The organism is Mycobacteroides sp. H003, from assembly GCF_001440135.1.
GTDB lineage: Bacteria > Actinomycetota > Actinomycetes > Mycobacteriales > Mycobacteriaceae > Mycobacterium > Mycobacterium gwanakae.
In genome coordinates, this window is the sequence record NZ_LJYL01000034.1 from 400,175 (window position 1) to 859,139 (window position 458,965).

General features: G+C 64.3%; 434 protein-coding genes, 4 tRNA genes, 9 pseudogenes and 2 riboswitches. Of the genes and pseudogenes, 162 read left to right on the plus strand and 285 right to left on the minus strand.

All coding sequences use genetic code 11. The features are described from left to right. Positions 1-62: 62 nt before the first annotated feature. Both rplL and rplJ read right to left on the minus strand, forming a co-directional pair. Positions 63-449, minus strand: a complete 387-nt coding sequence (gene rplL / locus AOT87_RS22045; RefSeq protein ID WP_057964799.1) for a 50S ribosomal protein L7/L12 — start codon at positions 447-449, stop codon at positions 63-65. A 62-nt stretch (positions 450-511) separates the two neighbouring features. Beyond that, the gene (rplJ, locus tag AOT87_RS22050; protein ID WP_030096639.1) at positions 512-1,039 is read right to left on the minus strand and encodes a 50S ribosomal protein L10; all 528 of its coding nucleotides are present in this window, start codon (positions 1,037-1,039) and stop codon (positions 512-514) included. Positions 1,040-1,315: 276 nt separating this feature from the next. On the opposite strand from rplJ, the gene AOT87_RS22055 reads away from it, so the two are divergent. From AOT87_RS22055 to AOT87_RS22070, 4 genes are all read left to right on the plus strand, one after another. Further along, positions 1,316-2,275, plus strand: a complete 960-nt coding sequence (locus tag AOT87_RS22055) for an alpha/beta hydrolase (RefSeq protein ID WP_057967436.1) — start codon at positions 1,316-1,318, stop codon at positions 2,273-2,275. Between the two features lie 107 nt (positions 2,276-2,382). Continuing rightward, positions 2,383-3,687, plus strand: a complete 1,305-nt coding sequence (locus tag AOT87_RS22060) for an AarF/ABC1/UbiB kinase family protein (protein ID WP_081343346.1) — start codon at positions 2,383-2,385, stop codon at positions 3,685-3,687. A 1-nt stretch (position 3,688) separates the two neighbouring features. Then, entirely contained in the window at positions 3,689-4,633 is a 945-nt protein-coding gene (locus AOT87_RS22065; protein WP_057967434.1) for an alpha/beta hydrolase, read from the plus strand. A gap of 178 nt (positions 4,634-4,811) precedes the next feature. After that, on the plus strand, positions 4,812-5,672 hold the full coding sequence (locus tag AOT87_RS22070) for a cyclopropane mycolic acid synthase family methyltransferase (RefSeq protein WP_057967511.1): 861 nt from the start codon (positions 4,812-4,814) through the stop codon (positions 5,670-5,672). Here AOT87_RS22070 and AOT87_RS22075 read toward each other — a convergent pair. Further along, a complete protein-coding gene (locus AOT87_RS22075) occupies positions 5,651-7,096 on the minus strand; it encodes a glycerol-3-phosphate dehydrogenase/oxidase (RefSeq protein WP_057967433.1) in 1,446 nt (481 codons plus the stop codon). The genes AOT87_RS22070 and AOT87_RS22075 overlap by 22 nt on opposite strands. 20 nt (positions 7,097-7,116) lie before the next feature. Further along, complete coding sequence (locus AOT87_RS22080) at positions 7,117-7,716, minus strand: TetR/AcrR family transcriptional regulator (protein WP_057967432.1); 600 nt, start codon at positions 7,714-7,716, stop codon at positions 7,117-7,119. A gap of 63 nt (positions 7,717-7,779) precedes the next feature. On the opposite strand from AOT87_RS22080, the gene AOT87_RS22085 reads away from it, so the two are divergent. From AOT87_RS22085 to AOT87_RS22100, 4 genes are all read left to right on the plus strand, one after another. Then, a complete protein-coding gene (locus AOT87_RS22085; RefSeq protein WP_057967431.1) occupies positions 7,780-9,372 on the plus strand; it encodes an FAD-binding oxidoreductase in 1,593 nt (530 codons plus the stop codon). Between the two features lie 5 nt (positions 9,373-9,377). Beyond that, positions 9,378-10,256 carry a diacylglycerol kinase gene (locus AOT87_RS22090; protein WP_057967510.1) on the plus strand — a complete coding sequence of 293 codons (879 nt, stop codon included), beginning with the start codon at positions 9,378-9,380 and terminating at the stop codon, positions 10,254-10,256. Positions 10,257-10,380: 124 nt separating this feature from the next. Further along, positions 10,381-11,079 carry a YciI family protein gene (locus AOT87_RS22095; RefSeq protein ID WP_057967430.1) on the plus strand — a complete coding sequence of 233 codons (699 nt, stop codon included), beginning with the start codon at positions 10,381-10,383 and terminating at the stop codon, positions 11,077-11,079. A 6-nt stretch (positions 11,080-11,085) separates the two neighbouring features. After that, positions 11,086-12,303, plus strand: coding sequence for a sigma-70 family RNA polymerase sigma factor (locus AOT87_RS22100; protein WP_057967429.1), 1,218 nt, complete (start codon positions 11,086-11,088; stop codon positions 12,301-12,303). Here AOT87_RS22100 and AOT87_RS22105 read toward each other — a convergent pair. From AOT87_RS22105 to AOT87_RS22165, 14 genes are all read right to left on the minus strand, one after another. Continuing rightward, positions 12,300-14,003: a GAF domain-containing protein gene (locus AOT87_RS22105; protein WP_057967428.1), complete on the minus strand. Its 1,704-nt coding sequence runs from the start codon at positions 14,001-14,003 to the stop codon at positions 12,300-12,302. The two genes, AOT87_RS22100 and AOT87_RS22105, sit on opposite strands and share 4 nt — an antisense overlap. Before the next feature lie 44 nt (positions 14,004-14,047). Next, positions 14,048-14,698, minus strand: a complete 651-nt coding sequence (locus AOT87_RS22110) for a response regulator transcription factor (RefSeq protein WP_030096619.1) — start codon at positions 14,696-14,698, stop codon at positions 14,048-14,050. A 62-nt stretch (positions 14,699-14,760) separates the two neighbouring features. Then, positions 14,761-14,892, minus strand: coding sequence for a hypothetical protein (locus AOT87_RS29530; protein WP_256364541.1), 132 nt, complete (start codon positions 14,890-14,892; stop codon positions 14,761-14,763). 153 nt (positions 14,893-15,045) lie between these two features. Next, entirely contained in the window at positions 15,046-15,756 is a 711-nt protein-coding gene (rplA, locus tag AOT87_RS22115) for a 50S ribosomal protein L1 (protein WP_030096618.1), read from the minus strand. Between the two features lie 68 nt (positions 15,757-15,824). After that, positions 15,825-16,253: a 50S ribosomal protein L11 gene (gene rplK, locus AOT87_RS22120; protein ID WP_030096617.1), complete on the minus strand. Its 429-nt coding sequence runs from the start codon at positions 16,251-16,253 to the stop codon at positions 15,825-15,827. A gap of 78 nt (positions 16,254-16,331) precedes the next feature. Continuing rightward, positions 16,332-17,132: a transcription termination/antitermination protein NusG gene (nusG, locus tag AOT87_RS22125; RefSeq protein ID WP_057967427.1), complete on the minus strand. Its 801-nt coding sequence runs from the start codon at positions 17,130-17,132 to the stop codon at positions 16,332-16,334. Positions 17,133-17,156: 24 nt separating this feature from the next. Next, a complete protein-coding gene (secE, locus tag AOT87_RS22130; RefSeq protein WP_046254710.1) occupies positions 17,157-17,567 on the minus strand; it encodes a preprotein translocase subunit SecE in 411 nt (136 codons plus the stop codon). Positions 17,568-17,614: 47 nt separating this feature from the next. Next, positions 17,615-17,687: transfer RNA gene (locus tag AOT87_RS22135), tRNA-Trp, on the minus strand. A 169-nt stretch (positions 17,688-17,856) separates the two neighbouring features. Further along, complete coding sequence (locus AOT87_RS22140; protein WP_030096614.1) at positions 17,857-18,327, minus strand: MaoC family dehydratase N-terminal domain-containing protein; 471 nt, start codon at positions 18,325-18,327, stop codon at positions 17,857-17,859. Between the two features lie 2 nt (positions 18,328-18,329). Next, positions 18,330-18,761 (minus strand): (3R)-hydroxyacyl-ACP dehydratase subunit HadB, encoded by a 432-nt coding sequence (hadB, locus tag AOT87_RS22145; protein ID WP_030096613.1) that lies wholly within the window; start codon positions 18,759-18,761, stop codon positions 18,330-18,332. Then, positions 18,761-19,231: a (3R)-hydroxyacyl-ACP dehydratase subunit HadA gene (hadA, locus tag AOT87_RS22150; RefSeq protein ID WP_057967426.1), complete on the minus strand. Its 471-nt coding sequence runs from the start codon at positions 19,229-19,231 to the stop codon at positions 18,761-18,763. Before hadA ends, hadB begins: the two co-directional genes overlap by 1 nt. Before the next feature lie 86 nt (positions 19,232-19,317). Next, positions 19,318-19,485 carry a 50S ribosomal protein L33 gene (rpmG, locus tag AOT87_RS22155; RefSeq protein ID WP_030096611.1) on the minus strand — a complete coding sequence of 56 codons (168 nt, stop codon included), beginning with the start codon at positions 19,483-19,485 and terminating at the stop codon, positions 19,318-19,320. A gap of 39 nt (positions 19,486-19,524) precedes the next feature. Continuing rightward, positions 19,525-19,601, minus strand: a tRNA-Met gene (locus AOT87_RS22160). A gap of 38 nt (positions 19,602-19,639) precedes the next feature. After that, positions 19,640-19,712: transfer RNA gene (locus AOT87_RS22165), tRNA-Thr, on the minus strand. Positions 19,713-19,839: 127 nt separating this feature from the next. Between AOT87_RS22165 and AOT87_RS22170 the strand changes: the two genes are divergently transcribed. Then, a complete protein-coding gene (locus tag AOT87_RS22170) occupies positions 19,840-20,994 on the plus strand; it encodes an FAD/NAD(P)-binding oxidoreductase (RefSeq protein ID WP_057967425.1) in 1,155 nt (384 codons plus the stop codon). 16 nt (positions 20,995-21,010) lie between these two features. On the opposite strand, the gene AOT87_RS22175 is transcribed toward AOT87_RS22170, so the two are convergent. The 7 genes from AOT87_RS22175 to AOT87_RS22205 form a co-directional block, all read right to left on the minus strand. Next, entirely contained in the window at positions 21,011-21,268 is a 258-nt protein-coding gene (locus AOT87_RS22175; protein ID WP_057967509.1) for a Rho termination factor N-terminal domain-containing protein, read from the minus strand. A 135-nt stretch (positions 21,269-21,403) separates the two neighbouring features. Next, positions 21,404-21,637, minus strand: a complete 234-nt coding sequence (locus AOT87_RS22180; RefSeq protein WP_057967424.1) for a general stress protein CsbD — start codon at positions 21,635-21,637, stop codon at positions 21,404-21,406. 141 nt (positions 21,638-21,778) lie between these two features. Beyond that, on the minus strand, positions 21,779-22,336 hold the full coding sequence (locus tag AOT87_RS22185; RefSeq protein ID WP_057967423.1) for a DNA starvation/stationary phase protection protein: 558 nt from the start codon (positions 22,334-22,336) through the stop codon (positions 21,779-21,781). A gap of 123 nt (positions 22,337-22,459) precedes the next feature. Continuing rightward, on the minus strand, positions 22,460-23,086 hold the full coding sequence (locus AOT87_RS22190) for an SAM-dependent methyltransferase (protein ID WP_057967422.1): 627 nt from the start codon (positions 23,084-23,086) through the stop codon (positions 22,460-22,462). After that, positions 23,086-23,853: a PIG-L family deacetylase gene (locus AOT87_RS22195; protein ID WP_057967421.1), complete on the minus strand. Its 768-nt coding sequence runs from the start codon at positions 23,851-23,853 to the stop codon at positions 23,086-23,088. Before AOT87_RS22195 ends, AOT87_RS22190 begins: the two co-directional genes overlap by 1 nt. After that, positions 23,850-24,791, minus strand: a complete 942-nt coding sequence (locus tag AOT87_RS22200) for an acyl-CoA dehydrogenase family protein (RefSeq protein ID WP_057967420.1) — start codon at positions 24,789-24,791, stop codon at positions 23,850-23,852. The genes AOT87_RS22195 and AOT87_RS22200 overlap by 4 nt, the downstream gene beginning before the upstream one ends. Further along, complete coding sequence (locus tag AOT87_RS22205; protein WP_234795827.1) at positions 24,788-25,471, minus strand: glycosyltransferase family 2 protein; 684 nt, start codon at positions 25,469-25,471, stop codon at positions 24,788-24,790. The genes AOT87_RS22200 and AOT87_RS22205 overlap by 4 nt, the downstream gene beginning before the upstream one ends. A gap of 322 nt (positions 25,472-25,793) precedes the next feature. Between AOT87_RS22205 and AOT87_RS22210 the strand changes: the two genes are divergently transcribed. Next, complete coding sequence (locus AOT87_RS22210) at positions 25,794-26,351, plus strand: type 1 glutamine amidotransferase domain-containing protein (RefSeq protein ID WP_057967507.1); 558 nt, start codon at positions 25,794-25,796, stop codon at positions 26,349-26,351. 26 nt (positions 26,352-26,377) lie between these two features. Here the strand turns inward: AOT87_RS22210 and AOT87_RS22215 are convergent, their stop codons facing one another. Then, positions 26,378-27,937 carry a bifunctional aminoglycoside phosphotransferase/ATP-binding protein gene (locus tag AOT87_RS22215; protein WP_057967419.1) on the minus strand — a complete coding sequence of 520 codons (1,560 nt, stop codon included), beginning with the start codon at positions 27,935-27,937 and terminating at the stop codon, positions 26,378-26,380. 173 nt (positions 27,938-28,110) lie between these two features. Here AOT87_RS22215 and AOT87_RS22220 point away from each other — a divergent pair, with 173 nt between their 5' ends. The 3 genes and pseudogenes from AOT87_RS22220 to AOT87_RS22230 all read left to right on the plus strand — a co-directional run. Then, positions 28,111-29,103 carry a hypothetical protein gene (locus AOT87_RS22220; RefSeq protein ID WP_057967418.1) on the plus strand — a complete coding sequence of 331 codons (993 nt, stop codon included), beginning with the start codon at positions 28,111-28,113 and terminating at the stop codon, positions 29,101-29,103. Positions 29,104-29,112: 9 nt separating this feature from the next. After that, entirely contained in the window at positions 29,113-29,973 is an 861-nt protein-coding gene (locus AOT87_RS22225; RefSeq protein WP_057967417.1) for a universal stress protein, read from the plus strand. 153 nt (positions 29,974-30,126) lie between these two features. Beyond that, a pseudogene (locus AOT87_RS22230) lies at positions 30,127-30,420 on the plus strand (hypothetical protein); the annotation flags it as partial. 196 nt (positions 30,421-30,616) lie between these two features. Here the strand turns inward: AOT87_RS22230 and AOT87_RS22235 are convergent. Both AOT87_RS22235 and AOT87_RS22240 read right to left on the minus strand, forming a co-directional pair. Then, positions 30,617-30,841, minus strand: coding sequence for a hypothetical protein (locus AOT87_RS22235; RefSeq protein WP_044105109.1), 225 nt, complete (start codon positions 30,839-30,841; stop codon positions 30,617-30,619). Further along, positions 30,838-32,112: a S8 family serine peptidase gene (locus tag AOT87_RS22240; protein ID WP_057967416.1), complete on the minus strand. Its 1,275-nt coding sequence runs from the start codon at positions 32,110-32,112 to the stop codon at positions 30,838-30,840. The genes AOT87_RS22235 and AOT87_RS22240 overlap by 4 nt, the downstream gene beginning before the upstream one ends. Before the next feature lie 276 nt (positions 32,113-32,388). Here AOT87_RS22240 and AOT87_RS22245 point away from each other — a divergent pair. After that, a pseudogene (locus AOT87_RS22245) lies at positions 32,389-32,586 on the plus strand (hypothetical protein); the annotation flags it as partial. Positions 32,587-32,660: 74 nt separating this feature from the next. Here AOT87_RS22245 and AOT87_RS22250 read toward each other — a convergent pair. Beyond that, positions 32,661-35,270 carry a LuxR family transcriptional regulator gene (locus AOT87_RS22250; RefSeq protein ID WP_057967506.1) on the minus strand — a complete coding sequence of 870 codons (2,610 nt, stop codon included), beginning with the start codon at positions 35,268-35,270 and terminating at the stop codon, positions 32,661-32,663. A gap of 103 nt (positions 35,271-35,373) precedes the next feature. Beyond that, on the minus strand, positions 35,374-36,498 hold the full coding sequence (locus tag AOT87_RS22255; protein WP_057967414.1) for a catalase family protein: 1,125 nt from the start codon (positions 36,496-36,498) through the stop codon (positions 35,374-35,376). 248 nt (positions 36,499-36,746) lie between these two features. Between AOT87_RS22255 and AOT87_RS22260 the strand changes: the two genes are divergently transcribed. From AOT87_RS22260 to AOT87_RS22280, 5 genes are all read left to right on the plus strand, one after another. Further along, positions 36,747-38,552 carry a peroxidase family protein gene (locus AOT87_RS22260; protein WP_057967413.1) on the plus strand — a complete coding sequence of 602 codons (1,806 nt, stop codon included), beginning with the start codon at positions 36,747-36,749 and terminating at the stop codon, positions 38,550-38,552. Between the two features lie 81 nt (positions 38,553-38,633). Continuing rightward, positions 38,634-40,160 carry a S8 family peptidase gene (locus AOT87_RS22265; RefSeq protein ID WP_057967412.1) on the plus strand — a complete coding sequence of 509 codons (1,527 nt, stop codon included), beginning with the start codon at positions 38,634-38,636 and terminating at the stop codon, positions 40,158-40,160. Between the two features lie 17 nt (positions 40,161-40,177). Continuing rightward, positions 40,178-41,449 (plus strand): hypothetical protein, encoded by a 1,272-nt coding sequence (locus AOT87_RS22270; protein ID WP_057967411.1) that lies wholly within the window; start codon positions 40,178-40,180, stop codon positions 41,447-41,449. 120 nt (positions 41,450-41,569) lie between these two features. Further along, entirely contained in the window at positions 41,570-42,514 is a 945-nt protein-coding gene (locus tag AOT87_RS22275) for a serine protease (protein ID WP_057967410.1), read from the plus strand. Positions 42,515-42,558: 44 nt separating this feature from the next. Next, positions 42,559-42,801 (plus strand): hypothetical protein, encoded by a 243-nt coding sequence (locus AOT87_RS22280; protein WP_057964819.1) that lies wholly within the window; start codon positions 42,559-42,561, stop codon positions 42,799-42,801. Positions 42,802-42,817: 16 nt separating this feature from the next. Here AOT87_RS22280 and AOT87_RS22285 read toward each other — a convergent pair whose 3' ends face one another. Continuing rightward, a complete protein-coding gene (locus AOT87_RS22285; protein ID WP_234795775.1) occupies positions 42,818-43,069 on the minus strand; it encodes a hypothetical protein in 252 nt (83 codons plus the stop codon). Positions 43,070-43,244: 175 nt separating this feature from the next. Between AOT87_RS22285 and AOT87_RS22290 the strand changes: the two genes are divergently transcribed. Genes AOT87_RS22290 through AOT87_RS22300 form a run of 3 tightly spaced genes read left to right on the plus strand, consistent with a single transcriptional unit; the run spans position 43,245 to position 44,937 of the window. Further along, a complete protein-coding gene (locus tag AOT87_RS22290) occupies positions 43,245-43,712 on the plus strand; it encodes a PadR family transcriptional regulator (RefSeq protein ID WP_057967409.1) in 468 nt (155 codons plus the stop codon). Next, on the plus strand, positions 43,709-44,083 hold the full coding sequence (locus tag AOT87_RS22295; RefSeq protein ID WP_057967408.1) for a 2TM domain-containing protein: 375 nt from the start codon (positions 43,709-43,711) through the stop codon (positions 44,081-44,083). Before AOT87_RS22290 ends, AOT87_RS22295 begins: the two co-directional genes overlap by 4 nt. Then, entirely contained in the window at positions 44,080-44,937 is an 858-nt protein-coding gene (locus AOT87_RS22300) for a metal-dependent hydrolase (protein WP_057967407.1), read from the plus strand. Before AOT87_RS22295 ends, AOT87_RS22300 begins: the two co-directional genes overlap by 4 nt. 76 nt (positions 44,938-45,013) lie before the next feature. Here AOT87_RS22300 and AOT87_RS22305 read toward each other — a convergent pair. Beyond that, positions 45,014-45,096: transfer RNA gene (locus tag AOT87_RS22305), tRNA-Tyr, on the minus strand. A gap of 90 nt (positions 45,097-45,186) precedes the next feature. On the opposite strand from AOT87_RS22305, the gene AOT87_RS22310 reads away from it, so the two are divergent. Then, positions 45,187-45,678, plus strand: coding sequence for a YajQ family cyclic di-GMP-binding protein (locus AOT87_RS22310; RefSeq protein ID WP_030096586.1), 492 nt, complete (start codon positions 45,187-45,189; stop codon positions 45,676-45,678). A gap of 12 nt (positions 45,679-45,690) precedes the next feature. Then, positions 45,691-46,338: a LysE family translocator gene (locus AOT87_RS22315; protein ID WP_057967884.1), complete on the plus strand. Its 648-nt coding sequence runs from the start codon at positions 45,691-45,693 to the stop codon at positions 46,336-46,338. Here the strand turns inward: AOT87_RS22315 and AOT87_RS22320 are convergent. After that, complete coding sequence (locus AOT87_RS22320; RefSeq protein ID WP_057967883.1) at positions 46,335-47,384, minus strand: TIGR03617 family F420-dependent LLM class oxidoreductase; 1,050 nt, start codon at positions 47,382-47,384, stop codon at positions 46,335-46,337. The genes AOT87_RS22315 and AOT87_RS22320 overlap by 4 nt on opposite strands. Before the next feature lie 34 nt (positions 47,385-47,418). Here AOT87_RS22320 and AOT87_RS22325 point away from each other — a divergent pair, with 34 nt between their 5' ends. Continuing rightward, a complete protein-coding gene (locus AOT87_RS22325) occupies positions 47,419-48,441 on the plus strand; it encodes an NAD(P)H-dependent glycerol-3-phosphate dehydrogenase (RefSeq protein WP_030096583.1) in 1,023 nt (340 codons plus the stop codon). On the opposite strand, the gene AOT87_RS22330 is transcribed toward AOT87_RS22325, so the two are convergent. The 7 genes from AOT87_RS22330 to AOT87_RS22360 form a co-directional block, all read right to left on the minus strand. Next, complete coding sequence (locus AOT87_RS22330) at positions 48,442-49,254, minus strand: RsiV family protein (RefSeq protein ID WP_057967882.1); 813 nt, start codon at positions 49,252-49,254, stop codon at positions 48,442-48,444. It abuts the gene before it with no gap. A gap of 20 nt (positions 49,255-49,274) precedes the next feature. Next, positions 49,275-49,766 (minus strand): hypothetical protein, encoded by a 492-nt coding sequence (locus AOT87_RS22335; RefSeq protein WP_057967909.1) that lies wholly within the window; start codon positions 49,764-49,766, stop codon positions 49,275-49,277. A 37-nt stretch (positions 49,767-49,803) separates the two neighbouring features. Continuing rightward, the gene (locus tag AOT87_RS22340) at positions 49,804-50,871 is read right to left on the minus strand and encodes a ferredoxin--NADP reductase (RefSeq protein WP_057967881.1); all 1,068 of its coding nucleotides are present in this window, start codon (positions 50,869-50,871) and stop codon (positions 49,804-49,806) included. 9 nt (positions 50,872-50,880) lie between these two features. Beyond that, positions 50,881-51,744, minus strand: a complete 864-nt coding sequence (locus AOT87_RS22345) for an SDR family NAD(P)-dependent oxidoreductase (protein WP_030096579.1) — start codon at positions 51,742-51,744, stop codon at positions 50,881-50,883. Between the two features lie 33 nt (positions 51,745-51,777). Beyond that, positions 51,778-53,382 carry an NAD(P)/FAD-dependent oxidoreductase gene (locus tag AOT87_RS22350; protein WP_057967880.1) on the minus strand — a complete coding sequence of 535 codons (1,605 nt, stop codon included), beginning with the start codon at positions 53,380-53,382 and terminating at the stop codon, positions 51,778-51,780. Between the two features lie 93 nt (positions 53,383-53,475). Continuing rightward, positions 53,476-54,459, minus strand: a complete 984-nt coding sequence (locus AOT87_RS22355) for a diiron oxygenase (RefSeq protein WP_030096577.1) — start codon at positions 54,457-54,459, stop codon at positions 53,476-53,478. A gap of 91 nt (positions 54,460-54,550) precedes the next feature. Further along, positions 54,551-55,534: a diiron oxygenase gene (locus tag AOT87_RS22360; RefSeq protein WP_046254740.1), complete on the minus strand. Its 984-nt coding sequence runs from the start codon at positions 55,532-55,534 to the stop codon at positions 54,551-54,553. A 119-nt stretch (positions 55,535-55,653) separates the two neighbouring features. Between AOT87_RS22360 and AOT87_RS22365 the strand changes: the two genes are divergently transcribed. Next, positions 55,654-56,019, plus strand: a complete 366-nt coding sequence (locus AOT87_RS22365; protein WP_030096575.1) for a DUF4873 domain-containing protein — start codon at positions 55,654-55,656, stop codon at positions 56,017-56,019. Between the two features lie 12 nt (positions 56,020-56,031). Here AOT87_RS22365 and AOT87_RS22370 read toward each other — a convergent pair whose 3' ends face one another. Further along, positions 56,032-56,631, minus strand: a complete 600-nt coding sequence (locus tag AOT87_RS22370) for a TetR/AcrR family transcriptional regulator (RefSeq protein WP_057967879.1) — start codon at positions 56,629-56,631, stop codon at positions 56,032-56,034. A gap of 49 nt (positions 56,632-56,680) precedes the next feature. Here AOT87_RS22370 and AOT87_RS22375 point away from each other — a divergent pair, with 49 nt between their 5' ends. Then, entirely contained in the window at positions 56,681-57,121 is a 441-nt protein-coding gene (locus AOT87_RS22375; RefSeq protein ID WP_057964825.1) for a PaaI family thioesterase, read from the plus strand. After that, a complete protein-coding gene (locus AOT87_RS22380) occupies positions 57,121-57,672 on the plus strand; it encodes a TIGR03086 family metal-binding protein (RefSeq protein ID WP_057967878.1) in 552 nt (183 codons plus the stop codon). Before AOT87_RS22375 ends, AOT87_RS22380 begins: the two co-directional genes overlap by 1 nt. Here the strand turns inward: AOT87_RS22380 and htpX are convergent. Next, positions 57,669-58,541: a zinc metalloprotease HtpX gene (gene htpX / locus AOT87_RS22385; protein WP_030096571.1), complete on the minus strand. Its 873-nt coding sequence runs from the start codon at positions 58,539-58,541 to the stop codon at positions 57,669-57,671. The genes AOT87_RS22380 and htpX overlap by 4 nt on opposite strands. Positions 58,542-58,608: 67 nt before the next feature. Beyond that, entirely contained in the window at positions 58,609-59,613 is a 1,005-nt protein-coding gene (locus AOT87_RS22390; protein ID WP_346425393.1) for a polyprenyl synthetase family protein, read from the minus strand. 20 nt (positions 59,614-59,633) lie between these two features. On the opposite strand from AOT87_RS22390, the gene menJ reads away from it, so the two are divergent. Further along, positions 59,634-60,863, plus strand: coding sequence for a menaquinone reductase (menJ, locus tag AOT87_RS22395; protein WP_057967907.1), 1,230 nt, complete (start codon positions 59,634-59,636; stop codon positions 60,861-60,863). 13 nt (positions 60,864-60,876) lie between these two features. Here the strand turns inward: menJ and AOT87_RS22400 are convergent, their stop codons facing one another. The 6 genes and pseudogenes from AOT87_RS22400 to AOT87_RS22425 all read right to left on the minus strand — a co-directional run bounded on the left by AOT87_RS22400 (position 60,877) and on the right by AOT87_RS22425 (position 66,672). Beyond that, complete coding sequence (locus AOT87_RS22400) at positions 60,877-61,560, minus strand: demethylmenaquinone methyltransferase (protein ID WP_030096568.1); 684 nt, start codon at positions 61,558-61,560, stop codon at positions 60,877-60,879. A 19-nt stretch (positions 61,561-61,579) separates the two neighbouring features. Next, positions 61,580-62,722, minus strand: coding sequence for a glycosyltransferase family 1 protein (locus AOT87_RS22405; RefSeq protein WP_057967877.1), 1,143 nt, complete (start codon positions 62,720-62,722; stop codon positions 61,580-61,582). Positions 62,723-62,783: 61 nt separating this feature from the next. Beyond that, a pseudogene (locus tag AOT87_RS22410) lies at positions 62,784-63,209 on the minus strand (DUF3592 domain-containing protein); the annotation flags it as partial. A gap of 11 nt (positions 63,210-63,220) precedes the next feature. Beyond that, entirely contained in the window at positions 63,221-64,843 is a 1,623-nt protein-coding gene (gene menD / locus AOT87_RS22415; RefSeq protein WP_057967876.1) for a 2-succinyl-5-enolpyruvyl-6-hydroxy-3-cyclohexene-1-carboxylic-acid synthase, read from the minus strand. Positions 64,844-64,855: 12 nt separating this feature from the next. After that, a complete protein-coding gene (locus AOT87_RS22420) occupies positions 64,856-65,692 on the minus strand; it encodes an alpha/beta hydrolase (RefSeq protein ID WP_057967875.1) in 837 nt (278 codons plus the stop codon). 11 nt (positions 65,693-65,703) lie between these two features. Continuing rightward, positions 65,704-66,672 carry an o-succinylbenzoate synthase gene (locus AOT87_RS22425; protein WP_057967874.1) on the minus strand — a complete coding sequence of 323 codons (969 nt, stop codon included), beginning with the start codon at positions 66,670-66,672 and terminating at the stop codon, positions 65,704-65,706. A 126-nt stretch (positions 66,673-66,798) separates the two neighbouring features. On the opposite strand from AOT87_RS22425, the gene AOT87_RS22430 reads away from it, so the two are divergent. Genes AOT87_RS22430 through AOT87_RS22440 form a run of 3 tightly spaced genes read left to right on the plus strand, consistent with a single transcriptional unit; the run spans position 66,799 to position 68,368 of the window. Next, on the plus strand, positions 66,799-67,125 hold the full coding sequence (locus AOT87_RS22430) for a hypothetical protein (protein WP_057967873.1): 327 nt from the start codon (positions 66,799-66,801) through the stop codon (positions 67,123-67,125). Between the two features lie 59 nt (positions 67,126-67,184). Continuing rightward, positions 67,185-67,886 carry a Clp protease N-terminal domain-containing protein gene (locus AOT87_RS22435; RefSeq protein WP_057967872.1) on the plus strand — a complete coding sequence of 234 codons (702 nt, stop codon included), beginning with the start codon at positions 67,185-67,187 and terminating at the stop codon, positions 67,884-67,886. Between the two features lie 32 nt (positions 67,887-67,918). Beyond that, complete coding sequence (locus AOT87_RS22440; protein WP_057967871.1) at positions 67,919-68,368, plus strand: nitroreductase/quinone reductase family protein; 450 nt, start codon at positions 67,919-67,921, stop codon at positions 68,366-68,368. Here AOT87_RS22440 and AOT87_RS22445 read toward each other — a convergent pair. Next, positions 68,365-69,558, minus strand: coding sequence for a GGDEF domain-containing protein (locus tag AOT87_RS22445; protein WP_057967870.1), 1,194 nt, complete (start codon positions 69,556-69,558; stop codon positions 68,365-68,367). The two genes, AOT87_RS22440 and AOT87_RS22445, sit on opposite strands and share 4 nt — an antisense overlap. Beyond that, on the minus strand, positions 69,559-70,566 hold the full coding sequence (locus AOT87_RS22450) for a pirin family protein (protein ID WP_057964925.1): 1,008 nt from the start codon (positions 70,564-70,566) through the stop codon (positions 69,559-69,561). Between the two features lie 49 nt (positions 70,567-70,615). Here AOT87_RS22450 and AOT87_RS22455 point away from each other — a divergent pair, with 49 nt between their 5' ends. From AOT87_RS22455 to AOT87_RS22470, 4 genes are all read left to right on the plus strand, one after another. Beyond that, entirely contained in the window at positions 70,616-70,966 is a 351-nt protein-coding gene (locus AOT87_RS22455; protein ID WP_057967869.1) for a GNAT family N-acetyltransferase, read from the plus strand. Beyond that, a complete protein-coding gene (locus tag AOT87_RS22460) occupies positions 70,963-71,421 on the plus strand; it encodes a carboxymuconolactone decarboxylase family protein (RefSeq protein ID WP_057967868.1) in 459 nt (152 codons plus the stop codon). The genes AOT87_RS22455 and AOT87_RS22460 overlap by 4 nt, the downstream gene beginning before the upstream one ends. A gap of 155 nt (positions 71,422-71,576) precedes the next feature. Further along, the gene (locus tag AOT87_RS22465; RefSeq protein ID WP_057967906.1) at positions 71,577-72,227 is read left to right on the plus strand and encodes a hypothetical protein; all 651 of its coding nucleotides are present in this window, start codon (positions 71,577-71,579) and stop codon (positions 72,225-72,227) included. 56 nt (positions 72,228-72,283) lie between these two features. Next, positions 72,284-73,204 (plus strand): 1,4-dihydroxy-2-naphthoyl-CoA synthase, encoded by a 921-nt coding sequence (locus AOT87_RS22470; protein WP_057967867.1) that lies wholly within the window; start codon positions 72,284-72,286, stop codon positions 73,202-73,204. 15 nt (positions 73,205-73,219) lie between these two features. Here AOT87_RS22470 and AOT87_RS22475 read toward each other — a convergent pair whose 3' ends face one another. The 3 genes from AOT87_RS22475 to AOT87_RS22485 all read right to left on the minus strand — a co-directional run bounded on the left by AOT87_RS22475 (position 73,220) and on the right by AOT87_RS22485 (position 75,339). After that, positions 73,220-73,753 (minus strand): hypothetical protein, encoded by a 534-nt coding sequence (locus AOT87_RS22475; protein WP_057967866.1) that lies wholly within the window; start codon positions 73,751-73,753, stop codon positions 73,220-73,222. Beyond that, positions 73,750-74,409, minus strand: coding sequence for a hypothetical protein (locus AOT87_RS22480; RefSeq protein WP_131727354.1), 660 nt, complete (start codon positions 74,407-74,409; stop codon positions 73,750-73,752). Before AOT87_RS22480 ends, AOT87_RS22475 begins: the two co-directional genes overlap by 4 nt. 93 nt (positions 74,410-74,502) lie before the next feature. Next, positions 74,503-75,339 (minus strand): NAD(P)-dependent oxidoreductase, encoded by an 837-nt coding sequence (locus AOT87_RS22485; RefSeq protein WP_057967864.1) that lies wholly within the window; start codon positions 75,337-75,339, stop codon positions 74,503-74,505. A 186-nt stretch (positions 75,340-75,525) separates the two neighbouring features. On the opposite strand from AOT87_RS22485, the pseudogene AOT87_RS22490 reads away from it, so the two are divergent. Both AOT87_RS22490 and AOT87_RS22495 read left to right on the plus strand, forming a co-directional pair. Continuing rightward, positions 75,526-76,275: pseudogene (locus AOT87_RS22490) on the plus strand (SDR family oxidoreductase); the annotation flags it as partial. Positions 76,276-76,384: 109 nt separating this feature from the next. After that, complete coding sequence (locus tag AOT87_RS22495; RefSeq protein ID WP_046254760.1) at positions 76,385-76,771, plus strand: VOC family protein; 387 nt, start codon at positions 76,385-76,387, stop codon at positions 76,769-76,771. Between the two features lie 29 nt (positions 76,772-76,800). On the opposite strand, the gene AOT87_RS22500 is transcribed toward AOT87_RS22495, so the two are convergent. The 3 genes and pseudogenes from AOT87_RS22500 to AOT87_RS29435 form a co-directional block, all read right to left on the minus strand. Further along, positions 76,801-77,082, minus strand: coding sequence for a hypothetical protein (locus tag AOT87_RS22500; RefSeq protein ID WP_030096548.1), 282 nt, complete (start codon positions 77,080-77,082; stop codon positions 76,801-76,803). Between the two features lie 30 nt (positions 77,083-77,112). Continuing rightward, positions 77,113-78,396: an inorganic phosphate transporter gene (locus AOT87_RS22505; RefSeq protein ID WP_030096547.1), complete on the minus strand. Its 1,284-nt coding sequence runs from the start codon at positions 78,394-78,396 to the stop codon at positions 77,113-77,115. Continuing rightward, positions 78,381-78,595: pseudogene (locus AOT87_RS29435) on the minus strand (hypothetical protein). The gene AOT87_RS22505 and the pseudogene AOT87_RS29435 overlap by 16 nt, the downstream one beginning before the upstream one ends. Positions 78,596-78,657: 62 nt before the next feature. On the opposite strand from AOT87_RS29435, the gene AOT87_RS22510 reads away from it, so the two are divergent. Genes AOT87_RS22510 through AOT87_RS22520 form a run of 3 tightly spaced genes read left to right on the plus strand, consistent with a single transcriptional unit; the run spans position 78,658 to position 80,697 of the window. Further along, entirely contained in the window at positions 78,658-78,999 is a 342-nt protein-coding gene (locus tag AOT87_RS22510; RefSeq protein ID WP_030096546.1) for a DUF3349 domain-containing protein, read from the plus strand. Then, positions 78,996-80,144 (plus strand): o-succinylbenzoate--CoA ligase, encoded by a 1,149-nt coding sequence (gene menE, locus AOT87_RS22515; RefSeq protein ID WP_081343232.1) that lies wholly within the window; start codon positions 78,996-78,998, stop codon positions 80,142-80,144. The genes AOT87_RS22510 and menE overlap by 4 nt, the downstream gene beginning before the upstream one ends. Before the next feature lie 34 nt (positions 80,145-80,178). Further along, positions 80,179-80,697 carry a cupin domain-containing protein gene (locus tag AOT87_RS22520; RefSeq protein ID WP_057967862.1) on the plus strand — a complete coding sequence of 173 codons (519 nt, stop codon included), beginning with the start codon at positions 80,179-80,181 and terminating at the stop codon, positions 80,695-80,697. Here the strand turns inward: AOT87_RS22520 and AOT87_RS22525 are convergent, their stop codons facing one another. Further along, on the minus strand, positions 80,698-81,156 hold the full coding sequence (locus AOT87_RS22525; RefSeq protein WP_057967861.1) for an SRPBCC family protein: 459 nt from the start codon (positions 81,154-81,156) through the stop codon (positions 80,698-80,700). A gap of 52 nt (positions 81,157-81,208) precedes the next feature. Between AOT87_RS22525 and AOT87_RS22530 the strand changes: the two genes are divergently transcribed. Next, entirely contained in the window at positions 81,209-81,706 is a 498-nt protein-coding gene (locus AOT87_RS22530; protein ID WP_057967904.1) for a pyridoxamine 5'-phosphate oxidase family protein, read from the plus strand. Here AOT87_RS22530 and AOT87_RS22535 read toward each other — a convergent pair. Further along, on the minus strand, positions 81,703-82,476 hold the full coding sequence (locus AOT87_RS22535; RefSeq protein WP_057967903.1) for an S-methyl-5'-thioadenosine phosphorylase: 774 nt from the start codon (positions 82,474-82,476) through the stop codon (positions 81,703-81,705). The two genes, AOT87_RS22530 and AOT87_RS22535, sit on opposite strands and share 4 nt — an antisense overlap. A 443-nt stretch (positions 82,477-82,919) precedes the next feature. On the opposite strand from AOT87_RS22535, the gene AOT87_RS22540 reads away from it, so the two are divergent. Together AOT87_RS22540 and AOT87_RS22545 are read left to right on the plus strand one after the other, a co-directional pair. Continuing rightward, a complete protein-coding gene (locus tag AOT87_RS22540; RefSeq protein ID WP_057967902.1) occupies positions 82,920-83,537 on the plus strand; it encodes a superoxide dismutase in 618 nt (205 codons plus the stop codon). Positions 83,538-83,573: 36 nt separating this feature from the next. After that, positions 83,574-84,446 carry a 1,4-dihydroxy-2-naphthoate polyprenyltransferase gene (locus AOT87_RS22545; protein ID WP_057967860.1) on the plus strand — a complete coding sequence of 291 codons (873 nt, stop codon included), beginning with the start codon at positions 83,574-83,576 and terminating at the stop codon, positions 84,444-84,446. A gap of 20 nt (positions 84,447-84,466) precedes the next feature. On the opposite strand, the pseudogene AOT87_RS29630 reads toward AOT87_RS22545, so the two are convergent. The 4 genes and pseudogenes from AOT87_RS29630 to AOT87_RS22560 all read right to left on the minus strand — a co-directional run. Further along, positions 84,467-84,706, minus strand: a pseudogene (locus AOT87_RS29630) (hypothetical protein); the annotation flags it as partial. Between the two features lie 618 nt (positions 84,707-85,324). Beyond that, entirely contained in the window at positions 85,325-85,906 is a 582-nt protein-coding gene (locus tag AOT87_RS22550; protein WP_057967859.1) for a Clp protease N-terminal domain-containing protein, read from the minus strand. A 6-nt stretch (positions 85,907-85,912) separates the two neighbouring features. Then, a complete protein-coding gene (locus tag AOT87_RS22555; RefSeq protein ID WP_057967858.1) occupies positions 85,913-86,134 on the minus strand; it encodes a sigma factor-like helix-turn-helix DNA-binding protein in 222 nt (73 codons plus the stop codon). Positions 86,135-86,188: 54 nt separating this feature from the next. Further along, positions 86,189-87,361 carry a cytochrome P450 gene (locus AOT87_RS22560; protein ID WP_057967857.1) on the minus strand — a complete coding sequence of 391 codons (1,173 nt, stop codon included), beginning with the start codon at positions 87,359-87,361 and terminating at the stop codon, positions 86,189-86,191. Positions 87,362-87,775: 414 nt separating this feature from the next. Between AOT87_RS22560 and AOT87_RS22565 the strand changes: the two genes are divergently transcribed. Then, positions 87,776-89,098: a cytochrome P450 gene (locus AOT87_RS22565; RefSeq protein ID WP_109398714.1), complete on the plus strand. Its 1,323-nt coding sequence runs from the start codon at positions 87,776-87,778 to the stop codon at positions 89,096-89,098. Here AOT87_RS22565 and AOT87_RS22570 read toward each other — a convergent pair. Then, the gene (locus AOT87_RS22570; protein WP_057967900.1) at positions 89,085-89,558 is read right to left on the minus strand and encodes a nitroreductase family deazaflavin-dependent oxidoreductase; all 474 of its coding nucleotides are present in this window, start codon (positions 89,556-89,558) and stop codon (positions 89,085-89,087) included. The genes AOT87_RS22565 and AOT87_RS22570 overlap by 14 nt on opposite strands. Before the next feature lie 216 nt (positions 89,559-89,774). Here AOT87_RS22570 and AOT87_RS22575 point away from each other — a divergent pair, with 216 nt between their 5' ends. Then, positions 89,775-91,160, plus strand: coding sequence for a wax ester/triacylglycerol synthase family O-acyltransferase (locus AOT87_RS22575; protein WP_057967856.1), 1,386 nt, complete (start codon positions 89,775-89,777; stop codon positions 91,158-91,160). Further along, positions 91,157-93,331 carry an aminotransferase class III-fold pyridoxal phosphate-dependent enzyme gene (locus AOT87_RS22580; protein WP_057967855.1) on the plus strand — a complete coding sequence of 725 codons (2,175 nt, stop codon included), beginning with the start codon at positions 91,157-91,159 and terminating at the stop codon, positions 93,329-93,331. Before AOT87_RS22575 ends, AOT87_RS22580 begins: the two co-directional genes overlap by 4 nt. A gap of 5 nt (positions 93,332-93,336) precedes the next feature. Here the strand turns inward: AOT87_RS22580 and AOT87_RS22585 are convergent, their stop codons facing one another. Then, positions 93,337-94,281: an SDR family NAD(P)-dependent oxidoreductase gene (locus AOT87_RS22585; RefSeq protein WP_057967854.1), complete on the minus strand. Its 945-nt coding sequence runs from the start codon at positions 94,279-94,281 to the stop codon at positions 93,337-93,339. A 51-nt stretch (positions 94,282-94,332) separates the two neighbouring features. Here AOT87_RS22585 and AOT87_RS22590 point away from each other — a divergent pair, with 51 nt between their 5' ends. The 3 genes from AOT87_RS22590 to AOT87_RS22600 are packed head-to-tail and all read left to right on the plus strand — an operon-like array spanning position 94,333 to position 98,256. Beyond that, on the plus strand, positions 94,333-95,802 hold the full coding sequence (locus tag AOT87_RS22590; RefSeq protein ID WP_057967853.1) for an NAD(P)/FAD-dependent oxidoreductase: 1,470 nt from the start codon (positions 94,333-94,335) through the stop codon (positions 95,800-95,802). A gap of 17 nt (positions 95,803-95,819) precedes the next feature. Next, positions 95,820-97,079 (plus strand): sulfotransferase, encoded by a 1,260-nt coding sequence (locus tag AOT87_RS22595; RefSeq protein WP_057967852.1) that lies wholly within the window; start codon positions 95,820-95,822, stop codon positions 97,077-97,079. 13 nt (positions 97,080-97,092) lie between these two features. Then, on the plus strand, positions 97,093-98,256 hold the full coding sequence (locus AOT87_RS22600; RefSeq protein WP_081343260.1) for a hypothetical protein: 1,164 nt from the start codon (positions 97,093-97,095) through the stop codon (positions 98,254-98,256). A gap of 26 nt (positions 98,257-98,282) precedes the next feature. On the opposite strand, the gene AOT87_RS22605 is transcribed toward AOT87_RS22600, so the two are convergent. Further along, positions 98,283-98,594 (minus strand): DUF4229 domain-containing protein, encoded by a 312-nt coding sequence (locus AOT87_RS22605; RefSeq protein WP_030096528.1) that lies wholly within the window; start codon positions 98,592-98,594, stop codon positions 98,283-98,285. A gap of 76 nt (positions 98,595-98,670) precedes the next feature. Between AOT87_RS22605 and AOT87_RS28495 the strand changes: the two genes are divergently transcribed. After that, positions 98,671-98,832 (plus strand): hypothetical protein, encoded by a 162-nt coding sequence (locus AOT87_RS28495; RefSeq protein WP_109394862.1) that lies wholly within the window; start codon positions 98,671-98,673, stop codon positions 98,830-98,832. Positions 98,833-98,866: 34 nt separating this feature from the next. On the opposite strand, the gene AOT87_RS22610 is transcribed toward AOT87_RS28495, so the two are convergent. The 8 genes from AOT87_RS22610 to AOT87_RS22645 form a co-directional block, all read right to left on the minus strand. Further along, positions 98,867-100,252, minus strand: a complete 1,386-nt coding sequence (locus tag AOT87_RS22610; protein WP_057967898.1) for a MinD/ParA family protein — start codon at positions 100,250-100,252, stop codon at positions 98,867-98,869. Between the two features lie 248 nt (positions 100,253-100,500). Further along, positions 100,501-101,460: a c-type cytochrome biogenesis protein CcsB gene (gene ccsB, locus AOT87_RS22615; RefSeq protein WP_057967851.1), complete on the minus strand. Its 960-nt coding sequence runs from the start codon at positions 101,458-101,460 to the stop codon at positions 100,501-100,503. Next, positions 101,457-103,055 (minus strand): cytochrome c biogenesis protein ResB, encoded by a 1,599-nt coding sequence (locus AOT87_RS22620; RefSeq protein ID WP_109398693.1) that lies wholly within the window; start codon positions 103,053-103,055, stop codon positions 101,457-101,459. Before AOT87_RS22620 ends, ccsB begins: the two co-directional genes overlap by 4 nt. Next, positions 103,055-103,846, minus strand: a complete 792-nt coding sequence (locus tag AOT87_RS22625) for a cytochrome c biogenesis CcdA family protein (RefSeq protein ID WP_057964845.1) — start codon at positions 103,844-103,846, stop codon at positions 103,055-103,057. The genes AOT87_RS22620 and AOT87_RS22625 overlap by 1 nt, the downstream gene beginning before the upstream one ends. Then, the gene (locus AOT87_RS22630) at positions 103,843-104,442 is read right to left on the minus strand and encodes a TlpA disulfide reductase family protein (protein WP_057967849.1); all 600 of its coding nucleotides are present in this window, start codon (positions 104,440-104,442) and stop codon (positions 103,843-103,845) included. Before AOT87_RS22630 ends, AOT87_RS22625 begins: the two co-directional genes overlap by 4 nt. A 3-nt stretch (positions 104,443-104,445) precedes the next feature. Next, positions 104,446-105,048, minus strand: a complete 603-nt coding sequence (locus AOT87_RS22635; protein ID WP_057964847.1) for a histidine phosphatase family protein — start codon at positions 105,046-105,048, stop codon at positions 104,446-104,448. A 9-nt stretch (positions 105,049-105,057) separates the two neighbouring features. Next, positions 105,058-106,362, minus strand: coding sequence for a glutamate-1-semialdehyde 2,1-aminomutase (gene hemL / locus AOT87_RS22640; RefSeq protein WP_046256013.1), 1,305 nt, complete (start codon positions 106,360-106,362; stop codon positions 105,058-105,060). A gap of 52 nt (positions 106,363-106,414) precedes the next feature. Continuing rightward, a complete protein-coding gene (locus AOT87_RS22645; RefSeq protein WP_057967848.1) occupies positions 106,415-106,804 on the minus strand; it encodes a nitroreductase family deazaflavin-dependent oxidoreductase in 390 nt (129 codons plus the stop codon). Between the two features lie 21 nt (positions 106,805-106,825). On the opposite strand from AOT87_RS22645, the gene AOT87_RS22650 reads away from it, so the two are divergent. Further along, positions 106,826-107,197, plus strand: coding sequence for a nitroreductase family deazaflavin-dependent oxidoreductase (locus AOT87_RS22650; RefSeq protein ID WP_057967847.1), 372 nt, complete (start codon positions 106,826-106,828; stop codon positions 107,195-107,197). A gap of 27 nt (positions 107,198-107,224) precedes the next feature. On the opposite strand, the gene AOT87_RS22655 is transcribed toward AOT87_RS22650, so the two are convergent. Then, positions 107,225-109,309 (minus strand): M13 family metallopeptidase, encoded by a 2,085-nt coding sequence (locus tag AOT87_RS22655; protein WP_057967897.1) that lies wholly within the window; start codon positions 109,307-109,309, stop codon positions 107,225-107,227. A gap of 98 nt (positions 109,310-109,407) precedes the next feature. On the opposite strand from AOT87_RS22655, the gene AOT87_RS22660 reads away from it, so the two are divergent. Then, the gene (locus AOT87_RS22660; protein WP_101312790.1) at positions 109,408-110,187 is read left to right on the plus strand and encodes a sulfite exporter TauE/SafE family protein; all 780 of its coding nucleotides are present in this window, start codon (positions 109,408-109,410) and stop codon (positions 110,185-110,187) included. 19 nt (positions 110,188-110,206) lie between these two features. On the opposite strand, the gene AOT87_RS22665 is transcribed toward AOT87_RS22660, so the two are convergent. The 12 genes from AOT87_RS22665 to AOT87_RS22720 all read right to left on the minus strand — a co-directional run bounded on the left by AOT87_RS22665 (position 110,207) and on the right by AOT87_RS22720 (position 120,952). Further along, complete coding sequence (locus tag AOT87_RS22665; protein WP_057967895.1) at positions 110,207-110,785, minus strand: hypothetical protein; 579 nt, start codon at positions 110,783-110,785, stop codon at positions 110,207-110,209. 57 nt (positions 110,786-110,842) lie between these two features. Further along, complete coding sequence (locus AOT87_RS22670) at positions 110,843-113,020, minus strand: heavy metal translocating P-type ATPase (RefSeq protein ID WP_057967846.1); 2,178 nt, start codon at positions 113,018-113,020, stop codon at positions 110,843-110,845. A 47-nt stretch (positions 113,021-113,067) separates the two neighbouring features. Continuing rightward, on the minus strand, positions 113,068-113,826 hold the full coding sequence (locus tag AOT87_RS22675) for a class I SAM-dependent methyltransferase (RefSeq protein ID WP_057967845.1): 759 nt from the start codon (positions 113,824-113,826) through the stop codon (positions 113,068-113,070). A gap of 41 nt (positions 113,827-113,867) precedes the next feature. Continuing rightward, on the minus strand, positions 113,868-114,110 hold the full coding sequence (locus tag AOT87_RS22680) for a hypothetical protein (protein WP_057967894.1): 243 nt from the start codon (positions 114,108-114,110) through the stop codon (positions 113,868-113,870). Positions 114,111-114,130: 20 nt separating this feature from the next. Further along, on the minus strand, positions 114,131-114,649 hold the full coding sequence (locus AOT87_RS22685) for a hypothetical protein (RefSeq protein ID WP_057964854.1): 519 nt from the start codon (positions 114,647-114,649) through the stop codon (positions 114,131-114,133). Then, entirely contained in the window at positions 114,642-115,079 is a 438-nt protein-coding gene (locus AOT87_RS22690; RefSeq protein WP_057967844.1) for a hypothetical protein, read from the minus strand. The genes AOT87_RS22685 and AOT87_RS22690 overlap by 8 nt, the downstream gene beginning before the upstream one ends. A 22-nt stretch (positions 115,080-115,101) precedes the next feature. Then, positions 115,102-115,578: a hypothetical protein gene (locus AOT87_RS22695; RefSeq protein ID WP_057967843.1), complete on the minus strand. Its 477-nt coding sequence runs from the start codon at positions 115,576-115,578 to the stop codon at positions 115,102-115,104. Positions 115,579-115,612: 34 nt separating this feature from the next. Beyond that, positions 115,613-116,593 carry a porphobilinogen synthase gene (hemB, locus tag AOT87_RS22700; RefSeq protein ID WP_057967842.1) on the minus strand — a complete coding sequence of 327 codons (981 nt, stop codon included), beginning with the start codon at positions 116,591-116,593 and terminating at the stop codon, positions 115,613-115,615. A gap of 51 nt (positions 116,594-116,644) precedes the next feature. After that, the gene (locus tag AOT87_RS22705; protein WP_057967841.1) at positions 116,645-118,294 is read right to left on the minus strand and encodes a bifunctional uroporphyrinogen-III C-methyltransferase/uroporphyrinogen-III synthase; all 1,650 of its coding nucleotides are present in this window, start codon (positions 118,292-118,294) and stop codon (positions 116,645-116,647) included. A gap of 31 nt (positions 118,295-118,325) precedes the next feature. Then, positions 118,326-119,249: a hydroxymethylbilane synthase gene (gene hemC, locus AOT87_RS22710; protein WP_057964862.1), complete on the minus strand. Its 924-nt coding sequence runs from the start codon at positions 119,247-119,249 to the stop codon at positions 118,326-118,328. After that, on the minus strand, positions 119,246-120,586 hold the full coding sequence (locus AOT87_RS22715; protein WP_057964863.1) for a glutamyl-tRNA reductase: 1,341 nt from the start codon (positions 120,584-120,586) through the stop codon (positions 119,246-119,248). The genes hemC and AOT87_RS22715 overlap by 4 nt, the downstream gene beginning before the upstream one ends. Positions 120,587-120,697: 111 nt before the next feature. Continuing rightward, positions 120,698-120,952: a glutaredoxin family protein gene (locus tag AOT87_RS22720; RefSeq protein WP_030096502.1), complete on the minus strand. Its 255-nt coding sequence runs from the start codon at positions 120,950-120,952 to the stop codon at positions 120,698-120,700. A 218-nt stretch (positions 120,953-121,170) separates the two neighbouring features. Between AOT87_RS22720 and AOT87_RS22725 the strand changes: the two are divergent. Both AOT87_RS22725 and AOT87_RS22730 read left to right on the plus strand, forming a co-directional pair. Continuing rightward, positions 121,171-121,974: pseudogene (locus AOT87_RS22725) on the plus strand (HAD-IB family hydrolase); the annotation flags it as partial. 85 nt (positions 121,975-122,059) lie between these two features. After that, positions 122,060-122,527: a MaoC family dehydratase N-terminal domain-containing protein gene (locus AOT87_RS22730; protein ID WP_057967839.1), complete on the plus strand. Its 468-nt coding sequence runs from the start codon at positions 122,060-122,062 to the stop codon at positions 122,525-122,527. Here the strand turns inward: AOT87_RS22730 and AOT87_RS22735 are convergent. Next, on the minus strand, positions 122,524-123,528 hold the full coding sequence (locus AOT87_RS22735; protein WP_057967838.1) for an AraC family transcriptional regulator: 1,005 nt from the start codon (positions 123,526-123,528) through the stop codon (positions 122,524-122,526). The genes AOT87_RS22730 and AOT87_RS22735 overlap by 4 nt on opposite strands. A 109-nt stretch (positions 123,529-123,637) precedes the next feature. On the opposite strand from AOT87_RS22735, the gene AOT87_RS22740 reads away from it, so the two are divergent. Genes AOT87_RS22740 through AOT87_RS22750 form a run of 3 tightly spaced genes read left to right on the plus strand, consistent with a single transcriptional unit; the run spans position 123,638 to position 125,704 of the window. Then, the gene (locus AOT87_RS22740; RefSeq protein ID WP_057967893.1) at positions 123,638-125,071 is read left to right on the plus strand and encodes a DUF1254 domain-containing protein; all 1,434 of its coding nucleotides are present in this window, start codon (positions 123,638-123,640) and stop codon (positions 125,069-125,071) included. A gap of 10 nt (positions 125,072-125,081) precedes the next feature. After that, positions 125,082-125,426: a heme-binding protein gene (locus AOT87_RS22745; protein ID WP_057967892.1), complete on the plus strand. Its 345-nt coding sequence runs from the start codon at positions 125,082-125,084 to the stop codon at positions 125,424-125,426. Next, the gene (locus AOT87_RS22750) at positions 125,423-125,704 is read left to right on the plus strand and encodes a hypothetical protein (RefSeq protein WP_057967837.1); all 282 of its coding nucleotides are present in this window, start codon (positions 125,423-125,425) and stop codon (positions 125,702-125,704) included. The genes AOT87_RS22745 and AOT87_RS22750 overlap by 4 nt, the downstream gene beginning before the upstream one ends. Before the next feature lie 10 nt (positions 125,705-125,714). On the opposite strand, the gene AOT87_RS22755 is transcribed toward AOT87_RS22750, so the two are convergent. The 8 genes from AOT87_RS22755 to proC form a co-directional block, all read right to left on the minus strand. Next, positions 125,715-125,954 carry a hypothetical protein gene (locus tag AOT87_RS22755; RefSeq protein ID WP_199345601.1) on the minus strand — a complete coding sequence of 80 codons (240 nt, stop codon included), beginning with the start codon at positions 125,952-125,954 and terminating at the stop codon, positions 125,715-125,717. Continuing rightward, on the minus strand, positions 125,951-126,553 hold the full coding sequence (locus AOT87_RS22760; RefSeq protein ID WP_057980223.1) for a DUF4352 domain-containing protein: 603 nt from the start codon (positions 126,551-126,553) through the stop codon (positions 125,951-125,953). The genes AOT87_RS22755 and AOT87_RS22760 overlap by 4 nt, the downstream gene beginning before the upstream one ends. Before the next feature lie 339 nt (positions 126,554-126,892). After that, positions 126,893-127,822 carry a nitronate monooxygenase gene (locus tag AOT87_RS22765; protein ID WP_057967834.1) on the minus strand — a complete coding sequence of 310 codons (930 nt, stop codon included), beginning with the start codon at positions 127,820-127,822 and terminating at the stop codon, positions 126,893-126,895. 92 nt (positions 127,823-127,914) lie between these two features. After that, complete coding sequence (locus AOT87_RS22770) at positions 127,915-128,988, minus strand: lysophospholipid acyltransferase family protein (RefSeq protein WP_057964870.1); 1,074 nt, start codon at positions 128,986-128,988, stop codon at positions 127,915-127,917. Between the two features lie 22 nt (positions 128,989-129,010). Next, the gene (locus AOT87_RS22775; RefSeq protein ID WP_057967833.1) at positions 129,011-130,075 is read right to left on the minus strand and encodes an SDR family oxidoreductase; all 1,065 of its coding nucleotides are present in this window, start codon (positions 130,073-130,075) and stop codon (positions 129,011-129,013) included. Positions 130,076-130,138: 63 nt separating this feature from the next. After that, positions 130,139-130,240 carry an AURKAIP1/COX24 domain-containing protein gene (locus AOT87_RS28090; RefSeq protein ID WP_003402602.1) on the minus strand — a complete coding sequence of 34 codons (102 nt, stop codon included), beginning with the start codon at positions 130,238-130,240 and terminating at the stop codon, positions 130,139-130,141. 197 nt (positions 130,241-130,437) lie between these two features. After that, positions 130,438-130,698 carry a helix-turn-helix domain-containing protein gene (locus AOT87_RS22780; protein ID WP_057967832.1) on the minus strand — a complete coding sequence of 87 codons (261 nt, stop codon included), beginning with the start codon at positions 130,696-130,698 and terminating at the stop codon, positions 130,438-130,440. A gap of 142 nt (positions 130,699-130,840) precedes the next feature. Then, complete coding sequence (proC, locus tag AOT87_RS22785; RefSeq protein WP_191985241.1) at positions 130,841-131,728, minus strand: pyrroline-5-carboxylate reductase; 888 nt, start codon at positions 131,726-131,728, stop codon at positions 130,841-130,843. Positions 131,729-131,903: 175 nt separating this feature from the next. Between proC and AOT87_RS22790 the strand changes: the two genes are divergently transcribed. Further along, the gene (locus AOT87_RS22790) at positions 131,904-133,148 is read left to right on the plus strand and encodes a serine hydrolase domain-containing protein (protein ID WP_057967831.1); all 1,245 of its coding nucleotides are present in this window, start codon (positions 131,904-131,906) and stop codon (positions 133,146-133,148) included. Here the strand turns inward: AOT87_RS22790 and AOT87_RS22795 are convergent. The 9 genes from AOT87_RS22795 to AOT87_RS22835 all read right to left on the minus strand — a co-directional run bounded on the left by AOT87_RS22795 (position 133,145) and on the right by AOT87_RS22835 (position 141,068). Continuing rightward, entirely contained in the window at positions 133,145-134,086 is a 942-nt protein-coding gene (locus AOT87_RS22795) for a R2-like ligand-binding oxidase (protein ID WP_057964872.1), read from the minus strand. The two genes, AOT87_RS22790 and AOT87_RS22795, sit on opposite strands and share 4 nt — an antisense overlap. A gap of 68 nt (positions 134,087-134,154) precedes the next feature. Next, the gene (locus tag AOT87_RS22800; RefSeq protein ID WP_227465436.1) at positions 134,155-135,516 is read right to left on the minus strand and encodes an FAD-dependent oxidoreductase; all 1,362 of its coding nucleotides are present in this window, start codon (positions 135,514-135,516) and stop codon (positions 134,155-134,157) included. Further along, complete coding sequence (locus tag AOT87_RS22805; RefSeq protein ID WP_057964874.1) at positions 135,509-136,108, minus strand: TetR/AcrR family transcriptional regulator; 600 nt, start codon at positions 136,106-136,108, stop codon at positions 135,509-135,511. The genes AOT87_RS22800 and AOT87_RS22805 overlap by 8 nt, the downstream gene beginning before the upstream one ends. Positions 136,109-136,174: 66 nt before the next feature. Further along, complete coding sequence (locus tag AOT87_RS22810; RefSeq protein WP_057967829.1) at positions 136,175-136,618, minus strand: nitroreductase/quinone reductase family protein; 444 nt, start codon at positions 136,616-136,618, stop codon at positions 136,175-136,177. A gap of 11 nt (positions 136,619-136,629) precedes the next feature. Next, the gene (locus AOT87_RS22815) at positions 136,630-137,085 is read right to left on the minus strand and encodes a nitroreductase/quinone reductase family protein (protein ID WP_057967828.1); all 456 of its coding nucleotides are present in this window, start codon (positions 137,083-137,085) and stop codon (positions 136,630-136,632) included. Positions 137,086-137,129: 44 nt separating this feature from the next. Continuing rightward, positions 137,130-137,936, minus strand: coding sequence for a thioesterase family protein (locus tag AOT87_RS22820; protein WP_078284419.1), 807 nt, complete (start codon positions 137,934-137,936; stop codon positions 137,130-137,132). Positions 137,937-137,941: 5 nt separating this feature from the next. Further along, positions 137,942-138,787 carry a sugar phosphate isomerase/epimerase gene (locus AOT87_RS22825; RefSeq protein ID WP_030096477.1) on the minus strand — a complete coding sequence of 282 codons (846 nt, stop codon included), beginning with the start codon at positions 138,785-138,787 and terminating at the stop codon, positions 137,942-137,944. Positions 138,788-138,803: 16 nt separating this feature from the next. Continuing rightward, a complete protein-coding gene (locus AOT87_RS22830; RefSeq protein WP_057967827.1) occupies positions 138,804-140,084 on the minus strand; it encodes a hypothetical protein in 1,281 nt (426 codons plus the stop codon). Between the two features lie 36 nt (positions 140,085-140,120). Next, the gene (locus tag AOT87_RS22835) at positions 140,121-141,068 is read right to left on the minus strand and encodes a Ppx/GppA phosphatase family protein (protein WP_044105077.1); all 948 of its coding nucleotides are present in this window, start codon (positions 141,066-141,068) and stop codon (positions 140,121-140,123) included. A 34-nt stretch (positions 141,069-141,102) separates the two neighbouring features. Between AOT87_RS22835 and AOT87_RS22840 the strand changes: the two genes are divergently transcribed. Beyond that, positions 141,103-141,918: a hypothetical protein gene (locus AOT87_RS22840; protein WP_046254796.1), complete on the plus strand. Its 816-nt coding sequence runs from the start codon at positions 141,103-141,105 to the stop codon at positions 141,916-141,918. 4 nt (positions 141,919-141,922) lie between these two features. Here the strand turns inward: AOT87_RS22840 and mca are convergent, their stop codons facing one another. From mca to AOT87_RS22855, 3 genes are read right to left on the minus strand one after another with little or no spacing between them, the layout of a single operon-like run. After that, positions 141,923-142,783, minus strand: coding sequence for a mycothiol conjugate amidase Mca (mca, locus tag AOT87_RS22845; RefSeq protein ID WP_057967891.1), 861 nt, complete (start codon positions 142,781-142,783; stop codon positions 141,923-141,925). A 55-nt stretch (positions 142,784-142,838) separates the two neighbouring features. After that, entirely contained in the window at positions 142,839-143,384 is a 546-nt protein-coding gene (locus AOT87_RS22850; protein ID WP_057964876.1) for an SRPBCC family protein, read from the minus strand. Then, complete coding sequence (locus AOT87_RS22855; RefSeq protein ID WP_057967826.1) at positions 143,374-144,954, minus strand: NAD(P)/FAD-dependent oxidoreductase; 1,581 nt, start codon at positions 144,952-144,954, stop codon at positions 143,374-143,376. The genes AOT87_RS22850 and AOT87_RS22855 overlap by 11 nt, the downstream gene beginning before the upstream one ends. Positions 144,955-145,173: 219 nt before the next feature. Between AOT87_RS22855 and AOT87_RS22860 the strand changes: the two genes are divergently transcribed. Continuing rightward, positions 145,174-145,950, plus strand: coding sequence for a class I SAM-dependent methyltransferase (locus tag AOT87_RS22860; protein ID WP_030096470.1), 777 nt, complete (start codon positions 145,174-145,176; stop codon positions 145,948-145,950). A 14-nt stretch (positions 145,951-145,964) separates the two neighbouring features. Here the strand turns inward: AOT87_RS22860 and AOT87_RS22865 are convergent, their stop codons facing one another. The 8 genes from AOT87_RS22865 to AOT87_RS22900 all read right to left on the minus strand — a co-directional run bounded on the left by AOT87_RS22865 (position 145,965) and on the right by AOT87_RS22900 (position 155,030). Next, positions 145,965-147,788 (minus strand): SDR family oxidoreductase, encoded by a 1,824-nt coding sequence (locus AOT87_RS22865; RefSeq protein WP_057967825.1) that lies wholly within the window; start codon positions 147,786-147,788, stop codon positions 145,965-145,967. 15 nt (positions 147,789-147,803) lie between these two features. After that, positions 147,804-148,874 carry a PDR/VanB family oxidoreductase gene (locus tag AOT87_RS22870; protein ID WP_057967824.1) on the minus strand — a complete coding sequence of 357 codons (1,071 nt, stop codon included), beginning with the start codon at positions 148,872-148,874 and terminating at the stop codon, positions 147,804-147,806. A 53-nt stretch (positions 148,875-148,927) separates the two neighbouring features. Further along, positions 148,928-149,812 (minus strand): metal-dependent hydrolase, encoded by an 885-nt coding sequence (locus AOT87_RS22875; protein WP_057967823.1) that lies wholly within the window; start codon positions 149,810-149,812, stop codon positions 148,928-148,930. 4 nt (positions 149,813-149,816) lie between these two features. Next, positions 149,817-150,767 carry an SDR family NAD(P)-dependent oxidoreductase gene (locus AOT87_RS22880; RefSeq protein ID WP_057967822.1) on the minus strand — a complete coding sequence of 317 codons (951 nt, stop codon included), beginning with the start codon at positions 150,765-150,767 and terminating at the stop codon, positions 149,817-149,819. 9 nt (positions 150,768-150,776) lie between these two features. After that, on the minus strand, positions 150,777-151,697 hold the full coding sequence (locus tag AOT87_RS22885; protein ID WP_030096465.1) for an SDR family NAD(P)-dependent oxidoreductase: 921 nt from the start codon (positions 151,695-151,697) through the stop codon (positions 150,777-150,779). After that, positions 151,694-153,265 (minus strand): NAD(P)/FAD-dependent oxidoreductase, encoded by a 1,572-nt coding sequence (locus tag AOT87_RS22890; RefSeq protein WP_057967821.1) that lies wholly within the window; start codon positions 153,263-153,265, stop codon positions 151,694-151,696. Before AOT87_RS22890 ends, AOT87_RS22885 begins: the two co-directional genes overlap by 4 nt. Positions 153,266-153,294: 29 nt before the next feature. Beyond that, positions 153,295-154,149, minus strand: a complete 855-nt coding sequence (locus tag AOT87_RS22895) for a metal-dependent hydrolase (RefSeq protein WP_030096463.1) — start codon at positions 154,147-154,149, stop codon at positions 153,295-153,297. 185 nt (positions 154,150-154,334) lie between these two features. Continuing rightward, a complete protein-coding gene (locus tag AOT87_RS22900; RefSeq protein WP_057967820.1) occupies positions 154,335-155,030 on the minus strand; it encodes a TetR/AcrR family transcriptional regulator in 696 nt (231 codons plus the stop codon). A 53-nt stretch (positions 155,031-155,083) separates the two neighbouring features. Between AOT87_RS22900 and AOT87_RS22905 the strand changes: the two are divergent. From AOT87_RS22905 to AOT87_RS22955, 11 genes and pseudogenes are all read left to right on the plus strand, one after another. After that, positions 155,084-155,488: pseudogene (locus AOT87_RS22905) on the plus strand (TetR/AcrR family transcriptional regulator); the annotation flags it as partial. 349 nt (positions 155,489-155,837) lie between these two features. After that, positions 155,838-156,800: an ABC transporter permease gene (locus tag AOT87_RS22910; protein WP_057967819.1), complete on the plus strand. Its 963-nt coding sequence runs from the start codon at positions 155,838-155,840 to the stop codon at positions 156,798-156,800. Between the two features lie 2 nt (positions 156,801-156,802). Then, positions 156,803-157,681 (plus strand): ABC transporter permease, encoded by an 879-nt coding sequence (locus AOT87_RS22915; protein WP_057967818.1) that lies wholly within the window; start codon positions 156,803-156,805, stop codon positions 157,679-157,681. A 3-nt stretch (positions 157,682-157,684) separates the two neighbouring features. Continuing rightward, on the plus strand, positions 157,685-158,773 hold the full coding sequence (locus AOT87_RS22920) for an MlaD family protein (RefSeq protein ID WP_057967817.1): 1,089 nt from the start codon (positions 157,685-157,687) through the stop codon (positions 158,771-158,773). Beyond that, the gene (locus AOT87_RS22925; RefSeq protein ID WP_057967816.1) at positions 158,770-159,783 is read left to right on the plus strand and encodes an MCE family protein; all 1,014 of its coding nucleotides are present in this window, start codon (positions 158,770-158,772) and stop codon (positions 159,781-159,783) included. The genes AOT87_RS22920 and AOT87_RS22925 overlap by 4 nt, the downstream gene beginning before the upstream one ends. Positions 159,784-159,797: 14 nt before the next feature. Beyond that, positions 159,798-160,802 (plus strand): MCE family protein, encoded by a 1,005-nt coding sequence (locus tag AOT87_RS22930; RefSeq protein ID WP_057967890.1) that lies wholly within the window; start codon positions 159,798-159,800, stop codon positions 160,800-160,802. 8 nt (positions 160,803-160,810) lie between these two features. Continuing rightward, positions 160,811-162,058, plus strand: coding sequence for an MlaD family protein (locus AOT87_RS22935; protein WP_057967815.1), 1,248 nt, complete (start codon positions 160,811-160,813; stop codon positions 162,056-162,058). Next, on the plus strand, positions 162,055-163,089 hold the full coding sequence (locus AOT87_RS22940; protein ID WP_030096454.1) for an MlaD family protein: 1,035 nt from the start codon (positions 162,055-162,057) through the stop codon (positions 163,087-163,089). The genes AOT87_RS22935 and AOT87_RS22940 overlap by 4 nt, the downstream gene beginning before the upstream one ends. Continuing rightward, positions 163,086-164,162: an MlaD family protein gene (locus AOT87_RS22945; RefSeq protein ID WP_057967814.1), complete on the plus strand. Its 1,077-nt coding sequence runs from the start codon at positions 163,086-163,088 to the stop codon at positions 164,160-164,162. The genes AOT87_RS22940 and AOT87_RS22945 overlap by 4 nt, the downstream gene beginning before the upstream one ends. Continuing rightward, positions 164,159-164,965 carry a hypothetical protein gene (locus AOT87_RS22950; protein ID WP_057967813.1) on the plus strand — a complete coding sequence of 269 codons (807 nt, stop codon included), beginning with the start codon at positions 164,159-164,161 and terminating at the stop codon, positions 164,963-164,965. The genes AOT87_RS22945 and AOT87_RS22950 overlap by 4 nt, the downstream gene beginning before the upstream one ends. A gap of 3 nt (positions 164,966-164,968) precedes the next feature. Then, positions 164,969-165,778, plus strand: a complete 810-nt coding sequence (locus AOT87_RS22955; protein ID WP_057967812.1) for a hypothetical protein — start codon at positions 164,969-164,971, stop codon at positions 165,776-165,778. A 3-nt stretch (positions 165,779-165,781) separates the two neighbouring features. Here AOT87_RS22955 and AOT87_RS22960 read toward each other — a convergent pair whose 3' ends face one another. The 22 genes from AOT87_RS22960 to AOT87_RS23065 all read right to left on the minus strand — a co-directional run bounded on the left by AOT87_RS22960 (position 165,782) and on the right by AOT87_RS23065 (position 191,043). Beyond that, positions 165,782-166,321: an SRPBCC family protein gene (locus AOT87_RS22960; protein ID WP_057967889.1), complete on the minus strand. Its 540-nt coding sequence runs from the start codon at positions 166,319-166,321 to the stop codon at positions 165,782-165,784. Positions 166,322-166,335: 14 nt separating this feature from the next. Next, complete coding sequence (locus AOT87_RS22965; protein ID WP_057967811.1) at positions 166,336-167,907, minus strand: NAD(P)/FAD-dependent oxidoreductase; 1,572 nt, start codon at positions 167,905-167,907, stop codon at positions 166,336-166,338. Between the two features lie 198 nt (positions 167,908-168,105). Further along, positions 168,106-169,656 (minus strand): NAD(P)/FAD-dependent oxidoreductase, encoded by a 1,551-nt coding sequence (locus tag AOT87_RS22970; protein ID WP_057967810.1) that lies wholly within the window; start codon positions 169,654-169,656, stop codon positions 168,106-168,108. Further along, positions 169,653-170,510, minus strand: a complete 858-nt coding sequence (locus AOT87_RS22975; protein WP_057967809.1) for an SDR family NAD(P)-dependent oxidoreductase — start codon at positions 170,508-170,510, stop codon at positions 169,653-169,655. The genes AOT87_RS22970 and AOT87_RS22975 overlap by 4 nt, the downstream gene beginning before the upstream one ends. Further along, positions 170,507-171,508, minus strand: a complete 1,002-nt coding sequence (locus AOT87_RS22980; protein WP_057967808.1) for an alpha/beta hydrolase — start codon at positions 171,506-171,508, stop codon at positions 170,507-170,509. Before AOT87_RS22980 ends, AOT87_RS22975 begins: the two co-directional genes overlap by 4 nt. A gap of 101 nt (positions 171,509-171,609) precedes the next feature. Further along, a complete protein-coding gene (locus tag AOT87_RS22985) occupies positions 171,610-172,959 on the minus strand; it encodes an AarF/ABC1/UbiB kinase family protein (protein WP_057967888.1) in 1,350 nt (449 codons plus the stop codon). 72 nt (positions 172,960-173,031) lie between these two features. Beyond that, positions 173,032-174,312 (minus strand): TetR/AcrR family transcriptional regulator, encoded by a 1,281-nt coding sequence (locus tag AOT87_RS22990; protein ID WP_057967807.1) that lies wholly within the window; start codon positions 174,310-174,312, stop codon positions 173,032-173,034. 149 nt (positions 174,313-174,461) lie between these two features. Further along, the gene (locus tag AOT87_RS22995) at positions 174,462-175,148 is read right to left on the minus strand and encodes a response regulator transcription factor (protein WP_030096443.1); all 687 of its coding nucleotides are present in this window, start codon (positions 175,146-175,148) and stop codon (positions 174,462-174,464) included. Next, positions 175,145-176,458 (minus strand): ATP-binding protein, encoded by a 1,314-nt coding sequence (locus AOT87_RS23000; RefSeq protein WP_057967806.1) that lies wholly within the window; start codon positions 176,456-176,458, stop codon positions 175,145-175,147. Before AOT87_RS23000 ends, AOT87_RS22995 begins: the two co-directional genes overlap by 4 nt. A 150-nt stretch (positions 176,459-176,608) precedes the next feature. Continuing rightward, positions 176,609-177,379 carry a phosphoglyceromutase gene (locus AOT87_RS23005; RefSeq protein WP_057967805.1) on the minus strand — a complete coding sequence of 257 codons (771 nt, stop codon included), beginning with the start codon at positions 177,377-177,379 and terminating at the stop codon, positions 176,609-176,611. Positions 177,380-177,422: 43 nt separating this feature from the next. Further along, positions 177,423-177,953, minus strand: coding sequence for a hypothetical protein (locus AOT87_RS23010; RefSeq protein ID WP_070953124.1), 531 nt, complete (start codon positions 177,951-177,953; stop codon positions 177,423-177,425). Between the two features lie 56 nt (positions 177,954-178,009). Beyond that, the gene (locus tag AOT87_RS23015) at positions 178,010-179,332 is read right to left on the minus strand and encodes a hypothetical protein (RefSeq protein WP_057967803.1); all 1,323 of its coding nucleotides are present in this window, start codon (positions 179,330-179,332) and stop codon (positions 178,010-178,012) included. 143 nt (positions 179,333-179,475) lie between these two features. Next, the gene (locus AOT87_RS23020; RefSeq protein WP_057967802.1) at positions 179,476-181,017 is read right to left on the minus strand and encodes an NAD(P)/FAD-dependent oxidoreductase; all 1,542 of its coding nucleotides are present in this window, start codon (positions 181,015-181,017) and stop codon (positions 179,476-179,478) included. Further along, on the minus strand, positions 181,014-181,955 hold the full coding sequence (locus AOT87_RS23025; RefSeq protein ID WP_030096437.1) for a reductase: 942 nt from the start codon (positions 181,953-181,955) through the stop codon (positions 181,014-181,016). The genes AOT87_RS23020 and AOT87_RS23025 overlap by 4 nt, the downstream gene beginning before the upstream one ends. Positions 181,956-181,967: 12 nt before the next feature. Continuing rightward, entirely contained in the window at positions 181,968-184,007 is a 2,040-nt protein-coding gene (locus AOT87_RS23030; protein WP_057967801.1) for an alpha/beta hydrolase fold domain-containing protein, read from the minus strand. After that, positions 184,007-184,927, minus strand: coding sequence for an SDR family NAD(P)-dependent oxidoreductase (locus AOT87_RS23035; protein ID WP_057967800.1), 921 nt, complete (start codon positions 184,925-184,927; stop codon positions 184,007-184,009). Before AOT87_RS23035 ends, AOT87_RS23030 begins: the two co-directional genes overlap by 1 nt. 123 nt (positions 184,928-185,050) lie before the next feature. After that, on the minus strand, positions 185,051-185,605 hold the full coding sequence (locus AOT87_RS23040; RefSeq protein ID WP_030096434.1) for a pyridoxamine 5'-phosphate oxidase family protein: 555 nt from the start codon (positions 185,603-185,605) through the stop codon (positions 185,051-185,053). A gap of 51 nt (positions 185,606-185,656) precedes the next feature. Next, positions 185,657-187,231: an AMP-binding protein gene (locus AOT87_RS23045; protein ID WP_030096433.1), complete on the minus strand. Its 1,575-nt coding sequence runs from the start codon at positions 187,229-187,231 to the stop codon at positions 185,657-185,659. A gap of 77 nt (positions 187,232-187,308) precedes the next feature. Next, the gene (locus AOT87_RS23050) at positions 187,309-187,812 is read right to left on the minus strand and encodes a YbjN domain-containing protein (protein WP_057964901.1); all 504 of its coding nucleotides are present in this window, start codon (positions 187,810-187,812) and stop codon (positions 187,309-187,311) included. Then, positions 187,809-189,140 (minus strand): D-inositol-3-phosphate glycosyltransferase, encoded by a 1,332-nt coding sequence (gene mshA / locus AOT87_RS23055; RefSeq protein WP_030096431.1) that lies wholly within the window; start codon positions 189,138-189,140, stop codon positions 187,809-187,811. Before mshA ends, AOT87_RS23050 begins: the two co-directional genes overlap by 4 nt. Before the next feature lie 64 nt (positions 189,141-189,204). Next, entirely contained in the window at positions 189,205-189,666 is a 462-nt protein-coding gene (locus AOT87_RS23060) for an SRPBCC family protein (RefSeq protein ID WP_057967799.1), read from the minus strand. Between the two features lie 138 nt (positions 189,667-189,804). Continuing rightward, positions 189,805-191,043: an ROK family transcriptional regulator gene (locus AOT87_RS23065; protein WP_030096429.1), complete on the minus strand. Its 1,239-nt coding sequence runs from the start codon at positions 191,041-191,043 to the stop codon at positions 189,805-189,807. A gap of 311 nt (positions 191,044-191,354) precedes the next feature. Between AOT87_RS23065 and AOT87_RS23070 the strand changes: the two genes are divergently transcribed. Then, entirely contained in the window at positions 191,355-192,104 is a 750-nt protein-coding gene (locus AOT87_RS23070) for an SDR family oxidoreductase (RefSeq protein WP_057967798.1), read from the plus strand. A gap of 46 nt (positions 192,105-192,150) precedes the next feature. Here the strand turns inward: AOT87_RS23070 and AOT87_RS23075 are convergent, their stop codons facing one another. The 3 genes from AOT87_RS23075 to AOT87_RS23085 form a co-directional block, all read right to left on the minus strand. Next, entirely contained in the window at positions 192,151-193,515 is a 1,365-nt protein-coding gene (locus AOT87_RS23075) for an Ig-like domain-containing protein (RefSeq protein WP_057967797.1), read from the minus strand. A 99-nt stretch (positions 193,516-193,614) separates the two neighbouring features. Continuing rightward, the gene (locus tag AOT87_RS23080; protein ID WP_057967796.1) at positions 193,615-194,058 is read right to left on the minus strand and encodes a hypothetical protein; all 444 of its coding nucleotides are present in this window, start codon (positions 194,056-194,058) and stop codon (positions 193,615-193,617) included. A 95-nt stretch (positions 194,059-194,153) separates the two neighbouring features. After that, positions 194,154-194,588: a helix-turn-helix domain-containing protein gene (locus AOT87_RS23085; protein WP_057967795.1), complete on the minus strand. Its 435-nt coding sequence runs from the start codon at positions 194,586-194,588 to the stop codon at positions 194,154-194,156. An 87-nt stretch (positions 194,589-194,675) separates the two neighbouring features. On the opposite strand from AOT87_RS23085, the gene AOT87_RS23090 reads away from it, so the two are divergent. Then, entirely contained in the window at positions 194,676-195,914 is a 1,239-nt protein-coding gene (locus AOT87_RS23090) for an MFS transporter (RefSeq protein ID WP_081346460.1), read from the plus strand. On the opposite strand, the gene AOT87_RS23095 is transcribed toward AOT87_RS23090, so the two are convergent. The 5 genes from AOT87_RS23095 to AOT87_RS23115 are packed head-to-tail and all read right to left on the minus strand — an operon-like array spanning position 195,803 to position 200,070. After that, positions 195,803-197,356 carry a radical SAM protein gene (locus AOT87_RS23095; protein ID WP_057967794.1) on the minus strand — a complete coding sequence of 518 codons (1,554 nt, stop codon included), beginning with the start codon at positions 197,354-197,356 and terminating at the stop codon, positions 195,803-195,805. The genes AOT87_RS23090 and AOT87_RS23095 overlap by 112 nt on opposite strands. Before the next feature lie 11 nt (positions 197,357-197,367). Beyond that, positions 197,368-197,823, minus strand: a complete 456-nt coding sequence (locus AOT87_RS23100; protein WP_057967793.1) for a hypothetical protein — start codon at positions 197,821-197,823, stop codon at positions 197,368-197,370. Further along, entirely contained in the window at positions 197,820-198,155 is a 336-nt protein-coding gene (locus tag AOT87_RS23105) for a hypothetical protein (RefSeq protein WP_057967792.1), read from the minus strand. Before AOT87_RS23105 ends, AOT87_RS23100 begins: the two co-directional genes overlap by 4 nt. Then, positions 198,152-198,928, minus strand: a complete 777-nt coding sequence (locus AOT87_RS23110) for a prolipoprotein diacylglyceryl transferase family protein (RefSeq protein WP_057967791.1) — start codon at positions 198,926-198,928, stop codon at positions 198,152-198,154. Before AOT87_RS23110 ends, AOT87_RS23105 begins: the two co-directional genes overlap by 4 nt. 50 nt (positions 198,929-198,978) lie before the next feature. Then, positions 198,979-200,070 carry a UDP-N-acetylmuramate dehydrogenase gene (locus AOT87_RS23115; RefSeq protein ID WP_057967790.1) on the minus strand — a complete coding sequence of 364 codons (1,092 nt, stop codon included), beginning with the start codon at positions 200,068-200,070 and terminating at the stop codon, positions 198,979-198,981. 26 nt (positions 200,071-200,096) lie between these two features. Here AOT87_RS23115 and AOT87_RS23120 point away from each other — a divergent pair, with 26 nt between their 5' ends. Both AOT87_RS23120 and AOT87_RS23125 read left to right on the plus strand, forming a co-directional pair. Then, positions 200,097-200,600, plus strand: a complete 504-nt coding sequence (locus AOT87_RS23120; RefSeq protein WP_057967789.1) for a DUF2505 domain-containing protein — start codon at positions 200,097-200,099, stop codon at positions 200,598-200,600. Positions 200,601-200,610: 10 nt separating this feature from the next. Beyond that, the gene (locus AOT87_RS23125) at positions 200,611-201,126 is read left to right on the plus strand and encodes a DUF2505 domain-containing protein (RefSeq protein ID WP_057967788.1); all 516 of its coding nucleotides are present in this window, start codon (positions 200,611-200,613) and stop codon (positions 201,124-201,126) included. Between the two features lie 15 nt (positions 201,127-201,141). On the opposite strand, the gene AOT87_RS23130 is transcribed toward AOT87_RS23125, so the two are convergent. Together AOT87_RS23130 and AOT87_RS23135 are read right to left on the minus strand one after the other, a co-directional pair. Next, positions 201,142-202,221: a hypothetical protein gene (locus AOT87_RS23130; protein WP_057967787.1), complete on the minus strand. Its 1,080-nt coding sequence runs from the start codon at positions 202,219-202,221 to the stop codon at positions 201,142-201,144. Then, positions 202,218-203,546 carry a hypothetical protein gene (locus tag AOT87_RS23135; RefSeq protein ID WP_057967887.1) on the minus strand — a complete coding sequence of 443 codons (1,329 nt, stop codon included), beginning with the start codon at positions 203,544-203,546 and terminating at the stop codon, positions 202,218-202,220. The genes AOT87_RS23130 and AOT87_RS23135 overlap by 4 nt, the downstream gene beginning before the upstream one ends. Before the next feature lie 68 nt (positions 203,547-203,614). On the opposite strand from AOT87_RS23135, the gene AOT87_RS23140 reads away from it, so the two are divergent. Then, a complete protein-coding gene (locus tag AOT87_RS23140; RefSeq protein WP_046256025.1) occupies positions 203,615-204,052 on the plus strand; it encodes a hypothetical protein in 438 nt (145 codons plus the stop codon). A gap of 1 nt (position 204,053) precedes the next feature. Here the strand turns inward: AOT87_RS23140 and AOT87_RS23145 are convergent, their stop codons facing one another. The 3 genes from AOT87_RS23145 to AOT87_RS23155 are packed head-to-tail and all read right to left on the minus strand — an operon-like array spanning position 204,054 to position 207,443. After that, positions 204,054-205,262, minus strand: coding sequence for a CHAT domain-containing protein (locus AOT87_RS23145; RefSeq protein WP_057967786.1), 1,209 nt, complete (start codon positions 205,260-205,262; stop codon positions 204,054-204,056). Then, on the minus strand, positions 205,244-206,929 hold the full coding sequence (locus AOT87_RS23150) for a hypothetical protein (protein WP_057967886.1): 1,686 nt from the start codon (positions 206,927-206,929) through the stop codon (positions 205,244-205,246). Before AOT87_RS23150 ends, AOT87_RS23145 begins: the two co-directional genes overlap by 19 nt. 55 nt (positions 206,930-206,984) lie before the next feature. Further along, positions 206,985-207,443, minus strand: a complete 459-nt coding sequence (locus tag AOT87_RS23155) for a lipoprotein LpqH (RefSeq protein ID WP_057967885.1) — start codon at positions 207,441-207,443, stop codon at positions 206,985-206,987. A gap of 40 nt (positions 207,444-207,483) precedes the next feature. On the opposite strand from AOT87_RS23155, the gene AOT87_RS23160 reads away from it, so the two are divergent. Genes AOT87_RS23160 through AOT87_RS23170 form a run of 3 tightly spaced genes read left to right on the plus strand, consistent with a single transcriptional unit; the run spans position 207,484 to position 210,085 of the window. After that, positions 207,484-208,317 carry a class I SAM-dependent methyltransferase gene (locus AOT87_RS23160; protein WP_241780014.1) on the plus strand — a complete coding sequence of 278 codons (834 nt, stop codon included), beginning with the start codon at positions 207,484-207,486 and terminating at the stop codon, positions 208,315-208,317. A 10-nt stretch (positions 208,318-208,327) separates the two neighbouring features. After that, positions 208,328-209,116, plus strand: a complete 789-nt coding sequence (locus tag AOT87_RS23165) for a carbon-nitrogen hydrolase family protein (protein ID WP_057969203.1) — start codon at positions 208,328-208,330, stop codon at positions 209,114-209,116. Between the two features lie 15 nt (positions 209,117-209,131). Then, positions 209,132-210,085, plus strand: coding sequence for a DUF2993 domain-containing protein (locus tag AOT87_RS23170; RefSeq protein ID WP_030096408.1), 954 nt, complete (start codon positions 209,132-209,134; stop codon positions 210,083-210,085). On the opposite strand, the gene deoC is transcribed toward AOT87_RS23170, so the two are convergent. Continuing rightward, positions 210,082-210,774 carry a deoxyribose-phosphate aldolase gene (gene deoC / locus AOT87_RS23175; protein ID WP_057969216.1) on the minus strand — a complete coding sequence of 231 codons (693 nt, stop codon included), beginning with the start codon at positions 210,772-210,774 and terminating at the stop codon, positions 210,082-210,084. The two genes, AOT87_RS23170 and deoC, sit on opposite strands and share 4 nt — an antisense overlap. An 18-nt stretch (positions 210,775-210,792) precedes the next feature. On the opposite strand from deoC, the gene AOT87_RS23180 reads away from it, so the two are divergent. After that, positions 210,793-211,611 carry an isocitrate lyase/phosphoenolpyruvate mutase family protein gene (locus tag AOT87_RS23180; RefSeq protein ID WP_057969204.1) on the plus strand — a complete coding sequence of 273 codons (819 nt, stop codon included), beginning with the start codon at positions 210,793-210,795 and terminating at the stop codon, positions 211,609-211,611. A 34-nt stretch (positions 211,612-211,645) separates the two neighbouring features. Here the strand turns inward: AOT87_RS23180 and AOT87_RS23185 are convergent, their stop codons facing one another. From AOT87_RS23185 to AOT87_RS23210, 6 genes are all read right to left on the minus strand, one after another. Beyond that, the gene (locus AOT87_RS23185; protein ID WP_030096401.1) at positions 211,646-212,107 is read right to left on the minus strand and encodes a transglycosylase family protein; all 462 of its coding nucleotides are present in this window, start codon (positions 212,105-212,107) and stop codon (positions 211,646-211,648) included. A gap of 356 nt (positions 212,108-212,463) precedes the next feature. After that, a complete protein-coding gene (locus AOT87_RS23190) occupies positions 212,464-212,841 on the minus strand; it encodes a DUF2599 domain-containing protein (RefSeq protein WP_057969205.1) in 378 nt (125 codons plus the stop codon). Then, a complete protein-coding gene (locus AOT87_RS23195; RefSeq protein WP_046254848.1) occupies positions 212,841-213,119 on the minus strand; it encodes a DUF2516 family protein in 279 nt (92 codons plus the stop codon). Before AOT87_RS23195 ends, AOT87_RS23190 begins: the two co-directional genes overlap by 1 nt. Before the next feature lie 48 nt (positions 213,120-213,167). Beyond that, complete coding sequence (locus AOT87_RS23200) at positions 213,168-213,818, minus strand: hypothetical protein (RefSeq protein ID WP_057969206.1); 651 nt, start codon at positions 213,816-213,818, stop codon at positions 213,168-213,170. Positions 213,819-213,850: 32 nt separating this feature from the next. Next, on the minus strand, positions 213,851-214,267 hold the full coding sequence (locus AOT87_RS23205) for a helix-turn-helix transcriptional regulator (RefSeq protein WP_030096397.1): 417 nt from the start codon (positions 214,265-214,267) through the stop codon (positions 213,851-213,853). Between the two features lie 99 nt (positions 214,268-214,366). Continuing rightward, positions 214,367-215,701, minus strand: a complete 1,335-nt coding sequence (locus AOT87_RS23210) for a DUF445 domain-containing protein (RefSeq protein WP_057969207.1) — start codon at positions 215,699-215,701, stop codon at positions 214,367-214,369. A gap of 76 nt (positions 215,702-215,777) precedes the next feature. Between AOT87_RS23210 and AOT87_RS23215 the strand changes: the two genes are divergently transcribed. Then, on the plus strand, positions 215,778-216,497 hold the full coding sequence (locus AOT87_RS23215) for a TetR/AcrR family transcriptional regulator (protein ID WP_046254851.1): 720 nt from the start codon (positions 215,778-215,780) through the stop codon (positions 216,495-216,497). A 25-nt stretch (positions 216,498-216,522) separates the two neighbouring features. After that, complete coding sequence (locus tag AOT87_RS23220) at positions 216,523-217,362, plus strand: polyphosphate kinase 2 family protein (RefSeq protein ID WP_057969208.1); 840 nt, start codon at positions 216,523-216,525, stop codon at positions 217,360-217,362. A 25-nt stretch (positions 217,363-217,387) separates the two neighbouring features. Here the strand turns inward: AOT87_RS23220 and AOT87_RS23225 are convergent, their stop codons facing one another. Together AOT87_RS23225 and AOT87_RS23230 are read right to left on the minus strand one after the other, a co-directional pair. Then, positions 217,388-218,257: a cyclopropane mycolic acid synthase family methyltransferase gene (locus AOT87_RS23225; protein WP_057969209.1), complete on the minus strand. Its 870-nt coding sequence runs from the start codon at positions 218,255-218,257 to the stop codon at positions 217,388-217,390. 74 nt (positions 218,258-218,331) lie between these two features. Beyond that, positions 218,332-218,991 (minus strand): TetR/AcrR family transcriptional regulator, encoded by a 660-nt coding sequence (locus AOT87_RS23230; RefSeq protein ID WP_057969210.1) that lies wholly within the window; start codon positions 218,989-218,991, stop codon positions 218,332-218,334. A gap of 260 nt (positions 218,992-219,251) precedes the next feature. On the opposite strand from AOT87_RS23230, the gene AOT87_RS23235 reads away from it, so the two are divergent. The 4 genes from AOT87_RS23235 to AOT87_RS23250 are packed head-to-tail and all read left to right on the plus strand — an operon-like array spanning position 219,252 to position 224,228. Next, entirely contained in the window at positions 219,252-220,802 is a 1,551-nt protein-coding gene (locus AOT87_RS23235) for an amino acid permease (protein ID WP_057969211.1), read from the plus strand. Then, positions 220,802-221,635: an urea amidolyase associated protein UAAP1 gene (locus AOT87_RS23240; protein ID WP_057969212.1), complete on the plus strand. Its 834-nt coding sequence runs from the start codon at positions 220,802-220,804 to the stop codon at positions 221,633-221,635. The genes AOT87_RS23235 and AOT87_RS23240 overlap by 1 nt, the downstream gene beginning before the upstream one ends. Continuing rightward, complete coding sequence (locus AOT87_RS23245) at positions 221,602-222,240, plus strand: urea amidolyase associated protein UAAP2 (protein ID WP_057969213.1); 639 nt, start codon at positions 221,602-221,604, stop codon at positions 222,238-222,240. The genes AOT87_RS23240 and AOT87_RS23245 overlap by 34 nt, the downstream gene beginning before the upstream one ends. A gap of 5 nt (positions 222,241-222,245) precedes the next feature. Continuing rightward, positions 222,246-224,228, plus strand: coding sequence for a 5-oxoprolinase/urea amidolyase family protein (locus AOT87_RS23250; RefSeq protein ID WP_057969217.1), 1,983 nt, complete (start codon positions 222,246-222,248; stop codon positions 224,226-224,228). A 219-nt stretch (positions 224,229-224,447) separates the two neighbouring features. On the opposite strand, the gene AOT87_RS23255 is transcribed toward AOT87_RS23250, so the two are convergent. The 3 genes from AOT87_RS23255 to AOT87_RS23265 all read right to left on the minus strand — a co-directional run bounded on the left by AOT87_RS23255 (position 224,448) and on the right by AOT87_RS23265 (position 227,798). After that, on the minus strand, positions 224,448-225,317 hold the full coding sequence (locus tag AOT87_RS23255) for a 3-hydroxybutyryl-CoA dehydrogenase (RefSeq protein ID WP_057964368.1): 870 nt from the start codon (positions 225,315-225,317) through the stop codon (positions 224,448-224,450). Between the two features lie 156 nt (positions 225,318-225,473). After that, entirely contained in the window at positions 225,474-226,766 is a 1,293-nt protein-coding gene (aceA, locus tag AOT87_RS23260; protein ID WP_057969214.1) for an isocitrate lyase, read from the minus strand. Between the two features lie 267 nt (positions 226,767-227,033). Then, positions 227,034-227,798, minus strand: coding sequence for an acyl-[acyl-carrier-protein] thioesterase (locus AOT87_RS23265; protein WP_057969218.1), 765 nt, complete (start codon positions 227,796-227,798; stop codon positions 227,034-227,036). Between the two features lie 651 nt (positions 227,799-228,449). Here AOT87_RS23265 and AOT87_RS29440 point away from each other — a divergent pair. Continuing rightward, a pseudogene (locus tag AOT87_RS29440) lies at positions 228,450-228,851 on the plus strand (CPBP family intramembrane glutamic endopeptidase); the annotation flags it as partial. Here the strand turns inward: AOT87_RS29440 and AOT87_RS23275 are convergent. Then, a complete protein-coding gene (locus tag AOT87_RS23275) occupies positions 228,765-230,198 on the minus strand; it encodes an MFS transporter (RefSeq protein ID WP_234795778.1) in 1,434 nt (477 codons plus the stop codon). The pseudogene AOT87_RS29440 and the gene AOT87_RS23275 sit on opposite strands and share 87 nt — an antisense overlap. Before the next feature lie 70 nt (positions 230,199-230,268). Between AOT87_RS23275 and AOT87_RS23280 the strand changes: the two genes are divergently transcribed. Beyond that, positions 230,269-231,216: a helix-turn-helix domain-containing protein gene (locus tag AOT87_RS23280; RefSeq protein WP_057969759.1), complete on the plus strand. Its 948-nt coding sequence runs from the start codon at positions 230,269-230,271 to the stop codon at positions 231,214-231,216. On the opposite strand, the gene AOT87_RS23285 is transcribed toward AOT87_RS23280, so the two are convergent. From AOT87_RS23285 to AOT87_RS23300, 4 genes are all read right to left on the minus strand, one after another. Further along, the gene (locus AOT87_RS23285; RefSeq protein WP_057968082.1) at positions 231,213-232,016 is read right to left on the minus strand and encodes a GAP family protein; all 804 of its coding nucleotides are present in this window, start codon (positions 232,014-232,016) and stop codon (positions 231,213-231,215) included. The two genes, AOT87_RS23280 and AOT87_RS23285, sit on opposite strands and share 4 nt — an antisense overlap. A 166-nt stretch (positions 232,017-232,182) precedes the next feature. Beyond that, positions 232,183-239,913, minus strand: coding sequence for a non-ribosomal peptide synthetase (locus AOT87_RS23290; RefSeq protein WP_057968083.1), 7,731 nt, complete (start codon positions 239,911-239,913; stop codon positions 232,183-232,185). After that, a complete protein-coding gene (locus AOT87_RS23295) occupies positions 239,910-250,286 on the minus strand; it encodes a non-ribosomal peptide synthetase (RefSeq protein ID WP_081343235.1) in 10,377 nt (3,458 codons plus the stop codon). The genes AOT87_RS23290 and AOT87_RS23295 overlap by 4 nt, the downstream gene beginning before the upstream one ends. A gap of 23 nt (positions 250,287-250,309) precedes the next feature. Then, positions 250,310-250,540: an MbtH family protein gene (locus tag AOT87_RS23300; RefSeq protein ID WP_005062145.1), complete on the minus strand. Its 231-nt coding sequence runs from the start codon at positions 250,538-250,540 to the stop codon at positions 250,310-250,312. Between the two features lie 646 nt (positions 250,541-251,186). Between AOT87_RS23300 and AOT87_RS23305 the strand changes: the two genes are divergently transcribed. Beyond that, positions 251,187-251,474: a hypothetical protein gene (locus AOT87_RS23305; protein WP_131727333.1), complete on the plus strand. Its 288-nt coding sequence runs from the start codon at positions 251,187-251,189 to the stop codon at positions 251,472-251,474. Between the two features lies 1 nt (position 251,475). Here the strand turns inward: AOT87_RS23305 and AOT87_RS23310 are convergent, their stop codons facing one another. Beyond that, a complete protein-coding gene (locus AOT87_RS23310) occupies positions 251,476-251,721 on the minus strand; it encodes a hypothetical protein (protein ID WP_030096380.1) in 246 nt (81 codons plus the stop codon). 61 nt (positions 251,722-251,782) lie between these two features. Beyond that, positions 251,783-252,562 carry a fatty-acid O-methyltransferase Mtf2 gene (gene mtf2 / locus AOT87_RS23315; protein ID WP_030096379.1) on the minus strand — a complete coding sequence of 260 codons (780 nt, stop codon included), beginning with the start codon at positions 252,560-252,562 and terminating at the stop codon, positions 251,783-251,785. 180 nt (positions 252,563-252,742) lie between these two features. On the opposite strand from mtf2, the gene AOT87_RS23320 reads away from it, so the two are divergent. Then, positions 252,743-254,002, plus strand: a complete 1,260-nt coding sequence (locus tag AOT87_RS23320; protein ID WP_057968085.1) for a glycosyltransferase — start codon at positions 252,743-252,745, stop codon at positions 254,000-254,002. A gap of 3 nt (positions 254,003-254,005) precedes the next feature. Here AOT87_RS23320 and AOT87_RS23325 read toward each other — a convergent pair whose 3' ends face one another. The 8 genes from AOT87_RS23325 to AOT87_RS23360 all read right to left on the minus strand — a co-directional run bounded on the left by AOT87_RS23325 (position 254,006) and on the right by AOT87_RS23360 (position 263,058). After that, positions 254,006-254,794, minus strand: a complete 789-nt coding sequence (locus tag AOT87_RS23325; RefSeq protein ID WP_030096377.1) for a TylF/MycF/NovP-related O-methyltransferase — start codon at positions 254,792-254,794, stop codon at positions 254,006-254,008. 114 nt (positions 254,795-254,908) lie between these two features. Beyond that, entirely contained in the window at positions 254,909-256,033 is a 1,125-nt protein-coding gene (locus AOT87_RS23330) for an acyltransferase (protein WP_057968138.1), read from the minus strand. Further along, entirely contained in the window at positions 256,030-257,298 is a 1,269-nt protein-coding gene (locus AOT87_RS23335) for a glycosyltransferase (protein ID WP_057968086.1), read from the minus strand. The genes AOT87_RS23330 and AOT87_RS23335 overlap by 4 nt, the downstream gene beginning before the upstream one ends. Before the next feature lie 49 nt (positions 257,299-257,347). After that, entirely contained in the window at positions 257,348-258,148 is an 801-nt protein-coding gene (locus tag AOT87_RS23340; protein WP_030096374.1) for a TylF/MycF/NovP-related O-methyltransferase, read from the minus strand. Between the two features lie 219 nt (positions 258,149-258,367). Then, positions 258,368-259,102, minus strand: coding sequence for a class I SAM-dependent methyltransferase (locus tag AOT87_RS23345; protein ID WP_057968139.1), 735 nt, complete (start codon positions 259,100-259,102; stop codon positions 258,368-258,370). A 190-nt stretch (positions 259,103-259,292) separates the two neighbouring features. Next, positions 259,293-260,420, minus strand: a complete 1,128-nt coding sequence (locus tag AOT87_RS23350) for an acyltransferase (RefSeq protein ID WP_057968087.1) — start codon at positions 260,418-260,420, stop codon at positions 259,293-259,295. Positions 260,421-260,584: 164 nt separating this feature from the next. Next, positions 260,585-261,658: an NAD-dependent epimerase/dehydratase family protein gene (locus tag AOT87_RS23355; protein ID WP_057968140.1), complete on the minus strand. Its 1,074-nt coding sequence runs from the start codon at positions 261,656-261,658 to the stop codon at positions 260,585-260,587. A gap of 140 nt (positions 261,659-261,798) precedes the next feature. Beyond that, a complete protein-coding gene (locus AOT87_RS23360; RefSeq protein WP_057968088.1) occupies positions 261,799-263,058 on the minus strand; it encodes a glycosyltransferase in 1,260 nt (419 codons plus the stop codon). A 464-nt stretch (positions 263,059-263,522) separates the two neighbouring features. On the opposite strand from AOT87_RS23360, the gene rfbA reads away from it, so the two are divergent. Together rfbA and AOT87_RS23370 are read left to right on the plus strand one after the other, a co-directional pair. Then, positions 263,523-264,389: a glucose-1-phosphate thymidylyltransferase RfbA gene (rfbA, locus tag AOT87_RS23365; RefSeq protein ID WP_030096369.1), complete on the plus strand. Its 867-nt coding sequence runs from the start codon at positions 263,523-263,525 to the stop codon at positions 264,387-264,389. Positions 264,390-264,524: 135 nt separating this feature from the next. Further along, the gene (locus AOT87_RS23370; protein ID WP_057968089.1) at positions 264,525-264,863 is read left to right on the plus strand and encodes a hemophore-related protein; all 339 of its coding nucleotides are present in this window, start codon (positions 264,525-264,527) and stop codon (positions 264,861-264,863) included. Positions 264,864-264,957: 94 nt separating this feature from the next. Here the strand turns inward: AOT87_RS23370 and AOT87_RS23375 are convergent, their stop codons facing one another. From AOT87_RS23375 to AOT87_RS23385, 3 genes are read right to left on the minus strand one after another with little or no spacing between them, the layout of a single operon-like run. Then, entirely contained in the window at positions 264,958-267,891 is a 2,934-nt protein-coding gene (locus AOT87_RS23375) for an RND family transporter (RefSeq protein WP_057968090.1), read from the minus strand. A 9-nt stretch (positions 267,892-267,900) separates the two neighbouring features. Next, the gene (locus tag AOT87_RS23380; RefSeq protein WP_057968091.1) at positions 267,901-270,780 is read right to left on the minus strand and encodes an RND family transporter; all 2,880 of its coding nucleotides are present in this window, start codon (positions 270,778-270,780) and stop codon (positions 267,901-267,903) included. Further along, positions 270,777-271,193 carry an MmpS family transport accessory protein gene (locus AOT87_RS23385; protein ID WP_030096365.1) on the minus strand — a complete coding sequence of 139 codons (417 nt, stop codon included), beginning with the start codon at positions 271,191-271,193 and terminating at the stop codon, positions 270,777-270,779. Before AOT87_RS23385 ends, AOT87_RS23380 begins: the two co-directional genes overlap by 4 nt. 534 nt (positions 271,194-271,727) lie before the next feature. Here AOT87_RS23385 and ramB point away from each other — a divergent pair. Both ramB and AOT87_RS23395 read left to right on the plus strand, forming a co-directional pair. Next, entirely contained in the window at positions 271,728-273,158 is a 1,431-nt protein-coding gene (ramB, locus tag AOT87_RS23390) for an acetate metabolism transcriptional regulator RamB (protein ID WP_057968092.1), read from the plus strand. Further along, entirely contained in the window at positions 273,155-273,688 is a 534-nt protein-coding gene (locus AOT87_RS23395; protein ID WP_057968093.1) for a carboxymuconolactone decarboxylase family protein, read from the plus strand. The genes ramB and AOT87_RS23395 overlap by 4 nt, the downstream gene beginning before the upstream one ends. Positions 273,689-273,706: 18 nt before the next feature. Here AOT87_RS23395 and AOT87_RS23400 read toward each other — a convergent pair whose 3' ends face one another. Further along, positions 273,707-274,696, minus strand: coding sequence for an aldo/keto reductase (locus AOT87_RS23400; RefSeq protein WP_057968094.1), 990 nt, complete (start codon positions 274,694-274,696; stop codon positions 273,707-273,709). 1 nt (position 274,697) lies between these two features. Beyond that, positions 274,698-275,117, minus strand: a complete 420-nt coding sequence (locus AOT87_RS23405) for a MerR family transcriptional regulator (protein WP_030096361.1) — start codon at positions 275,115-275,117, stop codon at positions 274,698-274,700. A gap of 231 nt (positions 275,118-275,348) precedes the next feature. Here AOT87_RS23405 and AOT87_RS23410 point away from each other — a divergent pair, with 231 nt between their 5' ends. Genes AOT87_RS23410 through AOT87_RS23425 form a run of 4 tightly spaced genes read left to right on the plus strand, consistent with a single transcriptional unit; the run spans position 275,349 to position 280,653 of the window. Beyond that, the gene (locus tag AOT87_RS23410; protein ID WP_057968095.1) at positions 275,349-276,881 is read left to right on the plus strand and encodes an APC family permease; all 1,533 of its coding nucleotides are present in this window, start codon (positions 275,349-275,351) and stop codon (positions 276,879-276,881) included. After that, complete coding sequence (locus tag AOT87_RS23415; RefSeq protein WP_057968096.1) at positions 276,878-278,137, plus strand: acyl-CoA dehydrogenase family protein; 1,260 nt, start codon at positions 276,878-276,880, stop codon at positions 278,135-278,137. Before AOT87_RS23410 ends, AOT87_RS23415 begins: the two co-directional genes overlap by 4 nt. After that, on the plus strand, positions 278,134-279,315 hold the full coding sequence (locus AOT87_RS23420) for a GNAT family N-acetyltransferase (RefSeq protein ID WP_057968097.1): 1,182 nt from the start codon (positions 278,134-278,136) through the stop codon (positions 279,313-279,315). Before AOT87_RS23415 ends, AOT87_RS23420 begins: the two co-directional genes overlap by 4 nt. A gap of 9 nt (positions 279,316-279,324) precedes the next feature. Further along, positions 279,325-280,653 (plus strand): NtaA/DmoA family FMN-dependent monooxygenase, encoded by a 1,329-nt coding sequence (locus AOT87_RS23425; protein ID WP_057968098.1) that lies wholly within the window; start codon positions 279,325-279,327, stop codon positions 280,651-280,653. Between the two features lie 3 nt (positions 280,654-280,656). Here AOT87_RS23425 and AOT87_RS23430 read toward each other — a convergent pair whose 3' ends face one another. The 5 genes from AOT87_RS23430 to AOT87_RS23450 are packed head-to-tail and all read right to left on the minus strand — an operon-like array spanning position 280,657 to position 284,851. After that, on the minus strand, positions 280,657-281,157 hold the full coding sequence (locus AOT87_RS23430; protein ID WP_030096356.1) for a carbonic anhydrase: 501 nt from the start codon (positions 281,155-281,157) through the stop codon (positions 280,657-280,659). Between the two features lie 31 nt (positions 281,158-281,188). Further along, complete coding sequence (locus tag AOT87_RS23435) at positions 281,189-282,328, minus strand: SMI1/KNR4 family protein (protein ID WP_131727332.1); 1,140 nt, start codon at positions 282,326-282,328, stop codon at positions 281,189-281,191. A gap of 54 nt (positions 282,329-282,382) precedes the next feature. After that, positions 282,383-283,780 (minus strand): dihydrolipoyl dehydrogenase, encoded by a 1,398-nt coding sequence (gene lpdA / locus AOT87_RS23440; RefSeq protein ID WP_046256037.1) that lies wholly within the window; start codon positions 283,778-283,780, stop codon positions 282,383-282,385. A gap of 38 nt (positions 283,781-283,818) precedes the next feature. Next, complete coding sequence (locus AOT87_RS23445) at positions 283,819-284,580, minus strand: hypothetical protein (protein ID WP_057968100.1); 762 nt, start codon at positions 284,578-284,580, stop codon at positions 283,819-283,821. Further along, positions 284,573-284,851: a putative holin gene (locus tag AOT87_RS23450; protein ID WP_030096352.1), complete on the minus strand. Its 279-nt coding sequence runs from the start codon at positions 284,849-284,851 to the stop codon at positions 284,573-284,575. Before AOT87_RS23450 ends, AOT87_RS23445 begins: the two co-directional genes overlap by 8 nt. Positions 284,852-284,929: 78 nt before the next feature. Here AOT87_RS23450 and AOT87_RS23455 point away from each other — a divergent pair, with 78 nt between their 5' ends. The 3 genes from AOT87_RS23455 to AOT87_RS23465 all read left to right on the plus strand — a co-directional run bounded on the left by AOT87_RS23455 (position 284,930) and on the right by AOT87_RS23465 (position 288,093). Further along, a complete protein-coding gene (locus AOT87_RS23455) occupies positions 284,930-286,957 on the plus strand; it encodes a prolyl oligopeptidase family serine peptidase (RefSeq protein WP_057968101.1) in 2,028 nt (675 codons plus the stop codon). Between the two features lie 59 nt (positions 286,958-287,016). After that, the gene (locus AOT87_RS23460; RefSeq protein ID WP_057964355.1) at positions 287,017-287,454 is read left to right on the plus strand and encodes a nitroreductase/quinone reductase family protein; all 438 of its coding nucleotides are present in this window, start codon (positions 287,017-287,019) and stop codon (positions 287,452-287,454) included. Between the two features lie 447 nt (positions 287,455-287,901). Then, on the plus strand, positions 287,902-288,093 hold the full coding sequence (locus AOT87_RS23465; protein ID WP_046256038.1) for a hypothetical protein: 192 nt from the start codon (positions 287,902-287,904) through the stop codon (positions 288,091-288,093). Between the two features lie 8 nt (positions 288,094-288,101). Here the strand turns inward: AOT87_RS23465 and AOT87_RS23470 are convergent, their stop codons facing one another. From AOT87_RS23470 to AOT87_RS23490, 5 genes are all read right to left on the minus strand, one after another. Further along, positions 288,102-288,938, minus strand: coding sequence for a hypothetical protein (locus AOT87_RS23470; protein WP_057968102.1), 837 nt, complete (start codon positions 288,936-288,938; stop codon positions 288,102-288,104). Positions 288,939-289,010: 72 nt separating this feature from the next. After that, positions 289,011-289,877, minus strand: a complete 867-nt coding sequence (gene ppk2 / locus AOT87_RS23475; RefSeq protein WP_030096347.1) for a polyphosphate kinase 2 — start codon at positions 289,875-289,877, stop codon at positions 289,011-289,013. A 58-nt stretch (positions 289,878-289,935) separates the two neighbouring features. Further along, positions 289,936-291,462: an aldehyde dehydrogenase family protein gene (locus AOT87_RS23480; RefSeq protein ID WP_057964354.1), complete on the minus strand. Its 1,527-nt coding sequence runs from the start codon at positions 291,460-291,462 to the stop codon at positions 289,936-289,938. A 41-nt stretch (positions 291,463-291,503) separates the two neighbouring features. Beyond that, entirely contained in the window at positions 291,504-292,031 is a 528-nt protein-coding gene (locus AOT87_RS23485; RefSeq protein WP_057968103.1) for a mycothiol transferase, read from the minus strand. Then, positions 292,028-293,221, minus strand: coding sequence for an MFS transporter (locus AOT87_RS23490; RefSeq protein WP_044105043.1), 1,194 nt, complete (start codon positions 293,219-293,221; stop codon positions 292,028-292,030). Before AOT87_RS23490 ends, AOT87_RS23485 begins: the two co-directional genes overlap by 4 nt. A gap of 202 nt (positions 293,222-293,423) precedes the next feature. Here AOT87_RS23490 and AOT87_RS23495 point away from each other — a divergent pair, with 202 nt between their 5' ends. The 5 genes from AOT87_RS23495 (at position 293,424) to AOT87_RS23510 (ending at position 298,168) form a co-directional block, all read left to right on the plus strand. Next, a complete protein-coding gene (locus AOT87_RS23495; protein WP_057968104.1) occupies positions 293,424-293,774 on the plus strand; it encodes a metalloregulator ArsR/SmtB family transcription factor in 351 nt (116 codons plus the stop codon). A gap of 58 nt (positions 293,775-293,832) precedes the next feature. After that, the gene (locus AOT87_RS23500) at positions 293,833-294,276 is read left to right on the plus strand and encodes an SRPBCC family protein (RefSeq protein WP_057968141.1); all 444 of its coding nucleotides are present in this window, start codon (positions 293,833-293,835) and stop codon (positions 294,274-294,276) included. Between the two features lie 228 nt (positions 294,277-294,504). Continuing rightward, positions 294,505-296,178: a PE-PPE domain-containing protein gene (locus AOT87_RS23505; RefSeq protein ID WP_057968105.1), complete on the plus strand. Its 1,674-nt coding sequence runs from the start codon at positions 294,505-294,507 to the stop codon at positions 296,176-296,178. Positions 296,179-296,453: 275 nt separating this feature from the next. Next, positions 296,454-296,618: a hypothetical protein gene (locus AOT87_RS28500; protein WP_044105041.1), complete on the plus strand. Its 165-nt coding sequence runs from the start codon at positions 296,454-296,456 to the stop codon at positions 296,616-296,618. Between the two features lie 38 nt (positions 296,619-296,656). Then, a complete protein-coding gene (locus AOT87_RS23510) occupies positions 296,657-298,168 on the plus strand; it encodes a trehalose-6-phosphate synthase (RefSeq protein ID WP_057964350.1) in 1,512 nt (503 codons plus the stop codon). Here AOT87_RS23510 and AOT87_RS23515 read toward each other — a convergent pair. From AOT87_RS23515 to AOT87_RS23570, 12 genes are all read right to left on the minus strand, one after another. Beyond that, entirely contained in the window at positions 298,165-298,668 is a 504-nt protein-coding gene (locus tag AOT87_RS23515; protein ID WP_057968106.1) for a hypothetical protein, read from the minus strand. The genes AOT87_RS23510 and AOT87_RS23515 overlap by 4 nt on opposite strands. Further along, positions 298,647-299,327, minus strand: coding sequence for a hypothetical protein (locus AOT87_RS23520; protein ID WP_057968107.1), 681 nt, complete (start codon positions 299,325-299,327; stop codon positions 298,647-298,649). Before AOT87_RS23520 ends, AOT87_RS23515 begins: the two co-directional genes overlap by 22 nt. After that, on the minus strand, positions 299,324-300,853 hold the full coding sequence (locus tag AOT87_RS23525) for an MCE family protein (RefSeq protein ID WP_057968108.1): 1,530 nt from the start codon (positions 300,851-300,853) through the stop codon (positions 299,324-299,326). Before AOT87_RS23525 ends, AOT87_RS23520 begins: the two co-directional genes overlap by 4 nt. Then, complete coding sequence (locus AOT87_RS23530; protein ID WP_057968109.1) at positions 300,853-302,028, minus strand: MCE family protein; 1,176 nt, start codon at positions 302,026-302,028, stop codon at positions 300,853-300,855. Before AOT87_RS23530 ends, AOT87_RS23525 begins: the two co-directional genes overlap by 1 nt. Next, positions 302,025-303,431: an MCE family protein gene (locus AOT87_RS23535; RefSeq protein ID WP_057968110.1), complete on the minus strand. Its 1,407-nt coding sequence runs from the start codon at positions 303,429-303,431 to the stop codon at positions 302,025-302,027. The genes AOT87_RS23530 and AOT87_RS23535 overlap by 4 nt, the downstream gene beginning before the upstream one ends. Then, positions 303,428-304,486: an MCE family protein gene (locus AOT87_RS23540; RefSeq protein WP_057968111.1), complete on the minus strand. Its 1,059-nt coding sequence runs from the start codon at positions 304,484-304,486 to the stop codon at positions 303,428-303,430. The genes AOT87_RS23535 and AOT87_RS23540 overlap by 4 nt, the downstream gene beginning before the upstream one ends. Next, positions 304,479-305,513, minus strand: a complete 1,035-nt coding sequence (locus AOT87_RS23545; protein ID WP_057968112.1) for an MCE family protein — start codon at positions 305,511-305,513, stop codon at positions 304,479-304,481. Before AOT87_RS23545 ends, AOT87_RS23540 begins: the two co-directional genes overlap by 8 nt. Next, positions 305,513-306,712, minus strand: a complete 1,200-nt coding sequence (locus tag AOT87_RS23550) for an MCE family protein (RefSeq protein ID WP_057968113.1) — start codon at positions 306,710-306,712, stop codon at positions 305,513-305,515. Before AOT87_RS23550 ends, AOT87_RS23545 begins: the two co-directional genes overlap by 1 nt. Positions 306,713-306,719: 7 nt before the next feature. Then, the gene (locus AOT87_RS23555; protein WP_057968142.1) at positions 306,720-307,526 is read right to left on the minus strand and encodes an ABC transporter permease; all 807 of its coding nucleotides are present in this window, start codon (positions 307,524-307,526) and stop codon (positions 306,720-306,722) included. A gap of 53 nt (positions 307,527-307,579) precedes the next feature. After that, positions 307,580-308,347 (minus strand): ABC transporter permease, encoded by a 768-nt coding sequence (locus AOT87_RS23560; protein ID WP_057968114.1) that lies wholly within the window; start codon positions 308,345-308,347, stop codon positions 307,580-307,582. Between the two features lie 236 nt (positions 308,348-308,583). Next, complete coding sequence (locus AOT87_RS23565; protein WP_057968115.1) at positions 308,584-309,489, minus strand: 3-oxoacyl-ACP reductase; 906 nt, start codon at positions 309,487-309,489, stop codon at positions 308,584-308,586. Positions 309,490-309,583: 94 nt separating this feature from the next. Continuing rightward, on the minus strand, positions 309,584-309,775 hold the full coding sequence (locus AOT87_RS23570; RefSeq protein WP_030096329.1) for a ferredoxin: 192 nt from the start codon (positions 309,773-309,775) through the stop codon (positions 309,584-309,586). 218 nt (positions 309,776-309,993) lie between these two features. Between AOT87_RS23570 and AOT87_RS23575 the strand changes: the two genes are divergently transcribed. Genes AOT87_RS23575 through AOT87_RS23585 form a run of 3 tightly spaced genes read left to right on the plus strand, consistent with a single transcriptional unit; the run spans position 309,994 to position 313,801 of the window. Continuing rightward, positions 309,994-311,172, plus strand: a complete 1,179-nt coding sequence (locus AOT87_RS23575) for an acyl-CoA dehydrogenase family protein (RefSeq protein ID WP_057968116.1) — start codon at positions 309,994-309,996, stop codon at positions 311,170-311,172. 16 nt (positions 311,173-311,188) lie between these two features. Beyond that, entirely contained in the window at positions 311,189-312,286 is a 1,098-nt protein-coding gene (locus tag AOT87_RS23580) for an acyl-CoA dehydrogenase family protein (RefSeq protein WP_057968117.1), read from the plus strand. 9 nt (positions 312,287-312,295) lie between these two features. Further along, on the plus strand, positions 312,296-313,801 hold the full coding sequence (locus AOT87_RS23585) for a long-chain-fatty-acid--CoA ligase (RefSeq protein ID WP_057968118.1): 1,506 nt from the start codon (positions 312,296-312,298) through the stop codon (positions 313,799-313,801). 84 nt (positions 313,802-313,885) lie between these two features. On the opposite strand, the gene AOT87_RS23590 is transcribed toward AOT87_RS23585, so the two are convergent. Further along, positions 313,886-315,001, minus strand: a complete 1,116-nt coding sequence (locus tag AOT87_RS23590) for a nitronate monooxygenase family protein (protein WP_057968119.1) — start codon at positions 314,999-315,001, stop codon at positions 313,886-313,888. A gap of 3 nt (positions 315,002-315,004) precedes the next feature. Continuing rightward, a complete protein-coding gene (locus AOT87_RS23595) occupies positions 315,005-316,657 on the minus strand; it encodes an acyl-CoA synthetase (protein ID WP_057968120.1) in 1,653 nt (550 codons plus the stop codon). 53 nt (positions 316,658-316,710) lie between these two features. Here AOT87_RS23595 and AOT87_RS23600 point away from each other — a divergent pair, with 53 nt between their 5' ends. Both AOT87_RS23600 and AOT87_RS23605 read left to right on the plus strand, forming a co-directional pair. After that, a complete protein-coding gene (locus AOT87_RS23600) occupies positions 316,711-317,520 on the plus strand; it encodes a crotonase/enoyl-CoA hydratase family protein (RefSeq protein WP_030096322.1) in 810 nt (269 codons plus the stop codon). 15 nt (positions 317,521-317,535) lie between these two features. Further along, positions 317,536-318,165 carry an LON peptidase substrate-binding domain-containing protein gene (locus AOT87_RS23605; RefSeq protein WP_078353962.1) on the plus strand — a complete coding sequence of 210 codons (630 nt, stop codon included), beginning with the start codon at positions 317,536-317,538 and terminating at the stop codon, positions 318,163-318,165. On the opposite strand, the gene AOT87_RS23610 is transcribed toward AOT87_RS23605, so the two are convergent. After that, entirely contained in the window at positions 318,162-319,193 is a 1,032-nt protein-coding gene (locus AOT87_RS23610) for an LLM class F420-dependent oxidoreductase (protein WP_046256042.1), read from the minus strand. The genes AOT87_RS23605 and AOT87_RS23610 overlap by 4 nt on opposite strands. 77 nt (positions 319,194-319,270) lie before the next feature. On the opposite strand from AOT87_RS23610, the gene AOT87_RS23615 reads away from it, so the two are divergent. Genes AOT87_RS23615 through AOT87_RS23630 form a run of 4 tightly spaced genes read left to right on the plus strand, consistent with a single transcriptional unit; the run spans position 319,271 to position 322,924 of the window. After that, positions 319,271-320,260 carry an OB-fold nucleic acid binding domain-containing protein gene (locus AOT87_RS23615; RefSeq protein WP_109398705.1) on the plus strand — a complete coding sequence of 330 codons (990 nt, stop codon included), beginning with the start codon at positions 319,271-319,273 and terminating at the stop codon, positions 320,258-320,260. Then, the gene (locus AOT87_RS23620; protein ID WP_057968121.1) at positions 320,260-321,327 is read left to right on the plus strand and encodes a thiolase domain-containing protein; all 1,068 of its coding nucleotides are present in this window, start codon (positions 320,260-320,262) and stop codon (positions 321,325-321,327) included. The genes AOT87_RS23615 and AOT87_RS23620 overlap by 1 nt, the downstream gene beginning before the upstream one ends. A 2-nt stretch (positions 321,328-321,329) precedes the next feature. Beyond that, on the plus strand, positions 321,330-322,526 hold the full coding sequence (locus tag AOT87_RS23625) for a thiolase domain-containing protein (protein ID WP_109398706.1): 1,197 nt from the start codon (positions 321,330-321,332) through the stop codon (positions 322,524-322,526). Next, complete coding sequence (locus AOT87_RS23630; protein WP_057964338.1) at positions 322,523-322,924, plus strand: nuclear transport factor 2 family protein; 402 nt, start codon at positions 322,523-322,525, stop codon at positions 322,922-322,924. The genes AOT87_RS23625 and AOT87_RS23630 overlap by 4 nt, the downstream gene beginning before the upstream one ends. Positions 322,925-322,985: 61 nt before the next feature. Here AOT87_RS23630 and AOT87_RS23635 read toward each other — a convergent pair whose 3' ends face one another. Further along, positions 322,986-324,332, minus strand: a complete 1,347-nt coding sequence (locus AOT87_RS23635) for an FAD-dependent oxidoreductase (RefSeq protein WP_057968123.1) — start codon at positions 324,330-324,332, stop codon at positions 322,986-322,988. Positions 324,333-324,455: 123 nt separating this feature from the next. Here AOT87_RS23635 and AOT87_RS23640 point away from each other — a divergent pair, with 123 nt between their 5' ends. Continuing rightward, positions 324,456-324,926 carry a nitroreductase family deazaflavin-dependent oxidoreductase gene (locus tag AOT87_RS23640; RefSeq protein WP_057964337.1) on the plus strand — a complete coding sequence of 157 codons (471 nt, stop codon included), beginning with the start codon at positions 324,456-324,458 and terminating at the stop codon, positions 324,924-324,926. A gap of 3 nt (positions 324,927-324,929) precedes the next feature. Here the strand turns inward: AOT87_RS23640 and AOT87_RS23645 are convergent, their stop codons facing one another. After that, positions 324,930-325,451: a gamma carbonic anhydrase family protein gene (locus AOT87_RS23645; protein WP_057968124.1), complete on the minus strand. Its 522-nt coding sequence runs from the start codon at positions 325,449-325,451 to the stop codon at positions 324,930-324,932. A 140-nt stretch (positions 325,452-325,591) separates the two neighbouring features. Here AOT87_RS23645 and AOT87_RS23650 point away from each other — a divergent pair, with 140 nt between their 5' ends. Together AOT87_RS23650 and AOT87_RS23655 are read left to right on the plus strand one after the other, a co-directional pair. Further along, on the plus strand, positions 325,592-326,791 hold the full coding sequence (locus AOT87_RS23650; protein WP_057968125.1) for a Rieske 2Fe-2S domain-containing protein: 1,200 nt from the start codon (positions 325,592-325,594) through the stop codon (positions 326,789-326,791). A gap of 52 nt (positions 326,792-326,843) precedes the next feature. Continuing rightward, a complete protein-coding gene (locus tag AOT87_RS23655) occupies positions 326,844-327,284 on the plus strand; it encodes a hypothetical protein (RefSeq protein ID WP_081343474.1) in 441 nt (146 codons plus the stop codon). Between the two features lies 1 nt (position 327,285). Here AOT87_RS23655 and dtd read toward each other — a convergent pair whose 3' ends face one another. From dtd to AOT87_RS23680, 5 genes are read right to left on the minus strand one after another with little or no spacing between them, the layout of a single operon-like run. Next, on the minus strand, positions 327,286-327,717 hold the full coding sequence (gene dtd / locus AOT87_RS23660) for a D-aminoacyl-tRNA deacylase (protein ID WP_057968127.1): 432 nt from the start codon (positions 327,715-327,717) through the stop codon (positions 327,286-327,288). 1 nt (position 327,718) lies between these two features. Then, positions 327,719-329,023, minus strand: a complete 1,305-nt coding sequence (locus tag AOT87_RS23665; RefSeq protein ID WP_057968128.1) for an FAD/NAD(P)-binding protein — start codon at positions 329,021-329,023, stop codon at positions 327,719-327,721. Continuing rightward, on the minus strand, positions 329,020-330,183 hold the full coding sequence (locus AOT87_RS23670; RefSeq protein ID WP_057968129.1) for a sulfotransferase: 1,164 nt from the start codon (positions 330,181-330,183) through the stop codon (positions 329,020-329,022). The genes AOT87_RS23665 and AOT87_RS23670 overlap by 4 nt, the downstream gene beginning before the upstream one ends. Positions 330,184-330,199: 16 nt before the next feature. Then, entirely contained in the window at positions 330,200-330,985 is a 786-nt protein-coding gene (locus AOT87_RS23675) for an SDR family oxidoreductase (protein WP_057968130.1), read from the minus strand. Then, positions 330,985-332,157, minus strand: a complete 1,173-nt coding sequence (locus tag AOT87_RS23680; protein ID WP_057968131.1) for a DUF1214 domain-containing protein — start codon at positions 332,155-332,157, stop codon at positions 330,985-330,987. The genes AOT87_RS23675 and AOT87_RS23680 overlap by 1 nt, the downstream gene beginning before the upstream one ends. A gap of 119 nt (positions 332,158-332,276) precedes the next feature. Here AOT87_RS23680 and AOT87_RS23685 point away from each other — a divergent pair, with 119 nt between their 5' ends. The 3 genes from AOT87_RS23685 to cysC all read left to right on the plus strand — a co-directional run bounded on the left by AOT87_RS23685 (position 332,277) and on the right by cysC (position 336,216). Continuing rightward, complete coding sequence (locus tag AOT87_RS23685) at positions 332,277-333,200, plus strand: helix-turn-helix domain-containing protein (RefSeq protein ID WP_057968132.1); 924 nt, start codon at positions 332,277-332,279, stop codon at positions 333,198-333,200. A 161-nt stretch (positions 333,201-333,361) separates the two neighbouring features. Then, the gene (gene cysD, locus AOT87_RS23690) at positions 333,362-334,315 is read left to right on the plus strand and encodes a sulfate adenylyltransferase subunit CysD (RefSeq protein ID WP_057968133.1); all 954 of its coding nucleotides are present in this window, start codon (positions 333,362-333,364) and stop codon (positions 334,313-334,315) included. After that, positions 334,315-336,216: an adenylyl-sulfate kinase gene (gene cysC / locus AOT87_RS23695; protein WP_057968134.1), complete on the plus strand. Its 1,902-nt coding sequence runs from the start codon at positions 334,315-334,317 to the stop codon at positions 336,214-336,216. Before cysD ends, cysC begins: the two co-directional genes overlap by 1 nt. On the opposite strand, the gene AOT87_RS23700 is transcribed toward cysC, so the two are convergent. The 4 genes from AOT87_RS23700 to AOT87_RS23715 form a co-directional block, all read right to left on the minus strand. Next, positions 336,213-337,334, minus strand: a complete 1,122-nt coding sequence (locus AOT87_RS23700) for a glutamate--cysteine ligase (RefSeq protein ID WP_057968135.1) — start codon at positions 337,332-337,334, stop codon at positions 336,213-336,215. The genes cysC and AOT87_RS23700 overlap by 4 nt on opposite strands. 8 nt (positions 337,335-337,342) lie before the next feature. Further along, on the minus strand, positions 337,343-338,059 hold the full coding sequence (locus tag AOT87_RS23705) for a superoxide dismutase family protein (RefSeq protein WP_030096301.1): 717 nt from the start codon (positions 338,057-338,059) through the stop codon (positions 337,343-337,345). Positions 338,060-338,110: 51 nt separating this feature from the next. Then, positions 338,111-338,575 carry a LytR C-terminal domain-containing protein gene (locus AOT87_RS23710; protein WP_030096300.1) on the minus strand — a complete coding sequence of 155 codons (465 nt, stop codon included), beginning with the start codon at positions 338,573-338,575 and terminating at the stop codon, positions 338,111-338,113. 62 nt (positions 338,576-338,637) lie between these two features. Then, positions 338,638-338,985 carry a DUF3263 domain-containing protein gene (locus AOT87_RS23715; RefSeq protein ID WP_030096299.1) on the minus strand — a complete coding sequence of 116 codons (348 nt, stop codon included), beginning with the start codon at positions 338,983-338,985 and terminating at the stop codon, positions 338,638-338,640. A gap of 176 nt (positions 338,986-339,161) precedes the next feature. Between AOT87_RS23715 and AOT87_RS23720 the strand changes: the two genes are divergently transcribed. From AOT87_RS23720 to AOT87_RS23750, 7 genes are all read left to right on the plus strand, one after another. Further along, a complete protein-coding gene (locus AOT87_RS23720; protein ID WP_030096298.1) occupies positions 339,162-339,755 on the plus strand; it encodes a peptide deformylase in 594 nt (197 codons plus the stop codon). Between the two features lie 14 nt (positions 339,756-339,769). Then, positions 339,770-340,669 (plus strand): GNAT family N-acetyltransferase, encoded by a 900-nt coding sequence (locus tag AOT87_RS23725; RefSeq protein WP_070940458.1) that lies wholly within the window; start codon positions 339,770-339,772, stop codon positions 340,667-340,669. Between the two features lie 9 nt (positions 340,670-340,678). After that, positions 340,679-341,479, plus strand: a complete 801-nt coding sequence (locus tag AOT87_RS23730; RefSeq protein ID WP_057968136.1) for an exodeoxyribonuclease III — start codon at positions 340,679-340,681, stop codon at positions 341,477-341,479. 72 nt (positions 341,480-341,551) lie between these two features. After that, a complete protein-coding gene (locus AOT87_RS23735) occupies positions 341,552-342,754 on the plus strand; it encodes a hypothetical protein (RefSeq protein ID WP_234795779.1) in 1,203 nt (400 codons plus the stop codon). 32 nt (positions 342,755-342,786) lie between these two features. After that, positions 342,787-343,434, plus strand: coding sequence for a hypothetical protein (locus tag AOT87_RS23740; RefSeq protein ID WP_030096294.1), 648 nt, complete (start codon positions 342,787-342,789; stop codon positions 343,432-343,434). Continuing rightward, entirely contained in the window at positions 343,434-344,018 is a 585-nt protein-coding gene (locus AOT87_RS23745) for a hypothetical protein (protein ID WP_030096293.1), read from the plus strand. Before AOT87_RS23740 ends, AOT87_RS23745 begins: the two co-directional genes overlap by 1 nt. Then, positions 344,015-344,569, plus strand: coding sequence for a hypothetical protein (locus tag AOT87_RS23750; RefSeq protein ID WP_057969760.1), 555 nt, complete (start codon positions 344,015-344,017; stop codon positions 344,567-344,569). Before AOT87_RS23745 ends, AOT87_RS23750 begins: the two co-directional genes overlap by 4 nt. On the opposite strand, the gene AOT87_RS23755 is transcribed toward AOT87_RS23750, so the two are convergent. Then, positions 344,553-345,875, minus strand: coding sequence for a hypothetical protein (locus AOT87_RS23755; RefSeq protein WP_057969761.1), 1,323 nt, complete (start codon positions 345,873-345,875; stop codon positions 344,553-344,555). The genes AOT87_RS23750 and AOT87_RS23755 overlap by 17 nt on opposite strands. An 18-nt stretch (positions 345,876-345,893) precedes the next feature. After that, entirely contained in the window at positions 345,894-347,630 is a 1,737-nt protein-coding gene (locus tag AOT87_RS23760; RefSeq protein WP_057968776.1) for an MFS transporter, read from the minus strand. Between the two features lie 282 nt (positions 347,631-347,912). Beyond that, a riboswitch (TPP riboswitch) is annotated at positions 347,913-348,021 on the plus strand. Between AOT87_RS23760 and thiC the strand changes: the two genes are divergently transcribed. The 3 genes from thiC to AOT87_RS23775 all read left to right on the plus strand — a co-directional run bounded on the left by thiC (position 348,012) and on the right by AOT87_RS23775 (position 351,120). Next, positions 348,012-349,643, plus strand: coding sequence for a phosphomethylpyrimidine synthase ThiC (thiC, locus tag AOT87_RS23765; protein ID WP_057968777.1), 1,632 nt, complete (start codon positions 348,012-348,014; stop codon positions 349,641-349,643). It overlaps the preceding riboswitch by 10 nt. A gap of 2 nt (positions 349,644-349,645) precedes the next feature. Then, positions 349,646-350,479 (plus strand): bifunctional hydroxymethylpyrimidine kinase/phosphomethylpyrimidine kinase, encoded by an 834-nt coding sequence (thiD, locus tag AOT87_RS23770; protein WP_109394619.1) that lies wholly within the window; start codon positions 349,646-349,648, stop codon positions 350,477-350,479. Next, positions 350,476-351,120: an alpha/beta family hydrolase gene (locus AOT87_RS23775; protein WP_057968778.1), complete on the plus strand. Its 645-nt coding sequence runs from the start codon at positions 350,476-350,478 to the stop codon at positions 351,118-351,120. The genes thiD and AOT87_RS23775 overlap by 4 nt, the downstream gene beginning before the upstream one ends. On the opposite strand, the gene AOT87_RS23780 is transcribed toward AOT87_RS23775, so the two are convergent. Together AOT87_RS23780 and AOT87_RS23785 are read right to left on the minus strand one after the other, a co-directional pair. Next, entirely contained in the window at positions 351,117-351,737 is a 621-nt protein-coding gene (locus tag AOT87_RS23780) for a TetR family transcriptional regulator (RefSeq protein ID WP_030096286.1), read from the minus strand. The two genes, AOT87_RS23775 and AOT87_RS23780, sit on opposite strands and share 4 nt — an antisense overlap. A gap of 106 nt (positions 351,738-351,843) precedes the next feature. Beyond that, a complete protein-coding gene (locus AOT87_RS23785; protein WP_081343262.1) occupies positions 351,844-353,361 on the minus strand; it encodes a PucR family transcriptional regulator in 1,518 nt (505 codons plus the stop codon). 158 nt (positions 353,362-353,519) lie between these two features. Between AOT87_RS23785 and AOT87_RS23790 the strand changes: the two genes are divergently transcribed. From AOT87_RS23790 to AOT87_RS23825, 8 genes are all read left to right on the plus strand, one after another. Further along, positions 353,520-354,956 (plus strand): gamma-aminobutyraldehyde dehydrogenase, encoded by a 1,437-nt coding sequence (locus AOT87_RS23790; protein ID WP_030096284.1) that lies wholly within the window; start codon positions 353,520-353,522, stop codon positions 354,954-354,956. Positions 354,957-354,958: 2 nt separating this feature from the next. After that, positions 354,959-356,902 (plus strand): primary-amine oxidase, encoded by a 1,944-nt coding sequence (locus tag AOT87_RS23795; protein ID WP_057968780.1) that lies wholly within the window; start codon positions 354,959-354,961, stop codon positions 356,900-356,902. A gap of 2 nt (positions 356,903-356,904) precedes the next feature. Continuing rightward, positions 356,905-357,804 (plus strand): universal stress protein, encoded by a 900-nt coding sequence (locus AOT87_RS23800; protein ID WP_030096282.1) that lies wholly within the window; start codon positions 356,905-356,907, stop codon positions 357,802-357,804. Then, entirely contained in the window at positions 357,794-359,371 is a 1,578-nt protein-coding gene (locus AOT87_RS23805; protein WP_162269724.1) for an APC family permease, read from the plus strand. The genes AOT87_RS23800 and AOT87_RS23805 overlap by 11 nt, the downstream gene beginning before the upstream one ends. 136 nt (positions 359,372-359,507) lie before the next feature. Continuing rightward, positions 359,508-360,863, plus strand: coding sequence for a 4-aminobutyrate--2-oxoglutarate transaminase (gabT, locus tag AOT87_RS23810; protein WP_057968781.1), 1,356 nt, complete (start codon positions 359,508-359,510; stop codon positions 360,861-360,863). After that, positions 360,863-362,317, plus strand: a complete 1,455-nt coding sequence (locus AOT87_RS23815) for an NAD-dependent succinate-semialdehyde dehydrogenase (RefSeq protein ID WP_057968782.1) — start codon at positions 360,863-360,865, stop codon at positions 362,315-362,317. Before gabT ends, AOT87_RS23815 begins: the two co-directional genes overlap by 1 nt. A gap of 52 nt (positions 362,318-362,369) precedes the next feature. After that, positions 362,370-363,395, plus strand: coding sequence for an agmatine deiminase family protein (locus AOT87_RS23820; RefSeq protein WP_057968783.1), 1,026 nt, complete (start codon positions 362,370-362,372; stop codon positions 363,393-363,395). Between the two features lie 3 nt (positions 363,396-363,398). After that, the gene (locus tag AOT87_RS23825) at positions 363,399-365,399 is read left to right on the plus strand and encodes an amidase (protein WP_057968784.1); all 2,001 of its coding nucleotides are present in this window, start codon (positions 363,399-363,401) and stop codon (positions 365,397-365,399) included. 4 nt (positions 365,400-365,403) lie between these two features. Here AOT87_RS23825 and AOT87_RS23830 read toward each other — a convergent pair whose 3' ends face one another. Continuing rightward, the gene (locus AOT87_RS23830; protein ID WP_030096276.1) at positions 365,404-366,354 is read right to left on the minus strand and encodes a TauD/TfdA family dioxygenase; all 951 of its coding nucleotides are present in this window, start codon (positions 366,352-366,354) and stop codon (positions 365,404-365,406) included. A 95-nt stretch (positions 366,355-366,449) separates the two neighbouring features. Here AOT87_RS23830 and AOT87_RS23835 point away from each other — a divergent pair, with 95 nt between their 5' ends. Then, positions 366,450-367,166, plus strand: a complete 717-nt coding sequence (locus AOT87_RS23835; protein ID WP_057968785.1) for a CoA pyrophosphatase — start codon at positions 366,450-366,452, stop codon at positions 367,164-367,166. A 7-nt stretch (positions 367,167-367,173) separates the two neighbouring features. Here AOT87_RS23835 and AOT87_RS23840 read toward each other — a convergent pair whose 3' ends face one another. The 8 genes from AOT87_RS23840 to thiO all read right to left on the minus strand — a co-directional run bounded on the left by AOT87_RS23840 (position 367,174) and on the right by thiO (position 374,517). Next, positions 367,174-367,569 carry a hypothetical protein gene (locus AOT87_RS23840; RefSeq protein WP_057968809.1) on the minus strand — a complete coding sequence of 132 codons (396 nt, stop codon included), beginning with the start codon at positions 367,567-367,569 and terminating at the stop codon, positions 367,174-367,176. Between the two features lie 38 nt (positions 367,570-367,607). Further along, positions 367,608-369,104 carry a M28 family metallopeptidase gene (locus AOT87_RS23845; protein WP_057968786.1) on the minus strand — a complete coding sequence of 499 codons (1,497 nt, stop codon included), beginning with the start codon at positions 369,102-369,104 and terminating at the stop codon, positions 367,608-367,610. Positions 369,105-369,232: 128 nt separating this feature from the next. Next, complete coding sequence (locus AOT87_RS23850; protein ID WP_057968787.1) at positions 369,233-370,732, minus strand: M28 family metallopeptidase; 1,500 nt, start codon at positions 370,730-370,732, stop codon at positions 369,233-369,235. A gap of 18 nt (positions 370,733-370,750) precedes the next feature. Continuing rightward, positions 370,751-371,503, minus strand: coding sequence for an ABC transporter permease (locus AOT87_RS23855; protein ID WP_057968788.1), 753 nt, complete (start codon positions 371,501-371,503; stop codon positions 370,751-370,753). Further along, on the minus strand, positions 371,503-372,456 hold the full coding sequence (locus AOT87_RS23860; RefSeq protein ID WP_057968810.1) for an ATP-binding cassette domain-containing protein: 954 nt from the start codon (positions 372,454-372,456) through the stop codon (positions 371,503-371,505). Before AOT87_RS23860 ends, AOT87_RS23855 begins: the two co-directional genes overlap by 1 nt. 17 nt (positions 372,457-372,473) lie before the next feature. Further along, positions 372,474-373,235: a thiazole synthase gene (locus tag AOT87_RS23865; protein WP_256364545.1), complete on the minus strand. Its 762-nt coding sequence runs from the start codon at positions 373,233-373,235 to the stop codon at positions 372,474-372,476. 26 nt (positions 373,236-373,261) lie between these two features. Then, positions 373,262-373,459 carry a sulfur carrier protein ThiS gene (gene thiS, locus AOT87_RS23870; protein ID WP_057964150.1) on the minus strand — a complete coding sequence of 66 codons (198 nt, stop codon included), beginning with the start codon at positions 373,457-373,459 and terminating at the stop codon, positions 373,262-373,264. Beyond that, entirely contained in the window at positions 373,456-374,517 is a 1,062-nt protein-coding gene (gene thiO, locus AOT87_RS23875; RefSeq protein WP_057968812.1) for a glycine oxidase ThiO, read from the minus strand. The genes thiS and thiO overlap by 4 nt, the downstream gene beginning before the upstream one ends. Further along, a riboswitch (TPP riboswitch) is annotated at positions 374,516-374,631 on the minus strand. It overlaps the preceding gene by 2 nt. A gap of 24 nt (positions 374,632-374,655) precedes the next feature. On the opposite strand from thiO, the gene thiE reads away from it, so the two are divergent. Beyond that, a complete protein-coding gene (thiE, locus tag AOT87_RS23880; protein ID WP_057968789.1) occupies positions 374,656-375,342 on the plus strand; it encodes a thiamine phosphate synthase in 687 nt (228 codons plus the stop codon). 43 nt (positions 375,343-375,385) lie between these two features. On the opposite strand, the gene AOT87_RS23885 is transcribed toward thiE, so the two are convergent. Together AOT87_RS23885 and AOT87_RS23890 are read right to left on the minus strand one after the other, a co-directional pair. Then, a complete protein-coding gene (locus tag AOT87_RS23885) occupies positions 375,386-375,757 on the minus strand; it encodes a hypothetical protein (RefSeq protein ID WP_057968790.1) in 372 nt (123 codons plus the stop codon). 9 nt (positions 375,758-375,766) lie between these two features. Further along, positions 375,767-376,315 carry an NUDIX domain-containing protein gene (locus AOT87_RS23890; RefSeq protein ID WP_030096264.1) on the minus strand — a complete coding sequence of 183 codons (549 nt, stop codon included), beginning with the start codon at positions 376,313-376,315 and terminating at the stop codon, positions 375,767-375,769. Between the two features lie 76 nt (positions 376,316-376,391). Here AOT87_RS23890 and AOT87_RS23895 point away from each other — a divergent pair, with 76 nt between their 5' ends. From AOT87_RS23895 to AOT87_RS23905, 3 genes are read left to right on the plus strand one after another with little or no spacing between them, the layout of a single operon-like run. Continuing rightward, positions 376,392-377,720 carry a hypothetical protein gene (locus AOT87_RS23895; RefSeq protein ID WP_030096263.1) on the plus strand — a complete coding sequence of 443 codons (1,329 nt, stop codon included), beginning with the start codon at positions 376,392-376,394 and terminating at the stop codon, positions 377,718-377,720. Next, positions 377,717-378,700: a glutamate ABC transporter substrate-binding protein gene (locus AOT87_RS23900; RefSeq protein WP_081346459.1), complete on the plus strand. Its 984-nt coding sequence runs from the start codon at positions 377,717-377,719 to the stop codon at positions 378,698-378,700. The genes AOT87_RS23895 and AOT87_RS23900 overlap by 4 nt, the downstream gene beginning before the upstream one ends. Beyond that, positions 378,700-380,982 carry a serine/threonine-protein kinase PknG gene (locus AOT87_RS23905; RefSeq protein ID WP_057968813.1) on the plus strand — a complete coding sequence of 761 codons (2,283 nt, stop codon included), beginning with the start codon at positions 378,700-378,702 and terminating at the stop codon, positions 380,980-380,982. The genes AOT87_RS23900 and AOT87_RS23905 overlap by 1 nt, the downstream gene beginning before the upstream one ends. Here the strand turns inward: AOT87_RS23905 and AOT87_RS23910 are convergent. From AOT87_RS23910 to fgd, 5 genes are read right to left on the minus strand one after another with little or no spacing between them, the layout of a single operon-like run. Beyond that, positions 380,971-382,089, minus strand: coding sequence for an acetate kinase (locus AOT87_RS23910; RefSeq protein WP_057968792.1), 1,119 nt, complete (start codon positions 382,087-382,089; stop codon positions 380,971-380,973). The genes AOT87_RS23905 and AOT87_RS23910 overlap by 12 nt on opposite strands. Then, positions 382,086-384,173, minus strand: coding sequence for a phosphate acetyltransferase (gene pta, locus AOT87_RS23915; RefSeq protein WP_057968793.1), 2,088 nt, complete (start codon positions 384,171-384,173; stop codon positions 382,086-382,088). The genes AOT87_RS23910 and pta overlap by 4 nt, the downstream gene beginning before the upstream one ends. Beyond that, positions 384,170-387,163, minus strand: a complete 2,994-nt coding sequence (locus AOT87_RS23920) for a glycoside hydrolase family 38 C-terminal domain-containing protein (protein ID WP_057968794.1) — start codon at positions 387,161-387,163, stop codon at positions 384,170-384,172. Before AOT87_RS23920 ends, pta begins: the two co-directional genes overlap by 4 nt. Before the next feature lie 31 nt (positions 387,164-387,194). Further along, on the minus strand, positions 387,195-387,545 hold the full coding sequence (locus AOT87_RS23925; protein ID WP_030096257.1) for a nitroreductase/quinone reductase family protein: 351 nt from the start codon (positions 387,543-387,545) through the stop codon (positions 387,195-387,197). Between the two features lie 28 nt (positions 387,546-387,573). Continuing rightward, positions 387,574-388,587, minus strand: coding sequence for a glucose-6-phosphate dehydrogenase (coenzyme-F420) (fgd, locus tag AOT87_RS23930; protein WP_030096256.1), 1,014 nt, complete (start codon positions 388,585-388,587; stop codon positions 387,574-387,576). Between the two features lie 85 nt (positions 388,588-388,672). Between fgd and AOT87_RS23935 the strand changes: the two genes are divergently transcribed. Further along, entirely contained in the window at positions 388,673-389,404 is a 732-nt protein-coding gene (locus AOT87_RS23935; protein WP_057968795.1) for an MBL fold metallo-hydrolase, read from the plus strand. Positions 389,405-389,428: 24 nt separating this feature from the next. Here AOT87_RS23935 and AOT87_RS23940 read toward each other — a convergent pair whose 3' ends face one another. The 7 genes from AOT87_RS23940 to AOT87_RS23970 form a co-directional block, all read right to left on the minus strand. Further along, the gene (locus AOT87_RS23940; protein WP_057968796.1) at positions 389,429-390,793 is read right to left on the minus strand and encodes an NtaA/DmoA family FMN-dependent monooxygenase; all 1,365 of its coding nucleotides are present in this window, start codon (positions 390,791-390,793) and stop codon (positions 389,429-389,431) included. Continuing rightward, positions 390,793-391,905 (minus strand): LLM class flavin-dependent oxidoreductase, encoded by a 1,113-nt coding sequence (locus AOT87_RS23945; protein ID WP_057968797.1) that lies wholly within the window; start codon positions 391,903-391,905, stop codon positions 390,793-390,795. Before AOT87_RS23945 ends, AOT87_RS23940 begins: the two co-directional genes overlap by 1 nt. Continuing rightward, a complete protein-coding gene (locus AOT87_RS23950) occupies positions 391,902-392,942 on the minus strand; it encodes an LLM class flavin-dependent oxidoreductase (protein WP_057968814.1) in 1,041 nt (346 codons plus the stop codon). Before AOT87_RS23950 ends, AOT87_RS23945 begins: the two co-directional genes overlap by 4 nt. Before the next feature lie 92 nt (positions 392,943-393,034). Continuing rightward, complete coding sequence (locus AOT87_RS23955) at positions 393,035-393,523, minus strand: GNAT family N-acetyltransferase (protein ID WP_057968798.1); 489 nt, start codon at positions 393,521-393,523, stop codon at positions 393,035-393,037. Between the two features lies 1 nt (position 393,524). Beyond that, entirely contained in the window at positions 393,525-394,457 is a 933-nt protein-coding gene (locus AOT87_RS23960; protein WP_057968799.1) for an ABC transporter substrate-binding protein, read from the minus strand. After that, positions 394,454-395,215, minus strand: coding sequence for an amino acid ABC transporter ATP-binding protein (locus AOT87_RS23965; RefSeq protein WP_057968800.1), 762 nt, complete (start codon positions 395,213-395,215; stop codon positions 394,454-394,456). The genes AOT87_RS23960 and AOT87_RS23965 overlap by 4 nt, the downstream gene beginning before the upstream one ends. Continuing rightward, entirely contained in the window at positions 395,212-396,093 is an 882-nt protein-coding gene (locus AOT87_RS23970; RefSeq protein ID WP_057968801.1) for an amino acid ABC transporter permease, read from the minus strand. The genes AOT87_RS23965 and AOT87_RS23970 overlap by 4 nt, the downstream gene beginning before the upstream one ends. A 123-nt stretch (positions 396,094-396,216) precedes the next feature. Between AOT87_RS23970 and AOT87_RS23975 the strand changes: the two genes are divergently transcribed. After that, the gene (locus tag AOT87_RS23975; RefSeq protein ID WP_030096247.1) at positions 396,217-396,612 is read left to right on the plus strand and encodes a PPOX class F420-dependent oxidoreductase; all 396 of its coding nucleotides are present in this window, start codon (positions 396,217-396,219) and stop codon (positions 396,610-396,612) included. Here the strand turns inward: AOT87_RS23975 and AOT87_RS23980 are convergent. Beyond that, the gene (locus AOT87_RS23980) at positions 396,609-397,229 is read right to left on the minus strand and encodes a TetR family transcriptional regulator (RefSeq protein WP_030096246.1); all 621 of its coding nucleotides are present in this window, start codon (positions 397,227-397,229) and stop codon (positions 396,609-396,611) included. The two genes, AOT87_RS23975 and AOT87_RS23980, sit on opposite strands and share 4 nt — an antisense overlap. A gap of 97 nt (positions 397,230-397,326) precedes the next feature. On the opposite strand from AOT87_RS23980, the gene AOT87_RS23985 reads away from it, so the two are divergent. Beyond that, complete coding sequence (locus tag AOT87_RS23985; RefSeq protein ID WP_057968802.1) at positions 397,327-398,832, plus strand: carotenoid oxygenase family protein; 1,506 nt, start codon at positions 397,327-397,329, stop codon at positions 398,830-398,832. Positions 398,833-398,845: 13 nt separating this feature from the next. Here the strand turns inward: AOT87_RS23985 and AOT87_RS23990 are convergent, their stop codons facing one another. The 7 genes from AOT87_RS23990 to AOT87_RS28095 form a co-directional block, all read right to left on the minus strand. Continuing rightward, a complete protein-coding gene (locus AOT87_RS23990; RefSeq protein ID WP_057968803.1) occupies positions 398,846-401,839 on the minus strand; it encodes an RND family transporter in 2,994 nt (997 codons plus the stop codon). A gap of 10 nt (positions 401,840-401,849) precedes the next feature. Continuing rightward, on the minus strand, positions 401,850-402,323 hold the full coding sequence (locus AOT87_RS23995; RefSeq protein WP_057968804.1) for a hypothetical protein: 474 nt from the start codon (positions 402,321-402,323) through the stop codon (positions 401,850-401,852). A gap of 62 nt (positions 402,324-402,385) precedes the next feature. Continuing rightward, positions 402,386-403,618 (minus strand): O-succinylhomoserine sulfhydrylase, encoded by a 1,233-nt coding sequence (locus AOT87_RS24000; protein ID WP_030096242.1) that lies wholly within the window; start codon positions 403,616-403,618, stop codon positions 402,386-402,388. Continuing rightward, positions 403,615-404,040, minus strand: a complete 426-nt coding sequence (locus AOT87_RS24005) for a rhodanese-like domain-containing protein (RefSeq protein ID WP_057968805.1) — start codon at positions 404,038-404,040, stop codon at positions 403,615-403,617. The genes AOT87_RS24000 and AOT87_RS24005 overlap by 4 nt, the downstream gene beginning before the upstream one ends. 11 nt (positions 404,041-404,051) lie before the next feature. Beyond that, positions 404,052-404,501, minus strand: coding sequence for a hypothetical protein (locus AOT87_RS24010; protein ID WP_057968806.1), 450 nt, complete (start codon positions 404,499-404,501; stop codon positions 404,052-404,054). Then, positions 404,498-405,862 carry a formate-dependent phosphoribosylglycinamide formyltransferase gene (purT, locus tag AOT87_RS24015; protein ID WP_057968807.1) on the minus strand — a complete coding sequence of 455 codons (1,365 nt, stop codon included), beginning with the start codon at positions 405,860-405,862 and terminating at the stop codon, positions 404,498-404,500. The genes AOT87_RS24010 and purT overlap by 4 nt, the downstream gene beginning before the upstream one ends. Before the next feature lie 71 nt (positions 405,863-405,933). After that, entirely contained in the window at positions 405,934-406,251 is a 318-nt protein-coding gene (locus AOT87_RS28095) for a UBP-type zinc finger domain-containing protein (protein ID WP_081343238.1), read from the minus strand. 60 nt (positions 406,252-406,311) lie between these two features. Between AOT87_RS28095 and AOT87_RS24020 the strand changes: the two genes are divergently transcribed. Then, positions 406,312-407,892 carry a Na+/H+ antiporter gene (locus AOT87_RS24020; RefSeq protein ID WP_030096238.1) on the plus strand — a complete coding sequence of 527 codons (1,581 nt, stop codon included), beginning with the start codon at positions 406,312-406,314 and terminating at the stop codon, positions 407,890-407,892. A gap of 4 nt (positions 407,893-407,896) precedes the next feature. On the opposite strand, the gene AOT87_RS24025 is transcribed toward AOT87_RS24020, so the two are convergent. Together AOT87_RS24025 and AOT87_RS24030 are read right to left on the minus strand one after the other, a co-directional pair. Continuing rightward, entirely contained in the window at positions 407,897-408,559 is a 663-nt protein-coding gene (locus AOT87_RS24025) for a PaaI family thioesterase (protein WP_081346457.1), read from the minus strand. Beyond that, positions 408,556-409,851, minus strand: a complete 1,296-nt coding sequence (locus AOT87_RS24030) for an adenylosuccinate synthase (protein WP_030096236.1) — start codon at positions 409,849-409,851, stop codon at positions 408,556-408,558. Before AOT87_RS24030 ends, AOT87_RS24025 begins: the two co-directional genes overlap by 4 nt. Before the next feature lie 159 nt (positions 409,852-410,010). Here AOT87_RS24030 and AOT87_RS24035 point away from each other — a divergent pair, with 159 nt between their 5' ends. Together AOT87_RS24035 and AOT87_RS24040 are read left to right on the plus strand one after the other, a co-directional pair. Next, on the plus strand, positions 410,011-410,682 hold the full coding sequence (locus AOT87_RS24035; RefSeq protein ID WP_057968808.1) for a diacylglycerol kinase family protein: 672 nt from the start codon (positions 410,011-410,013) through the stop codon (positions 410,680-410,682). Positions 410,683-410,692: 10 nt separating this feature from the next. Further along, positions 410,693-411,457 (plus strand): site-2 protease family protein, encoded by a 765-nt coding sequence (locus tag AOT87_RS24040; protein ID WP_046254975.1) that lies wholly within the window; start codon positions 410,693-410,695, stop codon positions 411,455-411,457. Between the two features lie 13 nt (positions 411,458-411,470). On the opposite strand, the gene AOT87_RS24045 is transcribed toward AOT87_RS24040, so the two are convergent. Further along, on the minus strand, positions 411,471-412,382 hold the full coding sequence (locus tag AOT87_RS24045; protein ID WP_046254976.1) for a cation diffusion facilitator family transporter: 912 nt from the start codon (positions 412,380-412,382) through the stop codon (positions 411,471-411,473). 140 nt (positions 412,383-412,522) lie between these two features. After that, entirely contained in the window at positions 412,523-412,951 is a 429-nt protein-coding gene (locus AOT87_RS24050; protein WP_030096232.1) for a DUF3151 domain-containing protein, read from the minus strand. Positions 412,952-413,054: 103 nt separating this feature from the next. Between AOT87_RS24050 and AOT87_RS24055 the strand changes: the two genes are divergently transcribed. Continuing rightward, entirely contained in the window at positions 413,055-413,834 is a 780-nt protein-coding gene (locus AOT87_RS24055) for a hypothetical protein (protein WP_030096231.1), read from the plus strand. Here AOT87_RS24055 and AOT87_RS28890 read toward each other — a convergent pair. The 3 genes from AOT87_RS28890 to fbaA form a co-directional block, all read right to left on the minus strand. After that, the gene (locus AOT87_RS28890) at positions 413,831-423,823 is read right to left on the minus strand and encodes a hypothetical protein (protein WP_157859030.1); all 9,993 of its coding nucleotides are present in this window, start codon (positions 423,821-423,823) and stop codon (positions 413,831-413,833) included. The two genes, AOT87_RS24055 and AOT87_RS28890, sit on opposite strands and share 4 nt — an antisense overlap. A 288-nt stretch (positions 423,824-424,111) precedes the next feature. After that, a complete protein-coding gene (locus AOT87_RS24065; RefSeq protein ID WP_234796454.1) occupies positions 424,112-424,606 on the minus strand; it encodes a hypothetical protein in 495 nt (164 codons plus the stop codon). Between the two features lie 93 nt (positions 424,607-424,699). Continuing rightward, the gene (gene fbaA / locus AOT87_RS24070; protein ID WP_109365472.1) at positions 424,700-425,758 is read right to left on the minus strand and encodes a class II fructose-bisphosphate aldolase; all 1,059 of its coding nucleotides are present in this window, start codon (positions 425,756-425,758) and stop codon (positions 424,700-424,702) included. Between the two features lie 119 nt (positions 425,759-425,877). Here fbaA and AOT87_RS24075 point away from each other — a divergent pair, with 119 nt between their 5' ends. Continuing rightward, the gene (locus tag AOT87_RS24075) at positions 425,878-426,537 is read left to right on the plus strand and encodes a VTT domain-containing protein (protein WP_046256056.1); all 660 of its coding nucleotides are present in this window, start codon (positions 425,878-425,880) and stop codon (positions 426,535-426,537) included. Between the two features lie 102 nt (positions 426,538-426,639). Continuing rightward, complete coding sequence (locus tag AOT87_RS24080) at positions 426,640-427,104, plus strand: hypothetical protein (RefSeq protein WP_057968957.1); 465 nt, start codon at positions 426,640-426,642, stop codon at positions 427,102-427,104. Between the two features lie 15 nt (positions 427,105-427,119). Here the strand turns inward: AOT87_RS24080 and AOT87_RS24085 are convergent, their stop codons facing one another. Genes AOT87_RS24085 through AOT87_RS24110 form a run of 6 tightly spaced genes read right to left on the minus strand, consistent with a single transcriptional unit; the run spans position 427,120 to position 431,616 of the window. Next, positions 427,120-427,548: a thioesterase family protein gene (locus AOT87_RS24085; RefSeq protein WP_057968956.1), complete on the minus strand. Its 429-nt coding sequence runs from the start codon at positions 427,546-427,548 to the stop codon at positions 427,120-427,122. A 1-nt stretch (position 427,549) separates the two neighbouring features. After that, positions 427,550-428,647 (minus strand): glycoside hydrolase family 76 protein, encoded by a 1,098-nt coding sequence (locus AOT87_RS24090; RefSeq protein ID WP_057968955.1) that lies wholly within the window; start codon positions 428,645-428,647, stop codon positions 427,550-427,552. A gap of 31 nt (positions 428,648-428,678) precedes the next feature. Next, complete coding sequence (locus tag AOT87_RS24095) at positions 428,679-429,353, minus strand: RNA methyltransferase (protein ID WP_057968961.1); 675 nt, start codon at positions 429,351-429,353, stop codon at positions 428,679-428,681. Between the two features lies 1 nt (position 429,354). Next, complete coding sequence (locus AOT87_RS24100) at positions 429,355-430,269, minus strand: hypothetical protein (RefSeq protein ID WP_057968954.1); 915 nt, start codon at positions 430,267-430,269, stop codon at positions 429,355-429,357. Continuing rightward, a complete protein-coding gene (gene pyrE / locus AOT87_RS24105; RefSeq protein WP_057968953.1) occupies positions 430,266-430,838 on the minus strand; it encodes an orotate phosphoribosyltransferase in 573 nt (190 codons plus the stop codon). Before pyrE ends, AOT87_RS24100 begins: the two co-directional genes overlap by 4 nt. Next, complete coding sequence (locus AOT87_RS24110) at positions 430,825-431,616, minus strand: SDR family NAD(P)-dependent oxidoreductase (protein WP_057968952.1); 792 nt, start codon at positions 431,614-431,616, stop codon at positions 430,825-430,827. The genes pyrE and AOT87_RS24110 overlap by 14 nt, the downstream gene beginning before the upstream one ends. Before the next feature lie 122 nt (positions 431,617-431,738). Between AOT87_RS24110 and AOT87_RS24115 the strand changes: the two genes are divergently transcribed. Together AOT87_RS24115 and AOT87_RS24120 are read left to right on the plus strand one after the other, a co-directional pair. Further along, on the plus strand, positions 431,739-432,206 hold the full coding sequence (locus tag AOT87_RS24115; protein ID WP_046254985.1) for an MmpS family transport accessory protein: 468 nt from the start codon (positions 431,739-431,741) through the stop codon (positions 432,204-432,206). After that, positions 432,206-435,004 carry an RND family transporter gene (locus AOT87_RS24120; protein WP_057968951.1) on the plus strand — a complete coding sequence of 933 codons (2,799 nt, stop codon included), beginning with the start codon at positions 432,206-432,208 and terminating at the stop codon, positions 435,002-435,004. The genes AOT87_RS24115 and AOT87_RS24120 overlap by 1 nt, the downstream gene beginning before the upstream one ends. Here the strand turns inward: AOT87_RS24120 and ttfA are convergent. From ttfA to AOT87_RS24150, 6 genes are all read right to left on the minus strand, one after another. Continuing rightward, positions 435,001-435,735, minus strand: coding sequence for a trehalose monomycolate transport factor TtfA (gene ttfA, locus AOT87_RS24125; protein ID WP_030097156.1), 735 nt, complete (start codon positions 435,733-435,735; stop codon positions 435,001-435,003). The genes AOT87_RS24120 and ttfA overlap by 4 nt on opposite strands. A 158-nt stretch (positions 435,736-435,893) precedes the next feature. Beyond that, positions 435,894-438,440, minus strand: a complete 2,547-nt coding sequence (gene clpB / locus AOT87_RS24130; RefSeq protein ID WP_057968950.1) for an ATP-dependent chaperone ClpB — start codon at positions 438,438-438,440, stop codon at positions 435,894-435,896. Positions 438,441-438,581: 141 nt separating this feature from the next. Then, on the minus strand, positions 438,582-439,499 hold the full coding sequence (locus tag AOT87_RS24135; RefSeq protein WP_057968949.1) for an SRPBCC domain-containing protein: 918 nt from the start codon (positions 439,497-439,499) through the stop codon (positions 438,582-438,584). A gap of 39 nt (positions 439,500-439,538) precedes the next feature. Beyond that, positions 439,539-440,075, minus strand: coding sequence for an SRPBCC domain-containing protein (locus AOT87_RS24140; RefSeq protein WP_057968948.1), 537 nt, complete (start codon positions 440,073-440,075; stop codon positions 439,539-439,541). A 59-nt stretch (positions 440,076-440,134) separates the two neighbouring features. Further along, on the minus strand, positions 440,135-440,620 hold the full coding sequence (locus AOT87_RS24145) for an SRPBCC domain-containing protein (RefSeq protein WP_234795780.1): 486 nt from the start codon (positions 440,618-440,620) through the stop codon (positions 440,135-440,137). Between the two features lie 72 nt (positions 440,621-440,692). After that, positions 440,693-441,316 carry a TetR family transcriptional regulator gene (locus AOT87_RS24150; RefSeq protein WP_057968947.1) on the minus strand — a complete coding sequence of 208 codons (624 nt, stop codon included), beginning with the start codon at positions 441,314-441,316 and terminating at the stop codon, positions 440,693-440,695. A gap of 97 nt (positions 441,317-441,413) precedes the next feature. Between AOT87_RS24150 and AOT87_RS24155 the strand changes: the two genes are divergently transcribed. Beyond that, positions 441,414-442,448 carry an ABC transporter permease gene (locus AOT87_RS24155; protein WP_057968959.1) on the plus strand — a complete coding sequence of 345 codons (1,035 nt, stop codon included), beginning with the start codon at positions 441,414-441,416 and terminating at the stop codon, positions 442,446-442,448. A 316-nt stretch (positions 442,449-442,764) separates the two neighbouring features. Beyond that, positions 442,765-443,919 (plus strand): FAD-binding oxidoreductase, encoded by a 1,155-nt coding sequence (locus AOT87_RS24160; protein ID WP_030097163.1) that lies wholly within the window; start codon positions 442,765-442,767, stop codon positions 443,917-443,919. Here the strand turns inward: AOT87_RS24160 and AOT87_RS24165 are convergent. The 4 genes from AOT87_RS24165 to dnaK are packed head-to-tail and all read right to left on the minus strand — an operon-like array spanning position 443,916 to position 448,092. Continuing rightward, positions 443,916-444,308 carry a MerR family transcriptional regulator gene (locus AOT87_RS24165; RefSeq protein ID WP_044105369.1) on the minus strand — a complete coding sequence of 131 codons (393 nt, stop codon included), beginning with the start codon at positions 444,306-444,308 and terminating at the stop codon, positions 443,916-443,918. The genes AOT87_RS24160 and AOT87_RS24165 overlap by 4 nt on opposite strands. After that, on the minus strand, positions 444,305-445,489 hold the full coding sequence (dnaJ, locus tag AOT87_RS24170) for a molecular chaperone DnaJ (RefSeq protein WP_057968946.1): 1,185 nt from the start codon (positions 445,487-445,489) through the stop codon (positions 444,305-444,307). The genes AOT87_RS24165 and dnaJ overlap by 4 nt, the downstream gene beginning before the upstream one ends. 45 nt (positions 445,490-445,534) lie before the next feature. Next, positions 445,535-446,227 carry a nucleotide exchange factor GrpE gene (grpE, locus tag AOT87_RS24175; RefSeq protein WP_030097166.1) on the minus strand — a complete coding sequence of 231 codons (693 nt, stop codon included), beginning with the start codon at positions 446,225-446,227 and terminating at the stop codon, positions 445,535-445,537. Beyond that, entirely contained in the window at positions 446,224-448,092 is a 1,869-nt protein-coding gene (gene dnaK / locus AOT87_RS24180) for a molecular chaperone DnaK (RefSeq protein WP_030097167.1), read from the minus strand. Before dnaK ends, grpE begins: the two co-directional genes overlap by 4 nt. Before the next feature lie 357 nt (positions 448,093-448,449). Between dnaK and AOT87_RS24185 the strand changes: the two genes are divergently transcribed. Further along, complete coding sequence (locus AOT87_RS24185) at positions 448,450-448,887, plus strand: hypothetical protein (protein ID WP_123771752.1); 438 nt, start codon at positions 448,450-448,452, stop codon at positions 448,885-448,887. Between the two features lie 4 nt (positions 448,888-448,891). On the opposite strand, the gene AOT87_RS24190 is transcribed toward AOT87_RS24185, so the two are convergent. Together AOT87_RS24190 and AOT87_RS24195 are read right to left on the minus strand one after the other, a co-directional pair. Next, the gene (locus AOT87_RS24190; RefSeq protein ID WP_057968944.1) at positions 448,892-449,743 is read right to left on the minus strand and encodes a cytochrome c biogenesis CcdA family protein; all 852 of its coding nucleotides are present in this window, start codon (positions 449,741-449,743) and stop codon (positions 448,892-448,894) included. Positions 449,744-449,758: 15 nt separating this feature from the next. Continuing rightward, positions 449,759-450,274: a redoxin domain-containing protein gene (locus AOT87_RS24195; protein ID WP_057968943.1), complete on the minus strand. Its 516-nt coding sequence runs from the start codon at positions 450,272-450,274 to the stop codon at positions 449,759-449,761. 113 nt (positions 450,275-450,387) lie between these two features. Between AOT87_RS24195 and AOT87_RS24200 the strand changes: the two genes are divergently transcribed. The 3 genes from AOT87_RS24200 to AOT87_RS24210 are packed head-to-tail and all read left to right on the plus strand — an operon-like array spanning position 450,388 to position 452,361. Then, on the plus strand, positions 450,388-451,323 hold the full coding sequence (locus AOT87_RS24200; RefSeq protein WP_030097171.1) for an LLM class F420-dependent oxidoreductase: 936 nt from the start codon (positions 450,388-450,390) through the stop codon (positions 451,321-451,323). Positions 451,324-451,347: 24 nt separating this feature from the next. Further along, on the plus strand, positions 451,348-451,821 hold the full coding sequence (locus tag AOT87_RS24205; protein ID WP_057968942.1) for a hypothetical protein: 474 nt from the start codon (positions 451,348-451,350) through the stop codon (positions 451,819-451,821). Positions 451,822-451,878: 57 nt separating this feature from the next. Next, positions 451,879-452,361, plus strand: coding sequence for a hypothetical protein (locus tag AOT87_RS24210; RefSeq protein ID WP_057968941.1), 483 nt, complete (start codon positions 451,879-451,881; stop codon positions 452,359-452,361). Here AOT87_RS24210 and AOT87_RS24215 read toward each other — a convergent pair. From AOT87_RS24215 to AOT87_RS24240, 6 genes are all read right to left on the minus strand, one after another. Further along, positions 452,355-452,738 (minus strand): hypothetical protein, encoded by a 384-nt coding sequence (locus tag AOT87_RS24215; RefSeq protein ID WP_057968940.1) that lies wholly within the window; start codon positions 452,736-452,738, stop codon positions 452,355-452,357. The genes AOT87_RS24210 and AOT87_RS24215 overlap by 7 nt on opposite strands. Before the next feature lie 78 nt (positions 452,739-452,816). Then, entirely contained in the window at positions 452,817-453,470 is a 654-nt protein-coding gene (locus tag AOT87_RS24220; RefSeq protein WP_057968939.1) for a hypothetical protein, read from the minus strand. Positions 453,471-453,488: 18 nt separating this feature from the next. Next, the gene (locus AOT87_RS24225; RefSeq protein ID WP_057968938.1) at positions 453,489-454,145 is read right to left on the minus strand and encodes a hypothetical protein; all 657 of its coding nucleotides are present in this window, start codon (positions 454,143-454,145) and stop codon (positions 453,489-453,491) included. A 4-nt stretch (positions 454,146-454,149) separates the two neighbouring features. Further along, the gene (locus AOT87_RS24230) at positions 454,150-455,652 is read right to left on the minus strand and encodes a dynamin family protein (protein ID WP_057968937.1); all 1,503 of its coding nucleotides are present in this window, start codon (positions 455,650-455,652) and stop codon (positions 454,150-454,152) included. Continuing rightward, positions 455,649-457,508, minus strand: coding sequence for a dynamin-like GTPase family protein (locus AOT87_RS24235; protein WP_030097178.1), 1,860 nt, complete (start codon positions 457,506-457,508; stop codon positions 455,649-455,651). The genes AOT87_RS24230 and AOT87_RS24235 overlap by 4 nt, the downstream gene beginning before the upstream one ends. A gap of 126 nt (positions 457,509-457,634) precedes the next feature. Further along, positions 457,635-458,852, minus strand: coding sequence for an IniB N-terminal domain-containing protein (locus AOT87_RS24240; protein WP_057968936.1), 1,218 nt, complete (start codon positions 458,850-458,852; stop codon positions 457,635-457,637). Between the last annotated feature and the right edge of the window lie 113 nt (positions 458,853-458,965).

A 458,965-nucleotide genomic window follows, 5' to 3' on the forward strand; every position in this document is an offset into this window, starting at 1 on the left:
ACGAAACCGGCCCCTGGAAGTCCGAAGACTCCCAGGGGCCGGGATCCGAAACGTACTGCGAACTACTTGACGGTGATCGTCGCGCCGGCGGCCTCGAGCTTGGCCTTGGCGTCCTCGGCGGCCTCTTTGGCAACCTTCTCGAGCAGCGGCTTGGGGGCGCTGTCGACCAGGTCCTTGGCTTCCTTCAGGCCCAGGCCGGAGACGATCTCGCGCACAACCTTGATAACGCCGATCTTCTTGTCGCCGGCGCTCTCCAGGATGACGTCGAACTCGCTCTGCTCTTCGGCAGCCTCGGCGGCCGGGGCAGCGCCACCGACGGCGGCGACGGCGACCGGAGCGGCAGCGGTGACCTCGAAGACCTCTTCGAAGGTCTTGACGAACTCGGACAGCTCAAGCAGCGTCAGCTCCTTGAAAGCATCGATCAGTTCCTCGGTGCTCAGCTTTGCCATGATGTTGGTTCCTTCCTTGATTTACAACAGGTTTGGTTGGTACTGGCGTATGAAGGGGCGCTTTACGCGGCCTCTTCGCTGGCCTTCTTTTCCTGCAGGGCGGCGGCCAGGCGTGCAACCTGGGACGCCGGGGCGTTGAACAGCCCGGCGGCCTTGGCCAGGTTGCCCTTCATCGCGCCGGCCAGCTTGGCCAGCAGCACCTCGCGCGATTCCAGATCGGCGATGCGCTCAACCTCGGCAACTGACAAGGCGCGGCCATCCATGTAGCCGCCCTTGATGATCAGGGCCTTGTTGTCTTTCGCGAAGGTCTTGATGGCCTTCGCAGCGTCCACGGGCTCGCCCTTGATGAACGCGATTGCCGTTGGGCCGGTGAACAGTTCGTCCAGGCCCTCCACGCCAGCTTCCGAAGCCGCACGCTTGACCAGCGTGTTCTTGGCGACGGAGTAGGTGGCGGAAGCTCCGAGAGAGCGACGCAGGGTGGCCAGAGCGGACACCGACAGGCCGCGGTACTCGGTGATCACGGTCGCAGTCGAATCCTTGAACTGCTCGGTGATCTCGGCAACGGCGGTGACCTTTTCAGTCTTGGCCATGTATTGCCTCCTCATCTCGTTTCGGTCGCTGCACCTAAGACAAGACGGTCCAAGATCGAGAAGGCGTCTCAAATGACGAACGCCCCGACGCAGACAGGTCGGGGCGTAAAAATCCGCGGACTTTTGGTCCGCGGGTTTAACCTCGTCCTCCTGCGTGGGCCGCCAGGACGAGTCCTGGACCTTCAACCTCATAAGAGGTGACCGACGGTCTTCGGTGGAGCTGGCCCAGATTACCGCAGATGAGGGCGATCATCCAAAACGGCGTGGTATCCAGGAATGGTGCCGCTGTCCTCCGAAGTGCCCACCCGAACAGGCGTCGCACGTAACGGCGATATCGAGCTCTTCTACGAAGACCTGGGGAACCCCGCCGATCCGGCGGTGATCCTGGTGATGGGAGTCGCGGCGCAGCTCCCGATGTGGCCGGACGGATTCTGCCGGCAGCTCCTCGACCGTGGCTATCGGGTCATCCGTTTCGACAATCGCGACTGCGGGCTGTCGACGAAACTCGATGGCCACAAAGCGCCGGGATCGGTTCAGCGCCGGGTCGTGCGCTATGCCTTCGGCCTGGGCAGCGAGGTGCCGTACACCCTGATCGACATGGCCGAGGACGTCCGCACCCTCGTCGACCACCTTGAACTGGACACGGTGCATATCGCGGGCGCGTCGATGGGCGGCATGATCGTGCAGGTCTTCGCGGGCACTTACCCCGAGCGCGTCAATTCCGTCGGCATCATCTATTCGGCGACCGGCCGGCCGTTCTCCCGACTGCCGTCCTGGGAACTGATCAAAACGGCCATGACCGCCCCCGGTAAGAACGCGACCGCCGAGGAATGGCTCGAGTTCGAGGTGAACAACGGCATCGTCTACAACGGGCCCGACAACCTGCCCTCCCGCGAGGAGCTGCGGCAGCGCATCCTCGCCCACAGGGCCCGCAGTGACTACAAGGTGGGCACCGTGCGTCAATTCGACGCCATTTTGGGTACCGGCAGCCTGCTGCGGTTCACACGGGCCATCACCGCTCCGACGGTGGTCATCCATGGCCGAAACGACCCACTGGTGCCGTATCAGAACGGCCGGGTGGTGGCCAAGAACATCAGGAACTCACGATTCGCGCTCATCGAAGGCATGGGCCACGATCTGCCTGAGCCGGTGTGGGAGCCGGTGACCTCAGAGTTGTTGGCAACTTTTGACCGGGGCGCCTCCCGCTCGCGGGGGACCGCGTGCAGGACTGACTAGGGCTGCACGGCCATGATGCGGCACACTTGCATTTCATGACTGCCCAAGAGCGTTCCGGCCGGAACGTAGGTGAAGGCCGTGGACGTCAGGTTGCGCCGCTCGGGCGCGTGACGTTGCTCTCCGAAGCCGCGCGGCTGGGCACGACCGGCTGGCAGGTCGCCCGTACCGCGGGGCGAGTACTGGGCAAGATCACCAAAAAGGGCAGCCTCGAGCAGAAGCTCATCGCCGAGCTTCCGCAGACCTTCTCCGACCTCGGCCCCACGTACGTCAAGCTCGGCCAGATCATCGCGTCCAGCCCGGGCGCGTTCGGCGAGCCGCTCTCTCGTGAATTCCGCGGGCTGCTGGACCGCGTGCCACCCGCCGATTCCGTCCAGGTCCGTGAACTCATCATCTCCGAGCTCGGAGATGAACCCGAAAAGCTCTTCGCCAGCTTTGACACCGAACCGTTCGCATCCGCGTCGATCGCCCAGGTGCATTACGCAACACTGCATTCCGGTGAGGACGTGGTGGTCAAGATCCAGCGCCCGGGAATCCGGCGCCGGGTGGCCGCCGACCTGCAGATCATGAAACGCGGCGCGGCCCTGCTGGAACTGGGCAAGGTGGGCCGGATGCTCTCGGCCCGCGATGTGGTGGACGATTTCTCCGGAAACCTGTCCGAGGAGCTGGACTTTCTCGCCGAGGGCCAGGCCATGCAGACCTGGGTGGAGCACCTGCACACCTCGTCGCTCGGCAAGAACATCCGGGTGCCGGATGTGCACTGGCATTACACAACCTCCAGAGTGCTCACCATGGAGCGGGTGCACGGCATCCGCATCGACGACGCCCCGGCCATTCGGAAGGCGGGATTCGACGGCACCGAACTGGTGAAGTCGCTGTTGTTCTCGGTGTTCGAGTCCGGACTGCGTCAGGGCTTGTTCCATGGCGACCTGCATGCGGGAAATCTTCTGGTGGACAACGAGGGCCGGATCGTGTTCCTGGACTTCGGCATCGTCGGCTTCATCGACCCACGGACCCGCTGGCTGTTGCGCGAGCTGATTCACGCGCTGCTTGTCAAGAAGGATCATCGCGCCGCGGGCAAGATCGTGGTGCTGTTGGGCGCCGTCGGCAATCCCGGCGACGCCGACAAGGGCACCCGGGACATCCAGGCCTTCACTACCCCGCTCACGATGAAATCCCTTGGCGACATGTCATATTCGGAGATCGGCAAGCAACTGTCGGCACTCGCCGAGCAGTACGACGTGAAACTTCCCCGCGAGTTGGTGCTCATCGGCAAGCAATTCCTGTACGTCGAGCGGTACATGAAGCTGCTGGCGCCGCGCTGGCAGATGATGGAAGACCCGGAGCTCAAGGGCTACTTCGGCAATTTCATTGTCGATATCAGCCGTGAGCACAACCGCGAGGGAGATATCTGAGATGACAGTCAGCACCGCCAAGGTCGGCGATATCGAACTGTGTTTCGAGGAGTTCGGCAATCCGGCCGACCCCGCGGTACTTCTCATCATGGGCATCGGCGCGCAGATGGTCTTCTGGCGTACCGAATTCTGCCAGCAGCTCGCCGGCCAGGGTTACCGTGTCATTCGCTTCGACAATCGCGACTGCGGTCTGTCCACCAAGCTTGACGGGGTACGTGCCGGGGGCGGTGCACTCATTCCGACCATGGCGAAATTCCTTGCCGGCGTGAAGATCACCGATACCGCCTACACCCTGGTGGATATGGCGGCGGACGCCGCCGGTCTGCTCGATCATCTCGGCATCGAACAGGCACACATCGTGGGCGCCTCGATGGGCGGCATGATCGCCCAGGTTTTCGCCGCCGAGCATCCCGACCGGACGCAGACGGTCACCATCATCATGTCGAGCAACAACCAGCCCTTCCTGCCCCCGCCCGGGCCACGCCAGCTGATGGCGTTGCTGAAACCCCCGCCGGCCGGCGCCACCCGCGAGGAGATCATCGCCAACAGCGTGCAGGTGGGCCGGACTATCGGCAGCCCGAAATACCGTCAGTCGCAAGCAAAGTCATATCTGCACGCTGCCGAGTACTACGATCGCAGCTACTACCCCAAGGGGTTCGCCCGGCAGTTCGCCGCGATCATGGGAACCGGCAACCTGGCACCTTTCGACAACCGAATCACCTCCCCCGCACTGGTTTTGCACGGCAGGGCCGACAAGCTGATGCGTCCGTCGGGCGCGCGTGCCATCGCCCGGGCCATTCCCGGCGCACGTTTGGCGCTGATCGACGGAATGGGCCACGATCTGCCCGAACCACTGTGGGGCCGCGTCATCGCCAAGCTCACCGAGAACTTCGCCCGATCTGAACCGGCGCAGGACGAGACGGAATCTGAGGCGGCGGGTCGCTAATTAGCACCCGTAGGGAACGATCTCGCGCAGATCAAACCCCGTGCTAAATATGCCCATTTCCCTTGTACCTGCAACAATCTTGCTCTAGCCTCGGCACGGGACATCAGCCAGCACCAACGTCCACCAATCGCTCGCGCGCCGCTCGGGGCATCGCGCCATCCTCATGGGAGGTCGCCCTATGTCTAAATTGACCCCAAAATTCTCCGATGTACAAGCGCATTACGACCTGTCCGACGACTTCTTCGCACTGTTTCTCGACCCCAGTCGAACCTACAGCTGCGCATACTTCGAGCCTGAGACCCTGACGCTCGAGCAGGCACAGCAGGCCAAGATCGACCTCGCACTGGGAAAGCTGGGCTTGGAGCCCGGGATGACCCTGCTGGATGTGGGCTGCGGTTGGGGCTCCACCCTGAGGCGCGCTCTCGAACACTACGACGTCAACGTCATCGGCCTCACCCTCAGCAAAAACCAATTTACGCATGTCACCAACCTTCTCGACTCCGTCGAGAGTTCGCGTACCCATGAGGTGCGACTGGCTGGGTGGGAGGAGTTCGACGGCACCGTAGACCGGATAGTCAGCATCGGGGCCTTCGAGCATTTCGGCCACGAGCGGTACGACAGCTTCTTCTCGATGGCGCACCGGATACTGCCGGATGACGGAAAGATGTTGCTGCACACCATCGTCAGCTATCACCCCGAGGAACTGAAGCGCATGGGCATTCCGCTTCTGATGTCGCGGGTCCGATTCATGCACTTCATGATGACCGAGATATTCCCTGGTGGCCGTTTACCTTCCGTACCCATGGTGGATCAGCATGCCGCGCTGGCGGACTTCCACATAACGCGCCACCAGTGCCTGCAACCGCACTATGCGCGCACCCTGGACTGCTGGGCCGAGAACCTCGTAGCGCATAAGGGCGAAGCGATTTCCCTTCAGTCCCAAGAGGTTTACGATCGATATATCAAATACCTGACGGGCTGTGCCGATGCCTTCCGGGAAGGCTGGATCGACGTCGTTCAGTTCACCTGCGAGAAGTAGGAGTCGACGAGACCCTGCACCGCGTCGGCCGCCAGTTCCTTGTCGGCGGGCACGAGCCCGATACGGGTACGGCGATCAAGAATGTCATCGGTGTCGAGCGCGCCCTCATGGGTGAGCGCGAACTCGACCTGCTCGCGGGTGATGCCGACACCGCTAACCAACTGGGCACCAACGGAGCCCGGCCAGTCATCGACCACCGCCAGGTTCTGTGTCACACACTCCGAAGCCGCAAGCGGCCGGCGTTCCAGGCCCGCGTCCAACGCGTCCTGAGCCATCTTGCGATAGGTGGTCAGCTTGCCGCCCACCACGCTCACCACACCCGAATCCGATACCCGGACCGCGTGCTTACGGGACAAGTCGGCGGTCGCGGAATCATCCCCGTCAAGCAGGGGCCGCAGCCCCGCAAAACGTCCCACCACATCGGATTCGGACAGTGAGGTCTGCAGCACCGTGTTCACGGTGTCGAGCAGGAACCGCTCTTCGGACGCAGAGGGTTCGGCCACATCCGGTATCGGTCCGGGTGCCGGTTCATCGGTGAGACCGAGATACACCCGATCGTGGATGGCCGGCAGCGCGAACACGAAACGATTGATCGTGCCGGGCACCGGAACGGTCAGGGCCGCGGTAAGTCCGCCGAAGCTGGCAGCCCGGAAGACCAGGTGCGTACCACGGCTGGGACGCAGCTTGATGTCATGATCGACTTGGCCGGCCCACACCCCGGCGGCGTTGATCACCAAACCAGCCTGCACCCGGACGGTATTGCCGGTCAGCTCGTCGCGAAGCAACGCACCGTCTCCGGTGACCTCCTCGGCGGAGACACGGGTGAGGATCCGGGCGCCCAATCCGGCCGCTGTGCGCGCGATCGACACCACCAGCCGCGCATCGTCGACGAGCTGGCCGTCGAAGGCCATCAGGCCACCGCGAAGCCCATTGCGCCGCACCGTTGGGGCACGGCGGATCACTTCACCCGCATCGATGGAGCGTGAGCGCGGCAGCACATCGGCCGAGGTGTGCGCGAGTTTGCGTAGCCCGTCCCCCGCCACGAATCCCACCCGCACCAGCGTCCGGCTGAACATGCTCACCGCGGGGTGCAACGGAACAACCTGCGCGAGAGGGTGAATGAGATGCGGGGCGGTACGCGTCATGAGGATGTGCCGCTCAATCGCACTCTCCCGGGCGATGCCCACCTGGCCCGAAGCGAGGTAGCGCAATCCGCCGTGTACCAGCTTTGAACTGAATCTACTTGTCCCGAAAGCCAAGTCATGTTTTTCGACCAGGGTGACCCGCAGTCCTCGGCTCGCCGCGTCGAGCGCCACCCCGACGCCGGTAATGCCGCCGCCGATGACGAGGACATCAGTCGGAGTGCCACCGGCCAGCGCCGCAAGATCTGCGCCGCGGCGCATGCTGTTGAGCTGGGTTGTCATGAATTCTCCTAAGGGGCAGATCAAGCCGTGAGATATCCGTCGATGGCAGTGGCCAATTCGTGCACCAGCTCGTCCGGCGACATGATGTCGGTGACGATGCGCGCCGACTGGAGAACCGACTGTCCGATCAGCAGCACCATCGCCGCCATCTGCTCCGGGGCCCCGCCACGAATCGATCCGTCGCCCTGCCCCTCGGCGATGAGCATCGCTGTCCAGCCGATGAGCGCACGCTGACTGGTCCCCAATCGCCGCACGATGTAGGTCAGCAGAAGTTCGGGGTCCGATCGCAAGATCGCCGCGAAAATCGAATGCTCGCGCACCTGGGTGACCAGCCCTGTCACCGATTGGACCAGGCGATCACGTGCGTGCCCCTGTCCGGTCGCGGGAAGGATTGACGCCATTTCCCGGGTCAGCAGATCGGCGACCAGGGAGCGCACATCGGGCCAGCGTCGATACACCGACGGACGGCTGACACCGGCGCGTTTGGCGACCTCAACCAGCGTGGTGCGGCGCACTCCGAACTCGGTGACGCATGACAACGCCGCGTCCAGGATGCGTTCGGTGACGGCATCCGCCGGAATCTCCGCGACCGCGGCGATATCAGTGGTCTCGACCGTCATGTCACCTCACCCTCTCCCAGAAATCTGCGTTACAACTTGCCATCGTATGTAATACTGTAACGCATGATGGAGTGGGACGCCTGGGGCGTGGCCGAAAAACGACAGACTCTCTCACCTCAGGTGAAGGCGCTCTTGGCGTCGGCTCTGGGCATTCCCGAACGAGATCCGGTCAGCCGCGATGAGTCGACCGTCACGCTGTCCCCCAGCTCGCTCACCGAAGAACAGCTGGCCGCTCTGTCTGAACTGCTCGGCGCGGAGCATGTCCGCACCGATCATGGCGCCCGGCTACGGCACGCGGGCGGCAAAAGCACCCCGGACCTGTTGCGCCGACGCTCCACCGACGTCCAGGAAGCACCCGACGCCATCGTCTACCCGGCGTCGCATGATGAGGTCTCCACTCTCCTCTCACTGTGTGACGAGCGGGCCATCGCGGTCGTACCGTTCGGCGGCGGCACCAGCGTGGTCGGCGGGCTGGACCCCGAGCGCGGCGGATTCACCGCAGTCATCGCAGTGGATCTGCGAAGGATGTCCGGCCTGGTCTCCCTCGACGAGGAATCCGGAACCGCCGTGCTACTGCCGGGAACAACAGGCCCCGAAGCCGAGGAACTTCTTGGCGCCAAGGGCTTCTCACTAGGGCACTTCCCCCAGAGCTTCCGGTTCGCGAGCATCGGCGGTTTTGCCGCCACTCGCTCCTCCGGGCAGGCCTCCAGCGGATACGGGCGCTTCGACGCGATGGTGGATGCGGTCCGGATCGCCACCCCGCGCGGAGATCTGGAGCTGGGCAGGGCGCCCGCGTCGGCAGCCGGACCCGACCTACGGCAGCTCTTCCTGGGATCGGAAGGAGCCCTCGGCATCATCACCGAGGTGACGGTGCGCGTGCACCGGCTCCCCGAGGAAACCTGGTACCAGGGCTGGTCCTTCCCCTCCTTCGATGCCGGGGCCCAGGCGCTGCGCACACTGGTTCAGTCCGATGCCGCACCCACCGTGCTGCGGCTGTCCGATGAAGCCGAAAGCGGACTCAATCTCGCACTGGCCAAAGACATCGGCGGGAAGAACCCTGCCGCCGGAGTGCTGGCGATCACCACGGTCGAGGGCACCCCGGGGCATGTCGCCGCCCGCTCGGCCGAAGTGGCGGCCGTTCTCACCGCCGCCGGTGGCACAGCTCTCGGAGACGAGCCCGGCAAGGCATGGGATCACGGCCGTTTCGACGCACCGTACCTGCGCGATGCCCTCATCGACGCCGGCGCGGTGGTGGAGACGTTGGAGACCGCGACCTCATGGCGCAACCTCGCCACCCTGCGTACGGCGGTCACCACTGCACTCTCTGAAACACTGGGCGCCCAAGGCACCCCGCCATTGGTGTTGTGCCATATCTCGCACACCTATCGCACCGGCGCCTCGCTCTACTTCACTGTGGTGTGCGCGGCCACCGAGGATCCGATGACCCAATGGGGCAAGGCGAAGAAGGCCGCGGGTGACGCCATCGTCGCCGCGGGCGGCACCATCACCCACCATCACGCGGTAGGGCGTGATCATCAGCCGTGGCTTGTCGATGAGGTCGGCGAGCTCGGCATCGAGATACTGCAGGCGGTGAAGCAAACCGTCGATCCGCGGGGAATTCTCAACCCCGGCAAGCTAATTCCTGTCAGCGAGTAATGCCGATGACCCACCTCACCGTCCTGACGAATCCGGCAGCCGGTCACGGCGCAGCGCAGGCAGCCGAGGCTGCCATCGCGCATCTGCGAGCGCGCGGGCTGACGGTGACGCATCACGCCGCGTCATCGGCATCGGAATCGCACGCACTTGCCCAGGAAGCCGCCCGCACGGGCGCCCGCGGGATCGTCGCCGCGGGCGGAGACGGTCTGGTGAGCATCGCGCTGCAGGCGGTCGCGTCCACCCCGGTAGCGCTGGGCGTCATCCCCATCGGCACCGGAAATGATTGCGCCCGCATGCTGGATATCCCGCTTGGCGACCCGGTTGCCGCCGCCGACGTGATCGCGTCCGGCAGCACCCGGGTGATCGACTGCGGGCGCGTGCAATACAACGGACACACAACCTGGTTTGCCACCGTGGTGGCATCGGGATTCGACTCGTTGGTCAATGATCGGGCCAACCGGATGAGCTGGCCCCGTGGCCGACGCCGGTATGACATCGCCATGGCGTTGGAAGCGGCGAAGCTGCGGCCGCTACCGTTCCGCATCGAATTGGATGATCAGGTGATCGAGACCGATGTCACCCTGGTCGCGGTCGGAAACGGAACCTCGTATGGCGGCGGAATGCGCATCTGCCCCAATGCCATTCTGGACGACGGGCTGCTGGATGTGACCGTGGTGGCCGCAGGCGGACGGCTGCGCCTGCTGCGGCTCTCCCCCACGGTCTACAGGGGCACCCATGTCGATCTGCCCGAGGTCAGCACCTTCCGGTCGCGGCGTGTCCGGCTGTCCGCCGCCGATATCACCGCCTATGCCGACGGCGATCCGGTGGCGCCCCTGCCGATCGATATCGATGTCGTTCCCGGAGCCCTGACCGTCTTCGCCTGACCGTTGCGCTGGATCCGGAAACTTTTTTTCCCGCGAGGTGTCTGAACGGTAATGCGCGGTTCGTCAGACAGGTAGAGAGTGGATCGCAGAGTTCCGCTCACTGATACCGACGGAGGGCTCCACCATGCATTACCTCGCGCTACTCATAGGTCCCCAGCAGGAACGCACCCCCGACGAGGCTGCGCAGGAACTGACGGATTACTTGAACTTCCTGGCCAAGGCAGCGTCAGTCATCCGCGCTGGCGACGCGCTGTATCCCGAAGCCGACAGCGTCCGGATCACCGGCGGACCCGATGCCCCCGTCATCACCGACGGTCCGTTCGCCGAGGGCGCCGAGGTCGCGAACGGCTACTACGTATTGGAGGCGGACAATCTCGATGACGCCCTTGCCTTGGCCCGGGACATCCCGGAGGCCAAGCGCGGCGCGGTCGAAGTGTGGCCACTGGTCCACTGCTCCCAGGAATTCGGAGGACAGGGATCCACAAGCTGGCTCGCACTGCTGTTGGAGCCCGGAGAACACGCACATGTACCGGGCAGCCCCGAATGGGAGGCCGTGGCGGCCAAGCACGGGGTGTTCGGTGAGAAGGCAAGTGGGCACATCAAGATCGCGGGACCGCTGCATCCCCCGTCCACGGCCACCACGGTCCGGGTCCGCGACGGAGAGACTGTGCTCACCGACGGCCCGTACGTCGAGGGAAGTGAAATCGCGAACGGTTTCTACGTGCTCACCACCGATGACCGCGACCAAGCCATCCAGCTGGCCTCGCAGCTGCCGGCATCGGCGGTGCAGTTGCGGCAGCTCACCGGCGTCTCGGGTTTCTAACACCGGATGACCAATCTGGACGGCGTCTTTCGGCGGGAGTGGGGGCCAACGGTCGCCGCCATCGCACGGTGGTCGGGAGACCTCACCGTCGCCGAGGACGCCGTTCAGGAAGCGTGCACTGATGCTGTGCGCACCTGGCCACGCGACGGAATACCCGACAATCCGGGCGGGTGGTTGCTCACAGCCGCACGGAATAGGGCGCGCGACCGGTTGCGACGCGAGACGCTGCGTCCGGGAAAGGAATTGGCCGCCGTGGTCGACGACATCACCGCCCGCACCGACGTCTCCGATCCCCAGTATGTGCACGATGATGAGCTGCGGATGATGTTCACCTGTGCCCATCCCGCGCTCGAGCGAGTCTCCCAGTTGGCCCTCACGCTGCGGCTGGTATCGGGGCTGACGGTCGCCGAGATCGCCCGGGCACTCCTGCACAGCGAGGCCGCGATTGGTCAGCGAATCACCCGTGCCAAGGCCAAGATTCGCACGGCGAACATTCCCCTGCGGGTGCCGCCTGCCGAGCTCCTGCCCGAACGCACCCCGCATGTACTCAGCTGCATCTATTCGGTCTTCACCGAGGGCTACTGGTCCACGGGCGGGCCGTCGGCGATTCGCGACGAGCTCTGCGACGAGGGGGTACGGCTGGCCGGTGAGCTGAGCAAGCTCATGCCGCAGGAACGAGAGGCCAATGCACTGGCCGCACTGGTACTGCTTCATGATTCACGACGACTGGTACGCATGGATCGCGACGACGCGCTGGTGCCCCTGGACGAACAAGACCGGACCCGATGGGATAACGAGCGCATCGCCCGTGGATTGAGCCAGTTACGGCAGGCCGCCGGCTCGACCGGCCCCTATCTACCGCAGGCGGTGATCGCCGCCCTGCACGCCACCGCGCCCTCCTGGGAGGAAACCGACTGGCACACCATCTGCCAGGCCTACGACCGGCTCGCCCAGATGACGGGCTCACCAGTGGTGCTGGTGAACCGGGCGTTGGCCATCGGTCTGCGCGATACCCCCGACGCAGGACTGGCCGCGCTGGAGAAGGTAGCCCACGATCCGCGATTGGCGCGATCGAATCTGGCGGCCACCGTCCGCGCCGACCTACTTCGGCGCGCCGGACGAAACTCCGACGCCGCACAGTGGTACCGAACAGCGTTGTCCACCAATGGTTCCGACCCAGGACGTGCATTCCTGCGCCGGCGGATAGCCGAGTGCGAAGGCTAGGGCAGCGGAGCCGACCACACCAAGCGGGTACCGCCGGTGTCCATCGCCGAGACGCTGAACGTGCCACCCGATTCCGCGGCCCGATTGGCAAGCCCGCTCAGGCCGCTGCGCGCAACCACCTCCGGGATCCCGATGCCGTCATCCACCACCTGCACGACCAGCTCATCGTCCACCGAAACCGTCACCGACAACTCCTTGGCGCGCGCATGCCGGACCACATTGCTCACCGCCTCACGCACCACCGCCTCGGCATCGCCCGAGGTACTCGCGGGCACGACATCCAGCGGCCCACTCATGCGCACCGATACGCGCAGGCCCGAATCGGCCGTGAGCTCGTTGATGGTGGAACGCAATGTGGCACGCAAGGATTCGTCATTGGTGTGTAAATCGAAGATCGCGGTCCGGATCTCCTGGATCACCTCGTGTAGCTGGTCGATATGGTCGGCCAGACGAGCCGCTACCGCCGGATCCGCAGATCGCCGATGCGTGCTCTGCATCGCCAGTCCGACGGCGAACAACCGCTGAATGACGTGGTCGTGCAGGTCACGGGCAATACGATCGCGGTCGGCCAGCACATCGAGTTCGTGTTTGGCCAGGCGGACCTCGGCTTGTTCCAGCGCCAGCGCAGCCTGCCCTGCGAAGGAGGCCGCCATGTCGAGCTGCTCCTCGTCAAAGGCCACCGAGCTGACGGTGCGCAGCAGAATCAACACACCCGCCGTCGACTCCCCGCCGCCGAGGGGCAGGACCAGCGCCGGCCCAAACGCCAGGTCGGTACCTTCGGTGAGGTCAACTGCGAGCCGGCCTACATTCCTTGGCTCGTGATCAACGAAGGTGCTGCCCGAGGTCGAACCGTCGATAGGGATCACCTTCTCGCACAGCACCTCTGCACCCTCCCCGATACACACCGACACCACCAGCTCGACGACGTCGTCACTCGCGCCGACGGGGAGTGCGATGAACGCGAAGTCTGCCTCGGCGAGCAGAGCGGCATTGGCGGCCACCAGGTGCAGCGCCTTGCCCGGTTCCGCACCGCCGAGCAGCTCGGCGGTGATGTGGGCGGTGGCGCGCTGCCATTGCTCACGGCGGCGCGCGTGCTGATAGAGGCGGGCGTTCTCGATGGCGATCCCCGCCGCCCCGGCGAGCGCGCGCACCACCACCTCGTCATCCTCGGTGAACTCCTGCCCGTCGAGCTTCTCGGTGAGGTAGAGCCGACCGAATATCTCACCGCGCACCTGCACGGGCACACCCAGAAAGGTCCTCATGGGCGGATGGTTCGCCGGGAACCCGACCGAGGCCGGGTGCGCCGCGATATCCCGCAGGCGCAGCGGCTTGGCCTCGTCGATCACCACGCCGAGCACACCGTGACCGGTGGGCAGCGGTCCGATCAGCTCGCGGGTCGCCTCGTCGATGCCCTCGTAGACGAACTCGGCAAGTTTCTCGTCCGATCCCACCACGCCGAGGGCACCGTACCGGGCACTGACGAGCTCCGATGCCGCGCAGACGATTTCCCGCAGGGTCGCGTCCAGCTCCAGCCCCGAGCTGACGGCCATGACGGCGTCGAGGAGGGCATCCATGCGCCCACGCGTGCCATCGACTATCTGCTCGATTCGCCCCTGCACTTCAGCGAGCAATTCACGCAGCTGCAAATGGGCAAGCTCGGCCGTCACCCGATTGGGTTGCGCACCAACATCCTCGACCACAGTTCAACTCTCGCACACCTTGCTCCCCGGTGAACACGAACCCGTCAGCCGTGCAGGCCCTGGTTGTCACGTGCGAGCTTGGTGGCCAGCACGGCAACCTGCGTGCGGCGTTCAAGGTCCAGTTTGGTGAGCAGACGTGAGACGTAATTCTTGACCGTCTTCTCCGCCAAGAACATTCGTTCCGCGATCTGACGGTTCGTGAGCCCCTCCCCGATCAGTTCCAACAACGTGCGCTCCTGCGCGGTGAGCCCGGCCAACGGCGACGGGTTGTCCGCCGCCGCCCGCAGCTTGTTCATCAACGCGGCGGCGGCCCGGTTGTCCAGCAGCGAGCGCCCCGCGCCCACGGTGCGGACCGCGGAGATCAACTCCATCCCCTTGATGTCCTTGATGACGTAGCCGCCGGCGCCCGCCATGATCGCGTCGAGCATGGCGTGTTCGTCGGTGAATGAGGTCAGCATCAGACAGTTGAGATTCGGCAGCTTGGAACGCAACTCGCGACACAGCTCGACGCCGTTGCCGTCGGGAAGGCGAATGTCCAGCACTGCGATGTCTGGTTGAAGTGCCGGGATGCGTGCCATCGCCTCGGCCACCGAAGACGCCTGCCCGATTACCGAAAAGTCCTCTTCCTCTTCGAGCAGGTCAGCCAGACCGCGGCGTACCACCTCATGGTCGTCGACCAGGAACACCGTGATCATGTCCGTTTCCCTTCCACCCGCTGCACCCAGTGTGGCACCGGCGACGGAATCCAGCAGCGGCATCATCGCAGTCCACCCACGTAGAGATCGCCGATGTTCTTGTCGCTGTGCGATATCGCGTCCAGCAGATGACGGGCCGACACCAGCGTCCCGACGCTCGCGCTGTCCTGAAGTGGGATAGAGCGCACCGACATGGCATTCCTTCCCGTCGTACCCGTTGTTTCACGGTAGGACGCCAAGGATCTGGACCGCTACGGTCTTTGGTCCCTACTCACGACAAAACCCCCGTTTCCTCCCTCGGCACGAAGGGGAAACGGGGGTTTTGTGCAGCTAATGCGCGTTGGAGGCTACTGGACCTCGAGGAAGTTCCGGGTCACGCTCGGATCGACCTGGATGCCGGGGCCCGTCGTGGTGGTGACCACAACCTTCTTCAGGTAGCGACCCTTGGCCGACGACGGCTTGGCACGCAGGATCTCATCCAGCACCGCACCGTAGTTCTCCGCCAGCTTCTCGGCATCGAACGAGGCCTTGCCGATGATCAGGTGAAGGTTGGAGTGCTTGTCGACGCGGAAGTTGATCTTTCCGCCCTTGATGTCGGTGACGGCCTTGGCTACGTCCGGGGTCACGGTGCCGGTCTTGGGGTTCGGCATCAAACCGCGCGGGCCCAGGACACGAGCGATGCGGCCGACCTTGGCCATCTGGTCCGGGGTGGCGATGGCGGCGTCGAAATCCACCCAGCCGCCCTGAATCCGCTCGATCAGGTCGTCGCTACCGACAACGTCGGCGCCGGCGGCGGCAGCCGCTTCGGCCTTGTCGCCCACCGCGAAGACGATGACGCGAGCGGTCTTACCGGTACCGTGCGGAAGGTTCACGGTGCCGCGGACCATCTGGTCAGCCTTGCGGGGGTCGACGCCGAGGCGCATCGCGACCTCAACAGTGGCGTCGTACTTCTTGGACGAGGTCTCCTTGGCCAGCTTTGCGGCTTCCAGAGGGCTGTACAGCTTCTCGCGGTCCACCTTCTCGGCGGCCTCGCGATATGCCTTGCTGTTCTTGCTCATTGGTATCCAATCAATTGTTGGTCGTGGTCGTGCAGGCCGAAGCGGGCCTTACCACTGGGTGTTCGGTGCTATTCGACGGTGATGCCCATCGAGCGCGCGGTGCCGGCAATGATCTTGGCGGCGGCGTCGATGTCGTTGGCGTTGAGGTCTTCCTTCTTCGTCTCGGCGATCTCGCGCACCTGATCCCACGTCACCTTGGCGACCTTGGTCTTGTGCGGCTCACCGGAACCCTTGGGCACACCGGCGGCCTTCAACAGCAGCTTGGCGGCGGGAGGGGTCTTGAGTGCGAAGGTGAAGCTGCGATCCTCGTAGACACTGATCTCCACGGGGATGACGTTTCCGCGCTGCGAATCCGTCGCGGCGTTGTACGCCTTGCAGAACTCCATGATGTTGACGCCGTGCTGACCGAGCGCGGGACCGACCGGAGGCGCGGGGTTGGCTTCGCCGGCCTTGATCTGCAGCTTGATCAGCCCGACGACCTTTTTCTTCGGGGCCATTGGGGTCTTCCTACTTTCCTTCCGTACCCGCACGTTTTCGTACGGGCTCTGCGAACCGGCATGCGGTCCGAAGTCTTTTTAGAGCTTCTCCACCTGGGTGAAGTTGAGCTCGACCGGGGTCTCGCGGCCGAAGATGGACACCAGCACCTTGAGACGCTGCTGTTCGGCGTTGACCTCGCTGATGCTGGCGGGCAGCGTCGCGAACGGGCCGTCGGTGACGGTGACCGACTCGCCGACCTCGAAGTCGACCTCGATGACCGGACGCTCCAGGCCACCGGTCTCGGCGGCAGCGGCTGCGGTCTCGGTCGCCGAGCCCTTGGCAGGCTTCTTGGCGGGAGTCTGCGGCAGCAGGAACTTCACCACGTCATCGAGGGCCAGCGGCGACGGACGCGAGGTTGCGCCGACAAAACCGGTGACACCCGGGGTGTTGCGGACAGCACCCCAAGATTCGTCGTTCAGTTCCATCCGGACCAGGATGTAGCCGGGCAGCACCTTGCGGTTGACCTGCTTACGCTGGCCGTTCTTGATCTCGGTGACCTCTTCGGTGGGCACCTCGATCTGGAAGATGTAGTCGCCGACGTCCAGGTTCTGCACACGGGTCTGCAGGTTCGCCTTGACCTTGTTCTCGTAACCGGCGTACGAGTGAACGACGTACCATTCGCCCGGCTCGCGGCGCAGCTGAGCCTTCAATGTGACGGCCGGGTCAGCATCCTCATCGGCCTCAGCCTCAGCCTCGGCAACCGGCGCATCCGAAGACGACTCGGTCGGCTCCTGAGCCGTCGCCTCGGTCTCGGTGCTCTCGTCGACCACGTCGACCGATACGGCGGTATCAGCGGTGTCTTCTGGCTCGCTCGCAGCGTCGCCATCGAAGGTCGTCACCGTTTGTCCTCTCTCGTCTCTCTACTACCCGAACACCAGCATGACCAGCCGGGCCAGGCCCAGGTCGATCACACCGATCAGGGTGACCATGAACACCAGGAAGACCAGCACCACCGAGGTGTAGCTGACCATCTGCTTGCGGTTCGGCCAGATGACCTTGCGCAGCTCGGCCACAACCTGCTTGAGGAACACCCAAAGCTGGACGAGCGGATTGCGCGAAGGTCCCGTCTTGTCCTTCTTGGCGGCCGGTTTCCGACTGTTCTTCGCAGCCTTCTTCTTGACCTCACCGGTCTCGGAGCCACCGGATTCGGTGAGCTCCGTAGCCGCGGTCGAGACGTCAGCACGGCGGGTCCGCTTACCCGTCGGGCGAAGCGGCTTGGTCGAGGTGACGGCCCGGTCGCTGTCGACTCCGGACTCGTCTAGCTCGTCGCTCATGCCCTTCCGTACCTCTCTGTTTCCCTAGTGCTTACTCCAGGGTGTTGCAGGGGTGACAGGACTTGAACCTGCAACCTGCGGTTTTGGAGACCGCTGCTCTGCCAGTTGAGCTACACCCCTATGGCTGGCATGCCAACCTGGTGGCCGGGGCCCTCACACAACACACGCGCCTCCCGAGTACCCGACAGGCGCGTTGTGGTGGGAAAACCCCGAATCTTGAGTGTACCCCGAGGCCATCCCCAGACTGAAATTGCCCACCGATCTGCGCGCAGACGGGTGGGGCCCTTTCTCAGAGGAGCTTGATATCGGCCATCCGGTCCGAGTCACGGCCCATCAGGGTGGTGAAGGCCTCCATGACCAGCTCGCCATTCTGATCGCGCACGATGTTGCGGGTGGTCACGATGTCCACGCCGAAGGCCTCCTTGTGGGAGTCGACCTGGAAGTCGCACGACAACTCATCACCCTCGGTGATGGGCTTGTGATACACGAACTTCTGCTCCGAATGCACGATCTGCATGGTGTCCATGCCGACGTCATAGGTGCGGAAGAATTCCTTCTGCACCAGCAGCGCCATCACCGCCGGGAAGGCCAGGGGCGCGATGAGGCCGTCATGTCCGAGCTCGGCCGCCGCGCTCGGGTCGAGGCTGGCCGGATCCACAGCCTTGACCGACTGTGCGAACTCGCGGATCTTCTCCCGCCCCACCACGTAGGTCCTGGAGTACTTATGCGTCATTCCGACGATATCGAGTTGGAGCGCCATGACTACGCCAGCGTCGCAGTCGCGATAGCGCGCCCGAAGATCTTCTTGCCGTTGGTGGTGGCGGTCAGCGCGATGGTGACCGACTTGGTGTCCTCGTCGACCGACTTCACCCGACCGTTGAAGACGATCTCCGCGCCCACACCGTCATTAGGAACAGTGACAAAGCTGGTGAAACGCACGTTGTACTCGGTCACCGCCGCCGGGTCGCCGATCCACTCGGTGACGTAACCGCCACCCAGGCCCATGGTCAGCATGCCGTGCGCGATGGCGCCGTCCTCGAGTCCCACCAGCTTGGCGGTCTCGTCGTCCCAGTGGATGGGGTTGAGGTCGCCGGAAACACCGGCGTAGTTCACAAGATCCTGCCGGGTCAGCGGAATCATCTTCTCCGGCAGCTGATCTCCCACGCTGACCGAACTGAATTCACGCAATGCCATCAGTTGAACCCGCCTTCTTCTCCGTCTTCTGCAGTGCGCCCGGCAAGAGTCGTGATCAGCTCCTGCACCAGCTCACCCTTGTCATTGGTGATGAGGCTCTTGGTGACGATGATGTCGGCACCGAACGAGCGCCGGATCGAGTCGAGGTACACATCGCAAGACAGCTTGTCTCCGGCAGTGATCGGGCGCAGGATTCTGAGCTCCTGGTCGACCTGGACGATCTTCTCGTCCCTGATCCCGATGTTCGCATGCTCGAAGAAGGCCGCCTGAGCGGTATATCCGAAGATGCAGAGGAAGGTCGGCGTAGCGACCAACGAGCCGTAGCCAAGAGCCGCAGCGGCGGCCTCTTCGTGATGAGCGGGGTGGTCGCTCTTCACCGCGTCGGCGTGCTCGCGAATCTTCTCCCGCTCGACCACATAGTGATCGGGGTATCGGTAGTGAGTTCCGACAAGATCTTGCGATAAAGCCACGGGGCGGAACCTACCTACTGATGTTGATCGATACCAAGTAAGGCTTGCCTATTCGTGTCGCGTTTCAGCGACACGAGAACCACCGGCTAGCGCGACTCTTTGTGAGGCTGGTGCGATCCGCAGTTCGGGCAGAACTTCTTCAGTTCCAGCCGGTCAGGGTCGTTACGCCGGTTCTTCTTGGTGATGTAGTTACGGTGCTTGCACGTCTCACATGCCAAGGTGACCTTGGGCCGGACGTCTGTGCTGGAGGCCACTGCAGTTGCCCTCTTTCGTTCGTTGTCTCTATGTTCGGGTGGTAGCGGTGGGGAGGCTCGATCTCCCGACCTCACGATTATGAGTCGTGCGCTCTAACCAGCTGAGCTACACCGCCCCGCAGACAGAGCCGGCGTTTCCGCCTGCCGTCTACCGAGCCCCCTAACGGAATCGAACCGTTGACCTTTTCCTTACCATGGAAACGCTCTACCGACTGAGCTAAGGGGGCATAAAGCCCTCACGAGGGTACCCGTTGACGTCGGCGGAACCAAAACGGCTCTACCGGGGCACAGACCCGTCTACTTTCGGTCGCGCATCACCCGTGTGAGAGACACCAATGCGGGTATCCGGGGGCCATGAGTGAACCAGGCCTGATCATCGCCGGTAGTGGCCCGGCAGGCGTCGCGGCAGCGGAGTCATTCCGCGAGCACAACGCGAGCGCACCGGTGCAGATACTCACCGCAGACCCCGACTCCCCCTATGAACGTCCGCCGCTGAGCAAGCAGTATCTGCGGAGACAGACAGATGACGTCATCCTGCATCCCCCGTCTTGGTACGACGAGCGCGCGATCGAACTCATCAGCAGTACAGCGATAGACCGCATCGACGTCGATGACCGTGCTGTGTACGCGGGCGAGCAGCGCTATGACTTCCGCAGCCTCATCCTTGCGCCCGGCGCGGCACCCTCCCCCTTGTCCGTACCGGGTGGGCACCACGCTCTGCTGCTGCGCTCATTGACCGACGCCACCGTGCTGCGGGACGCAGCGGACACCGCTGACGCCGCGGTCGTTGTCGGCGCCGGGTTCATCGGCTGCGAAGCCGCGGCATCCCTGTCGCTACGCGGTGTGTCGGTGACTTTGGTTGCACCCGAATCCCTTCCTCAAGAAACGCGGCTTGGCAGAGAGGCCGGCGAGCGCCTGCGCGACCTGGTGACCGCGGCAGGGGTGCATTACATCGGCGGGGTGGAGGTCGAGGAAATCACCGAGAAGGGTGTAAGGCTCAACACTGGTGTCACCGTCGCTGGCGATCTCACTCTTGCCGCCACGGGTGTCACACCACAAAGCCGCCTCGCCGCTAAAGCCGGTATACGGGTGGAGGATTCGCGAATCGTCGTCGGCGCCGACATGCGCACGTCCGCGAGCGGGGTCTACGCCGCCGGAGATGTCGCCCGTGCATGGAACGCCATCGCCGGGCGATATCTGACGGTGGAACACTGGCAGGACGCGATCGACCAGGGCTCGGTTGCGGGAGCCTCCGCTGCGGGCCATGAGGCTATCTGGGATGCGGTACCGGGGTTTTGGACCACCATTGGGGAGGCCACGGTGAAGTACCACGCCTGGGGCGACGGCTACGAAGATAGCCGGATGATCAGTAGCACCGAGGGATTCACCGTTTGGTACGAAGCCAACGCTACGACGGTCGCGGTGCTTACCTATAACGCTGACGATGATTACGAACTCGGCAGACAACTCATCGCCGAGGGTAGGCCCGCACCCACGGCCGCCCGGTGATTTCACCGCCCGCGGCTCAATGGTTGCGCAGCTTGCCAATCAGTTCGCTCTTGGCCAGCCGCGAATAGCCCGACAATCCAAGTTCCTTGGCGCGCTTGCGAAGCTCGACCACGGTCCAGTCATCGTAGGAACCCGACTTACCGCCCTTGCGCCCTACCGCGGAGCTTCCACGGGCAGCGGCCGAATTGGAGATCCTTGCCGACTTTTCCTTGGAATCACCTTGTTTCCGTAGTTCCTTGTACATTTTCTCGTTCTTGATCGACGAGTTCGGCACAACATTCACCTCCGTAGTAGAACCATGTCCGGTAGGCGATTCCCCCTCACCAGAAGTCCTAAACCTGCGCCCGGGAGCGTAAACCAGTCAGCGGCCCGTCCCCCGCACTGGGGACGGGCCGCTGTCGATCGGTAGCTACCGCTGGGCCTTTTCGCGCGCCTCATTGGCGTCCGCGGCTTTACGCGCGGCTTCGGCCTCCGCTTCCTTCTTCGCGGCCTCACGCTGGGAATCAGCCTTGTCCTGCTGCGCCTGGCCTTCCCGCTTGAGGTCGTCGCGGCCCGTTACCGCACCGGCGACTTCCTTGATCTTGCCCTTTGCGCCCTCAACGACGCCCTCGATACCTTCTTCGGGACCACTCTTGTCAGACATACATTTCCTTTCCTCTTGTCACCACGTAGGCACGCGGCAGTCGGTACTCACCACCCCTACTTGCGGGCTTCCCATATCCAGTGCCCTTAAACCGCAAGGGAAGTAACCTTCACCACATGCGGGCCATACGGGCCGCGCCCGTCACTTGACCGGCGCCTTCTTCTTGGCCTGAGCCGCAGCCTTCTTCTCGGTGCTCGCGTCTCCACCGGCTAACTGACCGCCGGAGTTCTCCAGGTGCGCCCGCACGAACCACTGGAACTTCTCGAGTTCGCCGGCGTGGCCAATCAGCAGATCCTGCGACACGAGGTCCAGATCGTCGAGCGTCTTGATTGCGGTGCGGATGTCCGCGATCACGCCGTCGTATACCAAGTTCAGCGCCGCCAAATGAGCCTGCACTGTGTCGCGGCCGACCGAATAGTCGTCCCAGGTACGGTCTTTCAGGATGGCGCCGGGCGTGCCTTGCGGGGACCGGCCCAACGCGGCGATACGCTCGGCGACTTCATCGGCGTAGCCACGCACCAGCTCGACCTGCGGATCCAGCATCTCGTGTACCCCGATGAAGTTGGGGCCCACTACATTCCAGTGCACATGTTTCAGCGTGAGATGCAGGTCGTTGTAGGTGCTGAGCTGTGTTTGCAGCAGATCGGCGATCTTCCTACCCTGCGCATCGGAAAGCCCAGGGATGGTGAACGTGGTCATATTCAGCTCCTTCGCTATGTGGCGTCAGAACAGGACTACCCACCGGATGCCAGAACCAAACAGGCCCCTCTCCCGATCTTTCTCGCCGAGAACCGCGATCCGGCGCAACAGCATCAATGGCAACTACAAGCCCGCTCCGGGCACCCCGGTCGCGGCCGCGACCGACGGCCCCTGGCCAACTACGAACACGTCGATGGCGACATCGTCGTCACGGTAACCGGCGCCCTGGTACAGCCTGGCCGTTGCACCGATCAGCCGATTCGCCTCATCGCCCGTCAACGGATACTCGGCCACCGCATGTCGCCAATGCGCGGCCAGAACCGTCGTTCCTTCCGGCATCTGCCCTAGCTCACGGTCCAGCACGTCACGCAACAGGGCAGCATCGAGGTAGTAGGCAACCTCTGACAACACCACTAGATCGAAATCTTCTGCAGGCCAACTTGAATCCAACGACTGCCGATGAAAGCTCACCCGATCCGACAGCCCACACCGAGTGATACGCGCACGCGCGGATTCGAGCGCCGAATCCACTAGGTCAATCGCGGTGACCCGTTCGCAACGTGCCGCCAACTGCTCGGTGAGCACCCCCACTGAGCATCCGGGTTCGAAGACATGGCGATAGCGCAGCCGGGGCAGCATCGCCATGGTGATCGCGTACTTCCTCTGTTCATACCAACGCTGTGCGAGCTGCCACGGGTCGTCGGATATGACGTACATCTCGTCGAAGAAGGTGTCCGGTACCCGCCCCATCAGCGGAACACCGCCTCACCAAGGGTGAGGAGCCGATCGACGACGTGCGACGGCAGTATCGCCTCCGCACCCGGCCACCGAGGACGCAGCTGTGTCTGGAAAACATTGGCAGCCTGCCGCTTTAAGCCGCATGCTGCACGGTCACGAGGTGTCGTGCACATTCGGTGCCATGGCACCGCGTTATCACCCGGCACGGCCCAATGCCACATCCAGACCGGGTACTCCAGCAGTAGCGCACCGGTGCGGCCCGCGGCGGTGGCAGACGCGCGCCCGACGGCCTCGTGGTCCGGATGACCATCGCCACGCCACGTAGCAGCACACCAGGCCCCAGGCGGCGCGGCATCGAGAATCTCGGCGAGGAGGCCGCCCATTTCCTCTTCCCTCTCGGAAATCGCACCATCGGCCAGACCGAGCCTCACCGGAGGATCAAGACCAAGAATATTTGTAGCGCAAAGTAATTCGGCATGGCGATCCCGTTCCAGCCAACAGCGTTCCGTGGGCGATAGATCCGGATACGCGCCGCCGCCATCGCTCACCGACACCACGACGACGTCGACTCCCCGTGCGCGCAACATGGCTGCCGTGCAGCCGAATCCCAAGGTCTCGTCGTCGGGGTGCGGCGCGACCAGGACCAGGAACGGGCACTCGTCCAGATCCAGGATCGGAAACTCACGCGGCCACGCGAGCCACTCCGCAAGGGACGTACCGCCGGCCGAAATCGGCCGTTCGGCAAGCCGCTCGCAGTTACCGGCGTTGGCGACACTCATCTGGCCACCGCCCTGCCCAGGGCCGCGAGATCCCGCTCGGCATGGCTCTGCCGGACGTACATGGTGAGATCGGCAACGTGCTGGGCATGCCTGGCATCGAGCGCCAATGGCCCGGGCCCCAACGCACGGCCGGTGCGCACGATCGCCTGGTCCACAGCATGCTCCACAACAGCCCTGACGCGGCGTGCGATGAGTTCGGTACGTTCGCTGTGAGGTTCGGCGTCGACGTAGGCGGCGGCCGTCATGAGAATGGCCTCTGCCGCGGCGAGCGCGGCATCCACCGCACCGAGGTGAGCTTGTGCATGGGGATCACCAGAAGACCCGCGATGCGCCTCAGCCACGGCCCGGTAGAGGGGTGCGGCCACACCGCGTGCCCCGCCGAGCCAGCAGGCCGCCACACCCATGGCTCCGTGCCAGAAGCCCGGCCGGTCCAGATACTGGCCAGGCCTGCCCACGGGTATGCCGATTGCGCCACTCAGTTGCACTGAACGCGTATCGCTTTCGCGCATGCCCGCGTTCTGCCAAATCTGCGGCAGCACGGTCGCCTCCGGCTGGCTCATGTCAACGGCATAGAGTCCCCGCGCGTTGTCCTCTCGCCGGGCGGTGATGAGGGCGTGGGTGCATGAACCAGCACCCGAACACCAAGTCTTCGTTCCATCCAGCACGCAGTCACCGTCCCGCTGTGCGACGGTGACCATCGTGTTCGGCGCCTCGGCCGCCCACACGCCCCACAGCTGTTCCGGGCCGGGAACAGGGCCGTCGAGCTCACACAGGATCGCCGTGGCATCGCAGTGCGCTTCGGCAAGCCGTCCCGCGGTCACGTCGTGTTGAGTCAGCGCGGCAAGCTTCCACCACCGCGCGGCGGTATGTCCGGCTCCCGGCATCGGGAGTGCCAGCTCACCGGCGTGCAGCCACCGGCGCACGAGATCGGCCGTCATCCCGCGCCTTCGCGGCGTGAGAAGGACCGCAGGTACGCCGCGAATCCCTCGGGAGCTCTTCCCGCGCGACGGGCTGACGTCTCGACCGATAGCGCCTCATCACGGTGTATCCGGTAGTTCCTCAGTTCGAATCGCCGGGCAAGATCGACATCCTCCCCGCTGCCGATCGGCGCGAATCCGCCTTCTTTCCAATACTTGTCGGCGCGAAAACCCATGTTCGCACCGTGTACATGTCCATGGCCGTCCGGCTTGCGCTTCGCGCGGTACGCATTCAGATAGCGGCGCACCACACCCGCCGGTGTCTGCCGCCAGTTCTCGACGCGAACAACGCCGAGCACCATGTCCGCGCCCGAATCCGTCTGGCGCACAAGCCAATCGGCATCAACCCGGCTGTCGGCATCGGTGGTGGCGTACCACACCCGATGCTGCGCCGAAGCCGCTGCTGCGCACACCGTCCGCGCATACTCGAAGCCTGCCGCTCTGGCCGCCCCGACATTACGGGCCTGGACCTCAATGAAATGCACATCGGATCCGTACTTCCCCGCCAAACGTATGCTTTGGTCATCGCAGTCGTCCAGAACGACGACCGTCAGGGTCGGCGCCGGGAAACACGCCGCTGCAGTGACCACGGCGCTCAGGCAGCTCGGCAGATTGTCGACTTCATTGTGCGCGGGCACCACCACGACCGCCCGCTCGTATGCCGCAGCGCGACGCGGCCGTTCGCCCCGACCCGAATGACTCAGTGGAACGGTCACCGACACAGCCGGTCCTGAAATGCGATGGTCGACATTACTTCTCCTCATAGGCTGGATCGACAAGACCAGCCCCGGGCCTCACCCCTCCGACCGTCTCCCCGGCGGGGTACCCGTTCTGACGCGGTTTATGCATGCAGGCGCTATCCGGCTGCCGGCACAGCGAAATCCCCAGTCCATGCATGAACAGGCGCACACCGGGTACACGAATGTGATGCCCAACGAGATGCCCAACGAAAGGAACACGACGATGTCCGCTGTTCTTCAGGATCGGACGATCGCGATACTGGCCGCCGACGGAGTCGAACGTGTCGAGCTGGAGGAGCCAAGTAACTCGGTCGTGGCTGCCGGTGGCACCGTAATAGTGCTCTCGATCAGATCAGGTGAGATTGCCGCGCGTGACCACGATCTGGCGCCGGCTGGGACGCTGCACGTCGACCGCGAGGTCGGCACGGCATCCGTGGACGACTACGACGCGCTGGTGCTTCCCGGGGGCACCGTCAATCCCGACAAACTGCGCGCCGATGCGGATGCGGTGGATTTCGTGCGTGCGTTTGTGCGATCCGGCAAGCCCGTGGCCGCGATCTGCCATGGGCCGTGGACCCTTGCCGAGGCAGGTGTATTGCAAGGAAGAACGGTCACCTCGTACCGCAGTATCCGCACGGACCTGCGCAATGCCGGGGCCCATGTCCTCGATGAGGAGCTGGTCATCGACCACAACCTCATCACCAGTCGCTCCCCGGAGGACCTGCCGGCGTTCTGTCGGGCCATCGTGGACAACGTCGCTGCCGCCAGCGCCAGACGATGACCGAGATCAGTGACGGCTCGCGTGCGCTACCGGGGGTGGCATGGCACGGGGGCATACAACGCCTGCCGGCACAGTTCCTCGGCCTCGGCGGTCGACCGGTCCAGCGGTAACCGGGTATCGATCACGTGCGCCTCGCCCCACCCGTTGTCCACACCGACGAACTCAGAACTCAACGCCGCCGCGATATCACCGCTGGCGTCCGACACTCCGTCGTGACGGGCGGCCACCCGATGTTGGGCGGTGACCAGCGGCGCCATGCACAAGAACTCCACCATCGGCGCTCCGGCTTCGTATGCGAGCTGATGCGCCCGCAACCGATGTCGCGGATTGCGCCAGGTCGCGTCGAGGATGACGGTGTGTCCTCCGGCCAGGCATACCCGCGCTCTGCGGAGCACAGCGTCGTACACGGCGGCCACGTTCTCAGGGGAATAGAGCCCCGCGTCGAGCACCCCCTTTCCGCCGGATATCACGCCCAGACGATGCAACTGATGGCGCACCTCATCGGTGGAGATAATCTGAGCACCAACATTTTCCGATATCCGGCGCGCCAAGGTGCTCTTACCCGTGCCTGGTCCACCGCCGACCAGCACAAGCCGAACCGTTGCCGCACTCAGGTGGCTCAGCGCCATCGACACATGCTTGGTGGCCCGGGCCAGGGCCGCGCGCTGCCCCTGGGCGAACCGGGTGCAATCAACCTTGGCCCGGACCAAAGATCGATAGGCGATGTAGAAGTGTCGCAACGGCTCCGGCGCGGGATCGGCGGATAGTTCCACGTAGCGATTCATGAAGTACTCGCCCAGGTCCCGCCGTCCCAGGAATTCCAGATCCATGGCCAGGAATGCGGCATCGTCGAGGCTGTCCGCGTGCCGCAGCCGGTCCTCGAATTCCAGACAATCGAGCATCACCGGACCATCGGGCAGGCAGAAGACGTCGCTGGCCATCAGATCACCGTGCCCGTCGATGATCCTGTGATCGGCGATGCGCTGTGCGAACAGCACCGCCCGCCCGGAGATGAACTGTGTCGCAAGTGTCCGGACCATGCGCACGTCGTCCGCGGCGAGCACCGTTCCGATGTACTTCTCCAACGAGGTCAGCGTGTCCTCCCAACGGTCGACGACAGCGTCAAGCGCTCCGGCCTCGTCGATCGACGGGCTGCGATCGGCCCGCTTGTGGAATGCCGCCAGCACCTCCGCGACCGCATCCAGATGCGACTTGGTGACCCGGCCCGCCTTGGCCATCGCCGACAATCGCGCGGCATCCGGGTAGCGCCGCATCACCACGACCGGTTCGCCCGGCCCGCCCTCGGGATCGGTGAGGTGCGAGACACCGATGTAGCTGTCACTTGAGATGCGGCTGTTGAGTGCCACCTCGCGGGCACAAGCCCTTTCGCGAAGCTCCAGGGTGCTGAAGTCGAGGAGGTTGGTGACCACGGGTTTTTTGAGTTTGTATGCCCGCCCTCCAGCCAAAATGACGATACCCGTGTGTGTTTCACGGATCTCTGCACCGACGTACGTGGGGCTGGCGGTCGATCGCATTGCGCGCATGACTTCATCGTTGCCGGGCGCGGGACGCGGATATCCGGCCATGTGCCCCTGATCTGTGGGTCGGAAGTCACCAGTTCTCGCCCACCAGGGCCCTCTCCGCGTTTCCCGGGCCACATACCCGGGGACTTCGGGTCCGTGGCCGGTGACCAAATGCCCTGTCCGCGCCCAGATGTGTCACCGAGAGTCGATATCACCACCAGTGAGCGGAGCCCGACATGCCCAAGACGATGGTCCACATCGACGTAGTCCGGACTGCGATCCAACTTGCGTGCCGTGCACCGTCTTTGCACAACACTCAGCCATGGCGCTGGATCGTCGACCCAGGCTCCGGGGCTGGTGATTTGCACCTATACCTGGACCGCTCGCGCTGCGTGAACAGAACTGACGACAGGGGCCGCGAAGCGATCATCAGCTGCGGTGCGGCTCTGGACCATTTCCGGGTAGCGATGGCCTCGGCGGGCTGGATGGCGCGGGTGGAACGGATCCCCGACCCCGACAACCCCGACCATCTCGCGGCCATCACGTTCTTGCCCAGATCCGTCGTGGTGGTGGGTGATCGTCGACGTGCGGACGCGATCCTGCAGCGCCGCACCGATCGCCTTCCGTTCGAGTCGCCGCCGAACTGGTCGCAGTTCGCCCGGATGTTGAACTCGGTGATCTCCGATCGGGCGGTGATCCTGGATGTGATCGACGATGCGATGCGGCCGAGACTGGCCGACGCGTCGGCACTCAGCGATGCCCTGCGTATCTACGATTCAGCCTACCAAAACGAACTCGATTGGTGGACAGCATCGTTCACGCTGAGAGAAGGTATTCCGCGCAGTGCGCTGGTGTCGGCCGGCGAGAGCGATCACGTCGACATCGGCCGCACCTTCCCGGTCGTCTCAGAACGGACCACACGGCCCGGCCTGCAGGAAGATCGGGCCAAGGTCCTGGCGCTTTCCACCGCCAGGGACACCCCAAAACACCTGCTGCGCTGCGGCGAGCTGCTGTCCGAGGTGCTGCTGGAAGCGACCCTGGCCGGGATGGCGACCTGCACCATCACGCACATGCTGGAACTGACCGCCAGTCGCGAGGTCGTCGGCGCCACCATCGGGCGAGCGCACCCGCAGGCATTGATCCGGGTTGGCCTGGCTCCGACCTTCGGTCGCGTCCCGCCCCCGACGCCCCGGCGATCGCTTGCCGATGTGTTCGAGATCCGCGGCTAGGGCAGTGCCATGAGCGAGATCCCCACCTCCCAGTCCGCGGTGGTCGTCGGCATCGATGGTTCACGATCCGCGGTTCGGGCCGCGTTATGGGCGGTCGATGAGGCACTGCACCGTGACGTACCGCTGCGTCTGGTCCACGTGGCTCCCCAGCCGGAGTTCCCGGAGTTCGACAACGAGCCAAGCACCGCCGGGATGGCACTACGGCATGCCGTCCGCGAGATCGGGTCGACGCGAAAGCCAGTGAAGGTTCACGTCGATATCCGGCACGGACGGGTAGCGGACGTGCTGCTGGACGCCTCACGCAACGCCCTCATGTTGTGCGTGGGCGCAATCGGCATCAGCGGTTCCGACACCAGGAAAGTCGGATCCACTGCTGCGGAAGTTCTCCGGTCGGTGCGCTGCCCGGTCGCGGTGATCCGTGATGGCCAGGTACCGGCCGGTGCGGAGCCCTCAGTGGTGGTGGTGGAGGTCGACGAGACCCACGAGTCGGTGGCCTCGTTGGAACTCGCGGCGCACGAGGCACGGCTGCGCCGCGCACCGATGCGCGTCCTGCTGCGCCATCGCCCGATGCCTCTCTTCGGGCATCGGGTCGCCACCTTGGCACGCGGCGACCGTCAGGTGGCGTCCGTCCTGCTGGAGCGACGCCTGGCGCCGATACGGGTGCGGCACTCCGACCTGGACATCCGTGTACTCGATCCGGTGGGCGGCACGCTGGATTACCTGGTACGCCACGGGCATTCCGTACAGCTGGTGGTTCTCGGAGCCGGCGATGCGGCACACGTGCAGGAGTTGGTCGGCCCCAACGGATGCGGCGTGCTGGGTCGCACGCACTGTTCGGTGCTCGTTGCCGCGCGTCAACGGCTGCTGTAGACAGCACCATCGGGGTGATGCCCACCACGCGTGATGCCTTCGTATGGGGTACCTCGCTACTCGCGTCATCGGGACCGTGTCGGATCAGGATCGTTGTGTACCGCTTTTACACAACGAAACCGAGCCACACATCCCGTGCCGGGAGGAGTCGAAATGATTACGCGAACTGCCCCGTACAGCGTCTCGCCGGACGTCAGCCTGCTCATCCTGGTCGAGGCCGGCCCCGCACATGACCTTCGTGAGCATCCGGGTGCAATCAATTCGGCCACACCGATTTTCGAGGCTATTCGGGTGGCCGGGCACACGGTCGCACCCCTTCACGCCAATGCCGCGGGTGTACCGCCCGAGCTACGGTCCATCTTCGTGGTCACCGCGCCTGCCTGCCCCGAGTTCGAGCGGCTCGCCGAACATCTGCTGGCCCTTCCCGGTGTTGCCGCGACCTATCTGGAATGTGACGACGCCCGCCCGGGGCCTGCCACCGTCAGTGCCATCCCGGTATCGATCGGTGCCCAGCGCCGGGCACTGATCCGCCGTGTCACCCACCGCGGTGTCGGTGCGCTGGGCGCGCGCCGGCTGGCCGGCTAGTAGACACCCGGTGGGGGCGGTGCGCTGTCGCACCGCCCCCACCGGCTTAGGTGACCCGTTACTGGATACCCGCATTGGGCGGGGCGATATGCGTCCGCCCCTCGGGTTCCACCACCATTACTCCGGGGATATCCACCAGCGCAGCGGCATTCGCGATATCACCGGATACCACGCCGATCTCGCGGTGCACCTGCATACCGGCCATGCCGGCGGCCCGCAACGCGGCCACCGTGCCGTCGAAATCACGCTCTTCGATCGTCACGGTGACCCGCTGCGCCGTCACTGTGGGGCCTGTACTAGCCCGGCACCCACATCCACGGCCGGAACGTTGAGCGGTGCCGCGTGCTGCAACAGCACCGCCCAGAGCTGCCGGCCGGTGAGCCCCGTGGCCTCGCACCAGAGCGCCGCGATACCGGACACATGGGGCGTGGCCATGCTGGTTCCGCTGATCGAGTTGTAGCGCTTCGGCATCGGCCACGAGGAGTACACATCGACACCCGGTCCGGCGAGGTCGATGCGGCCGGCAGCCTTCGTCTTGGTGCTCGAACGCGCCGAGAACCAGCCCGGGTTCAAGGACGAATCCACCGCGGCGATGGCCATGATCGACCGGCTGTTCGCGGGCACGCCGACGAAGCCGTAGTTTCCGATCCTGCGGTTGGCGTTGTTCCCCGCCGCGGCGATAATCAGCGAACCACGGTCCAGCGCACGCTGACCCACCGTCTCATAGGCGAGGGACGTCTTATCGACGTTGGCGCCCAACGACATCGAGATGACGGCGCAGTTGTTGGCCACCGCCCAGTTGATGCCCGCGAGAATACCGCCGTCGGCCCCCGACCCGGCGTTACTCAGCACCTTGCCCGCGAAGATCTCGGCCTCGGTCGCCGCTCCGTAACGACGACTCCCCCGCGGGGATCGCGGTCCGCACGAGGTACCGATGCAGTGTGTGCCGTGCCCATGCCCATCGTCGGCGCTCTCGCCGTCGATGAACGACTGCATGGTCACGTGACGCTTCTTGAAGTCCGGATGTGCGGCGTCGAAGCCCGTGTCCAGCACCGCCACCCGAACCCCGCGGCCGGTCTTTGAACTCGTGTCTGTTCTCGTGGCCTGCAGGCCCCACGTCGACGAGTCGTTATCGGCATAGGCAGCGGCGAGTTCTTCGACGGTCGCGGTGTCGGCCTGCAACCGCGCGAAGAGGTCGGAGACACCATGCTGGTAGCCGCTGAGATATTCGGCGGAGGTGACCGTGAGTGCGTGATGGATCAGCTCCGGTTCCACGGATAACACCGTGCCGCCGGCCGACGCCGCGGCCTGAAGTGCCATGGTCTGCTCCGGGTCGGAATCCACGACGGCCAGACCGAGCTCGTCGAACACCGTGGCATCGGCGTCGACGACGGCGCTGATATCCATCGCTTGATTCTCAAAATCGCTGCTGTGTACGATGTTCGAGATCCCCGCGATACCTGCAAGCGTGGTGACGTTGTTTCCGCGCGCCGTTGCCGGTGCGAAGACAACCACTTGTCTTCCTGTGTAGATCTGCGAGTCGGTGTTAGTCATTTCCAGGTCCGTCCTTTCCTGACGTACGTGATGGGAAGCCGTAGACGCCCAACGGGAGATAGACGCACTAGCTCGGCTACCAGCAATGGTCGGCAGCGTCGCGCGATTTCGAACGAGTGATCCACTACCTGCATTTGGGCGCGGTCGGTGCCGCCCCGGCGAGGCCGCAGCGCGTCATCTCATCGCCCGCCAGGAACGAAGTAGCCCGCTACTCGTGCGGGTACCGGCCCGCGAGACCTACCGTTTCAGCAGACCCATCACCCAAGGGAGCCGATCATGACAACGCTTGAACGACAAGCAATCCGGCAGCCGTCACCGATACCCACGACCAAGGTTGCGGCCAGTGGCACCGCCGGCGCGATCTCGGTCGTGCTGGTCTTCGTCCTCGGCAAGTTCAATGTCGAGATACCCGGAGACGTCGGCTCGGCCATCACCGTCCTCTTCTCCGTCGCATCCGGGTACTTGGTGCACGAACGCACCGTTCTGCAGCCACCGGATGCGGAGAACGCCGCCGACGAATGAACCGCCGCGGGCAACGGGCGGTACGCCTATTCCTGCGGGTTCGCCAGGTCGCTCCACACGATCTTGGCAAGCTGATCACGGTCTGCGACATCGAGTTTGATGCACGCCCGGTAGATGTGGCCCTCGATGGTCCGCACCGACAGCGTGAGGCGCTCGGCGATCTCGCGATTGCACAACCCCTCACCGATGAGCGCCGCGATCTCACGTTCACGTGCGGTGACCGGCAGCGGGCGCGCGGCGGCCCGGATCGCGGGCGTAGCGGCACCACCGCATTGACCTGCGATCCGCAGTGCACGCGCAGCGGATTCGGCGCTCTTGCTCCGGTCTCCATCGCGACCGCGTAACGCCACCGCCTGCGCTGCGGCATCCGCGGCTGAGAGCAGCAGGCCCGCGTTCTCGAACTCACCACTCACCACATCCAGCGCCGCGGCATCGGAGGCACCGACGGCGACCGCATGCCGCGCATACAGCTGCACCAGCGGACCATGCACGCGCGGGACGAGCGACCCGATGCGGCGACCCACGGTCCGGTCACCGAACCGCGCCGCATGGTGCAGGGCCTCGGCCTCCACCGCGTATTGGCCCGCGGTGTGTGCGGCGTCGGCCGCGCGCCGGGCGATATCGACCGCCGACCGGTCTGCACCGCGCGCGGCCGCAAGCCAGGATTTCGCGATCAACAGCTGGGGGTCGTGCAATGCGACGAACTGTCCTGAGTGTTCTCCGGATTCAGTCAGCACGCGCTCGGCATCTTCGACCTTGCCGAGTGCGGCGTAGGCGCGGGCCAGCAATAGCCGTGCGGGCAGCTGCCAAGGCAGTGGCTTCTCGGCATTGAGCGCGGCCAGCGCCTGTTCGATCGACGATATCGCCGTCGGGAAGGCGCCACGGTGCACGGCAACCAAACCGGCCATGATGCGCGCTATCGCCCACGCCAGAAACTGCCCGGCCGAGGAGAACTCGGTGTATTCCGTGACCCGGCGGTCGGCCAGCCGGAGCTGCCCCGTGTAGACAAGTGCCAGCACATCGCAGTAACGCACCATCACCGCGATCATGCCGTCGGTGGATCTTTTCTGCGCACGGCACCTCGCGGCGATCGGCTCGAACTCGTCGCCGCGGCCAGCGACGGGCAGCGCGAGCCCGATACCGAACGCCGCGAATTCCACCGCCTGCCGGGGAGCCTCCGGATCCGACAGCACCAGCGTCGCCGCCGCCAGCCCCTCGTCGAACTGGTTCTCGTGCACGGCCAACGCCGCCCCCGTCGCGTCGACGACCAGTTTCAGGGCGGGATGTTGCACCCGTTCACGCAGCAGTGCCATCAGCTCGTGTGCACGCCGCACATCGCCCATCGACCAGAACGCGATGGACACCAGCGGAAGGCCCCACAGGACCAGCGAGAGTTCATCGAGCTGGTCCGGATCGAACTCGGCGAGCACCTGCTCGGCTTCCTCGGGCCGGCCCTGCCACAGCAGAGCGCGCGAGAGCACCTCGGCCGCGCGCAGGCCTCCGTCACGTTCCACCGCGCAGCGCGCCAGATGCTCACCCACCGGCAGGTTGGACAGATACACCGCGTCCTTCGCGGCGGAGACCAGGAGGGCCGGGTCCGTGGCCTCGTCGCTGCCGACCGACAGCTGCGCGAGCCGGATGCGCTTGGCAGCCGAGTCGATGTCACGCTCGCGGAGTGCCCGCACCAGCTGACCGCGCAGACGCCGGGCCGATGCGGTGCCCACTCTGCGCCGGATCACCTCGCCCAGCATCGGATGGCTGAACCGCACATTCATCCGCCGGCCGTCGGCTTCGACACGGACGAAGCCGCTGAGCTCGGCACCGTCCAGAGCATCGCCACCGGCGATCTCGCACAATGTGTCGAGATTGAGCGGTTCACACAAGGACAGCAGTTTCAGCACGTTGAGTACGTCGCCGTCCAACTGTTCGAGGCGATCTCCGAGCAGCGCGGCCAGCCCCGAGGGGACAACCGTGTTACCGCGCAGTTGCCACACGCCGTTGACGGCGGTGAGGGATCCGGCCTCGACGGCCCCTTCCACCAGATGTCGCAGGAACAGCGGATTTCCACCGGATGACTCCCACATCACGTCGGCGCTCAGGCCTTCGAGGGCTCCGCCGAGCACCGATTCCACGAGGGCGACACTCTGCTGCTTGGTGAACGCCTCGAGTTCGAACCGGCGCAGGTAATCGTCCTTCCATAATGCGGTGACCGCATCGGGAACGGGCTCGCCGCTACGCACGGTGGCCACCAGCCGGCCCGCATGGCCGACCGCGATCTGATGCAGCAGAGTCGCCGACAGATCATCCAGCAGATGAGCATCGTCGATCCCGATGATCGGATGTGGCGTCGCGACAATGGATTCCCGCGCCGCAGCGATGAGCGCAGCCGGGTCACGCGATCCGGTTGTCTGTATCCAGTGTGCGAACACGCCCAGCGGAATGTTCCGCGACGACTCGGTACACGCCACCCAGCGAACCTGGCATTCCAGTGAGTCGGTGACCGTGCGCGCGAGGGTGGTCTTGCCCACTCCCGCCGAGCCGACCAGCACCACACCGCACGACAGGCTGTCCGACAGCGTCGCGCGGACAGCCTCGAATTCGTTTGGGCGGTCGAGCAACTGCCAGCTCCCCGACATGGAAAAAGAGTTTAGATCGCGACGGCGGTTTGCGTGGGCCAGTCCGGGGGCCGGTTTCTCCGGCGCGGCTGGTTTGGTGATCGCACGTGTCATCGCAACCATCTCAGTCCGGTAGATCCTGAACCCCGGCCGGCTCCATCCGCGACACACCGTTCTTCTCATGCCGAAAGTTGCTGGAGGCCTCGTAAACCCGAAGTTTCAACCTGTTGATCGACCCCAATGGCCGATGCGCGGCCAGGGCGCGCCATGAATTGAAAGACAGTACGTCGTCGCCGAACACCCGCCTCTTGTCACCATATGAATCTTGCACGGGGAAGACGATTTTGGCGATTCCCCGATGCGGGGAGTCCCCTTCCGGCCACGCGACGGTGGCATCTTCCAGGGGCATGGTCTTCTCGTCGGTGCACAGTTGCGCCCTCAGTTCGTACTCAGCACTGTTGTGCCGGAAGAACTCTGATACCAGGTGGCGGAACTCGTCGTCGGCGATGTCGTCCGGCAGAAGTACCCCTTCGAGGTCCCGCACGGACTTCGAGAGCGGTACGTAACTGAGCTTGGCCACATACTCTCCGTACCGCAGCGGCGCCGAGGAATAGAACGTGTCACCGAGGATGTGGGTGTTGGGACGAACGAACACGGCCACCGATTCCGGCAGTGAGAGTCCCACGCGTGGAAGCAGTTTCGCCACCCCGCCGAGAAGGTTGCTACCCAGTCTCAGCGCGGTGTCCGGCAGCCGTGCCAGCAACCAGGCCGTGGGCATCCCCCGCCGTAGATATGCTTTCGCGTCGGCGAAGAGGAACTCGCGGTGGGTGACCAACACGAAATCCTGGGTGGTGGCCTCGTCATCGGGGAGCGTCCGCGGGCCCGCCACACCCAGGACCTTGATGCCCAGGCCCCGCACGCCCCGGATCCGGTCGCTGCGCAGCAGGCCAGACGTGGTGGACAACCTGGAGATGATCGGATAACTACCGGGCGTTGCGAACATGCCCTGGCGTAGGTGCGGTGGCAGGTCCGGATAGACCGTCAGCTCCCCGCGCAAGATGCCGTGGCTCTTCGCGTGCGCATCACGAACGGCATGCCGATACTTCCGGAAGGCCCGCTGATTGTTCCTGTGCAGCACCTTGACGATCTTGTCGATGGCTTCCTCCTCGCCGGGAGGTGCCGCGTCCATGTTCTCGTTGTACCGAAGGTAGGTACGCGTCGCTTCGATCGATTCATCGGTGGCGCCCATCGCGGTCCGGTCCTCCCGTATTAGTGGTCCGGGACGGTCGATATCCATCGGACACGGTGACGTTCTCAGTGTCGTGAATGCCGGAGGTGCCGCGCATGAGTACACGACTACTCAATCCTGCGCTGCGGCCAGCGCCCATGTGCGTGAATTGACGAGGTATTCCCGGTGCGATCGGAAATCCGATTTCGTGGGTATCGAGTAGCGCAATACTCACGTTCTGACGCGTCAGAATTTGTCAGCATTACGGTATGGCGAAAAAGAGTGGACCCGCCACATCAGCCACCACATTGGCCTCGTGGCTTGCAACACGAATTGATCGGTCGGTCGGGTGGTCACGCCTGCCCACGGCATTCGGCATCGCAGTGCTCATCGGGCTCCGTAACGCGCTGCGAGCCGACAATCTGTTCGATACGGGGCGGGCGCCGGGTGGATCACCGCCGCCGGAGGACGCCGCCTACCGCAGTGCCCGGACGTTGGACGGCACCTACAACAACCTCGAACATCCGCTGATGGGGTCGGTCGGCAGCCGGTTCGGGCGTAACGCGCCCCTTGCCCAGACCTTCCCCGAGTCCTCCGAACAACTCCTGGACCCGAACCCGCGGCTGATCAGCCGCAGGCTGCTGACCCGCGACGAGTTCATTCCGGCGACGACGCTGAACGTGCTGGCCGCGGCATGGATCCAATTCGAGGTCCACGACTGGTTCAGCCATAACACCGTCGAAGCCGAGCCATGGACGGTTCCGCTCGACGGGAACGATCCGTGGCCACAACGGCCGATGCAGATACGCCGCACCGCACCCGACCCATGCCCCGATGCGTCCGGTCCCCCGACGTTCGTCACGCAGGACACCCATTGGTGGGACGGATCGCAGGTCTACGGCGGCACCCGCGTCATCGCCGATGCGCTGCGCACTGGGTCCGGGGGCACGCTACGGCTGGACGGACAAGGCCTGCCGCCTGCTGATGTCGAAGCGCTGGCCAGCACATCAGAGACGGCCGTGAACTTCTGGGTCGGCCTGGCCATCCTGCATTCGCTGTTCATGCGGGAACACAACGCGATCTGCGAGCATCTGGCTGCCTGTCATCCGGAAATGTCCGACCAGGAGCTGTACGACAAGGCCCGCCTAGTCAACACCGCGCTGATGGCGAAAATCCACACGATCGACTGGACTCCCGCCATAATCGGGCACCCCACCACGGTATTCGCGATGAACTCCAACTGGTCCGGCATTCTGGGCGAGCGCCTAGGCAACCTATTTCGGCGCCAGCCGCATAACGCTCTGCTGCGCGGTATACCCGGCTCCCCCACAAGTCTGCATAACGTGCCATATTCGCTGACAGAAGAATTTGTCGCGGTGTACCGCATGCACCCGCTAATTCCCGATCGTTTTGTGCTGCGGTCGGCCTCCGATGATTCCGTGATCGCCGAACACGAATTACCGGATCTGGCCGTACAACATGTGCGAACCCGCTTCAGCGAGACGTCGATAGAGAACATCATTTATTCGTTCGGCCGTGCCAATCCGGGTGCGCTGACTCTGCATAACTTCCCGCGTCATCTGCAACGTCTGGAGCGGCCGGACGGATCCATTTTGGACCTCGCCGCCATCGACGTTCTTCGGGTCCGTGAACGGGGCGTGCCCCGTTACAACGAGTTCCGGCGGATGCTGCGTCTGCGGCCAGTGTCTTCGTTCGGCGAGCTCACCGACGACCCCGTGGTGGCCAAGGAGCTCGCGGCCATATACGGCGATGTCGAGCGAGTGGATCTGATGGTCGGGCTGTACGCGGAGCCCAAACCGAAGGGATTTGGGTTCAGCGACACCGCTTTTCGAATCTTCGTGCTGATGGCGTCCCGCCGGCTGGAGAGCGACAGATTCTTCACAACCGACTTCCGGCCCGAGATCTACACGCCGGAAGGCATCGCGTGGGTCAGGGACAACTCGATGCGTTCGGTGCTGCTCCGGCACTTCCCGTCCCTGGACGCCGCCCTGGACGGTGTTGCGAATCCTTTCGCACCGTGGACGCCCGTGTGGGCCAGCAGATCGACCGAGTAGGCGAATACTCATGACCGACAAGGACGTTTGGGTTCACAATCGTCAGATGAGTTCCACCGGATTCATGCCCTTCGGTGTGCGATGAGCAGCCCCGTGCCACGCGGGCCCAAACGGCCATCGGTCATCAGCCCGATGGTCCTGGCCGATCCGCAGACGGCACTGCCGGCCGAGGCCAACGCCTTGGTCACCGACGATGACGATCGCAGGATGGTGCTGATCGAGCTTCTCGTCGGCGCGGGCGTCGACCCCGACGATGTGCGCGACCAATTCCTGCACATGTTCCATCGGGTACTGCGCGACGAGCCGCCCACACCAACGCCCGTCGGCCGCCACTATGTACGGTGCATGCTCACCCCCGATGAAATCCAGCGTCTGGTCCGTGGCGGCGCCAGGTCCCCTACCGCCAAAAGCGCACAACAAGCGCTGCAGCTGATCCGGCGGGTGTGGCCGGATCTGGTGGTGGAGGCGCATCTGGACCGCTCGCTCACCACGATCAAGGCCGATGCGGCGATCCGTACCTATGGCTCCGGCGGGACCGGAGTCGTTTGGGCCGTGCTGGATTCGGGAATCGATGCCGAGCATCCCCATTTCGCCGCTAACGGCACCCTCACCGCGGATTCGGTGATGCCGCTGCACAAAGATTTCACGCTGTCCCCGGAGGCCTCGAAGGGGCCGCTCGTCGACGTCTACGGGCACGGCACCCATGTGGCCGGCATCATCGCGGGCGAATCCCCCACCGACCCGAAACTCATCCGGATCGCGTCCACTCAACCGACCGCCGAGGGGTTGCCGGAATGGGTTCCGCGAGTGTTGGCGCAGGGGTCGCGGCTATCCGGGGTGGCGCCGCACGCCAACCTGGTGAGCCTGAAGGTCCTCGACGACGATGGCAAGACCCTGTCCAGTGTGCTCATCGACGCCCTCAACTATGTGCGCGAGATCAACAGCTACGGTAACGATCTACAGATCCACGGCGTGAATCTGTCGCTGGGATGCGGATGGATGCCAAGGGATTACGCGGCGGGCCAAAGCCCGCTGTGCCGCGAGCTCGATCTGCTCACCGGGTCAGGGGTGGTCTGCGTCGTGAGTGCCGGAAACCTCGGGGCCGGCACTGCGGCGGCCGGTGTGGGCGCCGCGATCTTGGGCACGACGGCCGATGTCTACGGCCAGCTCTCCACCATCACCGATCCCGGCAATGCTGCCACCGCCATCACCGTCGGCTCGGTCCACCGGTACCGGCCGCATACCAGTGGTGTCACGTTCGACTCCTCCAAGGGGCCGACCCTCGATGGCCGACGCAAACCCGACCTGGTGGCCCCTGGTGAGCGGATCACCTCTGCGGCAACCGGTCTCATGGCCAAGGGCATTGACCTGTTGAAGGACTACGGCACCGAGGGGGCCGCCAACTACATCGAAGACAGCGGGACCTCGATGGCCGCCGCACATGTGTCGGGTGCGATCGCCGCATTTTTGTCGGCTCGCACGGAGTTCGTGGGTAAACCACAAGAGGTCAAGGACATCTTCCTGAAGTCGGCCGTCGACTTGGGGCGTCACGAGTTCTTTCAGGGCGCGGGGCTTGTCGACCTGATGCGTGCACTATCCAACACCTAGAGACGAGCGAGTACACCATGATCACGATCAAAGGATTGCCGTACTACGAACCGGATTTCAATGCCGATGGCTCACTCAACGACGCCACCGGTGACGGCGACGGCGGTCTGCCGGCCGCAGTCGCGGCCGGGGGTATCACCGATCTGTTCCTGATGTCACACGGATGGAACAACAGTGTGGCCTCCGCCCGCCAGCTCTACACCGCGATGTTCTCGTTGATCGCCGATCAGCTCGGCGGCGATACCGCCGGTGTGGCCGTCGCAGGAATCAACTGGCCGTCGGTGCTGCTGCCCGACGACAGCCCGGACAGCGCGCTGCCCGTACCTTCCACGGGCGCGGAGCTCGCCGCGGCGCTCACGCCACGCTTCCCCGGCCAGGCCGCGCAACTGAAAAAGATGGGCGAGCTGCTCGACGAGAAACCGCAGCAGTCCGCCAAGCTCATCGAGTTCCACACCTTGGCCGCCGGACTGGTGACCACCCCCGCCCAGTCGCAGGAAGACAGCGGCGAGTCCGACATCGTGAAGGGTGATCCGCTCGCGGTGTTCGGGCAAGCCTCCGCCATGGCGCCGAAGTCGACGAGTGCCGCACAAGGACTTGGCAATCCCTTCGCCGCGCTGTGGTCGGGTGCTCGCGAGATCCTGCGCACGATGAGCTATTACGAGATGAAGAATCGGGCCGGAGTCATCGGCCAGCGCGGCCTCGGTCCGCTGCTGGCTTCACTTTCGGGCCCCGACGGCCCGCCCCGTATTCACCTCATCGGACACAGTTTCGGGGCGCGACTGGTCTCCTACGCGCTGGCAGGGCTTCCGACAACCGGCACGAGCCCCGTCAAGTCACTCACCCTGATCCAGGGCGCCTTCTCCCACTTCACCTTCAACCGCAAGCTGCTCTTCGATCCGGGACGAGGTCCCGGCGGCCTGGCCGGGCTCGAAGAGCGTGTGGACGGGCCGCTGCTGTCGACATACACCGCCGCCGATCGCGCGGTCGGCTGGTGGTATCCGGCGGCCAGCATGCTTGCGCGACAGGACAGCCAAGCCGGACAGGACCCCTGGTTCCGCTGGGGCGCAATGGGTCACGACGGATACCAGCAGGACCCGGCCGCCACGACACTCGAGCTTGCCGTGGCCGGAAAGCCGTACGACTTCCAGCGCGGGCATTTCTACCGGCTTGACGCCAACAAGGTCATCGACGACGCCAGCCAATCCCAGTTCAGCGGTGCGCACAGCGATATCAAGCACCCCGAGGTGGCGTGGGCTATCGTCTCCGCCGCCCGCGCCACCCAGAACTGAACACGAAAACTGCTCCCGCAGTGTGAGATCGAGTACCGCACTACGCATGAATCAAGCTCCGGTACCGAACAGGATGAATACGTCCTAGCTCGAACTCACACCCTATGCAGGGAGACAAAAATGGCCACCGCAGTCAAGTCGACGAATCACAAGCCGTCCGAGACCGAGTACGAAATTTCAGGGGCCGCCGGTGCGGCTGCTGTCACCGAACACGAATTGCCGTCGGCGCGAGCGGGCGACGCCGACGCCGAAACCACCAACGCCGCAACACAAGCACACGGTGAATCCACAGTCAGTGAACTGGGTTCCGTCGACGGGTTGAGCACCGACGAGTCGGAACTCGCGCCATTGGACGCCATTCTGGGTAGTTACCCCGAGTTGGCCAACAGTGCCGAGGTCATCATCGGTACCGATGATCGCGTTCGGGTCGGCAACACCACCACGTTCCCCTGGCGCGCAATCTGCCACCTGATCATCACCTCCGCCAACAACCGCACCTATGTCGGAACGGGCTGGCTGATCGCTCCCCGCACCGTGATGACGGCCGGGCACTGCGTCTACATGCATGCCGATGGCGGCTGGGTGCGCTCGATCCAGGTGATCCCGGGGCGCAATGCCGGTGTCCGACCGTTCGGCACGCACGTGGGTACCGCCTTCCGCAGCGTCACCGGCTGGACCCAGAACCAGAATCGCGACAACGACTATGGCGCAATCATCCTGCCGGCGTCGTCACGTCCGGGCGATCAGACGGGATACTTCGGTTTCGCCACTCGCAATGACGATTTCCTGAAGGCTGCGGCGCTGAACCTGTCCGGGTATCCCGGCGAGAAGAACGGTGAGCAGTGGTTCATGGCGCAACGCACCAAGTCGGTCTCCGACCGCGTCATCACCTATGACATCGACACCACGGGCGGTCAGAGCGGTTCACCGGTGTGGGTGTTGCAGAACGGCAACCGTTACGGCGTCGGCATTCACACCAATGGCGCCAACTCGGGCAACTCCGCCACCCGGATCAACAGCGCCGTCTTCAACAACATGTCGACGTGGAAGAGTGGCGGTATGTGACAAGGCTTTTCAGGTAATCGGAGAATCCGGACACAGGAGGATACGTGGTCGGCATCTCGTTTCGAGACTCCGCCGGGCGCCCGATGGCCGGTGCTGTGATCAGCATCGACTCGGCGCCCGGCGAGGTCCACGATATTGCCATGGTGGCCGACGATTGGGGCGAGGTGGTCATCTCCGCACCGGTGGCTGGTGACTATCGATTTCTTGTGTCGCACACCGGGAAGACCTTTCATGCCACGGCCCATATCGCCGAGGGACAAGATCAGCTCACGGTGACCGCTGGCTAGACCGTCCCGGCGCCGATCAGTACGACGTCTCGCGCGATGTCGCACGCGTGGCCGGGTAGCAACCGTGCAGGCCGCTGATGAGGCGATGCGCCTCGTCAAGTTCCTTGCGCATGGCACGCAAGCGCCGATGATGGCGTGGGGCAGCAAGATTCGCGTGGCGGTCGATCTGCCGCTCGGCCTTGTCGATCTGTTGCGACACGTAGTTCACATGCTCATACAGCGACCGCAGCAGGACCCGAGCCTGCGCCACCGCCGCGTCTTCAGCCATGCGGGCATGGTCGCACCAATTTCCCCACTCTTCGCGCTGGCACGGGGCTGATCCGGAAATGAACCACAACAGATGTAGTGCCTCCCTGGCGAACCACTCACCGAGCCATTGACTTCGTAATAGTTTCGATATTACTTTCGTAATAGTTTCGTAGGCGCGGAGAGGAGGCACGGTCATGGCACGTTTCTTCCGTCATGGCGAGCTGCCCCTCGTGCTCCTGGCGCTGCTGGCGCAGCGGCCCATGCACGGTTATGAACTGATGTCCGAACTATCACGGCTGTTCGGTGCCGGTGGCTACCAACCATCGCCCGGCACCGTGTATCCCGCAGTCGAAGCACTGGCCGCCGAAGGCCTCCTGACCGGCCAGACACGCGAGGGCCGGACGGTCTACCGCGCGTCAGCCGAGGGCCAGCGGGCACTGACCAGCAGAGCTGACGTGCTGGCAGGCGTGGAGCTGCGCACCGGCGCACGGTTCGGCCGCGGCGACTCATTCGAGAAGATCCTCGCCCGGTTCTCCGCGCGGATCATGCCGTCGGCAGGCCGGGTGGATCCCACCGCAGTGGAGAAGATCCTCGATCAGGCCGCCCTGGAGATTACTGGCCTTGCCCGAGTTGACGATCGCAGGAGAGGAGCCAAGCAGTGAGCGATGACGCCTTTGAACGAGCAGTGGAACGTGCCGAACGCCGGGCCGACGAGGAACAGCGACGGATCGATCGAAAACGCCGGGCATGGATCGGGCAGATGAATCGAACTGCCTTCCGGATCCACGCCAGCACCTACGCCGCTGTGCAGGTCCTGCTCGTGGCGATCTGGGCGCTTACCTGGCAGTTCGACCATGGCACGGCATACCCGTGGTTCATCTATCCCCTCTTGGGCTGGGGAATCGCCCTCATCGCCCACTACGTCGTCGCCAGCTCCATCTGGCGTCATCATCCCGACACCGACCCAGAGCCCTGGCCTGCCGAGGGCGTCAATCGAGCCACCCGTGAAACACCCACCCAGGAGCCGCTATGAACACCCCTGTTGACGAAGCCGCCCGGCCCATCAAGACAAGGCGTATCACGTTCCGGTATCCGACCGGTTCATTGAATCGCCACTACGTGCAGGGCGATCTGGTGATGAGCCACATCATCGCGATGCTGTCGGCAGTGTTCCCGGAGGGAGAGGACTACTTCATCCGGTCCGTCAAACACTTCTCTGACCAGATCACCGACCCCGTGCTGAAAAAGCAGGTGGCCGGGTTCATCGGTCAGGAGGTGACACATGGGCGCGAGCACCGCGAACTCAACGAGCGACTGCAGCAGATGGGTTATCCGACGGGCATCGTCGACCGGCTGACCAAGCGAGGGATGAGTCTCTACACGCGGTACCTGCCGCCTCGATTCAACCTCGCCATGACGGCGGCCCTGGAGCATTACACCGCGACGCTCGCCGAGACCCTGCTGACCGATCAGCGCGCGCAAGATCTGCTGGGCGAGGGCGAGGTCCGCTCGATGCTCCTCTGGCACGCGCTGGAGGAGTCCGAACATCGCGCCGTGGCCTTCGACGTCTATCGAACGGTCGGGGGCACCGAGCGCATGCGCGCGTGGGCGATGCGGCTGATCACGACGGTGTTCCTGTGCGGGACGCTCCTGGACACCCTGATGTCGCTGCTTCTCGACCGGGCGACGTACAACCCCGTCAGGTTGTTCAGAAGCATTGCCGAACTGCGGCATTCACCCTTCGTAACCCGGGACGTGCTCGCCCGCGTCAGGGCCTACAACCGGCCCGGTTTCCATCCGGATGAGTTCGACAACACCGACCTCGTGGAACGCTGGAACACCGAACTCTTCGGCGAGCAGGGACAGCTGGCCGGCCATCTGCGCTGAGCCGATACACCGGGCACAATCTGCGCATCCCCCTGAAAAACACCTCAGGCCCCCTCGAAAGGGGGCCTGAGTGCTGTGGCGGGTGCAGGATTCGAACCTGCGTAGGCGTAAGCCGACGGATTTACAGTCCGCTCCCATTGGCCGCTCGGGCAACCCGCCTTATCAGACGATGCAGGATACAACGATAGGGTCGTGCCAACGCAAACCGACTGGATACGGAACATACGAAGACCAGAAAGAGGAGCAGTCATGGCGGATTCATCGTTCGACATCGTGAGCAAGATCGACCGTCAGGAGGTCGACAATGCGCTCAATCAGGCGGCCAAGGAGCTGACCACACGATTCGACTTCCGTGGGACCGACACCACTATCGCCTGGAAAGGTGACGAGACCATCGAGCTGATCAGCTCCACCGAGGAGCGCCTGAAGGCAGCCGTGGACGTCTTCAAGGAAAAGCTGATCCGCCGGGATATCAGCATGAAGGCCTTCGATGCGGGCGACCCGCAGCCCAGCGGCAAGACCTACCGGCTCACCGGGACCCTCAAGCAGGGCATCGACACCGAGAACGCCAAGAAGATCAACAAGATCATCCGCGACGAGGGCCCCAAGGGTGTCAAGTCGCAGGTGCAGGGCGAAGAGATCCGGGTGTCGAGCAAGAAGCGTGATGATCTGCAGGCCGTCCAGGCACTGCTGAAGGGCTCGGACCTGGATATTGCCTTGCAGTTCGTGAACTACCGGTAGCAGGATCGGTCGATGATCCCCGCTGTCTCGCCGTCACACCTGATCGGCTTCGCGCTCGTCGCGTACGCCCTCATCGTGATTCCGGGACCGAGCGTGCTGTTTTCCGTTGGCCGTTCGCTCAGCGTGGGCCGCCGCGCGGGCCTGCTGAGCGTGCTGGGCAATACGGCGGGTACTGCGGTGTTCGTGGCGCCTGCGACAGCCGGACTGGGCGCCCTGCTGACCGCCTCCTCCTGGGCGCTGACGGCGGTGAAGCTGGTTGGCGCGGCCTATCTGATCTACCTTGGCGTACAGGCGATTCGGAACCGCAAGTCACTCAACGAGGCATTGAACGCAGACCGGCCTGCGGCAGGACAACGACACGTCTTCCGGCAGGGCTTCATTGTCGGCCTGACCAATCCGAAGACGGCGCTGTTCTTCGCCGCGGTGCTGCCGCAGTTCGCCGATCCTGCCGCGGGCTCGGTGCCGACCCAGATCTTCCTGTTCGGCATCGTGTTCATCGCGATAGCTCTTGTCTCGGACAGCCTGTGGGCACTGCTGGCCAGCACCGCGCGCAATTGGTTCGCCCGTTCACCCAAGCGCCTGGAGACCATGGGCGGTGCGGGCGGCTTCATGATTGTCGGCCTGGGGGCCGGGGTGGCGATCTCAGGTACCCACGCCTAGCGAGCCTCTGCGCAGGCGGTCAGCAGCGCTGCCAGCAGTGCACGATCGGGCCGGTACGGGGTGTTGAAACCCAACCGGTGCACCAGATCGCCGTAGCGGTCCCGCAATTGGCGCGCGCCCTGCGCGGGGTCGGTCACGGTGATCGCCGCGTTATCGACGAACTCGTCGTCGATCAGATTGGTCATCGCATCCCATTCGCCCTGTTTGGACAGCTCTTTGAGTTTCGGGCCAACCTCTGAGCGCCCGTGCAGCTCCAGGATCGGCCAGTAGGCGGGCGTGGACCCATAGAAGGCGAGCTGCTTGCGCACCGCCGCCCGCGCACCCGCCAGCTCGGTGTCGTCGCGCCCGATGATGATCATCGGCGAGTGGTGGATCTGAATGTCGGCGAGTGTCTTTCCGGACTTCTGCGCGCCACGTGCCAGCGTCGGCACGGTGATCTGCGCGAGGTAGTCGGGTGTACAGAACGGGTGCGACAGAAATCCGTCGGCCACCTCGCCCGCAACCTCGGTCATCCCGCTACCGACACCGGCCAGCCAGATCGGTGGCGGGCCAAAGGCGCTCACCTCGGCGGGATCAGGCATGAACATCGGCGTCATGAGGGTGTTCTGATAGAACTCGCCGCGATAGTCCAGACGCCCGCCTTCCTGCCACGACTGCCAGATGGCGCGCACCGCCAGCACCATGTCACGCATCCGCGCCGCGGGACTGCTCCACGGCATGCCGAACCTACGGGTGATGTGCGGTTTGATCTGCGTGCCGAGCCCGAGGATGAATCGCCCGCCCGAGTAGGCCTGCAGATCCCAGCCAATGTTGGCCAACAGCATCGGATTTCGCGCGAAGGCGACCGCGATGGAGGTCCCCAGGGTGACATCCCTGGTGTGCTCGGCGGCCAGCAGCAGCGGCAGAAACGGGTCGTGCGCGCCCTCGAATGTCCAGATACCCGCGTAGCCGGCCCCCTCGGCTTCGGCGGCATCGGCGGCCATGGTGGTCAGCCCGGTCGTGAGCGTCACATCGATCAACACCGCACTCATATTGCCGAAGTCCATATTCGTGGCGCATCGGGCCCATACCCTGGCGGGCATGGCAGCACTTCGTGAACCACAAGTCGTCGTCCTCGGGGGCGGATCCTGGGGCACCACGGTGGCCTCGATTGTGGCGCGCCGCAGCCCCACCCTGCAGTGGGCCCGTTCGCCGGAAACCGTCGCGGATATCAATGAACGGCACCGCAATTCACGCTATCTGAGCGACGAGGTCGAGCTGACCGAGAGCCTGCGCGCCACCTCGGATCTGCACGAGGCCATCGAGCAGGCCGACGTGGTGATCATGGGCGTTCCCTCACACAGCTTCCGCGAGGTACTGACCGAGATCGGGCAATCCTTACGTCCGTGGGTGCCGATCGTGTCGCTGGTCAAGGGTCTTGAGCAGGGCTCCCGAATGCGGATGTCACAGATCATCGAGGAAGTGCTGCCAGGACACCCGGCGGGCATCCTGGCCGGGCCCAACATCGCCAAGGAGGTGGCTCGCGGGTATGCGGCCGCTGGTGTGGTCGCGATGCCCGATCAGCACCAGGCAGCGCGCCTGGGCGAGCTGTTCCGCACGTCGCGCTTCCGCGTGTACAGCACCAACGATGTGGTGGGTGTGGAGATGGCGGGTGCACTCAAGAACGTCTTCGCCATCGCCAGCGGCATGGGGTATGCGATCGGCATCGGCGAGAACACCCGCGCCATGGTGATCGCGCGGGCACTGCGGGAAATGACCAAACTCGGTGTGGCCATGGGCGGTAACCCCGAGACGTTTCCCGGCCTGGCGGGCCTGGGCGACCTCATCGTCACCTGCACGAGTGCCAGCAGCCGCAACCGGCACGTGGGCGAGGAGATCGGCAAGGGCAAGACCATCGACGAGATCATCGAATCGATGAATCAGGTGGCCGAGGGCGTGAAGGCGTCCTCCGTGGTGATGACCCTTGCCGACGAGTACGGCATCCAGATGCCGATCGCCCGTGAGGTCGACGGGGTGATCAACCACGGCTCCACGGTGGAGCAGGCCTACCGCGGACTCATGGCGGCCACACCCGGCCACGAGGTGCACGGCACCGGGTTCTGATCAGGCGGGCAGGTACTCGGGCTTCACCACATCGCGCAGCTCGGATAGCGCCACCCGGCTCTGCATCGGCCCCTCGGCGTACGCGGCCACGCGGTATGGCTCGAAGGAGAACAGCAGCGCGTCGCCGTCCAGCGAAAGTTCTGTGAAATTGCCTGGCTCCGGAACTGTTCCGGTATCGACGAATTCGGTTCCCACACCGCCGAGCTGCGCGCGCAGATCGGCGCGGACCAGCGCGGCGATCTTGGGCAGAGCCGTCGCCGGGTCGATCACCAGCGACCCGATGGTGATGGGCTGTTTGGTGACGCGGTCGAAGGCCAGGGTGCGAAAAGCGAATCCCGGGTGATAGCCGCCGAGTGACTCGCTGATAGAGAACCGCACGCTGTCGGAGGGATGCACACCCTTGCCCTGATACGCCTCGAAGCTGACCTGCAGCGCCCACGGCTTGCCTTCGGGTGGGGCTCCCGCACGCTCGACGGACTTGCGGAAATTAGCGCGGATATCCGCCACCAGCTCGTCGGTCGCCTTCTGCAGCTCGGGGAAGGACGAATCCCACTGGACGGGGATGAGCAGGTGCTGGGTGGCCTGCGGGGTGACCTCGTCGATGACGCAGCCCTGAGCGGCATCCCAGCGACCGCCGTGTTTGGGGCAGGCGGGCTCGCCGGCGGGGTCAACGGCCGCGGTGGGGGTTGCCGCGGCGGAGGCCGACGCACTGGTGGATTCCTGCGCGGGGGCGTCCGTGGGTGCTTCTCCCCTATCGCAGCCGACAAGGACGATGCCGCACAGGACGGCGATCAGCAGGTTCCCAAGACGCATGCGACCAATCTAACCAGCGGCTAGGTGGTGTAGCTGCCGCCCGGACCCACCACGAAGCCGTTCTGCCAGCGGTTGTTGACACAGGTCAAGGTGCCGCCACCGTCCAGGCCGCAGCTGACCTCGCGGTAGCTCAGGCGATGCCCCGGCGCCAGGGGCTTGAAGACATCGCCGCCGAGGCCGTAGATCGGCCGGTCGGTGCTGGCGAAACCGGGGGCGTTACTGCCGCTGACGAGGTTCGCTCCATTGGGCGCCCCGGGCAGCGGGCCGCTGCAGCCATAGCTGGCATCGGCGCGCTTGATCATGCAGGAGATCCCACCGGGAATAGTGAAGCCGTATGCCGTGTCCGCCAAGACGCTGTACTCCAGCGGTGACACCGGAGTGAGGCCGTTGACGTTCGGAAGCCCGGACGGGTCAAGAGGATTCGGGGTGTCCGGGTCGGCGGACGCCACGCCCGCCAGCACGACGGCGGCAATCGCGCTGGTCACAGCGCCAAGGATCGGCAGGGTACGCATCCCGTGACCATATCCAAGATCGCGCACAATCTCGCGTCTACTGGTCAAAGACGATATCGACACTGTCGGTGACCGGAACGGCCTGACAGGCCAGCGTCAGCCCCATCGCCAGGTCGGCATCGACCAGGGTGTCGTTGCGGAGCATCCGCACCTCGCCGCGGCGCACCGTGCAGGCACACGCGCTGCAGGCACCCTCGCGGCATGAGTACGGCGCATCGAAGCCCTGGGCGAGCAGCACGTCGAGCAGCGGGGTGTTCCTGGGCCACTCGACGGTGACCTGTGTGCCGTCGAGTTCCACCGTCGCCTCCGCGGTGTCCCCGCCACCCTGCGGGACCACGATATCGGCGAACGGGTCGCCGGTCAGCGACTGGTAGAGCTCGACGTGAATGTGGCTGGCCGGCATCCCGACGGCCGACAACGCGGCGCGCGCCCCGTCCATGAACGGCGCCGGGCCACAGATGTAGGTGCCGTACCGGGTGTAGGCCTTGAACAACTCGGCCATGGCGTCACGGGTGGGCAATCCGCGCTCGGATTCGAGCCAGTGCACAACCCGCAGCCGGTCCGGGAACTCCACCATGATGTCGTCGATCTCGGCACCGAAGATGACGCTCTGCTCATCCCTGTTCGCATAGAACAAGTAGACCGTTCCGGCACCACCCAGCAGCACCGACTTGGCGATGGACAGCATGGGGGTGATGCCGCTACCGGCCGCGATCAGCAAGAAGTCGCCGTCCAGCGACCGCGGCACGAAAACCCCGGACGGGGTAAGCACGGTGAGGTGATCACCCACGACGACGTTGTCGCACAGCCAGTTCGACGCGTAACCGCCGTCCGTACGTTTGATGGTGACGACGAGGTCGTCATCGAGATGCGGTGAGCTGGACAGCGAGTAGCAGCGGGCCACCGATCCCGTTTGTTCACTGGGGATTTTCAGCGTGAGGAATTGACCCGGTCGATACCGGAAGGCATCGACGAGGGCATCGGGCACTTCGAACACCAGGGAAACCGCATCCCCTGTCTCCCTGATGATCTCGACGACCTCCAGTGAATGTACGTGGGGATTGCCAGTCACCTTAGGGGCATCCGGTGTGACGGTGTCTGTCATCGACGGCGCCTAGAGCTCGATACCGAAACGCGCCGCGATCTTCTTGCCCGGCCCGTACTTGCCGAGTCCGTAGAACGGCGCCATCAGATCCCCGTAACGCGGTCCGATGATGCGCGGTATGGCGTCGAACACCCGGGCATCGGGACCGATCAACACCCGGGGCCGATTCTTCTCGACACCCCGCAGAATGATCCGCGCCGCCGAGTCCGGCCGGGTGATCGCCGCGAGCTGGAAGCCCTTTCGGACGGTTTCCCGGTCGACTCCCTCCGGGATACCGCGCGCACTTGAGGCGATGTTGGTCTTGATCCCGCCGGGGTGCACACAGGTGACTCCGACGGGGTACTTGGCCGCCCGGATCTCCTGACGCAGCGCCTCGGTGAAGCCACGAACAGCGAATTTTGCTGCGTTATAGGCACTCTGAGACGGGATGCCCATGAATCCAAACACCGACGACACATTGACGATGTGGCCATCGCCCGATTCGATGAGATGCGGCAGAAAGGCCTTGGTGCCGTGCGCGACACCCCAGAAATTGATGTTCATCAACCAGTCGAAGTCATCCCATTCCATGTCTTTGACGTCGGCGGACAGTGCGACCCCGGCATTGTTGAACACCAGGTTGACCTGACCGAACTCGTTCTTGACGTCGGCCGCATGGGCGTACACGGCGGCCCGGTCGGCGACGTCGAGTTCAAAGGGGATGGCGGTCGCGCCGGCCTTCTCGCAACGCCCGGCGGTATCGGCCACGCCCGCGGTGTCGATATCCGAGAGCGCCAACCGCGCGCCGCGCTGGGCCAGATTCAAGGCCAGGCTGCGGCCGATACCCGAACCGGCACCGGTGATGACGGCGACCTTGTTGTCGAAGTTCTTCATGGTTTCTCGCTTCTGTTGGGCGGAAGTGGCGGCCTAGCGTGCGGACAGACTTGGCGAGGTCTGCCGGGGACCGTCCGCGAGGGGAATGGTCTTGCGCACAGCCGGGCGCACCACACCTTCGAACTCATACTCGGTGGGATCGACTTTTCTTGTCTGCGACCAGTATTCGAAGGTGAATCCGGACCACAACGTCCGGTTCTTGCCATGCTCGTCCAGGTACCAGCTCTGGCAACCGCCGTTGTTCCAGACTGAGCCCTGCAGCTTGCGCTGAACCTCGGCGTTGAACCGGTCCTGGGCCTCGCGGGTAGGCACAATCGCCTGGGCGTAGGCCTCATCAACGTGTTTGATGGCCTCGGTGACGTAGTGGATCTGCGACTCGATCATGAACACGATCGAGTTGTGGCCCAGGCCGGTGTTGGGGCCCAGGAGGAAGAACAGGTTGGGCATGCCGGCGATCGTGATGCCGCGATGAGCGGTGACACCCTCTGCCGACCAACGGTCGCCAAGATCCTCGCCGTTCTGGCCCTTCAGATCCAGGTACTTGTACGAGTCGGTGACGTGGAAGCCGGTGCCGAAGATGATGGCGTCGACCTTGCGTTCGATTCCGTCGCTGGTGACCACACCGTCCGCGGTCACCCGCGTGATGGACTCGGTGACCAATTCCGTCTTCGGGTTCTCGATCGCCTTGTAGTACGTGGCCGAGCCCAGCAGGCGTTTGCAGCCGGCCCGGTAATCCGGTGTCACCTTCCGGCGCACGTCCGGATCCGAGATCTGGCTCTTGATGTACGCACGGCCCAGCAGCTCAACGCCTTTCAGCAGGGCCGGGCGCCGGTTCATCGCGTATGCGCCCGCCTCGGCGCCGAAATACATGCCGCTGCGGAACAACGCCCGCAGCCCCGGGATGCTCGCGAACGCCCGCTTGGCCGCCGGCCCGAATTCGACATTGCTGCGCGGCAATACCCACGGCGGCGTGCGCTGGAAGAGTTTCAGCTCGCCGACCTTGCCGACGATCTCGGGGACGAACTGAATGGCGCTGGCACCCGTACCGATGACGGCGACCTTCTTGCCGGTGAGGTCGAAGTCGTGGTTCCACTGCGCGGAATGAAAGACCGGCCCCTCGAAACCCTCGAGGCCATCGATCTCCGGGATGCTCGGAATGTGCAGGGCGCCGACCCCCGAGATGAGGAACTGGCAGATGTACTCCTGCCCACTCTCGGTGAACACATGCCAGCGGTACTCACTCTCATCCCAGTACCCGCGAGTGACGCGTGTGTTGAAGGTGACATGCCGGTACAAGCCGTACTTGGCGGCGACTTCCTTGAGATAGTCGAAGATCTCGGGCTGCCTGGAAAAGAGTTGATCCCAGTTCGACCGCGGCTCGAACGAGAACGAGTAGAGGTGCGTCGGCACATCGCATGCCGCACCGGGATAGGTGTTGTCGCGCCAGGTGCCACCCATTTCGCCAGCCTTTTCAAGGATGCGGAACGGCACCCCCATCTTCTGCAGCGCGATCGCGGCACCGATGCCCGAGAAGCCGGTGCCGACTATCAGCGCCCGGACCCGGATGGGATCGGCGGAGCCGCTGTCGATCACAGTGTCGGGCTGCTGTTCTTCGGACGGTGTGTCGGTGACAGTCATGTGGCGCAATCGCTTTCTGTTTTCGAAGGTGGACCCTTGGCACGGCAGAACTGGCTCATTGCCACCGGCAACGAGCCAGTTCTGCTCTCGCGCTTATCGCGACTTGATCTCGGCCAGGATGTCGTCTGGCATCGCCCGCGACATCCGCAACAGTCGCCCGGTGAATTTGCCGTCCAGGAAACCGATCTCGTGCATGAAGCGCATCAGCGGCTCCGAAACCCATGTCGCGTTCTCGCGGTAGTTCGGTGACGTCAAGAAGGCGTACAGGCCGCGCAGCGGATGAATCCCCACCGACCGGTATGCCTTCGGGTTGAAGAGCACCGGGTAGATACCGATTACCGCAAGGGCGAAAACCCCGCGATGGAATGCGTTGGACACCGGGCCTCGTTCAGCGATCTGACGCACCAATTCCTCACGCGCATAGGTGATATGCCGCGCCTCTTCGAGCACATGGATCTTCATCAGCTGACGCGCATGCGGCTGCACCGTCTCATCCATCATCGATTCGCGCTGCGCGCGGTCCAACACCTCTTCGACCAGCAAAAGCCCGCCCAGGCCCGACGGGCCCAGCGGCGCCAGTCCCAGAAGCCGGATGACGCGCGTCGCGAACTTGGGATAGGTGTACGGCTCGACGCCGAGCTTGTTCACGAGACGACCGAACATGGTGGAGTGCCGCGCTTCCTCGCTGACCTCGGTCAGCGCGTAACGGCCGTGATCGGTCGCTCCCCCGTTCTGCTCGACAACCTGCCGCCACAGCATGGCGCTGAGACCGGTCTCCACATAGATGCCGAAGCTGAGTACCGAGCCGAGCTCATGACGCGTCAGTTCGATGCGCTGTTCCTGAGTCAGCTTGTCCCACAGTTTGGTGCCATACAGCGACGTCCGCTGCGGAGTTGTCCAGTACAACCCAGGAACCACGGGGGCGTCCCAGTCGATGTCGACCTCACCGTCGTAGGCACGTTCCGCGGCCGAACGCAGCAGTCGCTGCGCCGTCTTCTGCCGATCGCCCACGGACTTGCCCCGCACCGACGAAGCGCCGGCCTCGTGAAGAGCCGTTGGTTGGTCGATGGTCGTCATTGATCCCACCCTCCAATTTTATACATTACTTTCAGTACCCGTTACTTTGAGTCTTAACGTTGCACCCTGGTTTGTCAATCCCCGAATGGGGTCATAAAAGGCCGCGACCTCCGAGAATCGACCGCGCGGCGCTGGTCGTGAACATTCCTGCGTCCTGGGCGATATCGAGGTATCGCCGCAACAACACCTGATTGCGGTGGCGACTGTTCTCGCTCCGCGCCGCCGCCCTGCGGCCGGCCCGCTCGGTCAGGCCCACGCTGCGGTACACCTGCGGACGCACGATCAGCGAGGTCGCCAAGACCGTCAACAGCGCAACCGAGATATCAGCCGGGGCAGCGGGCAGATACCGCCGGGCATCCACCGCGCGGTACAGCTCGTCCTCGGCGAACTCGAGCTGACGGCGGCCGACCAGCACGCAGATCTTTGCGACCTGCCGGACCACAGGCTGCGCCTGCTCGTCGGCCTCGAGCTCACTCATCAGCTGATGAATCAGCCTGTGCAGCAAGAGGATGAATCCGCGACCGAGAGGACCATGCGGAATGAGTGGCACGAAGAACCGCTGCAGTCGCTGCACGGCCATAGGCGCGGGCGCAAGCTCCAACCCCGTCTTGTTGATCAGCCGGCCGACCATGGTCGCGTTGCGGCTGATATCGCGAACGCTGGCCAACAGAAAGCGGGTGTAGTCATCGGCGAGCGTGTTGCCCTCGATGACATCCCGGAACATCAGTGACGCCAGCGCACCCTGCGCATCCACGACGAAACTCAGCAGACTGACCAGCTCCTGGCGCGCCAGTTCGTCACGCTGCTCCACCGACAGCGCACCCCACTCGGGGGTGCCGTAGAGCGACACCCGATGGGACGCCAGCCAATGCATCCCGGAGCTCAGCGGCGCATCCCAGTCGATGTCCAGTTCGGGGTCGTAGCTGAGCTCTGTGGCTTCGAAGAGCAATCGGCGCGCCGTCTTGAGCCGATCACCCACCCGGCGACGACGCGTAGGAACGCCACCGTCCACCGTGGTGGCCTGACTGAACTCGTAGTCGGTGTAGTTGATGTCTTTGTAACTACTGGACGTCACGTCGCTGCCCTCTGATCACCCAAGGTTTAGTACCCGTATTAAATAGTATCGGGTACTCTTTGTTACGTATATGCCAGCGAGCTTGCCGGGGCGGTATCCCGGTTGTCAAGAGGAGAGTCATGACCCTTCCCCGACAGGACGACACCAACAGCGTCTTCAGCCATAGCCCGCATGATGATTCGGACTACATCGGCGAGGCGACGGTGACCGTTCGCGGTGTCGAGGTACCGGTCCAGCTGGAGCTCAAGGGGTACAGCGAGCCGATCGACGGCATTTACCGATGGATCGGACGCATCAGGCCGAACGAACAACTGACCGCGATCGTCGGCGACGAGGCACGCGTGCATGCCACGATCCGCACCACCCACAGCGCGCGGGATGCCTTCATCGGCGACCCCGACCCGTGGAATCGGTATCGGGTGATCGGGAAGAGCACTCCGCCCTTCCACGTCGCTACCGATCTCTCGGAAGTCGAACCGGAATAAGGGTTTTCGCCCCTACTGCCGTCGAGCGCGAATCAGCGCCACGAGTTCGCGCTCAACCTCGCGCAGTGGCTGCACCGAGCGCGCCGCCCGCGCTTGCAGCAGCGCCCCCTCGATCGCGCTGACAATCAGCGACGCCACGCCGTCTGCGCCGTCGACCAGGCCCGAGTCCCGCAACGAACCCTCCAGCTGAGTCCGCATCCCCAGGAAGGCGTCGTGGGCCGCGGTCCGGATCTGCTCCTCCCCCGGACCCGCGAGCGCAGCCGCCGCATGAGGGCATCCGGTGTCGAAGTCGTGGGTCTGCAGCTGGTTTGTCCACCACTTGATGAATTTGGCGAGGACGTACTCGGTATCGCCACGCTCCCTTAGCGCGCCAAGGAACGCGTTGGCCTGCGCCGAGGCCTCCCTTTCGGCCTCGGCGATGAGCTCACCCTTGCCCTCCGGGAAGTGCTGATAAATGGAGTTCCGGGCCGCGCCGCTGCGTTTAAGCAGATCAGCGAGGCCGGTGCCATGCACCCCGCGTTCGCGCATCATCGCGATCGCGCTATCGATCAGCCGCTGCCGTGGACCCGGTGTCACCTCAGCCTCCTCATCCAAATGGACCGATCGGTCCATGCCCTGCTACCGTCGATATGGACCAATCAGTCTACGCGGAAGGTGCGGTATGACCATCGAAATCGAGAACCTGTCCGGACTCGAACTGCTGAAGAGCATGGGAGGAACGCCAGAGGCGACGCCACCCATTTCCCGGCTACTCGGGATGCAGCTGGAAGAAATCAGCTTCGGTTCCGTCGCATTCAGCGTGGTCACCCGGCCCGAGTTCGCCAATCCCCTCGGCACCCTGCACGGCGGAATCTGCGCGACGCTGCTCGACTCCGTCATGGGTTGCGCCGTGCACTCCACGCTGGAGGCTGGAATCGGTTACGGGACACTCGAACTCAAGGTCAACTATGTCCGTACCGTCGCCACCGACGGCGAGAAGCTGATCGCGACGGGCACGGTCTTGCACCCAGGGCGCAGGGTCGCGACCGCCGAGGGCAAGGTTGTCGACTCCCAGGGCCGGCTGGTGGCACACGGGACCACCACGGTGATGGTGTATCGCTGATGAGTGCCACCGAGGACTTTCTGCGGGCCTCGTCGGCCGTCGGAAAACTCGTCACCGCAATACTCCCGGAGCAGTGGGACGAGCCGACGCCGTGCGCCGAGTGGACTCTGCGCCAGCTGGTCAACCATCTGATCGACGTGAACTACTCGCTGTCCGAGCGCTTCGGCGGGCCCGGTGGCGGCGCCGACGATGATCCCGCCGCGGCGTATCAGCAGTCGGTCTTGGCATTGAGCGAGACGCTGACACGCCCCGGGGTGCTCGAGCAGACCTATCCCGGCCCATTCGCCCACACGACCGGAGACAACCAGCTTCGGATCCGGATGGCCGACCTGTTGACCCACGGCTGGGACCTGGCACAGTCCACCGGCGTTCCCGCGGACCTGCCCGCCGACCTCGTCGAGAATGCGCTGGGCCTAGTTGAGCAGCGTGCCGGAGCATTCGCACGGTCGGGGAAGTTCGGTACCCCACAGCCCGTCGCCCCGGATGCGCCCGTACTCGACCGGCTGGCCGCGCAGACCGGACGCACGGTCCGGTTGCCGTCGAGCCGTTAGAAGCGGGCCATATCCTCAAGGCGCGCAATACGATCGGCCATCGGTGGATGTGTCGAGAACAGCGATGCCACCCGGTCGCCGGCCCGGAACGGGTTGGCGATCATCAGGTGCGACTGGCTGGCCAGCTGCGGCTCCGGCGGCAACGGTGCGGCCTGCACCCCGCCGGAGATCTTGCGCAGGGCCGAGGCCAGGGCCAGCGGATCTCCGGTCAGTTCGGCGCCCGACTGGTCGGCCTGATACTCACGTGAACGGGACACCGCCATTTTCACCACCGTGGCAGCCACCGGCCCCAGCATCGAAACCAGGAAAAGGGCAAAGGGATTCGGGCGATCGTCGCCGCCACCACCGAAGAAGTTCATGAACATCGCCATATTGGCCAGCCCCGAGATGACGGCCGCAAGCGCACCCGCCACACTCGAGATCAGGATGTCGCGGTTGTAGACATGCGAGAGTTCGTGGCCCAGCACGGCACGCAACTCACGCTCAGAGAGCAGATCGATGATGCCCGTTGTGCAGCAGACCGCGGCATTACGCGGATTGCGGCCCGTCGCAAAGGCATTGGGCGCATTGGTGTCACTGATGTACAGCCTGGGCATCGGCTGGCGTGCCACGGTCGCCAGCTCCCGCACGATCCGGTACATCGCGGGCTGCTGCAGTTCCGTCACCGGCTGGGCGTGCATGGCACGCAACGCCAAGGTGTCGCTCTTGAAGTACACGTACGCATTCATGCCCACGGCAAACAGAACGGCCAGCAGCAGGATGCTCTTGCTGTGGAACAGCGAGCCGATGAACACGATCATCGCCGACATGCCGCCCAGCAGGAGCACTGTCTTCAGTCCGTTGGCGTGGCTCGGTCCTGCCGTCGACATGAGCTTCCCTTCCGTTTACTCGGTTCACCCAAGCTAACGAAGCAGGGCGCGCTCGGGTTCCGCGCGCTCAGCCGTGACGACGGACGGTGTATTCGATGAGCACGCCCAACGCGTCGCGGGCGGCACCCGCGGGCAGCTCGACCAGCTCGGCCTTGGCGCGATCGGCGTAGTCCAGTACCACCGACTTCGCCTGAACCAGCCCGTTCGATCCCCGCAGTAGCGTCAAAGCCTCTTCCACCTCGGCATCGTCGGTGATCGGCGCGGCCAGCAGGACACGCAGCCGATCGGCCTCCGGCCCGGTATCGCGCAGGGCGTACAGCATCGGCAGCGTGTGCACCCCCTCGCGCAGGTCGGTGCCAGGTGTCTTACCGGACTCGTCGGTGAGGCTCTCGATATCGATGATGTCGTCGGAGATCTGGAACGCGGTCCCGACGATGGCACCTAGACGGCTCAGCCGCTCGATCTGCTCGTCATCGCACCGGGAGGTCATGCCGCCGAAGCGTCCGGTCGCCGCGATCAGCGACCCGGTCTTCTCGTGGATCACCTTGAGGTAGTGCTCGGTCTCGTCACCGCCCTGCGGCACCCCGGCGGTCTCCCGCATCTGGCCCGTCACCAGTTCGGCGAAGGTCTCCGCGACGATCCGCACCGCGGTGGGCCCCAGCCGGGACACCAGCCGCGAGGCCGTGGCCAGCAGATAGTCCCCGGCGAGGATCGCGACGTTGTTACCCCAGCGAGCATTGGCGCTGGGCACGCCGCGACGCTTCTGCGCCTCGTCCATGACGTCGTCGTGGTACAGCGTGGCCAGGTGAATGAGCTCGCACACCGCGCCGGCGAGGATCACCTCGTCGTTGTCCGGATCGGGTCCGGTCTGGGCGGCGAGCACCGTGAACAGCGGGCGGAAGCGCTTACCGCCTGCGTGGAAAAGGTGCAGCACCGACTCCGTCAACAGCGGGTCCGACTGCCCAAGCTCGGTCACGATGAGGGTTTCGATCGCGGCCAAATCGTCGCGCACCTTCGCGGCGAATACGGGATCACCGAGGTCAACTCCGGCCACCGTGGTCGAGTTACTCACCGGTCCAACATACTGTGAAGGTGCAGACGTCAGCGGACCTGGTCGTCGTCGGTGCCGGACCAGCCGGATCGGCGGCCGCGGCGTGGGCGGCACGCTCCGGGCGTGAGGTGGTCCTGGTCGATTCGGCGGTGTTCCCCCGAGACAAGACCTGCGGTGACGGGCTGACCCCGCGCGCCGTCGAACAGCTGGAGCTGCTGGGGCTGAAACCATGGCTCGACGAGCACATCCGGTACCAGGGTCTGCGGCTGCATGGATTTGGCGGCGACATCGAAGTGCCCTGGCCCGGGCCATCTTTCGGCGGCACCGGCAGCGCGGTGCGCCGCACCGAATTGGACGACAAGATCCGGCAGGTGGCGGTGGATTCCGGGGCCAAGATGGCCCAATCCACCAAGGCGGTTGACGTCGAACGCGACTCGGCGGGCCGGGTCACCTCGGTACGGGTGCTCGACGACAGCGGCCCGGGCGAGATAGCCTGCAAGGCCGTCATCGTCGCCGACGGTGTGCGCTCCCCTCTGGGCAAGGTCCTCGGGCGCGAGTGGCACAAGGACACCGTGTATGCCGTCGCCGGTCGCGCGTACATCGAGTCGGCACGCGGCGACGAGGAATGGATGACCTCGCATCTGGAGCTGCGTTCACCCGAGGGCCAGGTGCTCCCCGGGTACGGCTGGATCTTCCCGCTGGGCGGCGGGCAGATCAACATAGGCGTCGGCGCACTCGCCACCTCCAAGCGCCCCGCTGATGCCGCGCTGCGTCCGCTCATCGAGTACTACACCGAGCTGCGGCGCGAAGACTTCGGGCTCAGTGGCCGCCTGCACTCCATCGCCTCGGCACTGCTGCCGATGGGCGGTGCGGTGTCCGGCGTCGCGGGCCCCAACTGGATGCTCATCGGCGACGCCGCCGCGTGCGTCAACCCGCTCAACGGCGAGGGCATCGATTACGGTCTGGAGACCGGTCATCTGGCCGCCGAGGTGCTCGACGCCCACGACTACGCACAGTTGTGGCCGGAGCTGCTCCGCGACCGGTATGGCCGGTCGTTCTCGATCGCGCGACGGCTCGCGGCGTTGCTGACCCTGCCGCGCTTCCTGCCCGTCATGGGTCCGGTCGGCATGCGCTCTCAGGTGCTGATGCGGGTCGCGGTGCGGCTCATGGGAAATCTGGTGACCGACGAAGACCATGACGCGGTAGCGCGCGCCTGGCGAGTGGCCGGTGGCGGCTCACGCCGCATCGATTCACGCCCGCCGTTCAGCTGATGGGAGCCTGTGGTCAGAGCGTGGCCACATGCAGGGCGACAATGCCGCCAGTGAGGTTGCGCCACCGCACATTCGACCATCCGGCCGAGATGATCTGCTGCGCCAGCGCCTCCTGATCGGGCCATGCCCGGATCGATTCGGCCAGATACACGTACGCGTCCGGATTACTGCTGACGGCGCGCGCCACCGAGGGCAGCGTCTTCATCAGGTACTCCATGTACAGCGTGCGGAAAGGCCGGTTGACCGGAGTCGAGAATTCACACACCGCAAGGCGGCCACCAGGTTTGGTGACGCGCGCCATCTCCCGCAGTCCCTCGACGTGATCGACGACGTTGCGCAGACCGAAGCTGATGGTGACCGCGTCGAACGAGTGATCCGCGAACGGTAGCCGCGTCGCATCTCCGGCCACCTTGGGCACAGTGCGATGCGCACCGGCCTTGAGCATGCCGACCGAGAAATCCGCCGCCACACACCAGGCGCCGGACTGGGTGAGCTCTGCCGTCGAGACCGCGGTGCCCGCGGCGATGTCGAGCACCTTGTCCCCTGGCTTCAGTTTCAGCGATTCGCGGGTGGCACGGCGCCAGGCGCGGTCACGACCGAAGGACAGCACGGTGTTGGTGATGTCGTATCGCTTGGCCACCGCATCGAACATGGACGCGACCTCGTGCGGGTCCTTTTCCAGGGTGGCGCGGTTCATACCGTGACGGTACAGCGCACTAGGCCGTCATGATGCCGCGGCCCAGCGTGGTGCCCGCCGCGGCGGCGTAGTGCTCAAGCAGCTCGTCGCAGATGGCGGGCCAGGTGCGTGACAGCACCCCCCGGCGGGCGGCCGCCGAGAATCGGCTGCGGGTCGCCGGCTGCACCAGATGATCGACGGCCATTCCCAGCCGCGCCTCGAAATCAGCCACCGGCAGCAGCATTCCGTTGCGTCCCGGGATCACCAGATCACGTGGTCCACCGGCATCCGGAGCGATGGCCGGGACCCCGCTGGCCAGCGCCTCCTGCACCGCCTGACAGAACGTTTCGTGCTCGCCCGGGTGAATGAAGACATCGAGGCTGGCGTATGCCCGCGACAGCGCCGACCCAGTCAGCTCTCCGGTGAAAATTGCTGTGGGCATCAGCTTTTCGAGTGCGTCTCGCTCCACGCCCCCGCCCACGATGACGAGCTGCAGGTCATCGCACTGAGCCAGCACCGCCAGGCGTTCCACATGTTTCTCGGGAGCCAGACGCCCGACAAACCCGATGATCGGCTTGCCCTCGGGCGACCAGGAGTGGCGCAGATCCTCATCACGCGCCGAGGGCGCGAAGCGTTCGATGTCGACACCGCGTGACCACCGAAACACTCGTGGTATTCCGTGCGCGGCAAGGTCTTCCATCGCAGAAGAAGACGGGGCCAAGGTGCGGTCGGCACGGCCGTGCAGATGCTTGGTCCAGCGCCAGGCGGCACGAGCGGCGAAACCGGCGCCATAGCTGTCGGCGAAACCCGCCACATCGGTCTGGTAGACCGCGACGGTGGGGATGTCCAGATGCTGGGCGGCACGCAACCCGCCGTATCCCAGGACGAAGGGTGAGGCCAGGTGCACCACGTCGGGCGCGAAATCACGAAGGATCCGCACCATGCGTGGCTGCGGCACGCCCAGCGGCAGGGTGCTCACCTTCGGAAACATGACGGCCGGCACCCGGTGCACGGGCACTCCGTCGTATTCGGTACCAGCGGGGGCCTGTCCACGGGGAGTGTCCGGTGCGATGACGACGGCCTCATGCCCGGTGCGGCGGAGGTGCTCCAGCACCCGCAGCACCGAGTTGGAAACTCCGTTGACGTTCGGCAAGAACGACTCGGCGACGATCGCGATGCGCACGTAGACAGCATGTCAGCGTCACCTGGCAGTTAGGTTGCCCCCAGGCATACGTCACGCAAACTTAAGCGTGAATGGGCGCCGCACTTCGCCGCTGTATCCATGCAAGCCCCAGCAGCACCGTTCCAGCGACCGCCCAGACCACGACGATGATGGACCCGGCCGGAACTATCGACAATGAGGCGTTACGCCCTTGTACGCGAACCAAATCCGGGTCGGATTTGTCGTATTCGACATATATGCGCATGCCCGGGCTGAGCTCGGACGGGTAGAGAACGCCCAATTCCGGCCGGTACGTGACTCGTTCGGGCGTGACGAACTCGATGGTGGATCGCCGCGGCCCGGCGCTGAGCACCTCGGCCAGCGCGACACCCATATCTCGTTCGATGGCCTTGTCGTTTCGCCAGGCGCCCGCGACCAGTAGCAGTGACTGCAGGGTCATCAGTCCCGCCAATATCAGCACCCCGATCCTGACCCTCCTGATGACACGGGAGCGTCGGTTCACAGGGCAGCCCTGATGGCGGCGTGCAGTTCACGCAGAGTGGAGCGGTCGGCCTTGACCTCCAGAACCCTGATGCCCCCGGCGGGTTCGTCCAGTGCGGGGCCGAGCTCCTCCACGGAGATGGATTGCGAATCGACATGGTAGGCCCGGCACAGGGCCGCGATGTCGACATCGTGCGGGGTTCCGAAGATGCGGGAGGACACGTCACCGAATCTCGGATCGCCCTGTTCCAGCAGTTCGAAGATGCCGCCGCCGTTGTCATTTGAGACCACGATGGTCAAGTTCTCGGGGCGCGGCTCGGTCGGGCCTATCAGCAGCCCCGAGCTGTCGTGCACGAAGGTGAGATCACCGATCAGGGCCACGGTACGACCCCCCTTATGCGCCAACGCCGCACCGATCGCGGTGGACACCGTGCCATCGATACCGGCGACCCCACGATTGGAACGCACCCGAACATCTCGGGCACCCCACGGGACCAGCGCGGCATCGCGTACCGGGTTGGAGGCGCCGAGCACCAGCTGGTCGCCGTCGCGCAATGACCCACATACCTTGGCCGCCACATGCAAACCGGTGGTCAGCGGATGAGTACCCAGCTGTACGCGCACCGCGTCGAGCGCCTTCTGGTGCGCGTGCGCGCACCGTTGCAACCACGCGGCATCCGGATTTCCGGACGTGACTGCCCGGGTTCCGGTGGCCTGGGAGTTGCCGGACACGTCGGGCCAGCGCGGGCCGGTGGTCAACGCGTATACCGGAATTCTATTGTCCGCCAACAATGATGACACCTGACGGTGCAGGGTCGGCCGTCCCAGCATGATCACCTGCTGCGGATGCAACAGGGTCAGCGCCAGTGGATGCACAGGGTTGTCGGGTTGGGGCGCAGTAGGTTCGGCCACCGTGGGCAACATCGACAGGTTGGGGTGCGCGGCCGCGCCATGCCCCGCGATCACCACGGTATCGGGGGTCAGGTCGATCTCGACGGGTTCGTCGAACGTCACGTCCGGGGTGTAGGTCCACGGCATCCCGCCGGGGCGGCCCGCGGGTATCGCGCCCCCGTCGCGATCGGGCACAAGTGGTTCGCGCAACGGAATGTCGAACTGCACCGGGCCGGCATTGGCAGTGCGGGATCCCTTGGCGGCAGCCAACACTCGACAAGTCGCCGAACGCCAGTGCGGGTTCTGCGCCTCAAGCTTCTCCGAGCCCTCCTCGGCCAGACCGATGCTGATCGCGGCGCGAACCTGGGTGCCGAAGTAGCCGAGCTGCTCCATTGTCTGATTGGCACCGGTGCCGAGCAGTTCGTAGGGGCGGTTGGCGGACAGCACGATCAGCGGAATGCGGGCGTAATTGGCCTCCACCACCGCGGGCCCCAGATTGGCTACTGCCGTGCCGGACGTCATCGCCACCGGCACCGGAGCGCCGCCGGCCGCCGCCAGACCGACCGCCAGGAAGCCCGCGGTGCGCTCGTCGATGCGCACATGCAGACGCAACCGGCCGGCCTTGTCCGCATCGTGCAATGCGAAGGCCAGGGGTGCGTTGCGCGACCCCGGACACAGCACGACATCGCGGACGCCGCCGCGGATCAGCTCGTCGACGACGGCATGGGCCTGTGCGGTCGACGGGTTCATGCCATCAGGGTGTCATACCGCCTGTGAGGCGCTCGCAAAGAACTCCAGGATTACGCGGTTGACCTCGTCGGGACGTTCGATGAAGCCCAGGTGCCCGGCGTCGGCGATCTCGACGTAGGTGCCGCCGGGGATGGCCTCGGCCACCTCCCGGCCGAGGTATGGCGGCAGGGTCATATCGTCGCTGAATCCGATGACCAGCGACGGAACCGTGATGCCTGAGTACGCGCCGGGCCGATCGGGGGCAGGGATGGCACTGCGCTGGTGATCGATGCCACCCGAGGTCGGCTCCGGCCACAGCGTGAACATGTCGATCCAGTCCTTGATCGCGGCATCGTTGTTGAGGGTCTTCGGCGAGAAGTTCAACAGCAGACGCATGGCCGCCTGATATGCCGCCGGCACCTGCACACCCGATGCGGACAGTTCGAGCTCGGCCTTGCGGAAGAACGATCGGGTGGAGTCCTCGCGCCCCCGCGTTCCCATGAACACCGCTGCGGTCACCAGGTCCGGACGGGTGAGCGCGAGTTCCTGGGCGATGAGCGCGCCCATGGAAAACCCGACCAATCGGGCCGGAGCCGCGCCGAGGCTCTCGATGAGCGCCGCGGCGTCGGCCACCATGTCCTGCAGGGTGAAACCGTCGGCGCACTCGGTGGTCGGCGGTATCCCCCGGTTGTTATAGGTGATGGTGCGATAACCCGCGGCACGAAATGCCGGTACCTGGTGCAGGTGCCAGCTGCGCCCGGCACCACCGCGCCCCGAGATGAAGACGACGGGATCACCGGAGGCGCCGAGCGCCAGGGGCCCACGATCGTCGTAACTGATCTGGATGCCGTTGATGTTCGCGAGAGGCACGTTGAGAGAACCTACCGGTTCAGCAGCGGGTAGCAGTCGGCCACACGGCGCCGCCACCAGTCGCGGCGGTCTGCGGCGGCGACGAGTGTCGCCAGCCGATCCGGGTCGGGTGTGAACGACGACACCGGCAGGTAACCGTCCTCGGGCGTCGGCGCCTGCGCCACATCCTCGACAAAGAATCCCCCGGTCCCCAATCCGCAGGCATGCTCGAGCACCGGCAGTGCCGCGGCCGCACGCAAACCGATACCGATACCGACCGCGCTGTCCAGGGCGCTGGAAATCACCGCGGGCATACCGATCCGCGAGGCGATATCCAGCAGCGCGGCCACCCCGCCGAGCGGGGCCACCTTGAGCACCGCGATATCGGCCGCGCAAGCCCGCGCAACACGCATCGGATCGCTTGCACGCCTGATGCTCTCGTCGGCCGCGATCGGCACATCCGGGAGCCGCCGACGCACCTCCGCCAGTTCCTCGACCGTGGCGCAGGGTTGTTCGGCGTACTCGAGAGCGCCCGTGCGGGTCAGTGCCCTCAGTGCCTCAACGGCCTGCTCGACGGTCCATCCCGCGTTGGCGTCCACCCGTACGGTGGGGATCTGCGCGCGGACCGCCTCGACACGCGCGATGTCGTCATCCAGGGTCTGCCCGGGCTCGGCCACCTTGACCTTGGCGGTGCGGGCGCCCGGGAAACGAGCCAGCACCTCGGGCACCGCCGCGGCGGCCACCGCGGGCACGGTGGCGTTGACCGGAATTCGGGTGCGCCGCGGCTCCGGAAGCTCGTAGTAGGCGGCCTCGATCGCCGCGGCCAACCAGGCTGAGGCCTCAGGCGGCTGATATTCGGGAAAGGCACCAAACTCACCCCAGCCCGCAGGGCCGTCGACCAACGCCACCTCACGGGTGGTGATGCCGCGGAATCGCACCCGCATGGGTAGCGCGACCACGTGCAGCCGGTCCAGCACATCGTCTAACGCGGGCAACTCCACACCTGCGATCGTCGCACGCAATTCAGAACGTCCGACGAGAAGCCCTGAAAGTGACTTTGGCTTCTAGAGCCGCACCGCAACCGGGTGCGAATCTGCTCGCATCGATGGATAGGCAAAGGAGAGCAGATGCTGACGGTTCACGGTCTCGCGGGATTTCAATCGGGCTGCCGGTGCGCGGGCTGTTCCACGGCCGAGTCGCAGCGACTGCAGCGAATCGGTGACTCAGAACGCGAACGCTGGGAGCGGATCAACCAGCGGGCCGCCCGGCGAACCCAGCGCTACTTCGCCGACGCCGGGAATCATCCGTTGAACTGGCAGAAGCCCTGGACCACCGAGGAGATCGACAAGGCCCTGGACGCGTCGACCACCGCGGCACAAGTCGCGGCTCGCTTGGGCCGCTCGATCGGAGCCGTCCACGCGGCACGGCGGCGGTTCGGCCCGCGCGCCAGTTAAGGCCACCAACTGGTCAACTTTCAGTTGACAGTGCGATATCGTCAACCTAAGGTTGACGCATGGCCGACTTCTCCCTCTCTCTCGACAACTTGATCGAGTCGGTGCGCGGGATGCATCCCGACGGCACCGCCTTGGACCGCCTGTCCGATGCGATGTTGCTGGCCGGACGGCTCTCCGATCATGCCGATGCCCTGATCGGACATTTCGTAGACCAGGCCCGACGCTCTGGCGCCTCCTGGAGCGAAATCGGGTCCAGCATGGGCGTCTCCAAGCAGGCGGCGCAGAAGCGCTTCGTGCCATCGGTACGGATGTTCTCCCGCTTCACCGACCGGGCCCGGCGATCAGTCGTGGCAGCAGCAGGGTTCGCACTCACCGATGGCACACCGATCACCGTCGACCACCTTCTGGCCGGAACCGTAAGTGATCCGAAAGGACTCGCCGCACTTATCGTTTCGCAGTCCGGGATAAGCACCGAAGCCCTAGGAATTCCCGTGCGGGCGCTACCCGACTACGAGACCGTCGCCCCGAAACTGCCCACCGCGGAATTCGACGGTGATGCGCAGGAGGCACTGGAAGCCACGTTGCACACCGCACTTCGGCTGGGCCACAACTACATCGGTACCGAGCACCTGCTGCTGGCAATCCTGTCCGGCCACACGGAAATCTCCCGAAAGCTCTCCGATCTGGGCCTCAACGCACTGGTGGCCGAAGAGCAGGTGAACCGTCTCCTCGGCGACATTTTGAACGGTAGAACCCCCTAGTCAGCGCGACCCCAGGGGCGTACCCTAATGTCATGCCAGTTGACATCAAGCCCGTTCCCAAATGGCTCAGATACTTCAACAAGGTCGTCATCGGCGGGCACAAGATAGGCCTCAAATTGCCGATGGTGGTCCTCACCGTGCCGGGCGCCAAGTCGGGCAAGCCGCGGCCGACTCCCATCACCCCGTTCACACTCGACGGCCACCGCTATGCCGTCGGCGGAGTTCCCGGATCGTCATGGATTACCAATGCACGCAAGGCCAAAGAGGGCACCCTGACCCAAGGCCGCCGCACCCAGCGGGTCCGGATCATCGAGCTGTCGCCCGAAGATTCCCGACCTGTGCTGCGCGCGTTTCCGGTCGAAGTACCCACCGGAGTCGGCTTCATCAGAAACGCCGGACTGGTCAAAGAGGGCACCCCCGATGAGTTCGAAGCTCTCGCCGGGATTGCCGCCGTCTTCCGGTTTGATCCGCTGGAAGGCTAGGCGCCCGACTGCCACACGTAGTGATCACCGGAATCCAATCCCGGGTGAAGGATCCGAGATTGGTTACCGCCATTGCGCTTCGCCTCATACATCGCACGATCGGCGCAGGCGGTCAGTACATCGATGGCCTCTCGTGATGCCGCCGACGCCACACTGGAAACCGGCTGCGCCGCCACCCCCACACTCGCGGTCACCGCGATGCCTGCCGGCTTGGACGCCGTCACCGCTTCCCGGAGCCGGGTGGCGAAATCAATGACGGCATGCGCAGGGCAGATTGTCACTACAATGAACTCCTCGCCGCCCGAGCGGCCCACCGTGTTTCCCCGCATCGATTCGCCCACGAACGCGTTGGCCAGGTCGACAAGCACCCGGTCACCCGTGCCGTGGCCGTACTGATCGTTGATCGACTTGAAGCGATCGATATCGACGATGGCGGCGGCGACCACTCGGTCGCCTTCCAACCCGTGCTCACGCATCAACCCGCCGTGCAGACGCTGCCACTCGCCGTAGATGCCGCGCCGGTTGAGCAGCCCGGTGAGCGGATCCCGCTGTGCCGCCAGCGCATCCAAGCGCACCACCGCGATCCCGAATTGGATGACCATGGGTATCAACACCACGACCACCAGCATGCTGGTCACTTTCACCACCGCGGTCATCGCCGCACCCACCGTGCCCTCGGCAAGCAGACGCAGCGACAGCGCGAAGATCACCGGGCCGCACCACGCCACGTGCGCCAGCAGCAGCCGGTTACCCAGGAAGAAGCTGACGTACGCGCCGACCGGCGTGAACAGCACCGTTCCCACCAAACCTGCCAGCGGGTCGGAGTCCTGCCAGCAGGCCACCGCGATTCCGACGTCGGCGAAGGCGACAAACGCGACCGCTTCACGCAGAGAAGGCCACGGCCCTACAACCCAGCGCACCGCCCACCCCAGCGCGCCGAGCGCGCACACCACGACGATGGCGCGACCCACCGTGCTTCGGGGCCCGGTGTCGCTGAACTGCACCGCCACGCAGATCGCGGCGAAGATCAACGCATACCCGCCGATGAGGTTGCGAACGGTCCGGTCGAGCTTGCGTTCCCGCAGGAAGGCCCGCAGCCAGCCCGTCGGGACCGGCTCGGTCCACCACTGGAGCAGAAAACTCATCCAGGCGGTGGCACGGACGTACGAGACAATTCTGTTCAGCGGCATCTAAATTCCCGGGTTGGCGGTCGGCGCGTTGCGCCTCGGGACCATCCGCACGGTCGGCAGTGGCGGGGCAGGCAAACGAGGCACCGCACCCTCATATCCCTGCACCTGCCCGAAGCGCTCGGACTCGGCCTGCCACTCCTCGCGAAACCCCGCGATCTCGTCGTGATCACGGCCGACGAAGTTCCACCACATCACGATCTGCTCACCGAACGGCCTGCCGCCCAACAGGATCGCCCGCGCTACCGCATCGGTCGGGTTGAGCACGGTGAGCTGATCGACGCCGGTACCGACGTATCCGAGCTCGCCCCGCGACAACCTGGTTCCGGACAACTCCACCGCCTCGGTGTCCACCAGCAGCCCGTGCTCAAAACCGGGATCGACGTCGAATCGCACCAGGCTGCGCGGTTGCAATGTCAGCTCGGCACCAAGCAACGGCGTGGCAGTGCGCACCGGCGATACCTGCCCCGCCAGGGTCCCCAAAAACACACGCAGACTGACCCCACCCACGGCGACCGCATCGGGCGCGTAATGCTGAAAATCCCGTGCCGCGTCCCGGGATTCATCGGGCAACGCGACCCATAGCTGTACGCCGTGCAGCGTGGTGGTGTGGGCCGTCGACACCTCCGAGTGGCAGATGCCGTGCCCACCCGTCATCAGGTTGAGCTCCCCCGGCCGCACCATCGCGTGCACTCCGTTGCTATCGCGATGCTCGATCTCTCCGGCGAACAGCCAGCTGACCGTCTGCAGTCCGGTATGCGGATGGGGCGCCACATCCATGCCGCCGGACTGCGCGATGTCGTCGGGTCCGTAGTGGTCGGCGAAGCACCAGGCGCCGATCAGCGATCTCCCGGCCTGAGGCAGGGTCCGCAGCACCGTCATCGCACGTGGCCCCCCGAGAGGAACCTCTCGGGGAGTGAGTATTTCGACCACCGGACGGCCACGTCCATCCCGCGGGCACGGCCCGCCCTCGCAGCGGGTCTCCGTCGGGGCTGTCTCGGTATTGCTCATGTCCTCATCATCGGCCGAACTCACGGTGCGTGCGGCATAGTTGGTCACCATGGACGGATCCGAATCCACCACCACGGTCGCCGACGCACCCGATAACCACCGATTCGAGATAACGGCAGACGGCGAACGCGCGGGCTTCACCGAATACCTGGATACCGCGCTGAGCGGCACGAAGGTGCGGATTTTCTATCACACGGAGATCGACGAGAAGTTCGGCGGCCGCGGCCTCGCCGGGACACTCGTTGAGTCGGCCCTGACATCCACACGGTCCACCGGGCGCAGGATCGTGCCGGTGTGCCCGTACGTCCGGAAATTCGTCGGCAAGCACCATGAGTTCGACGACATCGTCGACCCGGTGACACCGGAGGCACTGGCCGCGGTCGAGGCCCGCCAGGGATGACCGCGAAGCGCGTCTACATCGACAAGCAGACTCCGTCTGTCTACCAGGGGCTGACCAAAGCCGCCGCCGAACTCCGCGCCCAGGCCACCGAGGCCGGGCTCTCGCGAACAACGCTGGAATTGGTCAATATTCGCGTATCCCAACTCAATCGCTGCCTGTTCTGTCTCGATCTGCACACCCGGGTCGCGCTCGAGGAAGGTGAGTCAGCTCAGCGGATCGCAGTACTGCCGGTGTGGCAGGAGGCCGAGTTGTTCACCGATGTCGAGCGCGCGGCCCTGACGATCGCCGAAGCCGTGACGGAGGTCACCGCAGGCCACCTCACCGATGAGCAGTACGCCGCCGCGCGGGCGCATCTCTCCGACGATCAGGTATCAGTGCTGGTCTGGTCGGCCATCATGATCAACACGTTCAATCGGATCTCGATTCTGAGCCGCCACCCGATCACGCGGCGCTGACCCCCGGCACCTGGCGCGGGAATACAACCGAGCCACCATGAGTTAGATTTCTTACGCCAGGCTAATGATCTGGCCATTGACATATCTCACGGGGAAGGTATTCGACGATGCCTCAGGTGCGTGCCACACGTTTCCGCAAGTCAGCGCGCGCGATAGTGGTCGCCGCGACGCTGGCTACCGCTCTGTCCGGGTGCACTGTCTACAAGACGCTCACCAAACCCTCGGAGACTCCCCCGCCGCCGCCCGCGACCTCACAGGTCAGCGATCAAGACCAGATCCGTCAAGTCACCGCCCAGCTCGGCAAGGCCCTCGGCAGCCTCGATCTGGACGCCGGTAATGCCCTGACCTGCCCGCGCTACCAGGTGTCCAGCCGCACCGCGGACGAGAAGCTCGTGCCCTCGATCAACTCGTGGCAGGGCGCCGAGGAAGCCTTGATGTACGGCGACACTTCCACCTTGTCCAGCAGTGTGGCACAACGATTCCCGAGTGCGGGAAGCAGCGAGCGCGCCACCCTGGTCAAGGCGATCGTCGGCCGCGACCAGTTCGCTTATGCCGCGACCGTGCTGCAGGTGATCCGCGAGAACACCACCGTCGAGAAGTTCGCGATCGACAACATCAAGATCATCGGCGACAGCGCCACCGGAGACATCACCGCGACCTACAGCTTTGGCGGTGCCGCTACCCAAACCCAGACCAAGCCGAACCAGTTCCGCAAGGAGGGTGGCAAGTGGGCCTGGTGCCAGCAGCCGCCGCCGGGCCTGTTCACCCAGTGGACGACATCCACGTCGGCACAGTCGTCGGCGTAGTCGTTCACGGGTAGCGTCGACCGGCCGCACATCGGGCGGCCTCTAGAGTCGGAGCCATGACCCAAGACGACGGGCAGACCGCCAGTCCCTTTGACCCGACTCGCTGGCAGCCGGTGGCGGGATTCGAGGATCTGACCGACATCACCTATCACCGGCACGTCAGCCAAGGGACCGTCCGGATCGCGTTCGACCGGCCCGAGGTGCGCAATGCCTTCCGGCCGCACACCGTCGATGAGCTCTACCGAACCCTGGACCACGCCCGGATGACCTCCGATGTCGGGGCGGTGCTTCTCACCGGGAACGGCCCCAGCCCCAAGGACGGCGGCTGGGCATTCTGCTCCGGCGGCGATCAGCGCATCCGGGGCCGCACCGGCTACCAGTACGCCGGAGGCGAGACCGCCGAGACTGTGGACCCGGGCCGGGCGGGCCGCCTGCATATTCTGGAGGTGCAGCGCCTCATCCGCTTTATGCCAAAGGTGGTGATCGCCTTGGTGAATGGGTGGGCCGCCGGTGGTGGACACAGCCTGCACGTGGTGTGCGACCTGACCTTGGCCAGCCGCGAACACGCGCGCTTCAAGCAGACCGACGCCGATGTGGGCAGCTTCGACGGTGGCTACGGCAGCGCCTACCTGGCCAAGATGGTCGGGCAGAAATTCGCCCGTGAGATCTTCTTCCTGGGCCGCCCCTACACGGCCGAACAGATGCATCACATGGGCGCCGTCAACGAGGTCGTTGACCACGAACACCTGGAGACGGTCGCGCTGGAGTGGACCGCCGCCATCAACGAGAAGTCGCCCCAGGCACAACGAATGCTCAAGTACGCCTTCAACCTCACCGATGACGGGCTGGTCGGGCAGCAGCTGTTCGCCGGTGAGGCAACACGATTGGCCTACATGACCGATGAGGCCGTCGAGGGCCGTGACTCATTCCTGGAGAAGCGCAAGCCGGACTGGTCGCCCTACCCCTGGCACTACTAAGACCCAAGCGCCCGCTCAGCACGGATTGGGCCTGCAGCGACCGCCCGACGACGGCGCGGCGACCGTGACAGTCGTCGTGGATGTGACCGTCGTGGGGACGGTGACGGTCGTCGTACTGGTGATCGTGGTCGGCACGATTTCCGTGGTTGTCTCGGTGGTGGTCAATGTCTCCGTCACGGTCGTGGTCGACGTCGACGTTACGGTTGCCGTCGAGTGGGAGGTCACCGTCTCCGTCACCGTCCTGGTCGAGGTACCGGTTTCCGTCGCGGTGACAGTCACCGGTGCCGCCGTTGGTGTGGTGGAGACCGAATTGACTACCGGCGTAGGCACATCACTCCCCCCGCCCGCCGACTGGGCGAGCGCGACACGGGTACCCACCGCGCCAGTGCCGATCACGATGGCCACCGCCCCGGCCACCAGATACCACGTCAAGATCTGGCCTCGCAGCTGTCCGATTCCGGTCGCCACCGATCGGGGAACGTCGACATGTACCGCTCGCCGATCACGCGCGACGGAGCGCAACAGCCCGCGAACGGCCGGATCACTCATCGGTCCAACCCCCGGGCATAGGCAATCGGTGCGAGAACGCCGTCGGCAACCCGGAGTTCTGCTTGCACCTGCGACGGCGTCAACCCGAGCATGTCCGAGAGATCATCGATGCCGACGTCGGCGAAGGCGCTGAGCACCGCGGCCACCCGCTGAACCTGCGTCAACTGGGACAACGGGTTTGGCCCGGCGGCGGGCCGCCCGGTCAGCGTGAGCCGCGAATGCGCCATCAGCGCATGCACAAACCAGCACAACGTGAAGATCTGGATCGACTGATGCACCGGCCCTCGCCACTTCAGGGTGGCCTGAGCGATGGCGGTTTCCATCAATCGCTTGCCGACGTCTGGGTCATCACACAGCAGGCTCGCGCACTCTTCGAAGATCGGCTTCTGGATCTCAAATGTCCGCGCCAGCTCTTCTTCCCGCCGGGTGAGGTCGGCAGTTATCCGTAACCCGGACGGCAGACCGAATTCCACCTGTTTGATCGCAGGGAACAGCGCCAGCGTCAACGCCAGTAACCCCACAAACCCGAGCACACCCAGCAGCAGAGGGCTGTGGACAAATGGCCCAGCGGCGACCGCGGCGATCGCGACAGCGACGGGCAGCATGATGCGCGGCTGGAACAGATCCGTCCATCGTCGAGGCTCGGTCTTACACATCGCGAACACCCCTCTATGCGAACTGAGTGGGGCAATCGTCGCCGCAGCGTCGCGGAGAAGCGCGAGTAACCGACTACTCGATTGTGCGGGCGGTTACCGCGCCGCGCGCTCCATCCAGAAGTCGAGTTCGAGGTCCTCTTCGGCGCATTGGCGGTACTTCGAGAAGTCGGTGACACCTGCCTCGGTGAGCACCTCGTCGTCAATGAAGCTGTTTCCGGTTACCTCACGGCTGGGCTTGATCAGGATCTCGTACGCGGCGTCGGCCATGATCTCGGCCGAGCGGCAGCGGGCCACCAGTTCTGCGCCGAGGATGTTGCGGATTGCGGCGGTGTCGATCGTGGTGCGCGGCCACAGCGAGTTCGACGCGATGCCGTACTCACGCAGTTCATGAGCCAGCCCGATGGCCACCAAGCTCATGGAGAACTTCGAGATGGTGTACGCGGTAGTGGTCTGATCGAACCACTTGGGTTCCAGCGTGATCGGCGGTGACAGGGTCAGGATGTGTGGGTTGTCCGCCTCCTTGAGAGCGCCGATCGCCGACTTGGACAGTGAGAAGGCGCCCCGCGCGTTGATGTCCTGCATCAGGTCATAGGCCTTCATCGAAATCGATTCCGAGGGAGCCAGATTCAAGGCGCTGGCATTGTTGACCACAATGTCGATCCCGCCGAACCGCTCGACCGTCTGGGCCACTGCCGAGGCGACCACCTCGTCGTCACGGACATCGCCGAGAATCGCGAGCGCCTGACCACCGGCGGCCTCGATCTCTTCGGCGGCGGTGTAGATGGTGCCGGGAAGCTTCGGATGCGGCTCGGCCGTCTTCGCCATGATCGCGACATTCGCACCGTCACGCGCGGCCCGGAGTGCGATCGCCAGCCCAATGCCGCGGCTGCCTCCCGACATGATGATGGTCTTACCTGCCAGCGATCCCATAGCCACGTCCTTGTCGTCATAGGGGATGAGTGAGGCCAGCGTAGGACACCGCCGGTAAGGCATACCTTCGAGACCTAAGTCACCCAGGCCCGGCATTTCGCACTCATCGCGAGGGGCATACAGTTCTTACTCGTGAGTAAGAACTCGGTGAGCAAGCGACTGAACATCGCCTTTGCGCGCGCCCTGATGCAGCCTTTCCCCAGCCCATCGCTCATTCGGGCGAAGTTCGACGCAAACTACGGTGTCTCGGTCAAGGACAAGCGCGTCCTCATCACCGGAGCGTCCTCTGGTATCGGCGAGGAGGCCGCATACCAATTCGGCAAGCTCGGCGCGAAGGTCATCGTGGTGGCGCGACGCGAAGACCTGCTGAACGAGGTCGCCGCGCGCATCACCGCCGCCGGCGGCACCGCGGATGCCATCGCATGCGACCTGTCCGACCTGGACGCCATCGACAAGCTGGTGCAGACCGTGAACGAGCGCCACGGCGGCGTCGACATCCTGGTCAACAACGCCGGTCGCTCCATCCGGCGTAAAACCTACGAGTCTCTGGACCGCTGGCATGACGCCGAGCGGACCATGCAGCTCAACTACTTCTCGCCCCTGCGGCTGATCCGCGGGTTCGCACCCGGCATGGTCGAACGTCGCAGCGGCCACATCATCAACGTCGCGACCTGGGGAGTGCTCACGGACGTGGTGCCGCAGTTCGCGGTGTACAACGCCTCCAAGGCCGCACTCTCGACGGTGAGCCGCATCGTGGATGCCGAATACGGCAAGTACAACGTGCACACCAGCACGCTCTACTTCCCCTTGGTGCGTACCCCGATGATCGCGCCGACCGAGGCATACACCAACGCAGCGGCACTGACCTCCGCTGAGGCCGCGGAGTGGATGGTGCTGGCGGCCCGTACCCGGCCGGTGCGTATCGCCCCGCGAATCTCGGTGATGTCGGCCGCCACCAACGCAGTGGCGCCCAGCCTGGTGACAAAGGTGGCAATGTCGGGGCGCGAAACCCTTTAATATCCCGGCGCCCGTGATACACACGGGTATGGAGATATTGTCCAGCCGAATTTTGTTGCGGCCTAAGGACTATGACGCGACGCTGGCGTTCTACCGGGACACCCTGGGGCTCGCCATCGCACGCGACTACGGAGCCGGCATGGTGTTTTTCGCCGGACAGTCCCTCATCGAGATCGCCGGGCACGGCCGCGCCGACGGCCCCCTCACCGCATTTCCGGGTGCCCTCTGGCTCCAGGTACGCGACGTGTATGCGACGCAGACCGAGCTGGAGAGCCGCGGTGCCTCGATAAGCCGTGCCGCACAGCAAGAGCCGTGGGGTTTGCATGAAATGCATGTGGCGGCACCTGACGGTGTCACGCTGATCTTCGTGCAGATCCCACCGGACCACCCATTACGCAAAGACACCCGGCGGTAGCTTCCGCCGGGTGTCTTTGGTTGGTCTCGCTACTTCTTGACGAACGGAAAGAAGTCGATGCCCGTGTGGTGGATGATCGTCGTCCGGGTGATCCACAACAGCGCGAGCACGACAACCGCTCCCACCAAAGTGAAGAGCGCCAGCCCCAGGAACTTCACGGCCGGGTTGGGTGCGGTGACCGTGCCGTCGTCATTGGCGCCGCCGGCACCCGAGGAGTAGGCGACCAGGCCTGCCGCGAACAACGCGGGCAGACCCGCACCGAGGACCAACCCAACAACGAGCACCTTGCCGATGGCTTCCAAGTAGTTCATGGAGGATTCCTTCTTTTCGCTGGGGTTGGGTTAGACCGAGGCCGTGTCGTTGGCGGAGTCCTTCTTCGAGGCATCCTTGCTCTCGCCGGACGCTTCGGTCTTGGCCTCGCGGACATCGGCGGGCACCACCGAGTTGGTGGAGTCGTCCCAATCGGCGTTGACGTTGCTCGAGTCGACCTTCTCCTGCTGGGCACGCCACCACATGTAACCGGAGAGCCCGACCAGCAGGGCGAAGATGATCAGGTCGCCGACCATCGGCGTGGTGAGATCGCCGACGCCCTTGGAGAGCCAGTAGGACAGCGCGCCGACGATACCGGCGGCGGGCAAGGTGACCAGCCAGGCCAGCACCATGCGGCCGGCTACGGCCCAGCGCACCTCGGCACCGGGCTTGCCGACACCACTACCCAGGATGGAACCGGTGGCCACGTGTGTGGTGGACAGGGCCATACCGGCGGCGCTGGAGCTCAGGATGATCGCGGCCGAGGACGCTTCGGCAGCCAGACCCTGAGGCGATTCGATCTCGACGAGACCCTTGCCCAGGGTCCGGATGACACGCCATCCACCGAGGTAGGTCCCGAGGCCGATCGCGATGGCGCAGCTGGCGATGATCCAGAACGGCAGGCCGGTCTCCTTGACGTTTCCGCTCAGGTGGCCGGTGGTGATGAGCGCCAGCGCGATGACACCCATGGTCTTCTGTGCGTCGTTGGTTCCGTGCGAGAGCGCAACCAGGGAGGCGGTGGCGATCTGGCCCCAGCGGAAGCCCTCTTCACGACGCTTCTTCACCACGTTGCGGGTGATGCGGTAGACCAGCCAGGTGCCGGCGGCCGCGACCAGACCCGCGATGAGGGGGGCGGCGAACGCAGGGATGATGACCTTCTGCAGGATGCCGTCCCACTTCACGCCCGAGAGGCCGATGGCGGCGAGGGCGGCACCGATAAGGCCGCCGAAGAGTGCGTGCGACGAGCTGGACGGAATACCGAAGAGCCAGGTCAGCAGGTTCCACAGGATGCCGCCGATGAGGCCCGCGAAGATGATCGTCAGGCCCATGGACGGGGTGATGTTGGGCAGCAGATGACCTGTCTTGCTGTCTTGCACCTTGATAACCGAGGTGGTCACCGTGACGGCGACCTCGACAGAGAGGAAGGCGCCGACAAGGTTCAGGACGCCAGCAAGCAGAACCGCGGTCTTGGGCTTGAGCGCACCCGTTGCGATGGACGTCGCCATGGCGTTACCGGTGTCATGAAACCCGTTGGTGAAGTCGAAGGCCAGTGCCGTTGCGATCAACAGCACCAGAATGATCATGGTTGCGTCCATGGCGCTAATTCTGGGGTAAAGGCCTTGACTTTGACCAGCTGATGGACGACCAAGTTTGTGCGCTGACCGGCCAGTTTGATATTTCCCGCAAGGAGTTCACATTCCGTTAACCTTCCGGGTGCTGACTGTTCGAACTGCGCGCGGGCCTCCTGGCTGATTGCGGCTAGTTTTGCCTGGCGACAACACCAACCAACAGCACTACGATCCGTACCAAGTCGATACGAAGAGGACGGCCGCCCGTCCGTACAGGAGTTTGAGGCCGTGAACGCATTTCTGAGCAAGATCGTCACCTGGCTTCGGGCGGGATACCCCGAAGGTGTCCCGCCGCCCGACTATGTCCCGCTGTTGGCACTGCTCGGCCGCAGGTTGAGCAATGACGAGGTCAAGACCGTGGCCCGCGAACTGATGGCCCGCGGCGACTTCGACAACATCGATATCGCCGTACTCATCACCCAGGTCACCGATGAGCTGCCGACCAGCGACGACATCGAGCGCGTCCGCGAGCGACTGGCGAAAAAGGGCTGGCCTCTAGATGATCCGCGCGAGCCCGCGGACCATCGTGACGAACCGGGCTCCGGTCAGGCCACCGACCACCCGGCGTGACCCGGCTACTGCGCGCCCTGCCCGTACCCAGCGGGCAAACCATGCTCGGCCTGCTCCCGCGCCTGGCAGAACTGCTGGACGGTCGCGGCGACGCAGTGCTGCCCGTACCCGCCGATGACGCCGATCAGGCACATTTCCTCGCCTCCGAACTCGCCGCCGACGAACCGATCGCCGAGGATGTCGCGGTGGTGGTGTCAACCTCCGGCACCACCGGAAAACCCAAGGGCGCCATGCTCACCGGGGATGCGCTGACCGCCAGTGGGGCCGCAACACACGCCCGCCTGGGCGGGACCGGCCAATGGCTGCTGGCGCTGCCACCCCATCACATCGCCGGAATGCAGGTGCTGCTGCGCAGCATTCAGGCCGGAACCGAGCCGGTGGTCCTCGACGTCTCGACGGGCTTTTCGCTACCCGACTTCGTGCGCGCCGCCGCCGAGATGACCGGAACTCGTCGATACATCTCCCTGGTGGCAATACAGCTGGTCAAGGCCTTGGAAGACCCCGTCGCGTCCGAGGTGCTCGCATCCTTTGACGCGGTCCTGTTGGGCGGTGGTCCGCTACCGGCGCCCGTCGCCATCAGGGCGGCGCAGGCACGCGTCCCGGTGATCCGGACCTACGGCATGAGCGAAACCTGCGGGGGATGCGTGTACGACGGCGTGGCACTCAGCGGAGTCCAGGTGCGCATCGGAGCGGAGGGCCAGATCAGCCTCGGCGGTGCCACCGTGGCATCGGGCTACCGAAATATTCTGAACCACAAGGCATTTGCGGAGCCCGGATGGTTCCACACCGATGATTTCGGCGAGCTGCACGATGGCCGGCTGCGGGTGCTGGGTCGACTGGACGAGGCCATCGGCACCGGCGGCCTCACCGTGGTTCCGCAGGTGGTGGAGGCCGCCCTGGCCACCCACCCGCTGGTCGCCGAATGTGCGGTATTCGGTGTGCCCGATGATCGGCTTGGCCAGCGCGTCGCCGTGGCGGTGGTGCCTTCGCCGGCGGGCAATCCGACGCTGGAGGATCTGCGGGCTCATGTCACCGCGGCTCTCGACGACACCGCCGCCCCGCGCGAGTTGCATCTCCTCGACGAACTACCCCGGCGCGGGATCGGGAAACTCGACCGTCGCGCTCTCGTCAAACGCTTCTCTTGACCTCAAGCTCACTTGAGTTCATAGCGTTGGTCCCATGACACGTGAAGAGTTTGTGCCAGGTTCCGCGCCTCTGGTCCGGCACCGCGATCGCGAGATCCTCAGCACCGCAGCCGGAAACGCGACCGGATTGGTAATGGATTCCGACGCGACCGGTGGAGCCGTCAGCGTCCTGAGCGTCTACCTGCCCAAAGGCGCCGACGGGGCGGCCCCGCACTTCCACACCCGATCCACCGAGCTGTTCTACCTCGTGTCGGGGCGGCTGGAACTCCTGGCGGGCGATCGCATCGAGGTTCTGGAAGAGGGCGACACGCTGCTGGTTCCGCAGCTGATGCCGCACGCGTTCGGCGCCACACCGGACAGCGATGCCAACCTCTTCACGGTGCTCTCCCCCGGGGTCCAGCGCTTCGACTACTTCCGGCTACTGGACCGAATCGTGCACGGCCAGGCCGATATCGGCGAGCTGCGGGCGTCGCAGGAGACCTACGACAACCATTTCACGGAAAGCGCGGTGTGGTCTGCGGGACGTGGCCTGTCGGCGCTGGATGCCCCGTAGTCACGCGGCCTCGGCAACCGCCTTGATCCGATTGAGGGTCTCCCGCATGCCGTTACGGTTGGTGCGTCCGCGCGCCCAGCCAAGCAGCGCCCAGTAGATCCGAACCGGCAGTGACGGTGTCAGCTCGAAGGATTCGGTGACGTCGGTGCCGTCGCCCGCGGGCTCAAAGCGATATCGCCAGGTATTGACCGTCTTGCCGTTCGGCAAGAGCACTGCAAAGGCGAAAGAACGTTCGCGGTCGCATTCGACGATCCGGCACACCGTCCAGTAGACGGGCCCCTTCTGATTGCGCTTCACATGACCACGGAACCGCACGCCCACCGCGGGACTGCTGGCGCCGTCGAGCCATTCGGCCTCGAACGTCTCTGGACTGAACTTTCCCGTGTTGGTGATATCGCTGACCAGTTCCCAGATCTTGTCGGCAGGAGCCGCGATATGCACGGTGACCGAATCACGCATGGCGTTACGGTACCCGCGATTAATCTCGGTGACGGGCCGGGTCTATATGACCATGACCCTTACCCCTCATTTCGACCAGCGGTTCAGCGAGCCCGGCGCGGCTGCACCCGCATGGAGCGACGTATCGACGCTGCTTGCCGCCGCCGAGCTGTACTGGATCACCACCGTGCGCGCCGACGGCAGCCCCCATATGACTCCGCTGGTGGGCCTGTGGCAGGACGAATCATTCGTGTTCTGCACGGGCCCCACCGAACAGAAGGCCCGTAATCTCGACGCGAACCGCACCGTGGCCATCGCGACCGGGGTCAACACATGGAATGACGGGCACGACGTCGTGATCGAAGGGGCGGCCGACCGCGTCACCGATGCCTCCACCCTGCAGAGCCTCGCGGACGCCTATTTCGAAAAGTACGGCGAGGATTGGAAATTCACGCCGAGCGAGGGTGGCTTCGGCGAGGGCGATCAGTTCGCGGTCGTCTACACGGTGACGCCGTCGAAGGTGCTGTCCTTTACCAAGAACCCACACGGGCAAACGTGTTATGTCCGCTAGGGAAGCTCGATCGGCAGCGTGACGCCGTCATGCGCGCGGCAGTGCCCACAGGTGTCGACGGATTCGGTCGCGGTGACGGCAGCGCGCACCAACTCCTTGAAGCCGCCGATGTTGCGTTCGAACTCGGCGAACACGTCTACCGCGCGCACCCCTTGCCCGTGTTCAATTCCAGCGTCCAGATCGGTGACCAAGGCGATTGCGGCATAGCAGATTTCGAGTTCGCGAGCCAGCACCGCCTCGGGGTACCCCGTCATGTTGACCAGGGTGAAACCCTGCGAGGCGTACCAGCGACTTTCGGCTCGAGTCGAGAACCGCGGCCCCTGCACCACCACCATCGTGCCGCCGTCCACAGCCTCGGGTTGCAGCGATACAGCACGCAACCCCGGGCAGTACGGGTCGGCGAATTCCACGTGGATACCGCCGCTGTCGAAGAAGGTCTGCTCGCGCCCGCTGGTGCGATCGACCAGCTGATCGGGTACCACGATGGCCCCGGGACCCAGATCAGGGGTAAGACTGCCCACCGCGCACGGTGCGAAGACCCGGCGCACACCGAGCGCGCGCAGCGCCCACATATTGGCGCGATAGGGCACGGTATGTGGCGAGAACTCGTGGCGACTGCCGTGCCGTGGCAGAAATGCCACCTCACGCTCTCCCACCAGCCCGACCGTGATGGGCGCGCTGGGCTGACCGTACGGCGTCGTCGGGGTGACGGTCCGCACCGGTTTGTCGAAGAACGAATAGAAACCGCTTCCACCTATCACCGCGAGCATGCCGTCATTGTCGTGCAACACCCCGGCCAGCGGCCAATTGGGTGCGTCGCGCACCCCTCAAACAATTAGTCGCCAAAATACCTGCGACAGTTCCCGACAAATCTGGGCAACAATTTTATCAACGACACCAAGGAATAGGATGAATGTTGCTGCCGCCCAATGATGTAGAGAATGTCACCGTTCCCGACGGTGACACGGCGTAGATGAGAATTGCTGATAGAAACTCAGGTTTTTCGGTGAATTATGCCGTTCTGCCAGACTCGCGCCGGCGACCTTGACGCATCCTCCACCACGTCTACCGTAGAGGAGTGAATTCGATTGGGCATCAACTACATCGAAGACAATTCCTGATAATGACCGCGTCGGCCGCGGGAGCCCTCACGCTCGCATCATGCGCCGATGAACCCCGGGGAGAAGCGCCTCAGGAAGAGGAGAAGACCAGCGTGTATACATTGCCGAATCTCGACTGGGATTATTCGGCCCTGGAGCCGCATATCTCCGGCGAAATCAACCAACTGCACCACGACAAACATCACGCCGCCTACGTCAGGGGCGCCAACGACGCCGTGGAGCAGCTTGCCGAAGCCCGCCAGAAGGCCGACAACGCCGCAATCGTACTGCTGGAAAAGAATCTCGCCTTCAATCTCGGCGGCCACGTGAACCACTCGATCTGGTGGAAGAACCTCTCTCCGAATGGTGGTGACAAACCACAGGGTGACCTGGCAGCCGCCATCGATCAGCAGTTCGGCAGCTTCGACAAGTTCCGCGACCAGTTCTCCGCAGCGGCCAATGGCGTTCAGGGGTCAGGCTGGGCATGGCTCGGATACGACACCCTCGGCAAGAAACTCCTGACGTTCCAGATGTACGACCAACAAGCCAACGTGCCGTTCGGCACGATTCCCCTTCTCGGCTTGGACGTCTTCGAGCATGCCTACTACCTGCAGTACAAGAACGTGAAGGCCGACTACATCAAGGCCTTCTGGAACGTGGTGAACTGGGCAGACGTCCAGGCTCGTTTCTCGGCGGCACTATCGAAGACCGCAGGACTCATCTTCCCGTAGCGGGTAATCGGGCGCGGCCATGGCAGGATCGGCCGCATGGCCAGCATCGCGCAGTGGATCGAAGGTTCCCGTCCCCGTACCTGGCCCAACGCGCTGGCACCGGTCATCGCGGGCACAGGCGCCGCCGCGGCGGCCGGCAGCCCCGTCTGGTGGAAAGCGCTGCTGGCCCTGACCGTATCGGTAAGCATGATCATCGGCGTCAACTTCGCCAATGACTACTCGGACGGAATTCGCGGAACCGATGACGACCGGGTGGGACCACTACGGCTGGTCGGCTCCCGGCTGGCATCGCCGTCGGCAGTCAAGGCCGTCGCCATCGCGTTCCTGGCTCTGGGCGCCGCCGCGGGATTGGCGCTTTCCATCACCACCGCCTGGTGGCTGGTAGCGGTCGGCGCAGCGTGCGTCGCCGGCGCCTGGTTCTACACGGGGGGTTCGAAGCCCTACGGATACAGCGGGTTTGGCGAAATCGCCGTCTTCATATTCTTCGGCCTGGTGGCCGTGCTGGGCACCGAATACGTACAGACCTTGACGATCAGCCGCACCGGCCTGGCACTGGCGGTGGCAATCGGCAGCTTCTCCAGCGCCGTATTGGTGGCCAACAATCTGCGCGATATCCCCACCGATCGCGAATCCGGCAAGATCACGCTGGCCGTCCGATTGGGCGATGCGCGCACCCGGATCCTGTTCCCGGCACTGCTCGCCGTTCCGGTTCTGGTCAGCATCGGCCTGGGCATTGGCCACCCGTGGCACCTGCTGGGGCTCGTGATGTTGCCCCTCATGGTCAAGGCCGCCCGCCCAGTCGTCACCAAAGCGCAAGGGCCGGAGTTGATCCCGACATTGCGCGACACCGGCCTTGCCATGCTTGGCTGGGCGATTCTCACCGCCTCGGCCCTGACCTGGCTGAGCTAGCCCTCGCGGACCGTGACGTCTTAGGAGAAGTTCTTACAGACAACCCCTGTGTTTTGGCAGGTCACACCGGTATGGTCCGGTGCGCTTACCCATCCGCCGCCCTGGGTGAGGCCCGGGGGTAGATCTGAGCGATTCGGGTTACCGGTGGCATCGCAGAACACCCAGCTGTTTTGGCACGCATGCCCCTGACCGTGCGGAAGGGTTCCCCAGCCGGTGTTTCCATCCCTGCCGGGCTGCTGATTGGTAAACGACCAGCGTGACCCATCGCCCACACCTGGTCCGGGTATTGGCGTCACCGGATCGGCAGGGCCCGCGAGTGTCTGTCCCACCGCCGGCTCGCGCAGAACACTGACGCCCGGCGCCCCGAGCCCCAACAGCGGGAGGGCTAACAACGCCGTACAACAAAGAACGTTTCTGGTCTTGGTAAGTGCATACATGGTGACTCCGTAGGTCCGCATATTCAGGTGCGGCCCCCGGGAAACCACTAACAACGAAAAACGTTAGGCGCCGCTTCTATGTCACCTACAGTACACCTGCCGTTCACTTTGACTCAATCTGAAGTTAAAGTGTCGCCAAACCCTTACCCCGGTAGGGGTATTCACCTCGCAATGTGGTTACAACCGTCCACTACCTGGGCATAAGACACCGCAAGATAACGGCGGCGCGGCGAGTTCTCTGATATCCGTAGGTCCCGACGAGGGGCCGCAGCCAACGGCCCATTGACCATGAGACGTCTCAGTGATAGCGCCCGAGTTACCCGCGTCATGGCCGACCGGTACGCGCCACGCACATCACAAACTGAACGCTCCCACAGCGGTCCAGCTTCAGGTGTCCGCAAACGCGATGCCCGGCGCCCCGGGGTCAATCCCCTCGTGGCGCTAGGCGGCCCGATCGAGCAGTCCGACCACTGCCTGCCGCAGCTCATCGGCGGGCACCCGCTCGGTGATTACGGCCAGAGCCACCGGGTCACCACCCCGCAGAATGCCCAGCACCATGTGCTCACATCCGATCCAATTGTCTTTGTGCGCAATGGCTTCCCGCAAGGCTAGCTCCAGGCATTTCTTGGCTGAGGAGTTGAACGGGATCATCCCAAAGGGGCGCCACCCGCGGGCACGCCCCTTGCGACGCCCCGATTTCTCAAATGCCTTGTCGAAGGCTTGCGGGCCGAAGACTTTCGACACACTGTCACGCACCTGCGACAAATCGATGCCAATGGCCCTGAGCGCCTGGGCGTCCTCGTCGTCCAGCGGCGGCTCCTGCGATCCGGCGCGCAGCCGATCACGCACGGCGTCGCCGGTCAGCCCATACCCACCCAGCAGGTCCAGAAGAGGTCCGCCAGCACTGTCCAGCACACCGACCAGGACATGCTCGGCCCCGATGCGCGATTCGTCCATCTCGCGGGCCTCCTCTTGCGACAGCACCACGGCGACCTTGGCCGATTTCTGGAACTTCTCGAACATGGCTGCTCACTTCCTCGCGCGGTTGTATTTCTGATGCACTGCCTGGCGGCTCACTTCGAGAGCCTCGGCGATCGCCTGCCAGCTCCAGCCCTGGTTGCGTGCATTGGTGACGTGGATTGCTTCGAGTCGTTCGCACAAGCGCCGCAACGCCTGTACGGCCCTCAGGCCGACGGCCGGATCAGTGCTACTGACGGCGTCGTCCAGATCGGCCGAGGGAAGATCACCCATGGTTGTCAATATAGATTGACAACCATGGGGCGTCAAGGAAGGTTGACAGGCGGCCTACCAGCCGACAGGCAACTCGAACAGACCCCCGGTCAGCAGGTCGGACCGCATAGTCAGTTCCGAGACTTCCTTACGCAGATACAGCCCGGGCAGCCGCTCGACCAGCTGCCCGAGCACCGTGGTGAGCTGCAACCGGGCCAGCGGCGCACCCACGCAATAACGCGCGCCGTACCCGAACGTGACATGAGCCGCGGTGTGCCGGGTGACATCCAGCCGGTCCGGGCCGCCGAATACGGCCCGATCGTGATTGGCCGCACCGACATCCAGCAAGAGGAGGTCTCCGGCAGCGATATGCACCCCATCGAGGTCGAGATCTTCACGCGCGTATCGCGGTATCTCGCCGCCGCCCGTACGCGAGGCACGTAACGTCTCTTCCACCGCGTTGGGAATCAGGTCCGGTTGTGCCACAAGCAAAGCCCACTGTTCGGGATTGGCCAGCAACAGCAGTGCGGCCAGACCGAGCTGGACAACGGTGGTCTCATGCCCACCGAGAAGCAACGCCATCGATTGCGAGGCGATCTCGTGGTCGGCGACACCGTCCACAGCACAGAGACGGGAGATCACGTCATCGCCGGGGTCCTCGCGCTTACGGCCAACCAGTTGTAACCCGTACACGAAAAGCTGGCCCATCCCCCACTCAGACAGACTCCGATCGCGGGTATTCGATGCGGCCGTGGTCCATTCACGAAACTCGGCTCTGTCCGCGTAGGGCACACCGAGCAGTTCGCACAACACCATCATCGGCAACGGCTGGGCGATGGCGGTGTACAAATCGGCGGGCGGGCCCTGCTCGATCATCGCGTCCAGCAGTTTCGTGGACAATTCGGACACACGACTTTCCAACGCCCGCATCTGCTTTGGCGTGAAATGCGGTTGCATGAGCCGTCGCCCCCGCGCGTGGTCGTCACGTTCGGTCTCATAGTTCCCGATCGGTCCACCGAAGAACGCCGATTTACCGGACCGGGCAGCGGTTTCGGGCTCGGGGTGTGACCGGCCCACCCGATCGTCATCGAACAGCTGCCGCACTGCCGCATGTCCGGTGACCAGCCAGGCCGGGTCTCCGACTGCGGTGGTCACCCGGTGCACGTTCCCGGCACACTGCAGCTCCCGCTGCAGGGGAGCCGGCGTGAACAATCCCTCACGCGCGAAGGGCAGCTGCGGCGGTTCCATGAAATTACTGACCCCCAGGATCAAAAATAGAACCTCTAGTCAATTACCCCAGGCATCATAAGCGACCCGCCATGACCAGGTTCTCAAAATTCGGAAAACCATCAAAATTTGCCAACGATTTCTTCTTCATACATATCCCCTATTAAAAGCAGCTCTATGAGAGATAAATACATTGCCACTATGCGGGAGGGGTCGATGATTCCGCCCCGGCTGAGGCCGGGGCATATCAGGGTTATCGATTGCCCAGACAGAAATTAGGACACGTTCTAGTGTGAGAACTTGTTCGAGAAACAGGCCTTTGATCGCTCATCCGGTCAAACACCTTGGGGGTGGAAATTGACACAAGCGGCCAGCGTTCCGTGCGCCGAGTCGGCCACGACCTACGTCAGTCCTCCGGGCCTGCGCGTGGCCCGGATGTTGTCCAGGCTGCCCAGGTTGGGAGACACCGTTGGATTGATGTTGGATCCCACCTTCTACCTGTTCGAGAAATATCTGCGACATGGCCCGGTCTTCACGGTCAAGACGCCCTATCAGACGTACACGGTGCTGGCCGGAGCCGACGCCGCCACCTTCATGAGCAGTAAGGAAGGGCGCGAGTGCCTGACGGTCGGCAGCTCATGGCGTTTCGTCGAGGAGCAGTTCGGCGGCAGAGACTCATTGGTCGCCGTGGACGGACCCCAGCACAAACAGTGGCGCACGCTGCTGCAGCGCGGCTATTCGCGCGAGGCCATCGCAGGCCGATACGCGGAGGCCGTAGACGTGATCGACGATGCCGTCAACAAGCATTGGAAGCCGGGGCAGTCGGTACCGGTCCTTCCCGCAATGCAGAAGTTATCCATCGCACAGGTCGGCACGTTCGTAGGCGGCGTCCGGCCGACCGACAACGACATCGAAGATATCGCGCTCGTAACCCGCGACATCCTGAAGATCGCTCCAGTACAACATATTCCGAAGTTCATGCTGCGCCTGCCGCGCTACGTCAACGCACGGTCACGCATGGTCAGCGTGGCACAGTCGGCCATTGCCCTGGCGCGAGGTACTCAAGCGGGCGAAGGACCGTCCAGGTCCGCCCTACTGGACGACATCCTCGAATCCTGTGCCGACGATCCCGAAGCAACCAACCAGCGCAATATGCTGTTCCACTCGGTCCTGCCCTACTTCGCGGGAGTTGAAACAACCTCGGCAACAGCAACATACGCGCTCTACCTGATCCTCAAACACCCGACGGTCTTGGCCAGGATCCAGCGCGAAGTGGACGCCATGTTTGCCGCAGGCGACATCACCCATGACGGCTTGTTCCACGCGACCCCAGTACTGCACGGTGCCGTGATGGAGGCGATGCGGCTACACCCCATAGCCTCCTTCATCATTCGCGTGGCAGCACAGGATTTCGAGTTCCACGGGCATCGCATCAGACGCGGGGAAGGGGTGTTTGTCGGCACCACCGTCCCGCACTTCCTCAGTGAGTTCTACCCCGACCCGATGAGATTCGACGTCGACCGCTATGGCGACTCGGTGGGACCCAACCGCACACCCGGTGCCTATTCCCCCTTCGGACGCGGGCCACACATGTGCGTGGGCAAGGGGCTGGCCGAATCGTTGATGCAGCTGATGCTTGCGCGCATCATCCACCGCCGCACTTTGGAACCCAGTTCTCCGTCTTACCGGCTCTCCAACCGGATATCGTCGAGCTCTCCGTCTCCGAAGTTCGCTGTCCGCGTGGTTAGTTCACGCTGACGATGCGGTCGTTCAATCTGAAGACACGAGGCTGGCGTTGCGACTTGCGCTCGACGTCGGCGTGGTACGGAGACAGCTGCAAGATGCGGGCCCAGATCACGTCGCGGTCGGCCCCTTGTAAAGGTTCGGCCATGCAGGCCCGCTCGCTACCACCGATGTTCACTCGGCATGCGGGCCGTTTCATCAGCCAGGACGACCAGAGTGGATGTTTCGGCCGTGACCAGTTGGTACCAACCACATACACCGCCCCGTCGATCATCAAGTACTGCAGGGGCACAACGACTTCCTCTCCGCGGCCATTGGTGACCAACAAGGTCAACGACGGAATCCGCGAGACGGCGGTGATGGTCCACCGGCCACCCGCGAGCCGGTACAGCACCCGGTCCGCGATGACGGAAGACCGACGGATCGGCGCCGCCAGATTGTGGTGCCCCACTGACAGCACCGCCTTGCGGATCACCCCCACAAGCCCGCCCCGCTCCTGCCATGCCTCCGCCGATGTGTCGATGTCAACCTCCCCGGTCCAGGTACCCGAACAATGCCATGACGATAGCGCTCGACGCTGGCGCGGCAAGCTGAATCTGATCGATGACCCTGATCTGAAACCAGCGATCACAAATCCCGAGAACGTTGTGACCGAAGCGAATTCCGCTCCCGACCGATAGGAAGAACCGAGATGGAACAGCTCACCGGATACGATGCAAGCTTCCTCTACCTTGAGACACCCACGCACTATCACCAGGGTTACGGTGTCGTCATCCTCGACACATCAACCATGGCGGACGGTTATAGCTTTGGAGCGGTACGGGACTGGCTGAGTTCTCGAGTCGCCGAGATTCCCACCTATACCGAGAGAGCCCACGACCCCTGGTACAACCTCGGCCATCCCTTTTGGGTTGCCGACAGCTCGTTCGACCTGGATCGCCATGTGCACCGTGTCGTGCTCCCGTCGCCCGGCACCGATGCGCAGCTCGCCCAACGCTGCTCCGAAATCGCCTCACTCCCCCTCGATCAGCGGCACCCGTTGTGGGAAATCTGGGTGCTGGAGGGCATGAGCAATGGGAACGTGGCGATTCTGATCAAGCGCCACAACGCGAGTCTCGACGGCGTTCGAGGCAACTCGCAGCTGGGCCAGCTGTGCGGCAATGAAGCCACCGAGTTGGCGGTAGTCCGCGATGCCGGGCCGATCGAGCCTCTCGCCCTCATGTTAGGTGGCTTACGCACCCTGGCCGGTAAGCCGGTCAAGATGGCCAAGATGCTTGCCGAAAACATCAGGTCACGCCGCCAGGGGGATGCCCCGGAGCTTCCGCCCGGAGTCCCCGAGCCCATGTCGGCGCCACGCACTTCGTTCAACACCACGCTGACCTCCAATCGCAACCTGGCATGGATAAGCCTTCCGATCGCCGACGTGCTGCAGGTGAAAAGAAGGCTGGACGTGAAGCTGAACGACGTCATGCTCGCGCTGACCGCGACCGTGATACGCAAGTACCTCATCGAACGCGATGAACTCCCGGACCTACCGCTGCGCGCCTTCGTCCCGGTCTCGGTTCACGATAAGCCCGGCCAGCACGGCCGAAACCGCACCACCGGTCTGCTGACCAGCCTGCAGACCCGCACCGACGACCCTGTGCAGCGAGCGCGAGAGATCGCCTCCATCACCGACGCGGCCAAGGTGCATGCCGAGGCGCTGGGCCCCGGACGGATCCACGACTGGTTCGACTTCAGCGCACGGTACTGGGGTCTGTTGTTCCGCGCCTATTCCCGCCTGCGGATGGCTGATCGGCACAAGGTGATGCAGAACCTCGTGTTGTCGAATATTGGCGGGCGCCACACAGATCTGTATTTCGCCGGAGCGAAAGTGTCCGGTTTCTATCCCTTCGGGGCACCCTTCGACGGCGGTGCGCTATTCGTCACGGTTGCCTCTCACGACGACCGGCTCAACGTGGGCCTGATCGCGTGCCCCGAGATAATCCCTGCGCTCGCCGACATCGCCGCAGGGTACAAAGAAGCGCTCTCCGAATTGTCGGAGGCCCTGGATACCGCCGAGGCCATGTCCAAATGAGCGGCCAGGGAGGGGCAGAGACCGCGCTGAATGCCGATAGGTACCGCGCCGCGACCCAGGACACAATCGGCACACTGATCGAACTCAACAGATCCAAACGCCCCAACATTCTCGTCGCGGGGTTGGCGATCACAGCAGAGAGCGCGCAGGTCGGATATCTCATCAGTGAATTACTCTCTACTGGAACGGATTACGTCACCTATTTCGGGAACTCGCTGGAAGAGGCATTGTCGGGGGCCATTCGATTGATCCGCCACACCAGCAAGGTGACCGGCGATCGACACAGCGAGAGCTGGATTCTGGTTGCGGACCGCGACGAAAGGCTGCGGCGGTACTTCGATCCCCTCGGTGAAGGCGCGGGCGAGGGGATGACACGCCACGTGAGATTCGTGTCCTCCCCCGCAGAGGCGCTGGCGGAGCTTCCGACACGGGCATGGTCAGGGCTGGTGGTCCTCGATCCCGATGGCGAGACCGCCGATCTACTGTCGACAGCGCAGCACCACAACATGATCCGGGTGGTAGCGGAGAGCCGTCCCCTGGGTGTCGCCGAGGTCAGCAGACCCGCCGACGGTGACGTCTTCGTCTTCGGCGAGAACCTCACCGATTTCCAGGCCCCGTTCGGCTCCTATTCGATGTCGCAACAAGCCTATCGCGTCTGGAACAACCCACTGGACGCCATGGCGCAGACATCGACGTTCGCCGCGAACGCCACTGCCTTGACCCTCGTGATCGAAACTCTGCGCCGCCATGGGTATGTCAGCGATCTGCAGGAAACGGTTCTCGCCGACATCCATACATCACGGCGGGTACGTAACGACCATTTCCGCCAGTTCTCGAATCCATCCGCAGCCAATCTGATGGAGGCCTTCGGTCTCGATTTCGACTTATCGGAAGCCGATGGCGCGCGGATCCTATTGCGGGACGGGACAACACTGCTTGACTGCGCACTGGGTAACGGCGCCAACCTACGCGGGCATAATCCCCCGGATATCACACAGCTACTCGCGGACCACGATGAGCACGCGGACTACACCACACTGTTGTCCGAGTTATTGTGTGAGGTAAGCGGTTTCGACGAGGTACTGCCAGCGGTCAGCGGGGCCACGAGCGTGGAAGCCGCCCTGTCTCTGGCACGGCTCGCACGTCCCGACAAACCGCGCATCGTCACTTTCCGGGGCAACTTCTCCGGCAAGACCATCTCTACCCTCAATGTCAGTCGCTACGGACCGCAGCGTTCTGCCAGCATCGACGGCGCGTTCGAACCGTACTACCCGGACGTGGTGTTCATCGATCCCTTCGGTGCCCAGGCGGCCCAGGAACTCACCCAGGCCCTGGAGCATCCGGATGTGGGTCTGGTGTGGTGTGAACTGATCCAAGGGATGTCCTGCCGCGCGATACCTCCCGAGTTGCTGCACATAATTACCGATGCCAGGCAACGTCGCGGCTTTCTGGTCGGTATCGACGAGGTGCTCACCGGCGTGTGGCGCAGCGCCGAGACATTCCTGCTTCAACAAACCTGGATGCCCGGCGTCGTGGACATCGTCACCATTGCCAAACCCCTGTCGGACATGATGTTTCCCATGGCGGCTGCGCTGGCGACGTCGACAGTGGTCGACGCTGCGCGCGAAACAAATGCCCGTGCCGTATCCGATCTACAGGGCCGGTACCGAAACAACCTCGGCGCGCACATTGCCTGGCACGCTCTGCGCAGTGTCGACACCCCGGAGTTGCACACCCAGCGCCGAGCCGAACGCGCCACCCTCATCGAGGGCCTACGCCGTCTGGCAGCCAGGTCGCCGCTGTACCAGTCGGTGGAGGGCTACGGCACGCATCTACGCCTCATCGTAGATCCGCGGTACTTCCCGTTCCAGGAGAACGGCCTGATGGGGGAATTACTGGGCCAGGCCATGGAAGACCTGATTCTGCGGCGCTGCAAGGTGATCCTGGGACGCGGCCGCTTCTTCCCCCCACTGTTCCCTCCTTCAGGGACGATGGCCGAGGCCGTCGAGCGGCTGGAACGCGGATTCGACGGCGTCACTCCGCTCACGGTGTACGCGACCCTGGTGCGCTGTCTCGCGGGTCTCACCACCTTCATGGCGAAAAGACAGCTCCAGCGGCTGGTACCCGGCTCGACCCCGGCTCGGGGCGCCAGGATGGGCCGGGCCACGTGAGCGGCTCAGTCGGATGGCGGGTGGCCGGCCTCAAACCACCATGGGGCCACCAAACCGGCAGTGATGCCGGCGATTTCATTGGTCTCGTGATACAGCGCCCGTGCGGCCTCTGTCGAACTCGCGGTGGGCCATGGCAGATAGCGGTCAATCTTCGCGTAAGCGAGACCGGGCGCGGTGTCACCGCGCGTCAGGAATTCATGCAACCAAGCGGCAGAACGCTCGGGCGTGCTGAAGCCCTCCGAATTCTCGAATCTGGTGAGTATCGAGCGGAACAGCCAGCGGGACAAGCCATTCATATTCCTGGTGATGCCGGTGGCCGGCATGATCCCCGGATCGTAGGAGAGCACCGCGTAGTCGTCCGGGACTCGCTCGGAGTAGGCGCGGCACAGTTCCACCGTTCCCCTCTTACTGGTCACATACGCCTGCGGCCCGCCAAGCGCACCGGGCAGACATGCCTGGGCCAGCGGAAGGCCGGAGGGCTCGGGGAGCCCGGTCCACCAGCGCCGACGATCGTGAGCGCCGGAACCCACAAACACAACTCGCGCCTCGGCGTCCAGGGATGGCGACAACAAACCCAGGAGCAGATGCGGCGCTATCAGATTGGTGACCATGGTGCTGTCGAGACCACCGTATGCAGATCCCGGCCGACGTCCCGGATGAATCCCGGCGTTGAGCACCACCGAACCGATCGGCCCGAGGTCTCCGGCGCGCACCGCATTGTTGAGCTCAGCCGCGGCCTCCCGAACACTCTCCAGCACCGCCAGATCGCACACCACGTAGTGCACGTCATCCGTCCCGAAACGACCGATCAACTCGGCCCGGCGTATTTCATTGCGGCACAACATAATCAGCCGATACGAGCCGGAGACAGAGAGGAGCTGCGCAAGTGCTGACCCAAGCCCGGACGTGGCACCCGTCAGGATCAGCGATCTATTGCCGGTTCGCCGCATAGTTCAGGAATATACGGCCATAATCATCTCGAATCAGGCAGGGAGACCCAAGTGAGCTTCGAACACGAGCAAGCTGTCGACGTCCTCGTCGTGGGTGCCGGTATCGCCGGAATCAGTGCGGCATGGCATTTCGCCAACCATTGCCCATCATTGAACATCGCAGTGCTGGAGAGCCGTTCGGAGATAGGTGGCACGTGGAGCCTGTTCCGTTACCCGGGCGTGCGCTGCGACTCGGACATGTACACACTCAGCTTCTCCTTCGCGCCGTGGACCGGGCGGGAGGCGATCGTGGACGGTGGCACCATCCTTCGGTATCTGAAAGACGTAGTCGCCAAGGAGAATCTCGAGCCGCTCATCCGATTCAATCACGGCGTACGCGAGGCCCGATGGTCGTCGGAGACCGCCAAGTGGACGCTGGCAGTCGACACTCCAGACGGTCCACGAACTATGACTTGTTCGTTTCTGATGGTGTGCACCGGCTATTACCGCTACGACGGCGGATACCTGCCGGAGTTTCCCGGCATCGAAGACTTCCACGGCCCTGTGGTGCATCCCCAGGAGTGGCCCGAAGATCTCGCCCTCAAAGACAAAAGGGTCGCCCTCATCGGCAGCGGTGCGACCGCGATGACCCTCGCACCGCGACTGGCCGAGGAAGCCCGACATGTCAGCGTGGTGCAACGCTCCCCAAGCTATGTCGTGAGCCGCCCGCAGCGTGATCGCTTCGCCAACCTGCTCTTGCGCTGCCTCCCCGACAGTCTGGCGTTACAGATCATCCGCGCCAAGAACATCTCCCTGATGACACTCTCCCTCTATCTCGCCCGCCGGGTTCCAGAACGCATGGGCGAGGCCATTATCGATCGTGCGAAACGCGAACTCCCGCCCGGCTATGACAGCGATACCCATTTCCGGCCGCGTTACAAGATCTGGGACAACCGGTTGTGCCTGATCCTCGACGGCAACCTGTTCGAATCGATCGGACGCGGCGACCTCAGCATGGTGACCGGGGAGATCGAAAGGTTCACCAAAACCGGACTAGTCCTCACCTCCGGTGAGCAGGTGTCTGCTGATGTCGTGGTGGCGGCCACCGGATTCCATATGCGGCTGTTCGGCGGTATCGAGTTCTACCGCGACGACGAGCCCATCGACTTCAGCAGCACGGTCTGCTACAAGGGGATGATGCTCGACGGTGTACCGAATTTCGCCTTCACCGTCGGATATCAAGCCGCGAGCTACACGCTCAAGGCGGACATCGTGTCACGGTATGTCAGCAGGCTGCTCGACTATCTCCACTCCCACCGGATTTCCTCGGTGACACCGCATCTCGACGACGATTCGGTGTCCCTAGAGCCGTTCACGGGATATCGCCCGGGTTATGTGGAACGCGTGCTGTCCGACCTGCCACGCCAGGGCTCGCGGCCGCCCTGGCGGCTGAGCATGAACTACTACCGGGACATGTGGATGGCGCGCGCGCAACCCGTCCAGGATGACAACCTCCGGTTCTCACAAAGCGTTGCGCAATAGGATAATTGGACCAGGCAATGACGACACCGGCGTTCCGAGTCACACGTCCGTGGCCGATCCGCATGCTCAATCACGCCGGACGACCGCTTGCCAGGATCGGGGCGGCCCCGCGGCTGGACGCGCAGCACCTGCGGGCCGCGGCAAGCCGCGCCGCCGGACTGCCGTGGATACCCGACGACTATCTCGACACCGCACTGGATGTTCTCGTGGCTTCGCTGCGCGACGAGGCGGTGCTCAGTTTTCTGGGCCGAAAGATGGTGCAAGTGCGACTCGTCGGGATGCTCAGCACGCGTCTGCGCTTGCGGGAACTGATCAGGAAACATCCCGAGATAGCGGAGCTGCGGGTTGAGGCGCCGATAGTCATCGTCGGCCTGCAGCGGACCGGAACCACCCTGCTGCACAGGCTGCTCGCTGCCGACCCGGCAGCGGGATCGATGAGTTCATGGGAGGGCGCCCAGCCGCTCCCCCACTCAGACGAGCCCACCGGCGCCGCTCATCTGCGAATAGCCAAGGCCGCCAAGGACGAGGCGTCGTTGCGGTATCTGGCACCGCAGTTTTTCGCCATCCATTCGGTAGAGGCGGAGGCCCCCGAGGAGGATGTGCTGCTGCTCGATTTCGCGCTGCACAGCCAGATGCCGGAGGTGATGTTCCATGTCCCGTCATACGCGAGCTGGCTTGCCGCACAGAACATGCAACCCGCATACGAGCTGCATCGACTGCTTCTACAGGTGCTCCAGTGGCAGCGACCCCGGGGCCGATGGGTACTCAAAACTCCCGCGCACCTTGAACATCTAGACGTACTACTGCGGGTCTACCCGGATGCAGTGGTGGTCTGGACACACCGGGACCCGGCACAGACCACCGCTTCGTCGTCAAGCATGCTGGCGCACTACCAGGCGCTGTTCAGCGACCACGTGGACCATCACCGGCTCTCCCGGTACTGGCTCGGCAAGAACGCGCAGATCATCGACCGCGCGATCACCGTTCGCGGTAACCATCCTGAATCGTTTGTCGACATCAATTACCCTGAGCTACTGAATGATCCGATGAGGTCGGTGCAGCGTATCCATGACGCTGCCGGGCGCCCGCTCTCTGATGCGGCGGTCGCGGCCATGCAGACGTCGTTGCGCACGAACAGACAGCACAAGCACGGTGAGCACCGATACAGTCTCGAACAATTCGGACTGACGACAGAAGAAGTGGACGACGCATACCAACGGTACGTAGAGCACTTCTCGATCGAGCGCGAAAGTGGTGGCGTGCGTGAGCGCCTATGATCTCGACGGCGTGGTGACACAACCTTTCACCGATGCGATCGCCGAAGCCGAGCGGCTGGTCACCACCGCGCCTCATATCGAATCGGAATCGGACCTCCTTGAAGGTCTCGACTACCTCGCCGGGAGTATCGCCGCCTCTGTGCACCTGGTCTTCAACTTCAGTGCAGAGCATCCGATGTTGCTCAGCGGCACAGGACCATTCACCAAAATGGGGCTCGATAATCCGGACTTTCTGTACTTCGCCACGCAGGTCGACGGACACCATGACTACGTGCTCAGCGGTACTCGCGGCAGCACTGTCGACCTCAACTTCCAGCTGCTCGACAGTGACTACACCGACACCGAAGTGCCGGGCAGCGTCACCGCCTTCGACGATCGCGACCTGGTAATCGCCGAGGACGGCAGCTATCGCGTGAGCATCGGTGCGACGCCAATCGCGGACTGCCACAAACACATCCCCATCGCGGCGCGCCCTGCGCAGCTGATCGTCCGAGAGGCGTACAACGACTGGTCCGAAAGACGGGGGACGGTGGTGATCAGCCGTGCCGACACCATCGGCTCGGGAGCGGTGCGCCTCACCAAGGACTTCATTGCCGGCAGATACATGGGTGCCGGGCTGCACTTGGTGAACCGGGTAAAGACGTGGCTGCAGTTTCCCCAGTGGTTCTACATGAACAACCCCGCCAATGTCTTCGAACCGCCGCGCATCACTCCGGGAGGGCTGGCCACCCAGTTCTCGTCGGTGGGCTACTTCGAACTCCAACCTCACCAGGCTCTCGTCGTGACCGTGCCGAAATCCGAAGCGCCGTACCAAGGTTTCCAGGTGGGCAGCATGTGGTATGTGTCGCTGGACTACGCCAATCATCAGACGTCCCTGAACGCAGAGCAATCGCATGTGGACCCCGACGGCATGATCCGGCTGGTGATCAGCGACCAGAACCCCGGTGTCTCCAACTGGATCGAGACCCTGGGACACCGGCGCGGGTTCCTGAAGTTCCGCTGGCAGCGGACGGACCGTCCCATCCTCGACGAAGACGGCCCCCGCGCCGAAGTGGTGGATCTTGACCGCCTCCCGGCTACCTTGCCGTTCTACGCAGATGGCGCAATATCGGCGCAGCAGTGGCGCAACCGCATCGCCGCACGACAGACGGCGGTGGCGTCGCGGATGTTGGGATAATGCGCCACGGTGGCTGCCCGGTGTCTTTAGGAGGAGTCCTTCGGCTTTTCGCCACGCAGCCGCGCCTGCAGATCCGCACGGTCGGCCCGGCGCCGCTCGTCGACCACGGCGATGCTGGCAGTCACCCGGCGACGCAGTGGCGCGAATACCGCCATGCCCAGCGGCAGCGCGATGATCAGCGCGAACAGGATCGCGATGGCCAGGGGGAAGTCCTCGTACCCGATGAGCCGGGCCACCCAGAAGATGACGAGCGTCAGGATGACCGCGAGCCCCAACCGCGCCAGGGTGTACACCGCGATATCGATAGCGAGCCGGCTCCCCGGCGACCGTTCAGCCACGTCACCACCCTATCGCTGCGCCGTACACCGACCTTGGCCGCGCGTATATTCGGAGGTAGTTGTTCAGGAGGCTCTTGTGTATTACGTGCTCATCGCGGTCGTACTCGGCGCGCTGGTCTACGCCGGATGGCGGATCAGCCAATCGGTGCCCGCCCGTCCGCAGACCCGCGTGACCGGCCCCGACGACGACCCGGACTTCCTTTGGCGCATCAGCAAGGACGGCCCGTCCGAACACTGACGCTGCGCGGCCTGTCGCCGCATGATTCCAGGGACTAGCCCTGGAACGTCTGCTGCTGGCGCTGTGTGCCGGTGAACCCTTGCGCCACGACGGCGGCCAGCTCGATGAGCGAACGACGCGTCGCGGGCCGCAGCCGGTCCAGGCTGATCTCGGCACCCTCTTCCAGGTGCGGATCGAACGGCACCAACCGCACGGCACGGCACCGCCGCGAGAAGTGATCGACGACCTTCTGCATATCGACCTTGCCCGAACGCGGACGCACCGCGTTGATCACCGCAACGGAGCGGCGCACCAGCTCGCGATGCCCATGCGCATCGAGCCAGTCCAGGGTGGCCGAGGCGCTACGGGCACCGTCGACCGAGCCGGAGCTGATAACCACGAGAGTATCGGCCTGTTCCAGCACCGAAGACATCGCGGAGTGCATGAGTCCGGTGCCGCAGTCCGTGAGCACCACGCTGTAGAAGCGCTCAAGAATCTCCAGTGTGCGTGCGTAGTCCTCGGCGCTGAACGCCTCGGAGACCGCCGGGTCACTTTCGGATGCGAGCACCTCCAGGCGGCTCGGCCCCTGCGAGGTGTAACTGCGGACATCGCTGTAGCGCTGGATGGAATTAGCGTCCCGCAGCAGGTGACGCACCGTCGCCGGCGTCTCCAGCGGCACCTTCTGGCTCAGCGTGCCGCGGTCCGGGTTCGCGTCGACGGCGATGACGCGGTCACCGCGAATAGAGGCGAAGGTCGCGCCGAGAGTCGCGGTGACGGTGGTCTTACCGACGCCTCCCTTAAGGCTCAGCAGCGCGATCTTGTAGCAGCCCTGCAGCGGCTGGTTCACCTGGGCGACGAGGTCGTTTTCCTCGGTCTTCTTGGTGCCCTCGCCGAGGTTGATCGTCCCGAACGACGCCCGGTAGACGGTCTTGCGCCAGCCCGCCGACGGCGCCGGTTTATGGGGGCGCAGCAGTGCCGAGGTGGACAAGTCGCGCGAGGAAGGCGGCAACTCGGGCCGAATCTGGCCTCCGATGCCGGTCTGCTGGCCGCCCACCGGGGTGTAGTAGCGAGAACCACCGAGGGGAGGCTGCTGAGCTTGCTGAGGAATACCCGAGGCAGGGGTGTCACTGGCCCAGCGATCCGCCGTGAAGGGCGTCGACTGCGCGGGTGACTCGCCCGAATCGCTGAATCGGTTATCGGCCCGGAAGCCGCCCGACGACCCGACCGCACCGATCGCGGTGGGATCGGGGTTCTCCTGTCCACCGGACGGCGTGAAGTCCAGTGGCGCGAAGGAGCCGCCGAGAGTGTTGAGCGATGGCACCGAGGGATCGTGGCCGAGGCCCGCAATGTCCTGCTGTGGCGCGAACGGATCCTGGTACGGGACCGCTTGGAACTGTTGCGTCATCTCATGCGGCTGCTGTGGCGAGCTCTGGCCGTACATCACCGGCTGCGCGGGCTCCTGTGCCGCCCAAGGCGGGGCCGTCGGTCCACCCTGCGCCTCGTCGGCGTAAGGCGACGGTCCATCCGGCGCGCGGTGCGCGGGATAGTCAGACATCGATCCCCCAATGCATTGGTTGGATGTGCAGCTCGGACACGGAGAGCCCGGAGCAACTGTTCGGAAGGACTCAGCATCGCACCCTATCGCAGGTGTGATGAACCGATCTGGCGGAACAGTTCCCGCGGACCCCCCTAGCTCACCCCAGCGTACGAGTGAAGACCGACAGTGACCAGGTTCACGAAGAAGAGGTTGAACACCATGGCCACGAATCCAGCCACGTTGATCCACGCGGCCTTCCTGTCCCGCCACCCGGCAGTGGACCGTGCGTGCAGGTAGGCGGCATAGATGACCCACGCGATGAAGGACACGGTCTCCTTGGGGTCCCAGGCCCAGAACCGCCCCCACGCCTCCTCGGCCCAGATGGCACCGAAAATCACGCCGAACCCGAAGATGGGGAATCCGAAAATGGTCGTCCGATACGCCAGCCGGTCCAGCGACTGGGCATCGGGGAGCCGCTGCACCAGGGTGTTGTCCGGGAAGTACATCTTGACCAGGAACAGGATGCTCGCCACCCCGGCCACCAGGAACACACCCGACCCGAGACTGACCACCGACACATGGATGGGCAGCCAATAGGACTGCAGCGCGGGCATCACCGGCGCGGCGTAGGTGTAGAGGTACCGGCCGGACACCGTCAGCAGAATCAGCACAGGAATCAGCACGAAGACCCACAGCGCGCGGTCGTAGCGTTTACGGAGCACTACAGCCGCGGTGACCAGGCCGCACGCACACGTCAGGTTGATGAACTCGTACATGTTGCCCCACGGCACCCGGGTGGTGGCCACACCGCGCAGCACGATGCAGACCAGCAGCAACCCAATGCCCAAGTACACCAGCGCCTGTCCGGCGCCGCCGACCCTCTCGCCCAGGGGCCGCTTGCCCTTGGGCACCACCAGGCCCGGCTGATTCTCGCCGGCGGACACCACCTCGCCACCGGAGCTGACGAGCTCGCGTTGCGCGGTCTTGTTGCTCTGCCGGTAGGCCAGCTCGATGGCCAACAGCACCAGCGCACCGACCATCACCACGATCGCAGAGGTGAAGGCGTAGTCGGAGAACCTGGCCAGATCTACGTCGATATTGGTCGAATTCATTCGGCATCCTCATCCTTGTGGCCGTTCCCGGCCCTGGCGACAGGCAGATCCTCAAGGCAGCGGTCGCACAACCGCTCGAATTCGTCGCCCCAGCCGGAGCTGTCGGTACGCGCCAGCCCGCCCAGCTCGACATTTACCGTACCTGCGGTGGCGCCCGGGGTCAGCCGCGCCCAGACTCGACGGCGTTTGATGACGAGCGAGACCACCAGGCCCGCCATCATGGTCAGCGCGAAGACCAGAACCCACAGTTGGGCAGGGTCGCGCGACACCTGCAGGTTCACGAAGTTGACGGCGCCGTCGAACTTGACGATGGTGCCGTCGTTGAGCTTGACCGACTGTCCCGGCAGCAGATTCGCGCGTGCCACCTGATTGAGACGTTTCTGTTCGATCATGCGGGGGTCGAGCTCGAAGATCGACTGCGCGCGACCCGAGTCCAGTCCGGTGTCTCCGCGGTAGATGTTGATGGCCACGGCGGGCTTACGCATCTCGGGGAAGCTCGACGAGAGCAGGGTGCCGTGCAGTTGTTCTGTGGGCGCGAACAGGCCCTGGATGGCGATCTGATTCTTGCGACGCACGTTGGGGTCCGGGTAGGTGCCCGCCGGCGGATCGATGCGCACGGCCCCGGACGACAGCAGGGTGGTGGGGTCGTCCGGTCGCCACTGGATGGTCTCGCTGCGCTTGCGCCCGTCCGGGAAGGTCACGGTGAACGTGGGGGCGTATCCGTAGCCGAGCAGGTACACGCGGTTGCCGTTGACACGCAGCGGATGGTTCATGGCCAGCCGCTCCGGCCGCCACACGTTGTTCTGGAGATCGTCCCCGGCCTGGTACTCGATGTGCGATTCGAACGAATGCGCCTGCCCGGAAGCAAGGTATGTGGCCTTGAAGTCTTTGACCTTGACGCATATGGGGTCCAGGTTGGTGCCGTCAACGGTGTTGCCCGCCCGGAACGAGTCGAAGGCCGCCGGGGATGACGAGCAGAATCCCGGACCGTTGTTGGCGATGACAATGACATTGCCCTCGTATCCGAAGAGCTTGCCGACCGCGAACGCGACCAGCAGGCCGACAAGGGAAAGGTGAAAGACCAAGTTCCCGAACTCGCGCAGATAGCCCTTCTCTGCCGAAATCTCGGTGATCCCGTCTTTTTCCCGGGTGACTCTGCGCCAGCCCCGGAGCCGGCCCTCGATGGTCGACGCGACATCGGACTGGTCGGCCCGCACCAGCCTTTCCTGATGCTTGGGCAGCCGCCCCAGGTTCCGGGGCACGGGAACCGGCTGCGCGCGAAGGGCCTTGGCGTGCTCGACGGTGCGGGGAATGATGCATCCCACCAACGAGACGAACAGCAGCACGTAGATCGCCGTGAACCAGAAGCTGGAGAACACGTCGAAGGCCTGCACCCGGTCCAGCCACGGGCCGATGGTGGAATGCTCTGCCAGGTACTCGTCGACCTTCGCCTGGTTCAGCGCGCGTTGTGGCAGCATCGCACCCGGTATCGCGCCGAGCGCGAGCAGCACCAACAGCGCCAGCGCCGTACCCATCGAGGTCAGGCCGCGCCAGGTGTTGCGCGCATAGGCAAGAAGACGCTTAGCGATCATCACTAGATGGGCAACCTCGCGTCGGAAACGAATGAATCACGAACCCAGGCAACGAAATCTGCCCACACACCGGTCACCAGCGCGACCCCGACCGCCAGCAGCGCGATACCGCCGATGATCTGGATGGTCCGGGTGTGCCGTCGCAGCCAGTCCATGCCGCGCACCGCACGAGCCGAACCAAAGGCCAGCAGCAGGAACGGGATTCCCAGCCCCAGGCAGTAGGCGATCACCAGCGTGATCCCGCGAGCCACGTCCGCGCCCTCGGTGGCCGAGGCCACCGCGACCACACCGGTGAGAGTCGGCCCCAGGCATGGCGTCCACCCGAGGGCGAACACCGCACCAAGCAATGGCGCTCCGGCCACGGTGGAGATGCGGCGCGGTGTGAACCGGAAATCACGCTGCAGCGCAGGCACCAGACCGATGAACACCAGACCCATCGCAATGGTGATCACTCCCCCGATGCGTTGCAGCAGCATCTGATTGGTAATCAGCGTGGTGGTCATACCCATCACGGCGACCGTCCCGAGCAGGAACACCGCGGTGAATCCGGCGACGAACAGCAATGCCGAACCCGTGACGCGCAACCGATGAGACCGAGTACCGGTTCCGCTCTCCGGTCTGTCGTCGGCGCCCACCACGGCAGCCAGGTAGGACAGATACCCGGGCACGAGCGGGATCACGCACGGCGAGGCGAACGACACCAGACCCGCCAGCGCGCAGGCACCCAGCGCCAGCAGCAGGGGTCCGCTGGTGGCCGCATCCTGGAACGCGGAGCCGGCGTCGGCGAGGATCACTTCGTGGCTCCCGCGGGTTCTTTCGCGATCCGCTCCACCGCAGGCTGTAGGTCCTGGGGCAACAACTCACGCAGGAACACCGCCGCCACCCGGTGCTGACGGTCCAGGATCAGGGTCGCGGGAATAGCTCCGGTGGGGAACTTCCTGCCGAACGCGATGAGTGTGCGCATCGACGGGTCGTAAATGGACGGGTACGGCACCTTGCGGTCGGTCACGAAATCCTGCGCCTTGGTGATCTCGTTGTCCCGGACGTTGATCCCCAGGAACTCGACGCCCTGTGCGTGTGTGGCCCTGTACACGTCTTCCAACGCGGAGAACTCCGAGCGGCAGGGGCCACACCATTGCCCCCACACGTTGATGACAACGACCTTGTTGGCGAAATCCTTGAGCGACAGCGTCTTTGTGGGGTCCAGCAGGTTCTGCCCCTCGATGGATCCCGGTGCCTGACGCGCTTCGGGCGGATCGTAGAAAATATCGGTCTTGCCGCCCGGTGAGACGAATTGAAACTGCCCACCGCGCGCCACCGCATCATCACCGGTAGAGCACCCGGTGATGAGCAGAACCAGCGCGGCCAGCGCCACGACCACACATCGCACGAGCTACCCCGCCGGTTCCGAATACACGACATCGACCAACGCATCGCCGTCGAACACCAGCGAGGTGAGTGAGGCGACGTTGCACTGACGCTTACGGGGGTCGTGCCACAGTCGCTTACCGAGCAGATGCTGGCGGGCGGTCCACACCGGCAGCTGATGGCTCACGCAAACCACCTCGGCGCCCGCGGCGCGACTGCGCGCGCGGTCGATCGCCGCCGACATCCGGAACGCGATGTCGGCGTACGGCTCTCCCCAGGACGGGGTGAACGGGTCGCGCAGCTTCCACCAGTTCCGGGGGTCCCGCAAAGCGCCGTCACCCACCGACACCTTCATACCCTCAAAGGAGTTGCCCGCCTCGATGAGATCGTCGTCGGTCACGATGGCGAGTCCGTGCGCCTCGGCGATGGGTGTGGCAGTCTGCTGAGCACGCAGCAGCGGCGAGGCAATCACCGCCGCAATCTTGTTGCCCCGCAGCGACTCTGCCACCTTCGCGGCTTGTCCCTGCCCCTTGTCCGACAACCGGAAGTTAGGCAGCCGACCGTACAGAATGCCCTCCGGATTGTGTACCTCGCCATGGCGCATCAAATGAACAGTGGTGCGGCTCATCGAAATTCCTTACCTCTCCTCGACAGAGGCCGCGGCACGGGCAGCGGCGGGCAAAGCGTCGGCAATACGGTCGAACGCCTCGTCATCGAGGGCGGTGGAAACGAACCAGGTCTCGAACGCGCTCGGCGGCGCGTACACATCGCGGCTCAGCAGCGCATGGAAAAATGCGGGGTAGCGCCAGGTGTCGGTGGCTTTGGCGCTCTCGAAGTCATGCACCGGCTCGGCGCCGAAGAAGAGGCTGAACATGTTCCCGGCGCGACCGATCTGGTGCGCCACCCCCTCGGCATCCAGCGCCGCGGTGATCAGAGCGATGAGCGCATCGGCGTTGCGATCAAGCGTTTCATAAGCTTTCACATCTGCCGCGCGCAAAGAGGCCAGCCCTGCGGCCACAGCGATCGGATTGCCGGACAACGTGCCCGCCTGATACACCGGCCCCAACGGGGCCAGGCGCTCCATGATGTCGGCGCGGCCACCGAACGCGGCGGCGGGCATGCCACCGCTCATCACCTTGCCGAACGTCACCAGGTCGCCGGCGACCTGGTCGATGCCGAACCAGCCCGAACGGCTGACGCGGAAACCCGTCATGACCTCGTCCATGATGAGCAGCGCGCCATGGTTTTCGGTGATGCGTCGCAGTCCGGTGTTGAAATCCGGTGCGGGCGCGACGGTGCCCATGTTGCCGGCGGCCGCCTCGGTGATGACAGCGGCGATCTGATCGCCCTGTTCGGCGAAGGTGCGAGCCACGGCACCGATGTCGTTGTAGGGCAACACGATGGTGTCGGCCGCGGAGGCGCCGGTGACACCGGGCGAGGAGGGCAAACCCAGAGTGGCCACACCGGAACCGGCATCGGCCAGCAGGGCGTCCACATGCCCGTGGTAACAACCGGCGAACTTGACGATCTTGGGCCGTCCGGTGAATCCGCGAGCCAGGCGCACCGCACTCATGGTGGCCTCGGTTCCGGAGTTGACCAGACGCACCTTTTCCACCGGCTGCACGCGATCGATGAGTTCGCGCGCGAGCTCGATCTCCCCCTCGACGGGTGCGCCGTAGGAAAGCCCGTCCTTGGCGGCCCGTTGCACGGCCTCCACCACAGCGGGGTGCGCGTGGCCGAGGATCAGCGGACCCCAGGAGCAGACCAGGTCCACGTACCGGTTGTCGTCGACATCGGTGAGCCAGCAGCCGGCGCCGGATTTGATGAACCGCGGGACCCCGCCGACCGCCGCGAAGGCACGCACCGGCGAGTTCACTCCACCTGGGATGACGGCCGAGGCGTCGGCGAACAGACGTGCGGAGTTGGCTGTCTCGTCAGGCACGGCATCCAGTGTCTCAGCTGGCGCCAAATCGTCCACTACAGGGTGTAGTGGATCAGGCAAGTCTGAGCGCGAAAGTGGGGTGATCGGCGTCGTCGGGCAGCTGGGCGAAGTAGCCGTCCACGACCTTCCCCGCCTTGGGCTTATAGGCGGCGATGATGGGCGCACGGTCAGCGACCGGGACCTCGGTGGCCGTGTATGCCGTGGTGGTGCCCCTGACGGTGAGTGTCACCTGCGGGCTAGCCCTGACATTTTTCACCCATTGACTCTCACCACGGGTGGACACCAGGTACTTGACCCCATCGACATCCACGGTCGTGACCGGGATCTGCTGCGGCTCGCCGCTGACCCGCTTGGTGATCGTGAGCGTCTCGCCGATATTGGCGGCCATCGCCACCCGGTTGAAGACCTTGCGCACGAACCAAGGGGGCTTGAGGTATGCCATGGATCACAGTTTGATGGTGGTATGCAGATACCGCAATCGGTCGCGCGCTTCAACAAATACGTCACCAACCCCGTCCAGCGGCTATGGGCGGGCTGGGCCCCGAGCTTCGCCATCATCGAGCACAGGGGCCGCAAGTCGGGCAAGGAGTTCCGCACGCCCGTCACCGCCTTCAAGACTCCCGACGGCGTGGCCATTTTGCTGACCTATGGCCCGGATCGGGATTGGCTGAAGAACCTCAATGCGGCCGGCGGCGGCAGGATCGTGCGCCGCGGGAAAACCCACGACGTCGTCAATCCGCGGGTGGTCAGCCGGGACGAGGCAGCAGCACTGGTCAAGAGCCGCGCATTCGGGAAGCTCCCGTTCGATCAGGCCGTGCTGCTGACCTACGCGTAGCTCTCCCCTGCGCTGGTAGACCTGCGTCTACCAGATCTTCACGAACTTGTCCGGCGGATTCACCATGGGATCGCCTGCCAGGCAACCGAAATCGGCGGCGAACGGTGCGACATTGGGCACCACACCGTTGATGCGCAACGCCGGCGGTGAATGCGGATCGGCAGCGAGCTGGGTGATCGCGGCCTCCGGACGCTGCTTGTCCCGCCAGATCCGCGCGTAATTCAGGAAGAACCGCTGCGTGTCGTTGAACCCGACGATGCCGTTGATCTTGCCGCCGCCGCCCTTTTTGGCCAGCTCCGCGACCAGCGCGTCATAGGCGGTGTTGACACCGCCGAGGTCCGCGATGTTCTCCCCCAACGTGAGCTTCCCGTCCACATGCAGGTCGGGGCGCCCCGGAATCGGTGCGTAGGCATTGAACTGCTCCACCAGCCGGTTGGCGCGCTTCTCGAACTCCTCGCGGTCGTTCGGCGTCCACCAATTGACCCGGTTGCCCTCACCATCGAATTGGCTGCCCTCGTCGTCGAATGCGTGGGTGAACTCGTGCCCGATCACCGCACCGATACCGCCGTAATTGAACGCCGGATCGCCCTTGGGGTCGTAGAAGGGCGCCTGCAAGATCGCGGCGGGAATGGTGATGCTGTTCTCGGTGGGGTCGTACTGCGCGTTGACCGTCTGCGGTGTCATTCCCCACAGCGACCGATCGGTCGGATGCCCGATCTTGGCCATGTCGAAGTCGTGGTTGAACTTCAACGCCGCGGCCCGGTCGGTATAGAAGTTGTCGCCGGTCAGCTTGAGCTTCGAGAAGTCCCGTTCCTTGCCGGGGAAGCCCACCTTGAGGATCAGCTTGTCCCACTTACCTTTTGCGGCCAGTTTGGTCTGCGGGCTCATCCAGTCGACGGCCTCGATCCGCTTACGCAACGCCTCCTTGACATTGCCCACCATCTCGGTGGCCGCGCGCTTCGCGCGATCGCTGAACATGCGATCGACGTACAACTGCCCCAGCGCCGGCCCCACCAGCGTGTTGACTTCCTCCAGCCCCTGCTCCCAACGCTGTTTTTGCGCGGTGGTTCCGGTGAGCGCCGACTTGTATTTGAAAGCGTTGTCGCGGAAAGCCTTCGACAAGGCGTCGGCCGATCTGTGTACCGCGTGAAATGTCAGATATGACTTCCAGGTGTCCAGATCGGTGGTGGACAGTAGCCGATCAAACGTCGTGAAGAACTCGGTCTCGGCCAGGGAGAAAGCCCTGGCCTCCGGGGCGCCGTGCGCCTTCAGGTAGGCGCCCCATTCGAAGTGCGGCGTCACCGCATTGGCCTGGGCCACGGTTACCAACTTGTACTGGTTGGCCGGATCACGTTGCTGCACAGGGCTCAACGTCGCGGCGGCCAGCGCCGATTCGAGCGCGGCCACCTGTTCGGCCCGGGCCTTGGCGGCCACTTGGTCCGCGCCGATCAACCCGAACGTCGACGCGATATACGCGCGGTAGGCATCGAAGACCGGTGCGTACTTCGGATCGGTGTAGTAATCCTTGGCCGGCATACCCAGCGCGTCGGCCCGCGCATAGCCGATCTGTTCGGTGGCATTGGCGTAGTCGGCACCGGCAGTGAAATCGAAAACCAGATGTTGTCCGGTGGCGCTGTCGGCAGCCAGGAAGGCCGCGAGTTCTTCAGGCGATGCGATCTGATCGATCGCGGCGAGCGTCGGCCGGATGGGGTCATATCCCGCCGCGTCGAGCTTCGCGTCGTCGGTGGCGGCACGGTACAGAAGCCCGACCTGATAGTTGACCGACTCATGATCAGCGGTACCCAGTCCCGAGACCGCACCCTCGACGATCTCGCGCTGAACCTTGCGAGACTCGTCGGCCAGCATGTCGAAACTGCCGTAACTGGACTTGTCCGCGGGGATGGTGGCGTCTTCGGCCCACTTCGCGTTCACAAACCCGTTGAGATCAGTGCAGGCGGCAAAACGCATGCTCAGCTGCGCGTTGTCGAATGTCGGAATAGGGGCGTTCGATGCCACCGGAGTGGTGCGCTGGTCCTGGGTACACCCGGAAATGGACAGCACCAGCACTAACGCCGCCACACCGGCGGATCGACTCAAAGGCATGCCCACCATTTTGCCCATCTAAGCCGCTACGTCGAGCCTCACACTGTGGCGGGTTTCACGGAGAGGGGGAATTGGTTCGACTGGCTAACGGTCGTACGCTGGCACGAGTGCCGGTGCAGGAGATGCTTCTCGTCGCGCTCGCCGCGTTCGGTGCCGGTGCGATCAACGTGGTTGCCGGGTCCGGCACCCTCATCACCTTCCCCACTCTCATCGCGTTCGGCTACCCGCCCGTGGTGGCGACGATGTCGAATGCCATCGGACTGACTGTCGGCAGCATGACGGGCGTGTGGGGGTACCGCCGCGAGCTGAGCGGACAATGGCCCCGGCTCAAATGGCAGATACCGGCGGTACTGATCGGCGCGCTCATCGGGTCGTTCCTGCTGCTGCATCTCCCCGAGAAAACGTTCGTCACCATCGTGCCCGTGCTACTGATCCTGGCGCTGGTACTGGTGGTGGTCGGACCCCGCATTCAGGCCTGGGCGCGCCGGCGTTCCGAGGCACAGGGCCTGAGCGCAGATCATGTCCCTCCGGGCCGCATGGCCGCACTCACCGGAGGGAACTTCCTCGTCGGGATCTACGGCGGGTACTTCACCGCAGCCCAAGGCATCATGCAAATCGCGGTGATGGGAGCACTGCTACCCGAATCCATGCAGCGGATGAACGCGGCCAAGAACGTGCTGGCCATGATCACCAATATCGTTGCCGCTCTTGCGTACACGATCGTCGCCTTCGACCGGGTGAGCTGGACGGCGGCCGGGATCATCGCGGCGGGCTCATTCGTGGGTGGGCTCGCCGGCGCGCGCTGGGGGCGCAAACTCTCCCCCGGCGCGTTGCGGGTGGTCATCGTGGCGGTAGGCCTGATCGGCTTGTGGCGCCTGCTCTTCTGACCCTGCCGCGGTCGACGAACTAGACGGTCTCGATGAAGACGCCGGCCGGTGTGTAGCGGACGTTCTTACTGGCCCGCGGACTTCCCACCACTACCTGGATCTTGGGCTCCGGCTCATTGGCGAAGAACTTCTCGATGGTCAGCACGCTTACCGTGCCGTCCTGCACCCCAGAATCCTTCACCGCCGAACTGAGCACACTCGTCAGGACCGCCGGAGTAACGATGTCGCTCTTGAACGAGCTCTCGTCAACGACGCCCGGTTCGTTGCGGCTGACATCAACAGGCCTGACCTTCACGGACGAGCCGTCGTAGCGGTACTCGTCGACGTTCTCCCGCTTCTTGGGGTCGATGGCCTGCACCGCCACCGAGGTGTATCCGCTGATCGTGAACATCAGATAGTCGGCCGGGCTCGCGCCGATCTTGTCGTTGATGGCCGTCAGGGCCTTGGTCAGCTCATCGGTGTTCCAGCGTTCGACGGTGTCCTTACTCGGCGCTCCGGCAGCCTGCGAGGCAACGGAATCGAGTGCGTCGGTTGCCTGCCGACGAATGTCGGAACATCCCGCCACCGTCAGACCCAATGCGACACCCAGCGCGATCACACGCATAACCACCCGACGACTCCTCCTGTTGGCCCTTCACAGCATTCGGTAAGGAAACTAGCGGAAGGTTCGCAGCCGAAGGCTGTTCAGTACCACGAAGACAGATGACATCGCCATCGCCGCGCCCGCGATCATCGGGTTGAGCAAACCCAGGGCGGCCAACGGAATGGCGGCGGTGTTGTAGGCGAAGGCCCAGAACAGATTCGCCTTGATGGTGCCGAGCGTCTTGCGCGAAAGCCGCAGTGCCGTCGGCACCGTGGTCAGGTCACCGCGCACCAGGGTCACATCGCTGGCCTCGATCGCAGCGTCGGTACCGGTGCCCATGGCCATCCCGATATCGGCCGTGGCCAGCGCGGCGGAGTCGTTGACCCCGTCGCCCACCATCGCGACCTTCTTGCCCTCGGCCTGCAGACGCTTGACGACATCGGCCTTCTCGGTGGGTTTGACTCCCGCGACGACATCGCTTGCGGCGATACCGACTTCCTCGGCGACGCGTGCGGCCACCTCCGCGTTGTCACCCGTCAGCAGCACCGGAGTAATGCCCATGGCCTTAAGTTCGTCGATGGCCTGCCGGCTCGACGGCTTCACCGTGTCCGCCACCTCGATCTCACCCCGGCGCAGGCCACCCCAGGTGATCGCCGCGGTGGTGTTCTGACCCGCGATGGCCTCGATCGACACCTCGTGACCGTCAACGATGCCGGTTACCCCGATGCCGGGCTCGTTACGGAATCCGGTCACCGGTGACAGCGACATCCCATGCGTCCGCGCCGCGTCCACGATGGCCCTGGCGACCGGATGCTCGGAGGCCGACTCCACCGAGGCGGCGATACGCAGGATCTCGTCGGCGTCGGAGACACCTGACCCGATGTTGCGGCGCACAGCCACAACGCTCATCACGCCGGTGGTCACGGTGCCTGTCTTGTCGAGTACAACGGTGTCGATGCTCTTGACGTTCTCCAGCACCTCCGGACCCTTGATCAGCACACCCAGCTGCGCCCCACGCCCGGTACCCACCAGAATCGCTGTGGGCGTGGCCAATCCGAGCGCGCACGGGCACGCGATGATCAGCACCGCGACGGCTGCGGTGAACGCCGACGACAGCGGGTAGCCCTGAGCCACCCAGCCGACGAACGTCAACGCCGCGATTACGAGTACAACGGGCACGAATACCGACGACACCCGATCAGCGAGCCGCTGCACCTGTGCCTTACCGGTTTGCGCCTCCGACACCAGCTGCGCCATGCGGGCCAGCTGTGTATCGGCGCCCACCTTGTCGGCGCGTACGACAATCCGCCCGTGAGTGTTGACGTAGCCACCGACCACCAGGTCTCCCGCGCCGACCTCTACAGGTACGGACTCACCCGTCATGGTGGCGGTATCCAAGGCCGAGTGACCGTCGACCACTACGCCGTCGGTCGCGACGCGCTCCCCCGGCCTCACGACGAATTCGTCGCCCACCGCCAATTGCTCGACGGGGATGCGCGTCTCGTGCCCGCCACGCAACACCGCGACATCCTTGGCACCCAGGGATAGCAGCGCCCGCAGCGCCGAACCTGCCGAGCGCTTGGCGCGTGACTCGGCGAACCTGCCCGCGAGCAGGAACACGGTGACCGCCGCAACGACCTCGAAGTAGACGTGGACATCCCCGTGGGTGTGCCCGGCGCTCGCGAACAACACCCACAGCGACCACACGTACGCCGCGATGGTGCCCAGTGACACCAGGGTGTCCATGGTCGAGGCGCCGTGGCGTGCGTTGACGAACGCGGCACGGTGGAACGGGTAGCCGCCCCACAGCAAGATCGGTGTGGTCAGCGCCGCGACCACAATCTCCCAGCCGGAGAAATGCCAGGGCATCACCATCGAGATGGCGACCACCGGGATGGCCAACAGCAGTGAGCCGAGCAGACGCGTCTTGAGCTGATTGTCGGGCACGTCGTGGTTCATGTGATCGTGCGGATCGGCGCCGTCGTGCTCGTGGCCGCTCTGCGCAGCGCCGCTGCGTGAGCCGCCGACCACCTGGGCCTTGTAGCCCACCGACTCGACAGCCTTGACCAAGTCCTCATCGGAGATCGAACCGTCGTGCTCGACCCGGGCGCTCTCCAGCGCCAGATTCACGCGCGCGGTCACACCCTCGAGCTTGTTGAGCCCCTTCTCCACACGGGACGCGCATGAGGCACACGTCATGCCATGCAGCCGCAGATCGGTGGTCTCCATGCCCGTGTCCGTGAACTCCATGCCTAAATCATACCCCTAGGGGGTACCAAACGATAGGGTGACCTGCGCTACAAGTCGCGCCGCGCCACCACGATCTGCAGTGGCATCGGCAGCTGAACTCTGGCGCGGAGTTCGACAGCTATCGACGGATCCGCGTGTGCAGCCAGGCTACGCAACGCCTTCGGGCCATAGGCGCGCAGCTGGCTGATCGCACCGTCGTGCAGCACCGGGCGTACCCAACCCACAGCCGCCGCGAAGAGATATGACGGCGCCAGCAGTGGAGCCGGCAGGCGCAGCAAGTCGATGATCAAGAGCGTGCGTCCCACCCGAGTGCCCTCGGCGAAGACCTTGGCGGCAAGCGACGGCGGCAGATGATGAAACGACAGCGCGAACACCACCAGATCGAACGCACCGTCCGGGGCATCGATAGCTGTCGCATCCATGGCGCGCACGGTCACCCGAGAGTCCGAACCCAGATCCGACGCCGCGATACCCGCGACCGAGGAGGGCTCGATATCCGTCACCGTGATCGAGGCGTCAGGACGTAACTTCAGCAGTTCACGAGAGAGGCCGCCATGGGCGGCGCCGAGCTCGAGCACGCGCGGACTGTCGATACCGGCCAGGAATCCGGCCGCCTGCTCCGCATTCCACCTGTGCAGCCCCTTCTTCTCACCGAGGAGATCAAGCGCCTCCACGACGGCGCGTTTCTTCGCCGGGACATCGTCGCGGTCCAGGTACTCCAGCCGGTCCGTTTGCAGCTTGCGGTCCCACAAGCGCGCACCGAATCCAGCACGCGGCATCAGGTCGATATCTGCGGTTGGTGTCATGACACCAGGCTATCCCGATATCAGGAGACCTGATATTAGAATTAGCTGTGAATCGCCCGATCCGCGTCACGACGGGCCCGCACACCCCGCGACACCGCGGAAACCAGGAAAACCCCAGCCAACGCGGTGAGCACAAGCGCCCGTGCCACGCACGCGCCGTCCAGGGCGGTGAAATACAGCGTCGGCTCGCCCTTGGCGATGGGCGCGACCTCGGTGGGTATGCGCGCGGCCACCGCCGCCCACACCGCGAGCACCATCGCCACCGCCGCGATGGCCAGATCCAGCACTACGCGCTTCCCGAACTTCACCACTGCTCACTCTCGATATCGATTTCCGGATCGTCACCCAGATCCATGCCCGCCGGTGGCGCCGGCACCAACGTGGTGAGCGCGCTGCGCAGCTCCTCATGCTTCTTGGCCCACGCCTGCGCGCGACGCCCCCCGGTCAGGCGCAATCCGACAGGTTTGCGCCCCTTCGGCACACCCGTCAGCTCGCCCAGCGGACGCGATTCCTCCCATACGTGACGGTCGGCGTCGGGATATAGCCACTTGATCTGGCTGACCGCCAGCGTCTCGCCACCCTGACGAAGTTCGGTGGGTGTCAGCTCCACCGTGGCGTGCACTCGCGCGGCGTAAATCTGCAGCGCGATAAAGAAGGCCACGATGGCCGCTGTGATCAACGGCATGACCGGACTGAAGCCCCCCTTGCCCCACACCTGCAGGCCGAACATGATCAACCCGGCGAGGGGACCGAGCAGCAGCCACCGCCACCGCCCACCGGGCTCATAGAACAGACGCGGTTCAGCGTCGGCCACGTCAGCCATGTTCACCCCCTTCGAACCAGTTCTGTGCGGTCGGCCTGATGATCAGCACATTGGCCACTATCAGCGATAGGGCGGCGATGAGCAGCAGCGGGCCCACCGAACCGGTGCTGGCCATCGCAATGGCACCGAGCACCGAGACCACCGAGAGCGTGATCAGTGCCCGCCGATAGCGCATGTCACCTTGCCTGGTCCGCCCGGCCAGAAATGCGATGCCAGCCGCCAGCAGGATGCACAACACACCCCACGCCCGGAAGTACGTGACGAGATTTCGTACGTCGGCGTCGGTCAGCTCCGGCTTCGCGACCGCCCGCACCGCGTCATAGCGCTGAGTCACTCCGGCCAGGCCGTTCAGGAACAGGGCCGCCGACGACACCACCCAGAACCAGAACGCCACATCGACGATGCGTGGGCGCGGCTGTTCGGGTGTCATTCAGGCAGCGTATCGGGGGTGTTTAGCGCTGCCTTGTCAGGTACGCGGTGGAGTCCTCACGATGCAGCAGAAACAGGCCGCCACAGATCAACACGGACGCGGTGATGCCCGAGAGCGCCTGCACAATCGCCGGCACCCCTTCCAGGTCGATCAACCGGGTAGCGGTGAACACCACCGATCCCACCGCACCTCCGGTGAGGAAGGTGCGGGCCAGCCGATATCCCGCGCGCATGAGGAAGATCCCGGTGACCACGAGAGACCCCACCACAACGACGATGAACCCGTTGAAGGCGTACACGGTCCAGAGCGGGGCGGCCTTACGCACCTCCGGGTCCTGCTGCCATTGACCGACGTTCGCGGCCATGTAACTCACGATCATCAACGGCAGCGAGGCCAGCCACAGCCAGCAGCCGGTGTCGATGTCGTCGGGTCGCGGCTTGGCCGGACCGCCCGGGGGTTGTCCAGCCAATCCGCCGGGTTGGTGCGGATCGGGATACATCACGCGACCACGGTAGTGGAGAAGGACAAGACGTCTACCCCAGCCAGCCTGCGACGTCCGCGGCCCAATAGGTCAGCACGATGTCAGCCCCCGCGCGCCGGATCGAGGTCAGCGTCTCCAATGCCATGGCCGGTAAGTCGATCCAATTGTTCTGAGCCGCAGCGCAGATCATCGAATACTCACCCGAGACCTGGTATGCCGCAACCGGCACCGGCGATACGTCGGCCACTTGCCGGAGCACGTCGAGATAGGCCATTGCCGGTTTCACCATGAGGATGTCGGCACCCTCCTCGACATCAAGCTCGGCCTCGCGTAGGGCTTCCCGGCCGTTCGCCACGTCCTGCTGGTAGGTGCGCCGGTCTCCCTGCAGTGACGAGCCCACCGCCTCGCGGAACGGCCCATAGAAAGCCGAAGCGTACTTGGCGGCATACGCCAAAATGATGACGTCGGTGTGCCCGGCGGCGTCCAGTCCGTCGCGAATGGCGGCCACCTGACCGTCCATCATGCCGCTCGGACCCACCACATGCGCACCCGAATTGGCCTGCGCTACCGCCATATCCGCGTACTGCTTGAGTGTCACGTCATTGTCGACCCGGCCCGCGGCATCCAGCACCCCGCAGTGGCCGTGATCGGTGAACTCGTCGAGGCAGGTATCGGCCATCAGCACCGTGGAGTTGCCGAGGTCGGCGGCCAGGGTCGACAGTGCCCGGTTGAGGATGCCCTGCGGATCCAGCCCGGCGCTACCGGTGGCGTCCTTGTCCTTCTCCTTGGGAACTCCGAACAACATGAGTCCGCCGACACCGGCCTTCACCGCGTCCTCGGCGGCCCGGCGCAAGGATTCGATGCTGTGCTGCACCACGCCCGGCATGGACGCGATGGGGCGTGACTCGGTAACGCCGTCTGCCACGAACATCGGCAGCACCAACTGCCGCGGTGCCAGCGTCGTCTCTGCCACCAGCCGACGGATCGCCGGGGTGGACCTCAGCCGACGCGGACGCTGGTAAGGAAACGACACCGCAATGGCCTCCGCTATCTGTCCGCTGCTTCTCCGGCTATCTCTCCGCTACTAGCGCCGACGGCTCTTCTTGCGCGGCGGCGGCAGCGCGCCCTCGGTGCGCAACCGCGCGGCATGCTCGGCGAGGGCCTCGACCAGCGGGCCGACGGCGGCGGTCTCCGGCTGCACGTCCACACGCAGCCCGAATTCGATTGCGGTCTCCGCGGTTTTCGGTCCGATGCAGGCCACGATGGTGCGCGCATGCGGCTTCCCGGCGATACCCACCAGATTACGAACCGTCGAGCTCGAGGTGAAGCACACGGCGTCGAATCCACCGGTCTTGATCATCTCGCGGGTCTGCGCCGCGGGCGGCGCCGCACGCACGGTGCGGTACGCGGTCACGTCGTCGATTTCCCAGCCGCGCTCCCGCAGCCCCTCGGCGAGGGTTTCGGTGGCGATGTCGGCGCGAGGCAACAGCACCCGGTTCACCGGGTCGAAAACGTCGTCATAGGGCGGGAACTCGTCGAGCAGACCGAGCGAGGACTGTTCGCCCGCCGGCACCAGCTCGGGGTTGATACCGAACGCGCGCACCTTGTCGGCGGTGGCCTGACCCACGCACGCGATCTTCACACCGGAGAACGCGCGGGCGTCCAAGCCGAATTCGGCGAACTTCTCCCACACCGCACGCACCGCATTGGTGGAGGTGAACACCACCCACTGGTAGCGACCGTCGACCAAGCCCTTGACGGCCCTTTCCATCTGAGCCGGGCTGCGGGGAGGCTCGACGGCGATGGTGGGCACCTCGACCGGCAGAGCGCCGTAGCCGACCAGCTTGTCGCTCATCTCGCCGGCCTGATCCTTGGTGCGCGGAACCAGCACGGTCCAGCCGTACAGTGCGCGGCTCTCCCACCAGTTCAGCTTCGAGCGACCACCGACCACGCGGCCGATCGTCAGCACCAGGGCGCCGGTCATCGGTCCGTGCGGATCGTTGGCGTCCACCGGGACACCGTCGATCAGTGAGGCCAGCGTGGTCTCCACGGTCCGCTGTGCGCAGGTGGTGCCCTGCGCGGTGACCGCGACCAGAGTCTGGTCGGACAAACCGTGCTCGATGAGCGCCTTGGCGGCATCGGGCACATGCGTGGGGGTGGCGTGCAGGATCAGCGGACCCGGAGCAGCGGCCAGCGCCGCCCAGTCCACATCACCGCGCACATCGGCGACGGTGTGCGCAGAGCCCGGAGGCAGACCGGCGTAGGCGGGCACCGCGGTGCTCGACGACAGCCCGGGCAGAATCTCGAAGGCGACCTGGGTACGGGTGACCGCGGTGACCTCGGCCAGCACCGAATCGATCGAGAGCGGATCGCCGGCGACCAGCCGCACGACGTCCACACCGTTCTTGGCCTCAGCCACCAGGGTCTTGGCGACATCGGCCGGATCACCCAGCGCCGGACGGATGTCGATGGTCAGCGGCGGCTCGACAACGGCCTCGACGTCACTCGACGTGGGCGCCTCATCGTTGCCGGTCGCGGGCTTGGCGGGCGCGGGTTCAGGAAGCTCGACCGCAGACCCGACGAGATCGAGCACCGCTTGCGGCACATCGGGGTCGGTGAACGCGACCGTGGCGCCGGTGAGTACCGCGCGCGCCCGGACGGTCAACAGACCGGGGTCGCCCGGGCCGGAACCAACGAACAGGATGCGCCCTGGCTTCTTGCGCCCTCGGGTCACTACTGCCTCCCATATCGGCGGTTTGCGCCGCCTATTCAGCTGTCATCAGTGCTCGCGCACCGAGATCGAGCAGCTCCCTCGCGACCGCGAGCCCAAGCTCTGCGGCCCGATCGGGGGTGCCAATCCCGGAGGCCCGAATCACGTCAGATCCGTCCAGCGCCGCCGCACATCCGCGCAACGACAGTTCGTCGAAGACGCGGCCATCCTCATCAATCGACTCGACCACCTCGGCGATCGCGCCAACCGGTGCGGTACAGCCCGCCTCCAGCTCGGCAAGCAGAGCCCTTTCGGCAGTCACCGCGGCGCGCGTGTCGGCGTGATCGAGTTCCGCCAGTACAGCCACCAGATCGGTGACCTCACTGCGGCACTCCACCGCCAGCGCTCCCTGAGCCGGCGCGGGCAACACCTGCACCGGTTCCAGTGTCTCGGTGATGCGGTCCAGACGTCCGATACGGGCCAAACCCGCCCGGGCGACTACCACAGCATCAAGATCACCATTGGAGACCCTGCTCAACCTGGTATCCAGGTTGCCTCTTAGGGGGCGAATTTCCAAACCGAGACCCAGTGCTCTAAGCTGCGCGGCCCGCCGCGGGGACGAGGTACCGATCACCGAACCCGTCGGCAACTCCCCCAGCACCAGTCCGTCCCGGGCCACGAGGGCATCCCGATAGTCCTCACGAGGCGGAATGGCGGCGATGACGAAGCGTGGGTCGGCCGCCGTTGGCAAATCTTTGTAGGAATGCACGGCAACATCGACGACGTTATCGGCGATGGCCTCGCGCAGAGCGGCCGTGAAGACCCCCACACCGATTTGCTCGACGGGTGCCGACGACTGGTCCCCGGCCGTCGTCACGATTACCAGCTCTGCCTCGTGTCCTTTGGCGCGCAGCGCATCCCGGATAACCCCGGCTTGAGTCGTCGCTAACAGACTGCCGCGGGTACCAATTCGGATCATCGGCTCTCTTCGTGTAATTCCTTTGTGGCAAGCGGCAATTCGCCGGCCGTGGCCACCGCCTCGACAGTGTGCGGATCAAGCTCGAACAGCTCGCGCAACGCCTCGGCATAACTGTCGCCACCGGGTGCCGACGCCAGCTGCTTCACGCGCACCGTGGGGGCGTGCAACAGCTTGTCGACGACTCGGCGAACTGTCTTGGCGACCTCGTCGCGCTCGGCCCCCGCCAGGCTCGGCAGCCGGCCATCGAGCCGCAGCAGTTCGGCCTCCACCACCTCAGCGGCCCGTTGGCGCAACGCGGTAACCGTCGGGGTGACCTCGGCCATCCGCTCACCGGTCAGATATCGGGCCACCTCGTCGTTGACGATCTGGCGAGCAGCGCCCGCATCATCGGCTGCCGCGCGCGCGGTGGGCTCACGCTGGATGCGCTCCATGTCCACCACGACGACGCCGGGTAGCCCGGCCACCGTCGGATCGACGTCGCGCGGCATGCCCAGATCGCAGAACACGAGTTCACGGCCGCCGCCCAGGGCGCGGTGAACATCGGCCAGTGAGATCACCGGCCGGACCGCTCCGGTACAGGAAACCACCACATCGGCTTGTGCCAGCGCCTGGTCAAGATGGTCCAGGGTGATCGCCTGCGCGTTCACGCCCGCCTCGCGCGCCGTCGCGGCGAGCCGTTGCGCACGCTCGGCACTGCGGTTCACCACCCAGAGGTTGTCGATCCCGGCGCGAATCAGCTGCGCGGTCGCCAGTGAGCCCATCGAACCGGCGCCGACCACGGCGGCGGTACGTCCCGGCAGACCGTCGAGCTTGCCGTCCGCAAGATTCAGGGCCACCGACACCACCGAGGCGCCGGCCGCGTCGATACCGGTCTCCGAATGCACCCGCTTGCCCACGCGCAGCGCGCTTTGAGACAGCTCATGCAATACCCGGCCCACCGCTTGATGCGTTTCGGCGGTGGCATACGCATTGCGCACCTGACCCAACACCTGCTGCTCGCCGATCACCATGGAATCCAGGCCGCTGGCCACCGCGAACAGGTGCTCGACAGCAGCCTCGCTGTACCGGACGTAGGCGTACTTGGTGAGCTCGTTCATGCCCATGCCGGCGTGGCGGGCGATTGCCTCACCGATCACGGTCAGGCCGCCGTGGAAGGCCTCAACCACGGCATATACCTCGACCCGGTTGCAGGTCGAGAGCACCATGACCTCTGTGACCAGGGGCGATTGCAGTATGTGTTCGATGATCTTGGGCTGATCGGCCTCGCCAATCGCCAGCTTCTCCAGCACCGGCACAGGCGCGCTACGGTGCGAGGCTCCGAACAGCAGGACACTCACCGCAGGTCACTCCGCTGACATCTCACTGTCCAGCTCCCTTGCTTTTGGTGAGGCTCGAACTTCATGCACGGTAGCCCGAAAATGGCCACTGGGCAAAATCCAAACAGCCTGTTATCGGTCACGTTTCAGGTCCGCCCGGAGCCGAGGCTCGTCTACTTCCCAATAGCTGTGCTCCTGACCGTCCAGCAGCACCACCGGAAGCCGGTCACCGAACTCCGCTCGCAAAGACGAATCTGTGATCGCGGCCTCATCTACATCGGTGACGGTGAGTGGGACCCCGAACTCGTCGGCCAGGGCCGCCAATTCACGCTGCGCACGCTCGCAGGCAGAGCACCCCACGCGTGTCAGCAGCGTTAGTGACGTCATATGTCAATTCTGCCACCGGGTCCCCCGAGTTCCCGCCACCCTCAGTAGGGTTAAACGGCATTCGGAAACGGCGGACAGGAAGGGCGGTTAAGCCGGTCATGACCAGCCCCCAGATCAACGGCGACCCCCCTACCGAAGGCCCCGCGGAGGACCAGCTGCTGGCCGAAGCGTTCGCCGAAGACGTCGCACGCGCCGCCTCCTTCGCCGAGGCAGACGCCGCGGCGGCCACCGAGCAGCCCACGGGTCCGCCGCCCGCTGATCTGACCGCGGCCGCGTTCTTCGACGTCGACAACACCCTGGTGCATGGCTCCTCGCTGGTGCACTTCGGCCGTGGCCTGGCGCAGCGCGACTATTTCCAGTACTCGGACATGCTTCAGTTCGTCTGGGCGCAGGCGAAGTTCCGGCTGACCGGCCGGGAGAACTCCGACGATGTCGCGGCGGGCCGGCAGAAGGCGCTCTCTTTCATCGAGGGCCGCAGTGTCGACGAACTCGTCACACTCAGCGAGGAGATCTACGACGAGACGCTCGCCGACAAGATCTGGCCCGGCACCAGGGCGCTGACTCAAATGCACCTCGACGCCGGCCAACAGGTGTGGCTCGTCACGGCCACTCCCAAGGAGCTGGCCGAGACCATCGCCCGGCGGCTGGGCCTCACCGGGGCGCTGGGCACCGTCGCAGAATCGGCGGACGGGGTGTTCACCGGCCGGCTGGTCGGCGACATCCTGCACGGGCCGGGCAAGGCGCGGGCCGTGCGCAACCTGGCCATCCGCAACGGGTTGAATCTCAAGCGCTGCACCGCCTACAGCGACAGCATCAACGATGTGCCGATGCTCTCCTTGGTGGGAACCGCGGTGGCCATCAATCCCGATGCCGAGCTGCGGGATGTGGCACGGCGCCGGGGGTGGGAGGTCCGCGACTTCCGTACCGCGCGCAAGGCGGCCCGAATCGGCGTGCCCTCGGCGGTGCTGCTCGGCGCCGCGGGTGGAGCCCTCGCGGCCGCACTGGCCCGTCGTGAGAAGTAATGATCGGCATTACCGCTGCTGATAGGCTCAGCGCCGCTTGAACTGTCTAGATTCGTACCTGACCTGCAGCGAAATGGGTTAATGCATGGCCATCCGCCAAGACATCGTCGGAACGCACTACCGCTACCCCGATTACTTCGAGGTCGGCCGCGAGAAGATGCGTGAATTCGCCGCGGCCATCAAGGACGAGTGCGAGGTGAACTCGGGCGTCGTGGCTCCCATCACCTTCCTGGCGGTCGCGGGCCGGCGGGTGCAGCACAAGATCTTCACCGAGATGGATCTGCCCATCAACGTGGCACGCGTGTTGCACCGCGATCAGAAGCTCAAGTTCCACCGCCCCATCAAGGCAGGCGACCGGCTCTACTTCGATAGCTACCTGGACAGTGTGCTGGAGTCGCACGGCATGGTGACGGCCGAAGTACGGGCCGAGGTGACCGATGCCGACGGTGAACGCGTCGCGACGAGCATCGTGACCATGATCGGCGAGGCCGAGGGCCACGAAACCGACGCGGCTTCCATGGCCGCGAACATCGCCTCACATCGCAAGGCTTAGCGGCCTCGACGGTCCTGCCGATAGGTGCTCGGGGTTGTCCCGAACCAGCGCTTGCAGCTTCGGGTGAACACACTCTGCTCGGCGTAGCCGAGCTGCCTGCTCAGATGATCGAGACTCAGATCGGTATCGGACAGCAGTCGCTCGGCAGCTTCCCGACGGGTTTGGTCGACGAGCTCGGCAAAGGTTGTGCCCTCGGCGCCGAGTCGCCGTTGCAGCGCCTTCGGGTGCACCCCGAGGTGTAAGGCGATGTCCCCCAAACCAATCGCTCCGGTCGGGAGCAGCTGCCGAATAAGGACACGGGCCAGCTGACTGGAATCCGGTTTGCGGTTGGCCTGAGTGCCCGTCAAGTAGTCGACGGCAGTCTGGTGGGCCAGATGATCCTTGGGCAACGACTTCTGCATGTCGGTGGCCCGCAGGGTGAAACCACCGACAGGCTCGCAGAAGAACGGTGAACAGCCGAAATAGCGCTGATACCCCGCGGCCGCGGTGAGTGCCTGGTGCGGTAGATGAACGGAAACAGGCCGGTAGCCCCCACCCAGGAAGTGATGCAGCACCCGCAGTGTGACACCCAGCGACAGTTCGACTGCCTGCGCCTGCGGAGGGGCGGGGGTCAAGAGATACTCGAACTCGAACCGGCACAGCGACGGATCCCGGTGCGCTGTGACCCGAGCGCCTATCGCCGGACAGTATGCGCCCATGAACTTTTCGAGAATCGCGAAGGCGTCGGCAACTGTGGCCGCCGTGCGCGCCGCCAAACCCACCGGCCCCAGGATCTCGATGCCTTGCCGCCGGGCCAGTCGGCGACCGAAGTCCGGCGCGTTAAGGGCCGCCGCGGTTTCCTCCAGTGCGCGAGCGCCGTTGCGCAGAGAGATGAACCGCTCGTAGGATCCGGCATCTGCCGGTGAAACCCGCGCTCTGCCAAGCAGTTCACTGCCGTCCCCGCCGAGTTCGGCCACCAGCTGGTGATAGTTGGTGAGCGCCGAACCACGGATCACCGACATGTCTCAAACTGTCAAATATTTGTCTTCCAATGTCAAGACAAGCAGGTGGGATGTGCTGCACGATCAACGTTCGGCGAACAAGATCGTCACAACAGGAGAGGGTGAGCCCGTGAAGGTTTGGTGTATGCAGTGGACCAAATTATTGGTCGTGATGAGCACCGTCGCATTGGCGGCGGGACTTACCAGCTGCTCGAAAGAGTCTGGTTCCCAGAAGCTTTCCACCGACGAGGCCAAGTCCATCGCCATGGACGCGTATGTATTTGGCTATGCCCTTGTCACCATGGAGATGACCCGCCGCGTGATGACCAACGTGGAGAAGGTCGAATCTCCGCGCGCCCCAATGGGACAGCTCATGCGGATGCGCGAGTATCCCAACGCGGCCTTTCGCGATGTCACCGCGCCTAATGCCGACACCCTCTACACGAACGCGTTCCTCGACGTTGGCAAGGAACCGTGGATCGTGAGCCTGCCCGATGCCCACGATCGCTATTACCTGCTTCCCATGCTTGACGGGTACACCAATGTCTTCGAGGTGCCCGGCAAACGCACGACAGGCACCGGCCCCCAGACTTATGCGATCACCGGCCCTGGCTGGAAAGGCGAACTGCCCCAAGGAATCAAGGAATACAAGTCACCGACGTCGATCGTGTGGCTACTGGGTCGCATCTACTGCACTGGAACCCCGGAGGATTACGCCGCCGTCCATAAGATGCAGGACGAAATCTCGTTGGTGCCGTTGAGTTCGTACGGCAAGCAGTACACCCCGCCCGCTGGCACCGTAGCTCCGAGCATCGACATGAAAACGCCCGTCCGTGACCAGGTCAACAATCTGAGCACCAAGGCATACTTCGACATGCTGGCCACCCTGATGAAGGACAATCCGCCCACCGAGGCCGACAAGCCGATCGTGGAGAAGATGGCCAAGATCGGCATCGAGGCCGGAAAGCCCTTCGACATCGACAAACTCGGTGCCGACACCGTCAGCGCCCTGCAATCGGTGCCCAAGGAAGCATTCGGCAAGATCATGGCGCACTTCAAGGACGCCGGCGAGAACATCAACGGGTGGGTGTTCACCACCAAGACCGGCGTATACGGCACCGAGTACCTACAGCGCGCAACGGTCGCCGCAATCGGGCTCGGCGCAAACCGGCCCGAGGATGCCGTCTACCCCACCTCGGAGGTCGACAACACCGGGAAACCGTATGACGGGTCACGTCAGTACGTGCTGCACTTCGACAAGGATCAGCTACCACCTGCCGAGGGGTTCTGGTCACTGACGATGTACGACGCGGGAATGTTCTTCGTCGAGAACCCACTGAACCGGTACACACTGAGTCAGCGCAACAACTTCGCGACCAGCCCCGACGGATCGGTGGATCTGTATCTGCAACACGACAATCCCGGACCAGGAAAGGAGTCGAACTGGCTCCCCGCACCCGAGGGAAAGTTCAACCTCATGCTCCGCCTGTACTGGCCGAAGGAAACGCCGCCGTCGATCATTGACGGCACCTGGAAACCACCCGCCGTACAACAAGTCCCGTAAGGAGATGTCCATGAAACTCGTTGCCACAAGCCTATTTACAGCCCTGAGCGCCGCAGCACTCTTCACCGCGGCGGCCGCGAATGCCGAACCCGAACGTCCGCCGAACTGTACGGCGGCCGACCTCGCTGGAGTCTCGGCGGGCGTCGCCGCCTCCACCTCGAGTTATCTATACACCCACCCGGAGGTCAACGACTTCTTCACGAGCCTTGCGGGCAAGCCGCACAGCGAGATGCAGAGCGCGGTGAAGGCCTACTTCAGCACCAACCCCGAAGCCGAGAACGATCTGCGCTCCATCCGCCAGCCCGTCGTCGACTTCCGCGAGCGCTGCCAGCTGCCGCAGGAGCGGCAGCCATGAGGCCCGGTGTAGCCGCGGCAACAGTCGCGGTGGCCTTCGCGGGGCTGCTGCCCATTGCGCTGCCCACGGCCAACGCCGATGTCTGCGTGGGCGGCGGGCGCCGAGTCTCGGTGAGCGGCTGCATGAACGTCGCCGACACCGTGCAGCGATACGCACCTCCGCCCGAGGACTACGCACCCTTGCCGGACGATCCTCCGCCCCCTCCCCCCGCACCGAACGTTCACGCGTGCGTGGGCTACAACGGCCGCTGGGTAAGTGCGAGCGGCTGCAACCCCTGACGGTGAGCGGCTAGCCGTCTTTTCCGAGGCCGGCGATGTAGTCGACAAGAGCCGTATGCAGTCGATGCCGCCGGAAATCGGCGGCCGGGTCGGGCCGCCAGAAGATCGGCAGTTCGTTATCTTCGGCTGCGCGATGACACTTCAGCAGCAAGTCGTCGTTCAGTGGTTCGGCAGCCCGTCGACGCAGCGCCGATTTGAGCTCGTCGGGAAGTGCCTCCCACACCGCTTCCGGCTTCAGATCCACGCTCACTGCGCCAGGCCGCTGTTGCCCATATCGGCCAAACTCAGCTGAGTACCCGGGGCCGCCGGCGAGTCGCGCAGGATGATCGCGGACGGCTCGGCGCCCTCGGGAAGGTTGAACGCGATGGACGCCACGATGCTGTTGCCGGGATCGATTTCCGCACCGAGCACAGGCTGAGAGGCGTTCTGGTCCGCATCCACGGTTTGATCACCGGCGACAAGTTGCTGAATGGCCGGCTCGAACCGCTGGCGATCGGTGCCGTCGTTGATCACGCGCACTCCGACCAGAACGTGGCCGCCCTGCGCATTCTCGGGCAGCCCAGGATCGCCCGCGACCAGATACGCCGTGACGTCGGTCACCGCGATGGCTAACTGGCCCGAACGCCCCTGATGCCCGAGGTCGGCCGCTTCGGGCGTCACCGAAGCAACTTCACTGACTGGCATCGATCGAGGGATGCTGATGTTTCTACCGTCGTCGAGACCCAACAGTGTGGCAACCACAATGAAAGTCGCAATAACGCCGCCGAACAGCATCGGCGCTGCAGGAAAATCGCCACCCCGGGAGAAGTGGGCAATGCCACCCTGACCCTCCAGCGAAGGTTGAGTCACAATACTAATCCTCAATTCGGGGTAGCGGTACAACAGCTGAGCGCCCCCGCGATTGACCAAAGGCTAACACTAATAGAGCCTATCGGCACGTCGGTACATTCGTTACCGACGAGGGCCAGTCGTTTGCGAGGAAAGGCCGCCAACACGGGGCTTCGCGCCGATGTAGCTTTGCTGATTTGAGCACAGCCCAGCAGGCTCCCCGGCGCGACGTGCGATGACGGCAGCAAGTGAGCAGCGAGGGCGCCGCACAGACGGGCTAGTTAGCGGTTGGATCTCCGTGGGCACCCCGGACCGCAGGCGGCAATGACGCGGCCGCCCCCACTCGGCGCCGAATCCTCGTCAGCTGTATTGGGCGGCGAGCTTGCCGATCACCGCGGTGAACTCGTCCATGGTGGTGTCGAGAATGTCCCGCACAGACTCGACCGCACCGATGCGCCCGGCCACCTGCCCGCCGAGTGGCACGAAAGTGTCCATATCGCCCCCGAAGTAGAGGTCCAACGGATTCCCGGTCTCCATGAGCGACACCAGATCCCGTCGTTCCATCTCTTCGGTGCGCTCGCTGCGCAAGGCGCGCAGGCCTGGCTTGGTCAGCCTGTTCAGTAGCACGGTGTCGGTCTCGCGCGCAGCGACCACCGCTGCCTTCCAGTTGCCGTGGATGGGTGACTCGGCGGCCGACATCATCCGGGTACCCATCTGCACGCCCTCGGCGCCGAGGGCGAAAGCCGCCGCCATGGATGCGCCGTCACAGATACCGCCGGCGGCGATGATCGGAACGTCCACCCGCGAGCGCACCAGTGGCAGCAACACCATGGTCGAGGCACCCTTGGGATCCTTGAAACCGCCGCCTTCGACGCCTTCCACCACCAGGCCATCCACTCCCGCGTCGACAGCCTTGAGGGCGGCCGCGAGCGTAGGGACGACATGAAAGACGGTAAGGCCGTTGTCCTTGAGGATCCGGGTGTACTTGTTGGGGTCGCCTGCGCTGGTCGTCACGAACGTCACGCCCTGATCGACCACAAACTGCGCGATGGACGGATCTCGCACGAAAGCCTGTGCGATGTTCACCCCGAATGGTTTGTCGGTGAGCTCACGCATGAGGCGAATCTCGCCCTTGATGGCATCGAGCTCGCCCGAGCTTGTTTCGATGATGCCGAGCCCGCCGGCTTCGCAGACGGCGCTGGCCAGCTGGGATCGCGCGATCCAGCCCATCGGAGCCTGCACGATCGGTCGCTCGATACCCAGCAGTTCGGTTACCCGGTTGGTGATCACGCATCGAACTTACGCCGCCCGCGCTGCGCCCCGCGGCGAGGATCTGCGATACGAAACCGCCGGTACACGGCGTATCGGCGTAGAGGGAAGGCCTAGCCGAAGAACATGTTGCGACGACCCGCGAGCAGCCGATACAGCGTCTGCTGGATGGTCTCGCGGACCTGGTCGGTGACCTCGAATGTCACCATCGGATCGTCAGCCGCCGTCTCGTCGAACCCGTCCGTGGGGATGGGTGTACCGAATTCGATATGCCACTTGGACGGCAGCGGCACCAACCCGACGGGACCTGCCGCCGGGAACAGCGGGGTCACCGGGAAGTAGGGCAGACCGAACAACCGGGCGATCACCTTCAGGTCGGCGATCATCGGGTAGATCTCCTCGGACCCGACGATCGAGCACGGGATAATCGGCGCTCCGGTACGAATGGCTGCCGCGACGAATCCTCCACGGCCGAATCTCTGCAGCTTGTAGCGATCCTTGAACGGCTTACCCAGTCCCTTGTATCCCTCGGGGAACACGGCGGTCAGCTCGCCCGCGGACAGTAGCCGGTGCGCGTCGGCGGTGCACGCCAGCGTATGACCCGCCTTTCGCGCCAACTGTCCCAGGAACGGTGCATCGAACACCATGTCGGCGGCCAGGTTGCGCAGGGTGCGGTTGCCGGGGCACCGGTCGTGCACGGCCACCGAGAGCATCAGCCCGTCGAGCGGCAGCACACCCGCATGGTTAGCCACAACCAACGCCCCACCGGTCGCGGGAATGTTCTCGACCCCGGTCACGTCCACCCTGAACCATCGGTTGAACAGTGGCCTGAGCAAAGGAAGCAGCAGCGATTCGTTGAGGTGCTCGTCGAATCCGAAATCGTCGACGCTGTAGTCGCCGCCGACTCGGCGGCGAATGAACTCAGCGACGGCGGCAATGTTGGCCGCGAGGGCAGTCAGCGACTCTTCATCGCCCAAAGGGGCGTTGCCCTGTGCCGCGCGAATCTCGTTGAGGTCGTGGATGACTGCGGCGGTATCCGCGGAATCTCCAGTTGGCGCATCGTTGGCCAACGATGACGGATGCCGCCGGCCGGCATCGGCCCGCGCCTCGGCCCGGCGAGCGCGTGCAGCATGGCGTTCCGAATTAACCTGCAGTTGAATGACTTTCGCCTTTGTGTCGCCTGCCATGCTTCTCACCTCCGCCCTATGTCTACGAACTGATCTTCTGCGCGAGAGCCACCGCGCGATCTCCCAATGAGCGTACCCACTCCGGCTCGATTACTGGAGTGATCCCGCGTCCCCGAACGTAGTCACCAAAGGCCCCAACGGTCGTCCACTTGGGCTGATACCCGAGTTCGACCTTCATACGGGTGTTGTCGATCGCGCGCCCATAGGCCAGCCAGTCACGCTGTTCGGAACTCAGCTCGGTGTACCGGGTGCCCTTGGTGAACGACGCAATTCCCGCCACCGCAAACGACGGCACCGGGATGCCGAGTTGCCCGGAACGGCGAACCGCCTGCGACATCATCATCATGCCGTCGGCCGCGATGTTGAAGGTGCCCGCCTTACCTGCCATGGTGGCGCGCTCAAGCGCGCCCAGCGCATCCTGCTCATGCAGCAGTTGCAGGCGGGCGTCGCGCCCAAACACGGTGGGCACTAGCGGGCCCGCCAGATAGCGCGCCAACGCGGTGTCCATACCGGGGCCGATCAAGTTGGCCAACCGCAGGATCGTCACCGCCACATCGGGGCGCCGCCGGGCCAGACCGCGGGCATAGCTCTCGATATCAATGCTGTCCCGTGCGAAGCCGTCGGACGGTGGACGGCGCGCACCCATCTCCTCGGTGAACATCACCGGATCCCGGGGACCGGCTCCATAGACCTGTGCGGTGGACTTGACGACAACGCGCTGCACAGTGGGCGCCTTCTGGCACGCCGCGAACAGCTGCATCGCACCCATCACGTTCAATTCCTTGAGCGCGGCGCGCCCACCCGAACGCGGCGAGAACGAGGCCGAGGCGGTGTGCACCACCGTGTCGACCTCGCCGTTGCGGATGACCTTCGCGATGAACGGGTTGCGGATATCGGCCCGCACGAACTCTGCCCGCCCCATCCTGCGCAGCAGGTCCTTGCTTGGGGCGACAGCATCTACCGCGATGACACGGTTGATCATCGGGTTCTGCACCAGACGCGCAGCCAGATAACCCCCGAGGAATCGGCTGGCTCCGGTGACCAGCACCACCCGCGGGTAGTGCAGATTGGTCTCACCGGCGCTCACGGACGAAGCCTATCCATCACGGCACCAATGGGCATCCCGAGCGGATGCCCACTAACGCAAGGTTTACTTACCGAGTTTTCTGCGCTGAACCCGAGTGCGGCGAAGCAGCTTGCGGTGCTTCTTCTTGGACATACGCTTACGCCGCTTCTTGATAACTGAACCCATGAACTCCTGCTAACTACTTTGAAATCGTCTTTACCGTGGACGCGTGCACAGCGGCTATTTCCCAGCCGTACACAAGGCGCCCTAACCCCAAAAAGGCTTACGCCAGGGTGCCGCATGACTCTACCTGCTGCGGCCTCAGGTCAGGAAACCGGCAGAACCGGCAGCCCCCCAGGGGGCATCTCCCGCTTCGAGGCGCCTTATCCGGCGTCGAAGTAGGAGGCCTGCAGCAGATCGTTGACCGCCTTGGCATGCACACGGAACGACCGGCCGACCCGCACCGCGGGCAGCTCGCCGTTGTGCACCAGCCGGTAGACGGTCATCTTGCTCACGCGCATCAGCGCGGCGACCTCGGCGACCGTAAGGAACTGAGCCTTGCCGGATTGGCCAGCGGCCGCCGAGTCCCGGCCCGGCTTGGCGCCGGCCCCGTCGCGCGCGGATGGCCCGTTGATTGACGTCATCGCATACCCATTTCCCTAGGCACGTGTCGTGCCGCCAATCTTCCCCATCGGCGGTACGGACACGCACGTGCTAGAAGGAGAATAGCGGGACCAGTGGGGTTACTGATACCCGTGTGGGCTAATTGATCAAGATTTGGTTAAATTACTCTGATGTGATTCCGAGCTGCTCGGAGCGTGTTTTTGCGGCTTCAACGGCGGCATAGACGCTTGCCCGCAAACCTCCACGTTCCAGTTCGCGCAGCGCAGCGGCGGTAGTACCACCCGGCGAGGTAATCGTTGCGCGGAGCTCGGCGGCGGTCGTATCGACCTCCGTGCGGGTCTGCAGTCCGGGGGCCCGATTTTCGTCCGTCTCAGCCCGTTCGAGCAGCATCGCGGCGGATCCGGCCATGGTCTGGATGACCAGATCGGTGGCGACGGGCCGCGTAAGACCCGAGGCAACCCCCGCATCGACCAGCGCCTCGACGAGCAGGAAGAAGTAGGCCGGGCCCGATCCGGACAGCGCGGTAACGGTGTCCATCTGCGATTCGGCCACCTTGATGACGCTGCCCACCGACTCCAGCAGCTCGGCGACGGCACTGAGCTGCTCGTCGGTCGCGAATCGGCCCTTGGCGACAGCGCTGACCCCGGCGCCGACAAGCATCGGGGCATTGGGCATCACCCGCACCACCGGAGCCCCGGCGGCCAGCTTGGATTCGAAGAAGCTCGCGGACACTCCCGCAGCCACCGAGACCAGCACCTGCTCGGTCTCCCGGTCGCTACCTTCGGCGTCCAGTTTCGCCAGCGCCGCGGCGATCTCGCTGGTCGCGCTCTCGACATCGGACGGTTTGACCGCCACCACAATGAAATCGGCACCTTCGACGGCATCCGCCACCTCGCTGACGCGGATGGAATACGCCTCTGCCAGAGCCTTTGCGCGAGCGGGGACCTTCTCGGACACGACGATGTCCTTGGCCTGCCGTCCGGCCCTCAGCAGCCCGGAGATAAGTGCTTCGCCGATATTGCCGCCACCGATGATTGCGATTCTGGACATGGCGACCAGCATGGCAGACCCATTAGCGCACCCGGAAACGGCTTTCTGAGCTCCAGAGCAAGGTGCCGCAGCGGTATGTAGGCAGCGATATGCACATTCGCGCCGATTTGTGACTATTCGCAGATCTGCGCGCAGATGGTGGCGCACAGTGGGATAACCGGACTACAAGTTACATATGTCACAACCGCAGCGTCGCGCGCAGACCTCCCCCGTTTTCGCGCCGGAATCCTGGGGCACCGGTCTACCGGACGGGGTACAGGGCTGGGCACAACCCGAGTTCGACCGGGTGGTCCGCAAGTTCGCGTCGATGTATGTCGGCCATACCGGGGGCGGCGCGCTCTGCGCCTACGTCGATGGCGAACCCGTGCTCGACATCTGGGCCGGTGAGGCGCGTCCCGGTGTTCCGTGGACCCGCGATACCGCACCGATCGTGTACTCGGCCTCCAAGGGGGTGACCGCCACCGTTATGCATCGCCTGGCCGACCGAGGGCTGCTGGCCTATGACGCCCCGGTCGCCCGCTACTGGCCGGAATTCGCCGCCAACGGCAAGGAGTCGGTCACGGTGCGCGATGTCCTGGCGCACAAGTCGGGACTGGCCGCGCTGGCTCCGATCGCCTCCACTCCCGAAGAACTTCTCGACCACGAACTGATGGAGCAGCGACTCGCCGCAGTGCCTGTCGGGCGCTACTACGGGAAATCCGCGTATCACGCGATGAGTTACGGCTGGATCCTGGCCGGACTCGGGCGTGCGATCACCGGTAAGGACATGCGCACGCTCTATCGCACCGAACTCGCGGAGATCCTCGGAGTGGACGGCATTCACCTGGGGCGCCCGCCCGCCGATTCACCGACAATTCCCGCGGGGATCTATGCACAGCTCGACAAGGCCGTGAAGACGCCATTTCTTTCTCGTGGCCTGTCCATCGGGGCACGCGTGGTGGACGCCCTACCGGGCGCGCGGGGGGCCACCGGAGCAATCCACGTGCCCGGAGCCGAACGGATCGTGGCCGACGACGGGCATGCGACCGCCCCGCTGTACGACACCCAGATGGGCGCGGGCAACGCCATCTGTACCGCACCGGCCCTGGCCAAGCTCTACGGCGCACTGAGTAACCGGGGAAGCGTGGACGGGCGGCAGCTGCTGTCCGCGGAGAAGACCGCCGAACTGGCCGGCGGGCGCGGGATCAGGCCCAATGTCGCTCTTACCCGCGATATCTGGGAGCTCGGCTATCACTGCATCCCCGCGCCGGGATTGGCGGGAGGTTTCGGGCATATGGGGGCCGGCGGCTCCACCGGATGGGCGGACCCGAACCGCCACATAGCTGTTGGGCTGGCACACAACCATTTGATACTTCCCAACCCGCTGCACAATGTGGCGTTCCCCCGGTTGTGGGCGGCGACAGTGCGGAGTGCGCGCTAGGCCGTGGCCGCAAGCGCCTCTCGATCCTCGGCAGCGAACGTGTCTTCCAGTTGCAGCGGCGAATAGTCGAGGTCGATCTCGCCGAGCGGACGGCCGCGCGCGCTGCTGATGGTCCCGAACCGGCGCATTCCCTTGTCGGCGGAGTACTGCATGAACTCGTCCAGCACGAGCCCGAACGGGGTGTCGGCGCCGTACAGTCCGAAGCCTTCCTCGGTGAGACGCAACGCGATCGGGATGAGTTCGTTCATGCGGGCCTCGAAGACCGACCAGTTGGCGTCATCGGCGGCCACGTGACGCCGGCAGGTGAAGGTGCCCCAGGCCATGTGCCGGCGCTCGTCGTCACCGATCCGGCGGATCAGCTCCTGCATACCGGGCAAGATGCCCCGGTCAACGCAAATCTTGTGCCATGCAAAGTATCCCGTGAGTGCCAGCATGCCCTCGACCACGTGGTTATAGGTCACCGAGGCGCGCACCTGTGCCGCCGGCGACGGGTCGCTGGCCAGCGTGCCCAAGGCATCCGGCAGCTCATCGAAGAAGATCTCGCGGTAGGCCGGAAGGTCGTCGAGGTACCCGTGCAGGTCGTCGCCGACGCCGACTGCATCAAGCCAGAGCCTGAAGACTTGTGTGTGCTTTGCCTCTTCAAAGGCGAACTGCGTCAAGTACATCTCGTCACCGAGTCGCCCCTCGGCGCGCATGGCCGTCATAAACGGCTGGATGTCCTGGGTCACCGACTCCTCGCCGGCGATGAACTGCGCGCAGAGCCGCGTCGCATAGTCACGTTCCCGATCGGTGAGCGCGTCCCAGTCCGCCCGGTCGCGCGAGAAGTCGATATCGGCCGGATCCCAAAATTTCGCATTGCCGCCGACGAACAGCTTGAGCGGCAAGGAATCCCAGTTGAGTCCTCCCTTGCGTAGCGATCCGTAATGTGTCCGCGTCATGAGGGCCTCCTAGTGTCGACGTTGACCTAGTGACCATCTTGAATGTGAGGCAGCTCACAATCAAGGGGCTAGCCCACCGGAGCCTGGTCAAGGATCACGCGGGTGGCCAATTCCGCACTCTGCGCTGCCCCACCGATGGTCGAGGGGAAGTCGGTCGCGGTCCAGTCACCCGCCAGGGCCAGCCCGCGCACACTGGTGCGCTGCGGCGGACGGGCGCCCGCCGTTCCCGGACGCTCACTGTAGGTGGCACGCGGCATCCGCACCACCTTGGCGTGCACTAGTTCGGCGTCCCGCGCGGCCGGATAGTAGTTGCGCAGGAAGCGCATACACGTCTCGATGATCTCGCCGCTCGACGACAGCGAGTTCAGTTCGTACGCGGCGCTGACCGTGATCTCGTACGAGTACAGCCCACGTTCACTACCGTCGTATCCCACCATCTTCTGCCGATCGAAGACCTGCTCGACCACGCCCTCACCACCCACAAGAGCATCGAGGACGGTCGTCAGCCCGAGCGACTTGTTGAGATACAGGTAGACGCTCACCAGCGGAGCGGGAACGAGCTTGGCTGCCGCACTGTACAACTGCTCGTGGCCGGGGACGGCGTCAAGCAATCCCTCCACGGCCCACGGCGGGACCGCACAGATCACCGCGTCGGCCGGTATGAACTCACCATCGGTCAGCGATACACCAGAAACAGCATTGCCGTGCAACACGATTGATTTCACTCCTGCGCGGCCCCGCACCTCGCAACCGTGATTGGCGAGCATCTTCTCGGCACCGGTGACGAACAGCGAGGTGAAGTCGACCGTGGAGTACAGCAATGTTCCGTTGCGGGCCGCCCCGCGCCCCCGCCGGGCCATGGTGACCAGAAGATTCCGGAAAGCGCTGGCGGAGATCAGATCCGGCTTCTCGTTGTGCGCGCCGATGATCAAGAAATCAATCCAGGTGTCACGCGCGACCTTGGGCATCCCGATGCGGTCGAGCCACTCTCGCGCGGTAATGGCGTCCAGATCACCGGGTGGGCGAACGCAATCCCTGACGATCCGCAGATAAGCGCGCCATACCCGAAGCCGGTCCCCGATGCTCGCCGCGGGCAGCCACGCGAATGTGCGGAACAGTGAGGTGTCGTCCACCTCTCCCCCGGGCAGCAGCCGTCGCGCATAGGTTCCGGACTCAGCGGCCAAAAGATCTCGCGCCCCTATGGTTTCGAGGTAACGCAACAGCTCTTCCATCGAGCCGGACATGACGTGGACACCGTTATCGGCGACGTCGTCGACCTGGGGTATCTCGATGGAATGGGTGCGCCCACCGAGGGTGGCCCGACGTTCCAGCAGGGTCACCCGGAACCCGGCCTCAGCCATCCACACCGCCGAGGCGAGCCCCGCCACCCCGGCGCCGATCACCACGCAGTGTTGGGAAGTGTCAATCACGCGCGGCACCCAGCCCATGCGTGATGTAGTCGGCGAAGTAACGGCGCACCGCCGCCGGATCGGACAGATCGATCACGATGGGTGGCAGCACCTCGATGCTCATCAGGGTTCTGATGATCCACTCGGCGGCCTCCTCCGGGACGATGCGACCTGGAATCTCCTTACGCTCCTGCGCTTCCCGTATGCGGGGTGTCCAGAACGCGACCGAGCGCGCCATCAGGTCCTCGCCGCGCTCATCCAGGATGAGGTCCAGCAGATCGGTGGTGTGCAGGGCGAGATGATCCGTCCATCGGCGGTGCTCGCAGATTCCCGAGGCGGCGGCCGCGACCTGATCGACCAGCGTGGTCTCCGCACCCACCGCCGCTGCGAAGAAGTCGATGAAAGCGTCTGCGAGATAACCGAATGCGGTGTCGATGGCGGCCTGCTTACCGCCGAACCAGTTGTAGAGGGTGCTCCGCGACACCCCGGCCTGCTCGGCCGCCGCGGACAGATTGAACCGCTGCATGCCCGATCGCACCAACGTCATGGCGACTGCGGCAACTATGGGCTCGGGGATGTCCTCGCGGGGACTATCGGACGCCGCCACCTTCATGTTGGACACAATATGAAAAAGTGTCCAACCCGTCAATGGTCGTTTTCGCGGGCCGGCCCGCGGCGGTTAGGCGGGTACGCAGATGATGACCGGAATATCCCGGTCGGTGTTCTTCTGATATCCCGCATAGCCGGGGTTGGCCTTGACGATCGCCGGCCACAGCGCGGCCTTTTCTTCGGGCGAGGCGGTGTGCGCCGTGAAGGGACGCGCGACATCGTCCACCGCGATCTCGACGGCCGGGTTGGCCACCAGATTCTTGTACCAGGCCGGGTTCTCGGACCCTCCGCCGTAGGAGGCCACCAGCACCACCTTGCCGGGTTCGTAGATCGGCGCGGTCAGCAGCGTGCCGCGACGCTGCCCCGTCTTACTGCCGATGGTGTACAGCTCCACCGGCTGCATACCCAGCAGCTTCTTGGGGTACCGGCCGCCGGTCAGCGCCAGCACGAGGCGGTGCCCGTTCTCCAGACCCCAGGCGCCGAGCCGGATGGCCCAATCGGGTTGCTTGCTCATCGAAATGCTCCTTAGACCGGTTCGCAAATGACGACGGGGATGTCCCGGGTGGTGCTGCGCTGATATCCCGCGTACGGGTTACCGAATCCCCGGGTGATCTCCGGCCACAGCTCGGCCTTCTCCGCTGCCGACGCGGTACGCGCGATGTACGGCTTCGTCTCTCCGCGCACGGTGATCTCGACGTTCGGATTGGCGACGAGGTTCAAGTACCAGGCCGGATTGTGCGAGGCCCCGCCCAGCGAGGCGATCACGACGATCCGTTCCGGCGTGAAGATGGGCGAACTCAACAGGGAGGAGCGGCGCTCACCGGACTTGCGCCCGATGGTGTGCAACTCCAGTGTGGGCATGAAACCGAGCTTGTGCGGCCAGCGACCGCCGGTGAGTTTCAGCAGGGCGCGGTGCCCATTCTCCAGCACCCAGGCGCCTCCCTCGGCGGCCCAGTCAGGCGTCTTCTGCTTGTCACCCATGCCTGATACTCCTTTGACGAGATCCCCTACGGAAGGTACACCGATCAGTTCGCCGGCACCATGGCGAGCTGGCGAGACTGCACCACCAGAGCGCCCTCGGAGTCGATGACCGTGTGTTCGGAATCAAACCAGTGCTGGCCGATCTGGTTGGTACTGCACAACACTCGCAGCCAACCGTCCGCGGGCAACGTACGCAGATACGTGGTCAGCTGCACGGTGGGTGCCCAGCCGAAACGCCCCAGCGGGAACGTCACCGGTACCGAGATGTCACCGCACACCAATGCGAACAACCCGTCTGGCGCCATATCGCGCGGTCGTGCCCACAGCACGATCTCGGGCTTGCCCCGCTCGCTCAGGTCGCTCATGGACCGCAACGAGGGCCGAACGTCGATCCCGCCGAACAGGTGAAAGATCTCCCCCATCGGATGACCCTCGGCGATCGGGGCCACCCCCGGCGGCGGTTCAGCGGGCAGCTGCGTGAGTGCGGGCGGCAGGGCCGTCAGCAGCGGGCCCACGTGCTGCTCGGGCGTGCCCAGGGTGACCACGGCGTGCACCGCGGTGCGGCCGTCCTGGACGAGTTCGGCATCCACGAGCGAGATCTGCCGTCCCCGCTTACGCACCGATGTGCGCACCTGCATGTCACCGGGCGAGGGCGCGAACAGATAGCTTGCGCTGACGGCGATGGGCTCGCTCTCGCCGAGCGTCTCGCGCGCCGCACCGGCAAGCAACGCAAGCATGACGCCGCCGTGCAGCTTGGGTCCGATGGTCCAGGTGTCATTCAGGTGCGCGTCAAACAGGCCGTCGCCCGCGGGCGTGAGGGCCATTGCTTGCGCGAAGGGAGCGTTAACCACGCCGCCTATCGCACCAGATGCGTTCTGGCGAACTCCAGCGACTCCCTCAGAATCGCCTCGCGCTGGTCCTCGGTACGTGCGGCCGAGGTGTGCACCTCGAGCACCACCTGCCCGGTGAAGTCACCGGCCGCCAGCTCCCGGCACACCTGCGCAACTGGCTGAGTTCCCTTGCCGGGCACCAGATGTTCGTCGACAGAGGCGCCCGTGCCATCAGTGAGATGCAGATGCGTGAGCCCAGATCCCATCCGGCGCATCATGTCCACCGCATCGGTCCCGGCGGTTGCGGTGTGTGACAGGTCAAGCGTGTAGTGCGCGTGATTGGCATCGGTCGGATCGAACGACGGCGCAAAGGCGGATACTCCGATTCCGGGCCTGCCACCGCGGCGCTTCATACGCTCCACCGATGTCTGCCCGGCACCGAACAGACGGTCGGCCCGCAACGGGAACATGTTCTCCACCGCGACGTGCACATCGCTCGAGTCCTCCAGCGATGCAACCTGTTCGGCGAAGCCTTCGGCGTACCGGCGCTGCCACCGAAATGGCGGATGTACGACGACGGTCTGCGCACCCAGTTTTTCGGCGGCCCGAACGCTGCGTTCCAGCTTGGGAATCGGGTTGGCGCCCCAGACGCGCTGCGACACCAATAGGCACGGGGCATGCACGGATAACACCGGCATGTCGTACTTGCGGGAGAGTTTGGCGACGGCGCCGACGTCCTGACTCACCGCCTCGGCCCACACCATGAGCTCGACACCGTCGTACCCGAGCCGGGCCGCGTACTCGAAAGCTGCTTCGGTTTTGAGTGGATACACCGAGGCCGTTGACAGACCAACCTTGATCGCAGGGCGCACGGTTGGATAACGCTACCTAATCAACCGCTTGCAGCATGAGCACGAGGGGGCCGAACGCGATCAGGGCTCCCACCACGATCGCGATCAGGATGCTGGCCAGGTCGACCGTCTTGCGGATCACCCACAGCGAGGCGACCAGAATTGCGATGAACAACACGCCCAGGAGTAACGCGAAGCCCTGGTTCCAGCTCCACAGTTCCCGGAACACGAAGAACAGGCCCGCACCCGCGGCGGCCGCCAGCAGGTACTGCGCGGCAATCCAGCTGCCCTGCAGGTAGGTCTTGATCTTCTCCCGGCGGTCGGCTTTCGCCTCGGCCTTGGATTTGTCGGTGTCGATCGCGGCGAGCTGACTGACCTCGGGCTCGGACGGGTCACCGTGCGCGCCGACAAGCTCCTGAAGCTCGTGCTCCAGCTGATAGTCGTCTTCCTGATCCTCGAATTCGTCGTCCTCGACGTCCTGCTCGGCATCGTGCGACGTCCACTCGACGGCCCGGCCGTACTCGTCGTACTCGCCGTCGTCCTCGTACTCCGCCTCATACTCCGCGTGGTACACGGTCTCTGGTTCGGGCGAGTGTTCCGGCTCCGGTGTGACGGGCTCCGGTTCGGGTTGGGGCTGTGCGACGGCCGCGGGCTCGGGTTCGGGCTCAGGTTCCGGCTCGGGCGTGACTGGCTCGGGTGTGACGGACTCGGGCTCCGGGCGAGACACCGGCGGGACCGGAATCGCGGGAGCCGGTGGCGCTGCGGGTACGGCGGGCGCGACTACCGCCGGCGCCGGTGCCGGTTCGGACTTGGGCGGCTCGGCGGTAACCGGGGAGATGACGCCGGTCGCGTCGTTGAAGTCGATGGACTTGCGCGGTTCTCCCGGCCGGGCGACTGGTGTGGGGGTCGGCGGGAAGATGCTCCGAAGCGGTGATTCCATCGCGGAAGGCTGAGCGGGCGCCGGGGCCGGTGCGGCCGTGGTGCCGCGACGGGCGGCCTCATCGGCCATGCTGTCGCCGCCGAACAACGCATCTTCGTTGGAACGCAGGTAGGAACGCGCTCCCGCCTCAGCTGCCTTGGGGGACTCGGGCGGCGCCGCCGTTTCCGGAGCAGGCGACGGTGCCGGGTTGGGGCGCGCGCGACCACCCTTCTTGTCACGGATGACGGGGATCTCACCGGTCAACTCGGCCACCGGGATGGCGTCGGCGTTGCCGCGCATCCGGCGGCGATGGCCGCTGATCTTGCCGTCGGCGGCACCATTGCGCGCCAGCAGCTCGGCAACCGATACCGGCCGCTGCGTGTCGTCTGAGTCGGTCATGTCCTCTCCTACCGTCCGAGGCTAAGCGGGACGGGGTCAGTCAACGAGTGCAGTGCCATCGGCTTCGCTATCCAGCTTGCGCAGAATTAGCCCTTCGCGCAGAGCCCACGGGCAGATGTCGACCGCCTCTAACGACAGAGCACGCATGCTTGCCTCCGCGACGAGTGCTCCGGCGACGATCTGAGGCGCCCTGTCGACACTGACTCCCTCCAACTCCGCACGGTCTGCGGTAGTCATTCGCGAGATGAACGCGATCAACTGACGCAGTCCGCTTGCTGTAAGTGTCCTCTTAACTCGTGGTCCTGCGCCGGAAGGTGCAGCACCGGTGAGTCGCGCAAGCGACCGGAACGTTTTCGAGGACGCTACGGCCAGATCGGGCACCCCTGCTGCCGCCACCTGTTTGGCAGCGTCCACCAGTTCCGATTCCAGCCAGTCACGCAGCATAGCGACGCGGCGACGTCCCGGCGGATCTTCGGCCAACCACTCTCGCGTCAACCGTCCGGCCCCCAGCGGCAGAGACAACGCGATGTCTGGTTCTTCGTCGACACCGCAGGACAGTTCCAGCGAGCCACCGCCGATATCGAGGTTGATGATGCGCCCGGCGCTCCAGCCGTACCAGCGCCGCACGGCCAGGAAGGTCAGCCGCGACTCGTTGACACCGGAAAGAACGGCGAGATCCACGCCGGTTTCCTTCTTGACACGTGTCAGCACCTCATCGGAGTTGGTGGCGTCCCGAACGGCCGACGTGGCGAACGCCATGATCTCCGCGCAGCCGGAGCTGCGGGCAATCTTGGAGAACTCCTGGATGGTGTGCACCAGGCTGTCGGAGCCCTTCCGGGTGAGCTTGCCAGACTCATCGATGGCCTCCGCCAGACGCAGTGCCGCCTTGGTGGAGCTCATGGGTGTGGGGTGTCCACCCCGTCGGGCATCAACCACCAACAGGTGCACCGTGTTGCTGCCGACATCCAGCACGCCTAATCGCACGCAGCACACGTTAGTGGGTCTACCGTTTACATCTGTGACGACGCTGCCAAAACAGCCCTTTGGACGTGACGCCTCCCTCGATGGCCAGGAGGTGGAGCTCGACTTCGCCCGCGAGTGGGTGGAGTTCTACGACCCGGAGAATCCCGAGCATTTGATCAAGGCCGACATGACCTGGCTGCTATCACATTGGACCTGCGTGTTCGGCACTCCCGCCTGCCAGGGCACGGTTGCCGGACGACCCGACGATGGTTGCTGCTCGCACGGGGCGTTTCTGTCCGATGCCGACGATCGGGCGAAGCTGGACGACTCGGCGAAACAGCTCACCGATGAGGACTGGCAATTCCGCGAGAAGGGGCTGGGCCGCAAGGGCTACCTGGAGAAGGACGAGCTTGACGGGGAAAAGCAATGGCGCACACGCAAGTACAAGGGTGCGTGCATTTTCCTGAACCGCCCCGGCTTCGCAGGCGGCATCGGCTGTGCCCTGCATTCCAAGGCCATCAAGCTGGGTGTCGAGCCGCTGACGATGAAGCCCGAGGTGTGCTGGCAGCTGCCGATCAGGCGGACGCAGGCCTGGGTGGACCGGCCGGACGGTTCGCAGATCCTGAAGACGACGATTACCGAGTACGACCGTCGCGGCTGGGGTGAGGGTGGCGCAGACCTGCACTGGTACTGCACCGGAGACCCGGCCGCACATGTCGGCAAGAAGCAGGTATGGCAGTCGTACGCCCCGGAGCTGACCGAGCTGTTGGGCGAGAAGGCCTACGCGGAGCTGGCCGCGATGTGCAAGCGCCGCAGGGGGCTGGGACTGATCGCGGTGCACCCCGCAACCGTTGCCGCGGCACCCCACTAGTGCCTCAGAGGCCGGCGAAGAGGTCGGTCTCGGGAGCGCTCGTCGCCACGCGGGTGTGCGCGAGCTCGAATTTCTCCGTCGGCCATAGCTGTTGCCGCCAGGTCCAGGGCACCAGGAAGAACGGTCCGCTGGGATCGACTTGCGATGCGTGCGCCCTCAGCGCCTTATCGCGTACGGGGAAGTACTCGGCGCAGGAGACTTCGGTGGTGACCCGGCGCCCTCGCAACCGCCTGGTCACCGAGCTCACGCGCCGCACCCAATCGGGGACCGCGACATCACCCGCTCGGGGACCCTTGGGTGCTGCACCGGATCCACGGCGGCTGACAATCCGCTCCACTCGTCCCACAAACTTCACCATCGCCGGTGTCACCCGGACGATCTCGTGGAAGTAGTAGAGCTTGCGCACCTCCTCACACGCCTCATATGCGGCGACGGCGAGCTGGTGACAGCGAATGTGGTCGGGGTGCGGGTAGCCGCCACACTCGTTGTAGGTGATCATCACGTCCGGCCGGAAGCGCCTGATCACCTCGACAAGGCGAGGCACCGATTCGGCCAGTGGCACCCGGGCGAATCCGTCCCCGGGTAACAGACTGGGGTCGAGTTGCAGACCCGAGTCCATGAAGCCCAGCCAGTGATGTTCAACACCAAGGGTTTTTGCTGCGAGCGCCATTTCCTGACGACGCACATCCGGCAGGTTCTCGTGGTTGCCCGGCAGGTTCATCGCCGGGTTGAGAATGTCGCCGCGCTCGCCTCCGGTGGCCGTGACAACCAGCACCTCGTGCCCCTCGGCCGCGTACTTGGCCAGAGTGGCCGCGCCTCGGCTCGATTCGTCGTCGGGGTGGGCGTGCACCGCCATCAACCGCATGTTGTCAGTGGACCACAGTGTGTCTGCGGTGCACCTGCCCGGTCGGGGCCGCGGTTCAGCCGGTGCGTTGCGGGCCACGCACCGGCAGCTCGCGGGCGAGCCCGCCCAGGCCGAACCAGAAGATGGGCTTGAGGATCGCGGCAACCGGGCGAATCGCGATATGCGATCCCGGAATGTTCGTCAGGTACCTCGGCGCACAGGCCAGTGTCCAGTCGACGGTAGCCTTGCCGGGATCGGACTCGGGAAGCACCCGGTACTCCTCGCACCACGACCCGAACACCGGCAAGGTGGCATCCAGCGCCGTGTATCGCATGACGTGGGGGGCGTCGAAGTGAATGATCTGCTCGTGCTGGGCGAACACCATCCAGGAGTGGATGTACATCTGGAAGTCCCGCACGGTGCCGGCGGTCGGTGTGATGTCCTGCGGATACCGGCAGCCCCAGACGGACGGCAGCCACGACCACATCCGGTCGCCCGACACGACCCTCCATACGTCTTCGGGTGGCGCGTCGAAAGTGCGCCGGACCCGGGTCACGAACGGCGCGGTGGCGAAGAACTCCTCGACCCCATCGACCGGGATGGGGACTGCGTCAAACCGCATGTTCGATCTCCTTCACCGGGCTGTTAATCCGCCTGAATTCGTAAGCGCCCGAAGGAAATTGGACACTGCGGCGGTAGGACTGCAGGACCGTCCACGGACGCACATAGGGGGTGTCGCCCTGCGAGTTGATGAAATAGCTGTTGGACCCCGCGCAGTTCACCGTGAAGTACCGATTCAAGTTTGCGCCACTGCGGGCGATGTTCGCCTGGAAGTCGTCCAGCGCATCCTGGGTGACCTCGACCCAGGTGGCTCGTTTGGCGCGAGCGAGTTGGAGGACGGCCCCGATGTGGCGCATCGAGTTCTCCAGGATGTAGTGGAAGCTGGTGCCGGTCCAGGAGTACGGACCCACCAGCATGAACCGGTTCGGAAGACCCGGCACCGATGTACTTTGGTACGCCTGTAGCCCGTTTTCACGGTAGAACTCGGCGAGGTCGAATCCCTGGGTGCCCAATACGGTTCCCACCCGGTAGGTTTCGGGATCGGAGAACATCTCGTATCCGGTGGCCAGCACCAGAATGTCAACGGGGCGTTCGACACCCGCCTTGTCGACGATGCCCGTCGGGGTGATCCGGTCGATACCGTTCGATACCAGTGTCACGTTCGGCCGGTTGAAGGTCGGTAGGTAGTCCGCCCCCAGCGTGCCGCGGGTACACCCCGCCCCGAACCGCGGCCGCAGCTGATCGCGCACCTCGGGATCATTCACTTTGTGCCGGAGCCAGCCGCGATACGCCCAGAGCGCCACCTTGTCGAAGATCGCTGCCCCCACCCGGAACAACGGCTTGGGCGTGTAGATCAGAACGCGTAAGCCAAGTTCTATGCCCGCCAAGGCAATCCCGTTGACTGTATTGGCGAATCTGCGCCCCGCCAACAGCCGCTGCAGTGGGCGCGGCATCCGGAAGTCTGGTTTCGGGAAGTACCATTGCGGCGTCCGCTGGTACACATCGAGGTGCTCCACCTCGCCGGCAATGGCCGGCGCTATCTGCACGGTGGAACTTCCCACGCCCACAATTCCGACCCGCTTGCCGCGCATGTCCACATCGTGTTGCCATCGGGACGGCACCTGGATCGGACCCGCGAAGGTGTCCAGCCCTGGGATGTCCGGCGCCGTTCGCGGGTTGATGTAGGCGCCTATCGCGCTGATCAGGAACCGCGACGAGATGACCTCACCGTCGGCGGTATGCACCTGCCAAAGGTGGTTCTCTTCGTCGAACACCTCTCGTTCGACACACGTACCGAACCTCGCGTGGGCGCGCAATCCGTGCTCGGCGACCAAATCCTGTGCGTACTGCTGTATTTCGGCGCCGGTGGCGAAGAATCGTTGCCAATCCCCCTTCGGCGCGAAGGTGAACTGGTAGGCGACGGTCGGGATGTCGGCACCCACCCCGGGGTAGGTGTTGCGCAGCCACGTGCCTCCGAAGTCCTCGTCCCGGTCGATGATGACGAAGTCCTGGATACCCATCTCGAGCAACTTGATGGCCGCGCAGATGCCACCCAACCCGGCACCGATGATCGCGACTTCGTAGTCGGGCTCGTCATGCAGACCCAGGGTTGGATCCACGGTTCGTTTCACGGCACGTTCCTTCCATTACTTGCGGCGTACGCACGGCTCTTCCCCACCCGTCCCCCGCTCACATATTTAATAGACTGACATGCCATTCACTAAATAACAAGTCCCGCCGGTCGCATAGTGCTGCGCAAACTCGCACATCACAGGCCTATGCGTGACCCGAAGTATCCAGTACTATCCGTTTCACTAATTTTGAATCAACCGATGTGCACTGGAGGGACCGTGGGCAACCAGCCAGATCTGACGCTCGCCGAGACGTTCGTGGATCCCACCCGGATCACACACTCCCCCACGCGCGAGCACGGCTATCTCGACGTGCTCGGCCCCGAGGACGACGAGCCGGTGTCCCTGGCCAACCGGTTCATGCAGAGCCGGCTGCTGGCGGCGATCTACGAGCGCGCCTGGCGGCCGATGTTCACCCGTGGATTCAGTTATGGCGGCAAGAGCACCCTCAAGGCCCACACCGCATTGATGGGCGAGATCGCCGGGCGCGGCGATCTGAAGATCCTCGATGTCGCATGCGGTCCTGGTCTGTACACCCGCGAACTCGCCGCGCAGCTCGGCAACGACGGCGCGTGCATCGGCCTGGACCTGTCAGGCCCCATGCTGCGGCGGGCAGTGCGCGACAACTCGGCCGAACACATCGACTACATCCGGGGGAGCGCGCACGCACTTCCGTTCGCCGACGCGACATTTGACACCGTGGTGTGCCTCGCCGCGCTCTACCTCATCCCGAATCCCGAACAGGCCGTGCGAGAACTGTGCCGAGTCGCGGGACCCGGCGGCCAGATCGTGATCTTCACATCTCTGCGCACCCCGGCGGCATCGCTACCGGGTGTCACCGGAGCCATGCGCATCGGCGGCTTCCGCGCGTTCGGCCGCGAAGAAGTCACCGGCTGGCTACGTGCTCAGGGGTGGACCGATATCGACCAAACACTCACCGGCCAGGGACAATTCATCCGCGCCCGCCGCGAGGCCGCGCTGCGCATCGCGACCTGACGGCGGAGCGCTCTCTACTTCTTGTTGGGCACCAATTTGATGAGATCGGTCATACCCGCCTTGGATGCGAAGTAGCGGGTAAGACCCGGCGCCAGCCGGTTGTTGAGATACTGCAGCCGGGCCTCGGGTGTCACGGGCACGACCTGCTTGTTCTTACGTACCGCGTTCACGATCTGGCGCGCCACCTTGTCGGGGCCGTATCGACGCATCGCATAGGCCTTGTCACCGGCCTGTTGCATCCGCGCCTCTTCCTCAGCGTCCACACCCGAAATCTTGGTGTTGGCAACAATATTGGTGTGTACCACGCCGGGGCAGATGGTGGTGACACCGATGTTGTTGGCGGCGAGGTCGGCGCGCAGGCAGTCCGAGAACATGAACACGGCGGACTTGCTCGTCGAGTATGCGGTGAAGGCCTTCTGCGGGCTGTAGGCAGCCATGCTGGAAAGGTTGACGATGTGCCCACCGAGTCCACGTTCGGCCATCTTCGCGCCAAATGCCCGGCTGCCGTTCACCACTCCGAACAGGTTGATCTCGATAACACGGCGGAACTCTTCCGAGGGTGTGTCGAGGAAGCCGCCCGCGGCACCCACTCCGGCATTGTTCACCAGGACGTCGGGTACACCGTGCCGCTTGACCACCTCCTCCGCGTGCGCGTTGACAGCGTCCTCGTCCGCGACGTTGAGCCGGTAGGCGTGCGCCACACCGCCGGCCTCTTCGATGAGCGTGACGGTCTCGTTGGCACCGTCGAGGTTCACGTCCGAGAGCACCACCTCGGCACCCTGTCGGGCGAATTCGAGGGCGGTCTCTCTGCCGATACCGCTGCCCCCTCCGGTGATGACCACCAGCTGGTCTTCGAACGGCTTGCGGCTCTTACCCATTTCTGCCCTTCGTAATGCGCGGTCGGGCTCCTTGCCCGATACCGCGTCGATGAGTTCGACAGCCGCCGTGGCGAGCACATTCGGGTGCGAGAACGGCAGCCAATGGCCACCGTCGACCACTCGCCGCCATGTCCGCTGGTTCCATTTGAGCTCGTCGTCGTAGTTCGACTGGCGCACCGCGGGATCACGGGTGCCGACAATCACCTGGACGGGCACACCGGTGTGCCGGTCCTGCGGGTGCAGCATCGCCGGGAGCGCGTTGGCCCGGTAGACACGCAATGTCCTGGTGATATCGCTCATGAACGTCGGCCCGAGGTGAATTTGCTCGACAGGTGCACCTTCGGCGACGGACAGTCCAGCACGCCAACGGTTTTCGTTCATGGTGAGCTTGAGCAGAACATTGGGAATGACGGGGGTCATGGACCCGAACATGTACAGCAACGAGCCAATCTGCCCGAGGGCAAGCGCCACATTCTTCGGAGTGGGACTGCCGAGTCGCGAGCGCACCCACCGGCTCATGTGATGCGCAGAGGGTCCGGACACGGAGGTGAACGAGGAGAACCGGTGTTCCAGGTCGGGATTGCAGATGGCTTCCCACATCGCGACACTGCCCCAGTCGTGGCCCAGGACATGCACGGGCTTGTCGGGGCTCACCGCATCCGCGACCGCGACGTAGTCGCTGGCCATCTCGGCGAGCCGGAAGTCACGGAAGCTCTTGGGGTTGGTGCTCTTTCCCGCACCGCGATTGTCAATGGCAACCACCCGGAAGCGGTCCCTGAGCAGCGGCGTGACACCGTCCCAGAGATGATGCGAATCGGGCCATCCGTGCACCAGCAGTAGGGTTTCCCCATCCGGGTTGCCCTGAATGAAGTACGCGACGTCGATATCCCCGTTGCGCACCACGTGCTCGGTGACGACGTCGTTCGTCACTCCGTCGGCGCGCTCTGTCGTGAGAGTCATCCCATGTCTCCGTTCTTAGATGTCCAGTACCAGTCGCCCGCCGTCGGCACGAGACACACATAAGAGCATCTGGCCTTCGGCGCGCTGAGTTTCGGTCAAGAGGGTGTCGCGATGATCGGGGTTCCCCGCGAGCACCTTGACTTTGCAGGTGCCGCAGAAGCCCTGCCTGCACGAGTACGGCGTGCCGGGCCGGGCCGCGAGAACCGCATCCAGTGCACTGTTCTGCGGTCCGACATCCAGCACCGGGCCGCCCCCGCCCAGCTGCACCTGGAATGGCACCCCATTCTCGATCGGCGGAGCCGAGAATCGCTCGAAATGCAGTTCTGCGCCCGGGTACTCAGCGACCGCATCGCGAATCACCTTCAGCATGGGGCCGGGCCCGCAGCAATACACCGCCAGATCGGGATGCAATGGCGGCAGCAGATCGGCTGCCGTCGGCATCCCGTCCTCGTCGTCGGTACGGACGGTGATCCGCTCGCCGTACCGGGCCAGCTCATCGCGGAACGGTATGGACTCCTTACTGCGCCCGGCGTAGGTCATCGTCCAGGGGAGCCCACGCTCTGTGGCGACCGCCAGCATGGGCAGAATCGGTGTGATGCCGATCCCGCCGGCCACGAAATGGAACTGGCGGACCCCGGCGTTCAGGTGACCTGTAGTGGCCAGCGGGAAGGCGTTTCGCGGCCCTTTGACGCCGAGCACGTCTCCGACGCGCACCGCGTCGTGCAGCTCGATGGATCCCCCCTTGCCTTCGGGTATGCGCCTGACCGCTATCCGGTACCGGTACCGGTCGCGCGGGTCACCGCACAACGAGTACTGACGCACAGCCCCCGACGGCAAGGTGACATCCAGGTGTGCGCCCGGTCGCCATCTCGGCAGTTCTCCACCACCCGCGGCAGCCAGCGTGAAAGCCACCACGTCCTGATCGGCAGCGACTACCGAACGTTCCCGGACAACCAGATTCAGTGAGCGGTCCACCCATGTGGGTTGACGCACGGGCCCCAACAACGGGCTCAGCCGCAGCACGGCGGGCAGCGTCTTACCCAATGCGGCGACGGCGGGCGGCCCCACAACGTCAAGAACTTTCATGCCCCAGCCCAGAGGGTGGCGACCCGTAGGGGCCGCCACCGGGAGTGCCCGCGTCATGCCACGGCCGCGGCTTTGGCCGCCGGAGACTTCGCAAGATACGCGACCGCCTGTGCGGTGTCCCCGATCGATTCCGGGGTGAATCCGGGCCGCAGAAAGCTCCGGAAACCCTCCCCCAGAACACTCCATTTCAGCGTGGCGCCGCGCTTCATCGCCCGGTTCGTCTCGCGTAGCCAGCGCGCCAGGCTCACCTTCGGCAGGCCCGGATCGGCACGTGCGAGCAGCCAGCTGAGCAAGACGAGCCCGACGGGGATTGTCGCGCAGGAGCCAATGAAGTACGCCAGCATCCGGGGCCGTCCGACCCCAAGGTGCCGAGCAAGATCCCAAGCCACACTGCGGTGTTCGACTTCCTCCGCACCGTGCCAGCGGAACATGTCGGTGATCACCGGGTCCGCACCGTAACTCTCGAAGTCGAAGTTGAGTAGCCAGTCTCCCGCGGTGGCGGTGAGGTGCTCGATGCCCGCGATGATGGCGATGCCTTCCACCATCACGCGATAGCGCACCTTCGCCGGAAGCCGATCCAACTGCTGTTTGAAGGTGTCGAGCACACGGTCGGTCAGATCGTGCAGCGGCTGTGCATCGATACCGTGCTGCCCGAAGTACTGCAGCAGCGCTTTGTCGTGCGTGTCGGAGTGCAGTTGCTCCTGACCGATAAAGCCGATGACCTCTTCACGCAGCTTGTCGTCCTTGATATGCGGCAGCGCCCGGCCGAACACCTCGACAAAGAACAGCTCGCCGGCAGGCAACATGAAGTTGAGCGCCGACAGTGCGTGTGAAGCCACCGGCTCATCCGGGATCCATTGCAACGGGGAGTTCGAGAAGTCGAACGTGACGTTGCGGGCATGCAGCGCCACATCGCCGATGTCTGATGTGTCGTTCATCTGTCTACCTCCTTGCTGCCGTGGGCTTTCGAGCCTCCTCGACGCCACCTTGGCGCGGAAGCAGATTCAGATCATCCAACTTGCCCAGCGCCCAGGCTCCCCATCGCTCGGCTCGTTCGATCGAGAACGCCTGGGTGGTACGACGGTTGATTCCCGGCGCCACTCGGCCCAGGACGTACCCGAGCCATGCCTCGGTGCGCACCGGCACCACCGCAAGGTCGTACTTCACCGCGCGCAGAACGGCGCGCGCCACCAGGTCGGGGCTCATCGGGGAAAACGGCAGGCTGGCCGCGAACTCCTGCACCCGGAGCATGATTTCCTTACCCCGATCGACCATGGCTTGGTCCACGCCCACAGTTATTCCGTTGATCCCGATATTGGTGTTGATGAATCCTGGGCAAATTGCGCTAACACCAACACCTTTCGGACCAAGTTCCAGGCGAAGACATTCGGTGAGCATCTTCACCCCGGCCTTGGACACCGAGTACGGAGCCATCACCGGCGTCGGCGTGAAGGCCGCTGCCGAGGCGATGTTGACGATATGGCCGCTGCCGCGTTCAACCATCTGCTCACCGAAGACCCGGCACCCATGCACCACTCCCATGAGATTCACCGAGAGCAACCGGTCCCAGTCGGCCGGACTGAGTTTCAGAAATGCCCCGCCCAAGGCGATTCCAGCGTTGTTCACCAGCACGTCGGCTACGCCATGGTCGGCGAGTACGTCCCGCGCGAAGGTCTCCCACTGAACCGGATCGGTAACGTCCAATTGCACCGCCGATGCCGTGTTGCCGTCGGCGCGGATCATGGCCGTGGTGGCTTGAGCAGAGTCAAGATCCATATCGGAAACGATCACGTGGGCACCGTGTTTGGCGAATCGAATGGCGGTGGCCCGGCCGATGCCGCTGCCTGCACCGGTCACCACCACCAGCTGGGGCTCAAGTTTGTTGAGTTTCACCTTGGTCTCCTACCGCACGCTCTCGACAAGAATCGGAGCCTGACGCTCAGTGTGTTTGGCCGCCGCACGCTCACCCAGACGCTCGAATCTGTCGATACCGAACGGAGCCATCAGTCGCCTGTTCAGGGCCGGGAACGCCCGCGACAGGAAGTACCCCAACCACGATTCGAGCTTCACCGGAACCACCACGAGATCCAGACGGACCGCACGGGTAACGGCCCGCGCGACGAGGTTGGGGCTCATCGGCGTCCACGGCAGCTTCTCCGTGACGTCGCGCATTCTCTGCATGCTGCGCTGGCTTGCGTCAACGATTTCCTGGTCGACGCCCACCATGGTGCCGTGCAGACCGATATTGGTGTTGATGAATCCGGGGCACACCGCGCTCACGCCAACACCCTTGGGCCCCAATTCAAGCCGCAGGCATTCGGTGAGCATCTTCACCCCTGCCTTGGACACCGAATATGGTGCCATCACCGCGGTCGGCGTGTACGACGCCGCCGAGGCAATGTTGACGATGTGGCCTCCCCCACGCGCGACCATCTGCTCACCGAAGACCCGGCATCCGTGCACCACCCCCATCAGATTCACGGACAACTGCTTATCCCAGTCCGCGGCGCTCAGCTTCAGGAATGGGCCGCTGACCACAATTCCGGCGTTGTTCACCAGCACGTCCGCCACGCCATGTTCGATGGACACGTAGCGGGCAACATCCTCCCAGTGGGCGGGGTCGGTGACATCGAGCTGCACAGCCGATGCGTTGCGCCCCTCCGCGTGGATCAGATCCACTGTCTCATTGGCGGTGTCCAGATCCAGATCGGTAACCACCACGTAAGCACCGCGTTTGGCGAATCGGATGGCGGTCGCTCGCCCAATACCGCTCCCCGCACCGGTCACCACCACCAACCGGGGTTCCAGCGGATTGTTTCTCATGCACTCTCGCCGACGGTCGATGCCACGATCTCGGGAACCACAGAGCCCGTTGAATAGCGATATACGTCGAGGTTGTAATGCCGGTTTTGCCAGTACATCTCGCCGTGCGTCGTCGGCCGGAATGGCGAGTCACCATTCTGATCCAGGTAGTACGTATTCGAACCGGCGCACACATCGGTGAACAGGAAATTCTTCTCCTGCCGCTTCAGGCACTTCTGGAAGTACTCGTCGTGGGCCTCCTGCCGGATCTCACAGACGGTGGCTCCGCGGCGCTTGGTCTCGGCGATGGCCCGCGCCAAGTGCGCCGATGTCGCCTCGATCATCCACAGGTAGGACCCCAGGACAAATCCATACGGCCCGGTGATGGAGAACATATTGGGGTACCCGGGCACTGAAACCCCTTGGTAGGACTGGAAACGGTGCTTGTCCCAGAAGTCGCCGAGATTCCGTCCGTGGCGCCCGAGGACGGGAAATGGTGGCACAGAACCCTTGTCCCACAGCTTGAATCCCGTCGCGCAGATCAGCACGTCGACGTCGTGCTCAACCCCGTCCACCGTACGCACTCCGGTGGGCGTCACGCATTCGATCGATTCGGTGATCAAACTGACGTCATTCCGGTTGAACGTCTTGAGGTACTCATTGGACATCGACGGGCGCTTGCAACCCAACCCGTACTGGGGGATCAACTTCTCCCTGATGACGGGATCATGGACCTGCTCGCGCATCCAGCGGCGCATCGGCGCCTCGCCGGCACGGCGAACCGCGTTGATCAGCCAGGCCGGACCGGCCACCTGACCGCTCATCGCAAGCTCGATGCCGACGGTCGCCACCGATCGGATGGCAGAACGAATCCGCCTGTTTCCCAGCACCCTCCGCCCAAGAGAGCCGATTTCGAGATCGAACTTCGGCCCCACCCAGATTGGTGTGCGCTGGAAGACCGTGAGATGGCTGGTGTGGTCGACGATGGCCGGAACCAACTGCAGGGAGGTCGCCCCGGTCCCTATCACCGCGACACGCTTACCCTCAAGCGCCACATCGTGATCCCACAGGGCGGTATGCAAGAGCGTCCCGGCGAAGTCATCGACTCCCGGGATGTCGGGCATCTTCGGGCGTTCCAGGCCACCGACCGCCATCACGCAGTATCTGGCGGTAATTTCCTTTCCGCCGTCAGTAGTCAATCGCCACAAGCTGTTTCGCTCATCAAACTCCGCGCGGATGATGCTTGTCCCTAATCGCAGCTTCTCGCGCAGTCCGTACTTGTCCACCATAAAATCGGCGTAGTGCTGTAACTCGTCCCCCGGCGCGAACAGACGCGACCAATCGCCACGTTGTTCATAGGAGAAGCTGTACACCACTGACGGGATGTCAACCGCGACCCCGGGATAGGTGTTCGCATGCCAGGTGCCACCCACCTGGTCCCATTTGTCGATGACGACGAAATCGTGGATACCTTTGCGTTGCAACGCAATGCCGGTTCCGATTCCACCGAATCCGGCCCCGATCACCGCTACCTCGTGATCGGGTTGTGTCAGTTCGGCCGTCGTTGAATGCCGTGCGGCAGTGCTCACCGTTCGCGTCTCCTTTGACGTGTCGCGGGCTACTTGAGATGGTCGACGAGAATGCCCTTGGTGCCGAAAAGCTCTTTCTGCCAACGATCCAGCAGTTCATCGGTGTTGATGTCGTCGGGATGAAAGCCCGGTCGCAGATACTTGCGGACGTCTCCCAGAATTCCCTTGAACAAGGGCCCGCCGAAAAGTCCCCGCGCTTCTTTCAGCAGTCGGAGCGGTTGACGCCGCGCGACCGGATCGGACAGCAGCGATCCCGCCAGGATGCCGAGCGTCAGCGGCGGGACGATGGTCATCGCGGCCAGCGTGAGCCCGATCCTCATCGTCTCGGTACCGCCAACCGCGCGATACACATCGAACGCCACCGACTTGTGTTCCAGTTCCTCCAAAGCGTGCCAGTTCAGCAGATGCCAGACCTCGGGATCACCCGGAATGGCCTGTACCTCATCACTGCCCAGCAGCCGCTCGGCCAGGATCGCGGTCATGTGTTCGGCCATGGCCGTGAACGCCAGATGCGCGTGGGCGGGGAGCATGTTCTCAAACCTGATCAACCGGTCAACCTGCTTCTGCGAATCCCACCACGCGATGGGATAGCCCATTTCGACCAGCTTCTCGTTGACCCGGCGATGCTCCTGCCCGTGCACCGACTCCTGCCCGATAAATCCCGCGACACGCTTCTTGAGCACTGGATCGGTGATCTGGTCAGAGAACTTGCGCACCGAACGGATGAATCCCTCTTCCCCGGGCGGGAAGCCCCCGGAAAGTCCCGCGACGAAGTGGCTGTACACGATGTCGTCTTCCACGAAGTACTTGTGGGCATTGCCGTCATCGCCGAACCGAAATCTGATCCGCCGAGTCTTGGGGTACGCCGCAGCTGGGCTCACCATGTCATCACTCCCTTGTGACGGTAAGTTACTAGTACTCAAAGTACTACCTGGAGTACACCATAAGACGGCGGCGGCATGGGACGCAATACACCGCGGCAGATGAAATAGGCGCGACACAGCGCCGGGCCGATCAGCGATAGACCCAGCGCGAGAAGACAAGAAGCGCCCTGGAACAGCGCTGAAAGCTATTCGGCAGGTACGAGGACGGGTTCGTCCGGATTCAGCTCGACGCCACGGGCCTTGGCCGACGCCGCGAGCCCACCCCACACGTAAACCACCAGCTCGTCGACGAGGGTCTCCTTGCTGATGACCGGCTCATCGAACCAGCGCAGTACGGCAATACCCGTGGAGGCCAGCATCGCGTCGATCACGTATTCGATGTGGTCGGCGTTGCCGCCGCGCGAGCTGAAGACCGACCCCACCAGCTGGGCAATGGCATCGGACAACGGGCGCCCGCTCTCGATGAGCGATGTCGCATTCGCATACTGAACGCTCAGCAGAAAGCGCACGAGGTTGGGCCGCTCATCGACGAGGTCGACATAGCCGGCCAGCCCTGAGCGGAAAAGTTCGAGCAGACTGACGGACAGGTCGATGTTCGAGACCAAACGCTCGACAACCAACTCCTGGACGCGCATCGCCACCGCGGCGAAGAGGGCTTCCTTGTCGGTGAAGAAGCGATACAGCTTGGGCCGGGATATCCCCGCAGATTTCAGGACGTCGTCGATCGAGAGGTCGGGACCGAGCTCGTCGATCGCGTTCAGGGTGGCCTCTACCAATTCCGCGCGAACCTTCGCACGGTGCTCGCGCCACCGGTCGACGCGCGCATCACCGGTCAGCTCAGGAAGGCCGCGATCGGGATACACCTGCGTTGACACGACCACATCGTAGACCGAATAGCTGGGCGTCCGAGGCGCATAGCACCACGTAGGAGGACAATGACACTAGCGACCTGTCGGGCAACGCGGGCGACTTTGAACAGCATCTGCGCACGGTGTTCACCCGCCTGTTCGACATGCTGGACAACAGCCCAGAGATCTTGCAGGTCATCCTGCGTGAGGGCTTGCTCGACTCGGCGATGACCAAACGCATGTTCGGCATCCTCGACCTCATCGAGTCCGTCAACATCACCATCATCGAGCAGGCCCGCGCCGACGGCACCATCACCTCGGCCATCGACGCCACCTTTCTGGCGCATGCCATCACCGGGATGTCGATGGCAGCCACCCTCAAGGCGGTCCGAGGCGAGCTCGCGGGAGATGCGCGCCAGGCATACATCGACTCGTTTATCGAGCTGGTGCGGTCGATCACCACCGTTCCCCCCGCACTCGCAAATTCTTGACAATTCGCGTCCCAAGATCTGGAACCTCCGCTAGCCTCTGCCCTAGCCAATAAACTGACCACTGAACCAGTGAATTGCTAGAGGACCGGGTCGGGGGACCTCCGACAGCCTCGTCATGACAGCGTTCCGACCGGGACGCATGGCATACCCACATGCGTGGGCACACGCTGCAACGTGTCAAACGCGGCAACCCCGCGCTTGACACGGACCATGACCTACACCACACTAAGCCACCGACTGTGATGTGGGGTACTAGATACCCACTGTTACACAGTTGTCCATTAAGCGGGCTGTTCGTCCAGGTCGGGCCCGAAATGAGAAGCCAGAGGAGCCACTGTTGAACTCAGCCGTGAGTCAAGTAGTGGCCGAGACGCGCGCAGAGACCGCTCCGGTGGACTGGTTCGAAGACTCCGATGGTGAATCCGACAGCAAATCGAGCGTGGACAGCGGGCCCGGTTCTCCCCCCGGCGGAGCATTCCAGCTACTCGATCGGGCGCCCGGAATCGTCCGGCGCCCCGCTGAATATGTGATCTCTCAGACCGATTCGATGCTGAAAACGCTCGGACGTTATGTCGATCTGGTGGCGCAATCTTTCGCGTTTCTTGTCAGCGACATCGTCCGGCTGCGCCATCCGTGGCAGGACACCGTGATCCAGTCCTGGTTCATCCTGACAGTCACGGTTGTTCCGGCGATCCTGGTGTCCATCCCGTTCGGTGTAATCGTCGCCGTTCAGGCGGGCAGCATCATCTCGCAGGTCGGCGCCTCGTCTATCTCTGGCGCGGCCGGCGGCCTGGGCGTGATCCAGCAGGGCGCACCCATCGTCGCCGCCCTCCTCCTGGGTGGCGCGGCGGGGTCGGCCGTCGCCACCGATCTCGGTGCCAGAAGCATCCGGGAAGAGGTTGACGCCATGCGGGTCATGGGTGTCAATCCCGTCCAGCGCCTGGTCACCCCGCGACTGGCGGCGATTCTCTTCGTGTCACCGCTGTTGTGCATCTTCATCATTTTCGTGGGCATCTTCGCTGGCTACCTGGTCAACGTGGGTTTTCAGGGCGGCACGCCCGGCAGCTACCTGTCTTCGTTCGCCGCGTTCGCCAACGTCAACGACGTCACCGTCGCGGTTCTCAAGACCTGGCTGTTCGGTGTCGTGGTCATCCTCGTGGCCTGCCAGCGCGGCCTGGAAGCCAAGGGCGGCGCACGAGGTGTCGCCGATGCCGTCAACGCCACCGTGGTGATCGGCGTGGTCACCGTCATGGTGCTCAACACCGTGATCACCCAGATCGTCGCGATGTTCATGCCATCGAAGGTGGGCTGAGAATGGCGACATCCCGTCCGGGCCGATACTTCCCCGACGAACTGCCCGCAGCCGCCAGGTCGATCTGGAACTTCACCAAGGGAGCAGGCGGCTCCGCCGAACATCTCGGCCACCAGATCACGTTCGTCGGTCTGGTGCTGGCCGCCATACCGCAGACCCTCAAACGCTACCGGCGACAAACCGGTGTCCTGCTCGTCGATATGACCTGGGGCAACGGCTCGATCATCGTCGGCGGCGGGGTCATCGGCGTCCTGGTGTTCATGGGCATCGCGGTGGGCGCATCTGTTGGGATCGTTGGCTTTTCGACCCTGGACATGGTGGGCATGGGATCTCTCACCGGATTCATCTCGGCCTACGTGAACACCCGGGAGATGGCACCGATGATCGCCGCCATCGGATTCGCCGCACAGGCAGGATGCCGGATGACCGCCGAGATCGGGGCCATGCGTATTTCCGAGGAGATCGACGCGCTGGAAGCTCAGGGCATCAGGTCCATTCCGTTCGTGGTCACCACCCGCGTGATCGCGGGCGTCATCATCATCGTCCCGCTGTATGTATTGACCCTGCTGCTGGCCTACGGCTCCTGTGCCTTCATGGTGTTCTTCGTCCACAACCAGTCACAGGGCGTGTACAAGCATTACTTCGACTCATTCGTCCATCCGATAGACGTGCTTTATTCGGTGATCAAGGCCGTGGTGTTCGTCGTCATCATCATCGCGATCCAGTGCTATCAGGGCTATTACGCCGGCGGTGGTCCCGAGGGCGTTGGGATGGCCTCGGGTCGCGCCATCCGGGCCTCGCTGGTCGCGATCGTCCTTTTCGACATGCTCCTCACGTTGCTCTTCTGGGGCAACAATCCTGGAATTCAGATATCGGGGTAATGGGTGGCCATCTATAAAGATCCGAGCGGACGGGCCGCAGGCCCCGGGGCGCTCAAGTTACGCGGGCTTGCCCTGGCACTGGTGGTTGCCGCGGGTAGCTACTCGCTGTATCAGTCCGGAATCGGCAGCTACGGGCAACCATTCGAGCTCACGCTCATCACCAACACCATCGGCGAGGGCATGGGCCCCGGCGGCGAGGTGAAGTACCGCGGTTACAACATCGGGCAGGTCAAGTCACTGCAGACCACCGGATACAACAAACAACGGATGACCGTGATCCTCGACGGCCGACAGGCCAAGGCGCTCACGTCAGATACCAAGGCGCAGTTCACTTCATCGAACATCTTCGGCACTGCCGCCGTCGAACTCGTCAGCAGCGGCGTCGGCGAACCGCTGAAACCCGGGGGCGTGCTCGAGATCAGCAGCGATGTCCAGGCCGCGTCCATCACCGGATTCCTCCGGATGGGTCAGCGGCTGGGCGCGATCCTGGACACCCGCGAATTCAATGCGATCATCGCGACGTTCGAGCGCCACGCCGATCTGACCGGCCCTGTGGTGAAGTCGTTCTGGGACTTGTTCGCGATGATCGCGGATACCCAGAAGGTGCCCTTCTCCAAAACACTGGATGTGATGGCCTCATTGATCGACGGGACCAACGACTTCGTCCCCGTGATCGGATCTACCAATAAATTGCTGGACAGCCTCAACTTCATGGTGGGTCCGGGCAATACCGAGCGCGCGACGGCCGCACTCGACTCCTTGTCGGATCTGCTGAAAGTGGCAGGCGACGGACTGCACACGAACAACGACTGGCTCGTTCCGCTGATTCGATCGATCATGGATCTCGCTGTCCCCTATACCTATTTCCTGGGGAGCCTGGCCCCGGCGTACGACCGGCTCAACGGTCTGTTCGATCGCACCACTGCCGCATTCCCTGTCGACAACGGCAAGGTTCGCCTGAACGTGCAGCTGATCATGGACACCGCCCCCGGGCTCGGCGCGGCATTGCCGATGGTGCCTGAGGGGCAGGCTTCCAACGCGGCCGCCCCTGTTGGCCCTGCCCCCGGACCGTCGGCTGGAGGGCAACGATGAAACGGATTGCGCTTCTCATGACGGGCCTCACCGCGATTCTCGCGGTGGCAGTGGTGCTGACTCTGATCATCGTGAATGCCCTGCGCACCCCGGTAAACGGTCCGGTCCGCCGCTTCGACGCGCTGTTCACCGATGCCTCCGGGCTCATCATCGGCAACGATGTGCGCATCTCCGGCGTACAGGTCGGCAAGGTCGAAAAGATTCATCTGGACGGCAAGAACGCCCGGGTCACGTTCAACGTGCTGACGGATCACCCGCTCTACCAGAACACCACGGTGGCAATCCGGTACCAGTCCCTGGTCGGTCAGCGGTACGTCGAGATCGCGCAAGCGCCGACACCGAGCGCACCGCTGGCGGCAGGAGCCACCATACCGCTCGGCCAGACCATTCCCTCCTTCGATATTGCCAAGCTGTTCAATGGTTTTCGCCCCATATTCGAAACACTTGACCCCGCCCAGTTCAATCGGCTGACCGAGAACATCCTGCAGCTCATCCAGGGCGACCAGCGGGGCATTGGGCCGATCCTGCGGGATATCGATGCCGTGCTAAAGCTTTCGGTCGATCGTCAGGCCGCTCTACAGGCCATCATCACGAATCTGGGTGATGTCTCCAAGGAACTGGGCGGCACCTCAGATCAACTGTTCTATTTGATCAACGACCTCAACGATGTGCTGACACCGTTCGAGAAGCAGGCCGACGAGTTCAACAGAGCAGGCGCGGACGCGCTGCCGGTGCTGCGCAGATCGGTCAGCATGCTGCGGTACATCGAGAACACGGTGGATGGCGCACAGTTGCCCCTGTACGACGTGGCCAGCCGCACCACGCCGGGGACACCGACCATCATGGCCGGGCTATCGCTGATACCAGACTTGGTACAGGGCATGCGTGACGCCTTGATCGAGGAGAAAACAGCGCCCCCCACCGCATTCGAGTGCAAGAACGGGATCGTCAAAATGCCCGGTATCGGTGAAGTGTCCTTCGCCAACCAGGATCTGGTGGTGTGTAAGTGAGCTTCTTCAAGAAGATCTTCGCTCGAAACAATCCGATCCTCGACGAGCACGAGGCAGCCAAGCGTAATCGCCGCAACGGGCTGATCGGGGTCCTGGTCATCGCCTCGGTACTGGCCGCAACAGGCGTCGCTTTCGTCAACACCAGCGGCATGAAGACCTATGCGCTGCATCTGCGAGCTTCCGGAGGGCTGCGTGCCGGCGACGACGTGCGCATCGCCGGGATTTCCGTGGGCAAGGTATCGACCGTCAGTATCGATAAATCACTGGTAAAGGCCGTCTTTACGGTGGATCACTCGGTCCCGGTCGGATCCGAGTCCCGTGCCGACATTCGGATGCTCACTCCACTGGGCGGGCACTATCTGGCCCTCTACCCGGAAGGCAGCACGCCGCTGGGCAACACACCCATTCCGCCCGAGCGCACCAGTGTCCCCTTCGAGATCAACGAGTTGTTCCAGAAGTTCACACCCGTGGTGAAGAAGGTGGACGCCAAGGTCATCCACGACAGCCTGATGGAAGTGGCGAACGCAGTCGACAAGTACCCCAATGGTTTACGCGACTTCTTTCAGTCATCGCAAGCGCTCATCAAAGCACTTGAGCCCACCACCGAGGACTTTCACGCCACGCTGAACTACGCCAATGAATATCTGCGTGCCTTCAAGACAGGCAAGGAACAACTCGCCACGATCGTCACCATGCTGTCCAAACTCGGTGCCAAATACAGCAAGTCGACGACTGACCTGATCGAGGTGTTCGTCCTGGTGAGGGACCTCTTTCGACTCTTCAATCGGTTCTTCACGGCGTACGCGCGCGATTACGAGCCCATGCTCAACGGCCTCGATGACATCGTCGACACCCTCACCAAATACCCCGAGAAGCTCGGCAAGGCCGCCGAACAATGGGGCCAACTCGTGGGGATTGTCCTGCCCATGCTCAGCGGCAACGGCATCACCATCAACGAGAACGACCGGGTGATCCCCGGGCAAGACGTCTGCCTACCGCACTTCTTCAGGTTCTGTTGAGGCCCTTGATGACACAGCCAGCATTTGTGAGCAGCATTCGGACCCGTCTCGCGGGTATGCGTCCCGCCGCACGCGCGGGTCTGGTGAGCGCCGTCGGCGTGGTACTTGTCGCGGTAGTGGCGGTTGCCGGAATCTTGGGTGCGCGCACTGTGTTTCCCGCCGTCAAGAACATGGTGATGCCGTACCTGGGGAACGCGCATATCCCGTTCCTGGACGACACCCGGGCGCTCTGCGCGAATTTCCGCGACGGATCCGGTTTGTACAAGGGCAACAAGGTCTTGCTTCTCGGTGTCGAGATCGGCACCGTGACAGCCGTCACCAACAAGCCCGACCATGTCGAGGTCGACTTCGACATTCCACAAGACATGGAGCTGCCCGCCGATGTGGGCGCAGCCAGCTATTCGCAGTCGGTGATCACCAACCGCAGTATCGAACTCACCCGCTCATGGAGCGAGGGGCCCAAATTCACTGGCGATCAATGCATCTCGACAGAGAACACCAGAACTCCGGTGACCGTCACCGAGTCGTTCTCCGCCATAGGCGAACTCGCCGATACGCTGATGCAAGCAGCGCCTGGCCAGGACCCGGCGAACTCGCCTGGCGTACAGGCACTGAACAAAACCCTCAAGGGTGCAGCTCGATCGCTCGACGGCGTCGGCCCCGGGTTCAAGGAGATGCTGAACAACCTCACCACGATGGTGGGCGATCCCTACAAGGCCGACGCCGACTACCGGCAGCTATTCGAGAACAGCGCCATCGTCACATCGAACTGGTTGCAATATTGGAACGAGTTCGCGGGTGTGGTCGCCTCCCTGCCCGATAACGCACGCCTGATCGAGGGCATCTCGGAGAACTTCTCGGTCGGCCTCGACTACCTCACGACGCTCCTTCCGACGCTGAACGGCATGGTGCAGCGCGCCGCCGGCCGGCTCTACAAGAACGTCTTCGACAAGCTGGTGCCCTGGATACGCGACATCCTCAACGCCTACACCCCGCACATCCTCACCTTCTTCAACACGTTGCCACCGGTGATCAACTGGCTGGCCGATGACATCTATCTGCCGAACACGAAGACCCACGGTGTCACCTATGTTCCTCCACGCGTGGCCATCTCGCCGGAACAGGCCAGTGCCATCTGCCAGAACCTGCGTGACCGCAACACCCCCGGCTCCCAGGCCGCATGTGCACCGGGCACCGCCTCGGACCCCGTGACCCTCGGTTTGACGAATCTGATCATGGGAGCGGCACTGTCATGATTCGACGTGTACTGATCGTCCTGTTCGCCGCCGCATTCACGGTGGTCCCGGCGTGCTCCACGGAGGCACTGGATCCCACCAAGATGCCGATGCCCGGCGCGTACATACCGAAGAACACGTACCGCCTCAAGATCGAATTCTCCAGTGTGCTCAATCTGCCCGGACGGGCGAAGGTCGACTCGGGTGGCGTCCAGGTGGGCCTGTTAGATCGGGTGGAGCTCAAAGGCACAACCCCCGTCGTCTACGTAGATATCGACGGCGGTGCGAAGTTCCCGCGGAACGTCAAGGCCGAACTCCGGCAGGCCACCGTGCTCGGCGACATCTACATCGCCATGATCTCGCCCACCGATCCGGCTCCGACACATCTTCAGGATGGCGACACCATCGCCCTGGCCAACACGGTGCCGGCGGCCAACGTCGAAGATCTCATGCGGTCCATGTCAAACCTCATCGGCGGGGGCAGCCTCAACACGATGCAGACCACCGTGGCGAACATGAACAGCTCCTTCCCTCCGCCCGAGGAGCTTGACCGCATCCACCGCGCGCTGGCCGGAATCATCAATGACCTGTCCAACAATCAGGACACCCTCAACAAGATCCTGACGAATATGCAAGCCGTCAGCGAGTCCTTCCGAGCCAATAAGGGAACGTACCGACGGCTTCTGACCGAGGGACCCACCAAACTGCCGTCACTGGCCAAAGTGGTTCTGAGTCTTAGTGATCTGATCATCAATGGCGCCGAGTTCGGACGGCAGATCGCCCAGATACTGGACTACCCGAACCTCATGCAGATCCTGTCCTATCTCACGCCATTCATCCACAGCGCCTCGACCGCCGACACCACTATCCCGGTGCTCGGCGACAAGATGGTCCGAACCATCCGCGACAGGATCATCCCGTTCTTCAAGGATGGCGGTCCCAAGTACACCGTGACCGATATCCAAACTCCCGATGGCACATTGGGAGTCAGCCCCGGGGAACGCGCCGACTCGGTTATCCGGAACATGCAGACGATGGGGCTGGTGCGATGAGGCTCAATGTCCTACTCACTCTCGCGGTGCTCTCGATCATTTCTCTGGTGGGCGCCGTCTACATGGCCTTCGGTGTCCTAGACATCGCCTCCACCAACAAGACCAATCACATGACGCTCATGCTGGAAAGCTCTGGCGGGCTGATGTCCACCTCGCAGGTCACCCTGCGGGGCATCAAAGTCGGCCGGGTGACCAACATTCAGGCCACCCCGTCGGGATTGGCGATCTCGATGGCCCTCGACAGCGGCTACCCCATTCCCGTCGACAGCCAGGTGAGCGTCCAGAATCTCTCGGCCGCGGGAGAGCAGTACGTGGAGTTCAAACCCGCGCGCATCGAGCCCCCCTACTACAGCGACGGCGCCGTGATCCCGGCGTCGAAGGCAGCGCCGGTCTACACCGTGAGTGATCTCCTGCAAAAGGGCAACGCACTAATGCAGGCCATGAACGCCGACGACCTGGAAATCACGCTCAACAACGTGGCTGCCGGATTCGTGGACAACACCAAGACCATCGATCAGTTGGCCACCACGGCAAGGCTGTTCGCGCAAATGGTGAAGGACGACAAGCACTATCTGGCCGAGGTCATTGGCAACACATCGACCCTGACCAACGGGCTCGGTGAGATCCGGGCCGGCGATATCTTGAAGCAGTCCGCCAAGACCATTCCGGGTAGCCTCGACGGCCTGGCGTCCCTGGTGAAAGTGATCGAAAAGCTGGAACCGGTCGTCGAAGCAGGCCTGGGCGATGGGAAGCCCCTGACGGATCTGGTCGAAAAGCTCTTCGACTACATCAACGCACTGTCCGAACCCATGTCGGAATTCGCGACAGTCCTCGAACCCATCGTCGCGCCGCTGCGCGATGTCAAGCTGGACGCCGGGCACTGGCTGGACTTCTGGAATTCCACCTTCAACAACCAAGGCGGACTGCGCATCCATCTCGGGGTACCCGAATGGCCACAGCCCGACACACCGCAGCCAGGATCAGCTCAGCCAACGCGGCCGGCTGCCACACCACCGGTCCCCAAACCCACATCGGCACCACAAACGGCAACAGCAGGAAGGCCCGGATCATGACCGACATCGACGATCGCACACTCACCCTCGATGACGCAGATCCCGATGAGCTCGCGAAATCGGAGACCAAGTCCACCACCGATTCCGCCGAGACCGAATCTGACGCGGAACCGAAAGCCAAGCGGGTAAAGCGGGCCAAGGCCGTTGAACAAGAAGCGGATCCGGCCGAAAGTGATAGCGCTCCCAATATCTGGAAGTGGATCACCTTCGGTCTGCTCGCGTTGGGAATCATGGGAGCGGTCCTCGGCGGCTGGCAGTATCAGAAGTTGTCCGATGCCCTCGCCGCCACTCGCGCCGGCGATACCGAACGCACCGCCGCCACCGACGCGGCGTCGGCGTACGCGATGAAATCGCTCACCTATAGCTTCGAAGACCCCGACGGCTTCTTCAAGAACGTGAAAGAGAACGCGGCAGAACCCCTGAAGAACAAGTACAGCGATGCCGAGAAGCTGCTCAAGGCCATCATGCTGCAGGCCCAGGTGACGTCCAAGGGCGAGATCATCGCCGCGGATGCCGTTGCCCAGCAGAACGGCATCTACCAGGTGGTGGTCACCACCCGACAGACCACCCGGAACGTCCAGAACCCGGAACCGCGGGCTACCACACTGGTTCTGCAGATCACGGTCAAGAAGGATGGCGACAACTGGCAGGTGACCGATATCGGCCCCAAGAATGCCAACTCGACCGGCACCATCATGCACCCCGGCGACCAGAAGCTGCTTCCCGACGAGACGGCACCCGCACCCGGTAAGGCGCCCGCGCCGGCCCTCCCGCCGCTGCCCACGCTCCCCGGTCAGAAGTAGGCAATGTCCCGGCGCATAGGTGGTCTGGGAGCGGGTATCGCCGCTGCCGCCCTGATGGTTTCGGCGCAGACGGTCCATCCCGTGGCCGTGGCACGGGCTGCTCTGCCGCCGTGCCCGAGCAGAGCCACCACGATCGTCCCGGACAGCCCCAAGGCACATACAGACTGCCGACTGTCTGCGGCCGACGGCACCGGGATCACCTTCGATGTGGAATATTGGCGTCCGCACCCCGACAACAGGGATGCACCGGACTACCCGCCGCTGTCGGCCCGGGTAACCATCAAGGACGCCGCCGGCAACAGGCTGCAAGAAGTGAACGAGCTCTTGGAGCCGTCAAGCCCCTCACCGGCCGGTCTGCAGGACATCGACGGAGACGGCCGCGACGAGATGATCATTCCGATCTCTACCCGGGTCATGAATGGTGCTGTCAACACCCGGTTTTCCGTCTGGCGAGCCGAGAAGAACACCACCCACTTCGAGCGCGTCCAGATGTTCGGACAGGCCGTCTATCCCAGTGGCGACGGGTACATCGTGGTCAACAGCGGTGCGTTCTCTAGCCGCGATCTGGATTTCTACCTGCCCACCGCCGCCGGCTACACCCACATCATCACGTTGACGATGACTGCCGAAGAGGTCGACCTGAACACCCGCAAGGTGCTCACCGCAAGCTGCATGGTGCACAAGCAGTCCGGCCTGGGCGCCATCGACATGGACTGGCAGGATTCGCCGGTGTTCTGTGATTCTCCTGCGGCCAAGTCGATTTGGCCGGATGCCGAGCGCGTCGAAACCAACAGAAGAGTGCAGGGCCGCTAAGCCTTACACCGCATCCCGGGATATGTCCGTGCCTTCCAGGAGCGCGATGAGCGACCGCATACCCGGACGGAAACCCCACGCGAAGACCACCCGCAGAAGGGGTTGGAGCCAGCGCAAGGGCAACCCGGAAACGAAACGCGGGGTTATCGCCACCGTCCAATCGACGGTGCAGCCGCCCGGAGTGCTGGTCAGCACGTAGTCCTCGGCCCACAGCTGCAACAGGGGCCAGGTTCCTGCCACCGCTGAGTAGGTGAGCCGATGCGGCGCCTCGTACCGCCAGAATCTCTCTCGCTGGATCCACAGGAACCGCCACGGTGCCGACACGGTGCCCATCTCTCGCTCCATGCCCACTCGCCGGCACGGTTCGTCATAGCGCACACCGCACCCGAAGGGCAGCCATGACCAGGCATGGTCACTGTCCAGCGCCGCCCACACCTGACCACGTGGCACCTCGAAGGTGTGTGAGGTGCGCAGCACGATGGCTGCCGATTCGAACGCGGAATCGTCCGCCGACATCGGGATCCGATACTTGGGGGCGAGCATCGGCCACCCCATCCTCAGACCACCACCTGTGAATCATTGACGACCGCAATGGAATCGACACGTTGACTCTGTTGCGCATACTCGTAGTCATCCACCGGGAACTTCTTCGCCGCCCGGCGGGCCTGCAGGGTCGTGGTCGGCCGCAACAACGGTACATCATCGTCGGCGTTCTTCCAGTACGACCGCACACCTCGATTGAGTTCCGTGAAGTAGTACTTCAGGTTCCGCCCGTTACGCAGCATGAGTTGGTGGAAACGGTCCAGTGCCTCCTGGCGCACTTCCATACGGCTGGCGCCACGTTCTCCCGCCAGGGAGATGGCCCGGACGATGTGCGTGACGGCGGTATCCGCCAGCCCGTGCCATCCGCCGTTGCCGGTCCAGGAGTAGGGCCCGACGATGATCCAGCGGTTGGGGAAGCCGGTGATCGAGACACTCTCGTACGCCTGCATACCGCGAGTGTTGAAGAAGTCCCCCAGATCACTGCCACCGGCGCCGGTCACACGTCCTCGCTTGTAGGAGGCGGGTTCGGAGAACAGATCGAAACCTGTTGCCGTGATCAAGAAATCGGCCTCATACACCGTCCCGTCCACGGTCTTGACTCCCGCGGGAACGACCTCGGCGATGGGCGTGGTGACCAGTGAGCAGTGCGGCTTGTTGAAGACCCGCGGAAAGGCGGAGTTGAGAGTCGGCCGGTTCCCCAGCGGCCCGAAGTACGGGAGAAGATCCCGCGCGACCTTCCTGTCCTTCACCACCGCACGCAGGTACGCGCCGTACAGTGCACGCCCGGCGGCATCGAACAACCGCATCAACGGCCGCATCACCGCGCCCGGGGTGTGAATCAGGAACCACAAACCCAGGCTCCCACCGAGCAGGGCCCCCCACTCGATCACGGAGAACAATCCGGGGATACGAAGCGCCCATTGGGCAATCACCGGGATCCGGAAGTCGGGTTTGGGGATGCAGTAGACGGGTGTCCGCTGGAAAACCACGAGCGACTCGGTCTCGTCGGCGATGGCACCGCACAATTGGACGCCGGTCGCCCCGGTGCCTATCACCGCCACGCGTTTGCCCCGCACGTCGTGCTCCGGCAGCCACTGCACGGGCGTCACCCGGGTACCGGTGAAGTTCTCGAGCCCCTTGATGCCGGGCTGCTTCGGATCGAAGAAGGGACCGATCGCCGAGATCACGAACCGTGCGGTGATCAGCGAGCCGTCAGCCAGATTCAACCGCCACCAGTGGTTCTCCTCATCCCACTCCTCGTTGCGAACGTCGACGCCGAAACGGAAGTGCGGCCGCAGATTGAACCGTTCGGCGACCTGCTGGTGGTAGGCCTGCACTTCGGAGCCGGGCGCAAAAACGCGAGACCACTTAGGGTTTCGGAAAAACGGGAACTGGTAGATCACCGACGGGATGTCGACGGCGATCCCCGGATACACATTGTCGCGCCAGGTCCCGCCCAGATCAGCGGCCCGGTCGAGGATCACGAAGTCCTCGATACCCGCCTGCTGCAAGCGCACCCCGGCACACAGGCCTCCGATACCCGCACCGATCACGACGACGTGATGATCGGGAACTGATGTGGTCATGAGGACTCCTCACTCGATGTCCGATACGGACTACTCACTGACAATTCCGGCATTGAAAACGACGGGCCTCCGGCCCGGACCCCCTCCGACGCCGTCACGGGATGACGTTGGTTCCCCCTCAACGGGCCGCCCTATTGGACATCGCAGCGTTACCCATCAAAAGCGGCATGGACACAGGTCTCCTTCTCGAAGGCTTGGCTAGTTCACCTGCACGGCAGTGGTTTCGGCCACGGGGGCGCGATCACCCGCCACCGGCAATCGGTCGAAGCGAAAATCATCGAGCGGAAAGCGTTTACTCGCACGCGTCGACTGGTACGCCGTGGTGGGGCGCAGGAACGAGAAGTCGCCATGTCGGTCGATGTAATAGGAGTTGGCGTTGACACACGCACGCCCGTGCATGAGCGTCGATTCCGCCTTGGGCGCAATGAAATCGAAGAAACGGTTGTTCGCGTCTTCGGTTACCGCGAAGGCGGTGGCGCCACGCTTGTGTGCCTCGGTGATGACCCGCACGGCGATGCGCGTCGCGTTTTCCACCATCACGTGCCAGGAGCTGCCGCTCCACGCGAACGGCCCGAAAACCATGAAGGTGTTGGGCAGTTGGGGCATGGTGACACCCTCATACGCCCTGGCACGATTGTTCTCGTAGTAGTCGGCCAGGTCGAAGCCATTGCGCCCCTTGACGGGGCGGGCACGATAGACCTCGGGGCTCTGCGACATCTCGAACCCGGTGGCCAGAACCAGGACGTCGATATCGCGGTGCGCACCGTCCGCCGTGACGATTCCCGTCGGGGTGATCTTGGCGATCGGATCGGTCACCAGGTCGACATGGGGCTGGGTGAAAGTCCGGTAGTAGATGTTCGAGACACTCGGGCGTTTGCACCCGAATCCATACTGAGGTGTCAGCTTCTTGCGCAGCTCGCGATCGCGGACCTGGCTGAACAGAAATGCCCGGCAGGCCCAGTTCGGAATGAGGGTTATCGGCGCAATCTGCTTGCCGTATACCGTGATCGCCACCAGGCCGACCTCCACCGCGGCGGCGGCGATCCCCCGGATCAGGGATTGCAGGCCCGGGACGTACTTCAAGGCCCACCGCGCGATACGCGGTATCGGGAAGTCGGGCTTGGCGAAAACCCAGATCGCCCGGCGCTGGTAGACGTCCACGTGGGAGGCCACCCGCGCCATCTGCGGAATGAGCTGAACCGAGGTTGCTCCGGTGCCGATCACCGCCACCCGCTTACCCTGCAGATCGAAGTCATGGTCCCAGTTCTGTGTCTGGATCACCTTGCCCGCAAAGGAATCCAGACCCGGGATATCCGGCACCTTCGGCTCCACAAATGCGCCGACCGCGGTGATGACGAACCTGGACGTGATGACCCGGCCGTCGGCAAGGGTGAGGTGCCACAGGTGGTTGTCCTCGTCCCATACCCGTTTCATGACCTCGTGGCCCAACCGCAGGTGGTCGTTGAGGCGGTACTGGTCGACCAGGCTTGCGATGTATTGCTGCACTTCCCGGCCTTTGGGAAAAGTGCGGGACCAGTTGGGGTTTTTTGCGAAGGAGAACTGGTACACGATTCCCGGGACATCTACTGCCACATCAGGATAGTGATTGTTGTACCAGGTGCCACCGATGCCCGCGGACCGCTCCAGGATGACGAAATCGGTCAGGCCGGCACGCTTCAATCCGATGGCGGCGCCGAGCCCGCCGATCCCAGCGCCGATGATGACGGTCTCGTGCTCGGGGGTACTCATATCGTCGCCTCGACCTGCCGGTCGATCCGGCCGTCATACTCGCTGCGGGCGCTCCGGTCTACGGGTCCGACCGTCCTGTCCGCATTCACGACCCGCCGGCCCAGCAGCCACAGCCACTCGGGAATCAGATGCTGTAACCGCAGCGCGAGGACCGTACCTCGCGGGGAACCGACCACTGCCGGCCGATTGCGCACGGTCCCGACCGCATCGCGTGCCACCCAGGTGGGAGGAATTATGCCCAGTTTCTCCCACCACTTGAACGGAATACCATCAACGAGCTGGGTGCGGACGGCCGCCGGCATGACTGTCGAGATGGTCACGCCGGTACCGACCAGCTCCTCGCGGGCGCTGCGCGCGAACCCGGTGGCGGCATGCTTCGAGGCGACGTAACTGGCCAGGCCCGGTGAGTGAATGGCTCCCGCCGCCGATGTCACATTGATGAAATGTCCTCTGCCCCTCGCGATCATCCGCGGGGCGAGCACCTGATAGGAGATGTAGTGGCTCCAGAAGTTGACGCGCATCGTCGCCTCGGCCACTCCCCGGGACTCTTCCAGCAGCGGCCCCACTGGCATGATGCCCGCGTTGTTCACCACGATGTCGATGGGCCCGACGGTATCCTCGACCTCGGCGACAACACGTCGATAGTCATCGGACTCGCCTACGTCCAGCGCGAAACCTCTTGCATCCGAACCAATCTCCCGCGCCGCCAGAACAGCGGCGTCACCGTCGAGGTCCGCGATGACCACCCGAGCGCCCTCACGCGCCAGCCGCTGTGCGATAGACAGCCCGATACCGCGCGCGCCTCCGGTGACCAACGCGACGGCGCCGTCGATCTGAATCTCGGTGAATTTCATGCGGCGGGCCGTCCAACATGAGCTCTGACGAATGCCGAGATCTCCCCCACGGCCGCCCGCGCATCGGGGAGCACATCCGCGGCGATCTGGAAATCGTGCACTTGATTCCTCCATATCTGCAGTTCGACAGGCACTCCGGCCTCGGCGAGCCGAGCAGCCGCGAATTCGGCGTCAGGGCGCAGGATCTCGTCACTGCCCACCTGAAGAAGTGTTGGCGGTAGGCAAGCCAGCGTGGCCGTGGCGCCCTCGACGAAACTGTCGAGGACCCTGAGCCCGGCGGTAGCCGTCTCCCCCGACATCATGAGGCGCTCCATGGCTATCAACGCCGCCCGCGGGAACAACGGGTCGTTGGATTGCGCGGCCAGCACCAGCTTGCCTGCCGGGTCACGTTGCACCAGAGGTGAAATGCACACGAGAGCGCCGGGTGATTCCAGTCCGCGACGCTGCGCGATCAGACTGGCGGCCAGAGCAAGGAATCCACCCGCGGAATCGCCGGCGATGACGATCTCCGAAGGCTGGTAGCCCATGTCGATGAGGTACCGGTATCCGTCGAGTGCGTCCTCGACCGCCGAGGAGACCGAGTGCCCGGGCAGCTTTCGGTAGTTGACGGCAAGCGACGTGACGCCCGCGCTCGTGACAATGCGCGACACCAGCCTGCGGTGCGTGTTCAGTCCGCCGACGACAAATGCCCCGCCATGTAGAAAGAGCATGGCGCCGTGTGACGAACCGCCTCCGGCAGACATGAGCTCGGCTTCGCAGTGCGTGAGTCGCACCCGGACACGACGCACTCCCCGAACGGGCCGCAGCACGATCGCCGCGAGGTCGATGACTCGGTACGGCCACGGCAAATGCGGAAAGCGCGCCCACAGTGCAATCACCGGATACGCGAAGAGGCGGATGACCAACCGTCCTAATCGCAACAGAACCGTCAGAGAGCCTCGCTCGGAGCGAGTGAGCTCCAGACGCTCCGGATGTAGCGGCACCACGTTGGCCGTCATCGGCGCTCCTCGGTGATCTCGAACACGGGTAGGTGTTTTATAGACTGACATGCCATTCATAAAAATACAAGACGGCATTTCCACCTACCCCGAGATGGCTGTTATCGCTGCTGAGCCCAGCTTTCTATGGCCTGCCCCATGGGGGTGGCGGTGTCGGCCATGCCGAGATACTCGCGCGCAATCGCCGACCAGGGCGCCTCTGCGCCGAGCCTGCCGAGGAGTGCGGCCACACACATTTCGGTGCGCCGCGCCATCGCATGCGTCTCCACTAGACGCTGGTTACGGATGCCGTCGTAGAACCTGGACGAGGGCAATACGGCATCGGCAACCGAACGCCGCGCGATATCCGGCGTCATCCGCAAGATCCCGTCTCCGAGATGCCAGCTACTGACCGCGCGGATGTACTCGGTGGCGGCGCTTCGCTCCATGGCCTCCGGGTCTGCCAGGAATCCCGCGGCCACCGCAAGCTCGAACGCCTGGTCATCGTCCCCGGAGAGCAGCGCCCGAAACACCTTGCGCTGCACCTCGGCGTCCTCGTAATCCATATCCATGCACAATCCGAAGTCCACGAAACCGACCCGCCCATCGGGAAGCAGCATGATGTTGCCGGGATGTGGATCCGCGCAGAAGAATCCGGTTCGGTACATCTCACCGCAGTAGAAGCGATAGATCGCCTCCCCCACCAGGTTCCGCACCGGCTGATCCTGTTCGGCAAGGCCGTCGAAGGCCATACCGTCGAGGTACTCGGTCACCAGGACGTGCTCGGTGCACAACTGCGCGATCGGTTCGGGGATGCGCCATGCCGGATGCCCCTGGAACGCGTCGAAAATCCGCTGGTGGTGGGCTAGCTCGGCCCGGTAATCCACTTCCTTGATCATCTGCCGCTGTACCTCCGCGACGATGGCCTGGGTGTTGCTCGCGGGCATCTTCTTCGCCGCCAGCTTGGTGACCAGCTGCAGATTCTTCAGATCCGCGCGGACCTTGGACGCGATATCCGGGTACTGGATCTTGACCGCGACCATCCGTCCGTCGTCAAGTTGGCCGCGGTACACCTGGCCGATCGAGGCCGAGGCGATGGCACCCGGGTCGAAGCTCACGATCCGGGCACGCAGCTCACCCAGCTCACGTTCCAGCGCCCCGTGCATCGTCTCGTCGGGAATCCTTGGGGCATTGTCGAACAGGGGTGCAAGCCGGGCAGTGAACTCGTCTCTGGCAGATTTGGATGTGATACCCACGTCCACCACAGAAAGCAGCTGGCCAAGTTTTTGCGCGGCGCCCTTCATCGAGCCCGCGACGGCCACCAAGTCGTCGGCGAACCGCAGAATATCGGCGTCCCGCCGGGCCGCGACGTCCGCCGAGACCGGTTTCATCGCCGTCGTTATCGCCGAGCGGACGGCGTGACCGGCGACAACCTTGCCCAGCGCCGCCGCCCTCTTCGCACGCAGCGGCACGCCAGCTCGAGTTGCGTTGGCCTCGTTGTCAACTGGTTCGCCGATGGGATGCTCCTTCATTGCCGCACCGACCTAGGGCGCTGGATTCAGACCATAAAGCAAAAAGTGCGTGATGGCCCGCGCGTACTCATCGATACGGTCAGTCCGGCCGTCGTCATCGACGACGAGGGTGACGGCGCCGACCAGCAAGGACACAAATGCCTGGCCGAGGAACTCGGTATCGATCGACGGGTTTATCCGGTCGGCACCGATCATCGAATACACGGACTGCTCGCTGCGCACCGAGGCGAAGCGGAAGAACTGAATGATCGACTGCAGTGCCTCCGGATCCACTCCGGCCGCCTCCGTGCACACGAAGATCAATGCGGGCAGCCTTTCGGCCACCGCCTCCAACGCGTTTGTAAATCCTTGCGCGAGAGCGTTTTCGATGTCCTGACGGGCATCCAGACGCCCAACCGGCCGCGACAGGACGGGCTCCATGGCCGAGAACTCACGAACCATCAGCGCATCGAGCAAGTCGCGTTTGTTCTGGTAGTAGTTGTAGAACGTGCCGTGGCTGACCCCGAGTCGCTCGACGATCTCGTTCACCCCGACGGCGTGATATCCATCGGACAGGAAGCAGCCGAGCGCCGCATCCAGGAGTTCATTGCGGCGATCGGACGCGACAGGCACCGGAACATGCACGGAATCAACGGTTTCCGCCGCGCCGCTCCCCGCGCTCGACTCCAGGACGACACCGTCGCGCAAGATGCCGCTTTCGGCGATCTGCGAAGCGGTACTCACGAAACGTTCTCGGGTACCGGGGTTGTCATGCCGGCTTTGTGCGAGCAGAAAACCGGGCAGCACCAGGGCCGGCAAGAGCCGCGCGAGCACGGCGTGGTTCTGTGCGTCCTCGGCCAGCCATCCGGCCCGACGGCCGCCGTCCAGGCCCCGCTGCACGTAGGAGTCGAGCATCGACTGGATACCGAGGACTCGCTGCTTGAGCTCCTTGTCGGCGGCGGCCGACTGGACGGTGAGAAGTTTGAGCAGCGCAGGCTCCTGATCCACCAGCGCGTAGAGGCGGCGGCCGCCCTCCATGATGATGTCGTTTCGTTCTTCGATGCCGCCGGTTCCGCCGACTACCTCGAGAAAGTCGTCGAGCGCCAGGGTGTCGACGAGGCGTTCCACGGCATAGTCGAAGACCAGGTCGAGAACCTCGCGCTTGCTGTCAACGTATCGGTAGACGGTGCCTTGTCCCATGCCGGCACGGCCCGCTATGTCGGACATGCTGGTCTGCTCGTAGCCGTTTTCGGTGAAGGCCGAAAAGGCCGCGTCGACGATCTGCTGACGGCGTTTGTCGGCAAGCCCGGACACCGGGGGGCGTCCTCGGCGAGGCGGATCCTGCGCCACTCGCTGCTCCATCGACGTGTCTGACCGAACCGAAACCGGAGCGTCCCACAATTACGAACGCCTCGATGCCGTCAAAGTCTAAACACGTACGTGATGGCCCCTGCGGTGAGCGGTCAGCCCTCCAGCTTGTAGCCCAGGCCGCGCACCGTCACCAGATGCACCGGATTGGCCGGATCCGACTCGATCTTGGAGCGCAGCCGCTTGACGTGTACGTCAAGCGTCTTGGTGTCGCCGACATAGTCGGCACCCCACACGCGGTCGATCAACTGACCGCGGGTAAGCACCCTCCCGCTGTTCCGAATCAGGTATTCGAGCAGGTCGAACTCCTTGAGCGGCAGGGTGATCGCTTCCCCGTTCACCGACACCGTGTGCCGATCGACATCCATGCGGACCGGACCGGCCTCCAAGACGCCATCGCCCGCGGTGGTCTCTTCGGAATCCGATCCGCGGCGCAACACGGCGCGAATGCGGGCGATGAGCTCGCGCGCCGAGTACGGCTTGGTCACGTAGTCGTCGGCCCCGAGCTCCAGCCCGACGACCTTGTCGATCTCGCTGTCGCGTGCGGTCACCATGATCACCGGAACGCTGGACTTGGCGCGCAGCTGCTTGCACACGTCGGTACCGCTCATTCCGGGCAGCATCAGGTCCAGCAGCACGATGTCGGCACCAGCGCGTTCGAATTCGGCGAGCGCCGAGGGCCCGTCGTTGACGATGGTCGCCTCGAAGCCCTCCTTGCGCAGTAGGAAGGCCAGTGGATCGGCCAGCGAGTCTTCGTCCTCAACAATCAAGACACTGGTCATCGACGTACATGTTCCTCTCGTGTAGTCGCTTGACGCTCCTCGCGTAAGCGGCTGGTTGGTGCGTGCGGCGGGGCTTGGTTGGTCGCGTCTTTGCGGGGGGTGGGTTGATCTGCTTGCGGGCCGTCTGCGGATTCTTCGATCACGTCATCCTCTTCCTCATAAACCGGGAGAGACAGCGTGAAGGTCGACCCGGTGCCGGGCTGGCTCCACAGCTTGATGGCGCCGTTGTGATTGGCCGCCACATGCTTGACGATCGCCAGACCCAATCCGGTGCCGCCGGTGTCGCGGGAGCGCGCCTTGTCCACCCGGAAGAACCGTTCGAAGACACGTTCCTGATGTTCCTTGGCGATCCCGATGCCACGGTCGGTGACGGCAATCTCGACCTTGTCGCCCCGGCGCCGGCGGCTGATCGACACCGGCGATCCGTGCGGCGAGTAGGCAATGGCGTTGGCCACCAGATTGCTGATCGCGGTGATGAGCAGCGTGGGGTCACCGCGCACCTCGAAACCACTGGGCGCGTCCGTGGTGACCGCGATATCGGCGTTCTCGGCGGCCACCTTGGACCGGCTCAACGCTTCGGACACCACGAAGTCGACGTCGACGACCTCCAGATCGGGAAGCTTCTCGGCGCCCTGCAGCCGGGAGAGCGCGATGAGTTCGGTGACCATGTTGCCCAGGCGACGGGACTCCGCGAGAACCTGCTCACCGAAATGCTGCACCGTCTCGGGTTCGTCCGAAGATTCCAGTAGTGCCTCGGCGAGCACGCCCATCGCGCCGACAGGCGTCTTGAGCTCATGGCTGACATTGGCCACGAAGTCGCGGCGGGTGGCCTCCATACGGACATGCTCGGAGTCGTCGTCGACATAGATGACGGCCCAGCGCGGATCGGCATCGGAGAGCCTGCGCACGTGCCCGCGCAGCGAGAACCCCGCGCGACCCGGCGCCTTCGGCTTGGTGGTCAGATCCACTTCGACGGCCTCACCGGTGGCCAGCGTCCGTTGGGCGGCGGTCCATGCCTGCTCGTCGAGCTGGCGGTCGCGTACCAGGCCCAGCTCCCGCGCGCGGGCGTTGACCAGGACGACGTCCTGGTGTTTGTCGACGACGACAATTCCGGTCGGTGAGATGGCGACAATGCGCTCGAGCATCTGGGAAACGGTCAAACCGCTCTGGGCTACCTGCGAACCTTTCCGGGCCGCGCGGTGGGTCGAGGAGCGGCGCGAGTACCACGCGCCCAGCACCGCACCCGCAGCAAGCGCCGCGAGGGCTGCGATCGTCACGATCACAACCAGAGAGCCCGATGAGGCGGTCACGCGAAAAGCGTACGCATTCGGTGAACGTCACCCCAGCAGCGTGCGGCTAAATGCCGAGCAAGTCACACATTCCCGCACAGGTGTTAGGCGTGAGTTCACCGAATATTCGCCGATTGGCGAAGTTTTGGTGGGTCAGGCTCACCGGGAAGGCTATTTGGCGCCCTGATTGGCTACCGCCGCGGCTCCTGCCGCAGCCGCCTCCGGGTCCAGGTAAACCCCACCTGCCGTGATCGGTTTGAGGTTCTCGTCAAGGTCATACCGCAACGGAATACCCGTGGGGATGTTCAGTCCCACGATCTCCTCGTCCGAGATCCCGTCGAGGTACTTCACCAGGGCCCGCAGCGAATTACCGTGGGCGGCAACCAGAACGGTCTTACCCGCACGGAGTTCCGGCACAATGGCCTCTTCGTAGTACGGCACGAATCGCGCCACCACATCGGCCAGGCATTCGGTGAGCGGTCCACCGCCGATATCGACGTAGCGAGGATCCTGATCCTGGCTGTAGTGGCTGCCCCGATCGATGGGCGGCGGCGGGGTGTCATAGCTGCGGCGCCAGGCCATGAACTGGTCCTCGCCGTACTTGGCCTTGGTTTCGGCCTTGTCCAGACCCTGCAGCGCACCGTAGTGGCGCTCGTTGAGGCGCCAGTCCCGCACCACCGGGATCCAGAGCCGATCAGCGGTGTCGAGGGCCAAATGCGCGGTGTTGATCGCGCGGCGCAGCAGCGAGGTGAACAGAATGTCCGGCAGCAGTCCCTGCTGAGCCAGCAGCTCACCACCGCGCTGGGCCTCTGACCTGCCCTTTTCGGTCAGGTCGACGTCGACCCAGCCGGTGAACAGGTTCTTCGCATTCCACTGGCTCTCACCGTGGCGCAGCAGGATAAGGGTGGCTCCGTGTGCCTGATTGGAGGTCTCGCCGCTCATGAGCGCCAGTCTCTCATGTGGCTGCCCAGCTGCTCCCGACGTATCAACCCTGTCCCCTGTTCAGATCGGCGCAGCGCATGTCCCGAACCACCGCTGACGCATTGGTCATGAGTTCATGCACGGAGTATCTGCATGCGACCGGGTCGCGTACCACCCCCACGCGGACGCGCAGCACGTTGAGCGCATTCGCGACATGAAGTGCCACCACCGCGCCCGACCACCTGGCCGACGGCGGCTCCGGAACCCTCATTGCGGCGGACAACTTGTTCACCGTCCGTGCGGCGGGGTCATCACGATGGGCGGGCTGTGCGGCGTCGAGCTCCTGGACAACCATGTCCAGGAGGACCTCCTCGGCGATAGCCGCTTCAAAGAACTGGACGTGCTGGATGTAGACGGGGTCGCCGCCGTTCATTCCGGTATCGCAGGCGAAAAACACCGCGGTGACGGCCCGGGGCGAGAGGCCCGCGGACGCGGCGAGGCCCACCGCCGCCGCCGCGACCTCGAAGAGTCCGGCGTCATCGGTGAATCCCATCTGTTCCCGGCCCCAGCCAGACGAGTCAAAGAGCGACTTCACTTTGGCACCTCCTGCACTCGTCGAGACCACTGGCCACGGGATGCGTGTTTGACGATTCAGTCGAAAACCTTTACCGGAATCAACTTCTCGATCTCGGACTGCAGTATCTGCTCGATTCGCCGCGCAGTGTTCTTGCCGGTCACGAGCTTGGTGAAGTCGATACTCAAGCGCCCGTTGTAGCTGGTGATGAAATAGATGCGTCCCTCAACCATCGCGACACCCCTTGTCGCGATGAATGCGCTCACGGCGTGGAGCTCGACGCCGCAACGAAAATCGTTGATATCTACCCCGTCTGGTGTTGCGAAATCCGACACGCGACCCCAGTTGGTGATCTGGATGGCGGTGAAGGTTGGGACCCAACCTCCCATCGGCACCAGCAGGAAGTACCGTCTGGCCAACGCCAGCGCCCGACGGATATCGCCGCGGACAAATGCGGTTTGGTGAATGCGGGTGGTTCGCAAGCCCTCGCGGATATCCGCCATGACGTGGCGGGCGAGGTCAAGCGCGTCGCTACCGCGCCCGACCTCGAGGATCGTCTCGGCAATGCCCAGCACGTTGGTGCCCTCCGTCGGCGCGACCGGCGGATCAATCCGGGAGCGCAGATTCACAAATGAGGAAACCGCCACGGGTAGTTCGCTTTTCCCTGAAATCTCGCGTTCGGCGAGCACCAGCGCAGCGCTGACGAGCCCGTTGAGTGTGACCCCATGCGTACGCCCTACCTCAATGAGCCGATCGGTCTGCTCCACCGACAGGTGAATGCGTGCTCGTTGGGCACGACGTGGCCGAAACGCGGTCCAGATCCGTTCGGGCCCGCGGTATGCGGGGCGAAGGTCCATCAACTGCCGGGACGTCGATTCGGTGTAGCCACGCGCACGCAGCAGTGTCTCCGAACTCGCCGGAATGGGATGCGCACCCATCAACCCGCTGATGCCGTTGCCTGCGCGCGTTCTCCCCGTGTAGAGACTCCACAAGTCGTGCAGGTATGCCAGAGCCGCGTCGGCATCTGCGATGGCGTGATGCAAAAGAAACGTCACACGGAACTTCTCACCCGACCGGTAGACGTGCAGTGCACACACCTGCCCAACGGGTAACGCCGAGTTCCCGGACATGACGTAATCCCCGATGTCGGCGTCGCCGACATCCCAGAACACGACGGCCGGCCGTTCGCGACCTGTGAATCGAAGTTCAAAACCTTTGCGCGACACATGGATTCGACCGCTCAATAACGGGTACATGCCCACGAGGTCGTCGATGGCCCCCTCAAGCGCGACATCCTCCAGTGCGCCCGTGCCATAGCAATGTTGAGCCACCGTGGTACCCGAGACGACGAACACGGACTCCGAAGGCGCGAGAACACGCGGGGGCAGCAGCTCGGGCATGAAGCTCCTTTGACAAGCCAGATATTCGATACACAAAGTTATCGATACTGAAAGTACCCGATACTTGTCATATTGCCACGTGTCGCGGCATCGCCGCAGGTTACGGCGCCAGCCGCGTGCCCGAGGTGTCCTCTATTCGGCGATTATTCGGCGATTGCCGCCACCGCGGCCGTCCGGTCGCGCCCTACCTGGCCCGCGAAGGCATAGTCATCGAGCGGGAACGCCTGCGACGAGCGGCGTGCGGACTGCGTCGTCTGGGGCCTGATGTACGCGGATTCGCCGTTGTGGTCGAAGTAGTAGCTGTTGGCAGTGGTGCAGTTACCGGTCTGGAACAGCGAGTAGGTGTAGCGCGACCGCGCATCCCTGGTCCACGCGTCGGCCGCGTCAGCACGCACCTCGACATCGGTGGCCCCAAGCCGTTGAGCCTCGCCGATGACCCGCCCGATATGGATGGCGGCGGTGTCGACCACGCTGTGGTAGGTGCCACCGGTCCAACCATATTGCCCAAAGACGTTGAAACTGTTGGGCAATCCCGGTATGGAGAAGCCGTGATAGCTCTGCGGTGGGTGGTTCTGATAGAAGTCGGCGAGATCGAAGCCGCCCCGGCCGCTCACCGGCCGGTCCCGATACACCTGCGGGTCGAAGAACAACCGGAATCCGGTGGCGAGGATCAAGGCGTCGATCTCTCGCTCCACGCCCGCGGCGGTACGAACACCGTCGGCGGTGATGGTGTCGATCGGATCGGTAACCAGCTCAACGTTCGCCCGGTTGAAGGTCGGCAGATAGGTGTTGGAGGTAGCAGGGCGCTTGCACCCGAAGTCGTAGTCGGGGGTCAGCTTGGCCCGTAACTCCTTATCGGGCACCTGCAGCCGGTACGAGACATTACCGAGCAGCCAACGCAGCGCCCCTGGGGTGTTGCCCAGGCGACCGGCATTGAGCACCCCGTAGACAAGCGCACCGCCCACGATGAATTCCAGGCCCTCCTGCAGCAAGCGCTGAGTCCTCGGTATCCGGCGGAACAGTGCCCGCACCGGTGCCGGCATGCTCGGGTCGATCTTGGGGAAAACCCAGATCGGCGTCCGCTGATAGACGTCGAGATGGCCGACTTCACGTGCGATCTCGGGAATGATCTGCACAGCACTGGCCCCGGTGCCGATGATGGCGACACGCTTGCCCTTCAGATCCACGCTGTGGTCCCAGGCCGCCGAACGCAGGACGGTGCCGCGGAAGTCGTCAAGCCCCTTCAGTTCTGCCGGTTTGGGCTCGGGAAATGGGCCCGCCGCGACGACGATGAATCTGGCCGTCACCTCCTGCCCATTGACCCGAAGCCGCCACAACTTCGCGTCCTCGTCCCAGGTACGCGCGCCCACGTCACTGCCGAATCTGACGAATCGCTGCACGTCGTTCTCGCGGTACAGCCGCTCGATATAGCTGAGCACCTCCCCGCCCTTGGCGTAGAACCTGGTCCACTCGGGGTTCAGAGCATGGCGAAACTGGTAGGCCTGTGCCGGAATATCCACTCCGATACCGGGGTAGACGTTCTGACGCCAGGTACCACCGACGCCGTCCATGCGCTCGTAGATGACGAAGTCGTCGATACCTCGCCGGCGCAGCTCCAACCCGATACCGAATCCGGCCAGCCCGGCACCGATGACGGCGACATAGTGATCAGGTTGGTCACTCATGCACTGACCTCGTAGGTGAGTTCCTTGGACCAGCTCGGCTGTTCGGCAAGCCAGCGCTTGGGGTAATAGTCGGACAGCTTGACCATGGTGTTGGCTACCGCGTGATACGGGCCGTGCAGAGGGTTCTGCGCATTGGTGATCATCGCCGCACCAAGCCGCAGTACCTGGTACACCAGCAGTCGTGTGCCCTTGCCACGGCTGCCGACGTTGACGAACCGCTCCATCGCGTCGTACAGGCGCTGCTCACGCAGGCCCATGCCAATCAGATTGCCCTTGATCCGGTTGATGAGCGGGATCCCGGTGCCGAGCCCCAAGAGCAGACCCATCAGCAGCGACGGGTTGAGCACGGTAGCGACATTCTCGATGACGACACGGCGCAGGTTGCCCTGGCCCATCATGTCCAACACATGGAAATCGACTGCCAGATGGCGTGATTCGTCGGAATTGATATGCCGGAAGGCCTGGTGGCAGATCGGGTCGTTGACCTCCTCCAGCAGGAATTTCAGCAGCGCGCCGTCCAGGGCCACTTCCAGTAACGGGATGATGGTGCCCAGCACGGTCAGCGACAGCCCGTCCGAGTAGCGGTCCAGCCATTCAATGGCCAAGCGCACGTTCACATTGGGGACGGGCACTTCATCCTGCTCGAGCATGCCCCAGCGCCGCATCAATGCCAGCTCGGCATTCGCGTGCTTTTGCTCTTCGGCATGGAAGTACCGATAGATCTCCGCGAGCGTCTCGTTGGGGGCCTTCTTGGCCAACGCCGAAAAGCCTCGCGCACCGATGTTCTCGATCCAGACCAGGTCGGCCATGAAGGCCTTCAGCTTGGGCCGCTGCTCATCGGTGATCTGCTCGGCACCGGGTGCGTCCCAGTCCACATCGGCCAGGGCCCACTGTTTGTCCTTGATGGTCTGCAGCATGTCTTCCAGAACAATGGCCATCTCTCGTCCTTCCTACGCGGTCCGGGCCGTGCGTGACGGCCGATGGGTCAGCACCCCGGTGATGAATCGGGCGGCCTCGCTCAGCGCCGGGTTGGCCTCCGGAATCAACCGGGGCAACGCCTGGAAAACATGGATCTGGCCGGGCCAGACCTGCAGATCGCACTGCCCGCCGGCCCGCTCGATCATGTGTGCCAGCTGCTGCGCGTCGGCGGCCAGGAACTCGACTCCGCCAGCCTGAATAAGAATGGGCGGCAATGCGATACCGGGCGGAAAGCTCAGGCGTAGGCGTGGCGAATCCGCGGGCTCAGCGCGGGTGTATTTGTCCACCAGATGTTTGGCGGCCGCCGCGGTGATGACCGGGTCGGGCTGCACCTTTTCGCGTTCGGCGGCCAGACCGAGCGTCAGGTCCAGCAGGGGCGAGAACAATGCCATCGCGCCCGGCTGGGGTATACCCAGCCGATGATTCTCGATGAGCAGGTCCACCGCGAGATGGCCACCCGCCGAATCACCGGCGACCACAATGTCCTGGGCAGCGTGGCCACGCTCCAGTAACCAGTCATAGGCGGCCCGAACATCGTCGGCAGCGGCCGGGAAGAGATGTTCGGGTGCCAGCCGGTAGTCGACGGTGAAGGCCGGCAGCCCCGTTGCCTCCGAAAGGCGGGCGACCATCGAACGGTGAGTTTTCGCCGAGCAGATGACGTAGCCGCTGCCGTGGACGTACAAGATGACCGGACCGGGATCATCGGCGCTGAGCGCCGCGCCCGCCCGAACCCATTCTCCCCGTAGCGGATCTCTCAATCGAGCCACCTCGGTACCGCGGGGCATCGATCCGCCGATCGCCATGATGGTCGAGACGATCTGCCGCGCCAGCAGCACGCCCGGCTTACCCGTTTTGTCCAGGCGGGCCCGGGACAGCACTGGCCGCAATCCAATGGCGGTGAGCGCTGCGGCGGCTTTGGTGCGCCGTGAGGCCTCGACAACCACGGTTCCGGTCGCGTCCAGCGAGCGCAATGCCAGCGACACCCCGCCGACTACCGCGTTGATCCGTGCCTGCGTCTTGCGAGCACTGTCGCGACTCGGTTCGGTCGTCGGCGGATCGGCGATGAACAAGTTCGGGAAACCGGCCACCGTGGTCGGGATGCTGCCCGCCTGCTTCAGCTTCCGACGCCGCGCCCCCACCACCGACACCCTCTCGGTGCTCGAGCCCGCATCCGGGTTGGACGCGAAAATCACCGCATCGCACTGGTGGTCGATACCTTCGGCGGTGCGGATGCCCCCGCTGCTAAACCGGGCAATCGGCCAGGTAACCAGCTTGCAGTTGCGCGCCTGCAAGGCGGTAAGGAACTCATCGGTCACCACGACGTTGGGGCGACCGGTGAGCCTTAACGGCGTCAGCTGACGCCGAATCCAGGGGTCCGGCACGCGCCGGCGCAGGTTGCGCTGGGCCACCACTTCGAGCAGTCCGCGCGATTTGGGCCGTCTACCCGAGAACCAGGCCTGGCGCGTCTCGTCGCGCAGCGTGCGGTCCAGAAGTTGCCCGATCCGGCCACTCGGCCGGGGCAGTATCCAATCGGGTGAGCTCTGAAAAAGTTTGACAGTGGCGGCATTTCGCACCACTACCGGCAGAATCGACGAGGCGGCGGCACTGTTGCCCACCACCGCGACGCGCAGCCCAGCGAGCCCCGCACCGTCACCGACCTCGGCGGCATCGAGGACCTTTCCGGTATATCCGTCGAGTCCCGGGATGTCCGGACTACCGCCCACCGACCCGGTGGCCAGCACCACCGTATGTGCAGTGACGCGTTGTCCCCCTTCTAAATCCACAATCCATACGTCATCGTCGAGTTCAATGCGGGTGACCTCGCTGCCGAACGTCACATGGGGGCCCAGCCCGAACAGGGCAATGGTGTCGTCACGCCAGCTCCCCGGTTCCGGCCGGGCGCGGTCAAGCACGGTGAAGCCGGTGATCCCTGCCTCCTGCAGGCCCACCGCAGTGCCCAAACCGGTGTATCCGGCGCCTACCACGACGACCGGCAGCACCGGGCCGGGCATCACCGCACCACCTTGACCGGGGACTCCTGTTCGTAGGCGGTATCCCATAACTCACGCGGATCGGTGTCCTCGGGAAGCAATCGGCCCAGTCGCGAGATGATTCCAGCGCCCCACGAATAGGGCACGGGAGCATGTCGTTTCATGGCCCAGATGAGTTTGGCATCGGGCTGCGGCACCACATAGAGCCGCCCCCGGTCGTGTGCGTTGAGGGTGGTCTTCGCGATCCATTCCGGCGACACCCCAACCCATTTGAATGCGGTGCTCGCGAGGTTGCTCAGTGGCCCGGGGATACGCGCGCCATCCAGGATGTTGGTTTTGACCGCCGTGGGGCACAGCACGGTCACGCGCACCCCGCTACCGGCCAGCTCGGCACGCAGCGTCTCCGACAGCGCGAGCACGGCGGCCTTGCTGACGTTATAGGGACCCATCAGTGGCGCGGCCGCGAAGCTGGCGGCCGACGATACGTTGATGATGCCGCCGAATCCCTGTTCCCGCAGCAGCGGCGTGAAGACCTGGCAGCCGTAGATCATTCCCCACATGTTGATGCCGATGGTGGCGTTCCAATCGTCCATCGACACCTCACCGATGGGTTTACCGCCGGTTCCAATCCCCGCATTGTTGATCACCAGATCCGGGGTGTGTCCCAGCCAGTCGGTAGCGACATCGGCCAGCTTGACGATCTCGTCGTACGAGCTGACATCACACGCGACCGGGTGCGCGCTGACCCGTCCGAGCTGGTCGGCAGTCTCTCGCGCGCGGGCCAGGTTGATATCGGCGCACACCACCCGGCCGCCGCGGGCCACGATGGCCTCTGCGAATGCTCGGCCGATCCCGCTGCCCGCGCCCGTCACCACTGCGCTGGCCCCGTAGCTGACCTTTGGACGTCGGCGCGGGTAGGCTCCCGCGTCGGGTGCCGTCATTGGCATCACCCTTCGCTTATCGCTTACGCATCACTCGTAAACGTAAACTAAGCGTCTGTCACGCCCGACTGCTTGTCAAGAGTCCGGCGAGATTAATGTCGGGTTAGTCGTACCGCGTGCAGGCTACCGCAGGGCAGTCAGGCCATCGATCGAGCTGCCGTTCTTCTCCAGCGCACTATCCAGAGTCATCTTCTCCTCGGGCACCTTCTCGATGTGCTTCTCGTACACGTCGCGATGTCCCACGAAGTCCATCAGCGGAACCGAATAACCGCACGAATCGGCCACCCGGGTGACATCAACCAAAATGATTGAACGCGCACCCTTTTCGAGCTCCTGGGTGAAGTGGCTGCGAAGTTCCGGGTACTCAGGCTCGTTGAACTGCACCACACGCGCGGTGCCATGGAGCCTGATGATGCGGCAGCGCTTGTCGAACGAGCAGAACATGAGCACGATGCGCCCGTTGTCCCGCACGTGCGCGATGGTCTCCGCACCGCTGCCGAAGTAGTCCAGGTAGCCCACCCGGTGTGGACCGAGCACCGCGAAGGTCCCGGCCATGCCCTTGGGGGAGACGTTGACATGCCCGTCCGGGCCGGAGGGTGCGGTGCCCACGAAGAACACCGGCTGCTCGGTCAGCCATCGAGCGAGCTTGTCGTCGATCTCCTCGTACACATGGCCCATGCGCTCCAGGGTGCCACTCGGGTCTGAGAATCCGCCAGCGGATTTCGCAGGTCAGATACGCGCGCGCAGGTCCTTGCGCAGGATCTTGCCCGCCGCGCTCTTGGGGATCGCGTCGATGAACTCCACCTGCCGAATCCGCTTGTGCGGAGCCACTTTCTGCTCGACGAAGGCCATAACGGCCTCATCGGTGAGGTCGGAATCGGTGCGCACCACAAAGGCTTTGGGAATCTCGCCACTGGACGGGTCGGGAACGCCGATCACGGCGGCGTCGCCGATACCCGGGTGGGACAGCAGCAGCGCCTCCAATTCCGCGGGCGGCACCTGGTAGCCCTTGTACTTGATGAGCTCCTTGAGCCGGTCGACGATCGTCACCACTCCGTCGGCACGCACGACAGCGATATCTCCGGTGTGCAGGAATCCGTCAGGCTCGATCGTGGCCGCGGTGGCCTCCTCGTTGCCGAGGTAACCGGCCATCACATTGGGGCCCCGTACCAGCAGCTCGCCGGGGGCACTCTCGCCTTCGGCCGGTACATCGATCTCCGCACCGGTCTCGGTGTCGATGAGCTTGTTCTCGGTGTTCGGGACCGGAATACCCACCGAGTTCAGCGGAATGTCGGGCCGGCCCGGTGGGATGAGGTGGCTAACGGGGCTCAACTCGGTCATGCCATAACCCTGGCTGACGCGGCAATTGAGGCGTGCGGCAACGGCATTGCCCAGCTGTTCGTCCAACGGAGCGGCGCCGGAGAACACCGATCGCAAGCAGGAGACGTCGTGCTTGTCGACATCCGGATGCTTGGCCAGCACCACCGCCACCGGCGGCGCCACGAAGACGTGGTCCACGCGGTAGTTGGCGATGGAACCCAGGAAGGTATCGAGCTCGAAGCGCGGCAGGATCACCAGCTCGGCGCCCAGCTTGAGCTGCACGTTGAGCAGTACGACCAAGCCGTAGATGTGGAAGAACGGAAGGACGGCCAGCACCCGGTCGCCTTGCTCCACTCCGTACAGGTGTTTGGCCTGCGCGATGTTGGCGACCAGGTTGTAGTGGGTGAGCATGACGCCCTTGGCCTTGCCGGTGGTTCCCGAGGAATACGGCAGCACTGCCAAATGCGTTGCCGGGTCGAAGGAAACCTCCGGCGGCGCCAGATCGGGCCGCACGATGTCGGCCAGCGAGCGACGCCCCTCGACGGGGTCGATGGTGATCACATTGGCAGCATCGATGCCCGCGATCTCCGCGGCCTCCAGCGCGCGCGACAGCAGCGGCGAGACCGTGAAAACGAGCTGCGCCTTGGAATCGATGAGCTGCTTGGCCAGTTCCTCGGCGGTGTACAACACGTTCACGGTGCTGGCGGTACCGCCCGCACGCAAGATGCCGTGCAGCACCACCGCGAACGTCGAGCAGTTCGGCAGGAAGACCGCTGCGACATCGCCGAGGCCGAACCCGCGGGCGGCCAGACCCGCCGCCGTGGCGTCGACCTGCGACCGCAGCTCGCCGAAGGTGGTCTGCGCACCGGAAAGCCCGTCGATCAGCGCGACACGACTGTCGTCTACGCCGGTATCTCCGAATACGTACTCGTAGACCGAGCAGTCGGGAATGGAAACGTCGGGCAGAGGGCTACGAAACGTCACGCCGGACAGTCTTGCACGCCGCGTCTAGTCCGTGCTGATGGTCCTTGTGTCTTCGGGCCTGTACTGCCCGGCGCCGGTCAATCCTCGATGAGATGCTCGAAGGCCTCAAGGTTCTTCAACGACTCGCCCCGCGAAGTACGCCACGCCCATTCCTTCTGAATGGACGTCTTGAATCCCAGCTCCAGCAAGATGTTGAAGTCGTTGTCCACGGCTTCCAGCACCTGTCCGAGCAACCTGTCGATCTCGTCCGGGGTAACGGCGGGCAGCGGCAGGCGGCCCACCAGGTAGATGTCGCCCATGTTGTCGATCGTGTACGCGACGGCGTACAAGCGGCGGTTGCGTTTGAGCAGGTAGCGGTAAACACCCTCGGTGTTCTCGTCGGGTCGGCGACAAACGAACACCTCGACGCGCACGGCATGCTCGCCCGGGCTGAGCATCGTGGTGATCTTCTGCTTGCGTTCGCCCGGCAGCTCCACGATCAGCGCCGGTTTGCCGTCCGGCCCGTGGTGCTCGGTAAAGGTGACCTCCCGGTCCACCAGCGTCCGCACAATGGTGGCGTAGGCCTCCCCCGCGGTGGTCATCGCCGCAAACCGGACAGCCGGCGCGACCGGAATCGCGCACGCGGCGCACGCGGCGTCGCGGGCCTTTGTGGTGCACGGTAATCAGCGATGGCGCGGCTGTAGCTGGCCAGCAGGGCCTCAGCGGTGCTGGACCAGGAGAAGCCCGCGGCGTGCGCCGCGGCCGCCTGGCTGAGCTCGGAACCGTTACGCGCCAACAAGTTCCCGATGGCATCCGCCCAGTCCTGGGTGCAATGCGTCGGGACCAGAAGACCGGTACGTTGATCCGCGACAGCTACCGGAAGGCCTCCCACGTCGGCCGCCACCACCGGGGTGCCACACGCTTGAGCCTCGATCGCCACGAGGCCAAATGATTCCGAATAGCTGGGCACCGCAACGATATCGGCTGCCCGATATACCTGGGCAAGCCGCTCTCGTGACTGCGGCGGTAGAAAGGTGACACGGTCCGCGATGCCGAGATCCACGGCGAGATCCTGCAACGCCGTGGGCTCGTCGAGACCGCTACCGGATGGCCCACCGACGATGAGAACTCGCACCCCTGGCAGCTGCTGGGCCGCACGTACCAGCAGGTCGGGAGCCTTGAGCGGCTGAATTCTTCCGACGAAGGCGACGATCTGTTCATCGGCTCGCAGGCCGAGCTCGGCACGCGCGGCCGACTTGTCTCCGGGCGTGAACACGTCCAAATCGACACCCGGATGCACGATATCGATGCGGCCGGGGTCTGCGGCATGTATCGAAACCAGCTGCTCTGCTTCATCTTTGGTGTTGACGATGAGCCGGTCGGCCTCATCCACCACCTGCTGCTCCCCCACCGCACGCAACGCGGGCTCCGGACGGTCTCCTTCGGCGAGCGTCCGATTCTTCACCGCGGCGAGCGTATGCGCGGTGTGAACCAGCGGAACGCCCCATCGGTCCCGGGCCAGCCAGCCCGCCTGACCGGAAAGCCAGTAGTGCGAGTGAACCAAGTTGTAGTAGCCCGGCTCGTGGACCGCCTCGGCGCGCAACACCCCGGCGGTGAATGCGCACAGCTGGGTGGGCAGGTCGTACTTGTCCAGGCCCTCGAACGGCCCCGCGACGATATTGCGCACGGTCACCCCATCGGCGACGGACACCACCGGCTCATCGGAGGACGCGGTGGCACGGGTGAAGATGTCGACGGCGACACCCCGGCGAGCCAGTTGAAGGGCCGTTTGCAGCACGTAGACGTTCATGCCACCGGCATCGCCGGTGCCCGGCTGAGCCAGTGGCGAGGTGTGTACGGATAGGACGGCGATGCGGCGCGGCTTCAGCGCCGAAACCGCCCGGCGCGCGAACTCATCGCCACTAAGCACACTGCCATCTTGTCACTAGCGCACAAGCCATCGGTGCGCAGCACTCCTACCAGCGGCTTGAGCCTCAGCGTGCGGCGATCTTCTGCCGGTATCCCTCTTCGAGGATCTTGCGCAACTTCTCATCCGAATGCGTGATGGCCAGCGAGATGAACGGTGAGATGACCTTGCCCAGCGCCCGCCCGGCGAGCCCGCCCGGCAGCCGGTAGTCGATGTTGATCTCCAGCTCGGTTTCGTCATCGGATATCGGCCGGAACCGGCATTCGATCTGGTTGTCAATCCCGGAACGCGACTCGGTGGTGAACAAGGTGTCGGGGTCCCAGCCCGTCACCTCGATCGTCGACCGGAGCGTGGCGCCGAGGTTGATGGCGATGTCGTATTTCGCCCCGAGCCCCCGCGGCACGTCGTTCACAAAACGAACGTGCTCGATTCCGAACATCCAGGCCGCCAGATGGTGCGCATCACTGATGTAGTCGAAGGCATACGCCATCGGCACCTTCGCAGAGGACACGTGGTGGATATGCGTCATGCGCACATGCCTATCACTTTTTGGCCCCGAGTCGTAGATTCGCGGCCAAATCGCCAGCAATCACATCGCCTCGGTGAGGCTATGGCGGAAAACCGCGGGAATTCCCGCCATAGCCTCACTCTCGGCGCATGACGAGCCCTAGGCCAGTGCGGAGGTCTCCGAGCGCCGGGCCGATGCCCGTCGCATGGCGCCCAGCGGATCGGCGAACAATCCCCCCAGGGACACCACACCGGCACCCGCTTCCTGAACCCGGTTACCGAACGCCGTCACCCGAATATCGCGCTTGGACAACGTCGATCGATCCAGGAACGCCGTCTCGACGTCGTTCATCACCTCGGGGTATTCGGTGAAGGCCTGCCCACCGACGATCACCTCGTCTGGGTTCAGGATGTCGCGCAGTAACGCCACCGACTGCCCCAGCACCCGGCCACGCTCGGAAAGCAGTTGCTGCGCAGAGTCATTGCCGCCACGCGCGGCTTTGTATACCGCGCTCACCGACACGCCGTCACCTGCCGGCACGATACGTAGCCTGCGCGCGGCCGCCAGCACTGCCTCGTCACTCACGGTGGTCTCCAACTTGCCGGTGCCACCGAGCAATTCGGAATCAACCGGCAGCGCCGCGATAGTGCCCGGACCGCTGGACGGGCTGTGCACCCGGCCGTCGATGGCCAGCGCGAAACCAACTGTCTCACGGGCATATACGTACAGACTCGTCAGGGAACGGGCCGCGAAACGCCGCAGCCCCAGCAGCAGCTCTGCGCCAGCCATCGCATCCACATGCGAGGCCACCGAGACCGGCAGCCCCAGCGTGTCGGCGAAGACCCGGCCAACGGGAGCCTCGGTCCAGCCCAGACGCGGGTGATCCACCGTTCCGGCCGGTCCGTCGACCACACCACCCGTGGCCACCCCGATCCACAGCGGGCGACGCCGGTGCCAGCGGGCCAAGTACCGCTGCGCACTGCCGGCCAGCGAAGCCAGCGCGGCGCCCTGCGGGCCGTTTGGCGTGGGGGTTTCCACCACATCCAGGGTCCGGCCGAACAGGTCGGTGGCCACGATGCTGGTGGCGCGGGCACCGATGTGAATGCCGAGGGTCAAGAAGGGTTCATGGTTGAGCTCCACCGGCACCCGGGGACGGCCGATGGCGCCGGAGACCGCCAGATCGGCACGTTCACGCAGCAGCCCGGCGTCGAGCAGCGCCGTCACCTGCCGGTTGACGGTAGCAATGGAAAGGCCTGTGACCTGGGCAATCGCGTCGCGAGCCACGGGTCCGCGCACACGTGCGGCACGGAACACAGAGGACGCGGCGCTATCGCCGATGTACAGGGCGGGCGGGTGAATCTGGTGGCGGGAAACTGGTCGGCGAACCGGAGAAGTCATGAGAAGGGTCCTTTGGCGGGGGCCGGGTTCAGACGAAGACTGAAACGCGGGCTACTGATGGCTAATGGTGTTGTGAACTGGGGCGATACCGCACCCGGGACGTCAAGAAAGACGTGCAGAAACTAGGCGCAGCGACAGACGCAGCGACAACACAGCTCGCGAGCCAGCGGCAGCCGAGAACCAATACCCGCGATCACGAAAGTGACCCGGGGTTCGGCGGCGCGCTTGATGGACACAGGCGCAATTTAGCATCCCTACGAGGCAATGTCCTACTAGCGGCCCATTGCCGCTCCCTGACTACAGTGGCGTCCATGACCAATCCCACGTTCGACGGCCGGGTCGCGGTCGTTACCGGCGCCAGCTCCGGAATCGGTGCAGCAACCGCGAAATCACTTGCAGCCCTTGGATTTCATGTTGTGGTTGCGGCGCGACGCGAGGACCGCATCAGCGCACTGGCCGGGGAAATCGGGGGCACCGCGGTTGTGCTCGATGTCACCGACGCCGATTCGGTTGCCGCCCTTGCGCAGAGCCTGGATCGAGTGGATGTCCTGGTCAACAACGCCGGCGGTGCGTGGGGCCTGGAGCCGGTACTGGAAGCGGATCTGGAGCACTGGCGCTGGATGTGGGAGACCAATGTGGTGGGCACCCTCCAGGTGACTCGCGCCCTGCTGCCCAAACTGATCGCTTCCGGCGACGGACTTATCGTCACCGTCACCTCCATCGCCGCGCTGGACGTGTACGACGGCGGCAGCGGATACACCTCGGCCAAGCACGCGCAGGCCGCGCTGCACCGCACACTGCGCGGTGAGCTACTGGGAAAGCCGGTGCGGCTCACCGAGGTCGCTCCGGGTGCGGTGGAAACCGAATTCTCGGTGGTGCGTTTCGACGGCGACCAGGACCGGGCCGATGCCGTCTACCGGGGCATCACTCCGCTGATTGCCGAGGACATCGCCGAGATCATCGCGTTTGTGGCGTCGCGGCCATCGCACGTCAACCTGGACCAGATCGTCGTCAAACCGCGGGATCAGGCCTCCTCTACCCGCAGGGCGACACGCGACTGAACACGCAGAGCGCCAATCCTCTTCTTCGACAAACAGATCCGAGCGACTAGCGGGGCGTGGTCGTCGGCGTACCGGACAATGACGGCGCTCCGGACGGGGTCAACGGGGCTGATGTGGGCGTCCCGGAGAGTGTCGGCGCGCCCGACGGCGTGAGCGGAACGGTGGTCGGGATGGACGAGGTAGACGGCGTGGTCGTGATCGCCCGTTCCTTGGGGTTCGGGGGCAGCGCCGACATCGATTGCCAGGTCGGCCAGTCCACCACCCAGTCCCACAGATCGCCGTCGGCGTACGACAGCTCGATCGAAGTACCGGTCACCTCAACGGGATCGCCATAGATGGCGGTGCGGAAGTACGACTCGGCATCCCCCAGCGACAAGTTGATACAACCGTTCGTGACATTGGTGCTGCCCTGCTGGCCAACGGTATTGGGGTTGGCGTGAATGAACTCGCCATTGTTGGAGATCCGGACCGCGAAACGCTCGTGAACGTTGGTGTACCCGGCTGCCGGGTTGGACATCCAGAAATCCTCGTACTTCTCGGTGACGACGTGAATCCCGCTGCGGGTGACGTTGCGCGGCAGGTCCGCCTCGCCATAGCTGCACGGCAGGTCCAAGATGGTGCCCGCGTCGGTGGTCACCCGAATGCGGTGACTCGGCGCATCGGCGTAGACAATCTGGCGGCGCCCCACGCTGAAGTCCAGGGACATGTCCTCATTGCCAAATGCCCCGTCCCCCAGGGGAATTCCATAGAGATTGGCCTTAACCGCCACCTTGGTGCCGGCCTTGAAGTACTCACGTGATCGCCAATGCACCCGGGAGCCCTGCTGCTCATCGGGCAGCCAGGCCCAACCACCTTCGGTGGGCGGATCGCACGTGATGCTCAGCGACTTCTCCGCCGCGGCCTTGTCGGCGATGTGCGCGTCGAACTGGATGATCACCGGAGCCGCGATCCCCACCGTCTGCCCATCGGCGAGCTGGAACTGACCGTTGACCTTCGCCGTCGGCACCAGAGTGGTGAACGAGCCGGACACGGCGACGGCCTTACCGTCCAGACCTACCGCCGAACCCTTCCAGGAGTACGTGACGTCGAACCCCAAGGGCTCGGTGGTGCGGAACCTCGTCTGGTCGCGGCTGAGAGCTCCGGCGACGACCTTGCCGTCGGCGTTGACCAACTTCACGTCCTGGAACCACCCGTTGGCCACGGTCACGCTGACCGGCGCAGTCGGGTTGACGTCCTTGGCCTTGTCATCCGGCAAGAAGGTCAGGACCGCTCCCGGTGACGGGGCATCTTGCGGCGCATTCGGGCCGACGGTCGTGCAGGCCGCAGCAACAGCGGGCACCGTCAGACCCAACATCGTGAGCGCGCGCCGCCGCGTCAGCGCATCACGGATATCCGGCCTGGGGTACTTCACGACACCCCACGATACGGGCCGCTGCGGACAGCTTCGCCCAGCCCGACCAGGATCACACGTTGGATCGGGCGGGACATGCGGTTTTGGCCCGCGCCGCGGCTAGTAGACCGGGATATCGAAGATCGCCGCGGGCGCGCCGTACTGCGCACTCCACCCGGCCCAGGCGACATCGCTCGGGCCGACCCGCTTGTCGACGAGCGTCCAGCCCTGCTCGTCCTGATGCAGCAGCGCTACGTATTTCTTCGACAGCACGCCATTGGCGGAGGCTTCGGCAAAGGGGGTGCCGGTGTAGTCGATGGGGTTGCCGTCGGGTTCCTGCATGGCAGACCACAGAAAGGCCCAGCCGTCGGCAGCCTTGAGGCTGCGCACGTCGAGACGTACCGGCTTGCCGAGCTGGGCCGTCACGTCCGCGAGCGCCGGTGCCAGGATCGTGGTTTCTTCCGGGGATGCCGGGTCCACCGCGGTGGCGCCGGGGTCGGCCGCCGCCAGAGGAGCCACCAACAGGCTGGTCCACACCAACAGCACCAGGAATCCGCTTCGCATGGCCGCTCCTTCGTTCCGGGACATTCGAACGGTAAACGACCAACACCCGCATTCACCGAAGGCGAGCCCTGTGGCGGATTCCGGCCGAGTCAGAACTAGACCCCGAGCACGGCCGTATCTTCCGGGGCCAATACCCGGCCGTCCGCCGCACGCAGCTCGAAGCGTTGCACCGGCCGCGATGTCTCGCGATCCACCAGACAGACGCGTGGTTCTCCAGGAGCGAAACAGAACTCGTCGCTCCACTGCCGCAGTGCCACCAAGACAGGGAAGAGCCCGCGGCCCTTCTCGGTCAGTTGGTACTCGTGGCGCGCCCCGGCCGGAACAATCTCGAGGATGCCGTTGTCCACCAATGTCGCCAGCCGAGACGCCAGGATGTTCTTCGCGAGCCCAAGACTCTTCTGAAACTCACCGAATCGGCGCAAACCGTCGAACGCGTCACGAACGATCAGCAGCGACCAGCCGTCCCCGACCTCACCCAACGGCCTGGCCAAGGTACAGCTCGAATCCGCGTGACTGGCGCGTCCCACCATCGACGACCTCCTTTGGTTGCAATATGCAACCATTCATGCCACGCTTCAACGGTTGCGAAGTGAAACCAACTCTACCCAGGGGTGCATGTGCTGACCAGACCCGTCATCGTGTTGTTCTCGCTTGCCAGTGGCCTCGCGGTGGCCACCATCTACTTCTCACAGCCGCTGCTCGACACGATCGGCGCGCAATTCTCCATGCCCACAGCGCACGTCGGTATCGTGCTGACACTCACCCAGATCGGGTACGCCATCGGCCTGCTGCTGGTCGTCCCCCTCGGGGATATCGTCGACCAACGCCGGCTCATCATCGGGCAAACCGTCCTGCTGAGCGCATCGCTGTGCGCCACCGCAATATCGCCGAACGCGTGGACATTCCTGGCCAGCGTCACCGCGCTGGGCGCACTCGCCGTGGTGACGCAGGTGATGGTCACCTACACCGCCGTGCACGCCGCCCCGGAGCGGCAGGGATGGGCAGTCGGGGTGGTAACCGGCGGGATAATCAGCGGAATTCTCTTGGCACGCACAGTATCCGGCGCGCTATCCGATCTCTTCGGCTGGCGCTCGGTTTATGCGGTGGCCGCCCTCGCTGCGGTCGCCACGGCCGCACTGTTGCAACGCACACTGCCGCAATCCACGCGCCCACACCGCAGGCTGCCCTACCGCCGGCTGCTGCTGTCAACCATGTGGCTGCTGCGCAGTGAGCCGGCGCTGCGCTCTCGGGCCATCCTCGCGATGCTCATTTTCGCCGCCATCACCGTGCTCTTAACGCCCATGGTGTTACCACTCATCACTGCGCCATATCACTTGTCGCATAGCGAAGTCGGGCTCTTCGGGCTGGCCGGCGCCGCGGCCGAACTGGGCGCCTTCAAGGCCGGGGCATGGTGCGACAGGGGCTGGGCAAGCCGGGTGACAGGCGCGGGCCTGTCGTTGATGCTGGCGGCATGGGCATTGGCGGCCACCCTGCGCTGGACGCTGCTCGGACTCGCCCTCGCGGTCGTGATCATCGACTTCGGCCTGCAGTCGGTGCACGTGGCGAACCAAAGCCTCATCTATCGGCTGGAGACCGAACTTCATGGTCGTCTCACCGCCGCCTACATGACCTTCTATTCCATCGGCAGCGCTATCGGCGCCATCACGTCGACGTGGATGTACTCCGCCCACGGATGGTCCGGAGTCTGCCTGCTCGGTGCCATCATCAACGTTGGTGCACTTGCCTATTGGATCGGAAGCAAGACCAGCTCAGGTGCAGCGCCCGCCGCGGACACCGACAGCCGTTGCCGGGACAGCGCCGGCCACGCCTGTACCGCACAGAACGGTGCGCACTGATCCTGCCCGGCGTGCGTTCCGACGTGCACACAACACTGTGTCAGCCGCTCCTCGATCATTGTCGACATGTCCATGAACGGCTTGACCGTAATCCGCACTATCCGCTGTCCGAGCATGCGGCGCAACTTCGCCCGGCGTCCCGGTAGTGCCGATGCCGCAAGAGTCGTCAATGTCGAGATTCCCAAATCGCAACTATCGCAAATGGTTTTCCACACATCACCGATTGTGGGATGCGATAAGGACGACTGCTCGGAAAGCAGACCCATCAGCGACTCCTTGACCGCCAACCGGAGCTGCTGCGGGACCTCCTGGTCTGCAATGCGATTGGATACCAACCCCAGATTCTCCTTGAGACGCTCGGACCCGATGAGGGCGGTCAGCGACCGCCACACACCCGCGTCGTCACGCAACATGTATCCCACCGAACAACAGTGCGGATGTGAACACGGCAGCGCCGTCAAGTCACGCCAGGTGACGACGTCACCGGTCTGTAGACCAAGGCGTTTGAGCACACCGGTGTGGGTGAGCCGTTGCAGGGGATCGATCGCGCCGGCCCGGCCGGACCCGAACTGCGGCTGAATCGATACACCACCCACATACGGCGTATCGAGGGCGAGCCGGATGACCGCACCGATATCGGTGTCGTTGACACCGAGCGCGGCGGTCATGACCAATGTCGTGAAGATTTCTCTATGGGAGAGACGTTGCACCGCCTCGGCTTTGATTCTCGTCAGATCGCCACCTCGATGATGCCGCGACGCGTCCGCCGATGGGCCGTCGTACTGCAGGTAGACCTCCACGCGTTCGCGGTGGCGTGCCAGCAGGTCCAGTAGCGCGTCATCTCGGGCGATGAGAACACCGTTGGTATTGATCAAGATCCGGGTGATAGGCCGATTCATCAACTCATCGAGCAGCTGGCCGAGATCGGGGTAGACAGTGGGTTCACCGCCGCTGAGCATCAGGACATCCAGCCGGCCGTTCTCGCGGGCCAAGCGCTGGTCCACGTTGGCGAGCACACGCTGCACAGGTACCACACCGTGCAGGTCTGGTGACGAATCGGCGAAGCAGGTCGGGCAACGCAAATTACACGCTTCGGTGATGTCGGCCAACAGGATGCAGGTGTGCTGCGTCTGCATCTCGGGCAGCCCACGCAGATACGCCATCGGGATGGGATCGTAATTGCCCGGTACGTCCGGAACGTGGGTCTTGGTTGGGGCCGTCCACTCCTCCAGGTACTCAAGGATCTCGGCATCCTCGTCGTAGAGCGTGCGCACCAATCCGTGCACTCGGCAAGCCCGTTCGAGCCAGACCCGATCATCACGATGCGCGAGCCAACCTGAAAGCCGGTCCACCTCCGCGAGCGGACGCTCCGGGTTCACCTCATGACACAACGGGCAGAAAGCGTTGACGTAGCGCAGGATCCGATCCCCGCGCAGCCCCATACCAGCCACGTCTACTCCAACCCTTCCAACATCGAAATGCAGCCCACGATGAACCCCGTCATGATCGCCACCGTCGCCCAACCGATCATGAATCCGATTCCCAGCCCCCGAACCCAGCCACGTCCCCAAATGGTCAATCCCAGACCACCTCCCAAGCCGATGACCGACATCACGACGGCCAGCGTGATGGCCCTGGTGTCAGGCGAGAATCCCCCACTCATCGCGTTCTCCAGGACCAGAAAGGTCCCGAAGGTCATCACCCAGAAGACGAAGACCCCGACGAATGTCATCCCCACGACCGCACCACCGGCCGGCCTCGGCGAAGCCTGACGGTACGGGTAGTACCCCGGCGGATACTGCGGATAGCCCGGCGGCGGTGGGTATCCGGCGGGTCCGTACGAATACGGGCCGTACGGGTACTGCGGCGGGTGCTCGCCCTCTGGCGGCGGCTGCGGCGGGACGGTCATTGGTACAGCACCGGATTGAGCCCCGTACAGAATCCGACGGTGAGCATCGACACCAATGCCCAGCCGACCATCAGCCCCACCCCCCAACCGCGCTTGTCGCGATCACCCTTCCTGGTGAGCACGCCACCCACACCGAACGCCACCGCGATCCCCACCACCGCGACAAAGCCGGGGACAATCTCGAAGCCGATGCCAGCCCTGTCGGCCAGCGATCCGCCGATCATCAGCGCGAGGAATCCGAACACGGCATTACCGAAAATGAACGAGAGTGCACCTGCAACCATCGTCGCCCCGTTGATGCCAGGTTTGGGCTGTTCCGGTGGGTAACTCATGCCCGCACCGCTTCGGAAAGGCGGCCGCGGAAGATGCCGTCGTAGTATCCCCCGCGATATCCGCGCCACAGCCGCCAAGCCGCGAATGTCATTCCCACCAGCAGAACCCATTGCGGTCGAGTGAGATTCAGCCACACTGTCTCGTTGGCACGGCTGAACTCGACGAAGAATCGGAATACCGCATACGCGGACACGTAGAGGACGAAGAGCTCGCCGGGATGCGTCACGCGTGAGCGCAACCACCACCACAGCACCGCGAAAGCCACTAACTGGAAGGCGATCTCGTAGAGAAAGGACGGATGCATGGCCGCGCCGGCCAGGCATCCCAGGCAGTTCGGCCGCGACGCCGGAGCATGCACCCCCCAGGGCAGCGAGGTCGGCCGCCCCGGAGCCTCGGTGAGGTGACACCCGATCCGGCCCACGGCCATACCCAACGCCACCGCGGGTGCGAACAGGTCACCGGTCTTGGCCCGGTATCCGATGAGTCGCTTGGCCACCAGGACACCGATGTACGCCCCCAACAGCCCGCCGATGATGCTGCGTGATCCGAACATCCACGCCTCGACCAGGCTGGGATTGTGTGCCGGGTTCAGGTGTTCCAACCAACCCGACAGCCGCATCCCGATCGCACCGCCAACCAGAGCACCCGCCACCGCGATCAACGACTGTTCGGCGGGGGCGCCCCGACGGCGCGCTTCACAGGCGAAAACAACGGCGGCGACCAGCACGCCGAGCCCCACGAAGAGCCCGTGCACGCCGATTCCCAGCCCCATTGGCTCACTGTACGAGCCATCGCCGCAATGCAACGCTCGATTACCGGAAGTTACAGCGCGCAGCCCACCAGCACCGGCTCGGGAACCAGCCGCACCCCGAAGGCATCCAGGACTCCATCGCGGACAGTCCGGGCCAGCCCCAGCAAGTCAGCGGTGCTCCCGCCTCCGCGATGTGTCAGTGCCAGTGCATGTTTCGTCGACACCCGCACCGCCGACCGTTCATCCGGATAACCCTTGACGAACCCGGCCCGCTCCACCAGCCAACCTGCCGAGAGCTTCACCCCGTCAGGGGCCGGATACTGCGGAAAGGCGATATCGGGCCCCAACCGTTCACGCACGCGTGCCCGAATTGCGCCCAGATCTCCCTCAGCCACAACAGGGTTGGTGAAGAATGACCCGACACTCCAGGTGTCGTGATCGGAGTCGTCGAGCACCATGCCCTTACGGCGGCGCAGGCCTAGTACCGCCTCGCGCACCGCCAACGCGTCGAAGCACTCCCCCGGCTCCGCCCCGAGCTCCTTGGCCAGCTCCGGATACCGGATCGGCGAGCTCAGTCCATCGGTGGACAACCCGAATTCGACCTCCAGCACCACGCGCGCGTCGGTGCCCTTGAGAATGCTGGTGCGATAGCCGAACCCCAGTTCGCCGGGCTCGTACCAGCGCACCTGGCCGGTCGCCCGGTCCAGCACCCGAACCCTGCGCAGCAGCGAAGCCACCTCGACGCCATAGGCGCCCACATTCTGTACCGGCGTGGCACCGGCGGTTCCCGGGATTCCCGAGAGACATTCCAGTCCACCCAGACCGGCATGCAGCGACAGCGCCACCAGCTCGTCCCAGTTGGTGCCCGCATCCGCACGCAGTAGCGGCCCATCCACCTCAACACCGGCCGCCGCGATGTGCACCACGGTGAGGTCCGGAAGATCGTCGGCCAAAACCAGGTTCGAGCCGCCCGCCAGCAGCAGGGTGGGATGGCCATCGAGCGCGGCCAGTGTGCCCGTCAACTGTGCTGTGCTCTCGCACCGAATGAGCGTGGCGGCCACCGGCCCCAGCCGCAACGTCGTCAGCGAGGCGAGCGGGGCATCGTCAGCGACAACAGCGCCAAGATCCTCGATCTGCGCGCGCGTTGCTCGTGCCAACCTCACGGGCCGTAACGGTAGCCTTGCCACCCATGGCCCGCTCATTTGACCTGTCAGTGGAGTACTCGGCAACCGTCGAGCAAGTTCACGCGGCCTTCGCCGACAAGGCCTACTGGAACGAGCGTCTGGCCGGTTCCGGCGCAGATACCGCAACCCTGGATTCCCTGAAATCCGAGAACGGCGCCCTCGAGATCGTCACCACCCAGGTGTTGCGCAGCGACCGGCTGCCCGGCATCGTCTCGCAGTTTCACCGAGGTGACCTGCAGATCGTCCGCACCGAGAAATGGGGTGCCATCGCAGACGGCACATCCGAGGGCACCGTGGTGGGCTCGATCCCGGGCGCACCGGTCAGCCTGTCGGGCACCGCGCGGTTACAGCCGGGAGCCAAGGGTTCACGACTTGATCTGAAGGTCGGCGTCGAAGTCAAGATCCCCCTGGTAGGCGGCAAAATCGAGGGATTCGTCGGCGGAAAGCTCATGGACCTGCTCTCTGCGGAACAGCGATTCACCTCCGAATGGATCGCCACCCACGGCTAACCTGGGTCCGATGTCCAGGCGTTCGGTCTTCACGGTGAATTTTCCGGCTCCGGCCGAGAAGATCTACCAGGACTTTGCCAGCCGGGACTACTGGGAAACCTTGATGTCGGCGTACGGATGGCTCACCCCTGTCTCCGAGATTCACACCCACACCGTGACCGATCGCGGTATCGACGTGGTGCTCAAGCAGAATCTGCCCCGCATCTATCTGCCACCGATCGCGCAGAAGGTGATGCTCACCGACATGGTGATCACCCGCGTGCAGCATTTCGAGCCGTTTGATCAAAGCAAGGGATCCTCGCTGGGCAGCTACGGCGCCTCGGTTCCCGCCGGACCGGGCTCCTTCGCCGGCGTGTGCAGGCTCTCCGACACCGATCACGGTTCTCAGCTGAGACTCTCCAGCACGTGCAAGGTGTACATCCCGTTCATCGGGGGCAGGCTCGAAGACTTGATCCTCTACCACGTGAACGACCTGTTCCGGGTGGAGGAAGGTTTCATCACCGACTGGATCTCCAAGCACCACTAGATCGCGATGCGGGTGTCAGTAGTCCGACTCGGCGGCCAGTAGCTCGGCGAGGAACGCGTCATCGGCCGGCCTGGCCAGTCGGGAGCGGGCGAAAGCCCGCACCCGATCGCGTAACCCACTGGGCTCACCCGCGCCACCGGCGCCCACTCTCACTCGCATCGCCGACCAGTCGGCATTCCAGGCGGGCACCTCTTCAGCGGGCCGCTCCTGTGCGTCGAAGACCGGCAGCACCGCGCCGCCATCGGCATCCAGCACGCCGGCCGCATGAAACACACCGCAGCGCAACAAGACCGGAATACCTTCGGACGATTCCGGACCGGATATCGCCGCCCGCACCCGGGCGGTCACCGTCGCATCCTCGGTAACGACCGCCCAACCGAGATTCTGCTCGGCCGCGTCGAAAATCCCCGGCGGCACGTCCGACCAGGCGATCGTCACGCTGCCGAAGGCGATCGCACCGGGGGGCCGGGGTTCGTCACCAGAGCCGGCGGCCAATGCATAGTCCTCGCGCCGCGCGGCCCAGATGTCCGGTGAATCCCACTGGAGCCCAATCTCATCGGCAAGTTCGCGACACCGTGCCACGAGCAAATCCACGCGCGGGTCACGATGAGAACCCAGTGCCGCGCCATGCGGTGCCAACAGCCCAGCGACATCCGCGTCCAAGGTGTCGTCGGTGAAATAATCCTCGGCCGCCGCAGTCAGCACCGCGAGCTCGGCGTCGAGCACCGACCGGTCCAGTACGGCGATGCCGTCACGGCGGCTGGCCGGCCACCATCTCCGAAACCAATGTCCCAACGCCAACCGCCGCAAGACATCCGTAGATCCCGGTAGCACCGACACCGACGACAGCTCGATCACCTCGGTGGGATCACGATCACGCAGCGCCTCGACGACGGCGACATGTCCGGCCTCTCCGAGGACCCTCCACATCCAGTCGGCCCGCTCCGCATCCGTGAAGCTGATCACCGGCGGATCCGCAAGGGCTTCGATCGACCACGACAACACCGCACCGCTGACCTCGAGAACGGCGACCGCCGGAACCGGCGCAGGCACAGGACCTGTTGTCCACAAACCTGATTCATTGATCAGTTTCATCCGGCGACCTGCAATTCCAGCATGGCTTTTATCCGCTGCCGGTGGTCCAGGCTCACCGAGCGTGCCACCCCTTCCAGCAGCGACCGGAGATCATCGACGTCACCGCAGGATTCCTGCCAGACATCGCGACCATGCAACCGGGCCCACAACCTGCTCAGGTAGGGCCGTGCGAATGCGGTCAGGTCGTCGATGACCTGGCGCTGTCGGGGGTGGATGGCGTCACCGGCGGCAAGGTAGCGCCGGGCATGCATGACGTAGGCCTCTTTCGCCAGCCGAGCCTGGACGCGTCCGGACAACTCGTAGCGCGTCGCCACCGAATCGCCCAGTGGCCGCAGGTCCGTGGCCACCTCGACGCCGGCCAGCAGGGCGGCCTGCTTGTCCTCGCTCAGCAGACCCCATGGGGCGCAGGCTCGGTCGACCTCCTCGGCACACAGCAAGGGAACATCGGGCAGCTCGTCGCGATCCAGCGCCCGGCGCAGCGTGGCCCGTACCCGGTCAACAACGCTGCGATCCATCGGACGGGCACCCTCGGTTTCTCCGTCGATGACCGGAGGCCGTTGCGGCTCAGCGGAACTCAACCCGATGTCGACAATGGACCACGGCAGAGCGGCAGCGTCGCCATGCGCGCTGGCGCCCAGGTTGTATGGGGTGGCATCGGCAATCAGGGCCGCCCACACCCGTTGACGCGCCGACATCTCGCCATGACTGTCGGCCGCGCCGAGCACCGTGGTGAGGCCCGTGAAGAACGGTCCCGTGATGCTGTCGTCCGGCCGCACATCGCGCCAGCTCCGATCCCGCAACCTGGCGAGCCGGGCCACCACATCCGGGTCCTCGACGTGACGGTTGAGTACCTCGATCGCCGTCCGGTCCCGGTCGCGATGCAGGTCGTGCAGAATCTCCGTCACCGTATGCCGATCCGCAACCTGCGGAACACCTTTGGTGACGGCCAATTCGAAACAGACCGGGAAGTACAGCTCTTGAGCGTTGCCGGTGGTGATGCGCTGCCGGCGCCGCTCGGCCTTGAGCATCACGAACCAGTCTGCGGTGGCCCGCAACTGCGGGCCATGCCCCACGATCAAGGCGTGCATGGCCGCGGCCACCTCCGCCCCCAGCACCGGCGCGGAAAAGGCCGCATTGCTACGCAACCGCAGGACCAGCGGGTCCAGGATTCGTTTCACGGTCCGGCGCAGCGGCCCGCCATCGTCGGTGCTGAGCACCTCGACGCCGGAGCCGATCGCACGCCAGGCCCGGTCGATGACGGCACGCCGCGGCACCGCCGACTGCACCACGACGGCGGCCTCGGATGTTGCCGACCCGATGCTCACCGTCACAAGGGTAATCGTTGTCTGCCGACCAAAAGTTGGGTTCGGTAGCAGCCGGGCGGGCCGACGCTATCGACATGAACACAGGACTGTTTCCCACCATTGCCAGAGTCTTCGGTGGATGCGCGGCGTTGCTGTCCGGTCACCGGAACACGTCGGCGCATCCGGACGAAGAGGCCGACGAACGACTCGTCACGATCGAGGAATTCGCCGCCGAATTCGACCACTTGCTGATCCGCAAGCGGCTGTTGACCGGGGCGCAGCGCGCGGTGATCGCCCAGGGCACCCGCTCCCGCGGAGTCGTTACCGGGATGAATGCCACCGGCGCGGGCCGTGAGGTGCAACTGGACCTCATGGTGACGCGGCCGGACGGCGGCCAGTTCCCGGCACGGGAGACGGCGGTGATACCTGCCGCCACGCTACCGAAGATGGCGCCCGGCAGCATCGTCGACGCGTACTACCGGCCGGGTGACCACAGCATCATCGCGGTCCGGGTGCACGCCGGCTGATTCAACGGGCACCGTCAACGGCGAAACTGACCACAGCCGCCCAATGCAGCGGGCTCGCCGCACGGTCGCCGTCGCGCCAGCGCCGCAGCTGAACTCGCTGCCAACGATTCACCGCGCGGCCGGCATCCTCTTCGCAATGCGCACGGTCCACCTCTGCGACCGTTTCGGCCATAGGATCTGTTGTGTGCGTGGAGAACTGGCTGTAGGCAGCTGCTGTCGGAAGCGACCACAAGGTCGCGGTCACCAACTCCGCCCCACCCAGGATCATCGCGGCGGCAAGCCCCGTCGCCTCATCAAAGCGGTAATCGCCGCCAGACGAACAGGCCAACAGCGCCACTCGCGGCGGGATCGAGAGCCGCGCGGCCATCATGTCGGCGGCGGTCAGCGGGTGCTCCTCGGCCAGATGCAGGGCCGCCCGCTCGGCGTGGCCGACGGTGCCCTCCGCCGCGCTGGCGTGGCCGACGTACAGCATTCTGGCCGGGCGCTGCGCACACATCTCCGCAAGCCGGTGGCGGTCGATATCGTTCCGGCGGAACAGTTCCACAGGTGCGTCGACCGCAGGCAGCACCTGGCAAGCGTCCATCAGCTCGCCGAAATGGCGGGTCAGAGGCGCCTCCGGAGACGGACGGCCCAGCACCGAACCCAACGTTGAATCCGGGCGCTGCCCGGGAACTCGCGGGTCAAGCAGCAGTACCGCAGGACCGTTGTGGCGATCGCACCACCGCGCCGGCTGCCGTGGCGCATGCACGATATTGGGCGGCACCGCCATCAGCACGTCGACCAGCTCCATCAGCCGGAAACCATCTGTGCCCGGCATGGCCAACTGCCCCCAGGGCACCCGGGACAACCGTGGACTGGGTGTCACAAACAGCACCGCACGCGGAGATGACACGGACTCGGACAACAGCTTCCAGCCGTCGGCGGCCACCAGCTGGGAACCCAACGCGCGGGCCAGGTCGAGTTCGGCATCAGGCCGCGCAAAAGCTCCCACGGTCAGCGCCCGTTCGATGGCCAGGAGCGCAGTCTCGGACTCGGACGGATCCGGTAGCGCGGAAAAGAGAGCGCCGCAGGCAATTTCCAGGGCTTGCTGCTCGATGACCCAGGTGACCGTCCGGGACGGATCTCCCACCACGCGCAGGCTCGCATAGGTGGCGATGCCGAGATCGGCGAATCGCAGAACCAAGGTGTCGGTCACGGCCAGGTCGACCATTCGTCATCGGCGGCGGTGACCTCGCGGCCATACCGCTGCCAGGCCAGTTCCCGATAGCCGCTCATAATCTGATCACCGGCGGGATCCATCCGCATCGGTGGCAGCGGCCCGAGGCGGGTGAGCCCACCATCCGCCTGCACCGGCGGAGCCGCGGCCACCAGCGCCAGATCCCCCTCGACGGGAACCGCCGCAGTGGCTGTCGCGGCCCAGGCACCGGGCGCCGAACCTGCCTGCTTCTCGCTCAGCTCAGCAGTGAAAGCCCCTCGGGCACTGTGATATTCAATCAACTCGGTGAGCAGAACGGTATTGCCCCATTCCTTCGCCACCGCGAAGGCGCCCGCCAGTAGCGGCGCCGACACACACCTGGCCCAGCGCATCCGCGCACCCGCATCGGGGATGGCGTAGCGCACCGCGTCGACAGCCAGCGCCGCAGGCACCTTCAGGTCTGCGGCCTGTCGAAGCTTCGACATCGCGCGCCGGTAACCGGGACCGTCCACATCACCGGGCACCGCTCCGGTAGCGGGGTCGAGACCAAGATCGGCCAGCGCGTCGGCACGCCAGATATTGCCCAGCTGATCGTCGAGACGGGCATATTGCAGCCAGCTGTGCCGCGGGTACGAGTCCAGCAGTTCCCGGGCCTGCGCCACCTTCTCGACCGCAACGGCGAAGTCACCGCGAAGAATGGAGATCCAGCTGCGCTGCAGCAGGATTCGGTGAATGTGCAGCGGCTTTTCGATCTCGCGCCAATGCCGCTCAGCATGCCCCCAGCATTCGTCGGCCTCGTCCAGCGCGCCCATCCGGAATCTGATCAAGCCGAAGTACAGCCAGCTACGGGACACATCGTGCGCCCGGACGTGCTCGGCAATCGCCGGGTATGCCTGGTGAACCAGCGTCTGGGTTTCGGCGATATCGCCGTCCGACCACCGCGCCGCAGCACGCTCCAACTGCGCACGGGCAGCAGCCAACTGCCAGTCCCGCGCGCCGGCGCGCGCCTCGGCTCGGCGCAGCCACGGCTGCGCCTCATCAAGCCGGCCGGTCTCGACGCAGAACCGGCCATACGACAACGCTCCGTTGACAAACAGATGATCGGACTCGGGGTCACCCGCACCCGCGTATTCCTCGAGCTGATCGAGGAGTACGGCCCATATCGGCACCGAGTCCGCATACATATCGTCGTCGCACAAACCCCTGGCCATCAAAATTCTGGCGTAGCAGATCAGGCCGCGCTGTTCGATGGCCAAATCCTCGAAGTCCCCGGGCGTATCGATCAGAGTGTCCAGACTCGCCGCGGCACCGTCGTGATCACCGCTGGCCGCCGCCAATCCGGCGGCGAGGAACGCGGCACGCCGGGTGTAGCGACAGATCAGGTGGTCGATCTCCGCCTCGGACATGGTGACCCGCGCGGCCAGATCGGGGCGCCGCCCCGATCGGATTTCCGCGTAGGAGGACAGACACTCACGAATCCGCCGTATACCTTCCGTCACACCGTCGTAGGCGGTACGCACCAGATAGACCTCGGCAAGCTGGGCCAACACCTCGCATGCCAGATCGTCGCGGTCGGCCTCCTCGGCCTGGGCCAGCAGTGACAACAAGATCTCCTTAGCGGCCTCTTCCTTGGCCGCCAGCGCCAGGTGACGGGCCCGCTCCAGGTCACCGATGATCGTCACCTCCGAATAGTAAAAAGCGGCGGGCGTGCTGTGCACGCCCGCCGCAGTCGAGATGTCAGCCGCAGCTCACCTTGATGGTGAACGGCTTGGTGATCATCCCGGCCATCGGGTTCTTGACGTCGGCACCCGACGCTTCGCCCGTGATGGTGTACGTCTTCCCGTCGACCTTGACATCGGCCGAGCCGACGCTGGCACCCATCCCGCTGCTCACCGCGAGCGCGGCACCGTCGTACACCAATCCCAGTGACTGCACCTTGGGCGACGCCTCGTCGGTCATCACCACACCCAGACCCTGCTGGCCGTTGACGGCGCCACTGGCCACGTTGATCTTGCCGCCCTGCTTGACGCACGTCACCGACTTGAGGTCGAGGCCGGCCAGGTCCTTGCCGTCCACCTTGACCTCGGCGTTGCTGCCCGAGCTCACCTGCGATCCACCCGGCTTGTCGGTCGAGCAGCCCACCACCACCGCACCGGCGGCGAGAAGTCCCATGGCACCCACGATCACTCGATTCATCATCTGTCCCTTCATCGTCCGTCGCCCCGATGGCTCCGTCATGGCTCAAGTGAAGGCGGACCCATCCGCTACCGATCCCAAGAAATCCCGATTACCGCAGGCAGCAGCCGTCCAGGCACCATGGACCCGTGGCACCACCGGGATCAACCGGCTGCGCCGCAGTGACCGCTGGCTGGTCCATCACCCCGAGGTGCAGGCAGTGCTGGCCGGTGCCGCCGACCCCCTGGTGGTCGATCTGGGATACGGCGCCATGCCCACCACCACCCTGGAGCTGGCCTCACGGCTGCGGACGGTTCGCAAGGATGTCCGGGTGGTGGGGCTGGAGATCGATCCGGCACGGGTGGTTCCCCCGCGTGACGGGGTCCATTTCGGTCTCGGCGGATTCGAGCTGGCAGGCCACACACCGGTTCTGGTGCGCGCCTTCAACGTGTTGCGCCAGTATCCGGAATCGGAGGTGGCGCAGGCCTGGACCACGATGGCGGCGCGGCTGGCGCCCGGCGGGCTCATCATCGAGGGCACCTGCGACGAGCTCGGCCGCCGCTGCGCCTGGCTACTGCTCGACGCATCCGGACCGCGAACACTCACTCTGGCCTGCGATCCCTTCGATATCGACGAGCCATCCGATCTGGCCGAGCGACTACCGAAAGCCCTTATTCACCAAAATATTCCGGGCCAGCCCATCCACGATCTACTCGCCGCGGCCGACCGCTGTTGGGCGTCGGCAGCACCGCACGGCGTGTTCGGCCCCCGAGTCCGTTGGCGAATGATGTTGAAATCACTGCGCGACAACGGTTTTCCTGTCGAGCCGCAACGCCGACAGGTTCGTGATTGCATCTTGACGACACCGTGGGCAGCCGTCGCGCCACTGGCCTAGGCTTGGAGGCATGCGGATAGTGTTGGCGCAGATCACCAGCAGCGCCGATCCCACCGAGAACCTGGCCACCGTCGCGGCCAGGGTGCGTGACGCCGCCGACCAGGGCGCCACCCTGGTCGTCTTCCCGGAAGCCACCATGTGCCGATTCGGTGTACCCCTGCGCCCCGTCGCGCAGCCAGTGAACGGCCCCTGGGCAGACGGAGTCCGCACGATCGCGCAGGAGGCGGGACTGACCGTCGTCGTCGGGATGTTCACCCCCGCCTCGGACGGACGCGTCCACAACACGCTGCTGGCCACCGGCCCCGGCGTGGACACCCACTACGACAAGATCCATCTCTACGACGCGTTCGGCTTCCGCGAGTCGGCGACCGTCGCGCCCGGGGACAACCCGGTGCTCATCACGGTCGACGGTGTCACCGTCGGACTGACCACGTGCTACGACATCCGCTTCCCCGCCCTCTACACCGACCTGGCACGACGCGGCGCGCAAGTGATCACGGTCAGTGCGTCCTGGGCCGCCGGGACCGGAAAATGGGATCAATGGACGCTGCTGGCACGGGCGCGGGCGGCCGATTCGACATGCTTCATCGCCGCATCCGACCAAGCGCTGCCCGCTCTGGAGGCACCTGCCAGCGGATCACCGACAGGGATCGGCGGCAGTCTGCTGGCCTCACCCACCGGCGAACTCATCGCACAGGCAGGTCCGGAAACGGAGCTCATCGTCGCGGATTTGAACCTGGACGCGGTTGCCGAGACCCGCAAGATCTTGCCCGTCCTTAACCCGTCCTCAGTCGAATAGGGCACAATCGCGCGGGTGACGACACCGCCTCAGCCGCCGCTCGGACCACCTGGATCGACACCTCCCGAGCCTTCGCCGTGGCAACCGCCGTCCCAGCAGGTTCCGCCCGCGCAGCAGGAGCACGCACCGACCCCGCCGCCGGAGCAGCTGCCAACCCAGCAGAGCCCGGTGGCGCCGCCGCCGGTCGAACCCCCGCCCGCAGAGGCACCGCCGCAGCCCGCCGAACCTGAGAAGGGTCGCGACTACAGGTCGCTGGTACTCATCGCGGTCATCGTCGTCGCCGTGTTCGTGGCCGCTGTACTCGGTATCGAGCTCTACGCACGCCAGCGGACCAGCAGCGAGGTGAACGCCGCCACCTCGTGCCTGGTGCAGGACGGCGCGACCGCGTCGTTCGGCCCGATGCCGCTCGTTGTGCAATACCTCGGCAATCACATCGACAAACTCACGATCAAGACCGCGGGCAACCAGATCGCACAGGCCAAGAAGATGTCCGTCGCCATCACGGTGCGTGACATCTCGCTGAAGAAGACCGCAGACTCGCTCGGCACGATCGGTCGCCTCGACGTGGAAGTGTCCTGGCCGACCGCCGGCATCACCGAGAGCGCCCGTGACCTCGTGCCGGGAATGCTCGGCTCGTTGGTGGGCGATGCGACCACCAACGAATCCACCGGTGAGGTGACGCTGAGCGCTGCCGGAGGGCTGGCCCAGATCACCACCAAGCCGGTCATCAAGGACGGCATGGTGACGCTGCAGTCCGAGAACGTCTCCGCGTTTATCGGGCTGCCGCGCGAGATCATCCAGCCGGCGCTCGACACCTTCTCGAAGGGACTCGTCGGCGGCCAATACCCGATGGGGCTCAAGGCCCAAGAGGTCAAGGTCACCAACGACGGCATCACGGTGAAACTGTCGAGCACCAATCAGCCGATGAAGCCGGTCGAGAACCCCTGCCTGCAGAACCTGTCGTTCTAGTGCAGAAAGCCGTCCAAGACGGCGCGGCTACTCGATAGACCGAGCCGGGTCGCGCCGGCCTGGAGCATGGCCGCGGCATCCTGCGCCGTGCGGATACCGCCACTCGCCTTGACCTCGAGCCGGCCGCCGACCGTCTCGGCCATGATCTGCACGGCCTCCACCGAGGCTCCACCTGCCGGGTGAAATCCGGTGGAGGTCTTCACGAAATCAGCGCCGGCGGCCTCACTCACCCGGCTTGCCTGGCGGACCGCCTCGGCACCGGCGTATTCCAGCAGCGCCGCGGATTCGATGATGACCTTGAGGGTCGCCGACGGGATCGCACGCCGGACTGCCTCGATATCGGCCTGTACCGCGGCGAAATCGCCTACCACCGCGGCGCCGACGTCAATCACCATGTCGATCTCCGTTGCACCCGCGGCCACGGCAAGGGCCGCCTCATGCGCCTTGACGGACGAAAGATGTTTTCCCGACGGAAATCCCGCGACCGCCGCAACAATCAGCCCCGGAGCCTCCACCGGCAGCATCGAAGGCGAAACGCATACGGCGAGCACTCCGAGATCGGTGGCCTCGGCGATGAGGGCTTGCACGTCCTCGGGTGTCGCTTCGGGTTTGAGCAGGGTGTGGTCGATGCGTGCGGCGACCTCCCCGCGCGTGGGCCAAACCGCCGGTGTGCCTACCGAATCCGTCATGGGCGTAGCGTCCCATACGTGACCTCCCAGCATGAGCGTGCGGTCGTGTTCGCTGCCCTGCACCAGTCCGGGGCATTCGTGGTCCCCAACCCGTGGGATGCCGGGTCGGCCCGGATCCTCACCGGTTATGGCTTCCCCGCGCTGGCCACCACCAGTGCCGGGTTGGCCTTCTCCCTCGGCCGGCAGGACGGCGCCAACCTGGTTAGCCAGGCCGAGACGCTGGCCAACGCGTCCCACATCGCGGCGGCCACGCATCTGCCGGTTTCGGCAGACCTGGAGAACGGCGGCCCCACCATCGGGGACATCGCCATGACGATCCGCGAAGCGGCAGCCTCGGGGTTGGTCGGCGGGTCGATCGAGGATGCCACCGGGATTCCAGACGCCCCGATCTTCCCGCTCGCCGAGGCGGTGGACCGCATCACGGCGGCAGCGCACACGGTGCGCGATCTCCCCTTTCCGTTCACGCTCACGGCCCGTGCCGAGAACTTTCTGTATGGCCGGGCAGACCTGGCTGACACCATCACACGACTGCAGGCGTACGCCGATGCCGGCGCCGACGTGGTGTACGCACCGGGCCTGCCGGACGCAGACGCGGTCCGCGCGGTGTGCGCGGAGGTGGATCGCCCGGTCAATCTGTTGGCCGCGGGATTCGTGCTCAACCATTCGGTTGACGAGATCGCCCAGTGGGGCGTGCGCCGGATCAGCCTCGGGTCCGCGATGGCACGCGCGGCACTCGGGGCGTTCGTCGACGGGGCACGGGAGATCGCCCAGCATGGCACCTTCGGATTCGCGAATCGAGCCGTCCCCTACGCGCAAGCCAACGCGCTGTTTCCGTAAACCTTGCGGTGCACGTGCTCAGCCAGATACGCGCCTAGCCCGCGGGAATCAGCCCTACGACACCACTGCACATCTGCCGGAAATTGACGATCCCGAAGATGCTGCCGCCGGGGACCAATTGGCATCCCGCTCGCCCACCGGTCATCGGGCCGCTGCCGCCACCGCCACATTCCGGCCACGCGCCAAGGCCTTGCGATTGCAAAACACTCTCGGCCACGGCAATCTGCTGTTCACGGGAAGCATCGGCGGGATTGCCCACACCACCATGAGATGCCCACGTGGACGGCTTGAATTGCAGGCCACCATAGAAACCATTGCCGGTATTTGCCGACCAGTTTCCGCCGGATTCGCATTCGGCAATCGCGTCCCAATTCACAGAGTCGGCCGACGCGACACTCGCGGTCATGGACAGCGACATCGCAAAAAGCACATTCATGATCAGACATACCGCACGCCTGTCGCGCACCCATCGTGCGCGGTCCATGACGACCTTCATGTCACTGCACCCCGATCCTCTGTCCCCGGAGAGATCACGTGATGCGTGATGTACCACCTGCCACTCCGGTCGTGATCAGATTGTGATCACTGTTGTAATCGTTACTCACGAGGTGTGCGTTACGCAAGCGGAGAATGGTAAGAAAAGTTGCCATTGGGCTGTCTGAGGCTTTAGTGAATTCTTACTTCCACCAATAACACCGAGATAAACCACCGGTCTCGGGTGAATTACACATATGTAATTCACGGACACAATTGATTCACGTCACACTGCAATGTGCTTACCTTTACGCGGCGCGCCATGAAGCCCCCGCCGCAGCGGCGAATCATGGTGCCGGAAGCCGGCGCAGACAGGACCTAGATCTCAGGTCCGCCGGGGTTGCACTGCGACACCGTCATCAATGCCTCGTCCACCTGCGGCCGCCAGGGTTCCAGGTTCCAGCTCGGCTTGTTCGGAATGAACACCCGTCCATACCAATGGCAGTCGAATTGCATTCGCATACCGGGCGTTTGCGCGTCGGGGGCCAGTGCGAGGACCTCGGCCCAGGCGATATCGGCACCATCGGGCGCCTCGTACGTGCGCCCGAGCGGCGTTGGATAGACACGCAGTGTGCGACCCAAAGATGTTGCACCCCAGGAAACGTGGTCAATAAGCGCGGGCTCCGCAGCAGCCACGGGTACCACATTCACGGCCAGCAGCACGGCCATCACAACCAGGGCCGCGACCGCACGCATTACCGCGACTTGCCCTGCACCTCAAGCACACGGGGCCGAACATCCACGAAGTACACCCCGGCGCCCACCGCGGCGATCCCGGCGGTCAACAGCTCCAACCCCGGAATCAGGGTGAGCACGGCCGCTCCGGCAAGAATGACTATCCAGGTGGTCTTGGTCTGCTTTTCCGCGGCCACGAACGCATCCGCCGGCTGAATCGCGGCATGAACCAGCGCGACGATCGCCGCGACAAGAGCGACGAGGGAAATCAGCGCGAAGACATGAAAAGTGAAAGCCACCCGATCAGCCTACGTGGCTGATCGGGTGGCTGTCGGAGCTGGAAGTGCCTACTTCTGGGTGATGGTGCGGGTCGCGGCCTTCTTGGCCGGAGCCTTCTTGGCGGGCGCGGCCTTCTTGGCAGCAGCCTTGGCGGGGGCGGCCTTCTTGGCGGGGGCCGCCTTCTTGGCCGGAGCCTTCTTGGCGGGCGCGGCCTTGGTGGCCGGAGCGGACTTGCTCGACAGGTCGATGCCGACCAGCTTGGCGGCACGCTCACCGACAGCGCGGGTCTGGCTGGCCACGGTGCCCAGCGCCTGCTCGGTCAGCTCGGCGTAGTTGCCGACCAGACCCTCAGCGCGAGTCACGTTCTCCTCGATACCGGGGGTGCTGCGGATACGCTCGATGGCCTCTTCGCCACGCTCGGCGAGGTTGTTGTAGATATCGGTCGCCACCTGCAAGTAGGCCTCGGCGACCTTGCGCAGCTCTTCGGGGGTGAACCGGTCGCGCAGTTCGTTGACGTCGGTGGGCAGCTCGGCCGACAGCTCACGCAGCCGGTCACGGGTCTCGTCCACGCGGGCACCGGCCTCAGAAGCAGCTTCCTCGGCACGCTCGCGCAGCTTGACGACCACATCGGCGACGGCGGCCAGGGCAAGGTCACCAGCGCCGACGGCTACGTAGAACGGGGTTTTCAGGTCGTCGAACGAGGTGTTCTTCTTGGTCATGCCAGATTCCTTTCGGGGATGGGGAAAGTTATTCAGTTGTCGCCAGGGGACTCGGGGTCGGACTGAGCCAGATCCGAATTTGCTTCAGCGTTTTGCTGAACGAAAGAGCTGTAGACGTCCAACAACACCTGCTTCTGCCGCTCGGTGATGAAGGTATCGGCAATGATGGCGTCCCGTACCGGGCTGGCATCACTACGATCCAAAATGCCCGCACGCACGTATAACACCTCCGCCGAAACCCTTAGCGCCTTTGCGATTTGATTGAGCACCTCGGCCGACGGACGGCGCAGTCCGCGTTCGATCTGACTGAGGTACGGGTTACTTACGCCGGCCTTCTCGGCCAGCTGACGCACGGAGACCTGCGCGGCCTCACGCTGTGCGCGGATGAAGCCTCCGATATCGGAAGCGGCGTTGCTCACAGCGGTGGCGAGGTCTGATTCCTGCGACATAAGAACCACGGTAAGCTGCAGTGCTAGCTATTGCAAGCACTTCTGTTAGCAATGTGGGCCAAGTCACTCCCGGACGGGAATAGCCGGGTCAGGGCCTTTTTAGAAGAGCACCTGCGCGACGGTGTAGATCACCAAACCTGCCAGCGAACCCACCACTGTGCCGTTGATACGAATGAACTGCAGGTCACGGCCGACATGCAATTCAATCCGGCGACTGGCCTCCTCGGCATCCCATCGCTCGATCGTCTCGGTGATGACGGCCGTTATCTCCGCACCGTACTGATCCACCAGATGCCGGGCCGCACGCTCGACCCAACCGTCCACCTTGTCGCGTACGGACTCGTCGTCGCGCAGCGTCTCCCCGATCCGCACCACGGTGTCAGCGATCCGGGTACGTAGCTCGCTGGACGGATCATCCACCGACTCGGTGATCATCTTCTTGGCGGCGGACCAGGCGGTGGCCGCCGCGTTCTGGACTTCGGCGCGTGCCATCAACCGGGCCTTGATCGCCTCGGCCTTGGCGATGGTCAGGTCATCGTGCTGCAGGTCGTCGGCGAAGTCGTACAACAGCCTGTTCACAGATTGGCGCAGGTCGTGGTCGGGATTGCGACGCACCTTATCCGTGAAGTCGACCAGCTCCCGGTAAATGCGGTCACCCACGAAGTGGTCGACGAATTTGGGGGTCCAGCTGGGCGAGTCACGCACCACCACTCGATCAATGGTGTCGCTGGCACCCAATGCCCACTCGAAGGCCCGATCGCACAGCAGCTGGATGACCGGCGCGTGGCGGTCCTCCTTGAGCACCGTCGAGAGCACGCGTCCCACCGGCGGCCCCCATTTGGGTTCGGCGATCCGGCGCACGATCACGCTGTCGATGGTCTGCTGCACATCCTCGTCGCGCAGCATCTGCGCGCCGACCCGAAGCACGGTAGAGGCCTCGGCCGCGACACGCTCGGCATGCGACCGGTCGCTCATCCATTTACCCAGCCGTCCCGCGATCTGCGCATCGCGCACCTTTGCGGTGATGACAGCCGGCGACATGAAGTTTTCCCGGACGAAGTTTCCGAGCCCCTCGCCCAGCTGATCCTTCTTGCGTTTGATGATCGCGGTGTGCGGGATTTTTAGCCCAAGCGGATGCCGGAACAATGCGGTTACAGCAAACCAGTCGGCAAGCGCGCCGACCATACCCGCCTCTGCGGCCGCTCCGACATAACCCACCCAGCCCGGCGCGCCTACCGACTGCCACCAACGGCACGCCAGAAACAACACGGTGGCTCCCACCAGGAATCCCGTGGCCACGGCTTTCATTCGGCGAAGCTGTTTCCGGCGCTGCTCGTCGACGGCCGAATTGCCCATCGCGAAGACACCGCCGGATGCGTTCCGCGTGCGCGGCTGATCGCTGTGCTTGCCTGCCACGCCTCCATCATCCGGTATCGAGCGCGTTACGCATCCCCGAGGGGGCCGTCAAGTAGTATCGGTTACAGATAACTATGGGAATGTGGCGATAACCGTGGCAAGTAAAACGCAGCCTGCGGCTATCAAGACTGATGGTCGCAAGCGCCGCTGGCATAAGCACAAGGTCGAACGACGTACCGAGCTCGTGGACGGCACTCTCGATGCCATCAGGCACCGGGGACGCGATATCAGCATGGATGAGATCGCCTCCGACATCGGTGTCTCCAAGACGGTGCTCTACCGGTACTTCGTGGACAAGAACGATCTGACGACCGCCGTGATGACCCGGTTCGCGCAGACCACGCTCATCCCCAAGATGGCTACGGCACTGACTGCCCGCCTCGACGGCTACGACCTGACCCGGACCGTGATCAAGGTATATGTCGAGACCGTGGCCGCCGAGCCGGAGATCTATCCGTTCGTCATGGCCAACAGCTCCACCAGTCGCAGCAAGGCCATCGCCGACTCCGAGCGCATCATCGCGCGCATGCTCGCCCTATCGCTGCGTCGCCAGATGTCTGAAGCGTCGATGGACACTCATGGTGTGGAGCCGTGGGCGTACATGATCGTGGGCGGCGTCCAATTGGCCACTCACTCCTGGATGTCGCACCCGCGGATGAGCTCCGATGAGCTCATCGACTACCTGACGATGATCTCCTGGAACGCGGTGCTGGGCATCGTGGGTGTAGGGGGATCTCGCGAGACGTTCGTCGACATGCCCCATCCGTCACCGGTTCCTCCCGCGCTACAAACGCGTCAAACCCACCCGGCGTAAGCCGACCTCACTAGGGTCACAGGGCATGACCCTCAAGATCGACACGTCCGCTCTGCGCTACCGGTCCGGCCTGAACTTCGCCGATGTCGATACCCGTTCCACACCGGGGTTCGACGGCGCGCGAGAGGACGGCGAGGCGCTGCAGGCGGAACTGTCCGAACGCCTGGGGCTGCTGCAGGAGATGCTGTACGCCAACGGGCGCAGCGGAGACCATCGGTCGGTGCTGCTGGTCCTGCAGGGCATGGACACCTCCGGCAAGGGGGGCATCGTCAAACATGTTGTCGGGCAAGTTGATCCACAGGGAATTGAACATGCGAGCTTCGGGGTGCCCACCGAGGAAGAGCGTAAGCACCACTACCTGTGGCGGATTCGCAACGCACTGCCCGCGGGTGGGCAGCTTGGTGTCTTCGACCGTTCGCACTATGAAGACGTCCTGGTGGTGCGAGTCCACGACCTGGTGCCTCCGACGGTCTGGGGCGCCCGCTACGACGAGATCAACGCCTTCGAGAAAGAGCTGACGGAGGCCGGCACGACGATCCTCAAGGTGGCACTGGTGGTATCGCTCGACGAACAGAAGAAACGCCTAGCCGAGCGCCTGGACCGGCCGGACAAGTACTGGAAGTTCAATCCCAACGACATCGATGAGCGCGCGTTCTGGCCCGCCTACCAGGAGGCCTATCAAGCGGTGCTGGAGCAGACCAGCACCGAGTACGCGCCCTGGCACGTCATTCCCTGCGACCGCAAGTGGTTCAGCAGGCTAGCGGTGACCGCACTTCTCGACGAAACACTAGATAGCCTCAATCTCTCGTGGCCGCCCGCTGATTTCGACATTGAGGAACAGAAACGCCGCCTCGCGCAAGCGTGAGACGGCGTTGACCTGTTAAGTCTCGCTATTTGACGAGGGTGAACTGACCGACGTTGGTGATACCGCGACGGAAGAAGTCCGCACAACCGGTCAGGTACCGCATGAAGCGGTCGTAAACCTCTTGAGACTGAATCCTGATGGCTTCCTCGCGGCGCTGTTCAAGATTCTGTGCCCAGATATCCAAGGTCTTGGCATAGTGCGGCTGCAGCAAATGCACGCGCTCCAAGTTGAACCCGGAGCCAGCAGCTAGCTTCTCGATATCCTCGACGGCCGGCAACTGCCCGCCGGGGAAGATCTCCTCACCGATGAATTTCATGAATTTCAGGTCGCTAATGGTGAGCGGAATTCCATTTTCCCGGAAGAATTTCTGGGTGTGGGCCAGAATGGTATGCAGAAGCATTCGACCGTCATTGGGAAGGATGTCATATGCGCGTTCGAAGAAGATCGGGTAACGCTCTTGCTTGAATGCCTCGAATGCACCGATCGTCACAATTCGATCGACTTTATCGTTGAATTCTTCCCAACCCTGCATGCGAATTTCCGCGGTGCGGCCGGTTTCCGCGGCGACCTTCGCCAGACGCGTGCGGCTGTACTCGCTCTGGTTCTTGCTCAGCGTGATACCGACGACGTTGACGTCAAACTTACGCATGGCGCGCTCCAGGCAGGCACCCCAGCCACAGCCGATGTCCAGCAGCGTCATCCCAGGCTCAAGGTTGAGCTTGCCCAGCGCCAGGTCGAACTTGGCCAGCTGCGCCTCGGCGAGAGTCAGGTCGTCGCGCTCGAAGTACGCACAGGTATAGCCCATGGTTTCTTCGTCAAGGAAAAGGCCATAAAATTCGTCCGAAATGTCGTATATGGACTGAGATTCCTCGTAGTACGGCTTCAGATCGGACATTTACTACAGCACCTAATTCCCATCACATTTTGGCTACTCTGTACTGGACGGCACCCTAGCATGGTCAACTGTGCCTACCTCTTAGGAACGGCCACCGGCCAGTCCAACTGCCTCAACAGCGCCCGGGCCGACCCCTCTACCTGTTGAGCATCCTCTGCGACCCCCAGAACGCGCAAGGTCGCGTCCGCCAACGCCTCCGGAGAGATCGAATCACCGTCGGCACGAAGCATGATTACCGACTCGACGAGCCGGAAAGGTAGCCGCTCCACCCCATCACGGATCATGTCCGCGCGGCCGGCCGCCGCCGCCAGATCCTGATAGTGCGTGCGGAGCTGGTCCCGCTTGCCCCGGAACACCGCGAATCGGTCGGCACGCAGATCGGGTAGTAGATAGAGCGCACCCAGGTTCCATCGGCTCGCCGCCAGCTGGGCGGCATCGGCCAGCGCCAGCGCGTACAGACGCACGACCGGCGCCTCCGGGCGATCGGCGATCAGCCCCGCGTAGTGCAGGGGCTGGTCGATCGTCATCGCCAGCAGCGCATCGAGGATGTCGTCCTTGGTCTTGAAGTGGTAGTACAGCGAGGCCTGCTGCACGCCCACCGACTCGGCGATGCGCCGGGTGGTGGTTGCCGCGAACCCATCGGTGGTGAACAACTCTGCCGAGGCATCGAGAATCTCGTCGCGGGTCGTTTTTCCCTCGCGAATCGGACTGGTGCGCCGCGGTCGTCCTGACATTGTGCCGACCCTTCCATGTACCGCTCGGCAACGCCCTCATTCCATCGGGTGGTGAGCTTTTCGTCATCGCTGCGACATCTGCGAAACGACAATGTTACACCGCACCCACGTTCCGAAACGGCACTGTCACCCATGCGTACCGGGCGCCCGTCAGACTTACTTACCTATCGCATGACAGATATTTCTTCCCACATAGACGTGGGTTTTCCAACCACACAGGGCGCATGAAACGGTGCCCCAGGACCGACTTGGGAGTGCCCATGAACGCCCCTACGGCCACCGAATCCGCGGCCCGGTCCGCGGCGAGCATCGCCGGATCCGACTCCGACGACCTTGCCGCGTTCGGCTACAAACCTCAGCTACACCGGAGCCTTGGCAAATTCGCATCCTTCGCAGCCGGATTCTCGTTCGTCTCGATCTTGACGACGATCTTCCAGCTGTTCGCATTCGGGTTCAGTTTCGGCGGCCCGGCCTTCTTCTGGACCTGGCCGATCGTCTTCGCCGGGCAGTACATGGTGGCGCTGAATTTCGCCGAACTCGCGGCGCGCTACCCCATCTCGGGAGCCATCTATCAATGGGCCCGCCGGCTCGGCGGTGCTGTGGTGGGCTGGTTCGCCGGCTGGTTCATGATCATCGCCCAGATCGTGACCGCATCTGCGGCGGCCATCGCCCTGCAGGTAGTCCTGCCGACGATCTGGAGCGGATTCCAGCTCATCGGCACGGACTCCTCGTTGACCAGCGTCAGCGGCGCCTCGAATGCGGTGTTGTTGGGATCGCTGCTTCTGGTCGCGACCACGGCGATCAACGCCGTCGGGGTCAACTGGATGTCCCGCATCAACTCCATCGGCGTCACCTGCGAGATCGTTGGTGTGGTCGCCGTGGTGGGCATGCTCTTCGCCAGCGCCGAACGCGGTCCGAGCGTGGTGCTACACACCGGCGAGGCGGGCAGCGGATATCCGTGGGCCTTCCTGGCAGCGGGGCTCATGGCCGCTTATGTGCTTGTCGGATTCGGTTCGGCCAGTGAACTCGCCGAGGAAACCCGGAACCCCCGCCGGGTCGCCCCGCGCACCATCTTGTCCGCGATCGTGGTGTCGGCGATCGGCGGGGCGCTGATGATTCTGGGCGCCCTGATGGCCGCCCCCAGCCTGACCGACGGCCAGCTCGCCACCGGCGGCCTTCCCTATGTATTGGACAGCAAGCTGGCGTCCCCGTTCGGCACCCTGCTGCTCGTCGATGTGGCCATCGCGGTGTTTGTCTGCACTCTGGCCATCCAGACCGCAGCCTCACGCTTGATGTTCTCGATGGCCCGCGACGGCAAGCTGCCGTTCTCCTCCGTGCTGTCGCATGTGAACCCACGAACCGGCACACCCATCGCGCCGGCGGTGGTGGTCGGGGTGTGCTGTGTCTTGATCCTGGTGGTCAACTTCGGCAACGCCGCACTGTTCACGAGCCTCTGCAGCGTCTGTATCGCACTGATCTACCTGGCCTACCTGATGGTCACCACACCGTTATTGTTGCGCCGCTTGGGCATCGGCGGCAGCAAGTGGGACGCGAATGTTGGGCAGACGGATGCCGACGGACGAAAACTCTTCTCCCTCGGGCGGTTCGGGCTCCCGATCAACATCCTTGCCGTCTGCTACGGCGCCTTCATGGTGCTCAACCTGTCCTGGCCGCGCGCGGCCGTCTTCGATCCGGCCGGCACCCACCCCTACCTGGTGTGGATAGCACCGATCTGCATCGCCGCAGTGCTCATCGCCGGGATCGCGGCCTATCCGCGACGTGCCGATTCCACCACCGAGGAGCTCTCCTGATGACGACCGCTACCACCAAGGGAGCGCGCGACCACGCCCGCTCACAGGCCGGGCAGATCACCGACGCGATGCCGGTGCTACCCGCCTCCAACTGGCCCTGGACCCCCGGCGATATCACCGCGTCGGCCCTGATTTGGGCTGAGACCATCCCCGGGGGCCGGTACGCAGGCAAGGTGCTCGGCCGCGGCACCCGACTACGGCTCACCGACGTCACCGGCTCGGCGTGCGTGAGTGTGATGCTGCTGCGCGTCGATGCCCCATGGGAGCGGCTCAACGTCGCCGACACCGTCAAGGTGCCGTGGCAGGCCTATCTCGGCACCGGTCATCCCTTGCTCTCGGATCAGGGCCGGGTGCTGGCCACCATCGTCGCCGACAGCTCCGGACATCACGACACCTTCTGCGGAACCAGCACGTTGACCGCGAATGCCGCCAAATATGGTGCGGGCGATCTCTATTCGAATAGTCCCGCGGGGCGGGAGCTGTTCACGCTGGCCGCCGCGAAGCACGGGCTGGCTCCGCGTGACATCGGTCCATCGGTGTCGTTCTTCCACGGGGTGCGTGCCGAGGCCGACGGCGCACTACACAGCACCGGCACCGCCGGCGCAGGGGCTGCGGTGGATCTGCTGATCCACCTGCCGGTCATCGCCCTGCTGGTGAACACCGCCCACCCCCTCGATCCGTCGGAGAGCTTCGACACCGGACCCGTCCAGGTGCTGGCCTGGCCCGCGCCCGATGAGTTGGCCGACCTGCCCAACAACGATCCGGAATACCAACGTGCGGTGCTCAACACCGAAGACGCCTGGGCCGCCGCCCGGAACGGAGGAACACTGTGACAAGCACGGTTCTCGACGAAGTCGTCCCTGCCCGTGCCCCGTGGGGCGCTGTCGTCGCCGCCGGGAACGTGCTCACGATCATCGACCTGAAGGGCAACCAGGCCGTCGACACCCTGTTGTATTCGGCAACCGACACCGCAGTGCGTTATTCGGCACAGGCGACCATCGCTGCGCAGTCAAACCTGTTCCTGCGCAGTGGAACAGTGCTGCGCGCAGAAGACGGCAGTCCGCTGATGACCATCGTGGAGGACGAAGTCGGCAGCCACGACACCATCGGTGGAGCATGCTCGCAGGAATCGAACACCCTGCGTTACGGCCACCACACCAAACACCAGCACGCGTGTGTGGAGAATTTTCTGCTGGAAGGCGCCAAGTGGGGCCTGGGTAAGCGAGATCTGGTGTCCAACATCAACTTCTATATGAACGTCCCGGTGGATGGGGACGGGACACTCGGGATTGTCGACGGCATTTCGGCACCGGGAAAGAAGATCAAACTCCGCGCCGAGGTCGACACCCTGGTGCTGGTATCGAACTGCCCGCAGATCAACAACCCGTGCAACGGATTCGATCCCACGCCGGTACGAATGGTGGTGGAGAGCGCATGAGCACCATGACGGTCACAGCACCCGGCATGCTCACGACGGTGCAAGACTGGCCCGGACGCACCGGGTACTGGCAGGTGGGCGTGCCACCGTCCGGCCCCATGGACGACCTGTCGTTCCGGCTCGGCAACAAGGCCGTCGGCAACCCCGAGGGCGCCGCAGGACTGGAGGCGACGCTCGCGGGTCCCACGCTGCGTTTCGCCGAAGACACGCTTGTGTGCGTGACTGGCGCACCGGCACCGGTGACCCTCAACGGCAGGCCGGTCCCCCAGTGGCGTGCCATCACCGTTCCCGCGGGCGGCACGCTGTCGGTGGGTGCCGCGGCCGACACCGGCATGCGGATCTACGTACTGATTGCCGGCGGCATCGAGGTGCCGCACTTCCTGGGCAGCGCAGCCACCTTCACCCTCGGCGGGTTCGGCGGTCCAGCGGGACGTGCCCTGGCCGCCGGGGATGCCCTCCCGCTGGGCCACTCCGACGGCACCGAACCGCAATGCATTCCCGGCGCCGCACAACCGGCCATCGGCCATCACTGGGAGCTCGCGGTCACCGAAGGGCCCCACGGCGCACCCGACTTCTTCACCCGCAGCGATATCGACGAACTGCTGTCCACCGACTACGAGGTCCACTTCAACTCCGATCGCACCGGCGTGCGCCTCATCGGCCCCAAACCTCAATGGGCGCGCACCGATGGCGGTGAGGCGGGCCTGCATCCGTCGAATATCCATGACAACGCGTATTCGATTGGCGCCCTGGACTTCACCGGCGACACCCCCATCTTGCTCGGCCCCGATGGCCCCAGTCTGGGCGGGTTCGTCTGCCCGGTCACGGTGGTTTCGGCCGACCGGTGGAAGCTGGGGCAGCTGCGCGCCGGCGACACCCTACGATTCGTCAGAATCGAGGCCTCGCGCAGCGCGTCGCTGCGCTCGATCGGTATCGATCGGCGTGGGCACTGGCCCTCGGTGTTCTCCACTCGTGGCGACGGCGACGACGGCGTACTGGCCTACCGTCCGGCGCGTGAGGACGCACCCGATATGACGTACCGGCGCAGCGGCGATGACAACATTCTGGTCGAATATGGCGACATCACACTGGATTTGGCCTTGCGCGCGCGCGTTCACGCATTGCACCAGCGACTCGAGGACACCCACACCAACGGCATCGTCGATCTGACACCGGGCATCCGTTCGCTGCAGGTGCACTTCGATCCCGACAGGCTGCCCATGGGCAAAGTGCTGGGACTGCTCGACGATATCGACGAGCATCTGCCCGCCTCCGACGAGCTGGTAGTGCCCAGCCGCCGGGTGGCCATGCCTCTGTCGTGGGATGACGTCACCGTCCGCGACGCCATGGAGCGCTACCGCCTGGGTGTGCGCGCGGATGCCCCGTGGATGCCATGGAATATCGAATTCATCAGGCGCATCAATGGCCTGGACACTGTGGACGATGTCTATCGCACGGTGTACGACGCGTCGTATCTAGTGCTGGGTCTGGGTGATGTTTACCTGGGCGCACCCGTGGCCACCCCCGTCGATCCCCGGCATCGCCTGGTGACCACCAAGTACAACCCGGCGCGTACCTGGACCCCCGAGAACGCCGTCGGTATCGGCGGGGCGTATCTGTGCATCTACGGCATGGAGGGACCCGGCGGTTATCAGCTGGTGGGGCGGACCGTACAGATCTGGAACCATCGGCACCCGGACAACGCCGGCGCGTTCGAACCCGGGACGCCGTGGCTGCTGCGGTTCTTCGACCAGATCAGCTGGTACCCGGTGAGCTCCGAGGAGCTGCTCGAGCTGCGCGACGAGCTTGCCACCGGACGCGGCGCCGGCGGCGTCACGATCACCGACGGTGAGTTCTCCATGGCCGAATACTCAACGTTCCTTGCCCAAAACGCGACGTCAATAGGCGAGTTCCGCGATCACCAACGCTCGGCATACGCGGCCGAGCGCGAAGCATGGAGCACTGCGGGCGAATTCGCCCGGGTCTAGCAAGTGAGCGCCCCGAACCCCTCGCTCGCGAATACCGGGGCGTGTCACTTTGCTGTCTGAATTAACCATCCCTGGCGATCTTGGTCAAGAGAAATGGGCACACCGACATTTCCAGGGGACGAGAGCGACGCTGTCGCCAAACACGGCAAGGGCGCACCGTTCGCACACGATCCGGGCTGAGATCTGTGCGTACGGTGCGCCCTTGCGCTGTGGGGTGGCTTACTTGGCCTTGTATTCGTAGAACCCGACGCCACTCTTCTTGCCAAGGCGCCCGGCCTCGACCATCCGGAGCAACAGCGGCGGAGCCGCATACAGCGGCTCCTTGTACTCGTCGTACATCGAATCGGCGATGAGTTTGAGGGTGTCCAGGCCCACCAGGTCCGAAAGGCGCAGCGGTCCCATCGGGTGCGAGAGCCCCGCCACGACCGCCTTGTCGATGTCTTCGACTGTGGCAAAACCAGATTCGGCCATCCGGATGGCCGCCAACAGGTAGGGAACCAGCAGGAAGTTGACCACGAAACCGGAGCGATCGGCGGCACGGACAACCTGCTTACCCAGCACCTCGCTGGCGAAGGCCTCGGTGCGCGCGGCTGCCTCGGGCGTGGTCACCAGCGTCGAGATGAGCTCGACGAGCGGCAGGACCGGCACCGGGTTGAAGAAGTGCAGCCCCAGCACGCGGCCTGGATTCTTGGTCGCCGCAGCGATCTTCATGATCGGGATACTGGAGGTGTTCGACGCGAGAACCGCATCGGGATCGGTGATCACCTCGTCGAGCTTGGCGAAGATCGAGGATTTGATGGACTCGTCCTCGATGACCGCCTCGATGACCAGCTGACGATCAGAGAAGTCGGCCAGATCGGTGGTGAACTTCAGGTTGGCGACGGCGGCATCGCGCTCACGCTCGGTGATCTTCCCCGCGGAGACGCCGCGGTCCAGCGACTTGGTGATGCGGTCGCGACCGGCAGTCGTCAGCGCCTCGGTGGTCTCGAACACCAGGACGTCGACACCGGCACGTGCCGACACCTCGGCAATACCCGCGCCCATCTGTCCGGCGCCGATAACTCCTACGCGCGTGATTCCATCCGTCATCTTCGTGCTACTCCCTGAACATCGTTGTTAGTTTTGACTTTCCAGCACACAGGCCCCGCCCAACGGGATACGTGGGCGGGGCCTGTGCTGTCAACTCAGTGGGTCACACCGAGAGTCTTGACGTGGGCGCATTGCCCGGCTAGAGCTCGGCTCTGCTTAGTGGAACTGACCCTCTTCGGTCGAGCCCTTCAGCGCCGCGGTCGAGGTGTTCGGGTCCACGGTGGTGGCGATCCGGTCGAAGTAGCCGGCGCCGACCTCACGCTGGTGCTTGGTGGCGGTGTAGCCACGAGCCTCAGCCGCGAACTCGCGCTCCTGCAGATCGACGTAGGCGGTCATGCCCTCGCGGGCGTAGCCGTAAGCCAGGTCGAACATCGAGTAGTTCAGGGCGTGGAAGCCGGCCAGGGTGATGAACTGGAACTTGAAGCCCATGGCACCCAGTTCCTTCTGGAACTTGGCGATGGTCGAGTCGTCCAGCGCCTGCTTCCAGTTGAAGGACGGGCTGCAGTTGTAGGACAGCAGCTGGTCCGGGAAGTCGGCCTTGACGGCCTCGGCGAACTTGCGGGCGACCTCCAGGTCCGGCACACCGGTCTCCATCCAGATGAGGTCGGCGTAGGGAGCGTAGGCCTTGGCACGCGCGATACAGGGCTCGATGCCCTTCTGCACGTTGTAGAAGCCCTCGGAGGTGCGCTCACCGGTGACGAACGGCTTGTCGCGGTCGTCCACATCGGAGGTGATGAGGGTGGCGGCCTCGGCGTCGGTACGGGCGATGACGACGGTCGGGGTGTTGGCGACGTCAGCGGCCAGGCGCGCGGAGGTCAGGGTGCGGATGTGCTGCTGGGTGGGGATCAGCACCTTGCCACCGAGGTGGCCGCACTTCTTCTCCGAGGCCAGCTGGTCCTCCCAGTGGGTACCGGCGGCACCCGCGGCGATCATGGCCTTCTGCAGCTCGTAGACGTTCAGGGCGCCACCGAAACCGGCTTCACCGTCGGCGACGATCGGCACCAGCCAGTTGTCGACGCTGGTGTCACCCTCGACGCGGGCGATCTCGTCGGCACGCAGCAGGGCGTTGTTGATGCGGCGAACCACGGCCGGCACCGAGTTGGCCGGGTACAGGCTCTGGTCTGGGTAGGTGTGGCCGGAGAGGTTGGCGTCACCGGCAACCTGCCAACCCGACAGGTAGATGGCCTTGAGGCCGGCACGGACCTGCTGCACGGCCATGTTGCCGGTCAGCGCGCCCAGCGCGTTGATGTACGAGTCGTCGTCCTTGGTGACGGCGTCCCACAGGATCTCGGCGCCACGACGGGCCAGGGTGTGCTCTTCGACGACGCTGCCCTGCAGCTCCTCGACCTGAGCGGCGGTGTAGTCGCGGGTGATGCCCTTCCAGCGGGGGTTGGTGTCCCAGTCCTGCTGGATTTCAGCCGCGGTGCGCGGCTTACCGACGTTCGACATTGGTGCTCCTTACTTGCTCTGGCGTTAGGCTGTCGCAGACAGATTGTTAACGCCCAGGCACGTTCACTGCGTTGACTGTTACGACGATGTCACAGACCATATGCGCAGGTCCACCCGTTCCCAATGCCAATTTTCGCTAGGTATTCACGGGCTTTTGCTAACCTTGCGAAGCGGCTAATCGTACGCCCGTACTGTTGCTACCGATCGGTAACCAACAATCCCCTGTTCAGAACGCTCGTACTGTTAAACCGTCGACACCGCGTCTAGTTATCGAGCGAATATCGATGCGAGAGCCTTCACTTCGTCGCCAACGACATATGTGAGCGTTGTAACACTGCGACCGGGGACGCCAAGCTCGGTTCCGTCCTCGTAGACGTTGGTGATGATCTCGAGCTTGTCTCCCAGCGAAACCGCGGAGTCGTGCTCGAGGCTCACCCGATAGGGGCCCGACAGCAGCTCCGGATTCCGCGAGAGGTGATCCTCGACGATGCTCCAGTAAACGGAGTTATTCATGTGGTCGAACAGGTCCATATCGGTGAAGCGCACCGGGAAGTCCCGGACATCGGTCGCCGTCTCACGGTTACCGGGCTTGTTGTAGGGCTTCCACCGCAACCGGTCCACCTCCGTGGTGGACGCGACGGTGGCCAGGAAGTCGTCTTCGATACGCGCCGGACCCTGGGTCTCGCGGCTGACGTGAATCCAGAACGCCTCGGACTCGATAAGGCCGCCCGCTCTGCCATCCACCCGCACCCGCATTTGGCACCACCGATTAGAAGTGGCCGAACACCAGCGGCGCAGCCACAGCGCCTCCCTGAACTCAATCGGCTTGATCACGTCGATCATGGTGCGGCGGACTATCCAGTGCGGGTGGCTGTCCTCGGCCTCCACGCCCCGCAGGTGATCTTGGCCGATGTCCTGGATATGCCGAGCGGCCCCATCCAGCCGTAGACGCCCGCCGGAGTCGACGTCGGCGATGCGAACGGGCCAACGCCCCTCGTAGACGTGAGGATGCGCGTGCGGAACGGGCATCATGTCCTTGTCGAGGCCGGTGCTGGCTTCCACACTCACGGTTCGGTCCTTTCGCGAAGTCACGCCGGCTCCCGGCACGACGGAGACTGCGTCAACCGCGCATTCTTCGCAATCCATGGTCCCACAACCGAAACCGGCCAAAAATCGACAGCGTGTTGCGGCGTATTCGATTGAGGGCCAGTTGATCTCGCATTCTTGACGGCTCGTTCACGCAGCGTGCTCTCCGCTGGGCCATACGATCACCTGGTGGTAGCCACGCGGCCGGAAGGTAACTACCGGGTCGGCCGAGGTCTTCTCACGGCCGCCGGCCTGTTGTTCGTCATCGCCATCGGCGGACTCGCGCTCACCGGACACACCCTGGTCCGATTCTCCTCCGATGAAGCGGCCGGCCCTTATCCGCTGTGGATGCCGCTGGCCTCAACCTTGACCGTGCTGCTGCTCACGCGCCTGGTACCGGCGCATCTGCCGGCGATCGACCCGCTTGCCGACATCGATCGGGGGCGCCTCATCCGTGAGGCGTGGGTACTGGCGGGAGCGGCCCTCGCATTCCCCGCCCTGATCATCACGGCGACGACCGCGGGGATACCGCGTGATGCCGTGTACAGCTCCATCAAGGTGCTGATGTTTCTCGTGATCCCCCTGTTGGCCTTTCGGATGCTCCGCGGAGACGGCCCCAAGGCTCGATGGAGAACCCACCTGGACCGCACCCGCACGCTGGCGCCGATCGTTCCGGTTGTCGCATGGATCGCACTCGCCCGACTCGGCCCTCTCGCGCCACCGGCCAGCGCACTGGCCGGCCTGCCCGACCCCGTCACCGTGGCGGTGGCATCGCTGATCACATTGCTGACCGCAGGCGTGCTCGAGGAGGTCTTCTACCGGGGCTTTGTACAGACCCGGCTGGAGTCGTTGGTGGGCCGCTGGCCGGCCATCGCCACCGCGTCAGTGCTCTTTGCCGCCATGCATCTCGCCTCACACGTCCACGCCACCACCTTGGCCGTGGACCTCGCGACCATCGTGGCGGTTCAGGGAACGTTCGGCGTGATGCAGGGCTATCTGTGGAGCCGATACCGAAACATCTGGGCTCCGATAGCCATTCATATCAGCGTCAACCTGATCTACCTCGACATGCTCATCAGCTGACGATCGTTCCCGCACGCATAGACACATCACCGCCGCAATGACGCAGAGTCCAGCGGCGACCCGAAAAGCGTTGTCATAGTTGCCCTCCTGATCGCGCAGCCATCCCGCACCTGCTGCTGCGATGGCCGCACCGAGCTGGTGCGAGGCAAAAACCCAGCCGAACACCACGGGGGTGCGATCCCCGAAGTAACTTCGACACAGCGCGATGGTCGGTGGCACGGTGGCCACCCAATCCAGCCCATAGAAGATGATGAACACCCAGGTAGACGGCTCAGCACGCGCAGAAAGCAACGCCGGCAACAACATCAGCGATAGGCCACGCCCGAAGTAGTAGATGCCCAGCAGGACACGCGCATCGACCCGGTCGGTGAGCCATCCGGAGAACACCGTTCCCGCGACATCGAAGATCCCGATCAGCGCCAGCAGGCTTGCGGCCATGGTCGTCGGCATCCCGTGATCGTGCGCCGCGGGAATGAAGTGTGTGCCGATCAATCCGTTGGTGGTCATACCGCATATCGCGAAACTGCCTGCCAATAGCCAGAAGACCGGTTGTCGCGCTCCGATGAGCAGTCCCTCGAACGCCGCACCGAAACCACCGGATGCGGCCCCCGACTCGTCAGTGTCGGCACCGTAGGGGCCAACTTCCTTATCCGCCGGTCGGTTTCGCATGAACAGCACGACCGGCAGAACCACGGAAAGTGCCGACACAGCCACGATCACCGCGGCCCACCGCCAGCCGTAGGCGCCGGCCACCACCGCCACCAGCGGCAAGAAGATGAGCTGCCCGGTGGCGCTGGCGGCGGTCAAAACGCCGGTGACCAATCCACGGCGCGCGACGAACCACCTCGTTGCGATGGTGGCCACGAATCCCATCGAGATCGATCCGGTGCCGACGCCCACCAGCACACCCCAGAGCAGTAAAAGCTGCCAAGACGAATCCATGAACGCGCTCAGGAAGGTGCCCGTAGCGATCAACAGGAGCGCCGCCGCCAGCACCGAACGCACTCCGAACTTATCCATCAACGCGGCCGCGAATGGTGCAGTGAGCCCGAACAGCGTCATGTTGATCGACATCGCCAGCCCAATGGTGCCGTGCGACCACCCGAACTCTGCGTGCAGCGGATCCATCAGAACGCCTGGGACCGATCGGAATCCGGCCGCGGCAAGCACCGCGACAAATGCCACCGCGGCGATGGTCCAGGCAGGGTGCAGCCGGCGGCGGCTGAGGGTTTTGGAGGTTTTGGGCACCGGAGACTGCGTCATCTGCCCAGGCTGACCGATACCGGCTCGACCCACAATTGGCATAAATGCCAATAGGTGTGAAGATCATGCCATGGCACACACGGTGGCCGTCTTGATGCTCGAACCTCTGGTCGGCTTCGACGCGACCATCCCCTCGCTGATGTTCGGTCAGGCCGGTGCCGACCACTACCGGGTCATCACCTGCGGATTGTCCTGTGCCCCAGTCAAGACCACCTCGGGATACACGATCACCCCCGAGGAGGGGCCGTCTGCGTTACATCGCGCGGACACCGTCATCATCCCCGGCACCAGGTATCCGCCGGCGCGCCTTCGGGGCGAGTTGACCGAGGAACTCCGCGCCGCATTCGACACCATCCGCCCGGGCACGCGCATCGTCTCCATCTGCACCGGAGCCTTCGTGCTGGCTGCCGCGGGACTGCTTGACGGGCGCCGCGCTACCACCCATTGGCACAAGGCAGACGATTTTCGTGCCCTATATCCACGGGTGCTGCTCGATGAGGCGGTCCTGTTCGTCGACGACGGCGACGTGCTGACGTCGGCGGGGCTGGCCTCGGGAATCGACCTGTGCCTGCACATTATTCGACGAGATCACGGCACGGCGGCCGCCAACGCCGTCGCGCGGTATTGCGTGGTGCCGCCATGGCGGGAAGGCGGCCAGGCACAGTTCATCGACCGCCCGCTTCCCGAATGCACCGGGAATTCAACGGCATCCGCTCGCAGCTGGGCACTGGAAAACCTCACCGAACCGTTGACGGTGCGGCAGCTGGCCGACCATTCCCGAATGAGCATGCGAACCTTCAATCGGCGTTTCCGCGACGAGACCGGACTCTCACCCGGTGATTGGGTGCGGCAGCAGCGCGTCGAACGCGCCCGGGCGCTCCTGGAATCGCACGATCTTGCCGTGGATGAGGTGGCGCGAAGGTCGGGCCTGGGCTCGGCCGCGAATCTGCGGCATCACCTGCGCCGCGGATTCGGCATGAGTCCCACCCACTACCGAAAGACGTTCCGGGGCAGCTAGACGATGCCTACGCCGGTAAGCACCTGCCAGACCCCGACCACCGCGAAAAGAATGAGAAGCACCAGCTGCCGGTGGGCAAGGGCCCAATTGTGAACCGGTTCCAGCACGGCTTGAGTCCTCGCCGGGGCGATCACGTAGCTGATGAGGGCCACCTCGAAAACGGCGAGCATCGCGAAGACGAACACGATGGCAGCCAGAATCTGCGTACCCATGGACGTTCCCGAGCCGACGATGATGGTGTCGACGAGGAGCACCAGCGGGGGCGGCGGCATGTATCCAATGCCGAGGACCAGGGCGACCCACAGCGCGCCGTTTTCCCAGGCGCCCTTGCCATGGTGGAAAAGACGTCGAAACTTCGACACCACAACGCTGATGGCACTTCTGATGCGGCCGACAGACTGGGGTTCGGCGGTCGGCGTCTCTGGATCGAGGACCAAAACCGATGAATCCCCGCCCCCGCCTGCGGCCACAGGCTGATTCTCTCTCTTGCGCGACCGAAGCCGCACGGCGATCACAACGGCCAGCACAATGCACAACACACCTGTGCCCAACTGGAGAGGCTTGACCGAGGAGCCCGGGTCCGCCGTCGCGAGATTCTTCGCGAAGGACGCAAAACTCGGGACGAGATGCAGTGCGAAAAGCGCGACAAGGAAGGACGGCACATTCACGATCAGTGCACCAACCCAGAAGGCCAAGAGGTTCTGCACCGGGCGAGGCCGGGAGATGACCACCAAAATCAGGCCAAGCAGCACCGGATTGAGTGACATCAAAAATGCCAACCCCAACAGTTCGCGCCACATATCGGTAACCCTACTCTGTTTGCTCGCGAATGGCAGTGCCAGCCGAAATGCGATGAATCATGCTGAATGCACTCATGAGACCGCTAGTCATTCCGGTAGTACGCAGCCCAAATAACTTAGCCATCATGAATCAACGTGCGTTACGACCCCGACCATTTCTCGCACGTTAAAGCAATCCATGCAATCGCAAGTCAGTCGCGTATTTGGCGATGATTGGCGCCGTGACTTGCGGAATGTCGTGACCGGAACCGATCTTGGCCTTTCGCACCGCGGCCTGGAATCGGTCGGCCGGGGCCATGGACCCCCGCGAGGGTTCCGGCGGCTGACCGTCCCAGCCGTGATCCTGCAAGATTTTCAGCATCTGCAACACAGAGCCTTGGCGTTGATGATCCGGCAAAGCGTGCAGGCCGGCCTCGAAGCGCGCCACCCATTCACTGAAATCGCTGACGCGTTCAATTGGGTGGCCGGCCTCGATCAACCAATCGACGTACTCGTCGATTCCGATGCCGTCGTCATGCGGATTCATCACGTGATACGTCTCGAATCCGGTGAACGCTCCGGTAGACGAGCCCGCTGCCTGCCCTCCCAGCGTCGTGATCGCCTCGGCGACGAATTCCACGGGAAGCCCGTCGAAGTGCGCGCGTTGACGATCGCCTTCCTCGGTGAGCCGGTAGACGGAATGGGGCGCAACACCGGTGGCGACAATGCTCAGCACCATTCGGGCGACCGTGTCGGAGGCATTGACCTGGCCCGCGTAACTGGTGCCGACCATGATCATGCCCGAGCGGAACACCGTGACCGGCAAGCCAACCTTCTCGTGGGCTTCACGGAGTAGCACCTCGCCCGCCCACTTGCTGTTGCCATACCCGTTGGCGTAGCTCCCGTCGGAAGGACGGACGGCACTGATGAGCCGAATATCGGCGTCCTCGACAAAGGTTGACTTCTCGATCTCGCGCCCGACGTCTGCCGTCGACACAAACGTGTACGGCTTGAGCTTCGAGGTCAGCGCGAACCGGATCAGCTCCGCCGTGCCGACCACGTTGGGTCCGAACAGCTCGCTGTAGGGCAGAACGCTGTTGACCAGCGCCGCGGAATCGACGATCAGGTCGACGGTCCCGGACAGCCGTTGCCAGGTCTCGTCATCCAGACCAAGGCCCGGCTCGGCCTTGTCACCGGCGATTACCTGCAGCCGGTCAGCGGCGAGCGCTTCATAAACCCGGATGAGTTCGGCGTCTCCGCTGTCGAAGGTCTTGTCGAGACGACGTCGAGCATCTTCGTCAGACTTGGCACGCACCAGGCAAATCAGCGTGCCATCAACATCTTCCAGCTCCTTGAGCCATTGCAGCACGAGGTAGCGCCCCAGGAAACCGGTGGCCCCGGTCAGCAGCACCGTCCGCGGACGCGCGTCGGCACGCGGCAGTGCCGGAGCCGCCTGCAGCGTGGCCTCGTCGATGAACTTGTCCAAGGTGAGGTCGCTGGCCCGCACCTCCAACGCGCCGGGCCCGTGCACGGACGCATAGGTCGGCCCGCTGGCTCCGGAGCTTGCGGCGCCGTCCAGATACACGCTGAGGCTGCGCACCGACGGGGACTCGAACAGAGTTCGCACCGCCAGCTGGGCATCGAGCGACGTGTTGATCGCGGCAACCACGCGCATCGCGGAGATCGAGTCGCCACCCAGATCAAAGAACGAATCGTCGGTCCCGACCCGATCGACACCCAGCACCTGGGCGTAGATGCCGGCGACCGCCTCCTCAATCGCATTGGCAGGCGCGCGGTAGCGGGCCCTGTCGTCGTACTCAGGTATCGGAAGGGCACGCTTGTCGAGCTTGCCGTTGACGGTGAGCGGTAACGCCTCCAGCCGTACCACCGCGGCCGGGACCATGCAGGGCGGCAGTCGCTTGGCCAGGGAGCTGCGTAGTTCGGCGGGCTCACCGGCCCCGATGAAGTAACCGACCAGGCGTTTGTCTCCGGGACGGTCCTCACGGGCGATCACGGCCGCCTGCTCTACCCCGTCCAGGTCGGCCAGGGCGGCCTGGATCTCACCGAGTTCGATGCGGAAACCGCGAATCTTGACCTGCTCATCGGCACGGCCCAGGTACTCGAGCTGGCCTCCGGCGACCCAGCGCACCAAGTCCCCGGTGCGATACATGCGCGCCCCCGGCTCCCCGAATGGGCATGCCGTGAACCGCGATGCGGTCAGCCCTGCACGGCCGACATAACCGATGCCGACGCCAAGTCCGGCCACATACAATTCGCCGACCACACCCGGCGGCACCGGACGCATCCACCGGTCCAGGACGAACAGCGCGGCGTCGGGCACCGGAACACCGATCGGCACCACACCCGATCCGGCGATCAACTCGCCGAACGTGGCATAGATGGTGGTCTCGGTCGGACCGTAGCCGTTGATCATCACCCGGCCAGGCGCCCACTTGTCCACCACTTCGGTGGGGCAGGCTTCACCCGCGACAACCAGCGTCATGTTGTCCAGACCTTCCGGGGACAACATTCCGACCGCCGAGGGGGTTTGGAACAGGACGGTGACCTTCTCCCGGATCAGCAGATCACGGAAATCGTCTGGGGACCGCACCACCGAATCCGGAACGATCACCAACCGGCCACCGTGCAGCAGTGCGCCAAAGATCTCCCACACGGTGATGTCGAAGACAAGAGACCCGGCCTGCGTCCACACCTCGCCCGGCCCGGTGGGCATGTGAGTGAGCGGGAACTTAAGGGCCTGAGTCACATTGGCGTGCGCAATGGCCACACCCTTGGGAACACCGGTCGTTCCCGACGTGTAAATCGTGTACGCGATGTCATCGGGTGCCGGGGTGAGCAGCGGAGTATGGCCGTAAATCGCGCCGGTGGGGTCGTCTTCGGCATCATCGAACTGGACGACGGAGACTCCGGATCCGTCGAACCGTGCGCGCAGCTCGGCGGTCGTGACAGCCGCGACCGGCACGGCGTCGGACAGCATGAACTCCAGTCGTGTATCCGGCACCGAGGGATCGATCGGCAGATACGACGCTCCGGTCTTGAGAATTGCGAGGATCGCCACGATCGCGTCGTCGGAGCGGGGCATCAAGAGCGCCACCGACTCACCCGGACCGGCACCGTAGATCGCCAGCAGATTTGCCAATCTCGTTGCGGCCTCGTCCAACTCGCCATACGTAGTCGAGCGGCCCTCGAACGTCAGCGCCACCGCCTCCGGGGCACGATTGACCTGCTCGGCGAACGACTCCGGAATGGACAGCACCGGCTCCGGCCCCCGCGCCAGCACCTTGCGATTGCCCCAGCCATCAAGCTGTTGGTGCTCGCTGGCCTTCAGCACATCGAGCGCCGAGAGCCGTTGCGAGGCATCGGCAACCATCGAGGTCAGCACCCGCTCGAACCGCTCGAATACGGCCTCGATCTGGGTCGCGTCGAACTTGTCGGTGTCGAATTCGACGCGAATTCCCAACTCATGACCGGGTAATGCCATCACCGACAGCGGGTAGTGGTTGTACTCGCGCGTGACGAACTCGGTGATCGCCAACTCCTGCACACCTGTGAACGCGCTGGTGTCAATCGGATAGCTCTCGTACAGGAAGAGGGTGTCGAACAATTGCTCGTGGCCCGCGATGTGGTGAATCTCGTTGAGGGCCAGATGCTCATGCTCGATGGTGTCGTTGTGGGCACTCTGCAACTGCGCCAACAGCTCTGAGACTGTGGTGGTCGCGGTGGCGCGCGCCCGCACCGGCACCGTGTTGATGAGCAGACCCACGATCGAGTCGGACCCGGCCAGCTCGGCGGGCCGGCCCGAAACCGCCGTACCGAATGCGACGTCGTGCTGTCCGGTCACCACCATGAGCAGCTGCGCCCAGGCGGCCTGCAGCACCGTGCTGATCGTGGTGTGCTGCGACCGCGCGAGATCGGCGAGGGCCTGCGTGGTCTCAGCCGACACCCGATAGGACTCGATACCTCTGGCACCCGGAGGCGCGGGCGGTGCGACGAGCGTGGGAGTGTCGAAGCCCTCCAACACCGTGCCCCAGGCCGAGCGCGCTGCGTCACGATCCTGTTCTGCCAGCCAGCTCACGAAATTGCGGTATGAGGACGGCGCCGGGAGCCGATGCCCGAAGTAGCTCGCGAAGATCTCCTGCAACAGGATCGGCAATGACCAGCCGTCGATGACGACGTGGTGGAACGTCAGCACGAACCGGTGCTTGTTCCCTTGGGTGCGAATCAGCGCTGCGCGCAACGTCGGTCGATCGGCAAGGTCGCAGACCGCGGCACGCTCGGCGGCGCAGAGCCGCTGAATCTCTTCGTCAGGAGTCAGATCGTCCCCACGAAGGTCGAGGTATCGCCATGCGATGACCGGATCGGCAAGAATCACCTGTACCGGATCTCCGTACTGAGTGCAGAACCGGGCCGCCAGGTTGGGGTGACGGCGCACCACTGAGTGCACCGCGTCGCGGAGCCTGAGCTGGTCAACCAGACCGGTCACCGTGATGTCGAGCTGCACCGCATAGAAGTCGACTCCAGCTGCCTCGTCTTCCAGTGCGCCGGCCGCACGGGCGAAAGTGGTGTGGAACAGCAGACCCTGCTGTATCGGTGTCAGCGGGAGCACGTCAACGATGTTGTGCTGTTCGTGCAGCTCATCGATCTGCAGTTGGCTCAACTGTGCGGGCGCGATATCGGACGGGGTCAATCCGCCGCCGCCGTTGCGGACATACGCGCAGATTCCGGCGAGTGCTTCGAACCACAGCTGACTCAGCCGCTGCACCTGGGGTTCGGTGACCGACGAGGGCGCCCATGTCCACCCGGCCCGCAGATGCGCGCCGGATTCGTCACCGAGTCCGCCCTCTACGATTCCGGCATTGAGATCCACCGTGTACATCAGCGGCATCGACACCGAAGACGCCACGCTGGTCGAGGTCAAGCTGTCCTCGTTGATCCGCCACAGGTCGTCCCCGAGATCGGCTGCCCCGGCACCGAGGCGCCCGAGGTAGTTGAACCCGATGACCGGCTCCGGCGCGGCCAGATCCACATCGCGGTTCAGGTACCGCAGCAGCCCATAGGTCAACGGATCGGGAAGTGCGCGCAGTTGCTCCTTGGCGCCCTTGATGATTGGCCCCAATTCGGCAGCTCCGCCGGCAACTTCCTGCCAGGACAGACCCCGTACGCTCAACGCCACCGGGTACTTAGTGGTGAACCAGCCGACGGTACGCGACAGATCGACATCGTCTGCCAGCTCTTCGTGACGCCCATGACCCTCGACGCCGATGCCGACCGAATCCACATTCGAATCCAGGAATTCGTTCCACGCCAGCCCGAAAGCGATCAGCAGGATGTCTTGCACGCCAGCGTGAAACGCAGCCGGGACCTCACTGAGCAACTCGCGGGTGGTCTCGGCGTCGAGCGATACCGACAACGTCTTGGCAGTGGCGTAGGTGTCCAGCTCGGGCAGCACGGCAGGTAATGGCGCGGGAACCGCGGTCACCTCTCGCCAGGTGTCGGCCGTTGCGAGCACGTCGTCCGAATGTGCGTGCGCGTCGAGCAGCGACGCCCAGCGGGCGAACGAGGTCCCTCCGGTCGGCAACTCTACCGGTTGCCCGCCATGGTGCTGCGCCCAGGCGATGTTCAAGTCTTCCAAAAGAATTCGCCACGACACACCGTCAACGGCCAGGTGGTGAATCATCAGGGCCAGCTGCCGGGTCTCGGGGATCCAGACCGCACTCAGCTCAGCGCCCGCGGCCGGATTCAGCTGCGCGCGGGCCGCCACCAACTCTGCATCGGACAAGGTCTCGGCGACACGCAGGCAATCACGCGCGTTCACCGCCCCCTTCTCCGGGACGGTCAGCGACCACACGTCGGCATCGGGAGCATCGCTGTCCTCGGCACGCAACCGCAGGGTGGCATGCCGGTCCAGCAGCGCCTGCAGCACGACGACGACGTCGTCCTCGGTCACCCCGGCGGGAGCCTGCAGCACGATCGTCTGATTGAACTGGTCGGTGGGACCTTGTACGCCGTGCAACCAGTGCATGATCGGCGTAGCCGACACCGGGCCGATGCCCTCGTCGACGACTCCGGACTGGCTGTCCGAGAGCACGGCCACCGCCGCTACCCCACTGACGGTCTGTTCGACGAAGATGTCGCGTGGCCGGCACACCACCCCGGCCGCCCGCGCCCGCGACACCACCTGCATCGACAGGATGCTGTCGCCACCGAGATCGAAGAACGACTCGTCGACGCCCACGCGATCGACTCCGAGAACCTGGGCGTAGATATCGGCCAGGATCTTCTCGACAGGTCCGGTCGGTGCGCGGTAATCCGTACCGACACTGCGATATTCGGGTGCGGGAAGAGCACGCTTGTCCAGCTTGCCGTTCACTGTCAGGGGCAGCGTCTCCAGCACCACCACTGCGGCCGGAACCATGTACGCCGGGAGCCTTTCGGCCAGTGCGGTGCGCGCCTCCACCGGGTCGGCGCTCCCCATGATGTAGCCGACAAGGCGCTTGTCGCCGGGACGGTCCTCGCGGGCGATCACCACCGCCTGCTCGACTCCATCCAGGCGGGCCAGTGCCGCCTGGATCTCACCCAGCTCGATGCGATACCCGCGGATCTTCACCTGCTCATCGGCGCGGCCCAGGTACTGCAGCTGGCCGTCCTCACCCCACTGCACCAAATCTCCGGTGCGATACATCCGCGAGCCCGGCCCACCGAACGGGCAGGCGAGGAACCGCGATGCGGTCAGTCCCGAGCGATGCGCATAACCGGGCGCGACGCCGTTGCCTGCGACGTAAAGTTCGCCGACCACGCCCTCGGGCGCGGGCCGCAGCCACTTGTCCAGCACGAACAGCGCCGCCCCGGGCACCGGCGAACCGATCGGTGCCACATCCGAACCCGGCCTCAGCGGTCCACTCATCGCCGCGTAAATCGTGGCCTCGGTCGGGCCATAGGCGTTGATCATCGTTCGTCCGCTGGTGGCCCATCGATCCACCAGTTCGGTCGGGCAGGCTTCACCGGCGACGATGAGCGTCGTCGACTCCAACCGCTCAGGCGACAACATCCCTGCGGCCGAAGGTGTCTGGCACAGGACGCTGACCTTCTCGCTGATCAACAGCTCGTGCAGCTCATCCGGTGAGGACGCGATCGATTCCGGGACCACCACCAGACGTCCGCCGTGCAGTAGCGCGCCCCAGATCTCCCACACCGAAACGTCGAAGACCAACGAATGCCATTGCGACCAAACCTGGCCGGGTCCGGCCGGCAGATCCGCGCGCACCGCGTCCACCAACTGGGTGACGTTGTGGTGGGTGACCGCAACCGCTTTGGGAACCCCGGTCGTGCCCGAGGTATAGGTCATGTACGCAAGGTCATCGGGCTCCGGGGCGGGGAGCACGGAACTGGGCTGGCCGTCGATCAGGGGATCGTCGATCTCAGTGACCCGCACATCGAGTCCATCGAATCGCGAGCTCAAGTCGGCCGTGGTGAGAACCGCCACCGGTTCGGCGTCCGACACCATGAACTTGATGCGCTCGTCCGGATGGGCAGGGTCGATGGGCAGATAGGCAGCACCCGTCTTCAGCACCGCCAACAGCCCGATGATCGCCTCGCCCGAGCGCGGAACCAGCAGTCCCACAACCTCTCCCGGGCCGACTCCATTGCCCGCCAACAGATGGGCGATGCGGTTGGTGACCTGATCCAGGTCGCGATAGGTCCAGGACCTGTCCCCGCATACCAGCGCGACGGTCTCCGGCGCGCGCTCCACCTGGACCGCGAACAGCACCGGGATCGCGACGGGTTCGGCGGTGGGCTCGGTGAGCACCGCGCGGTTACCCCATTCGTCGAGCCGGTCGTGATCGTCGTCGTCGAGAAGATCCATCGACAACAAAGTCCGGGTGGGATCGGCGCTCATGCGGGCTCCTTCTTGTTCCCTTTGACATCGGATGTCATGGCCTCCAGCACACGCTGGAACCTCTTGACCAACTTTCCAATTCGGACGGCGTTGAAGACGTCAGTGTCAAATTCGACGCGGAGTCCCAGCTCGTGGCCCGGTGTGGCTTGCACCGCGAGCGGGTAGTGGTTGTACTCACGATTACTGAACCCGGTGATGGACAACTCGTGCACACGCGATAGTGCAGCCGTGTCGATCGGGTAGTTCTCGTAGACGAACATAGTGTCGAACAGCTGATCGTGCCCGACAGCATGGTGAATCTCGTTGAGCGCCAGGTGCTGATGTTCCAGCGTGTCTCCGTAGGCACCCTGCAGCTGGTTCAACAGGTCTGCGATGGTGGTGGTCGGCGTGATGGTCGCGCGGACCGGCACGGTGTTGATCAACAAACCGACCATCGATTCGGCGCCGACGAGATCGCTGGGCCTGCCCGACACCGCGGTGCCGAACGCGACATCGTTTTGGCCTGTGAGCCACATCAGCAGCTGCGCCCATGCGGCCTGCAACACCGTACTGACCGTGGTGCGGCAGGAGCGTGCGAGTTCACCGAGTGCCTGTGTGGTCTCAGCGGACACCTCGAAGGACTCCACCCCACGCCGACCCAGCACCATCCGGCCGGGCGGACCGACGAGTGTCGGGGTCTCAAAACCTTCGAACACCTCACGCCAGGCCGACCGTGCGCCGCTGTTGTCCTGTGCGGCCAGCCAGGTGACGAACCGGCGGTACGACACCGGCGCCGGAAGCCGCTCGCCAAAGTAGCTGGCGAAGATCTCTTGCAGCAGGATCGGCTTGGACCACCCATCGAGAACGATGTGGTGATTGGTCAGCACGAACCGGTACTGGTCCTCCCCGGTTCGGGCCAGCGCGGCCCGGAAAGCCGGTTGTCCGGCGAGGTCGCAGACCGCAGCCCGCTCTGCGGCGGAGAGCCGGTCGACCTTTTGCTCGACGTCCAGGCCACCGTCCGCGTCGAACTCGATGTACTGCCACGCGATTTCGGGAGCGGCGGGGATGAGCTGTATCGGTTCGCCGAATTCCTCGTAGAACGTGGCAACGACGTTCGGGCGCCGCTTGATCGCGGTGTGCACGGCCTCCTGGAGCCGCTTCGGATCGAGCGGGCCGCTCAGGGCGACATCGAGCTGCACCGCGTAGAGATCGTCACTGCCGTCCATCGCTTCCGGTGCCAGATTGGAGTGGAACAACAGCCCCTGCTGCAGCGGCGTCAGCGGCAGCACATCGGCGATCTGATACTGCTCGTGCAGCTGGTCGATCTGTGACTGACTCAGTCGCGCCGGAGCGACATCGGACGGAGTCAGTCCGCCGCCACCGGTGCGCACATGCGAGCAGATCCCGGCCAACGCGTCGAACCAGAGCCGGCTGATGCGGTCAACCTGGTCGTGACTCAACGCCGAAAGCGCCCACGTCCATGTCGCGTGCAAGCGACCCGAGTCGGGCCCGGCACCTTCCATCACGCCGGCATTGAGTTCGACGGTGTGCCCCAACGGAGTTGGGACCGAGGTCGCCGCGGCCGTGATCGACACCCCATCCGGGTCTATCCGCCAGAGATCCTCGGACAGATCTGCACCGCCGGCGCCGAGACGGCCCAGGTAGTTGAACCCGATCGCCGGGTCCGGTCCCCCGACGCCTGCGTCGGGGTTCAGGTACCGCAAGAGTCCGTAGGTCAGTCCGTCCGGCAACGCGCGCAGTTGTTCCTTGGCGTCCTTGAGGATTGGCGCCAGTGCGGAGTCACCGGCCACCACGTGCGCCCAGGACAGCTCACCCACTGCCAACGAGACCGGGTACTTACTGGTGAACCAGCCGACGGTGCGGGACAGATCCGCATCGCCCGCGAACTCTTCCTGCCGACCGTGGCCCTCGACGTCGATGCCGATCGGGGCTCCACCCGAGCCGAGGAACTCGTTCCACGCCAAGGCGAAAGCGATCAGCAAGATGTCCTGGACCCCGGCGTGGTACGCCGCGGGCACCTCTCCCAGCAGTTCCCGGGTGAGATCGGCGTCCAGCGATACCGACAACTGTCCCGCGCTGGCATAGGTGTCCATCGTGGGGTGCGCCGCGGGCAACGCGGCCGGGATCGCCTCTACCTGGCGCCAGGCGTCGGCCAACGCCACCACGTCGGCGGCGCGTGCGTGCTGGTCGAGCAGTGTCGCCCACCGGGCAAATGATGTTCCTCCCGGCGGCAGTTCCACCGGCTGTCCACCGTGATGCTGTGCCCAGCCAATGTTGAGGTCTTCCAACAAGATGCGCCATGACACCGCATCCACCGCCAAGTGGTGAACGATCAGTACCAGCCGACTGCTGCCGCGCTCCCACAGTGCGCTCAGCATCGAACCGGTGGCAGGATTCAGACGCGACCGCGCCTGACGCAGCGCCTCATCGGTAAGCACGTCCACGGTAAGCAGGCACTCGCGTGCGTCTACCGCCCCTGCCTCCGGAACCAGAAGCGACCATTCGCCGTCGCTGTCTTCGGCGCGCAGCCTCAGGGTGGCGTGTCGATCCAACAGGGCTTGCAGCACGGTGACCACGTCGTCGTCGGCCACTCCCGCGGGGGCCTGCAGCACCACGGTTTGGTTGAACTCGTCGACCTTGCCGCCGAGCCCATGCAGCCACCGGATGATCGGCGTGGCCACCACCGGACCTGTGCCCGCATCGACAACAGCCGTCTCGCCATCGGCGAACACCGCAACCTGAGCCAGCCGCGAGACGGTCTGCTCGACGAAGATGTCACGTGGCCGCAGCAGCAGACCGGCGGCGCGTGCACGGGCAACCACCTGCATCGACGAAATGCTGTCTCCGCCAAGGTCGAAGAATGAATCGTCGACGCCGATCTGTTCGACACCGAGCACTTGCGCATAGATGCCGGCCAGGATCTCCTCGACAGCATCCTCGGGCGCCCGATAGTGGTCAGCGTCCTGATACTCCGGTGCCGGTAGCGCCCGGGTGTCGAGCTTGCCGTTGACTGTCAACGGCATGGTGCCCAGGACCACGACGGCCGCCGGAACCATGTAGGCGGGCAGTCGCTCGGCCAGCACTGCGCGCACCGCGGCGGGATCCAGGGTGCCCTTGGTTGATTCGGTGATGTAACCCACCAGCCGCTTATCGCCGGGGCGGTCTTCGCGGGCGATCACCGCTGCCTGATCCACGCCTTCCACACGCGCCAGTGCCGCGTGTACCTCACCCAGTTCGATGCGGTACCCACGGATCTTCACCTGCTTGTCGGCGCGTCCCACATACCGCAGTTGACCGTCTTCGCCCCACTGCACCAGGTCGCCGGTGCGGTACATCCGCGAGCCGGGCGCCCCGAACGGGCATGCGACGAAACGTGTTGTCGTCAGGTCCGAACGCCCCAGGTATCCACTCGCCTGGCCGGACCCCGCCACGTACAGCTCACCGACCACACCCACCGGCACCTGCCGGAGCCAGCCATCCAGCACGAAGAAGGCCAGATGCTCCAGCGGCACGCCGATCGGGCTGCTGTTGCTATCGACGTCTCCGCTCCCGATCTCGCGGAACGATGCGTGCACCGTCGTCTCGGTGATGCCGTACATGTTGATCATCCGGGGAAGCCCCGGATGGCTGTCGAACCAGGGCGAAAGACGCTGCGGTTCAAGTGCCTCGCCGCCGAAGACCACCGTCTGCAGCTTGAGCTGCTGTCCCACTTCCGGTTGCATCGCATCGGCGGTTTGCAACGCGTAGAAGGCCGAAGGAGTTTGGCTCAGGACGCTGACTTGTTCACTGACAAGCATGGCGTGCAGATCTTCAGGGGAACGGACAACCGCGTCGGGCACGATGAGCAGCCGGCCCCCGTACAGCAGCGCGCCCCAGATTTCCCATACCGAGTAGTCGAACGCCAGGGAGTGGCATTGCGTCCAGACCTGTCCCAGATCCAGTTCTGCGTCAAGCGATTCCAGCAGCTGTGCGACGTTGCGATGGGTAACCGCCACGCCCTTGGGCGCGCCGGTGGTTCCCGAGGTGTAGATGATGTAGGCGATGTCGTCGACAGCGGGGACGGGCAACGCCACGTCGGATTGCCGATCCACGGCGGGATCGTTGATATCGATGGCGGGTATCCCGGACGCGCCCAGTCGCGGCAGCAAGTCCGCCGTCGTGACGGCGGCGATCGGCGCCGCATCGCCCAGCACGAACTCCACCCGGGAATCCGGATGTGCGGGGTCGATAGGTAGATACGCCGCGCCGGTCTTCAGTACGGCCAAGATCGCCGCGATCGCCTCCCCGGTACGGGGGAGCAACAGCGCCACCCGCTCACCCGGGCGGGCTCCACGGCTGACCAGATGATTCGCCAGCCTGTTGGCGGTCGCATCCAATTCGCCATAGCTCCAGGAACGTTCACCACAGGTGATCGCGATTGCTTCCGGCGCCCGTATCACCTGTGCGGCAAAGAGTTCTGGGATCGACGTCAATGCCAGTTCCGGGCGGGTCAACACCGCGCGGTTACCCCACGCATCCAACCGGTCGTGCTCACCGGCATCGAGCAGGTCGATCGAGGAAAGCCGGGTGGCCGGGTCCGCGATCATGGCCGCCAGCACCTGACGGAACCTGTCAACGATGATCTCGATCGTCGCCAATTCGAATACATCGGTATCGAATTCGACCCGCAAGCCCAGCTCATGGCCCGGCATGGCCACAACCGACAACGGATAATGGTTGTATTCACGGCTGCTGAAGTCGGTGATGGCCAGCTCCTGCACACCCAGCTGTGCGCCGATGTCGATCGGGTAATTCTCGTACACGAACAACGTGTCGAAGAGCCTGTCGAGGCCGATCGCATGGTGAATCTCGTTGAGCGCCAGGTGCTCGTGCTCCACGGTGTCGTTGTGGGCACGTTGCAACTGATCCAGCAGATCTGCAACAGTGCTGGCCGCGTTGATGTTTGCCCGCACCGGCACCGTGTTGATCAACAGACCGACCATTGATTCCGCGCCAGCGAGGTCGCTGGGCCTGCCCGACACCGCAGTGCCGAATGCGACATCGTGCTGCCCGGTCAACCAGGTCAGCACCTGCGCCCACGCGGCCTGCAGCACTGTGTTCACGGTGGTGCGCTGCGCACGTGCCAATTCGGACAGTGCGCGGGATATCTGCTCCGAAATCCGATACGACTCCGAGCCCCTGCGACCCGATGAGGCAAGCGAACCAACCAGCGTCGGGGTCTCGAAACCGTCGAGTGCCACACCCCATGCTCTTTGCGCCGCAACGTGATCCTGCGCTGCCAACCAGGTGACGAAGTTTCGGTACGGCGCAGGCGACGGTAGACGCTGCCCGTAATAGGCACCGAATATCTCCTGCAGCAGGATGGGCAGCGACCAGCCATCGATCACGATGTGGTGAGCGGTCAGCACCAGCCGATGCCGGCTTTCCGCGGGGCCACCGAGCCCGGAGATGAGCGTCGCCCGAAAAACCGGCTCGGTGAAGATCCGGCAGACCGCCGCACGTTCGGCCGCACACAGCTGCTCGACTTGCCGATCGACATCGCCAACCAATTCGGCATGCTGCCAAGCGATCACAGGCTCTGCGGGGATGACCTGTACCGGCTCCCCGTACTCCTCGCTGAAGCGGGCGGCCAGATTCGGGTGGCGTTTCACCACCGCGTATACCGCATCACGCAAGCGGCTCGCGTTCAGGGGACCTGTGACTGTGAGCCCCAACTGCACCGAGTAGACGTCGTCCTCGACGGAATCCCCGGTGGCCTCAGCAAATCCCGCCTGGAACAGCAGGCCTTGCTGCAGCGGGGTAAGCGGCAGCACGTCGGCAACTTCGTACTGCTGCACCAACGCGTCGATCTGCTGCTGAGTCAAGCGTGCAGGCACCAGATCAGACGGCGTCAGGCCGCCTCCGCCGGAACGCACATGAGCGCAGATCCCGCTGAGAGCCTCGAACCACAACCGACTGAGACGTGCGGCCTGTGCGTCGTCCAAAGCCGAAGGCGCCCAGGTCCAATTGGCCCGAAGTTCTGGTCCGGACTCGGCGTCCGAATTTGTCTCGACGATCCCGGCGTTGAGCTCCACCGAGTGGGCCAATGGCATCGAAATGGCCGCAGCCACATCGGTCATCGACAGGCTCTCGTGGCTTATCCGCCAGAAGTCCTCGGAGAGGTCAGCCGCTCCCGCACCTAGGCGCCCGAGATAGTTGAACCCGATTGTCGGCTCCGACCCGGTCAGCCCGATATCGGCGTTCAGATAACGCAGCAAACCATAGGTCAGCCCATCTGGCAGCGCACGCAGCTGCTCCTTGGCTGCCTTGATCACCTGACCGAGGGCCGACTCGCCCGCTGTCACCTGCGCCCACGACAGCTCCCCTACCGCCAAGGCCGCCGGGTACTTGGTGGTGAACCACCCAACGGTGCGCGACAGGTCGATGCGACGGTGCACGGCTTCGCCGATTTCTTCCTGACGCCCGTGCCCTTCGATGTCGAACGCGATCGGCGCGCCCCCGGCGCCCAGGAACTCGTTCCAGGCCAGCCCGAAGGCGATGAGCAGAATGTCTTGCACCCCAGCATGAAACGCCGCGGGTACCTCGCCCAGCAGATGCCGAGTCGTCTCGGCATCCAATGACAAGGACAGACGTCCAGCGTTGGCGTACGTGTCGGTGGCCGGCTGAACCGCGGGCACGTATGCAGGCGCGGTCAGCACCTCTTTCCACACATCGGCCTGCGCCACCACGTCGGTGGACCGCGCGTGTTCGGAGAGCAGTGAAGACCAGCGGGCAAAAGATGTTCCACCGGCCGGCAGCACCACATCGGCCCCACTGTGATGCTGCGCCCACGCGATATTCAAGTCTTCCAACAGAATTCGCCACGAAACACCATCGACAGCCAGGTGGTGAATCACCAGCACCAGCTGCTTGGTGTCGGAAATCCACGCCGCGCTGAGCACGGTTCCGGTGGCCGGGTTCAGCCGAGAACGTGCCGCCACCAACGTTTCATCCGATAACGCGTCAACGACGCGTAGGCAGTCGCGGGCGTCTATCGCCCCCGTCTCCGGAACGAGCAGCGACCATTCACCAGCGTTGTCCGTGGCACGCAACCGCAGGGTGGGGTGGCGATCCAGCAATGCCTGCAACACCGCAACCACGTCGTCCTCGGACACGGCCTCGGGTGCCTGAACCACGAGTGTCTGGTTGAACTCGTCGATCGCGCCCGCCGAATCCTGCACACCGCGCAGCCAGTGCATGATCGGCGTGACTTCTACGGGACCGAGACCCTCATCCACCACATCGGCTTCGCCACCGGAGATTTCGACGACAGCGGCCAGCCGCGACACCGTCTGTTCGATGAAGACATCGCGCGGTCGGCACAGCACACCCGCCGCCCGGGCGCGCGCGACCACCTGCATCGAGAGAATGCTGTCGCCGCCCAGATCGAAGAAGGAGTCGTCGACGCCGACACGATCGACACCGAGCACCTGGGCGTAGACGTCGACCAGAATTTCCTCGACGGCGGTGGCGGGGGCGCGGTAGTCGGCCCCCAATCCGCCATATTCGGGAGTCGGCAATGCGCGGGTGTCCAATTTGTTGTTGGACGTCAAAGGCAATGTCTCAAGCACCACCACCGCCGCGGGAACCATGTAGGGCGGAAGGCGTTTCGCCAAGGTGCTGCGCGCTTCGGCGGGGTCGACGGTCCCGGTGACGTAGCCGACGAGACGTTTGTCTCCCGGCCGGTCTTCCCGGACGATCGCGGCGGCATGGTCCACTCCGTCGAGTGCGCTCAACGCCGCTTGGACTTCACCGAGTTCAATACGGTATCCGCGAATCTTGACCTGCTCATCGGCCCGGCCCAGATACTGCAGTTGTCCGTCGTCGCCCCACGAGACCAGGTCCCCGGTGCGATACATGCGGGTACCGGGCTGCCCGAAGGGGCATGCCACAAAGCGGGAGGCCGTCAGATCGGAGCGACCGATGTATCCGGAGGCGACGCCCTCACCGGCCACATACAGTTCTCCGACGACGCCGGCAGGCACCGGTTGCATCCACGTGTCCAACACGAAGAGCGCCGCGCCGGGTACCGGCGCGCCAATGGGGACGGCGGAATCCGGCGCGCCTGCCACCAGCGGCGCACTGATCGCCACGCACATCGTGGTCTCCGTCGGACCGTACGCGTTGATCATCACCCGCCCGGGAGCCCACCGCTCCACGACCGAGGCAGGGCACGCCTCCCCGACCACCGCGAGCGCCGTGGACTCCAGGCCTTCCGGGGAAAGCATGGCCACAGCCGACGGAGTCTGCGTAAGTACGGTGACCTGTTCGGCGACCAGCACGTCGTGGAAGTCCGCGGGTGAGCCCGTGATCGATTCGGGGACGACCACAAGCCGGCCACCGCGCAGCAACGGCCCCCAGATCTCCCATACCGAAACGTCGAACGCCAGAGAATGGCACAGGGGCCATACGCCAGGGTTTGGTAGGCCGGCATCCAGCGACGACATCAGCTGGGTGACGTTGTGGTGAGTGACGGCCACGCCTTTGGGCGCTCCCGTGGTTCCCGAGGTGTAAATGATGTAGGCGATGTCATCTGGTCGAGCGCCCGGCGCGGGAGCCGAGGGCTCCGTCTCGGCAGCGGAGGGGTCAAGGTCGATGATCGGCAGATCGAAACCGTCCAGTCGCGCCCTGAGTCCGGCTGTGGTGATCGCGGCCGCCGGCGCCGCATCGCCGACGATGAACTCGAGCCGCGACGCGGGTACCGCGGGGTCTATAGGCAGATATGCCGCCCCGGCCTTCAATACGGCGAGTATGCCGATGACCGCCTGAGCAGAGCGGTCCGACAGCAGGACCACGCGGTCGCCGGGACCCACGCCTTGCGATACAAGCTGACCCGACAGCGCATCGGCGGCCTCGTCCAGCTCTCGGTACGTCAGAGTGTGCGCACCGAAGGTCAGCGCCGGAGCCTCGGGATCGGCGGCCACCTGGGAGGAGAACAGTTCGGGAATCGATACACGCGTGGCAAGCGGCCCCGCGAGAACCGCACTGTTGCCAACCTCAGCCAAGCTCGTGAACTCGTCGTTGACCAGGGAATTCAGAGAGGAGAGCCGCCGATCAGGATCGGCCGCCATCTCCGATAAGAGCCGCTGCAACCGCTCCGTGAGGTTCGGCACTCCGAACTTCGAGAACGGCAGTCCGTCGCCCGAGGTGCTCAGGAGTAGTTGGTCACTGGCTCCGATAAAGAAGAGTCCGAAGTGCCCCATGGGGCCGTGGTTGGTGTACGTCGCCGTGGCGGGCACACCAGCGAGGTCCAAGGTGAGTCGCATGGGGATGAAGTTGATGGCGACGCGATTTCCCGCCTGCCGGGGGCCCCGGAGACCGAATTCGCCGCCGTCCAGGACATGCGCCGGGAATCGTTGATGCTTGAGCAGTTCGCGAATGCGCACATCGACGTGCTGGCAGAATTCGGCGACCGTGGACTCCGGCGGGGCACTGAGCACCAGCGGCACCACGCCGGCCAGCATCCCCGGAAGCGTCTTTGACTCGGGACGAACACGGCGGCTAACCGGGAAGTCCAGCGCCACTTCCGACCCGCTCGTGGACCATCCGCGCACCAACAACGCACAGGCGGCTGTGATAACCGAGTACCGGCGAACACGCAAAGCCTTTGTCAAGTCTTTGATTTCGCCGACTACCGCGTCATCGATCTGAACTGACGCTGTCGGTGTGTAGCCCTCATGGCCCTCATGGGCATGGGGCGGGCGGGGGTCGAGGCCACTGTCCGGCGGAAGGTTACGGCTCCAGTACTCCCGATCCTCTGCGTAGTCGGTGGAGGCTTCGTACTCCGCCTCCAGCTCGACCAGATCCTGCAGGGTGCCGAAGTAGGCGTCGGGAATCGGATCCCCCGCGACCAGCGCGGAGTAGATCGATGCGATTCGGCGACTCACGATCGCCATGCCCAAGCCGTCCAAGTTGATGTGATGGCACAGCCCGAACATGTAGTACTGATCGTCGGCCGTCCGGATCAACGCGAATTTCAGCAGTTGGTCGGTCAAAGGCATCAATGTGCGTTGGATCGACGAGGCGATCTGGCGAGCGTGCTCGACAGGATCTTCCGAATCACGGACGTCATGGAAGTCCAACACGAGTTCCGAATGGTCAATCGCCCTCTGAACGATCTGACCATTGACCTCAAGGAAGGCGGCCCGCGCAGGTTCGGCTTCATTGATTGCCTGGCGGACGGCTTGCTCAAGTAGAACTCGTTCTACTTTTCCTTCGATTCGAACCAAAAGGCCAAGCTGCCACTCCGCACCGACGAGACCGCTTTCCTGGGAAAGCCAGATATCCAATTGTCCGCGCGAAAGCGGTAATGCCCCGTCTTCAGACTCCAACATTCGCCTACCCCCTCTCCGAAGGTTCAGCGCCCAAGACCCCCACCCTGCGCCAATCTCTCGCGCAGGCTCTTCGGCCGGATATCGGTCCAGTTTTGTTCGATGTACTCCAGGCAGGCGGCACGGTCCGCTTCACCAAATACAACCCGCCAGCCATCAGGCACATCGGCGAAAGCCGGCCATAGGCTGTGCTGCTCCTCGTCGTTGACCAAGACGAAAAAGCTTCCCTTGTCATCATCGAATGGATTGATGCTCACGCTTTCTCCAGGTTGCTTCGGTGGACATCGCAAACATACGGCTGAATTTATAGCGGCGTAGCGGGTTTCACAAAGTTCTAATCTTCGCAACTTTGACACATCATTGCTTACTACCGCAACTAATTAGCCACAAAATCGGTATGAATGTATTTATCCAGTTCAAGTATGGTTAGATAGATCTCTAGTTGTTGCGATGAACGCGCATACGAGTATACCAAGTCTGAGCACGCCACGTGAGGCGAGCGCGGGGCCGTCAGCGAGAGCAATCAAGTGACCACCGGTTCGCCTATCGTCCAGCAAAGTATGATATCAGAACTGGAGACGCACGTTACCTAATATTGGGGCTTGCTGCGCGTCTTAATCAAGTAACTTGAAGAAGTAGCCCACAGCTCAATATTTGGATGTTTTTCGAGTTCAGGTAACAAGTCGGGCCATTCCGTTACATTGCGCGCTGCGCCGAGAGTGTTACAACCTGGGGCGTATCGAATGAACTCGCCGCGACCTGAATTCTGATTCAGCCGAGAACTGATGGGGCAGAAGCCGCCCTAGCAACAGAATGTGACGGAGTATCGGGTACCTGGAAGTAAATGTGGTGACAAACCACTACGAATTAAGTTCTCGTCTATAAGAAATACCGAAGATATCCATGGCAGTTTGGCCACCTCAGCGGCTCCAGTCGGTGCTGCAACAAATTCCACGAAAAACATTGTTATGCGGGCATCGCCAGAAATATCCTGTGGCCGCGAAGATCGTCCATACCCGCACCGATTACACCGAGCACAGCATCCTCACAGCGTTCCTCGTCGCACATCGCCAAAAGTGTGCGGAAGCCGCGCGCGAGACCGCTTTGACCAACGATGAGAGCGCCCGAGAAGACGATATTTTCATGCGGACCGCGAAGCCCCGGCCCACGGCGAGCCCGCTACCGAAATAGTTCAGTCGTCGAGGTGCTCGGGACGGGCTTGCGTTCCCTCGATGGGCGACGATCCGGCTGGCATCAGCATGACAAACACCGGTAGTCGCACCACGGCACCATTGAGGATCGGCAGCCGGATCGCGACGGAAACGACTTCCAGCTCCAGGCGCTTACCCCGCCGAGTCTCCATCTCCAAGCGCCCGGGTAACTGCCTGGGCGTCGCGAGCCAGTCCAGACCGCGCTCTATCGACTCGACGACGTTCATGCTTTGACTATACCCACTCGACGATGAAAATCCTTGTCGGAAGACGAATCTGCCGCAAGGCCTATGCCTTGGTGAAGCTGTACATCCGATACTCCACCGCTCCCCCGCTCCGTAGGTCCTCGTAAGCACGCTGAGCCGGCGCAAACCTGCGAACCAACCCGCGCAAGAGTCTGGGCGTAGCGCGATCGATCACGTACCGCCAGCGCTCCAGGTTCTTCTCCATCCCGCGCCGGACCTCGACATTGATCCCCCGCTCGGACACCATCCGTAGCGGCGCGTTCGCGAGCGCCACCTTCCACCCAGCGACATCCTGAGCGCTGCGCGCATCTGCGTAGAGAAAATGTCCGCCCGGACGAAGCACGCGCGCCACCTCGGTGAGAAACACCGGAAATTGGGGATACAGGTGCGACGACTCGATATTGATCACCGCATCGAAGGACTGATCGGTGAATGGCAGGTTCTGCGCATCTCCGTGCGTGAACTCCAGGCCCGGAAGATTGTGCCGTTTGCGACAGAACTCGATCCCGTCCGGATTGAGATCCAGCCCCGTGTAGGACGTCGGATGCAATGTGCGTACGAGGTAGGAAGCTCCGCCGCCGTGGCCACAACCGACCTCCAGCACCCGCCTACCGTCGAGCTCCGTCTGGGTAGCGGTGCTGTGGTAGAGCTGAATGGAATACCGATCGGGCTCATCGGAAGCCGACAACGGGACATCCATCGCCGGATCCTCTTCGTAGCCGTAATTGAGGAACACGACGTTCTCTGTTTCGAGCTTACGGGTGGCATGCCGGTAGATGAACTTCTGCACCGCCTGAGTGAACTGAGCGTTCAGCTTGAAGATGACCCAATCTCGCGACTTCCGAACCGGATGACTGCGCACCATAGACGAATTATGGCAGAGTTCTGAGTTTCAGGCTGGCTTATCGAACTCCGAACTGCCTTGCGACAGTTGGAGAACCAGAGATAATGACTCAGTTATTCGGTCCACCAACGCGACAACGACTGAAGGGCCAGGAACGGAATGAAGTTTGCGCTGGCGTGCTACGGCACTCGCGGCGACGTCGAGCCCTCCGTCAGCGTCGGATGCGAGCTGACCCGACGAGGACACGACGTCTGCGTGGCTGTCCCCCCGGACCTCGTCACCTTCGCGGAGTCGGCTGGACTGGCCGCGGTTCCCTATGGCCCGGAACTACAGGATTTCCTACAGGACGAGTTCCTCCGGAATTTCTGGACTCAGTTGGTACGCAACCCCGTCGGTACGCTGCGTGAGCTTTGGGCGCCGATTGCCCGGTACTGGAGTGACACCAGCGCGACGCTCACCTCGGTGACAGACGGGGCTGATCTGTTGTCGACAGGACTCAACTTCGAGCAATCGGCCGCCAACGTGGCCGAGTATTTCGACATCCCCCTGATGATGCTGCACCACTTCCCGATGCGACCCAACGGTCAACTGCTTCCGATGCTTCCGGCACCGCTCGTACGATCGGGCGGAATGCTCTCCGAATGGCTGCTGTGGCGCGCCACGAAGGACGCCGAGGACACGCAGCGACGCGAGCTCGGCTTACCTGAGGCCACCGGACCCTCGCCGCGTCGGATCGCCCGCAGCGCAGCCATCGAAATACAAGCCTACGACGCGGTCTCCGTTCCCGGACTGGCCAATGAGTGGGCGAAATGGAATGGCAAGCGGCCTTTCGTCGGCGCCCTCACGATGGGGTTATCTACCACCGCCGACCATGAGGTGGCGTCCTGGATCGCCGCGGGGAAACCGCCGATCTGCTTCGCCACCGGCAGCATTCCGCTCGAATCACCGGCCGGCACCATCGAGATGATTAGTTCTGCGTGTGCGGAACTGGGTGAGCGGGCGCTTGTCTGCGCCGGCGGTACCGATTTCGGTGACATCGTCCAACCCGACCATGTCAAGGTCGTGGGCGCCGTCAACTACTCGGCGGTCTTCGCCGCCAGCCGAGCCGTTGTTCATCACGGAGGTTCGGGCACCACGGCCGCGAGTCTGCGAGCCGGCACCCCGACGCTGATTCTGTGGAGCACGGCCGATCAGCCGTACTGGGGAAACCAGCTCGGCAGGTTGAAAGTCGGTGCTGCTCGCCGGTTCTCGGCGACCAATCGAAAAACACTGGTGGCCGATCTGCGTCGTATCCTGGCGCCCGAGTACGCGGTGGCCGCCCGAGAGTTGGCTACTCGGATGACCAGCCCCGAGGAAAGCGTCACCAAGGCCGCAGATCTCTTCGAGGCCGCCGCCCGCGGTAAGGCAAGTAAGAAATGACCCTTACTGCGGTGGTTTGATAATCAGACCCTGGCCGGTCGGCAAGGCCACGATGTATACGCCCAAATCGCGCGCCACCTCATCCATGGCAATACGCTGTTCGTCGCGACCGCGATTCGCGTAGTCGTCCAGGAGCACAAATGCTCCTGGTGAAAGTCGCGGCCAGAAGTATCGCAGTGTCGCGACTTCGGGTGGTGCGCAGTTCATGTCGATATGCAGGAATGCCACCGCATCGGCATGGACTTCCTCAAGCGTTTCCGGAACTGCTCCAGCGATAACGCGCTGGTTCTTCCACTGCGCAAAGTTCGCCTTGACGCTGTCCACGGAGCTCACGTACATGCCGTTGCGTACGAGTTCCTCGCTCTTCTCAAGCGCCCCCGAGTCGCGTTCACCCGCGCTGACGAAGCGCGGGTCGAGTCCGGCGAAGGTGTCGAGGAGATAAAAGGTCTTCCCCAGTCGATCCCAATCGAGGTACTCCATGATGGCGCTGCTCAAAAAGCCGTAGCTGACGCCACATTCGACGAAGTCACCCTTCACCTTGCTCGCACTGGCAGCCGCCCACAGCCCGACATGTACGCGCCAATGCCACTGATACCAGTCGGTGCCACCGAGCGCGCGGACACCGCGCTGGTATGCACGCTGGAACGCCGGGTCATCGAGGAATGCGTGATTATTGAAACAAATCAGCGCATCGTTCGAATAGACGTTGGGCAGGAGCGTGCGCGCAAGCCAATATTCCTTGCGAACCGCCCACAGCCAAATACGGGTACGGAGCGTTAGCTCATCTGCCACAGCGGAAACGATAGCATCCGTCGTCAGGTTGGAGATGAGAAAAGCGCGTGGCGAATCGATTCAATCACGTCGAATAGCTATGGCTCACAAGCTGATCGATGCCATATCCGGCCCTCACACCGCATCGCGCTCCACCGGCGCCGCTGGCGCGGCGTCTACCTCTGCGGGACGTTTTCGGTTCAGTCGAGACTTCAGCGAGATCGCTTGCTTTTCCACCACAAACCAACTGAAGGCCGCTAGCGGCACGGTGGCCGCAGTGGCAATAGCGAAGAACAGCAACAGATTCAGACTACCCAGTCCCATGACGACCAGTAGCTGTTGCACGGGATAGGCATAGATGTACGTGCCGTAGGACAGGTCGTTGCGCAGGTTCAGTCGTGGATTGTGGATGAGCGAGCCCGACACTATGACCGCATACGCCAACGGCAAGGCCGCGATATCCCGATAGTTCTCCAACAGTCCGGAAGCCAGCACGATCACGACGCTCACCGCAACGAGCGACCAGCGCGCGGGAATGACGTCTTTGTACTGGTTCAGCAGGGCTCCTGCCGCGAACATGACAGCGAACCGTGCCACCATCTGCGCGATAGAAGTCGCCGCGAAGACCGGGTACGAGAGATACGCCGTGGCACAAAGGAATAGCACAAAGGCTGCGGGAACAACCCATCGCCGCTTCAGGAGTCCGACGACGCCCAGCACTGCCACCGCGATGTAGCAGATCATCTCGAAGACAAGCGTCCAGATTGACCCGTTCCACACGCCCGGCCATGGGACACCGCGCGGGGTGCCATCGACACCGGCGTAGTACACGTTCAGCAGACCATTGTTGATGACGTACTCGACCGGCTTGTGCGACGAGAACAACGCCGAGACCGATCCGCCCTGGATGAGGACACTGATGGGGGCTATGACGAACGCGATGATCAGTAGACACACCCACAGCCCCGGGAAGATGCGAAGGCCACGGGCAATCGCGAAGTCACGAAGCTTGGGTTTGCGCAGCCAACTCGCGGTGATGAGAAAGCCCGATATCGCAAAGAAGCCGTCGACGCCGACCTGCTCGATGAGTTGCTCGAATGGGCGATAGGTGATCGTTCGACCGGTCAGCGGCCAGGAGTGCCAGAAGATGACGCTGACCGCCAGGATCAACCGCCATGCGTTAAGCGCATTGTTTCTCGGGTCGAATACCTGGCCGAGCGTCGAGTTTCTCGCTGGCCTCGGCCCCTCCGGCCCACTCACGCGGAACACCTTGAGCGAGCGAACTGCTCCATGGCATCAGCGGCGGCCTCCGCGCTCTCACCCGGTTTGGTCATTCCGTTGGCGAGCTCGCGAGCCCGGTCAACGTAGTCCGGTGCAAGAATCTGGCGCAGATCCGCAATCAGAGATTCTCGCGTGGTGGTCGAAAAACGCCGCGTGGTACCCACTTTCAGCTTCTTTATCTGTCCACCCCAAAGCGTCTGATTGGCATCCATCGACAAGATCAACGTGGGGACCCCGGCGCGCAGGCTTGCCGCGGTGGTGCCGGACCCCCCGTGATGCACAACCGCCCGGCAGGCCGGAAAGACCGTCGCGTAGTTGACTGCTCCCACGACCTTCACGTGGTCGGGAAGCTGCGCATCGCTGAAGTCTGTCCATCCCGCGCCTATCAAGGCCCGCTCTCCCAGCTCCGCGCACGCCGAGCCGATCATCTCGAGTGCGGCAGTGGGGGATTCGACCGGCATACTGCCAAATCCGAAGAAGATTGGCGGCGTCCCGGCAGCGATCCATGAGGCGACGTCACCGTCGGCCTCGGCGGTCAACGCCATGGTCAGCGAGCCGACAAACGGCCGCAAGCCATCCCATTCCTTCCACTCCTCGGCCAGGCCGGGAAAACAGACCTCGTCATAGCCCTGGATCTCCAGGGAGCCGCGCTCGGCGATCCGCTGAGGCGACGGCCGTGAGGCCTTGGGTAGGCGGAGCTCACGCCGCTGCGTGTCCTCCACCTTCTTATTCAGGCGCCAAGCAAACCAGTCGAACGCTGTCATCGCCGCACGCCCCAACCGGGACGGCAGGATGGTGACAAGCTGACCGTTCGGCCGCATCGGGATGTGATGAAGTGTGACCAATGGAATGTCATGGTATTCAGCGACATTCGCAGCGGGCTCCTGGTAGCTCTGGCCCGCGAACAACACATCGGCATCCTGGGCCGCGGACATCAGCGTGGTGTTCATCTGCGCCCAGCATTCGTCGCTGAGCTCCCACATCTGACGCCACATCGTCCGAATCTCCCCCACCTTCCAGAAGGTGTGGAAGAAGAACGTCCAGAAATTGCGATACACGTCCAGCCAGGTCTTCGTATCCAACCCGTAGGAAACGGTCTCCAGACCGGCCGACTCCGTGAAGCCGATCAGGTCGGGCGGCACAGCCATGACCACATCGTGTCCCCTGCGCTGTAACTCACGAGCCACGACAACAGAGGGCTCGACATCACCCCGGGTTCCGTAGCTCGCCAGCACAAACTTCATCGCCTCTAACGCCTTTCGGGTATCGCGGTTCAGCGGAGTCGGGCCGCCGTCATTCCTTACGCCAGAACACGCCTGTTCCGTCAATTTCCTTGATCTCGGCGGTTATCCCGTGCTTCGTGCGGTAATCGGTGACGGCCTGTTTGCACGAGTCGAGCGCATGGTAGTCGTCGATGATGCAAAAACCTCCGGGAGACAAACGTTCGTAAAGCCCGTCGAGCGCCTGGATTGTGGATTCATAGAGGTCGCCATCAAGCCGCAATACAGCGATTTGTTGAATCGGGGCATCATGCAGCGTGTCTTTGAACCAGCCTGGAACAAATCGAACCTGGTCATCCAACAATCCATAGCGCTGGAAATTAGCCCTGACATTCTTTTCGGTCACCGCCAGGATCGGCGCCGCAAGGTGCAGCCTGTCGCCCTTGTCCGCCTTGTAATGCGCGGTATCCGGCGGAGGTACGCCCTCGAACGAATCGCAGAGCCACACGTTCCGCGTGGTGTCCCCATACGCGGCCAGAACCCCGCGCATCAGGATGGACGCACCACCGCGCCACACACCGCATTCGACCAGGTCGCCAGGCACATCATCGGCAAGCACCGTCTCGACGCACTGCTGCAGGCTGGTAAGTCGCTGCATACCGATCATCGTCAGCGCATCCGCCGGCCAATCCAGGCCCAAGTCACGCTTGTGCGCGTCGAACGGACGCTTGCGCACAAGCACGTAGTCGCCAAATTTGAAAAAGGGGCGGTGCAGCCAGTTCCAACCCACTGGCACAAGTTCATCAACTCCGTATCGGGTGAGGTCCTGTCGAAGCAGGCCCAGATAAGCGGATCGAGTGTCGTAATCGGTCACGGTCAAGAACTGCCCCTATCTCGAAATGCTGGTGTCCCGTCCCAGCGCTAACAATAGCCGTCTGTGCGACTCCGTCGATACGTTTCGGACCGGGCTACTCCCCTTGTAGGGGCTGCATTTTCAGCAGAATCTGTCAAGAATTCTTGTGAACGAATGTCGCCAAATATCTGCGGCACGCTGGCGATCGGAGATCCTGCCACCCTTCATTAATATTCAGCCTCATCGGAACACGGCACGGGGTAGCCGCTTCGACTCTTCTGCGCGATGAATCACGACTACGGAGTCGAACACCTCGATCCGGTCGATGATGGTGGCCGCGAACGGCACCTCGACTGTCTCAAGCCGCTTGGGATGGTCCTCCATGATCTGGTAGACCGAGCTCATCTCCATATAATGAGCGTGCATAGCGTCCATCAGCCATTTGGTGAAATCGATGAACGATTGGCGCTGGTCACGATAGATCGTCCAGTAGTTCGCGCAGACGTCCTCCACGATGTAGACCCCGCCGGGCCGCAGACGCGGAAATAGATACCTGAACGACCCGATCATCTGTTTCGGGGTGTGGCCACCATCATCGAGGACGGCGTCGAACGGGCCGAACTCCTCAACCACCGTACCGAGAAAGTGCGGATCGGTCTGGTCACCGATCCGCACGTGGATACCACGCCCCGGGTCGTCGTGCTGCGCAGACTTGGGGCTGATGTCCAGACCCACAATGGTGGCCTGAGGCAGGTGTTCCCGCCACATCTGTAGGGATCCGCCCCGATCCACCCCGATCTCGAGCATTCGCTCGATCCCCGTGAGCGCACGCTGGTAGATGGGCAGGTAATGACGCAGCTTGTGGACGTTGTCGGTGTTCTCGAAGATGCTCCCGATGGGGGTTTCCGCCGGTGCCGAGTTGTCGGCCCGCATCGAGACCGTCCTGGCCAGGTCCGGCCCCAGCGCACCGAGCATTCGACGGCGGGACCCGTACGGATAACGCCGCGCAATGAACGGAGGTTTGCGCTGCAGTGCCAATCGGAAGAGCGGCATGATCACGAGATCCTTTGCTGTCCTTTGATGTTCGAAGAACATCGCCCATTCTCAGAATCCCGAAATGCCATGCGAATCAGCCTACCGACATATCCATGGCGACACCTATGCGCTAACTGTCCTCGCGCGGCGATAGAGCCCGTTCTCGCGGCGCGCGGCTATCCGAGCCCGCGGGCCCCGCACGCGTCGCCGCCTGATCGGCATGCTTGCGTTTGAGGCGCGACTTGAGCGCGAGGGCACGCTTCTCGACCAGGAACCAACTGAATGCGGCGGGCACCAACGTCGCACCCGCCGAAACAATAAAGAAAACAAACGGATTCAGGCTGGCGAGGCCTGCGACAGCTAAGAACTGCTGCGTCGGCGAGGCATAGATATAGACACCGTATGACAGGTCCGTCTGGATATTCATGCGCTTGTTCTTGATCAGCACACCCGAAACGACGACGGCGTAAGCAAGCGGAAGAGCACCGATGACGCGGTAGTCGGGCAACATGCCCGACGCCAGCACAATCACCACGCTCACCGACACAAGCGACCACCGGGCCGGAATCACATCTCGCCACTGATACAGCAGTGCACCGGCGGAAAACATGATGGCACTGCGCACCGCGAGCTGCGGAATTGTCCATAGCCCAGGGAAGGTTAGCGGCGGCAGGAGAATCGCCGCAATCGTTGCCAATATCAGTATCACCGGTGCGGTCCAGCGACGGCTGGCGAGCCCGAGCAGCCCCAACCCCGCTACGGCGATGTAGCACATCACTTCGAATACGAGCGACCACAGGGACGCGTTCCAGATTCCCGGATACGGGATATCGCGCGGCGTCCCACCCACGTCGAACTGGAGCTGAATCAGCGCGCTGTTCTTCAACATGTATTCGATCGGCGCACTGGAGAACAGCAGCCTCGCGGCCGATCCGCCCTGGATCGCAACACTGAGCGGAGCGATGACAAACGCCGTTACCGCCAGTACCACGTAGTACCCGGGCAGGATGCGCAGGGCTCGCGCGATGAAGTAGTCGCGCGAGCTGGGATTACGGAGCCAACTAGCAGTGATCAGAAATCCCGAAAGAGCAAAGAATCCGTCAACTCCTACCGAAAACAGCAGTTGAAGTATCGCCTTGGATTCCACCACGTGACCCGTAAGCGGAAACGAGTGAAAAAGGATCACCTCTGTCGCCAAGGCGAGCCGACATGCGTTCAGCGCGTTGTTTCGCGGATCGAATACAGAACCGAGCTTCATGCGCCTCCACCACTCTTCGCCGGAAGCGTCATCGTATCGTCATCTCAGTTCGAGATCAGGCTTTCCGGTGTTTCCACATGTAGTTGGAAAACATTGTCACAACTGATGATTCATATTCGCGACAGGGTTTCTCGCCACCAGACCACAGTGGGGCGGCGATGCGCTCAAAAGCGATTCGGGCAGTCCTTGTCGATCCATTCCAGAAGTGCGTGCAGGCCATCCTCGAGCGTCCACTTCGGGCTCCACGCGAGCTGCTCGATTGCCGGCTCGACGTCACAGCTCGCGGCCCGCACATCGCCATCCCGAAACTTCCCGACAACGGTGGGTTCGGGCGCCGCACAGATGTCCGCAACCTTACGAGCCAACTCATGAATGGTTGTCGCAGTACCAGAACCGATGTCGAGAGTGCGTCGCTCGACTGCGGGTGTGTGTACCGCGGCAAAGAGCGCATCGACAACATCGTCGATAAAGACGAAATCGCGAACTATCCGTCCATCCTCGTACACCTCCAAGGACTGCTTCTCGCGTGCCAGACGCGCGAAGAGCGTGACGATTCCGGTGTACGAGTTGGTGAGTGACTGACCGGGCCCATACACATTCTGCAGACGCAGAACGCTGAGGTTGGTGTCATGGGCGGCCGCCCAGGAAGCCAACAGATGTTCTTGGGCAAGTTTTGTACCCGCATAGATATTGGTGGGCCGGGGCTCTGTCCTACTGGCGCAGCTGGCGAGCGGTTCCGAAGGCTCACCGGTGGGACCCTTCGGATCCCACTGGCCGGCAAGTAGCTGGGCATGGCTGCGCGGGCGTGGGTAGAACACTTCCGCACCGGACTGCCAGGCACCTTCGCCGTACACCGCGCGCGACGATGCGAGTACCAGCTGGTCGGGCACAAAAGCCGCACGGCTCAGGGCATCAAGGAGTTGGGTGGTACCCACCACATTGACCGAGCCGTGACGCGTCGCTTCCGAAAGCGACTGCGCGGTACCCGTCTCCGCAGCCAAATGGACAACCTGCGCGGGTTCGAACAACCGCAGCACCGCATCCCAGTCGGGGGCATGGGTCACGTCGCCCGTGAACAGCCGCACCGATGGCGGGAGGTCGATGTCCCGGCCCCTGGCATGCACCTGAGGATGTAGGACGTCCATCACCGCGACGTCGTATCCCGCCTGCACGAGGCGGTTGGATAGCGCGGATCCAATGAATCCCGCTCCACCAGAGATGAGTACAGATGTCGACAAAGCCGATTCCTCCCGTTCTTTACGGACCAGCCAGGTAACCGGCACGCACCGGTAATGCGTTCCGGGTCAATGATATCGATGGTCCAGATGACATCGCGCGGGGTTCTTCCCGCATGGACTGCCGCGCGATGACAACTGACCTAAACACGAGCAGCCCGCTCCTCCAAAAGGTCGGCTGCCTTGCCCACACTCTCGTACGGCTTGGACATGTGGGGAGCGATCTCCCGCGCCCGAACCGCATAGTCGGGGCTGAGGATCTCCCGCAGGTCCGAGACCAAGGTGTCCCGGGAAGTGGTCGAAAAGCGCCGAGAGGCGCCCACTTTCATGCGCTTGAGCTGATTTCCCCAAAATGGCTGATCACCGACGGTCCACAGGATCAAGGTAGGCACTCCGGCGCGCAGGCTCGCGGCCGTGGTGCCCGACCCACCGTGGTGAACAATCGCCCGACTCACCGGAAAGACCGCCGCATAGTTCACCACGCCGACCACCTTGACGTGCTCGGGTGGACGTACGTCGCTGAAGTCAGTGGCGCCGGCGCACACCAACGCACGCTCCCCCAATTCCGCGCACGCTGAACCGATCATCTCGACGGTCTCCGCCGGAGATTCCACCGGAATGCTTCCCGAAGCGAAACAGATAGGCGGTGGACCGGCGGCAATCCAGGACATGACCTCGTCATCGGCCGCAGTGGTCAATTCCATGGTCAGTGCCCCCACGAAAGGCCTTCGCTCGCCGTACTTCGCCCACTCATCTGCCAGCCCGCGGAAGCAAATACGGTCGTAGGCCTGGATTTCCAGTGAGCCACGCTGCCCGATCCGCCGCGGCGAAGGGCTTGTCGCCCTCGGTAAACCCAGCTCGCGTCGTTGCGCATCCTCAGCCCTCTTGGTCACACGCCAGGTCAACCAGTCGTAGGCGGTCATCGCTGTGCGGGTCACCGGCGGCGGCAAGCCAGGAAAGAGCTGACCATTGGGGCGCCACGGCATGGTGTGTAGGGCAACCAGTGGGATTCCGTAGAACTCGGCAACATTGGCGGCCGGCTCCTCATAGCCCACACTGGTCGACAGCAGATCCGCCCCTTCGGCCACCGACACAAGGGCCTTACTCATTTCCGACCACTGTTCGGTTACCAGTTTCAGCGCCTGCTGACACAACGCAACCAAATCCTGAACCCTCCAAAAATGACGGGTCCACGACATCCACAGGTCGCGATACTCATCGAGCTGGGGCCCCACCTGGACGCCATAGGGAACTGCCGAGAGCCCGACAGACTCGGCGAAGCCGATCAAGTCTGGCGGCACCGCCATGCGCACTTCATGGCCTCTGCGCTGCAGTTCTCGTCCGACAGCAACGGCAGGTTCGATATCGCCGCGCGTGCCATAACTTGCCATGGCAAATTTCATGACGGTGTCGACCTCCCCGATATGTTAGGTACTCGCAGAATGGCCGTCGGTGTTGCCGGTCATTATTACCGATCTTGTGCTTCTCGGATAGCCTCACAAGGACAGGCATACATCCGTCTCCAAATTCCGGAACATCAATTCAGCTACAGCCGAAAGAATTCCGCTTCGCGGGTTGCCACACTAAAATCGCTATCGCACAGGAATGCGGCAATGCAATACCGGCCGGCCCAGGTTCGGCAGGTCGCACGATATGCATATACGGCTGCGGGCGCGCCGGAACCACCTTGACATACTTTGTCGCCACGCACCGTTCACCAAAGCGGCCCGCATGCCCGCGGCCGGCGTTTGATTCCGTCGGCATTCCGCCTACATACGCGATAGGGTGGCCTACGGGTTGCGCCACGACAATGTACAAATTGTCCCCGCCGCAACCGAACTCGCATTGTCGTCGAGTAGGAGCACACATGCGCGGCATCATTCTCGCGGGCGGTTCGGGCACGCGCCTGCATCCGATAACGACGGGTGTCAGCAAGCAGCTGCTACCGGTGTACGACAAACCGCTGGTCTACTACCCGCTCTCCACGCTGATCATGGCCGGGGTCCGCGACATTCTGGTGATCACCACCCCCTCGGACGCCTCGGCATTCGAGCGACTCCTCGGAGACGGCTCGGCATTCGGCATCAACCTGACCTATGCGGTCCAGCCCAAGCCCGAGGGCCTGGCACAGGCGTTCGTGATCGGAGCCTCGCATATCGGCACCGACACCGCGATGCTCGCCCTGGGTGACAACGTCTTCTACGGGCCCGGCTTGGGCACGAGTTTGCGCCGGTTCGAGAACATCAGCGGTGGAGCCATTTTCGCGTACTGGGTGGCCAACCCGTCGGCATACGGTGTGGTGGAGTTCGATGCCTCGGGCGTCCCGTTGTCCCTGGAAGAAAAGCCCGCGACACCGAAATCCCACTATGCGGTGCCCGGTCTGTACTTCTATGACAACGACGTCATCGAGATCGCGCGCTCGCTGAAGAAGTCGGCTCGGGGTGAGTACGAGATCACCGAGGTCAACCAGACCTATCTGGACCAGGGACGTCTTTCTGTCGAAGTGCTCCCGCGTGGAACCGCGTGGCTGGATACGGGCACCTTCGATTCACTGCTGGACGCGAGCGACTACGTGCGCACCATCGAACGCCGACAGGGCCTGAAGATAGGCGTACCGGAAGAAATTGCGTGGCGCGCAGGTTTCATCAATGACGACCAGCTCGCTGCGCGTGCTCAGGAGCTGCTCAAGTCTGGATACGGAAGTTACCTACTTGAGCTCTTGCAGCGGAAATAACCCGATCCTCTGGTCGTCGGTAACGCAATGGACGGTGAGACGTATAAATAGTCATGGGTCTGAGAACACCCTGGGCCTTGAGTTTCATTGAATACGTAAAGTTGATGTGGTCGGTACGAGGAGGCAATTGAGAACATGAACAAAAAGTCATTGACGAAGATTGCGGCGCTGGTAGGCGGTGCCACGCTGGCGTTGAGCGCCGGCGCAGGGCTCGCATCCGCCGACCCCGTTACAGACGAGATGGTGAATAGCACCTGTACGTACGATCAGGCGAATGCGGCACTACATGCGGAGAACCCAATGGCCGCGGAGTACTTCGACGCGTCGCCACCCAACCAGCAGTTCATGCGAGAGTTCCTCGGTGCGCCGAAAGACAAGCGGATCAGCATGATCAACCAGGTGAGGGGCAATCAGGGGATCGAGTACGTTATCCCCGTCTTCCAGCAGATGGTGCGCAGCTGCCACAAGTACTGAGTCTTCATACGCAAGGGCCGGGCCGAGGTGAACTCGCACCCGGCCTTTTGCGTACGCGCCGCATCAGGCACAGATCAGTTGAACGACAACGTGATTAGTCGTTGAATTTCGGCAGTTCCGTGGTCGGCTCGTCATCGTCGAGGCGGCCCGGGCCAGGCGCCGCCGGGCGCGCGCCCACCGGTGCAAGCAGCGCACTCGGCGGACGCGGCCGCACTCGCTGCGGCCACCAGAACCACCGGCCCAGGAGAGCAGCGATTGCCGGCGTCATAAACGAGCGGACGATCAACGTATCGAACAACAGGCCCAGCCCGATCGTGGTTCCAATCTGACCGATGATCTGCAGATCACTGACCACCATCGAGGCCATGGTGGCCGCGAACACCAATCCGGCTGAGGTGACGACCTTTCCGGTGCCACCCATCGCGCGGATGATGCCCGTGTTCAGCCCCGCACCCAGCTCTTCTTTCATACGAGAGACCAGCAGCAGGTTGTAATCGGATCCGACCGCCAAAAGGATGATCACGGACATCGCCAGCACCATCCAGTGCAGATTGATGCCAAGGATGTACTGCCACAGCAGCACGGACATGCCAAAGGACGCACCCAAGGAGAGGGCCACCGTTCCGACGATCACCAAGGCCGCGATGAAGCTTCGGGTGGTGATGAGCATGATGATGAAAACCAGGCAGATCGCCGCGATGCCCGCGATCAGCAGGTCGTACGTGGAGCCGTCTTTCCAGTCCTTTGCGGTCGACGCGGCGCCGGCCAGATAGATCTTGCCGCCCACCAGTGGCGTTCCCTTGAGAGCCTCTTCTGCCGCGTTCCGAATCTGCTCGATCCGCGTGATGCCCTCCGGCGACATCGGATCACCGTTATGAGAGATGATGAACCGCACCGTCTTTCCGTCCGGCGACAGGAACGAACTCATCGCGCGCTGGAAGTCCGGGTTCTTGAACACCTCTGGAGGCAGGAAGAACGAATCGTCGTTCTTAGAGGCGTCGAATGCCTGCCCCATGGCCATCACGTCATTGGTGGATTCGTCCATCGAAGCGAACTGCCCGGACATGGTGGCGTACATGGTGAGCACCGAGGTGCGCATGCTCTGCATGACCGAGATCATCTGAGGGAACTGGACAAGCAGCTGCGGCATGATGGCGTCCAGCTGATCCATGTCCCTGACCAGAACCATCAGCCCGTCATCGAGCGCGTCGACCGCGTCCATCGCATCGAAGATCGATCGAAGCGAGAAGCAGATCGGGATATCGAAACAGTGCTTCTCCCAATAGAAATAGTTGCGTATCGGCCGAAGGAAGTCATCGAACAGCGCGATGCTGCCCCGCAAGTCGTCGGTCAGCTGCTGCACCTCGTGGGTATGGCCCGTCATGCGGTGCGTGGTCTCGGACATCTGCTTCATCACGAGGTACGTGCGCTGCATCGTCGCGATCATCTTCGACATGTCGTCGGCCTGCTTTTGCATGTCGGCGATGCGCTTCTTCTGGAAGCGGGTCGCCTGCACCTGGCCGGCGCTTTGCAAGCTGAGCAGGAAGGGCACCGATGTGTTGGCGATCGGAGTTCCCTCGGGCCGGGTGATCCCCTGCACCCGCGAGACTCCCCGCACCTTGAAAATGGCCTTCGCCACCTTGTTCAGCACCAGGAAGTCGGCCGGGTTCCGAAGGTCCCGATCGGTTTCGATCAACAACACATCGGGCGTCAGTCGCGACTCGGAGAAGTGACGTTGCGCGGCAGCGAATCCCTGATTGGCCGGGATATCCCCGGAGATGTACAGCCGGTCGTTGTAGCTCGTCTTGTATCCCGGCAGCGTGGACAACCCGACCAGTGCCACGGCCAGCGAGGCGACCAGGATCGGTGCGGGCCAGCGGACAATGGCCGTACCGAGCCCGCGCCACCGCTGAACCCGCAGCTTGCGCTTGGGTTCAAGCAGTCCGAATCGGCTGGCCACCGCAATCCCTGCGGGTACCAGGGTGACCGCGACCGCGACGGCCGTCAGCATTCCGATGGCACAGGGGATTCCCATGGTCTGGAAATAGGGCAGTCGCGTGAAATGTAGACACAGAATGGCTCCGGCGATGGTCAGTCCGGAAGCCAGGACGACGGGAGCCACACTGCGATATGTGGTGTAGTAGGCCGTTTCCCGGTCCTCACCGGCCTGGCGTGCCTCTTGATAACGACCGAAGAAGAAGATCCCGTAATCGGTGCCTGCGGCGATGCTCAAGAAAACCAGCATGTTGACGGCGAACGTCGACAACACGAAAACATCGTGGTAGCCCAGGAACGCCACAATGCCTCTGGCCGCGGCCAATTCGACACCCACCATGATCAGCAGCAGGATCACGGTGACAACAGAGCGATAGAGGATCAACAGCAGCGTGAAGATGATGACCACGGTGACCGCGGTGATCTTCAGAATCGATTTGTTGCCGGCATGCTGCATGTCCGAAGCGAGCGGCGCCGCACCGGCCACGTAGACCTTCACATCGGTGGGAGCCGAAGGCAGTGTCCGATTGACGATTTCGCGGATCGCGGCCACTGATTCGTCACCCATGGCGGTGCCCTGATTGCCGACGAGATTCAGCTGCACATATGCGGCCTTTTCATCGGGACTCTGCACACTCGACGATGTCAGCCGATCTCCCCATAGATCCTGCACGTGCTCTACGTGTTTGGGATCGTTGCGCAGCTCGCGGATCAGTCCGGCGTAGTACGTATGCGCGTCCTCGCCGAGTGGGTCCTTCCCCTCGAGCACGATCATCGCAGAGCTGTCCGAGTTCGATTCGTTGAAGTCCTTGCCCATGCGCATGATGGCCTTGACGGCCGGCGCATCTTGGGGCATCAGCGATACCGACCGCTCTTCTGCGACGTTCTCCAATGCCGGAATCGCCTTGGTCAAGTCCCAATTGACCGATGCCAGCGTCGTATACAGAATCAGCGCCAGCCAGCCCAGGATGATCAGGGGCGACAGGTTTCGTATGGTTCGCGCGATGAACGGGCGCGATTTCTCGGTACTCATGCGCCGCCGCTAGTTCCTCTGCAGCACGGAACGGACGAGGCGCGGTCCCTTCCACCCGTGCACCGCACCGACCGGCCGGGGCGACACCTGCAGTGGCCACCAGAACCACCGGCCCAGGAGCGCGGCAATGGCCGGGGTCATGAACGCTCGCACGATCAAGGTGTCGAACAACAGACCCAAACCGATCGTGGTTCCCACCTGCCCAAGGGTGAGCAGGTCGCTGACGATCATGGAGCCCATCGTCGCGGCGAAGACCAGCCCGGCAGCGGTCACCACCTTGCCGGTACCGCCCATCGCCCGGATGATGCCCGTATTGAGGCCGGCGCCTAACTCCTCTTTCATGCGCGAGACGAGCAACAGGTTGTAGTCAGAGCCCACCGCGAGCAGCACGATGACCGACATGGCCAACACCACCCAGTTGATCTGGATGCCGCAAATGTGTTGCCAGACAAGCACAGACAGACCAAACGACGCACCCAGCGACAACGCCACTGTTCCGACGATCACCAGCGCGGCAACCAAGCTTCGCGTCATCAGCAACATGATGATGAAAATGAGGCACAGGGCGGCGACCCCCGCGATCAAGAGGTCGTATTTTGATCCATCGACCAGCTCACTGACACCCGCCGCCGTACCCGCCAGGGAGATCTTGGCGTGCTCCAGCGGTGTTCCCTTGAGCGCTTCCTCCGCGGCGGTCTTGATCGGATCCACTCGCGCAATGCCTTCGGGTGTCGCGGGATCTCCACGTTGAGAGATGAGCATGCGCGTCGACTTGCCATCGGGCGACATGAAGATCTTCATGACCCGCTTGAAGTCCTTGTTGTTCAGCACATCCGGCGGCAGATAGAAGGAGTCATCGTTCTTCGATGCGTCGAACGCCTTGCCCATGGCCGTCGAGTTCTCGGTGGATTCATCCATCTGGGCGAAGATGCCGGACATCGTGCTGTGCATGGTCAGCATCGATTCGCGGGTGCTCTTCATGGTGTCGATCATGATGGGGAACTGCTCGAGCAGCTGCGGCATCAGCCTGTCCAGCTCGTCAAGATCGCCCACCAGAGTCTGCATCTTGTCGGTCACCTGATCGACGCCGTCGAGCGCATCGAAGATCGACCTGATCGACCAGCAGATGGGAATGTCGAAGCAGTGCTTCTCCCAGTAGAAGTAGTTACGGATCGGCCGCCAGAAGTCTTCGAAATTCTCGATGTGGTCCCGCAGCGTGGACATATCTTTCTGAAGATCGTGCGTGGTGCTGACCATCCGGTGAGTGGTCGCCACCATCTGTTTCATCAGATCGAACATGCGCTGCATGAGCGCGATCGTCGTGCCCATGTCATCGGCCTGCTTGAGCATGTCGTCCATGCGCGCACGCTGGAACGGCAGGCTCAACCGCTGGCTCGCGTTCGACATGCTGAGCATGAACGGCACCGACGAGTGTTCGATCTGCGTTCCCTCGGGACGCGTGATGGACTGCACGTTGGCGATGCCGGGGACCGCGAAGACCGCCTTGGCCAGCCTGTTCAGCACCAGCAGATCGGCCGAGTTACGCATGTCGTGATTGGCCTCGACCAACAGGATGTCGGGCGTAGACATCTTCGATTCCGGGAAGTGCCGCGAGGCGGCCACGAGTCCCTGTACCGCGGGGATGTCCTTCGGTATGTACTTCGCGTCGGTGTAGCTGGGGTTGTATCCCGGCAGCGTCAAAAGCCCGATGAGTGAGATGGCCACCGTCCCGGCCAGGATCGGTCCGGGCCAACGCACAATCGCGGTACCCAGCCGCCGCCAGCGCCGCGTCGTCACCTGGCGCTTGGGATCGAACAGCCCGAAGCGGCTACCTGCGGCGATGCACGCCGGAACCAGGGTGAGCGCAACCGCCACCGCGACCAGGATGCCGACCGCGCCCGGGATGCCCAGCGGCTTGAAGTACGGCAGCCGGGTGAAGTGCAGACACGCGATCGCACCGGCGATGGTCAGGCCGGATGCCAGCACGACCTTGGCCACCCCGCGGTAGGCGGTGTAGTAGGCGGTCTGGCGATCCTCGCCCGCCTGACGCGCTTCCTGATAGCGCCCGGTGAAGAAGATTCCATAGTCCGTACCTGCGGCGATGCCCACAGACACCAGCAGGTTGACCACGAAGGTGGTGAGACCCACGATCCCGTGCATACCGAGGAACGCGACCAGTCCTCGCGCAACCTGCAGCTCGATGCCGACGGTGAACAGCAAGATGATGACCGTGATGAATGACCGGTAGAGCAGGAGCAGCATCAGGAAAATCACGCCAACACTCACCAAGGTGATGAGGATGACCGTCCGGTTTCCGCTCTCCGACATATCGGAGACGACGGCGGCGGGACCCGTGACATAGGTCTTGACCCCCGGCGGCAGCCCCGGAGTGTCTTTGACGATCTTCTGAACGGCTTCCACGGATTCGTTGGCATCAGCCTGACCGAATCGCCCGGTGAGATTCAATTGCACATACGCGGCTTTGCCATCGGCACTCTGGGCGGCGCCGGCGGTTAGCGGGTCACCCCAGAAGTCCTGGATATGCTGCACATGTTTCGGATCGTCCTTCAATTGGCGGACGACGGCGTCGTAATACTTGTGCGCATCATCGCCGAGAGGGTTCTCTCCCTCGAGCACGATCACCGCGACGCTCTCGGAATTAGATTCCTGGAAAACCTTCCCCATCTGCGTCATTGCTTTGACGGAGGGCGCGTCCGGCGGGCTGAGGGAGACCGAATGCTCCCTTTCAACGATCTCCAGCGGCGGCACCTTGACGGTCAGCAGGACAGTGATCGCAAGCCAGCCCAAGATAATGAATACCGCACCCTTGCGGATAACGGTCGCCATTATCGGTCGGTGTGATTGACCTTTGCCGTTGCCCTCGCTCATGCGGCCTTCAGCAGGCATGAGGTAAAGGCATTGGTCTGATTTGTCACCTTCTCGGACTTAACCTCATCGTCCACGATGATGCGGCACCCGATACTGCGGCCATCCCCCTGCGCCATGATGCTTCCCACCGCTGTCGTCTTACCGATCTCGAATTTCACCGACCATGGCAATGGAATTTTCTGAATGAACAGCGGATCGCCATTGACATCGAAATAGCTGATATCGGCCACATTCCCCGGCGATCCGAAAACCTCGTACGACATCTTCTTGGGATCAAACGATTTGGCGTCACTGACATTCGTATCGGCATACGACGGACGGTTCTCAGAACCGAATACACCGTGAAGCCGCGACACCGTAAAACCGCCGGCACCAATTACCGCGAGCACCAGTAGTGGAATCCACAGACGCATCAAAAGCCGAAGAATCGTAACCCTCCTCGTCTATCTCCGCATCCGGCACCATGCTCGGACATGCACATCCCAATTGCAAAACGCGGAACACCTCAGCGGCGCTCCCCGGCCGTTAAAGATTAGACCATGCATGAGAGTCGCGTATGTACCCGTTGCACACCCGATATGCAATGAGTAGCACGCTATTTTGGATACGGACGTGTACAGATTTACTGCATACCGCCATGGGCAACCACGATCGCCCGATTCTCCAATTCCTACGAATGGGTGAACGGATGGCTAATCAGCAGCTGAGACCCCACTTTGTGACCTCAGGGCCGAACCAAGAGCCACAGTGGCGCCGGTCATAGCGAGAGACAGCTCAGCCAGCCATGTTCGCCCGTCACCCCCTCCCGGATAGGCCCAGAAAGCAAACCAGCTTGATTGCTCGCCGGCATCCGGTGCGCGCATCGCGATCCGGAGAACATCCTGGGCCTATCCGAACCTTGCCAAGACTGCGAAGGAGGAGTTCGCAAAGCGCGTAGGCTGGTCAGCGTGTCCAAGACGTACGTTGGAGGGCGCCTACGTCAGCTCCGCAGCGAACGCGGGTTCAGCCAAGCTGCGCTCGCCCAGATGCTGGAGATCTCCCCGAGCTACCTCAACCAGATCGAGCATGACGTCCGCCCCCTGACCGTCGCGGTGCTGCTGCGTATCACCGAGGTGTTCGGCGTCGACGCGACGTTCTTCTCCTCCCAGGACGACAGCCGCCTCATCGCCGAACTGCGCGAGGTGGTGCAGGACAAGGACCTGGACATCGACGTCGATCCTGCCGAGATCGCCGATGTAGTCGCCGGACACCCCGCACTGGCGCGTGCCATGGTCAATCTGCATCGGCGCTACCGGATCACCACCACGCAGTTGGCCGCGGCCACCGAGGACCGATACACCGACGGCAGCGGCAGCGGATCGATCACCATGCCGCACGAAGAGGTGCGCGACTACTTCTATCAACGGCACAACTATCTCCACGAGCTCGACACCGCGGCCGAAGAACTGACAGTTCGGATGCGCATGCACCGAGCGGACCTCGCCAGAGAGATCGCCGACCGCATCACCGAGGTCCATGGCGTGCAGATCGCCCGGCGCATCGATCTCGGCGACAGCGTGCTGCACAAGTACGACCCGGTATCCAAGACGCTGGAAATCAGCAACCACCTCTCCGGAGGTCAGCAGGTTTTCAAACTGGCCGCCGAGCTGGCGTACCTGGAGTACGGCGATCTCATCGACACCATGGTTGACGACGGCAAGTTCACCTCCGAGGAATCACGCAAACTGGCGCGGCTGGGGCTGGCCAACTACTTCGCCGCTGCCACAGTGCTGCCATACCGGCAGTTCCATGGGGTGGCCGAGGACTTCCAGTACGACATCGAGCGTCTGTCGGCGTTCTACTCGGTGAGCTACGAGACGATCTGCCACCGGCTGTCGACCCTGCAGCGTCCGTCGATGCGCGGGGTCCCCTTCTCATTCGTCCGGGTCGATCGTGCCGGAAACATGTCGAAACGTCAGTCAGCCACCGGTTTTCACTTCTCCTCCAGCGGCGGTACCTGTCCGCTGTGGAACGTATACGAGACCTTCGGCAACCCGGGCAAGATCCTGGTGCAGGTGGCGCAGATGCCCGACGGGCGCAACTACCTCTGGGTGGCGCGCACTGTCGAACGGCGTGCGTCGCGGTATGGACAGCCGGGTAAGACCTTCGCAATCGGGCTCGGATGCGAGTTACGGCATGCGCATCGACTGGTCTATTCGCAGGGTCTGGATCTGTCCTCTGAGGGTGCGACGACACCCATCGGCGTGGGTTGTCGGGTCTGCGAACGCGACAATTGCCCGCAGCGCGCCTTCCCCGCACTCGGGCGGGCTCTGGACCTTGACGAGCATCGCAGTACGGTGTCGCCATACCTTGTTCAGCAAGAAGGAGCCCGGCAATGAGCGATGGTCGCATCCCACCAGGTGGTCTACGCGAGCTCGGACCGATCAACTGGGTGATTGCCAAGGGGATGGCACGCGCGATCAGCGCACCGCAGATGCACCTGGCGACCACGCTCGGGCAGACGGGCACCAGGTTCTGGCCGTGGCTAGCCTATTCCGGCGCCATCCTGCGCGGCACCAAGCTGTCCACCCGTGACACCGAAGTGGTGATCCTGCGCGTGGCCCACGTGCGTGAATGCGCGTACGAGCTGCAGCACCACACGCGCATCGCCAAGTCCGCCGGGATAGATCCCGCATACCAAGAGCTCATCTTCGCGGGGGCCGGGGCCGAAGGACTCTCCGACAAGGAGCGCGCCCTCATCACCGGCGTCGACGAAATCCTGACCACCAGAACACTTTCCGATGAAGCATGGGAAGGGCTCTCCAAGCACCTGGACCGCCGCCAGCTCATTGGCTTTTGTCTGCTCGTTACGCAGTACGACGGCCTGGCCGCGACCATGTCGTCGTTGCGCATCCCGCTGGACCTCTAGCAGCCCGACCAGCCGACGCTAGCTCTCCAGGCGGGCGAGGTGTTCGGCACTGTACCGATCTCCCGCCGCCGCGGTAAGACTCTCGAGGCGCGCCAGATGCTCTGGTAGCAGTTCGATATCCACCGCGCCCGCGTTCTCGTCGACACGAGAGGCCTTCGTGGTCCCGGGTATCGGCACGATGTCGTCACCACGGGCGAGCAGCCACGCCAGCGCTACCTGCGCGCTGGTCGCCCCGATCGAGGACGCCACCGAGCGAACCTCCTCCACCAGGGCCAGGTTCGCATCGAAGTTTTCTGCACTGAACCGCGGCTGTTCCTTACGGAAGTCACCGTCGGCCAGTTGGTCCCGCGAGCTGATGGCACCGGTGAGAAAGCCCCGGCCAAGCGGCGAATAGGCGACCAGGCCAATGCCAAGGGCCCGGACAGTCGGCAAGATCTCGTCCTCGATATCGCGGGTCCACAACGAATATTCGTTCTGCAGCGCGGTGATCGGATGAACAGCATGCGCCCGGCGAATGGTCCCGGCAGACGCCTCCGACAACCCGATGTACCGAACCTTCCCTTGTTGCACCAGCTCGGCCACCGCCCCGATGGTGTCCTCGATGGGCACGTTCGGGTCGACACGATGCTGGTAGTACAGGTCGATGTTGTCGACACCGAGCCGCCGCAACGACCCTTCCACCGCGACAGCGATATTCGCCGGCGAGCTGTCGAGAATCTGTGGTCCACCATTGCCGTGGGACACCAATCCGAACTTGGTGGCAAGGACGACGTCTTCGCGCCGACCCGCGATGGCCTTACCGACAAGCTCTTCATTGACGAAGGGGCCGTAGATCTCTGCGGTATCGATCAAGCTGATACCCAGATCCAATGCGTGCTGGAGCGTGTGGATCGAGGTCGCTTCGTCAGGCCCGCTTTCGGCACCAATCGCGCGGTAGTAAGCAGACATCGACATGGCGCCGAGGCCGATCCTTGACACCGATAGCTCACCGAGCTGCGTGTACTTCATGTCAGTTCTTCTTTCCTCCGGCGGGTTGAGCCGAGGCGTCATTGACCGACTCCGTGTAGTGCGCAACCTTGAAATCGACGACCGCGAGGTCCTCGGTGAGCCGCTCCATCGTGGCCAGGATTCGGACACGCTGCGCGAACAGCAGTTCCAAACGCTCGGCGTGCGTCTCCGCGCCGCCCGACAACAACTCGATGAACCGCCGCATATCCCGCACCGGCATACCTGTGCGGCGCAGCCGCAGCATCAGCTCGACACGTTCGATGTCATCGGTGCGAAAGCGACGGCGGCCCCCGGCGTCCCTGGCTACCCGGGGAAACAGTCCCTCCCGTTCGAACCAGCGCAGCGCATCGATCGACAGGCCGGTTCGTTCGGCGACGTACGAGATGGGGAACCCCTCGTTCTGCGGCTCACTTGTGCTCACAAAAGCCACGGTAGAACCTGGAGTCAACTCCAGGTCAAGTGGAGATTCCGCGCAGGGCTCCACGAAAGTCCCCGCTGGTACCGGCGACGGTGCCACGGAGGCCGTTGACACCTTCCCGACGCCGCCGCACCATCGGAACATGCGCTTGGCCCAGGACTGTAGGTAGGCGCGCGATTTCGTTTGCGCGCTGCCTGTTTCAGCCCATCTCCCGCCAAACGAAGGCCTCTCCGCATGTCCGCTTCCGCCCATCAGCTCACCGTCAATGGCAGATCTCTTCAAAACGCCGAATCTCACGGCCTCGAGCGCGACGCCGTCGGCTCCTGGGGCGTCTTCGCACAGGGATTGGCAGCGGCAGCCCCCAGTGTCGCGGTCGCAACGGTGCCGTTTTCGCTGTTCGTAGCGGCCGGCAAGGGTGCCGCCTGGGCCGCGGTGATCGGCCTGGTGGCGGTGATCCTGATCGCCACCACCATCAGCTTTCAAGCCAAACGGACCGTGTCCTCGGGCTCGCTCGGCACGTATGCCGGCAATGGATTGGGCCCCGGTGCCGCGTACGCCGCCGGATTCAGCCTGCTCATCGGATACATCACCTTCGCGACCACCGGGACTCTCGGCGGCGTGCTGTACTTCGAATCCTTCCTTGACGCAATCGGAATCCACTCGGAGGCAACGCTCTTCAAGCTCGCGGTGGTCGCCGTCGTCGTCGGGGTCGCCGTCTATTTGCCCTATCGCGGCGTCTCCATCTCCGCGAAATATGAGCTCGTCTTCGAAATCATCGCCACCGCACTGATTTTGATCATCATTGTGGCCTCGTATGTCAGCTACGGCTGGCGCATCGACACCGAGCAGTGGTCGCTGTCCAACTTGGGTAACAGCACCACCTTCATCGCGGCGGTCACCGCGGTCGGTGCGTATGCGGGATTCGAGAGCGTGGCGTCCCTCGGCGCCGAATCACGCGACGCGCACCGCACCATTGCCCGCTCGCTGCTGCGCGTTGTGCTGATCATCGGCGTGCTCTACATCCTGGCCACCTACCCGCAGATCCTGCAATTCCGGAACATCGACGGCGACAGCGCGATACTCCCCCAGGTCGCTAGGAATTCCGGTGTGGCATGGTCGATCTACCCGATAAGCCTGGCGGTGACCATCGCGTTCATCGTGTTCGTCACTGCCGTCATCAACTCGGCCGCGCGCGGGCTGTTCACCCTGGCCCACGAAGGAGCGCTTCCAGCCACACTCGCCAGGGTCCACCCCGTCTACAAGACCCCTGTCGCCGGCATCTTCCTCATCGGAATCATCGCGGCAGCCTTCTCCGTCACCGCCACCCTCAGCTCGGTAGGCCGCTTGGTGTTCGACGTGTACGGAAACTACGTGGCCAACTGGGGCTTTCTCACCAGCTATCTGCTGGTGGTGGTGGCCACCCCGATCTGGCTGTACCGCATCAGAGCACTCACGCCCGCGCGGCTGGCGGTGTCGATAGCGGCCACCTTGGCCATCGGGTATGTGATCTTCAGCAATTTCTACCCGGTCCCCGCTTTTCCGTTCAACATCCTGCCGCTCATCTTCGGCGCGATTCTGCTCGCCGGGCTGCTGCGCTACTGGTACCTGCGAGCCCGGCGACCCGAAGTCGCGGCCCGGATCGGCTCCATCCAAACACTTTCCGATTCCGAGAAGGAACGGCTGACCGAGCTCGGCATCCTCGAAGTCCTGCACGAGGAACCGGCCGTCGAACCCGAAACCGCTGATTCAGGAGTTCTCGTCAAATGACCACCGTCGCCTCTTCGCCCACCCGCGCCTACCTGGGAGTTGGCGACACCGAGTTCGCCGCGTGGACGCGGGTCGCCCAACGCGCCGCCGAGGAACTGGCAACCACCGCGCTGGAAAGAGATCGTGCCAACCAGAATCCCGTCGCCGAGATCGGACTGTTGCGCGAGCACGGGCTACTGTCCTTCGCCACGGCCCACGAATTCGGTGGTGCCGGAGGAAGTCTGACGCAGGCGCTGCAGCTCGGCCGGATCATCGCGGCGGCCGACGGGTCCATCGGCCAGCTGCTGCTCTACCACTACTCCAACGGCGTGTGGACCCATATACTCGGGTCTGCGGCTCAACGGGAGCACATCGCGCGCGGGATCGGCGAGCAGGGCTGGTTCCAGGGCAGCGTCAGCAATCCACGCGATCCGGGCATCACGGTAACCCCGACAGCGCAGGGATACCTGGTCAACGGCAAGCGCACCTTTGCCACCGGGGTCGCGGTGGCCGACCTGATCACCGTGCTGCTCTACGAACAGGAGCCGATCAACGCGATCATCCCCCGCGACCGGGAAGGCCTGCGGTTCAACGACGATTGGGACAACCTCGGGCAGCGTCTCACCGTAAGCGGCAGCGTCGAATTCGACAATGTGCTGCTACGCCACGACGAGGTGCTCACCGGACTTGAGGAGTACGGTGACCGCCGCGAGCTCCGCGACGGACTGCGGGCGTTGTTCAGCCAGTTGATCTTCGTCCACCTGTATCTCGGGATCGCCGAGGGCGCACTCTCCGCCGGTGTCACCTACATCAAAGACAAGGGCCGTCCATGGCCCGAGGCGCATTCCACGGAGGTCACCGAGGACCCGTACCACCAGCAGCTGCTGGGGCGTCTGTCCGCAGGGGTGGCCGCCGGGATCGCCCTGGCCGATGCGGTGACCCGAGAGTTCGAACAGACCCTGGCGTCCGGACACGAACTGTGCGCGGACCAGTGGGGTGCGCTGGCGGTTCGCGTTGACCAGGCCAAGTCCATCGCCACCGAGGTGGCCTTGGATGTGACGCACAACATCTTCCAGGCCACAGGGGCTCGGTCGACGGCCAATTCCGTTGGACTGGACATTTATTGGCGCAACGCCCGCACGCACACCACCCACGATCCGCTGCCCTACCGGCAACGCGAGATCGGCCGATATCTATTGACCGGTGAGTGGCCCTCACCGCGCAGCCTCAACGGGCTGGGACGCCTCGCCGAGGCGACACAGGGCAAGCAATCGTGACGGATATCCGCTTCCTGCAGACCTCCGAGGAGCGCGAGCGTGCCTTCGCGGTGTTCTGGCGGGCCATGGTCGGGCTGCCACCCCTGGGTGATCTCGCGACCGACGGATTGCTGGAACCCGGGCGGTATTTGGGAGCGTTCGACGGCACGGAGCTGGTCGGCGGGGCCGATTCCTACACCAGCTGGCTCACCGTCCCCGGTGGTTCGCGCATTCCACACGCGGCAGTCACACATATCGGCGTGCTACCCACCCACACCCGGCGCGGAATCCTCACCACTTTGGTCTCGCGACAGCTCGCCGATATCGCGGGACGAGGCGAGGTCGTGGCCAGCCTGCGCGCCTCTGAAGCGGTGATATACCGACGCTTCGGCTACGGGGTGGCAACCAGTAGCGCGACCTATCGCATTCAGCGGCGACGGGCCCGGCCACAGAGCCCCACCGACTCCGGTTCGATCACCCTGCTCGATGCGGCGGCATCACCTGAAGTGCTCGCCGCGATCTACGACCGTGCGGCATGGACCGGGGCGGTGGCACGTCCACCGCAATGGTGGCGACTACACGAGCTGATCGATGCGTCCGCCCCGGGCAAGCCATATGTGGTCACTCATCCGGACGGTTACGTGAGATACCGCCCGCGCGACACCGCCGAGTGGTTCGCCAGCAGCGCACGCACCATCTCCGTCGACGATCTTGTCGCGCACAGTGATGACGCCTACCGCGCGCTGGTCGGTCACCTGTTGGATCTGGACCTTGTCGACGTCATCGAGATCGGCCCCCGCCCCATCGATGACCCGCTCCCCCACCTGGTGACCGATCCCCGCTCGGTGACGGTCACCGGTGTTCGCGACGAGACCTGGCTCCGGCTTGTCGATGTCGAGGCGGCGTTGGCAGCGCGCACGTATGCGGACACGGCACCGGTGGTGATCGAGGTACACGACGACCTGCTGCCACATAACTCGGCGCGGTTCGCGGTGGGCGCGGACAAGGTTCGGCGTACCCAACACACCCCCGATGTGTCACTCGATATCGCCGCTCTCGGTTCGGTGTATCTCGGCGGAAATTCGTGGACGCAACTGACGCGTGCCGGACTGGTGTCCGCGCAGTCCGCGGGGGCGATCACCTCCGCTGACGCCCTGTTCTCCACCGGTGCACAGCCTTTCGCCGGTACCAATTTCTAGGAGCGCACTGTGACTGATGGTCTTCGCCAACTTCACCTCCTTGCCTTCGGCAATGTGCGCTCGGGCGGCGCGTGGCGGCTTCCCGGCGTGCGGAACGGTCCCGCGAATCAGCTCGATACTCTGGTCGCCACCGCGAGAGCGGCCGAGGCGGCCAAGTTCGATGCCATCTTCTTCGCCGACGGCCTCAACTTCGGCCCGGAGGCCACCTGGGCGCACAAGTCCACCGAGGACTTCGAACCACTCACGGCCACCTCATACCTGGCCGCCGTCACCGAACGCCTCGGCTTGGTCGTCACCGGCTCATCGACCTTTCAACCGCCGTATCACCTAGCACGCCAACTGCTGTCGCTGGACCACCTCAGCGCGGGACGCGCCGGGTGGAACCTGGTGACGAGCTTCGCACAGGCCGCCGCCGCCAACTTCGGCGAGCGTGGCTTCCTCCCGCACGATGAGCGCTACCGTTTGGCCGAGGAGACTCTTCAGGTGGTGAAGGCCCTGTGGCATTCTCTGGAGGCGGACACCGTCATCGAAGACCGCGAGACCGGAATCTACAATGATGTCAACAAAATTCACGTGACTAATCACGACGGTGAGTTCCATAAGGTCAAGGGCCCACTGGGCGTCACACCGTCCCGCCAGGGGCAGCCGGTGATCTTTCAGGCCGGATCTTCCACCACAGGTAGAGCGTTCGCCGCCAAACATGCTGAGGTTGTCTTCACCGGGCAGACCGATATCGACCGCGCGAAGAGCTTCTATCGACAGCTCCACGACGAGGCCCGCGCCTCAGGGCGGTCCTCGCTACCCTTGGTCACCCCGTCTCTCGGCGTCGTTGTCGGCTCCACCGAGGCCGAAGCACATGCGGCGGAAAGCACTGTGTACGAACACTTCATCCCCGAATATCAGGCGGGGTGGCTCCTCGAAGTGGACGTCAACGTCATCGGCGCCGACCTGGACGGTCCCGTGCCCGCGTCCGCGTTCCCGGACAGCACCGAGACCCATCAAACCGCGCTCGCCGGATACAAACACCTAGCCACCGTGGGCAATCCAACAGTTCGCGAGTTCCTCTACCGCACCCTGAACGCGTTCGGCACTCGCTTTGTCGGTTCCGCGGAACAGGTGGCCGATCAGATCGAACGGTGGTTCACCGAACGTGCGGCCGATGGATTCATTCTGAGCACGTCCGGGCTGCCCGGCCAGTTCGAACTGTTCACCGAACAGGTGGTGCCGATCTTGGTGCGCCGTGGCCTGTTCCGCGCCGAGTACACGGGAGCCACGCTGCGCGACCACCTAGCCTTGCCCTGGCCCGCCCCGGTGCGTACACCCGCTCTGCTTGCCTGAGCACTAATCCTCAGCGCCGACTTCGCGCAGCGTTCCGTCCTTGACGTCGTAGATGAATCCGCGCACGCTGCCCTTCCGCGGGACAAACGGGTTGGCCTTGATCCGCGCCAGGGACTGGCGGACGTCTTCGTCCAGATCGGTGAACGCCTCGGCCGACCACGGCGGTTTGATACCGGTCTCGTCCTGAATCGAACGTTTGAAGGCGTCGTCGGTGAAGGTCAGCATGCCGCAATCGGTGTGGTGGATGAGAATGATCTCCTCGGTTCCCAGCAGCCGCTGCGAGATGGCCAATGACCGGATCTCGTCCTCGGTGATCACCCCGCCCGCATTGCGGATGACGTGCGCGTCACCTTCGTGAAGACCAAGCAGACCATACGGATTCAGGCGCGCATCCATGCACGCGACAACCGCGACCTTGCGGCCCGGCGGCAGCGGCAGATCACCCTTGTCGAAGTGGGCCGCATAGGCCCGCGCGTTGTTCAGCAGCTCGTCAGTGGTCGACATGGCGCGAAGCTACGCGCGAGCATATACATGGTCAACGGTTACGAGCGGTCTGATCCCAGATGTGATCGCACACCCTCAACAAGTACTCACGGACGCAGCCGTACGGCGGATGCCAACCACCGTTCAACTCGGACATCGCATCGCGAACCAACCCGCGGACTTCGCCGTCCGGGCGGACGGCAAGTAGCTCGCCGGGCGCAACAGCGAAGGGCACGGCGGAGCTCGAACCCACGATCTGCAGCACCGACAGTCGCGCGCGCGTTCGAGGTCCGAACATGGCCACACTTTGACGTTCGAGTTCGTTATGGAATTCCTGCGCGCTGAGAATTCCTTCCCGCCAACGACTCCCGTCAAGGATCTGCCCTATGGACAACACCTCGCCGATGTAGCTGCTGGTCAATCCATTAGTGACCGCCAAGAGTTCCCGGTGTTCGGAATCCAGCGCGGCGCCGAGATGCGCTGTCAGCAAGTTCAATTCGGACTGACTGGCGCCGGGACGGCGCTGCACAGGAGTCACGGACTTGACAAGCGCTGTCAGCTCAGCAAGCTTCGCGACGATCTCGGCCATCGTCGGTGGTGACGAGCGGATATCGCGCCCCCAGGTTCGGGCATGCGGGCCCATCTCCTGCTCGGCCAGGTACATGCCCTGCTCAAGATTCTCGTGATGTAGATACGAGTACAGGTCCGGCCACATCGTCCGCGAATCGATGTCGAGCCGGAACACACTTCCCGCTCGTGCTTCATCGGACTGCCCGGTGTATAGATAGAGGCAGCCGGCATAGCCGTTGCCGGTATCGGCGATCGGCGCGAACTGGGTCGAATCGTCGGCGACACCCAAGTCTTCGGCGGTATCTGTCTCATCAAACCATTGCGCGATGGTGCGAGCAGTCTCACCCCAGCGACCGCCGACACCAATATCGCTGGTGCCCAACAGGTTCGTACTGAAGTGGTAGCTCTCCCAGCCATCAGCCACACCGAGGAACTCACGGTACTGCGGATCTAACGGACGGCCGAGCCGTTCCTCGGTAGCGCGAAGTTGTTCCTCAGTGGCACCAGGATTTGGGTGGGTCACCGGATACAGTCCGTCGTCCACCGAGGCATGCCGCTGCTTGTTGTCGATCATTGCGTCGAGTAGTTGACGCCAAGCGTGCATTCCAACTGGTTCCGCCACGTTTCCCCCTCTACCGGCCAGCAGATTACGACGGGCCCCCCGGCCCGCGACAGATCAGAAGTTGATCATGTGCCCGGCGAGTCCATGGAACGCCTCCTGCAGCGCCTCGGACAGCGTCGGGTGAGTGTGCACGTTACGAGTCAGCTCGTTGACCGTCAGATCCCACTTCTGCGCGAGCGTCAGCTCGGGCAGAAGCTCGGAAACATCGGGACCGATCAGGTGCCCGCCGATCAATTCGCCGTACTTGGCATCGGCGATCAGCTTCACGAATCCGGTCGGATCGGCGAGGCCGTGCGCCTTGCCGTTCGCGGTGAAGGGGAACTTCGCGACCTTGACGTCGTAGCCCTCGGCGCGGGCCTGCTCCTCGGTGAGCCCGAAGCTGGCCACCTGAGGCTGGCAGAAGGTCGCCCGCGGCATCATCCGGTAGTCGCCCAGCTCCAATGTTTCTGCACCGGCGATGGTTTCGGCGGCGACAACAGCCTGCGCCTCGGCGACGTGAGCCAGCTGCAGCTTGGAGGTGACGTCACCGATCGCGTAGATGTGCGGCACATTGGTGCGCATCCGCTCGTCAATGGCGATCGCGCCGCGGTCGGTCAGCGCGACACCCGTCGTGTCCAGGCCAAAGCCCTCGACGTTCGGCGCAAATCCGATGGCTTGCAACACCTTGTCGGCGACGAGCTCGCTCTCCTGCCCGTCCTTGCTGACCTTGACCGTGACCTGCGAGCCATTGTCGGTGATCGACTCGACCTTGGTGCCCGTCAGGATCTTCACGCCCAGCTTCTTGTACTGCTTCTCGATCTCCTTGGACACCTCGGCGTCCTCGTTGGGCAGCGCGCGCGGCAGGAATTCGACGATGGTGACGTCCACGCCGTAGTTCTTGAGGACGTATGCGAACTCCATACCGATGGCCCCGGCGCCCGCGATGATGATCGATCCGGGCAGCTCGCGGGTCATGATCTGCTTCTCATAGGTGACCACGTTCTCCGAGAGCGACGTCCCGGGCACGAGCCGCACACTGCTACCGGTGGCGATGATCACATTAGAGAAGGTCAGCGTCTCGGTGGCGCCGTCAGCCTTCTTGACCGCCAGGGTGTTGGCATCGGTGAAGGTACCCACGCCTTCATATTCGGTGATCTTGTTCTTCTTCATCAGGAAGTGCACACCGGCCACACGCCCCTCGGCGACCTTACGGCTGCGGTCGAACGCGGCACCGAAATCGAACGTGGCCTCACCGCTAATGCCGAATGTCTTGGCTTCCTTGGTAAAGATGTGGGCCAGCTCCGCGTTACGCAGCAGCGCCTTGGACGGGATACACCCGACATTGAGGCAGACGCCGCCCCAATACTTCTCCTCAACAATGGCTGTGGTCAGGCCCAACTGGGCTGCGCGAATAGCCGCGACATAGCCACCGGGACCGGCTCCGAGAACGACGACGTCATAGTGTGCAGTCACGAACTCCACCCTAGTAGGACGATGTCAGGTGGGGAGCGTCAAGCCCGGTCTCGATACTGAATGCCCCAACTGCGCAGCGGTTCCGGGCACAGTGACTGGACTCCGGGCACCGAAGGTGCGGTGCACGCCACATAGCCGTACTTGACACCGGCGGCCGCCACCGAGATCGCGGGCGCCGTCAACACGGCAAAAGCGAGGGCGACCACTATGGGGAGCGGTTCGACCATGGCCAACAGCAGCGCGACCACCACGCAGACAAACACCCAGATCAGAACGTAGGTGACCGCGAGCGTCCGGTCGTTCGGCAACAGCGTCTCGAACCAGTGCTGGTACAGCAGCAGTCCGACCGCCCCGGCGGGAATCCACACCGCCAGCAACAGCAACAGCAATACCCAGCGCTTCAGGAAGGCTGGTTCCCGTTCGGCGGGCACCCGTACCGGCTTCGCCGGTTCGTCGGCGAGCACCGGAACCGCGCCGGTGTAGGGATCGGGCGTCATCGATTCGGCCGACGTGACCGGCATCGCGCCGGTGCGGTCGCTAGCGACGTCAAACGCTGCGGTCAGCGGCAACGCATCGGTGTCGATGCGGCCGGTGGTTACCAGGTCTTCGTCATCCTTGAACGCCGAGAACGCGGTGAAGGTCGCGGTATCCAATCCGTCTCTGGTCCTACCGCCATCGATCGGCACGGCCAGCGGATCGGCCAGGTCGCCCTCGACGATGCTCGGCTTCTCCGTGTCGTCCACAAGCTCGGCTTCAGCGCTCGCCTTTTCGACGGTGTTTTCTGCATTTTTGTCAGACACTGTGAATCACCTGTATCGCCGCAAGAATCCCGAACCACCCGGGAGAAATCGCCAGCACGAATGCCGCCGCAGCCGTCATCCATTTACGCGTGGATGCGATCAAGATGAAGAAACCGATCAAGCTCGGTACCGCGACAACAACGCCGATGAAGAGGTCGGGCCGCACTGGTTCGTGCGCGATGAACACGCTAGACATCCCAGCGACAAGTCCAACTGCTATCCCCAGCAGCATCGCGCTGGCTACAACCTGCGCGCGTGGCAGTGGTATCACGAGAAAACTCCTGCTCGGTGTTCTGTCCGCCCCCGGGCCACCTTCGACCATACTGCGATCACTGGCACACTGGCTCAAATGACGTCGGCGCGCCGCTCCCTGGACCCACATCTCTGGCTCGAAGACATCGGCGGCGACGAGCCGCTGAACTGGGTACGCGAACACAACTCGATAACAACCGGCGAGTTTTCCGGTGCACGTTTTGACCAAATGCGGGCCGAGGCGCTGGCCATTCTCAATACCGACGCACAAATCCCCTATGTACGTCGGCGAGGCGAATTCCTCTATAACTTCCGACGCGATGCCAACAACGCCCGTGGCCTTTGGCGGCGAACCACTTTGGATCAATACCGTCTCGATGAACCCGAATGGGATGTCATCATCGACCTCGACGCCCTGGCGGTCGGCGAGGATGAGAACTGGGTCTGGGCGGGTGCCACGGCACTACGCCCCGAGTTCAACCGGGCGTTGGTGAGCTTGTCGCGCGGCGGATCCGATGCCGTGGTGGTACGCGAATTCGATCTGCAAACACGACAGTTCGTGACGGACGGTTTCGTGTTGCCCGAGGCCAAGACTCAGATCGGTTGGATCGACGCCGATACCGTGTTCGTAGGCACCGATTTCGGGCCGGACAGTCTCACGGATTCGGGATATCCCCGTCTGGTCAAGCGCTGGAAGCGCGGACAGTCCCTCGATGATGCGGAACTGGTTTTCAGCGGCGAATCCTCGGACGTGATGGTGGGCGCGAGCTTTGACGACACACCCGGCTTCGAACGCACCCTGATCAGCCGGGCCACCGACTTCTTCAACTCCGAAGTACACGAGCTGAGTGTCGATGGCGAGCTGCTGCATATCGACGTCCCCACCGATGCCTCGGTGTCGGTGCACCGCGAATGGCTCCTGGTCGAACTCAAGTCGCCGTGGCAGTTGGACGGCGCCGAGCACTCCGCCGGGACCCTGCTGGCCGCTCGCTATGCCGATTTCCTCGCCGGGGACCGCACCGTCACTCCGGTGTTCATTCCCGATGAGCATGCGAGCCTGCACCACTACGCGTGGACGCGGGAACGGCTTACCGTCGTGATCCTGCGCGACGTGGTCAGCGAGATCATGGTGTTCACCCCGGGCAGCTGGGACTCCGAACCACTAAGCGGTGTGCCCTCCAACGCCACCACGCAGATCGTCGCGATCGATGACCTCGGCGATGAGATATTCCTTGACACATCGGGTTTCACCCAGCCGTCCACACTGCTACATGGCACAGCAGGCACCACGGGGGCCTCGGTATCCCCCATCAAATCGGCACCGTCCTTTTTCGACGGCAGCTCCTTTGACGTGACCCAGCACTTCGCACGGTCAGACGACGGGACCGCGATTCCTTACTTCGTCGTGCGCCCCAGCGGATCCACCGAAGCGGGACCCACCTTGCTCGGCGGATACGGCGGTTTCGAGGTCTCCAGGACTCCCGGCTATGACGGCGTGCTGGGCAAACTGTGGCTGTCCCGCGGCGGCACCTACGTGCTGGCCAACATCCGCGGAGGCGGCGAGTATGGTCCGGTATGGCACACCCAGGCAATGCGCGAAGGACGTCATCTGGCGTATGAAGACTTCGCCTCTGTTGCAAGGGATTTAGTGGAGCGGGGCATAACCACCGCGGCACAGTTGAGCGCACAGGGAGGCAGCAACGGCGGCCTGTTGATGGGCGTGATGCTCACGGCATACCCGGAGCTGTTCGGCGCGCTGGTGTGCCAGGTGCCACTGCTGGACATGCGGCGTTACCACCTGCTACTTGCCGGCGCCTCCTGGGTGGCCGAGTACGGCGACCCGGACAATCCTGATGATTGGGAGTTCATCTCCAAATACTCTCCGTACCAGAATATTTCGCCCGGGAAGCACTATCCGCCCGTTCTGGTGACCACCTCGACCCGCGATGACCGCGTCCACCCGGGGCATGCACGCAAGATGACCGCCGCGCTACAAGAGGCCGGACAACCGGTCTGGTACTACGAGAACATCGAGGGTGGCCACGGCGGTGCGGCCAATAACGACCAGTCGGCATTCAAGGCGGCCTTGGCCATCGAGTTCCTCTGGCGCCAGCTCGCACCCTGACCCGAAATCTCAGGGCGATCCCCGATGCGGCCGCGGTGGGCGGAGCAGACAATGGCTCCATGAGCGAATCCAACACCGTTCCACCATGGGTCAACAAGATGGTCAGGGGCCTGCTCCGCAGCCCGCTGCACCCTGTGCTCAGCGGCAACATCGCGTTGTTCACCTTTACCGGACGCAAGAGCGGCAAGGAGTACAACGTGGCCGCCACCTACATTCGCGACGGCGATGTACTGACCGTCTTCACCGACAGGGCATGGGCCAAGAACCTGCGCGACGGGCGCCCCGTCACCGCATTGGTGCGCGGCAAGCGGCTCGATGGCACTGCCCAGTTGTCCACCGGCCCCCAGATCGCCGGGCCACTAGCCGACCTGCTTCACAGAGTGCCGCGCGATGCCAAGTACCACAACGTGCGGCGCAACGCGGACGGCAGCCTCAACCAGTCCGATATCGACCGCGCCGCCGCCACCGAAAGCATGGTGACCGTGCGCCTGTCATGACCCACATCACTTAACGATGGCGACAGTCTCGCAAATCACGCCGCCCAGCCAGACGAGCGTCAGCGAATCACACATCTCGACGTGCACAGTTTGCTCGATAGGTTTTCCACCTCGTCAACCACCACTCGACCTGATCACAAAACCGCAGCTCACAGGTGCTAACTACTGCAAGCACCAAGGGACTCGATTCTTAATTTCCCAGTTCAGAGGCGGGGGAAAATTGAGGGATGGAACCATGCCATCGAGTGCCGTTACCGAAATCGAGACCGATCCGTGACCGTCGCGGGTTGTTGCCGTTAGGTGTGCTCGGCTAGCTTGGTAGCTAGCTGAATTATTGGCCTTGGCAAAGTTGCCTGGCGGGCCGTAGTTATTGACCGACATGACGTGAGCGCATTGCAGCGCTTCCCGATGTTCGGTAGTTGGAGCCAGATTGCCGTGAGGTGCACGATGAGAAACGACTTGTTCATCGGCTTGAGTGAGAACGGGTGGGACCGTGCTCCGTGGGATACCGAGCCAGAGTTTTCGCCCACCGAGCTAGACATCCTGCTGGATCGTCGGCTGTCCGTCAGTGACGCCGCCGAACGTGTCGGCTGCGTGGAGCACGACGTGCAGCGCATCCGCGATGCGCACGCCGCCTGACGTTCACGTCAGCGCCGCAACAAACCGCCCACTAGCCCCGACACCACGCCCACCACGATCACCAGGCCACCGGCCGCCATCGTGAGGCTCAGCCAATGGTGGGCATTGCCGATGGCCTGGGTGACCAGACTGTCGGCAACATCGCGCAGATTGTCGTTGACCCGGTTCAATGGCCGATCCAGGTATCGCCGCCCGATCTCCAGCCCCGCCCACCCGGCCGTGCCCACCAGTAGTGCCGAAATGCCAAGCCCAACAAGGCCCTTGGCGCGGCTACGGACCGCCAACTGAGTCAGCCCCGCGAGAACGAGGGTCAAACCGAAGGATATCCACACGGCAAGCTGACCGAAGCGCGCCACCGGCACCAAACGACCCGGCGTCAGACCTGCCAGGCTGTCGTCGGTGACCGAGACCTTCAGGGTCTCCGGCGCTTTGATGGAAAGCCCCTGCGGCACCAGGCTCTTGATCATGGGCGCCACATCGATCTGCCAGCTGCCCTGCGAATCACGTTGCGCCGAGTTCGAGTTCGTGAACAACCACTGGTGCGCCATCCGATTCACCGAAGCGAAGTCCGCACGGAACTGCGGGCCACCGGCGTACGTGGCGGTCAACTCCGCGACCTGGCTCTCGTTGACACGCGAGCCCTGCTTCTTTCCCAGCGACACGATCTGGGTGGTGAGTTCCCCGGCAATCGCCCGCTGCACCCTCGGGTCGTCAGCCGCCGGCGCGGTCAACGCCACATAGCCGTTCTCATCGACAATCCGGGACTGTGTCCAGGCTGCCGTCACCGTCAGAGCCAGCGCGGCAGTGGTCAGCAGCCACAGCAGGACCGCGAACAGGAATCGCATCGAGCCCAGGTTAGTCCGGCCGTCCGCACCGAGGCGACTTCGGGATCTGGAACCGGGGGTCGGCGGCGGGATCTAGTCCGTGAGCGCGCGACCCAGGATCAGTGGATCGGCCTGACCGACGACGTCGACATCCTTGTCGTCGTAGTCGAACTTGCCCAGAACGTGCCGCATCGCGCTGACGCGGGCCCGCTTCTTGTCGTTGCTCTTCACCACGATCCACGGCGCGTGATCGGTGTCGGTGAGCGAGAACATCTCTTCCTTGGCCCTGGTGTAGGCATCCCACTTGTCCAGGGAGGCCAGATCCATTGGTGAGAGCTTCCACTGACGCACCGGGTCAACCTGCCGGATCGCGAAGCGGGTGCGCTGCTCGGCGGAGGACACCGAGAACCACAGTTTGGTCAGGCTGATGCCGTCGTTGACCAACATCTGCTCGAAAAGCGGTGCTTGGTGGATGAATTCGGAATGCTGCTCGTCGGAACAAAATCCCATGACGCGCTCGACACCGGCACGGTTGTACCAGGAGCGGTCGAAGAAGACCATCTCGCCGGCAGCCGGCAGATGCGGAACATACCGCTGGAAGTACCACTGGGTGCGTTCCCGTTCGGTCGGCTTCTCCAGCGCGACCACGCGGGCACCACGGGGGTTGAGGTGCTCCATGAACCGCTTGATGGTGCCGCCCTTCCCGGCCGCGTCACGCCCCTCGAAGAGGATGACGTGCCGGGCGCCGGTGCGCTTGCTCCAGTTCTGCAGCTTGAGCAGCTCGATCTGCAGCAGCCGCTTCTCCAGCTCGTACTGATGGCGGCTCATCCGCTCGTCGTACGGGTAGTTCTCTCGCCAGGTGTCCACCGCGACGCCGTCGGGCGCGATGAGTACCGGATCGTCATCGTCATCGTCGTCGACGGTGTAGCCCTGCGCAGCGGCGGTAATGGTCTCGGTCACCAGCGGAAACTAACCCCGGCAACCGTCGCCAGGGTGGCCGACGAGTGAACGTGAGGTGTCAGCGGCGGAAGGGGCGCAGTGCCTTGTTCGAGAGCTTGGTCAGGCTCTTGAGCGCCACCGGCGCCAGCCAGCTCGGTCCGCTGTACCACAGCGGCTCACTGGGCAGCGTCACCCGGGTGTCGACGATGGCCTCGGTACGGCAGTACTTGAGCAGACCGCTGGCGCCACCGAAGCGCGAGCCCATCCCCGAGCCCTTCCAGCCACCGTGCGGCGCGGTCAGACAGGACAGGTTCATGATCACGTCGTTGATGTTGACGGTACCGCAATCAAGTTGCAGTGCAATGCGTTCGGCGCGCCTTCGGTCCTTGGTCCAGACGCTGGCAGACAGCCCGTACTCGCTGTCATTCGCCAGGGCGATCGCCGTGGACTCCTCGGAGAACCGCATGATCGGCAGCGTGGGACCAAAGGTCTCCTCCCGCATGCAGTCCATGGAATGGTCCACGTCGACCAGCACGGTCGGAGCGTAGAAGGTACCGCCGCCCGGAACCCGCGCGCCGCCGGTGAGTGCCCGCGCACCCGACGCAACTGCTTGGCGCACATGCCGATCCACGACCTCGAGCTGATTCTCGTCGATCATGGCGCCGACGCTGTGATCCATCCCGGCGCCGATCTCCAGACTGCGCACCTCGTCGACCACCAGGTCGACAAACTGTTCGTAGATCGAGTCGTGGACGTACACCCGCTCGACGGAGACGCAGGTCTGACCGGCGTTGAACATGCTGCCCCACACCGCGGCATGTGCGGCACGTTTGACGTCGGCGTCCGCGAGCACCAGCATCGGGTCCTTGCCGCCGAGTTCCAGGCTGACCGGGGTGAGGCGGCGTGCGGCGCGCTCCATGATCTTCTTGCCGGTGGCCGTCGATCCGGTGAACTGGATGAAGTCGACGTTGTCGATCAGTGCCTCGCCGACCTCACGTGCGCCGTGGACAATCTCGAACACCGGCGGCGCTCCGATTTCCTCCCAGCCGCGTGCGATGAGTTCATCGGACAGCGGCGTGCGTTCGGAGGGCTTGAGCAGCACCGAACAGCCCGCCAACAGGGCCGGGATCACATCCCAATATCCAAGTGCCACAGGATAATTCCATGGTGAGATGACTCCTACGACCTTGCGGGGCCGCTGATGCAGGGTGATCTTCTTGGTGTTCATGGCGATGGACGAGGCCGGCCGCGACTCGGGTGTTAAGAATTCCGCCGCACGAGGCGCGTAGTACGCGATGATCGCGAGAATCGACGGAATCTCGATGCCCGCGTCGATCTTGGACTTACCGGTCTCGGCGATCAACTGGGCCTCGATACGCGGCGTGTTGTCGGTCAGCCACTGCGCGAAGCGGGCCAGTACCTTGCCGCGTCCCTCGGGCCCGAGTCGCTCCCACGACGGCTGCGCCTTCGCCAGTTGTGTGGTGATCACGGGGATATCCGCGGGATCGGTCCAGTTCACCTGCCCGACGACCTGCCCGTTCGCGGGATTGCGTACGTCGCGGGCAGCGCTGTGGGCGGTGCCGAGGTTTTCAGACGTCGTTGTCATTAGAGGAGTCTGGCACGCGGGGACCCACGTCGCCATCCCCACTAGTTGGTTGGAATCATCCCGCGCAGGTAGGCGGCTTGACCCAGGTGCTGGGCACAGTCGTCCACGATGCTGACCAGCCGGACACTCGCGGTGACCGGCGGATCCCAGTGCTGATCGACAACACGCGCAAGTTCGGAATCGGTCAGGGTGTCGACATAGCGCAGTGTCATTTCATGCACGTCCTGGTAGTAGCCACTGAGCAGGTCGACCGTCGCGATCACCTTGGCCACATCCTCGGGCGTGTGCCCGTATCCGTTGGAGTCGGCGGGCAGGTCGAGGCCGAATCTCGGCTCCCATCCGCGGGCCGTCCACACCGGCTCGGCACCCGTGATGGCACAGATCTGCACGTCCTGACAGCGCGCCGAATGCCAAATGAGCCAGGCGATGCTGTTCGCGTCCGGCGTGGGCCGATAGGTCACCGCCGTATCCGACAGACCATCGGTCACCTCACCGACATGTTCGATGATCCGGGTAAAGCTGTCACGCAACAGTTCCCGCGCAGACGCGGCTGCCTCGAAGTCCGTCACGGTTTGACAGTACGCCCGGCCTTGGGCGCCGCCTTGGTCGCGGGCGCGCTCATCGTCAGCGCACCTGCCGCACAGCCACAGACAAGCACCGCGAAGATGGGCAGCAGCAAGGCGGTGTTGAGGGACAACGCATCGGCAAGCCAACCGATGAGGGCCGGCCCACCCAGCACCGCCACATAGCCAGTCCCGACCACCCACGACAGCACTCGGCCCTCGTGTTGTTCGTCGATATTGCCCGCCACGGTGAATACCTGCGGAACGCCACCGGCAAGCCCGAGGCCCACGGCCGCCCAGCCCGCCATCGTGAGAGGCAGCGCCGGCGACGCGATGACGGTCAGCAGACCGACCGCGGCCAGCGCACAGCCCCAGCGCAGGACCAGTACCCGGCCAACTCGTTCGACGAGCTTGTCGACGGTGAAACGACCCACCGTCATGGCCGCCATGAACACGCCGAATGTGAACGCACCCCATGAATGGGAGGCACCCAGGTGCTCCTGTGCGTGCAGACTGCTCCAGTCGGTCGCCGACCCTTCCGAGAGCATCAGCAGCATGGCCAATACGCCCAGGAGAAAGACCTGACCCCGGCGGCAGGTGACCGCGGGCGGCAGCGTGTACGGCACGGTGTCCGGCGCTTCGGCCTCACCGACGCGCAGCTTGTCCTTCAACAGCACACTGGCCGACGATCCCAGCACCACCAGGCACAGCACGGTGACGCCGAGGACCGTGACGAAGACCGGCACGTGCACCGCAAATGCCACGGTTCCGATACCGGCGCCCACCACATTGCCCACGGAGAACACCCCGTGGAACGAGGCCATGATCGGCCGACCGTAGAAACGCTCCACGTCGACCGCGGCAGCGTTCATCGCGACATCGGTGACACCGACGGCGACACCGCACAGGAACGCACCCGCTCCGGCGATCCACACATTCGTGGCCGACAGCGGGATATTGACGCCAAGCGCCATCGCGGCGCCTCCGGCAACGGCGATGGGCCCGCTGCCGAATCGGTCGACAAGCACACCGCTGATCAGCATGCCCACCAGCGCGCCGCCACCCAAGACCAGCACCACCAGACCCAGCGCCGTCGAGGACATCCCCGTGGCCTGCTTCATGGTCGGCAGGTGCACAGCCCAGGTGGCCACCACGAGCCCGAACGATGCGAATACACCGATAACGGCAATCCGCATACGCAGCGGTTTCGTCAAGAAATAGTCCTCACCTCGGCGTTGAGCCGGCGATCACGCCCCCACCGCGACCTCGGCGAGCAGCACTCACCGGTACCTGTTGACCACAGTACTGACCCTGACCACGACGGGCCGCAGCAGCGCCACATCGCCTTCGCCTAATATATCTCTTGACATTCATATGATTTCATGGTGATATGAGCCCATGGACGCCTTCATGGTGATCGCCGACCCGACCCGACGCCGGATCATCGACACCCTGCGCGAAGGAGCGGCCGATGTCACCACGCTGATCGAGCGACTCGATGTTTCGCAGTCCCTGGTGTCCAAGCACCTCGGCGTCCTGCGCGATGCCGGCACGGTTCGCGTGGAGGTCGCCGGGAAGCGCCGCGTCTACCACCTGGCCGACGATCCCCTGCCCGCCGTACTGGCCTGGGTAACGCCCTATCACCGCAAGTGGGCCAACGCGTTCGATCGCCTCACCCATCTCATCGACAGCGACGCCGACAGCGCCGCCGACGATCATGACAACACGAAGGACGACAACCGTGACTAATCCCCTGGAGGCCACCCTCACGCCGTGCGACGACCACGACGGCAAATGGGTCCTGACGATGTCCCGCGAGTTGAACCATTCGCCGGAGAAGGTGTGGCAGTGGCTCATCGACCCCGACAAGTTGCGTCAGTGGTCACCCGCAATACCCGATCGCCCACTGGACTCGGTGGGAGCCGCTCAGGTCCAGGAGACCCCGGCAGATCCGATACTCGACGGTGAAGTGCTCACCGTCGACCCGCCACACGAGCTGATCCATCGCTGGGGTCCCGACGACACCCTGCGCTGGCGAATCGAGTCCACAGAGAAGGGATGTCGGCTGACCCTCGAGCACTCGATGTCCGATAGGGGTAACGCGTCGGGAAATGCCGGCGGTTGGCATATCTGCCTGGACACTCTCACCCTCGCCGTCGACGGGACACCGCGCGGCCGCGTGGTCGGCCTCGATGCCATGACTCACGACTGGCAAAACCTCAACGACAGGTACGCGAGGATGCTCGGCTGAGCGCTCAAAGAATTTGCTGAAAATCCTCGACCATACTGCGGGCGAGCCAGCTAATTTAGATACGATTCTGCGTCTAAATTAGCCGTTGAACAGGAACTACAACCGCAGTGGTCAATATGTTCGCTTCGGTTGATTCACTCCCCTTGGGGTATGGCGTAAACGCTTTGCCCTACTTACTCTCATGCCACCGCATTCGGCAACGGCGCCGAAAGCACAGGAGGGGTCCTGATGGCTGCGCAGCATTCGGTTTTGGGGAAACGTCGCTCGCTCAAACGCTCGGTGGCCGCCACCGCGGCGGTGGCGGCGGCCTGCACCGTGCTGGCACCGGTCGCCATCGAGTCGCGAACCATCGCTTCGACGCTCGCGTCCTATGTCATCGGAGTCGGCGGCCGCGGCGACGGCGCAGGCGCGAACATTCCCGCCAAGCTCGGCGGCCTCAACGGCTTCTACGACCCTTCTTCCGACGCATACGTCCCCGTTTCCTATCCGGGGACGATGTGGCCCGTCGACGGCCTGCGGGACAAGACCTTTCGCCAGTCTGTCACTGCGGGGCACACGGTACTGGCCCACGAGATTGCGACCCATCCGGGGCAGAAGGTCATCATCGGCTACTCGCTCGGCGCGGTAGTCGTCAACGAGTCACGCAAAGACCTCGAAGAACAGTACGGACCCAACGGAAACCCGGATATCCAATTCGTCCTCATCTCCAACGCTTACAAGCCCAATGGGGGCATTCTGGCCCGCTTCCCTGGTATCTGGATTCCGTTCATGGATATCTACTCGACCCAGCCTGCGAAGCCGGACATCTTCACCACCACGGACATCACCAACGAATACGACACAATCGGCGACTTCCCGGCCTACTTCAACCCGCTGGCCATCGCCAATGCCCTTGTGGCATTTCCGTATACACATCCGGACCAGTTCTATGACGGCACCGATCTGAATAAGTACGACGACGCGAACGCCGTTGCCGACAAGACCCAGATCGACGGCAGCACGACCAAGTACTACTACGAAGACGGCACGACCAAGACGGTGGTCACCAACGCGAACGGCTCCACATCCACCTACTACGTCGTGCACACCGAACATCTCCCGCTGCTGCAACCGCTACGCGATCTCACCAACCCGATAGGCGCCTCCTTCGTACTGGATGCCATCGAGCCCACCCTGCGGGTGTTCATCGACATGGCCTACGACCGCGAGACCGGCCCGGGCACCGTAAAACCGTTCAGTCTCTTCACCCCATCGAAGAAAATCGTCGATGCAGTCAAGAAGCTGCCCGGTGCCATCGAGGAAGGCGCCGAGAACTTCCAGAACGGACTGCCCGGGACTGCGGCGCCCAAACAACCGGCACAGGTCGACAAAACCGCCAGTCCCGCTGCTCCCCAGGTTGATTCCACAAGGGCCACACCGCCCGCGGCCCAGACACCCGCACCGACCAAGCTCTCCGATCCCACCGCAATCGCGGTCAGCGCAAGCACCGTGCCCACCACGCAGGCCAAGATGGAAACGGGGACCAAACCCGAGGCCACGCCCGACGAGAACCCGGACCATGGCAAGCCTGCCGTCGCAACCGTCAAGGACGACATCGACACGTCGAAAAACACAACGAGGCCAACCCTGCGCCTTCCGAAGCTTCCCGCGTCACGCCCCGGAACGACACCTAAGAATCCGAAACTCCCGTCGATCAGAGAAGGCCTCACGTCGATACCGGGCCTGGGCGCCCGCAATGCGCCCGACGCCACCGGCACCGGTTCGGGGCCCAGCAAGGAAACCGTCGGCGCCGGAAATGGCGGTACTGCCGAATCCGGCGCCCACGCCGGCCCCAGTGACCACGCGAACTCGGGCGATCACGGCAAATCCGGGGACAACCATTCCGGGAGCAACGCGGCCTGACCCGACCGCCGCATCACGAATCAGCCAGATCAAAACCTCCGCGTTCTCGCGCGGAACCGAGTCAACGTGCCAAGACTGGGCGGAACATGCGCAAAGATGGCTGTGATCAGGGCTTCTGCACCATCAATGCCCTTCCGGAGCGGGGCACATCCCGGGGTATTGGGACCCAAAATGCGGGATCGCACTGGGTCGACGGCAGGTAAGTAGCAACCCCTCAGAGTGATGTGCGCATTCCTCATGTGGGCGCCTGGCACTGCGTCGCCTAGACTGGATGAATGCCAGCCAAGACCGAACCAGCCGCGATCGACGACCTCGAGCCGCTGGCCGACGAGACTGCCCACCAGGCGCAGCGCGTCGTGGCCGCCTACGCGAACGATGCCGACGAGTGCCGCATGCTGCTCGCGATGCTGGGTATCGGGCCAACCAAGGTCGACGCGTAACTCATACGTCTCCTCGCGATTCGTACTGAGAAACAAACATGGTGCCTCGATCGGATGAGCGATCGGCCGTCGAGCCCGCCTTCGGCGGCTCCGACTTTGTCGTCGTCGCCAACCGCCTCCCGATCGACCTGGTAAAGCTGCCTGACGGTTCTACTACCTGGAAGCGCAGCCCCGGCGGTCTGGTCACCGCCATGGAGCCGCTGCTCCGCAAGCGCCGCGGCGCTTGGGTGGGCTGGCCGGGTGTCGCCGACGCCGATGTCGAGCCGGTATCCGAGGACGACATGGTGCTCTACTCGGTGCGACTGTCGACCCAAGAGGTCAACGAGTACTACGAGGGCTTCTCCAACGCCACCCTGTGGCCGCTGTATCACGATGTGATCGTCAAACCCGAATATCACCGGGAATGGTGGCAGGCCTACGTCGATGTGAACCGTAAGTTCGCGGAGGCAACGGCCGCGGTGGCCGCCGAGGGCGCCACCATCTGGGTGCAGGACTATCAGCTGCAGCTGGTGCCCAAGATGCTCCGCATGCTGCGCCCCGACCTGACGATCGGGTTCTTCCTGCACATACCGTTCCCGCCCGTTGAACTGTTCATGCAGATGCCCTGGCGCACCGAGATCGTCGACGGACTGCTGGGCGCCGATCTCATCGGGTTCCATCTGGCCGGCGGTGCCCAAAACTTCATGTACTTGGCACGAAGATTAGTGGGCGCCAGCACGTCTCGCGCATCGATCGGCGTGCGCTCGCGGTTCGGTGAGATTCGGGTGGGCTTCCGCACCGTGAAGGTGGGCGCGTTCCCCATCTCCATCGACTCGGCAGAGCTCGACAGTGTGTCCCGCAGTAAGCACATTCGCCAGCGCGCCAAGGAGATTCGCGCCGAGCTCGGCGGTCCGCGCAAGATCCTGCTGGGTGTCGACAGACTCGACTACACCAAGGGCATCGATATCCGGCTACGCGCCTATGAAGAACTGCTCGCCGAGGGCCGCGCCAGCAGCAGCGACACCGTCTTCATCCAGCTCGCCACCCCCAGCCGCGAACGCGTCGAGAGCTACAAGAAGATGCGCGGCGATGTGGAGCAACAGGTCGGTCACATCAACGGCGAGTTCGGCGAGGTCGGCCATCCGGTGGTGCATTACTTGCATCGGCCGGTACCGCGCGAAGATCTCATCGCCTTCTTCGTCGCCGCGGATGTCATGTTGGTGACTCCGCTGCGCGACGGCATGAACCTGGTGGCCAAGGAGTACGTGGCCTGCCGCAGCGATCTGGGCGGCTCGCTCGTACTTTCCGAATTCACCGGCGCCGCAGCGGAACTACGCCAGTCCTATCTGGTCAATCCGCACGATATCGACGGCGTGAAGGACGGAATCGAGTCGGCGCTCAACCAGACCCCTGAGGAAGGGCGCCGCCGCATGCGGGCGCTGCGCCGCCAGGTACTCGCGCATGACGTGGATCGATGGGCGCGCGCATTCCTGGAGGCGCTGGCCACACCGGCCACCGGCGATTCGATCGCGCCGGAACAGCCGGCGGTGCTGGGCGGCGAACCCCTTTAAAGCGGCGTGATGTAGGAGATCAACCACTTGTCTCCTGAGCGCGTGTAATCCACCTGAATCGACGACGAGTCGTATACCGGAGTGCGCGACTGGTCCGTGATGGTGCGGTTCATGTACACCACCACCTGCGCCGAGTCTCTATGCGCGGCAATGATTCCGGTGCCCACGATACTGGTCTGGCTGACGATCTTGCGCTGCTTGGCCTGCGGGATGATCTCGCGGTTCGCCTTGTCTTCGAACTCACGCCGGTACTCGGGGGTCAGCCCCGCGTACTGTTCGTCGAGGCTGCGCTCGACGGTCTGATAGTCGTATCCGAAGATGCTTCCCACCTGCTTGCCGGCCTGCTTGATCAGCGTCTGTCCCGCAGCTCGACTGGCGATGGTGTCGACCCGGTGCCAGTACATACCGCCTGCCACGGCGGACAACCCGATCACGGCCAGCACCACAACCGCGACGAAAGTTCTTGTCAACCAGCGCATCAGCTCTGTCCGTCCGGCCATCTCAGGTCATATGCGGTCATGTTGCCCTGCTGATCCTCGGCGACGATCATCCGCATGCGGTACGACTTGGAGGGCTCGTTGACCCCCGAGTCGGCGTTGGTGAGGGTTACCCGCGCGGAGATGAGTATCGAGGCCTTCTTACTCACCTCGTCAACGCTCTCCAGGCTCGCCTTCTTGATCACCACCTCCGAGCTGGTGCCGGTTTGGTGGTACAGCGCTTTGAGATTCGCGGTGTTGTCGGGGTTGAAGGTGCCCCGCAGCGGTCCGCTGGTGCTGTTGACGAACTGGTCGACGTTCTTGTCGATGCTGTCCGGGCTGTAGGTCATCATGTTCGTCACCGTCTGCACGGCCGTGTCGACGAAATGCTGGTCGCGCGCGGCCCGCACGTCATCGCGGTGCTGGGCACGACCCATGAGCGCCAGTGCCACCCCCAATGCGCCAATCAGCACCACTGCCAGCACCGATGCCACCCATGCCACAGCGCGCGCGTTTCCCTGTCGACGGGAATCGGAAACGGAGGGTTCGGGCTTCGACCGGATCTCGGTGCGGCCCAACGACACACTGATGGGCTCGGCACTGGTCTCACTCGTGGGGCCGGCCGGCCGGGCTGCCCGCCGACGCGTTGTCTGCGACGTGGCCTTCGGCTCGTCTTGGGTCATACCGGCTTCGGCCCCAGCATCAAATCCGCCCACGTCTCCGCCTCACTACCGCGGTCCAGCGCAGGCGCGTACACACTCGGCTGGTTGTTGGCATCGAGGAACACACCATTCTTCGGATCATAGGCACGTGCCGCCATCGGCTCCGATTTCGCTGCTACCGGCATCACGTCGCCACCGGCCGGCGGGGCCTCCGGAGCCGGTGGAGGTGGCGGTGGCAGCGTCGGAGTACCCGGATCCGGCTCGGCACCCGGCGGTATGTTTGGGAACTTATTGGGCGGCAAGATGTTCCGCGGATCCTCCACCGGGGTGCCATAGGGTGCGGGCGGGCCGCGCCACGGGTTAGTGCCAATCGGCACGTATCCGCGCGGGTCACGGCACAGCTGAATGGTCGGTGCCCGCTTTCCGGGGAACTCCTGGCACGGGTAGTTGCGCGCGCCGCGTACCGCGCTGGGATCGTTCTGAGCGGTCTTGCAGTACATGTCCCTGGGCAGCTCGCGCAGGGTCTCATCGGCCGGGGTACGCATCAGCGGTGCCGGAACGAAACCGGTCAGGCATGGCGGCGGGTCACCCAGGTTCAGCCGGAAGTCCAGCTTCGCGCCCTCGTCCATCGGGGCACCGCCGGCGACGGTCAACAGCGCGGAGAACAACGCGGGCAGGATCACCAACGACTGCTCGATGGACTTGTTGTAGATGACGCCGACCCGCCCCAGATTGGCCAGGCTCGCCGCGAGTACCGGGAACGACGGGCGAATACCCGCGAACAGTTCGGAGGCTTCCTCGGCGGCACCCGGTGCCACCTTGAGGAACTGCCGCAGCTGCGGGTCGGCCTTGGCGAAATGCTCAGTCAATGCCGCCAGGCTGGAGACAGATCCGCGGATGTTGTCACCGCTACGGATCTGGGCATCCAGCAGTGGCCCCACCTGATCGATCAGCTTGGTGGTGCTGCCGTAGTCGGCGTTGGCCTCCTGGATCAGCAGCCGCGACGAATCGATCAGCCGGGAAAGTTCCTGACCGGATCCGTTGAATGCCTTGAACGCCTCGGACAGCACCTCGCGGAGCCGGGTGTCTGCGACGGTGTTGACCAGCCCGTCTGCCTGGCGTAGCAGGGTGGACACATCGGTGGGGATGGCGGTGCGATCGGTACCGATCACGTCACCTTGCCGGAGGCTTCCGGCAGCACCCGTGGGGGGCGGCACCAGATCTACGTACTGCTCGCCGATGGCGGAGACGCTCTTGACGACGGCCCGCACATTGCCGGGCACCTTGACGTCGTTGTTGAGCCGCATGCTGGCGGTGACGCCCTCGGGAGTCAGCGCCACATCGGTGACCCGCCCAATCTGCACGCCACGGTAGGTGACGTTCGCGTTCTGATACAGGCCGCCCGAGGCAACGAACTGCGCCTTCACATCGTGTTTCCCGATGCCGAGCGCGGTGGGCACCCTGAGGTAGAAGATCGCCATCAGCGCGACACTGATCACCGTGACGGCCGCGAAAATCATCAGCTGGATCTTGATCAGCCGTTCCATCAGCGACCACCTCCCTGTGGGGCGGCCGGGGCTGCGGGGGCAGGCAAATCGAACGGGCTGGTCTCCTTGCCGTTCAGGTTGGCCATGGATCCGATGAGCCATTCCGGTGGATTCACCACATCATTGAAATGTTGCATGTTCGGGTCGAAGAACGATGTGGTGAAAAGCGTTTCACCCAGGCGCCGAGCGGTCAGGTCGAACGTCACGAAGACATTCAGGTAGTCACCGCGCACCGCGTTGCGCAGATACTTGGTGCTGAACGGGAACGTGGGCAGCAGATCGAGGCTGTCGATCAACACGTCCCGGTTCTCGGCCAGCGCCCGCACCACCGGATACAAACCCTTGAGGTCGGCGACGAGGTCTTCCTTGGTGGTTCGGAGCACCCGGTCAGTGATCTTCGCGAGGTTGCCCACCGAGCGGAACGCCTCGATGATGTTGGCGCGATTCTCGTTGAGCACCTTCAGCGCGGGTTCGATTGAATCGATGGCGCGCCCAAGGCTTTCCTTGTGTTCGGCTAGGACTCGGGAAAACTTGTCGATGCCCTGCATGGCCGAGATGATGTCGTCCCGCTGCGCGTTCAGCGAGGAGATCAGCGTGGCGAGTTTGGGCAGCACCTGGGTCAGGTTGCCGGTACGGCCCTTGAACAGGTTGTAGGTCTCGTCGGTGATGTCTTGTATCGCACCGAGATTGCCCTTGTTGACCACGACGGAAAGCGCGGAGAGCACCTCTTCGGTGCTCGGGTATTTGCCGGTACGGCTCAGCGGAATCGTGGCACCGCCGGTCAGCCTGCCCACCGCGGGCTCGCCGGTGGGGGCCGCCAGCTCGATGTGCTGCGAGCCGAGCAGGCTGGTCTGGGCGACCTTGGCGACCGCGTTGGCAGGCAGCTTGACCTCGGGCCCCAACGAAACTTTCACCCCGGCATACCAAGAGCCGTCGGGCTTTTGGTATGCATCGATACCCGACACGCTGCCCACCGTCACGTCATCCACCATGACCGGGGAGTTCTGCGGCAACGTGGTGACATCGGGCAGCTCAACGGTGATGGTGTAGGACCGCGATCCATGTCCCGCGGTCCCGGGCAGGTTCAACGAGTTCAACCCGTTGAACTGGCATCCGCTGGCGACCACCGCGACACCGACTCCCATCGCCATGCCACGCAATACGTTTCGGCTCATCGCGGCGCTCCCGGAATCGCTGGCGGTGCAGCCTCATCCGCAGCCGCGGGGAATCCCGGCGGCACCGGTCCTGGCTCTGCGGGACGCAGCTCCGTGCCCGGGGGTGGCGGCGCGTTGACTTCCTCAGGCCCGAGCATCAACGCACTGAGGTCCTGTGGTGATGGCTTCGGCGGCGGCGGTGCGCCGTTGGGCCGAACCCACACCAGATCCTCGCGGGGGGCCTCGGACTTCGCCTCCGTCTCAGGAGTGTCGTAGATGATCTGTCCCTTGTACGCCGAGATCTGGTTGATCGGGTGCAGCAGGATCGGGGCGTAGTTGAATGTCGCGCGGCGTAGCACAGGGCCCATCCGTTCACGGCAGATCTCGGCCCGCTTCAAATACTCGGTCTTGGTGCCCGTTTCGAACACACCACCACAGATGAACTGCACCGGGTTGGCCAGGTTCGGAATCGAGAGCATGCCGTTCAACGTGCCTGCCGCGGGGTTGTAGATGTTGTAGAAGTTGGCCAGACCGTTCGGCGCGACGTGCAGGATCTGCTCGACGTCGTCGCTCTGGTCCGAGAAGATCTTCACGAAATCGCTCAGCTTGTTCACCGAGTCGACGAGCGCAGAGTTGGTGTCTCCCAGGAAACCTCGCACATCGGTGAGGGCCTGGTTGAGGGCACCCAAGGTGGCTCCAAGGTTCTCGGTGCTGGCTGCCAGTACCTTCGACACCGATGCCAGGTGAGTGCTGAACTGCACTATCTGTTCATTGGAGTTCGCCAACGCATCCACCAGCACCTGCAAGTTCTTGATGGTGCCGAACAGGTCCGTGCGCGAATCACCGAGCCGCCCGGCCGCCTGCGAAAGTTCACGCACCGCATTGCGGAACGAGTCGCCGTTACCGTCGAAGGTGCTCGCCGCCTGGTTGATGAAATCACTGACCGGCCCCTTGGATTCACCCTGCGGCCCCAGGCTGTCGCTGAGCTTGGCCAGTTCGGTCTTGACCTCGTCCCATTCGATCGGGACGGCGGTCTTGTCCAGTCCCAACGAGGCACCGTCGGCAAGAGCCTGTCCCTCCGTGTAGGCCGGGGTCAGCTGAACAAACCTGGCGGTCACCAGGTTTGGCGCCATGATGATCGCCTGTGCGCCTTCGGGCACCTTGAACTTGTCCGGGAGTTCCATGGTGACCTTCACGTCACCCTCGCGCGGCTCGACAGCGGTGATGCGCCCTGCCTTCACACCGAGGATGCGAACGTCATCACCCGGGTAGAGCCCGACGGCCGAGGCGAAATGGCCGATGATCTTGTGGGTTCCGCGGCTGGGCCACACCCAGTACAGCAGGCCGCCAACGAGTGCCACCGCGAGCAGTGCGTAGACGCTCTTCCGGAGCCAGGGTTTCAGACGGCTCTCTTGTGTTGTCATGGCGATTTCGGCCTCATGACTTGGCGTTCACCGATCAGACCGTTCAGGTAGTCCGAGAGACTGGCGGGCAGCTTGCCGGGCTGGAAGTAGGTGTCGAACATGACGGCGGTCAGCGTGGCGGGCGGGAAGCCGTAGACGTTGACGTGGAAGCCCGGTCCTGAGGAGACGACCTCGCCGAGTGCCGTGCCGTATCCCGGTAAACGCTTGAGCGCCTCACTGATATGGGCCTTGCGGTCCAGCAGATCATCGAGCACGAGGTTCAGTTTCTCCATGGTGGGCCGGAATTCCTGGCGGTTGTCGGCCACGAATCCACTGAGCTGCTGGGACAGTCCCTGCACACGATTGATCAGCTCACTGATCGCCAAACGCCGCTCGTCGAGCGCGGCGAACAGCTGATTGCCATCGGTGACAAGCTTGTTCACCTGCCCGGCACGCTCGGAAAGAATCCCGCTGACAGACTTGGCACGGCTCAACAGCTGTTCGAGGGCGGCATCGCGGGCGTTGAGCGTGCGTGAGAGCGAGGCGACACCGTCCAGGGCACCGCGCAGCTGCGGGGTGGCATCACGCATCGCATCCGTGATGACCTGCAGCGACTGGTCCAGTTGCGCCTTGTCGATTCCGCCCGCCGATGCGCCCAGATCGCTCAGCGCACTGTTGAGCGTGTATGGAGTTCTGGTGCGGCCCAACGGAATCTCGGTGATGCGGCCAGCTCCCGCCGGTGTCACCGACAGCGATTTTTCGCCAAGCACAGTGGTGGTTCTGATCGCGGCCAGCGACTGGTCACCCAGACGGATCGAGCGATCCACGGTGAAGTCCACGCGAACCTGGTTGCCCGCCAAGGACACATCCTTGACCTGGCCCACCTTGATACCCGAGACGAAGACGTTGCTGCCCGGCTCCAAGCCGCCGGAGTCCGCGAAGAACCCGGTGTACTGCCTACCCTGCGGCCAAAACGGCAGACCCGTATAGCCGAACGCCACCAGCACCAGCATCGCCACCACGGCGATACCGAAGATTCCGGTCCGTACCGGATCTTTCTCTTGGATGTCACTCATTTTTGAAGGCACACCTACCCTTCGACGGGTCGGGCGGTCCACCGAATGGGATCAGCCAGTCGGTTCCGACAGGTCCATTGACCTTGATCCGGATGGAGCAGTAGTAGATGTTGAAGAACGATCCGTAGGCGCCAAGAGCGTTGAGCCGCAGGTAGTTTTCGGCCAGGTTCTCCACGACGACGTTGATATCGGCCTTACGCTCGTCCATCCGGGTGGCCAGCTGGCGGGTCTGTTCGATGGTGCCCTTGATGTACGGACGGGTGTCCTTGAGCACCGACTCCAGCGATGAGGCTGTCGAAGCGAGCGGCGGCAACGCTCCGGCGATCACATCGCGCTGTTGCGCCAAGCCGGAGACGAGCTGCTGCAGCTGATCAACACTCGAAGAGAACTGGCTACTCTTCGAGTCCAGAGTGCCGAGCACCTCATTGAGGTGATTGATCACATCGCCGATCAGCTGATCGCGCTCGGCCAATCCCGAGGTGAATGAGGATGTGTCACCCAGCAATTGGGAGAGTGTCCCACCTTGCCCCTGCAGGATCTGGATGAACGCGTTGCTGATCTCGTTGACCTTCGCGGCGTCGAATCCCTTGAGCACGGGCCGAAGTCCACCGAGCAGCGCGTCCAGATCGAGGGCGGGCTGGGTGTGCTCTTTATCGAGTGTTCCGCCATCAGGCAGCTTGCGCAGCTCGCCGGGCCCCGAGGTGATCTCCAGATACCGGTCACCGACCAGGTTCTCGTACCTGACGATCGCGCGACTGGAGCTGTAGAGCTGATACTTCGAGTCGACGTCGAAGGTGACCTCGACATTGTTGTCTTGCTTGAGTGACACGTCCTTGACTCGCCCCACCGGTACACCGGCGATGCGCACCTTCTGCCCGGACCGCAAGTCGGAGGCCGTGGTGAAGATTGCGTGATACCGCTTGCCGGAACCGAATCGGAACTCGCCGAAGGTGATGATCAGTCCCGCTGCCACCAACAGCATCACCACGGTGAAGACGATGACCTTGATCTGTGTACCGCGCAGCATCAGAACTCACTTCGCTTCGCGAAGGCACCGTTGTACAGGTACTGCAGGGTGTCGGGAGCGTTGACCTGCAGCTCCTCCAACGGCTTGTAGGGGATGTACGCGTTATCGGTCACCAGGAAGGGCGACCGATACCACGACCCGTTCTGCGCCTTGGTCGGAATGTTCGGGAGACCACGGCAGTTGGGGCCGCCGGAGCCGTTCACGATGGGCAGGCTGTCCGGATAGGTGTACACGGGCGCACCGAGCGGAAAGCTGTTACTCAGGAACAGACCGGGCCGCACACCGCCGATAAGCGGGGTGAAGGTCACCAACGCCTTGGAGATGGCCTGCAGTGTGCAGGGAATCTCCGGCGAGTACCTACCGAGCAGCGTGGTGGGGGCGCGTAAGCGCTGCAGCGCCGCGGTGAGATCCTTCTCTGCCGGGGCCAGGGTCTCGTATCCGTTGTTACCCAGCCCAATCGCCGCAAGCAGCGTTGCCTTGAGATCCTGCTGCTGGTTCACGATGGTGCGGCTCAGCGTCGGCACATTGTCCAGGATGCGCACAATGTCTAGCGCGGCATCACTGTAGATCTGCCCCACCTGTCCGGCCTTCTGGAAATCCTGTTGCAGGGTGGGAAGTTTGGGATTCAGCTGATCCAGGTACTGGTCGAGCTCGACAAGACCCTGCCCGAAATTGTCGCCGTTTCCGCGTAGCCCCTCGCCGACCGCGGTCAGCGTGGCGTTGAGGTTGACCGGATCGATCTTGCCGAGCAGCCGGGTCAGGTTCTCGAACACCGTGTTGACTTCGAGGGCCACCGACTCTGCGGTCACCGTCGCACCAGGCCTCAGCGACGAATCCGACGGCTGTGGCGGAGCAAGGAATTCCACGGACTTGGCGCCGAAGACGGTGGTGCCCGCGATCCTGACAGAGGCGTTCGACGGAATCATCCTCAGGTCCTTGGCGTTGACCGCGAGCTCCAGCTTGGCCTGCTCATTGACGTAGGAGATCGACTTGACCTTGCCGATCTGCAGCCCGTGGAATTTGACCTTGCCACCCTCTTCCATCACCAGGCCCGCACGGGGCGAGACGACGGTGATGGGCTTGGTATCGGCGAAGGCGTCGTTGTACGCCAGGTAGGTCAACACAGTCAGCGCCACCAACACGGCGGCGAGCACCGTACCGGCTAGCCGGACAGACCGGCGCGACGAATCTCCTGACATGTGATCCCTAGCCCGAGAGATTGAAGTGGCCGGACCCGCCGTAGACGGCAAGTGAGATGAACAGAGTGACAAGCACAACCACGATCAGGGAGGTGCGCACGGCCTGACCGACGGCGACGCCGACACCCACCGGTCCGCCGGAGGCGTTGAATCCGTAGTTGGTGTGTACGAGCATCACGACCACTGACATGACGATCGCCTGCAAGAACGACCACAGCAGATCGGTGGGCACCAGGAAGGTGTTGAAGTAGTGGTCGTACACACCCGGGGACTGACCATTGATCATCACGGTGGTCGCGCGGGAGGCGAAGAACGCCGCCAGCACCGATAGCGAGTACAGCGGGATGATGGCGATGAGCCCCGCCACCAGACGGGTGGACACGAGATACGAAACCGCGTGCACTGCCATGGTTTCCAGCGCGTCGATCTCCTCAGCGACACGCATGGCGCCCAGTTGGGCGGTGGTTCCGGCGCCGATAGTCGCCGCCATTGCGATACCCGCCACCACCGGCGCGATGATGCGCACATTGAGGAAGGCGGACAGGAAGCCGGTAAGTGCCTCGATACCGATGTTGCCCAGCGACGAGTAACCCTGTACCGCGATGACGCCACCGGAGGCGAGAGTCAGGAAAACCGCGACACCCACGGTTCCGCCGATCATCACCAGGGCACCGGTGCCCATGGTGATCTCGGCAAGCACCCGGATGGTTTCCTTGCGGTACTTCGTCAGTGCTGCGGGGATGTAACTCAGTGACTGCGCGTAGAAAAGAGCCTGCTCACCGAATTTGTCGAACGAGCGTCCCAGACCACGCATATACCGAACGGTATAGGAGGTGACGGTGTGCGTCGAAAGATACGGTCCGGTCACTAGTGCTTCACCAGGACCCGCACACCGATGGCCGTCATGACCACGTTGATGACGAACAAACAAATGAAGGAGTAGACGACGGTCTCGTTGACCGCATCGCCGACGCCCTTGGGGCCGCCCTTGACGGTGAGCCCGCGATAACAGCCGACAAGTCCGGCGAAGATGCCGAACAGGAAGGCCTTGATCTCCGAGATCATCAGCTCGCCGAGGCCGGTGAGCACCGTGAGACCGTTGATGAAGGCGCCGGGATTGACACCCTGCAGGAACACCGAGAATACGTAGCCGCCGACCATACCGATGGCACAGACCAGGCCGTTGAGCAGCAGCGCGACAAAGGTCGAGGCCAGCACGCGCGGAACCACGAGCCGCTGGATCGGATCGATACCCAGCACCTGCATCGCGTCGATCTCCTCGCGAATGGTGCGGGCGCCCAAATCCGCGCAGATCGCCGTGGCGCCGGCGCCAGCGACGACGAGCACGGTAACCACCGGGCCCAGCTGGGTCACCGTGCCGAACGCCGTGGCGGCACCCGATAGGTCCGCGGCGCCGATCTCGCGCAGCAGGATATTCAGAGTGAACGCCACCAGCACGGTGAAGGGGATGGCCACCAGGAGCGTCGGCAGCAATGAGACCCGCGCGATGAACCAGGTCTGATCCAGGAATTCCTGCCCTTGGAACGGGCGGCGGAAGATGTTGCGGAACGTGGCCAATGACATGGAGACGAAGCCGCCGACGGCGCGTGCGGGCGCCGCGAGCTGCTGCTTCAACCTTTACTCCTGTCTCACGCATCCCGGTACCGCCGGAATCTCGCCCCAAAAGAACCGGTTAACGATCGGCGTGTACCTACCACACTGTGAGGCGCACCATACTAACGAGAAAAAATTCTTAGTGTCAATTCATGTACGAATAGACAAATCGCACGCCGTGTCCACTTTGTCCTGCGGGTTTGATGCGATAACTAGAACTCGTTCTATTAAATTCGCACCCTCACCCTCGTTGCTCTTTACTCCTCGACCATCAGTGCGGTCGCCGAAAATGTGCGCTTCGGATCGTGTCCAGCAAAGAAATCAGCCAGGGCCGAATTCAGTGCCGACGGATCCCACGCGTCCGAATCCGCAGTGAACTTCGCCTCCACAGTAGGCGCCGCCAACAAGGTGACGGTGGGTCCGTAAACAATGAACAGCTGACCGTTAACTGCTTCCGCTGCGGGCGAGGCCAAGTACCGCACCAGGGTCACGACGTGCTCAGGGGAAAGCGGATCAATGGAATCCTCGGGCGCGTCACCAAAAACGTCGGCCGTCATCGCGGTGCGGGCGCGCGGGGCGATGGCGTTGGCCCGCACCCCGTAGCGACCGAGGGCGCGTGCGGCCGACAACGTGAGGGCGGTGATACCGGCTTTGGCAGCGCCGTAGTTGGCCTGCCCCTCCGGCCCGAGGAGACCGGCCTCAGACGACGTATTGATGAGGCGGCCGTAGACAGGGGCACCGGCCGCCTTCGACGCACCGCGCCAGTAGGTGGCGGCGTTGCGGGTCAGCAGGAAGTGGCCGCGCAGGTGCACGTGGATGACGGCGTCGAACTCCTCGTCCGACATGTTGAAGAGCATCCGATCCCGGGTGATGCCGGCGTTGTTGACCACGACGTGCAGCCCACCGAGCGATTCGGCGGTGGAGATCAGCTCGTCGGCGGTAGAGCGCTCACCGATGTCACCGGCGACGGTCACGCCCTTGGCGCCCACCGCGGCGATCTCGTCGAGCACATCGCTGCCCTCCAGGGCAGGTGCGATGTCGTTGACGATGACCGTCGCTCCGGACCGGGCCAGGCCGATGGCCTCGGCACGGCCGAGCCCCGCCGCGGCTCCGGTGACAATGGCGACGCGGCCACTCAGGTCGGCATCAGCAATCGCGCTCATAGTGATTTCCCTTCAGTCCCATGCAATCGACGCACCGAATCACGCCGACACCGCTTCGCCGAACGCGAAGTAGGCCGGTGATTTACGAATGCCTCTAGTCTTTGCGAATCAAAGCGGCACGCGGGCACTCCGCGATCGCCTGTTCGACCAGATCTTCCTGATCGGCCGGTACTTCCTCCTGCAGGATGACGACATAGTCGTCGTCATCGACGTCGAACACCTCTGGAGCGATCCCGAGACACACCAAGTTGCCTTCACAACGGTCAGGAATTACACCGACACGCATTGGAAACCTCTTTCCGGCTCCATGAGCCGACTCCGTCGTCTAGCTGGGCTGTATCGCCAGACTACGACACGTGACCCACGACACAACCCTGGTGACGCCAGGATCTCTGGGCTGAGTTTGTGTCGTGGCGCCGCGCCTGGACTCCCTAGACTAGAACGTGTTACAACTCTTGTGTCAACGTGGGTCACACCTGAGGGCCACGGCAGCGGAGGTCACACATGCATATCGCCTACACGCCCGAGCAGGAAGAGCTGCGCCGCGAGCTACGCGCGTACTTCGACAAACTGCTGACCCCGGAACGGCGCGAGGCCTTGGCGTCCAATCAGGGTGAGTACGGCAGCGGCAACGTCTACCGCGAGACCGTGGAACAGATGGGTGCCGACGGCTGGCTCGCTCTGGGCTGGCCCAAGGAATTCGGCGGCCAGGACCGCTCGGTGATGGATCAGCTGATCTTCACCGACGAGGCCGCGATCGCCGGCGCCCCCGTGCCGTTCCTGACCATCAACAGCGTCGCGCCGACGATCATGCACTTCGGCACCGATGAGCAGAAGAAGTTCTTCCTGCCGAAGATCGCGGCGGGCAAGCTGCACTTCTCCATCGGATACTCCGAGCCTGGCGCCGGTACCGACCTCGCCTCACTGCGCACCTCGGCTGTTCGTGACGGCGACGACTACATCATCAACGGCCAGAAGATGTGGACCAGCCTCATCGAGTACGCCGACTACATCTGGCTGGCGGTGCGTACCAACACAGAAGTAAAGAAGCATCGCGGTATCTCCATGCTCATCGTGCCCACCACCGCGGAGGGCTTCTCGTACACCAAGGTCCGCACCATGGCCGGGCCCGGCACGAGCGCTACCTATTACCAGGATGTGCGTGTCCCGGTGACGAGCCGAGTCGGTGAGGAGAACGCGGGCTGGAAGCTGGTGACCAACCAGCTCAATCACGAGCGGGTGGCCCTGGTCTCCTCGGCGCCGATCATCACCGCACTGCGCGAGGTACGCGAGTGGGCACAGAACACCAAGGGCCCCGGCGGCCGGATCATCGACGCCGAATGGGTTCAGCTGAACCTGGCGCGCGTGCATGCCAAGGTCGAATACCTCAAGCTGATCAACTGGGAGCTGGCCTCCGCCACCGATGCCGCTCCCTCCCCTGCCGATGCCTCCGCCACGAAGGTCTTCGGCACCGAGTTGGCCACCGAGGCCTACCGACTTCTCATGGAGGTACTCGGGACGGCGGCGACACTGCGTCAGGACTCCCCCGGTGCGCAGCTGCGCGGACGCGTCGAGCGGATGCACCGGGCCTGCTTGATCCTCACATTCGGCGGCGGCACCAACGAGGTTCAGCGCGACATCATCGCGATGACTGCACTCGGCCAGCCTGCGGCGACACGCTAGAAGGGACTGCACTGCAATGGATTTCTCCCTGACCGAGGCACAGACCGACCTTGCCGGCCTGACCCGTACCATCGCGTCGGCGATCAGCACGCCGGAGCGCCAGAAGGAGCTCGACAAGCAGGACAGCCGATTCGACTGGCAGCTGTGGACCAAGCTCGTCGAGGCCGACATCCTCTCGACCGCGGCGCCCGAATCGTTGGGCGGCGGCGGATTCGGCGTGCTGGAGCAGTCATCGATTCTCGTCGAACTGGGCCGCGAACTCGCCGCGGTTCCATACCTGGAGTCGGTGGTACTGGCGGCTGGAGCACTCGCCGCGTTCGGTTCCGAAGCACTGCAGAATGATTGGGCTGCACCGGCTGTCGCCGGTAAGAAGGTGCTGACCATCGCGCTCGACGGCGAACCGGGCGAGGGGCCCGTCGCTGCCCGGGCCGAGGGCGCAGGTCACGTGCTGACCGGCAATCGGGTCCTAGTGCCGTTCGGCGTGGAGGCCGATGCGTACCTGGTACCTGCCGAGACCGAAAATGGTGTCGCGGTCTTTCTCGTGGCAGCCGACGATGCCGGTGTCACTCAGGAGACGTTGCACACCACCGGCAAAGACAGCTCCGCTGAGCTGATTCTCTCCGAGGTTCCCGTTCCTGCTGACCGCAAGGTCGGCGGCGTCGAGGTCGTGGAGTGGCTGCGGCTGCGGGAATCTCTGGGGCACAGCGCCTATCAACTTGGCGTTCTGGAGCGGGCGCTGGAGCTGACCGCCGACTACGCGCGCACCCGCGAGCAGTTCGGCAAGCCGATCGGTGGCTTCCAGGCGGTGGCTCAGCGGCTGGCCGACGGCTACATCGACGTCAAGGGTCTGCGCCTCACCCTGTGGCAGGCAGCATGGCGGGTCTCCGAAGATCTCCCCGCCGATGTCGACGTCGCCACTGCCAAGTTCTGGGCCTCCGATGCCGGCCACCGCGTCGCACACACCGCAGTCCACGTGCACGGCGGCGTGGGTATCGACGAGGACCATCCGGTGCACCGCTACTTCCTGGCCGCCAAGCGCGGCGAGTTCGCTTCGGGCAGCGCGACGGAGCAACTGCGCCGCATCGGCCGCGAACTCGCCGATACACCTGCCTAGTATCTGGTTGTGAGCACGCCGGAGAGCACAACGGTCACGCAGCTGCTGGCGAACCTGGCCGATGTTGAGGACCGGGGGCTGCATTTCGAGGGTTCGTTCACGTCGTGGCGTGACCATGTGGCCGAAAGCCGCCGCCTGGCATCGGTATTGCGCGCACGCTTGGACCCGTCGAAGCCGCCGCATGTCGGTGTGATCCTGGAGAACACCCCCGGGTTCGCGCGACTCCTTTCCGCGGCCGCACTAGGTGGCCTGGTGCTGGTGGGCTTGAATTCGACACGGCGCGGATCGGCTTTGCAGCGTGATGTCGAGCTCGCCGACTGCCAATTCATCATCACGGACGAATCCGAAACCGTTGTCGACCCACAACATCCACTGATCGAGATCACCGATGTGCGACCGGATGAACTGTTCATGCTCATCTTCACCTCGGGCACCAGCGGAGACCCCAAGGCCGTCCAGATCACCCATGCCAAGGTGGCCTCGGCGGGGGTCATGCTGTCCTCGCGCTTTGGTCTCGGTCCCACAGATGTCTGTTATCTCTCGATGCCGATGTTCCATTCCAATGCGGTGCTCGCGGGCTGGTCGGTGGCCGTCGCCGCCGGTGCGTCGATTGCGTTGCGCCGCCGCTTCTCCGCATCGGGATTCCTCGACGATGTCCGCCGATACGGGGCGACGTATGCCAACTACGTCGGTAAGCCGATGTCGTATGTGCTGGCGACACCGGAACGGCCCGATGACGCCGAGAACCCGTTGAAGTTCATGTACGGCAACGAGGCGGCTGCCGGCGATACCGACCGATTCGCCAAGCGATTCGGCGCCTTTGTGGTGGACGGGTTCGGGTCGACCGAGGGCGGGGTAGCGCTGGGCTGGGCGCCTGGGACGCCGCCCGGTGCGATAGGCCCCCTGACCCCCGACGTTCAGATTCTGAACGTCCAGACCGGACAGCCTTGCCCCCCTGCGGTTTTTGACCAGAGCGGCAAGGTGGTCAATGCCGAGGAGGCCACCGGCGAGCTGGTGAATGTGACCGGCCCCGGACGATTCACCGGCTATTACAAGAACGCAGAGGCCGATGCCGAGCGCATGGTCGAGGGCAAGTACCGCAGCGGCGACCTCGCCTATGCCGACGAAAACGGGTTCGTGTACTTCGCCGGACGCCTGGGCGATTGGCTGCGGGTCGACGGCGAGAACCTGGGCACCGCCCCCATCGAGCGCGTGCTACTGCGCCATCCGGATATCACCGAGGTTGCCATCTATGGCATTCCGGATCCCACCGTCGGAGATCGTGTCATGGCGGCCCTGATCGTACGTAACGGGTTCGAGGCATCGAAGCTGGGTGAGTTCCTCTCCGCACAAGAGGATCTCGGGCCCAAACAGTGGCCGTCATTCGTCCGAATAAGCACCGAACTCCCCCGTACTGCGACATTCAAGGTGATCAAGCGGCAGCTATCAGCTGAGGCGTTGGAAACCAGCGACCCGCTGTGGCGGCTCTCCGGGAGCACCTACATTCAGCCCTGACGCCCAGTGTGCGGATCTGGTCGAAATCTCGCTGATATTCGACACTATCCGCACACTCGGCGGCTAGGAGAGCGGCGGGCAGAGCTAGCCGCGGATCTGGTTCAGCTTGTCGACAGCGCTCTCGAAACCGGCCACCAGGTCGGCCACGATCTCGGAGGTAGGCCGAATCTCGTTCATCCGCCCGACAATCTGCCCCGCGGGGAAGCAGACAGTCTCCGGGTCATGCGCACGATTCATCCGCTCGTGCGCCCCGCTCACCAGAATGTTCTGTAGCGGCATCGGCAGCGGCGTGGGCGCACCCTCGGCATCCCACGCCTGAGTCCACTTGGTCTTCAGCAGTCGCGCGGGCTTTCCGGTGTAGATGCGGGTGCGCACGGTGTCGCTGGAGGTCGCCTTCAACAGCGCCTGCTGCACCACGGAATCGCCACCACTGGTAACGCTTCCAAGGTCATACTCGGCGGCGGTCAGCCAGATGGAGCCGGTCCACACACCCGAGGCACCGAGCGCCAGGGCTGCCGCGGCCTGTCTGCCGCTGCCGATACCGCCGGCCGCCAGCACCGGGGCGCTGCCGTCGAGGGCATCCACGATCTCGGGCCAGAGCACCATGGATGCTACATCGCCGGTATGTCCACCGGCCTCATAGCCTTGGGCCACAACGATATCGACACCGTTCTCGACATGCCGTTTGGCGTGTTCGGCCTTCCCCGCCAGCGCAGCGACCGGCACGCCGTGCTCGTGCGCCTGGTCGATCACGTCCTTGGGCGGGGAGCCGAGCGCATTGGCAATCAGCTTGATCGGATGCTTGAGCGCGACCTCCACATGTGAGCGGGCCACCGAATGCAGCCAGCCCAGCACCCCCGCCGACTCACGTTCGCCCGGCAATGGGGGCACGCCCAGGTCGGCAAGAGTCTTCTCGACGAAATCCTTGTGCCCCTGCGGAATCAGTTTGTCGATGTCTACCGCAGTGCCCTCGGTGGGCACCTTGGCCGGCATCACGATGTCGACACCGTAGGGCTTGCCGTCGGTGTTCTCATCCATCCAATTCAGAACGGCGTCCAACTCGTCGGGATCGTTGAAGCGGACACACCCCAGCACACCCATCCCGCCCGCGCGGGTGATGGCTGCGGCGACCTTCTCCGAGGGCGTAAAACCGAATATCGGATAGCGGATTCCGAACCGCTCACAAAGGTCGGTATGCATGGCTCAGGCTCCCGTGTTGACGTGCTTGGTGTTCACGAGGTCCACCTTCTCGGTTTCCGAGACTTCTTTGGCCCAGCGGTAGTCGGCCTTGCCCGCAGGATTGCGCTTGACGGTGTCCACAATCCAGACGCTGCGCGGCACCTTGTATCCGGCAATCTCCTTGCGCGCATGGGTGTCCAGTTCTTCGAAGGTGAGCTCCACGCCGGGACGCACCGCGACGACAGCGCCCACATGCTGACCCCACTTCTCGTCGGGCACACCGACGACAACCGCGTCGAACACGGCGGGGTGGCCCTTCAGGACGCTCTCGACTTCCTCAGGGAACACCTTCTCGCCGCCGGTGTTGATCGACACCGATCCGCGACCCAGCATGGTGACAGTGCCGTCCGCTTCGACGGTCGCCCAGTCACCAGGGATCGCGTACCGCACACCGTTGAACGTCTTGAACGTCTCGGCGGTCTTCTTCTCGTCCTTGAAGTATCCGACCGGGATGTGCCCACTCTTGGCGATGAGACCCCGCACCCCGGAACCGGGCTGGATCGGATTGCCTTCCTCGTCGAGAACCGTTGTGGTGGAACTGATCTTCACGGTTGGGCCACCCGGATGCATCTGCCCCTTGGTAACGGTGGACAACCCGCCGGTACCGGTCTCGGAGGCGCCGATCGCATCGGTGATCACCCGGTTGGGCAGCAGCTCCAGGTACCGCTCCTTGACCGTCTGCGAGAACAGTGCGGCACTGCTGGCCAACACCCACAGCGAGGACAGATCGCGGGCGCGGCCCACTTCGGTATCCAACGCGTCGATCAGCGGTCGCCCGATCGCGTCGCCGGCGAAGAACAGCATGTTGATCTTGTGCTTCTCGATGAGTTCCCACACCTCTTCGGGGTTGAACTCGGGCGCGAGCACCGTGGTGCGCCCCTGGAACAGGGCCATGAAGGTCGCGGCCTGGGTGGCGCCGTGGATCATCGGTGGGATCGGGAAACCGATGAATGGAGCGGCCTCGGCTCCCTGCTTGGCCAGGTCCCACTCACCCTCGATGTACTCGCCGGTGACGTAGTTGATCCCGCCGAACAGCGAGCGGTAGATGTCCTCGTGCCGCCACATCACACCCTTGGGGAAGCCGGTGGTGCCGCCGGTGTAGATCAGGAAGATGTCGTCGGGGCTGCGCTCGGCGAAATCACGTTCCGGAGATCCCTGCGCCAGCGCATCTGCGAACGTGACGCCGCCGTACGACGAGTAGTCGAGATCTGTTCCGTCCTCGACAACAATCGCGGTCTTGACGTTCGGGGTGCTCGGCAGGACGTTCGCGACCTTGTCCGCATACCGGCGCTCATGCACCAGGGCCGCCATATCGGAGTTCTCGAACAGGTAGTGCAACTCGGCCTCGACGTACCGGTAATTCACGTTGACCGAGATCGCGCGGATCTTGACGATGGCCGTCAGCGCTACGACGATCTCGATGCCGTTGCGGCAGTACAGGCCGACCTTGTCGCCGGGGCCCACGCCCTGGCTCTGCAGATAGTGCCCCAGCCGGTTGGACTGTTCCTCAAGCTCTGCGTACGTCAGCTTTCGGTCACCGGAAATGATGGCGACACGATCGGGCATAGTGTCGATTGCATGCTCAATGAGGTCGGCAATGTTAAGGGCCATGTCCATAAATTAGAACGTGTTACATTTTTAGACAAGCCCCGGCCCAATGAAGGAGCCTCATGACGGACACAGTGACCGAACAGGACGCCCCGCACGCCCTAGTGGAACTCCGCGATCACGTCCTCATCGTGACGATGAATCGTCCGCACGCACGCAACGCCCTGTCCGGGGAAATGCTGGAAATCATGACGCAGGCCTGGGACCGCGTCGACAATGATCCCGACGTTCGCGTCTGCATCCTGACCGGTGCAGGCGGGTACTTCTGCGCCGGAGCGGACCTCAAGGCCATGAACAAGCGCGCCCCGGGCGACCAGTTCTCCGACGGCAGCTACGACCCGTCCGTCATCCCCGGTCTGCTCAAGGGCCGGCGCCTGACCAAGCCGCTGATCGCGGCCGTCGAGGGCCCCGCGATCGCCGGCGGCACCGAAATCCTGCAGGCTACCGATATCCGCGTCGCGGGTGAGAGCGCCAAATTCGGTGTCTCCGAGGTGAAGTGGAGCCTGTACCCGATGGGCGGGTCGGCCGTGCGCCTCCCCCGCCAGATCCCGTACACGGTCGCCTGCGACATCCTGCTCACCGGCCGGCACCTCAAGGCCCCGGAAGCCAAGGAAATCGGGCTCATCGGCCACGTCGTCCCCGACGGCCAGGCACTGGACAAGGCCCTGGAGCTTGCGAACATGATCGCCGCGAACGGACCCCTGGCGGTGCAAGCGGTCCTCAAGACCATCCGCGATTCGGAAGGCCTGCACGAGAACGAGGCCTTCAAGGCCGACACCAAGGTCGGCATCGGGGTCTTCACCAGTAACGACGCCAAGGAAGGCCCCCGCGCCTTCGCCGAGAAGCGCGCCCCCAACTTCACCGGTACCTAGACCGGCCCACATAGTGTGGGCGGCGTGACGCCCATGTTCCCGCTGCAGTCGGTGCTGCTGCCGGGTGAGCCCCTGCCGCTGCGTATCTTCGAGCCGCGCTACGTCGCCCTGGTCCGGGACGTGATGGCCGCCGACCGTACCTTCGGCACCGTTCTGATCGCTCGCGGCAGAGAGGTGGGTGGCGGAGACGTCCGCCACGACGTCGGCACCGCGGTCCGCGTCCTGGACTGCGAGTCCCTCGGCGCGGAGCGCTTCGCGTTGCGTTGTGAGGGCGCGCATCGAATCCGCATCAACCGGTGGCTCGACGACGATCCGTATCCGCGTGCCGAGACCGAACCGTGGCCCGACGAACTCGATGAGCGGGTGCTGCCGTTGAGTGCCCTCAACGAGGTGCAGGCACGTATCGAGAACCTGCTGCGCCGGGTCGCGACCGCACAACAGGTGCGCCTGCCCCGCCGGTGGTCCATCGCCACCGGGCTGCCCAGCGGCGCCGAAAAGCGGCTGTACGCGTTGGCATCTCGAGTGCCCATGGGTCAGGCCGATCGGCACGCCGTGCTGGCAGCACCGACGTTGGAGACGCGGTTTCACGCACTGAATGAGGCCGTCGACACCGTCACCGCGATGCTCGACTTCCGCGAGGTTTAGGTCAGCGCCGCCAGCTGTTTGACGTGCGCGACACTGCGGCAACCGACCACCAGCATGGTGACCCCCGCGGCCTCCCAGGTCTTGATCTGCTCACGTACCTCGGCCTCGGTTCCGACGATGGTGGTGTCGAGCACCAACTCATCCGGAATCACTTCGGCCGCCTTGTCCTTGCGGTTGGTGCGGAACAGCTCGGTGACCTCATCAACCACCTCGCCGTAACCCATGCGCCGATACACCTCGGCGTGGAAGTTGAGTTCGACCGCACCCATGCCCCCGATATACAAGGCGGAGAACGGCTTCAGCTGGTCGAGCACCGAGCGGCGGTCGTCGGTGACGATCACCTGCGCGGTAGCGGCGATCTCGAAGTCCTTGCGGCTGCGCCGGGCGCCGGGACGCGAGAAGCCCTCGTCGAGCCATTCGTTGTACATGTCGGCGAGCCGCGGCGCATAGAACATGGGCAGCCAGCCGTCGGCGATCTCAGCGGTCAACGCCACATTCTTCGGGCCCTCGGCCCCGAGGAAGATGGGGATATCGGCACGCAGCGGATGCACAATCGGCTTGAGCGGCTTGCCCAGCCCGGTGGCCTTGTCCCCGGTCAGCGGCAGCGGATAGTGCGGGCCGTCGCTGCGTACGGGCGCCTCGCGAGCCAATACCTGCCTGATGATGTCGATGTACTCGCGGGTGCGGGCCAGAGGTTTGGGGAATGGTTGTCCGTACCAGCCCTCCACCACCTGCGGCCCGGATACGCCCAGCCCCAGGATATGGCGGCCACCGGAGAGGTGATCCAGCGTCAGGGCCGCCATGGCACAGGCCGTGGGTGTTCGCGCCGAGAGCTGAATCACCGAGGTACCCAACCTGATTCGGCTGGTGTCCGACCCCCACCAGGCCAACGGGGTGTACGCGTCGGAACCCCAGGCCTCAGCCGTGAAGACGGCGTCGAATCCGCCCTCCTCGGCGGCGGCCACCAGTTCGGGCGCGTTCTCCGGCGGGGAGGCCGACCAGTACCCCAGCTGCAATCCGAATTTCATGGCCCGACTGTAACCGGCGGGATATGCCGCGACCACCACCCTTGCGAAAAAAACTAGAACTTGTTCTACTCGGAGGTGTGACAGTCAGCCAAAGCAGCACAACCGGGCAATTGCCCCTCCTGACGGCACCCCTCGAACTGTCTTTTGATTACACCCGTTCGGTGGGACCGACCCTCTCCAAGTTCTTCACCGCCCTGCGCGATCGGCAGATCGTCGGCACCCGCGGCAGCGACGGCAGGGTTCACGTACCGGCGGCCGAGTACGACCCGGTAACCTACGCACCCCTGACCGAGGTGGTGCCGGTGTCGAGTGTCGGCACGGTCCAGTCGTGGTCCTGGCAGCCCGAGCCGCTCGAGGGCCAGCCGCTGGCCAAACCGTTCGCCTGGGCACTCATCAAGCTCGACGGTGCCGACACCGCGCTGCTGCACGCCGTCGACGCAGGGGATGCGGGCTCCGCCGGTATCGAGACCGGTGCCCGCGTGCACGCGGTATGGGCCGATGAGACCGTCGGCGCGATCACCGACATCGCCTACTTCGCACTCGGAGACCGTCAGGTCGACGTGCCCGCGCCCGCACCAGATCAGGAGCCGGTGACCATGCAGGTCACCCCGATCCGGCTGGAAGTTCAGCACATCACCTCACCGGAGGAGAGCGCCTATCTGCGCGCGCTGGCCGAGGGCAAGCTGCTCGGCGGCCGCACCGGCGCCGGTGGACGTGTGTACTTCCCGGCGCGTGGGGCCGATCCGCTGACCGGTGAGCCCACCTCGGACCTGGTGGAAGTGGCCGATAAGGGCGTCGTCACCACCTTCGCGATCATCAACATCCCCTTCCCCGGGCAGCGCATCAAGCCGCCGTATGTGGCCGCATATGTGTTGCTCGACGGTGCCGATATTCCGTTCCTGCACCTCGTCTACGACATCGATCCGGCGGATGTCCGCATGGGTATGCGAGTCGAGGCCGTGTGGAAGCCCAAGGAGGAGTGGGGATACGGGATCGACAATATCCAGTACTTCCGCCCCACCGGTGAGCCCGACGCCGACTACGAGACCTACAAGGACCGGATCTGATGAGTTCCGCTGCCCCCGCAGTAGCAGTTGTGGGCTTCGCCCACTCCCCTCACGTACGCAGCACCGAGGGCACCACCAACGGTGTCGAGATGCTGGTGCCCTGTTTCCGGGAGATCTACGCCGACCTCGGAATCACCAAGTCCGATATCGGCTTCTGGTGCTCGGGATCATCCGATTACCTGGCCGGTCGTGCCTTCTCGTTCATCTCGGCGATCGACTCGATCGGTGCGGTGCCGCCCATCAACGAGTCTCATGTGGAGATGGACGCGGCGTGGGCGCTGTACGAGGCCTACATCAAGATCCTCACCGGGCAGGTGGAGACCGCACTCGTCTACGGATTCGGGAAGTCCTCCGCCGGCACCCTGCGCAGAGCCCTTGCCCTGCAGACCGATCCGTATACCGTCGCTCCGCTATGGCCCGATTCGGTGTCGTTGGCAGCGCTGCAGGCGCGGGTCGGCCTGGATTCGGGGAAGTGGACCAAGGAGCAGATGGCACAGGTTGCCCTCGACGCCCTCGGCCGCGCCCAGCGCGTGGATTCCGAGGCCCCGGCCTCAAGCGTCGACGAGCTGCTGGCGCGCGAGTACTTCGCCGATCCCCTGCACAAGCACGACATCGCGCCGATATCCGATGGCGCCTCGATCATGGTGCTGGCCTCTGGTGACCGCGCCCGCGAGCTACGCGAAAACCCAGCGTGGATTACCGGATTCGAACATCGGATCGAGACGCCGATACTCGGTGCCCGAGATCTGACCACCTCGCCGTCCACGGCTGCCTCCGCGGCCGCCGCGACCGGCGGCGACCCCGGCTCCATCGAGGTGGCCGAGTTGTACGCACCGTTCAGCCATCAGCAGCTGATCCTCGCCGAAGCCATTGGCCTCAAGGACTCCACGACCGTCAACCCTTCGGGCGGCACCCTGGTGGCCAACCCGATGTTCTCGGCCGGGCTGGAGCGGATCGGCTTTGCCGCACAACATATCTGGAATGGTTCAGCAGGAAGGGTGCTGGCCCACGCGACCAGCGGGCCCGTACTTCAGCAGAACCTCGTCGCGGTGCTGGAGGGTAAGTAATCGTGGGTGCATCAAAAAACCTCGCTGCTGTGATCGGCACCGGGCAGACCAAGTACGTGGCCAAGCGCCAGGACGTCTCCATGAATGGCCTTGTCCGCGAAGCGATTGACCGGGCAATGACCGACGCGGGTGTCGGCTGGGACGATATCGACGCCGTCGTCGTGGGTAAGGCCCCCGACTTCTTCGAGGGCGTCATGATGCCCGAGCTCTTCATGGCGGACGCGATCGGCGCGACCGGAAAGCCCATGATCCGGGTACACACCGCCGGTTCGGTCGGCGGCTCCACCGGCGTGGTCGCGGCCAGCCTGGTGCAGTCGGGCAAATACCGCCGTGTGCTGGCACTGGCCTGGGAGAAGCAATCGGAGTCGAATGCCATGTGGGCGTTGTCGATTCCGGTGCCCTTCTCGGTGCCCGTGGGCGCGGGTGCGGGCGGATACTTCGCCCCACATGTGCGCGCATACATCGAACGCTCCAAGGCTCCGCTGGACACCGGAGCGATCGTCGCGGTCAAGGACCGGCTCAACGCGGCGAAGAACCCACTGGCACACCTTCACCAGCCGGATATCACCGTCGAGAAGGTGATGGCCTCTCCGATGTTGTGGGACCCGATCCGCTTCGACGAGACCTGCCCGTCCTCGGACGGCGCATGCGCAATCGTGGTGGGAGACGAAGAAACCGCCGATCGCCGTATCGCCGACGGCCATACAGTCGCGTGGGTGCATGCCACCGCGCTGCGCACCGAACCGCTCGACTACACCGGGCGCGACCGGGTGAATCCGGAGGCGGGACGCGACGCCGCGGCGGCATTGTGGCGTGACGCGGGAATCACCAGCCCGATCGACGAAATCGACGCCGCAGAGATCTACGTGCCGTTCTCGTGGTTCGAGCCGATGTGGCTGGAGAACCTGGGATTCGCGGCCGAGGGTGAGGGCTGGAAACTGACCCAGGCCGGCGAGACCGCCATTGGTGGCCGGATCCCCGTCAACGCCTCCGGCGGCGTGCTCTCCTCGAATCCGATTGGCGCCTCGGGCCTCATCCGTTTCGCGGAGGCCGCCATCCAGGTGATGGGCAAGGCCGGCGATCATCAGGTACCAGGCGCCAAGAAGGCGCTAGGCCACGCGTATGGCGGCGGTTCGCAGTACTACTCGATGTGGGTCGTGGGAAGCGAAAAGCCCGCAGGGAATGGGAGTAAGGCATGAGCCTCGCCGATGAAGCGGGCAAGCGTTCCCGTGCAGCCGTCGAAGCCCGCGACAAGCAGGCCTGGGTCGACAACTTCGCCGACGACGGCGTAGTGCAGGATCCGGTGGGTCCGTCGCCGTTCGATCCCGAGGGCAAGGGGCATCGCGGCAAGCAGGCCATTGCGGCTTTCTGGGACAACATCATTGCCCCCACCGAGAACCTGGATTTCATCTTCGACGCCACCTACGACTGCGGCACACATCAGGCCAACGTGGGCCGGATCGTCACCACGATGAACGGTTACCAGATGACGGCCGAGGGTGTGTTTACCTACGAGGCCAATGACGAGGGCAAGCTCGTCGTGTTGCGTGCGTACTGGGAGTTCGACAAGGTGGCGGGGACCGCCAAGAAGGTCTGACTCCGCCGAACCACATAAAGACCCCCGCGCTCGCGGCGACGGGGGCCTTTATGTCTTCGCGCTAAGAGGCCTGGCGACCGGCGCTGATCATCTCCTCGCGCGGTACCACTTTGATGCGTTCGCGGCCCTGCTCCTCGCCGAGGGCTACCTCGTGAGCATCGAGCCGTTCCCACTCCTCCCACGTGGTGTAGTCAATCCCGCTTCCCCGCAGATGCGCGAAAACCGCATCGGGGTCGGAGATTTCGGCGGGTTGAATACCCGGGAGGTCTACAAGCAGGCTGGAAATCGTCTCGGCTGCATCGGATTTGGTGTGTCCGATCAATCCCACGGGCCCGCGCTTGACCCAGCCCGTGACGTAGGTCGATTCGACCGGGATTCCGTCGATATCGAGCACCCGTCCGGCGTCGTGCGGAACAACCCCGGCGTGGTGGTCGAACGGCAGGTCCGCCAGGTGCGAGGAGATGTAGCCGACCGCGCGGTAGACCGCCTGCACCGGCCAGTCGGTGTATTCGCCTGTTCCCCTGACAGTTCCGTCGCCGATGAGCTCGGTGCGCTCGGTGCGCAGGGCTTCGACCCGATCGATCCCCAGCACGGCCGCCGGCGACTGGCACAGGTGGATGTGGATGCGATGCGGCGCGCCGGTGGGCTCGGTGTCCAGGTACTTCATCATGGTGTCGACGACGAGCTTGGTGGCCTTACTGGAATTGATGGCTTGCTGGCTGCCCTCGTCGATCTCAAATCCCTCTGGGTGCACGATGACATCCACACTCGGCGAGTGGGACAGCTCGCGAAACTCCATGGGGCTGAACTTGATCTGCGCCGGACCGCGCCGCGCGAAGACGTGCACGTCGGTGGCCTGGTTGAGCGCCAGGCCCTGATAGACGTTGTCGGGGATCTCGGTGCTGAGCTGTTCATCGGCAGGCTTGGCCAGCATGCGCGCGATATCCAGGGCCACATTCCCGGCTCCCAGCACCGCGACGCTCTTGGCCGTCAGCGGCCAGTCCCGCGGTACATCGGGGTGACCGTCGTACCAGGAGACGAAGTCGGCGGCGCCATAGCTTTCCGGAAGGTCGATACCGGGGATGTCGAGGTCACGGTCGGCGCGCGCGCCGGTCGAGAAGATCACCGCGTCGTAGAAGCGCCGCAGATCCGAGAGCTTGATGTCGGTGCCGTAGTGGACATTGCCGATGAACCGGATCTCGTCGCGCGAGAGCACCCGGCGCAGCGCCTTGATGATCTCCTTGATGCGGGGATGATCGGGAGCCACGCCGTAACGCACCAAGCCATAGGGCGCGGGCAGTCGATCGAACACATCGACCTGCGCCTGCTCGTACTCCTTGGTGAGGATATCGGCGGCGTAGATACCGGCCGGACCTGCGCCGATAACCGCGACTCGGATCTTCCTCATGCCATCCCCTTTGATTCGGACATCGATTAGGTAAGGCAAGCCTAAAAAGAATTCCGAAGAAAGTGGGACGCACGTCCAGAGATCCTGGTCACACTCCCGATCGCATCTCAGTAGCCTGAACGCGTGCTCATCGCGCTCATCCTCATCGTCGCCGCAGTTCCGCTCGCCCTATTCGCACTGCTCGTAGTCGGTATCCGGATGCAGATCCCCGCGATACTCAACGCGGTCCGCCGGTTCAATCGCGCCGTGACCAACCCCAGAGTGATGACAACCGCCGGTACCGCATCCACGTCAACAGCGGTCATCCACCACACCGGCAGGAACAGCGGACGTGCCTACGAGACCCCCGTCGAGGCCTTCGACACACACGAGAACACCGTGCTCATCCTCTTGCCGTACGGCGCGAACGCCGACTGGGTTCGCAATGTCATCGCACGGGGCGGGGCCGAACTGGTCCGGGCCGGGGAAACTCTGCGCCTTACCGACCCACGCGTGGTCCGCACCGCCGAAGTGCGTACCCAGCTGCCCGCCAAGGAACTGCGAATGCAGCGGGTATTCAACGTGCCCGACTGCCTGCAGCTGAGCAGGCCGTAGCGGTTACGTGTCCAAACCGTCCAGGTAGCGCTTCCCCAGCGCCTGGTAGGCGGCGGGAACGCCCTTGGTGAGGAACTCCGCGGGGGTGCCCGCGACGGGCCCCTTGACCTTGGCGGGCGAGCCCATCACCAGCACGTCCTCGGGGATTTGGCTGCCGCCGAGTACCAACGAACCCGCGGCCACCATGCTGCGCGAGCCGATGGAGGCGCCGTCGAGCACCGTCGCGTGATTTCCGATCAGGGCGCCGTCACCCACGGTGCAGCTGTGCACCAGGCACATGTGCGCCACCGTGGCTCCCTCACCGATATCGACCGGCATCCCCGGATCGCTGTGCAGCACCGACCCGTCCTGGATGTTGGCGCCCGCCCGGATCACAATCGGCGCGTAATCGGCGCGGATGACCGTGTTGAACCAGATCGAAGCGCCGGCTTCCACCGTGACATCCCCGATGAGACAGGCGGTCGGCGCGATGAACGCCTCAGGGTGGACGCTCGGGCTTTTTCCGTCGAGTGAGTACAAAGGCATGCGCAGACCCTAGCCAAGGGCCTTATTTGCGCTTGTGGCAGGCATATTTCTTGCGCCCCGGGGGGCCAAAACTGTAACATGTTCTAGTTGAAGACGGTCGCCACAGCGACCAGCATCGAAACACTGGAGGCAGCCCCGCCATGAGCACAGATACCGCAGGAATCGGCGTTCGCGAGATCGACGTCGGCGAGCTTCCCACGCGCTATGCCCGTGGTTGGCACTGCCTGGGCGTCGCAGAATCGTTCAGGGACGGAGAGCCGCACGCGATCGACGCGTTCGGTACCAAGCTGGTCGTATTCGCCGACACTCAGGGCGATATCAAGGTCCTCGACGGATACTGCCGTCACATGGGCGGCGACCTCTCCCAGGGCAGCATCAAGGGCGACAACGTCGCCTGCCCGTTCCACGACTGGCGCTGGGGCGGCGACGGCAAGTGCAAGCTGGTGCCCTACGCCAAGCGCACCCCCAAGCTGGCCCGCACCCGCAGCTGGACCACCGACGTCAAGAGCGGCCTCCTCTTCGTCTGGCATGACGCCGAGGGCAACGGCCCGACGGATGATGTGGAGATTCCGGAAGTTCCGGAGTTCGCCGACGACGGCTGGACCACCTGGGACTGGAACACCATCGTCATCGAAGGTTCCAATTGCCGTGAAATCGTGGACAACGTCACCGATATGGCGCACTTCTACTACATCCACTTCGGATTCCCAACGTTCTTCAAGAATGTCTTCGAGGGGCACATCGCCTCGCAGTACCTGCGCACCGTCGGCCGTCCCGATGTGCAGCTCGGTGGTTCCTCGCAGTACACCGGCGAGCAGATCCTCGATTCGGAAGCCTCGTACTTCGGGCCTTCCTTCATGATCAACTGGCTGCACAACAACTATGGCGGCTACAAGGCCGAGTCAATCCTGATCAACTGCCACTACCCGATCGACCAGAATTCCTTCGTGCTGCAGTACGGCGTCATCGTGCAGAAGCCCGAGGGCATGGACGAGAAGATGACCGGCAAGCTCTCGCGCGCCATGACCAAGGGTGTGGGACAAGGCTTCCTGCAGGACGTAGAGATCTGGAAGAACAAGACCCGTATCGACAACCCGCTGCTGGTCGAGGAGGACGGCGCCGTCTACCAGATGCGCCGGTGGTACTCGCAGTTCTACGTCGACAAGGCCGACGTCACTCCGGAAATGACCGACCGATTCGAACTCGAAATCGACACCACCAAGGCCAACGAATTCTGGCACGGCGAGGTCGACGAAAACCTGAAGCGGCAAGCGGACGAAAAGGCTTCCGCAGAAGCTCAAGCCGAGGCCGAAGCTCCCGCCGAGGCGACGCAAAGCTAGTGCGATGACGGAAGTTTCAGCATCGACTGAGGCCAACACCAGCCCACCTTCCGTGGAAGAGCTGGCTCAGTCGATGCTGGCTTTACATGGCGCCCACGGGGAAGACGAGGCTCACGAATCCGCTGGATCCGGCAGGCCGAACGGCCATTGGTCGAAGGCTCCCGCATTCGAACACAACCCGGAGCAGGCCGCGCTTCTGCACGAGGCGACCGAGAGCGACAAACAGCGGTATCTGACCTCCGGCCTGCAGGAGGTCGACTGCCGGTTCTGCCACGGCTCGGTAATGGTCAAGAAGCTGGGCATCAATCACACCGCGGTGCAATGGAATACCGAAGCAGCCGGACGCTGCGCCTACTTCGCACAGATACGCGAGGAGGGCACCAACACCGCGCGGGTGCGCGGGTGCCCGCGTCTGTCCGACAGCATCGCGCATGCCGTCGCCGAGGGGTGCCTCGACCCGATCTGCACGGCGCCCCCACCCGGGGACGGCTGAGCTAGAGCTCCAGCAGCACGGTCACCGGGCCGTCGTTGATCAGTTCAACCTGCATGTGCGCCCCGAAAATCCCGGCTTCCACCTGTGCGCCGAGATTGCGCAGTGCGTCCGCGAATGCCGTCACGATAGGTTCGGCGACACTTCCCGGCGCCGCGGCATTCCATGCGGGACGACGCCCCTTCTTCGTGTTGGCATACAACGTGAACTGACTGACCACCAGTACCGGGGCACCGACGTCGGCGGCCGACTTCTCCTCATCGAGGATGCGCAGTCGCCACAGTTTTTCCGCGAGTTGCGCGGCCGTCTGGGCATCGTCGTCATGGGTGACACCCACCAGGGCCAACAACCCCTGGCCTTCGGGGCGGATCGCACCGACCACCTCCCCCTCGACGGACACTGTCGCCGAAGTGACCCGCTGCACCAGAACACGCACGCTACGACCCTATCAGCGCTGCCAGTTTTTCCGCCTGTGCTCGAATCTCCACGAATGCCGTTGTTTCCCAGAGGTTCCCGCGCCTCAGTGGCCCTATTGCCCACATCGGCACCACCCCAGGCAGCAGCCTTCCATCGGTATCGGTATCCAACCCGAGGTTCAGTGGGCCGGGTCGCGCCAGGCCGTCGGCAAGGAGTTGGTTCCACAACCGATCGGCACCGGCGGTGAGATCGTATTGCGGCCCGGTGCAATTGATCACTGCGCACACGTGGAGAACCTGCCCTGTCGACAACGTCACGGCGACCCCGGAATCCGACGCAATAACGTCCTGCAGTTCCGCACGATGAACACGTAACGCACCGTCTGCGGTATCCCCGTCGATCTGAGCAGCAGTGCGCGGCGCCATCCGATGGCGGTGAATGTCCCACAGCCTGCGATATTTTCGCAGGAAACACTCGCGTTCACCCATACTCATACCCGCCCACAACGCGCCGACGTGGGGGCGCAGCGCATCCACGGCCGCACACATGTCGGCGCCCTCGGATATCACGTCCCGGACGTAATGCACGGCCTGCTCCAAGACGTCGCCGCGCTCAACAACGAACGCTGGAGCCCGCGCCGGAGGGTGTGGATCTAGTCGATGTGCTCGCGGGAGCAGCCCACCACGGGATATCGCATGCAGGATTCGGCCCGGCCGTCGCAGCGTGCAGGCCAGGTCGGCCATCGTCAGACCGGTTCCGACCAGAAGCAGGTCGCCGTCCTCGGGAAGGTTGTCGAGCACACCTGCGCGCCAGGGATCACTCACAAAGAGCGCACTGCGCCGCAACCAGTCTGGCGCCCAGGAGGTTCCGGGGGTATTCGGCCCGGCCGCCAGCACCACGGTGTCGGCGTGCACCTCGTCGCCATTGCATAAAGCAACCGAGAGCCCGCCGGCGTGCCGAGCCACCGCGACGGCGCGGTAATGGACCCGAGTCACGCGATCACCGCGTGCTCCTTCGAATGCACTGGAGAGGTAACGTCCGAACAGTTCTCGCGGAACGAAATCCTCGGGGCTCGCCTCTGGTAAGCCGTTTTCAGCAAGCCAGGCAACGAAATCTGCCAGCTCGGCAACAGTGACACTGAGCTTGCCCGCCGGAACGTTGAGAAGATGACGCGGATCCGCGGTGCGATAGGGCACTCCCGGCCCGGTCCTCCTATCGGGATCGATCAGTGTCAGATGTAGCGTCCCGGTGGCTGCGTGCCGCAGTAGATGCAGGGCGACAAGCGTTCCCGCCGCGCCGGCGCCCACTACGGCGATACGGGTCACAGCCCCGCGAAGCGCTCCATCACCGCTTCCTTACTCAGCCCATAGTCGGCAAGCGAGTAGACATGCTTGGGTGCGCGCGGGCCCTTTTGACTTTCGTCGTTCATCTTCTGCATCTCCACCAGAGCGGACGCCGACAGCTCCAATCCAAAGTGCCGGTAGATGGATTCAACGGTGCCGATCGGATCGGAGATGAAGTCGAAGTAGTCGACATCGCAGAACTGAGCCTCGTCGTACTTGGCGCGAGCAGACTTGAACGACTCCAGGCCCCGTGCCCAGGTATCCAGTTGATCGGCGCCAAGGGTCGCGCCGTCGAAGGTCTCTGACCAGCCTGCGGTGGCGTGCTCATTGAGCGAGCAGACCGAAGCGATGATGGTCTCCGCGGGGCGATGTGTCTGGATGACCAACGCGTCCGGGTACACCTCCATGAGCGCATCGAGCGCGAAAAGGTGGCTCGGATTCTTGAGCACCCAACGCTTTTCGATGTCATTGAGTCCAATCAGCTGCAAGTTGGCCTTGTAGCGCCGGTATGCCGGTGTCCAGTCCTGCTGCGACAGCCACTGGGCATATGACGGGACATGTGCAAGACATTCATACGACACCGAGTGCACCGACTGGCGCAGCAGCTGCCAGCATTCCTCCACCTCGGTTGCCGACATGTAGTGCAGGCCCATGAATTCCGGGTTATCCACGTGATGTTTGGAGAACTGTGCCTCGAGCTGCTGGTACACCGGGTTGGAATCCCAGGTGTCGCGAGCGGGCCGGGGCTGCGGGAAATCGGCCAGCCACATCTCCAAACCTTGGTGCATCGGATCGGCGTTGAGGAGGCGATGCAGCGCGGTAGTTCCGGTGCGTGGCAGGCCGGTGACGAAGATCGGCCGGTTGATGGCCACTTGCGCGTGGTCGGGATGCGCTTTGAAGGCGGCCTCACTGAGCAACCGAGCACCCAGTGCGCCGCGCAGGAAGACCCGAGACATCTTGGAGCCCAAGGGAGTCAGCCCGGCTTCGCTCTGATATGAGTCCAGCAGGACGCCCAGCGCTTCACGGTAGTTGTCGACGGACCCGTCCCCGAAGTCGTCCAGGCCGATCAGCCGGATGGCCGACTCGTGGAGATCATCGACTGTGCCGACACTGGTGCGTTCGGTGCTTGATTCGAAACTCATGCGGATCTCCTTGTGGCTAGGCGTGGAATTCGCCGCAGTTGACATCGAGGGCCTGGCCGGTGATCCCACTCGCGAGGCCAGAGGCAAGGAACAGCACGGCGTTGGCCACCTCATCGGTGGTCGGCAGCCGTTTCAGATCGGAATTCGCCGCCGTGTACTCATAGATCTGTTCGACGGTGCCGCCGTACTTCTTGGCCTGGTGCTCGAAGTAGCCCTTGAGGTTCTCGCCCCACATATATCCGGGCACAACCGAATTCACCCGAACTCCCTGCGGCCCCAGTTCCGTGGCCAATGATTGGGACATGGCCAACAGCGCGGCCTTGGCGATCTTGTAACTACCGTAACGAATCTGGGAATGCCGGATGACCATCGAGTTGATGTTGACGACCGACCCGTTCGATCGGGCGAGCGCGCCCGCAAAGCCCTGCGTCAGCCTCAGCGTACCGACCACCGTGAGTTCGACGCTATCGCGAATATGCTGATAGTCCGTCTTCTCCAGAGACTTCATCGAGGGAATGCTAAAGGCGTTGTTGACAAGGACGTCGATGCTTCCGAACGTTTCGGTGGCACGTTCGACGAGGTTGGCGACGCTGGCCTCATCAGTGATATCCGTGGCCACCGCAAGGGCTTTGCGCCCGGTCGCGGTGATCTGCTCAGCCACCTCGTCGAGGCGTGACTGGGTGCGTGCCGCGAGGACCACATCGGCACCGGCCGCGGCAAACTTGGTGGCCAGCGCACCGCCCAGTCCCGGGCCGATACCGGACACCACGACGACCTTGCCGTCAAAGTCGAGGAGACTCATCAGCCCAACATCCTTGCCCCGATGGCGTTCTGACGCTCGGCAATTCGACTGCGCCAGCCCTCCGCGTCGATCTGATTCAACGCATAGTGCGGCAGTTTCGCGGGCACATCGCCGATGTCCACCACCTCGACCGACGGACCATCGGCTCCTGTGAGCTGCCTATCGGCGCGTTGCCACCGGAACTGGAGGTATGCACGGCGATGCCCCAGCGTCTCAATCCAGTTGGTGACGCCAGGATTTGCGTTACTCACCACCATCCGGATGTTTCCGTCCGGATCCACCTGAGCCTGGCCGGAGTTCAGCGAGGTCTGATGGTTGATGTAATCAAGGGAGATGTACCACAGGCTTCCGAGCTGAAAACCCTGATACGGCGCATCGGATTTGGGGACGGTGATGATCATCGCCTGGTCGTCGGCCAGGTCATAGTGCCCCACCGAGGAGAACTGGGTGGCCAGACCGCCGGGCGTGAGTCGCGGCTCCGTCATGGTGTTGACGGGCAGATTGTCGTAGAACCATTTGGGGAATTGCAGCCACGTCTTGACTCGGTTCACCAGCTGCTTACCAGCACTGGCGTAACGTTTTTCGATCTGTTCCTTGGTCAGCGGAGCCGGTGCCGTACCTGCGGTGTCTACCCGCGCGATGGCGAGGGAACCGCGCTGCTGACGCCAGTCGCTGTACACCTCACGCATGACCAGCTGCGCCGGTCCGGGTCCGAGGGTGAAGTAGTTGGGCCGCGATTGACTGGCCGGCCCCGGGCCGAAACGGACCTCGAAGCTGCCGTCGCTCTCGATATGGATCTCGCGATCGTCGAAGGCAATGGCACTGCCCGGCACGTTCTTGTCGGTGTAGTCACCCCCGCCGAGCACCTGGAAGCTCAAATCAGCAGTAGTGCCGCGCTTTCCGGTGACCACGTACTCGTACTCGCCATTGACACGAGCACCGAAGTACAGGGTGTCGGGGTTATCCAGTCCCATCTTTGTGAACGGCCCCGTGCCGGATAGGAGGAATGGGTGATCGCGATCGGTATGAAAAGCCACGTGCGTACAGGCCGCAATGCCCTGCGCCAGATACTGAAGGCCCTCCAGCAGGTCGGCCTCTGATTCGATATGGGGTGCGGCGACAATCAGCTCCTCGGCTTCCGCGATCGCGGCCGTGAATGCCTCGCTGTACATGACGCTCCTGACTGGTACAAATGTGTACCGCAGTGGTAGAATCCCTCCAGACATTAGAGCGCCCTGCCAGGTACGTCAAGAATGTCTGGATCTACGCAGGGGCACAGGAGGTTTCGCCGGTGGTCGAGGAACGGGACAATGGGGCAGGCAGGACGTCGCCCCCTACCGAACGCGTGATGGCCGTACTCGATTTCCTGGCACGGCACCGCACCGAGCGCTTCGGACTTTCCGAATTGGCGCGCCGGTTAGGACTGAGCAAGCCCACCTGCCTGGGCATCGTGACCACCCTCGCCGAGTCGGGGTATCTCATCCGGGATGACCGCGACAAGACGTACAGCCTGGGCCCGGCGCTCATCCGTGTCGGCAGAGCCGCCCAGGAATCGCTGCGCGCCAAGCCGGCGAGCCGCGATCAATTACTCACGCTTACTCGAGAATTCGGGCACACCGCGGCGTTGTCCGCCGTCGTCAGCGATCGGGTCACGGTCCTGGAGGTGGTTAGTGACCCCGACCATCCAGTCCGGGTCGAGGTAGGCCAGAGTTATCCGTTCACTCCACCGGTGGGCCTGATGTTCGTGCTCTGGGACACCGACGAAACCATCGCCTCCTGGCTGGGCAAGGATCCGACCGCGCCCGGCCGTACCGCAGATGAACGGCTGCGCAAGGTAATCCAGGAGTGCCGTGCCGACGGCTATCTGGTCGAACTGCTGACCCCCGCCGGACGTCAGCTGTACTCACTCATGGCCGGAGTGCCCGGTGACATCCCCAACGAGTTGCGCGCCCTCCTCGGCGAGATCGTGTCGGGAATCGGCGAACGGGTCTACCTGCGCAGCGAGAACTACACCGTCGGCTCGGGGGCGAAAGTACGCCACCGGGTAAACGTGATGTCGGCACCGGTCTACGACCACAACGGCAAGCAGGCCATGGTCGCGAGCCTCTACATCGGCGACGACCTCACCGACGCCGAGATCACCGTGCGCGCCAAGGCTCTGGTACACACCGCGGACGGAATCACCGAACACATCGGCGGCACCAAGCCCGCCTAGCTCCACCGTTCCTCCCCCTCCGCCGAGTGTGCGCAGCACCGCGCCCACTCGGCGGTTTTGTCACCGCATCCCATTGACACCCAACAAGAACACGTTCTACTCTGAGCTGGACCGAATACGAACCGATACGGTACATATTTGGACCGAAATGGAGTAATCGCATGCCGACATCGCCCGATGTTCTTCGCCACAGAAGCTCATCACCCGCCGAGTCGTACGAGTTATCGCACTTGAGCGCGCTGGAAGCCGAGGCCGTCTACATCTTCCGCGAAGTTGCGGCGACCTTTGAAAGGCCCGTGCTGCTCTTCTCCGGCGGCAAGGATTCCGTGGTCATGCTCCACGTCGCGGCCAAGGCATTCTGGCCATCGCCGCTGCCCTTCCCCGTCATGCACATCGATACTGGGCACAACTTCGACGAGGTCATCGCTTTCCGCGACGAGACGGTTGGCCGCTACAACCTGCGGCTGGAAATCGGCAGTGTGCAGGACGACATCGACTCGGGTGCCGTCGTCGAGGAGACCGGACCAGGCGCCACGCGTAACCGCCTGCAGACCGCGACCTTGTTGCGCAGCATCAACGAACATCGCTTCGACGCGGTGTTCGGCGGCGCGCGCCGCGACGAGGAGAAGGCCCGCGCCAAGGAACGGGTCTTCAGTTTCCGCGATGAGTTCGGCCAGTGGGATCCCCGCGCCCAGCGCCCTGAACTCTGGAACATCTACAACGGTCGCCACCGTAAGGGTGAGCACATTCGGGTGTTCCCGCTGTCCAACTGGACCGAGCTGGACATCTGGCAGTACATCGAGTCAGAGAACATCACGCTGCCCCCGTTGTACTACGCGCACAGGCGCAATGTGGTGGAGCGCGACGGAATGCTGTTGGCAGACACCAGGTTCCTCACCCTGCAACCGGGCGAGGAACTCGTCGAGAAATCGGTCCGATTCCGGACCATTGGCGACGCCACCTGCACGGGTGCCGTCGAATCTGTCGCGTCAACTCCCAGCGCGGTAGTGGAAGAGGTTGCCGCAACCCGCATCACCGAGCGGGGAGCCACCCGCGCCGACGACCGGATCTCCGAGGCCGGCATGGAAGACCGCAAGAAAGAGGGCTACTTCTGATGAGTTCGCAGACCATCGAAACCACAGAACCTGCCCAGGAGCTCATCCGCATCGCCACGGCGGGCAGCGTCGACGACGGCAAGTCCACCCTCATCGGTCGCCTGCTGTACGACTCGAAGTCGATCTTCGCCGATCAGCTGGCCGCCGTGGAAGCCAGTAGCAAGGCCAAGGGCGAGACACATACCAACCTGGCACTACTCACCGACGGGCTGCGCGCCGAGCGTGAGCAGGGCATCACCATCGACGTCGCGCACCGCTACTTCTCCACGCCCGCACGCAAATTCATCATTGCGGACACCCCGGGGCATGAACAGTACACCCGCAATATGGTGACCGGCGCCTCGACCGCTGACCTGGCGATCATTCTGGTCGATGCCCGCAACGGGCTGACACAACAGACTCGCCGGCACGCGTTCATCACTTCGCTGCTCGGTGTCGAGCACGTGGTGCTGTGCATCAACAAGATGGACCTGGTCGACTGGTCCCCTCAGCGTTTCGACGAAATCAAAGAGGAATTCCGCAGATTCGCCACCAAACTGGAGCTGCATGACCTCACCGTCATTCCCGTGTCGGCGCTCCTGGGCGACAACATCGTCACCCGGTCGGCGAATACCCCTTGGTATGAGGGTCCGTCGTTGTTGCACCATATTGAGCAGGTACATATTTCGTCAGACCGCAACCTGATCGATGCCCGCTTTCCCATCCAGTACGTCATCCGCCCCCAGGGCGGTGCGGCGGCACCGGGCGCCGAGCACATCACCGACCTACACGACTTCCGGGCCGTGGCCGGAACCGTTGCCAGCGGCGTATTCAAGCCTGGCGACGAGATCGTCGCGTTGCCATCAGGTTTCACCTCAACCGTATCGGCGATCTGGGGTCCGGGTGGCGCGGTCGTGGATGAGGCCTTCGCCGGAAGCGCAGTGAGCGTGCAACTTGCCGACCAGCTCGACCTGGGCCGCGGCGACATGCTCTGCCGGCCGAACAATCGGCCACTGGTAGGTGGCCAGATCGATGCCATGGTGTGCTGGTTCACCGATGTTTCCACCCTCTCCGAGGGATCGCGATTCGTAATGCAGCATGCCAACTCGACGGTGAAGGCCGCCGTTGCCGGCCTTGACTACCGGCTCGACGTGAACAGCCTGCACCGGGACCAGGAAGCAAAGGAACTGAAGCTCAACGAGATCGGACGCGTGCAGTTGCGACTGCAGCGACCGATCATGTTCGATCCGTACCGGCGCAACCGGACCACCGGCAGCTTCATCCTGGTCGACGAGGCCACCAACAACACGGTCGCCGCCGGCATGATCTCCGGCCCGACTCTGCACCAGTCCAAGGTGGTCTGGCACTCGTCCGCGATTTCTCGCGAGGAACGCTCCACCAAGGGTGGAACGATATGGATCACCGGGCTCTCCGCATCCGGAAAATCCACCGTGGCAGTTGAATTGGAGCGGCGACTGGTGGCAATGGGCATTCCCGCCTATCGGCTCGATGGCGACAACCTGCGGCACGGCCTCAACGCGGACCTCGGATTCTCGGCGGCCGACCGCGCCGAAAACGTTCGCCGCGTGGGTGCCGTCGCCCAGATTCTTTCCGACTCCGGGGTGGTCGCGGTGGCCGCGCTCATCAGTCCGTATCAAGCCGATCGGGACAAAATCCGGGCCCAGCACGAAAAGGCCGGGCTGCCCTTTATCGAGGTCTTCGTCGACACTCCCGTGGAGGTCTGCGAGCAGCGCGACCCGAAGGGCATGTACGCCAAGGCCCGTGCCGGGGAGATCAGCGACTTCACCGGAGTCAACGCGCCCTACGAGGCCCCGGTGAACGCCGAGCTGGTGTTGCGTCCACAGGAAGGCAATCCAGAACAGCAGGCGGCTGCGATCTTGGAGTACTGGTTGTCTGTCTAGCGCTCGGTTTCCAATTCGTTGACCACCGAGTCCACGACCGCGCCCAGGTCGCCGTCATGCTCTTCAGCCACCCGCCGCTGGCGCTGATAAGACCCGCCATGGCGGTAGATATCCTCCACTGCGGCTAGCTCGGTCTCGCATTCCAACAGCCGCGCGATGGGTTGCAGCCGAGTCAGCAGATCGTCGAGGTCCTCGGTCACCAATCTCTCATTGCTGTCCTCATCCAGGATGATGACAGCGTCGAGCCCGTAACGCGCACTGCGCCACTTGTTTTCCTGAACATGCCAGGGCGGCATGGTGGGCAACGACTCCCCCGCCTCCAGCTTGCGGTCCAGGTCCACCACCAGGCAGTGCGTCAGTGCCACCAGGGCCTCGAGTTCGGCGACGTTGGAGATCCCGTCGAAGATCCTGATCTCGACGGTGCCCAGTGCCGGTGAAGGCCTGATATCCCAACGGATTTCGTTGAGTTGGTCGATGATTCCAGTCTTCATCTGATCGTCGACAAAGCCCTCGAACTGCTCCCAGGTCTGGAAGTGGAATGGCAGACCGGCGGTGGGCAACTGCTGGAACATCATGGCCCGGTTACTGGCGTATCCGGTGTCCTGCCCCTCCCACATCGGGGATGACGCGGACAGCGCCAAAAGGTGCGGGTAGTAGTTGAGCATCGAGGTGACGATCGGCATCACCTTGTGCTTGGAGGAGATGCCGACGTGCACGTGCACACCCCAGATCAGCATCTGACGCCCCCACCATTGGGTGCGGGCAATCAGCTCGTCGTATCGCGGGGCATCGGTGAGCTGCTGCGCCGACCACCGGGCGAAGGGATGCGTTCCGGCGCAAAACAGCTCCATGCCCATCGATTGCACGGTTGGCCGCACAGTAGCGAGGGTTGTCTGCAGGTCATCCATCGCCTCGGCGACCGTCCCGCAGATGCCCGTCACCACCTCGATGGTGTTACGCAGCAGCTCCTTGTGCACGTGCGGTGTCTCGCCGATCGCCTCCAGTACCGCGGAGGCCTCGTTGGTGAGGTCTCTGCTCTGGGCGTCGACGAGCGCGAATTCCCACTCAACCCCCAGCGTGGGTCGCGGTGACCCGCGAAATTCGATCGGGCGGGCCACTCTGGCGGCTAGCCCGCGTCGATGAGACCGCAGGCCACACGCTTGCCCGCATCACCCGTCGACTTGGTGGTGTCGTCGGGACCTGCCGTGCCATTGGCCTGGGTGTACCGCTCGGGCGGAACGTTGGCGAAGTTGTCGGCCTTCTCGTGGATGATGATCGAAGTGCCGTTGCCAGCGGTCAGATCATCCTTGGTGAACGAATCCGCAGTGGTAACCAGCTCTCCCGAGCCGTCCTTGAGAATGTTGATCGACACCAGATCGCCGCTGGACGGATGACCGGTGTAACCGGGGACGTTGAAATGTCCGCCCGCAGACAAGAAGTCACCCGGCGTCCCGCCGGCAGGTGCGGTGGAGTTGGCCTCGCACTTCTTGAACGAGTGGATGTGCAGCCCGTGGAACCCTGGGGTGAGCTTGCCATTCTCGGTGGTCTTCACAGTGATGGTGGCGAATCCGTCCTGGAACACGAACTCGGCCTTGGCCACCGGCGTGCCGTCGGCGAGCTTGAGCGTGGCGTTGAGCTTCTCACCCGAAGGGATCGGCTGCTCGCCGCCGTGGCCGCCGTGGCCGCCCGCGGTCGAGGGCGCCGTGGAACCGGTCCACACCGGAGGTGTGGTGCCCGGAGTGGTGCTGGCGGGCTGATCCGGGGAGCATCCACTCAGGGACAAGGCAACGGCAGCAAGGGTTCCGGCGGCGAGAACGGCGGGCTTAACCATGGGCCTCATCATGCCATCTCTCCTACAGCGTGTAGCACCCGCAGTGCCGATCCGTCAGATCGGTCAGATGGCGACAGCGACGACGACACCCGGCGGCTGTTCCACGAGTTCGGGTGCACGCGGCGCGGCCTGAACACCGAGCACCTTGGCGATTTCGTGGGCAGCCTCTTCTTCTCCGGCGGTCTTGCCGAAGAAGACGGTCGTGACGTTCACCTCGGGCATCGGCAGGTTGCCGACTTCGGCGACCTTCCAGCCTGCGGCCGTGACCTGGTCGGCGGCACCCCGCGCCAGGTCGGGCACCGAGGTGGTGTTGTACACACGAACCTCCGGCTTGGGCGCGGGCGGCGGTGTCGTCGACTTCGGGGCTGCGGCGGCGCTGACCGATGTGGACGTCGAGTCCGATGACGCGGACTTGTCCGATCCGAGAGCGTTGAACCCGACGAGCAGGAAAATCACTCCGAGAAACAGCAGCACCATCACCATGGCGCGAAGCGGCAGACCATGAGAATCGGGTACGCGTTCGTTCATTGTGAATCCACTCTACGGTCCGAGGGCGCCAGCACCTATTCAGGCCGGCCGCTCCGAGACAGCTATGTGACCTCAAACCCCAGGCGACGCGCCGCACGGGCCTTCTGACGGCTGGCACGCAGCCGACGGAGACGTTTAACCAGCATCGGGTCGGCAGCCAGGGCCTCTTGACGATCTACCAGCGCATTCAATACCTGGTAGTAGCGGGTGGCCGACATGCCGAAGAGCTCCTTGATGGCGTCTTCCTTGGAACCCGCGTACTTCCACCACTGCCGTTCAAAGGCCAGGATGTCGTGCTCGCGCCGGCTCAGACCAGCAGCGATCTCGACTCCGTCTGAGCCGACGGCAGGCGAATCCTGACCAGCATTCGCAGCCTTCGACTGCTCAGCTCGCGCCTGGGCGCCGTCCATAAAAGCTCCTGACCCAACCGGGCGTTTGTCGTCTTGTCTCTTGATCGATCGCGTTCACTGCAACACTGAAAATAACAACACTGTGGTTCGGCGATATTTAACCACGCTCAAACCGCAACTCCGGCTAGCCAACCCCGCGCGTCGGCTCTCAATACCAAGCCGATAGCTTGCCTTCCGTGGCTATTGTTCCTATCCGCATTGTCGGCGACCCGGTGCTGCATGCGCCAACCGAGCCCGTCCCGGTCGGTCCTGACGGTTCGCTACCCGACGATCTGCCCGAGCTGATCGCGAACATGTACGAGACCATGGACGCCGCCAACGGCGTCGGGCTCGCCGCCAACCAGATCGGCGTGCCCCTGCGCCTGTTCGTCTACGACTGCGCCGACACCCGTGGCGGCGGAACCCGCCATCGCGGCGTGGTGATCAACCCGGTCCTGGAAACCTCCGCCATCCCCGAGACGATGCCCGACCCGGATGACGACGAAGAGGGCTGCCTGTCGGTACCCGGAGAGTCCTTCCCCACCGGACGCGCGGACTGGGCGCGGGTCACCGGCCTGGACGCCGACGGCAAAGAGATCACCCTGGAGGGCAACGATCTGTTCGCGCGCATGCTGCAGCACGAGACAGGACACCTCGACGGATTCCTCTATATAGACACGCTGATCGGCCGGAACGCTCGCGCGGCCAAACGCGCGGTCAAGTCCAACGGTTGGGGCGTACCCGGATTGAGTTGGACGCCAGGACAAGTCGCTGATCCGTTCGGACACTAGAGCGACCCGGCGCCGTGTCCCTGCCCGAACTCGGTACGCGGGTCGCCATCCGCAGCCAACGGCCTGCCGGCTCGGTGCCCCCGTTCACCGACACCGTCGGCGAGTTGGTGGCAACGCATCCGGCGGTACGGGTACTGCATAAATCCGGTGCGGTGGTGGATATTTCGCCCCTCAATATCGTCTCAGTGCGCGTATTGCCCCCAGTTCCGGTGCTGAACCGGGACATCAGATCCGCGCAGCGAGCAGCGGCCTTCGCCTGGCCGGGTATCGAACACGCTTGGGTGGACGGATGGTTCGTGCGGGCCGCGGGCGGGTACACACATCGCGGCAACTCTGCTGTCCCACTGGAGCATTCGGCATCCCCTCGGTCGCTCGGCGATGTGGGTTTCTGGTACTCCGCACACCAGTTGCCCACCCTGTTGTGCCTGCCCGACCGGTTGGTACATCCGCCCGAGACGCTGGTGACGAGCGAGGAAACCGTGGTGATGGTGCGTGATCTGGGCGAGCCGGATGGCCCGCCCCTGCCTCCGGCACCACCGCCGGATTGGCTTGCCCTGCATGGAGATAGCCACCCCTTGACGGTGCCGGTGCTGACCGCGGTGATCGACGGGAAACTGGGCTTTGCTTCCGTCGCCGATGACGGTCCCGCCGTAGCCATCGCGCGCGGTGCCGTCACCGAGGGCTGGCTCGGAATTTCCGCGGTACGGGTGGCCGAGACCCATCGACGCCGGGGGCTGGCCCGACAGGTGTGTGAGGTACTGCTGGGCTGGGGGGCCGCGCAGGGCGCGCGCCGCGCATACGTCCAGGTACGGGCGGAGAACATGGCGGCGCTCGCGCTGTACCCGAGCTTGGGTTTTACCGAACAACACCGATACCGGTATGCACGTATCGAGGCCGTCAGCATCGAAAAGTAGGGTGACGTCATGCGATTGGCCACCTGGAATGTGAACTCCATCCGCGCCCGTGCCGACAGGGTGATCTCCTGGCTGGAACGCTCCGGCACCGATGTGCTCGCGATGCAGGAGACCAAGTGCTCCGACAAGCAGTTCCCCATGCAGGCGTTCACCGATGCCGGGTACGAGGTGGCACACGTGGGACTGAGCCAGTGGAACGGAGTGGCCATCGCCTCGCGAGTCGGGCTGGACGATGTGACCGTCGGATTCGAGGGTCAGCCCGGGTGGGCGTCCGGCTCGGATGTCGAGGAAGCCGCCGAGGCCCGAGCGCTCGGCGCCACCTGCAACGGAGTGCGGGTATGGAGCCTCTACGTCCCGAACGGCCGGACGCTGCAGGATCCGCATTACCAGTACAAGCTGCGGTGGCTCTCTGCCCTACGTGACGAGGCCGCCGGCTGGCTCGCAGCCGATCCCGCAGCACAGGTGGCGCTGGTGGGTGACTGGAACATCGCACCCACCGACGACGACATCTGGAGCGTCGAGGCCTACGAGGGCAGCACCCACGTGTCCGAGCCCGAGCGCACCGCGTTCACCGCGATGAACGACGCCGGATTCGCCGATGTGGTGCGGCCGTTCACCCCCGGTCCAGGCGTGTACACCTACTGGGATTACACGCAACTGAGCTTCCCCAAGAAGCGCGGGATGCGCATCGATTTCGTCCTCGGCTCACCGGAATTCGCCAAGCGGGTGGGCGACGCGCATATCGACCGTGAGGAACGTAAGGGCAAGGGCGCAAGCGACCACGCTCCGGTCGTCGTCGATCTGGACTGATACCGGCGCGAAGTTCCCGCAGCAAATCCTGCCCGCGCTACCCTCAGAGAACTACTGATCGAGGGGGTAGCGATGATGCGCCGGTTCCACGCGTTGGCGATCGCTCTGATGCTCACCATGGCGGCCTGTACGTCACCGCCCAACGGCATCGAGATCGTGACCAACGGAGAAACACCGATGGGACCGACACCGTCAACTACCACCACCGCGACGACGAAACCACGGCCCACGGTTCCGCTGCCGCCTCCGACCGGCAACATCGGAGACGTCAAGCTCAAGTATCTGTTTTATGAGGCGATCCGGCTGTCCGGGTCGATCGTGGCACCGACGATCATCGACGGCCGATTCAACAGCACGGGGTGGCCGACCCTGCTCTATCGACGGGATAAGTCCGACGAGTTGCTCGACTACGGATACGTGACCGGCATCAGCATCTCGCGCGAGCCGGTTACTCCGAACAACGACGCCACCACCCTATTGGGAGTCAAGATCCGGCTGTTCAAAGACGAGGCGTCCGCGGCAGCGGCGACGGAAGCCCTATTCAGCCTCCGAAACCAACTGGACCCTGGCGAATCCAAACGTGTGGAGACCGTGGAGATTCCAGGTTTTCCGGCTGCCAAGGCGTACGCCACACACAAAAACTACGGCCAGTCTGTCTACGCGGAAACCGTGGCGTATCTCCAACGCGGGCCACTCGTGGTGCGGGTTGACATCAGTCAGCAACCAGACGTCGAGAGCGCGGAAATCCTGTCCCGCTACCTGACCCGGCAGTTCCAGGAGCTGGAGCACTTCACGCCCACCCCGATTGAGCAATTAAGCTCGCTCACATCGCCTTTCGACCCTGATGGATCCTTGCTCAAACTCGCCACCGACAAGACCTCGTTCAACCCCAGCGGCAGCGGCGCCGTCTTCGACGCGCGTGGTGCGGCGCTGTTTCACTCCGACATCCCGGCGTGGCTTGAGATCTATCGCGAAACCGGTGTCGACCGGTTCATCGTCGCCGATAGCGCTCGAGTGACACGCGCGGGCGATGATATGGGCGCCAAACGTCTACTGGATGCACTGCGACCCGAGTTACTGGCCAGGACGGATTACGGCCCGCCGAGCGCGCCGTCCACCGTGCCGAACGCCGAGTGCCTGCAGTACAAGTCGGGTACCGGTGACGACCCGCTCCTGACGTGCCTGTTCCAGCAGGGACGGTATGTCGCATGGGTGCAGGGCGCCCTGTCGGTGATCGGTCAACGCGTCCAGGATCAGCGGAACCGGCTTAGCTAACAGAAATCAGCTGCGGACGACCTTCTCACCGTATGCTTCTGCGCATGGGTGGGGACGATCCCGTCAGCGAATCCAACGAGCCGGAGAATCGCAGGTTCCTGGATCGCTATTCGCTGAAACGGTTGCACCAGGTCGCGATCGTCGCGGTGTTGGCGACGACCGCGGCCTTCGGCGGATTGGAAACCGCCGAGCCGATGACGCCGGTGGCACTGGGATCCTCGTATTCGAACGGCGTCTACACGATCACACCGCATCGCGTCGCCCAGATCTGTGACCCCGCACGCCTGCCGACCCGCAACCAGTTGCTGTTGCAGAAGGCCGCTAAGGAGCGCCAGCTCGTGGGCCTGTTCGCGACCGTGGAGAACACCGCCGACTCGTCCGGGGTGGTGTTGCACGACCTCAAGCCCAGTAACAGCGCCGTATTCAGTCTGGTCGGCGACGATGTTCGAGACGAGGGCGCCTACGGGCCCTACGGCCTGCTATCGGTCCTGCAGCCGGGAAAGGTCCAGGACGTGATCGTCGTTTGGGGATTCCCGTTCGGCAAAGCGCAGCCGGGCGATGACGTCATCATCAAAATGTCCGACTTCGAACGAGCCGCCGGGGTTGCCAATACCGTCACCACCTGGGGTGCCACGGGTCATTACGGCGAGCTTCGCACCACCATCGGCAGGTGCGAGTGATGCGGCGAAATCGGGCCATCATCGCAGTCCAGGCCGTTGTTTGCGCCCTGCTGCTCGCAGGCTCGGCCTACCTATACATGAATGTGCCGAAACGCACCGACTCGTACGCGCCGCTCCTGGTGCACGGCACTGCCCCGGCACCCACCGCGGGCCGCAATCTGTCGGTGACCGTACATCGAGTGTTCTCGGCGCCCGAAGTCCGCGTGAAGTCATCGGTCAGCGACTCCAGCATCGACACCTACCAGACCAAGGGCCGCTACATCGCGATCGATCTCTCCTATGAAACCATCCGCACACCCGACAGGATCGATTTGCAGCTCGAGGCCGACCACCGCAACATCGACCGGGAGAACTTCGCCGCCACCAAGGCCTCCGGGCAACCAGGTGTCAGCGTGCGCAAGACATGGGTGTTTGACGCCCCAGAGCCTCCCAGAGCGCTCAATCTTCTCGCAATCATCTTCCCGGATAATGACTTTCGTATGATGCAGGGCTGGGTCGACTCACAACTCCTGATCGTCATCCCGCCCGAAATGATTCAAGAGCGGCCATTGCTGACACTCGTGAACGAGCAGGTCGTTCCATGAGAAACTGGCTGCGGCGCAACATTATTGGAGCGATACTGATTGTTGTCGGAGTGCTCACCTTCGGCATTACGGTGGGCTATCCCTCGTGGAAAGAGAACCTTGGGACCGATATCCCCGCCGCCACCGTGCCCGCCGGCGCCACGGTCAAGATCGACGGCGTGCTATGGCGTATGCGCGCTCTAGACATGCCCACTCCTGCGTACTCCAAGTACGACTCCCCTCAGCCACCCGGAACACGTTTTGTGGCGTATGCATTCGACCGATCCAAGGACGGGAAGCCAGCCGCGCTGGATGAGGGATGGGCGATGTGTCGCGCCACATTTGTCGATCAGAGCTATCGGCACTGGTATGGACAGATAGGGCTACTGCCGGTCTCGGTGTCGGATTGGACCCGGAAGCAGGGGTACGACACCTGCAATACTGCCGGCTCATTCGCGGCCGTCATGGTGGTTCCAGAGGACGCCGACATCACCGCAGTGGACGTCGAGTTCGCACCCGAAAAAGGAAGCGCGAAAAAATACCGCTTCGTGCGGTTCATACCTCCGTCGTGACCGACGGCCGCGAGGCTCTCTCCACGCAATGCCAATACATTGCCACCACAAGGCATATCCGAAGCGGATCGATCAATGCGCCAATCGCCGTCCGGAAGGACTCGCGATACGACGCCCACCAGATCCACTCATGCGGTCCCAGCAGCATGGCCACGCCGCGCCACATGTACCCGTCGGTCACGTAGACGTTGAAGTAGGCACCGTTGGGATCCAGGACCACGGTCGCCATGAATACAAAGACGAAGAAACACAACGTCACTGGTCCGGAATGCACGGTGAGCCGGAGAGTGTCACGCAGTTGATCGGCTATACCCAGCAGGCTTCGGAAGATTTCGGACGCACGTGTCTGGACGATGACCGGCAGTCGCTGCCAACGTTCCTTCGCCGCGAGGCCGGTTCGACTTGCCACATCGGTAACGCGGGAGCCCTGAAGTTCACCGAATGCCGCCTGGCTGGCCCCGGCCCACGTGGTTTGCGGCCGAGCCGCATAGACGGTTCCCACAATGGCAATCCACGTCACCGCCAACAACACCGCAAGCACGGTCGGCCCCACCGCATCGGTGATCCACTTCCACACCTGACCGAGCAGGCTGAAGTGCGCGAAAAACCGGTCCTTCTGCTCGGTGTACCAGACGATGACCTTGCGCTCAGATACCCATTTTGGGCTCCCCACAAGCCGATTCGACGCGGCATTGAGCAGCAGCACCACCCACAGAGCCTGTAGGTAGACGGCCACTAGCTGGGTCCAGGCAGGGAGCTTCTCGGAATACCTGGTCAAGGCGCCACGGGCCACGAACGCGATCAGTATCGCCAGATATGCCCGCCAGTCGCTGGGAGTCATGAACTCCTGAGCCTGCGTCAACGTCCTCTCGGGGGCGCCGCCGGAGTAGGCCGCGTAGGAGAGGTCGGCGTTCAATGAACCCAGGTACAACGCGTAGTCGGCCAGAATCAGCCGCCACGCCGCAAAGAGCACGAACACCGGAAGAATCGTCTTGAGCACGATGCCCACGAAGGCCTGATACCGCGACCGGCCATCGGTGTTCTCGTCGGGGAGGTTCGTCTCCCCGCGTATGACCAAAAACATCAGGATGTACGTGCTGAGTCTGGCGAGAGCCGCCAACGGCATGATCAGGTCGCCCCAGAATCCACCGAAGTGCACGCCCACATAGAGGGCCAGTTTGATCAGCCAGTACCGGGCGAGCCAGCCGACGAGCCAAACTCCGATGAGCCGCGGCCAGCAGCGCCACCACAAGATCCCCGTACGGCGCAGCAGATCCACCGGACCGGATATCCCCCACGTTGCCATGGGCAGATAGTAGCTAGCTCAGTCCTCCGCGTGGGCGTACTTGCCACCGGCACCCAGCGAGGCCAGAGCCGCGATCCCCATCATCAGCGCGGCGGCGACGAACACCACCACCAGACCGGCATGGAAGGGCTCGGCGATGAGATTCGGGAAGAACGACTGCCCCGTCAGCTCGGCCGCGTTGACCCCCGGCTGCTCCAGAACACCTGAAGGAGCGAGCAATTCACTAATGGGGTTGTAGCCGAGGAATGCCGCGAACAGGCTGCCCACTGGTGGTGTACCGGCCACTTGAGCGGCAGTGGCGGCGGGCACGCCCTGGGCGGTCAGACCCGACTGCATCGCCCCCGGCATCGTGGCGGAAAGCCCGACGATCATGAGCGAGAAGAAGATTCCAATCGATAGGGAGTTGCCCGCGTTGAAGAAGGTGCCACGCACCCCCGAGGCGGCGCCGCGCTGATGGGCGGGCACGCTCGACATGATGGCCGCGGTGTTGGGTGCGGTGAAGATGGCCGATCCCAACCCGTTGAGAAAGATGAGCGCAGCGAAGGCCCAGTAATTGAAGTTCACCGGAATGGCGATGAGCGCCAGGAACGTCACCGCCGACAGCACCATGCCGCCGGTGGCGAACGGCCGGGCGCCATAGCGGTCCGAGAGCACACCGGCCACCGGGCCGGCCAACAGGAAGCCAAGTGTCATGGGCAGCAGGAAGATTCCCGCCCACAGCGGGGTCGATTCATAGCTATATCCGCGCAATGGCAACCAGATGCCCTGCAGCCAGATGATGAGCATGAACTGCAGACCGCCACGACCCACCGACGCCAGTAGATTGGCCAGGTTCCCCAGGCCGAACGCACGGTTCTTGAACAAGCGCATATCCAGCATCGGGTCGGCCACCCGAGACTCGATCACACAGAACAGCACCAGCAGAGCGACACCGGCGATCAACGATCCGTAGACCAGCGGGTTGCCCCATCCGGTATTTGAATTGCCGTACGGCTGAATGCCATACGTGATGCCGGTGAGCAGCACAGTCAGCCCCAGCGCGACGGTCACGGTTCCGGCCCAGTCCAGCTTTCCCGGCGTGGGTTGGTCGATCTCGACGAGCGACCGGTACGACCACACGGTGCCCAGCAGGCCCAGCGGCACACCCACCCAGAAGATGGCGCGCCAATCCCATTCGGAGAGCACGCCTCCGATCAACAGCCCCAGGAAGGACCCGGCCACCGCGGCCACCTGGTTGATGCCCAGCGCCAGACCGCGCTGTGTGGAGGGGAAGGCATCGGTCAGGATCGCCGACGAGTTGGCCATCAGCATGGCCCCACCCACCCCTTGCACCACGCGCCAGGCGATGAGCCAGACCGCACCGCCGCCGTAGTGGAAGGGATCGAACGAGAGCACTACCGCCGCAACGGTGAAGACGACGAAGCCCATGTTGTATATCCGGACTCGCCCGTACATGTCGCCGAGGCGACCGAACAACACAACGAGCACCGCGGAGGCCAACAGATAACCCATGAGCATCCAAAGCAGATAGCTCACGTTCCCGGCAGCGAGCGGGTTCAGACCGATGCCGCGGAAAATGGCCGGAAGTGAGATCAGGACAATCGAAGAGTTGATGGTCGCCAGCAGCACACCCAGCGTGGTGTTGGACAGCGCCACCCACTTGTAGTGCGGATGGTCGCGATCCACCCGCACACGACGTCGGGCGGTTGCGATATCCGCAGCTGTCTCGTCGGTCCGTGTCATCAATTCAGTCATCGTCACCCTTGTTGCGCGCTTCTCCCCCGACGCGGCCAGCGGAGCATCCCAGCCCGGTCGTCTGTGGACACCACCGTGCACAACTTTAGCAAGGGAAACTATATTCCCAAAACTTTCGAGCCCTCATCTGTCAGATCGGGCTTCGGGCGCATGCCTCATCCGGTTCGAGTGCGAGCCTGACGCGTAAATCTGGCCGAAAATCCGGGTGAGGCTCGCACTCGACGGAGAAATCCGTGGCTCACCGAGTAGCGTGGCCAGTGTTCGTCAACGAACAGCCCCAACACAAAAAGACACGGGAGCGCACACCAGTGCGCTGAGAGGACGGCTAGGGCCGTCGACCGTATGAACCTGACCGGGTAATGCCGGCGTAGGGAGGAAGAAATGCCTGACCAATCACGTACCCCCGAGACCGTCACCACGGGCCCCATCCAGGGCAGCGAGAAGATCTACCAAGAGCTCGGCAGCGGCCTGCGGGTGCCGCAGCGCCGCGTCAACCTGACCAACGGTGAGCATCTGGACCTGTATGACACCTCCGGTCCGTACACCGACACCAATGCCGTCATCGATCTGCAGAAGGGTCTGCCGCCGCGCGCCGGGATCGTGACCGATCGCGGCACGCAACTACAGCGTGCCCGCGCCGGTGAGATCACCGCCGAGATGGAGTTCATCGCCGTCCGCGAGGGTGTCCCCGCCGAGCTGGTGCGCAGCGAGGTCGCGATGGGCCGCGCGGTGATCCCGGCCAACCACAAGCATCCCGAGAGCGAGCCGATGATCATCGGCAAGGCTTTCGGCGTGAAGATCAATGCCAACATCGGCAACTCGGCCGTCACCTCCTCTATCGCCGAGGAAGTCGAGAAGATGGTCTGGGCCATCCGCTGGGGCGCCGACAACATCATGGACCTGTCCACCGGTAAGGACATCCATCAGACCCGCGAATGGATCCTGCGCAACTCGCCCGTCCCCGTGGGCACGGTGCCGATCTACCAGGCGCTGGAGAAGACCAACGGCGACCCGGCAGCCCTCACCTGGGAGCTGTACCGCGACACCGTGATCGAGCAGGCCGAGCAGGGCGTGGACTACATGACCGTGCATGCCGGAGTACTGCTGCGCTACGTGCCGCTGACCGCCAAGCGTGTCACCGGCATCGTCTCGCGCGGCGGCTCGATCATGGCCGCCTGGTGCCTGGCACATCACCGGGAATCGTTCCTCTACACCCATTTCGAGGAGCTGTGCGAGATCCTGGCGCGCTACGACGTGACCTTCTCGCTCGGCGACGGCCTGCGCCCGGGCTCCATTGCCGACGCCAACGACGAGGCGCAGTTCGCCGAGCTGCGTACCCTCGGCGAGCTGACAAAGATCGCCAAATCCCATGGCGTGCAGGTGATGATCGAAGGCCCCGGCCACGTTCCGATGCACAAGATCGTCGAGAACGTGAAGCTTGAGGAGGAGCTCTGCGAGGAGGCTCCGTTCTACACGCTGGGTCCGCTGGCCACTGATATCGCCCCGGCCTACGACCACATCACCTCGGCCATCGGCGCCGCGATCATCGCCCAGGCCGGTACGGCAATGCTGTGCTACGTCACCCCCAAGGAGCATCTGGGGCTGCCTGACCGCAAGGACGTCAAGGACGGCGTGATCGCCTACAAGATCGCCGCACACGCCGCCGACCTGGCCAAGGGGCATCCGCGCGCACAACTGCGCGATAACGCATTGTCCAAGGCGCGCTTCGAGTTCCGCTGGGATGACCAGTTCAATCTGTCACTCGATCCGGACACCGCCCGCGAATTCCACGACGAGACGCTGCCCGCCGAGCCGGCCAAGACCGCGCACTTCTGCTCCATGTGCGGCCCGAAGTTCTGCTCGATGCGCATCACCGCCGATATCCGGGAGTTCGCGGCCCAGAACGGTCTGGAGACCCAGGAGGACATCGACGCGATGCTGGCACGCGGCATGGAGGAGAAGTCGGCGGAGTTCGCAGAACACGGCAACCGGGTCTATCTGCCGATCGCGTGAGCATGAACGCCTTCCTGCCCCTCCCGGAGCCAGGAGTCACCCCGGTGCGTGCGATGACCATCGCCGGGTCCGACTCCGGGGGCGGGGCGGGTATCCAAGCCGATATGCGCACCATGGCACTGCTCGGCGTGCACGGATGCGTGGCGGTCACCGCGGTGACCGTGCAGAACTCGGTGGGTGTCAGGGACTTTCACGAGATTCCGCCACAGGTGGTGGCAGCGCAGATGGACGCGGTCATCACCGATATCGGCATCCAGGCGGCCAAGACCGGGATGTTGGCCTCCGCGCCGATCATCGAGGCCATCGCGCAGGCATGGTCGCACCTGGCGCCTGGCGTGCCCCTGGTCGTCGATCCGGTGTGCGCGTCCATGCACGGCGATCCGCTGCTGCACCCCAGTGCACTGGATGCCCTACGCACACAGTTATTTCCGTTGGCAACACTCGTCACTCCCAATCTGGACGAGGTACGCCTGCTCGTGGACGTCGATGTAGTCGACGAGGAATCGCAAAGGGAAGCGGCGCGAAAGCTACATGCCCTCGGGCCCCAATGGGCGCTGGTGAAGGGTGGGCACCTTCGATCCAGCGATACCAGCACCGACCTGCTCTTCGACGGCACCGAATTTCACTACTTCCCCGTCGAGCGGGTGGACACCGGCCATGATCACGGCGCCGGGGACACCCTCGCCGCATCTATCAGTTGCGCACTGGCCCATGGTTTTTCCGTGGTTGAGGCAGTGGCATTCGGGAAACGGTGGATCACCGAGTGCCTGCGAGCCGCGTATCCACTTGGCCGAGGCCACGGCCCGGTATCGGCCCTCTTTAGACTCAACGTGTGAGCACCGAGGAACTTCCGGATATCGCCGGAATTGCGCATCACCCCGACGGGCAGCCGCATGGCGCCGTGGTGCTGACCCACGGCGCCGGCGGTAGCTGCCACTCCCCCATGCTGCGCTTGTTGTGCACGGCGTGGGCCGAACGCGGCTGGCTGGCACTACGTTTCGATATGCCCTTCCGGCGCAACCGGCCCAGCGGTCCGCCCTCGGCCTCATCGGCCGACAAGGACCGCGCTGGTATCGCCGAGGTGATCGAGAAGGCTCGTGCCATGGCGGACGGCCCGCTCCTGGCCGGCGGTCATTCGTATGGCGGACGCCAGACCTCGATGCTCGTATCGGAAAAGGGACCGATCATCGACGTCCTGACGTTGTTCTCCTACCCGCTGCATCCGCCCGGTAAGCCCGATCGGCTTCGCACCGAACATCTGCCTGGCATCGCGGTTCCGACGGTGTTCACCCATGGCACCTCGGATGCGTTCGGCACCATCGCCGAAATCAAGGCGGCGTCGGTCCTGATACCGGGCGGAGCGACGATCGTGGAAATCACCGGCGCACGTCACGACTTGGGGTCCAAGACAATCGACGTCCCGGCCCTGGCCATCGACGCCGCACTGACGGTTCTGAACCGAACCGACGGAGCCTAACCCTCGCCGACCGTGCGCCAGTCGCACGTCAGCAACTGCGCCGCTCGCCGCAGGTCGGCCTCGGCCTGCGCCACGGTGAGACCACCGTTGAGGCACACCTGAATGCAGCCGAACCACTGGTGCACCAGCAGCCTGATCACGGCCTCATCCTCTTCGGACGGATCGGAAAGACCGGCCACCTCGGAAATCAGCTCGTGGAATCGCTTCTCGACCTGCATCAGGTCCGGCACCTCGGCCAGCGACGCCGAGTTGGAGGACCGAATCATCGCGATCGCCAGCATGCGGCGCCGTGTCAGGCCGCGCAGCGCCCGTACCAGCGCTTCGCCCACCCGGTCGGCCGCCGTTTCCTTCCCGTCCGGAGAAACGGGAATGCGGCCCACTAGCCGTTCCGATTCCCGGACGAGAGCCGACACGAACAGATGCCGCTTCGTCGGGAAGTAGCGATACAACGTGCCGATGGCAACGTTGGCGTGCTTGGCGACGTCGTGCATCTGGACGTGGTCGAGCTCGCGCGTCATGGCGAGTTCCTCGGCCGCGTCGAGCATGCGCTTGTACTGCTCATGTTGGCGCCGGGTCGACGGCATGGCGGCTGGCCGCACCGGTGACACTTCAACCATGGCGCTCACGATCTTTTCACCTGCATAAATAACCCCGAAACTGGAACCTGTTCTAAATAAGGTAGCACTACCGCAGGCCCGCGCACTGCGATTTCGCGGTCCTGATTCAGATCCCGGTATTCGGCGTTCCCGCCAGCATCGCCAGCAGCAGCTCCGCGCGTACCCGTGCGATGTCGAGGTCACAGACCAGCAGCGCCTGCACCGTCTCGATACGTTTGCGCAGCGTATGGCGGTGTACACCGACCGCAGCGGCCGCCGATTCCCAATGGCCGTTCGCCTCCAGATAGGCCCGCAGGGACACCATCAGGTCGGTGCCGTGATTGGCGTCGTGCTCGACGATGGGCGCCAACGTCGCATTGGCAACGGCGATCAGCACTTCACGACTCGCGCCGAAGGACAGCAGCGCGCTGCCGGCAAGCGAGGTGAACTCCAGCGGTGTGCCACCGCGCTCGGCCACCGATGCGGCGAGCTTCGCGTTCTGTACCGCATCACCCAACCGCCCCACCGCGTGCGCTCCGCTCAACCCGGCTCGCAGCCCCTTGCGCGTGCGTCCATCCACGTCGATGAACAATTTCCGGGCGAATTCGGCGGTCTCCGATCCCGGCACTACGACGATGAGGCGGGACTCGGCGGCGTGCGCAAAGACCGGGTAGCCCGCAGACTCCATGGCACGGGTGACCGCAGACTGCACCCGCCGCAGCGCCGCCTGTGATTCGGCATCCACCACCAGCGCCCGGATCCGCCCGCGCCCGTCGGCGGCCTGCGCCAGTTGCGCCCATACCGGTTCCAGGTTCCGTTCATCGCCGAGCAGCAGCCCCAGCGCCTGCCCATTCAACTGCCGCTGCGCGTCCTGCAGCCGCGACGGCTTATCGAAATCCAAGGCCAGCAAGGAGTTTGCATGCCCCAGCAGCACCTGATCCACGAAGGTCAAGGGCGTCTTACTGACAACGGCCAGCACTCCGTAAGACGTACCGCCCACCCCGATCGTCTGTTGCGCAACGGCAACTTCCGGGTCCAGTTGTTGCGCGACGGCCGATACACCCGGGGTCAATGCGCCGCGGACCAGATTGATCGTCGCGACATCCAGATTGCGTGGATGACTGGCGATCACCGTGCCACCCGAGTCCAGCACCACGACGTTGGCACGCAGCGACCGCCCGAGCTCCGCCGTGACCGCCTGCACACCTCCGTTGACGATTGCGCGGGTGATCCGGGGCTGTGCCCGCGATGCGCGCAGCACCGCGTCATACTCCAGTTCGGCGATGTGCGTGCTCACCGCCTTGACCACGGCGGCAAAGGGAGTGCGCAGAGGCACCTCCAACAACGGCATACCCAGCTCGTCGGCCGCAGCCACCAACTCCCCCGGCACCTCGTCAAATGTCAGACCGGTACCGAATCCCAGTGCGGCGACCCCATTTTCATCCAGCGCCCGTAGATAGCCCAGCCGTTCCGGCGCCGTCGTGGGCAGACCGATACCGGTGGTGAGCACCAGCTCTCCACCGGATAGCCATTGGGCGGGGTCGGCGAGTTCTGTGGTGAGCGCCAAATTGATCTCGCGCCCCACACCCGCGGCGCCGCCCTTCAAGGTGAGTTTCAGGTCCGGCTGATCCAACACCCAACGCACCGGAACAGTCACCTCACGGGACTGTACAGAATGGTGAAAAACACCGCCAAGATTCCCCGAATTGTCGGATGATCAGGGATGTGTCCTGTCGCACACTGGTTGTCTGCGTGCTTTCTTGACGTGCTTAGACGGATTCCCTCGACGGATGGACGTGCAACATGCCGGACTCGATACTGCAGAACTACATTGACGGCCAGTTCGTCGATTCCTTATCCCTGAAATCTACCGAGCCCATCGACCTGATCAACCCGGTCGATGAGTCGGTGGTGGGGCGCGCCCCCGTGTCCAATGCCGACGACGTGAACGCGGCGGTGAGCGCGGCCGAACGTGCCTTCGCCACCTGGGGCAAGACCACACCAAGCGTCCGGCAGCAGGCGCTGCTCAAACTCGCCGACGCGATCGAGGCGCATATCGACGAGATCGTCGAGGCCCAATGCCGTAACACCGGTCAGCCGAAGGCGGTCATCGCCGCCGAAGAGGTGACGGTGAGCGCCGATCAGCTCCGGTTCTTCGCGGGAGCCGCGCGACTTGTCGAAGGCAAATCTGCCGGCGAGTACATGGAGGGGTTCACCTCCTATGTTCGGCGCGAGCCCATCGGGGTTGTCGGACAGGTGACCCCATGGAACTACCCATTCATGATGGCCATCTGGAAGATCGGCCCCGCGCTGGCAGCCGGGAACACCATCGTCCTCAAGCCCAGCGACACCACCCCGGAGAGCACACTGGTGCTGGCCCGGCTGACGAAGGGGATCTTGCCCGACGGCGTCTTCAACGTTGTGTTGGGTACCGCTACCACCGGCTCCGAATTGGTGAGTCATCCCGCCATCGGCCTGGTGTCGATCACGGGGTCGGTGCGGGCCGGTATCGCCGTGGCGGCCTCGGCAGCCGAACAGCTCAAGCGCAGCCACCTCGAACTCGGCGGCAAGGCCCCGGTCGTGGTGTTCGGTGACGTCGATATCGACAAGGCGGCCACCGGTATCGCACAGGCCGCCTTCTTCAACGCCGGCCAGGACTGTACGGCCGCCACCCGGGTGATCGTGCACCAGTCGATCCATGACGAGTTCGTCAGCGCCCTCAACTCCGCGGCACAGACTCTGCGGCCGGGCCTGCCCGATGACGCCGACAGCTTCTACGGGCCCATGAACAACATCAACCACTTCACCGCGGTCACCAAGAAACTCGATAACCTGCCCGCACACGCGACGGTTGTGACCGGCGGAAAACGTTGGGGCGACAAGGGGTTCTTCATCGAGCCCACCATCGTCACCGGCGTGCGCCAGGAGGATTCAATCGTCCAGGAAGAGACCTTCGGGCCGATCTTGACCGTCCAATCGTTTGACGACGCTGACGAAGCCGTCCGGCTGGCCAACGGAGTGCGTTACGCACTGGCCTCCAGTGTGTGGACCAAGGACCACGAAACCGCCGAAAAATTCACGCGTGAATTAGATTTCGGTTGCGTGTGGGTCAATTGCCATATTCCGCTGGTCGCCGAGATGCCTCACGGCGGGTTCAAGTACTCCGGCTACGGCAAGGACCTCTCGGCCTACGGCGTGGAGGACTACACCCGGATCAAACATGTGATGAGCGCGCACTAGCAATGGCAACCGACACCTTCCACCCCCTTGATCCCCTCGCGGCGGAGGAATTCACCACGGTCGCAAAGATTCTGGCGCAGACATGCGACGTCGGAAGCCACTGGCGATACACCTCCATCGAACTCGCCGAGCCCTCGAAGGCCGATATCGCCGCCTTCGACAACAACGGCACCCGGCCTGATCGCCGTGCACTTGCCACCTGCCTGGACACCTCACGCAACGCCACCTACAAGGCGGTCGTCTCGCTGACCACTGGCGAAGTGCTGTCCTGGGAGCACATTCCCGGGGTGCAACCGAACTTCACGGTCGATGAATGGGAAGAAGCGGACGCTGCTCTGCGCCGCCACCCCGAGGTCATCGCCGCACTGGCACAACGCGGCATCACCGACATGGACCTGGTGTTCATGGACACCTGGACCTACGGCGATGCCGTCATGCCCGAGAAGTACAAGGGCAGGCGCCTTGGATGGTCGGATACCTGGGTGCGTTCGAGTGCGGGCGCCAATCCCTATGCCGGCCCCGTCAACGGATTCCACTGCATCATCGATATGAACAGCATGGAGCTGCTGGAGATCGAGGACACCTTCTCCGTACCGCGGCCCGAGATGATGGGCGAATACGTGCCCCGGCACATACCGGAACGACTGCGTCAGCAGAGCACCCGGGAGCCGCTGCAGCCACTGCACATCACTCAGCCCGAGGGCACCTCCTTCACCATCGAGGGAAACAAACTCCGGTGGCAGAACTGGTCCTTGCGGGTCGGCTTCAACTACCGCGAGGGCATGACACTGCATGCGGTGACCTACAACGACAACGGAACGGTGCGGTCGGTCGCCAACCGCATGTCCTTCGCCGAGATGATGGTGCCGTATCGGGACCACTGCGAGGATCACTACCGAAGAACAGCTTTCGATATCGGTGAGTGGGGCATCGGCTTCATGACCACCTCGCTGGAACTTGGGTGCGATTGTCTCGGTGAGATTCGCTACCTCGATGCGGTGCTGCACAACAGCAAGGGCGAGCCGTACACGATCAAGAACGCAATCTGTATTCACGAAGAGGACAACGCAGTCCTGTGGAAGCACGTCGATCACGACCATGGCGCAGAGGTGCGCCGCATGCGCCGGCTCACGGTGTCCTTCCACGTCACCGTCGCCAACTATGAATACCTCACGTACTGGCGGTTCTATCAGGACGGGAACATCGAATGTGAGGTCCGTGCAACGGGAATCATGGTGGTGAGCAACTTCGCCGAGGGCTCGGCGCATCCGCATGGAACCTTGGTCGACAACCGGACGTACGCGCCGTATCACCAGCACTTCCTTGTCGCGAGACTCGACCTGGATATCGACGGCACCGAAAACACCGTCTACGCCAGCGAAACCGAGATCGAGCCCGTCGGCCCTGCCAATCCATACGGGCTGTCCCTGCGGCAGCGCAACACCCCGTTGCGCACCGAATCGGAAGGCAAACAGGACTTCTGCTGGCAGACTCAGCGTGCTTGGAAGGTCGTCAACGACAACACTCGCAACGGTATCGGCACCGCACCGGCGTACAAATTGGTGCCCGGTGCGGCAATCCCGGCGATGTTCGACCCGTCTTCCCCGGTGCTGGCACGTTGCCGCGCCATCGAGCACACCCTCTGGGTGACGCCGAACTCACCCGACGAGCGCTGGCCCGCAGGAGAATTCGTCACCCAGAGCAAGGAAGACCACGGCCTGCCCGCCTGGACTGAGAGCAACCGTTCCATCGAAAACACTGATGTGGTGCTGTGGTACGTATTCGGTATCCATCACATCACCCGTCCTGAAGACTGGCCGATCATGCCCGTCGACACCGTGAACTTCTGGCTCAAGCCGGTCGGATTCTTCGACCGTAACCCCTCGCTCGATGTCGCACCCACCCCGCCGAAGAGCTGTCACACGTCAGGACACGAGGAGGCCTAGCCGTGAACGATGCCGCCACGAGAGGTGCCAAACGGATCGCCGTTGCATACCTGGCCACTCCGGGCGGCGATGACGCGCTCGCCGTCGGCGCACAGATCGCCCGCTCCCTGGGGGCGCATCTCGATCTGTGCATGGTGCTGCCACTGGACCGACCCATCCTGGCACCCCTTCCACAGCAAGAGCGCCAGGACATCTTGTCCGAGAACGCCACTCACTGGCTCAAGCACGCCGAGGCCACCATTCCCGACGATCTCACCGTCGAGACACATATCAGCTTTCACGAGTCGATCGCCGAGGGTCTCATCGCCCAAAGCGAGGCCCTGGGCGCCGAAGCCATCGTGGTCGGTGGCTCTGGCGGCGGGCTGGTCGGCAGTCTCTCCCTGGGATCGGTGGTCAACGAACTCGTGCACTCCTCCCCCATACCTTTGGTGATCTCGCCGCGTGGTGCGCGCTACCAGAAGAACCTGCGCGTTCGGGAAGTCACGTGCGCCATGGGAACCCGGCCCGGCGCACACGTGCTGCTGGACACCGCGTTGCAGGCCTGCCAGCGCGCGAAAGCACCGCTGCGGCTGGTGTCCCTGGTGTCATTCGACCCGATTCCCGGCGGTGACGACGACCAGTCGGCACGTGAACGTGCTGCCATCCATGCCCGACAATCCCTCGAGACCGCCAAACTGATTCTCCCCCCGGATTTCCCGGTCACCTCAATCGTCGCCGAAGGACCCACTATCGAAGCCGCCGTGAACAAGCTCGACTGGCACGAAGGCGACATCATCATGGTGGGTTCCAGCCGTCTTGCGCAGCCACGGCGACTCTTCCTTGGATCGACGGCCGCGAAGATGCTTCGGGTGCTGCAGGTGCCCATGGTCGTGATCCCCAAGGAAGAGGCCAATCGTGATTGATGATCCGCTTGCGGGAAGACCATCTGGCACTGAAAGTGTTGCCCGCACCGAGCTGGAACAGGCCGAGCAGACCGAGGGACTCATCTCCAAAGGGCTCGCCGCCGGGCGTATCGGAACCTTCACCGGCGCCGTCCTCGGCATCTCCACAGTCGCGCCCGGATACACGCTTACGGCCAGTATCGGCCTGATCGTCGCCGCTGTCGGCCTGAAGATGCCGGCGATCCTCATCGCCGGTTTCATACCGATGTTCCTGACCGCATACGCCTACCGGGAACTGAATTCCCGCGCACCCGACTGCGGCGCCTCGTTCACCTGGTCCACCAAGGCATTTGGCCCCTACATCGGCTGGATGTGTGGCTGGGGAATGGTGATCGCCACCATCATCGTGTTGTCCAACCTGGCGTCTATCGGGGTGCAGTACGGGTACCAATTCCTCGGCGCCGTCTCCCACAACCAGACGATCGGCGAACTCGCCAACAACAAGGCCGTCAACATCATCTCGACCGTGGCGCTGCTGGCGATCGCCACCTATATCTCCAGCCGCGGAATCACCACCAGCGAGAAGGTTCAATATGTTCTCGTCGGGTTCCAGATGATCGTGCTGGTGATCTTCGCGGTCGTCGCCATCGCCAAAGCACCCAGCATGGCCGGACATCTCGATTTCGACCTGGACTGGTTCAATCCACTGACCGGACTAACCTTGAGCGCCTTTGTCATTGGGCTCATTGGATCGATCTTCGCGTTCTGGGGTTGGGACACCTGTCTGACCCTCGGCGAGGAATGTAAGGATCCGACCAAGGTGCCCGGCCGTGCCGGACTGTTGTGCGTGCTGTCGATCCTGCTCACCTACCTCCTGGTGGCCGTCGCGGTGATGATGTTCGCGGGCGTGGGCGACACGGATCTGGGTCTTGCGAATGAGGAGAACAAAGACAACGTCTTTGGCGCCCTTGCCAACCCGGTGCTGGGCAGCTGGTTCGGCCCACTGTTGCTGCTCGCGATATTCGCCTCCGCGGTGGCGAGCCTGCAGACCACCTCGCTGCCCGCCGCCCGCACCATGCTGGCCATGGGCACCTACGGCGCCTTTCCGAAAAAGTTCGCCGATGTCAGCCCCCGGTTCCTGACACCCACCTTCAGCACCATCGTGGCCGGCGCGGTGACGGCCGTTTTCTACACCGTCGTAAGCCTGCTATCGGACCGCACCCTGCTGGATACCATTGCGGCCCTTGGCATCATGATCTGCTGGTACTACGGCATCACCGCCTTCGCCTGTGTGTGGTACTTCCGCACGGAGCTTTTCCAGAATGCCCACAACGTGGTGTACAAGTTCCTCTTCCCGCTCCTGGGCGGGCTCATGCTGGCAGCGGTGTTCGTCATTTCCGTGCGCGAGAGCATGGATCCGGAGAAGACGGGCAGCGGCGCCTCGATCGGCGGCATCGGCCTGGTGTTCTATCTGGGCTTCGGCATTCTGGCGTTCGGGGCGGTGCTCATGCTGATCATGCGCGTCAAGAGTCCGGACTTCTTCCAGGGCCGCACCCTGACTCGCGACACCGCTCCGCTCGTCGAGTAGGCAGCCATGTCATCGACACAGGTGGCCATTCACGCCAGAACGGCGTATCCAAGAACCATCGGTGGACAAATCGTCCATTCCCAGATGCACTCCACGGCGACACACTGAGATCGCCGGATCGACGACAGGAAGTGCCATGACCGACATCGCCTACCGCCTCGCACAGAAGCGCAACATCGTGACGCCCCTGCCCGGGCCGCGTTCCAGTGCCCTGGCCGAGCGCCGTCGCGCGGCGGTATCCGCCGGGGTCGGCTCGACCGCGCCGGTCTACGCCGTTGATGCCGACGGTGGCGTGATCGTCGACGCCGACGGCAACTCCTTCATCGACCTCGGAGCGGGTATCGCGGTCACCACCGTCGGCGCCTCCCACCCTGCCGTCGCCGCTGCCATCGCCGACCAGGCCGCACATTTCACCCACACTTGTTTCATGGTCACGCCCTACGAGGGATACGTGCAGGTAGCCGAGCTCCTCAACGCCCTGACTCCGGGCGATCACGAGAAACGCACCGCACTGTTCAACTCCGGCGCCGAAGCCGTGGAGAACGCGATCAAGGTGGCGCGGCTGGCCACCGGCCGTCCGGCGGTCGTTGCTTTCGACAACGCCTACCACGGCCGCACCAACCTGACGATGGCGCTGACCGCCAAGTCGATGCCCTACAAGTCGCAGTTCGGGCCCTTCGCGCCCGAGGTCTACCGGATGCCGGCCTCCTATCCGCTGCGTGATGAGCCGGGTCTGTCCGGCGAGGAAGCAGCACGGCGAGCAATCTCCCGCATCGAAACCCAGATCGGCGCGCAATCGCTGGCCGCGATCATCATCGAGCCCGTCCAGGGTGAGGGCGGATTCATCGTGCCCGCACCCGGATTCCTGTCCACGCTGACCGCGTGGGCGCGGGACAACGGTGTGGTCTTCATCGCCGACGAGGTGCAGACCGGATTCGCCCGCACCGGCGCCTGGTTCGCCTCCGAGCACGACGGCATCGTTCCCGACATCGTCACCATGGCCAAGGGCATCGCCGGAGGCATGCCGCTGTCCGCCGTCACCGGCCGCGCCGACCTCATGGATGCGGTGTACACCGGCGGTCTGGGCGGAACCTACGGCGGCAACCCGGTGACCTGCGCGGCGGCCATCGCCGCACTGGGTGTCATGCGTGAACTCGACCTGCCGGCCCGGGCCCGGGCCATCGAAACCTCGGTGGTGTCGCGGCTGAGCGCGCTTGCGGAGGAGGTCGATGTCATCGGCGAAGTGCGCGGCCGCGGGGCCATGCTGGCCATCGAAATCGTCAAACCCGGCACCGGCAATCCCGGAGAACCGGATGCGGCCCTCACCAAAGCCATTGCCGCCGAGGCGCTCTCCCGAGGGGTTCTGATCCTGACCTGCGGAACCTTCGGAAACGTCATCCGCTTGCTGCCCCCGTTGGTCATCGGGGACGATCTACTGGACGAGGGCATCACCGTCCTCGCCGACATCATCCGCGAGAAGGCGAGCCGCTAGTGACTGATCACTCAGCCCTGATCGATGCCATTCCCACCGATCTGTGGATCGGCGGGAAGCAGGTGCCATCGTCCTCGGGCGCCCGGTTCCCCGTGCACAACCCGGCCAACGGCGCGGTGCTGACCACCGTGGCCGACGCCTCAACGGCCGACGGTGCCACCGCACTCGATGAGGCCGTGGCTGCGCAGCCCTCCTGGGCCGCGACCGCGCCCCGCGAACGGGCCGAAATTCTGCGGCGCGCCTGGGAATTGGTCATGGAGCGGCGTGATGATTTCGCACTGGCCATGACCCTGGAAATGGGTAAACCGCTGGCGGAGAGCCAGGGCGAGGTCGCCTACGGCGGAGAGTTCCTGCGCTGGTTCTCCGAGGAGGCGGTGCGCATCAACGGCCGGTACACCTCGTCCCCGACAGGCACCGGCCGGATCCTGGTGGCCAAGCAGCCCATCGGTCCGGCGCTGGCGATCACCCCCTGGAACTTCCCGCTGGCCATGGGCACCCGCAAGATAGGCCCGGCGTTCGCCGCCGGATGCACCATGATCGTCAAGCCCGCCGCCGAGACGCCGCTGACCATGCTCCTACTCGGCCAGGTGTTCGCCGATGCCGGACTGCCCGCAGGTGTGCTGTCGATCCTTCCCACCACCAGCGCCTCCGGTCTGACCGGCCCGCTGATCGAGGACTCCAGACTGCGCAAGTTGACCTTCACCGGCTCTACCGCCGTCGGAAAAGTACTGCTGTCACAGTGCGCCACAAGAGTTTTGCGTTCGTCGATGGAGCTGGGTGGCAACGCCCCGTTCGTGGTGTTCGACGATGCCGACGTGGACGCCGCAGTCGACGGCGCGATGGCGGCCAAGATGCGCAACATCGGCGAGGCATGCACCGCGGCCAACCGCTTTCACGTCGACAACGCGGTGCGCGCCGAATTCACCGAGAAGCTCACCGCCCGCATGGGTGCCCTCACCATTGGCCCCGGTGACCAAAGCGGCGTCCAGGTGGGCCCGCTCATCACCGCCAAGCAGCGCGCCTCGGTCGATGAGTTGGTGCAAGACGCCGTCAGCAAGGGCGCCGTCATCACCACCGGTGGCGCGATCGCCGACGGCGAAGGCTACTTCTATCCGCCGACCGTGCTCACGGATGTGCCCTCGAACGCAAGAATTCTCCGCGAAGAGGTCTTCGGCCCGGTCGCCGCGATCACCGGATTCGACGGCGAGGAGGCGGGAGTCGCCGCCGCCAACGACACCGAATACGGACTCGCCGCATACGTGTACACCACCAATCTGGATCGCGCACTGCGTGTTTCGGAGTCTGTCGAGTCGGGGATGATCGGCGTCAACCGTGGTGTGATCTCCGATGTGGCCGCACCGTTCGGCGGGATCAAAGAATCGGGCATCGGCCGCGAAGCCGGCAGCGAGGGCATCGAGGAATACCTCGAAACGAAATACATAGCGCTGCCCTAAATACCGCGACCTAGCCGGAATTTCCCACACCGGTGCAACCCGAGAGGCACACATGGCATGGCGGATGCCTGCGGAAACCGAACCGCACGAGCGGATCTGGATGGCGTTCCCGAAGCCCGGCCTCACCTTCGGCGACGATAACGCCGCGCTAGAGGCCGGCTATCAGGCCTGGACGGCGGTGGCGCATGCCGTACTCGCCTTCACTCCGGTGACGATGGTGGTAGACCCCAGCCAGCACGAACGCGCCCGCCGAATGTTGTCGTCGGAAATCGAGCTGTTGGTCGCCCCGCTCGACGACTTTTGGATGCGCGATATCGGACCTACGTTCGTCGTCGACGACGTCACGGGCGAACTGGGTGCCGTCGACTGGATATTCAACGGCTGGGGGTCGTCAACGCCGCAGGCCTGGTCGAACGATCGTGAGATCGGCCGCACCATCGCAGCGGCCGCCGGCGCGACCCTCGTATCGTCGTTGCTGGTCAACGAGGGTGGCGCCATCCATGTCGACGGCGCCGGCACCGTGCTGCTGACCGAGACCGTGTTGCTTGATCCGCTGCGCAATCCGCACGCCGACCGCAGCCGCGTCGAAGCCGAGCTGGCCCGCACCCTGGGCGTTGAGCATGCCGTGTGGCTACCACGCGGACTCACGCGCGACTACGAGCCGCTGGGCACCAAGGGGCACGTCGACATGGTCGCGACGCTGCCCGCGCCCGGCACCGTCTTACTGCATGCACAAACCAATCCTGACCACCCCGATTACGACGTGTCCGCACAACTGCGTACCGCGCTCGCCGATGCGGTCGATGCCCGCGGTCGCGCGTTCGACGTCGTCGATCTGCCGGCGCCGGCGACACTGCGCGACGCTGACGGGTTTGTGGACTGGAGCTACATCAATCACCTTGTCACCGGAGACGGCGTGATTCTGTGTGGTTACGACGAGCCGGAGGCCGACTCGCACGCCGCAGAGATCATCGCCGATGCCTATCCCGGCCGAGACGTGGTGCTGGTCGATGCGCGGCCGATCCTCGCCGGTGGTGGCGGTATTCACTGCATCACCCAGCAACAGCCAAAGGTTTAGGCAATGGATGTCGTTGAGGCGAGCATCGCCGATCTGCAGGCCGCACTCGCCGCCGGGGAAACGACGTCGGTCGCGCTGGTCGCGGAGTATCTGCGCCGGATCGCCGCCTACGACCGCGGTGGGATCACCCTTAACGCCGTACCCGTCCTGGATCCGCGGGCATTCGCCGCCGCCGCCGAGTCCGATGCGCGTCGCGCGGCCGGTGCCACGCTCGGCCCGCTCGACGGCATCCCGTACACCGCCAAGGATTCATACGCTGCGATGGGGCTGCCGGTGGCAGCCGGATCTCCCGCCTTCGCCCGGCTCATCGCCCAGCGCGATGCGTTCACCATCGCACAACTTCGTACCGCGGGAGCGGTGCTACTCGGGCTCACCAACATGCCACCGATGGCGAACGGCGGCATGCAGCGCGGCGTTTACGGCCGCGCTGAAAGTCCCTACAACAGTGACTATCTGACGTCGGCATTCGGCTCGGGGTCCTCCAACGGATCGGGTACCGCGACGGCCGCCAGCTTTTGCGCGTTCGGGCTCGGCGAGGAGACGTGGAGCTCAGGCCGGGCACCGGCCTCATGTAACGCGCTGGTGGCCTACTGCCCTTCGCGCGGTGTGATCTCGGTTCGCGGTAACTGGCCGCTCGTACCCACGATGGACGTCGTCGTTCCGCATACCCGCAGCGTCGCCGACCTGCTGGCGCTCCTGGACGTCATCGTCGCCGACGACCCTGACCAGCGCGGCGATTTCTGGCGTCGCCAGAAGTGGGTCGAGATCCCGCCCGCATCGACATTGCGGCCCAAAAGCTATACCGCACTGAGCGATTCCACCGCGGACAGCCTGCGCGGCACCCGGCTGGGAGTGCCACGGATGTATATCGGCGACACCACCGGAGACCGCCCGGTGCAGACCCGTCCCAGCGTTGTCGACCTGTGGCGACGCATCGCCGACGACCTGCGTGCGGCAGGCGCCGAGGTCCTCGAAGTGGACTTCCCCGTCGTCACCAATTACGAAGGCGCGGCGACGATGCTGGACCGTGGGCTCATTCCGTCCGGGTACGACGAGCGCGAACTGTGGGACCTTTCCATCTGGGGCTGGGAAGAATTCCTACAGGTCAACGGGGATCCCGAGTTGTCGCATGTGCGCGACGTCGACGGCGCGCTGATCTTTCCGCCGCCACCTGGCGCACTGCCCGATCAGTATGACCGTCATCAACTCGACCTGGAGGTCGATCTCGGCGAGTATCCGGCCCGTGCTGCCGCCGGCATCGCCGAGCTGGAACAGATCCCCCTGATCGCCGACGGCATCGCGGGGCTGGAGGCGACGCGCCGCATCGACCTTGAGGCGTGGATGGACGCGCTCGGACTCGACGCCGTCATCCATCCCGCAGTCGCCGACATCGGCCGCTCGGACGCCGACGTCAATCCGGCGTCGGCCGATACGGCCTGGCGCAACGGCACGTGGGTCGCCAACGGCAATCTCGTGCCGCGGCACCTCGGAATCCCTTCGGTCACCGTACCGATGGGCACCCTGGACGATATCGGGATGCCTGTCGGGCTCACGATCCTCGGTCGCGGCCACGACGATGTCCGGTTGCTGCGTCTGGCCTCCGCCGTCGAAGCCACTCGGCACCGGCGCACCGCGCCGCCGCGGACACCGGCCCTGCCGCCTATCGCATTGCCGGCCGAAGCCGCGGCCGGCGGGATCGCGCCGCGGTGCGTCATCACCGTCGAAGAATCCGACCTCGGCGACGGTGACTGCACCGTCGCTATCACCGTCACCGTCGACGGTATGCATCCCGTCGCCGACGCCACACTGTACGTCGACGGCGATGAACTCACGCTCACCCGAGGCGGCGATACATTCACCGCCGCAACGACTCTGCGTGCGGCGGCATCGCGGCCGCGCCATTCGGTCTGGCGCGAGGCCTACGGCTCTTTGATCGTGGCGTTGGTCCGCACCCACGACGGCCGAACCGCGGGAGCGTGGACGACCGCTTGCGGCATCGCCTGACACATCAGGCGGCGAACAGCTCCAACCGTCGCGGACTCTCGATCCCCGAGTAGTGACTGGCATCGCCAGTGAGGATCTGACTTGCCTGACCATAGATGTCCACCGGCACATCGCCGGCCAACGTGACGCGATGGAGCTCGCGCTGCTGGTCGCCGAAGTCGGCGATTCCGTAATGCTGGGTGGCCCGGTTGTCCCAGATGGCTACGTCACCCAGCCGCCAGTTCCACCGGAAGGTGTTCTCCAGCTTGGTGATGCGTGACTGCAGCAGCTGGAAAAGTGTCGCGAACTCAGCGCCGTGAAACTCCGGGAAACTCTTGACGAACTGCCCGAGCAGCAGGCTGCGCTCACCGGTCTCCGGGTGCACCCGCACCACCGGATGCAACGTTTCATACAGAGAGCTGGTGAACTCGCTGTAGTACGCGGCACGGCGCTCGGCGCTCACCCCGCCCGATGCGCCCGCCCCCACGTAGTCATACAGGTTGGTGTGGGTGGCCCACAGGTCGTCGGCAAGCGCACGCAACGGTGCGGGAAGCTGTTCGTACGCCGCGACCGTCGACGCCCAGGTGGTGGCGCCCCCATAAGACGGCAAGGTCACCGGCCGCAGGACCGACGCCTTCGGAATGCGGTCGACGAACGTGACGTCGGTGTGCCAGCCGTTGGCGGCCCCTTCGAGGTTCAGCAGTTCACTGCCGTGAGAAGTCACCGTGGGGTGCGGCAGCGTCGGCTCCCCGAGCAGACTGGCGAATGCGTACTGTCCGGCGTCGTCCAGGTGGTGTTGTCCGGTGAACACCAGCACCTTGTTGACGGCCAGCGCGACGCGGATTGCCTCGGCACGTTCGGCCGGAACATCGGCGCCGAGCTGCACACCGTCGACCCGGGCGCCAATGTGTTCGCCGAGCTTTTCGACGGTGATCCCGGCGTCACGATAGATACGTCGTGTTTCGTTGTCACTCACCCCCGAATCTCAACAATCCCGGCGCCGTATGCCCAGGGATAGAGCCAAGTCGATTCGAAAGGACCGCCGTCGACGACGGCAGATATGGTCGAACGGTGATCGCGTACGACGAGGAACTGCGGGACCGAATTCGCCGATTCCTGGCGGGCCATGACCGCCATACCGTCGATGATCCGGGGAAACGCCGCGCCGCGGTGGCCGTCGTGCTGGTCGATTCGGATCTAGGGGAAGACCGCATCGACCCCGCACCGGTGGAGGACTGGATTGGCGGTCGCGAGATCCCCGAGCAGGGGCTGGACGGCAGGATGGTCGATGTCTCCGGTGGAGCGGCATTCCTGTTATGCCGCAGAACCTCTCGACTCAACTCCCATGCCGCGCAATGGGCACTGCCCGGTGGCCGACTGGATCCGGGCGAGGACGCGGTGCAAGCCGCGCTGCGTGAGCTGGACGAGGAGCTGGGGGTGGCGCTGCCCGATTCGACGGTGCTTGGACTGCTCGACGACTACCCGACACGATCGGGATACGTGATCACCCCGGTCGTGGTGTGGGGTGGCGGCCGCCTGGAGATGCGTCCCTCACCCGACGAGGTGGTGGCGGCCTATCGCGTGGGATTACACCAGCTCCAGCGCGAGGATTCACCGCGCTACATCAACATTCCGGAGAGCCCACGCCCGGTGGTGCAGATCCCACTGGGCAACGACCTCATCCACGCCCCGACCGGGGCCGTCCTGTTACAGGTGAGATGGCTCTGTCTAGAAGGCCGCAGCGACCGCGTCGATGAGCTAGAGCAGCCGGTCTTCGCCTGGCGATAGCCAGCGCTTAGGACACGTTGGCGCGCGCCAGCACCGTCGGCGTCCCGTAGGGCGCGCTCTGTTCCGCCACCCAGCCCGGGTCCAGGTACACCGAGTTCGATGCGATCACATTGCCGTCGCGCAGGATCTCACCGAGGTAATTGCCGCCCTGGTCACTGAATATGCTCACCTGCGCTTCGCGAGCCGTCATCGATATGTCGTGCGTCCAGGGCACGAAGGGATCGAGCCAGGTGTACTTCTCCGCCTTCTCCCCCTTACCCGTGCGGTAGGAGATGACCACCTGACGATTGCTCCCCGGGTCCTGCGCTGTCACGCGGTAGGTCATTTTCACCCCGGGATCGGCATTAACGACCGGGGAAGACGGCAGCCCGATCATGGCACTGGATGCCAGAGCTACCAGCAGCACAAGAATTCTTCGCATGCGCTGGGATGCTAGCCGCCTCAGCGATCTCGCGGAGAGTGTCGCCGAACTTTGCGCTCCGGTACGCCGTTGGGCCCGGTGGTGGACAGCGCATACGTGCCGACGGCAAAGGCCACCGCCGGACCGTTGATCCCTAGCGCCTCCTTGCCGACATTCGCGAGGTTGTCCTTGGGGCCGTGGTAGTTGGGGTCAAATGGCTGACCCGCGCGTCCCTGCCACATCTTGGCTTCCGGGCCGCTCATTCTGTCCAGCGCACCCGAGCTGATTCCGCCCACCGGAATATTGGCGGCCAGGAATGGCCCGTAATCGGATCTGCCGTTGAACTCCTCGGCCGCCGGTCGTTTGCCCGCCAGGTTGAGGTATCCAGCGAAGGTCCGTTCGATACCCGCGGACCCTTCCGGAATGTCCAACGGCGGCCGGTTCGGGTCGGGTTTGGCGGCGGACTGGTCACCGTCGAGCACGAAGTACCCGGCATTGGGCGAACCGAGCATGTCGAAGTTCAGGTACAGCGCGATGTCATTGAGCTCGTCGGCGTTGCGGCCCTTGGCGTATTCGATCGACCCGGCCAGTCCGTCCTCTTCGGCGGCCCAGAAGGCGAACCTGACGGCGTTGTTGATCACCGGCTTGGGTCCGAGCTGCAGCGCACTCTCCAAGACCGCGGCCACACCGGTTCCGTTGTCGTTGATGCCCGGGCCCTTGGCCACACTGTCCAGGTGCGCTCCGGCGAGCACCACATTCGCGGGGTCGCCCGTTGCGGTCTGGGCGATGATGCTGCGTGAGCGCACCTTCGCGATGTTCATGTCCAGCACCAGGGTTATCGGCGACGAATTGCGGCGCAGCAGGGTGTCGACTCCCGAATCAACGATTCCAACCGGAATGGACAGCTGCTCATAGTAATTGGGTGTAAAAAGTCCCTCACCGGCACCGGCCTGCATCACGACCAGCACTGCCGCCGCACCCTTTTCCTTGGCGACATTGTGCTTGTCGACCACCGAACATCCGGCGCCGTCGACCACCGCGATCTGACCGTCGAGCTTGAGGGTGCCGTAATCGGCCGCGGCACAACCAGTGGCCTTACCCGAGGGCCGGATGATGTTGGCCTTGAGCCCGCCCTTGGGGGTCTGGGCGAAGTAGGAAGCCTGATCCACCGCGTAGGGGCGACCGCCGATGTCGACGAGCGGCTTGCCCTCGGTGAGTACCTTCAGCCTGGACAGCTCCGGGGCCTGTACCTCAAAACCACGATCTTTCAAGGCCTTTGTCACGTAGTCGGCGCTGGCGTCGTAGCCGGGCGTACCCTCGGCACGGTTCCCGCCGTGGGCGTCGGCCGCCTGCTGCAGCTGTTGTAGGTGCGCCATCATCGCGTCCACTGTCACCGAACGCGCAAGGTCGGCTGCGAGATTGGGATTCGGTGCCGCCGGTGCACCGGCACCCGGTGGAGTCGGGTTGGCGCAGCAGCTCGCCACCGCCGCAATCGCAAGCAGGGCGCAACCACGCGCCAGTCCCCGAAACAACGCCATCAAACAAACCTCAATGAAACCTCTTGGAACCCCGGTGGAGTTGTGCGAATCGAGCAATCGCACACGCTACCGCACCAACGTTGGTTCCCAAGGCCTTTCGGGACGTTGCAACGAACCTGTTACCGCCGTTAGTCCTTCAGCTTGTGCCGGGTACGGTCCTCGCGAATGGGCACACCGTTGCGTCCGTCAATGCTCTGCGCGTACAAGCCGATGGTGTAGGCGACTCCGCCGGCGTTGATCTTGAGCGCGTCCTTGTTCACGTTCGCCAGGTTGTCGCCCGCCTGGTGGTAGTTCGGATCGAAGGGCTGGCCCGCCTTGCCGCCCCAGTCCCGCGCCTCCTCGTCGGTCATCTTCTCCTCGGCCCCGGAGAAGATGCCGCCGGTCGGGATGCCCGCCCTACTGAATGCGTCGTAGTCCGATCGGCCGTCGTATTCGGTGTCGTGGGCTTTCTTGCCCTGATCGGCAAGGTAGGCAACCTCGGTCCGCTCGATACCGGCCGAACCCTCCGGGATACGCACCGGAATCTCGTTCGGATCGGCTTCTTCGGACAGGTCGCCGTCATAGGTGAGGTACGCGGCGTTCGGTGAACCGAGCATGTCGTAATTCAGATACAGGGCAATGTTTTTCAGCGCGTCCACGTCCAGGGATTTGACGTAGTCGGTGGAGCCGATCAGCCCTTCCTCCTCCGCGCCCCAGAACGCAAACCTCACCGCGTTTTTCACGTCCGGGTTCGGCCCCAGCTGCAGCGCGGTCTCCAGAACCGCCGCGGTACCGGTGCCGTTGTCATTGATCCCTGGTCCTTCGGGAACGCTGTCGAGGTGAGCACCGGCCATCACGACATCCGTGGTGGCACCCGTCTTGGTCTGTGCGATCACATTGCGCGCCTTGATGTCCTTGGTCTCCGCATCGACCTTGAGGACAACCTGGTCGGGATGTGCGCGCAGATCCGCTCCGGCCGACTTGGTGACGCCGACCACCGGAATCTTCGGGGTGGCGTCCTCACCGAGGGTGCCGCCCGCCTTGCTCTCATCGACATTGTCGGCGACGATCAGGCCGACCGCGCCGCGCTCGGCGGCAGCCCTCTCCTTCTCGGCGAACGGGCACGCTCCACGGTCGACCAGGACCACGGCGCCCTTGACATCCAGACCGTCGTAGTCCTCGGCGGTGCAGCCCGGCGATTCTTCCGCACGGGCCGCGACCAGCCGTCCCTGCGCCTGACCGCCCGGTGAGTACGACAGCACTGCGGCGTCGATCTTCTTGGAGCCGACCGTCAGATCCAACGATTTAGCCTGGAAGTACTTGAAGTCGAACTCGGGCGTCTGTACGTCGAATCCCTTGTCTTTCAGCGTCTTTACCACGTAGTCGACGCTCTGATCGAAGCCGGGAGTGCCCACCGCCCGAGTGTTGTTGTTCTTGTCGGCGATCTCCTGAAGCTCCGAGAGGTGCTTCACGACGTTGTCGACGGTCACCTTCTCGTGTAGCGAGTGCGCGAAACCAATCGCCTCCGCGGAGCCTGCCTGCGGCACCGAGCGGGGTGCGTCGCCGCCATCCCGCTCGCACGCCGTCGCTGTCACCAGTGCGCATACCGCGGACACCGCAACCGCACACACAACCCGCTTGGTCCCCATGGTTCTCCCTTGTCCGACTTAGACGTCGCGTCGCTGCACGACAGCCAGGGCCGCAGCGAGCGTGATGACAACCACGGTAGCAAAGTAGATGAGAGAGCCGGTGGTGCCCCAAACGAAGCGCACACCGTCGGAGGTGTACCACGGCACACCGGTAAACCTGATTCCGTTCGCGAAAGGAAGGAAGGGCTGCAACGCCTTTCCGGCATCAGTGAGCCAGCCCAGCATCAACTCAAGCACCGTCGGCCACAACAGCAGCACCGCAACAGCACCCGCGGTGTGCTTCAGCAACACACCTACCGCCACCGCGAGTACGGCACACAAGAACGCGTACACGCTCACCGAACCAATCGTGTTCCACACGCCGGCACTGTCGAGCGTCAAATTCGCACCCGCCACCGGTCCGGCCATGGCGCGCACCAGCACGATCGAGGTCAGCGTGGTGACCGCGGTGACCACTGCCACCCAGACCCCCGCGACCAGGGCCTTGGCGCCAATTACCGACAACCTGTTGGGCGAGGCCTGAAAGGTGTTTCGCACCATTGCGGTTCGATTCTCATTGGTCACCGTCATCGCGGCGAGCACCATCAGCAGCGGCACCCCCACGACGGTCGCACCGCCCGCGGCATCACCAGGGCTGATCGGCGCGTACACAGAGGCCGATCCGCCCTGCAGGCCCGCTAATCCCAAACCCAAGGCCAGGGCAAGCAGGCTGCACCACACCGCAGAACGCGAGGTGGATACCTTGATCCGCTCGGCCGCGATAACGCCCATCAGCGAACACCCTCCGCGTCCGTCACCGCGTCCGCAGACACCTGGCTGCGGTACTGCACGGCATCATCGGTCAGCGACAGGTACGCGTCCTCCAACGAAACCCGTTGCGGGGAAAGTTCGTACAACGTGACGCCACGACGTGCCGCAAGCTCGCCGACCTGTTCGATAAGAGCACCGCTGATTTCCAGCACGCTTGCCTCTCCACCATGTTCCGAAACGTGCACCGAGAAGCCACTTTCCTCTGCCGCCGTGCGCAAGGTCTCGAGCTGAGGACTGCGCACCCGCACCACATCGGCACCGGCCCGACTGACGAACTCATGCATAGATGTCGCCGCGATAAGCCGGCCGCGGCCGATGACCACCAATTGGTCTGCCGTGTTGGCCATTTCAGAAAGCAGGTGACTGGAGACCAGCACCGTGCGGCCCTGTGCGGCCAGACTCTGCATCAGAGTCCGAATCCAATGGATGCCCTCGGGGTCCAGGCCGTTGACCGGCTCATCGAACAGCAATACCTGGGGATCGCCGAGCAGTGCCACGGCAATGCCCAGGCGCTGCGACATACCCAGGGAGAAGGTGCCGGCATGACGACCGGCCACATCGGTCAGCCCGACCATCTCCAGCACTTCGTCCACCCGCCGGGAAGGAATGTCATTGGCAGCGGCGATCCACCTCAGGTGGTTACGCGCCGTCCGATTGGGGTGAAACTGCTTGGGATCCAGCAGCGCCCCAACCTCGCGCAGCGGATGGTCGATCTCGTGATACTGCTTGCCACCGATAGTCGCGGTCCCGGACGTCGGGCGAGCCAGCCCGACGATCATGCGCAACGTCGTCGACTTACCTGCCCCATTGGGTCCCAGGAACCCGGTCACGACGCCCGGCTCGATGGTTACCGAGAGGTCATCGACCGCCGGGGTCTGCCCATAGACCTTGGTCAGCGACCGCAGTTCGATCATGCGGCCCACTATGCCAGCTATTGCACTGGGGGTCCGTCCGGTGCCGGACTGGAGGCCTGCGCCCAAAATCGACGGGGTATGCGGCCGGCGTGACGCGCGAGGTGCCCGGCGGTTACGGCTGCTGCCATGGCCGCGGCCATGCGTTCGGGATCGGCGGCGCGGGTCACGGCCGTCGCGAGCAGCACGGCATCGCAGCCGAGTTCCATCGCGAGCGCGGCATCGCTGGCGGTGCCGATTCCCGCGTCCAGGATCACCGGCACTCCGGCGGCCGCCACAATCATCTCGATGTTATGTGTGTTGGTGATGCCCAACCCGGTGCCGATGGGTGCTCCGAGTGGCATCACCGCGACGCATCCCACATCTTCCAATCTGCGGGCCAGCACCGGATCGTCGGTCGTGTAAGGCAGTACCACGAACCCGTCGTCGACGAGTTGCTCGGCTGCACGCACCAACTCCACGGCATCGGGAAGAAGCGTGCGTTCGTCGGCGATCACCTCCAACTTGATCCAGTTGGTCTCCAGCGCCTCACGGGCCAGTTGCGCGGTCAGCACGGCCTCGGCGGAGCCGCGACATCCCGCGGTGTTGGGCAACGGCATGATGTCGAGTCGCTTGAGCAGATCCAGCACTCCAGTGCCCCCGGAAGCATCTACCCGCCGGATCGCGACGGTGGTCAGCTCGGTCCCGGACGCCAGCAGTGCCCTTTCCAGAATCGAGAGATTCGCGGCGCCACCGGTGCCCATGATGAGCCGCGAACCGAATGAGCGGCCCGCGATACACAGCGGTTCGTCTGCACTAACCACAGCAGCTACCCCCCTTGCACCGCGGTGACGACTTCGACCAGGGCACCGTCGGAAACCGTGGTGTCCCAATCGGATTTGGGCACGACGGTGTGGTTGATAGCCACCGCGATACCGCACTCGGGAAAGCCCAGTTGGTCGAGCAGCTGCCAGATGTTGGCACCCTCGGTGACCTCGCGCGCATCACCATTTACCTGAATGTTCATCGGGCCTCCTGACTATGTGCCTTCTCAAACCGGCGGGGATCGACGGCATCCGGCGGCTGGCCTCCGTCAAGCACCACCCCGATCGTCTTCGCCGTCCACGGCGCGAGGAGAAATCCCGAGCGGCCATGACCGGCGGCCACGAGAGTCCGATCGTCGATCCTGCCCACCATGGGCAGATTGTCATCGGTCATCGGGCGCAGACCCGCCGCGCATTCGGCGAATTCGTACTCCCCCAGACAGGGCAGCACCGCGCACGCGTCGTCGAGCAGATCCCGCACGCCCGCCACGGCAGGCGCGGTGTCGTGGCCATGCTCGTACTGCGTGGCGCCCACGACGACACCGTCGTGCCGGGGTACCAGGTAGACATGGCGTCCGTGTACCCGGGCCCGGATCACGTTCGCGGGCGGGGGCATCGCGCCGGGTCGCCGTCGCAGCCGCAGTACCTCGCCCTTTACCGGACGAATCGGCAGATTCGCGAGGGTTGCCGCCTGCACCCCGTTCGCGATCACGATCTGATCGGCGGATGCGTCTTCGGCGTGGGTAACCGCAGGGCCCTTACGCACACCGAGCGCCTCGCATTCGGTGGCCAATACGTCCAACACCGCGCGATTGTCGACGGCGAGTTCTTCGGGCGCGGTGAATCCGCGGCGGATGTTCTGCGCCAGCAGCGGCTCGATGTCGCGGGCATTGGTGGTCGCGGCAACGGTATGCCCGCGCCCGGCCAGCCAGTCCGCCATGGTCCTCAGCTCACCGACGTCGGCCGTGTCGACGGCCACGGTAAGTGACCCCCGTGCGGTGATCACCGCGCCTGCTACGTCCTCGTCGATGAAGCCGTCACGCCAGATCCCGAGGGATTCGATACCCAGATCCAGCAGGTCATCCTCACCCGGCCAGGCCTCGCTGTAGGGCGCAAGCATGCCGCCCGCCACCCAGGACGGGCCCTTTCGGCCGTCGTCGTGGACGGTGACCTGCCAGCCGCGGCGGGCAGCTTCACGTGCCACGGAAAGCCCGATGACCCCGCCACCGATGACGGCGACAGAGCCTGGTTGAGACGACATCACAATCGGAGTCACTCCCTTCGCCGGCATGACCCGGATCAGGTCGGACGGTCAGGGCCGGATTCGTTGGCCCACTCTCAGCCCGCTCATCCTGGGGCTCCCGCGTTACTTACACCTACAACGCTAGCGTCTTCGACTATGCACCCGCGTTCGGCCCGGCTTGGGTCTGCTCACCTCTATCTCTGTACCGACGCGCGCCGCGAGCGCGGCGATCTCGCCGAATTCGTGGATGCCGCCCTTGCCGGCGGGGTCGACATCGTGCAGCTGCGCGACAAGGGATCAGTCGGCGAGCAGCAGTTCGGGCGGCTTGAGCCCACCGAAGAACTGGAGTACCTGGCTGTTCTCGGTGCGGCCGCCGCACGTCACGGCGCGTTGTTCGCGGTCAACGACCGTGCCGATATCGCCCGCGCGGCGGGGGCCGACATCCTGCATCTCGGCCAGGATGACCTGCCTCTTGCGGTCGCCAGGGAGATCGTCGGTCCGGATGTGCTGATCGGCCGGTCCACACATGACGCTGCTCAGGCCCGCCAGGCGGCCCTGGATACCGAGGTCGACTACTTCTGCTGCGGGCCGTGCTGGCCGACGCCCACCAAACCGGGCCGCTCCGCGGCCGGTCTCGAACTTGTCAGCATGGCCGCAGCGCTCGGGACTGCCAAGCCCTGGTTCGCGATCGGCGGTATCGACGAGGCGCGGGTGCCCGAGGTGGTCGCGGCCGGAGCGTCGCGGATTGTCGTGGTGCGGGCGATCACCGCGTCGGTCGATCCTGGTGCGGCGGCAGCGTCACTTCGCGAGCTAGTTCACCCCGCGCATACCGCACGCACGTAAACCACGCAGATCTGCTGCACCCGGTATGCGCTCGGCGTACCCCTCAGGGCCAGATCTGCGCAGGAGCCTCCGGATACTTCGACTTCCAGCCCACCCATTGCGCATCGGTGGACCCGATCACGCTCTCGAGAATGGTCCACTTCGGGCCGTTCTTTCTGAGCAGGACCTCATACCGAGTGGGATCGGAGCCGCCGGTGTCCTGCAGTTGACCGTCGACCAGTGCCCAGTCGTCAGCACTCTTGAACGTCTTCACGTCCAGTTTGACGGGTTTACCCAGGTCGGCCTCGACGCGAGCAAGCGCGGTCGCCACCACCTCGTTGCGCTCGCCCGGTCCGCTCTCGGCTTTCTCTGAGCTGCAGGCACCCATCAGCACGCTCGTGATCACGGCCAGCATCAGGAGAAATCCGGTACGCATAACCGAACGCTACGGCAGTTGCCAGGCGAAGCGCCCGGGCTCGAGCTCGACGGTGCCGGGCCCGGAGAAACCATTCGAGGTCCCCTGCAGCGTCGCGACCACCCGCAGCAGCGGCCACGCCGACTTGAACCCGGGGTGCAACCGCATTCCCTCGATCTTTTCCTCGGGCACCCATCGCAGCTCGGTGCTCTCGTGATTGGCCTCGGTGGGCAACAACTCGGGAGCATCGGCAACAACCGTCGTGTACGTCCAGTGCGCCTGGCCGTCAATGCGTTTGGTCACCACCGAGGAGCGGATGGTCATGGCGCCCGGCTCGATTCCCGCTTCCTCGGCTGCCTCCCGGACCGCCGCCTGCTCGGCCGACTCATGGCTGTCCCGCGCCCCGCCCGGCAACGCCCAGGTGCCACCCTGATGACTCCACCAGGCCCGGTGCTGTAGCAGCACCGCGGGCTGGCCGCTCGCCAGCGGTGCGCGTAACAGCAAACCCGCTGCACCGAACCGCCCCCAGAATCGCGCACCCGTGTCAGCGACAACCCATCCGTCACCGTCGCCACGCACAGAGTCCACAGTAGAGCCACCTAAGACTAAATATGCTCTTAGACTTCCCATTAAGGCCGGGAGAGGAAGGTAAGAGGTGACTGTCGGGACGACGCGGTTAGCACACCCGTCGACCGAGCCCGTCGGCGCGACAACCCCCGTCGTGCCGGCTCATCCGTGGTGGTGGTTCCTCAAGTCCACTCCCGGCAAGATTCTGATGCTCGGTATCGTCCTGGCCACCGCCGGCGTGCTGTCCGCGGTGGCCACTTCGGCGAGCGTGCAGAACCGGCAACTCGCCCTGAGCACGGTGCTCAACCACACCGAGCCGCTGGCGTACTCCGCCGGGCAGCTGTACAGCACCCTGTCGGTCGCCGATGCCGCGGCGACCACCGCGTTCATCGCGGGCACCGAACCGCAGGGCGTCCGTGAACGGTACGAGCAGGCCATCACCGATGCCTCGACCGCACTCGTCGCCGCGTCCAGCGGTCTCACCGACCGGCCGATGCAGGAGCTACTGAGCCGCATCAACGCCGAACTGTCGGTCTACACCGGACTCGTCGAGACCGCGCGCACCAACAATCGGGCCAGTAATCCTGTCGGCGCCTCGTACCTGAGCGAGGCCTCCGCACTGATGCAGCACACGATCCTTCCGGACGCGCAGCTCCTCTACGAGGAAACGTCCAACCGCGTCGATCAGGAAACCAGCGCATCCACCCGGGTGCCCTTCCCGGTGATCCTCATCGTGCTGGCCACCATGATCGGTGGGGTCCTGGGCCATCGCTGGTTGTCCAAGCAGACGCGGCGCCTCATCAATCCCGGCATGCTGGCGGGCGGCGCGGCCCTACTGCTTATGGTGGTTTGGGTGGGTATCGCACTGGCCGTCTCTGCCTCGCTGGGCACCGACGCGCGCAACGGCGGCGCCCACTCGCTGAAAACCATCACTCAACTGGTCATCTCGGCTCAGCAGGCCCGCGCCGACGAGACGCTGGCACTGATCCGCCGCGGCGATGAGAGTGTGCGCAAGAAGTCCTATTACGACCGCATCGACGAGATGGACCGCAAGATCGGCGAGTATCTGAGCAACCCGGATGCCATTGCCCGCGCGGACCTGGAGCGGGCGCAGCAGCTGCTCACCAGGTGGCGGCAGGCCGATGACCGGATCAACGCCTACATCGGCGTCGGCAACTACCAGGCCGCCACCCAGGTGGCACTGGGCAGCAGCGAATCGGACTCGACACCGGCCTTCGACAGCCTCGATGCGGCGCTGCGCAACGGCGTTCAGGACAGCCGCCGCCAACTCCGCTCGGGTGTTCTCAATGCCGAACGCGCGTTGACGTTGTCCTCTGCGGGCGCGTTGATCCTCTCGGTGGGCGGCGCGATATGCGTGGGAGTCGGTCTGTGGCCGAGGCTGAGCGAGTACCGATGATGAGAACAGCGACGCAGGGCACCGCACGCAGACTTGCCGCGGTGGCGGTCATAGCCACCATGCTGGCCGGATGCTCGACGCCCGAGAACTCCACTCCACTGCCACAGCTCACCGTGCCGAGGCCGACCCCTGCCGAGATGACCGAGCAGGAACCCAACCTCGCGCCGTTGACCAAGGTCGACACCTCGTGCGACCCCACCGCGAGTCTGCGGCCCACCAACGACCGGGCCGCCAACGATGATGCGGTCGCGGCGATCCGCAGGCGCGGCCGGCTCATCGTCGGGCTGGACATCGGAAGCAACTTGTTCAGCTTCCGCGACCCGATCACCGGGGAACTGACCGGATTCGATGTCGATATCGCCGGGGAGATCTCTCGCGACATCTTCGGCACCCCCGAGCGGGTGGAGTACCGGATTCTGTCCTCGGCAGATCGCATCGCGGCATTGAAGAACTCGACCGTCGACATCGTGGTGAAGACCATGACCATCACCTGCGCACGGCGCAAGGAGGTCAATTTCTCGACCGTCTATCTGATGACCTACCAACGGATTCTGACCAGCAGGGATTCGGGCATCACCAACGCACAGGACCTCTCCGGCAGACGGGTGTGCGCCGCGCGCGGCACCACTTCCTTGAACCGGCTCTCGCAGATCACCCCGCCGCCGGTCATCATGTCGGTGGTGACGTGGGCGGATTGCCTTGTGGCACTGCAACAACGCCAGGTCGACGCGGTGAGTACCGACGACTCGATACTCGCCGGCCTGATGTCCCAGGATCCGTACCTGCACATCATCGGGCCCAACATGAGCGATGAGCCGTACGGAATCGGCATGAAGCTGGAGAACACCGATCTGGTCCGGTACGTCAATCGCACCCTGGAACGCATCCGGCGCGACGGCACCTGGAATGCCTTGTACCGCAAATGGCTGAGCGTGCTGGGGCCCGCCCCCGCACCTCCGAGCGCAAGGTACCGGGACTGATGAGTAAAGATCCCGGCAGCCTGGAAGACCCAGAGGATCTGGTCGACGACGCGGACGAAGACGAAGGTCCGGGCACGCGGCCCGCATCCCTGGCGGACCTGGATGCGGACTCCGCGTCCACGATGCGCCCCATGGCTACCCAGGCCGTGTTCCGTGCCCCCGATTTCACCCAGCCCACAACCCAACCCACCACACAGCCAGAGGTCCGCGCCACCACCACGCGAGTCCGGCTCTCCCCCACCCGCCGACTCGGCGGCGGCCTGGTCGAGATCCCGCGTGTTCCGGAAATCGATCCACTGGCCGCCTTGATGACCAATCCGGTCGTCGAAGAGTCCAAACGATTCTGCTGGAACTGCGGTAAACCGGTGGGCCGCTCCACGGAGGATGGCCCCGCCTGCAGTGAGGGCACCTGCCCGGCCTGTGGGTCCACCTTTTCCTTTCTGCCGCAGCTGAATCCCGGCGATGTGATTGCCGGGCAGTACGCCATCAAGGGCTGCATCGCCCATGGCGGTCTGGGATGGATCTACCTCGCGGTGGACCGCAACGTCAACGACCGTCCGGTGGTGCTCAAGGGTCTAGTGCATTCCGGCGACGCCGAAGCACAGAACATCGCGATGGCCGAGCGGCGATTCCTCGCCGAGGTGGCGCACCCCTCGATCGTGAAGATCTTCAACTTCGTCGAACACCCCGACCAGCACGGGAATCCGGTCGGATACATCGTGATGGAGTACGTCGGCGGCACCTCGCTCAAACAGCCCAAGGGCAAGGCCCTACCCGTCGCACAGGCCATTGCCTACATGCTGGAAATTCTTCCCGCGCTGGGCTTTCTGCACTCGGTTGGGCTCACCTACAACGACCTCAAGCCCGAGAACATCATGGTCACCGAGGAGCAGCTCAAACTCATCGACCTGGGCGCGGTGGCCGCGGTAAATGCCTACGGCAACCTGTACGGAACTCCCGGCTACCAGGCACCCGAAATCTCCAGGACCGGCCCCACTGTCGCGTCGGATATCTACACGGTGGGACGCACCCTCGCGGCGCTGACCCTGCGCATGCCCACCCGCAAGGGCCGATACAAGGACGGGCTGCCCAACGAAGATCCGGTGCTCGCCAAGTACGACTCGTATCACCGCCTTTTGCGCCGGGCCATCGATCCCGACCCCACCGCACGGTTCGGCAGCGCCGAGGAGATGGCCACTCAGCTGGTGGGAGTACTGCGCGAGGTGGTGGCGCTGGACTCGGGCACACCACGCCCGGGCATGTCCACCCTGTTCAGCCCGTCCCGGTCCACCTTCGGGGTCGACCTGCTGGTAGCCCACACCGACGTCTACGTCGACGGGCTGGCTCACCCGCCGAGCCTGACGGCGCCGGATATCGTGACAGCTCTTCAGGTTCCGCTTCTCGACCCCACAGACGTGGGTGCCGCCATCCTGCAGGCAACCGTACTGAGCCAGCCGATACAGACCCTCGAATCCTTGAAGGCCGCCCGCCTGGGCCGAATCGACGCCGACGGGGTGGATCTGACCGAATCGATGGAGCTGCCCCTGATGGAGGCACGCGCACTCCTCGATCTGGGCGATGTCGCCAAGGCCAACAGCAAGCTGGATCAGCTCGAGGACCGGGTGGGCACCCCGTGGCGACTGACCTGGTACCGCGGCATGGCGGCCCTTCTCAACGGTGACTACGACCAAGCCACAAAGCATTTCACCGCCGTTCTGGACTTCTTGCCCGGTGAGATCGCCCCCAAGATGGCACTTGCCGCCACCGCCGAACTTGCCAATGACGAGAAGAACCTCGACTTCTACCGCACCGTCTGGTCCACCGACAACAGCGTCATCTCCGCGGGATACGGGCTGGCTCGCACCCTGGCCTCCCGCGGGGAACGCGCCGAGGCGGTACGCATGCTCGATAACGTGCCCCCCACGTCGCGCCATTTCACCACCGCGCGTCTCACCAGTGCCGTCACCCTGCTCTCGGGTCGCACACTCACCGAGGTCACCGAGGACGACATCCGCGAGGCGGCCCGCAGGGTGGAAGCACTACCCGAGACGGAACCGCGTGTACTGCAGATCCGCGCGCTGGTGCTCGGGACGGCGCTGGACTGGATCAAGACCAATCATTCGACCGGACACCACATCCTGGGTGTCCCGTTCACCAAACGCGGCCTGCGCCAAGGTGTTGAGCGGAGCCTGCGGGCGTTGGCCCGCCGGGCCACCGAGCGCGCCCACCGTTACGCGCTGGTGGATCTGGCCAACGCCACCCGGCCGACCTCACTGCTCTAAGGCCGCCCCCACCGCCGCCCTGGCGATGGCCAGTTCCTCGTTGGTGGGCACCACCAGCACCGTCACCCGGGATCCATCGGTGGAGATGCGGCGAATCTCGCTGGACCGCAACAGGTTTCGTTCCGGATCGATCTCGATGCCAAGCACTTCGAGTCCGGCCATGGCATCGGCACGCAGCACTGCGTCGTTCTCGCCCGCCCCGGCGGTGAAGGAGATGACATCGGCGCCACCCAATGTCGCGATGTAGGCGCCAATGTACTTGCGCAGCCGGTGCACATAAACGTTGTACGCAAGCTGCGCCGATGCGTCTCCCGCCTCGATCAGCCGATGAATTTCACGAAAATCGTTGGCCCCGCACAGTCCGAGCATGCCGGAACGGCGGTTGAACACCGTGTCGATCTCATCGATGCTCATGCCGTGGCGCGCCAGATGGAACACGATGCCAGCGTCGATATCGCCGGTGCGGGTGCCCATCACAAGGCCCTCCAGCGGAGTGAGGCCCATCGAGGTCTCCACGGCGCGGCCATGCAGGATCGCCGACGCCGATGCGCCGTTGCCCAGGTGCAGCACGATCTGGTTGATGTCGGCGTACGCGCGCCCCAGGTAGCCGGCGGCCTGCTGTGACACGTATTGATGCGAGGTGCCGTGGAATCCATAGCGCCGCACGCCGTATCGCTCGGCGACCTCACGATCGAGCGCATAGGTGGCCGCCGCTGGCGGCAGACTGTAGAAGAACGCGGTGTCGAACACCGCCACCTGCGGCACATCGGGCAGCAGGCGCCGGGCCACCTCGATGCCCTGCACACCGGCCGGGTTGTGCAGCGGCGCCAGTGACGACAGCTCCGCGATCTGCGCGACCACGGCGTCGTCGAGCACCGTCGGCTCGTGGAACTTCTGTCCGCCGTGCACCACACGATGGCCCACCACCACCACGTCGTCGGTGTTGATGGAGTCGAAAACCAGCCGCAGTGCCTCTTCGTGATTGCGGACCGGCTCTTCACCGATGCGCTCCACCAGCCCGTGCGCGTCCACCCGGCCCGAATCCGGTTCGATGAGCTGGTATTTCACCGAAGACGAGCCGCAGTTCAGGACCAGTACCGCGCTCATCGGGTCAGGTCCTGGGCCTGGATCGCGGTGATCGCGACCGTGTTGACGATGTCCTCCACCAGAGCACCGCGGGAGAGATCATTGATGGGTTTGCGCAGGCCCTGCAGCACAGGCCCGATGGCGATGGCCCCGGCGCTGCGTTGCACCGCCTTGTAGGTGTTGTTCCCGGTGTTGAGGTCAGGGAAAATCAGCACCGTCGCGCGTCCGGCAACCGGGGAGTCGGGCATCTTGGTGGCCGCCACCGAGGGCTCCACTGCCGCGTCGTACTGGATGGGACCCTCGACCAGCAGCTCGGGCTGCCTGGTACGAACCAATTCGGTTGCGATACGAACCTTTTCGACCTCGGCACCGCTACCCGAGTTTCCCGTCGAGTAGGACAGCATCGCGACCCGCGGATCGATGCCGAACTGGGCGGCCGTGCGCGCCGAGGAGATGGCGATATCGGCCAGCTGCTCGGAGGTGGGGTCGGGCACGATGGCGCAGTCGCCGTAGGCCAGTACCCGGTCGGCCAGGCACATCAGGAAGATGCTGGACACTGTAGAAACACCGGACGTCGTCCTTATGATTTCGAACGCTGGCCTAATCGTGTGCGCGGTGGTGTGCACCGCGCCCGACACCATGCCGTCGACGATGTCGTTGTACACCAGCATGGTGCCGAAGTACGAGACGTTACGCATGATCTCGCGCGCACGATCAGGAGTCATGCCCTTGTGCTTGCGCAGCTCGAAGTACTGGCCCGCGAACTGCTCGGCGAGCTCACTGGTCTTGGGGCTGACCACCAGGGCATTCGAGATGTCCACGCCCAGCTCGGCTGCGCGGGAACGAATTTCCGCCTCTTCACCCAGGATTGTCAGATCTGCGACCTGGCGCTGCAGCAGCCGCCCGGCCGCCTTGAGGATCCTGTCGTCGTCGCCCTCCGGGAGCACGATGCGCTTACGGTTGTCCCGCGCCCGATCCAGCAGCTGATACTCGAACATCTGCGGCGTGGTGACCGAGGGAATCGGAATGGCCAGCTGCGCGATGAGATCCGCGCCATCAACATATCGATCCATCAGCGCTAGCGCGGTGTCGATCTTGCGGGCCGAGGCCACCGTGACCCGGCCGCGGGCATGCGCTGCGGCGCTCGCGGTCTCGAACGTGCCCGAATCCGTCTCGATGATCGGCAACCGCAGCCCGATCCCGTCCACCAGGTCGGCGATCCGTGGGTGCAGCTTCAGTCCGCCGTTGAGGATGATCGCGGACAGCGATGGAAATCCTTCCGCCACATGCGCGCTCGCCACCGCCAGCAGCACATCGGATCGGTCGGCGGGGAAGATGACGGCCTGCCCCTCTTGCAGGCGCTCCAAACAGTGCTCGGCGGTCATGCCCGCCACCATGAAGCTGGTGGCCTCGCGGGACAGTAGTGCCTCGTCCCCGCTGACCAACGAGCCCTTCACCGCTTTCATGAGCTCTTCTACCGACGGCGAGACCAGCAGCGGTACCTCGGGCAGCACCCAGGCAGGCTTGTCGAAACGCGATAACGCCTGGCGCACCTCGTCCAGCTGATCGGGATTACACCGGTTGGCCACAATGGCGGCGGTGTGCGCACGCTGCACCTTGAGCTCGCCGAGACAGACCTCGGCAAGGGCCGCCACCTCGTCCGGATTTCGACCGAATCCCTTGATGGTCAACAGAACCGGTGCGCCAAGATTGACCGCGATGCGGGCGTTGGTACTCAGCTCACTGGGACTCGCGACGTCGGTGTAGTCGCTGCCGACAATCACTACGGCATCACAGCGCTCCGCGACCGCGTGGTACCTGTCGACGATCTGGGCGATCGCCGCATCTGGATCCTGATGGAGATCGTGGTACGAGACGCCCAGACAGTCCTCATAGGCGATGTCGGCGGTGCTCTGCTCCAGTAGCAGTTCCAGGATGTAGTCCACACTCTCCCCGGACCGCGCGATGGGGCGGAACACGCCCACGCGTGCCACCGAGGCGGCCAGCCGATGCATCACACCCAGTGCGACGGTGGACTTTCCGGTATCACCTTCGGGTGAGGCAATGTAGATACTGGACGCCTTCAATCCTCTAGCCTCGGTCATGCACGCCTTCCTACACGAGTGAATCGCAGCGTCAGAATCTTGAACGGACGCAATGTCAGTTGAATATCGTTGACCCAGAGTTTGATCGCATCCGGATACTCGATCGGCCGTTCCAGCAGATCGGTCACGGCCACCCCGTCGTGGCTGAAATTCGCGTGGATGCTCACATCGGCCCGTCCACCGCGCGACTCGTAGAGCCGGACGATCAGATCACCGCTGCGGTCGTTGGCCAGCTTCACCGATTCCACGACGACGGCCGGGTTATCCAGGCTGATAAGAGGTTCGATGCTCGCCGCGGCGCCCTCGACGACCCTCGTGTCCAGGTTGCGCCGGTATCCCTGCTCGACGGCGTCGCCGATCGTCGCGCCGGGGCGTACCGAGAACCTCAATCGGTGATGTCCCTGATCGCAATCGGGATCCGGGAAGAGCGGCGCGCGTAAAAGGGACATCCGCACCACGGTGGTGGTGCCACGTCTGCTGATGTCGTGTCCGTAGGTCGAATCGTTGGCCACTGCCACGCCGTATCCGGATTCGCCCACATGCACCCAGCGGTGCGCACAGATCTCGAACTTGGCTTCGTCCCACGAGGTGTTGGCGTGCGTGGGACGATACACATGGCCGAACTGGGTTTCCGACGCCGATCGGTCGGCCTGCACGTCGAACGGGAACGCCAATTTGAGCAGCTTCTCGGACTCGTGCCAGTCGATATCGATCTCGATGTCCAGTGCGGGCGCACCATCCTGCAGCGTGATGCGTTGCACAAGATGTGAATTGCCGAATTCACGCTTGATCACCAGCGCACCGTCCGCGGCGGCAACCGAGCTCGCCGGCGTCAGATTGGTGACGGTGTTCCGGTAGAAGCCGTCGATATCCCAGGCGTCCCACTGGTTCGGCGTATCGCGATGCAACTGCAGCAGATTCCCCGGCGCCGCCATGGCCTCCCGGCCACTGGCAGCATCGATGAGGGAGACCAACAGACCGTCGGCATCGAAGGTGGCCGCCAGAATCCCGTTGTCCAGCAGGAACCCTCCGTCACTCGTCACGGGAGTGACGGAGGTGGGCTGATCGGCGACAGCGGCGCCCAGCGCGGGTACCCCGTCGCGATCGTGCGGCGCAGCATTGAAGGCCAGTCTGCGGTCACCCTGGCCCGCCAGGGTGCGCGTCGCGGATTCGATGATGGCTTCCAGCCTCGTCGCGATCGCCGCGTAGTTCCGTTCAGCGTCCCGATGCACCCAGGCGATGGAGCTGCCGGGCAGGATGTCGTGGAACTGCTGCAGCAGCACCAGCTTCCAGGTCTCGTCCAGCTCGTCGTACGGGTACTCGTATCCGGCGTGCACCGCTGCCGTCGCCGCCCACAGCTCTGCCTCGCGCAGCAAGTGCTCGCTGCGGCGGTTGCCCTGCTTGGTGTTCGCCTGCGAGGTGTACGTGCCGCGGTGCAGCTCCAGGTAGAGCTCACCGGACCAGCGCGGCGGGTTGGCGTACTCGGCTTGGGCGGCGGCAAAAAACTCCGCCGGGGTACCCAGGGCCACCGTGGGTGAGCCTTCCAGCGACCGCTTTCGCGTGGCGTAGGCCAGCATTTCGCGGGTGGGGCCGCCGCCCCCGTCTCCGTAGCCGAAGGGCACCAGCGACATGGTGCCCGCCCCGGAGTCGCGGTAGTTGCGCTGCGCATGCGCGAGGTCGCCGCCGCCCAGATCGGAGTTGTAGGTGTCGACGGGCGGGAAATGCGTGAACACCCCGGTGCCGTCGATCCCTTCCCAGATGAAGGTGTGATGCGGCATCCGGTTGACCGAGTTCCACGAAATCTTCTGTGTCAAAAAGTATTCCGAACCTGCGGCGGTGACGATCTGGGGCATCGCCGCGGAATAGCCGAACGAGTCGGGCAGCCACACCTCTGGGGTGTCGATCCCGAACTCGTCGAGGAAGAACTGCTTGCCCGCCACGAACTGGCGGGCCATCGCCTCCGCGCCGGGCATGTTCGTATCGGCCTCAACCCACATGCCGCCCACCGGAATGAACTGTCCCGCAGCAACTTTCTCCTTGATGCGAGCAAACAGGGTGGGGTACTTGTCCTTGATCCACGCGTACTGCTGCGCCGAGGAGCAGGCGAATCGGAAGTCTGGATGCCGGTCCATCAGGTCGACCATGTTCGAGAAGGTCCGTGCACACTTACGGACCGTCTCACGCACCGGCCACAGCCACGCCGAGTCGATATGAGCGTGCCCGACGGCGGTGATCCGATGGGCACTGGCATATGCGGGGCGCGCCAGCACGTCGGCGAGTTCGGCACGTCCGTCAGCCGCGGTACCCGCAAGATCCTCGGGATCCACCGTGTCCACCATGCGTTCCAGCGCGCGCAGAATCTCGTGGCGGCGCGGCAGATCCTCGGGGAGCGTATGCATCAACCCGTCCAGGGTGGCGATGTCCTGCTGCAGCCCCCACAGGTTCAGGTCGCGCAGCGCAAGGTCGATACCACCCAGCCGGTACAGCGCCTCATCACCGGAAGTAGCCTTGTCTCCCAATGGCATTGGCGACCAGAAATGCTTGCCGATGTCCGGGTTGGCGGCGGCCTCGATGTAGAAGTCCACCGGGGCGTCCGGATCGTCGATGGGCACGAACGCGTTGCGCGGCGCGATGCCCTTCACCACGGTGCCGTCGGGCCGGTACACCAACCCCTCGGCGTTGAAGCCCGGCCCGCCGGTGAAGCCGAGTTCGACCCTCATCTCCGGGGCACCCTCGGACCGACCGCGCCACCGCTCCGGAACGGTTCCGGTCACGTGCAGCCACATCGTCGACCAGGGTGGTCCCCAGGGCGTCCCGGGAGTGATCTCGGTGAATTCCTGCGACGCCGCCTCGGCGAATGGCACCGGCTCCCCCGGTGCGGTCCACGCCGTCAGTGTCAGCGGCGCCGAATCGACGTAGATGGCGCAGTTCAGCCGCTTATCGACGAAACGCCGAATGCGGTCCTCGACAATTCGCCGGTCGTCATGCATGACCTGACCCTATCGGCTCGCCGACTTCGCTCTAGGAGCTCTCGCCAAGACGAACAGTGACCGTCACGCGGCCGCTGTCGTCTTTGCGTGCGATTCCGTAACCGGGCACATCAACTCCGTTGAGCCGGAGCTGCAGCGGCCTGCCCTCTCCGAGGAAATTGCGCCACCATTTCTTGCTTTCGGGGATGCCGACCCAGATCACGATGTCATCTCCCGAACGCCAGTAGTTCACCGGCGTGCTGAAGATCTGCCCCGATCGGCGGCCGGTGTAGGTGACGACGGTGAAGTAGCGGCCCGCCAAGCTGCGCAGTCCGGGCACGTTCAAGGCCATCACCGGCACGGTGTTGACCGCATCGATAAAGCGACGAACTAGGGAACTCATCTGTACCTAACGGTCTTCGCGTAAGCGCTCATCCCAGCTTACGGAGACGAGGCTCAAGATCGTTCTTGAACAGCTCCAGGAACCGCTTCTGGTCGTGTCCGGGTGCGTGGAACACCAGGTGGTTCAGGCCCCAGCCCACGTAATCGGCGACCTTGGCGACCGCCTCGTCCGGGTCGGAGGCAACGATCCAGCGCTTGGCCACCTGTTCGATGGGCAACTCGTCGGCGGCGCGCTCCATCTCGATGGGGTCATGGATGCTGTGCTTCTGCTCGGGAGTCAGCGACAGCGGCGCCCAGAAGCGGGTGTTCTCCAGCGCCTTCTCCGGATCGGGGTCGTAGGAGATCTTGATCTCGATCATCCGGTCGATGTCGTCGAAGTTGCGCTCGGCCAGTGCCGCCCCCTCCTTGACGGCGGGGATGAGCTTGTCCTTGTACAGCTCCTCGCCCTTGCCGGAGGTGCAGATGAATCCGTCGCCGGCACGCCCCGCGTACTTGGCGACGACGGCGCCGCCGGCGGCGATGTAGACGGGGATGCCACCCTCGGGCACGTCGTAGATGGCAGCACCCTGGGTGCGGTAGTAATCACCCTCAAAATCAACGCGCTCACCGGTCCACAGTTCGCGCATGAGCCGGACCGACTCGCGCAGCCGTGCGAAGCGCTCCTTGAATTCCGGCCATTCACCGATGAACCCGGTGGCGATCTCGTTGAGCGCCTCACCAGTGCCGACACCCAGGAAGATGCGGCCCGGGTACAGACACCCCATGGTGGCGAAGGCCTGTGCGGTGACCGCCGGGTTGTACCGGAAGGTGGGGGTCAGCACCGAGGTGCCGAGCTGCAGGCGCTGGGTGCGCTCGCCGACGGCCGTCATCCAGGCCAGCGAGAACGGCGCGTGACCACCGTTGTATCGCCACGGCTGGAAATGATCACTCACGGTCGCACTGTCGAAACCGTGCGACTCGGTGGCGACCGCCAACTCGACGAGCTCACGCGGCGCGAACTGCTCCGCCGATGCCTTGTATCCCAGCTTCAGTTCCCGTGCCATCCGCGCGCTCCTCGCCTCAAGGGTGCTTACCGCTCATCGCAAGTTCTCCAACCACCCTAACCAAGGACTCATTACTCTCTATTTCATGGTCGAGATCACCCAGGTCAGCGACGCCGTGCATGTGGTCAACGGAGAGGCGGTCAACTGGGTGATCGCATCGGACGATTCGGGAGTCGCGCTGTTCGACTCCGGCTACCCGGGCGATCGCGATGACGTGTTGAAATCCATTGCGGCGCTGGGACACAAGCCACAGGACGTACGCGCCGTGGTGCTCACGCACGGGCACATCGACCACATGGGGACGGCGATCTGGTGGGCCGCCGAACACGGTGTCCCCGTGTATGCCCACAACGCAGAGCTGGGCAATGTGCGGCGCGACTATGTGGATCAGGCCGAGCCCTTCAAGGTGGTGCTGCACCTGTGGCGGCCCGGATGGCTGCCGTGGGTCATCCACGCGATGCGGCTGGGAGCCGGGGTCCGTGACGGCATTCCGACGGCGGCTCCGCTCGGGCCCGAGCTCGCGGATCTACCGGGTGCACCCGTCCCCATCCCGACCCCCGGTCACTCCGGAGGTCACTGCTCGTTCCTGGTCGCCGGTCACGTGCTGGTGGTCGGAGATGCCATCATCACCGGGCACCCGATCGCGAGCCGTTCGGGACCTCAGCTGCTGCCCACTCCATTCACCAAGGACATGGAACAGGCACGTCGCAGTGCGCAGGCCCTGGCCGAGGTGGACGCCGATGTGCTGGCTCCGGGGCATGGCCCGGCCTGGACGGGGTCACTGCGCGACGCGGTCGAGATCGCCCTGCGCACCTAGCGCCGAAGGCCGGATTCTCGCGCGCTACGCACTCGCGGTTTCGCGTGGAAAGTCGACACTCGCACCAGAGATGGGGTCCAGTCCCAGGTGTTCGCGCAGCGTCTCGTGTTCGTACTCGCTGCGGAAGGCACCGCGTTCCTGTAGCAGCGGCACCACGGTGTCCACGAAGTCATCGAGGCCGGCCGGGGTCAGGTGCGGGACCAGGATGAATCCATCGCAGGCATCGGCCTGGATGTAGCGGTCGACCTCCGCCGCGACCTGAGCGGGGGTACCGATGAACTGCTGGCGCGAGGTGACCTCCTTGATCAGCTCGCGGATCGACAGGTTCTTGGCCTCCGCAAGCTCCCGGTACTTCGCGGCAATCTCCCGCGGGTCGCCGTGGCGCGCCTTCCCCCGGGTGATCGAGTCATCTCCGGTGGGCTCGACATCCGGCAAGGGACCATCCGGGTCGTATCCGGACAGGTCGCGGCCCCAGACCTGTTCCAGATAGGCAAGGGCCGTCTGCGGGCCCACCTGCTGGTCCCTGATGTAGGCGGCCTTCTCGATGGCCTCTTGCTCGGTGTCGCCCAGGACGTAGGTGACTCCGGGAAATACCTTGAGCTGATCCGGGTTTCGGCCGTGCGCGACCGCACGGGCCTTGACGTCCGCGTAGTACTTCTGCCCTGCGGGAATCGAGGAGTGGATGGTGAACAGCGCGTCGGCATGCTTGGCGCCGAAGTCACGCCCGTCGGCCGAATCCCCGGCCTGCAGCAGCACCGGATGCCGCTGCGGAGATGCCGGCGCGGTGGGCACACCACGGACGGTGAACTGCGCACCCCGATGGTTGACCAGTCGCGGCTCACCCGATTCGTCCCAGCTGTCCCAGAACTTGCGTGCCACGGTGATGAACTCCTCGGCCCGGTGGTACCGGTCGGCGTGGTCCAGGAAGCCGCCGCGCCGGAAGTTCTCGCCTGTGAAGGCGTCGGACGAGGTGACCATGTTCCAGCCGGCCCGTCCGTCCGAGAGATGGTCCAGAGAAGCGAATTGCCTTGCCACATTGAAGGGTTCGTTGAAGGTGGTGTTGATGGTGCCCACCAGCCCAAGCCGTTCGGTGACGGCGCCGAGGGCGGCCAGCACTGTGAACGTATCGGGCCGGCCCACCACGTCGAGGTCATGGATTCGGCCACGGTGCTCACGCAGTCGCAGCCCCTCCGCCAGGAAGAAGAAGTCGAAAAGTCCACGCTCAGCAGTGCGGGCCAGATGCACGAAGGAGGAAAAATCGATCTGACTTCCCGAGGCGGGATCAGACCACACCGTGGTGTTGTTGACTCCCGGAAAATGCGCAGCCAGGTGAATGGGCTTGCGGTCCTTGCCTTCCCGAACCTGAATCGGATCCGACGGGGCGCTCATCAGATCAGCCCCCATTCCTTGGCGATGAGTTCATAGGACCTGCGCCGGTCTTCGTGCCGGTGAGTGATGGAGGTGACCACCAGTTCGTCGGCACCGGTGACCCTGGCCAGGGTGTCGAGCCGCTCAGCGACCTGGCCCGCATCGCCGACGAACTGGGTAACGACCCGATCTTCCGACTGACGGCGCTCCTCATCGGTAAGTGGTTGTGCACCATCGGGGTCGGGATACGCAATGGCGCCATGCCCCGATCGGATCGAGTGCACCCAACGACCAAAGGTGCTGGTGAGATGACGCGCGGTTTGCTCGTCGTCGGCGGCCACGGCGTCCGCCGAGACGATGATGTACGGCTCGGCCAGCGCCGCGGAGGGCTGAAACGCCTCGCGGTACGCCTCGATGGCCTCCAGGGTGGACCAGGGGGTGACGTGGTAGTTCGCCACGAAGGGCAGACCGCGCCGCGCCGCCACCTGAGCCGATTCGCCCTTGCTGGAACCGAACAGCCACAGCGGCAGATCGGCGCCCTCGCCCGGACGGATATGCAGCGCAACACCTTCCGGACTGACATATGTACCGTCCAGAAATGCCTGGATATCGGACACCTGCTGATCGAAATCGGCGATCTGTGCGCCCGGCTGCTGCAGGGCAGCGGCGGTGGCCCGCAGCTTCGGGTTGTCCTTGATGCCGAACTCCGTCGGTGCCTGCGGGATGAACAGCCCATCCACCTCATGGGCGGGGGCAGGTTCGGGCTTCTGCTCATTTCCGGCAAGCCGGTCCCTGATGCGATGGCCCGTGCGCCCGAGTCCCAGGTCGATACGCCCCGGGTAGAGCGCATCGAGGATGCCGAAACTCTCCACCACCGCGGCGGCCGTGGTCGAGGCAACCTGGACGGCACCGGCACCTACCCGGATCCGACGGGTAGCGGCAGCGATATGCGCGATGACCAGTGCGGGAACGGTGCTCGCGACCGCCACGAAGTGGTGCTCGGCGAGCCAGTAGCGCCGGTAGCCCCATTGCTCGGCATGCTGGGCCAGGTCGATCGAATTACGCAGCGCCGTCGCGGCATCCGATCCTTCGCTGACCGGGGACAGGTCGAGAACCGAGAGTGGGACGTTCATGCCGACTTCCTTGCGTAGCGGTTGGTGGCGGTAGGCAGGCCGAGCCGTGCGCGCAGGGTTCCGTTTTCATACTCGGTGCGGAACCCGTGGTGGGCCTGAAGAAGGGGCACGAGTTCGTCAACTATGACGGGAATGTCGAGCGCGTTGATCGCGGGCCGCAGGCGCACACCGTCGATACCCCATTCGTGCCATTGGGCGATGAGATCGGCCAGTTCCGGCGCCTGGCCGGTGAATATGGCTGCATCCGAATGGAACTCGTCCTCCCGGCCAAAGGAGACCACCAGATCTGCGAGCACCTTGATGGTGCGGTGACCTGCCGTGTTGTGCAGGCGGGCGGGGATCTCGGCGGCAGAGGCGCCGTCGTGCGGGGTGACGAAGACGAGGTCCGCATTCTTCGCGGCGAATGCCTGTCCGGGACGGCTGCGGGCGAGTGCCGCGACCACCGACTGCCCCTGCGGGGATCTGGGCGTAATGGACGGGCCCTTCACCGAAAAGAAGCGGCCCCCGAAGTCGGTGTAATGCAGCTTGTCCCTGTCGATGAACCGCCCCGTCGCCAGGTCTCGGATCTCGGCGTCATCCTCCCAGCTGTCCCACAACCGCCGTACCACCTCCACGGAGTCGGCGGCCTCCTCCAACAGGTCATGCAGCGAGAGCACCTTCGTGCGGCCGAAAACGTCGGCCTCATCCTCGGTATCAGCGATGGTCACCTGCCAGCCGGCGCGGCCACCGGACACGATGTCGAGGGTGGCTATCGACTTGGAGAGGTGGAAGGGCTCATTGTGGGTGGCCGGTGCGATGGGGATGAGCCCGATACGTGTGGTCACCGGGGCTACGCGTGCGGCGGTCAGTATCGCGTCCAGGCGTCCGCCGGGAGTGCGGGCGAATGAGTCTTCGAACGTCACGAAATCCAGCAGCCCGTGTTCGGCGTGCTGGACCTGCTCGGTCCAGTACTTTCCGGTCAAGGGGCTGCCGGTGTGCTGATCCGCGCTCGGATGCCATCCGTACCCGTCCAGAGCCAATCCGAGCAGTGTCGTCACGGCATGTTCAACGTCCACGAACCGCGTGACGAAGGCGTTTATCTCACCTTGAAGGAAAAGCCATTCGGTTCTCTGTGCCCAGCCAGGGCCGCCTACAGGTCCTTCTCGAACGGATGGATACCGACCTCGTCCGCGGACAGCGTCTGGTCATAAAGCGGCCGGTACCCCGCAGACAGGTACAGCGCCTTGGCCTCGGGCTGGCGGGGACCGGTGGTGAGGTAGATGCGCCGATACCCGCGGCTGCGAATCTCCTGTTCCAGTGCAGCCAGGGTGCGCCCCGCCAGACCCTGACGGCGATGGGCGCTGGACGTCCAGATGCGTTTGAGTTCAGCGGTGTCGGCGTCATATCGCTGGAAGGCGCCACCGGTCACGGCAGTACCGCCCTGTACCCCGATCAGCAGACCACCGTCGGGAGCCGTGAAGTGCGCGGCCGGGTAGTTGACCAGGAACTCGTGGTGCTCGTCCAGGGTCCCGCCGTATCGGGTGCTGTACTCCACCGCCAGCTCGGCCAGCAGCGGGGCGGCCAGCGGATCCTGCTGCTCCACCGTCACAAACTGCAGCAGATCCTCACACGCCGTCATGTCATCCTTGCCTGGGTAGTCCGCGGGGGTTGATCTCCGACTTGGCGACAGCCTCGTTCTCCAATCCCCAGCGCTGCAACACCTTACGATACGTGCCGTCGGCTATGGCGTGATTGATGGCGTCCGCGACAGCCCGAACCAGCCCATTGTCCTTCTTGATCAGGACCGCGATCTCCCCCTGCAGCGCCTCCCCCGCGCCGGAGAATGTGCCGACCAGCTTGGTCTGTCCGGTCGCCTGGGAATGAAACACCGCTGTGGGATTGGGGCCCACATACGCGTCGATGCGACCCGATGCCAATGCCAGGTAGTAGCCGGTGGTCTGCTGGAAGTACTTCAGATCGGCGGCGGGAAGACCAGCCGCGACGTTCTGTTCGTTCCATTGCACCAGCAGTGCCTCCTGGTTGGTGCCCGACCCGACGCCGATGGTCTTGCCGGCGATATCCCTGGCGCCCTTGACCTTCCAGTCCAACGATCGACGCACCTCGAAGGCGACGTTGTCCAAACGGTATGTCGCGAAGTCGAACTTGTCCTTGCGTTCCTCGGTCACCGTCACATTCGAGATGAACGCGTCGACCTCGCCCGAATCCACCTTGACGAAGTTCTGCGCCCAATCCGCCGAACGCAGATCTACACGCAATCCCAGAATGTCCGCCACCAGGTAGGCGAAATCCGTCTCGATCCCGATCATCGTCTTGTCGTCATCAGCGTAAAAGCGCAGTGGTGGTGCGGAATTAGCGTCCCCGGTGACAATCAGCGTGCCGCGCCTGCGGATGGCTTCGGGCACCTCGGCCGCGATCGTATCCACCGTGGCCAGGCGTACCCGGTCTTGGTCCGGACTCAGATTGAAGGCCGACGACACCTCCGGCTCCGCGCCCGCGCCACAACCGGTGAGGACAACCAGCGCGGCACAGCACAGCGCGATAAGACGTCTCACGCCAACACCTTGGATAGGAAGCCGACGGTGCGCGGATGCGACGGGTTGTCCAGCAGCTGTTCGGGCGCCCCCTGCTCGACGATCGCGCCTCGATCCATGAAGACCACGGTGTCGGCGATCTCCCGGGCAAGGCCGATCTCGTGCGTCACGATCACCAGGGTGGCGCCATCACTGGCGAGCTGGCGGATCACGTCGAGCACCTCGGTAACCAGCTCCGGATCTAGTGCCGAGGTGGGCTCGTCGAACAGAATAACCTTGGGTCGCAACGCCAAAGCGCGCGCGATGGCCACCCGCTGTTGTTGACCACCGGATAGCCGGCGCGGATACTCGGCCACCTTGTCGGCGACGCCGACCCGTTCCAGCAGCCGGGTCGCCTCGGCCACCAGCTCGGCGCGCGGCGCCCGCCGCACCGCCAGTGGCGCCTCGATCACGTTCTCCAGCACCGTCAGATGCGGGAACAGATTGAAGTTCTGGAACACAAAGCCGACCTGCGAACGCTGCCGCAGAATGGCTCGTTCCGAGAGCTCGTAGAGCACCGAACCGCGCTGCCGGTACCCGATGAGCTCGCCGTCGATGCGGATTGTCCCGCCATCCACCTTCTCCAGGTGGTTCAGGGTGCGCAGCAGCGTCGACTTTCCGGAGCCCGACGGCCCGATGATGACCGTCACCTCCCCTTGTTGCACAGTCAGATTCACATCACGCAGCGCCGCCACCTGGCCATAGGACTTGTGCACACCGCGCACCTCGATGGTGCTCATCGATGTGCGCCCCGGGCGTAATGCCGTTCGATGTAGTACTGCACGACGGTCAGTACCGACGTGATCACGATGTACCAGACCGTGGCCACCATGAGCAGTGGCACCACCCGCCCGTTGCGCCCAAAGATGACCTGCACCTGATAGAAGAGATCGGCGATGGCCATGGTGGACACAATGGACGTGCCCTTCACCAGGCTGATCACCTCATTGGCGGCGTTGGGCATGACCGACCGCATGGCCTGGGGCAGCACGATCCGGAAGAACTGACGGCGCCGGGGAATGCCCAGGGCTGCAGCAGCTTCCAATTGGCCTTCGTCGACGGACAGGATGCCGCCACGGATGATCTCGGCGAAGTAGGCCCCCTGGTGCAGAGTCAATCCGATCACCGCGGCGGTCAGCCCGCTCAGCAGCTCGTTGGTATCGACGGTGATCAGGCTCGGCCCGAAAGGAATCCCGAAACTGATGCTGTCGTACAGGTACGCGATGTTGAACCAGAACAGCAGCTGCACGATCAGCGGTATGGACCGAAAAATCCACACGTACGTCCACGAGATGGCCTGCAAGACCGGATTCTTGGATAGTCGTGCCGCCGCCAGCGCCACACCCAGCACAAACCCGAGCACGGTGCCGTAAATCGTCAGTCTGATCGTCAGCCATAACGCCGCCAGTACCGATTTGGCGGTGAAGTACCGCGCAAATGTCGGCCAGTCCCACCCCGGGTTGCGCACCAGCCCGTGCACGAACATCGCCACGAACAGCAGCGCCACAGCCGAGAGGATCCAGTTGCCCGGACGTGGCCGGCGCCGTACCCGCAGTACCGGCGGGCCAGACTCCTCAGATGCCCGAGCGCGCGGCGGCGCAGCGGGTGCCGATGTCATGCGGTCGAACCTAGGAACACCGACCAGTGCACAACAGTCTTTGGCTCCCGGCGAATCGAACGGCCGCTATCCGTCATGTCCGGCCGGGGAAGAATCCGCACCGTCAGAGTGTTCAAATAAGCCATGCCAGAAATCCCCGCAGGCTTCGAAGATCTCCTGGAACAGCGCCTCTACGGTCACCTCGCCACGGTCGGTGGCGACGGTTCGGCACAGTCCAGTCCCATGTGGTTCAGCTGGGACGGCGAGCGGGTGCGGTTCACCCACACCAACAAACGGGCCAAGTTCCGCAATATTCAGACCGAACCGCGGGTCGCCTTCTCGATCCTGGACCCCACCAACCCGTACCGATATCTGGAAGTGCGGGGCACCATCGATCAGATCGACGATGACCCAACCGGGTCGTTCATCCAGGAGTTGGCGCACCTGTACCAGGCACCCTGGGCCGGGAAGAGCACCGGCGATGAGGCAGACCGCGTCATCCTCTACCTGCGGCCCACCAAGTTCCTAAGCCACGGCTAGGCCAACGGCCCCAGCAGGCGCATGCACATATCGGTGGCCCTGGCCCCCAGTTCTGCTGCACTGCACCTATTTTCATCGGCAAGCCAGTCCTCCATGAGGAGGGTCACACCGCCGACGCCGAACACGGCCGCCTCCAGCAGCGCCGGCTCCGGCTGGGCAACCTCGGGTGCGATGGTCAGGAGTATCCCGCGCGCGACGCGGTTCTGAAGACTTCGGCGTTTAGCGGCCAGCCCGGGAAATCCCGCGAGGTCGGAGGTCAGAATGCGCAGCACCGCCGGGTCTGCGATGGAGTGCTCGAGGTAAGCCGTAAGCCCGGCTGTCAGCTGCACATGCGGCTGGTCGCCGGCCACTCGACCCGCCGCTGTCATGGCCGCGAACAGTTCGGTGAACACGTCGTCCACGATCTGCAGCACCAGATCGCCGATCGCCGAGAACTGCTCGTAGAAGTACCGATCGGTCAGCCTCGTGCGCGCACAGACACCCCGCACGGTGACCGCGGGCAGCCCACCATCGGCCCATAGCTCGCGGCCCGCCCGCACCAGCGCCACGCGCCGCTCGTCTTGGCGCTGCTCTCGCGTCTTACCACCGTACGTGCGGTGAGTCTGACCGTTCGTCACGCTGAAACGCCCTTCGTCTTGACATAGGCAACCTACTCGCTAATGTTGAGGACACCCGTCATCAGAAACTGCCCGACAACGCGGTCTAGGAGATTTCATGACACTCGCACCCGAGCATTCCGCCTCCGACACGGACTTTGAGGAGCTCATCTCCCGTCCCTTCGAGTCCCAGCTGCGCGAATACGACTACCAGCTCACCGATATCGACGGCGCCTTGCCGCCCGCGCTGACCGGCACGCTGTTTCGCATCGGTCCCGGCAAGTTCGAGGTGGGCACCACCGTGCTGCGGACGATGTTCGACGCCGACGGCATGGTGTCCCGATTCATCCTGGACGGCTCCTCGGTCCGCTTCACCAACCGGTATGTGCGCACCCAACAGTTCCGGGACGGGTTGCAGAGCGGCCCGATGCGCAGGCCCGGGATCACTACCCAGGTGCCCGGAAAACTACTGGCCAACCTCCAATTGCCCGCGAACACCGCCAACACCAACATCGTGTCACTGGCCGGGGAGATGCTAGCGCTCTGGGAAGGCGGGCCACCACATCGGCTGGACCCCGACACTCTGGAGACGCTGGGCACCAACGACTTCAAGGGCAAGCTCGGGTACGTCGGCGCCTTCTCGGCACACCCGAAATGGGACCCCGTCACCGGCGAGATGTTCAACTTCGGCCTGGATGTCTTTCCCACGCCACGACTGCGCTGCTACCGGGTGAGCCCCAGCGGCCAACTCTCGCAGATCAATTCGGTGACCCTGTGGGATATGGGCTGGAACCACGATTTCGCACTCACCGAGAAGTATCTGGTCTTCGTACTCGACCCGATCCGCCCCAACATCGGCCAGCTACTGCGTGGCAAGCGTTTCGACGAGAGCCTCGAATACCAGCTGACCAATGGCAGTACCAAGTTCATCCTGGTGCCACGCGACGGATCCAAACCGATTGTCATCGAACACGCCCCACAGACCCACATCCATGTCACCAACGCCTTCCAGGACGGTGCTGATGCGGTGGTCGAGTTCGTCAGATATGAGAGCCTCGAATTTCTGCGGCAATCGCTGCATGCCGCGATGGGGCCGAAGGACCACCCAAACCCTCACCACCACCTGGTGGTCCGCGAATGGCCGAACAGCCACCTGGTCAGATTCCGCATCTCGCCCAGCGGCAAGATCACCGAGGAAGTGGTGTCACAGTCTGCGAAAATTGAATTCCCGCAATATGACTGGCGGCAATCCACCCGCAATCATCAGATCACCTACACCGCAGGCACGCTGGAACGCCAGGGCCACTACAACGGCATCTTCAAATTCGACCATCGCACCGGCGCCATGACACACTGCGATTTCGGGACGGCCTCGGTGTGTGAACCCCTCTTTGTGCCACGCCACAAAGACTCGGCACAAGATGACGGCTGGCTACTCGCGGTCAATCACGACCTGGTCGAAAACCGTTCACAGCTAGTCATTCTCGACGCGCGTGATGTCGAGCAGGGCCCACTGGCGGTGGCCCACCTGACACACCACCTGCCGATAGGGTTCCACGGCACCTTCACCCGGCGGGTGGCCAACCCGTTTGCACCGCTACCACATCCGAACCTGGTGGCCTAACACGCCAATACTGTCACGCCTTGGAGGGCCACCAGCTCAGCTTGCCGAAGGCCTGAGCCAGGGTGGGCACCATCAGCGTCCTGACAATGAAGGTGTCCAGCAGGATGCCTACGCCGATGATGAACCCCATCTGCACCATCTGATTGACCGAGCCGACCATCATCCCCAAGAGGCTGGCGGCGAACACCAGCCCGGCCGAGGTGATCACCGAACCCGTCTGACGCACGGTCCGGATGATGCCAAGCCGCATGCCCCGGGCACTCTCCTCCCGCAGGCGTGAGATGAACAACATGTTGTAGTCGGCACCGACGGCCACAATCAGCACGAAGGTCATGGCCGGGACCGCCCAATCCAGCTGTTGCCCAAGGAGAACCTGGAACACCAGCACGCCGATGCCCAGAGACGCGATATAGGTGAGGAGCACCGTGCCCAACAGGTACAACGGTGCGACCACCGCCCGTAGCAACAGGCACATCACCAGGAAGATGATGAGGAGCGTGACAACGATGATCTCGCGAAGATCGCTGTCGTAGGCCTTCTTCAGGTCTGCATTGATGGCGGGAAAACCGCCCACTGACACCGTGGCACCAGCCAGGGCCGTGTTGGGAGTTGCCTCGCTGCCGACACGCTCCATATCGCGGCTCAGCTGCATCGCTTCGGGCCCATAGGGATTGAGCGGTGACTGAACCAGATACATGGCGGTACGCCCACCGTCCTGTAAGAATGCCGAACTCAGCTCCTTGAACCCAGGGTTCTGCAACATCGCCCCCGGGACGGAGAACCCGGATGCGGCAGGGGAATTGGAATCCTTCCCAATGGTCTGCAGGGTCACGGCCGCCTCACCCATGGACCGCACGGTGTCCTCAAGTTGGGTGTTCAGGTCGCGGATTCGCACGCCCATCGTCTTGACGGAGTTCATGTCCACACCCAGTCCCTGAAGCTGCTGGAAGTAGCCGGAGATGCGTTCGAACTTGCGTTCCATCTCGGGCAATTTCGCGAGTAGTCCGCGAATCTGCTTGAACTGATTGTTCATATCGCCCAGTAACTGGGTGATCGTCTTTCCGCCGGTGACCGCCCGCACCGACTCACGCAGGTTTTCCGCCGAGGCCAGTGGCCCCTTGTCGCGTAGCTCGACGAGCTGATCGCGCAGCTTCACACAATCGGGTTGCACCGGGCAGAAGGGGGATTCTGCCAGCGTCTGGGTCAACGACGCCCCGGCGTCGAGCGCCGAGAAGGTCGCCTCGACCGAGGGGCCCATCTTCGCGAGCTGATCCACCATCCCCGCCACCGTGCCCATCTGCGATATCAGCGACTGATACCGGTCCAACTGCCCTTCAACCTCTTTGGCCATCGACAACATCTGCGGCATCATCTGCTGCATCCGGACCAGATCCCCGTCGCCCAGTTCGTTGGTCATGGCCGACATGACATCGGCGAGCTTGGACATCCGTTCGAGCTGCGGCCGCAGGTCGGCGTTGACCTGCCCGCCTGTCTTATCGATCTGCGTTCCCATGTATCCGATCTGCCATGCCAACGTCGCCTGAGTGAGCTTGTTGCCATCCGGACGGGTGATGCCGACGACCTTCCCGACTCCCGGGAGTTGAGAGACGCGCTCGGCCATCTGGTCAAGATCGGCCAACGCACGCGGATTGCGCAGATCCGATGGCGCCTGTATCAGGAGATATTGCGGCATCACCGAATTGGCGGGAAAGTGGGCATTGAGAATGTGCATACCCTGGTTCGACTGGGCCGAATCCGGCAGCACCCGCGACATATCGAAACTGGGCCGCATGAAGGGCACGAAGGACGCCGCCGCCAAGAGGATCACGATCGCCGCACCGAAGACGGGCCAGGGGTGCCGCACGATGTTCACCCCCATGCGGTGCCAGTACACGCCGGCCCGATCGGGCCCGGGCAGCCCCAATCCGCGCTGGGCGGCCAGGCTCAGCGTCGCCGGTAGCAGCGTGGTGACCACGAAGAACGCGACGATAACCCCCATGGACACCGCCGGACCGGCCGCCGCGAGGAAGGCCAGCTTGGCGGTCAACTGGGCGATATTGGCGATCGCCACCGTGGCAGCCGTCGCCAGGATGACCCTGGTCATCGAGCCACAGGCGTGCGCCAGCGCATCCGGCGGCGCCTCCCCCGCGCGAATTCGCTCGTGGTACCGGCTCACCAGGAACACCGTGTAGTTGACGCTGGCCCCCATCAGCACGGCCATCATCAGCCCGGCAGACACCGAGGACACCGGGACCAAGCCCCGATCGGCAAGTCCGGCGATGACTCCACGCGCGATGAGCAGACTCATTCCCATCACCAGCAGCGGCAGCATCGCGGTGAACCACGAACGGAAGACCAACAACAAGATGAGGCCGATGACGACCACCGTCACCGCGCCGATCTTGGGCAGATCGCCCAGCGCGGCGTTGCCCATATCGGTGATGGTGCCCGCCGCGCCGGTGATGTTCGCCGTGGTGGCCGATCCGGCGAACGTCTGTTTCACCAAATCGTCAACCGATCGATATGCCCTCTGCGCCAAAGGAGTACCAAGGTCCCCGGCCAAACCCGCCATCGCGTACCACGTGGTGCCGTCCTCGCTGAGAACCTGCTTGCGCGCCACCGGGTTACTGCGCATCCGCGGATCGCCCAGCTGATCCTGCACGAAGGTGACGTACTCCTTGTTCGCGCCCAGCCGGTCGATCAGCGCGGAGTACCGAGCCTGCGACTCGGCATCAAATCCGTTGTCGCTGTGCATAACGATGATGACGGCGTTATCGATTCCGGGACGGCCGAAAGCCTTTCCCATCTCCTTCATCGATGCCAACGCCGGGCTCACTTCGCCCGTTGGCAGCGGACTGACCGAGTGTTCGTTGGCGACCCGCTCCAGCTGCGGCCAGGCGGCATTGACCAGAACAGCGACCGCTATCCACGCCAGTATCACCAGCTTTGCGTGCTTGGCCACGAAGCGCCCGGCCCGTTCGAACGCCGGACTGTATTGGTGCGACATCCTGGGCTCCTCAGATCAACGGCGGAAAGGTGACACTGGGCATGCCCGGCACGCCGGTCATCGGCATGACTGTGTAGCGCAGGGTGAAGGTTCCACCGAGGTCGTCGCCGACCACCAGCACGGTGTATCGGCTGTTGAGGTAGGCGTCCTGGCCCACCACGGTTTGATGTTCGAATCCCGCATCGGTCAGGAGCTTGCCCGCCGCGGCGACCGCTGAGGCGTCCACGCCGCTGACCGCCAAGGTCCGAGAACTGCCCTCGGCATCCTGGCGATATGTGCCTTTGATGACCGGGATATCACGCGGAAAGTCTGGGGGCAGAACGTTTACGCCGGGCGGGGGCGGGGGAATCGGCGTGACCGGCGGATATGTGGTGCGCTCTACGGCACCACCCACGAAATCGGACATCGAGCAAGCGCTTAGGGCCTGCGACATCATCACGGCGGCAAACACCAATACCGCGAAATGAACGATTCGTTGCGTCATGACGGGATACTACAAAGGCTTCGCCCTAAGTGCTAGCCCCTGCTAACTAAAGCTAGCCCGAATTAGCCGAGTGCCCGTTCTAGATCCGCGATGAGGTCCTCGGTGGACTCCAGCCCGACCGACAAACGCACCACGCCATCGGAGAGCCCGATCGCCGCACGTCCCTCCGGACCCATCGCCCGATGGGTGGTGGTGGCGGGATGGGTAATCAGCGACTTGGAGTCACCCAAGTTGTTCGAGATGTCGATGAGCGAGGTGCCGTCGAGCACCTCGAAGGCACGCTGCTTGCCCGCGTCGCCGTCGGCATCCAGCTCGAAGGTGACGACGGTGCCGCCGCCGCGCATCTGCCGCTTGGCCAGTTCGTACTGAGGGTGGCTCGGCAGGAACGGGTACCGCACCCAGCGCACCGCCGGATGCTGTTCCAGGAACTGCGCGATCTTGGAGGCGGATTCGTTGGCATGTCGCACCCGAAGATCCAGTGTTTCAAGGCCTTTCACCAGCGTCCAGGCATTGAAGGGGCTCAGCGCCGGCCCGGTGTGCCGCATCAGCGTCTTGACGGGTCCCTCGATGTATTCGGTCTCGCCCAGGATGGCGCCGCCAAGCACCCGGCCCTGCCCGTCGATGTGCTTTGTGCCGGAATAGACCACCACATCGGCGCCCAGCGGAATACCCTGCTGCAACAGTGGGGTAGCAAAAACGTTGTCCAGCACCACCTTTGCACCGGCAGCATGCGCCAGTTGGCACACCGCTTCGATGTCGACGAGTGATTGCATTGGGTTGGAAGGGGTTTCGAAGAAGACCGCCTGTGTAGGAACGGACAGCGCTTCCTCCCACTGGGAGAGGTCTTCACCGTCCACGAACACGGTCTCCACACCCCAGCGCGGCAGAATCTCGTTACAGACCACGAAACAGGACCCGAACAGGCTCCGAGCCGCGACCAGCCTGTCACCGGCACCGAGCAACGCGCCCAGCGCGGTGAAGACGGCCGACATGCCTGTCGCCGTCGCGAATGCCGCCTCGGCACCCTCGATGAGCCGCAGCCGCTCCTCGAACATGGAGATCGTGGGGTTGCCGTAGCGGGAGTACACATACCGATCGACCTCGCCGGTGAAGGCGCGTTCCGCGGCAGCCGCGCTCTCGTAGACGTACCCGGAGGTCAGGTACATCGCCTCGGCGGTCTCCTCGAACTCGGAGCGCAGCAGCCCACCGCGCACACCGATGGTCGCCTGGCTCACGCCGTCGGGCAGCGCCTTGGGTATGCGCACCGAGGGAATGCCGTCAGGAGTCTGGTTCATGACTGCCGCCACGGCAGACCGATGGCACGCCATCCGACGCCGCCACGGTGCCCGTTCTCATCCAGGTTGCCCTCGAACCCGTCAAGCACGTTGTAGGACGGGGCGATTCCCGCCTCGGTGGCCAGTTCCGCCGAACCGATCGACCGATTGCCGGACCGGCACAGGAAGATCACCGGGCGGCCGTCCCCCTGGGACGGCCCGGTCACGCCCGCGGCCGCCAGCTCCTCCAGGAACTGCTCATTGCGTTCGCCGTTAGAGCGCACCCACTCGATGTACACGACATCGCGGCCGAGCTCGGTGAGATCGGGAATCCCGACCCACTTCCACTCCGCCGACGTGCGCACATCGACAAGAACGGCCTCTGGGTTTTCCTTCAGCAGCGCCCACGCCGCCTCCGGGGTGATATCTCCTGCGTAGCCCACGAAGAGCCAGTCTATTGGTACTGGCTGCAGACCCTCCACGAGCCGTCTTCCTTGACGAAGGAGACGTCCGCGGTGAGCTTGGTGTCCTCGGATTTCATGTAGTGATAGGTCACCGCGGCGGTGGCGGTATCCCCGCTGATCTTGACGTCCTTGACGTCCTCCACATACCGGTTTCCGCGCGCCGCCTCGGATTTGTCCTGCGCGGCAATCACATTCTGTTCCGGGCCGACGATTGCTCGGCAGCTGCTGGCCACATAGTCGGCATAGGCATGTCGCTGCAGCGCATCGTTCTGCGCGATGACCGACTGCCCCACCCTGCCCTCTTCGGTGAGACCGTCACCCGACCGGAAGAACGTCGACACCGCAATACCGATCACCACGATTCCAAAGATCACCGCCCCGGCGATGAAGGGGCCGATACTCCCGCGATCCTCGGATTCCACCTGCTCCTCGGGCGTCACCGCAGATGCCTGGCGACCTGATGCGCGCGGCTCATCGCCAGCGCGGTATTGGGTGCGGTGGCGAGTGCCAACCCAACACGACGGCGCCGATGGACCTCCGAATGCCCGAACACCCGAATATCGCTCTCAGGTATCTGCAACGCCTCATCGAGCTGCCGCGGCGTCGGACCCTGACCGTCGCCGTAGACCAGCTCGGCGGCCGCCGGCGACACCAAAATGGTGTCGATCGGAACGCCCAGCACCGCGCGTGCGTGCATATCGAATTCAGATAGCCGCTGCGATCGCACCGTCACCAGCCCGGAGTCATAGGGCCGCGCACTCACGTCGCAGAAGTAGACCTCGTCGCCACGGACGAACAGCTCGACACCGTAAACACCGTGCCCACCAAGGGCATTGACCGCGCGGGCGGCAATCGACCGCGCCAGCTCGAGCGCCGCCTGACTCAGCGGCTGCGGCTGCCACATCTGCATCGCGTCGGTGCCACTCTGGCGGTGTGCGATGGGCTCGCAGAAATACAGTCTGGTCGCACCGCCGACCCCGGCCGTGCGCACCGTCAGCAGCGTGATCTCGTAGTCGATCTCCACCACGGTCTCCACCAGCACTCGCTGGATGTCACCGATGTTCGCCGCGACGGCCTGATCCCATGCCGGTTCCGCGTCGCTCTCCCGCAGCACCACCGATTCGCCCTGCCCGTAGGCGGCCGAGACCGGGCGCACCACCACCGGGAAACCCGCGGATTCGAGAACCTTGTGCAGTTCCTCGACCGAGTTCGCGAACCAGTAGGCGGGCGTGGGCAAGCCGAGTTCCTCGGCCGCCATCCGCCGCATCGCCTCGCGATCGCCCGCCAGTCGCACGGCCTTGGCGGTCGGAATGACCTGGGTGACCTTGCCGTCGGCCAGTTTCTCGAGCGCGTCGACCGAGGCCGTCTCCACCAGCGGCACCACGAACCGGGGCCGTTCCTTCTCGATGAGCTCGAACAAGGTCTCCGACTCACCGATCGATGCGAGCACCGAACGGTCCGCCGCGTCCTGGGCGGGCCCGGGCGTGCCGGTGTCCACCACGACGACCTCGGCACCCAGGCGCTGGAAGGAGATGGCCAGCTCCCTGGCGAGTTCACCCGAACCCAGCAGCATCACCGTGGTGCGGTTCGGGGCGCCAGGCTCCGGTGCGTCCCCGGCAGACGCCGCCGTCTCGACGGGGGGCTTCACCGCCTTGGCGGCCTTGGGCACCTTGGCGCCGTTGGTGGCACGGATGGCGTCCTCGGTCACCGGCGCCGTCTCGGCGGGCCCGGGCTCCACGGTGTCAGTTGACGCCGTCGACCCTTGCTCGCTGGGGGGCGAACCCTCCTGCGTCACCACGATGTCTTTTACGCCTTCCGGTCGGTCTGTTGCCCTGTTGGACCGTGCCTAGCGTGCCAGATTGCCACACATCCTCAACCCAGAGTGCTGTGGATATAACACCAGCGCCAATCCTCACCGGGCTCATGGGAACGCATCACCGGGTGTCCCGAGGCGTGAAAATGCGCGGTGGCGTGCTGGTGGGGACTGGAATCGCAGCAGCTCACCCGGCCGCATTCCAGGCACATCCGCAAATGGGCCCAGACCTGCTCGCCCAGCGCGGCGCAGTCCTCGCAATGCCCGGGGGTCCGGGGTTCGGGATCGGGCCCGGTGGCGGCCACCAGCTCCGGACAGGGGCCCGGCCCCGGTGTCGACGCGGGCGCGGCAGATCCGCGCCGGAACAGCCGCTTCATACATGCCCTCTCAACGTGCCCGCTTAGGTGCCAGGACCACTCTCCGCACAGAATACGAAGGTGAACGTTTCACTGCTGGCAGTACTCACGGCCGCCCTCGTCCTGGCAGCGATTTCCCGGCGATTCGGGCTTCCCACCCCGTTGGTACTGGTCGTGGCGGGTTTGGCGGCCACCGCCATCCCCGGCCTGCCGTCCATCGAGATGGACCCGGACCTAGTGCTGTTCGTGATTCTGCCGCCGCTGCTCTACACCACGGCGCTGGAGAGCTCCTACGTGAACCTGCGCAAGAACGTGCGGGCGGTCAGCAGCCTGGCCGTGGTGCTTCCGCTGGTCACCACGGTCGCGGTGGGCTTCGTGGCGTTCTATGCGGTTCCCGAGCTGCCGCTGGCCGGCGCGATGGTGCTCGGCGCCATCGTGGCACCGCCCGATGCGGTATCGGCCACCGCCATCGGCCGCCGCCTGGGCCTGCCGCGCAACATCATGACGCTGCTGGGCGGCGAGAGTCTGCTCAACGACGCCACCGCACTCACCGCCTATCGGGTCGCGATCGCCGCGGCGATCGGGCTCGGCGCCACCGTGGCCGACGGGCTCAAGATCTTTGCGCTCGCGGCCGTCGGTGGGGTGCTCGTCGGGGTTGTCATCGGGAAATTGGTCAACATCATCCGCTGCAAGCTCGACGATCCGCTGTCCGAGAGCGCCATCGGCCTGGTGGTGCCGTTCTTCGCCTACCTGCTCGCTGAGGAGATACACGGCTCCGGTGTGATCGCGGTGGTGGTCGCCGGCCTGATGCTGGGACACCGCTCGGTCCATGCCGGATACGCCACCCGGCTACAGGACGATGCGGTGTGGAAGGCCGTGCAGCTGCTGCTCGAGTCCTTCGCGTTCCTGCTCATCGGGTTGCAGCTGCCCAAGGTCATCGAGGGACTACGCGGCCTGTCGTTCCAGACCATCCTGCTCTCGTCGATCGCGGTGCTGGCCACCGTCATCGTGGTGCGCATCGTGTTCGTCTTCGCATTCGCCTATATGCGTCCGCCCGGCCAACGCCCGTCGGCACGTGGGGTCTTTGTGGTGGCATGGGCCGGGATGCGCGGTGTGGTGTCGCTGGCGATGGCCTTCGCGGTGCCGCTGTCCACCGTCACCGGCGAGCCACTGCCCGGGCATCCACACATCGTGTTCCTCACCTTTGTGGTGGTGGTGGGAACCCTTCTGCTGCACGGCCTTACGTTGCCGTGGGTGATCAGGGTGCTGGGCGTGCAGAGCGACGATGAACGCAAGGACGCCCTGGCCGAGGCCGCCGCCCAGGACAAGGCTGCCCGCGCGGCGGCCGATCGTCTCGAGGAACTCCTGGATGACAACGACGGCATCGAGGACACCAACGTGCGCAGCCGGGCCGCGGAGATCCTGCGGCACTGGAACACCCGGCGCCGCAACGCGGCCTGGGAGCGCCTCGGACGCAGCGATGAGGATGCCGGTGAGAGCCCGATGGCCGCGTTCCGGAACCTGCGCCTGGAGATGCTCGAGAAGGAGCGTGAAGTGTTCATCGCCGAACGCGATGCGGGCAATATCGACGACGAGGTGCTGCGCACCGTGTTGCGGGGGCTCGACCTCGAAGAGGCCACCATGAATCAGGCCGACAGGTAGCCCGTCACGGCTGGCCGGGCAGCAGCTGCACCATCAGCCCGTTGGCATCGGCCAGCGCCGTCCCGGCGGCGTCATAGAGCTCCGCCGAGACGAACGCCTTGCGGCGATCCACCTCGTCGATGCGGCTGCTGGCCGTCAGGGGCACACCGACCGGCACCACCTGGCGGTAGTTGACGTGCAGGAAGGCCGTACGGCTGATCGTGCGGCCCGCCATGATCACCGTCATCCCGAAGAGATGATCGAACAACAGCGGCAAGATGCCGCCGTGTACGGCGCCATTACCGCCGAGGTAGAACCGCGGGAAGTCACCATGCGCCTCGATACCGTCGGGTCCGGCCTTGTCGATGAACCACGGCGGCAGCAACAGGTGCCCGTTGGCGGGCTCATCGGCGACCCGATTGGCAGGTCCGACACCCTCGGGCGCCTGGTACGGGTCCATCAGCTCGACGAGCTTCTCGGTGAGATCGGCCGCCTCGTCCCAGCGCGGATCGTCCATATCGGCCGACACCGCGAGATCCTGCAGCCGCCGCATGGCGGTCAGGAACCGCCCGAATCCGGGCCCCACCGAGGACGGCGAGTACTGGGGAAAACCCCCGCCACGGATTTCACGGATGGCCCGATTCATCTCTTCATGCAGTGCGGCGAGTCTGTCCCCGTCGGCAGTCATGACTTCGAGAGTATGTCCCGCCGCACAATCGTCTGATCGCGGCCCGGCCCAACGCCGATGCATGACATCGGCGCACCGGCGAGCTCTTCGAGACGCAACACGTAGTCCTGCGCCTTGGCGGGCAGGTCGCTGAACTCGCGAGCCGTGGAAATGTCCTCCCACCAACCCGGAAGCTCTTCGTAAACCGGTGTGGCGCGGTAAATCTCGCTCTGGGTCATCGGCATTTCGTTGGTGCGCTTGCCATCCACCTCGTACCCGACACAGATCGGGACGGTCTGCAGACTCGACAGCACGTCCAGCTTGGTCAGGAAGTAGTCGGTGATGCCGTTGACCCGGGTGGCGTACCGGGCGATGACGGCGTCAAACCATCCGCAGCGCCGGGCGCGCCCGGTGGTAACGCCCACCTCGCCGCCCGTCTTGGCCAGGTAGGCGCCATGTTCGTCGAACAGCTCGGTGGGGAACGGACCCGAACCGACGCGGGTGGTGTACGCCTTGAGAATCCCGAGCACGGTGGTGATCCGGGTGGGCCCGATACCGGACCCCACCGAAGCGCCGCCGGCCGTCGGATTCGAGGACGTCACAAAGGGATAGGTGCCGTGATCGACGTCGAGCAGCGTGCCCTGCGATCCCTCCAGCAGCACCGTCTCACCGCGTTCCAGCGCCTGGTTGAGCTCAAGACGCGCGTCGGCGATGCGATGCTTGAATCCCTCGGCCTGCTCCAGCACACCGTCGACAACCTGATCCGGGTCGAGTGCCTTGCGGTTGTAGATCTTGACCAGCACCTGGTTCTTGAATTCCAGTGCGGCATGAACCTTTTGGCGCAGAGATTCCTCGTCGAGAACATCGGCGACCCGGATCCCGATGCGCGCCACCTTGTCCTGATAGCAGGGGCCGATACCGCGGCCGGTGGTGCCAATCTTCTTGGATCCCAGGTACCTTTCGGTCACCTTGTCGATCGCGACGTGGTACGGCATCAGCAGATGCGCGTCGGCGGACAAGATGAGACCCGAGGTGTCGATACCCCGCTGCTCCAGACCCGCGAGCTCGGTCAAGAGCACGCCCGGATCGACGACGACCCCGTTGCCGATGACGTTCGTCACCCCCGGGGTGAGGATCCCCGATGGGATGAGGTGCAAGGCGAAGTTCTCTCCGTTGGGCAACACCACGGTGTGTCCGGCGTTGTTACCGCCCTGGTAGCGGACTACCCATTGAACCGAGCCACCGAGCAGGTCGGTTGCCTTGCCTTTCCCCTCGTCGCCCCACTGGGCGCCGATCAGGACTATTGCCGGCATGTGCGTTCTCTGCGCTTCCCTGTTGGCAGCCCCCACCGCGGGCCATCGCGGCGCAACGCTGCGCGTGCAAAATGTTGTTCAGCCGGTGAGCCACTGTATCGCAAGAGCGCTGGACTGCGAGGGCACCGCACGTATTCGGACCGACGAAGGAGGTCGCTGGTGAGTACCCCGAGCGTCACCGAAACGGCGGCGGCGCGGGTTTTGCTGTTCGGCACCCGCCGACTGCCCCGCATTCTGCGTGACCTCCCCGTGGACCGGGTCGAGGGATCCGACGCGGTACGCACACTCCTGGATGCGCTTCCGGACGGCACACTCCGGCTCATCGTGGTCGGCGGAGACGGTGATCTGGGGCAGGTGCTGACCCGGCTGATGCGCGCCGAAAGGCTGGACGTGGAGTTGGGTTTCGTGCCGGATCGCCGTTCACGCGCACGCCGGACCTATCGGATCGGGATCGGCGCGGCCCGCCGGGCCCGCATGGGCCGCGCACACCGGGTGCCACTCATCCGGGACGACACCGGCACCGCCCTCGCCGGGCGCGCCTCATGGCAGGGCACCGACGGCGAAGCGGTCACCGGCGAGGCCACAGTCGACGACACCCTGCTGTTCGAGGGCATCGCCGCCGTCGATATCGAACCCATCGAAGCGCTGCCGGGCCTGCGAGCCGGAGTCCGGGGCCGAGCACGCCTCCTGCCCCGCCGCTGGGTGACCGGACGGGCGGCTCAGCTGGGAACCGAAGGTGCCGTCGTGGTCCGTGACGGTGTCGCGGGCGCTCGTCCCGTCACCCGGTCCACGTTCTATCGGCACCAGCAGGGCTGGTTGCTCGTCCGGTAGCTTCGCACCGGTGAAGACCTCCCAGTCCGTCCGTCCCAGCCCGGTCTTTCTCGCGCTCGTCGCACTCACCGTTGCCGGGGCGGTGCTCGCGTGGCTCGGCGGCAATTCCACCGAGCCGCTGGCCCGCGGCGGGGTGTTCGTCTTCGTGTTCACCGGCTGGGTGGTTTCCCTGTGCCTGCACGAGTTCGGACACGCGTACACGGCTTGGCGTTTCGGCGACACCCAGGCACGCGGATACCTGACGTTGAACCCGCTGCAGTACACCGATCCCGTGCTCTCGATGGTGCTGCCGCTGGTGTTCATCGCACTCGGCGGCATCGGGCTTCCCGGCGGCGCGGTGTACGTACACACCGCCGGGATGACCAACCGGCAGCGCACCCAGGTGAGCCTGGCCGGGCCGAGCGCCAATGCCGCACTCGCGGTACTGATTCTGGGGACGACAGCGCTTTTCGCCGATCGCGACCATGTGGTGTTCTGGGCGGCGATGGCCTACCTCGGTTTCCTCCAGGTGACGGCGGTGGTGCTCAACCTGTTGCCCGTGCCGGGTTTGGACGGCTACGGCGCACTCGAGCCGCATTTGAGCCCGAAAACGCAACGCACGCTTGCCAATGCCAAGACGTTCGGATTCCTGATCCTGTTCGTGCTGTTGATGTCGCCGCCGATCAACAGGGCATTCTTCGATGCGGTCTACTGGATCGTCGCGTCATTGGGCGTCGACCCCGATCTGTCCCGTATCGGCGGCTGGCTGTTCCGCTTCTGGGGCAAGCTGCTCTAGCCGGAACCGACCGCTACCAGTTGGCGTGTTCCTCGCAATGCTCCTGCGCCTCAGGGGGTTCCACCTGGATGGTGGCATGAGGAAGACCACGCTCGGCCAGTACGGACCGTGCGGCCGCCAGCACCTGCGCTGCGTCGGCCGTGCTGGTCAGGTGAGCGGTGGCCATGTCCTTTCCGGGCACCAGGGTCCACACATGCAGGTCGTGCACGCTGCTCACGCCATCCACCGCCAGTAACGCGGCACGCAGCTCGTCGACGTCGATGTGCTTGGGCGAGGTCTCCGTCAGGATGCGCAGCGCGGCCCGCGCCAGCGAGAACGCTCGCGGCAGGATCCACAGCGAAATCAGGACACCGACCACAATGTCGGCGTATCGCCAGCCGGTGGTCAGGGTGATGATCGCCGCTACGAGTACCCCGACGCTGCCGACGGCATCGGCCAACACCTCCATGTAGGCGCCGCGCACCGCGAGACTGCTTTCCGCGTGCGAGCGCAGCAGCCAGATCACCACGACATTGGCGGCCAGCCCGGCCAGCGCGACCACCATCATCGGCAGACCCGGCACTTCCGGGGGTGCGCCACCGGTGAGACGCTCCACCGCTTCGTACATGACGAACGCCGCGATGCCGGTGAGCAGCGCCGCGTTGACGATCGCGGTGAGCACCTCTGCCCGGTGCCATCCATAAGTCCGTGCCGCCGAGGTACTGCCGCGGCGCGCCAGCAGGATGGCGCTGAGCCCCATGATGAGCCCGACCAGATCGGTGAGCATGTGGCCCGCATCGGCCAGCAGGGCCAGCGAGTTGATCAGTAAGGCGACGACAAGCTCAAGTACGAAGAAGGAGCCGACGATGCCCAGCGAGACCCACATGCGTCCCACCCGGGCGTCGGCCGGATTGCCTACATGCCCGTGATCGTGACCGGCTCCCACTGTGACTCCTCTCGGCCTCTCGAACTTATATGCAAAAGTTCGCATAGGCCAATGGGTCATTCCGCCGCCGCGCTTCGCCGACACGCCGCGCGGTGGCGAATTCGTATCGCACATTGCCGCCACAAGACGGCGCGTCGACGTCAGGAAGTAAGTAGCGCGGGGCGAGCGGCCGGATCGCAGTCGTCGAGCAGATCGCAGCACCGCGCGAATTCGTGGCTCTCGCCGATCAGCTGGGCGGCGCGCGCCAGGGCTGCCACCGCTCGCAGGAAGCCACGGTTGGGCTCATGCGAGTAGGGCACCGGCCCAAAGCCCTTCCATCCGTTCCGTCGCAACTGGTCCAGGCCCCGGTGATACCCGGTACGCGCGAATGCGTAGGCGGTGATGATGCTGCCGACCGAGCCGTCACCGTCCAGCGCGTTCTCCGCCAGTTCGGCCCAGGCGATCGATGCGGAGGGGTACGCCGCCGCGACCGCGGCAGGATCCCGGCCCTCGATCAGGGCCGACTCGGCCTCGGCGTCTCCGGGTAGCAGCACAGGCTCGGGACCCAGCAGATCATGCATTGGACTCATGCAGCCATTCTGACGCCAACCCGATCCCGCGATCGCGATAGGGTGGGCGCGGTCGATCGCGCCTGCGCGAAAGAGCGCTAAGCACGGATAAGGAACGAAACGCATGGCGAACCCCACCGGTGGAAATTCCGAGGCCAAGCCCGACTCACAGGGCGACGAGCCTGTGGACTCTGCCGAGCAGCCGGAAGGCGCCGCGCACACCCCGGAGATATCCGATACCGCCGATACCGGCCCGGTCCCCCCGCTCGACGATGCGCAGACCGTAGTGATGCCTCCGGCAAAACCGGACGTTCCGCGCTATACGGCACCGGGCTTCGACGCCAACAAGACCGAGATGATCGCGCCCGTCGGCGACGATCCGAAGACCGAGATGATCCAGCCACTGGCGACCCAGGCGCGCCCCAAGATCGCGACCCCGGAGACGATCGCACCACGCAAAGAAGAGAAGCGCAGCTGGGGCTGGGTGATCGCGCTGACACTCGTCGTCGCCGCGCTGGCCGCGGTAATCGTGCTCGCGGCCGTCATCATCTCGCGTACCAGCGCACCGAAGGCATCGCAAGAAGAGTTGGTACGCAACAGCATTCAGAACTACGACAACGCCATCCAGACCGGCAATCTGGCGGCGCTGCGCGCCATCACCTGCGGCGAGACCCGCGACGGCTACGTCCGCTACCCCGATGCCGAATGGTCCCAGACCTATCAGAAGGTGGCCGCCGCCAAGCAATACCCCGTGGTGGCCAGCATCGACGAGGTGGTGGTCAACGGCGAGCACGCCGAAGCCAATGTCACCTCTTTCATGGCGTTCGCACCGCAGACCCGCTCATCGCGCAGCTTCGATCTGCAGTTCCGCGACAAGGAATGGAAGATCTGCCAGTCCGACTAACTCCCGGAGCCCGAGGACGAGCCGCCGCCACCGGACGAGGACGAACCACCGGAAGACGAGGACGAGCTCGAACCGCTAGACGAGGTGGAGCCGCTAGGCGAACCGGCGCCCGTCTCACCCGCGCTGTCCCCACCTTCGCCACCAGACTGCTTCTTCGTCCCATGCGATGAGGTACCCGTGCGCGCAGATCCTGCCGGCGTGGACTTGTTGGCGCCACCATCACTGGCACGCGAGCCCGTAGCGTTGGTATGGGATCCAGTGTCGGATCCTGTCGTGGCGGAACCGTCGGCACCCGCACGACCGTCCTTGCCGAATGCACCGCCCTTGCCGCCTACCCCACCGGTCTTTGTGGTGCTCTTGGTGCCATCGCCGTTCGCATCGCCTCCGGCACCACCGCCACCGCCGTTGCCGATGACACCCGAACTTCCGCCGGTGCCGCCCTTTCCGCCCGTGGCCGGTCCGGTCTTCACGAGCCCGCTGGAGGTCTCGGCCTTGCCTCCGGCCCCTCCGCTGCCGCCATTGCCGACGACGGCGTGCGAACTCGCGCCATTGCCGCCATCGCCGCCAACCGCGCTGCCGCCCAGGCTCGACGAAGCACCGCCCGCGCCACCGGAGCCGCCATCACCGGTAAGACCACCCGAGGCTCCGCCGGTGCCACCGGTACCGCCCTTGGTCTCCCCATAGGTTGTCTTGGCCTCGCCACCGGCGCCACCAGCGCCGCCGCTGCCCGCGACCAGGCCGCCGCTACCGGTTCCTGGTTCGGATGCCCTGGTATCAAACGAATTCGAGGTGCCACCCTGGCCGCCCGCTCCACCATTGCCGAGCATGCCCGCACTGCCACCGTCACCACCGGCACCGCCGGTCGACGTTCCGGTGAAGAAGTTACTGCCCTCTCCGCCCTTGCCACCGGCACCGCCGTCACCCGCCAGCGCACCACCCTTGCCACCGTTACCACCCGCACCGCCGACACCGGTCTTGCCATCGGCCGTCGCGGATGCGTCGCCGCCCTTACCGCCCGCACCGCCGGTGCCGATCAGACCGGCGTTACCGCCGTCGCCACCCTTCTGCCCGGGCAGTCCGTCACCGCCGGCGCCGCCGTTACCGAACAGCAGACCACCGTTACCGCCCTTTTGACCGGGTAAACCCTTGCCGCCGTTGCCGATCAGCAGACCGCCATCCTGGCCGAGGCCACCGTCACCGATGATCAGGCCGCCCGGTCCGAACAGCGGGCGCTGGGTGTACACACCGGCCGCGTTGGGTGAACCGTCACCGATGATCAAGCCACCCGGTCCGAACAGCGGGCGTCCGCCGAACAGGTTCCATGCCGAGCCCCCGTTGCCGACATTGGTGGCTCCGCACTTGCCCGCCATCCCCGAAACGCAATCGGCATAAGCACGTTCGGCGATTGCCTTTTCCTCAGCCGACTTCGCGGACGCGAGCCGGTCCTTCGCAGCAGCGGCGGCGTAATCCGCAGCGGCCTTGTCAGCGGCCGCCTTGGCCGCCGCGTAGCCGTCGGCCTTCTGTTGTGCCGCCGCGAGCTCGTCAGCGGCCTTCTGCGCATCTGCTCGCGCCGCTGCCGCCTGATCGGCGGCGGCCTTGGCGGCCGCCTCCGCGGCCGCCCGGTCTCCCGCGGCCGTCTGTGCGGCGGCCGTAGCCTGCGCGGCCAGCGCCTCGGCGGCCTGTGCCGCACGCTCGGCCTCATCGGCCTGTTCCGCGGCGATCCGGGCTGCGGTCTGCGCCTCGGCGACCTCGGGCGCCGGTGCCCCCGTGGTCAATGCGGTATCCAGGGCGGTCTGCGTGGCCGCTGCCTGTTTCGCGGTTTCGACGGCCTTGGCACGAGCAGCCGATGCGTCGGACACCGCACTGCCCGCCACGGCACCCGCACTCGCCGCGGCCGCGGTCTTGTCCGTCACCGCACGCTCAGCGGATGACTGCTGGGTGTCACGCGCCTGCGCCAGCTGCGCGGCCGCACCGACCTGGATCTCGGTGGATTGAACCTTCTGGTCCGCCTGAGCCTTCGGATCGGTCTGAGCCGCAGCCGCAGCCTCGGCGAAGATCGGGCGGCAGTCCGCGGCAATGATATTGAGGCGCTGCTTAGCTTCCTCCGCGGACTTGTCCATCGCCGCCCGGTCCGCGGCAGCCTTCTCGGCCGCCAACTTCTGGAACGCCGCCTGCCCCTCGGCCGCCTGGACCGCTGCCGCATCGGAAGCACTTGCCGCCTCGAGAGTCGCAGCGGCAGCGCGATCCGCGGCAGCCTTGGCGGAGTCGGCTGCCGCCGCCTGTGCCGAAGCGTCCTTGTCCTTCAACGCCTGATCCGCCGCGGCGCGGTCACGATCAGCGGCAGCCTGAGCTTCGGCGAACACCTTGGCGGCGTTGGCAGCACGCTCGGCGGATGCGGCGGCGGCTTCCGCGGACCGCAGCGCGTCAGCTGCGGCCTTATCGACGGCAGCCTTGTCCACCCCTGCTTGAGTTGCCGCGTCGATGACGGCCTTCTGATCACCGACTGCCTGCTCGGCAGCAGCCTTCGCGGCGGCCGCCGCATCGGTCGCCGCCTGCCCCGCATCCGCGGTCTGAGTGGCCTTGGCCGCCGCAGCGTCCTTGGCTGCCTGAGCATCCTGAGCGGCCTTGGCCGCATCTGCTAGTGCCTTGTCGGCAGCAGCCTTGGCTGCCTGAGCATCGGCCGCGGCCTTCGCGGCCTGGGCTGCCTTGTCGCCGGCATCCGTGGCGGCATCCGTGGCGGCCTTCGCCGCCGCGCTGGCATCCGCCAGGGCCTTGTCCGCGGCCGCCTTGGCCGCGGCAGCCGCGTCGGCCGATGTGGTGGCACCGGAAAGCTGTTGATCTGCAGCTTCTTTCGCCGCAGCGGCATCCTTGGCGGCCTGGTCCGCGCCCGCTAGCGCGCCATCGGTAGCGGACTTCGCCGCGGCGGCAGCATCGGCGGCAGCCTTGGCGGCGGCCGCATTCTGGTCAGCAGCGTCCTTGATACCGGCCGCATCGGAAGCTGCCTTTGCCGCATCGGCGGCCTTCTGATCGGCGGCACTCTTGGCGGCCGCGGCGTCGGCGGCGGCCTTGGCGGCATCTGCCGATGCCTGATTCGCCGCATCGGATGTCGACAGGGCGTCCTTGGCCGCTTGATCGGCCGCGGCCAAGGCCTGATCGGCGGCTGTCTTCGCGGCTTGCGCGGCCGCAGCAGCCTGCGCCGCCTGCCCGGCCTGTACACCCGCCGCATCCGACGCGGAAACCGCACCTTGAACAGCACTGTCCGCAGCTGCCAAGGCCCCGTCCGCAGCCGCCTGCGCCGCAGCGGCAGCATCGGAGGCCGACTTGGCCTCGGCCGCCTTCTGATCGGCAGCAGCCTTGGCCGCCAACGCATCCGATGCAACCTTGGCCGCGTCCGTTGCCTTCTGGTCGGCTGCCTCCTTTGCGGATGTCGCATCGACGGCGGCCTGGATGGCAAGAGCGGCCTTGTCCGCGGCATCCTGGGCGGCGGTGCCCGCGTCAGTCGCGCCCTTGTTTGCATCCGTCAGCGCCTGATCGGCACTGGCCTTCGCCGCAGCAGCCGCATCGGAGGCCGACTTGGCCTGCGCCGCCGCCTGATCCGCGGCGGCCTTGGCCGCGCCCGCATCCGAGACAGCCTTACCGGCGTCCGCGACCGCCTTGTCCGCCGCGGACTTGGCCACGCCCGCCGCGTCATCGGCGGCCTGCGCGGCTGCGGACTTGTCGGCGGCATCACTGGCAGCGGCAGCGGCGTCGGCGGCAGCCTTCGAAGTATCGGTGAACACCTTGTCGGCGGCTATCTTTGCCGCAGCGGCAGCATCGGCGGCGGCAGCCGCGTCAGTGGCCTTCTGGTCCGCAGCGGTGGTAGCGGCAGCGGCATCAGCGGCAGCCTTACCCGCATCGGCCAATGCCGTATCCGCCGCAGACTTGACCGCCGCAGCAGCATCGGCGGCTGTCTTGGCAGCGGTTGCCTTGTCGGCGGCGTCGTTGGCGCTGGTCGTCGCGTCGGTGGCGGTCTTACCCGCATCAGCCAAAGCCGTATCCGCCGCAGACTTGACCGCTGCCGCCGCGTCGTCGGCAGCCTGTGCGGCGGTGGACTTGTCGGCGGCATCCCTGGCAGCGGCAGCGGCATCGAGAGCGGCCTTATCGGCGTCTGCCAAAGCCCCGTCCGCTGCTGCCTTCGCCGCGGCAGCAGCATCCGATGCCGTACGCGCGTCGGCGGCCTTCTGATCGGCAGCCACCTTGGCAGCCGCCGCATCCGCCGCGGCCCTGTCCGCATCTGCCAGCACCCCCTCGGCTGCCGCCTTGTCCGTGGTGGCGGCATCCGCCGCGGCCTTGGCATCGGCCGCCTTCTGATCGGCAGCCACCTTGGCAGCCGCGGCGTCCGCCGCGGCCTTATCGGCATCCGCCAGCGCGGTATCCGCGGCGATCTTCACCGCAGCAGCCGTATCCGCGACCGTCTTGGCGGCGGCGGCCTTGGCGGCGGCATCGCTCGCGGCTGCCGCGGCGTCGCTGGCAGCCTTGGCGGCGTCGGTCAACGCCTTGTCCGCGTTGGTCTTCACCGTCGCCGCATCCGAGGCAGCCGTACCGGCTTCGGTGGCTTTCTGATCGGCGGCGGCCTTCGCAGCCGATGCATCGGAAGCGGCCCTATCCGCATCCGCCAGCGCGGTATCCGCGGCGGCCTTCACCGCAGCGGCAGCATCGGCAGCCGTCTTGGCATCAACAACCTGTTGGTCTGCCACGGTCTTGGCCGCAGCCGCATCAGAAGCGGCCTTACCCGCGTCCGCCAACGCCTTATCCGCGGTCACCTTCACCGCCGCAGCCGCATCCACGGCCGTCTGCGCCGCCGCAGCATTCTGATCCGCAACCGTCTTCGCCGCAGCCGCATCACCGGCAGCCTTGTTCGCATCGACCAACGCAGTCTCGGCTGCTGTCTTGGCCGCGTCCTTGGCCGACTTATCGGCGTCGGCGGCGGCCTTGGCATCGGTGGCGTCGGTCAACGCCGTGGCGGCGGCCGCAGCCTTGGTCTGCGCATCACCCAATGCCGCGTCCGCCGTCGACTTGGCCGCAGCGGCGGCCTGTGCAGCGGCCTTGGCATCGGTGGCGTTTTGAGCAGCCACGGAGGCCGCGTCTGCTGCGGCTGTGGCCGCCGTGGCAGCGTTCGCCGAAGCCTGATCGGCGGCCGCCTTGGCGGCATCGGCATTGGTGACGGCGGTAGCAGCGTCGGCAGCCGCTTGGTCCGCTGTGCTCTTGGCCGCAGCCGCGTCACCGGCGGCCTTGTTGGCATCGGCCAACGCCTTATCCGTGGTGACCTTCACCGCCGCAGCCGCATCCGCAGCCGTCTGCGCCGCCGCAGCATTCTGATCCGCAACCGTCTTCGCCGCCGCCGCATCACCGGCAGCCTTGTTCGCATCCGCCAACGCCTTATCCGTCACCACCTTGGCCGCAGTGGTATCTGTGACAACTTGCTGAGCGTCTACGACCTTCTGATCGGCGAGGGTCTTGGCCGCCGCCGCATCGCTGGCGGCCTTGTTGGCATCGGCCAACGCCTTATCCGTGGTGACCTTCACCGCCGCAGCCGCATCCGCAGCCGTCTGCGCCGCCGCAGCATTCTGATCCGCTACCGTCTTGGCCGCCGCCGCGGCAGCAGCGGCATTCGTCGCGTCGGTCAACGCCTGGTCGGTCACTACCTTGGCCGCAGCGGTGGTGGTGACGGCCTGCTGCGCGGTGCTGACCTGTTGCGCTGCGGCTGTGACGTTGTTGTTCGCGGTGTTCGCGTTGGTCTGTGCAGTATTGCGCGCCGCGATCGCCGCGGGCTCCTGGCTGATGGCCGTCGCCGCCGCGGCATCGGCAACGGTCTTGGCGGCAGCGGCGTTATCGGCGGCGGTCTTAGCGGTCGCTTCGGTGGCCTGCGCCTGAGTCACTGCCGCATTGCCTGCCGTGAGCCGCTGCTGGGCTCCGGCCAGGAGGGTGCCCAGGGATGCCAGGTTGGCGGCGATACCGACGAGGTTGGTTGTGTAGTAGGTGACGTCTGCCTGCGCCTGATCGCGCTGCTGCTGCGCCGCAACCGTGGCTGCGTGAGCGTTTTGATAAGCGGTCTGCGTGCTCTGGGCCGTCGCGGCCGCGGCGGTAGCGTCGTCCTTGGCCTTCTGGATGGCGTCGACAACCTTCTGTGCATCGCTTAACGCCTTGTCCGCATTCACCTTTGCGGCGTCGGCGTTCTGTTTGGCGGTGTTGGCCGCGGTCAGCGCTGCCTGAGCATCCGACACCGCCTGATTACTTGCGGTGGCATTGGTCTGCGCGGTCGTCAGCGCAGTATCGGCCGCCGTCTTTGCCGAAGCAGCATTAGCAGCAGCCTGATCCGCCGCAGCCTTGGCGGCATCCTTGGCAGCCTTATCCGCATTCGCCGCATCCGACGCCGTCTTGGCCTGCGCCGCCGCCTGATCCGCAGCAGTCTTGGCCGCGTCGGCGTTCTGTTTGGCGGTGTTGGCCGCGGTGAGTGCTGTCTGAGCATCCGACACCGCCTGATTGCTTGCGGTGGCATTGGTCTGGGCGGTCGTCAGCGCAGTATCGGCCGCCGTCTTGGCCGAAGCAGCATTAGCAGCAGCCTGATCAGCCACCACCTTCGCAGCATCCTTAGCAGCCTTATCCGCATTCGCCGCATCCGAAACCGACTTCGCCTGCGCCGCAGCCTGATCCGCAGCAGTCTTCGCAGCCAACGCATCCGCCGCCACCTGATCAGCCGCCACCTTCGCAGCATCCTTAGCAGCCTTATCCGCATTCGCCGCATCCGAAACCGACTTCGCCTGCGCCGCCGCCCCATCCGCAGCAGTCTTCGCAGCCAACGCATCCGCCGAGGCCTGCGCCGCAGCGGCGTCTTTTTGATCGGCAAGGGTCTTGGCCGCGGCGGCATCTGAGGCCGCCCGGCCGGCATCGGCCAGCACACCATCGGCGACAGCCTTGGCAGCGGCGGCGTCACTCGCCGCCTTGCCCGCATCTATTGCCCGTTGGCCCGCCGCCACTGCGGCATCCGCAGCCGCTCGAGCTGCCGTATCTGCCTGTGCTGCGGCCTGATCCGCCGCGGTCTTAGCGGCATCCTTGGCCGCCTTGTCAGTATCGGCGGCTGTCTTGGCGGCGGTGGCATCGGCCAACGCTTGATTGCTTGCGGTGGCATTGGTCTGCGCGGTCGTCAGCGCAGTATCGGCCGCCGTCTTGGCCGAAGCAGCATTAGCAGCAGCCTGATCCGCCGCAGCCTTGGCGGCATCCTTGGCAGCCTTATCCGCATTCGCCGCATCCGACGCCGTCTTGGCCTGCGCCGCAGCCTGATCCGCAGCAGTCTTCGCAGCGTCGGCGTTCTGTTTGGCGGTGTTGGCCGCGGTGAGTGCTGTCTGAGCATCCGACACCGCCTGATTGCTTGCGGTGGCATTGGTCTGGGCGGTCGTCAGCGCAGTATCGGCCGCCGTCTTGGCCGAAGCAGCATTAGCAGCAGCCTGATCAGCCACCACCTTCGCAGCATCCTTAGCAGCCTTATCCGCATTCGCCGCATCCGAAACCGACTTCGCCTGCGCCGCCGCCCCATCCGCAGCAGTCTCCGCAGCCAACGCATCCGCCGCCACCTGATCAGCCGCCACCTTCGCAGCATCCTTAGCAGCCTTATCCGCATTCGCCGCATCCGAAACCGACTTCGCCTGCGCCGCCGCCCCATCCGCAGCAGTCTCCGCAGCCAACGCATCCGCCGCCACCTGATCAGCCGCCACCTTCGCAGCGGTGGCCGCAGTCAAGGCGCTTTCGCTGGCGGCGACCCTGGCCTGTGCATCTGTCAGCGCGGTGTCGGCGGCGGTCTTGGCGGCATCCTTGGCCGCCTTATCAGCAGTAGCCGCATCCAACGCAGCCTTGGCATCCTGATACGCCTTATCCCCCACCGCAGCATGACTCTGCGCATTAGCAAAAGCCTGCTCCGCAGCCGTCTTCGCCGCCGCCGCATCCGCAGCAGCCCTGGCCGCATCCGCAGCCTTCGACGCCGCAGCATCCTTGGCAGCAGCCGCATCCGACGCCGCCTTCGAAGCATCCGTCAACGCCGCTTCCGCGGCAGTCTTCGCCGCATCCTTGGCGGCCTTATCGGCATCGGCGGCGGCCTGCGCGGCGTCCTTCGCTGCCTTGTCAGCGGCGGCCGCATCAGCGGCCGACTTCGCTTGTGTGGCCACCTGATCGGCAGTGGTCTTGGCCGCCAACGCATCCGCAGCGGCCTTATCGGCGGTGGCCTTGGCGGCAGTAGCATCAGTCGAGGCCGCCGCGGCGGCGGTGGCCTTGGTCTGCGCATCCGTGGAGGCGGCATCCGCGGCGGTCTTGGCCGCCAACGCATCCGCAGCGACCCTGGCCGCATCGGCGGCCTTCGACGCGGCAGCATCCTTGGCAGCGGCGGCATCGGTAGCGGCCCTCGAGGCATCCGCCAAGGCGGCATCCGCGGCAGTCTTAGCCGCATCCTTGGCGGCCTTATCGGCATCGGCGGCGACCTTGGCCGCGCTGGCGTCAGCCAGGGCCTTCTCACTGGCGGCAACCTTGCCCTGCGCGTCGGTCACTACCGCATCGGCAGCTGTCTTGGCGGCCAATGCATCCGCCGATGCCTTCGCGGCATCCGCGGCCTTGGACGCGGCAGCGTCTTTCGCGGCTGCGGCATCGGCGGATGCCCTAGAGGCATCCGCCAGCGCGGCGTCGGCAGCCGTCTTCTGTGCGGCCGCGTCAATGGCGGCCTGCTGCGCCGCGGCCGCCTTTCCAGCCGCCTCGGTTGCCGCGGCGGCCGCTGCTTGCGCGACCCTGTCGGCCTCGGCGCGGGCCGCGTCGGCGGCGGTCTTGGCGGCATCCTTGGCCGCCTTATCGGCAGTAGCCGCATCCAACGCAGCCTTGGCATCCTGATACGCCTTATCCCCCACCGCAGCATGACTCTGCGCATTAGCAAAAGCCTGCTCCGCAGCCGTCTTCGCCGCCGCCGCATCCGCAGCAGCCCTGGCCGCATCCGCAGCCTTCGACGCCGCAGCATCCTTGGCAGCAGCCGCATCCGAAGCGATCTTGTCGGCGTTGGCACGCTCGGTGTCGGCAGTGGTCTTGGCCGCCAAGGCATCTGCGGCCGCCTTGTCCGCCGCTGCCTGGGCGGCGGTAGCGTCAGACAAGGCTTTGTCGTTGGCTGCGGCCTTGCTCTGCGCCTCGGCCAGTGCAGCATCGGCAGCGGCCCTGGCCGCATCGGCAGCCCGCTGCGCAGCGCTGGCGGCGTCGAGTGCCGCCTTGGCATCTTGATACGCCTTGTCCCCCACCGCAGCATGACTCTGCGCATCGGCGAATGCCTGCTCCGCGGCGGCTTTCGCCGCATCGGCAGCCTGCTGCTGAGCAGCGGCGGCATCGGCGGCGGCCTTCGCATCCTGGTAGGCCTTCTCGTTGGCCGCCGCAGCCGCCTGCGCGGCGCTCTGATTAGCAGCCGCGGCTTCGAGAACCGCCTGTGCGTCCAGTGCCGCCCGCGCCGCATCGTCGGCGTCATGGCGCGCCTGTTCTGCCGCGGCAGCGGCCGCCGCGGCCTGCGCTTGCTTCTCCGCGACTGCCGGATTGGCTGCGGCCTCGGCTGCCGCCTTGTCTGCTTCGGCCTTACGCAGTGCCGCGCGAGCGGCCGCATCGGCGGCGGCCTTGGCCATCAGGTCGGCCACTGCGGCGGCGCCGGCCGCGGTGTCCGCATAACCCTGCGCTTCAGAGGTCGGGGCCGAGTTTGGTGTCACAGCCACCGCGGGCAGGGATCCGGAGTAGGCCGTCAGGCTGGTGTCGCCGCTGAAGAGTAATCGCTGCTTCTCGATGAGCGACTTGGAGACCGAACTACTGCCACCCGCGAGAAGGACCGCTGTCGCAAATATTGCGAGGACAGTTTGGGATCGCGACGCCTGCATGACTGCCTCACTTGCCTGACCATCCGGCACACGCCGATGTGAGCCGGTAACGGCGAGATTAGACGTCATGGAGCAAAAATGCGCTGAGAATCGGAAAAGTAACCTGAGAAAATCTTAAACATGCATTTAAGAACGTATAAATGCCTGATTTAGTGAAACTTCAAGGAATTTGCCCATTACCTGACTTCCGAGTCAGGTAATGGACAATTGACAACCGTGTCTACTAAGGCTGTAGTGCCGTAGCCACACAACACCCCACTGGGATTCGAGGTCCCAGAAATCTCGCGAAAACGAACATGTGTAGCGAAATATGAACGGCGCGAACAGCATGATCACTGCACACGTGTCAGATAAGGACTACTTGCAGAGTTCGACGATGTGCTTGCTCAGCTCGTCGGCCTTGCTCAGCCGCTGCGCCTGCTTCGGGTCGGTGTTCGGTGTCTCAGCAATAGCCGCCGCACCCACGTCCATGAGCGCGTTGCCGAAGTCCCGAATGCTCGCCGCAAGATCGGGCGGCGTCGCAGGGTCCAGCCGCGCCAGCAGATACTGTCCGCCGTTGAAAAGTGCGATCCGTGCGTTGGCAGCGCTGGCCAGCGTCCCCACCACGCCGGCGTTCTCGGGAAGCGCCCGGTTGGTGTTCAGCATGACAGCGTTACGAACCAAACTCGCGCTGGCACACGCCTGCGTCTTCGCATCGGCCCGCTGCGCCGCCGTGTAATCAGCTTGAGCCGGTGCCCGCCCACGGGGTAGGACCAGCACCAACGCCGTCACCGCCAGCACGAGTGCGACCAGGGCCGCCACTCCCGCCGACCGCTCAAGGACCACCAGAACTTTCCGCCAGAGATCCGCCACGACTCCCTCTTCCCGCGGACGTGATCACCCGCGGGAGGAAGTCTCCCACCAGTTGTTGGCCGCTGACAGGAGAACGGGAACGACCGGAGGCGACTAGGCCAATCCGGCCGAGACCGACCGGCCCGCCGACTTCAGGTCGTTGCAGGCCTCGATGACACGCTCAGTCATGTTGGCCTCGGCCTTCTTCAGGTAGCTGCGCGGGTCGTAGGTCTTCTTGTTGCCCACCTCGCCGTCGATCTTGAGCACACCGTCATAGTTGGCGAACATGTGCCCGGCGATCGGCCGGGTGAATGCGTACTGGGTATCGGTGTCGACATTCATCTTCACGACGCCGTAGCGCAGCGAGTCCTCGATCTCGGACTTCAGCGAGCCCGACCCGCCGTGGAACACGAAGTCGAACGGCTTGGAGCCCTCTGCCAGACCAAGTTTGGCCGAGGCAACGCGCTGCCCCTCGGCCAGCACCTCCGGCTTGAGCTTCACGTTTCCGGGCTTGTACACACCGTGCACGTTGCCGAAGGTCGCGGCCAGGAGGTACCGGCCGTTCTCGCCGACACCAAGTGCCTCGACGGTCTTCTCGAAGTCCTCCGACGAGGTGTAGAGCTTCTCGTTGATCTCGGCCTCGACGCCGTCTTCTTCACCGCCGACCACACCGATCTCCACCTCGAGGATGATGTGCGCCTTCGCGGTCGCCGCCAGCAGTTCCTGCGCGATCTCGAGGTTCTCGCCGATCGGCACCGCCGAGCCGTCCCACATATGGGACTGGAACAGCGGGTTCTGCCCAGCGGCCACGCGCTCCTGGGAGATGGCGATGAGCGGACGCACAAAACTGTCCAGCTTGTCCTTGGGGCAGTGATCGGTGTGCAGGGCGACGGTGATGCCGTACTTGGCGGCGACCACGTGCGCGAACTCGGCGAGCGCGACCGCGCCGGTCACCATGTCCTTGATGCCCAGACCCGAACCGAATTCCGCACCACCGGTGGAGAACTGGATGATGCCGTCGCTACCCGCGTCGGCGAAACCTTTGATCGCGGCGTTGATGGTTTCCGATGAGGTGCAGTTGATGGCCGGGAAGGCAAAGGAATGCTCCTTGGCCCGGTCCAGCATTTCGGCGTAGACCTCGGGCGTGGCGATGGGCACTTCGACGACCTCCATGTCAGCTCTGCGGATTCGCCCCTCACCATAAGGCAGCCAGGTTTACGACAGATATCGACGGTACTGTTGGCGCCGTGAACTTGCTGGCAGCACCCGGATCCGTCACCACCCTGGCACTCATGCCGGATTTCCTGGATCCGGTCAAATTACTCGGCCACTTCGGAACCCTCGCGCTGCTCGGGTTGCTGGTAGTGATCTTCGTGGAGTCGGGCGTGCTGTTTCCGGTGCTACCCGGTGATTCCTTGTTGTTCGTGGCAGGGATGCTGGCGGCGGGTACCGCAGCCGCCGCCGCGGACGGTGCCCCGCAGGCCAATTTCCAGCTGTGGCAGCTGCTGGTCTTCATTCCCATCGCCGCCATCCTGGGCGGTCAGGTCGGCTACTGGATTGGTCGCGGCATCGGCACGTCGATGTTCAAGCCCGATGCCCGCTTCCTGAAGCAGAAGTACCTCGAGGAAGCGCACGCCTTCTTCGAGAAGCGCGGCCCGTTTGCCATCGTGATCGCCCGGTTCGTTCCGATCGTGCGCACCCTGGCGCCGATCACGGCAGGCGCGGCCAAGATGAGCTACCCGATCTTCGCCCTGTACAACATCCTGGGCGCGGTCGTCTGGGGCGTCGGTCTCACGCTGCTGGGCTACTGGTTGGGTCAGTTCGAGATCATTCAGAAGCTGCTCGAACCCATCTTCATCCTGATCGTGCTGGTCTCGGTGGCCCCGATGTTCTTCGAATGGATGCGCCGTCGCAAGGCCGCGAAGCAGCCGGAGGCCGCCCCCGAGGCTTAGTACGCACTCCAAACAACTCGCCAACAAGATCCATGGCTATCCGAAAAATACGGGTAAATATGGTCGGGTGCGAGCCATAGCAAACTACGCTAATGTCGCGCTGTGGGGAAGATCAGCAGTTGTCTGACAGCGCTGACGGCGATCGCGCTGATGGGTTGGGGCTTTGCGGCGCCCGCCGGCGCCGAGCCCGCACCGGCGGATGTCGCGGGTGCGTCGGAGGCTGTGCAGACGTACATAAACGCAACCAACAATGTCGACGTGCCCCTGATGCGTGCCACGGTGTGCGGTCGCCTTGCCGCCGCCACCTCCGCTGGCACCGACGAACAGGTCCGTCAGGTCATGCAGTCTCAACGCGACCGCATCGGGTTGGCACACATAGAGGTCTTGCATCCGGTGGAGCTGGGATCACCGCCCGGCCAGGTCGATCTGCTGGCCCAGTTGACTTCCGAGCACCACCCCCAGGATCCGGGCGGCAACGGGATCAACCTGGTCTATCACACCGAGAAGGTCAATGGCTCATGGAAGGTATGCCATGCCCGCAACGAGGGGCGCCTCGACGAACCCTGATAAAGCCCGTCTCAACTAGGCACGCACCGGGGTCGTCTCGAATTCGGTCACCCGGTCCCGGAACACTTCCGGAAACGGCTCGGACTTACCGCCGATCGCGTGCACGTACACCGTCTCGCCGGTGATGAGATGTTCTCCACCGCGGTGTATTTCGAAGTGACAGGTCATGCTCGCCGTCCCCATCCGGGCGATGCGCACCCCGATGTCGAGGACGTCGTCGAAGCGGGCGGGCGCGTGATAGTCGATGACCGACCTCACCACGTACATGTGCTCAAAGACCCCGTCACCGCCGGCGTTACGCGCGCCGGTCAACGCGGCCCAATATTCGGTGAGCGCCGCGTCGAAAAACGCCAGATAGTGGGCGTTGAAGACGACGCCCTGCATATCGACCTCGGCCCACCGCACGCGCAACGGATGAAAGAAGCTGAAATCCTCACGCGCCATGTCAGGCCACCACGTGCGCGGCCTCGAGGAGCATCCACCCGGACAGCTGCACCGACAGATCACGCTCGGGGACCTTCGACGGATTGACCGCACCGGCGATGAACTGCGACGCCTGGGACTGCACGGTCGGCAACGCGGCCGTGCGCGTCCAATCCGCACCGAACAGCGGAAGGTCTTCCACTGTCAGCCGGTTGGTCCAGGTGGCCTCGGCCGAGGTCAGCAGGATGTCACGGGCGACGGCTCGGGCATCGGTGTCCCGCGGGGAGTTCTCCGGCAGCGTGGTGACCACCAACGCCAGATAACGAGCCAGAATGCCGTTGAAGAGCCCGCCATCTCCGCCACCGCTACCGCGAATCACGCCTTCGGCCGTCATGTGATCCTTGACCGCGTGCACAAGCCGATGCACACGCTCGGCATGCCGGGACTCCCCGGTCCGCACGGCAAGCTCGGTCTCCAGCCCCAGCACCACGCCCTGGCAATAGGTGTAGGTAGCCCGTTCCAGGGTGCCGTCCTCCTGGATGCCGTCGATTACCAGATGCGATTCGGGGTCGACGAGGGTGTTGTCGATCCAGTCGGACATCACCTCGGCCCGCCACACTCTTCCGGTGCGCGCCAACACGATTGCCGCCGGGCCGTTGGCTGGGGTGTTGAAGAACTTGTCCTGTTTGCGCCACGGTATGCCGCCGCCGTACTGCGGCATCCAGGCATCGAGGAACTGCTGGCGCAGCCGGTTGAGCGCACGCGGACGCTCCAGACCCAACAGCTCAGATGCGCGCTGCATGGCCAGTGCCAACCAGGCCATGTCGTCGTAGTACTGGTTGGTCCACATGAAGACGTTGCGGAAGCGGTGTGCGCGTTGCATATCCGCGATGTACTTGAGCCGGTCCGGGCGCGGGTCGCGCAGCTGCGCATCGATCAGGCAGTCCTGCAGATGCGCCTGCCACCAGTAGTGCCAGTTCTTGAACCAGGTAGCGCCCGGCGCGGGCGGCCAGGTCACGATGCCCAGGCGCATGCGCGGCAGGTGCCACAGTGGCGAGAAGTGTCTGGCGGTGATTGCGGCTTCGGCGCTACTGGCGCGGTTGGCCCACAGCACATCCATGCACTTGATACTAGGGGTGGCCCGCCCCGGGCTACCACGCCTTGGTCGGGTCGGCGTGCTGGCGGATCCAGGCATGCATGGCCACACCCGCGGCGACCCCGGCGTTGATGCTGCGGGTAGACCCGAATTGTGCGATCGAAACCGTCATCACCGCACCGACTTTCGATACATCGGTGACACCCGGACCCTCCTGTCCGAACACCATCAAGCAGTCTGCGGGCAACACCGCGGTCTCCAGGGGCACCGATCCCGGGACGTTGTCGACGGCCACCACCGTCAGGCCGGTCAGCTTCGCGTACTCCAGAAGCTGCTCGGTGCTGTCATGGTGCATCAGATGCTGGTAGCGATCGGTGACCATGGCGCCGCGCCGGTTCCAGCGGCGCCGGCCGACAATGTGTACGGTGTGCACCGCGAACGCGTTGGCCGTGCGCACCACCGTGCCGATGTTGGCATCATTCTCGAAATTCTCGATGGCGATGTGCAGTCGATGGCGCCGCGTGTCGATATCGGCGACGATTGCCTCCCGGCGCCAATAACGATAGGCATCAACCACATTGCGGGCGTCACCATCGCGCAACAGCTCGGGGTCGTAGCGCGGGTCTGTCGGCAGCGGCAGGCCCCGTTCCTCCGCCCACGGTCCCACGCCATTGCCGGTGGCACCCCATAGAGACGGCTCGGCCGGCTCATCCCTGCCGGTCTTGGGCACCTCACTCACGAATCGTCCATACCGCGGCGTGGGTACCGATCACCGAGAGGGTGCCGGCGAGCACCGCGGCGTTGATCTCGCCCTGCAGGCATAACGACGGCTGCATCTGCACAGCATCCAGGGATGAGTCCGGTAGCACCAGCACGGATGCCCCGTAGAGGGCACAGCTGCGCGCCAACCCCTCCCCGGGCAGTGTCGGCGCCACCGTCACCATGAGCGGTCCACCACGCGCCGCCGACTCGTCCCGGTAACGTGCCGCGACTCCCGAAATACTCAGACCCAGTAGCGAGAATCCGTTGCCGTTGAATGCATTCGGATCACCCAGGTCCACCTGGCTGATCTGCTGGCCACTGGCCCGCCAGGCCTCCATGCTCTTGGTGACGATCACCAGACCGGAGTCGTTCTGCGGCGTGGGCAGCAGTCCCATCGGGTAGGCCACCGGGTACGCCACGGTGGACCCGGCAATGCGGTCCTTGGCCGAGTACGCGTACACCCCCCGTACCGCGCTCTGGTTCTGCATCGGCCCCAGGCACACCGTGCCGGTGAGGCCGGTCGCGGCGCCCGCCGAGGGGGTCGCGGTCAGCGGATGCACGGAAAGGTCGGCCACGTCGCGGCAACTGCCCAGGGCCGGCACTTCCAATGGATGCGCCAACGACCCGTACAGCCCGAAACGCAGATCACCGGCAGCGGCGGGCTTCTCCTCCGGTTTCGCGGCCGCCCCCGTGATATCGACCAGCACATACCCGTTCTGGAACCGCAGGTTGGCGACGCTGAGATTCCAGCCCAGCAGGCTCTGCGTCTCACCGACCTTGGCAGTCGGTGCGCCGTAAACCAGTTCCTTCTCAAGGTCTTTCGAGCAGCCCGTCAAGACCAGGGCCCCGGCGACCAGCGCGGCGAGGGCCCGACGGAAGGTCACGATCCGGCCAGGCCGAGATCCGCCAGTCCCAGCACGTACCGATAAGGAACACCTTCGGCGCGAATCGCCTCGGCGGCGCCGGTATCACGGTCCACGACGGTGGCCACCCCGATCACCTCGCCTCCGGCCTCACGGACCGCCTGCACGGCTGTGAGTGCGGACCCACCGGTGGTGCTGGTGTCTTCGACCACCAGCACCCGCTGTCCGGTCACGTCAAATCCCTCGATAAGCCGTTGCATGCCATGAGCTTTCACCGACTTACGCACCACGAATGCGTCGATGGGTCGTCCGGGCGCATGCATGACCGCCGTCGCGACGGGATCGGCACCCAGGGTGAGTCCGCCGACACCGGCGTAGTCCCAGTCGTTGGTCAGCTCGCGCACCAGCCGGCCGATCAGGGCGCCCGCCCGGTGATGCAAGGTGGCCCGGCGCAGGTCGACGTAATAGTCGGCTTCCTTGCCCGACGACAAGGTCACTTTGCCATGCACCACCGCGATATCGCGGACCAAAGCCGCCAACTCATCACGCTCGGCCGCATTGAGAGCCGGTCCTAAATCAAGTTCTGCCACGACCCCGTCCTACCACGCTGTTGAATTTCCGCACCAAACCTCTTGGTATTAGCCGTGTTACCGAGGTAATCGCCTTGTACTGGATGCCCGGAACGCTGAGCACCTTACCTGCCGCAATGTCCTGCAGACACGCGTTGACCACATCGTCGACCTGGAGCCACATGAACTCCGGAATGGTGCCCATCTCGATTCCGGCCCGCTCGTGAAACTCGGTGTGAATGAATCCCGGGCACAACACGTGCATACCAACTCCGGTGCCCAACAACCCATTTGCCAATCCCTCGGTGAAGGAAACCACCCAGGCCTTGGAGGCCGAATACGTCGACCCGCGTCCAGAGACCAGGCCCGCCACGCTCGCCACGTTGATGACGGTGCCGGCGCCCGCCTCGACCATCGACGGAAGGGCCGCACGGGTGAGCTCCATGACCGCGGTGACATTGACGTCCAGCTGCGAGTGCAACAGCTCGGGCGCCGCCGTCCAGAACTCACCGGCGGTCGCGAATCCGGCGTTGTTGATCAACACCGATATCCCGGCGGCGACGCGCTCGGCGACCTTCGCGCGATCGGCAGCATCCGCGAGGTCGGCAGGCAGCACCTCCGCGTGCACGCCGTACCTGCAGGTGAGTTCGTCGGCGAGAGCACCCAGGCGCCGCTCGTCACGGGCGACGAGCACCACGTCGTATCCGAGGGAGGCGTACTTGCGGGCGAAACCACCCCCCAGGCCCGAGGTGGGGCCGGTGACCAGCGCCACGGGGCGCACGGAATTCGTGGCTGCCATGGTTGGTCAGCGTACCGGCTGGCAGCACGCCTCAACCCGCCGTATAACCGGTACTAAATGTTACTGGTACAAATTGTCCGGAAACTGCCGCTTGCGGGAGCAAGCGTTGCTAGCATCGCGAAATGTTTGACCGGCTGGTGGTGTGGCTCATCGAGCGTCAGCGCTGGATTTACCCGGTACTCGCCGTGTTGTGGGTCGCCGCGGGCACCTACATAACCACCGCTCCGAAGGTTGCACTGCCGACACCCGAGGTCACCCCGACCACACAAGCGGTGAGCGCCATGTCGCTGAGCCAACCCAAGACGGTGACGTACGAGGTGTCCAGCGAAGGCCGTCCCGTCACGGTCTCCTACCTCGACGAAAAGGGCCAATCCAAGCTCTTCAACGGCCCCGCACCGTGGCGCACCAGCCTGACCACCAGCGACTTGGCATTCGCGGCGGGTGTCACGGCGATATCGACCAACACCGTCACCTGCCGCATCACCGTGGACGGCAAGGTGGCCGACGAGAAGACCGACACCGGTCGCACGCCCTCGGTGAGCTGCAACCTCGTTGCCTTCCAGAAACTCGACCCACAAGGTGGTCACTGATGCACGACAGTCCCCTATTCGGACGCTTCGCCGGCATCATCAGCAGGCACGCCGTCGTGGTGATCGGGCTCCTGATGATGGTGGCCGGCGGCCTGATGGCCTCGGCGCCGAACCTCGAGGAACTGGCCCTCACCCACGGCAGTCCCATGATGCCGACCAACACCCAATCGGCGGCGGCGCTCAAACACATGGCCAAGGCCTTCGGGGAGTCCGAATCGAACAACACCGCCGCGGTGGTCGTCGTCAAAGATCAACCGTTCACCGAGCGGGACCGTCAGTTCCGTGCCGAACTGATGAAAAAGCTGCGGGCCGATACCGCACACGTGGAACCGGGCATGGACATGTGGTCCGATCCGCAGTTCGCCACCGCATCGGAGAGCCCCGATAAGAAGGTGGCGCTGGCGCAACTGCAGCTGGCCGGGGAGATCGGCGGCCCCAAGGCCATGGAATCGGCCAAGGCCGTGCAGCACATCATCGATGACATCGAGAAGCCGCCGGGCACCACGATCTATGCCACCGGAACAAGTCAGGCCGCCGCCGACCAGATCAACACGATGATGCGGGATGTCGTGATCATCGGAGGACTCTCGCTGGTGCTCGTGGGTGGTCTGCTGCTCTTGGTTTACCGCTCACTCGTGGTCGCGTTCCTGCCGCTGATCACCGTGGGTGTTGCCGTCGGTATCGCGACCCCGATCGCCAGCTTCCTCACCTTGGCGGGGCTGATTCCCACATCCATGATGACCAATGCGTTGATGGGTGCGCTGGCGCTGGGCGCCGGCACCGACTACTCCATCTTCTTCATCGGCCGCTATCAGGAAGGTCGACGTGCCGGCCTCAGCGTCGACGACGCGTTCCGCGCCAGTTACCGGGGCGTGGCACCGGTGGTGATCGCGTCCGGGCTGACCGTCGCGGGTGCGTTGTCCTGCATGTCATTCGCGCAACTGGACATGATGAAATCGATGGGCATACCGGGGGCCATCACCATGATCTTCACCGTGCTGTCCGCGGTGACCGTGACGCCTGGCGCACTACTCATCGGGGCACGCCGATTCGGCTGGTTCGAGCCCCGCTCGACCGTCCGATCGACTCGGCTGTGGCGCCGGGTCGGTATTCGCGTGGCGCGTTGGCCCAGACCGATATTCGTCACGACCTTCGCCGCCTTGATCCTGCTCATGATGGTGATCCCCACCGCGTCCTTCAACTATGACGAACTGCAGTTCATCCCCAAGGACATGCCCAGTGCGGCTGGTATGCACGCGATTCAGGAGCACTTTCCCGCAGGCCAGATGAACCCCGACATGATTTTGATCCGTGCTCCCGAAGACCTGCGTACCTCGGCCAACATCGGGCTCCTGGAGAAGGCCGCACAGCAGATCACCAAGCTGGACAGCGTGGCATCGGTGCAGTGGATCACCCGGCCCACCGGCACGCCGATGGATCAAACCTCGCTCATGTACAGCGTGGGGATGGCCGGAACGATGATGTCGCAGAACAAGATTGTGATGGAGCAACGTCAGCAGCGGATGCACGCCATGACCGACGACATGAACTCGATGATGTCCACACTCCAGGGCCTGCAAGGCACCTTACGGACCGCGCAGCAGGGTGCCAAGCAATTCAGTGCCGCCGCACAGCCCATTCAGTCCAGCCTGAATCAGCTTAAATCACAACTAAATTCGGCAATGGGTCCCGTCCGCGAGGCAGTACGAGCGCAACCCAACTGCGCCGCCGACCCGATGTGCGTGGGTGCGCAATCAACCTTGTCGAACTTCGAGAACATGTCCAGCGTCACCGACCAGATGCGCAGCCTCGTCAGCACATCGGGTTCCATGACCGGAGGTTTGACCCAGGCCGCGCGGACGATGCCACGCATGCTCGAATCCATGTCTTCGATGCAGGATCTGATGACCGAGACCAATGAGCAGATGACGCAGATGATGTCGCAGATCGACACCATGACCTCGCTCATGCAGGACCTCGGCCGAAGCAGCGCCGGCACCGGGGACTACTTCTACTTCCCCGCGCAGATGCTCTCGGACCCGCGATTCAAGCCGTACCTGAAGATGATGTTCTCCGAAGACGGCACCACCACCCGCATGATCGTCATAGGCAGCGGAAGCAGCTACGGAGACGAAGGCATCCAGCGCGTCCGGGATCTGGCCCATGAGATGAAGTACGCCCTTAAGGGCACCCGCCTGGAAGGCAGCGTGATCGAGATCGCCGGCCCGGCGGCGCTCATCGGCGATATGCGGGTGATGCTCGATCGCGACGAGAAGCTGATCATGATCGGCTGCCTGACCGTGATCTTCACGGTGGTACTGCTGCTGCTGCGCGGTTTGGTGGCCTCGCTGATCGTCATCGGCTCGGTGCTGGTGTCCTTTGCCTCGACCCTCGGGCTGGCCCTGGTGATCTGGCAGCACGTGCTCGGCATTCAGCTGCACTGGTCGGTGCCGGTGGCGGTCTTCGCGATTCTGATATCGGTGGGGGCCGACTACAACCTGCTGGTCGCGTCGCGTTTCAAGGAAGAGATGAGTGCCGGTATCCGCACAGGGGTCATCCGTGCCATCGCCGGCACCGGCGGGGTGGTGACCACGGCAGGTCTGGTGTTCGCGATGACGCAGTTCGCCATGATGGGGTCGAGTCTGATCAACATCGCGCAGATGGGTTCGACGATCGGGTTGGGCTTGATCATCGACACGTTCGTGGTGCGCACCTTCACGGTGCCGACCCTGGCGGTGATTCTCGACAAGAAGTTCTGGTGGCCGCTGCCGATGAGCCAGCTCTGGCGGCGTTCCTAGTGGCCGAGCGGCTGGCCGCCCTGACCCACGGGAGCGGGCTGCCGATCCACGGCGGGGGCGGAACTGCTGCCGACGGGCCGGCTGGGGCGCTCGGCGGCCTGGATGGGCGAGGGTGCCGATTCCCCGGAGGGAGGCAGCACCCGTAGCAGGTCGTTGAACTGGCGGACGGCCTTGAGGCCCTCGTCCCACTGCTCACGGTTGCTGTTGATGGGTAGCGCGGCCAGCGTCCAGTGTTGTTCATTCCACAACACCTCCGCCGTCTCGGTCGCGGTATGGGCGAACGTGACCATGCGCCGGTCACAGGCCCGACGGGCGGCATCCAGGTTGGTGGAGTACACCATGCGCGGGCCGATGGCTCCGAGCAGCCAGATATCGGCTTCGCGGGGTTCCTGCATGACCTTGAGTCGCAGGTCCACCATGACGTTGGTGCCCACCTTGCGGTGCAGCGCGATGATGGTCGCGACGTCCTCCAGGTCGAAGACGTAGACGGCCTCGCCACGGATCTGTCCGAGGACCACATTGGCGGCCGCAGCCGATCCCGCACTCGACATCACGCCGCGGTTCCAGCGCTTGACGATCTCTTTGTCCTGCGACATGTAGTCGAAGCCGTGAGATCGCGCCCAGGCCTTTCGGCGATGTCCGCGACTGCGGCGGCGGCCGATATCGACATACAGCAGCACGGCCGCACAGACGAAGCACAGTGCGGACAGCGTGAACCAAAGTAGAGCCATCCGCGACAGCCTAACCGGTGCCGGCCAAACTGCTGCGCACAGCGCTCGGATCGTGACCCAGAGTTACCGCTCCGTGATGAGCCCAGACAGCAGCGAGTGTCGACTTATCGCGGGAAAGTCCCCATGGACACCGCGATAAGTCGACACTCGACAGCTACTTATCCCAGAGTGAGCGAGTCGCCGTCGGCGCTGACGTTCACCGGAACGACGTCACCGTCGTGCACCTCACCGGCCAGCAGCTGTTTGGCCAGCTTGTCGCCGATGGCCTGCTGCACCAGGCGACGCAACGGACGCGCCCCGTAGATCGGATCGAATCCGCGCTGGGCCAGCCAATTCTTGGCGGGCTCGGACACCTCGAGCGTCAACCGCCGCTGGGCGAGCCGCTTCTGCAGCTGCGCCAACTGGATGTCGACGATCCGCACCAGCTCCTCGGGGTTGAGCGGCTCGAAGATGAGCACGTCGTCAAGCCGGTTGATGAACTCCGGCTTGAACTTGGCGCGCACCGCCGCCATCACCTGCTCCTCGGAGCCACCGGCACCCAGGTTGGAGGTGAGGATCAATATGGTGTTCCGGAAGTCGACCGTGCGGCCCTGCCCGTCGGTGAGCCGTCCCTCGTCGAGCACCTGCAGCAGCACGTCGAACACATCCGGGTGCGCCTTCTCGACCTCGTCGAACAGCACCACTGTGTACGGGCGCCGCCGCACCGCCTCGGTCAGCTGACCACCGGCGTCATATCCGACATATCCGGGTGGGGCACCGACAAGCCTTGCCACGGAATGCTTTTCGCCGTACTCAGACATGTCGATACGCACCATGGCGTGCTCGTCGTCGAACAGGAAGTCCGCGAGCGCCTTGGCCAGCTCGGTCTTGCCGACACCGGTGGGCCCGAGGAACAGGAACGAACCGGTGGGCCGGTTGGGGTCAGCGACACCGGCCCGGGCACGGCGCACCGCATCGGAAACGGCCTCGACGGCCTTCGTCTGGCCCACGACCCGCGCGCCCAGCACATCTTCCATGCGCAGCAGCTTGGCGGTCTCGCCCTCCATGAGCCGGCCGGCCGGAATACCGGTCCAGGCCGACACCACGTCGGCGACGTCGTCGGGCCCAACCTCTTCCTTGAGCATGACGCTTTCGCGTGCCTGGGCTCCGGGAAGCGCGGCCTCCAGCTGCTTCTCCAGGTCCGGGATACGCCCGTACCGCAATTCCGCGACCTTGCCGAGGTCGCCGTCTCGCTCGGCGCGATCGGATTCACCCTTGAGGGTTTCCAATTGCTCCTTGAGTTCCCGGACCACGTCGATGGCGTTCTTCTCGTTCTGCCACCGAGCGGTCAACTCGGCGAGGCGTTCCTTCTTGTCGGCCAGCTCCTCGCGCAGCTTCACCAGACGCTGCTTGGAGGCCTCGTCGTCTTCCTTGGACAGCGCCATCTCTTCGATCTCGAGACGACGCACGACGCGCTCGACCTCGTCGATCTCCACAGGGCGCGAATCGATTTCCATACGCAAACGCGATGCGGCCTCGTCGACCAGGTCGATGGCCTTATCGGGCAGGAATCGCGAGGTGATGTACCGGTCGGACAAGGTGGCGGCGGCCACCAGCGCAGAGTCGGTGATCCGCACGCCGTGGTGAACCTCGTAGCGCTCCTTGATGCCGCGCAGGATGCCGACGGTGTCCTCCACCGAAGGCTCACCCACCAGCACCTGCTGGAACCGGCGCTCCAGGGCGGCGTCCTTCTCGATGTACTTGCGGTACTCGTCGAGTGTGGTGGCGCCGACCAGGCGCAGCTCGCCGCGCGCCAGCATAGGCTTGATCATGTTGCCGGCGTCCATCGCCGACTCACCCGTGGCACCCGCACCGACGATGGTGTGCAGCTCGTCGATGAACGTAATCAGCTGTCCCGCAGAGTTCTTGATCTCGTCGAGGACAGCCTTGAGACGTTCCTCGAACTCACCTCGGTACTTGGCGCCCGCGACCATGGATCCGAGATCCAAAGAGACAACGGTCTTGCCGCGCAAGCTTTCGGGCACGTCGCCGGCCACGATGCGCTGCGCCAGCCCCTCCACGATGGCGGTCTTACCGACGCCGGGCTCACCGATCAACACCGGATTGTTCTTGGTCCGGCGGCTGAGCACCTGCACGACGCGGCGAATCTCGGTGTCGCGACCAATCACCGGGTCGAGCTTTCCCTCGCGGGCGCGGGCGGTCAGGTCGGTGGAGTACTTCTCCAACGCCTGGAACGTCGACTCGGGCTCGGGGCTGGTCACCCGGCCGCTGCCGCGCACCTGAACAAAGGCGTCGCGCAACGCGTTCGGAGTGGCGCCGTTGTTGGCGAGCAGCTTGGCGATATCGGAATCACCGGTGGCCAAGCCTACGAACAGATGCTCGGTGGATACGTAGTCGTCATTGAGCTCGGTGGCGAGCTGCTGCGCCGTGGTGATCGCGGCGATGGAATCACGCGAGAGCTGCGGGTTGGCGCTGGCGTTGCTGACCTGAGGAAGCCGGTCGGCGATAGCCTGCGCCTCGTTGCGCACGGTCGCGGGGTCCACGCCCACGGCCTGCAACAGCGGCGCGGCGATGCCATCGGTCTGGCTCAGCAGCGCCACCAGCAGGTGGGCGGGACGGATTTCGGGGTTGCCTGCAGTAGTTGCTGCCTGGAGGGCAGCAGTCAGCGCGGCCTGGGTTTTCGTGGTCGGATTGAACGAGTCCACAACACCTCCATGGGTTGAGAGAAATGCTTGTCAGTAATTCCAACGCAGCCAACCTTGAGTCTGTTCCGCTCAACTTTGAGAATTTTCGCGGTGCCGTGTCTAGCTCATCACACCCCGGTGTGCTCCGAACCGAATCGGGGATCACACGCGGTCGCCGCGCCCCTCGAGCAGCTCGCCGACGCGCGACAACACAGGAAGCGCTCCGCCACGCAGAACCGACCGCAGCTGGCGATTGAGCGGCGACTGCGGATCGAACCCGCGCAGCGTGAACCAGAGCTGGGTACCTCCATCCCTGGGAATCAGTCGCCAGGTCATGCGCAATGTGGTGATTCCACCCAGGATCGGAATCTCGAAGGTGCTGTCGATGAGCTCGGGCTCGCGCACCTCCAGGAACTCCATCTCGACCCGTCCGGCGAATCCGACGAGCGGAATCGCATAGGTGCTGATGAACAGCCGGCTACCGGCTTCCACCGACACCAAATCGTGGTCATTCACCAGGTCCCCCACGAACTCCTTGGAAGTGACCACCTGCCACACCGTGCGCGGCGGATGGCGATAGAACTCGCCCAGACTGAAGGCCGTCGCATCATCGGGTGGGGGGTCTGCGCCGGACTCGGGGAGGGCCAAGAGCTCTTCGATACGCGACATGACCAACGCCCATAAATCCCGAACGAGAGCGCGAAGCCTCACATGGGCGGGGTTGGCGACGTCAAATCCGGTGTGCACGACCAGTAATCGCGTTCCTCCGGGCTCGGGGTGGAGCGTCCACGTGACCCGCAGATCCCAGGAGTCCTCCGGTGTGGTGAATCTGTAGACCATGCGTTCACCGGGTACGACATCGGTGAACTCACAGTTCCCGCGGCCCCCGAAGTTCACCTCGGGCATCGGAAAGGTCGTGAACGAGAACGACCTGCCCGCTTCTACCGAATCCCTGTCGACCTCGGTGGTCCAGTCGGAAACCGAAGCGGCCGAGGTGATGGCAAGCCAGACCTGCTCGGCTGGATATGGGAAGAACTGCCCGACCGTCACCGATGTCAGGTCGTCCCGCGAGGCGGTCATACCCCTGGGATACCGCAGATGCGTGATGCATGCGGACGATCAGGCGGATACATCGGTGACCAAACGGCACGGGGGCTGATTCTCGGCGCGCGGCGCGGTGTCGATACATCGTCCGAGCCGGCCCATCGTGCCGGGCCAACCGAGCTCGGAGATCTTCCGGTAGATACGCGACGCCGAATCGCTGAGATCAAACCCTTCGTGCCGGAACGTGACCATGGTGCCGCCCGGAACCTCGTGCAGCGTCCACGTCACCGTCGACACCCTCTGCTTGGACGATTTCATATCCCACCAGCGGATCGACAGCACCCTGTTCGGGGTAGCCGCGAGGACCTCGCAGGACAGCGCGCCCGAGAAGTCGGCCATGGGCAGGGGGAAGGCTTTGAAACGGAACCGGGTTCCGACCTGGGGCCGAAAGCCAACCGGGTCCATCAGCCATTCCTCCATGGCGTCTGGGCACGCGATCACGCTCCACACCCGCGCGGGCGGGTGCGGATAGAAATGGTCGAGAAGAATGGTGGCGATGTCGTTCGCGTCGTCGAGCACAGCACTCTCCAGATTGATGGGGTTATCTTTCATACCCCATCAATCTGGGTTACCGCCGTGTTCGCATCTGTTAGCCAGGCAAACTCACCCGGCTAGAGCTCAACGGCGCCCCCGCCAGCCGGGGTAGTCGCTGCACAATCGATCAGGCGCCCGAGCTTGGCCATCGCCGTCGGCCAGAACCGATCGGACAGGCCAGCCATCCTGCGCACAGCAGGGTCATCGCTACTGAAAGCCGGTCGGCTCACGCTGACCACGGTGCCGCCGGGAACCTCGCACAACGTCCACGCTGTTCGCCAGGCCACCGGGTCTGGCGATTTCGTATCCCACCAGGAAATCGCCAGCATTTCGTTGCGCATAGCCACCAAGACTTCGCACGCGATGTCCCCGGAATAGTTGGCAATCGGCATCGGAAGATCGGTGAGCCGGTACCGCGTACCTTCCACGGCGCGGAACCCAACCTGTTCGACGAACCAGTCCCCCATGACATCGGGGTCGACCAAGACGTTCCATACGCGCCCGGGAGGGTGCGGATAGAAGAAATCGGCGACAACATCCGGTCGCTCGTCAAGATCGCCCACGGCACACACTCCCTTGTCGGTGGTGAGACCTTTGTACTCCGTGAACCTGGGCGACTGCTGTAGTTAGATGAGTTAGCTAGGCAAACCTAATTCGGAAGCATCGGCCGTGAGATACCGATCAACGGTCGGAGCCAATATGGCGACCATCTGCTCCCTGGTCAACGCGACCAAGGGATCGATCTTGAGTGCGTATCGCAGGAGCGCGGTCCCGACCATCGAGGTGGCCGCCAGCGCGAATCGCGTCCGCACCTCCGGCCCCCCACCCAGCTCCTCGCTGATCGCGGCCAACACGTAGTTCTGCATGAAATCCCGAAACGCGCGATGGGCATCGTCGTTGGTGGTGGCCGACTGCAGGATCGCGAGCATCGTGTCGACCGTGCCTGCCTGTTCCCACATCGACAGGTACGCGTTGACGAAGCGTTGACCGACCGTGCCCTCACCCTCGCGAATAGCGAGCACCAGCTCGTTGGGATCGATCACCAGCTGGATCGACTGACGAAACAGCTCATCCTTCGACCCGAAGAGGTACACGACCATGGACGGATCGATACCCGCATCGCGGGCAACACCCCTGATGGTCGTCTTCTCATAGCCGCGCTCGGCGAATGAGCGCTTCGCAACGTCGAGCACACGCTCTCGCGAGACCGCTTCCCCGCGACGGCGGCCCCGGCGGGCGGTATTCGTGCTGGTTGCCATGCTCTACGGTATCAATTTTCCACAAGTGTTGAAAAAAGGCCACATGCGATCTACTCTCATCTCAATTAATTCAACACTTAATGAAATGGAGGATGAGATGACGGGCCACCACGAACTCCGACCGGGCGCTCATCACCAGGTGCCGGACTGGGCGCGGGCCACATCCGTTGCCGCCCTGCTGACGTGCGCACTCGGGGTCATCTTCATCGCCTTCGCCTGGCCCTCGGCACGCACCGCACCGCGCGACGTGCCGATCGGCGTCACCGGGTCGGCGGCACAGGTGGCCATGCTCACCGAGCGACTAGCGGGTGCCTCACCCGGCGCGTTCGCCGTCACCCACTACCCGAGTCAAACCAAACTCGAGGAGGCGACCAGAAACCGCTCCGTCTACGGCGGATTCGTCCTCATGCCCCCGGCACCCACCGTCGTGGTCGCGACGGGCGGCAGCCCTGCCGTCGCACAAGCACTGACCGGCATCGGTCAACAAATCGGCAAGCAGAGCGGGATGGCGGTGTCCATCAAGGACCTCGCTCCACTGCCGCCCTCGGATCCGCGCGGCATCGGCCTGGCCGCAGCGGCCCTGCCCATGACCTTGGGCGGGCTGCTTCCGGCGGTCGCTCTCACCCTGTTGTTTCCCGGCAGAACCTGGCTCAAAGCAGCCACAGCCACTGGGTTCTCGTTCCTGGCGGCACTCACCATCTGCGTCATCCTGGATTCCTGGCTGGGCGTCATCACCGAGAACTTCTGGGGAGTGACCGCCGGCCTCACGCTGGGGATGATGGCGATGTCGTTGAGTATCACCGGCCTTGGCGCCCTGCTCGGATATCCGGGAATCGGATTGGGAGCGGCCGTCGCCGTGTTGATCGGGAACCCACTCTCGGGGTTGACGAGTGCGCCCGAGTTCTTGCCCAAAGGCCTTGGCCTACTTGGGCAATTCCTGCCACCAGGGGCCAACGGCACGCTGCTGCGATCCCTGGCCTACTTCGACGGAGCCGGTTCGGCCGGAGTGATCCTGATCCTGTGCTGCTGGGTGGGCCTCGGGGTCGCGATGCTGGCACTCGACGGGGCTCGGCAGCGTGCGATGGTGCGCGGCGTGAACGGGACAGAACTTCGTAAACCGGAGCTGGTCTAACAACTGTCGAGTGCGAGCCTGACGCGGATTTCGAGCCCAACACCCGCGTCAGGCTCGCACTCGATCGGCTCAGAAGGTCCCCTCCGTGATTCCCCCCACGCCGCCGACACAACACCCGGCAAAAATACTCAAGCCGCAAACATGCGCCTGTAGTGCAGACAACTAGCCCTGGCAGTGCTTTCAGCACACGAGTATGCGGCCCGTAAGTCAACCGTTTCCCCCGCTGACCTCATGCAGTCCCAGACGGTCCACAAACTTCCCTCCTAGACTGGCCTCTTGGTGGGCAGGACCAGGAAAGGCGAGGCAACGGAAGCTCGTGGGGCTTGAGGACGTCGAAGCACTGCACGACTTGGTCGGCGGGGTCGAGCTATCGGGAGACAAACTTGTCCGAAGCTTCTACAGCCGCTGGTTCGCCGTCGACCCCGCCGTCGGCGACCTTTTCCCTGCCGACATGTCGACACCGCGCGAACACTTCCGTCAGGCGCTGCAGTTCGTGCTCTGGGAGATGGCGGCCTACCGGACCGAAGGCCTGGTCAACTTCCTGGCGCAGCTAGGCCGGGATCATCGGAAGTTCGGGGCCACCGACAGCCAGTACGGCACCATGCGTCAAGCCCTCTTGGACGCCACACGCGAGGTGCTGCAACCGATCTGGGACCAGCGGATGGAAGCCACCGCCACCGAGGTCTACACGGTGATGGTCGAGGTGATGCGCAGCGCCGCCGCCTCGGACAGCGGCCAGCCCTGGTGGGACGGGAAGGTCATCGAATACCACCGCACCTCACGGGATCTTGCGTTGATCCGACTGAAACTCAACGCACCCATGGACTACCACTGCGGGCAGTACGTACATGTCCAGGTACCGCAGAGCCCGCGGAATTGGCGCTATCTGAGCTTGGCGATTCCGCCGGATCCCGAGGGCTACATCGAATTTCACGTCAAGGCCGTACCCGGCGGGCTTGTCAGCGGTGACATGGTCAACAAGACGAAAGTCGGTGACACCTGGCGAATTTCGCCGCCACTGGGCGCGCTGTCGGTGAACCGCGACGGTGGAGATGTGCTTATGGTCGCGGGCAGCACCGGCATCGCACCGCTGCGGTGTCTCATCATGGAGCTGTCGCAATGGGCCGAGAATCCGCGGGTCCACCTGTTCTACGGGGCACGCTATCCGCAGGAACTCTACGACCTGTGGACCCTGTGGCATATCGCCTCGACGAATCCGTGGCTGTCGGTCACACCGGTGTCCGAATACCCCCGAAACCCGGACTGGGCCAACGAATACCACGATCCGACACCACCACGGGGCCTGCACGTCCGCCAGACGGGATTGCTCTCGGAGGTGGTGACGGCCTACGGCGGCTGGGGTGATCGCCAGATTCTGCTCGGCGGCTCCGCATCGATGATCCAGGCCACCAAGGAGGCGCTGGTCTCAAAGGGGGCCGACGCCTCCAGAATCCAGCACGACCCGCTCTAGCGTTGCTGACGCGGCTGCCAGACGACGACCGCGGTGCTCTTGGGGATGATTGCGACCTCACGGCCCGCCGTCGCCGCGCGCAACTGGGCCACCTCGGCCGTGAGCTCAGCGACCTTGGCCTGCAAAGCCTCCACCTGATTGCTCAGCTCGATAACGCGTTTGATGCCAGCGAGATTGACGCCCTCGTCCTGCGACAGCCGCTGCACCTCGCGCAGCAGGTCCACATCACGCTGTGAGTAGCGCCGACCGCCACCACTGGTGCGTTCGGGGATGACCAGCCCTAGCCGGTCATAGGTTCGCAGGGTCTGCGCGTGCATCCCGGCGAGCTCGGCGGCCACGGAGATCAGAAAAGTGCGGGCTCCTCGCTCCGGCTGACGGCGGGCCGTCATCGTGCACCCGCCCAGCCTGCGCGCGGATCGAATCCGCTGGCCTTCTCGGCCACCTGATAGCGCTGCAACGCCTCCAGCGCACTGTCTTCCAGCTTCGAGGGCACCGCCACCTTGACGGTGACCAGCAGATCGCCGTTACCGCCCGCACGCTTCGGAATGCCGCGTCCACGCACCCGCAGGATGCGTCCGTCGGAGGTACCCGCGGGCACCTTAACCCCAACGCGGCCTTCCAGTGTCGGCACGGAAACCGTGGCACCCAAAGCCAATTCGGTAAAGCTCACCGGAACGGTGAGAGTCAGGTCGTCGCCGTCGCGGCTGAACACCTTGTCGGGCCGCACATGCACGGTGACGTACAGATCGCCCGAAGGAGCGCCGCGCAGTCCGGCCTCGCCCTGTCCGGCCAGCCGAATACGTTGTCCGTCGTCCACTCCCGGCGGAATCCGCACGGTGATGGTGCGGGTTCGGGTGGTGACACCCGTTCCCTGGCAGTCGGTGCACGGGTTCTCGATGATCGAGCCCGTGCCACGGCAATCGGCGCACGGTTCGGAGAATCCGAACGCACCCTGGTTGCGATTGATGACGCCACTGCCATTGCAGGAGCCACAGACCTTCGGGCTGGTACCTGGGCGGGCGCCACTGCCGTGGCAGGTGGTGCACGGAGCGGGACTGGTGAGCCGCAGCGGAACCGATACGCCCTTGCATGCTTCGACGAAGTCCAGCTGGGTCTCGGTTTCCAGATCGTTGCCGCGGCGCGGGCGACTGGCACGCGGCTGCGCGCGCTGCCCGAACAGGCCGCCGAACAGATCGCCGATTCCGCCACCACCGGAGGTGTCGGCGTTACCGAACAGGTCGTTCAGGTTGAACTCGGCACTGTTGGCGCCGCCGCTGAATCCGCCGCCGCCACCAAATCCATTGTCGCCGAAGCGCCGTCCGAACCCGCCACCGGCGAAGAGCCGACGGGTCTCGTCGTACTCCTTGCGCTTAGCCGGGTCCGACAGCACGTCCTTGGCCTCGCTGACGGCCTTGTAACGGTCCTCAGCGGCCTGGTTCCCCGGATTTCTGTCCGGGTGATTTTCGGCCAGCAGCTTGCGTGCGGCCTTCTTGATCTCGTCCTGGCTCGCGGTGGAGGCGAGGCCGAGCTCCTTGTAGAAGTCCTTCTCGACCCATTCACGTTGCGTCACCCGACATCACCTCCTTCGCGTCCATCGGGTATTGCTGTGCAGTTCTTACTCTGATTCTGTCTTGGATTGCGTTTCGGCACCCGTTGTTCCGGGTTCCTGCTGAGTCGTGTCGCCACCCTCGGGACTTGCCGGATCACTGGGACTTCCGTCGGTTACCACGACCATCGCGGTACGGAGCACCCGATCACCCATCTTGTAACCCTTGCGCAGCACCGCCGCCAGCACGGGATGGCCGTCCTGGCCGTCGTGCTGAACCGCCTCATGCAGCGAGGGATCGAAGTCGTCCCCCTCGGCACCGAATGTCGCCAATCCCAGCCCTTCGAGGGCCGCGGACAGCTTGTCCGAAACACTGCGCAGCGGACCTGATTCCAGGTCGCCATGCTCGCGCGCGCGGTCGAGATCGTCCAGCACACCCAGCAGCTGAGCCACTACGGACGCCTTGGCCGAATCGATGACGGCCTGCCGGTCCCGTTCCACCCGCTTGCGGTAGTTGGCGAAGTCGGCGTGCGCACGCTGCAGGTCGGCCGTCAGTTCGGCCACCTTGGCATCCGCATCCGACTCGCCCCCGGAGGCCGCGGACCCGGGTGCCGAAGCACCCGGTTCCGCTGCGGTGGCTGGCTTTTCAGCCACCTTCGCCTCTTCGCGAACCGCGCCGGTGTTGGGATCGATCCGGCGCTTATCGGTAACGGTCACCGGTTCGCGTTCTTCATCCCGATCTTGCCCACCTGACGGGGTCACTTGCTGTCCTTCTCCTCGTCGACGACCTCGGCATCCACGACATCGCTGTCGGCAGCGCCAGCGCCACCTTCGGCTCCGGCGCCTTCAGCCCCAGCCTTGGCGGCTGCGGCCTCGTAGATGGCCTGACCCAGTGCCTGCGACTGCTCGCCGAGCTTCTCCATCGCTTCCTTGATGGCGCCGATATCGGTGCCCTCCAGTGCCTTCTTGGCATCGGCGATGGCGTCGTCCACCTTGGAGAGCGTCTCGTCAGAGACGACCTTCTCGGTGCCCTCGGCGGGCTCACGCTGCTCCTTGACGAACTTCTCCGTCTGGTAGACCAGCGACTCGGCCTGGTTGCGGACATCGGCCTCTTCGCGGCGCTTCTTGTCCTCGTCGGCGTGTGCCTCGGCGTCCTTGATCATCCGGTCGATCTCTTCCTTGGAGAGGCCGGAGCCTTCCTGGATCTTGATCGTGTTCTCCTTGCCGGTGCCCTTGTCCTTCGCGGTCACGTGCACGATGCCGTTGGCATCGATGTCGAAGGTGACCTCGATCTGGGGCACACCGCGCGGAGCCGGCGGGATACCGGTCAGCTCGAAGGAGCCCAGGAGCTTGTTGTGCGAAGCGATCTCGCGCTCGCCCTGGTACACCTGGATCTGCACCGACGGCTGGTTGTCGTCTGCCGTGGTGAAGGTCTCGGACCGCTTGGTGGGGATGGTGGTGTTGCGCTCGATGAGCTTGGTCATCACGCCACCCTTGGTCTCGATACCGAGGGACAGCGGGGTGACGTCAAGCAACAGAACGTCTTTCACCTCGCCCTTGAGCACGCCGGCCTGCAGCGCGGCACCCACGGCGACAACCTCGTCGGGGTTGACGCCCTTGTTGGGCTCCTTACCGCCGGTCAGCTCCTTGACCAGATCGGTCACCGCGGGCATACGGGTAGAACCACCCACCAGCACCACGTGATCAATGTCGGCCACGGAAACACCGGCATCCTTGATGACCGACTGGAACGGCTTGCGGGTGCGGTCCAGCAGATCCTGAGTGATCTTCTGGAATTCGGCACGCGTCAGCTGCTCGTCGAGGAACAACGGGTTCTTGTCCGCGTCAACAGTGATGTACGGCAGGTTGATCGAGGTCGACTGCGAGCTGGACAGCTCGATCTTCGCCTTCTCGGCAGCCTCACGCAGACGCTGCATGGCCATCTTGTCCTTGGTCAGGTCGATACCGGCGCTGGCCTTGAACTTGTCGACGAGCCAGGTCACGATGCGCTCGTCCCAGTCGTCACCACCGAGGTGGTTGTCGCCGGAAGTCGCACGGACCTCCACGACACCGTCGCCGATTTCCAGCAGCGACACGTCGAAGGTGCCACCGCCGAGGTCGAAGACCAGGATGGTCTGTTCCTTCTCGCCCTTGTCCAGGCCGTAGGCCAGGGCGGCCGCGGTCGGCTCGTTGACGATGCGCAGGACGTTCAGACCGGCGATCTGGCCGGCTTCCTTGGTCGCCTGACGCTGTGCGTCGTTGAAGTACGCCGGCACGGTGATGACGGCGTCCTCGATGTCTTCACCCAGGTAGGCCTCGGCGTCGCGCTTCAGCTTCTGCAGCGTGCGGGCGCTGATCTCCTGGGGGGTGTAGTTCTTTCCGTCGATTTCAACGGACCAATCGGTGCCCATGTGACGCTTGACCGACCGGATGGTCCGGTCGACGTTGGTCACCGCCTGGTTCTTGGCGGGCTGCCCGACCAGCACCTCGCCATTGCGCGCGAACGCAACGACGGACGGGGTGGTGCGAGAGCCTTCCGAGTTCGCGACAACTACCGGGTCGCCGCCTTCGAGGACGGCGACAACGGAGTTGGTGGTCCCGAGGTCGATTCCGACCGCACGAGCCATAGTTCATTCCTCCTGTTGGTTACCTCAATGCCTTCAGTGAGATCCGCTCAAGTTTGCCTCGTCCGGATCTTTTCGTCAAGCCATAGTTGAGCCTACATGACTCAAGTTCGACATACTGGTCAACGGACCACCGCCGACATTTGTTCCCGGCACCTACTCGCCTGCATCCACGACACATCGATGCAGGTGGTCCTCGTGAAATGTCTGCGCAGCGCCACCCTCGATCCCGCAACAGGCGAGCGTGGCCATCCTCAGTTCGTTCCCAGAATCCGTCACTAGCTTGATTCGGTAGACAACAAATCTTGCAGTGAGAGGCGGGTCATGGTTTCCCGACGGACTGTCGCAGCTTCTGTCATCGTGGCTGGTATCGCAGGGGGTGTGCTGGCACCGATCGCATGGGCTGATGACCCTGCGCCATCCCAGCCCGTGTGCACAGCTCTAGGGCAGATCGCCGAAAGCCTTAACGATGACATCGGTGCGGGCCTTCAGCCTCGCGGCCTGAGAAGGTACGACATCACGCAACTCACTCACGGGGTGAGCTACATGAACCAGGTGAACGCCAACGCCCGTATCACTGCCCTTGACGTTCCGTTGCGCAATCTGACCAGCACGATCAACGACCTGCAGAATCAGTACCAGCTAGTCACCGTGTCCGATGAGGACGGGACCTGGCACCCCATGTCCGCCTCGCAAGAGCAGGATCTCGACCAGGCGTCCGCCCAGCAAGACACACTGACGGGCCTGGTCAGCCAATTGCAACAAAGCAACCACTGCCCACCTCCGCCGGCCGGCTGATAACTCAGCGCCGTCTGCGCACGGCGTACGAACTCGCCGCCGCGACAACCACAATCAGCGCGATGCCGACCAGCAGTGGCCACACGCCAGTCTCGTCCACCACGCTCACCAGCCAGGTCTGCACCTCGCTTGCCGCATTGATCACCGGGTCGTCGGCGCTCCCGTCGCCGAAGTTCAGCCGAATCTCGTAATAGCCGTAGTAGGCGATGTACAGCCCGGTCAGCAGCACGATCACCCCTGCGATGCGGCCCACATACGGCAAGACCTTCCGCATGGTGGCCTGCACCGAATTTCCCAGCAGCGCAACGGCTAATGCCGCGATGCCGACGGTCGCGGCCATCCCCGCCCCGTACGCGACGAAGGCCAGCACCCCCGAGACGATGGACCCCTGTTTGAAGGTGGTGCTGATGACCGCCAGAAACGGGCCGACCGTGCAGGACAGCGATGCCACCGCGTAGGTCAGCCCGTAGCCGTACATGGACAGCAGCGAGGCCGTTGGCGCCCCGCCGGAAACCCTGGGCAGCACGACGGTGAGCTCACGCCCGGACAGCAGCCAGAGGGACAGCGCTACCAGCGCGACACCGATCACCACGGTGGCGAAGGGCATGTAGCGACCCGCCGAGGCGACCACCGGCGAGATCACCAGCCCGAAAATCCCGAACACCGTCAGGAAACCGGCGGCCATCGCCACCGTCGCGGTCGCTGCCCGCGCCACAGCGGTCAGCCTCGAAGCGGTGCCGTCACTACCGGCGATCACCAGCCCGAGATAACCCGGGAGAAAAGCGAAGCCGCATGGATTGAGCGCGGCCACCAGCCCCGCCCCCAGCGCGAAAGTCAGTGCTGCGGTATCAATCACGTCAGTACCGCAGCATCAATGCAGCTGCCCGATTCTCTTGTCGAGTTCTGGTCCCGACAGCGGGCTCTTGACCACCTGGGCATTGCCGTCAGATCCCAGGAACGCGAAAGCCGGCTGATGGGTGACGTCGTACAGCGCCCACACCGCGGCATCGGTATCGGCCAGCTGAACAAAGGTGAGGCCGTACTTGGTCACGAAGTCCCGCATCGCGGACACCTGGTCCTGCGCCGCCACCCCCACAAAGGTGACATCCGGATGCGCAGTGGCCGCCCGCTGCAGATCGGGCGCTTCCTTCTGACAGGTCGGGCACCACGGCGCCCAAAACCACAGCACCGCCTTCTTACCGGTCAGACTGCTGCCCGCGAAGTCGGCACCATCGATGGTCTTGGCGCTGAAGTTCAGCAACCGCGAGGACTGCGACGACGACGAGCCAACCGTGGAGGTGTCGTTCTTGTCGGCCCCGGAGCAACCGGTCAGTCCGATACCCAGAGCCAGCACCGCGATAGCCGAAACCGCAACGCGTGATATCACTTTCCCTCGTTTCGCCGCATTCTCATCAACTCACGCCCATCTCGCCCACTCACCGTAACCATCGACGCAACGCGCCCGCGCTCGGGTGTGCGGCCTTACGTACGCTGGCAGTCATGGACTTCCGGGTATTCGTTGAACCGCAGCAGGGCGCCACCTACTCCGATCAGCTGCGGGTGGCACAGGCCGCCGAAGAACTGGGATTCTCCGCGTTCTTCCGGTCCGATCACTACCTGGCGATGGGTGGTGCCGACGGGCTGCCCGGCCCCACTGACACATGGGTGACACTGGGAGCGATCGCCCGGGAGACCACCAGCATCCGGCTGGGCACCCTGGTCACCTCGGCTACCTTCCGCCATCCGGGACCGCTTGCCATCACTGTTGCACAAGTAGACGAGATGAGCAGCGGCAGAGTAGATCTCGGCCTGGGCGCCGGGTGGTTCAGCGAGGAGCACGAGGCGTACGCCATTCCCTTCCCGCCGCTGGGCGAGCGGTTCGATCGTCTGGAAGAGCAGCTCGACATCCTCACCGGCCTGTGGTCCACACCTACCGGCGACACCTACTCCTATGCGGGCACGCACTACACGGTGACCGACTCCCCCGCGCTGCCCAAACCTGTGCAGGAGCCGCATCCGCCGATCGTGATCGGCGGGCTCGGCGCCAAGCGCACTCCGGCACTCGCCGCCCGTTTTGCCGCCGAGTTCAACGTGCCGTTTCAGCCCGTCGATGTCGTCACCGGTCAGTACGCACGAGTGGCGCAAGCGGTCGAAGCCGCTGGGCGGCCGGCAGATTCGATGATCTACTCGGCGGCCTTCGCGTTGTGCGTCGGCGATACGGATGCCGATATCGCGCGCCGCGCGGCCAATGCCCGCCGCGAGGTGGACGAGATCACCGAGAACAGCCCGCTCGCGGGCACTCCCGACGCGGTGGCGGACAAGCTGGGCACCTACATCGACGCCGGGGTCCAGCGGGTCTACGCCCAACTACTCGATATCCGGGATCTGGATCACCTGGAGTTCTTCGCTTCGACGGTAATCCCCCAGTTCGGCTGACATTCTTCGGTTAGGCTCCGCGCGATGAGTGAGCACGAGACACCGAACGCTCCCGACGACGACGAGAGCTACTTCTCGGGGATGATCGAGGAGAGCGAGAAGCCGACGCCCTGGTATCGAACGGGGCCGGCGATCGTCGGCACCATCGCTGCCATCATCGCGATCGTCGCGGTGCTCATGACCATCGTGTTGTCCACGGACAAGCGCGTGGTCAACGACAACACACCGCTGACGACGACATCGCCGACGCCGAGTACCACCACCACTGAGCCTTCACCTGAATCGTCGTCGACGACCACCGAGACCACGACCATCGAATCGACGCAGGAGCCGGTGCCGCCCGCGCCGACCTCCGAGCCCACGTACTACGACACCCCGACCTCGACGACGTACCAGTGGCAGGCGCCCGCGATCCCCTCACCGCCAGCTATTCCGCCGATTCCGCAGATCCCACAAATCCCGCCTATTCCACAGATCCCGCAAATACCGGGGCTGTAAGGGAGTTGGGTTACGCTCCGGATCATGTCCTACCCGGAGCCGCCAGAAGACCCGACGATGTACAACGAGCAGTACCACGATCAGGGACCTGATGGGCCCAACCCTTGGTACAAGCAGCCGGCCGTGCTCATTGCCCTGGCAGGAGCGGCGGTGGCGGTCATCGCGGTGATCATCGCCTTCGTGATTACCCGAAGCGACAAGCCTGCCCCCGCTGGGAGCACCACCTCGGTGACATCCGCGACGACCAGCAGTTCGGCACCGGCCAACTCCGGCGGCCACGAGGGGCACGGCGGCTCCGGGAGCACCACCGGCGGCAACTCCACGGTGACCGAGACCGTCTCCGAGTCGCCGAGTCAGAGCGCCGAAACGACGACCACTGCGCCGACGACCACGACCACCACTACGGATACGACGACCACCACGACCACTGCGCCGACGACTACGACAACGACGGCCCCGCCGACCACCACGACCGGACGCTCAGTGGTGATCCCGATTCCCGGCGGCGGCAACGTCCAGGTGCCCGTTGGCGGTCAGTGAGCCATCCGGATTCCCGGCGGACCTGTGACGCCCTGACGGGTCCTGCCGGGTTTTCCGGGGGACGCCTCGTTCCATAGGTGACCTGCCGCGCACAGCGCAACGACGAAGGACAGCACACCGATCGGGATCGCCCAGAGGCGACGCGTATCGAGCTTGGAGGCGCACTGGTCGTGGTAGTTGGTCGACTGATTCGCACCGGAACTCATCTTGTCCAGCTCCGCGCTCCGGGTGAGTCGGGGCCCCACGGGCATACCGCAGGTCACCGACTGGGTGGCACCGCCCGTGTCGACTTGAATAGACACCGGTGTGAGCAGGACGGCCATCGCGATGATCGTCGCGATACCGCATACGCCTGAAAGGACTCCGCGTCCGTGCATACCTGGGACGCTACGCCGTCAAGGGCACGCAATGATGGTGATTCGATATCCGAAGCGACAAAAAACTGGACGTGAATTTCAGCAGGCTGCGCTCTTGGCGGTGCGGCAGATCGGTGCCGCCACATCGCGCAGAACCTGCTGCTCATCGACCTCTACCCAGGGCGAACCGACAGCACCCGTGACGGCGTTGGTGACGGTCAGCTCGGCCACCGTTCCGGTACCGGGCGGCTCCACCACATACAGCCGGTACTGCGGCTGCTTGCCACCCTGCGCCGGCAGCGTCACCGTGGCCGCATGACCATTGGGTAGGTCGACCACATTGACCTGAGCGCCAACGGCGTTGAAGCAGCGATCCAGCCGTGCGCGCAGCGACCGATAGACAGTCGACGCGTACTGGTCGGTCACCGAGGTATCGCCGGGCCAGTGCGCGATCACCTCCACCGCCGTCCACCCGGACTCATCCGAAGTGACTGTCGAGGAAGCAGATTCGGGCGATTGCGGCAGACTCTCTCCCAGCGAGAAGCAGAGATTCGCTGACCAGAAGGCCGGGCGGTCAACCGACGTTGCGTTGCGCGACAAGGGAGCCCAGTGTGCGACGTGATCCATGGGGACATCCCGCGGGTTGATCCACACCGTGTCGGGCACAGGCTTCGGATCCGCCGCGGCCGGAGCCGCGGTGCCCAGGCAGGCGATCACAGCGATCGCCGGAATTGCCCGCTGCCACCCGCGCATCGTCACAGAAGTCCCTCGCTAGCAGGAGCCCTTGCACAGCGGCTGGGCAAGGGCGCGCAGAACCGTCGCGTCATCGACGGGCTTCCATGGCGAGGGCTCGCGGCCGGTGCGGGGCACGGTGACGGCAAGCTCGGAAACGGTGCCCGACTCCGGCGGAACCACGTTGTAGATGTGCACCTCGCTGGTGGGGTTATCGCGCTCCTTGCCGATCAGCAGGGTCGCCGCAAAGCCGTACCACGAGGGCGCCGGGCGCAGGTCGACGCTGATGACGTCGCCTACTCCCGGGCAGTAGTTGAGCTGAGATCGAATACCACTCTGGAAGGCCGCGGCCCCATCGGTATTTCCGTCGGGCCACTGTCCAGCCGCCTGCACCACGGATGCCGCGACGCCCGACGCGGCCTGGGTGGCGATGGCCGAGGCCGGCGGAAGGACGTCCGACGACGGGGCGCCGCAGAGCCGCATGCTGAGGAAGGAAGCCCTGCCGGTTGCGGTCGGGTTGGCCGCTGACCAGTGGTATTCGCTGTTCATTGGGATCTCACCGGGGCTGATCCACACGCCCGCGGGCACCGGCCTGGGGGCGGGCCCGGCCGGATTGGGGGTGGGCTCCGCCACTGCCGTCGCCGTGCCGAATCCGGCCATCAGGATTACGGTCGCGGCAGACAGGCGCATCATCATCTGCTCAGTATGCCGGGCGCTCGTGCGCAGACAACTGGGTGAGTATGCCTTCTGCACTGCGGGCAGCCGCTAAACACAGCCGGCTGGTGAACGGATCGTTGAGTGGATATGCGGCCCGCGCGCGCCAGCGTCCCACCGCGTCCAGGGCGGCACGCCGCGGATCCGGGCGGGTCTCGTCCAGACCTAGGCGGGCGGCCGGTTCCGTGCCGGAGGCTCCCAGCAGTCTGCGGATGAGCACCGTCTCGTGTTCGGTGAGCGTGGTGGTTCGGGAGGACAACTCTGCCAACAGCCGTAGCTCATCGAAGGCGTGAGTGTCAGCGAGCAGGGGGTCGATGTCGTCGATCACCGGGCGGCCGCCCTGGACCGGGTAGGACGTCAGCACCTGACGGGCCGAGAGCAGCGCGGTATGAGATTTCAGGATGCCCGCGCGCTGACCGAATTGGTTGGCGATGATGTTGTGCAGTTCCACCAGACCACTGCGTTCGAGGAGTTCCTCGGCCAGCCCGGTGGCGGTGATCTCGGAGGTGCCTGCGACCCGGATGACGGCCACCGCGATCCGGATACCGAACATCCCGAATCGATGTAGCAGTGCGGCCCGGGTCTGTGGGTCAACCGGAAGCGAATCATCTTCGCGCACAAACCTATCCACGGACAGCAGTGCCTTGGCCAGCACCTGCGGATCCACTTCCGCGAGTTTCTGCAGTGCGATGAACTCTGCTTGCCGCAGTGTGCGGGCGGTCAGCGCCAGCAGCCCGGCGACCGGTACCACGGCCTGACAGATCCCGGTGCGTTCCATCTCGCCGGCGAACCGGGCGGACACCTCACGCGCGGACAGCATCGCGTCGAGACGGCCCACCCCGATCTCATCCGCACGCGATACGACGCCAATCACCCCGACAGCTCCCCCACGCTCGCCGCCGACAAGCTTGCCGATCTGGGTGAGCAGGCCGATATCGGCGGCGTTCAGGCTGCGCAGCAGGAAGATCACTGCATCCACCCGTGGCACTCCATCCTCGGGCACCAACAGCGCGAGACTGCGCTCTGAGACCTCGGTGGACAGCGACGAAGTCCCTGGGGTGTCTATCAGGGTGATCTCATTCAATTCCGGTGCGGGCCAGTGAACGTCGAGGTCTGCCACCGAGGCCGGGTCCAGCCGGTCGAGTTCGAAGGAAAGGCCGCCGTCACGACGGATCGGGATGTCCTGGCGCACGCCGCTGAACAGATTGGCCGTGACCTGCGGAGCGGCGCCGTGACGGAACCACGCCACGATCCGGGTGGCCTCGGTGGCATCCGTGGGTGCAATGTCTTCTCCGACAAGCGCATTGACCAATGTTGATTTGCCGGCATTGAGAGTTCCGGCGATGGCCACCCGGATCGGTTCGTCGAGCCGGGCAGCAATACGGCTCAGCTCGTCATGTGGCTCCGCGATCCGCGCGTACCGCGAATCACTCTGGTAGGCGCGCATGGCCTCACCGATGATGGCACGGGCCTGCTCGATGGTGCTCATGCGGACGGACGCAGCCCTTCCAGTCCGTCGATATGCGTGTTGACCTGGCGCAGGATATGCAATTGGCGCTCAACCTCACGGGTGCGCGCATCGCGATCCTCGGCCTCCAGCCGCGCCGATGCGATGGCCGCCTGTAGCGATTCGTTGAGCGAGCGCGTGGTCTGGTTGGCGATATCGCGGAAATGGTCCCGGAGCTGGCGCTGCACCAGACGCAGCCGGTCGCGTGATTCCTTGAGCACCACGAAGGACACGTCGTCGAGGAAGCGGCGGACGTTCGTCTTGGCCTCACCCCGGATGCGCAGCATCCGGTTCTCCATGTCTTCGTTGTAGGTCTTCTTTCCCAGCATCGCACCGGCCCCCAACGAGATCAGGTTGAACATCCCGAGCCCTGCGACGGTGGTCAGCATGCCGAACATGATGACACCGCCGTAGGAACCACGCAGCCCGGTGATGGCCTTGTGCCCCAACTTGATCGGCTTGGCTTCCAGCTTCGACAGCGACTTCAGGTCACTCAGATCCGCGCCCATCTCGCTGGCCCGCAGCCGGGGCATCTTCACCGAGTCCATGCCGGCGGTGGCGAAGGTCTCGGCCACCTGAGCGGCCAGGTGCATCGCCCGCTGATGTGCCCAGACGAAGTTGTTTCCCACCGAGTTGGCCACGGCCTGCTCGAGTTTGGCGCCGACCTCGGCCCAGTTCTTGGTGGGATCGGTGCGGTCGATCACCTCTTCGGTCCGCTGCAGGATCCGCCGGAATCGTGATTGCAGATCGTGCTCGACATCGGTCGACACATCGGTGATGCCATCACCGAGAACCTGCTGCCACAGTGCGGTATGAGCCAGCGCCTCCTCGGCCTCACGCTTACGGCGTTCCAGGTCTGAGGTGAGCTCATCGCGGCTCTGCGGATCCTGCAGAGCACTGAGCTCGGCGTCCAGGGTGAGCGTGAGATGCTCCGATGCCGAACCGATCTCGGCGACCGCCTGCTGTCGCGAGCTGGCCTGATGGTCCGCGATGGCATTGCTGAGGAATGTCACCAATGCGGGGAAGTTGGACTCCGCATTGAGTTCCTTGTCGTTGAGCTGCAACGCGTGCGAACGCAGCGCCGACGACACCGTGATAGCGGGCACGGTGATCTTGGCCTGGTGCAGATGCGCGGAGTTGGCAGCCACCACCTCGCGCCAGTGCGGGTACAGATCCGTCTTGGTGTTGACGATGGCCGCGACGGGGCACAGGTCGAGCGCCTGCTGGATGAAAACCAGCTCGGGTTCGGTGAATTCGGAACTGAGATCGCTGACCATGAGCATGACATCGGCGTCCGGCAGCAGCCCAAGGGTGCTCGACAGGTGCGGCTGACCGAACCCGCCGACGCCGGGCGTATCCACCAGGCACAGACCACTTTTGAGCATCGGGCTGGCAACCTTGATTTCCACCCGAAGCACCTCGCGGCCCTGCGCCTGCGGTGCGCGCTTGAGGTCCTTGCCGATATCGGCCACCGGAATCGGGATGATCTCGGGTTCCCCGGCCAGTCCCCCACCGTCATATTGTTCGGCGGGAGCAACCACCAGGGCGGCCGAGGGCTGCTCGCCGTAGCTGATAACGGTTGTCACCGAGGTGGTTTCGTCATCGCCCACACGAGCGACCGGCATGTTGAGCAGCGAATTCACCAGCTGACTCTTGCCCTGTTTGAGCTGTCCCGCCACCACCACGCGCAGCGGACGGTCCACTAGAAGGCTGTCCACCCGGTCCAGGCGGTCGATCAGATCGCCCCGATCGTTCTCGCCCGCGATCTTGCGCACATGCCCCAGCAGCTCGTTGACGAGCGCCAGCTGCTGCTGGCCGTCCTGCGCGGTGTCCGACACGGTTCCCTAACCCTTCTGGCTCGAAATTCCTCATTACTGTGCCATTTCTTCTGGCCGGCACAGTTCAATCCGGCATCCATGCCGATGCCCCGCACCATTACTGGTGCGGGGCATCGCGCCCGGGGACTAGTGGTGCTCGGTTCCCGGAAGGGTGGTGTGGTCGGCGGCCGACGCGTGACCCTGGGCCTGTGCCTGGGCCTCGAATCCGGTACCGGCCGCGCCATGCGAGCCCAACGAAGAGTTGAACGACTCGTTCATCGAGGAGCTGTGCGAAGCGTTGAGCGGGCTGCTCAGCGAATCGTTGATGGCGCTGCTGTGCGAGTTGCTCACCGCGGTGCTGCTGGATGCGGAGTGCGAGGTGTTCAGCGAGTCGTTGATCGCGTTGGTGTGCGAGTTGCTCAGCGAGGTGCCGGTGTGCGCCTGGTTGTTGGACGCGATGTCGGTGTTCACCTTGTTGTGCGACGCGATATCGGTGTTGGTGCTGGTGCTCGTCTGGTTGTGCGAGCCGATATCGGTCTGTGTCTTCACCTGGTTGTGCGAGGCGATGTCGGTGTGGGTGGTGTTACCCGAGCCGATGTTCGTCGAGCGATCGGTGTTGAACGAATCGTTGATGTTGGTGGTGTTGCGCTGCGAGTGGTCGTCCACGACGGTCACGCTCTTGTCGATACCGGCCGAGCCGTGCCCGCTGACGTTGGTGTAATCGCCGCCGACCCGAGTCTGGCTCTGGTCGACACCGACCTTGCTGCCGTGGTCGGCGTTGATGATGTTGCTATCGCGCACATCGCCGTTGACCGCGGTAGATCCCTTGCCGGAGGCGATGGGTCCGGAGTTGCTTCCGCCCACGGCCACCGCACCGTCGCCGATGGCGTTGGTGTCGCGGTTACCGAACTGCAGGTCGCCGAAGCTCAGGTCCAGCAGCGGGCCACGGTTGAAGCTGTCGACGTTGCCACTCGGGCTCATGACCTGGTTACCGCTCGCGATCGGGTTGTGGCTCGCGAACTCGGTGTCGTTGTGGCTCATGAAGTCGTTGTTGCGGGGGCTGAAGTTGTCCCGGGGGCTCAGCAGAGACGGCGACAGGATGCTCGGGGCATCGGGCTGTGCGGCGTAGTAGTTCTGCAGGTTGCCCGACAGGTCGTTCATCGGGTTGCCGGTGTTGACCCACTGCGACTGGTAGCCGTAGTTGGAGGCCACCGATTCGGCGACGACCGGCATGACCGCACCCACCTGTGCGGCGGTGACGGCCGACAGCCCGGCGTTGGCCAGCGAGGTCTGCGGGTCGGCGACGTAGCTTGCGGCCTGCACGGGGTCGCGGAAGAGGTTGAGGATGAAGTCGATGATGGACATTTGAGGTCTCCTTGGGGGATCGGAGTCAACCGGGTCTGTCCGGTCGAACTGAATACAAACCTACGAACCTGCAAGTGCCCTGGAAACGGGAGAACTTCCCCTTCTCCGCCAAT

Excerpts from the sequence above, each read along its gene's own strand:
- AOT87_RS22320 (WP_057967883.1), bottom strand. The coding sequence starts at position 47,384 with ATGGACTTCGGCAATATGAGTGCGGTGTTGATCGATGTGACGCTCACG.
- gabT (WP_057968781.1), top strand. The coding sequence starts at position 359,508 with ATGACCGACATCGCCTACCGCCTCGCACAGAAGCGCAACATCGTGACG.
- AOT87_RS22795 (WP_057964872.1), bottom strand. The coding sequence starts at position 134,086 with ATGACGCGGACACATTACGGATCGCTACGCAAGGGAGGACTCAACTGG.
- AOT87_RS22955 (WP_057967812.1), top strand. The coding sequence starts at position 164,969 with ATGTCCCGGCGCATAGGTGGTCTGGGAGCGGGTATCGCCGCTGCCGCC.
- AOT87_RS23460 (WP_057964355.1), top strand. The coding sequence starts at position 287,017 with ATGAGCGAATCCAACACCGTTCCACCATGGGTCAACAAGATGGTCAGG.
- AOT87_RS23535 (WP_057968110.1), bottom strand. The coding sequence starts at position 303,431 with ATGACAACACAAGAGAGCCGTCTGAAACCCTGGCTCCGGAAGAGCGTC.
- AOT87_RS22080 (WP_057967432.1), bottom strand. The coding sequence starts at position 7,716 with ATGACGGTCGAGACCACTGATATCGCCGCGGTCGCGGAGATTCCGGCG.
- AOT87_RS24000 (WP_030096242.1), bottom strand. The coding sequence starts at position 403,618 with ATGAACCAGACTCCTGACGGCATTCCCTCGGTGCGCATACCCAAGGCG.
- AOT87_RS22085 (WP_057967431.1), top strand. The coding sequence starts at position 7,780 with ATGATGGAGTGGGACGCCTGGGGCGTGGCCGAAAAACGACAGACTCTC.
- AOT87_RS23745 (WP_030096293.1), top strand. The coding sequence starts at position 343,434 with ATGCGGCGAAATCGGGCCATCATCGCAGTCCAGGCCGTTGTTTGCGCC.
- rplJ (WP_030096639.1), bottom strand. The coding sequence starts at position 1,039 with ATGGCCAAGACTGAAAAGGTCACCGCCGTTGCCGAGATCACCGAGCAG.
- AOT87_RS23510 (WP_057964350.1), top strand. The coding sequence starts at position 296,657 with ATGGTGCCTCGATCGGATGAGCGATCGGCCGTCGAGCCCGCCTTCGGC.
- AOT87_RS23820 (WP_057968783.1), top strand. The coding sequence starts at position 362,370 with ATGGCATGGCGGATGCCTGCGGAAACCGAACCGCACGAGCGGATCTGG.
- AOT87_RS23080 (WP_057967796.1), bottom strand. The coding sequence starts at position 194,058 with ATGCGAAGCGGATTCCTGGTGCTGTTGGTGTGGACCAGCCTGTTGGTG.
- AOT87_RS22575 (WP_057967856.1), top strand. The coding sequence starts at position 89,775 with ATGGAACAGCTCACCGGATACGATGCAAGCTTCCTCTACCTTGAGACA.
- AOT87_RS23990 (WP_057968803.1), bottom strand. The coding sequence starts at position 401,839 with ATGTCGCACCAATACAGTCCGGCGTTCGAACGGGCCGGGCGCTTCGTG.
- AOT87_RS23740 (WP_030096294.1), top strand. The coding sequence starts at position 342,787 with ATGCTTCTGCGCATGGGTGGGGACGATCCCGTCAGCGAATCCAACGAG.
- AOT87_RS23505 (WP_057968105.1), top strand. The coding sequence starts at position 294,505 with ATGGCTGCGCAGCATTCGGTTTTGGGGAAACGTCGCTCGCTCAAACGC.
- AOT87_RS23600 (WP_030096322.1), top strand. The coding sequence starts at position 316,711 with ATGACGGACACAGTGACCGAACAGGACGCCCCGCACGCCCTAGTGGAA.
- AOT87_RS24135 (WP_057968949.1), bottom strand. The coding sequence starts at position 439,499 with ATGACCGCCTCGCGGGACGACCTGACATCGGTGACGGTCGGGCAGTTC.
- AOT87_RS23470 (WP_057968102.1), bottom strand. The coding sequence starts at position 288,938 with ATGCGATTCCTGTTCGCGGTCCTGCTGTGGCTGCTGACCACTGCCGCG.
- AOT87_RS22195 (WP_057967421.1), bottom strand. The coding sequence starts at position 23,853 with ATGAGTGTCGCCAACGCCGGTAACTGCGAGCGGCTTGCCGAACGGCCG.
- AOT87_RS22935 (WP_057967815.1), top strand. The coding sequence starts at position 160,811 with ATGACACAGCCAGCATTTGTGAGCAGCATTCGGACCCGTCTCGCGGGT.
- AOT87_RS22870 (WP_057967824.1), bottom strand. The coding sequence starts at position 148,874 with ATGAAAGTTCTTGACGTTGTGGGGCCGCCCGCCGTCGCCGCATTGGGT.
- AOT87_RS23570 (WP_030096329.1), bottom strand. The coding sequence starts at position 309,775 with ATGCGTGTCGGTGTAATTCCTGACCGTTGTGAAGGCAACTTGGTGTGT.
- AOT87_RS23730 (WP_057968136.1), top strand. The coding sequence starts at position 340,679 with ATGCGATTGGCCACCTGGAATGTGAACTCCATCCGCGCCCGTGCCGAC.
- AOT87_RS23255 (WP_057964368.1), bottom strand. The coding sequence starts at position 225,317 with ATGACGGATGGAATCACGCGCGTAGGAGTTATCGGCGCCGGACAGATG.
- AOT87_RS22595 (WP_057967852.1), top strand. The coding sequence starts at position 95,820 with ATGACGACACCGGCGTTCCGAGTCACACGTCCGTGGCCGATCCGCATG.
- AOT87_RS22505 (WP_030096547.1), bottom strand. The coding sequence starts at position 78,396 with ATGGACGCAACCATGATCATTCTGGTGCTGTTGATCGCAACGGCACTG.
- htpX (WP_030096571.1), bottom strand. The coding sequence starts at position 58,541 with ATGTCGACGGCAGGACCGAGCCACGCCAACGGACTGAAGACAGTGCTC.
- AOT87_RS22815 (WP_057967828.1), bottom strand. The coding sequence starts at position 137,085 with ATGGGTGACAAGCAGAAGACGCCTGACTGGGCCGCCGAGGGAGGCGCC.
- AOT87_RS22830 (WP_057967827.1), bottom strand. The coding sequence starts at position 140,084 with ATGACCGACTCAGACGACACGCAGCGGCCGGTATCGGTTGCCGAGCTG.
- AOT87_RS23705 (WP_030096301.1), bottom strand. The coding sequence starts at position 338,059 with ATGATGAGGCCCATGGTTAAGCCCGCCGTTCTCGCCGCCGGAACCCTT.
- AOT87_RS23205 (WP_030096397.1), bottom strand. The coding sequence starts at position 214,267 with ATGTCGCAGGAATCAGACCTCGCCACCGCTGTGAGCAACGCCGCTTCC.
- AOT87_RS24140 (WP_057968948.1), bottom strand. The coding sequence starts at position 440,075 with ATGAAAGATAACCCCATCAATCTGGAGAGTGCTGTGCTCGACGACGCG.
- AOT87_RS22200 (WP_057967420.1), bottom strand. The coding sequence starts at position 24,791 with ATGACGGCCGATCTCGTGCGCCGGTGGCTGCACGCCGGTGAGCTGGCA.
- AOT87_RS23495 (WP_057968104.1), top strand. The coding sequence starts at position 293,424 with ATGGACGCCTTCATGGTGATCGCCGACCCGACCCGACGCCGGATCATC.
- AOT87_RS23885 (WP_057968790.1), bottom strand. The coding sequence starts at position 375,757 with ATGCGTACCGGATTTCTCCTGATGCTGGCCGTGATCACGAGCGTGCTG.
- thiS (WP_057964150.1), bottom strand. The coding sequence starts at position 373,459 with ATGAACATTCAGGTAAATGGTGATGCGCGCGAGGTCACCGAGGGTGCC.
- AOT87_RS23020 (WP_057967802.1), bottom strand. The coding sequence starts at position 181,017 with ATGAGTGACCAACCTGATCACTATGTCGCCGTCATCGGTGCCGGGCTG.
- AOT87_RS22850 (WP_057964876.1), bottom strand. The coding sequence starts at position 143,384 with ATGCGGTTTGACGCAGTCCCCATCCCGGTCGATGGGGTCGAGGAGTTC.
- AOT87_RS22100 (WP_057967429.1), top strand. The coding sequence starts at position 11,086 with ATGACCAATCTGGACGGCGTCTTTCGGCGGGAGTGGGGGCCAACGGTC.
- AOT87_RS22440 (WP_057967871.1), top strand. The coding sequence starts at position 67,919 with ATGCCAGTTGACATCAAGCCCGTTCCCAAATGGCTCAGATACTTCAAC.
- AOT87_RS23620 (WP_057968121.1), top strand. The coding sequence starts at position 320,260 with ATGAGTTCCGCTGCCCCCGCAGTAGCAGTTGTGGGCTTCGCCCACTCC.
- thiC (WP_057968777.1), top strand. The coding sequence starts at position 348,012 with ATGCCTGACCAATCACGTACCCCCGAGACCGTCACCACGGGCCCCATC.
- AOT87_RS22950 (WP_057967813.1), top strand. The coding sequence starts at position 164,159 with ATGACCGACATCGACGATCGCACACTCACCCTCGATGACGCAGATCCC.
- AOT87_RS22675 (WP_057967845.1), bottom strand. The coding sequence starts at position 113,826 with ATGACACCAACCGCAGATATCGACCTGATGCCGCGTGCTGGATTCGGT.
- AOT87_RS22560 (WP_057967857.1), bottom strand. The coding sequence starts at position 87,361 with ATGGAACCGCCGCAGCTGCCCTTCGCGCGTGAGGGATTGTTCACGCCG.
- AOT87_RS22780 (WP_057967832.1), bottom strand. The coding sequence starts at position 130,698 with ATGACGTCAATCAACGGGCCATCCGCGCGCGACGGGGCCGGCGCCAAG.
- AOT87_RS23430 (WP_030096356.1), bottom strand. The coding sequence starts at position 281,157 with ATGTCGACCACTGACGAGCTGCTGAACAACGCGCGGGCCTATGCGGCC.
- AOT87_RS22450 (WP_057964925.1), bottom strand. The coding sequence starts at position 70,566 with ATGAGCAATACCGAGACAGCCCCGACGGAGACCCGCTGCGAGGGCGGG.
- AOT87_RS22525 (WP_057967861.1), bottom strand. The coding sequence starts at position 81,156 with ATGCGTGATTCGGTCACCGTGCATATCGCGGCTCCTGCCGACAAGATC.
- AOT87_RS22915 (WP_057967818.1), top strand. The coding sequence starts at position 156,803 with ATGGCGACATCCCGTCCGGGCCGATACTTCCCCGACGAACTGCCCGCA.
- AOT87_RS23635 (WP_057968123.1), bottom strand. The coding sequence starts at position 324,332 with ATGAGGAAGATCCGAGTCGCGGTTATCGGCGCAGGTCCGGCCGGTATC.
- AOT87_RS23040 (WP_030096434.1), bottom strand. The coding sequence starts at position 185,605 with ATGGGCCATGTGTACGAGGAGATCGACGACAAGCTCGCTCGATGGCTG.
- AOT87_RS24230 (WP_057968937.1), bottom strand. The coding sequence starts at position 455,652 with ATGAGCACCATCGAGCAGGCCCGTGCCATCATCGGTGAGGCCATGCGC.
- AOT87_RS23265 (WP_057969218.1), bottom strand. The coding sequence starts at position 227,798 with ATGATGCCCGTTCCGCACGCGCATCCTCACGTCTACGAGGGGCGTTGG.
- AOT87_RS23755 (WP_057969761.1), bottom strand. The coding sequence starts at position 345,875 with ATGGCAACGTGGGGGATATCCGGTCCGGTGGATCTGCTGCGCCGTACG.
- AOT87_RS22265 (WP_057967412.1), top strand. The coding sequence starts at position 38,634 with ATGAGCAGCCCCGTGCCACGCGGGCCCAAACGGCCATCGGTCATCAGC.
- AOT87_RS22805 (WP_057964874.1), bottom strand. The coding sequence starts at position 136,108 with ATGAAGGTGGCGGCGTCCGATAGTCCCCGCGAGGACATCCCCGAGCCC.
- hemC (WP_057964862.1), bottom strand. The coding sequence starts at position 119,249 with ATGATCCGAATTGGTACCCGCGGCAGTCTGTTAGCGACGACTCAAGCC.
- AOT87_RS22520 (WP_057967862.1), top strand. The coding sequence starts at position 80,179 with ATGACACGTGAAGAGTTTGTGCCAGGTTCCGCGCCTCTGGTCCGGCAC.
- AOT87_RS22375 (WP_057964825.1), top strand. The coding sequence starts at position 56,681 with ATGACCATCGAAATCGAGAACCTGTCCGGACTCGAACTGCTGAAGAGC.
- AOT87_RS23305 (WP_131727333.1), top strand. The coding sequence starts at position 251,187 with ATGGCAGTTTGGCCACCTCAGCGGCTCCAGTCGGTGCTGCAACAAATT.
- AOT87_RS22240 (WP_057967416.1), bottom strand. The coding sequence starts at position 32,112 with ATGACTAACACCGACTCGCAGATCTACACAGGAAGACAAGTGGTTGTC.
- AOT87_RS24155 (WP_057968959.1), top strand. The coding sequence starts at position 441,414 with ATGACGGGCCACCACGAACTCCGACCGGGCGCTCATCACCAGGTGCCG.
- AOT87_RS23280 (WP_057969759.1), top strand. The coding sequence starts at position 230,269 with ATGGCACACACGGTGGCCGTCTTGATGCTCGAACCTCTGGTCGGCTTC.
- AOT87_RS22745 (WP_057967892.1), top strand. The coding sequence starts at position 125,082 with ATGAAACTCGTTGCCACAAGCCTATTTACAGCCCTGAGCGCCGCAGCA.
- ccsB (WP_057967851.1), bottom strand. The coding sequence starts at position 101,460 with ATGAATTCGACCAATATCGACGTAGATCTGGCCAGGTTCTCCGACTAC.
- AOT87_RS23855 (WP_057968788.1), bottom strand. The coding sequence starts at position 371,503 with ATGGGCGTTATCGCGGCCGAGCGGATCAAGGTATCCACCTCGCGTTCT.
- AOT87_RS23320 (WP_057968085.1), top strand. The coding sequence starts at position 252,743 with ATGAAGTTTGCGCTGGCGTGCTACGGCACTCGCGGCGACGTCGAGCCC.
- AOT87_RS22720 (WP_030096502.1), bottom strand. The coding sequence starts at position 120,952 with ATGACGTCACTAACGCTGCTGACACGCGTGGGGTGCTCTGCCTGCGAG.
- proC (WP_191985241.1), bottom strand. The coding sequence starts at position 131,728 with ATGTCCAGAATCGCAATCATCGGTGGCGGCAATATCGGCGAAGCACTT.
- AOT87_RS23795 (WP_057968780.1), top strand. The coding sequence starts at position 354,959 with ATGGCAACCGACACCTTCCACCCCCTTGATCCCCTCGCGGCGGAGGAA.
- AOT87_RS22495 (WP_046254760.1), top strand. The coding sequence starts at position 76,385 with ATGGAGATATTGTCCAGCCGAATTTTGTTGCGGCCTAAGGACTATGAC.
- AOT87_RS23490 (WP_044105043.1), bottom strand. The coding sequence starts at position 293,221 with ATGCGGATTGCCGTTATCGGTGTATTCGCATCGTTCGGGCTCGTGGTG.
- AOT87_RS24055 (WP_030096231.1), top strand. The coding sequence starts at position 413,055 with ATGGCGAACCCCACCGGTGGAAATTCCGAGGCCAAGCCCGACTCACAG.
- AOT87_RS22210 (WP_057967507.1), top strand. The coding sequence starts at position 25,794 with ATGTCCGCTGTTCTTCAGGATCGGACGATCGCGATACTGGCCGCCGAC.
- rplA (WP_030096618.1), bottom strand. The coding sequence starts at position 15,756 with ATGAGCAAGAACAGCAAGGCATATCGCGAGGCCGCCGAGAAGGTGGAC.
- AOT87_RS22485 (WP_057967864.1), bottom strand. The coding sequence starts at position 75,339 with ATGGGATCGCTGGCAGGTAAGACCATCATCATGTCGGGAGGCAGCCGC.
- AOT87_RS23295 (WP_081343235.1), bottom strand. The coding sequence starts at position 250,286 with ATGTTGGAGTCTGAAGACGGGGCATTACCGCTTTCGCGCGGACAATTG.
- AOT87_RS23935 (WP_057968795.1), top strand. The coding sequence starts at position 388,673 with ATGGTCGAGATCACCCAGGTCAGCGACGCCGTGCATGTGGTCAACGGA.
- AOT87_RS22110 (WP_030096619.1), bottom strand. The coding sequence starts at position 14,698 with ATGATCACGGTGTTCCTGGTCGACGACCATGAGGTGGTACGCCGCGGT.
- AOT87_RS23465 (WP_046256038.1), top strand. The coding sequence starts at position 287,902 with ATGAGAAACGACTTGTTCATCGGCTTGAGTGAGAACGGGTGGGACCGT.
- AOT87_RS22980 (WP_057967808.1), bottom strand. The coding sequence starts at position 171,508 with ATGACGGCCAACGTGGTGCCGCTACATCCGGAGCGTCTGGAGCTCACT.
- AOT87_RS23670 (WP_057968129.1), bottom strand. The coding sequence starts at position 330,183 with ATGAGTTTCGAATCAAGCACCGAACGCACCAGTGTCGGCACAGTCGAT.
- thiE (WP_057968789.1), top strand. The coding sequence starts at position 374,656 with ATGCACCCGCGTTCGGCCCGGCTTGGGTCTGCTCACCTCTATCTCTGT.
- AOT87_RS23580 (WP_057968117.1), top strand. The coding sequence starts at position 311,189 with ATGGATTTCTCCCTGACCGAGGCACAGACCGACCTTGCCGGCCTGACC.
- AOT87_RS23165 (WP_057969203.1), top strand. The coding sequence starts at position 208,328 with ATGCGGATAGTGTTGGCGCAGATCACCAGCAGCGCCGATCCCACCGAG.
- AOT87_RS24215 (WP_057968940.1), bottom strand. The coding sequence starts at position 452,738 with ATGCACGGACGCGGAGTCCTTTCAGGCGTATGCGGTATCGCGACGATC.
- AOT87_RS23155 (WP_057967885.1), bottom strand. The coding sequence starts at position 207,443 with ATGAATCGAGTGATCGTGGGTGCCATGGGACTTCTCGCCGCCGGTGCG.
- secE (WP_046254710.1), bottom strand. The coding sequence starts at position 17,567 with ATGAGCGACGAGCTAGACGAGTCCGGAGTCGACAGCGACCGGGCCGTC.
- AOT87_RS23455 (WP_057968101.1), top strand. The coding sequence starts at position 284,930 with ATGACGTCGGCGCGCCGCTCCCTGGACCCACATCTCTGGCTCGAAGAC.
- AOT87_RS24220 (WP_057968939.1), bottom strand. The coding sequence starts at position 453,470 with ATGCGCGGGTGGCAGCGGGCAATTCCGGCGATCGCTGTGATCGCCTGC.
- AOT87_RS23825 (WP_057968784.1), top strand. The coding sequence starts at position 363,399 with ATGGATGTCGTTGAGGCGAGCATCGCCGATCTGCAGGCCGCACTCGCC.
- AOT87_RS23225 (WP_057969209.1), bottom strand. The coding sequence starts at position 218,257 with ATGTCCGATCTGAAGCCGTACTACGAGGAATCTCAGTCCATATACGAC.
- AOT87_RS23925 (WP_030096257.1), bottom strand. The coding sequence starts at position 387,545 with ATGAGTTCCCTAGTTCGTCGCTTTATCGATGCGGTCAACACCGTGCCG.
- AOT87_RS24240 (WP_057968936.1), bottom strand. The coding sequence starts at position 458,852 with ATGTCCATCATCGACTTCATCCTCAACCTCTTCCGCGACCCCGTGCAG.
- AOT87_RS22435 (WP_057967872.1), top strand. The coding sequence starts at position 67,185 with ATGGCCGACTTCTCCCTCTCTCTCGACAACTTGATCGAGTCGGTGCGC.
- AOT87_RS22690 (WP_057967844.1), bottom strand. The coding sequence starts at position 115,079 with ATGACACCCGAACAGCCGCGCCCACGCATCGTCGATGTGGCGTTCTGG.
- AOT87_RS22275 (WP_057967410.1), top strand. The coding sequence starts at position 41,570 with ATGGCCACCGCAGTCAAGTCGACGAATCACAAGCCGTCCGAGACCGAG.
- AOT87_RS23145 (WP_057967786.1), bottom strand. The coding sequence starts at position 205,262 with ATGGTCGACCTGGCCGTGACCGACACCTTGGTTCTGCGATTCGCCGAT.
- AOT87_RS22960 (WP_057967889.1), bottom strand. The coding sequence starts at position 166,321 with ATGCTCGCCCCCAAGTATCGGATCCCGATGTCGGCGGACGATTCCGCG.
- AOT87_RS23910 (WP_057968792.1), bottom strand. The coding sequence starts at position 382,089 with ATGAGCGCGGTACTGGTCCTGAACTGCGGCTCGTCTTCGGTGAAATAC.
- AOT87_RS23100 (WP_057967793.1), bottom strand. The coding sequence starts at position 197,823 with ATGACCGTCCCGCCGCAGCCGCCGCCAGAGGGCGAGCACCCGCCGCAG.
- AOT87_RS22770 (WP_057964870.1), bottom strand. The coding sequence starts at position 128,988 with ATGGCAGGCGACACAAAGGCGAAAGTCATTCAACTGCAGGTTAATTCG.
- AOT87_RS23395 (WP_057968093.1), top strand. The coding sequence starts at position 273,155 with ATGAGCGATGGTCGCATCCCACCAGGTGGTCTACGCGAGCTCGGACCG.
- AOT87_RS23530 (WP_057968109.1), bottom strand. The coding sequence starts at position 302,028 with ATGAGCCGAAACGTATTGCGTGGCATGGCGATGGGAGTCGGTGTCGCG.
- AOT87_RS23555 (WP_057968142.1), bottom strand. The coding sequence starts at position 307,526 with ATGCGTGGTCTGGGACGCTCGTTCGACAAATTCGGTGAGCAGGCTCTT.
- AOT87_RS22270 (WP_057967411.1), top strand. The coding sequence starts at position 40,178 with ATGATCACGATCAAAGGATTGCCGTACTACGAACCGGATTTCAATGCC.
- AOT87_RS22885 (WP_030096465.1), bottom strand. The coding sequence starts at position 151,697 with ATGAGAAACAATCCGCTGGAACCCCGGTTGGTGGTGGTGACCGGTGCG.
- AOT87_RS22380 (WP_057967878.1), top strand. The coding sequence starts at position 57,121 with ATGAGTGCCACCGAGGACTTTCTGCGGGCCTCGTCGGCCGTCGGAAAA.
- AOT87_RS23970 (WP_057968801.1), bottom strand. The coding sequence starts at position 396,093 with ATGACATCGGCACCCGCTGCGCCGCCGCGCGCTCGGGCATCTGAGGAG.
- cysD (WP_057968133.1), top strand. The coding sequence starts at position 333,362 with ATGCCGACATCGCCCGATGTTCTTCGCCACAGAAGCTCATCACCCGCC.
- AOT87_RS23590 (WP_057968119.1), bottom strand. The coding sequence starts at position 315,001 with ATGCATACCGACCTTTGTGAGCGGTTCGGAATCCGCTATCCGATATTC.
- AOT87_RS22965 (WP_057967811.1), bottom strand. The coding sequence starts at position 167,907 with ATGACCACATCAGTTCCCGATCATCACGTCGTCGTGATCGGTGCGGGT.
- AOT87_RS23905 (WP_057968813.1), top strand. The coding sequence starts at position 378,700 with ATGAGTAAAGATCCCGGCAGCCTGGAAGACCCAGAGGATCTGGTCGAC.
- AOT87_RS24030 (WP_030096236.1), bottom strand. The coding sequence starts at position 409,851 with ATGCCGGCAATAGTCCTGATCGGCGCCCAGTGGGGCGACGAGGGGAAA.
- AOT87_RS22170 (WP_057967425.1), top strand. The coding sequence starts at position 19,840 with ATGAGTGAACCAGGCCTGATCATCGCCGGTAGTGGCCCGGCAGGCGTC.
- AOT87_RS22350 (WP_057967880.1), bottom strand. The coding sequence starts at position 53,382 with ATGACTGTCACCGACACACCGTCCGAAGAACAGCAGCCCGACACTGTG.
- AOT87_RS22810 (WP_057967829.1), bottom strand. The coding sequence starts at position 136,618 with ATGAGCAAGCAACCCGATTGGGCCATCCGGCTCGGCGCCTGGGGTCTG.
- AOT87_RS24115 (WP_046254985.1), top strand. The coding sequence starts at position 431,739 with ATGTTTGACCGGCTGGTGGTGTGGCTCATCGAGCGTCAGCGCTGGATT.
- AOT87_RS23760 (WP_057968776.1), bottom strand. The coding sequence starts at position 347,630 with ATGACTGAATTGATGACACGGACCGACGAGACAGCTGCGGATATCGCA.
- AOT87_RS23850 (WP_057968787.1), bottom strand. The coding sequence starts at position 370,732 with ATGGGGACCAAGCGGGTTGTGTGTGCGGTTGCGGTGTCCGCGGTATGC.
- AOT87_RS24025 (WP_081346457.1), bottom strand. The coding sequence starts at position 408,559 with ATGACTGCCGACGGGGACAGACTCGCCGCACTGCATGAAGAGATGAAT.
- AOT87_RS23160 (WP_241780014.1), top strand. The coding sequence starts at position 207,484 with ATGGCTCAAGTGAAGGCGGACCCATCCGCTACCGATCCCAAGAAATCC.
- AOT87_RS24205 (WP_057968942.1), top strand. The coding sequence starts at position 451,348 with ATGAGTGAGCACGAGACACCGAACGCTCCCGACGACGACGAGAGCTAC.
- mca (WP_057967891.1), bottom strand. The coding sequence starts at position 142,783 with ATGCGGTTGATGGCGGTGCACGCCCACCCCGACGACGAATCGAGCCGA.
- AOT87_RS22090 (WP_057967510.1), top strand. The coding sequence starts at position 9,378 with ATGACCCACCTCACCGTCCTGACGAATCCGGCAGCCGGTCACGGCGCA.
- AOT87_RS23275 (WP_234795778.1), bottom strand. The coding sequence starts at position 230,198 with ATGACGCAGTCTCCGGTGCCCAAAACCTCCAAAACCCTCAGCCGCCGC.
- AOT87_RS22730 (WP_057967839.1), top strand. The coding sequence starts at position 122,060 with ATGGCCATCCGCCAAGACATCGTCGGAACGCACTACCGCTACCCCGAT.
- AOT87_RS24050 (WP_030096232.1), bottom strand. The coding sequence starts at position 412,951 with ATGAGTCCAATGCATGATCTGCTGGGTCCCGAGCCTGTGCTGCTACCC.
- AOT87_RS22585 (WP_057967854.1), bottom strand. The coding sequence starts at position 94,281 with ATGCGGCGAACCGGCAATAGATCGCTGATCCTGACGGGTGCCACGTCC.
- AOT87_RS23975 (WP_030096247.1), top strand. The coding sequence starts at position 396,217 with ATGCCAGAAATCCCCGCAGGCTTCGAAGATCTCCTGGAACAGCGCCTC.
- AOT87_RS23230 (WP_057969210.1), bottom strand. The coding sequence starts at position 218,991 with ATGTCAGGACGACCGCGGCGCACCAGTCCGATTCGCGAGGGAAAAACG.
- AOT87_RS22315 (WP_057967884.1), top strand. The coding sequence starts at position 45,691 with ATGATCCCCGCTGTCTCGCCGTCACACCTGATCGGCTTCGCGCTCGTC.
- AOT87_RS22140 (WP_030096614.1), bottom strand. The coding sequence starts at position 18,327 with ATGGCGCTCCAACTCGATATCGTCGGAATGACGCATAAGTACTCCAGG.
- AOT87_RS22250 (WP_057967506.1), bottom strand. The coding sequence starts at position 35,270 with ATGTCGGGGAGCTGGCAGTTGCTCGACCGCCCAAACGAATTCGAGGCT.
- AOT87_RS22460 (WP_057967868.1), top strand. The coding sequence starts at position 70,963 with ATGACCGCGAAGCGCGTCTACATCGACAAGCAGACTCCGTCTGTCTAC.
- AOT87_RS22370 (WP_057967879.1), bottom strand. The coding sequence starts at position 56,631 with ATGGACCGATCGGTCCATTTGGATGAGGAGGCTGAGGTGACACCGGGT.
- deoC (WP_057969216.1), bottom strand. The coding sequence starts at position 210,774 with ATGACGGATTCGGTAGGCACACCGGCGGTTTGGCCCACGCGCGGGGAG.
- AOT87_RS22670 (WP_057967846.1), bottom strand. The coding sequence starts at position 113,020 with ATGGAGTTCACGGACACGGGCATGGAGACCACCGATCTGCGGCTGCAT.
- AOT87_RS22790 (WP_057967831.1), top strand. The coding sequence starts at position 131,904 with ATGTCACAACCGCAGCGTCGCGCGCAGACCTCCCCCGTTTTCGCGCCG.
- AOT87_RS22480 (WP_131727354.1), bottom strand. The coding sequence starts at position 74,409 with ATGTGTAAGACCGAGCCTCGACGATGGACGGATCTGTTCCAGCCGCGC.
- AOT87_RS22565 (WP_109398714.1), top strand. The coding sequence starts at position 87,776 with ATGTTGTCCAGGCTGCCCAGGTTGGGAGACACCGTTGGATTGATGTTG.
- AOT87_RS22055 (WP_057967436.1), top strand. The coding sequence starts at position 1,316 with ATGGTGCCGCTGTCCTCCGAAGTGCCCACCCGAACAGGCGTCGCACGT.
- AOT87_RS22290 (WP_057967409.1), top strand. The coding sequence starts at position 43,245 with ATGGCACGTTTCTTCCGTCATGGCGAGCTGCCCCTCGTGCTCCTGGCG.
- AOT87_RS23050 (WP_057964901.1), bottom strand. The coding sequence starts at position 187,812 with ATGACCACCGCGGGGGAGGCCTACGCCACCATTGTGCGGACGCTGGTG.
- AOT87_RS22330 (WP_057967882.1), bottom strand. The coding sequence starts at position 49,254 with ATGCGTCTTGGGAACCTGCTGATCGCCGTCCTGTGCGGCATCGTCCTT.
- AOT87_RS24120 (WP_057968951.1), top strand. The coding sequence starts at position 432,206 with ATGCACGACAGTCCCCTATTCGGACGCTTCGCCGGCATCATCAGCAGG.
- AOT87_RS22180 (WP_057967424.1), bottom strand. The coding sequence starts at position 21,637 with ATGTCTGACAAGAGTGGTCCCGAAGAAGGTATCGAGGGCGTCGTTGAG.
- AOT87_RS22940 (WP_030096454.1), top strand. The coding sequence starts at position 162,055 with ATGATTCGACGTGTACTGATCGTCCTGTTCGCCGCCGCATTCACGGTG.
- AOT87_RS23285 (WP_057968082.1), bottom strand. The coding sequence starts at position 232,016 with ATGTGGCGCGAACTGTTGGGGTTGGCATTTTTGATGTCACTCAATCCG.
- AOT87_RS23380 (WP_057968091.1), bottom strand. The coding sequence starts at position 270,780 with ATGAGCGAGGGCAACGGCAAAGGTCAATCACACCGACCGATAATGGCG.
- AOT87_RS22255 (WP_057967414.1), bottom strand. The coding sequence starts at position 36,498 with ATGGGCGCCACCGATGAATCGATCGAAGCGACGCGTACCTACCTTCGG.
- aceA (WP_057969214.1), bottom strand. The coding sequence starts at position 226,766 with ATGTCGAACGTCGGTAAGCCGCGCACCGCGGCTGAAATCCAGCAGGAC.
- AOT87_RS22750 (WP_057967837.1), top strand. The coding sequence starts at position 125,423 with ATGAGGCCCGGTGTAGCCGCGGCAACAGTCGCGGTGGCCTTCGCGGGG.
- AOT87_RS23410 (WP_057968095.1), top strand. The coding sequence starts at position 275,349 with ATGTCCGCTTCCGCCCATCAGCTCACCGTCAATGGCAGATCTCTTCAA.
- AOT87_RS23110 (WP_057967791.1), bottom strand. The coding sequence starts at position 198,928 with ATGGGGCTGGGAATCGGCGTGCACGGGCTCTTCGTGGGGCTCGGCGTG.
- AOT87_RS23955 (WP_057968798.1), bottom strand. The coding sequence starts at position 393,523 with ATGACGGCGTGTGAGGATCTGCTGCAGTTTGTGACGGTGGAGCAGCAG.
- AOT87_RS28095 (WP_081343238.1), bottom strand. The coding sequence starts at position 406,251 with ATGAAGCGGCTGTTCCGGCGCGGATCTGCCGCGCCCGCGTCGACACCG.
- cysC (WP_057968134.1), top strand. The coding sequence starts at position 334,315 with ATGAGTTCGCAGACCATCGAAACCACAGAACCTGCCCAGGAGCTCATC.
- thiD (WP_109394619.1), top strand. The coding sequence starts at position 349,646 with ATGAACGCCTTCCTGCCCCTCCCGGAGCCAGGAGTCACCCCGGTGCGT.
- AOT87_RS22475 (WP_057967866.1), bottom strand. The coding sequence starts at position 73,753 with ATGAGTGATCCGGCCGTTCGCGGGCTGTTGCGCTCCGTCGCGCGTGAT.
- AOT87_RS23995 (WP_057968804.1), bottom strand. The coding sequence starts at position 402,323 with ATGACGCAACGAATCGTTCATTTCGCGGTATTGGTGTTTGCCGCCGTG.
- AOT87_RS22995 (WP_030096443.1), bottom strand. The coding sequence starts at position 175,148 with ATGACCAGTGTCTTGATTGTTGAGGACGAAGACTCGCTGGCCGATCCA.
- AOT87_RS22220 (WP_057967418.1), top strand. The coding sequence starts at position 28,111 with ATGCCCAAGACGATGGTCCACATCGACGTAGTCCGGACTGCGATCCAA.
- AOT87_RS23120 (WP_057967789.1), top strand. The coding sequence starts at position 200,097 with ATGGCCCGCTCATTTGACCTGTCAGTGGAGTACTCGGCAACCGTCGAG.
- AOT87_RS23500 (WP_057968141.1), top strand. The coding sequence starts at position 293,833 with ATGTCCCGCGAGTTGAACCATTCGCCGGAGAAGGTGTGGCAGTGGCTC.
- AOT87_RS22865 (WP_057967825.1), bottom strand. The coding sequence starts at position 147,788 with ATGACTCTCACGACAGAGCGCGCCGACGGAGTGACGAACGACGTCGTC.
- AOT87_RS23860 (WP_057968810.1), bottom strand. The coding sequence starts at position 372,456 with ATGATCGAACTGCGGTCGCTGACCAAGGTCTATGGGCAGACCCCGGCG.
- AOT87_RS23790 (WP_030096284.1), top strand. The coding sequence starts at position 353,520 with ATGCCGGACTCGATACTGCAGAACTACATTGACGGCCAGTTCGTCGAT.
- menD (WP_057967876.1), bottom strand. The coding sequence starts at position 64,843 with ATGAACCCGTCGACCGCACAGGCCCATGCCGTCGTCGACGAGCTGATC.
- AOT87_RS23645 (WP_057968124.1), bottom strand. The coding sequence starts at position 325,451 with ATGCCTTTGTACTCACTCGACGGAAAAAGCCCGAGCGTCCACCCTGAG.
- AOT87_RS23005 (WP_057967805.1), bottom strand. The coding sequence starts at position 177,379 with ATGAGCGGCGAGACCTCCAATCAGGCACACGGAGCCACCCTTATCCTG.
- AOT87_RS22470 (WP_057967867.1), top strand. The coding sequence starts at position 72,284 with ATGACCCAAGACGACGGGCAGACCGCCAGTCCCTTTGACCCGACTCGC.
- AOT87_RS23385 (WP_030096365.1), bottom strand. The coding sequence starts at position 271,193 with ATGCGTCTGTGGATTCCACTACTGGTGCTCGCGGTAATTGGTGCCGGC.
- AOT87_RS23680 (WP_057968131.1), bottom strand. The coding sequence starts at position 332,157 with ATGTACAGCGAGGCATTCACGGCCGCGATCGCGGAAGCCGAGGAGCTG.
- AOT87_RS22635 (WP_057964847.1), bottom strand. The coding sequence starts at position 105,048 with ATGAGCCGCACCACTGTTCATTTGATGCGCCATGGCGAGGTACACAAT.
- AOT87_RS23525 (WP_057968108.1), bottom strand. The coding sequence starts at position 300,853 with ATGGAACGGCTGATCAAGATCCAGCTGATGATTTTCGCGGCCGTCACG.
- AOT87_RS23900 (WP_081346459.1), top strand. The coding sequence starts at position 377,717 with ATGATGAGAACAGCGACGCAGGGCACCGCACGCAGACTTGCCGCGGTG.
- AOT87_RS22095 (WP_057967430.1), top strand. The coding sequence starts at position 10,381 with ATGCATTACCTCGCGCTACTCATAGGTCCCCAGCAGGAACGCACCCCC.
- AOT87_RS28090 (WP_003402602.1), bottom strand. The coding sequence starts at position 130,240 with ATGGGTTCAGTTATCAAGAAGCGGCGTAAGCGTATGTCCAAGAAGAAG.
- AOT87_RS23335 (WP_057968086.1), bottom strand. The coding sequence starts at position 257,298 with ATGAAGTTTGTGCTGGCGAGCTACGGAACCCGGGGTGATGTCGAGCCC.
- AOT87_RS23415 (WP_057968096.1), top strand. The coding sequence starts at position 276,878 with ATGACCACCGTCGCCTCTTCGCCCACCCGCGCCTACCTGGGAGTTGGC.
- AOT87_RS23060 (WP_057967799.1), bottom strand. The coding sequence starts at position 189,666 with ATGACGCATATCCACCACGTGTCCTCTGCGAAGGTGCCGATGGCGTAT.
- AOT87_RS24150 (WP_057968947.1), bottom strand. The coding sequence starts at position 441,316 with ATGGCAACCAGCACGAATACCGCCCGCCGGGGCCGCCGTCGCGGGGAA.
- AOT87_RS22310 (WP_030096586.1), top strand. The coding sequence starts at position 45,187 with ATGGCGGATTCATCGTTCGACATCGTGAGCAAGATCGACCGTCAGGAG.
- AOT87_RS23240 (WP_057969212.1), top strand. The coding sequence starts at position 220,802 with ATGACGACCGCTACCACCAAGGGAGCGCGCGACCACGCCCGCTCACAG.
- AOT87_RS22335 (WP_057967909.1), bottom strand. The coding sequence starts at position 49,766 with ATGCGTACCCTGCCGATCCTTGGCGCTGTGACCAGCGCGATTGCCGCC.
- AOT87_RS24085 (WP_057968956.1), bottom strand. The coding sequence starts at position 427,548 with ATGGCGCGTGAGGATTTCAGCTTCTTTCATCCGTTGCGCGTGCGGTGG.
- AOT87_RS23375 (WP_057968090.1), bottom strand. The coding sequence starts at position 267,891 with ATGAGTACCGAGAAATCGCGCCCGTTCATCGCGCGAACCATACGAAAC.
- thiO (WP_057968812.1), bottom strand. The coding sequence starts at position 374,517 with ATGTCGTCTCAACCAGGCTCTGTCGCCGTCATCGGTGGCGGGGTCATC.
- AOT87_RS23185 (WP_030096401.1), bottom strand. The coding sequence starts at position 212,107 with ATGAAGGTCGTCATGGACCGCGCACGATGGGTGCGCGACAGGCGTGCG.
- AOT87_RS23650 (WP_057968125.1), top strand. The coding sequence starts at position 325,592 with ATGAGCACAGATACCGCAGGAATCGGCGTTCGCGAGATCGACGTCGGC.
- AOT87_RS23575 (WP_057968116.1), top strand. The coding sequence starts at position 309,994 with ATGCATATCGCCTACACGCCCGAGCAGGAAGAGCTGCGCCGCGAGCTA.
- AOT87_RS23290 (WP_057968083.1), bottom strand. The coding sequence starts at position 239,913 with ATGAGCGCCGATCCCACCCGGACTTTGTTGTCGATGGATCTTCTCGAC.
- AOT87_RS22500 (WP_030096548.1), bottom strand. The coding sequence starts at position 77,082 with ATGAACTACTTGGAAGCCATCGGCAAGGTGCTCGTTGTTGGGTTGGTC.
- AOT87_RS23610 (WP_046256042.1), bottom strand. The coding sequence starts at position 319,193 with ATGAAATTCGGATTGCAGCTGGGGTACTGGTCGGCCTCCCCGCCGGAG.
- AOT87_RS23200 (WP_057969206.1), bottom strand. The coding sequence starts at position 213,818 with ATGACCAAGAAGAACACCTCGTTCGACGACCTGAAAACCCCGTTCTAC.
- AOT87_RS23070 (WP_057967798.1), top strand. The coding sequence starts at position 191,355 with ATGACCAATCCCACGTTCGACGGCCGGGTCGCGGTCGTTACCGGCGCC.
- AOT87_RS22400 (WP_030096568.1), bottom strand. The coding sequence starts at position 61,560 with ATGAACCGCGCCACCCTGGAAAAGGACCCGCACGAGGTCGCGTCCATG.
- AOT87_RS22875 (WP_057967823.1), bottom strand. The coding sequence starts at position 149,812 with ATGAACGACACATCAGACATCGGCGATGTGGCGCTGCATGCCCGCAAC.
- rfbA (WP_030096369.1), top strand. The coding sequence starts at position 263,523 with ATGCGCGGCATCATTCTCGCGGGCGGTTCGGGCACGCGCCTGCATCCG.
- AOT87_RS23400 (WP_057968094.1), bottom strand. The coding sequence starts at position 274,696 with ATGAAGTACACGCAGCTCGGTGAGCTATCGGTGTCAAGGATCGGCCTC.
- AOT87_RS23780 (WP_030096286.1), bottom strand. The coding sequence starts at position 351,737 with ATGGTTGAAGTGTCACCGGTGCGGCCAGCCGCCATGCCGTCGACCCGG.
- AOT87_RS23035 (WP_057967800.1), bottom strand. The coding sequence starts at position 184,927 with ATGACGGCACCCGACGCGGGAGCCTACCCGCGCCGACGTCCAAAGGTC.
- AOT87_RS22225 (WP_057967417.1), top strand. The coding sequence starts at position 29,113 with ATGAGCGAGATCCCCACCTCCCAGTCCGCGGTGGTCGTCGGCATCGAT.
- AOT87_RS22925 (WP_057967816.1), top strand. The coding sequence starts at position 158,770 with ATGAAACGGATTGCGCTTCTCATGACGGGCCTCACCGCGATTCTCGCG.
- AOT87_RS23220 (WP_057969208.1), top strand. The coding sequence starts at position 216,523 with ATGACCCTCAAGATCGACACGTCCGCTCTGCGCTACCGGTCCGGCCTG.
- AOT87_RS22610 (WP_057967898.1), bottom strand. The coding sequence starts at position 100,252 with ATGTACGGCCAGAGCTCGCCACAGCAGCCGCATGAGATGACGCAACAG.
- AOT87_RS23130 (WP_057967787.1), bottom strand. The coding sequence starts at position 202,221 with ATGAAACTGATCAATGAATCAGGTTTGTGGACAACAGGTCCTGTGCCT.
- AOT87_RS22535 (WP_057967903.1), bottom strand. The coding sequence starts at position 82,476 with ATGCTCGCGGTGATAGGTGGAAGCGGTTTCTATTCGTTCTTCGACAAA.
- AOT87_RS22685 (WP_057964854.1), bottom strand. The coding sequence starts at position 114,649 with ATGGCTGACGTGGCCGACGCTGAACCGCGTCTGTTCTATGAGCCCGGT.
- AOT87_RS23235 (WP_057969211.1), top strand. The coding sequence starts at position 219,252 with ATGAACGCCCCTACGGCCACCGAATCCGCGGCCCGGTCCGCGGCGAGC.
- AOT87_RS23545 (WP_057968112.1), bottom strand. The coding sequence starts at position 305,513 with ATGCTGCGCGGTACACAGATCAAGGTCATCGTCTTCACCGTGGTGATG.
- AOT87_RS22550 (WP_057967859.1), bottom strand. The coding sequence starts at position 85,906 with ATGTTCGAGAAGTTCCAGAAATCGGCCAAGGTCGCCGTGGTGCTGTCG.
- AOT87_RS23190 (WP_057969205.1), bottom strand. The coding sequence starts at position 212,841 with ATGCGTGCGGTCGCGGCCCTGGTTGTGATGGCCGTGCTGCTGGCCGTG.
- AOT87_RS24075 (WP_046256056.1), top strand. The coding sequence starts at position 425,878 with ATGCCGGATTTCCTGGATCCGGTCAAATTACTCGGCCACTTCGGAACC.
- AOT87_RS23480 (WP_057964354.1), bottom strand. The coding sequence starts at position 291,462 with ATGACAACGACGTCTGAAAACCTCGGCACCGCCCACAGCGCTGCCCGC.
- AOT87_RS24225 (WP_057968938.1), bottom strand. The coding sequence starts at position 454,145 with ATGATGATGCGCCTGTCTGCCGCGACCGTAATCCTGATGGCCGGATTC.
- AOT87_RS22325 (WP_030096583.1), top strand. The coding sequence starts at position 47,419 with ATGGCAGCACTTCGTGAACCACAAGTCGTCGTCCTCGGGGGCGGATCC.
- AOT87_RS22545 (WP_057967860.1), top strand. The coding sequence starts at position 83,574 with ATGGCCAGCATCGCGCAGTGGATCGAAGGTTCCCGTCCCCGTACCTGG.
- AOT87_RS24200 (WP_030097171.1), top strand. The coding sequence starts at position 450,388 with ATGGACTTCCGGGTATTCGTTGAACCGCAGCAGGGCGCCACCTACTCC.
- AOT87_RS23845 (WP_057968786.1), bottom strand. The coding sequence starts at position 369,104 with ATGGCGTTGTTTCGGGGACTGGCGCGTGGTTGCGCCCTGCTTGCGATT.
- AOT87_RS22075 (WP_057967433.1), bottom strand. The coding sequence starts at position 7,096 with ATGACAACCCAGCTCAACAGCATGCGCCGCGGCGCAGATCTTGCGGCG.
- dnaK (WP_030097167.1), bottom strand. The coding sequence starts at position 448,092 with ATGGCTCGTGCGGTCGGAATCGACCTCGGGACCACCAACTCCGTTGTC.
- AOT87_RS22945 (WP_057967814.1), top strand. The coding sequence starts at position 163,086 with ATGAGGCTCAATGTCCTACTCACTCTCGCGGTGCTCTCGATCATTTCT.
- AOT87_RS24110 (WP_057968952.1), bottom strand. The coding sequence starts at position 431,616 with ATGGCAGCCACGAATTCCGTGCGCCCCGTGGCGCTGGTCACCGGCCCC.
- AOT87_RS22365 (WP_030096575.1), top strand. The coding sequence starts at position 55,654 with ATGACCCTTCCCCGACAGGACGACACCAACAGCGTCTTCAGCCATAGC.
- AOT87_RS23920 (WP_057968794.1), bottom strand. The coding sequence starts at position 387,163 with ATGCATGACGACCGGCGAATTGTCGAGGACCGCATTCGGCGTTTCGTC.
- AOT87_RS28890 (WP_157859030.1), bottom strand. The coding sequence starts at position 423,823 with ATGACGTCTAATCTCGCCGTTACCGGCTCACATCGGCGTGTGCCGGAT.
- AOT87_RS22190 (WP_057967422.1), bottom strand. The coding sequence starts at position 23,086 with ATGGGGCGGGTACCGGACACCTTCTTCGACGAGATGTACGTCATATCC.
- AOT87_RS23520 (WP_057968107.1), bottom strand. The coding sequence starts at position 299,327 with ATGACCCAAGACGAGCCGAAGGCCACGTCGCAGACAACGCGTCGGCGG.
- AOT87_RS23595 (WP_057968120.1), bottom strand. The coding sequence starts at position 316,657 with ATGGACATGGCCCTTAACATTGCCGACCTCATTGAGCATGCAATCGAC.
- rplK (WP_030096617.1), bottom strand. The coding sequence starts at position 16,253 with ATGGCCCCGAAGAAAAAGGTCGTCGGGCTGATCAAGCTGCAGATCAAG.
- AOT87_RS22970 (WP_057967810.1), bottom strand. The coding sequence starts at position 169,656 with ATGAGTACCCCCGAGCACGAGACCGTCATCATCGGCGCTGGGATCGGC.
- rplL (WP_057964799.1), bottom strand. The coding sequence starts at position 449 with ATGGCAAAGCTGAGCACCGAGGAACTGATCGATGCTTTCAAGGAGCTG.
- AOT87_RS22975 (WP_057967809.1), bottom strand. The coding sequence starts at position 170,510 with ATGAAATTCACCGAGATTCAGATCGACGGCGCCGTCGCGTTGGTCACC.
- AOT87_RS22215 (WP_057967419.1), bottom strand. The coding sequence starts at position 27,937 with ATGGCCGGATATCCGCGTCCCGCGCCCGGCAACGATGAAGTCATGCGC.
- AOT87_RS22650 (WP_057967847.1), top strand. The coding sequence starts at position 106,826 with ATGCAGATACCGCAATCGGTCGCGCGCTTCAACAAATACGTCACCAAC.
- AOT87_RS23345 (WP_057968139.1), bottom strand. The coding sequence starts at position 259,102 with ATGCTCGGTGCGCTGGGGCCGGACCTGGCCAGGACGGTCTCGATGCGG.
- AOT87_RS23630 (WP_057964338.1), top strand. The coding sequence starts at position 322,523 with ATGAGCCTCGCCGATGAAGCGGGCAAGCGTTCCCGTGCAGCCGTCGAA.
- AOT87_RS23065 (WP_030096429.1), bottom strand. The coding sequence starts at position 191,043 with ATGACTTCTCCGGTTCGCCGACCAGTTTCCCGCCACCAGATTCACCCG.
- AOT87_RS22445 (WP_057967870.1), bottom strand. The coding sequence starts at position 69,558 with ATGCCGCTGAACAGAATTGTCTCGTACGTCCGTGCCACCGCCTGGATG.
- AOT87_RS29530 (WP_256364541.1), bottom strand. The coding sequence starts at position 14,892 with ATGTCGGTGCGCTCTATCCCACTTCAGGACAGCGCGAGCGTCGGGACG.
- AOT87_RS22345 (WP_030096579.1), bottom strand. The coding sequence starts at position 51,744 with ATGAAGAACTTCGACAACAAGGTCGCCGTCATCACCGGTGCCGGTTCG.
- AOT87_RS23360 (WP_057968088.1), bottom strand. The coding sequence starts at position 263,058 with ATGAAATTTGCCATGGCAAGTTATGGCACGCGCGGCGATATCGAACCT.
- AOT87_RS22645 (WP_057967848.1), bottom strand. The coding sequence starts at position 106,804 with ATGGCATACCTCAAGCCCCCTTGGTTCGTGCGCAAGGTCTTCAACCGG.
- AOT87_RS22735 (WP_057967838.1), bottom strand. The coding sequence starts at position 123,528 with ATGTCGGTGATCCGTGGTTCGGCGCTCACCAACTATCACCAGCTGGTG.
- AOT87_RS23105 (WP_057967792.1), bottom strand. The coding sequence starts at position 198,155 with ATGAGTTACCCACCGGAACAGCCCAAACCTGGCATCAACGGGGCGACG.
- AOT87_RS23540 (WP_057968111.1), bottom strand. The coding sequence starts at position 304,486 with ATGAGTGACATCCAAGAGAAAGATCCGGTACGGACCGGAATCTTCGGT.
- AOT87_RS22260 (WP_057967413.1), top strand. The coding sequence starts at position 36,747 with ATGGCGAAAAAGAGTGGACCCGCCACATCAGCCACCACATTGGCCTCG.
- AOT87_RS23085 (WP_057967795.1), bottom strand. The coding sequence starts at position 194,588 with ATGGTGGGACGCGCCAGTCACGCGGATTCGAGCTGTACCTTGGCCAGG.
- AOT87_RS22355 (WP_030096577.1), bottom strand. The coding sequence starts at position 54,459 with ATGACGACCATCGACCAACCAACGGCTCTTCACGAGGCCGGCGCTTCG.
- AOT87_RS23015 (WP_057967803.1), bottom strand. The coding sequence starts at position 179,332 with ATGCCCGAGCTGCTGCCCCCGCGTGTTCTCGCGCCTTCGGAGTCCGTG.
- AOT87_RS23710 (WP_030096300.1), bottom strand. The coding sequence starts at position 338,575 with ATGAACGAACGCGTACCCGATTCTCATGGTCTGCCGCTTCGCGCCATG.
- AOT87_RS22430 (WP_057967873.1), top strand. The coding sequence starts at position 66,799 with ATGCTGACGGTTCACGGTCTCGCGGGATTTCAATCGGGCTGCCGGTGC.
- AOT87_RS23940 (WP_057968796.1), bottom strand. The coding sequence starts at position 390,793 with ATGAGCGCCCCGTCGGATCCGATTCAGGTTCGGGAAGGCAAGGACCGC.
- AOT87_RS24090 (WP_057968955.1), bottom strand. The coding sequence starts at position 428,647 with ATGGATGTGCTGTGGGCCAACCGCGCCAGTAGCGCCGAAGCCGCAATC.
- AOT87_RS28500 (WP_044105041.1), top strand. The coding sequence starts at position 296,454 with ATGCCAGCCAAGACCGAACCAGCCGCGATCGACGACCTCGAGCCGCTG.
- AOT87_RS22580 (WP_057967855.1), top strand. The coding sequence starts at position 91,157 with ATGAGCGGCCAGGGAGGGGCAGAGACCGCGCTGAATGCCGATAGGTAC.
- AOT87_RS23310 (WP_030096380.1), bottom strand. The coding sequence starts at position 251,721 with ATGAACGTCGTCGAGTCGATAGAGCGCGGTCTGGACTGGCTCGCGACG.
- AOT87_RS22340 (WP_057967881.1), bottom strand. The coding sequence starts at position 50,871 with ATGACAGACACCGTCACACCGGATGCCCCTAAGGTGACTGGCAATCCC.
- AOT87_RS23985 (WP_057968802.1), top strand. The coding sequence starts at position 397,327 with ATGACACTCGCACCCGAGCATTCCGCCTCCGACACGGACTTTGAGGAG.
- AOT87_RS23515 (WP_057968106.1), bottom strand. The coding sequence starts at position 298,668 with ATGGCCGGACGGACAGAGCTGATGCGCTGGTTGACAAGAACTTTCGTC.
- AOT87_RS22285 (WP_234795775.1), bottom strand. The coding sequence starts at position 43,069 with ATGGCTGAAGACGCGGCGGTGGCGCAGGCTCGGGTCCTGCTGCGGTCG.
- AOT87_RS22530 (WP_057967904.1), top strand. The coding sequence starts at position 81,209 with ATGACCCTTACCCCTCATTTCGACCAGCGGTTCAGCGAGCCCGGCGCG.
- AOT87_RS23095 (WP_057967794.1), bottom strand. The coding sequence starts at position 197,356 with ATGGGGCTGCGCGGGGATCGGATCCTGCGCTACGTCAACGCTTTCTGC.
- ttfA (WP_030097156.1), bottom strand. The coding sequence starts at position 435,735 with ATGGCTCTACTTTGGTTCACGCTGTCCGCACTGTGCTTCGTCTGTGCG.
- pta (WP_057968793.1), bottom strand. The coding sequence starts at position 384,173 with ATGACCGAGGCTAGAGGATTGAAGGCGTCCAGTATCTACATTGCCTCA.
- AOT87_RS23735 (WP_234795779.1), top strand. The coding sequence starts at position 341,552 with ATGATGCGCCGGTTCCACGCGTTGGCGATCGCTCTGATGCTCACCATG.
- fbaA (WP_109365472.1), bottom strand. The coding sequence starts at position 425,758 with ATGGAGGTCGTCGAAGTGCCCATCGCCACGCCCGAGGTCTACGCCGAA.
- AOT87_RS22070 (WP_057967511.1), top strand. The coding sequence starts at position 4,812 with ATGTCTAAATTGACCCCAAAATTCTCCGATGTACAAGCGCATTACGAC.
- AOT87_RS22895 (WP_030096463.1), bottom strand. The coding sequence starts at position 154,149 with ATGGTGAGCCCAGCTGCGGCGTACCCCAAGACTCGGCGGATCAGATTT.
- AOT87_RS22655 (WP_057967897.1), bottom strand. The coding sequence starts at position 109,309 with ATGGTGGGCATGCCTTTGAGTCGATCCGCCGGTGTGGCGGCGTTAGTG.
- AOT87_RS22695 (WP_057967843.1), bottom strand. The coding sequence starts at position 115,578 with ATGTATCCCGATCCGCACCAACCCGGCGGATTGGCTGGACAACCCCCG.
- AOT87_RS23750 (WP_057969760.1), top strand. The coding sequence starts at position 344,015 with ATGAGAAACTGGCTGCGGCGCAACATTATTGGAGCGATACTGATTGTT.
- fgd (WP_030096256.1), bottom strand. The coding sequence starts at position 388,587 with ATGGCACGGGAACTGAAGCTGGGATACAAGGCATCGGCGGAGCAGTTC.
- AOT87_RS23250 (WP_057969217.1), top strand. The coding sequence starts at position 222,246 with ATGACGGTCACAGCACCCGGCATGCTCACGACGGTGCAAGACTGGCCC.
- AOT87_RS23025 (WP_030096437.1), bottom strand. The coding sequence starts at position 181,955 with ATGGCCATTGTTCTGGAAGACATGCTGCAGACCATCAAGGACAAACAG.
- AOT87_RS23350 (WP_057968087.1), bottom strand. The coding sequence starts at position 260,420 with ATGAAGCTCGGTTCTGTATTCGATCCGCGAAACAACGCGCTGAACGCA.
- hadB (WP_030096613.1), bottom strand. The coding sequence starts at position 18,761 with ATGGCATTGCGTGAATTCAGTTCGGTCAGCGTGGGAGATCAGCTGCCG.
- AOT87_RS23370 (WP_057968089.1), top strand. The coding sequence starts at position 264,525 with ATGAACAAAAAGTCATTGACGAAGATTGCGGCGCTGGTAGGCGGTGCC.
- AOT87_RS22455 (WP_057967869.1), top strand. The coding sequence starts at position 70,616 with ATGGACGGATCCGAATCCACCACCACGGTCGCCGACGCACCCGATAAC.
- AOT87_RS22185 (WP_057967423.1), bottom strand. The coding sequence starts at position 22,336 with ATGACCACGTTCACCATCCCTGGGCTTTCCGATGCGCAGGGTAGGAAG.
- AOT87_RS22300 (WP_057967407.1), top strand. The coding sequence starts at position 44,080 with ATGAACACCCCTGTTGACGAAGCCGCCCGGCCCATCAAGACAAGGCGT.
- AOT87_RS24165 (WP_044105369.1), bottom strand. The coding sequence starts at position 444,308 with ATGACGGCCCGCCGTCAGCCGGAGCGAGGAGCCCGCACTTTTCTGATC.
- AOT87_RS23675 (WP_057968130.1), bottom strand. The coding sequence starts at position 330,985 with ATGAGTCTCCTCGACTTTGACGGCAAGGTCGTCGTGGTGTCCGGTATC.
- AOT87_RS24210 (WP_057968941.1), top strand. The coding sequence starts at position 451,879 with ATGTACAACGAGCAGTACCACGATCAGGGACCTGATGGGCCCAACCCT.
- AOT87_RS23550 (WP_057968113.1), bottom strand. The coding sequence starts at position 306,712 with ATGTCAGGAGATTCGTCGCGCCGGTCTGTCCGGCTAGCCGGTACGGTG.
- AOT87_RS23965 (WP_057968800.1), bottom strand. The coding sequence starts at position 395,215 with ATGAGCACCATCGAGGTGCGCGGTGTGCACAAGTCCTATGGCCAGGTG.
- AOT87_RS22555 (WP_057967858.1), bottom strand. The coding sequence starts at position 86,134 with ATGGGTGATCTTCCCTCGGCCGATCTGGACGACGCCGTCAGTAGCACT.
- AOT87_RS23030 (WP_057967801.1), bottom strand. The coding sequence starts at position 184,007 with ATGCCCGGCCCGGTGCTGCCGGTCGTCGTGGTAGGCGCCGGATACACC.
- AOT87_RS23565 (WP_057968115.1), bottom strand. The coding sequence starts at position 309,489 with ATGAGCGCGATTGCTGATGCCGACCTGAGTGGCCGCGTCGCCATTGTC.
- AOT87_RS23125 (WP_057967788.1), top strand. The coding sequence starts at position 200,611 with ATGTCCAGGCGTTCGGTCTTCACGGTGAATTTTCCGGCTCCGGCCGAG.
- AOT87_RS22065 (WP_057967434.1), top strand. The coding sequence starts at position 3,689 with ATGACAGTCAGCACCGCCAAGGTCGGCGATATCGAACTGTGTTTCGAG.
- AOT87_RS23945 (WP_057968797.1), bottom strand. The coding sequence starts at position 391,905 with ATGAACGTCCCACTCTCGGTTCTCGACCTGTCCCCGGTCAGCGAAGGA.
- AOT87_RS23715 (WP_030096299.1), bottom strand. The coding sequence starts at position 338,985 with ATGGACGGCGCCCAGGCGCGAGCTGAGCAGTCGAAGGCTGCGAATGCT.